Origin of the sequence: Mesorhizobium sp. C395A (genome assembly GCF_030323205.1) — a bacterium.
Lineage (GTDB): Bacteria > Pseudomonadota > Alphaproteobacteria > Rhizobiales > Rhizobiaceae > Mesorhizobium.
Map to the genome: position 1 here is coordinate 5953455 of NZ_CP100473.1, position 420829 is coordinate 6374283.

347 protein-coding genes, 3 tRNA genes, 39 pseudogenes, 1 riboswitch and 1 other annotated feature (1 of these 391 running past the window's edge) are annotated in these 420829 nt (G+C 61.4%); of the genes and pseudogenes, 237 read left to right on the forward strand and 152 right to left on the reverse strand.

The genetic code is table 11. The features are described from left to right. The 8 genes and pseudogenes from NLY37_RS28820 to tnpB all read left to right on the forward strand — a co-directional run. Nucleotides 1-701: the 3' portion of an ABC transporter substrate-binding protein gene (locus NLY37_RS28820; protein ID WP_031246593.1), read on the forward strand. Its footprint begins 406 nt before the window's first position; only the last 701 of its 1107 coding nucleotides appear in the window; its start codon lies beyond the left edge, outside the window; its stop codon occupies nucleotides 699-701. Between the two features lie 102 nt (nucleotides 702-803). Further along, nucleotides 804-1799 carry a succinylglutamate desuccinylase/aspartoacylase family protein gene (locus tag NLY37_RS28825; protein WP_031246591.1) on the forward strand — a complete coding sequence of 332 codons (996 nt, stop codon included), beginning with the start codon at nucleotides 804-806 and terminating at the stop codon, nucleotides 1797-1799. A 482-nt stretch (nucleotides 1800-2281) separates the two neighbouring features. Beyond that, entirely contained in the window at nucleotides 2282-4051 is a 1770-nt protein-coding gene (locus NLY37_RS28830) for an ABC transporter permease subunit (protein ID WP_023743224.1), read from the forward strand. A gap of 16 nt (nucleotides 4052-4067) precedes the next feature. Continuing rightward, nucleotides 4068-5138, forward strand: coding sequence for an ABC transporter ATP-binding protein (locus NLY37_RS28835; protein WP_031246589.1), 1071 nt, complete (start codon nucleotides 4068-4070; stop codon nucleotides 5136-5138). 826 nt (nucleotides 5139-5964) lie between these two features. Further along, nucleotides 5965-6312, forward strand: a pseudogene (locus NLY37_RS28840) (aminotransferase class I/II-fold pyridoxal phosphate-dependent enzyme); the annotation flags it as partial. Between the two features lie 73 nt (nucleotides 6313-6385). Then, a complete protein-coding gene (locus tag NLY37_RS28845) occupies nucleotides 6386-6883 on the forward strand; it encodes an aminotransferase class I/II-fold pyridoxal phosphate-dependent enzyme (RefSeq protein ID WP_280938696.1) in 498 nt (165 codons plus the stop codon). Nucleotides 6884-7247: 364 nt separating this feature from the next. After that, nucleotides 7248-7514, forward strand: coding sequence for a transposase (locus NLY37_RS28850; protein WP_245271020.1), 267 nt, complete (start codon nucleotides 7248-7250; stop codon nucleotides 7512-7514). After that, nucleotides 7511-7666 carry an IS66 family insertion sequence element accessory protein TnpB gene (gene tnpB / locus NLY37_RS28855; protein ID WP_023743220.1) on the forward strand — a complete coding sequence of 52 codons (156 nt, stop codon included), beginning with the start codon at nucleotides 7511-7513 and terminating at the stop codon, nucleotides 7664-7666. The genes NLY37_RS28850 and tnpB overlap by 4 nt, the downstream gene beginning before the upstream one ends. Before the next feature lie 47 nt (nucleotides 7667-7713). On the opposite strand, the gene NLY37_RS28860 is transcribed toward tnpB, so the two are convergent. Beyond that, nucleotides 7714-8004, reverse strand: coding sequence for a tyrosine-type recombinase/integrase (locus tag NLY37_RS28860; protein ID WP_353621608.1), 291 nt, complete (start codon nucleotides 8002-8004; stop codon nucleotides 7714-7716). On the opposite strand from NLY37_RS28860, the pseudogene NLY37_RS30865 reads away from it, so the two are divergent. From NLY37_RS30865 to NLY37_RS28930, 15 genes and pseudogenes are all read left to right on the forward strand, one after another. Then, nucleotides 7946-8170 (forward strand): annotated as a pseudogene (locus NLY37_RS30865) (hypothetical protein); the annotation flags it as partial. The gene NLY37_RS28860 and the pseudogene NLY37_RS30865 overlap by 59 nt on opposite strands. Nucleotides 8171-8241: 71 nt before the next feature. Further along, nucleotides 8242-8316 (forward strand): annotated as a pseudogene (locus NLY37_RS28865) (plasmid pRiA4b ORF-3 family protein); the annotation flags it as partial. Nucleotides 8317-8443: 127 nt separating this feature from the next. Beyond that, a pseudogene (locus NLY37_RS28870) lies at nucleotides 8444-8638 on the forward strand (IS1096 element passenger TnpR family protein); the annotation flags it as partial. A 223-nt stretch (nucleotides 8639-8861) separates the two neighbouring features. After that, nucleotides 8862-9005 (forward strand): annotated as a pseudogene (locus NLY37_RS28875) (IS4/Tn5 family transposase DNA-binding protein); the annotation flags it as partial. A gap of 262 nt (nucleotides 9006-9267) precedes the next feature. Beyond that, entirely contained in the window at nucleotides 9268-10305 is a 1038-nt protein-coding gene (locus NLY37_RS28880; RefSeq protein WP_286441007.1) for an IS4 family transposase, read from the forward strand. 365 nt (nucleotides 10306-10670) lie between these two features. Further along, on the forward strand, nucleotides 10671-11564 hold the full coding sequence (gene ehuB / locus NLY37_RS28885) for an ectoine/hydroxyectoine ABC transporter substrate-binding protein EhuB (protein ID WP_023743240.1): 894 nt from the start codon (nucleotides 10671-10673) through the stop codon (nucleotides 11562-11564). A 14-nt stretch (nucleotides 11565-11578) separates the two neighbouring features. After that, the gene (gene ehuC, locus NLY37_RS28890; protein WP_023743239.1) at nucleotides 11579-12241 is read left to right on the forward strand and encodes an ectoine/hydroxyectoine ABC transporter permease subunit EhuC; all 663 of its coding nucleotides are present in this window, start codon (nucleotides 11579-11581) and stop codon (nucleotides 12239-12241) included. A 3-nt stretch (nucleotides 12242-12244) separates the two neighbouring features. Next, nucleotides 12245-12955 carry an ectoine/hydroxyectoine ABC transporter permease subunit EhuD gene (ehuD, locus tag NLY37_RS28895; RefSeq protein ID WP_023743238.1) on the forward strand — a complete coding sequence of 237 codons (711 nt, stop codon included), beginning with the start codon at nucleotides 12245-12247 and terminating at the stop codon, nucleotides 12953-12955. 191 nt (nucleotides 12956-13146) lie between these two features. Next, the gene (locus NLY37_RS28900; RefSeq protein WP_023743237.1) at nucleotides 13147-13944 is read left to right on the forward strand and encodes an amino acid ABC transporter ATP-binding protein; all 798 of its coding nucleotides are present in this window, start codon (nucleotides 13147-13149) and stop codon (nucleotides 13942-13944) included. Between the two features lie 150 nt (nucleotides 13945-14094). Next, nucleotides 14095-14706 (forward strand): helix-turn-helix domain-containing protein, encoded by a 612-nt coding sequence (locus NLY37_RS28905; protein WP_286441010.1) that lies wholly within the window; start codon nucleotides 14095-14097, stop codon nucleotides 14704-14706. Next, nucleotides 14664-15209, forward strand: coding sequence for a transposase (locus NLY37_RS28910; protein WP_084559077.1), 546 nt, complete (start codon nucleotides 14664-14666; stop codon nucleotides 15207-15209). The genes NLY37_RS28905 and NLY37_RS28910 overlap by 43 nt, the downstream gene beginning before the upstream one ends. Nucleotides 15210-15897: 688 nt before the next feature. Beyond that, the gene (locus NLY37_RS28915; protein WP_156934001.1) at nucleotides 15898-17328 is read left to right on the forward strand and encodes a KamA family radical SAM protein; all 1431 of its coding nucleotides are present in this window, start codon (nucleotides 15898-15900) and stop codon (nucleotides 17326-17328) included. 45 nt (nucleotides 17329-17373) lie between these two features. Continuing rightward, nucleotides 17374-17697, forward strand: a complete 324-nt coding sequence (fdxA, locus tag NLY37_RS28920; protein WP_023743535.1) for a ferredoxin FdxA — start codon at nucleotides 17374-17376, stop codon at nucleotides 17695-17697. A gap of 19 nt (nucleotides 17698-17716) precedes the next feature. Continuing rightward, nucleotides 17717-19045 carry an aspartate aminotransferase family protein gene (locus NLY37_RS28925; protein ID WP_023743534.1) on the forward strand — a complete coding sequence of 443 codons (1329 nt, stop codon included), beginning with the start codon at nucleotides 17717-17719 and terminating at the stop codon, nucleotides 19043-19045. Between the two features lie 140 nt (nucleotides 19046-19185). Beyond that, nucleotides 19186-20058: a GlxA family transcriptional regulator gene (locus NLY37_RS28930; RefSeq protein WP_031246763.1), complete on the forward strand. Its 873-nt coding sequence runs from the start codon at nucleotides 19186-19188 to the stop codon at nucleotides 20056-20058. A 15-nt stretch (nucleotides 20059-20073) separates the two neighbouring features. On the opposite strand, the gene NLY37_RS28935 is transcribed toward NLY37_RS28930, so the two are convergent. Continuing rightward, entirely contained in the window at nucleotides 20074-20898 is an 825-nt protein-coding gene (locus tag NLY37_RS28935; RefSeq protein ID WP_084559015.1) for an IS5 family transposase, read from the reverse strand. Between the two features lie 7 nt (nucleotides 20899-20905). Here NLY37_RS28935 and NLY37_RS28940 point away from each other — a divergent pair, with 7 nt between their 5' ends. Further along, nucleotides 20906-21148: a helix-turn-helix domain-containing protein gene (locus NLY37_RS28940; protein WP_084559069.1), complete on the forward strand. Its 243-nt coding sequence runs from the start codon at nucleotides 20906-20908 to the stop codon at nucleotides 21146-21148. Between the two features lie 44 nt (nucleotides 21149-21192). Here NLY37_RS28940 and NLY37_RS28945 read toward each other — a convergent pair whose 3' ends face one another. Together NLY37_RS28945 and NLY37_RS28950 are read right to left on the reverse strand one after the other, a co-directional pair. After that, on the reverse strand, nucleotides 21193-22098 hold the full coding sequence (locus NLY37_RS28945; protein WP_031246720.1) for a LysR substrate-binding domain-containing protein: 906 nt from the start codon (nucleotides 22096-22098) through the stop codon (nucleotides 21193-21195). A 160-nt stretch (nucleotides 22099-22258) separates the two neighbouring features. Beyond that, nucleotides 22259-22669 (reverse strand): annotated as a pseudogene (locus tag NLY37_RS28950) (Lrp/AsnC family transcriptional regulator); the annotation flags it as partial. Between the two features lie 127 nt (nucleotides 22670-22796). On the opposite strand from NLY37_RS28950, the pseudogene NLY37_RS28955 reads away from it, so the two are divergent. The 4 genes and pseudogenes from NLY37_RS28955 to NLY37_RS28970 all read left to right on the forward strand — a co-directional run. After that, a pseudogene (locus tag NLY37_RS28955) lies at nucleotides 22797-23911 on the forward strand (saccharopine dehydrogenase family protein). Nucleotides 23912-24277: 366 nt separating this feature from the next. Beyond that, a complete protein-coding gene (hglS, locus tag NLY37_RS28960) occupies nucleotides 24278-25684 on the forward strand; it encodes a 2-oxoadipate dioxygenase/decarboxylase HglS (protein ID WP_050588482.1) in 1407 nt (468 codons plus the stop codon). A 436-nt stretch (nucleotides 25685-26120) separates the two neighbouring features. Further along, nucleotides 26121-27677, forward strand: coding sequence for an L-piperidine-6-carboxylate dehydrogenase (amaB, locus tag NLY37_RS28965; protein WP_023743459.1), 1557 nt, complete (start codon nucleotides 26121-26123; stop codon nucleotides 27675-27677). Nucleotides 27678-27888: 211 nt separating this feature from the next. Further along, a pseudogene (locus NLY37_RS28970) lies at nucleotides 27889-28473 on the forward strand (3-oxoadipate--succinyl-CoA transferase); the annotation flags it as partial. On the opposite strand, the pseudogene NLY37_RS28975 reads toward NLY37_RS28970, so the two are convergent. The 3 genes and pseudogenes from NLY37_RS28975 to pmtA all read right to left on the reverse strand — a co-directional run. Then, a pseudogene (locus tag NLY37_RS28975) lies at nucleotides 28419-28532 on the reverse strand (FAD-dependent oxidoreductase); the annotation flags it as partial. The pseudogenes NLY37_RS28970 and NLY37_RS28975 overlap by 55 nt on opposite strands. Further along, entirely contained in the window at nucleotides 28529-30364 is a 1836-nt protein-coding gene (gene thiC, locus NLY37_RS28980; RefSeq protein ID WP_023743461.1) for a phosphomethylpyrimidine synthase ThiC, read from the reverse strand. The gene thiC and the pseudogene NLY37_RS28975, both read right to left, overlap by 4 nt. Before the next feature lie 102 nt (nucleotides 30365-30466). Next, nucleotides 30467-30583: riboswitch (TPP riboswitch) on the reverse strand. Nucleotides 30584-30762: 179 nt separating this feature from the next. After that, the gene (gene pmtA / locus NLY37_RS28985) at nucleotides 30763-31359 is read right to left on the reverse strand and encodes a phospholipid N-methyltransferase PmtA (protein WP_031246726.1); all 597 of its coding nucleotides are present in this window, start codon (nucleotides 31357-31359) and stop codon (nucleotides 30763-30765) included. A 174-nt stretch (nucleotides 31360-31533) separates the two neighbouring features. Between pmtA and NLY37_RS28990 the strand changes: the two genes are divergently transcribed. Further along, nucleotides 31534-32058 carry a DUF309 domain-containing protein gene (locus NLY37_RS28990; protein ID WP_245271035.1) on the forward strand — a complete coding sequence of 175 codons (525 nt, stop codon included), beginning with the start codon at nucleotides 31534-31536 and terminating at the stop codon, nucleotides 32056-32058. Between the two features lie 206 nt (nucleotides 32059-32264). Here NLY37_RS28990 and NLY37_RS28995 read toward each other — a convergent pair whose 3' ends face one another. Next, nucleotides 32265-33920 (reverse strand): MFS transporter, encoded by a 1656-nt coding sequence (locus NLY37_RS28995; RefSeq protein WP_286441022.1) that lies wholly within the window; start codon nucleotides 33918-33920, stop codon nucleotides 32265-32267. Nucleotides 33921-34255: 335 nt separating this feature from the next. On the opposite strand from NLY37_RS28995, the gene NLY37_RS29000 reads away from it, so the two are divergent. Beyond that, entirely contained in the window at nucleotides 34256-34528 is a 273-nt protein-coding gene (locus tag NLY37_RS29000; protein WP_023743494.1) for a hypothetical protein, read from the forward strand. 216 nt (nucleotides 34529-34744) lie between these two features. Here NLY37_RS29000 and NLY37_RS29005 read toward each other — a convergent pair whose 3' ends face one another. The 6 genes and pseudogenes from NLY37_RS29005 to NLY37_RS29030 all read right to left on the reverse strand — a co-directional run bounded on the left by NLY37_RS29005 (nucleotide 34745) and on the right by NLY37_RS29030 (nucleotide 41244). Continuing rightward, entirely contained in the window at nucleotides 34745-36202 is a 1458-nt protein-coding gene (locus NLY37_RS29005; protein ID WP_023743493.1) for an NAD-dependent succinate-semialdehyde dehydrogenase, read from the reverse strand. 372 nt (nucleotides 36203-36574) lie between these two features. Beyond that, nucleotides 36575-36775: a hypothetical protein gene (locus NLY37_RS29010; protein WP_023693535.1), complete on the reverse strand. Its 201-nt coding sequence runs from the start codon at nucleotides 36773-36775 to the stop codon at nucleotides 36575-36577. A 48-nt stretch (nucleotides 36776-36823) separates the two neighbouring features. Next, nucleotides 36824-37705, reverse strand: a complete 882-nt coding sequence (nadC, locus tag NLY37_RS29015; protein WP_031246739.1) for a carboxylating nicotinate-nucleotide diphosphorylase — start codon at nucleotides 37703-37705, stop codon at nucleotides 36824-36826. Further along, the gene (locus NLY37_RS29020; RefSeq protein ID WP_023743491.1) at nucleotides 37705-39243 is read right to left on the reverse strand and encodes an L-aspartate oxidase; all 1539 of its coding nucleotides are present in this window, start codon (nucleotides 39241-39243) and stop codon (nucleotides 37705-37707) included. Before NLY37_RS29020 ends, nadC (NLY37_RS29015) begins: the two co-directional genes overlap by 1 nt. Next, nucleotides 39240-40213 (reverse strand): annotated as a pseudogene (gene nadA, locus NLY37_RS29025) (quinolinate synthase NadA). Before nadA (NLY37_RS29025) ends, NLY37_RS29020 begins: the two are co-directional and overlap by 4 nt. Before the next feature lie 65 nt (nucleotides 40214-40278). Then, entirely contained in the window at nucleotides 40279-41244 is a 966-nt protein-coding gene (locus NLY37_RS29030) for an NUDIX hydrolase (RefSeq protein WP_023693539.1), read from the reverse strand. A gap of 444 nt (nucleotides 41245-41688) precedes the next feature. On the opposite strand from NLY37_RS29030, the pseudogene NLY37_RS29035 reads away from it, so the two are divergent. Then, nucleotides 41689-42207: pseudogene (locus tag NLY37_RS29035) on the forward strand (IS110 family transposase); the annotation flags it as partial. Between the two features lie 61 nt (nucleotides 42208-42268). On the opposite strand, the pseudogene NLY37_RS29040 reads toward NLY37_RS29035, so the two are convergent. Then, nucleotides 42269-42883, reverse strand: a pseudogene (locus tag NLY37_RS29040) (IS630 family transposase); the annotation flags it as partial. A gap of 51 nt (nucleotides 42884-42934) precedes the next feature. Between NLY37_RS29040 and NLY37_RS29045 the strand changes: the two are divergent. Continuing rightward, nucleotides 42935-43135, forward strand: a complete 201-nt coding sequence (locus NLY37_RS29045; protein ID WP_050588484.1) for a type II toxin-antitoxin system prevent-host-death family antitoxin — start codon at nucleotides 42935-42937, stop codon at nucleotides 43133-43135. Here the strand turns inward: NLY37_RS29045 and NLY37_RS29050 are convergent. The 9 genes and pseudogenes from NLY37_RS29050 to NLY37_RS29080 all read right to left on the reverse strand — a co-directional run. After that, on the reverse strand, nucleotides 43132-45291 hold the full coding sequence (locus NLY37_RS29050; RefSeq protein ID WP_023743481.1) for a peptidase domain-containing ABC transporter: 2160 nt from the start codon (nucleotides 45289-45291) through the stop codon (nucleotides 43132-43134). The two genes, NLY37_RS29045 and NLY37_RS29050, sit on opposite strands and share 4 nt — an antisense overlap. Before the next feature lie 32 nt (nucleotides 45292-45323). Next, entirely contained in the window at nucleotides 45324-46409 is a 1086-nt protein-coding gene (locus NLY37_RS29055; protein ID WP_023743482.1) for an HlyD family secretion protein, read from the reverse strand. A 620-nt stretch (nucleotides 46410-47029) separates the two neighbouring features. Next, a pseudogene (locus NLY37_RS30990) lies at nucleotides 47030-47219 on the reverse strand (hypothetical protein). Nucleotides 47220-47289: 70 nt separating this feature from the next. Further along, nucleotides 47290-48536: pseudogene (locus NLY37_RS29060) on the reverse strand (ISL3 family transposase); the annotation flags it as partial. A gap of 279 nt (nucleotides 48537-48815) precedes the next feature. Then, nucleotides 48816-48998: a hypothetical protein gene (locus NLY37_RS29065; protein ID WP_156933999.1), complete on the reverse strand. Its 183-nt coding sequence runs from the start codon at nucleotides 48996-48998 to the stop codon at nucleotides 48816-48818. A gap of 301 nt (nucleotides 48999-49299) precedes the next feature. Beyond that, nucleotides 49300-50166 carry an ATP-binding protein gene (locus NLY37_RS29070; RefSeq protein ID WP_286441031.1) on the reverse strand — a complete coding sequence of 289 codons (867 nt, stop codon included), beginning with the start codon at nucleotides 50164-50166 and terminating at the stop codon, nucleotides 49300-49302. Nucleotides 50167-50268: 102 nt separating this feature from the next. Then, nucleotides 50269-50406, reverse strand: a pseudogene (locus NLY37_RS30870) (hypothetical protein); the annotation flags it as partial. After that, on the reverse strand, nucleotides 50403-51833 hold the full coding sequence (locus tag NLY37_RS29075; protein WP_286441034.1) for a DAHL domain-containing protein: 1431 nt from the start codon (nucleotides 51831-51833) through the stop codon (nucleotides 50403-50405). The pseudogene NLY37_RS30870 and the gene NLY37_RS29075, both read right to left, overlap by 4 nt. A 641-nt stretch (nucleotides 51834-52474) precedes the next feature. Beyond that, nucleotides 52475-52851, reverse strand: a pseudogene (locus tag NLY37_RS29080) (type IV secretory system conjugative DNA transfer family protein); the annotation flags it as partial. 693 nt (nucleotides 52852-53544) lie between these two features. On the opposite strand from NLY37_RS29080, the gene NLY37_RS29085 reads away from it, so the two are divergent. Continuing rightward, nucleotides 53545-62409, forward strand: coding sequence for a Ulp1 family isopeptidase (locus NLY37_RS29085; RefSeq protein WP_286441036.1), 8865 nt, complete (start codon nucleotides 53545-53547; stop codon nucleotides 62407-62409). Nucleotides 62410-62561: 152 nt separating this feature from the next. Here NLY37_RS29085 and virG (NLY37_RS29090) read toward each other — a convergent pair whose 3' ends face one another. Beyond that, nucleotides 62562-63287 (reverse strand): two-component system response regulator VirG, encoded by a 726-nt coding sequence (gene virG / locus NLY37_RS29090; RefSeq protein WP_023685159.1) that lies wholly within the window; start codon nucleotides 63285-63287, stop codon nucleotides 62562-62564. On the opposite strand from virG (NLY37_RS29090), the gene NLY37_RS29095 reads away from it, so the two are divergent. Beyond that, complete coding sequence (locus tag NLY37_RS29095) at nucleotides 63268-63630, forward strand: acyl carrier protein (RefSeq protein ID WP_280938698.1); 363 nt, start codon at nucleotides 63268-63270, stop codon at nucleotides 63628-63630. The two genes, virG (NLY37_RS29090) and NLY37_RS29095, sit on opposite strands and share 20 nt — an antisense overlap. Nucleotides 63631-64380: 750 nt before the next feature. On the opposite strand, the gene NLY37_RS29100 is transcribed toward NLY37_RS29095, so the two are convergent. Together NLY37_RS29100 and NLY37_RS29105 are read right to left on the reverse strand one after the other, a co-directional pair. After that, nucleotides 64381-64560, reverse strand: a complete 180-nt coding sequence (locus NLY37_RS29100) for a hypothetical protein (protein WP_031194388.1) — start codon at nucleotides 64558-64560, stop codon at nucleotides 64381-64383. Next, nucleotides 64557-65279: pseudogene (locus NLY37_RS29105) on the reverse strand (IS6 family transposase). Before NLY37_RS29105 ends, NLY37_RS29100 begins: the two are co-directional and overlap by 4 nt. Nucleotides 65280-65577: 298 nt before the next feature. Between NLY37_RS29105 and NLY37_RS29110 the strand changes: the two are divergent. The 3 genes and pseudogenes from NLY37_RS29110 to NLY37_RS29120 all read left to right on the forward strand — a co-directional run bounded on the left by NLY37_RS29110 (nucleotide 65578) and on the right by NLY37_RS29120 (nucleotide 67083). Continuing rightward, the gene (locus NLY37_RS29110; RefSeq protein WP_023743498.1) at nucleotides 65578-65955 is read left to right on the forward strand and encodes a hypothetical protein; all 378 of its coding nucleotides are present in this window, start codon (nucleotides 65578-65580) and stop codon (nucleotides 65953-65955) included. Nucleotides 65956-66189: 234 nt separating this feature from the next. Beyond that, nucleotides 66190-66353: pseudogene (locus NLY37_RS29115) on the forward strand (DUF1403 family protein); the annotation flags it as partial. Nucleotides 66354-66403: 50 nt separating this feature from the next. Continuing rightward, nucleotides 66404-67083, forward strand: a pseudogene (locus NLY37_RS29120) (IS6 family transposase). A gap of 156 nt (nucleotides 67084-67239) precedes the next feature. On the opposite strand, the gene NLY37_RS29125 reads toward NLY37_RS29120, so the two are convergent. Further along, a complete protein-coding gene (locus NLY37_RS29125; protein WP_286441039.1) occupies nucleotides 67240-69159 on the reverse strand; it encodes a potassium transporter Kup in 1920 nt (639 codons plus the stop codon). A gap of 751 nt (nucleotides 69160-69910) precedes the next feature. Next, nucleotides 69911-70938, reverse strand: a pseudogene (locus tag NLY37_RS29130) (IS110 family RNA-guided transposase). 106 nt (nucleotides 70939-71044) lie between these two features. Between NLY37_RS29130 and NLY37_RS29135 the strand changes: the two are divergent. Continuing rightward, nucleotides 71045-71940: pseudogene (locus tag NLY37_RS29135) on the forward strand (IS3 family transposase); the annotation flags it as partial. Then, nucleotides 71296-71412 (forward strand) — a sequence feature (AL1L pseudoknot). It overlaps the preceding pseudogene by 117 nt. Here NLY37_RS29135 and NLY37_RS29140 read toward each other — a convergent pair. Next, nucleotides 71919-73346, reverse strand: a pseudogene (locus NLY37_RS29140) (IS30 family transposase). The pseudogenes NLY37_RS29135 and NLY37_RS29140 overlap by 22 nt on opposite strands. Before the next feature lie 30 nt (nucleotides 73347-73376). Here NLY37_RS29140 and NLY37_RS29145 point away from each other — a divergent pair. The 3 genes and pseudogenes from NLY37_RS29145 to virD4 form a co-directional block, all read left to right on the forward strand. Further along, nucleotides 73377-73678: pseudogene (locus NLY37_RS29145) on the forward strand (transposase domain-containing protein); the annotation flags it as partial. Nucleotides 73679-73890: 212 nt separating this feature from the next. Then, a complete protein-coding gene (locus NLY37_RS29150) occupies nucleotides 73891-74757 on the forward strand; it encodes a hypothetical protein (protein WP_023690667.1) in 867 nt (288 codons plus the stop codon). A gap of 229 nt (nucleotides 74758-74986) precedes the next feature. After that, nucleotides 74987-76732 carry a type IV secretion system ATPase VirD4 gene (virD4, locus tag NLY37_RS29155; protein WP_023743501.1) on the forward strand — a complete coding sequence of 582 codons (1746 nt, stop codon included), beginning with the start codon at nucleotides 74987-74989 and terminating at the stop codon, nucleotides 76730-76732. 691 nt (nucleotides 76733-77423) lie between these two features. On the opposite strand, the gene virG (NLY37_RS29160) is transcribed toward virD4, so the two are convergent. Then, nucleotides 77424-78149: a two-component system response regulator VirG gene (gene virG, locus NLY37_RS29160; RefSeq protein WP_023685159.1), complete on the reverse strand. Its 726-nt coding sequence runs from the start codon at nucleotides 78147-78149 to the stop codon at nucleotides 77424-77426. A 652-nt stretch (nucleotides 78150-78801) separates the two neighbouring features. On the opposite strand from virG (NLY37_RS29160), the gene NLY37_RS29165 reads away from it, so the two are divergent. From NLY37_RS29165 to NLY37_RS30995, 16 genes and pseudogenes are all read left to right on the forward strand, one after another. Continuing rightward, the gene (locus NLY37_RS29165) at nucleotides 78802-78990 is read left to right on the forward strand and encodes a hypothetical protein (RefSeq protein ID WP_023743444.1); all 189 of its coding nucleotides are present in this window, start codon (nucleotides 78802-78804) and stop codon (nucleotides 78988-78990) included. A gap of 450 nt (nucleotides 78991-79440) precedes the next feature. After that, nucleotides 79441-80226 carry a type IV secretion system lytic transglycosylase VirB1 gene (locus NLY37_RS29170; protein WP_023724798.1) on the forward strand — a complete coding sequence of 262 codons (786 nt, stop codon included), beginning with the start codon at nucleotides 79441-79443 and terminating at the stop codon, nucleotides 80224-80226. A gap of 74 nt (nucleotides 80227-80300) precedes the next feature. Beyond that, nucleotides 80301-80606, forward strand: a complete 306-nt coding sequence (gene virB2 / locus NLY37_RS29175; RefSeq protein WP_023673707.1) for a pilin major subunit VirB2 — start codon at nucleotides 80301-80303, stop codon at nucleotides 80604-80606. Continuing rightward, nucleotides 80606-80932: a type IV secretion system protein VirB3 gene (locus tag NLY37_RS29180; RefSeq protein ID WP_023679584.1), complete on the forward strand. Its 327-nt coding sequence runs from the start codon at nucleotides 80606-80608 to the stop codon at nucleotides 80930-80932. Before virB2 ends, NLY37_RS29180 begins: the two co-directional genes overlap by 1 nt. Continuing rightward, a complete protein-coding gene (gene virB4 / locus NLY37_RS29185; protein ID WP_023743442.1) occupies nucleotides 80932-83301 on the forward strand; it encodes a type IV secretion/conjugal transfer ATPase VirB4 in 2370 nt (789 codons plus the stop codon). Before NLY37_RS29180 ends, virB4 begins: the two co-directional genes overlap by 1 nt. Before the next feature lie 13 nt (nucleotides 83302-83314). Beyond that, complete coding sequence (locus NLY37_RS29190) at nucleotides 83315-83998, forward strand: TrbJ/VirB5 family protein (protein ID WP_023673704.1); 684 nt, start codon at nucleotides 83315-83317, stop codon at nucleotides 83996-83998. A 58-nt stretch (nucleotides 83999-84056) separates the two neighbouring features. Beyond that, nucleotides 84057-84944: a type IV secretion system protein gene (locus NLY37_RS29195; protein WP_023673703.1), complete on the forward strand. Its 888-nt coding sequence runs from the start codon at nucleotides 84057-84059 to the stop codon at nucleotides 84942-84944. Between the two features lie 27 nt (nucleotides 84945-84971). Further along, nucleotides 84972-85130 (forward strand): type IV secretion system lipoprotein VirB7, encoded by a 159-nt coding sequence (locus tag NLY37_RS29200; protein ID WP_081731114.1) that lies wholly within the window; start codon nucleotides 84972-84974, stop codon nucleotides 85128-85130. Then, the gene (locus tag NLY37_RS29205; protein ID WP_023685154.1) at nucleotides 85127-85840 is read left to right on the forward strand and encodes a type IV secretion system protein VirB8; all 714 of its coding nucleotides are present in this window, start codon (nucleotides 85127-85129) and stop codon (nucleotides 85838-85840) included. The genes NLY37_RS29200 and NLY37_RS29205 overlap by 4 nt, the downstream gene beginning before the upstream one ends. Beyond that, nucleotides 85837-86720: pseudogene (locus NLY37_RS29210) on the forward strand (TrbG/VirB9 family P-type conjugative transfer protein). Before NLY37_RS29205 ends, NLY37_RS29210 begins: the two are co-directional and overlap by 4 nt. After that, nucleotides 86713-87852, forward strand: a complete 1140-nt coding sequence (virB10, locus tag NLY37_RS29215) for a type IV secretion system protein VirB10 (protein ID WP_023708086.1) — start codon at nucleotides 86713-86715, stop codon at nucleotides 87850-87852. Before NLY37_RS29210 ends, virB10 begins: the two are co-directional and overlap by 8 nt. Then, on the forward strand, nucleotides 87836-88876 hold the full coding sequence (gene virB11, locus NLY37_RS29220) for a P-type DNA transfer ATPase VirB11 (protein WP_023673699.1): 1041 nt from the start codon (nucleotides 87836-87838) through the stop codon (nucleotides 88874-88876). The genes virB10 and virB11 overlap by 17 nt, the downstream gene beginning before the upstream one ends. 717 nt (nucleotides 88877-89593) lie before the next feature. Next, nucleotides 89594-90280, forward strand: coding sequence for a response regulator (locus tag NLY37_RS29225; RefSeq protein WP_023673698.1), 687 nt, complete (start codon nucleotides 89594-89596; stop codon nucleotides 90278-90280). 177 nt (nucleotides 90281-90457) lie between these two features. After that, on the forward strand, nucleotides 90458-90619 hold the full coding sequence (locus NLY37_RS29230; RefSeq protein WP_502882088.1) for a hypothetical protein: 162 nt from the start codon (nucleotides 90458-90460) through the stop codon (nucleotides 90617-90619). Nucleotides 90620-90791: 172 nt separating this feature from the next. Further along, nucleotides 90792-90950 (forward strand): annotated as a pseudogene (locus NLY37_RS29235) (ATP-binding protein); the annotation flags it as partial. A 41-nt stretch (nucleotides 90951-90991) separates the two neighbouring features. Further along, nucleotides 90992-91228, forward strand: a complete 237-nt coding sequence (locus tag NLY37_RS30995) for a hypothetical protein (RefSeq protein WP_023743439.1) — start codon at nucleotides 90992-90994, stop codon at nucleotides 91226-91228. A 423-nt stretch (nucleotides 91229-91651) separates the two neighbouring features. Here NLY37_RS30995 and groL read toward each other — a convergent pair whose 3' ends face one another. The 11 genes from groL to NLY37_RS29295 form a co-directional block, all read right to left on the reverse strand. Beyond that, nucleotides 91652-93316, reverse strand: a complete 1665-nt coding sequence (groL, locus tag NLY37_RS29245) for a chaperonin GroEL (protein WP_286441050.1) — start codon at nucleotides 93314-93316, stop codon at nucleotides 91652-91654. A gap of 63 nt (nucleotides 93317-93379) precedes the next feature. Beyond that, entirely contained in the window at nucleotides 93380-93676 is a 297-nt protein-coding gene (gene groES, locus NLY37_RS29250; protein WP_019863563.1) for a co-chaperone GroES, read from the reverse strand. Nucleotides 93677-94108: 432 nt separating this feature from the next. Further along, nucleotides 94109-95092 carry a 3-oxopimeloyl-[acyl-carrier-protein] synthase BioZ gene (gene bioZ / locus NLY37_RS29255; RefSeq protein WP_023685574.1) on the reverse strand — a complete coding sequence of 328 codons (984 nt, stop codon included), beginning with the start codon at nucleotides 95090-95092 and terminating at the stop codon, nucleotides 94109-94111. Next, entirely contained in the window at nucleotides 95089-96354 is a 1266-nt protein-coding gene (locus NLY37_RS29260) for an adenosylmethionine--8-amino-7-oxononanoate transaminase (RefSeq protein WP_023740401.1), read from the reverse strand. Before NLY37_RS29260 ends, bioZ begins: the two co-directional genes overlap by 4 nt. Further along, entirely contained in the window at nucleotides 96354-96989 is a 636-nt protein-coding gene (gene bioD / locus NLY37_RS29265) for a dethiobiotin synthase (RefSeq protein WP_023673640.1), read from the reverse strand. The genes NLY37_RS29260 and bioD overlap by 1 nt, the downstream gene beginning before the upstream one ends. Further along, complete coding sequence (locus NLY37_RS29270; protein ID WP_023740402.1) at nucleotides 96986-98137, reverse strand: 8-amino-7-oxononanoate synthase; 1152 nt, start codon at nucleotides 98135-98137, stop codon at nucleotides 96986-96988. Before NLY37_RS29270 ends, bioD begins: the two co-directional genes overlap by 4 nt. Further along, on the reverse strand, nucleotides 98134-99147 hold the full coding sequence (gene bioB / locus NLY37_RS29275; protein ID WP_031203143.1) for a biotin synthase BioB: 1014 nt from the start codon (nucleotides 99145-99147) through the stop codon (nucleotides 98134-98136). The genes NLY37_RS29270 and bioB overlap by 4 nt, the downstream gene beginning before the upstream one ends. 92 nt (nucleotides 99148-99239) lie before the next feature. After that, entirely contained in the window at nucleotides 99240-100094 is an 855-nt protein-coding gene (gene nadC, locus NLY37_RS29280) for a carboxylating nicotinate-nucleotide diphosphorylase (protein ID WP_023740404.1), read from the reverse strand. Further along, a complete protein-coding gene (locus NLY37_RS29285; RefSeq protein ID WP_031245837.1) occupies nucleotides 100091-101635 on the reverse strand; it encodes an L-aspartate oxidase in 1545 nt (514 codons plus the stop codon). Before NLY37_RS29285 ends, nadC (NLY37_RS29280) begins: the two co-directional genes overlap by 4 nt. Next, entirely contained in the window at nucleotides 101632-102606 is a 975-nt protein-coding gene (gene nadA / locus NLY37_RS29290) for a quinolinate synthase NadA (RefSeq protein ID WP_023673635.1), read from the reverse strand. Before nadA (NLY37_RS29290) ends, NLY37_RS29285 begins: the two co-directional genes overlap by 4 nt. A gap of 67 nt (nucleotides 102607-102673) precedes the next feature. After that, nucleotides 102674-103642 (reverse strand): NUDIX hydrolase, encoded by a 969-nt coding sequence (locus NLY37_RS29295; protein ID WP_023740407.1) that lies wholly within the window; start codon nucleotides 103640-103642, stop codon nucleotides 102674-102676. 161 nt (nucleotides 103643-103803) lie between these two features. On the opposite strand from NLY37_RS29295, the gene panB reads away from it, so the two are divergent. The 7 genes from panB (at nucleotide 103804) to NLY37_RS29325 (ending at nucleotide 109079) form a co-directional block, all read left to right on the forward strand. Further along, complete coding sequence (panB, locus tag NLY37_RS29300; RefSeq protein WP_023707031.1) at nucleotides 103804-104664, forward strand: 3-methyl-2-oxobutanoate hydroxymethyltransferase; 861 nt, start codon at nucleotides 103804-103806, stop codon at nucleotides 104662-104664. Further along, entirely contained in the window at nucleotides 104661-105524 is an 864-nt protein-coding gene (gene panC / locus NLY37_RS29305) for a pantoate--beta-alanine ligase (protein ID WP_023740408.1), read from the forward strand. Before panB ends, panC begins: the two co-directional genes overlap by 4 nt. Before the next feature lie 93 nt (nucleotides 105525-105617). Beyond that, nucleotides 105618-106343: a LuxR family transcriptional regulator gene (locus NLY37_RS29310; protein ID WP_023673631.1), complete on the forward strand. Its 726-nt coding sequence runs from the start codon at nucleotides 105618-105620 to the stop codon at nucleotides 106341-106343. Between the two features lie 92 nt (nucleotides 106344-106435). Next, nucleotides 106436-107068: an acyl-homoserine-lactone synthase gene (locus tag NLY37_RS29315; protein ID WP_286441062.1), complete on the forward strand. Its 633-nt coding sequence runs from the start codon at nucleotides 106436-106438 to the stop codon at nucleotides 107066-107068. A gap of 22 nt (nucleotides 107069-107090) precedes the next feature. Further along, a complete protein-coding gene (locus NLY37_RS30880) occupies nucleotides 107091-107465 on the forward strand; it encodes a transcriptional regulator domain-containing protein (RefSeq protein WP_352498917.1) in 375 nt (124 codons plus the stop codon). 58 nt (nucleotides 107466-107523) lie between these two features. After that, the gene (locus tag NLY37_RS29320) at nucleotides 107524-107934 is read left to right on the forward strand and encodes a DUF2285 domain-containing protein (RefSeq protein ID WP_023673629.1); all 411 of its coding nucleotides are present in this window, start codon (nucleotides 107524-107526) and stop codon (nucleotides 107932-107934) included. A gap of 170 nt (nucleotides 107935-108104) precedes the next feature. Then, a complete protein-coding gene (locus NLY37_RS29325; RefSeq protein WP_023708080.1) occupies nucleotides 108105-109079 on the forward strand; it encodes a hypothetical protein in 975 nt (324 codons plus the stop codon). Nucleotides 109080-109608: 529 nt separating this feature from the next. Here NLY37_RS29325 and NLY37_RS29330 read toward each other — a convergent pair. Next, nucleotides 109609-110364 (reverse strand): Crp/Fnr family transcriptional regulator, encoded by a 756-nt coding sequence (locus NLY37_RS29330; protein WP_023731597.1) that lies wholly within the window; start codon nucleotides 110362-110364, stop codon nucleotides 109609-109611. A gap of 2469 nt (nucleotides 110365-112833) precedes the next feature. On the opposite strand from NLY37_RS29330, the gene bluB reads away from it, so the two are divergent. From bluB to NLY37_RS29350, 4 genes and pseudogenes are all read left to right on the forward strand, one after another. Further along, the gene (gene bluB, locus NLY37_RS29335) at nucleotides 112834-113469 is read left to right on the forward strand and encodes a 5,6-dimethylbenzimidazole synthase (RefSeq protein ID WP_023694898.1); all 636 of its coding nucleotides are present in this window, start codon (nucleotides 112834-112836) and stop codon (nucleotides 113467-113469) included. 881 nt (nucleotides 113470-114350) lie between these two features. After that, a complete protein-coding gene (glmS, locus tag NLY37_RS29340; RefSeq protein WP_023740411.1) occupies nucleotides 114351-116171 on the forward strand; it encodes a glutamine--fructose-6-phosphate transaminase (isomerizing) in 1821 nt (606 codons plus the stop codon). Between the two features lie 452 nt (nucleotides 116172-116623). Continuing rightward, nucleotides 116624-116878, forward strand: coding sequence for a helix-turn-helix domain-containing protein (locus NLY37_RS29345; RefSeq protein ID WP_031197535.1), 255 nt, complete (start codon nucleotides 116624-116626; stop codon nucleotides 116876-116878). Nucleotides 116879-117543: 665 nt separating this feature from the next. After that, nucleotides 117544-118419, forward strand: a pseudogene (locus tag NLY37_RS29350) (IS1380 family transposase); the annotation flags it as partial. A gap of 318 nt (nucleotides 118420-118737) precedes the next feature. Here the strand turns inward: NLY37_RS29350 and NLY37_RS29355 are convergent. Next, the gene (locus NLY37_RS29355) at nucleotides 118738-119943 is read right to left on the reverse strand and encodes a beta-ketoacyl-[acyl-carrier-protein] synthase family protein (protein ID WP_023740413.1); all 1206 of its coding nucleotides are present in this window, start codon (nucleotides 119941-119943) and stop codon (nucleotides 118738-118740) included. Next, on the reverse strand, nucleotides 119944-120219 hold the full coding sequence (locus NLY37_RS29360) for an acyl carrier protein (protein ID WP_023740414.1): 276 nt from the start codon (nucleotides 120217-120219) through the stop codon (nucleotides 119944-119946). 572 nt (nucleotides 120220-120791) lie between these two features. Between NLY37_RS29360 and NLY37_RS29365 the strand changes: the two are divergent. Together NLY37_RS29365 and NLY37_RS29370 are read left to right on the forward strand one after the other, a co-directional pair. After that, nucleotides 120792-120893 (forward strand): annotated as a pseudogene (locus NLY37_RS29365) (LysR family transcriptional regulator); the annotation flags it as partial. Nucleotides 120894-120989: 96 nt separating this feature from the next. Then, nucleotides 120990-121944: pseudogene (locus NLY37_RS29370) on the forward strand (IS1380 family transposase); the annotation flags it as partial. A gap of 186 nt (nucleotides 121945-122130) precedes the next feature. Here the strand turns inward: NLY37_RS29370 and NLY37_RS29375 are convergent. Both NLY37_RS29375 and NLY37_RS29380 read right to left on the reverse strand, forming a co-directional pair. Continuing rightward, nucleotides 122131-122295 carry a hypothetical protein gene (locus NLY37_RS29375; RefSeq protein WP_023685557.1) on the reverse strand — a complete coding sequence of 55 codons (165 nt, stop codon included), beginning with the start codon at nucleotides 122293-122295 and terminating at the stop codon, nucleotides 122131-122133. Between the two features lie 56 nt (nucleotides 122296-122351). Beyond that, nucleotides 122352-122741, reverse strand: a complete 390-nt coding sequence (locus NLY37_RS29380; protein ID WP_023673549.1) for a hypothetical protein — start codon at nucleotides 122739-122741, stop codon at nucleotides 122352-122354. Nucleotides 122742-123301: 560 nt separating this feature from the next. Between NLY37_RS29380 and queC the strand changes: the two genes are divergently transcribed. The 3 genes from queC to queE are packed head-to-tail and all read left to right on the forward strand — an operon-like array spanning nucleotide 123302 to nucleotide 125087. Further along, nucleotides 123302-124000 (forward strand): 7-cyano-7-deazaguanine synthase QueC, encoded by a 699-nt coding sequence (queC, locus tag NLY37_RS29385; RefSeq protein ID WP_023697800.1) that lies wholly within the window; start codon nucleotides 123302-123304, stop codon nucleotides 123998-124000. Next, nucleotides 124000-124356, forward strand: a complete 357-nt coding sequence (gene queD / locus NLY37_RS29390; protein ID WP_023673552.1) for a 6-carboxytetrahydropterin synthase QueD — start codon at nucleotides 124000-124002, stop codon at nucleotides 124354-124356. The genes queC and queD overlap by 1 nt, the downstream gene beginning before the upstream one ends. Further along, nucleotides 124353-125087, forward strand: a complete 735-nt coding sequence (gene queE, locus NLY37_RS29395; protein WP_023673553.1) for a 7-carboxy-7-deazaguanine synthase QueE — start codon at nucleotides 124353-124355, stop codon at nucleotides 125085-125087. The genes queD and queE overlap by 4 nt, the downstream gene beginning before the upstream one ends. 236 nt (nucleotides 125088-125323) lie before the next feature. Here queE and hemN read toward each other — a convergent pair whose 3' ends face one another. Continuing rightward, on the reverse strand, nucleotides 125324-126673 hold the full coding sequence (gene hemN / locus NLY37_RS29400) for an oxygen-independent coproporphyrinogen III oxidase (protein WP_023740418.1): 1350 nt from the start codon (nucleotides 126671-126673) through the stop codon (nucleotides 125324-125326). A gap of 152 nt (nucleotides 126674-126825) precedes the next feature. Here hemN and NLY37_RS29405 point away from each other — a divergent pair, with 152 nt between their 5' ends. The 13 genes from NLY37_RS29405 (at nucleotide 126826) to NLY37_RS29460 (ending at nucleotide 140989) form a co-directional block, all read left to right on the forward strand. After that, a complete protein-coding gene (locus NLY37_RS29405; RefSeq protein ID WP_023740419.1) occupies nucleotides 126826-127572 on the forward strand; it encodes a Crp/Fnr family transcriptional regulator in 747 nt (248 codons plus the stop codon). Between the two features lie 554 nt (nucleotides 127573-128126). Next, nucleotides 128127-129737 carry a cytochrome-c oxidase, cbb3-type subunit I gene (gene ccoN, locus NLY37_RS29410; protein WP_023740420.1) on the forward strand — a complete coding sequence of 537 codons (1611 nt, stop codon included), beginning with the start codon at nucleotides 128127-128129 and terminating at the stop codon, nucleotides 129735-129737. An 11-nt stretch (nucleotides 129738-129748) separates the two neighbouring features. Beyond that, nucleotides 129749-130480, forward strand: coding sequence for a cytochrome-c oxidase, cbb3-type subunit II (gene ccoO / locus NLY37_RS29415; RefSeq protein WP_023740421.1), 732 nt, complete (start codon nucleotides 129749-129751; stop codon nucleotides 130478-130480). Between the two features lie 11 nt (nucleotides 130481-130491). Beyond that, nucleotides 130492-130641 (forward strand): CcoQ/FixQ family Cbb3-type cytochrome c oxidase assembly chaperone, encoded by a 150-nt coding sequence (locus tag NLY37_RS29420; RefSeq protein WP_023690689.1) that lies wholly within the window; start codon nucleotides 130492-130494, stop codon nucleotides 130639-130641. A gap of 2 nt (nucleotides 130642-130643) precedes the next feature. After that, entirely contained in the window at nucleotides 130644-131507 is an 864-nt protein-coding gene (gene ccoP, locus NLY37_RS29425) for a cytochrome-c oxidase, cbb3-type subunit III (RefSeq protein ID WP_023685550.1), read from the forward strand. A gap of 128 nt (nucleotides 131508-131635) precedes the next feature. After that, nucleotides 131636-133195: a cytochrome c oxidase accessory protein CcoG gene (ccoG, locus tag NLY37_RS29430; RefSeq protein WP_023740422.1), complete on the forward strand. Its 1560-nt coding sequence runs from the start codon at nucleotides 131636-131638 to the stop codon at nucleotides 133193-133195. Continuing rightward, a complete protein-coding gene (locus tag NLY37_RS29435) occupies nucleotides 133192-133689 on the forward strand; it encodes a FixH family protein (RefSeq protein ID WP_023740423.1) in 498 nt (165 codons plus the stop codon). The genes ccoG and NLY37_RS29435 overlap by 4 nt, the downstream gene beginning before the upstream one ends. Then, nucleotides 133686-135974 carry a heavy metal translocating P-type ATPase gene (locus NLY37_RS29440; protein ID WP_023740424.1) on the forward strand — a complete coding sequence of 763 codons (2289 nt, stop codon included), beginning with the start codon at nucleotides 133686-133688 and terminating at the stop codon, nucleotides 135972-135974. The genes NLY37_RS29435 and NLY37_RS29440 overlap by 4 nt, the downstream gene beginning before the upstream one ends. Beyond that, nucleotides 135971-136141: a cbb3-type cytochrome oxidase assembly protein CcoS gene (gene ccoS, locus NLY37_RS29445; RefSeq protein ID WP_023689417.1), complete on the forward strand. Its 171-nt coding sequence runs from the start codon at nucleotides 135971-135973 to the stop codon at nucleotides 136139-136141. Before NLY37_RS29440 ends, ccoS (NLY37_RS29445) begins: the two co-directional genes overlap by 4 nt. 66 nt (nucleotides 136142-136207) lie before the next feature. After that, nucleotides 136208-136975: a CBS domain-containing protein gene (locus NLY37_RS29450; RefSeq protein WP_023740425.1), complete on the forward strand. Its 768-nt coding sequence runs from the start codon at nucleotides 136208-136210 to the stop codon at nucleotides 136973-136975. Nucleotides 136976-137064: 89 nt separating this feature from the next. Continuing rightward, nucleotides 137065-137190, forward strand: coding sequence for a cbb3-type cytochrome oxidase assembly protein CcoS (ccoS, locus tag NLY37_RS30885; protein ID WP_023829628.1), 126 nt, complete (start codon nucleotides 137065-137067; stop codon nucleotides 137188-137190). A 416-nt stretch (nucleotides 137191-137606) separates the two neighbouring features. Then, nucleotides 137607-138788, forward strand: a complete 1182-nt coding sequence (ubiM, locus tag NLY37_RS29455; protein WP_023689413.1) for a 5-demethoxyubiquinol-8 5-hydroxylase UbiM — start codon at nucleotides 137607-137609, stop codon at nucleotides 138786-138788. A 293-nt stretch (nucleotides 138789-139081) separates the two neighbouring features. Next, nucleotides 139082-140989 carry a putative bifunctional diguanylate cyclase/phosphodiesterase gene (locus NLY37_RS29460; RefSeq protein WP_023689412.1) on the forward strand — a complete coding sequence of 636 codons (1908 nt, stop codon included), beginning with the start codon at nucleotides 139082-139084 and terminating at the stop codon, nucleotides 140987-140989. Between the two features lie 94 nt (nucleotides 140990-141083). On the opposite strand, the gene NLY37_RS29465 is transcribed toward NLY37_RS29460, so the two are convergent. Beyond that, the gene (locus tag NLY37_RS29465; protein WP_081731646.1) at nucleotides 141084-141365 is read right to left on the reverse strand and encodes a DNA -binding domain-containing protein; all 282 of its coding nucleotides are present in this window, start codon (nucleotides 141363-141365) and stop codon (nucleotides 141084-141086) included. A 104-nt stretch (nucleotides 141366-141469) separates the two neighbouring features. On the opposite strand from NLY37_RS29465, the gene NLY37_RS29470 reads away from it, so the two are divergent. From NLY37_RS29470 to rlxS, 9 genes and pseudogenes are all read left to right on the forward strand, one after another. Continuing rightward, nucleotides 141470-141703: a helix-turn-helix domain-containing protein gene (locus tag NLY37_RS29470; protein WP_023708050.1), complete on the forward strand. Its 234-nt coding sequence runs from the start codon at nucleotides 141470-141472 to the stop codon at nucleotides 141701-141703. A 540-nt stretch (nucleotides 141704-142243) separates the two neighbouring features. After that, entirely contained in the window at nucleotides 142244-143206 is a 963-nt protein-coding gene (locus tag NLY37_RS29475; protein ID WP_023689409.1) for an ArdC family protein, read from the forward strand. Nucleotides 143207-143453: 247 nt separating this feature from the next. Continuing rightward, nucleotides 143454-143873 (forward strand): annotated as a pseudogene (locus tag NLY37_RS29480) (DUF2958 domain-containing protein). Nucleotides 143874-144752: 879 nt separating this feature from the next. Continuing rightward, nucleotides 144753-145646 carry a hypothetical protein gene (locus NLY37_RS29485; protein WP_023740427.1) on the forward strand — a complete coding sequence of 298 codons (894 nt, stop codon included), beginning with the start codon at nucleotides 144753-144755 and terminating at the stop codon, nucleotides 145644-145646. Nucleotides 145647-146016: 370 nt separating this feature from the next. After that, nucleotides 146017-146339: pseudogene (locus NLY37_RS29490) on the forward strand (DUF736 domain-containing protein). Between the two features lie 170 nt (nucleotides 146340-146509). After that, nucleotides 146510-146779, forward strand: a complete 270-nt coding sequence (locus NLY37_RS29495; protein WP_023740428.1) for a helix-turn-helix transcriptional regulator — start codon at nucleotides 146510-146512, stop codon at nucleotides 146777-146779. Then, complete coding sequence (gene lepB, locus NLY37_RS29500; protein WP_023740429.1) at nucleotides 146776-147324, forward strand: signal peptidase I; 549 nt, start codon at nucleotides 146776-146778, stop codon at nucleotides 147322-147324. Before NLY37_RS29495 ends, lepB begins: the two co-directional genes overlap by 4 nt. 17 nt (nucleotides 147325-147341) lie before the next feature. After that, nucleotides 147342-147998: a lytic transglycosylase domain-containing protein gene (locus NLY37_RS29505; protein WP_502882118.1), complete on the forward strand. Its 657-nt coding sequence runs from the start codon at nucleotides 147342-147344 to the stop codon at nucleotides 147996-147998. 186 nt (nucleotides 147999-148184) lie between these two features. Then, on the forward strand, nucleotides 148185-150155 hold the full coding sequence (gene rlxS, locus NLY37_RS29510) for a relaxase/mobilization nuclease RlxS (RefSeq protein ID WP_023689404.1): 1971 nt from the start codon (nucleotides 148185-148187) through the stop codon (nucleotides 150153-150155). Nucleotides 150156-150902: 747 nt separating this feature from the next. Here the strand turns inward: rlxS and NLY37_RS29515 are convergent. Both NLY37_RS29515 and NLY37_RS29520 read right to left on the reverse strand, forming a co-directional pair. Continuing rightward, nucleotides 150903-152549, reverse strand: a complete 1647-nt coding sequence (locus tag NLY37_RS29515; protein WP_023689403.1) for an MFS transporter — start codon at nucleotides 152547-152549, stop codon at nucleotides 150903-150905. Between the two features lie 546 nt (nucleotides 152550-153095). Then, a complete protein-coding gene (locus NLY37_RS29520; protein ID WP_023740430.1) occupies nucleotides 153096-154241 on the reverse strand; it encodes a trans-sulfuration enzyme family protein in 1146 nt (381 codons plus the stop codon). Nucleotides 154242-154330: 89 nt separating this feature from the next. Between NLY37_RS29520 and NLY37_RS29525 the strand changes: the two genes are divergently transcribed. The 3 genes and pseudogenes from NLY37_RS29525 to NLY37_RS29535 all read left to right on the forward strand — a co-directional run. Next, nucleotides 154331-154975, forward strand: a complete 645-nt coding sequence (locus tag NLY37_RS29525; protein WP_023689402.1) for a helix-turn-helix domain-containing protein — start codon at nucleotides 154331-154333, stop codon at nucleotides 154973-154975. A 48-nt stretch (nucleotides 154976-155023) separates the two neighbouring features. Next, on the forward strand, nucleotides 155024-155662 hold the full coding sequence (locus NLY37_RS29530; protein ID WP_023729033.1) for an FMN-binding negative transcriptional regulator: 639 nt from the start codon (nucleotides 155024-155026) through the stop codon (nucleotides 155660-155662). Nucleotides 155663-156474: 812 nt separating this feature from the next. Beyond that, nucleotides 156475-157135 (forward strand): annotated as a pseudogene (locus tag NLY37_RS29535) (transposase); the annotation flags it as partial. Nucleotides 157136-157284: 149 nt separating this feature from the next. On the opposite strand, the gene NLY37_RS29540 reads toward NLY37_RS29535, so the two are convergent. From NLY37_RS29540 to NLY37_RS29550, 3 genes are all read right to left on the reverse strand, one after another. Next, a complete protein-coding gene (locus NLY37_RS29540) occupies nucleotides 157285-159348 on the reverse strand; it encodes a carbamoyltransferase family protein (RefSeq protein ID WP_023689396.1) in 2064 nt (687 codons plus the stop codon). A 1141-nt stretch (nucleotides 159349-160489) separates the two neighbouring features. Continuing rightward, nucleotides 160490-162700 (reverse strand): xanthine dehydrogenase family protein molybdopterin-binding subunit, encoded by a 2211-nt coding sequence (locus NLY37_RS29545; RefSeq protein ID WP_023689395.1) that lies wholly within the window; start codon nucleotides 162698-162700, stop codon nucleotides 160490-160492. A 3-nt stretch (nucleotides 162701-162703) separates the two neighbouring features. After that, the gene (locus NLY37_RS29550; RefSeq protein WP_023689394.1) at nucleotides 162704-163162 is read right to left on the reverse strand and encodes a (2Fe-2S)-binding protein; all 459 of its coding nucleotides are present in this window, start codon (nucleotides 163160-163162) and stop codon (nucleotides 162704-162706) included. Nucleotides 163163-163554: 392 nt separating this feature from the next. Here NLY37_RS29550 and NLY37_RS29555 point away from each other — a divergent pair, with 392 nt between their 5' ends. Then, nucleotides 163555-163935 carry an ATP-dependent DNA ligase gene (locus tag NLY37_RS29555; protein WP_023689393.1) on the forward strand — a complete coding sequence of 127 codons (381 nt, stop codon included), beginning with the start codon at nucleotides 163555-163557 and terminating at the stop codon, nucleotides 163933-163935. Between the two features lie 3 nt (nucleotides 163936-163938). After that, nucleotides 163939-164079: a hypothetical protein gene (locus NLY37_RS29560; RefSeq protein ID WP_023689392.1), complete on the forward strand. Its 141-nt coding sequence runs from the start codon at nucleotides 163939-163941 to the stop codon at nucleotides 164077-164079. A 253-nt stretch (nucleotides 164080-164332) separates the two neighbouring features. Here NLY37_RS29560 and NLY37_RS29565 read toward each other — a convergent pair whose 3' ends face one another. Continuing rightward, on the reverse strand, nucleotides 164333-165235 hold the full coding sequence (locus tag NLY37_RS29565) for a dihydrodipicolinate synthase family protein (protein WP_023689391.1): 903 nt from the start codon (nucleotides 165233-165235) through the stop codon (nucleotides 164333-164335). A 52-nt stretch (nucleotides 165236-165287) separates the two neighbouring features. Then, entirely contained in the window at nucleotides 165288-166520 is a 1233-nt protein-coding gene (locus NLY37_RS29570; protein WP_023689390.1) for a trans-sulfuration enzyme family protein, read from the reverse strand. Nucleotides 166521-166603: 83 nt separating this feature from the next. Between NLY37_RS29570 and pdxR the strand changes: the two genes are divergently transcribed. From pdxR to NLY37_RS29590, 4 genes are all read left to right on the forward strand, one after another. After that, nucleotides 166604-168100 carry a MocR-like pyridoxine biosynthesis transcription factor PdxR gene (gene pdxR / locus NLY37_RS29575; RefSeq protein ID WP_023689389.1) on the forward strand — a complete coding sequence of 499 codons (1497 nt, stop codon included), beginning with the start codon at nucleotides 166604-166606 and terminating at the stop codon, nucleotides 168098-168100. Nucleotides 168101-168259: 159 nt separating this feature from the next. Further along, nucleotides 168260-168751: an MOSC domain-containing protein gene (locus tag NLY37_RS29580; RefSeq protein ID WP_023740432.1), complete on the forward strand. Its 492-nt coding sequence runs from the start codon at nucleotides 168260-168262 to the stop codon at nucleotides 168749-168751. 6 nt (nucleotides 168752-168757) lie between these two features. Beyond that, on the forward strand, nucleotides 168758-169708 hold the full coding sequence (locus NLY37_RS29585; RefSeq protein ID WP_023689387.1) for a PDR/VanB family oxidoreductase: 951 nt from the start codon (nucleotides 168758-168760) through the stop codon (nucleotides 169706-169708). Between the two features lie 51 nt (nucleotides 169709-169759). Beyond that, nucleotides 169760-172156 (forward strand): transketolase, encoded by a 2397-nt coding sequence (locus NLY37_RS29590; RefSeq protein WP_023689386.1) that lies wholly within the window; start codon nucleotides 169760-169762, stop codon nucleotides 172154-172156. 168 nt (nucleotides 172157-172324) lie between these two features. Here the strand turns inward: NLY37_RS29590 and NLY37_RS29595 are convergent, their stop codons facing one another. The 3 genes and pseudogenes from NLY37_RS29595 to gmd form a co-directional block, all read right to left on the reverse strand. Next, a complete protein-coding gene (locus tag NLY37_RS29595; protein ID WP_023689385.1) occupies nucleotides 172325-173746 on the reverse strand; it encodes a phosphomannomutase in 1422 nt (473 codons plus the stop codon). A gap of 352 nt (nucleotides 173747-174098) precedes the next feature. After that, nucleotides 174099-175043 carry a GDP-L-fucose synthase gene (fcl, locus tag NLY37_RS29600; RefSeq protein ID WP_023689384.1) on the reverse strand — a complete coding sequence of 315 codons (945 nt, stop codon included), beginning with the start codon at nucleotides 175041-175043 and terminating at the stop codon, nucleotides 174099-174101. Then, nucleotides 175043-176112 (reverse strand): annotated as a pseudogene (gene gmd, locus NLY37_RS29605) (GDP-mannose 4,6-dehydratase). The gene fcl and the pseudogene gmd overlap by 1 nt, the downstream one beginning before the upstream one ends. Nucleotides 176113-177083: 971 nt before the next feature. On the opposite strand from gmd, the gene NLY37_RS29610 reads away from it, so the two are divergent. Together NLY37_RS29610 and NLY37_RS29615 are read left to right on the forward strand one after the other, a co-directional pair. Then, nucleotides 177084-178070 carry a nodulation protein NodZ gene (locus NLY37_RS29610; protein WP_023740433.1) on the forward strand — a complete coding sequence of 329 codons (987 nt, stop codon included), beginning with the start codon at nucleotides 177084-177086 and terminating at the stop codon, nucleotides 178068-178070. Nucleotides 178071-178310: 240 nt separating this feature from the next. After that, entirely contained in the window at nucleotides 178311-179726 is a 1416-nt protein-coding gene (locus NLY37_RS29615; RefSeq protein ID WP_023740434.1) for a mannose-1-phosphate guanylyltransferase/mannose-6-phosphate isomerase, read from the forward strand. Nucleotides 179727-180100: 374 nt separating this feature from the next. Here NLY37_RS29615 and NLY37_RS29620 read toward each other — a convergent pair whose 3' ends face one another. Next, nucleotides 180101-180646 (reverse strand): hypothetical protein, encoded by a 546-nt coding sequence (locus NLY37_RS29620; protein ID WP_023729037.1) that lies wholly within the window; start codon nucleotides 180644-180646, stop codon nucleotides 180101-180103. Nucleotides 180647-180662: 16 nt separating this feature from the next. Further along, complete coding sequence (locus NLY37_RS29625) at nucleotides 180663-181049, reverse strand: ThiF family adenylyltransferase (RefSeq protein ID WP_245262711.1); 387 nt, start codon at nucleotides 181047-181049, stop codon at nucleotides 180663-180665. Here NLY37_RS29625 and NLY37_RS29630 point away from each other — a divergent pair. After that, the gene (locus NLY37_RS29630) at nucleotides 180949-181374 is read left to right on the forward strand and encodes a hypothetical protein (RefSeq protein WP_023740435.1); all 426 of its coding nucleotides are present in this window, start codon (nucleotides 180949-180951) and stop codon (nucleotides 181372-181374) included. The two genes, NLY37_RS29625 and NLY37_RS29630, sit on opposite strands and share 101 nt — an antisense overlap. 35 nt (nucleotides 181375-181409) lie before the next feature. Here NLY37_RS29630 and NLY37_RS29635 read toward each other — a convergent pair whose 3' ends face one another. After that, entirely contained in the window at nucleotides 181410-181556 is a 147-nt protein-coding gene (locus tag NLY37_RS29635) for a DUF7673 family protein (RefSeq protein WP_023740436.1), read from the reverse strand. 516 nt (nucleotides 181557-182072) lie between these two features. On the opposite strand from NLY37_RS29635, the gene NLY37_RS29640 reads away from it, so the two are divergent. Further along, nucleotides 182073-182846 (forward strand): hypothetical protein, encoded by a 774-nt coding sequence (locus NLY37_RS29640; protein ID WP_023729039.1) that lies wholly within the window; start codon nucleotides 182073-182075, stop codon nucleotides 182844-182846. Nucleotides 182847-182927: 81 nt separating this feature from the next. Here the strand turns inward: NLY37_RS29640 and NLY37_RS29645 are convergent, their stop codons facing one another. Genes NLY37_RS29645 through NLY37_RS29655 form a run of 3 tightly spaced genes read right to left on the reverse strand, consistent with a single transcriptional unit; the run spans nucleotide 182928 to nucleotide 184919 of the window. Next, nucleotides 182928-183257, reverse strand: a complete 330-nt coding sequence (locus tag NLY37_RS29645) for a hypothetical protein (protein WP_156933879.1) — start codon at nucleotides 183255-183257, stop codon at nucleotides 182928-182930. A gap of 34 nt (nucleotides 183258-183291) precedes the next feature. After that, a complete protein-coding gene (locus tag NLY37_RS29650; protein WP_023689376.1) occupies nucleotides 183292-183900 on the reverse strand; it encodes a GTP pyrophosphokinase in 609 nt (202 codons plus the stop codon). Continuing rightward, a complete protein-coding gene (locus NLY37_RS29655; RefSeq protein ID WP_023740437.1) occupies nucleotides 183897-184919 on the reverse strand; it encodes a hypothetical protein in 1023 nt (340 codons plus the stop codon). Before NLY37_RS29655 ends, NLY37_RS29650 begins: the two co-directional genes overlap by 4 nt. 439 nt (nucleotides 184920-185358) lie before the next feature. Here NLY37_RS29655 and NLY37_RS29660 point away from each other — a divergent pair. Next, a pseudogene (locus NLY37_RS29660) lies at nucleotides 185359-186394 on the forward strand (IS110 family RNA-guided transposase). A gap of 467 nt (nucleotides 186395-186861) precedes the next feature. On the opposite strand, the gene NLY37_RS29665 reads toward NLY37_RS29660, so the two are convergent. After that, nucleotides 186862-187956 carry a glycosyltransferase family 2 protein gene (locus NLY37_RS29665; protein WP_023729041.1) on the reverse strand — a complete coding sequence of 365 codons (1095 nt, stop codon included), beginning with the start codon at nucleotides 187954-187956 and terminating at the stop codon, nucleotides 186862-186864. A gap of 175 nt (nucleotides 187957-188131) precedes the next feature. On the opposite strand from NLY37_RS29665, the gene NLY37_RS29670 reads away from it, so the two are divergent. Beyond that, nucleotides 188132-188305 (forward strand): hypothetical protein, encoded by a 174-nt coding sequence (locus tag NLY37_RS29670; RefSeq protein WP_156933880.1) that lies wholly within the window; start codon nucleotides 188132-188134, stop codon nucleotides 188303-188305. Nucleotides 188306-188484: 179 nt separating this feature from the next. Here the strand turns inward: NLY37_RS29670 and NLY37_RS29675 are convergent, their stop codons facing one another. Genes NLY37_RS29675 through yhhA form a run of 4 tightly spaced genes read right to left on the reverse strand, consistent with a single transcriptional unit; the run spans nucleotide 188485 to nucleotide 192278 of the window. After that, nucleotides 188485-188955, reverse strand: coding sequence for a GNAT family N-acetyltransferase (locus NLY37_RS29675; RefSeq protein WP_084558889.1), 471 nt, complete (start codon nucleotides 188953-188955; stop codon nucleotides 188485-188487). Further along, nucleotides 188945-189937 carry a hypothetical protein gene (locus NLY37_RS29680; protein ID WP_031202937.1) on the reverse strand — a complete coding sequence of 331 codons (993 nt, stop codon included), beginning with the start codon at nucleotides 189935-189937 and terminating at the stop codon, nucleotides 188945-188947. Before NLY37_RS29680 ends, NLY37_RS29675 begins: the two co-directional genes overlap by 11 nt. Before the next feature lie 8 nt (nucleotides 189938-189945). Further along, the gene (gene yhhB, locus NLY37_RS29685) at nucleotides 189946-192087 is read right to left on the reverse strand and encodes a cyclophane-forming radical SAM/SPASM peptide maturase YhhB (protein ID WP_031202935.1); all 2142 of its coding nucleotides are present in this window, start codon (nucleotides 192085-192087) and stop codon (nucleotides 189946-189948) included. Next, nucleotides 192084-192278 carry a YhhA family cyclophane-containing RiPP gene (gene yhhA / locus NLY37_RS30890; RefSeq protein ID WP_352538346.1) on the reverse strand — a complete coding sequence of 65 codons (195 nt, stop codon included), beginning with the start codon at nucleotides 192276-192278 and terminating at the stop codon, nucleotides 192084-192086. Before yhhA ends, yhhB begins: the two co-directional genes overlap by 4 nt. 434 nt (nucleotides 192279-192712) lie before the next feature. Between yhhA and NLY37_RS29690 the strand changes: the two genes are divergently transcribed. The 17 genes from NLY37_RS29690 (at nucleotide 192713) to NLY37_RS29770 (ending at nucleotide 212065) form a co-directional block, all read left to right on the forward strand. Beyond that, complete coding sequence (locus NLY37_RS29690) at nucleotides 192713-194629, forward strand: SIR2 family protein (RefSeq protein ID WP_156933881.1); 1917 nt, start codon at nucleotides 192713-192715, stop codon at nucleotides 194627-194629. Between the two features lie 1473 nt (nucleotides 194630-196102). After that, entirely contained in the window at nucleotides 196103-196384 is a 282-nt protein-coding gene (locus NLY37_RS29695; protein WP_156933882.1) for a hypothetical protein, read from the forward strand. Nucleotide 196385: 1 nt separating this feature from the next. Then, the gene (locus NLY37_RS29700) at nucleotides 196386-197471 is read left to right on the forward strand and encodes an ImmA/IrrE family metallo-endopeptidase (RefSeq protein ID WP_023740444.1); all 1086 of its coding nucleotides are present in this window, start codon (nucleotides 196386-196388) and stop codon (nucleotides 197469-197471) included. Between the two features lie 383 nt (nucleotides 197472-197854). After that, nucleotides 197855-199885, forward strand: a complete 2031-nt coding sequence (locus tag NLY37_RS29705; protein WP_023740445.1) for a conjugal transfer protein TraG — start codon at nucleotides 197855-197857, stop codon at nucleotides 199883-199885. Nucleotides 199886-200005: 120 nt separating this feature from the next. Then, the gene (locus NLY37_RS29710; protein WP_023689364.1) at nucleotides 200006-200419 is read left to right on the forward strand and encodes a hypothetical protein; all 414 of its coding nucleotides are present in this window, start codon (nucleotides 200006-200008) and stop codon (nucleotides 200417-200419) included. Continuing rightward, entirely contained in the window at nucleotides 200416-201384 is a 969-nt protein-coding gene (gene trbB / locus NLY37_RS29715) for a P-type conjugative transfer ATPase TrbB (protein ID WP_023740446.1), read from the forward strand. Before NLY37_RS29710 ends, trbB begins: the two co-directional genes overlap by 4 nt. 11 nt (nucleotides 201385-201395) lie before the next feature. Continuing rightward, entirely contained in the window at nucleotides 201396-201704 is a 309-nt protein-coding gene (locus NLY37_RS29720; RefSeq protein WP_023689362.1) for a TrbC/VirB2 family type IV secretion system protein, read from the forward strand. Then, nucleotides 201704-201976: a VirB3 family type IV secretion system protein gene (locus NLY37_RS29725; protein ID WP_023689361.1), complete on the forward strand. Its 273-nt coding sequence runs from the start codon at nucleotides 201704-201706 to the stop codon at nucleotides 201974-201976. The genes NLY37_RS29720 and NLY37_RS29725 overlap by 1 nt, the downstream gene beginning before the upstream one ends. Then, nucleotides 201970-204420 (forward strand): conjugal transfer protein TrbE, encoded by a 2451-nt coding sequence (gene trbE, locus NLY37_RS29730; protein ID WP_023740447.1) that lies wholly within the window; start codon nucleotides 201970-201972, stop codon nucleotides 204418-204420. Before NLY37_RS29725 ends, trbE begins: the two co-directional genes overlap by 7 nt. Beyond that, on the forward strand, nucleotides 204417-205142 hold the full coding sequence (gene trbJ / locus NLY37_RS29735) for a P-type conjugative transfer protein TrbJ (RefSeq protein ID WP_023669263.1): 726 nt from the start codon (nucleotides 204417-204419) through the stop codon (nucleotides 205140-205142). The genes trbE and trbJ overlap by 4 nt, the downstream gene beginning before the upstream one ends. Nucleotides 205143-205178: 36 nt before the next feature. Further along, nucleotides 205179-206498, forward strand: coding sequence for a P-type conjugative transfer protein TrbL (gene trbL, locus NLY37_RS29740; RefSeq protein ID WP_023689359.1), 1320 nt, complete (start codon nucleotides 205179-205181; stop codon nucleotides 206496-206498). Further along, nucleotides 206499-207230, forward strand: a complete 732-nt coding sequence (trbF, locus tag NLY37_RS29745) for a conjugal transfer protein TrbF (RefSeq protein WP_023685994.1) — start codon at nucleotides 206499-206501, stop codon at nucleotides 207228-207230. Then, nucleotides 207220-208248: a P-type conjugative transfer protein TrbG gene (trbG, locus tag NLY37_RS29750; protein WP_031202932.1), complete on the forward strand. Its 1029-nt coding sequence runs from the start codon at nucleotides 207220-207222 to the stop codon at nucleotides 208246-208248. Before trbF ends, trbG begins: the two co-directional genes overlap by 11 nt. A gap of 10 nt (nucleotides 208249-208258) precedes the next feature. Continuing rightward, nucleotides 208259-209476 carry a TraB/TrbI/VirB10 family type IV secretion system protein gene (locus NLY37_RS29755; protein WP_023740448.1) on the forward strand — a complete coding sequence of 406 codons (1218 nt, stop codon included), beginning with the start codon at nucleotides 208259-208261 and terminating at the stop codon, nucleotides 209474-209476. A 13-nt stretch (nucleotides 209477-209489) separates the two neighbouring features. Continuing rightward, entirely contained in the window at nucleotides 209490-209768 is a 279-nt protein-coding gene (locus NLY37_RS29760) for a DUF2274 domain-containing protein (RefSeq protein WP_023689356.1), read from the forward strand. Nucleotides 209769-210448: 680 nt separating this feature from the next. Continuing rightward, on the forward strand, nucleotides 210449-210742 hold the full coding sequence (locus NLY37_RS29765; RefSeq protein ID WP_023689355.1) for a helix-turn-helix domain-containing protein: 294 nt from the start codon (nucleotides 210449-210451) through the stop codon (nucleotides 210740-210742). Beyond that, nucleotides 210743-212065 (forward strand): type II toxin-antitoxin system HipA family toxin, encoded by a 1323-nt coding sequence (locus tag NLY37_RS29770; protein ID WP_050587469.1) that lies wholly within the window; start codon nucleotides 210743-210745, stop codon nucleotides 212063-212065. Between the two features lie 264 nt (nucleotides 212066-212329). Here NLY37_RS29770 and NLY37_RS29775 read toward each other — a convergent pair whose 3' ends face one another. From NLY37_RS29775 to NLY37_RS29825, 11 genes are all read right to left on the reverse strand, one after another. Beyond that, on the reverse strand, nucleotides 212330-213640 hold the full coding sequence (locus tag NLY37_RS29775) for a tyrosine-type recombinase/integrase (protein WP_023729047.1): 1311 nt from the start codon (nucleotides 213638-213640) through the stop codon (nucleotides 212330-212332). Nucleotides 213641-213852: 212 nt separating this feature from the next. Then, nucleotides 213853-213928: transfer RNA gene (locus tag NLY37_RS29780), tRNA-Phe, on the reverse strand. 213 nt (nucleotides 213929-214141) lie between these two features. Further along, complete coding sequence (yacG, locus tag NLY37_RS29785; protein ID WP_023669280.1) at nucleotides 214142-214333, reverse strand: DNA gyrase inhibitor YacG; 192 nt, start codon at nucleotides 214331-214333, stop codon at nucleotides 214142-214144. Beyond that, entirely contained in the window at nucleotides 214330-214956 is a 627-nt protein-coding gene (locus tag NLY37_RS29790; protein ID WP_023740449.1) for a Maf-like protein, read from the reverse strand. Before NLY37_RS29790 ends, yacG begins: the two co-directional genes overlap by 4 nt. Nucleotides 214957-214975: 19 nt before the next feature. Beyond that, the gene (gene infA, locus NLY37_RS29795; RefSeq protein WP_006200926.1) at nucleotides 214976-215194 is read right to left on the reverse strand and encodes a translation initiation factor IF-1; all 219 of its coding nucleotides are present in this window, start codon (nucleotides 215192-215194) and stop codon (nucleotides 214976-214978) included. Between the two features lie 185 nt (nucleotides 215195-215379). Further along, nucleotides 215380-215844, reverse strand: a complete 465-nt coding sequence (locus NLY37_RS29800; protein ID WP_081731224.1) for an arsenate-mycothiol transferase ArsC — start codon at nucleotides 215842-215844, stop codon at nucleotides 215380-215382. Next, nucleotides 215832-216317 (reverse strand): UPF0262 family protein, encoded by a 486-nt coding sequence (locus NLY37_RS29805; RefSeq protein WP_023740450.1) that lies wholly within the window; start codon nucleotides 216315-216317, stop codon nucleotides 215832-215834. Before NLY37_RS29805 ends, NLY37_RS29800 begins: the two co-directional genes overlap by 13 nt. A 6-nt stretch (nucleotides 216318-216323) precedes the next feature. Further along, nucleotides 216324-217616 carry a histidinol dehydrogenase gene (gene hisD / locus NLY37_RS29810; protein WP_023740451.1) on the reverse strand — a complete coding sequence of 431 codons (1293 nt, stop codon included), beginning with the start codon at nucleotides 217614-217616 and terminating at the stop codon, nucleotides 216324-216326. Nucleotides 217617-217750: 134 nt separating this feature from the next. After that, on the reverse strand, nucleotides 217751-218185 hold the full coding sequence (locus NLY37_RS29815; protein WP_023740452.1) for a DUF2948 family protein: 435 nt from the start codon (nucleotides 218183-218185) through the stop codon (nucleotides 217751-217753). A 167-nt stretch (nucleotides 218186-218352) separates the two neighbouring features. After that, a complete protein-coding gene (gene murA / locus NLY37_RS29820; RefSeq protein WP_023740453.1) occupies nucleotides 218353-219645 on the reverse strand; it encodes a UDP-N-acetylglucosamine 1-carboxyvinyltransferase in 1293 nt (430 codons plus the stop codon). Nucleotides 219646-219787: 142 nt separating this feature from the next. Then, nucleotides 219788-219982, reverse strand: coding sequence for a hypothetical protein (locus NLY37_RS29825; protein WP_023669287.1), 195 nt, complete (start codon nucleotides 219980-219982; stop codon nucleotides 219788-219790). Nucleotides 219983-220132: 150 nt separating this feature from the next. On the opposite strand from NLY37_RS29825, the gene NLY37_RS29830 reads away from it, so the two are divergent. The 7 genes from NLY37_RS29830 (at nucleotide 220133) to NLY37_RS29860 (ending at nucleotide 229368) form a co-directional block, all read left to right on the forward strand. Next, nucleotides 220133-220207 (forward strand) — tRNA-Thr (locus tag NLY37_RS29830). A 400-nt stretch (nucleotides 220208-220607) separates the two neighbouring features. Beyond that, on the forward strand, nucleotides 220608-224444 hold the full coding sequence (locus NLY37_RS29835) for a caspase family protein (protein WP_023740454.1): 3837 nt from the start codon (nucleotides 220608-220610) through the stop codon (nucleotides 224442-224444). A 182-nt stretch (nucleotides 224445-224626) separates the two neighbouring features. Further along, nucleotides 224627-226021 (forward strand): multicopper oxidase family protein, encoded by a 1395-nt coding sequence (locus NLY37_RS29840; protein ID WP_023707967.1) that lies wholly within the window; start codon nucleotides 224627-224629, stop codon nucleotides 226019-226021. Between the two features lie 152 nt (nucleotides 226022-226173). After that, a complete protein-coding gene (locus tag NLY37_RS29845; protein ID WP_023740455.1) occupies nucleotides 226174-227496 on the forward strand; it encodes an NAD(P)H-dependent oxidoreductase in 1323 nt (440 codons plus the stop codon). Between the two features lie 68 nt (nucleotides 227497-227564). Beyond that, nucleotides 227565-227807 (forward strand): type II toxin-antitoxin system VapB family antitoxin, encoded by a 243-nt coding sequence (locus NLY37_RS29850; protein ID WP_023669292.1) that lies wholly within the window; start codon nucleotides 227565-227567, stop codon nucleotides 227805-227807. After that, nucleotides 227807-228199, forward strand: coding sequence for a type II toxin-antitoxin system VapC family toxin (locus tag NLY37_RS29855; protein WP_023738240.1), 393 nt, complete (start codon nucleotides 227807-227809; stop codon nucleotides 228197-228199). The genes NLY37_RS29850 and NLY37_RS29855 overlap by 1 nt, the downstream gene beginning before the upstream one ends. 269 nt (nucleotides 228200-228468) lie before the next feature. After that, nucleotides 228469-229368: an MBL fold metallo-hydrolase gene (locus NLY37_RS29860; RefSeq protein ID WP_023740456.1), complete on the forward strand. Its 900-nt coding sequence runs from the start codon at nucleotides 228469-228471 to the stop codon at nucleotides 229366-229368. Nucleotides 229369-229390: 22 nt separating this feature from the next. On the opposite strand, the gene proC is transcribed toward NLY37_RS29860, so the two are convergent. The 3 genes from proC to NLY37_RS29875 all read right to left on the reverse strand — a co-directional run bounded on the left by proC (nucleotide 229391) and on the right by NLY37_RS29875 (nucleotide 232580). Beyond that, entirely contained in the window at nucleotides 229391-230206 is an 816-nt protein-coding gene (gene proC / locus NLY37_RS29865; protein ID WP_023740457.1) for a pyrroline-5-carboxylate reductase, read from the reverse strand. 87 nt (nucleotides 230207-230293) lie between these two features. Then, nucleotides 230294-231613 (reverse strand): O-antigen ligase family protein, encoded by a 1320-nt coding sequence (locus tag NLY37_RS29870; RefSeq protein ID WP_023689342.1) that lies wholly within the window; start codon nucleotides 231611-231613, stop codon nucleotides 230294-230296. Then, nucleotides 231582-232580, reverse strand: coding sequence for a glycosyltransferase family 2 protein (locus NLY37_RS29875; protein ID WP_023692395.1), 999 nt, complete (start codon nucleotides 232578-232580; stop codon nucleotides 231582-231584). The genes NLY37_RS29870 and NLY37_RS29875 overlap by 32 nt, the downstream gene beginning before the upstream one ends. Nucleotides 232581-232752: 172 nt before the next feature. Here NLY37_RS29875 and NLY37_RS29880 point away from each other — a divergent pair, with 172 nt between their 5' ends. From NLY37_RS29880 to NLY37_RS29890, 3 genes are read left to right on the forward strand one after another with little or no spacing between them, the layout of a single operon-like run. After that, the gene (locus tag NLY37_RS29880; protein WP_023740458.1) at nucleotides 232753-233925 is read left to right on the forward strand and encodes a glycosyltransferase; all 1173 of its coding nucleotides are present in this window, start codon (nucleotides 232753-232755) and stop codon (nucleotides 233923-233925) included. Continuing rightward, a complete protein-coding gene (locus tag NLY37_RS29885) occupies nucleotides 233922-234716 on the forward strand; it encodes a WecB/TagA/CpsF family glycosyltransferase (protein WP_023669298.1) in 795 nt (264 codons plus the stop codon). Before NLY37_RS29880 ends, NLY37_RS29885 begins: the two co-directional genes overlap by 4 nt. Then, nucleotides 234713-235636, forward strand: a complete 924-nt coding sequence (locus NLY37_RS29890; RefSeq protein ID WP_023669299.1) for a DUF6492 family protein — start codon at nucleotides 234713-234715, stop codon at nucleotides 235634-235636. The genes NLY37_RS29885 and NLY37_RS29890 overlap by 4 nt, the downstream gene beginning before the upstream one ends. Here the strand turns inward: NLY37_RS29890 and NLY37_RS29895 are convergent. Next, on the reverse strand, nucleotides 235633-236928 hold the full coding sequence (locus NLY37_RS29895; protein WP_023669300.1) for a lipopolysaccharide biosynthesis protein: 1296 nt from the start codon (nucleotides 236926-236928) through the stop codon (nucleotides 235633-235635). The genes NLY37_RS29890 and NLY37_RS29895 overlap by 4 nt on opposite strands. Nucleotides 236929-237126: 198 nt before the next feature. Here NLY37_RS29895 and NLY37_RS29900 point away from each other — a divergent pair, with 198 nt between their 5' ends. The 4 genes from NLY37_RS29900 to NLY37_RS29915 all read left to right on the forward strand — a co-directional run bounded on the left by NLY37_RS29900 (nucleotide 237127) and on the right by NLY37_RS29915 (nucleotide 243556). Next, nucleotides 237127-239409 carry a GumC family protein gene (locus tag NLY37_RS29900; protein ID WP_023740459.1) on the forward strand — a complete coding sequence of 761 codons (2283 nt, stop codon included), beginning with the start codon at nucleotides 237127-237129 and terminating at the stop codon, nucleotides 239407-239409. A 355-nt stretch (nucleotides 239410-239764) separates the two neighbouring features. Then, nucleotides 239765-240664, forward strand: a complete 900-nt coding sequence (gene folD / locus NLY37_RS29905) for a bifunctional methylenetetrahydrofolate dehydrogenase/methenyltetrahydrofolate cyclohydrolase FolD (protein ID WP_023740460.1) — start codon at nucleotides 239765-239767, stop codon at nucleotides 240662-240664. Nucleotides 240665-240681: 17 nt separating this feature from the next. Continuing rightward, nucleotides 240682-241674, forward strand: a complete 993-nt coding sequence (locus NLY37_RS29910) for a GlxA family transcriptional regulator (RefSeq protein ID WP_033002972.1) — start codon at nucleotides 240682-240684, stop codon at nucleotides 241672-241674. A 235-nt stretch (nucleotides 241675-241909) separates the two neighbouring features. Continuing rightward, a complete protein-coding gene (locus NLY37_RS29915; RefSeq protein WP_023740461.1) occupies nucleotides 241910-243556 on the forward strand; it encodes a vWA domain-containing protein in 1647 nt (548 codons plus the stop codon). 77 nt (nucleotides 243557-243633) lie between these two features. Here the strand turns inward: NLY37_RS29915 and edd are convergent, their stop codons facing one another. The 3 genes from edd to zwf all read right to left on the reverse strand — a co-directional run bounded on the left by edd (nucleotide 243634) and on the right by zwf (nucleotide 247689). Further along, a complete protein-coding gene (gene edd / locus NLY37_RS29920; protein ID WP_023740462.1) occupies nucleotides 243634-245457 on the reverse strand; it encodes a phosphogluconate dehydratase in 1824 nt (607 codons plus the stop codon). Between the two features lie 64 nt (nucleotides 245458-245521). Further along, on the reverse strand, nucleotides 245522-246238 hold the full coding sequence (gene pgl / locus NLY37_RS29925; protein WP_023740463.1) for a 6-phosphogluconolactonase: 717 nt from the start codon (nucleotides 246236-246238) through the stop codon (nucleotides 245522-245524). Next, on the reverse strand, nucleotides 246220-247689 hold the full coding sequence (gene zwf / locus NLY37_RS29930) for a glucose-6-phosphate dehydrogenase (protein ID WP_023681884.1): 1470 nt from the start codon (nucleotides 247687-247689) through the stop codon (nucleotides 246220-246222). The genes pgl and zwf overlap by 19 nt, the downstream gene beginning before the upstream one ends. A 321-nt stretch (nucleotides 247690-248010) precedes the next feature. On the opposite strand from zwf, the gene NLY37_RS29935 reads away from it, so the two are divergent. The 3 genes from NLY37_RS29935 to NLY37_RS29945 all read left to right on the forward strand — a co-directional run bounded on the left by NLY37_RS29935 (nucleotide 248011) and on the right by NLY37_RS29945 (nucleotide 251613). Beyond that, nucleotides 248011-248757 (forward strand): SDR family oxidoreductase, encoded by a 747-nt coding sequence (locus tag NLY37_RS29935; protein ID WP_031245848.1) that lies wholly within the window; start codon nucleotides 248011-248013, stop codon nucleotides 248755-248757. A gap of 180 nt (nucleotides 248758-248937) precedes the next feature. Next, a complete protein-coding gene (locus tag NLY37_RS29940; RefSeq protein ID WP_023697308.1) occupies nucleotides 248938-250233 on the forward strand; it encodes a Mur ligase family protein in 1296 nt (431 codons plus the stop codon). An 84-nt stretch (nucleotides 250234-250317) separates the two neighbouring features. Then, entirely contained in the window at nucleotides 250318-251613 is a 1296-nt protein-coding gene (locus NLY37_RS29945) for a Mur ligase family protein (protein ID WP_023740465.1), read from the forward strand. A gap of 21 nt (nucleotides 251614-251634) precedes the next feature. On the opposite strand, the gene NLY37_RS29950 is transcribed toward NLY37_RS29945, so the two are convergent. The 5 genes from NLY37_RS29950 to NLY37_RS29970 form a co-directional block, all read right to left on the reverse strand. Beyond that, nucleotides 251635-252480 (reverse strand): SH3 domain-containing protein, encoded by an 846-nt coding sequence (locus NLY37_RS29950; protein ID WP_023697306.1) that lies wholly within the window; start codon nucleotides 252478-252480, stop codon nucleotides 251635-251637. Between the two features lie 275 nt (nucleotides 252481-252755). After that, the gene (locus NLY37_RS29955; protein ID WP_023740466.1) at nucleotides 252756-254042 is read right to left on the reverse strand and encodes an NAD(P)/FAD-dependent oxidoreductase; all 1287 of its coding nucleotides are present in this window, start codon (nucleotides 254040-254042) and stop codon (nucleotides 252756-252758) included. A gap of 127 nt (nucleotides 254043-254169) precedes the next feature. Then, nucleotides 254170-255606, reverse strand: coding sequence for a glutamine synthetase family protein (locus tag NLY37_RS29960; protein WP_023689329.1), 1437 nt, complete (start codon nucleotides 255604-255606; stop codon nucleotides 254170-254172). A gap of 102 nt (nucleotides 255607-255708) precedes the next feature. After that, nucleotides 255709-256650, reverse strand: coding sequence for an ATP-grasp fold amidoligase family protein (locus tag NLY37_RS29965; protein ID WP_023832755.1), 942 nt, complete (start codon nucleotides 256648-256650; stop codon nucleotides 255709-255711). A 29-nt stretch (nucleotides 256651-256679) separates the two neighbouring features. After that, nucleotides 256680-257504, reverse strand: coding sequence for a class I SAM-dependent methyltransferase (locus tag NLY37_RS29970; protein ID WP_023711778.1), 825 nt, complete (start codon nucleotides 257502-257504; stop codon nucleotides 256680-256682). 88 nt (nucleotides 257505-257592) lie between these two features. Between NLY37_RS29970 and NLY37_RS29975 the strand changes: the two genes are divergently transcribed. Next, complete coding sequence (locus NLY37_RS29975) at nucleotides 257593-258294, forward strand: HAD family hydrolase (RefSeq protein WP_031195901.1); 702 nt, start codon at nucleotides 257593-257595, stop codon at nucleotides 258292-258294. A 30-nt stretch (nucleotides 258295-258324) separates the two neighbouring features. Here NLY37_RS29975 and NLY37_RS29980 read toward each other — a convergent pair whose 3' ends face one another. The 3 genes from NLY37_RS29980 to aceA all read right to left on the reverse strand — a co-directional run bounded on the left by NLY37_RS29980 (nucleotide 258325) and on the right by aceA (nucleotide 260649). Further along, complete coding sequence (locus NLY37_RS29980; RefSeq protein ID WP_023669317.1) at nucleotides 258325-258786, reverse strand: response regulator; 462 nt, start codon at nucleotides 258784-258786, stop codon at nucleotides 258325-258327. 275 nt (nucleotides 258787-259061) lie between these two features. Next, nucleotides 259062-259304, reverse strand: a complete 243-nt coding sequence (locus tag NLY37_RS29985; RefSeq protein ID WP_023669318.1) for an SMc00767 family acetate metabolism repressor — start codon at nucleotides 259302-259304, stop codon at nucleotides 259062-259064. A 55-nt stretch (nucleotides 259305-259359) separates the two neighbouring features. Further along, on the reverse strand, nucleotides 259360-260649 hold the full coding sequence (gene aceA, locus NLY37_RS29990) for an isocitrate lyase (protein WP_023740468.1): 1290 nt from the start codon (nucleotides 260647-260649) through the stop codon (nucleotides 259360-259362). 248 nt (nucleotides 260650-260897) lie between these two features. On the opposite strand from aceA, the gene NLY37_RS29995 reads away from it, so the two are divergent. From NLY37_RS29995 to NLY37_RS30025, 7 genes are all read left to right on the forward strand, one after another. Then, the gene (locus NLY37_RS29995; RefSeq protein WP_023740469.1) at nucleotides 260898-262325 is read left to right on the forward strand and encodes a helix-turn-helix domain-containing protein; all 1428 of its coding nucleotides are present in this window, start codon (nucleotides 260898-260900) and stop codon (nucleotides 262323-262325) included. A gap of 149 nt (nucleotides 262326-262474) precedes the next feature. Then, entirely contained in the window at nucleotides 262475-263374 is a 900-nt protein-coding gene (locus tag NLY37_RS30000) for a DUF2167 domain-containing protein (RefSeq protein WP_031199285.1), read from the forward strand. A 161-nt stretch (nucleotides 263375-263535) separates the two neighbouring features. Beyond that, nucleotides 263536-264489, forward strand: coding sequence for a DMT family transporter (locus tag NLY37_RS30005; protein ID WP_023740471.1), 954 nt, complete (start codon nucleotides 263536-263538; stop codon nucleotides 264487-264489). Between the two features lie 426 nt (nucleotides 264490-264915). Then, nucleotides 264916-266013: a polyamine ABC transporter substrate-binding protein gene (locus NLY37_RS30010; RefSeq protein WP_023711775.1), complete on the forward strand. Its 1098-nt coding sequence runs from the start codon at nucleotides 264916-264918 to the stop codon at nucleotides 266011-266013. 82 nt (nucleotides 266014-266095) lie between these two features. Beyond that, a complete protein-coding gene (locus NLY37_RS30015) occupies nucleotides 266096-267235 on the forward strand; it encodes an ABC transporter ATP-binding protein (protein WP_023729070.1) in 1140 nt (379 codons plus the stop codon). A gap of 9 nt (nucleotides 267236-267244) precedes the next feature. Continuing rightward, nucleotides 267245-268210, forward strand: a complete 966-nt coding sequence (locus tag NLY37_RS30020; RefSeq protein ID WP_027049422.1) for an ABC transporter permease subunit — start codon at nucleotides 267245-267247, stop codon at nucleotides 268208-268210. Beyond that, nucleotides 268207-269025 (forward strand): ABC transporter permease, encoded by an 819-nt coding sequence (locus NLY37_RS30025; RefSeq protein ID WP_023669326.1) that lies wholly within the window; start codon nucleotides 268207-268209, stop codon nucleotides 269023-269025. The genes NLY37_RS30020 and NLY37_RS30025 overlap by 4 nt, the downstream gene beginning before the upstream one ends. Before the next feature lie 42 nt (nucleotides 269026-269067). On the opposite strand, the gene NLY37_RS30030 is transcribed toward NLY37_RS30025, so the two are convergent. Continuing rightward, complete coding sequence (locus tag NLY37_RS30030; RefSeq protein ID WP_023711774.1) at nucleotides 269068-270921, reverse strand: AsmA family protein; 1854 nt, start codon at nucleotides 270919-270921, stop codon at nucleotides 269068-269070. Nucleotides 270922-271285: 364 nt separating this feature from the next. Here NLY37_RS30030 and NLY37_RS30035 point away from each other — a divergent pair, with 364 nt between their 5' ends. After that, nucleotides 271286-273256, forward strand: a complete 1971-nt coding sequence (locus NLY37_RS30035; protein ID WP_023740472.1) for an acetoacetate--CoA ligase — start codon at nucleotides 271286-271288, stop codon at nucleotides 273254-273256. A gap of 265 nt (nucleotides 273257-273521) precedes the next feature. On the opposite strand, the gene NLY37_RS30040 is transcribed toward NLY37_RS30035, so the two are convergent. Continuing rightward, complete coding sequence (locus NLY37_RS30040) at nucleotides 273522-277526, reverse strand: PAS domain S-box protein (RefSeq protein ID WP_023740473.1); 4005 nt, start codon at nucleotides 277524-277526, stop codon at nucleotides 273522-273524. A gap of 324 nt (nucleotides 277527-277850) precedes the next feature. On the opposite strand from NLY37_RS30040, the gene NLY37_RS30045 reads away from it, so the two are divergent. Both NLY37_RS30045 and NLY37_RS30050 read left to right on the forward strand, forming a co-directional pair. Further along, nucleotides 277851-278309, forward strand: coding sequence for a phasin (locus tag NLY37_RS30045; RefSeq protein WP_023669330.1), 459 nt, complete (start codon nucleotides 277851-277853; stop codon nucleotides 278307-278309). A 346-nt stretch (nucleotides 278310-278655) separates the two neighbouring features. After that, nucleotides 278656-278732: transfer RNA gene (locus NLY37_RS30050), tRNA-His, on the forward strand. Between the two features lie 144 nt (nucleotides 278733-278876). On the opposite strand, the gene NLY37_RS30055 is transcribed toward NLY37_RS30050, so the two are convergent. From NLY37_RS30055 to NLY37_RS30075, 5 genes and pseudogenes are all read right to left on the reverse strand, one after another. Further along, on the reverse strand, nucleotides 278877-279131 hold the full coding sequence (locus NLY37_RS30055; protein ID WP_023740474.1) for a hypothetical protein: 255 nt from the start codon (nucleotides 279129-279131) through the stop codon (nucleotides 278877-278879). Nucleotides 279132-279197: 66 nt separating this feature from the next. Further along, a pseudogene (locus NLY37_RS30060) lies at nucleotides 279198-279325 on the reverse strand (glutathione-dependent formaldehyde dehydrogenase); the annotation flags it as partial. A gap of 181 nt (nucleotides 279326-279506) precedes the next feature. Beyond that, nucleotides 279507-279635 (reverse strand): hypothetical protein, encoded by a 129-nt coding sequence (locus tag NLY37_RS30065; protein ID WP_023740475.1) that lies wholly within the window; start codon nucleotides 279633-279635, stop codon nucleotides 279507-279509. 29 nt (nucleotides 279636-279664) lie between these two features. Beyond that, nucleotides 279665-280042, reverse strand: coding sequence for a hypothetical protein (locus NLY37_RS30070; RefSeq protein WP_023729078.1), 378 nt, complete (start codon nucleotides 280040-280042; stop codon nucleotides 279665-279667). A gap of 1431 nt (nucleotides 280043-281473) precedes the next feature. Continuing rightward, nucleotides 281474-282280: an IclR family transcriptional regulator gene (locus NLY37_RS30075; protein WP_155923913.1), complete on the reverse strand. Its 807-nt coding sequence runs from the start codon at nucleotides 282278-282280 to the stop codon at nucleotides 281474-281476. A 247-nt stretch (nucleotides 282281-282527) separates the two neighbouring features. Between NLY37_RS30075 and NLY37_RS30080 the strand changes: the two genes are divergently transcribed. Genes NLY37_RS30080 through NLY37_RS30095 form a run of 4 tightly spaced genes read left to right on the forward strand, consistent with a single transcriptional unit; the run spans nucleotide 282528 to nucleotide 287037 of the window. Beyond that, the gene (locus tag NLY37_RS30080; protein ID WP_023748647.1) at nucleotides 282528-283580 is read left to right on the forward strand and encodes an ABC transporter substrate-binding protein; all 1053 of its coding nucleotides are present in this window, start codon (nucleotides 282528-282530) and stop codon (nucleotides 283578-283580) included. Nucleotides 283581-283607: 27 nt separating this feature from the next. Further along, the gene (locus tag NLY37_RS30085) at nucleotides 283608-285107 is read left to right on the forward strand and encodes a sugar ABC transporter ATP-binding protein (protein ID WP_198024916.1); all 1500 of its coding nucleotides are present in this window, start codon (nucleotides 283608-283610) and stop codon (nucleotides 285105-285107) included. Beyond that, entirely contained in the window at nucleotides 285104-286069 is a 966-nt protein-coding gene (locus NLY37_RS30090) for an ABC transporter permease (protein ID WP_023686801.1), read from the forward strand. Before NLY37_RS30085 ends, NLY37_RS30090 begins: the two co-directional genes overlap by 4 nt. Then, nucleotides 286066-287037, forward strand: coding sequence for an ABC transporter permease (locus tag NLY37_RS30095; protein ID WP_023695084.1), 972 nt, complete (start codon nucleotides 286066-286068; stop codon nucleotides 287035-287037). The genes NLY37_RS30090 and NLY37_RS30095 overlap by 4 nt, the downstream gene beginning before the upstream one ends. Here NLY37_RS30095 and NLY37_RS30100 read toward each other — a convergent pair. Further along, nucleotides 287011-287952, reverse strand: a complete 942-nt coding sequence (locus tag NLY37_RS30100; protein WP_023692366.1) for an amidohydrolase family protein — start codon at nucleotides 287950-287952, stop codon at nucleotides 287011-287013. The two genes, NLY37_RS30095 and NLY37_RS30100, sit on opposite strands and share 27 nt — an antisense overlap. Nucleotides 287953-288023: 71 nt before the next feature. Here NLY37_RS30100 and NLY37_RS30105 point away from each other — a divergent pair, with 71 nt between their 5' ends. The 4 genes from NLY37_RS30105 to NLY37_RS30120 are packed head-to-tail and all read left to right on the forward strand — an operon-like array spanning nucleotide 288024 to nucleotide 291957. Next, nucleotides 288024-289349: an alanine racemase gene (locus tag NLY37_RS30105; RefSeq protein ID WP_031199273.1), complete on the forward strand. Its 1326-nt coding sequence runs from the start codon at nucleotides 288024-288026 to the stop codon at nucleotides 289347-289349. Nucleotides 289350-289387: 38 nt separating this feature from the next. Continuing rightward, nucleotides 289388-289732: a RidA family protein gene (locus NLY37_RS30110; protein ID WP_023686804.1), complete on the forward strand. Its 345-nt coding sequence runs from the start codon at nucleotides 289388-289390 to the stop codon at nucleotides 289730-289732. 2 nt (nucleotides 289733-289734) lie between these two features. Then, nucleotides 289735-290745 (forward strand): succinylglutamate desuccinylase/aspartoacylase family protein, encoded by a 1011-nt coding sequence (locus NLY37_RS30115; protein ID WP_023740479.1) that lies wholly within the window; start codon nucleotides 289735-289737, stop codon nucleotides 290743-290745. Between the two features lie 30 nt (nucleotides 290746-290775). Next, nucleotides 290776-291957: a hypothetical protein gene (locus NLY37_RS30120; protein ID WP_031245852.1), complete on the forward strand. Its 1182-nt coding sequence runs from the start codon at nucleotides 290776-290778 to the stop codon at nucleotides 291955-291957. A gap of 74 nt (nucleotides 291958-292031) precedes the next feature. On the opposite strand, the gene NLY37_RS30125 is transcribed toward NLY37_RS30120, so the two are convergent. From NLY37_RS30125 to NLY37_RS30135, 3 genes are read right to left on the reverse strand one after another with little or no spacing between them, the layout of a single operon-like run. Further along, on the reverse strand, nucleotides 292032-292883 hold the full coding sequence (locus tag NLY37_RS30125) for a TIGR01459 family HAD-type hydrolase (RefSeq protein ID WP_023740481.1): 852 nt from the start codon (nucleotides 292881-292883) through the stop codon (nucleotides 292032-292034). Next, complete coding sequence (locus NLY37_RS30130) at nucleotides 292880-294169, reverse strand: FGGY-family carbohydrate kinase (protein ID WP_031245854.1); 1290 nt, start codon at nucleotides 294167-294169, stop codon at nucleotides 292880-292882. Before NLY37_RS30130 ends, NLY37_RS30125 begins: the two co-directional genes overlap by 4 nt. Then, the gene (locus NLY37_RS30135; RefSeq protein WP_023740482.1) at nucleotides 294153-295196 is read right to left on the reverse strand and encodes a class II aldolase/adducin family protein; all 1044 of its coding nucleotides are present in this window, start codon (nucleotides 295194-295196) and stop codon (nucleotides 294153-294155) included. Before NLY37_RS30135 ends, NLY37_RS30130 begins: the two co-directional genes overlap by 17 nt. 193 nt (nucleotides 295197-295389) lie before the next feature. On the opposite strand from NLY37_RS30135, the gene NLY37_RS30140 reads away from it, so the two are divergent. From NLY37_RS30140 to NLY37_RS30170, 7 genes are all read left to right on the forward strand, one after another. Then, nucleotides 295390-296172: a DeoR/GlpR family DNA-binding transcription regulator gene (locus tag NLY37_RS30140; protein ID WP_023701285.1), complete on the forward strand. Its 783-nt coding sequence runs from the start codon at nucleotides 295390-295392 to the stop codon at nucleotides 296170-296172. After that, nucleotides 296169-297548: an FGGY-family carbohydrate kinase gene (locus tag NLY37_RS30145; protein WP_023740483.1), complete on the forward strand. Its 1380-nt coding sequence runs from the start codon at nucleotides 296169-296171 to the stop codon at nucleotides 297546-297548. Before NLY37_RS30140 ends, NLY37_RS30145 begins: the two co-directional genes overlap by 4 nt. A 44-nt stretch (nucleotides 297549-297592) precedes the next feature. Then, nucleotides 297593-299089: a sugar ABC transporter ATP-binding protein gene (locus NLY37_RS30150; protein WP_050588383.1), complete on the forward strand. Its 1497-nt coding sequence runs from the start codon at nucleotides 297593-297595 to the stop codon at nucleotides 299087-299089. Next, on the forward strand, nucleotides 299086-300078 hold the full coding sequence (locus NLY37_RS30155) for an ABC transporter permease subunit (RefSeq protein ID WP_023740485.1): 993 nt from the start codon (nucleotides 299086-299088) through the stop codon (nucleotides 300076-300078). Before NLY37_RS30150 ends, NLY37_RS30155 begins: the two co-directional genes overlap by 4 nt. A 76-nt stretch (nucleotides 300079-300154) precedes the next feature. Next, nucleotides 300155-301093 (forward strand): ABC transporter substrate-binding protein, encoded by a 939-nt coding sequence (locus NLY37_RS30160; RefSeq protein ID WP_023670567.1) that lies wholly within the window; start codon nucleotides 300155-300157, stop codon nucleotides 301091-301093. 66 nt (nucleotides 301094-301159) lie between these two features. Then, nucleotides 301160-302053, forward strand: a complete 894-nt coding sequence (locus NLY37_RS30165) for a sugar phosphate isomerase/epimerase family protein (RefSeq protein WP_023740486.1) — start codon at nucleotides 301160-301162, stop codon at nucleotides 302051-302053. A gap of 621 nt (nucleotides 302054-302674) precedes the next feature. Beyond that, entirely contained in the window at nucleotides 302675-302917 is a 243-nt protein-coding gene (locus NLY37_RS30170; protein WP_023670565.1) for a DUF768 domain-containing protein, read from the forward strand. 33 nt (nucleotides 302918-302950) lie between these two features. On the opposite strand, the gene NLY37_RS30175 is transcribed toward NLY37_RS30170, so the two are convergent. Together NLY37_RS30175 and xseA are read right to left on the reverse strand one after the other, a co-directional pair. Then, a complete protein-coding gene (locus NLY37_RS30175) occupies nucleotides 302951-304069 on the reverse strand; it encodes a DmpA family aminopeptidase (RefSeq protein ID WP_023710136.1) in 1119 nt (372 codons plus the stop codon). 8 nt (nucleotides 304070-304077) lie between these two features. Further along, on the reverse strand, nucleotides 304078-305751 hold the full coding sequence (gene xseA, locus NLY37_RS30180; protein ID WP_023686817.1) for an exodeoxyribonuclease VII large subunit: 1674 nt from the start codon (nucleotides 305749-305751) through the stop codon (nucleotides 304078-304080). Nucleotides 305752-305842: 91 nt separating this feature from the next. Here xseA and NLY37_RS30185 point away from each other — a divergent pair, with 91 nt between their 5' ends. Then, complete coding sequence (locus tag NLY37_RS30185; RefSeq protein WP_023723354.1) at nucleotides 305843-308041, forward strand: bifunctional diguanylate cyclase/phosphodiesterase; 2199 nt, start codon at nucleotides 305843-305845, stop codon at nucleotides 308039-308041. Between the two features lie 6 nt (nucleotides 308042-308047). Here the strand turns inward: NLY37_RS30185 and NLY37_RS30190 are convergent, their stop codons facing one another. Beyond that, complete coding sequence (locus tag NLY37_RS30190) at nucleotides 308048-309004, reverse strand: LysR substrate-binding domain-containing protein (protein ID WP_023670561.1); 957 nt, start codon at nucleotides 309002-309004, stop codon at nucleotides 308048-308050. A 178-nt stretch (nucleotides 309005-309182) separates the two neighbouring features. On the opposite strand from NLY37_RS30190, the gene NLY37_RS30195 reads away from it, so the two are divergent. After that, nucleotides 309183-309473 (forward strand): DUF1127 domain-containing protein, encoded by a 291-nt coding sequence (locus tag NLY37_RS30195; RefSeq protein ID WP_023740487.1) that lies wholly within the window; start codon nucleotides 309183-309185, stop codon nucleotides 309471-309473. Between the two features lie 234 nt (nucleotides 309474-309707). Here the strand turns inward: NLY37_RS30195 and NLY37_RS30200 are convergent, their stop codons facing one another. From NLY37_RS30200 to NLY37_RS30215, 4 genes are all read right to left on the reverse strand, one after another. Then, nucleotides 309708-310769 (reverse strand): DUF937 domain-containing protein, encoded by a 1062-nt coding sequence (locus NLY37_RS30200; RefSeq protein WP_023740488.1) that lies wholly within the window; start codon nucleotides 310767-310769, stop codon nucleotides 309708-309710. Nucleotides 310770-310859: 90 nt separating this feature from the next. Further along, entirely contained in the window at nucleotides 310860-312233 is a 1374-nt protein-coding gene (locus tag NLY37_RS30205) for a glutamate--cysteine ligase (RefSeq protein ID WP_023740489.1), read from the reverse strand. 114 nt (nucleotides 312234-312347) lie between these two features. Further along, the gene (locus NLY37_RS30210) at nucleotides 312348-313082 is read right to left on the reverse strand and encodes a 16S rRNA (uracil(1498)-N(3))-methyltransferase (protein ID WP_023740490.1); all 735 of its coding nucleotides are present in this window, start codon (nucleotides 313080-313082) and stop codon (nucleotides 312348-312350) included. 31 nt (nucleotides 313083-313113) lie between these two features. After that, a complete protein-coding gene (locus NLY37_RS30215; RefSeq protein WP_023740491.1) occupies nucleotides 313114-313761 on the reverse strand; it encodes a hypothetical protein in 648 nt (215 codons plus the stop codon). 86 nt (nucleotides 313762-313847) lie between these two features. Here NLY37_RS30215 and NLY37_RS30220 point away from each other — a divergent pair, with 86 nt between their 5' ends. Together NLY37_RS30220 and NLY37_RS30225 are read left to right on the forward strand one after the other, a co-directional pair. Beyond that, complete coding sequence (locus NLY37_RS30220; RefSeq protein WP_023692350.1) at nucleotides 313848-314546, forward strand: type 1 glutamine amidotransferase; 699 nt, start codon at nucleotides 313848-313850, stop codon at nucleotides 314544-314546. Between the two features lie 277 nt (nucleotides 314547-314823). Next, entirely contained in the window at nucleotides 314824-314964 is a 141-nt protein-coding gene (locus tag NLY37_RS30225) for a hypothetical protein (RefSeq protein ID WP_006206855.1), read from the forward strand. Here NLY37_RS30225 and NLY37_RS30230 read toward each other — a convergent pair. The 3 genes from NLY37_RS30230 to NLY37_RS30240 are packed head-to-tail and all read right to left on the reverse strand — an operon-like array spanning nucleotide 314961 to nucleotide 317730. Next, the gene (locus tag NLY37_RS30230; RefSeq protein WP_023740492.1) at nucleotides 314961-315728 is read right to left on the reverse strand and encodes a metallophosphoesterase family protein; all 768 of its coding nucleotides are present in this window, start codon (nucleotides 315726-315728) and stop codon (nucleotides 314961-314963) included. The genes NLY37_RS30225 and NLY37_RS30230 overlap by 4 nt on opposite strands. A gap of 55 nt (nucleotides 315729-315783) precedes the next feature. Next, nucleotides 315784-316920 (reverse strand): alpha-hydroxy acid oxidase, encoded by a 1137-nt coding sequence (locus NLY37_RS30235; RefSeq protein ID WP_023740493.1) that lies wholly within the window; start codon nucleotides 316918-316920, stop codon nucleotides 315784-315786. A gap of 12 nt (nucleotides 316921-316932) precedes the next feature. After that, on the reverse strand, nucleotides 316933-317730 hold the full coding sequence (locus NLY37_RS30240; RefSeq protein WP_023695102.1) for an FCD domain-containing protein: 798 nt from the start codon (nucleotides 317728-317730) through the stop codon (nucleotides 316933-316935). A 205-nt stretch (nucleotides 317731-317935) separates the two neighbouring features. Between NLY37_RS30240 and NLY37_RS30245 the strand changes: the two genes are divergently transcribed. The 4 genes from NLY37_RS30245 to glcF all read left to right on the forward strand — a co-directional run bounded on the left by NLY37_RS30245 (nucleotide 317936) and on the right by glcF (nucleotide 323722). Next, a complete protein-coding gene (locus NLY37_RS30245) occupies nucleotides 317936-319258 on the forward strand; it encodes a DUF3422 family protein (RefSeq protein WP_023686827.1) in 1323 nt (440 codons plus the stop codon). A 222-nt stretch (nucleotides 319259-319480) separates the two neighbouring features. Next, the gene (locus NLY37_RS30250) at nucleotides 319481-320977 is read left to right on the forward strand and encodes an FAD-linked oxidase C-terminal domain-containing protein (RefSeq protein WP_286441169.1); all 1497 of its coding nucleotides are present in this window, start codon (nucleotides 319481-319483) and stop codon (nucleotides 320975-320977) included. Between the two features lie 203 nt (nucleotides 320978-321180). Further along, nucleotides 321181-322392: an FAD-binding protein gene (locus NLY37_RS30255; protein WP_023740495.1), complete on the forward strand. Its 1212-nt coding sequence runs from the start codon at nucleotides 321181-321183 to the stop codon at nucleotides 322390-322392. A gap of 4 nt (nucleotides 322393-322396) precedes the next feature. After that, nucleotides 322397-323722, forward strand: a complete 1326-nt coding sequence (gene glcF, locus NLY37_RS30260) for a glycolate oxidase subunit GlcF (RefSeq protein ID WP_023740496.1) — start codon at nucleotides 322397-322399, stop codon at nucleotides 323720-323722. 4 nt (nucleotides 323723-323726) lie between these two features. Here the strand turns inward: glcF and NLY37_RS30265 are convergent, their stop codons facing one another. Next, entirely contained in the window at nucleotides 323727-324647 is a 921-nt protein-coding gene (locus NLY37_RS30265) for a bifunctional 5,10-methylenetetrahydrofolate dehydrogenase/5,10-methenyltetrahydrofolate cyclohydrolase (protein ID WP_023670547.1), read from the reverse strand. A gap of 271 nt (nucleotides 324648-324918) precedes the next feature. Then, nucleotides 324919-325662 (reverse strand): L,D-transpeptidase, encoded by a 744-nt coding sequence (locus NLY37_RS30270; protein WP_023740497.1) that lies wholly within the window; start codon nucleotides 325660-325662, stop codon nucleotides 324919-324921. Between the two features lie 209 nt (nucleotides 325663-325871). Between NLY37_RS30270 and NLY37_RS30275 the strand changes: the two genes are divergently transcribed. After that, nucleotides 325872-326510 (forward strand): DNA-3-methyladenine glycosylase I, encoded by a 639-nt coding sequence (locus NLY37_RS30275; protein WP_023740498.1) that lies wholly within the window; start codon nucleotides 325872-325874, stop codon nucleotides 326508-326510. A 127-nt stretch (nucleotides 326511-326637) separates the two neighbouring features. On the opposite strand, the gene NLY37_RS30280 is transcribed toward NLY37_RS30275, so the two are convergent. Beyond that, entirely contained in the window at nucleotides 326638-326880 is a 243-nt protein-coding gene (locus NLY37_RS30280) for a hypothetical protein (protein ID WP_023740499.1), read from the reverse strand. Between the two features lie 202 nt (nucleotides 326881-327082). On the opposite strand from NLY37_RS30280, the gene hisS reads away from it, so the two are divergent. The 5 genes from hisS (at nucleotide 327083) to NLY37_RS30305 (ending at nucleotide 333774) form a co-directional block, all read left to right on the forward strand. Further along, entirely contained in the window at nucleotides 327083-328588 is a 1506-nt protein-coding gene (gene hisS / locus NLY37_RS30285; RefSeq protein WP_286441175.1) for a histidine--tRNA ligase, read from the forward strand. Nucleotides 328589-328766: 178 nt separating this feature from the next. Next, on the forward strand, nucleotides 328767-329885 hold the full coding sequence (locus NLY37_RS30290) for an ATP phosphoribosyltransferase regulatory subunit (protein WP_023740500.1): 1119 nt from the start codon (nucleotides 328767-328769) through the stop codon (nucleotides 329883-329885). After that, a complete protein-coding gene (gene hisG / locus NLY37_RS30295) occupies nucleotides 329882-330583 on the forward strand; it encodes an ATP phosphoribosyltransferase (RefSeq protein WP_023740501.1) in 702 nt (233 codons plus the stop codon). Before NLY37_RS30290 ends, hisG begins: the two co-directional genes overlap by 4 nt. Before the next feature lie 231 nt (nucleotides 330584-330814). Continuing rightward, nucleotides 330815-332575 carry an AMP-binding protein gene (locus tag NLY37_RS30300; protein ID WP_023740502.1) on the forward strand — a complete coding sequence of 587 codons (1761 nt, stop codon included), beginning with the start codon at nucleotides 330815-330817 and terminating at the stop codon, nucleotides 332573-332575. 95 nt (nucleotides 332576-332670) lie between these two features. After that, on the forward strand, nucleotides 332671-333774 hold the full coding sequence (locus tag NLY37_RS30305; RefSeq protein WP_023740503.1) for a calcium:cation antiporter: 1104 nt from the start codon (nucleotides 332671-332673) through the stop codon (nucleotides 333772-333774). A gap of 109 nt (nucleotides 333775-333883) precedes the next feature. On the opposite strand, the gene NLY37_RS30310 is transcribed toward NLY37_RS30305, so the two are convergent. Then, nucleotides 333884-334792: a hydrogen peroxide-inducible genes activator gene (locus NLY37_RS30310; protein WP_023704464.1), complete on the reverse strand. Its 909-nt coding sequence runs from the start codon at nucleotides 334790-334792 to the stop codon at nucleotides 333884-333886. A 140-nt stretch (nucleotides 334793-334932) separates the two neighbouring features. Here NLY37_RS30310 and katG point away from each other — a divergent pair, with 140 nt between their 5' ends. Then, nucleotides 334933-337128 carry a catalase/peroxidase HPI gene (gene katG, locus NLY37_RS30315; protein WP_023740504.1) on the forward strand — a complete coding sequence of 732 codons (2196 nt, stop codon included), beginning with the start codon at nucleotides 334933-334935 and terminating at the stop codon, nucleotides 337126-337128. Nucleotides 337129-337192: 64 nt separating this feature from the next. Here katG and NLY37_RS30320 read toward each other — a convergent pair whose 3' ends face one another. Continuing rightward, the gene (locus NLY37_RS30320) at nucleotides 337193-337870 is read right to left on the reverse strand and encodes an MIP family channel protein (protein ID WP_023681822.1); all 678 of its coding nucleotides are present in this window, start codon (nucleotides 337868-337870) and stop codon (nucleotides 337193-337195) included. A 318-nt stretch (nucleotides 337871-338188) separates the two neighbouring features. On the opposite strand from NLY37_RS30320, the gene NLY37_RS30325 reads away from it, so the two are divergent. The 7 genes and pseudogenes from NLY37_RS30325 (at nucleotide 338189) to NLY37_RS30355 (ending at nucleotide 344122) form a co-directional block, all read left to right on the forward strand. Then, the gene (locus tag NLY37_RS30325; protein ID WP_023738281.1) at nucleotides 338189-339478 is read left to right on the forward strand and encodes an RsmB/NOP family class I SAM-dependent RNA methyltransferase; all 1290 of its coding nucleotides are present in this window, start codon (nucleotides 338189-338191) and stop codon (nucleotides 339476-339478) included. A gap of 71 nt (nucleotides 339479-339549) precedes the next feature. Then, on the forward strand, nucleotides 339550-340002 hold the full coding sequence (locus NLY37_RS30330) for a TspO/MBR family protein (protein WP_023738282.1): 453 nt from the start codon (nucleotides 339550-339552) through the stop codon (nucleotides 340000-340002). A gap of 84 nt (nucleotides 340003-340086) precedes the next feature. Beyond that, nucleotides 340087-340545, forward strand: coding sequence for a PaaI family thioesterase (locus NLY37_RS30335; RefSeq protein ID WP_023701303.1), 459 nt, complete (start codon nucleotides 340087-340089; stop codon nucleotides 340543-340545). Beyond that, the gene (locus NLY37_RS30340) at nucleotides 340545-341210 is read left to right on the forward strand and encodes a 5'-methylthioadenosine/S-adenosylhomocysteine nucleosidase (RefSeq protein ID WP_033002973.1); all 666 of its coding nucleotides are present in this window, start codon (nucleotides 340545-340547) and stop codon (nucleotides 341208-341210) included. The genes NLY37_RS30335 and NLY37_RS30340 overlap by 1 nt, the downstream gene beginning before the upstream one ends. 55 nt (nucleotides 341211-341265) lie before the next feature. After that, nucleotides 341266-342843, forward strand: a complete 1578-nt coding sequence (guaA, locus tag NLY37_RS30345; protein WP_023740506.1) for a glutamine-hydrolyzing GMP synthase — start codon at nucleotides 341266-341268, stop codon at nucleotides 342841-342843. 224 nt (nucleotides 342844-343067) lie between these two features. Further along, nucleotides 343068-343384 (forward strand): annotated as a pseudogene (locus NLY37_RS30350) (Arm DNA-binding domain-containing protein); the annotation flags it as partial. 189 nt (nucleotides 343385-343573) lie between these two features. Then, a complete protein-coding gene (locus NLY37_RS30355; RefSeq protein ID WP_023738284.1) occupies nucleotides 343574-344122 on the forward strand; it encodes a hypothetical protein in 549 nt (182 codons plus the stop codon). Nucleotides 344123-344294: 172 nt separating this feature from the next. Here the strand turns inward: NLY37_RS30355 and NLY37_RS31000 are convergent, their stop codons facing one another. Then, nucleotides 344295-344546, reverse strand: coding sequence for a MucR family transcriptional regulator (locus NLY37_RS31000; RefSeq protein ID WP_084014281.1), 252 nt, complete (start codon nucleotides 344544-344546; stop codon nucleotides 344295-344297). 329 nt (nucleotides 344547-344875) lie between these two features. After that, complete coding sequence (locus NLY37_RS30365; RefSeq protein WP_023738285.1) at nucleotides 344876-346222, reverse strand: family 1 glycosylhydrolase; 1347 nt, start codon at nucleotides 346220-346222, stop codon at nucleotides 344876-344878. A gap of 712 nt (nucleotides 346223-346934) precedes the next feature. Between NLY37_RS30365 and NLY37_RS30370 the strand changes: the two genes are divergently transcribed. From NLY37_RS30370 to NLY37_RS30400, 7 genes are all read left to right on the forward strand, one after another. Beyond that, nucleotides 346935-348149 (forward strand): ROK family transcriptional regulator, encoded by a 1215-nt coding sequence (locus NLY37_RS30370; protein ID WP_023740507.1) that lies wholly within the window; start codon nucleotides 346935-346937, stop codon nucleotides 348147-348149. Beyond that, nucleotides 348146-349399, forward strand: a complete 1254-nt coding sequence (locus NLY37_RS30375) for a M20 family metallopeptidase (protein WP_023740508.1) — start codon at nucleotides 348146-348148, stop codon at nucleotides 349397-349399. Before NLY37_RS30370 ends, NLY37_RS30375 begins: the two co-directional genes overlap by 4 nt. Before the next feature lie 31 nt (nucleotides 349400-349430). Next, nucleotides 349431-350492 carry a substrate-binding domain-containing protein gene (locus NLY37_RS30380; RefSeq protein WP_023667731.1) on the forward strand — a complete coding sequence of 354 codons (1062 nt, stop codon included), beginning with the start codon at nucleotides 349431-349433 and terminating at the stop codon, nucleotides 350490-350492. A 67-nt stretch (nucleotides 350493-350559) separates the two neighbouring features. Continuing rightward, nucleotides 350560-351621: a substrate-binding domain-containing protein gene (locus tag NLY37_RS30385; RefSeq protein ID WP_023729114.1), complete on the forward strand. Its 1062-nt coding sequence runs from the start codon at nucleotides 350560-350562 to the stop codon at nucleotides 351619-351621. A 35-nt stretch (nucleotides 351622-351656) separates the two neighbouring features. Then, on the forward strand, nucleotides 351657-352625 hold the full coding sequence (locus NLY37_RS30390) for an ABC transporter permease (protein ID WP_023692325.1): 969 nt from the start codon (nucleotides 351657-351659) through the stop codon (nucleotides 352623-352625). Between the two features lie 12 nt (nucleotides 352626-352637). After that, a complete protein-coding gene (locus tag NLY37_RS30395) occupies nucleotides 352638-353837 on the forward strand; it encodes an alanine racemase (protein ID WP_023738289.1) in 1200 nt (399 codons plus the stop codon). Between the two features lie 9 nt (nucleotides 353838-353846). Next, nucleotides 353847-354590, forward strand: coding sequence for an ATP-binding cassette domain-containing protein (locus NLY37_RS30400; protein WP_023740509.1), 744 nt, complete (start codon nucleotides 353847-353849; stop codon nucleotides 354588-354590). Nucleotides 354591-354613: 23 nt separating this feature from the next. On the opposite strand, the pseudogene NLY37_RS30405 reads toward NLY37_RS30400, so the two are convergent. Next, nucleotides 354614-354867 (reverse strand): annotated as a pseudogene (locus NLY37_RS30405) (MBL fold metallo-hydrolase); the annotation flags it as partial. On the opposite strand from NLY37_RS30405, the gene NLY37_RS30410 reads away from it, so the two are divergent. Beyond that, on the forward strand, nucleotides 354827-354991 hold the full coding sequence (locus NLY37_RS30410) for a hypothetical protein (RefSeq protein ID WP_155922419.1): 165 nt from the start codon (nucleotides 354827-354829) through the stop codon (nucleotides 354989-354991). The pseudogene NLY37_RS30405 and the gene NLY37_RS30410 overlap by 41 nt on opposite strands. 151 nt (nucleotides 354992-355142) lie before the next feature. Here the strand turns inward: NLY37_RS30410 and NLY37_RS30415 are convergent, their stop codons facing one another. Beyond that, nucleotides 355143-355472 carry a GMC oxidoreductase gene (locus tag NLY37_RS30415; protein ID WP_023740511.1) on the reverse strand — a complete coding sequence of 110 codons (330 nt, stop codon included), beginning with the start codon at nucleotides 355470-355472 and terminating at the stop codon, nucleotides 355143-355145. A 120-nt stretch (nucleotides 355473-355592) separates the two neighbouring features. On the opposite strand from NLY37_RS30415, the gene NLY37_RS30420 reads away from it, so the two are divergent. Next, nucleotides 355593-356126, forward strand: coding sequence for an ABC transporter permease (locus tag NLY37_RS30420; RefSeq protein WP_502882089.1), 534 nt, complete (start codon nucleotides 355593-355595; stop codon nucleotides 356124-356126). 204 nt (nucleotides 356127-356330) lie between these two features. On the opposite strand, the gene NLY37_RS30425 is transcribed toward NLY37_RS30420, so the two are convergent. From NLY37_RS30425 to NLY37_RS30450, 6 genes are all read right to left on the reverse strand, one after another. After that, the gene (locus NLY37_RS30425) at nucleotides 356331-357182 is read right to left on the reverse strand and encodes a sugar phosphate isomerase/epimerase family protein (protein ID WP_023704358.1); all 852 of its coding nucleotides are present in this window, start codon (nucleotides 357180-357182) and stop codon (nucleotides 356331-356333) included. Next, nucleotides 357179-358204 (reverse strand): ABC transporter permease, encoded by a 1026-nt coding sequence (locus NLY37_RS30430; protein WP_023667740.1) that lies wholly within the window; start codon nucleotides 358202-358204, stop codon nucleotides 357179-357181. Before NLY37_RS30430 ends, NLY37_RS30425 begins: the two co-directional genes overlap by 4 nt. Then, the gene (locus NLY37_RS30435; protein ID WP_023667741.1) at nucleotides 358201-359208 is read right to left on the reverse strand and encodes an ABC transporter permease; all 1008 of its coding nucleotides are present in this window, start codon (nucleotides 359206-359208) and stop codon (nucleotides 358201-358203) included. The genes NLY37_RS30430 and NLY37_RS30435 overlap by 4 nt, the downstream gene beginning before the upstream one ends. Further along, a complete protein-coding gene (locus NLY37_RS30440; protein WP_023740512.1) occupies nucleotides 359201-360715 on the reverse strand; it encodes a sugar ABC transporter ATP-binding protein in 1515 nt (504 codons plus the stop codon). Before NLY37_RS30440 ends, NLY37_RS30435 begins: the two co-directional genes overlap by 8 nt. Before the next feature lie 80 nt (nucleotides 360716-360795). Then, a complete protein-coding gene (locus NLY37_RS30445; protein ID WP_023740513.1) occupies nucleotides 360796-361788 on the reverse strand; it encodes a substrate-binding domain-containing protein in 993 nt (330 codons plus the stop codon). Nucleotides 361789-362153: 365 nt separating this feature from the next. Next, a complete protein-coding gene (locus tag NLY37_RS30450) occupies nucleotides 362154-363233 on the reverse strand; it encodes a LacI family DNA-binding transcriptional regulator (RefSeq protein WP_023667744.1) in 1080 nt (359 codons plus the stop codon). A 1013-nt stretch (nucleotides 363234-364246) separates the two neighbouring features. On the opposite strand from NLY37_RS30450, the gene NLY37_RS30455 reads away from it, so the two are divergent. From NLY37_RS30455 to NLY37_RS30490, 8 genes are all read left to right on the forward strand, one after another. Further along, on the forward strand, nucleotides 364247-365269 hold the full coding sequence (locus NLY37_RS30455; RefSeq protein WP_023740514.1) for a LacI family DNA-binding transcriptional regulator: 1023 nt from the start codon (nucleotides 364247-364249) through the stop codon (nucleotides 365267-365269). 173 nt (nucleotides 365270-365442) lie between these two features. Then, entirely contained in the window at nucleotides 365443-366456 is a 1014-nt protein-coding gene (locus NLY37_RS30460; protein ID WP_023740515.1) for an SIS domain-containing protein, read from the forward strand. A gap of 28 nt (nucleotides 366457-366484) precedes the next feature. Then, complete coding sequence (locus tag NLY37_RS30465) at nucleotides 366485-367807, forward strand: ABC transporter substrate-binding protein (protein ID WP_023740516.1); 1323 nt, start codon at nucleotides 366485-366487, stop codon at nucleotides 367805-367807. A 13-nt stretch (nucleotides 367808-367820) separates the two neighbouring features. Beyond that, nucleotides 367821-368780 carry a carbohydrate ABC transporter permease gene (locus NLY37_RS30470; RefSeq protein WP_023740517.1) on the forward strand — a complete coding sequence of 320 codons (960 nt, stop codon included), beginning with the start codon at nucleotides 367821-367823 and terminating at the stop codon, nucleotides 368778-368780. Continuing rightward, complete coding sequence (locus tag NLY37_RS30475) at nucleotides 368777-369637, forward strand: carbohydrate ABC transporter permease (protein WP_023740518.1); 861 nt, start codon at nucleotides 368777-368779, stop codon at nucleotides 369635-369637. Before NLY37_RS30470 ends, NLY37_RS30475 begins: the two co-directional genes overlap by 4 nt. A gap of 21 nt (nucleotides 369638-369658) precedes the next feature. Continuing rightward, a complete protein-coding gene (locus NLY37_RS30480; protein ID WP_023740519.1) occupies nucleotides 369659-370513 on the forward strand; it encodes a sugar phosphate isomerase/epimerase family protein in 855 nt (284 codons plus the stop codon). Then, a complete protein-coding gene (locus NLY37_RS30485) occupies nucleotides 370510-371373 on the forward strand; it encodes a PfkB family carbohydrate kinase (RefSeq protein WP_023740520.1) in 864 nt (287 codons plus the stop codon). Before NLY37_RS30480 ends, NLY37_RS30485 begins: the two co-directional genes overlap by 4 nt. Then, nucleotides 371370-372788 (forward strand): NAD(P)/FAD-dependent oxidoreductase, encoded by a 1419-nt coding sequence (locus NLY37_RS30490; RefSeq protein ID WP_023740521.1) that lies wholly within the window; start codon nucleotides 371370-371372, stop codon nucleotides 372786-372788. Before NLY37_RS30485 ends, NLY37_RS30490 begins: the two co-directional genes overlap by 4 nt. Before the next feature lie 177 nt (nucleotides 372789-372965). On the opposite strand, the gene NLY37_RS30495 is transcribed toward NLY37_RS30490, so the two are convergent. Beyond that, nucleotides 372966-374060, reverse strand: coding sequence for a LacI family DNA-binding transcriptional regulator (locus NLY37_RS30495; RefSeq protein ID WP_023732311.1), 1095 nt, complete (start codon nucleotides 374058-374060; stop codon nucleotides 372966-372968). 213 nt (nucleotides 374061-374273) lie between these two features. On the opposite strand from NLY37_RS30495, the gene NLY37_RS30500 reads away from it, so the two are divergent. The 10 genes from NLY37_RS30500 (at nucleotide 374274) to NLY37_RS30545 (ending at nucleotide 382072) form a co-directional block, all read left to right on the forward strand. Then, the gene (locus NLY37_RS30500) at nucleotides 374274-375116 is read left to right on the forward strand and encodes an ABC transporter substrate-binding protein (RefSeq protein WP_023740522.1); all 843 of its coding nucleotides are present in this window, start codon (nucleotides 374274-374276) and stop codon (nucleotides 375114-375116) included. Nucleotides 375117-375210: 94 nt separating this feature from the next. Next, nucleotides 375211-376752, forward strand: coding sequence for an amino acid ABC transporter permease/ATP-binding protein (locus NLY37_RS30505; RefSeq protein ID WP_023732309.1), 1542 nt, complete (start codon nucleotides 375211-375213; stop codon nucleotides 376750-376752). Between the two features lie 60 nt (nucleotides 376753-376812). Beyond that, complete coding sequence (locus tag NLY37_RS30510; RefSeq protein WP_023740523.1) at nucleotides 376813-377940, forward strand: NAD(P)/FAD-dependent oxidoreductase; 1128 nt, start codon at nucleotides 376813-376815, stop codon at nucleotides 377938-377940. Nucleotides 377941-378127: 187 nt separating this feature from the next. Then, nucleotides 378128-378343: a hypothetical protein gene (locus NLY37_RS30515; RefSeq protein WP_023732308.1), complete on the forward strand. Its 216-nt coding sequence runs from the start codon at nucleotides 378128-378130 to the stop codon at nucleotides 378341-378343. Nucleotides 378344-378356: 13 nt separating this feature from the next. Further along, a complete protein-coding gene (locus tag NLY37_RS30520; RefSeq protein WP_023699894.1) occupies nucleotides 378357-378602 on the forward strand; it encodes a hypothetical protein in 246 nt (81 codons plus the stop codon). 172 nt (nucleotides 378603-378774) lie between these two features. After that, entirely contained in the window at nucleotides 378775-378963 is a 189-nt protein-coding gene (locus NLY37_RS30525) for a hypothetical protein (RefSeq protein ID WP_023740524.1), read from the forward strand. A gap of 130 nt (nucleotides 378964-379093) precedes the next feature. Continuing rightward, on the forward strand, nucleotides 379094-379237 hold the full coding sequence (locus NLY37_RS30530) for a hypothetical protein (protein ID WP_023738314.1): 144 nt from the start codon (nucleotides 379094-379096) through the stop codon (nucleotides 379235-379237). 9 nt (nucleotides 379238-379246) lie between these two features. After that, complete coding sequence (locus tag NLY37_RS30535; protein WP_023740525.1) at nucleotides 379247-381013, forward strand: thiamine pyrophosphate-dependent enzyme; 1767 nt, start codon at nucleotides 379247-379249, stop codon at nucleotides 381011-381013. Nucleotides 381014-381036: 23 nt separating this feature from the next. Further along, on the forward strand, nucleotides 381037-381201 hold the full coding sequence (locus tag NLY37_RS30540; RefSeq protein ID WP_023710084.1) for a hypothetical protein: 165 nt from the start codon (nucleotides 381037-381039) through the stop codon (nucleotides 381199-381201). Nucleotide 381202: 1 nt separating this feature from the next. Beyond that, the gene (locus tag NLY37_RS30545; RefSeq protein WP_023707232.1) at nucleotides 381203-382072 is read left to right on the forward strand and encodes an SDR family oxidoreductase; all 870 of its coding nucleotides are present in this window, start codon (nucleotides 381203-381205) and stop codon (nucleotides 382070-382072) included. Between the two features lie 306 nt (nucleotides 382073-382378). Here the strand turns inward: NLY37_RS30545 and NLY37_RS30550 are convergent, their stop codons facing one another. Beyond that, the gene (locus NLY37_RS30550) at nucleotides 382379-382891 is read right to left on the reverse strand and encodes an OmpA family protein (RefSeq protein WP_023667764.1); all 513 of its coding nucleotides are present in this window, start codon (nucleotides 382889-382891) and stop codon (nucleotides 382379-382381) included. A 10-nt stretch (nucleotides 382892-382901) separates the two neighbouring features. After that, nucleotides 382902-383561, reverse strand: coding sequence for a L,D-transpeptidase (locus NLY37_RS30555; RefSeq protein WP_023682764.1), 660 nt, complete (start codon nucleotides 383559-383561; stop codon nucleotides 382902-382904). A gap of 1014 nt (nucleotides 383562-384575) precedes the next feature. Between NLY37_RS30555 and NLY37_RS30560 the strand changes: the two genes are divergently transcribed. After that, nucleotides 384576-384740, forward strand: coding sequence for a hypothetical protein (locus NLY37_RS30560; protein ID WP_023667766.1), 165 nt, complete (start codon nucleotides 384576-384578; stop codon nucleotides 384738-384740). Nucleotides 384741-384951: 211 nt separating this feature from the next. Here the strand turns inward: NLY37_RS30560 and NLY37_RS30565 are convergent, their stop codons facing one another. Further along, nucleotides 384952-385551: an EF-hand domain-containing protein gene (locus NLY37_RS30565; protein WP_031245863.1), complete on the reverse strand. Its 600-nt coding sequence runs from the start codon at nucleotides 385549-385551 to the stop codon at nucleotides 384952-384954. Nucleotides 385552-386014: 463 nt separating this feature from the next. Between NLY37_RS30565 and NLY37_RS30570 the strand changes: the two genes are divergently transcribed. After that, complete coding sequence (locus tag NLY37_RS30570; RefSeq protein ID WP_245270154.1) at nucleotides 386015-386434, forward strand: hypothetical protein; 420 nt, start codon at nucleotides 386015-386017, stop codon at nucleotides 386432-386434. A gap of 281 nt (nucleotides 386435-386715) precedes the next feature. On the opposite strand, the gene NLY37_RS30575 is transcribed toward NLY37_RS30570, so the two are convergent. Then, nucleotides 386716-386997, reverse strand: coding sequence for a hypothetical protein (locus NLY37_RS30575; protein ID WP_023740530.1), 282 nt, complete (start codon nucleotides 386995-386997; stop codon nucleotides 386716-386718). A 974-nt stretch (nucleotides 386998-387971) separates the two neighbouring features. On the opposite strand from NLY37_RS30575, the gene NLY37_RS30580 reads away from it, so the two are divergent. After that, the gene (locus NLY37_RS30580) at nucleotides 387972-388196 is read left to right on the forward strand and encodes a hypothetical protein (RefSeq protein WP_156933884.1); all 225 of its coding nucleotides are present in this window, start codon (nucleotides 387972-387974) and stop codon (nucleotides 388194-388196) included. 255 nt (nucleotides 388197-388451) lie between these two features. Here NLY37_RS30580 and NLY37_RS30585 read toward each other — a convergent pair whose 3' ends face one another. The 3 genes from NLY37_RS30585 to NLY37_RS30595 all read right to left on the reverse strand — a co-directional run bounded on the left by NLY37_RS30585 (nucleotide 388452) and on the right by NLY37_RS30595 (nucleotide 391354). Beyond that, on the reverse strand, nucleotides 388452-389000 hold the full coding sequence (locus tag NLY37_RS30585) for a hypothetical protein (RefSeq protein ID WP_023740532.1): 549 nt from the start codon (nucleotides 388998-389000) through the stop codon (nucleotides 388452-388454). A gap of 10 nt (nucleotides 389001-389010) precedes the next feature. Next, entirely contained in the window at nucleotides 389011-390186 is a 1176-nt protein-coding gene (locus NLY37_RS30590) for a zinc-dependent alcohol dehydrogenase (RefSeq protein WP_023740533.1), read from the reverse strand. 538 nt (nucleotides 390187-390724) lie between these two features. Next, complete coding sequence (locus tag NLY37_RS30595; RefSeq protein WP_023732298.1) at nucleotides 390725-391354, reverse strand: TetR/AcrR family transcriptional regulator; 630 nt, start codon at nucleotides 391352-391354, stop codon at nucleotides 390725-390727. Between the two features lie 123 nt (nucleotides 391355-391477). Between NLY37_RS30595 and NLY37_RS30600 the strand changes: the two genes are divergently transcribed. Then, a complete protein-coding gene (locus tag NLY37_RS30600) occupies nucleotides 391478-392374 on the forward strand; it encodes an NAD(P)/FAD-dependent oxidoreductase (protein ID WP_023740534.1) in 897 nt (298 codons plus the stop codon). A gap of 323 nt (nucleotides 392375-392697) precedes the next feature. Here NLY37_RS30600 and NLY37_RS30605 read toward each other — a convergent pair whose 3' ends face one another. Genes NLY37_RS30605 through NLY37_RS30615 form a run of 3 tightly spaced genes read right to left on the reverse strand, consistent with a single transcriptional unit; the run spans nucleotide 392698 to nucleotide 396259 of the window. After that, entirely contained in the window at nucleotides 392698-393480 is a 783-nt protein-coding gene (locus NLY37_RS30605) for an alpha/beta hydrolase (protein ID WP_245270674.1), read from the reverse strand. Between the two features lie 41 nt (nucleotides 393481-393521). Then, nucleotides 393522-394970 (reverse strand): NAD-dependent succinate-semialdehyde dehydrogenase, encoded by a 1449-nt coding sequence (locus NLY37_RS30610; protein ID WP_245270730.1) that lies wholly within the window; start codon nucleotides 394968-394970, stop codon nucleotides 393522-393524. A gap of 35 nt (nucleotides 394971-395005) precedes the next feature. Beyond that, a complete protein-coding gene (locus NLY37_RS30615) occupies nucleotides 395006-396259 on the reverse strand; it encodes an iron-containing alcohol dehydrogenase (protein WP_023740537.1) in 1254 nt (417 codons plus the stop codon). A 175-nt stretch (nucleotides 396260-396434) separates the two neighbouring features. Here NLY37_RS30615 and NLY37_RS30620 point away from each other — a divergent pair, with 175 nt between their 5' ends. Together NLY37_RS30620 and NLY37_RS30625 are read left to right on the forward strand one after the other, a co-directional pair. Beyond that, nucleotides 396435-397136 (forward strand): GntR family transcriptional regulator, encoded by a 702-nt coding sequence (locus NLY37_RS30620; RefSeq protein ID WP_023740539.1) that lies wholly within the window; start codon nucleotides 396435-396437, stop codon nucleotides 397134-397136. A 160-nt stretch (nucleotides 397137-397296) separates the two neighbouring features. Then, complete coding sequence (locus NLY37_RS30625; protein WP_023667783.1) at nucleotides 397297-397890, forward strand: DJ-1/PfpI family protein; 594 nt, start codon at nucleotides 397297-397299, stop codon at nucleotides 397888-397890. A gap of 267 nt (nucleotides 397891-398157) precedes the next feature. Here the strand turns inward: NLY37_RS30625 and NLY37_RS30630 are convergent, their stop codons facing one another. The 4 genes and pseudogenes from NLY37_RS30630 to NLY37_RS30645 form a co-directional block, all read right to left on the reverse strand. Beyond that, nucleotides 398158-398790: a class I SAM-dependent methyltransferase gene (locus tag NLY37_RS30630; protein ID WP_023740540.1), complete on the reverse strand. Its 633-nt coding sequence runs from the start codon at nucleotides 398788-398790 to the stop codon at nucleotides 398158-398160. Between the two features lie 133 nt (nucleotides 398791-398923). After that, nucleotides 398924-399523, reverse strand: a complete 600-nt coding sequence (locus tag NLY37_RS30635) for an NADPH-dependent F420 reductase (RefSeq protein WP_023740541.1) — start codon at nucleotides 399521-399523, stop codon at nucleotides 398924-398926. A 32-nt stretch (nucleotides 399524-399555) separates the two neighbouring features. Then, nucleotides 399556-400307 (reverse strand): annotated as a pseudogene (locus NLY37_RS30640) (SDR family NAD(P)-dependent oxidoreductase). Nucleotides 400308-400356: 49 nt separating this feature from the next. Next, nucleotides 400357-401091, reverse strand: a complete 735-nt coding sequence (locus NLY37_RS30645) for an SDR family NAD(P)-dependent oxidoreductase (protein ID WP_023740542.1) — start codon at nucleotides 401089-401091, stop codon at nucleotides 400357-400359. A gap of 228 nt (nucleotides 401092-401319) precedes the next feature. Here NLY37_RS30645 and NLY37_RS30650 point away from each other — a divergent pair, with 228 nt between their 5' ends. Continuing rightward, complete coding sequence (locus tag NLY37_RS30650; protein ID WP_023740543.1) at nucleotides 401320-402216, forward strand: LysR family transcriptional regulator; 897 nt, start codon at nucleotides 401320-401322, stop codon at nucleotides 402214-402216. Nucleotides 402217-402350: 134 nt separating this feature from the next. Here NLY37_RS30650 and NLY37_RS30655 read toward each other — a convergent pair whose 3' ends face one another. From NLY37_RS30655 to NLY37_RS30675, 5 genes are read right to left on the reverse strand one after another with little or no spacing between them, the layout of a single operon-like run. Next, the gene (locus NLY37_RS30655) at nucleotides 402351-403943 is read right to left on the reverse strand and encodes an indolepyruvate oxidoreductase subunit beta family protein (protein ID WP_023740544.1); all 1593 of its coding nucleotides are present in this window, start codon (nucleotides 403941-403943) and stop codon (nucleotides 402351-402353) included. Beyond that, nucleotides 403936-406089 (reverse strand): thiamine pyrophosphate-dependent enzyme, encoded by a 2154-nt coding sequence (locus tag NLY37_RS30660; protein ID WP_023740545.1) that lies wholly within the window; start codon nucleotides 406087-406089, stop codon nucleotides 403936-403938. The genes NLY37_RS30655 and NLY37_RS30660 overlap by 8 nt, the downstream gene beginning before the upstream one ends. A gap of 44 nt (nucleotides 406090-406133) precedes the next feature. After that, nucleotides 406134-406616 (reverse strand): MarR family winged helix-turn-helix transcriptional regulator, encoded by a 483-nt coding sequence (locus tag NLY37_RS30665; protein WP_023667791.1) that lies wholly within the window; start codon nucleotides 406614-406616, stop codon nucleotides 406134-406136. Next, nucleotides 406616-408187, reverse strand: coding sequence for a phytoene desaturase family protein (locus NLY37_RS30670; RefSeq protein WP_023740546.1), 1572 nt, complete (start codon nucleotides 408185-408187; stop codon nucleotides 406616-406618). Before NLY37_RS30670 ends, NLY37_RS30665 begins: the two co-directional genes overlap by 1 nt. 16 nt (nucleotides 408188-408203) lie before the next feature. After that, entirely contained in the window at nucleotides 408204-408995 is a 792-nt protein-coding gene (locus NLY37_RS30675) for a cyclase family protein (protein ID WP_023708108.1), read from the reverse strand. 119 nt (nucleotides 408996-409114) lie between these two features. Between NLY37_RS30675 and NLY37_RS30680 the strand changes: the two genes are divergently transcribed. The 11 genes and pseudogenes from NLY37_RS30680 to NLY37_RS30735 form a co-directional block, all read left to right on the forward strand. Then, on the forward strand, nucleotides 409115-410689 hold the full coding sequence (locus NLY37_RS30680) for a phytoene desaturase family protein (protein WP_023740547.1): 1575 nt from the start codon (nucleotides 409115-409117) through the stop codon (nucleotides 410687-410689). A 111-nt stretch (nucleotides 410690-410800) separates the two neighbouring features. Next, nucleotides 410801-412327, forward strand: coding sequence for an ABC transporter substrate-binding protein (locus tag NLY37_RS30685; RefSeq protein WP_023740548.1), 1527 nt, complete (start codon nucleotides 410801-410803; stop codon nucleotides 412325-412327). 184 nt (nucleotides 412328-412511) lie between these two features. Then, entirely contained in the window at nucleotides 412512-413519 is a 1008-nt protein-coding gene (locus NLY37_RS30690; protein WP_023740549.1) for an ABC transporter permease, read from the forward strand. Continuing rightward, complete coding sequence (locus NLY37_RS30695) at nucleotides 413512-414360, forward strand: ABC transporter permease (RefSeq protein ID WP_023740550.1); 849 nt, start codon at nucleotides 413512-413514, stop codon at nucleotides 414358-414360. The genes NLY37_RS30690 and NLY37_RS30695 overlap by 8 nt, the downstream gene beginning before the upstream one ends. Next, nucleotides 414357-415235: an ABC transporter ATP-binding protein gene (locus NLY37_RS30700; protein WP_023740551.1), complete on the forward strand. Its 879-nt coding sequence runs from the start codon at nucleotides 414357-414359 to the stop codon at nucleotides 415233-415235. Before NLY37_RS30695 ends, NLY37_RS30700 begins: the two co-directional genes overlap by 4 nt. Further along, nucleotides 415228-416058 (forward strand): ATP-binding cassette domain-containing protein, encoded by an 831-nt coding sequence (locus NLY37_RS30705; RefSeq protein WP_023740552.1) that lies wholly within the window; start codon nucleotides 415228-415230, stop codon nucleotides 416056-416058. Before NLY37_RS30700 ends, NLY37_RS30705 begins: the two co-directional genes overlap by 8 nt. Before the next feature lie 160 nt (nucleotides 416059-416218). Then, nucleotides 416219-416734, forward strand: a complete 516-nt coding sequence (locus NLY37_RS30710) for a VOC family protein (protein WP_286441219.1) — start codon at nucleotides 416219-416221, stop codon at nucleotides 416732-416734. Between the two features lie 141 nt (nucleotides 416735-416875). Next, nucleotides 416876-419170 carry a bifunctional salicylyl-CoA 5-hydroxylase/oxidoreductase gene (locus NLY37_RS30715; RefSeq protein ID WP_286441221.1) on the forward strand — a complete coding sequence of 765 codons (2295 nt, stop codon included), beginning with the start codon at nucleotides 416876-416878 and terminating at the stop codon, nucleotides 419168-419170. Next, nucleotides 419167-419927 (forward strand): annotated as a pseudogene (locus NLY37_RS30720) (SDR family NAD(P)-dependent oxidoreductase); the annotation flags it as partial. The gene NLY37_RS30715 and the pseudogene NLY37_RS30720, both read left to right, overlap by 4 nt. Before the next feature lies 1 nt (nucleotide 419928). Beyond that, nucleotides 419929-420401: pseudogene (locus NLY37_RS30725) on the forward strand (MarR family winged helix-turn-helix transcriptional regulator). After that, nucleotides 420398-420829: enoyl-CoA hydratase-related protein (locus tag NLY37_RS30735; protein ID WP_286441223.1), on the forward strand; the 432-nt coding region annotated here is incomplete at its 3' end. The pseudogene NLY37_RS30725 and the gene NLY37_RS30735, both read left to right, overlap by 4 nt.

Here is a 420829-nt window from a genome sequence, read left to right on the forward strand (position 1 = left end):
ATTTTACGTATTCGGCCGTTATCGGCTACAACACAAAGAAGTTTCCGGAGGACGGGAAGCACCCAAAGAACTGGCTCGACTTCTATAACGTCAAGGAGTTTCCGGGAAAGCGGGCACTGTCGAAGTGCGAAAAGATGGTTGAGGGCGGCCTACTCGAAGGGGCGCTGATGGGCGACGGTGTATCAGTTGACCAGGTTTATCCGATCGACATGGATCGGGCCTTTGCCAAGATCAAGTCGCTTATGCCGGATGTGGGTCGCTGGCTGGTTGCTGGCGCCGATGGCCCTCAAAGCCTTATCGACGGCGAGGCCGACATGGCATCAAGTTACAATGGCCGAATGGCGGCTGCAAAGGAACAAGGGGCACCGGTAGCGTTTTCGTGGGAGCAGTCATTGCTTCAATATGACTACTGGGTGGTCATGAAAGGCTCGCCCAACAAGGAAAACGCATTCAAGTTCCTGGCCTATATTTCCCGCCCAGGACCGCAGGCGGTCTTTGCCGAGGCAATCCAATACGGCCCTGTTAACCAAGATGCGTTCAAGCTCCTTCCCAAGCAGTTGGCCGAAAATCTGCCCGGCGCGCCGGATATTGTTAAGAAGCAGGTTTTCCAAGACTATCCATGGTGGGGCAAAACTGGCTCCGATGGTCGCACCAACTACGAGGTTGCTATGGAACGCTGCGTCGCACTGCTGTCACAGTAGTAATTTGCCCCTGCAGGCATTCGTTCGTCTGCGGGGGCGATTAGCCAGAGATATGGCTTCGGGCCGTATAAGCGAGCGCTTAACTAAGAAAGCAAGAGGAACATGGAAGTTATCGCACTCAGCAATAGCTGCGAATACGGAAAACCCGGCATTTTTCGCGGTCATCTAAGTTTCGACAGCCCGCGGCTAGCCGGTTACAAATGGGAGATCTGTGAGATCCGGGGGAAAAAGGCTGGGCCGCGGCTCTGTATCTGCGCCGGTGTTCACCCCAACGAGGTCTCCGCAATAGAAGCCGCCGTTCGACTTCAACGATTGTTCGACCCAGAAGTTATGGAAGGCAGCGTTTCCATCATTCCTCTTATCAATCAACCCGGGCTTTTTCAGTATCCGCAATACGTTTGTCCGCTTGACGGCAAGAATATTGAGCACACGTTTCCTGGCAAAAAGGACGGAACGTTCTCCGAAGCACTTTGTGACGCGATCATGAACGAATGGTCCATCGGTGCGGATTGCCTTATCGACATGCACGGCGGGGACTTGCGAGAGAACGTCTCGAAGTTCGTCATGTACCAGGACACAGGTGACCCCCAACTCAACGCCCGAGGGCGACAGATGGCGAGGTGTTTTAACGCCGAGTTTGTTCTAGCGCTTCCGAGGCGCTTTATGGAAAAAGCGGGAACATATTCTCCTTCGGCTTTCGCCACACATGATAGAATCGCCCTGCTTCCGGAGGCTGGAGCGAACGGTCTCCTAACCGAAGATACGATTTCCTTCTTCGTGGAAGGAGTCTTGAACGTTGCCCGCACGCTCGGCATCATCAGCACACCTGCAACAGAGATCCGCAACGCTCGGGTGCATTGTGATGATTACCTCTGGGTCTATTGCCCGGCGGGCGGGGACTTCCACTCTGAGGTCGAGCCCGGTGACTCGGTGACCAAAGGCCAGCGTCTAGGCACAATCAGTAACCTCTTTGGGGAGACGCTCGCCGAGCTTAACGCTCCGGACGCAGGCTTCCTTCTTTGGCGTATTACGCACCCGTCAATCAAAGAGGGTTCTTTTGCGGGAGCAATTGGGATCGAGGAAAATCGATCGCGATGACCCATGCTGAGAACTTCGGGCTCGCCTGGACGGACCGTGCCGGCGTCGCAGCGGAGACCCAATGGATTGCTGAATGAGGCGCTCCTTCCCATCGACGGATTGCCTACATCTCGTGCAACTTACGCGTTGTTGAGATACGCAATCCGACTCCGGGACGCTTGGGCCTTTTGCAACGAACTGTCGCTAGATCGACTGCCGCTTTGCTGAAAGCATAAGTCGGGCGACCGTCTCGTGAAGCGCAAGCGTCTCGGCACGAACTGCAATCGGATTTGCCGGACGATGGTGGAACTCAAAAAGAGACAGGGCGGTCTGCTTCCTTCGGCGCATGACGAATCGAAGGGGGTATCGCGCCGCCGCCTTCCAGAAACATCCATGAGCGCCTTAGGAATGCCACCAGGAGCGACGTTTGTATGAGTGTAATGTTGGCGACAGGTATGACCGCTGGCTCTGCGGGATCACCCGCGGGCAAGGGGATAAACTACATGAACATTCTCCTAACAAAGCGCTGGATTCGCGGCATCATCGTCGCCGGCCCGCTGGTTCTGCTTTTGCTCGGTTTCCTCGTCATTCCGCTGTCGTTCATCCTGTGGGGTAGCGTCGAGGGTACCAAACTGAACTTTGCGCACTATGCGAGCATAATCTCCAACGAGACCAACCTAAGGATCCTGCTTCATACCTTGAAGATTGGGCTGATCGTAACAGTCGTCTCACTGGTCGCTGGTTACCCGGTTGCGTATCTATTGACAAGGATCAGGCCGCGCACACTATCGATTGTGACCGTGTTCATCCTCATCCCGCTGTTCACCGCCTTTCTTATCAGGACTTACGCCTGGATCATAATCCTCGGCCGCGAGGGGATTATCAACAACACGCTGGTCCGACTTGGCATCGTCAGCGAGCCGCTTCCGCTTCTCAACACCACATTCGCCGTGGTGATCGGGATGACACATGTGTTTATCCCGATGGCAATCTTCACGATGTTTTCGTCGATGGTGCGGATCGATCACGATTTCGCTCGTGCAGCGCAAATTCTTGGCGCGAAACCGATCCAGGCATTCCTGCGTGTGTATTTCCCAATGTCGCTCCCGGGCGTCTTCTCCGCCGGCATCCTGATCTTCATCGTTGCGATCGGTTTCTATATCACGCCCGCCCTTCTCGGCGGCCCCAGCGACACGATGATATCACAGCTGATAGTCACGCAGATGACGACGCTTCTGAATTTCGAACTCAGCGATGCGTCGTCCATCGTGCTCCTGCTAGTGACAATTGCCACGCTCTTCCTCGCAAGCCTCTTCATTCCTCTGGAAATGATATGGTCTCCCTCGATAGCCGACCTGTCGAACCGGCCGCCCGGAGTGAGATCCCGCGCCTTGAAGTGGGCGAAACGGGTTTTGGACCCGCTTCTGGTTGCTATCGAAACTCTGATTCATGTGATGACAAAGCCATTGCTGACCCGCAAATCGCGGTGGCTTTGGGCCTATACGATCGTCTTCCTCGTGTTTCTGACGGCGCCCTTGATCGTCGTTGTCGTCCTTTCATTCAGTTCGTCTTCCTTCGTTGTTTTTCCTCCTCCGGGCTTTTCACTGCGCTGGTGGGAATCGTTGGCGAACGCCACTGACTGGCAGGCATCCTTCCTATTCTCGACCAAGCTCGGCCTCACCTCTGCGCTCCTTGCAACGATCATCGGCACCATGGGCGCATTCTGGCTGGTTCGCACGACGCTGCCGATCAAGAGGGCTCTTTTTCTATTCTCGCTGTCGCCTCTCATGGTGCCGGTCGTCATCGTAGCGACATCCCTCTACGTCTTCGAGGCCCGCATCCACGTGCTCGGCAGCTTCCTGGGATTGGTGCTGGGTCATGTTCTTTTGTCCGTGCCTTATGTCATCGTCGTCATGGCAGCTGCGTTGCGTGGTTTTGACGAGACGCTCGAGAGGGCTGCTGCGGTGCACGGCGCACGTCCCATGCAAGTGCTTCGCCTCGTGACATTGCCGATCCTTAAGCCGGCGCTCGTTACCGCAGGCCTCCTCGCCTTCCTGACCTCGTTCGACGAACTGCTCGTCAGTATCTTTCTGCTTGGTCGACAGACGCCGACACTGCCGATGAAGTTCTGGGGTGATATCAAGTTCCAGGTTAACCCGCTCCTGAGCACGGCCTCGACCTTCATCGTCGCGCTCGTAATCGTATCGATCCTGACGGTTCAGTGGATCAGGGTACGGCATGAGAACCGCATCTCAACCAGTGCCAGCAAATGAACGACGGGAGGCAATGATGTCCACCAGCCTTGAGATGAAGAAAATCCAGAAGTGGTATGGCTCCCTCCACGTTGTGCGCGACTTCGATCTCTACGTCGAACCGGGCGAATTCCTGACCTTTCTTGGTCCGTCCGGGTCCGGCAAGACCACCGCGCTCAAAATGATCGCCGGCTTCGAGTCGCCGAGTGGTGGCGACATGTTGCTCGGGTCCCGCTCAATCGTGGACGTGCCCCCTTACGAGCGCGGCATAGGCATGGTGTTCCAGAACTATGCGCTATTTCCGTATATGACCCTTGCGGAGAACGTCGCCTTTCCCTTAAAGGTTCGCAAAGTCGGGCGCGCCGAGACGGAGGAAAAAGTCTTGCGCGCCCTGCAACTGGTCAAGATGGTCGAGTACCGCGATCGCTACCCAAATCAGCTTTCTGGTGGACAGCAGCAGCGCATTGCCCTTGCACGCGCAGTCGTCTTCAATCCGAGTATCCTGCTGATGGACGAACCCTTGGGTGCTCTCGACCGCAATCTTCGTGAACATATGAAAATCGAAATTATGCGCATCCAGGATGAACTGAATATGACGGTCGTCTTCGTTACCCACGATCAGGACGAAGCGCTTACCATGTCAGACCGGGTTGCAGTCATCAATGAAGGCAGGCTTGTTCAGGTCGCCGACAGCAGGAGCCTCTACTACAGTCCGCAGGACCGTTTCGTCGCGTCGTTCGTCGGTGAGTCCAACCTTCTCTCGTGCCGTGTCGATCGTATCGAAAATGGCTCGGGCAAAGTGACCATTGGCAAGGCTACGGGCGTCGCTCGCCTATCTGGGCAATTGCGAGGTGGTGATGCGGGTTGGCTGTTTGTACGGCCCGAGCATGTTGATATCAGCCCTCGCGGGGTAATCGCTCACGCCGAGAATGTCCTCAATGGGGTCGTCGAGCATGCACTTTTTCTGGGTGAAATGACGCGCTATGCGGTTCGCTGCGAAAATGAAACCGTCACGGTCAAGCAGCAGAACCGGAGGCAGACCCAGCTTGTCGGGGGAACCTCGGTCACCATTTCGTGGGATGCGGAAAACTGCATCGTGTTGACCTAAAGCGACGGCCAAATCTGTGCGGTGGCATGGCCATGGGCTTGGTCATTTATCGACTAATGTGCGCGCGAAGCAGAGTTCGACGCTGAAGCAAAGTGCGCCTGTTCAAAGAGGCGTCCGCATTTGCTCAATCGGCAAGCGCATTCTTCCGGAGGGCGGCGCCTGGCAAAATTCGTTGTGGGTGGTCAGGGCAACTAGTCCCAATCCATATTTCGGAAATGAATTGACCGAGATGGATATTGTATTTTCAAGCGTCAATGGATTCTGGAATAGTCCATGCGAGATTAGATGATCGCAACTGCCTTTTGACACGGAACGCATGTTCATCCTGGGATGGCATGGACGCTGTCTCGCGATGGTTGCCAGCATTGAAGGGTTCTTGAGGCGGCTACGCCCGCGCGGCATTTGCAAAATCGAGAGGTTAAGAGCCTAGTGGGCGCGAAAATGAGATTCTGATTGGGACCAGTTGCGAAGGCAATCCCGTGGCGAATGCCGTCGCCACAAACGCAGTGTTCTCGCGGCAGGGGGAGCCGACGCCATTCATTACTCTACCCCATGCAGCTGGTATCTACGCCGATCCAGATGGGGACTTCATTGCCGGTATGCAATGCCGCATGCCTAGCCGGAGCGCACGATGAACGACGAAAACCTTGCCGACCCGAGTTTCCGAATGGACTCGCCAATCGGTGCGCGAATGCGGATCGATGGCCGCGAGGTCAGTTATTTTAGCGGCACCAGTTATCACACGCTACACGGTGCCCCTGCAGTCATCGACGCAGCGATGGCGGCTCTGCGTACTTACGGTCTCGGTCCCGGGACGCACGCCAAGATGGCGATCTACGCAGAAACAGAGGCATTGGTTTGCCAACATTTCGGGTGCGAGAAGGCTGTCTCTGTGGCGTCGGGATATCTGTCCATTATGGCGCTGCTTTTGGCTTTGCGTGACGACTATGACGTCGCGTTCGCTGATGAAAGATCCCATTTCAGCGTTAGGGATGCGCTCAGATGTGTAGAGAGGCCTGTAGTTTGGTTTCATCATTGCGATCCGCAGGATCTATCGGATCAACTAAAGCGGCACCTCAAGCCGGGGCAAAAGCCTGTCGTGGTAACCGACGGGGTTTTTCCAATCACGGGCGCGCTGGCGCCGGTGGATCACTTTGTCGAGCTGCTGAAAGCGTATCCAGGCGGACTATTATGCATTGATGATTCGCACGGAGTTGGGGTGCTCGGGACCTCCGGGCGAGGGAACGTTGGAACATTTTGGCGTCGAGGGAAGGGGCACTTTCTGCGCGGGCACGCTCAGCAAGGCTTTTGGCGGCTTTGGCGGTATTGTTCCGGTAAGCCGCGCGCTCGCCGAAAAGATCGCTGCGAAAGCCGGAGTAATCCCCGGTGCCTCATGGCCCCCCGTTCCTGCGGTGGCTGCTGCCGGAGCGGGATTGCGCCTCTTCAGGGACGATCCGACCATGCTGCAGGCGTTGCGCACCAATGTGAAACATATGCGCGATGGTCTCAGTAGTTTGGGGCTTTCCATTCCGAAAACACCGGTGCCAATCTTCAGCGTTCAGGCACCCACCAACCTGAAGCGGGTCTATAGCAGGCTGCGAGAGAAAGACATGGTCGTAAAGTATGTGGCAGCCGATGGGTATTCCGACGCTCCCCCGGTCGAAACGTTAAGAATCGCGGTTTTTTCGAGCCACTCCCGCGCCCAAATCGATGATCTGGTCGCAGCACTTAAGATGTGTCTTTAGTGTACGGACCGAGAAGGTTGCGAGCGTTGGTCGCTCCGCCACTTGGAACGCGCCCGGCCAGTAGCCGCCGGTTGGGAGCCATCGCTCGGCCTGGCTGCGAAAATTGATCGACTTTCGAACGAAAAACAGCCCATCCGCAGCGCCGCCAGCAAGATCGTTGTCGGCAGAAATCACAGCTTGATCGGCGTTGACTGCCGCCATCATTGTAGTACGCTTCCGGCGAGGGCCGCCTTGCGCGAGCATGGCACGGTAGCGAAGCTGCGCTCTTAAGGTCGCCCTTACGAGCGTAGTTAGCAGCACAGCATGAGCCATGTGACGTATTGACCGGACCGGAGCGTCGTCGTCGTTGGCGTGAAGAGGATCAGTGCCGGATACTGGCCGCGGCATTTGCGCCCGGGGCCACAGTGGCGGCGGTGGCCTGATCTATAAGTGGCGCCGCACGTTGAGAGCCCGCGAGACGGGCTTTGCCGAAGTTGTCGTGGTTCCCGATGAGCCTGTCGCCGCTTCGGTGCCGGCGGCGCCCCCAGCGGTGATCGAGCTGGAGATCGCCGGCAAGGTGCGGCTGCGGATTCCGCTGACCATCGCCGCCGACACTGGCGGCGGCATGGTGAAGGCGCTGGGCGTTTCATGATCCCGGTTCCGAGCCAGGTGCGGATCTGGTTGGCGGTCGGCCGGACCGATATGCGTCGCGGGATGCAAGGGCTCGCTCTGCAGGTTCAGGAGACGTTGGGCCGGGATCCGCATTTATGCGTCGGGCGAGATTATGTGGCGGAGCCGCCCTGACGCCCGTCAGGGCCGGCCAAACCCAGCTTGCCTCCGCCGCATAATATTTAGATGCTGTTCAGCAGTTGCAGAACGGCGTCGTTCGGTCGGAAACGCACGCCGTGGTCGCCGGCGACGCCCGCCTTCTCGAGTCCGTTGCGCATCATCTCGACATCCGCGGCGGCATAGCGGTGGGTCGTGGCGACCTGTGCGTGCCCGAGCCAGGCTTGGATCGTCAAAAGGTCCACGCCGGACTGGAGAAGCTTCATGGCGAGGGAGTGCCGGAAGATGTGCGGCGATATGGGCTTGTCGGCCGAGGCCGGCCTGATAGCCACGGCCTCGGCGGCCACACGCCGCACGATATGGGTTGCTCCGAAACGAGTCAGGCGCTCGCCCGCATCGCCGACACGCCGCAGAGCCGGCTGCCGTGGAACTGGACGGCGCAATCTGCAGATTGGCGGCAGAGCCACCAATCGTATCGCCCGCATCAGGATCCAGCTCGATGACTGGCAGCCCGCCATCTGGCGGCGCGCCGAGGTGCCGCTGACGACAACGCTCAAGGCCCTGCACGACGTCATTCAAGCATTCAAGCGGCCATGCCGTTCGACGACTATCACCTGTTCGAATTCCGGGCCGACGGAAAGCGCTACGCTATCCCCGATCCCGAATGGGATAGCCAGCGCGACAAAACCTACTCGGCGAAGACCATGCGGCTCGGCACGCTGGTCGATCGTGGCATTGGCCTACACCTACGACTTCGGCGACGACTGGCGGCACGCGGTCACAATCGAGGAGATCGGCGGGGCCGATCCAGCTGCCGAGCATCCCCGTTACATCGACGGCGCTGGCCGCGCTCCGCCCGAGGATGTCGGCGGCATCCCCGGCTTCGAACTGTTCCTTGACGCCATCGCCGATCCAAAGCACGAGCAGCATCGCGAACTCAAACGCTGGCACGGGCGCCCGTTCGCCCGTTCGATCCCGAACATGCGCTGAAGACGAAATCCGACATCGGATGGGAAAGCTTGCCAGACGCCGCGCTCTCGGCAAGGCCGGCTTTGCAAAGAGCCGCAGCAAGACACACTGAAGATCACAAGTAGGCCGCGGCCCTCACCGGTCCTCACCGGCTTTCAATTACCCACATCGTCGGCGGGGTCTATTGCCCCGGATGAATCTGCCGTGATTTTGTTCGTGACGCCGAATCATGGAGGCGTCACGGATGCGAGACAGGTCCAGCAGGAGCGAAGCCGCTTGGCAGGAGGAAGAGCTTTCCAAGGCGGCTCTTCCCGACAAGCGTCTGGCGCGTCGGCTTCGACGGTTACTGGATCAAATGTCAGCGGCGCCTGGCAAGCCGATCCCGGCGGCCTGTGGCGACTGGGCGGCGGCGAAGGCTGCCTACCGCTTCTTTGACAACCCGCGCGTGACCGAACACAGCGTTCTCGCCGGCCATTTCGCCGCGACCGCAGCGCGCGTTGCGGCGAGCGAAGGTCCGATCCTTATCCTGCAGGACACGACCGAATTTATCTACAGCCGCGCGCAGCCGGGCAAAATCGGCTTCACAAACCATCAACGCCGGGCGCTACAAGGCCGGGCAGCGCAACGTGCAGACCTTGTGCGGTGTGCTGATGCATTCGAGCCTGGCCGTCACCCTCACCGGCACGCCCCTCGGTCTGACGGCGGCGAAGTTCTGGACACGAACGAAGTTCAAGGGAACGCTCGCGCTCAAGCGGCACATCAATCCCACGCGCGTGCCGATCGAGACGAAGGAGAGCTACCGCTGGCTGGAGAACCTGCGCCAGTCCATCGCGCTCATTGGCACGCCCGAGCGCTGCGTGCATGTGGGTGACCGGGAGAGCGACATCTACGAGCTCTATTGCACCGCGCAGGACCTTGGTACCAGCTTCCTCGTGCGGGTGCAGACGAACAGGCTGGCTGAGCGGCCTGCCGATGCTGCCCCACACGATCCAGCTCATCGCGTTTTTGCCCAACTTGCGGCGACGCCTTGGTCGGGACGTCATCGCATTACGGTCGATCAGGACGAGACGACCTGGCTGCAGGTGAAGTTCGTCGCCATCAACACCTTGCCGCCCGTGGGCAAGCAGAAGCGCTACAGTCCGCAGGTTCTGACATACATCCACGCTCTCGAAGAGGATCCGCCGCCCGGACGCGATCCGATCGACTGGAAGCTGGTGACCAACTTGCCGGTCGACGATCTCTCCGCGGCGGTCGAGAAGCTCGGCTGGTACGCCCTGCGCTGGAAGGCGGAGGTGTTCCACAAGGTCATGAAGTCCGGATGCCGTGCCGAAGAGGCGAGACTGGAGACCGCCGAGAGGCTGGCGAAGTTCCTCGCCCTCATCGCAGTGGTCAGTTGGCGCATATTCTTCGTCACTATGTCGGCGCGCGCCAAGCCAGACGCCGCGCCCGACAGCGTTCTCACCTTCGCTGAGATCACTGCGCTCGACCGGATCGACGCGTCCCGAACGCGACCGCGTCTCCATCGGCCTACGCTCGCCGCTTACCTCCTGCAAATCGCCATGCTCGGTGGCTATCTCGCCCGCAAGCATGATCCGCCTCCAGGCAACATGGTCATCTGGCCTGGCATAACTCGCCTGCACGACATCAGCTTCGGCATCGCCATTGGATCAAACGATGTGGGTAATTGAAAGCCTCACCGGAGGCTTACCGATCATTGACGCTGCGCGCGGAAGCTACAACCTTCGGAATAAATACCTGTGCGGATGCCAAAGAGATTGGCGACGTGGCCAAGCTGTCAGAGCTGTCACCGCAGTTTCGCACCTCGGACATTACGACATGGCCTCTCACCATATATCACGGGTGAGAGATGTTGCATAAACTCTTTCGTTTACTGATGGGATCGATGGACTGATGCTCGAATTCAGGGAGTTAGCATGTCTGCTAGGCGGGTGAGTGACATTATACGGCGCCCGACCGACTACGGCCTATCTAAGGCCGGTTCGAATTCGCTCTAAGCGAATACCAAGAGCAACTAAAAGAAGGAAATTGGGGAATGGTTTACAATATGACTGGCTTCTCACTATCGCGTCGCGATTTCCTTGGCACTGCGGCACTCGCGACCAGCTCGCTCATCTTGCCATCGATAGCCCGTGCCGAAGGCACGCTGCAGCGGATTACGAAGGATGGTGTCGTGCGCGTTGGTGTCGCAAATGAGAAACCTTACGGCTATGTCGATACTGATGGCAAGGTCAAGGGCGCCATTCCGGATGTCATCGCTGCAATTCTAGCGCCGCACGGCGTGAAGGAACTCAAGGCCGAGATCGTCGAGTTCAACGCTCTCATTCCTGGCATCAATGCAGATCGCTTCGACATAATCGGGGCCGGCATGTACATTCTCCCAGCGCGCTGTGAGGCGATCTCGTTCACCAATCCGGTAACCCGTGCGGGCGCAGGCTTTGCGGCGCTCAAGGGCAACCCCAAAGGGGTAAAGAGCATAGCGGAGGTCGCCGCCCATTCCGATGTGGTGGTCGGCACTCAGACTGGTTCGGCCAACGTCGAGGATCTGACCAAAGCGAACGTGCCTACTGACCGCGTCGTGCTGTTCGCCAATGCAACCGAAGCTCTGGCAGGTCTCAAAGCAGGTCGCTGCGATGTGATTTACTTCCCGTCGCTTGAGCTCAACGAGCTGCTCAAGTCCGCGAACGATCCGACGGTTGAACGGGTCGAAGGCTTCGAGCAGATCAAAGATGCAAACGGCGAGCAGAAATATGGCTATTCCGCCTTAGGGCTGCGCAAGGCCGATGCGGACCTAACACAGGCGCTCGACGCAGGACTTGCCGAACTCCTGTCTTCCGGTAAGCTCTTGGAGATCATCTCGAGCTACGGATACGGCAAGGCTGAACTGCCGGATGGCGTGAAGACGGCGGAACAGATCTGCAAAGCCTGATTTAAACTCTGGACATGGATCTTCATAACCTCGTCTCACTCGACGTGCTGCCGCAGCTCCTTAAGGGGGCTGCGGTCACGCTCGAGATCACTCTGCTTACAGCAGTTCTGGCTTTCGTTCTTTCTTTCGTCATCGGACTGCTCCGCTTTGTCTCCAACCCTTTGGCGAGAGGCCTGACTACGGCCTATGTTGAGATTCTGCGCGGCACTTCGGCGATCGTTCAGCTCTATTATCTGTTCTTCATCCTGCCCGCTTTCGGTATTTCGCTGCAGCCAACTGCTACTGCCGTCATTGGCCTTGGGCTCAATCTCTCAGCTTACGGCTCGGAAGTGGTGCGCGCAGGCATTCTCGCGATCGGGCCCGGCCAGCATGAAGGGGCGAGTTCCTTAGGTCTCACCAAAGCCCAGACTTACAGGCTGGTCGTCCTTCCCCAGGCGCTTGTCGTAATGCTGCCGTCCTTCGGCAATTTGCTGATCGATCTGGTCAAGGCGACATCCCTCGTTTCACTCATCACAATTACCGAGCTCACTTTCTCCGGCCGCCAGATGGTTGTTACCACCGGCCACACCGTCGAAGTATGGACGCTGGTGCTTCTGCTCTATTTCGCAATCGCCTATCCGCTAAGTCTAATCGTACGTTCGGCCGAGCGTTATGCCGCACGCTATCGGCGAGGGTAAGAGATGTTTAGCTTTGAATTCCTGATCCAAATCCTTCCCCAACTCCTGCGCGGTCTGCTTGTGACAGTCGAAGCCACCTTCGGCGGTTTCGCGCTCGCTCTCATCATCGGGCTAATCCTGGCGCTGGGCCGTCGCTCGAAGAATATGCCGCTGCGACTTTCTTGCGGTGGCTATATCGCCTTCATGCGCTGCACGCCGCTCCTGGTACAGCTCTATTTCGCTTTCTACGTATTGCCATCGTTTGGCATCCGCTTCTCTGCCCTAGCAACGGGCACTCTGTGCTTAGGACTTCATATCGGCGCCTATATCGCAGAAGTCTATCGCGCTGGCATCGAGGGTGTGGCGAGGGGCCAATGGGAAGCAGCACTGGCCATTGGCCTCAAGCCTCTGCCCTTGTGGCTCAAGGTTATTCTACCTCAGGCGGTGCCGCCCATGATTCCCCCGCTTGGTAACTACCTCATCGGCCTCTTCAAGGAGACCCCGCTCCTTGCTGCGATTACCGTGGTCGATCTCTTTGGCGCCGCCAACAATGTCGCCGGCCTTACCTACCGCTACAATGAGCCTTATACTGCCGTTACAGTGATCCTCTTGAGCGTAAGCTTGATGGCCGCCTATTTCGTGCGCAAGCTTGAGCGTAGGTTCTCAACGCGAGGCATGAAACTTCCTCGATCGCTGATCAATGACCCTCTGAACATACGGAGTGAGCAAGGTTAGACACGTTGGTGCACGGTGAGCCGGAGGGGGTTCGCTATGCGGCCTACGCACCAACACTGTAGCTTAACTGAGGCGCCGGAGCGTGTGAGTTGGACGCAACAGCAAACTGGTGGGAACGTTAGTCGTTGGTTCGCCGAAAAGGCCCCGACGCGGGGATACGATCTTACCCGATTAATCGAGGCAATAACTCCATGGATCAGATAAACGCCGATTTCAACATCTCTGGAAGTCGTCCAGAGCCGCAGGTGACCGATGCCGAAGTAGCCATCGAGATTGTCAACATGCATAAATACTTTGGCGCTTTTCAGGTCCTGAGAAATATTAATTTAAAGGTCATGCGAGGCGAACGCATCGTGGTGTGTGGGCCATCTGGTTCAGGGAAGTCGACGATGATCCGCTGCATCAATGGGCTCGAGGAGCACCAGAAGGGGAAGATCGTCGTAGACGGCATCGAACTCACCAGCAAACTCAAAAGTATTGACGAGGTGCGTCGCGAGGTCGGCATGGTGTTCCAGCACTTCAATCTATTTCCGCATCTGACGATCCTCGAGAACTGCACGCTGGGGCCAATGTGGGTGCGCAAGATTCCTAGAAAGCGAGCTGAGGAAATCGCCATGCATTTCCTCAAGCGCGTCAAGATTCCCGAGCAGGTCAACAAATATCCCGGCCAACTCTCGGGTGGTCAGCAGCAGCGCGTGGCGATCGCCCGCTCGCTGTGCATGAACCCGCGCGTCATGCTCTTCGACGAGCCGACGTCGGCGCTTGATCCTGAAATGATCAGCGAAGTGCTCGACACCATGGTCTTGCTCGCAGAGGAGGGCATGACGATGCTGTGCGTAACCCACGAGATGGGCTTTGCCCGCCAGGTCGCAAACCGCGTCATCTTTATGGATCAGGGCGAGATCGTCGAACAGAACTCGCCAGCCGAATTCTTTAGCAGTCCCAAGCATGAGCGAACGAAGCTGTTCTTGAGCCAGATCTTGCAGTAGCTCGTTACGGGCGGACCCCGAGAATAACAAATCCGCCGAGGACCTTCCTGGCGTGGACTCCCGCCGCGCGATCGCGGGCTCGTCATTGCGAAGTGGCGAAGTTGGTTGAGGCGGGTGCCAGCTTATACCAAGTCTCTTGAGCCCTGACTCATGAAGGGCTTTCCAAAATGGCTGGTGTCTGATTCATTGATCGCGAACCCAAGGAGGTTGGCGATGGCAGCGGCAGTGAAGCTTCGAGATGGTTATACGGCGTCGGCGATGCGGGCACTGGCCCGGTCGAGCGATAATGCGAACCAGGTTCGCCGGTTGCTGACGTTGGCGATGATTTACGAGGGCAGCACGCGCTGCGAGGCGGCGCGGGTTGGCGGCGTAGGTCTTCAGACGGTTCGCGACTGGGTGCTGCGCTTCAACGCCTCTGGCCCTAACGGCCTGATCAACGGGGTGTCTCCTGGTGGCGTGCCCCTGCTGGATGATGCGCAGCGCCGGACCTTGGCGAACATTGTCGAGAGTGGCCCGATCCCGGCATCGCACGGCGTTGTGCGCTGGCGTCTGATCGACTTGGCGCAGTGGGTCCGGGACGAGTTCACCATCTCCATCAGCAAGCAGACGCTGAGCCGGGAACTGCGCGCCATGGGCTACCGCAAACTGTCGGCGCGGCCCCGCCATCATGCGCAGGATGCTGACGCCATTCCGGCTTTTAAAAAAACTTCCCCGCCGCAGTGGCGGCGATCCGGGCGACACTTCCCCGTGGCACACCCATAGAGTTGTGGTGGCAGGACGAGGCCAGGGTCGGTCAGAAAAACGGGATTACCCGCCGTTGGGCAAGGCGCGGAACGCGACCATCAGCAGGATCAGCGCACCACGTCGGCCTACATCTACGGTGCGATCTGTCCGGCCGAAGGCAAAGGCGCGGGGCTCGTGCTGCCTCGCTGCAACACGGAAGGAATGACGCTCCATCAGCGGAAATCTCTGGCGCCGTGGCGCCGGGCGCTCATGCTGTACTGCTGATCGATCAGGCCGGGTGGCATCTCTCCGCCGCCCTCGTGGTGCCCGAGACCAGCACTTTGTTGCCGCTGCCGTCGAAATGCCCTGAGCTCAAGCCGGTCGAAAACATCTGGCAATTCATGCGCGACAACTGGCTCTCCAACCGTATCTTCAAATCCTATGACGACATCCTCGACCATTGCTGCTTCGCGTGGAACCGTCTCATCGACCAGCCGTGGCGCATCATGTCCATCGGTCTACGCCGCTGGGCACACGGGTGAAGATCAGCGAGACTTGGTATTACAGCCCATTTCGCTTGTGTGCCCTTGCGAGTGGTAGAAGTTGTCCTCAGCAGGCAAACCGGCCTATCCGCCTATCCCGCTCGGCGAAGCAGAGCAGAGTATAAGCAGCCGAACGCTTGCGCGACCTCGGTCACCGACGACCCCGCCGCGCTCGCCAGGTCGACCAACGCGCGCTTCTCGGTGCAACTCCACAGTCTTCGTTGCCGCACGCGCCCGGGCACCGTTGAAAGCTCTTCGGCCGCCGCGGGGCCGCTTAACTCGGCGACCATATCGCCCCTCGCATGTTCCAATGTCATCGAGCGAAAGCTCCATGTTCATCAGCCTATTGCAAGGTGCCTTGGCGCATCGCTTACGCTGCTCGGTGCTTCCGAGGTTCAACGTTGGTACCTTCGTTGTTGATGGAGGTGCAAAACATGCCCTGGGAGGAGCTCCGGGGTGAGTGCCGCGACAATCGGAACAAACTTCGAACCATCCGCTGGCATGAAGGCGGACTGTATCATCGCCATCCTGCCAATCATCTCTCATGAGTGCCGGTCACTGAATGGTGACATATATGCGTTTGTAAGTCCGCCCAAGGCATCTGACACTGCGGCAGTAAAAGTAAGACACCGGTCCGTAACCGACTTCTGCGGCGGACCGGAATACTTCAGCTTTGGAGGTGCGCGCTGTGAATGCCATCGAGAAATACATGCCATCGCAGCGTGAGCAGTCGTTTCTGGACAATGTGGTCAATGGCAAATACGACCGGCAGATCATCACCGGCATAGCCAAGTTCGCTAGCGGTGACGTGTCCCAGGACATGCGGGGTTTCTACTCGCAAGAAGAACTCGACCGGATCCTTGAACTGAAGGGGACCGCTAAGGATCTGGAAGCCCGGATGCCGATCAAGATCACGCGGCATTATTATGAGCAGGCGCAATACAGTCGGCCCATGCAGACGCTGGTGAAAGCCAGCCCGAAGGAAACCTATGATCTCGACGGTGCCGAAGATCCGGGCAAGCAAATGACCTACAGCCCACGCGAGGGGTTGATCCATAAGTATGAGCTTGGTCTGCTCTATGTGGCGTCCACCTGCTCCGCCCACTGTCGCTTCTGCTACCGGGAGGAACTGATCGGCCGCAAGGAGATCACCCGTGAGGACGGGACAGTTGCTCCAAAAGGCTTGGCGCAGCTCGGGGAGATTGTCGAATACATCAGCGAACACAATAGGGCGGTGGCGGCGAATGGCGGCCGCCATCCAGAAACCGGCCGTGAGAAGCTTCGCGAGATCCTGATGTCAGGCGGCGATCCCATGGTTCTGGGGAACAAGAACATTGCTGCCTGGCTGGCCGGGCTCGCGGAAGCCGGCGTCGAGAACATCCGCATCGGAACCAAGGAGCTCGCTTTTCATCCGCAGCGGTTCGACCAGACGTTCTTTGCGATGCTCGACGGCTTTCATGAGGCCTATCCGGAGGTCAGCCTGCGGATGATGGTGCACTTCAACCATCCTGATGAGTTTCTCCGCAAGACACCGGATGGCGGCTATGTCGACAATCAGGGCGGTGGGCTGCAATGGCTCCCCGAAACGCGGGTTGCGGTCAAGGAACTCGCCAGGCGCGACTGGATCACCATCCACAATCAGTCGCCAATCATCCGCGATATCAACGACGATGCCGAAGCGCTGCGGATCATGCAACGCGAGATGCTCCGAAACGGCATCAACAACCACTATTTCTTCTGTGGTCGCGACATAGTCGGGCACAAGGCATTCAATGTGCCGATCGAGCGCGCATGGCAGATTTTGAACGAGTCGCAAAAGGGCCTGTCGGGCGTCGAAGCCCATGCGCGGCTTTCGATCACGCACTACAAGGGCAAGACCGAAGTGGCGGCCGTCACCAACGAGCCCGTTCCGGGAGTTCCTGGTGGTGAAAAAGGCGTCGTTATCTTCAAGCTCTTGCGTTCAGCCGCTGATGCACGCGACCGATGCAAGGTGACCATGGTCGGCCGAAACCCAGAGGCAATCTGGTTCAACGGTTACGATGATCGCGTCATCTTCGACGAGGCTGGCCTCTATTCCATGTATGGGATCAACCCCGCATTCCTGCAGGCGGCGGAATAGGCGCGCGATAGGATTCGCCATTTCCAAACAGTATGGGGGCCCAACGTGACCTTTGTTGTCACCGAGAATTGCATCAAGTGCAAATTTACCGACTGCGTAGATGCGTGCCCGGTCGACTGCTTTTACGAGGGGCCGAACTTTCTCGTTATTCACCCCGACGAATGCATTGATTGCGATGCCTGTACACCGGTGTGTCCGGCAAAAGCGATCTACCGGGATACGGACCTGCCGGCGGATATGAAGCACTTTTTGGAGCTGAACGAAGAGCTTTCGCGATTGTGGCCCAACATAACTGATTCCAAGGAATCACTCCCCGACGCAGCGGCGTGGGACGGGGTGCAAGGCAAGTTCAGCCATTTGGACCGCTAGCTGCTGTTGGGAGACGCGCATGGACGCTAATTTGCATACGGATATATCGAAAAGCGCAGCCCTGTTTGAGCGCGCCAAATCCGTTTTGCCTGGCGGATGTAGTCGAAATACGATTTTGCGCAAGCCGCATCCGATCTACGTCGAGAGAGGGCAAGGGTGCTACGTCTATGACGTGGAGGGCGTCCGTCGCACCGACTTTGCGAATAATATTGCCTCGCTGATTCACGGGCATGCGCACCCGGCGATCGTTGCTGCTGTCAGCGAGCAGTTGCAGAAAGGAACCGCTTTTACCCTCGGTACGGAAGTCGAGATCGATTACGCCGAGTATATTCGCAGCCGCAATCCGGCCTTTGAGAGAATCCGCTTCGTCAATTCGGGCACCGAGGCGGTCATGGCGAGCCTCAAAGCCGCGCGGGCATTCACCGGGCGACCGAAGATCGCAAAGGTCGAAGGGGCCTATCACGGCCTCTACGACTATGCAGAGGCAAGCCAGACGGCCAAGCCGGACAATTGGGGACAGCCGGAGCGCCCATCCAGCGTTGCTGTGTCGCGTGGGACGCCTCAGCGCTTACTCGACGATGTCGTTGTAATCCCATTCAATGATGCGCAACGGGCGCTCGAGATACTCGACGAACATCGCGACCAATTGGCGTGTGTGCTGGTCGACCTGCTTCCTCATCGCATAGGCGTGGTACAAGCGGCCGAAGATTTCATTCAAGCGCTGAGACGCTGGACCGAGCATAACGGGGCGCTCTTGATCTTCGACGAAGTGATCACGTTCCGGTCCAAATTTGGAGGGGCGCAGCAATGGTATGATGTCCAGCCGGACATCACGGCCTTAGGCAAGATGATAGGGGGCGGTTTTCCCGCCGGGGCCATTGCCGGTAGTGCTGAGGTGATGGAAGTCCTGAACCCCCTCAATGGTCCGGCGCCTTTCCCGCTTTCTGGCACTTTCTCGGCAAACCCAATCACGATGATCGCCGGCCATACGGCGATGAAGTTGTACGACCGGGAAGCTGTTGACAGGCTCAACGCACTAGGCGACCGCGCACGCGGCTCGATCGGCGAGGCTATCAAGACTGCCGACGTGCCTGCTTGTGTTACCGGCAGAGGCTCGATGTTTCGTATCCACCTATCCGCGGACGCGCCTGAGAACTACCGGCAAGCTTACCTGTCGCCGGAGAAAGCTGCACTTCTTTCAACATTCGTCGGACATCTTTTCGACGGCGGCCTGCTCATGGTCGAAACGGGTACTGGTTTCCTGTCAACGGCAATGTCTGAGGATGACACTGATGACATGGCTGCTGTGGTTCTCATCGCTCTACGAAAGATGAAGCCTCATTTGTAACCACGCCACTGGGGCGCGGAATGTGGAGGCAACGAGCGGCTGGAAGGTCAAGGTCGCTGACCGTCACGCCGCTGCTAAGTGGGCCTGATCCTGCAACCCTAGCGACCTGATAGCAGCGAGGCGGAAACGAAGGCCTGACCATGGTTGAAACCGCCAAAATAGGCTTGCCCGCACCGGACCCCGACTACGACGCAGTCTCATCGGAAGGAAAGGCATCATCTGAGAGCACGCTCAGGTTCAACATTCTTGTTCTGCCAGGGTTCTCGCAGCTTAGCCTTTCTTCGTTCGTAGAACCGTTTTATCAAGCGAATTGCAGCGCCGGCGAAAAGTTATTTGGCTGGCGAATCATCGGCACAGATATGTCCCCCGTGCTGAGCTCGAGCGGCATTGCAATTTCGGCCGACATCGACATCAATTGCTACAGAAACAACGATGACGATTCACCGATTGTAATAATCGGTGGAGAGCGCATCGAAGAGCAAAAATCACGTCTGCTCTCCGCTCTCTTGCGCTCGAAAAGTCGCGGCAAATTGCCAATCTGTGCGATTGGAACCGCTGCTTGGTTGCTGGCCGACGCAGGGATTTTACATGGCAGCATGCGATGCACGATTCATTGGTCGAAACTTGCAGCTTTAGGCGAAAAGTTCTCGGACTTGGTCACCGAAGATTGCCTCTTTGTCCAGCATGCCTCCGTTACAACTTGCGCCGGCGAGTTCGCAGCGTTCGATCTTGCAGCTGAAATGATCCGCCTTCGGCACGGAGAGAACCTGGCCCGGCGAGTTTGTGGTCAGTTGAGTGCGGACAGATTTCGTACAGGTAACCATTGCCAATCGGTGCCGCTTGGAGTGCGCTACAGCGGTGCCCTCGAAAAGTTCATTCGCGTGATCAGGCTGATGGAGGGGCATGTAGAGGATCCGTTGCCTCTCAAGAAAATCGCTCACTCAGTCAGTTTATCGCGTCGCCAAATCGAGCGTCTATTCTCAAAGCACCTGAAGACTACCCCGATGACTTAGAGTCCGTTTTGAAATTCACGGATGAGCGTTTCGGCGGATGAGATTGCCGCCCATAGCGACAAGGATCATGGCTTGCGAGACGTCGATGCGCTGCTCGTAGTCGCGCACGAGGCGGCGCCATCTTGTCATCCAGCCGAAGGTCCGCTCGACGACCCAGCGGCGGGGCAGGATCTGGAAGCCCTTCTGGTCGTCGGATCGACGGATGATCTCGACCACGAAGTCGAGATAGGTGGCTTTGTCCATGAGCTTCAGCCGGTCATAGGCGCCGTCGGCGAACAGATGCTTCACCCAGGGCCAGCGCCTGCGGATACCATCCAGGATCGCCTGAGCGCCGGCACTGTCGGAGATGTCGGCGGTGGTGAGATTGACCATCAACAGCCGCCCATCCGTATCCACGGCAATGTGTCGCTTGCGGCCGACAATCTTCTTGCCGGCGTCATAACCCCTTGTTTCAGCTTGCGGAGCCTTGACCGACTGGCTGTCGATCACACCAGCCGTGGGACTGGCCTCGCGCCCGGCTCGTTCGCGATCCAGCATCAGCGCCACGTCGTGGATGGTCTGGAACAGAAAGCGCCGAGCCAACTCGCGGAACCAGCCGTAGACCGTTTGCCAGGGTCCGAAATGGATCGGCAGCATCCGCCAACCGCAACCCGAGCGGACCAGGTAGCGCACGGCGTTGACCACCTCCCGGAAATCAACCTCGCGCGGACGGCCGCGACGCCCAGGTTTGGGCATCAGCGGTGCGAACTGCTCCCACTCCTCGTCCGTCAAATCAGACGGGTAGCGCTTGGTCTTCTTGGCGATCTGGGCCATCCGGCCACGGCTCTGCTTTGTCCACATCTAAAGCTTGAATCATAACCCAGCCTCAGACGAAACCCCCGGCAAGCCGATTTTCAAAACGGTCTCTTATTACTCTCAGGTTAGGCTCAAAAAGGCACGGCAACTTCTCGAGACGACAGACATGTCGGTCATCGAGGTGGCAATAGCCTGCGGATATGTTTCATCTTCGCATTTTTCGAAAGCCTTCAAAGATCATTTCGGAAGGCTGCCGAGTCATGTTCGTCCCTGGGCATGCTCGGTCGTGTCGTGATAGGCAGCCTAAATGCAGCGCAGTCTTAGGTGAATTGTGAGAAGCTATGCTGGTGGCCGGTGGGCGCGTTTGGCCGCCGCCATCAGCCAGCGTGTAAAAGCGTTTACCTGTGGATTGACGTCGCCAGCCGCGCTGACAACAAAATAGCTGTTATGCGTCTTTAAGGCCATGTCGCTTAGCGGGATCAGAATTCCCCCCTCGAGCTCAGTTTCGATCAGATACTTGGGTAGAAGCGCGGCGCCAAGGGAGGCCACGGCAGCCGAGATGATCATGGAAAACTGATCGAAATGCCGGCCGGTCAGCAGCCGCTTGTCGCGGATGTTGTTCATGGCAAACCAGTCAATCCATGCGCTCTCGCGGGTAATGAGGTGCAGCAGCGGAGCCTCCGCGAGACGCGCCGGCTCGGTGGCCATGCGCGTGTCGCGGAATTTGGGAGATGCTACCGGCAGCATTTCCTCATCAAACAGCTTGGCCATACGGGCGTCTGGCCAGTCGGCCCTTCCAAAATGGATGGCGACATCGAAGCGTTCTCGGGTGAGATCGAACGGTACGGTGCGGGTTTCCAGCCTGATTTCGATATTGGGATGATCGCCCAGGAACGTCGCTAGTCTGGGGATCAGCCAACGACTGGCAAATGTTGGCAGTATACCGATGCGCAACGTCGACATTCGCTCGCCGACTGCAATCGCCCGCACCACCGATTGCTTGAGGTTCTCGAGATCGATCGCCAGGTCCGCCGCAAACCGCCTGCCAGCCTCGGTTAATACGACCCGTCGTCCAACCCGCCTGAACAATGTCGCGCCCATCATGTCTTCAAGCTCTTTGACTTGTCGGCTGACTGCGCTTTGCGTGAGATGAAGCTCCTCGGCCGCCTGTGTAAAGCTTTCGTGACGCGCAGCGCATTCAAAGCTGCGCAACAGGGCATAGGAGGGGAGATTGTGGTGACCCACCGAATGCAAACCCTACCACCTTCTGTGAGCGGAACTCATGCTTCGTATCTAGTACGTTCATGCAGTTCATTTCAACAGCTCTCGGCAGCTGTTGGCTGCTTGGGTCGCCGGCGCCGCCGCACGGCACCAGTCCGGTGCCTATCGCTGGAATCGCGTCGAAAAGGATGATCGACGACTGGGTTTTTTCGACACCCTCGACGTCACCAATCACGTCGATAGTCTTGTCAAGCTCGCTGATCGATGGCGCGGCAACGTCGGCGATCAGGTCGAAGCCCCCGCTGACCGAATGGACGGACATGACTTCCGGAAGAGCACGAAGCGCGCGAACGACCGCGCCGAGCGCCTTGGACTTGAGGACAATCATGACATGAGCTCGAACCAGGCCGTGCTCGTAAGTGTCTGACAGCCGCACGCCATATCCGGCGATGACCCCCTCCTGTTCAAGGCGGTCCAACCGAGTCTGAACGGTTGTTCGTGAGAGGTCCAGCTTGCGGGCAAGCACGGCGATGGGCGTGCGCGCGTCTTCGGCAAGCAGCATCAGAAGTTGGCGATCTTTTGCCGAGACCTGCATTTTGTCAAACTGTCCCTGCGATATGCCCAAAATGAATAGGAGTTTTATGAAATTCATCGCTGCAATCAACCGCGCGACCTGAGAGACATGACGCGCTCGGACCAAAGTCGCGTCGCAGGAGGAAACAATGAAAGACGTCGTCGTCATCGGATCAGGAAAGATCGGATCCACGATCGCTCGGTTGCTCGCGGATACCGGGGACTATCATGTGACAGTCGTTGACCGCAGCGCGCATCAACTGGCGGAAATTGAAAGTGGTCCCGCCCTTTCGACGGCAATCCTCGATATCACCGACGAAGCAGCCTTGTCGGCTCAGCTGTCCGGCAAATTTGCTGTGCTAAGCGCGGCGCCTTTCCAACTTACAGTTTCCATCGCCACTGCCGCTGCCAAAGCTGGGGTGCATTATCTCGACCTTACGGAGGATGTAGAATCCACTCGGCAGGTGAGACAGATCGCCAGGACAGCCAAGTCGGCATTTATTCCACAATGCGGTCTGGCGCCCGGTTTCATCTCTATCTGGCCAGCGACCTTGCCCGCAAGTTCGACAGCCTCGACAGCGTGCGGCTGCGCGTTGGCGCACTCCCGCAGTTTCCGAGCAACGCCTTGAACTACAACCTCACCTGGAGCACGGACGGGGTCATCAACGAGTACATCCAGCCCTGCGAGGCCGTCGTCAACGGCGAGCTCATTGAAGTGCCGGCACTGGAGGAGCGGGAAGAATTCTCGCTCGACGGCGTAACCTATGAGGCCTTCAACACCTCCGGCGGATTGGGGACGCTATGCGAAACGCTGAAGGGCAAGGTCAATACGCTCAACTATCGAACCATCCGCTATCCTGGTCACGCCGCGATCATGAAGGCGCTTTTGCAGGACTTGGGGCTACGACACCGCCGTGAGGTGCTGAAGGACATACTCGAAAACGCCCTGCCGACGACGCTACAGGACGTCGTGATCGTGTTTGTCACGGTTTCCGGGCGCAGGAGCGGCCGCCTGATCCAGGAGACCTATGCGAACAAGATCTACAGCACGCAGATTGGTGGCCGCACCACGAGCGCGATCCAGGTTACGACCGCTTCCAGCATCTGCGCGGTACTCGATCTGCTTGCTGACGGCAATATTCCGGCCTCCGGCTTCGTTCGCCAGGAGGACATTGCCCTCGACGCATTTTTGCGAAACCGCTTCGGCCTCTATTATCGCCAGGGAGAACCGGTGAAGGGCCATGGTGTTACTATCGCCGCATGACCAGGCATGTCCCCCTTCCTTGTCGGTCGGCGGAAGTTCCACGCTTAGACCCTCGCCTTAACCCTCAGGCGGGGGCTTGGCGTTCACGGCGAGATTACTCCGGCTTCAGGCTGTCAGATCGAACGTGAACGCATTCCAACATGTAGATTAGGCTGAAGCTGGGTGATGCCGTCGATCGAGCCGTCTCAATTTGTATTCATTCCATTTCGGAATGAACTTCTGAATAGATGTCGATATCGAAGCCGGCAGAAGGATGGTTTGATCGCATCCCGATCCCTTGAGCAGCCGCAAGCGTCGGCTGCTTCTTTCCCGGTTGGCATTCAGGAGGTCCGTATGACCATGCATGCTCAGATAAAGTCGCTCAGGATGTCTTCGATGACGGTCCACGCCGACGAGATCCGGTCGCTCTTTTCGAATGCCATGTCGGAGATGTACCGCAGCGAGGTGCCGCAGTATGGCACCCTCATTGGGCTGGTAACCGACATCAACACTGCAACAATGGCAAGCGACCCGGAGCTGGAACAGGCATTGCGCCGCAGCCACGAGTTGGACCGGCTCCGTGTCGAGCGTCACGGCGCCATTCGTCTCGGCACGCCGGAAGAACTCTTCAACATCCGCCGCATCTTTGCGGTGCTCGGCATGCATCCGGTCGGTTACTACGATCTGTCGGTCGCTGGCGTGCCCGTGCATTCCACGGCCTTCCGCCCTGTCGAAGACGATGCGCTGCGAAACAACCCGTTTCGCGTTTTCACCTCGCTTCTTCGCCTCGAGCTGATCGAGGACGAAGCGCTGCGCAAAATGGCAGCGCGCATACTGGCGCAGCGACAGATCTTCACCCCGCGCGCACTCGAACTCGTCGAGGTCTTCGAGGCCGAGGGCGGCCTTGAGCAGGCCGAGGCCGAGGAGTTTGTACGCGAGGTTCTGGAGACTTTCCGCTGGCATAGCGACGCAGCCGTGACGCTTGCCACCTACAACAAGCTGCACGGCGCTCACCGCCTGATTGCCGACATCGTGAGTTTCCGCGGACCGCACATCAACCACCTGACGCCGCGCACGCTTGACATAGACGCGGTGCAGGCCGTCATGCCCAAACGCGGCATCACGCCCAAGGCGGTCATCGAGGGCCCGCCGCGTCGCGTGTGCCCGATCCTGCTTCGCCAGACCAGCTTCAAGGCGATTGAGGAGCGAATTGTGTTCAAAGCAGCAGAAGGGGCCTTGGTAGAGGGCAGGCACACGGCCCGGTTCGGTGAAATCGAGCAGCGCGGCGTTGCGCTCACGCCGAAGGGACGCAAGCTCTATGACAGGCTGCTGGCGTCGGTTCGCCGCCAGGTCCAGGTTGGCGTTGCAGGCTCTCATGCCGGTACCTACGAGAGCCAACTGACAGGGCGGTTCAAGGAGTTTCCCGACAGTTGGAGCGCACTTCGCGAACAAGGACTCGCCTATTTTCGATACGCACCGACTCGGGAAGGCCTTGCCGCTGCTGCAAGCAAGCAGATACTGCGATCAGTCGATGAGCTCGTCGCGAGCGGCCATTTGCATTTCGATCCGATCATCTATGAAGATTTCCTGCCAGTCAGCGCTGCGGGAATTTTCCAATCGAATCTCGATACCGACGAGCAGCAGAACTATTCGGAATGTTCCAATCGGGACGCTTTCGAACAAGGCTTGGGAGTTAAGGTCGCCAACGAACTTGATCTCTACGCCAAGGCGCAACAGGACTCGATCGACGGGGCATTGGCGCACCTAAGCAAAGCAGCACGCAAAGCGCCATGACCACAGTGCAGCGGATCAGGAAGGCCGCGACAGCCGATTTATTGCGGATCTTTGGCGCGCTGGGGCGCTCCGGTTGCTGTGGCGACTTCCCGCCCAGCTTCTCTAGCCCAATTCTGTTCGCCGCTAACGACAGCATCTTTCTGATCGTACCGGTTACGGTTCTTCATCCGCGTGAGGAAGACGAGTTAGACCGCATTATTAATCCTGCCGCTTCAGGTGATTTTGAGCGCTCACCGCTTTCGGGCCGTGGCGGTGGAAACCGGCATCAACGGTCAGTCGCCGACGTCGGTGTGGCCATTGAAAGGTCGCGGAACAGGAACCCGCTCAAGCGAGGCTTCTTGCTGAAGCAGGTACGCTCCCGGTGCCACCAACTTACCGCATCTCTGTCACGCACCTGTCGCCGCCAATACGCATTCCTAACACTTGGAGGAACACCATGACTTCCCACGCCACGCAGATCGCCCGTCCATCGCTCGCCGACGAGGTCGCCGCGATCCTCAGTCGATGCGGGGTCGATGTCGCCGCCCTGACCGCTGGCGAGCTCATCGTGAAATCACCCATTTCGGGCGAGACTCTAGCGCGAGTGAAGACGGTCGATACGGCAAACACCAACAAAGCCATTGAGAACGCGCATTCGGCCTTCCTCGAGTGGCGACTGGTGCCCGCGCCTAAGCGCGGCGAACTGATCCGTTTGCTTGGCGAGGAGCTCAGGGTGGCCAAGGCTGACCTCGGACGTCTTGTCTCGATAGAAGTGGGCAAGATCCCTTCGGAGGGCCTTGGCGAGGTCCAGGAGATGATCGACATCTGCGACTTCGCGGTCGGCCTATCGCGTCAGTTGTATGGCTTGACGATCGCTACCGAGCGTGCCGAGCACCGCATGATGGAAACCTGGCATCCGCTCGGCGTCACCGGCATCATCTCGGCATTCAACTTCCCTGTCGCCGTGTGGTCGTGGAACGCGGCGCTTGCCCTGGTCTGTGGGAATTCCATTGTCTGGAAGCCGTCGGAGAAGACGCCGCTAACCGCGCTAGCGACTCAAGCCTTGTTCGGCCGGGCGGTCAAGCGCTTCCAGGATCAAGGCGGAAGCGTCCCACATGGACTTGCGAGCGTGCTGATCGGCGCCCGGGATATCGGCGAGGTGCTAGTCGACCATCCGATGATGCCGCTGCTCTCCGCCACCGGTTCGACGGCGATGGGTCGCGCGGTCGGTCCTCGCGTCGCCTCCCGTTTCGGTCGCTCAATCCTGGAGCTGGGTGGAAACAATGCGGCAATCGTCACCGCCACCGCGGATTTAGACCTGGCCCTGCGCGGCATCGCCTTCTCAGCGATGGGCACCGCCGGGCAACGCTGCACTTCGCTGCGGCGCTTGTTCGTGCATGACAGCGTCTATGACAGCTTCATTCCGCGACTGAAGAAGGCCTATGCCTCCGTTTCGGTCGGAAACCCTCTCGAATCGGGAAACCTCATCGGCCCCTTGATTGGCAAGGCAGCCTACGACGCACAGCAGGCCGCCCTTTCCGACGCAAGGGCCGCTGACGGCACGGTCTTTGGCGGCGAGAGGGTCGATGTCGGCTTCGGCGAGGACGCCTATTATGTCCGCCCTGCGCTGGTCGAGATCGCCGAGCAGACAGGTTCGGTTGAAAAAGAGACCTTTGCCCCCATCCTCTACGTGATTCGTTACAGTGATTTCGATGAGGCCCTGCGGCTGCACAACGCCGTGCCGCAAGGCCTGTCGTCCTCGATCTTCACCAATGACCTGCGCGAGGCCGAGACTTTTCTTTCCGTGCGAGGTTCAGACTGCGGCATAGCCAATGTGAATATCGGCCCATCCGGCGCCGAAATCGGTGGCGCATTCGGCGGCGAAAAGGAAACTGGCGGCGGCCGCGAATCCGGATCGGACGCCTGGAAAGCTTATATGCGCCGGGCCACCAATACCATTAACTACGGTCGCAGCCTGCCGCTCGCTCAGGGCGTGACGTTCGAAGTCGAGTAAGTAGCCAGCGAAGAGGTCGCCGCCGGAAGCCACGCTTGGCTGTGATGTCCAGGCGCCACGGTCGCGACGTATGGGCGGCGAGCCCTGCCGGTGTCCTCCCCACCAACGGGGCGCTTCTAATATCAGACGACATCGAAGATGGCGCGAGCAACCGCTTTAAAACGCGTGCAGATCCCCTGCACGCATGTTCCACTTTTTTGGAGTTCCTGCGATGGTCAAGTTCCTGCCGCTCAAACAAGCCGTTGCGGAGAACTTGAACAATGGCGACTGCGTTGCCTTTGAGGGTTTCACCCATCTGATCCCGACGGCGGCGGCGCATGAGGCGATCCGCCAGGGGTTTCGCGACCTGACCCTGATCCGCATGACGCCGGACCTGATCTACGACCAGATGATCGGCATGGGCATGGCGAAGAAGATCATCTTCTCCTATCTCGGCAATCCTGGCGTCGGCCTGCTGCGGCGCGCCCGAGACGCCATCGAGAACGGCTTTCCCCGGGCGATCGAGGTCGAGGAGCACAGCCATGCCGGCATGGCCAATGCCTATGAGGCGGGCGCTGCCGGCCTGCCATGCGCGGTGTTCCGCGGCTATCGCGGCGCGGGCCTTGCGGCGGTCAATCCGAACATCAAGTCGGTGACCTGTCCGTTCACCGGCGAAATGCTGGCCGCCGTTCCCTCGATCCGGCCGGACGTCACCTTCATCCATGCGCAGAAGGCCGACAAAAAAGGCAATGTGCTGGACGCATTGCCCCCAAGGGCAGGCCTTGTCTCGGCAACGGTAACCGCCGCGCCGCGTGCGGCGAACTCGAAGGCGGCGGTGAGGCCGGCAATGCCGGCCCCTTTGACCAAGACCTTCATGATGGCTCACGTGGCTGAGGTATGAGCGGTGCGCCGGTCTCGTCCGCCGGCAGGTAGAGATCGCCGCCCTCGCGGTACTTCGCCGCCATCGCCGCCATGCCCTCTTTCTGTGCCTCGGCGCGGATATCGTGGGAGATACGCATGGAACAGAATTTCGGTCCGCACATCGAGCAGAAATGCGCCACCTTGTGCGCCTCCTTGGGCAAGGTCTGGTCGTGGAAGGACCGCGCCGTTTCGGGATCGAGCGACAGGTTGAACTGATCCTCCCAGCGGAACTCGAAGCGCGCGCGCGAAAGCGCATCATCCCTGACTTTCGCCGCCGGATGGCCCTTCGCCAGGTCGGCGGCATGGGCGGCGATCTTGTAGGTGATCACGCCAATCTTGACATCGTTGCGATCGGGAAGGCCGAGATGCTCCTTGGGCGTGACGTAGCAGAGCATGGCGGTGCCGAACCAACCGATCATAGCGGCGCCGATGCCGGAGGTGATGTGGTCGTAGCCCGGCGCGATGTCGGTCGTCACCGGTCCGAGCGTATAGAACGGCGCCTCGCCGCAGACGGCGAGTTGCTTGTCCATGTTCGCCTTGATTTTGTGCATCGGCACGTGGCCAGGCCCCTCGATCATCGCCTGGCAATCCTTCGCCCAGGCGATCTGCGTCAGCTCGCCAAGCGTTTCCAGCTCGGCGAACTGCGCCGCGTCGTTGGCATCGGCGATCGAGCCGGGACGAAGGCCGTCGCCGAGCGAGAAGGAGACGTCATAAGCGCGGCAGATGTCGCAAATCTCCGCGAAGTGCTCGTAGAGGAAGCTTTCCCGGTGAAGGTGCAGGCACCATTTGGCCATGATTGAGCCGCCGCGCGAGACGATACCCGTCACCCGGTCGACCGTCAGCGGGATGTAATGCAGCCGCACGCCGGCGTGGATGGTGAAATAGTCGACGCCTTGCTCGGCCTGTTCGATCAGCGTGTCGCGGTACACCTCCCAGGTCAGATCCTCGGCAATGCCGCCAACCTTCTCGAGCGCCTGGTAGAGCGGCACCGTGCCGATCGGCACCGGCGAGTTGCGGACGATCCATTCGCGGATGTTGTGGATGTTGCGGCCGGTCGACAGGTCCATCACCGTATCGGCGCCCCAGCGGATCGCCCACACCATCTTTTCGACCTCTTCGGCCATCGACGATGTGACGGCGGAGTTGCCGATGTTGGCGTTGATCTTGACCAGAAAATTGCGACCGATGATCATCGGCTCGCTCTCGGGATGATTGATGTTGGCGGGAATGATCGCGCGTCCGCGCGCCACCTCGTCGCGCACGAATTCGGGTGTGACGAAATCGGGCAGCGTCGCGCCGAAAGCCTCGCCGTCGCGCTCAAGCTTTCCGCGCAGGATCTCGCGACCAAGGTTCTCGCGGATGGCGACGAACTCCATTTCGGGTGTGATGATGCCGGCGCGCGCATAGGCAAGCTGTGTCACCGCCTTGCCGGCCTTGGCTCTGAGCGGCCGGTTGCGAACGGGAAACTCCGGTGTCAGGCGTTCGCCCACCGCGAATCCGTTGTCTTCCGGCCGGACATGGCGGCCGTCATAGGCTTCGACATCGCCCCGCGCGATAACCCATTTATGGCGAATCCGCGCGAGGCCCTTTTCGATGCTGGTTTCGACTGTCGGGTCGGTATAGGGGCCGGACGGATCGTAGACGATGACGGGCGGTTCGCCCGCCGTCGGATGGACGGAGATTTCGCGCATCGGCACCCTGATCTGCGAGTGGATGGTACCGAGCTTGTGGATTTTCCGGGAGGCGGGCAGCGGTCCCGTCGACACTGCGGGGGTGAGGGCATTCATCTTGAGCTCCTTTGCTCATGCATTGGAGACCCAGTTCTGTGCCGGAAGGATGAAAAGACGCTTCTGTAGACCCGCCGAAACAGGACCTCGGGCGTAAACTCCCGCAAAGCGCTTGCACCGTCCCTACGCCAGTATGAACTGGATCAGGTTCAACGGGTCACTGCGCCGCGAAAGCCAGCAGTATCTCAGCCCCTTGCCGGGACTCCCCTGGTGAATGCCTCAGGTTGAACGGGCCGGCGCGGCTTTGTCAAGCGCATTTGGCCCGCCCACTGTCAAATCAAGGACCGCGTCGTCTTCTTGGCAAATCAGGCATCTGCCCCTGCTCTGTTCCACATCCTATTTGGGTGCAAGGCCACCACTCAGCGGAACCCTCAGAGAAGGAAACCGTCCAGATTTGGCTAGACTGCTCGACGATAAGTCCAGAGCTGTGCCGGCGGTATGTTGCGGACGACGAAGTCATAGTGGGAAACCACGTAACGGTCTGGCATCTTGATCACCGGCGACAGAGGTCCGTATGTGATCTGAATCACGGGCCGGCCGGCAGGAATACGGGCAAGCAGATCCTCAACCAGCGCGACACGCTGTTGCATTGGAAAGCTCAACAGCGGGACTGCACTTATAACGCAATCGAACTGTTCACCTTTGCGCTCACCCAGAGCTTCGTCCAGCGCAAATGCGTCGCCCAATCTGAAGTCCACATTCGGGAAGCGTTGCACCAGGCCGTCGTAGAAAATCCTGGAATATTCGACTGAAACCAGCTGGTGCGGCTTGATTCCCCTAGCCAGGATCGCCTTTGTGATGACACCGGTTCCCGCGCCAAGCTCCAGAATTGGCAATCCTGACCGTGGGTTCACCACGCTTGCCATCCGGCGTGCCGCATAAACCGAAGTGGGAATAAGGGCTCCCACGCCCTTCTTGTCCTTCTGCCAGCCTTTGAACAATTCAACTTCTTCCTCAAACCTTTTGCCGAGCCGCTCCTTCAGTCGCAAAATCATATCTTCTCCTTGCGTCAGCCGCTTACCCAACGTCATGAATTTGGCAAAGCGCGTTTTGGCCAATCTCGACACCCTTTACAAGCCCGTTAAGACTGCTTGCGTGTCACGACGCGGTCAGCATGAATTGCCCCTTAACGCACTTTCATGTTTGCTGGGCCTATGTCTCGCCCTCGCTTGCTGCCCGAAAAAAGTTTCCCGAGCTATGCGTATCTGCCCGGCAAATATCCGCATCCGGTGCGTGATCCCTTGGGCCACAGTTACCGATCAGATCCGGTGACCGTCGCCGTTGGCGAAGCGCTCGGCTCAGATGTGTTTCTCTGGGGAATCGACCTTTTCAACCACGGTTACTACTGGGAAGCCCATGAAGCCTGGGAGCCTCTCTGGCAGGCTGCGAAACAAAGCGCTCAGCACCGCCTGTTCTTCAAGGGACTGATCCTGTTGGCGGCGGCCGGCGTGAAGATCCGTGAGGGAAAGCGGGTCGCTGCGGCGCGCCATGCGACAAGAGCTGCAGGGCTTTTTCGTCAGGTGGTGAGAGTGCCGGGCGGCCTGTTTGAGAAAGCACTGGGAATGACACCCGCCGCGCTCGCTGAACATGCCCAAGCGATCGTAGCTTACCCGGTTGTTCTGCGGGAGCCAAAGCCTGCCCAGCCTGAGCCCGTCTTTGATTTCATACTCGCACCAGTATCCGAGAGCGTTTGATCGGCAATTCAGTGGTCCAAGCTAACTTTGTCAGCAGGAAACGGGGCCTTTGAAAACCGCTCACCACCCGCATGCGTCACAAACAATAAGAGTGCAGTAATGTTTATAGGCAACTCGCGGCCGCTTCGATGTCGATGGTCTGAGGGTCGGGGCTGACCGGTGGCGCTCGTAGCCAATCGATTGATGGCAGAGATGCCGGCCGGGCTTCAATGACGGGGATGGCGAAAAGCTGAGTGCTCGGGCTTGCGGGCCGAGCTTGTCGGCCGCTCGATGGAAAGTGTCATTTGAGGTGGGGTCTCGGCCGCGTGCAGCTGAAAGACACGCTCGTCCAGTTCCTTGTCCACTTCCGTCAGACGATGATTGAGGCGAAGGTAGTCCGTCCAGGTCGGCGTGCGAAACGTTTCTGTCCAATGCATAGGCTTCTGCAGGTTCCGCTGGAGCGTCCAGTTCCGAGCACCGACGCGGCTGTGAACATGGCGCCGCTGCCGCATGAGGTCGAGGAAAGCCTCGAGATTTCTCTCGGCTATCAGATATTCGACCTTGACCACGATCGGGCCGCTTCTCGGCTTCAGATTGAGAGCGACAGCCGGGGCATCGAATTCCTCCAGAGGATCGGGCTCTGAGTCGCGGCGCTCGCGAAGAGGAAACAGAACGCCGGCTGCAGCGACGAACATCAGGGAGGCAGCGGAACCCTCCAGCGCCAGGCCCAGCGAATGGTTTTCGGCCACCGTGCCCCACACCCAGCTGCCGAGCGCGATGCCACCATCTATCAAAGCATAGTAGATCGAGATGGTGCGCCCCACGACCCAGCGCGGGCTTGCCAGCTGCACGCTCACACCGACCCCTGACCAGGCGGTGACCCAACCCGCGCCGCCCAAAGCGAGTGCAATTGCCGCCACCCCGATCGAAGTTGTCAGTGCCAGGGAAAGTGAGCACGCCGCGCAGGCGACGCAGGAGAGCCTCATCAGCCGCTCCTGCGACAAGCTCCGTCTGAACAGGCTGTTGGAGAGGCCAGCGAAGACGGCTCCGGTCCCGAAGCCGGCCATGAGCGCGCCATAGGCAAGCGGGCCTCCTCCCAGCTGGTCGCGGACAACCACCGGCAGCAGCGCGAGTATGGCAATGCTCGCCAGGCCAAAGAGGGTTCCGCGCGCGATCGCTGCCTTGATCTCCGATGACATCGCCGTGAAGCGCAGCCCGTCATAAATTGCCGTCCTCATCGACTCGCGAGGAAGAGGGGAAGAACGAACCTTCCACTTGCAGCGCCAAATGGTAGCCAAGGGTACGAAATAGGTGAGCGTGGTTACGGCGAATGCCGCCATAAGGCCAAATGAGGCGACCACAATGCCGCCGAGCGCCGGACCCACAGTCCGGACGGTGTTGAAGCCAACAGAAAGCAGGGTGACGGCAGCGGGAACATCGCGTCGATCCACGATATCGCCAACCGACGCTTGCCAGGCCGGATCGTTGAGAGCACCGCCGCTTGCGATCAAGAAGCTGAAGCCGAGGATCATCCACGGACTGACAAAGCCCAGCGCCACGGACGCGGTCAGCATCGCGGACGCAATCACCATAAGGCACCGACCGGCGAACATGACCCGACGCCGGCTGAAATTGTCGGCGAGAGCTCCGGCAAAAACGGACAGGACGAAAGCCGGCAGGTTCGATGAAGCCTGCACCAGCGCAACCATCAGATCGGAAGTCGAGATCGTTGCCATCAGCCAGCTGATGGCGACAGTCTGCATCAACCAGCCGAGGCTTGAAACCTGCGTCGCGAGCCAGATCGAACGAAAGGTCGGTTGCAGAAGTGGCCCAAAGGTCGTTGGTGCAGCCAAATCTTCGTTTGATCCAGCCACCCTACTCATTTTGCGAACCTTTGCTTTCCGTTATTGTCGTTTCGCATGTAATGTAGGCTGAACCGTGGCGGCGGGAAGAATAGAGAGGAACTGGTTGCCTCCGACGAGTGCAGCACAGTTTGCTCGGCATTGAGGGTCGCGGCACGCGGGCGTGGGCCGGCTCACTCGCCTTCGAAGATGTCTTGTCAAGGTCGGATTCACTTGTCGCTTAACGCACCAGGCTTAATCAACGCGCACTTTGCGGAGCGATGCCTTTTCGCGAGACGCGACCCTGTTCTTTGTTGAAGACTCATTCATCAGCGGCGTTCGATGCGCTGCGTGTGGCTTAGGGAGAGTGAGGGCGCTTGCAGATCTTCGACAGGATCGATTCACTGATAGGCGCAGACGATTGCCGGGCCGCGATCGAAGAGGCGCGCGCCTTGCTACTTCGATTCGAACAAAGGTCTGTTGCGCTCACGCATGCGATAGACGACTTTCTGCTCGACCTGATAACGCTAGCTTTCATTGTTGAATGTTACGGACGCGGCTTTGAACTTTTGGCGCGAACGCTGGCTCGTAGAAGACTGGCAAAGGTCAGGCTTTTGTCGGAAGAGGTCTATTCCGCCAGAGAGAAATGACGCCCAAAGCTTGTTGCTAACCGGCTATCGCGCCGCGTTCCGCCACAGTGACGAAGGCAATTGACGACGTTCGACCACCAAAAAATAGGCGGAAAACCGGGGCCCTTTATGAGGCAGACTCGGTGTGGATTGTTCCGCGAACCTGAAAACTGCGGGTCCATTTCGTGGCGTCCCGCCGTCCGCTGGCCTTCATCGCGGCAATCGCCGCCCGCCGCCTCAGATGCCGCCCATGCAGAGGTACTTCATTTCAAGATAGTCTTCGAGGCCGTGGCGGGAACCTTCCCGCCCGATGCCGGACTGTTTTATCCCACCAAAAGGCGCGGCTTCTGAGGACATGCGTCCTGTGTTGATCCCCACCATGCCATATTCCAGCGCCTCGGCCACACGCCAGACACGCTTCAGGTTTGAAGCATAGAAGTAGGCGGCGAGGCCGTATATCGTATCGTTGGCCTCACGCACGGCCTGATCAGCATCCTCGAAGCGGATAATCGGCGCCAAGGGTCCAAAGGTCTCTTCTTGCGCCACGATCATTTCCCTTGCGACGTTGCTGAGGATCGTCGGCTGGAAAAAGTTGCCATCGCTGCCGATCCGGCCGCCGCCACATCGGATCGCGCCACCTTTGGCCAAGGCATCGGCAATGTGAAGTTCGATCTTGGCCAGTGCATGCCCGTCGATCAGCGGACCGATGGCGGCACCTGGATCGAAGCCGTCGCCGACCTGAAGCTCACGGACACGCTCCACGAATTTGGCGACGAATTCGTCATGAACGCCCGACTGGACGTAAAGCCGGTTGGCGGAAACGCAGGTCTGGCCGGCATTGCGAAACTTGGCCTGGATTGCACCGTCGACGGCAGCATCGACGTCGGCATCATCAAAGACAATGAAAGGCGCATTGCCACCCAACTCTAGACCGACTTTCTTTATCTGGTCCGAGCACTGGCGCATGAGCAATCGGCCGACCTCGGTCGAACCGGTGAAACTGATCTTGCGGACCTTGGGGTTGGAGCAGAGTTCGCGGCCGACCGTATTGCCTTCGGAGGCGTAGATGAGGTTGACGACGCCTTCGGGAAAGCCGGCAAGATGGGCCAGAGCAAACATTGCACCTGCCACGAGGGGCGTCTGTTCAGCAGGTTTGAGCACGATGGTGCAGCCGGCGGCGAGAGCCGGCGAGATCTTGCGCGCAACCATTGAGGCGGGGAAGTTCCAGGGCGTGATCGTTCCAACGACGCCGATCGGCTGTTTGATCACCAGCATGCGACGGTCTGTAGAGGGCGGCGAGATCGTCTCACCATAGATGCGATTAGCCTCTTCGGCGTACCATTGCAGATATGCGGCCGCATGCGCCACCTCAGACTTCGCTTCGGCCAGCGGCTTGCCCATCTCCGCAGTGAGGATCGCTGCAAGATCGTCCGTGTGGTCGACGATCAGTTGGTGCCAACGCCAGAGGATGTCGCTGCGCTCGCGCGCGGTCAGTGCGGCCCATTCAGGTTGCGCCACATGAGCTTTGTCTATCGCCGCGCGCGTCTCCTCAACACCCATGTCGGGCAGTTCCCCGAGCACCTCGCCGGTCGAAGGGTTTGATACCTCGAAGGTCCGCTCGCTTACTGGCATGCCAAGAGCCGGCACCCGGTCAATGGCTCCGAACAGCTCGCGCGATTTCAGGTGGCGAAGCATTGGCTCGTACAAGGGCAACGCGAATCCTCCTCGATGCGATTGGCGTGTCACACGACTTTTTGGTTTATCCGCTGGCCTAGGATTTCGCATAGGGCCTCAGTGAGGGGCCACTAGACCCACTCGAATCCACTCAACCGAAACTGATGTCAGTTGTGCGAAACAGTCCGACCATTTCTCGAAACAAGGAGATCGAATCCATGTCGTTGCTCGCGCACTGGAGGGCAAATCGTGTCCTGCCGCGCTGTCAAATATTCCAACTGGTTTTTGCAGTCCAACCGCCCGTGAACGCGCTGGAGCACTGCGCGTCTTTTTTGCGGAAATAGAAGTGCCGAGGTCAGATTTGAAGCTGCCGCAGCGCTCAGTTCAGCAGGGCTATCCCTGATCTATGGCCTTGCTTTGATGGTGGGAGCGCTCTTTGCGGACCATGTCGTACGACTCGATATACGCCATCTCCAGGAGGTATCCTAGGAACTGCAGCCTGTGAGACCCCGCGATCTGATTCAGTTCGCTGAGCATTGCGCTGATGAAGGCAAGCGCCTTGGCCCGGTCGGATCTCAATCCCTTGTCGATCATCGTACGTCCCCACTTCCGCAGATTGCTCCTATATGGAGCGCGCTCTATTCAGTTCAGATGCTTCTGGATGCATGCTTCGATAGGCACGTCCATGCCGATGTCGAGGATTGGCGCGCTGTGCGTGAGCCACCCAATAGAAATGAGGTCGACCCCGGTTGCCGCTACGGCTGGTGCCGTTGCCGGCGTTATGCGACCCGAGGCCTCGGTGGCCGCGCGGCCGTCGACCATTGCCACCGCTCGGGTCAGTTGCTTGACGGACATATTGTCCAGCAGGATGGCGTCGACCCCGGCGCCTAGCGCGATCTCGAGCTGGTCGAGCGTGTCGACCTCGACCTCGACCTTGACCATATGGCCGACCGCGGCGCGCGCCCGCTCAATGGCCGTGCGGATGTCGCCGGCAATGGCAATGTGTTTGTCCTTGATGAGCACGGCATCATCCAGCCCGAAGCGGTGGTTGGCGCCGCCGCCGGCGCGCACGGCGTATTTTTCCAGCGCGCGTAGGCCGGGCGTCGTCTTTCGCGTGCAGACGATCCGTGCTTTCTGACCGCGCACCGCCTCGACGATCTCGGCCGTTGCCGTCGCAATGCCGCTGAGATGGCTGAGAAAATTGAGCGCTGTACGCTCGGCCGCAAGCATTCCCCGCGCCGGTCCACTCACCCTTGCAATGGTTTCACCCGCCGCGATCCTGCTGCCGTCCAGACGTCCAAAACGTATGTCGATCGACGGATCAACAAGCATGAAAGCGTAGGCTACCAGATCAAGACCGGCAACAACGCCAGACTGCCTGGCTCTGAACGCAAAGGCGGCCTTGCAGTCAAAGGGTATAATCGCATCGCTGGTAAGGTCACCGGCTTTGCCCAGATCCTCAAGTAGAGCGCTACGCACGATCGGCTCGATCACGATCCCGGGAAGGGGTGGAGGTGACGTCATCAGGCACTCCGTTCCGCGGGCCGCAGAATAAGTTCGGCCGCAACCGTCATTGCTGAGGCGAAGGTCAAGCGCGAAGACCGGGCCTGCGCCCTGCGTGTGGGGAAGTCCGACCTACAATGCGAGCCGCGGCTTTCCTCGCGCCGAAGCGCTGCAATGGCGATCATCAGCGCGATCAAAGCAGGGTCGGAAGCGCCAGTGTTGCGAACCGCGATCGGCAGCAGCGTTTCCACGGTGTCGGATAGTGCTTGCCCGTCCCGTATAACACCGAGCCCATTGGAGACCGCGTGGCGGACGGAGGAGGGGTCGGGCTGCGGGGGTGACGTTGCGACAAGCCTTGGCCACTGCCAGCCCGCAGGAGCGGCAGCTACGCTTTGCGCGAACCACAACGAGGTCGTCACGGCCTCGGTCAGCGAGTTGCTGGCAAGCCGGTTCGCCCCGTGCAGACCGGTGCAGGCAACCTCACCGCAAGCCCACAAGCCCGACACCGTGCTGCGGCCCGCGGCATCCACGGCCACGCCGCCCATGTGATAATGTGCCGCCGGGCGAACCGGAATCGGCTCAACGGCAGGATCGATTCCGGCGTCCCGGCAATGCCGGGTCACAACTGGGAAGCGCTTGGCGAACTTCTGGCCGAGGGACTGCCGGGCATCAAGGTAAACACGATGTCCGGTGCCAAGCTGCTGCCATACGGCCCGTGCCACGACGTCGCGCGATGCCAGCTCGCCGCCAGGCGTGTCGCACAGAAAGCGGTGCCCGCACTCGTCGATCAGCACTGCGCCTTCGCCGCGAACCGCTTCGCTCACCAACGGCATCGGCCGCTGCGAAACGTCGAGCGCCGTCGGGTGGAACTGGATGAATTCCAGATCGGCGAGTTCCGCACCGGCGCATGCGGCGAGCGCACCGTGCCCGAATGAGCCGGCCGGATTGGTCGTGTCTCTGAACAGGGCGCCGATACCGCCGCTCGCAAGAACCACGCGGCGCGTCGGAAATATAATCGCCTGTCCACCTTTTGCCGCCACAACGCCGCTGACCGCCCCATTTTCCACAATGAGCCGGCGGGCTTCCATGCCTTCCAGAATTGTGATCGAAGGCGTTCGCCTCACAGCGATGATGAGCGCGCGTACAAGCTCGCGGCCCGTAGAGTCACCCCCGGCATGGACGATCCGGCGACGGGAATGCGCTGCCTCGAGCCCGAGCCGCAGTGTCCCGTCCCACGAGCAGTCGAAGGCGACGCCCAAGTCCATCAAATTCTCGATGGCTCGGTCCGCCGCATTCGCAACGCGTCTGACCACACTCTCGTCGCAGAGGCCATCACCTGCAGCAAGCGTGTCTGCAAGATGGAGGTCTGGACTGTCGTCAGCGCCGAGGCTTGCCGCCAGCCCGCCTTGCGCCAGCATGCTGGCGGCCTCGGTCCCGAGCCGCGTCGGGGACAGAAGGTAAACGGGATGCGGCGCCAGATGAAGCGCGGTCATCAGCCCGGCAACGCCAGCGCCGATGATCACGGGCGCTCCCCTGATGTCGCCGACCTCTGGCGTCATACGGCAAGCATCCGCTCGACAGCGCGCCGAGCATCATCAACCACTCGAGCATCGATGGTCACGATGTGGCGGGTTTCTTGCAGCGCCGTGCGAATGTTGGCGAGCGTGATACGCTTCATGTGCGGACAGAGATTGCAGGGGCGCACGAACTCGACGTCGGGGTGCTCGATGGCGACGTTGTCGCTCATTGAGCACTCGGTCATCAACACGACGCGCGCAGGCTTGTGGCGTCCGACGAAATCCGACATCGCCGCGGTCGAGCCGGCGAAATCCGCAACCGCGACAACTTCCGGCGGGCATTCGGGATGGGCAAGCACGGTAACGCCAGGATAGGCATCCCGCAGCTCGCGAATGTCGGCTGGCGTGAAGCGCTCATGCACTTCGCAATGACCGTTCCAGGCGATGATCTCGACCGAAGTCTGTGTCGCGATATTTCTGGCCAGGTATTCGTCGGGCAGCATGATCACCCGCTCAACGCCAAGCGACTCCACCACAGCCAAAGCGTTGCCGGAGGTGCAGCAGATGTCCGACTCGGCCTTCACGGCAGCGGACGTATTGACGTAGGTCACGACCGGCACGCCAGGATAGCGTTGCCGCATCAGCCGCACATCGTTCGCAGCGATCGAGTCAGCCAGCGAGCAGCCTGCGCCGAGATCTGGAATGAGCACCGTCTTGTCCGGATTGAGGAGCTTCGCCGTCTCAGCCATGAAATGCACGCCGGCGAGCACGATGATGTCCGCATCGACGGTCATTGCCTTGCGGGCCAGCGCCAGGCTTTGCCGACGATGTCGGCCACGCAGTGGAAGATCTCGGGGGTTTGATAGTTGTGCGCCAGGATAACGGCGTTGCGCTCGCGCTTTAGCGCCAGAATGGCCTCGACGTCGTCGCTGAAAGCCGCCCATTCCACTCGGGGGATGACGCGATGGACGCGCTGATACACGGACGCGGCCGAAGGTATCGTCCCGCTCACCGGCGCCTCCCGTTTATAATCCATTCGACTATAAGGGGTATATATCTAGGTTGACTATAAGCGTGTCAACCCCGGGCCAGAGGCAATTTTGTCCCCGCAACGGCAGTTTCATCCAGCACGACATGGCGAAACTGATAGAGCTTGGCCGGGCGCCCGCCCGTATCCAGAGAAGTCTCGCCAGTCTCCTCGACCAGTTCTTGCTGCTCGATGAGCCGGCGAAAGTTAGGCTTGTTGATCAGCCGGCCTGCCAGGGCTTCCACGGTCCGTTGCAGCTGCAGCAGCGTAAACACCGGCGGCATCAGCTCGAAGACGACTGGCCGGTATTTGATCTTCGAGCGCAAGCGCGCAAGGCCCGTGGCCAGGATGCGGCGATGGTCGGCAACCATCGTTGTCCCGGCTGTTGAGTCGGATGCGATCGACCGTTCGTCGCGGGTGGCCTCTGCCACCAGACCCGCCTCGTAAAGCAGCTCATAGCGCTGAAGCGCCAGCTCTTCATTCCAGGGCCGCTCGTCGAGCCCGAAAGCAATGGCAGCCCGCCGCCGCCGCTCACTGCGCGTCGCAGTTTGCTTGGCATCGGCCGCCCAGGCAAGCAGACGCGGCTTCAGAACATCCGCAATCAGTTTCGGTGTTCCGAGGCGGTGGTCCTCCCACGGAAAATAATCGTACCAGCTCCGCCAGGCACAGGTGGATGCGCCGGTGGCATGTTCCTTCCGGGTCAAAGCGAGATAGCTGATGGAAATGACGCGCTGCTGGCGCCCGTCGGCGCGGTCGGCATCAGCGAACGTATAGAGCTGCTCAATATAGCCGAGGGGATGACCAGTCTGCTTCTCGACCCACGCCCTTAGACCTGACTGCAGCGATCGATGCTCCAGCGCGAACGGCCCCGAGGGCAGGCAATCCCCCTGCCCGATGGTGAGGACCGCTGGTTCACCATCATTGACGGACACGACAACGGCAATCAGCTCCGCTTCGACTTGCTTGGCCTTGGCGGCGGCCCTACCGTTGCGTGTTGCTTTTGGGCGATCTTCCATGGTTGCCTGGGTTGGGCAGAGTTTTCCCTGCGAAACATCCTAATCGATTTAACCAGCGTGTAACAGGCCATTTCGCCTGTCAACTCGGCTGCTCTATGAAAGGCTTAGACCTTCGGTCTACACCCGGCATGTTTCAGAAGCGACGTTCGCGGCACCTGACCCTGGGGCAGCGCAAGTAAGCCGCGCTCGGCGGTCCGAGAGGCTCTGCCATTGTGGAGTGACCGGGCCCTCAAGTAACCCTGCACGGGGGCGGGAATCCTCGAAGATAGCGGGCGCCGGCTACGTGGCTCGACCCCACCTATTATTGGCAGAGATCGAGCTTAAAATTGGACGCCGATCGAGGGTCAGTTTTGGAAACGATGACGTAATTGCTGCCGTCGCTCCTTTGAACGAAGATTCGGCTGACGGCAAAAGCCGCCAACCATTGAGATCCAGGAGGCCGCAGTGAAGCAATATGTCGGGCTGGATGTGTCGCAGAGGGAGACGAGCGTCTGTGTGGTCGACGATACTGGAAAGACGGTGTTCCAGGGAAAGGCGAAGTCCGATCCGGGAGCACTGACCGAGTTACTCCGCAAACGTGCGCCCCAAGCCGAGCGCATCGGATTTGAGACGGGCGCCATGTCCAGCTGGCTATGGCACGAGCTGAAAAGGGTCGGGTTGCCGGTCGTCTGCCTTGATGCTCGGCATGCAAAGGCAGCGCTTTCAGTGCGAATAAACAAGAGTGATGAGAATGATGCCCGCGGACTGGCCGAACTGGTTCGCGTCGGCTGGTATCGAGAAGTGAAGGTCAAGAGCGCAGAGAGTCAGGCCACCCGGTCCATGCTCGTCGCCCGGTCGAGACTTGTCGAGATCCGTCGCGATCTCGAAAATCAGACACGGTCCATGCTGAAGGAATATGGGCTGCAGTTCAGTCGATCGATTGGGTCACAGTTCCGGCGAAAGGTTTGGGAACTGGTTGCTGACGGCGCAGGTTGTCTACTACAATCCTGGGGTGTCTGAGAGGGGCTCAACGAACTGCCAGCGTCATCGGTCCGTCGAGGACCATCGGCGCAGTCATGCCCGTCAGGCGCAATGCGCCTGTAAAAGTAGTCGTTTTCCAGTGCCCGTGCGGGATCGGAGATCGGCACCGCATGCCCCGCTTTGCCCGTCCACGCAGGCGAGCCATCTTCGTCGATGCGCCGGTCTCGTCGATAAAGACCAACCGTTCGGGATCGAGATCAGGCTGGGCCTTGAACCAGGCGCGTCGCCGCGCGAGCACGTCGGGCCGATCCTGCTCGCTGGCGTGCGCTGTTTTTTTGAAGGTCATCGAGTGACGGTCGAGAAAGCGCCAGATCGTGCTCGGCGCGAACACGACCGCATGCTCCGCCCTGAGAAATTCAGCCAACTCGACCAGTGTGATGTCGTCCTGACCTTCGATCACCGCTAGGATCGTATCCCGGTAGGCTTCGATCCGCTGGGAGCGCTTGTCTCCGCCTTGGGGCTTTGCCCGCGTCGCGCCGCTCTCTCGCCATTCGCGGACCCAGCGGACCGCGCTTGCCGCGGCAACACCGAAACGATCCGCCGCAGCCCGCCGCGACAGGCCACTCTCAACCGCTGCGATCACTCGCGAACGCAAATCCTCCGATAAGGCTCTAACCATGCCTGCTGGCCTCCATACCCAGCCGACATGATGAATCAGATATTCTCCCCGATGGGAATCCCTCGCGATCCCATCAGGTCAGATTATGCTCTAACCGACCTCGGCAACAAATCCGACGAGGTGGTCGAGGCGGCATACCGAGGGTCTGTCGAGATCACAAAGCGCGGCAAGCGCAAATTTGTGCTCCTGACCGCCGGGCAGTTCGATCGATGGGTGGCGGTGATCGATGCGCTACGGCACCGTCGTGGTTAGCTGGATCCGGTTTGCGCCCGCCATAAGCGTGCGTAAGCACCTTCAGTTGCCAGCAGATCAGCATGCCTCCCCTCCTCAATAAGCTGTCCCTTGTCGAAGACCACGATCTTGTCGGCCCTACGAATGGTGCTGAGTCGATGAGCGATGACGATTATGGTCTTACCGGCCCGACGAAGATCTTCAATGATTCGCAGGACAAACCCCTCGGCTATCGAGTCGAGAGAGGAGGTCGCTTCGTCGAGGATCAGGATCTCCGGATCCCGGTACAGAGCCCGAGCCAACGCAAGCTGCTGCTTCTCGCCGCCGGAGAGGCGTACACCATTCTCGCCCAAATAGGTCTGGAGACCGCCGGGCCAGCGCTCGATCAGCTCTCGTAGCCCTATTTGATCGCAGATGTGCAGGATCTTCTCGATGTCCGGCTCGAACTCGCCAAGGGCGATGTTCCCGATCACCGAGCCCGAGAACACATCGACCGATTGCGGCACAGCAGCGATAGCCTTGCGCACGGACACCGTTGAGAGATCCTGGAGGGCAAAGGGACCGATCCGGATGCGTCCGCCCTCAAGCGGGTAGACATTCTGCAGCAGCGCCGCAAGGGTGCTCTTGCCCGAGCCGCTTTCCCCCACCACGGCCGTCATCTCGCCCCGGCGGAAGATGACGCTGAGATCGTGGAAAAGCTCCGGCTGCGAACCATGGCGGAACGTGACGTTCTCCAGGCGAATATCACCAAGGTCGGACTTTGTGGCATCGATGCCGCCGCCGCTTGTCTCCTGCTCCAGGTCGAAGATCTCAAACAGGCGATCCGCTGCGATGAAGCCATCCTGAACGATCCGATTAGTCTGGATCAGATTGGCGACCGGCCGGATGACATAGCCGAGTAACGTATAACAGGACAGTAACTCGCCGGGCGTGACGGTTTGATCCAGGGCAAGCGTCGTTCCGAACCACATCAGAACGATGGTGAATAGGGTCGAGAGGAAAGTCGAGGCATTATCCCCGAAGATCGAGATGAGACCGGAACTGTAGACGGAGTGCAGCATCTTGATGAAACGGATCTCCATCTTGAAGTTGGCGAAACTCTCCACGCCGGAGGTCTTGATTGTGGAGACAGCTCCGAGGGATTCCACCAGCTCCGCCTCCAGGTTTGCGGCATCCTCCATAATCGCGCGCTGGTGCTTCCTATTCAGCCGGTTGATGGTCCAATAGACCAAGAGATACAGCGGAATGGAGACGGCCACGACCAAGGCGATCTTCCACGAGTAGATGCACATCAGCCCGAACGAAAATAGAATCATTAGCACGTCAACGAATATGCTGATCGAGACGTCGTTCAGGAAGCTCCTGATCTTCACGGCGTCGTTCATCCGGGCGATGATTTCGCCCATGCGCATGCTGTCGAAGAACTTCTGGGGCAGGTTTAGGATGTGCTTGTAGTAGCCGAGGATCAAGTGGACATCGATCTTCTGCCCCGTTTGCAGGATAAGCCGGTTCCCGAGGAGATTGATCAGGATCTGCGCCACCAGGATCACCAGCATGACGAGGCTCATCAGGTTGAGCAGGTTGCGGTTGCCCGCTGTGATCACATGATCGACGATCTTCTGGACGTAGATTGCCGTCGAGAGCCCGAGTACCGTCGTCACGAGCGCCCCGGCGAGAGCCTGGGCCATCACCGCCTTTTGTGGCGCAAGCAGACGCGCGAACCGGGCAAGCGGCGTAATGGTCTCGTCGCGGCGCTTGAAGGTGGCTGCCGGAACCAGGAGCACCAGGACGCCAGTCCATTGCGTCTTGAATTCCTCGTGCGGCAGCTTGCGGATTTCGCCATAGGCTGGGTCCATGACGGTGACCCACCTCGTGTCGATCGCCTGGATGACGACGAAGTGGTGAAGGACGCCCTTGACGACGACGTGCGCGATAGCGGGCTTGGGGATCTTGTACAGGCTGTCGAAGCCACCCTTCACTCCCTTGGCGACAAAGCCCAGCTTCCGGGCCGCTTCCGTGAGGCCCAGTACGGTAGTGCCGGAGCGGTCGGTCGAGGCATACTGGCGGATGCGCGACAATGGCAGCTTGTGACCATAGAAGGCTGCGACAGAAGCAAGACTGGCAGCTCCACAATCGGTGATGTCGTGCTGCTTGAACTTGATAACCTTGCTCGACATGGCGGCTCGCTGGCTGTTTGGATAGGGAAGGATTAGTGGCCCGCCAGGAGGGGATTGAGCCAATCGTCGGCCTCATTGTAGAGGAGTTGCAGAAGAGTGCGTTCTGCCACGAGGAAGCGGGCCCGCACGGTCATGCCCTTCTTCAGATGACCGATGACCCCGTTCTTGAGTGCGAGATGGGTGCGAGAGAGTGCGCAGCGGATCTTGAAGACCGGGCTCATGTCGTGGAGGGTGAAGTCCTGCGCTACGCCGAGCACTGTCGCATCGATGAGACCCCATTGATTGTAGTTGAAGGCATCCACTTGGAGCCGCACCGACTGGCCCTCCCGCACGAAGCCGATGTCTTTGGGGGAGACGTAGATTTCCGCCACCAGTTCGTCGTCCGGCGAAACCCAAGCAACGGTTTGCCCGGCCTGGATGTAGCTGCCGGGGGTCAGGCCGGTGAATTGCTCGAGTGCGCCTGACACGGAGGCCCGAATGTGGGTGAGATCCCGTTCCTTCTCGAGCTGATGCACGGCGGCCGTGAGTTCCTTGAGGCGCAGGGTAAGGTCGAAGAGCTGCTGGTTCCATTCGGCGGATTTGCGCCGGGCAAGGATCTCCCCCTGAACCTCAATGTTCTGGAGGGCGAAAGCCTTCTCGTCAACGGCCTTTGCGGGCGTCGCAGCAGCGGAGAGCAGTCGCTTAGCGCGGTCGAGTTCCGCCGCGGCATTAGTGCTGGCATATTGGTTCTCCCGCAGCAGGTTGAGAAAATGCGCCCGCTCCGCCTTGGCGGACTCGGTCAGGAGGAGGATCGGGTCCTTGGCCTTCGTGCCGGAGGAGATCAGGGTTTCGAGGTCACGGGCAAGATCACTCTTAGCGCGAATATCGCCTTTATACGCCCTGAGCTTTTCCTCAACCACCTCATCATCAAGGGCGAGAATCTCCTGCCCCTGGGCAACCAGATCGTTCTCAACGGCAAGGATACGGGAGATGCGTCCGGAGACGGGTGCGACCAGGGGCGTCTTCTCGAGGGTGGGGCGAATGATACCGGCACTTTGGACCGAGATCGCTATGGTGATGAGTGGCAGCGACACCAACGTCGCAACCACAGAGAGCAAAATCAGCCGATAGATGATCAAAGATCGTCCTGATCGTCGGGAGAGAATGCTCTCTGCAGTGTAGCTGGCAATTTCAGGAGAAAGGGTATTTAGCTTGCACACTAATGTTCTAACCGTGTCTCTACCAGTGCCTCGCCGCTACCAGTATAGTCGCAGCCACAACGCCAATTAACCCCGCCACCGCGAAAGCTATCGCCCCAAAAAAAGCCCACCCGCCCGAAATTGTGGATGCGTCTTCTGGAGCCAATTCAGTCACACCATAATCTGACAGATCGACCTTCATTGCTATCTCCTTTCCTAGAGATCAAATAAGATGAACCAGTCTGCCATTTAGCGGCTTTTGCCGCCGTACAACCAACATCAAGAGTCGTGCCAACTGCACAGGAAGCGACCCAGAAAACTGTTCTGGATGTTATTCAATGGCTTCACTGAGAGCGCGGCGGCACGCCAGCCAGACGTCACCGTGTCGCGGATTCGACAAACCCGACACTGGTAGGGGCCAGTGCGGGTAGGTGAGCTCTGCCTGCATGGAGGATATATTTCGGCCAAGCATTCTGCCGAGAGAACCGGCCTGTCCGGAACAGCATCTGGAACACGCTGAGCAGCTTGCGGCAGTGTGGTCTTGTGTAAGCGCCCGATTGTTACCGCGGAGATTTCGCTTTGATGCGTGCGATGATGTCTGGCTCTGAGACGAAGTCTTCGAGGAAATCGTTTCCAGTCATTGGTCGCATGGGCGCCCGTGCCGTCGTAAACGCTGATGAGACTGCCGTAGCACAGATTGTCGCCGTTACAGACGATCGCCTCCAGGAGTTCGGGGTCCTCTCCGAGCATTTTCGCGAAGTGATTGATTGTGTTTCGGCGTGGAATAAGGGGTCTGACGCACTCTCGATGATATTTTCTTTCAGGCAGCACCGATCAAACGTGCTTGGAGGAGGTCGGCCGTACATCTGCCGTTTTACAAGCTTGACCTTGGTGATCTGTCCTTCCGTCTGCCCGTTGGACCATGGCTCGGTGATCGCGGCGCGGACGGCAGCACGGTCGCGAATGATGCCATTGGGGAAAGACGCAATGAGGCTTTTGCTGGCGTCGGCGATCCACGGCTCGAGCTCATGGGCGACTTTCTTGCGGATCATGGAATGGAAACCAGCGATCAGATTGCGTGCTTCCACCAGCATGGGCACACCCGCCTCGATGACAGCGATCATCATAGTGTCGGTTTTGTTCAGTTGATCGCGCGCCGTCGTCATTAACCGTGCGATCGTTCTGGCTGATGGCACCTTGTGGAGTTGCTGATCGGATGCCTGTTCGGCGCGTCGTCGTCGCCTTGCCCATTCGCTGACGACACCCAGACGTCCCCGAAAGCCCTTTGTCTTCAGCCGTCGCCAAAGCTCGCTTGCATTGTGGCAACCAGATTTCCATTGCCCTTCCAGCAAGGGCAGCCAGGCTTCGAGTGAACTCTGGCGGGCGCGGAAAATATCGGTCCGCTGGCCACGGACCACCTGACGGACCAGCTTACGGCTGTGGCCGGTGCGACGCACGATCTCCTTGATGGGGATGTCTTCGCTGGCAAGTTTCATGATTGCCGCATTTGTCTCCTCGCGCCGCAGATAGCCTTCGTATTGCCGCTTCTCCGCGTAGGTGAGCAGATCGGGATGGACCGTCGTAGCGCCGATCGCAGTTCGGATTGTCGGCATCGCGGACGGCGTCGAGGAAAGCCGCACTCGCATTCTTCATGAGATGCCAGCGGTCGGCGACCTGAACCGCTTCGTGCAACGCCTTCGCAGTCGCTTCACCGTAACCGCCGCCGCGGTCGCGCGAGACGGTTTCGATCTGAGGATGGTCGGCGAGCCAGGCCTCGACGGTGGCAACCTCACGATCAGGCAACAGTGTCACGATCCGCCGCCGCTCCAGATCACAGACGATCGTGCCGTAACGATGGCCGCGACGGAAGGCCCAATCATCAATGCCGACAACTTTGAGAGGATCTGTTTGCAAACAGGCCCGTCGCCGCACCACCCGCAGCAGCGTGTCATTATTGACCGGGACCATCAGCCGCTTCGCAAAACTGGCCGCCGGCCGGCCGCCGAGCGCCAGCCCAAGATGATGAACGATACACTCCAATCGCGAGGTCCGGCGGGATCGCTCGGCGACATGCCCTCAAGCTGTCGTCGGCGGCGAAGGGTGAAAACGTTGTGATCTCGATCCTGAAGGATGAAGGGCCACTGCTTGATACAATCGAGCCGGCGCCCGGCGTCGTTTGCATAAGTCCTGTTCAAACTTACCTTGATTTGGTGATATCCGGGGAGAGGGGACAGGAGGCCGCTGACCATTTGCGGCAGGAGAAATTGCAATGGCTCCAGTAGTACCCCCGATCCGCAATCGGCCGCCGACTACGACGACCGCACCACCGCGGCCGTGAAATCGGTTCTACTGGAAATTGGTCAGATACTCGGCAGTTTCCAAGGGGCGGCGATAGCCTTGTCGGGGCAGCGAGGAGCCGTAGCCGATGATGAACGCACAGGAGAAGTCTGGCGTGAATGGGGCGATGATTGTCGAGCTTTGCTCTCGAGTCATTTCGTCAACCATCTTGCGTGACCGATTGGCGTCCATCTCCTCGTCCCGACCTTATATTACCCGTCGCCTGTCGCCGCCAGCGCGCAGTGACTTGTCAAGGATGGAGGCCCGCAGACCCCATCGCGCGGCGACTTGTCCTTGACGGTCACGAGCACGGCGGCAGGTTTGCCGTGGTCGGGGAACCCTTCCTTGGGCGGAAGCCCACGACAGTGTTCGAGAGGAACTCGCCATGAGCCGGGTGCGCAGAGATCGTCCGACGCTCTTGTATTTGCTGGATCCCAGCCGGCTCCGCCTCCGACTGCCTCGGTAGCTCGGTATCCTGAGCGCGTCGGCGGCATCATGCCATTATCATCCTACGAATTGCATGCTCCATCGTCCTGGACGAGACCGGTTTGGCTAGCCAAAGGACGAAGGTCTGATTACCAGATGTGATCGGCATGGGGTCGCTTCCACCAACGACGATGATGGGCACCGTCATCAGGGTGGTACGTACGGCTTCGGGCTGTCCTGGCCCGAGGAAAGTCGCTTTATCGAAAATTAGGAGGTCGGCTGCCTTCCCGCTCTCGATCCAGTCGCAAAGACTCTCGGAGGTCGCGAAGCCGACCGGCCTATAACCCAGCGCGGCGATCTTATCCTTGTAGATCTCCAACGCTGCTGGATCGGGGTCAACGACTGCAATGATTTCTCCGTTGCCAAGTGATCCATCGCATGGGCCGAAAGCGCTATCAGCTCTGACCTGCTCCTCAGCGCAGGCCGGTAAGTAGAGATCGAAGCGTGTACCTCGGCCAACAGCCGAGGTGACGTCAAGGCATCCTGCGAGCGCGCTCACATGGCGGTCCACTGCAGCAAGACCCAGTCCGGTCCCGCCGACGCGAGAGCGCGTGGTAAAAAAGGGCTCAAAGATATGCGGAAGCACCGAACTTGCGATTCCTTGGCCATCGTCGCTGATGGAGAGGAGAACGTAATCTCCCGGTTTCAAGGTGCCCTTAGCCACGGGCTTCGTTTGACAGACGTGAGCGCGAGAAACGCTAATCTCGACACGGCCCTCATTCAAGAGAGCCTCCGACGCGTTCTTGCATAGATTCATAAGGATCTGCTGTATCTCGGTCGGGCTGCCCTCGATCACCGTTTGCCACTCGTTGATCTTGAAGTTCAACTCAACATCCGCACGAAGTGTAACCCGCAGCAATGGCGCGAGATCCATTACACTCTCCGAGACGTCGAAAGGCATCGTCACGCGCTTCCGATTTCGGCTTAGTGACAAAATTTGATCAATAATCAGTTTGGCTCGGTTGCTGGCTAAGATAATTTGGCCGATGTGGCCCCGAATTCTCGAGGGGCGGCGCACAAGACCTTTAGCCATCTCTGCGTAGCCGACTATTGCTCCTAGAACATTATTGAATTCATGTGTAACGCCGCTTGCGATTGTGCCGACAGCCGTCAGCCTTTCCGCATGCTCCCATCGACTCTCAAAAGGTTACGTTCCGTGTGTACACGTTGCATTTCAAGATGGTTGCCTAAACGCACAGTAGCGCTCGCCAGAACCAGGAGGTCGTCTGTGGAGGGTGGTGAGCGATCTCCTTCAAAAACAAGGATACAAACCGCAGCCTGCTGATCGGAGGCCCTGCAACCAACAATTTGACAAACACCGGTAGTGCCTACGGCAGTCCGAACCACTTCCGACGCCGGAACGACGCGAAACACGGGCTGTTCCGGGTGTACAAGTGAGACGACTTCATGGATTAGCGTGGCGTTCCAGACGCGCATGCGCTTGTTCGCGACAAAGTACTCGGTATTCCTGCTGATACTCGGATCCACCAGAGCAAGCGCGCATTGATCCGCATCGAAAACGCATTGAATGAGTCTAAGCGCTGCTTCGGTGGAGAAGCGCCGCGAAGCCTTCGTTGCTTGACTGTCGATGAAACAAGCTTCGATCTCACTCATCGCCGCTTCAAGCTCTAACCGCCTTTCCAACCGGTTCGTCCGCACATGCAGCGTGGAGGCTCGAATGGTCGCAAACAAGCAGAGGCATATGGACACCAAGCCAAAGAAAAGTCGTGTACGCTGCGCTTGCGCGCTGGCGAAGCTGTAGGCTTTCAGATGTTCTCGCTCCAATTCAGCGGCCTTGGCGAACGTGTCGAAGGATGGGATCCGATTGACAGCGCGGTCCAACCTCAACATTGAGGACAGGATAGCGCGGCCCTCGCGGGCAACATCCTCCGTGACTTGGTCCTGGCTAGGAGGAAGTCGGCGGAGAGACTGATCGATTTGTAATGCGAGGCTGAATCCCGGTCTGGCCGAAAATTGAAGGATCAGATTGGAAAATTCAGGCCTGTTCGACACTCCCCCCCGAAGGCGATTAGCCGAGCGAGCAAAGCGTACGAGAGAGCTTTGCAGAAGCTCATTTTGCGCGGCCGAGGCCGAGATGGCAGCTTCTGTGTTTTCGAGGGAATTTTTGAGCTGTGCAACCAACCTGGAGTGCACCCCGGAGCTCTCATTGGGCGAAATCTCAACAAGGCGTTGGTAGTTTTGGAGGTTCCTTTTTAATGCTTGCCCGGTAGAAGCAACGGAACGGAAGTCCAATACCATGTCGGCGCGGGCGACGTCTCGCTGGAGCAATGCGTAGTTGATCTGAATCGTCCGCAGTTCGCTTAGGACCGCCTCGTTGATCTGGGGGTCTTGCCACTGTATCGCGACCAAGAGCGCAACCGAGGCCACTAGGGCCATTACAGAAGCTTTGTCGGTACTGAGCCATTTTTCCCAAACGAACGGCGTTTGATCCGCGGTGCGTGCCTTGCGAAGGTCCGATTTGAATTCTAGCTCCCCATCGCGTCGGTGTGCGGCCGGATGCTGCTGGAACAGGAAAGCCAAGTGTACCTCTCCCCTCAAATAGGCGGTGTAGACGCCGTTGCACTCTGCCCCGATGGCCCGCTGACCTTCCATTGATTCGCGGGCGTTTCGACCTCGACGGCGAGGCGGCAGCACAAGGCGGGCAACTGATCGCAGTTTTCGGAACTGGTCTTCCGAGAGATCATCGAAGGGGCATACAAGCGCACGCCTGCAGCAGCCGAGGATGATACCGGTCGGTCAAACGCAACTGGCGAGGGCCGGATCTGCTGTTGGCTGGCAGCTAACACTGGCGGGGCGGCGGCCTCAACTCCGGCGTGCCTAGAGCCGGCTGCTGCGAAAGCGTCCGACACGCTTCCCTTGGGGTCATCCCGTCCAGCGGGCATCCTTGGATCGCTGAAAAAAGACGAGGCGGCTTGATGATCCTGCCCTCGCTGAAGCACCTCGCGAAACCCCTTTTCCAGTCGCAGAAGCTCCTCTGGACCGGTAGGCGGCTCGTCAGCTCGACCATCGAACAGCGGCCGGAGCGCCTCGGACACGTGCTGCTCAAAGCCCACTCGCCGGGCCTGGACCGCTTGCCCGTCTTCCAAGCCGGCGTCCTGCACCTGCGACAAAGCTGTTACACGGGATGGATTACTATTTCGCGGGTTCATACTAGCCTCACATCAAACTGTATCGTCAAAGTCCTGCGCCAATTCACACAGCGGGTCATCGAGTTGAGATTCTGCGGAGAGCGCCTCCTCTGCTCCCGTCAAGGGCGCCGGCTCCGGGAGGGCGCCTGTCTGGCTTTCAAAGATGCGTTTCAGAATGCGATCGAAAAATATCGCACCTTCCTCAATTTTAATGGTGGCGGACCTTTGATGAGAACAATCTCGTAGTCGTCATCAAGCAGCCGAACCTGGTCGGGACGCAATAGCGGTGCACCTTGATGTGAATTCTGAATGTTCCAATCGAACGTTCGCGCCTGGCTGTAGGAAATCGATTGGGCTTGAAATGTGAATCCACCGATAGCTTTGGAAATGTAGTTCGGAGTCTCGTCATCTACCTCGATGTTCCTAGAAGCGCGCCGGCAGCCCGGGCGGGGGGCTTGGGGTTAGACTGCCAGCGCACGCCACTCATAAAGAGCGGCCTCTTTTCGCGGTTCGGGCACCCATAGTCAACCCGGCAACGTCTGGATGCCCGCTGTGCTTTTTGCAGAGCGGCGATGCCGGGCATATCGGCCGATCCTGTCTAGGATGGTGTGGCCACTCTCGTCGGCCGAGTTGATGCTCCAGCCAGTATCGCCTTGCCGACCAGCATGAGTTCGCCGTTAGCAATCCATCGTTGCGAGCCGAGACCGAGGTAAAAAGCGCGTGTTATCGACTATGTAGCTGACGCTCCCGCTGACGCAGGGTTCCCGCCATTGCCTCGAGGACTACCTCGAAATGAAATACCTCTGCACGGGCGGCATCTGAAGCATGGGCTTGCAGGGCTCGCAGACCGGTAAACCAGCGAGCCATCTCCAAATATGTGAATTGTGGATTGCTCCTCGACGGGAGCTGAGGGGCGGCTCCGCAAGCCTTACGACGCTCTTTGCGAGCCGTAGCTGCAGCTGGCAAAAGGCCGGGCTACGTCGCGCCAGCGCAATCGGCGCGCAGAAAATTAGGCCTACCCGCTCCGGGACCGCGGACCTCGTCAGCTTCTCGTAAGTATGCCCGAGTAGGTTGCTCAGCTGATCTGTGGACGTGAGGCTAGCGTGAACCGGCACAAATTTGACCTATCCAATGTAACAGGTTGGCGGCAGGTGCAGCCCCCGGCATCTCAAGAGCAAGCGGCACAGGCCGGGCAAGAGGGCTTTGAGCAGCGCTCGGGCGAGGCGCGCCAAGCCGCTCCCCAAATTCCCGCCCCCGGCGTTCCGGCTCTGCCAGACCCGTTCCATCCTCATCCGTCTCAGGGAGACCTGAGCCTCATCGAAGGCGCGGCCCCATGGGAAGCGCAGCCCATGATGCAAGGGAGCGGACAAGAACACGCCGCGGCGCCGTACGCCGGAGGCAGTGGGTCGATGCTAGGTGCCTCGGTGCTGCAGCCGGGTCACTCAACGGCGCGCCATCATCATGCGCCGGATTCGTCAGTGGGTGATCTGAATCCTTCCGCACCGTTCGAGTTGCGTGACCATGCTCGTTCCGCCGTGCCGGCGGCGGTGCAGCCAGATCCTCCAATAGTGGTCTCCGACGGTCGCGGCTGCAAGCGTCCTCTTTATTCCAACGATGCGACCGTTGTCGAAGGGCTGAGGTCACTCTACGCGGGTAAGGCCAAGGAGGACACGGTCAAGCGCCATGTAAATTCTCTTTACGGCTTTGGTCGTTGGCTCTTTAAAAATAACAAGCCGGGATTTGCTGCTCGGCTTCACGAGGAGTCGCTGGATGAAGATCTCAAGGAGTACGAGAGCAGTGGTGGCTCCTCGACTGTGGCTGTGGCACTGCGTCGTCTCAGAGAGTCGGCGGGCGGAGTGCCAATGGTGGGCCGCGCTGTCCTGAATCCCGACCCTGCCGACGCCGTGCTCATCAAAGAGTACAAGGCGGCTCTCATCAAAGAGTACAAGGGAGCGCCTGCGACCGGGCCGAATCGCCAAACCATTCACGACTATGGAGCTACTCTTAGACGTTTCAGTGAATACCTGGTTGAAAACAACAAGCCGGGGATTGCGGCTCGGCTTCACGAGGAGTCGCTGGATGAAGATGCCAAGCGCTATAAGGACTCCAGTGGTGACCGGAGGATCATTGCACTAGCTCATCTCCGGAAGTTCCTGCCGTCCGCCGCACTCGGGCGCGAAATTGCCCTTGCTGCTCGTCCGGAAGACGCAGTCGGCATGGAGGCTCGTGCCATTGGGGACGCCGCTGCGCAGCACAGCGGGCCGCAGAAGGCATTGGGTCGGCCAGAGAAGCTCCCTGGGGAAGCTAATGAAGACGCCGCTGTTCTGCCATCGTCTTTCGTACCAACTGGGCACCATCACCAAGCCTCGGATCCCGCAGAGTCCTTTCGTCCCCTGATCTGGCGCGACGGCGACCAGCGCGCGCCGGACGAGCGGATCGCTGCACAGGACAGGAGCAACCTGCTACCAAGCGAGGAGGTGCCACTGAGGCCACCGGAATTCGCTCCGCCCAGCTTGCGGGCGGGGAATTCCGCCTCGCCAGAGCTCTTTCCTGAGGGGATGTCCCCTGCGGTCGAAGGGTTTTTTGGTGTTTTCGGCGACCCCAGCGGGCGGGTGCTCGGCGCATGGCAATTGCTAGGCGACGAACATATCCAGAGGGATTACCAGCTCCTGGAGCAGGAGTTGCAGGGGAACAATCCAGAACTCGCCGCCCGGACGCGGTTCGTGGATCCCCTCGTAGCCAATTATCATCTGCGCTTGGGCTCCGAGAGCGACAAGCTAAGCGCATTCCAGCGCATCGTCCATAATCAGAACGGTAACGACACAGCCGACTTCCTGTTCGTGCCAGTGAGCGATGGCGGTAAGACTCTTGCGGAGCGCGGCAAACATTGGTCGCTGCTGTTCGTTGATCGCAGCGACCGGGAACGGCCGGTTGCCTATCATTATGACTCCGTCAGCGGATGGCATGACAAGCTTGCAAAACACCTCGCAGAAAGGCTGGGCGCCAGCCTGGAGACCCGCGTGGACTTACCCCGCATCGCCCAGCAGAGCAACGAGTGGGATTGCGGAGTCTACGTGGTGGACGGCACGCGGGCGCTGGTTGGGCGATTGCAAAGATGGCAGCCAGACCAGCCAGACCTGAACCTCAACAACCTCGTCGTCAATCGGCAGGCACTACAAACCCGACTCATGGGTGACGATACATCTGGAACGGCAAATTATCTCACGAACTTTGAACTCATGGACCGACAGGCGCGAGACGCGGTTAAGGAAAGCCCCGTTGGGACGTTTCACCAGCGGATCAAGCGGCTCGGCCAGTCAGCGCGAGCGTTGCACGACAGAGCCCTGGCTCCAGTCGCGCCGGACCAAGGCAACCCAGACTCGGTGTTCGTACGGGACGTTGTTCCCGGGGAAACACGCCATCATCATGCGCCGGATTCGTCAGTGGTTGATCTGAATCCCCCCGCACCGTTCGAGTTGCGTGACCATGCTCGTTCTATGCCGGCGGCGGTGCAGCCAGATCCTCCAGTAGTGGTCTCCGGTCGCGACAAGCGTCCACTTTATTCCAACGATGCGACCGTTGTCGAAGGGCTGCGGTCAGCACTCTATGCCGGTAAGGTCGGGGAGCGCACGGTCACGGACCATGTAAATTCTCTTCTCGGCTTTGGTCGTTGGCTCTTTGATAATAACAAGCCGGGATTTGCTGCTCGGCTTGACGATCCGTTGCTGGATCAGGATCTCAAGGAGTACCAGCGCGAGAGTGGCTCCTCGAACGTGGCTAGAGCACTGGGTCGTCTCAAAGAGTCGGCGGGCGGAGCGCCAATGGTGGGCCGCGCTGCCCTGAATCCCGACCCTGTCGACGCCGAGCTCATCAGAGATTACAAAGCGGCTCTCATCAAAAAGTACGAGGCAGAGCCTGCGACCGGGCCGAATCCCAAAACCACTCAGGACTATGCGGCTACTCTTAGACGTTTCAGTCAATACCTGCATGAAAACAACAGGCCGGGGATTGCGGCTCGGCTTTACGAGGGGTCGCTGGATGAAGATGCCAGGCGTTATTTGGACTCCAGTGGTAACCGGTGGATCAGTGCACTAGCTCATCTCCGGAAGTTCCCGCCGTACGCCGCACTCGGGCGCGAAATTGCCCTTGCTGCTCGTCCGGAAGACGCAGTCGGCATGGAGGCTCGTGCCATTGAGGACGCCGCTGCGCAGCACAGCGGGCCGCAGAAGGCATTGGGTCGGCCAGAGAAGCTCCCTGGGAAAGCTAAGCAGCTGAGCGAGATCGGCAATTCAGGCGCTCGCGTGCTGATGCAGGCCCCCACCCATCAAGTGGGTGCATTGCCATGGGAGGCGCAGCCCATGATGCTGGGGGACGAGCACCTGGCACCGCATACCGGAGGCAGTGGGTCGATGCTGGGTGCCTCGGTGCTGCAGCCGGGTCACTCAAGGGCGCGCCATCATGATGCGCCGGATTCGTCAGTGGTTGATCTGAATCCCCTCGCACCGTCCGATTTGCGTGACCATGCTCGTTCTGTGCCGGCGGCGCCTGCCGGGCCAGCGTTCGCCAGGGCTGAGGAGACGCCCTCCGCGGTTGGCGAGGCCGCGGTGGCCGAAAGGTGGGCTCGGTTGCAAAAGCAAATGGACGAACCAGTGCATGATCCCGGCCCTCGGGTGGATACATCGCCATGGGAGGCGCAACTCATGGTGCAAGGGAGCGGACAAGAACACGCCGCGGCGCCCTACGCCGGAGGCAGTGGGTCGATGCTGGGTGCCTCGGTGCTGCAGCCGGGTCACTCAACGGCGCGCCATCATCATGCGCCGGATTCCTCAGTGGTTGATCTGAATCCCCCCGCACCGTTCGAGTTGCGTGACCATGCTCGTTCTGTGCCGGCGGCGCCTGCCGGGCCAGCGTTCGCCAGGGCTGGGGAGACGCCCTCCGCGGTTGGCGAGGCCGCGGTGGCCGAAAGGTGGGCTCGGTTGCAAAAGCAGAAGGTCGACGCTGATTTGTCGGGATATTTCGACTCGATTCCGCACGCGGACCTTCTACGATCGCCATGGGAGGCGCAACTCATGACGCAAGGGAGCGGACAAGAACACGCCGCGGCGCCCTACGCCGGAGGCAGTGGGTCGATGCTGGGTGCCTCGGTGCTGCAGCCGGGTCACTCAACGGCGCGCGATTCGTCAGTGGTTGATCTGAATCCCCCCGCACCGTTCGAGTTGCGTGACCATGCTCGTTCTGTGCCGGCGGCGCCTGCCGGGCCAGCGTTCGCCAGGGCTGAGGAGACGCCCTCCGCGGTTGGCGAGGCCGCGGTGGCCGAAAGGTGGGCTCGGTTGCAAAAGCAAATGGACGAACCAGTGCATGATCCCGGCCCTCAAGTGGATACATCGCCATGGGAGGCGCAACTCATGGTGCAAGGGAGCGGACAAGAACACGCCGCGGCGCCCTACGCCGGAGACAGTGGGTCGAGGCTAGGTGCCTCGGTGCTGCAGCCGGGTCACTCAACGGCGCGCCATCATGATGCGCCGGATTCGTCAGTGGTTGATCTGAATCCCCCCGCACCGTCCGAGTTGCGTGACCATGCTCGTTCTGTGCCGGCGGCGGTGCAGCCAGATCGCCCAAAAGTGGTCTCCGGTCCCGACAAGGGTCCTCTCTATTCCAACGATGCGACCATTGTCGAAGGGCTGAGGTCAGCATTGGAGAGCACGGTCAAGCGCCATGTAAATTCTCTTCTCGGCTTTGGTCGTTGGCTCTTTGATAATAACAGGCCGGGATTTGCTGCTCGGCTTCACGAGGAGTCGCTGGATCCGGATCTCAAGGAGTACGAGAGCAAGAGTGGCTCCTCGGACGTGGCTAGAGCAGTGGGTCATCTCAAGACGTGGGCGGGCGGAGCGCCAGTGCTGGACCGCGCCGCTGTCCTGAATAATCCCGACCCTGCCGACGCCGCGCTCATCAGAGATTACACAGCGGCTCCCATCAAAGATTACAAGGCAGCGCCGACCGGGCCGAATCCCGCTACCATTCAGACCTATGGATCTGCTCCTAGACGTTTCAGTGAATACCTGGTTGAAAACAAAAAGCCGGGGATTGCGGCTCGGCTTCACGAGGGGTCGCTGGATGAAGATGCCAAGCGCTATAACAACTCCGGTGGGATCAGTGCACTAGCTCATCTCCGGAAGTCCGAACTCGGGCGCGAGCTCCCTGGGAAAGCTAATGAAGACGACGCTGTTCTGCCATTGTCTTTCGTGCCAACTGGGCCCCATCACCAAGCCTCGGATCCCGCAGGGTCCTTTCGTCCCCTGATCTGGCGCGACGGCGACCAGCGCGCGCCGGACGAGCGGATCGCTGCACAGGACAGGAGCAACCAGCTATCAAGCGAGGAGGTCCTCATCAACCGTGAGCATGATACAGCGGAGTTGAGACCAGCGAAGAGGCAAAGGCCCCTGAACAGTCGTCTGCAGGACGTTGCCACTGAGCCGCAGCTGAGCGAGATCGGCAATTCAGGCGCTCGCGTGCTGATGCAGGCCCCCACCCATCAAGTGGGTGCATTGCCATGGGAAGCGCAGCCCATGATGCAAGGGAGCGGACAAGAACACGCCGCGGCGCCGTATGCCGGAGGCAGTGGGTCGATGCTGGGTGCCTCGGTGCTGCAGCCGGGTCACTCAACGGCGCGCCATCATCATGCGCCGGATTCGTCAGTGGTTGATCTGAATCCCCCCGCACCGTCCGAGTTGCGTGACCATGCTCGTTCTGTGCCGGCGGCGGTGCAGCCAGATCCTCCAATAGGGGTCTCCGGTCGCGACAAGGGTCCCCTCTATTCCAACGATGCGACCGTTGTCGAAGGGCTGAGGTCAGCTTACGCGGGTAAGGTCAAGGAGAGCACGGTCAAGCGCCATGTAAATTCTCTTCTCGGCTTTGGTCGTTGGCTCTTTGACAATAACAGGCCGGGATTTGCTGCTCGGCTTGACGAATCGTCGCTGGATCAGGATCGCAAGGAGTACGAGAGCAGGGGTGGCCCCTCGGAGTACGAGAGCAGGGGTGGCCCCTCGATCGTGGCTAGAGCACTGGGTCGTCTCAAGACGTTGGCGGGCGGAGCGCCAGTGGTCGACCGCCCTGTCCGGAATCCCTACCCTGCCGACGCCGCGCTCATCAGAGATTACACAGCGGCTCTCATCAAAGAGTACAAAGAAGCGCCTGCGACCGGGCCGAATCGCGGTACCATTCAGGTCTATGGATCTACTCTTATACGTTTCAGTGAATACCTGCATGAAAACAAAAAGCCGGGGATTGCGGATCGGCTTCACGAGGGGTCGCTGGATGAAGATGCCAAGCGCTATGTGAACTCCGGTGGTAACCGGAGGATCAGTGCACTAGCTCATCTCCGGAAGTTCGCACCCGGGCGCGAAATTGCCCTTGCTGCTCGTCCGGAAGACGCAGTCGGCATGGAGGCTCGTGCCATTGGGGACGCCGCTGCGCAGCGCAGCGGGACGCAGGAGGCATTGGGTCGGCCAGAGAGGCCCCCTGGGAAAGCTAAAGACGGGCGGGTGCTCGGCGCATTGGAATGGCTAGGCGACGAACATATCCAGAGGGATTACCAACTCCTGGAGCAGGAGTTGCAGGGGAACAATCCAGATCTCGCCGCCCGGACGCGGTTCGTGGATCCCCTCGTAGCCAATTATCATCTGCGCTTGGGCTCCGAGAGCGTCATGCTAAGCGCATTCCAGCGCATCGTCCATCAGAACGGTAACGACACAGCCGACTTCCTGTTCGTGCCAGTGAGCGATGGCGGTAAGACTCTTGCGGAGCGCGGCACCCATTGGTCGCTGCTGTTCGTTGATCGCAGCGACCGGGAACGGCCGGTTGCCTATCATTATGACTCCTACAACGGATGCAATGACACGCTTGCAAAAGAGCTCGCAGAAAATCTGGGCGCCAGCCTGGAGACCCGCGTGGGCGTATCCCGCATCGCCCAGCAGAGCAATGTGGTGGATTGCGGAGTCTACGTGGTGGACGGCACGCGGGCGCTGGTTGGGCGATTGCAATCGCAGCCAGATAACCTGAACCTCAACAACCTCGTCGTCAATCGGCAGGCACTACAAACCCGCCTCAGGGGTGACAATACATTCGGAACGGCAAATAATCTTACGAACTTTGAACTCATGGACCGACAGGCCCGAGACGCGGTTAAGGAAAGCCCCGTTGGGACGTTTCACCAGCAGATCAAGCGGCTCGGCCAGTCAGCGCCAGACGTTGCTCCCGGGGACCCATTTAAATTTCAAAGTCTTGAGAGCAAGGGGGACGCCGCTGCGCAGCGCAGCGGGCCGCAGGAGGAATACAGTTGGCCAGAGTATCTCCCCCCTGGGAAAGCTAATGAAGACGACGCTGTTCTGGCATCGTCTTTCGTGCCAACTGGGCCCCATCACCAAGCCTCGGATCCCGCAGGGTCCTTTCGTCCCCTGAGCTGGCGCGACGGCGACCAGCGCGCGCCGGACGAGCGGATCGCTGCACAGGACAGGAGCAACCAGCTACCAAGCGAGGAGGTCCTCATCAACCGTGAGCATGATACAGCGGAGTTGAGACCAGCGAAGAGGCAAAGGACCCCGAACAGTCGTCTGCAGGACGTTGCCACTGAGCCGCAGCTGAGCGAGATCGGCAATTCAGGCGCTCGCGTGCTGATGCAGGCCCCCACCCATCAAGTGGGTGCATTGCCAGGGGAGGCGCAGCCCATGATGCAAGGGAGCGGACAAGAACACGCCGCGGCGCCGTACGCCGGAGGCAGTGGGTCGATGCTAGGTGCCTCGGTGCTGCAGCCGGGTCACTCAACGGCGCGCCATCATCATGCGCCGGATTCGTCAGTGGGTGATCTGAATCCTTCCGCACCGTTCGAGTTGCGTGACCATGCTCGTTCCGCCGTGCCGGCGGCGGTGCAGCCAGATCCTCCAATAGTGGTCTCCGACGGTCGCGGCTGCAAGCGTCCTCTTTATTCCAACGATGCGACCCTTGTCGAAGGGCTGAGGTCAGCACTCTATGCCGGTAAGGTCGGGGAGATCACGGTCAAGCGCCATGTAGATATTCTTTTCGGCTTTGGTCATTGGCTCGTTGAAAATAACAAGCCGGGGATTGCGGATCGGCTTCACGATTCGTCGCTGGATCGGGATCGCAAGGAGTACGAGATCTGGGGTGGCGGCCCCTCGGCCGTGGCTGGGTCACTGGGTCGTCTCAAGACGTGGGCGGGCGGAGCGCCAGTGGTGGGCCGCCCTGCCCTGAATCCCCACCCTGCCGACGCCGTGCTCATCAGAGAGTACACAGCGGCTCTCATCAAAGCGTACGAGGCAGCGCCGACCGGGCCGAAACCCCGTACCGTTGAGGTCTATGGGTCTGCTCTTAGACGTTTCAGTCAATGCCTGGTTGAAAACAAAAAGCCGGGGATTGCGGATCGGCTTCACGAGCGGTCGCTGGATGAAGATGCCAAGCGCTATATGAAAACCGCTGACATCAGTGCACTAACTCATGTCCGGAAGTTCGCACTCGGGCGCGAAATTGCCCTTGCTGCTCGTCCGGAAGACGCAGTCGGCATGGAGGCTCGTGCCATTGGGGACGCCGCTGCGCAGACCGCGGCACAAGCTCATGGCCACGCAGGAGAGCAGGGACCCATCTCTCGAGCTCAACAAGTCGCGCCAGCGCCGTTTGAACGGCACTTGGGCAAGAAGCGTGAGGCCCAGGACGGACTGACGAGTACACTTGACAGGAGCAACCTCGTGAACAGCGGGGGCGTCATCATAAACAATGAACATTACACAGCGCTGTTGAGACCGGCGAAGAGGCAGAGGACTGATAATCCGCAAAGCCGCGCCATGGGGCGGCAACTGAGCGAAGCAACCACGACGTCCATCAGCCAAGCCTCCGATCAAGCCCGAGCGGACCTAATGGCTTCCTTCAGAAGCAGGGAGCGCTCCGACGCGGGGCGTTGAGCTCCATGGCTGGGGTCAAGCAGAACAGCTCTCTTGACGACAGAGGCGCTGATGCGATCTCCGGACCGGTAGCTCTCGCTGTAATTGATCAGGCTGGTACTGTTGGAAGGCTTGATCAGCCTCGTCCCCCCAATCTCCAGCATAGCTCACTGTCACGCGGCCAACGTGCCTCCGTAGCTAACATCTACGTCAGCGTTGAAGAAGTACCCTGCGCCACGGGATGTTTTGACCAGGCGAGGGTTGGCCGCATCAGCCTCCAGCTTTCGGCGCAAGCGCATGATTAGGACATCGATACTTCGATCGTACACCTCTTCTCCACGCACACGGCTCGCGAGCAAAAGCCGTTCTCTGGATAGCACGTTGCGGGGGTTCTCCAGAAATGCGATCAAGAGATTGAACTCACATGCGGTAAGCTTGACCTCGCCACGCTCCGCACAGATCAGTCGCCGCTGCTTCACGCTGAGCTTCCAGGCCCCAAAGCGAAATGAGCGCTGCTCTCTGGTTCGCGGACTAGAAATGCGCTGGCGTAGCGCTACTCGAATGCGGGCCAAGAATTCGCGCATCCCGAAAGGCTTGGGAATGAAATCGGTTGCGCCGAGCTCCAGTGCAACCACTTTTTCCGCCTCATCAAGCCGGTCGCCGCTGATCACTATGATAGGAACATCCGATTTTGTCGCCAGATTGCGGACGATCGCAAGTCCATCCTCCCGGCCTAGGTTAAGGTCAACAACCACGAGATCGACTGGCTCACGTGAAAGAACATAGTCAAACTGCTTGCTATCGTGGACTGCGGTTACCTTCAGGGCATGCATCGTGAGATACTCGGCGATGAGGCGCCGCATTGCGGCATCATCGTCAATGACAAGAACATGTTTCAACGGCACACCTCGCTTTGGGGGTTGCGCCCCGATCAGGGTTGCATTACCTGAATCTGCAAGCAAAAGGTATGTATTAGTGACGACATTACTTGAAATTGAACAACTGGTTCTCAAAACTCTCAACGCTCTAGTTGCCGAAAACGTAGAGGTGTCGATGACAACCAGAATGCGGGATCTCGGCCTCGACAGCCTCGACTATAACGAGCTTGCTACGGCGATCGAGAGCCGACTTGGCTGGTTTGTCGACGATTACAAGCTCTGGCAATACGAGTCCGTAAGGCATGTCGCCGACGCCGTCGCCAGTCAGGAGTTGCGCACCCCTGGCCTGGGCAGGACATGTTAAGCGGAACCACCAGCAGTGCGGCAAGTGCTGGAGTAGTGCTGTAGGCACAGGTTACGGTGAGGCCAGCTTGGGCGGCGGTAGCTATGGCCATTGCTCCGCTGCGGTTTCTATTCGTGACTGGTGTGTTTGAGAACTGTTGGGTCAGCCCGGTCCATGTCGCAGTGCCGATGCCCCCATTGGTGGCGTTGCCCGCAATTGCGATTGCTGCGCCCAGGGCACCAATGCTGACGGTCGTTGTCAGGCCACCCGTTGAATTGTTGTCAGAGGCAACAGTGCCCACCACACCATCCCAATTGGTGGTCGTATAGACCGACATGTAGTCACGGAACACGCTCTCACTATACGTGGTCACGATCGTTGCCGTCGTACCGGTTGGCACGAGGGCTGACCACACTGACAGATAGACCACACCAGAATTGAAGATGCTTTCCACCTGAGCGAGAAGGGTGGCAGCCACACCCCCAATCGTCATACTGTTGACGGTCACTGCACTTTCGGTCTCAGTTGTCACGATGACACGACGATTAGCGTGTGGCGCGACAAGAAGCGGAATGCTGGTGTGGGTGTAAACGGTCGTGGCAGTCGAGTCTTCGTGAGTGCCATTGAAGACCAGATCTATGGGGAACATTTTCTCCCAGACGCCCGAGCTGCGCACATAGACCTGTCGAGCCTTGGTCCAGAGGCTTGAGATTTTCACCCAGACGGCGCTGGCCGCCCCCCAGACCCCGGAGGCTCTGACGTAAAGGGCCATTACGGCTGCACCCAGAAATCACCGTCCACGCCGCCAGAAGGGGCAGCGGCCGAGATCGTGACGCTGCGATTTGCCATCGTGCCGACGCCGAGAAGCGCCTTGGTCTGGGCAATGGACTGCGGTCGACGATAATTGTCCCCGGTGCCGTCACTCGACACGCGACCGACGAAGCTCGTCACAGCGTCGGCACCTGTGGCGTAGGTCGAGCGGTACAAACGCGTCGTGATATCACCAGCGCCATCGCGCTGAGGCGATGAACATGTATGGCGAGAGCAGAACGTTTGGGGCGGGGCGGGACGAAGAGGTTGCGGAGGGCTGACAAGGTCGAGACGAAGCGTTGCAGGCCTCCCGGCGATCGGACCCCTGCATCATCCGCTCCCGTTTTCGCGGCGGCACATGGGAATTCTCCGCTCCGTTGTTCAACCCCTTGTGCGACCGGTGCTTGACGTCCGGCATCACCTGTCGCTTTGCCGCTCCATACGAGCGCAGCTAGTCGGTGATCATGCGCTTCGGCGCGAGCCCCTGCTTCTTCAACAGCCGCGTCAGCAAGCGCTTGGCGGCCTTGGTGTTGCGGCGGTTTTGCACGATTTCGTCCAGCACATATCCATCCTGGTCGACGGCGCGCCACAACCAAAGCTTTTTGCCGGGCGATGGTGACGACCACTTCCTTCAGGTACCAGACATCATTCCGGCACGGCGGCTTGCGACGCAAGCAGCGAGCGCAGTCCAGCCCGAACTTGATGCCCCACCGGCGACTTGTCTCATACGAAACCACGATGCCGCGTTCCAGCAGCATTTCCTCAACCAGGCGCAGGCTCAGCGGAAACCGGAAATAAAGCCAGACCGCGTGGGCGATAATAGGCGGCGGAAATCGGGGGGTAGCTGACGGCGGGCGTATTCATGCCCCCCGGCGTCCATGTCGCAAATCTTGACGATTGCTTTGTGTGTCAAGCCCGCCGCAGGTCTCAACGCGTTCATATGCAGACATTGTGAAAATCGCCCTATTCCGCCTTTTTTTACCGCCCCTTAAGTCCCCCGCTCGCATGCTTGTCGATGCATTGAACTCATAGCCATCGGCCAAGAATTTTGGAAAATATGTTTCCGCTCGCAGCAGAAAACGTGAGAGTCGCTGTAGGCCTAACGTCAAGGGGAGAGAGCGGTTTGATTGGACGAAATGGGTACCGGAGTACCGAGTCATGAAGCCACGAGGTAATCTGGTCCGACTGAAGCAATTTCAGGTGAATGAGAAGCGGCGACAGTTGCACCAGCTAGACATCATGATTGCCGATTTCGAACGCATGGCGCGAGAACTGGACTTCCAGATAAACGCCGAGGAAACGAAGGCCGGCATCTCCGATGTCAATCATTTCGCTTATCCGACGTTCGCCAAGGCCGCTCGCCTACGTCGTGACAACGTCAAGAATTCGCAATCGGACCTTCTGCGGCAGAGAACCGCAGCCGAGCCATGCCTCGCCGAGGCTGAAGCAGAGCTCTCCAAGGCGCAACTGCTAGAATCGCGCAGCGGCAGAGGCCAAGACCTCGAACCCGGCAACCGAAGCGCCATGATCGGCTGAGCCGGACGGCTTCAGCGCGCCTCAATTCGCGACACCGACTGGCCGTTGGCGCGCGAGAGGCGTGCGGGCACCTAAAGATATCAGCGTCTTGATGCAGCGATAGCTGGTCGGGACGGCTGTCATGCTGCGGGGACATACGCGATTTTGTTCCAGATTTGCATAGCGGCGTTACGCAGGTATGGGGGAAAGTGGAATTGGTTGGCAATCGGATCATCGGTGGAGACGAACCGCTGCCGGCGGACCGGCGCCTGGCGGCAACGCCTGGCGCTTTCGGCGGCGGCGGTAACGGCAAAGCAGGCTGGCCGCCTCGAGGATGAAGCGGCCCCTGCGTGATGCCGTTCTGCTCACGGCCGGGAGACGGGATCGGCCCCGCCGGCCGGATGCTGCTCGCTTGGCGCGGCACCGTAAAGTCAACCGACAGCTTATGAAGATGTGCGTACATTGGGCCATGTCAGAAGTTGCTCGTGGTCCGCTCTATGGTCGCCACCGCTTTCCCCCGAGATCATTGCGCACGCGGTATGGCTCTACTTTCGCTTTCCGCTCAGCCTGCGCGTGGTTGAGGACATGCTGGCGGCCCGCGGCATCATCGTCACGCATCAGACCGTTCGAAGCTGCGCGGAGAAATTCGGACGGCATTTCGCCCAGGAGATCAATATCAGCCGGCTGCCTGGGCGACAAATGGCATCTCGACGAATGTGTCGTGGCTATCAGTGGCAAGAAGCAGTGGCTCTGGCGTGCCGTCGATCAGGACGGCTTCGTCCTCGAAGTGCTGGTACAAAGCCGCCGAAATGCCAAGGCGGCAAAGCGTCTGATGCGCAAGTTGCTGAAAGCTCAAGGGCGGACACCACGGATCATGATCACCGACAAGCTCCGATCCTATGATGCCGCCATGCGCGCCCTCATGCCCGGCGTCGAACACCGGTCGCACACAGGCCTGAATAATCGAGCGGAAAATTCGCACCAGCCGACCCGACGACGCGAAAGGATCATGAAACGCTTCAAGTCGGCACGCCAGCTTCAGCGGTTCGTTTCCATCCATGATCCGATTGCCGACCTGCTCACTTTCCCTGCAATGCGCTGTCATCGGCTCAACATCGAGACCTGCGTAACGCCCCCATGCAAATCTGAACAAAATCGCGTGTGTCGCCACAGCGTGACAGCCGTCCCGGCCAGCTATCGCTGCATCAAGCCGCTGAAACTTACAGTGCCGGGCGCGCTGCTACCTGAATTTCCTTAACGCTCATTCAATGTGACAGCACCGATTCTTCTCAACCGCGGCATGCCCTAAATCGTCACTTGCGTTCCGATCTCGACGACGCGTCCGGTCGGGATCTGGAAATATTCGGTCGCATCGGCGGCCGTGCGTGCCAGGCCGATGAACAGCTTGTCCTGCCACACCGGCATGCCCGAATTGGGCGAGGCTTTGAGCGAGCGCCTCGACAGGAAGAAGGATGTCGTCATGATGTCGAACTTCCAGCCTTGCTTGCGGCAGATCGCCAGCGCGCGCGGGATGTTCGGCTGCTCCATGTAGCCGAAGGTCAGCGTCACCCGCATGAACAGCTCGTTGACCGTCTCCATCTTGACCCGGTCGCTGTCGGGCACCACCGGTTGCGGCGCGGTCACCACCGAAAGGATGACGTTCTGCTCGTGCAGCACCTTGTAGTGCTTCAGGCTGTGCATCAGCGCGGTTGGCGCGCTGAGTGGATCGCTCGTCAGGAACACCGCGGTGCCGGGCACCAGCTGCGGCTCTTTCTTCAGGAGATTGCCGGCGAGGAAATCGAGCGGGATTTCGTTGCGGCGGGTCTTGTCGAAGAGATAGCGGCTGCCGCGCACCCAGGTCCACATAGCCAGCACAATGGTGAAGGCCACCGCCAGCGAAGCCCAGCCACCCTCGAACACCTTGACGATGTTGGAGGCAAAGAAGCCGATGTCGATGAAGCCGAACAGCGCCGTCATGGCGACCGCCACCCACAGCCGCCATTTCCAGATCCGGGTCATGACGACGAACAGCAGCACCGTCGTCACCAGCATGTTGCCGGTCACCGAGATGCCATAGGCGGAGGCGAGCTTGCTCGATTCGCCGAAACCGACGACCAGCAGCATCACCGCCAGCGCCAGCAGCAGATTGACGCGCGGCATGTAGATCTGGCCCGACTGCCGTTCCGAGGTGTGCAGGATTTCGAGGCGCGGCAGCATATTGAGCTGCACCGCCTGCCGGGTCAGCGAGAAGGCGCCGGAGATGACCGCCTGGCTGGCGATGACAGTCGCGGCCGTCGCCAGCACGACCATCGGGATCAGCGTCCAGCCTTCGTTCATCTCGAAGAATGGATGGCCGACGACGCCGTTCTTGGCCAGCACGAAGGCGCCTTGCCCGGCATAATTGAGCAGCAGGCAGGGAAACACGATCGCCAGCCAGGCCAGCACGATCGGCTTGCGGCCGAAATGGCCGAGATCGGCATAGAGTGCTTCGGCGCCGGTGACGGCGAGGAAGATGGCGCCAATGGTCACGAAAGCGACGTCGGGCGAATTGATCAGGAAGGCGACGATGTAGTGCGGGCTGACCGCCCACAGGATTTCTGGATCGGCGATGATGTGGTTGAGCCCGGAAAGGCCAATTGCCAGGAACCACACCGCCGTCACCGGGCCGAACACCAATCCTACCCCGCCCGTGCCGAAGCGCTGCACCGCAAACACCATGGCAAGAATGACCAGTGTCAGCGGCACGACATAGGGCTGGAAGGTCGGCGTGACGACATTCATGCCCTCAACCGCCGACAGCACCGATATCGCCGGTGTGATGACGGCATCACCGAAGAAAAGCGATGCCCCGACGATGCCGATGCCGAGCATCAGCACCGAGCGCTTGGGGAAACTGCCGCGCGCCAGCGCCATCAGCGACAGCACGCCGCCCTCGCCGCCGTTATCGGCGCGCAGCACGAACATGATGTACTTGATGGTGACGATGATCGTCAGCGACCAGATGATCAGCGACAGCACGCCGAGGATATCGCCGCGCTCGGCGACATTGCCGCCCGACGACGCCACCAGCGCCTCACGGAACGCGTAGATCGGGCTGGTGCCAATATCGCCATAGACAACGCCGAGCGCGCCTAGCATCAGCACCTTGGGGCTTTGCTGTTCGATTGCCGGATGGCTCGACTGTTCGACGGGTTCTGCCTCGCTACCAGTATTGGTAAGGACCATGGACGACACTCCGATAAGGGGCGGCCCTCTACCTTTGCTGCACTGCAATATCAAGTGCCGCGAGGTAATGGCTCCGTATGCGGACCGCATTTGTTGCCGCACCGGCGGATTGTCTCATACGAAACCACGATCCCGCTCCCGGGCCATTTCCTCGACGAGACACAGGCTCAAGGGGACCTGAAGGAGGGCCAGACCGGATGGGCGATGATCTGCGGCAGGAAACGATAGCGCTGCTTGTAGCTGACGGCATATCTTTCTCCTTTGTGTGTCTGCCAGACGAGCGGGCGGGCACGGAAGTGGTCGCGCTCTGGCTGCCAGACATACTCGTCCAACCTGATGAAAACCTGACGTGTACACCCAGCCCAAACAGGTGCGAGGGGTCGGTCTATTACCAAAGGCTCTGAGGGCTGATTCTCTAGGGTTCCCGCCCAGATTGATCCGTGACCCTTGTTGTGTGCCGCCCCGGGTTGATCGGAGGCTCCATGTGTGGATGCCCCGTTTCATGCAAGTGCCTTTCGCGTCTTCGAGCATGTGATCGGGTGCGGTCATGTGTCAGGCCTGTGATGCGGCGTCGGAGGTGCCGCTGGCCGTCATGGAGATACGCGGATCAGGCGCAAATCAACTCGACGAGCTTTTCGCTCTTGGAGCCTCGGTGCATTTCCTGATCCCGATCAGACCGATCATTTGCCCTTGACGTTCACGACCTCCTCACATGCCGCCCATCATGGCCTCGCAGTCGCCGAGTGCATGCTCATGCTGCCGCGCTGCCAAGATCCCGGTAATCCTCTTTCTTTGTCAACATCGCCCATACCGAGCGAGCCATCTTGTTGGCCAACGCCATGGCAACCAGCATCAGCGGTTTGCGATCCAGCATTCGGGCGAGCCATGATCCTGGCCGCGCACCGCGGCGGGAGGCCCACTGGATGACGGACATTGCGCCGATGATCAGCAACCGTCGGATGTCCCGCTGGCCCATTTTAGACGTTCGGCCGGGCCGCTGCTTGCCACCGGTCGAGTGCTGGATAGGCACAAGTCCGAGCCAAGCGGCAAAGTCACGGCCGCGCTTGAAGGTCGACATTGGGGGCGCAAACGCTTCCACCGCCATGGCCGTGATCGGGCCGACTCCCGGCATGGTCTGAAGGCGGCGTGTATCCTCCCCGCACTGGGCTTCGCGGCGGAGGATTTTCTCCAGCTCGGCAACTTCGCAGCTCAACCGGTCGACCTGCTCCAAGTAGACGCGACCAACGTCGACAACCAGTTGGGGCATCGTAGATGCGGCGGCATCAATCGCGGCAGCCAAGGTTTTCAGGTGAGCCGGACCTTGCGGTGCGATGACGCCGTGTTCGGCAAGATGACCGCGCAAGGCGTTGATCAGTTGCGTGCGCTGGCGCACCAAGAGGTCGCGCGTCCGGAACACCATCGACCTCGCTTGCTGCTCTTCCGTCTTCACCGCCACAAACCGCATCGTTGGTCGAGATCCCGCTTCAGCTATGGCCTCGGCATCGGCGGTGTCGTTCTTCTGGCGCTTTACATAAGGCTTGACGTAGCTGGGCGGGATGAGCCTCACCTCGTGGCCCAGCTCCCGAATTGCCCGGCCCCATTCGTGTGCGCTCGCGCAGGCCTCCAAGCGACCACACAGGTTGGCTGTCGGGCCAAAAACGGGAGGACCTGAGAGCGAGCCATTCTCTTCCGGAATGCGACGCCGCCGTCGGCGTGAGCGCCATGAGCGTGGAAGACGCGCTTCGCCAGATCGATGCCAATGATGGTGACGTTGTTCATGTCGTTCCTCCTGTTGTCCGCAGCCCATTCTGCGATGGCAATTCTGCCACGCCGCTGGCTCGGCGGGAGGGGCATCCACTCCATCAACTCCTGAGAAGGTGGAACCATGACAAGCAAGGCGACTAACAAGTTCTCTCCCGAGGTCCGGACCCCCTGCGGTGCGGCTGGTTCTGGATCACGAACGCGAGCATACGTCGCGGTGGGCGGCGGTTTCATCGATCGCCGCCAAGATCGGCTGCAAGAAAGCCGAGCGTGACGGCGGCGTGCGCGCCGGAGTTCCCACGGATGCTGCGACGAAACTGAAGGCTCTGGAACGCGAGAGCCGCGAGCTTCGCAGGCCAACGAGAGCAAGGCTTCCGCGTATTTTGCCCAGGCGAAGCTCGACCGCCGGTTCAGGCCACGATCGCGTTCATCGACGATCACCGCAAGGCGCATGGGGTTGAGCCGATCTGCAAGGTGCTGCCGATCGCCCCGTCGACCTACCACGACCATGTCGCCAAGCGCGTCGACCCCTGCCGGCTGTCGGCTCGGGTAAGATGGGATACAGCCTCGAAGGATGAGGTCCGACGGTTTGAGGCGAACTTCCGCGTCTACGGCATTCGCAAGGTCTGGCGGCGGTTGCGTCGCGAGGGCTTCGAGGTCGCCCGCTGCACGGTTGCCCGCTTGATGAAGGCCATGGGCCTCGAAGGCATCGTCCGCGGCAAGCCGATCCGCACTACGGTGAGCGACAAGGCCGCACCTTGCCCTCTCGACCACGTCAACTGCCAGTTCCATGCTCCGGCGCCGAACATGCTGCGGGTCTCCGACTTCACCTGCGTCGCGACCTGGACGGGCTTCGTCTATGTCGCCTTTGTCGACACCTATGCCCGTCGGATCGTCGGCTGGCGGGTGAGCCGGACGGCGCATGCAGCCTTCGTTCTCGATGCCCTGGAACAGGCTCTCCATGATCGGCGGCCCGCGCGGGGAGGCGGGCTCATCCATCACAGCGATAGAGGCAGCCAAGGCGGATTCAACCGGATCGTCGCAACACCGGCATCATACTGTCCCCCAAGGAGCTGGTCGAGGAGTTCGGCAGGTGTTTTCCAGCCGAGCGTTTTGCGCGGTCTTGTGTTGATAGCATGGGCGACTGCGTCCAGTTCCGGGCTGTGTGCCGACTGAGATCCGTGCCCTTTGGAAAGTACTGTCTCAGCAAGCCGTTGGTGTTTTCGTTGGAGTCTCGCTGCCACGGGCTTGGGGATCGCAGAAGAAAATCTCGAGCCCGGTGTCGATGCGCAGGTCGGCTGCTGCGCCATTTCCGCTCCATGGTCCCAAGTCAGCGACTGACGCAGTTGCTCGGGAAGTTTGCCCATGGATCGGGCTATGGCTCTGCGGACTGCTTCAGCGCCGTGGCCGGCAAGTGGTGGACCGTTCTTGATGCGCAGGCTCTGCTGATAGCCATGCATGCGCGGCAGGTGAAGCACGCATTGTGAAGCGTGAACTTCGTTCCACGAGCGTACCGATCGCCTAGCTTCCGAGGCCAAGGATGAGGTCGCCTTCCCAATGTCCGGGGACAGCCCGATCGGCAATTTCGGCCGGACGGTCGCTTATTATAAGGGCGTCTCCAATGAAGGACTTGTTGCGAACTCGGGCCCGTTCGCGCGGTACGCGCAACGCTCGGCCTGAACGCAGACATGCGGTCAGTCCTCGGCGCAATGCTCCGCGTCCTTGAATGTACAAGGACTGATAGATCGTCTCGTGGCTGATCCGCATGGTTTGATCCTCTGGGTAATCGATCTGAAGCCGATTTAGCGATCTGCTCGGGGCTCCAGGTTGCCGACCACCTCCGGCTCTGTCGTTTTTTCCACACCCACCTTGGGGCCCTCGAATGAGGCGCCATTGGGGTTGGTGACTTTGCCGGCCAAGCGCTCCTCAACATATTCACGCAGAGCCGGATTGACCGCCAGCTTGCCAGGAGGCCGCCGGGACTCACGAACGGCGTGCCATTGGGCGGCACTGGCCGGTAATCCAGATTGCCGCTGCGCGTCGCGGCATTGCGCCTGACCTCCCGCGAGATTGTGCTCGGCGGCCGACCTAGCTTACGAGCAATGGCCCGGATGCCGATTCCCTTGGCAAGCTCAAGCGCAATATCCTCGCGCTCCCGAAAGAAAGATATCGCCCGAAGGCGGCTTCGCCCACGGCGCCAAATGCGTTGGCGGCATCCCTCCTGCACTCCGAAACCAGCGCGGACCAAGAGGCGTTGATGTACCGGCATCCAGTGCGGCCTCCTCGCTCGAATGTCCCAAGGCAATAGCTTGCCAGAACCGGAAGCGATTCTCACGCTGCCAGGCAGGCGGACGCCCGGGCGAATCCAGCTTCTTTCGAGTGCACCGATCTAAGCGCGTTGGTGAACCGTCATTGCAACCTCCAATCCCTTGGTGTTGCGACGACCGGTTGAATCCGCCCAACACGTCAGCATTCAATACACCGAGCGCTTGGCGGAGGCCGGCGTCGAACCCGCAGTGGGCAGTGTCGGCGACTCTTTCGAAATGCTCTCGCCGAAACGATCAACGGTCTTTACAAGGCCGAGGTGATCCATCGACGCGGACCCTGGCGCTCATTCGAGGCCGTCGAGTTCGCCAAGCTCGAATGGGTCGACTGCTTCAACAATCGCTGGCTGCTGGAGCCCATCGGCAACATCCCGCCGGCCGAAGCCGAGGAACGCTACTATGCCATGTTGGATGAACCAGCCATAGCCGCGTGACTCAAACGAAACGGCCTCCGGAATGCCCGGGGCTGTTCACATCGCATTTGATGCCAGCTTCATCGTATTTTCTTCGGCTTGGACGGGCACTTGGCAGACCCACAGAGCTGGGAACCCTTTGCCATACTACAACTGTAACATCATATCGGTTTAGCAGGTCAAGCTTCGGTGGTAACCTCATTTGGGTAGAATAACTACTTTGGAGGCGAGCAATGGATCGCGACAACAAACGGGCACGTGCAGCTGCAAGATCATCTCAAGGCGGGGGGAGCAGTAGCCTCCGTGACGTTCCAGAGGGGCCATTGAGCGATGTTGCAGAACGGCTGGTAACCGCTAACCCGCGCGATACAGCGCGAAATCTTGGGGGCTTCAAAGGCCTCGGGACGCACGAGCGAACAGCCGTTCGGGGCACTCAACCCGGGCCAGAAACTGACCTCGCGAGATTTGAAAGGCGGACCAATCGGCTTGGACGATCAGCCATCAATCTGGCCGCGACATTAACAGCCGAATTGGGGTACAGCACGGATGACATAGCATTGCAGAAAGTCGGAGCGGCCAGTAATCTAGGCGATTACCTAACGCCAGGGCTGCAAGATGCTATTGTTAATCGCATTGGCAACATGGATCCGCCGTCGCAAGCTCTCGGAGCTTATTACGTTGCGCCACACTTCAGTAAGTTTACTGACGAAAACAAATCTCGCATTCTTGATCAGGCCATTGGATTGGCTTCTTCTGATCCCGATGGTAATGTCAGGATGATGGCATCCAATGCTATTCTCAACATGTATCAACAGTTAGACGCAAATCAACAGGCCCAAGCTCACTCAGTTTTTCCCGGCATGCAAGACATCTTGCCGCACATGCCGCCGCCGCAGCATGCAGCAGAGGAACGGAGTGCGAATCTGGACGGCCACATAGCAGGTATTGAGGCTGCAGTCCGTGATACAGTAGGCCCGCAAACCTCCTATGAACAGCTGCAGCGGGGTGCTCAAGTCGGGCGGTCCATAAGCCAAGCCTACAATCACGCCCGAGAGGACCTAATGGAGGCCACCCGAAGCAGAGATCGCTCCGGCCGTTGATGTCTCGGCCATGGTACAGTGACGCTTTCTCTCCCGAATTCCGTCTACGGCCTTGCCGTTTCCAATTCGCTGGCCGTTGACGTACAAAAACCACGTCTGCCGGGTGATGCGCTGCAAGCATCGCACCACCCACTGCGGCATCGATCTGTCGAGCGGCGACATCGCGCGACGCCGGTTCGGTCTCTGAAGCACGCGCAGCATTAGCTACGGCTAATCCGGCAATGGAACAATGCTTTCAACAAAAACGACGCCCCCCAACATAGCCATTAGCATCGCGTGCTCACTCGCCGTGGGCTTCTGTGCGGCAAGTCTTTACGCAACCTTCCGCCACGGCGGCAGCGGCGAGGCTCTGATGGCGTTTGATGTCCGTGCCTTTTGGTTTGAGACGCCCTTCTATTTGGGTTTCGCAACCCCCGTTTTCTATCGGGGCGCGGCTATCGTGCTCTCGACGTCCGCGGTCGTCTTGCTGATTCAGCAGATCGTATTGCGCCGCAAGCTCGAACACCACGGGACGGCTCGTTGGGCTCGAGTGGATGAAATGCGACGCACGGGATATCTGCGACGATACCGTGGCGTGACAGGGCCGGTGTTTGGGAAGACAAGTGGCCCTTTCTGGCCTGGCTACTACCTGACCAATGGCGAGCAGCCTCACAGCCTCATCGTTGCACCGACCCGCGCTGGCAAGGGCGTCGGCATAGTCATTCCAACGCTACTTACATTCAAAGGCTCGGTGATAGCTCTGGACGTCAAGGGGGAGCTCTTTGAGCTCACCTCGAGGGCGCGCAAAGCCGCAGGTGACGACGTGTTTAAATTCGCGCCGCTGGATTCGGAGCGGCGCACAAACTGCTACAATCCGCTGTTGGATCTTATAGCGCTGCCTCCACAGCAGCAATTCACCGAGGCCCGCCGCTTGGCCGCAAACCTGATTACGGCCAAGGGGGAGGGCGCGGAAGGTTTCGTCAGCGGCGCGCGAGATATCTTTGTCGCGGGAATCCTTGCCTGCATCGAGCGGGGCACGCCAACAATCGGCGCCGTCTACGACCTCTTCGCCCAGCCGGGGGAGAAGTTTAAGCTCTTCGCGCGACTCGCCATGGAGACTCAGAACAAAGAGGCACAACGCATCTTCGACGACATGGCGGGGAACGATACGAAAATCCTAACCTCCTACACTTCCGTGCTCGGCGATGGCGGGCTCAACCTGTGGGCGGATCCCGCTGTAAAGGCGGCCACAAGTCGCTCGGACTTTTCGGTCTATGATCTTCGCCGTCGCAGAACGTGCATCTATCTTTGCGTTGGTCCGAACGACCTTGAGGTGATCGCGCCTTTGATACGCTTGTTTTTTCAGCAAATCGTTTCAATTCTGCAGCGGTCGCTGGCCCGCCGGGATGAAAAGCACGAGGTTCTCTTCCTGCTCGATGAGTTCAAGCACCTGGGTAAGCTGGAGGCGATCGAGACCGCAATCACGACTATCGCGGGCTACAAGGGGCGTTTCATGCTCATCATCCAAAGCCTTTCGGCACTGACGGGGGCTTATGGAGAGGCCGGCAAGCAGAATTTTCTCAGCAATACCGGACTGCAAGTGTTCATGGCCACGGCTGATGACGAGACTCCGAACTACATTTCCAAGGCCATCGGTGAATACACGTTTGAAGCCAAATCGATTTCCCACAGCCAGGCGCGAACGTTCGACTGGACCATTCAGAATTCACATCAAGGTGCACCGCTATTGCGTCCCGAACAGGTTCGGCTGCTCGATGACGACTACGAGATTGTTCTCATCAAAGGTCTGCCACCATTAAAATTGAGGAAGGTGCGTTATTTCTCGGATCGCATTCTGAAACGCATCTTTGAACGCCAGACAGGCGCCCTCCCGGAGCCGGCGCCCTTGACGGGAGCAGAGGAGGCGCTCTCCGCCGGATCTCAACTCGATGACCCGCTGTGTGAATTGGCGCAGGACTTTGACGATACAGTTTGATGTGAGGCTGGTGTGGACCCCGCGAAAAAATCCATCCCGTGTAACAGCTTTGTCGCAGGTGCAGGACGCCGGCTTGGAAGGAGGGGCAAGCGGGCCAAGCCCGGCGAGTGGGCTTTGAGCAGCACGTGTCCGAGGCGCTCCGGCCGCTGTTCGATGGTCGAGCTGACGAGCCGCCTACCGGTCCAGAGGAGCTTCTGCGACTGGAACAGGGGGTCTCGCGAGGTGCTTCAGCGAGGGCAGGATCATCAAGCCGCCTCATCTTTTTTCAGCAACCCAGGGATGCCCGCTGGACGGGATGACCTCAACAGAAGCGTGTCGGAGGCTTTCGCAAGCTCTGGGACGCCGGAGTTCGGGCCGCCGCCCCCAGTCTTGGCTGCCAGCCAACAGCAGATCCGCCCTTCGCCGGATGAGCTTGACCATGCAACCACCTGCCACCCGAGTGAGTCGTCCCAACAATGAACATCCCACAGCGCTGTTGTGGCCAGCGGAGACGCAGAGGGCCCTGAATGCGCCGCAAGCCGTCGCCATTCAGCAGCAGCTGAGCGAAATCGGCAATTCAGGCGGCCGCGTGCATATGCAGAGAGGGGCTGATGCGATCTCCGGACCGGTAGCTCTCGCCGTAATTGATCAGGCTGGTACTGTTGGAAGGCTTGATCAGCCTCGTCACCCCAATCTCCAGCATAGCTCACTGTCACGCGGCCAACGTGCCTCCGTAGCTAACATCTACGTCAGCGTTGAAGAAGTACCCTGCGCCACGGGATGTTTTGACCAGGCGAGGGTTGGCCGCATCAGCCTCCAGCTTTCGGCGCAAGCGCATGATTAGGACATCGATACTTCGATCGTACACCTCTTCTCCACGCACACGGCTCGCGAGCAAAAGCCGTTCTCTGGATAGCACGTTGCGGGGGTTCTCCAGAAATGCGATCAAGAGATTGAACTCACATGCGGTAAGCTTGACCTCGCCACGCTCCGCACAGATCAGTCGCCGCTGCTTCACGCTGAGCTTCCAGGCCCCAAAGCGAAATGAGCGCTGCTCTCTGGTTCGCGGACTAGAAATGCGCTGGCGTAGCGCTACTCGAATGCGGGCCAAGAATTCGCGCATCCCGAAAGGCTTGGGAATGAAATCGGTTGCGCCGAGCTCCAGTGCAACCACTTTTTCCGCCTCATCAAGCCGGTCGCCGCTGATCACTATGATAGGAACATCCGATTTTGTCGCCAGATTGCGGACGATCGCAAGTCCATCCTCCCGGCCTAGGTTAAGGTCAACAACCACGAGATCGACTGGCTCACGTGAAAGAACATAGTCAAACTGCTTGCTATCGTGGACTGCGGTTACCTTCAGGGCATGCATCGTGAGATACTCGGCGATGAGGCGCCGCATTGCGGCATCATCGTCAATGACAAGAACATGTTTCAACGGCACACCTTCAATCTTGAATCCCCTTGTCTAAACCTGTTGCCGAGCAACCCTGGGGCACCGACCCAGAACAGCTGCTCCTTGATACCACTCGCCGTTGCGTGCGGCCAATGTGAGGCCGTGCTCGTCCTGTTCTTTTCATCCCCAGCGAATTGACCGCACCAAGGCAGCCCGTGGCCACCAGACAGGTCCAAGCGCCGACATGACCCTGCCGTGTGGTCCTTCGCTTTTTCGCTTCGAGCTCCCCCGTTGGTGCAGGCCTGCCAATATCACTCAAGTTCGACCTCATGGATGCCAAGTTTCCTGCTATGCCCTTGCATCCTGGTCATCCTGGAGTTTGCGGACCTGGATCATCTCGATATCCTCCGGCTCGTGGATCCAGCTCGGACATGGTTGAGCAGCGCGGCGTTTGGCTTGATCGGAGAGGCGGTCGGCGGAAGAAGACCGTGATTCGCTGCAGCGGCCTTGTGCAAAATAGTGTGTCTCCTGCCAAGCCGGCTTCGTCCAAGGTGGCCGGCGGCCTCAAATGCTGTTCGGCGACCGGCAGGTCGCCGGTTGCGGTGAACGTCCGGGCTAACATTTCTCAGTTACTGCAACTCCTCCATCTTGAGCGTGTCACTATGCTTGTCCATTGCGCCGTCGGACTCCGTCAATGACGTGCGGTTATCTGCCGATTGAACTGTGCATGATCCACCCTTTGGCGGCGGCGGCCGAACAGCTGAACGAGGTTCGCACCAGGATGGGCTGCGCCGCCACGTCTTCCCAGTTGACCCTCGCCGCCGCGGATTTGCGCCTTCGAGCCAGCTTCGCGGACGAGCTCGCGTCTCAAGCAATGATCTGAGTGTGCAGGGCCGCGCATGGCTGCTCTTTAAGGACCGGCAGCATACCGGCAAAGTTGGGCCGCTTTATCGCCTTAGTCGATTCCCCACGGTGATCCCGAGCCTGAACAAGCCCGCCAAGCTCCCCATTTTGTCCTTGGCTTGGCGCTGACAGAAGTACCATCCATGACGCCAAAGTCGTGGCCCACACTCCAGGAGCAACGGACGGCCGGGACGAGCAATCCTGTACAGGAGTCATTGTACCAAGATGCTCCGGATGTCGCTGGCTGATCGGGCCCGCGCCACCCACGCATGCGCAAGATGCTTACCCACGCTGATACGAACACGGTCTTTGCTTCAATTGAAACCGAAAAGCTGAACTTGAACATCACACAGTAACAAACCTCCCCGATAAGCGCGTGCCGGACAGGGCCAGAACCCGTCCGGCGGCTTGGAAAGGTAGGTGATAGGGAATGTTTATTGCAGCTTGGCCGCTGGCCGTCGTCCTGTTGACATCCATGTCACTCCCAGCCGAGCCCGCGCCACTTTCCCCGCGTGAGTTCCGCAGCCTGTCGCGCAAATGCGCTCCCTGGGTTGCGCCGTCCACCCTCGCCGCGATTGCCAAGATTGAAAGTGGCTTTGACACGCTGGTGGCTCATGACAACACCACAGGTGAGCAGCTTCGCTGGATAGACCACCTGGAAGCCACGCGGGGCATCAAGGAACGCCTCGAAGCACAACATTCTGTCGATGTTGGATTGATGCAGATAAACAGCAAGAACTTTGCCATGCTCAATCTTACGCCGGAAAGGGCTTTCGAGCCCTGCGCCTCGCTTTCGGCTGCCGCCCACTTGCTTGAAAGCCGGTATGCCGGCGGCACCACTGCTGTGGCACAGCAACTGGCGCTTCGCCGTGCCATCTCGGCCTATAACACGGGCGACGTCACGCGTGGCTTCGCCAACGGTTATGTACGCAAGGTCGAGTCGGCCGCAAAGGACATCTCAAGTCTCCTTGAGCGAACGCTGGAGCCGACTGCTCGAGATGTGCCGCACCTTGAGGCACCCGGTCGGAAAGCCGTGCCGCCTCTGCTCCAGCAGAGCCAACAGGCCAATAGAAAGAAGCAGCCCAACCAAGATTCTTGGGACATTTGGGGCTCGTATCAGCCAGACCGCTCCGGGGCCGATCCCTCCGGTCCGACAGGCAGCCAGGCTGCGAAAGCACGAGAACCCGCGAACCCGAACAAACTCGTATTCGATTGAAACATGGAGATGCAATGATGACGCCACTCAAGATACTTCGTGCGCTTAAAACGCGTGTTCCTTCGCCTTTTTCCATGCTGCGCATGGCGGCTGAATATGTACCGGCCGCTGCTGCAGGCGCGGCGTGGACGGTCTTCTACAGCGGGCCAGCCGCGGCTCAGGTGACCGGAGGGACGGATCCTGCCAAGATGGTCCAGAATATCTGCACGTTCATACTTGGCCCCTTTGGACAATCACTGGCCGTGCTCGGGCTCGTAGCCATCGGTATCTCTTGGATGTTCGGTCGTGCTTCACTTGGCCTGGTTGCGGGTGTCGTTGGAGGGATCGTCATCATGTTCGGGGCCAGCTTCCTGGGCAAGGCGCTCATAGGCGGCGGCTGATGAGCGACCGGTTGGAAGTGAGCACCCTCTATGTGGCGGCGACGCGCCCCGCACTGTTTCTGGGGGTGCCGCTGACGCTGGCCGGATTGCTCATGATGTTGGCTGGGCTTGTTATCATTATTCTTCAGAACCCGCTCTACGAAATCGTTCTCGCGCCACTCTGGTTCGGAGCACGGCTGGTTGTTGAGCGTGACTATAACGCGGCAAGCGTCGTGCTGCTCTATTTGCAGACGGCCGGCAGAAGCGTGGACGGGCCGGTCTGGGGAGGCGCAAGCGTCAGCGCCAATCCGATCAGAGTGCCGAAACGCGGAAGAGGAATGGTGTAATGTTCGGCGCCAGCGGCCGGACCGAGAGGTCTGGCGAGATCTACCTTCCGTATGTTGGTCACGTAAGCGATCAGGTTGTCCTTCTGGAAGACGGATCGATCATGGCCATGGCACATGTGAACGGTGTGCCCTTTGATTTGGAAGACGCTGAGATGCGCAACTCGCGCTGCCGCGCGTTCAACACTCTCTTGCGCAACATCGCCGATGACAATGTCTCGATATACGCTCATCTTGTGAGACACAACGATGTGCCGGCGCCGGCGCCGCGCCAGTTTCAAAGTGCATTCGCTGGCAGTCTGAGCGAGGCCTACGAGCGTCGTGTGCTGTCGGGAAAGCTCTTTCGCAACGATCACTTCCTCACTTTGATCGTGTCCCCCCGCACCCCAATCGGCAAGATCGGCTTGCGGATTGCCAAGTCCCGCAGACGGAATGAGCACGATCTAGCCACCCAAATGCGGAGCCTGGAAGACCTCTGGCACATCACTGCTGGCGCACTCGGCGGTTACGGTCTGCGCCGGTTGGGCATTCGTGAGAAAGGCAACGTGCTCTTCACGGAAATCGGCGAGGCGCTTCGGCTCATGATGACTTGCCGGTTTCTTCCGGTTCCGATGGTTACCGGCTCACTTGGCGCCTCGATCTACACTGACCAGGTCATCTGCGGGAAGCGGGCGCTTGAGATTCGAAGGCCCGGGGATAGCTCCGTCGGATCATTGTTTTCGTTCCGTGAATATCCGGCGACGACGCGGCCGGGCATGCTAAATTCCTTGCTGTCCGCCAACTTCCCGCTTGTCCTGAGCCAGAGCTTTTCCTTCCTCACTCGCCCACAAGCTCATGCCAAACTAAGCCTTAAGTCCAGCCAGATGACGAGTGCCGGCGACAAGGCTCTCACCCAGATCAATGAACTTGCCGAGGCAGAGGACGCACTGGCAAGCAACGAATTCGTGATGGGTTCGCATCATCTGAGCCTGTGCGTCTATGCCGACAGCCTCAATAGCCTTGCAGATCGCGCAGCAAGTGCCCGCGCACGGCTGGCCGACGCGGGCGCCGTTATCGTCCAAGAGGGCATCGGCATGGAGGCCGCATATTGGTCCCAACTTCCGGGGAACAACAGGTGGCGCACGCGCCCGGGGGCGATCACCTCACACAATTTTGCCGGGCTCGTCTCATTTGAGAACTTCCCAAGCGGTTCCAGTTCCGGCCACTGGGGCAATGCTGTTGCGCGCTTTCGCACAAACGGTGGAACTTCTTTCGACTACATCCCCCATGAGAATGACGTCGGCATGACGGCAATATTCGGGCCCGTTGGCAAAGGCAAGACGACGCTGATGACCTTTGTCCTCGCGATGCTTGAGCAAAGCCTGGTCGATCGCAATGGTGCGATCGTCTTCTTCGACAAGGATCGGGGTGGTGAACTGCTGGTGCGAGCCACGGGAGGGACATATCTTGCGTTGCGCAGAGGCGCTCCGAGCGGCTTGGCCCCTCTGCGTGGACTGGACAACACCTCCGCCTCCCGGGATTTTCTGCGCGAGTGGTTGATGGCCCTGATCGAGAGTGACGGCCGTGGTCCGATCTCGCCGGAGGAAAGCCGTCGGCTGGAACGCGGCATTGTTCGTCAGCTTTCGTTCGAACCCCCTATGCGCTCACTTGCGGGCCTGCGCGAGTTCCTATTGCACAGCCCCTCCGAGGGCGCAGGAGCACGGCTGCAGCGGTGGTGTAGAGGGGGGGCGCTTGGATGGGCCTTTGACGGCGACGTGGACGAAGTAAGGCTGGATGCCTCCATTACGGGCTTCGACATGACGCAGCTCCTGGAATATGAGGAGGTCTGTGCACCGGCCGCCGCATACCTTCTGCATCGAGTGGGCGCTATCGTCGATGGTCGTCGGTTCGTCATGAGTTGCGACGAATTTCGATTCTATCTACTCAACCCCCAATTCTCGGCCGTTATCGACAAGTTCTTGCTCACGGTCCGCAAAAACAACGGCATGTTGATACTCGCAACGCAGCAGCCTGAACACGTTCTGGAATCGCCTCTCGGAGCTAGTCTCGTTGCGCAATGTATGACGAAAATTTTCTACCCATCACCGACGGCGGACCGCTCTGCGTATGTCGATGGCTTGAAGTGCACTGCGCAGGAGTTCGAGGCAATCCGCCAGGGAATGGCAATCGGCAGCCGCAAGTTTTTGCTCAAGCGCGATAGCGGGAGTATTGTTTGCGAATTCGATCTTGGGCAGATGCGCGAGTACGTAGCCGTACTCTCGGGGCGGGCCAACACAGTGCGCTTTGCCGACCAGCTTCGTAACCAGCACGGAGACGCCCCAAGTGGGTGGCTCGACAAGTTCATGGCCCGGTACCACGAAGTTCAAGACTGACGGAGGAATATTCATGAAATTTGCCAAACTTGCAGTAACGACCCTTGCTGCTTCCCTTCTGCTTCACGGACAGGCCCGTTCGCAATTTATCGTCAGCGACCCTGTAACAGAAACACAAGCGACCTTAACAGCGCTTTCCAATGCGGCGATCCTTGAGAGGTCAATCGAGACGCTCGCTACCACGATTGAAATGGTGACAATTCTAACGTCGTCATTCGCTGTCACGGGACTGCTAAGCTCACTGAACCAAGGAAATCACTACCCGTCGAGCAATAAGCTGGAGGAGCAGATGTTTGATGCTCGGGCGCCAGCTTCGATTATGGCCCGTAACATTGCGAAGGACCCAAATCGGATAGTCAACGGCACCGATTCAGAAGCGAAACTGTTACAGGGACAAATCGCCGGGGCCGCCAATGCCGCAGCTATTGCAGCCGACACTTTGGGCATGATGGACAAGCGCCTTAAGGATAACGCCGGCACGCTTGGTCAGCTTTCCCGCTCGGGAAATATTATGCAGGCCACCGTGACCAACGGTCTGGTCCTCAAGCAGATTCACGATGCAATGATCCAAAATGTCCAGGCCACGAGCCTCCTGACAATGGCCACTGCACAAGGGAGCCTTCACGCCGTGGAGGAGGCCGCCACGCAGCGTCGCGAACATCAGGACACCGCTAATATGTTTAGCATCCTCCCGTAAACCACACAGAGTTCATCAGGCTCAGCTGCGCTGATCAGGGACACATCAGGCTCACGCCATGAATTTCAAAATTCCCGCGCCATTCACGACTATACACACGATCTTTCATGGGGCCTTCACGTCCGGGCTGCACAAAGTGCTTGAAAACGTCCAAGCGGCGGTCAGTGCGCCTCTGGTTGCGTGTGTCACGCTCTGGATAATAATCCAAGGCTGTCTGGTCATGCGTGGTCAAGTCGATGCGCGCGGGGGTATCTCGCGCGTAATCATGGTGTCGATTGTCGTCGCCCTTATCTTAGGGCAGGCCAACTATCAGCAGTACATTGAAGCGCTCTTCGACGACACGATTCCGAGGTTGGCTCACGACATCAGTGGCAGCGACTTGCCCTTCATCGGAATCCCCCAGAAGCTCGATCTCATGTTTGCTTCAAGCCAGTATGTCTTTCAGCTGATTGCTTCCGAAATTGGGCCTATGAACGGCCAGGACATACTTGCTTTCGAGGGAGCGCAATGGATTTTCTACGGCGCGCTGTGGACAGCGTTCGAGATCTACGATGCCGTTGGAATTCTGACGAAGGTGCTCTTGACGATCGGCCCCCTGGTCCTTGTAGGCTACCTTTTTGATCACACTCGAGACATAGCCACCAGATGGATCGGCCAACTGCTCTCGTACGGGCTGCTGCTTCTCCTCCTCAACATCGTTGCAACGATAGTAATCGCTGCCGAAGCAGTCTCGCTGGCAGCCATGCTTTTGATGATCAAATTCTCGGGCACGACAGCAGCCAAGATCATCGGGCTTTACGAGCTCGACATGCTTTTCCTAGCTGGTGACGCTCTGATCGTCGCGCTTCCGACGATCGCCAGCAGCATCGCCGGCGGCTCTTGGGGAGGTGCGAACCGACCTCTTAACAGCCTCAATCGCCACTTTGCCAAAACGGCGGGTGCTTAATCAATCGACAAGCTCGGTGCCAAAAACATGAAATATTGCCTACTTCTGTCAATCCTCGCTTTGGCCGCCTGCAAGACGAGCCATGGGCTTGCGACATGCGCGGGTGCCCCATTCCAACTGAACGTGGGACAATGGGAAACCACCCCTGAGGATCTTCAGGTCGAATGCGCGGAAGAGCCAAAGTGAAAGTTCCTGAACATGCCCTTCTGGTGGAGAGAGAAACGCTAGCCGCCCACTATAAGAAGGTGGAAGCGTTTCAAACTTCACGAGCGAAGTCTGCGCGGCGCCTGTCAAAGGCCCTGATAGCCTTTGCCGCAGCGGCGGTCCTAGGAAATGTTGCCCAGGCATTTACCATTGCTGCCATGGTCCCGTTGGCCAAGCTCGTACCTGTGTTCCTCTGGGTCCGGCCGGATGGGACCGTCGACAGCGAAGTGTCAGTCTCTCGACTGCCGGCAACCCAAGACCGAGCCGTCATAAATGCTTCGCTGTGGGAATATGTACGCCTGCGCGAGGGGTACACAGCAGATACAGCCCAATACGCCTATGACCTCGTATCCAGTTTCAGCGCGCCGGCTGTGCGACAGCAATATCAAGATTTCTTCAACTATCCGAATCCCACCTCGCCGCAAGTCACGGTCGGCAAACGCGGCAAGCTCGAGGTCGGGCATATTTCTTCAAACGACATCAGTCCGGACGTTCAACAGATCCGTTATAAACGTTCGCTTGTTGTCGATGGGCAGATGCCGATAGTGACCACCTGGACAGCTACCATCCGCTACGAGCGCTTGACGGGTCTGCCTGGGCAATCGAGGCTCACCAATCCGGGAGGTCTACTCGTCACTTCCTATCAAAGCTCGGAAGATAGCGTATCGAACCTGGGCTATGTGCAGCCATGACAAAAAGAGCGTTTCTCGCGCTGGTCTGTTCACTCTTCTTAACGATGGAAGCGTCAGCGGAAGACACACCACTTGCCGGCAAGCATGATGCGCGCATGCGCTACCTGGCTTACCGTCCTGACGAAGTGGTGCGCCTGTCTACCGCAGTGGGGGCAACGCTGGTTGTCACATTCGCGGCCAACGAGACAGTCGCAGCCGTGGCCGTTTCCAATAGCAAAGACCTGGCTGCGCTCCCGCGCGCCAACTATCTCTTTTTAAGGCTAGCCGGATGCTCCCGCCGCAGCCGGTCGTCGTGCTGGCCGAGAGTGAGTCGGGTACACGGAGATACGTCTTCAGTATTTCAACGAGAGCGATGCCAAAACTCGATGAGCAGCAACCTGACCTATACTACAGTGTGCAGTTCACCTATCCTGCTGATGAGGCTGCTGCTCAGAGAAAGGACGCAGAAAGGCGCTCGATTCTTGGTCAGGCCCGGGCGAAAGTGCTGCGCGACGAGAGAGTTCAGGATTTGTTGAATCGGCCCGCCGCAACTACCAGTCCGGACGAAAGCAATTTTCACTACGTCGCAAAGGGCGATCGATCGCTGGCGCCGCTGGAAGTTTTCGATAATGGCTTTACCACCGTATTTGGCTTCGCAAGCAATTCCCGCATACCCTCCCTCTACATTATCAATCCCGACGGCAAGGAAGCCGCTGCCAATTACACGGTCAAAGGAGACTATGTTGAAGTATCCGCAGTCGCCCGGGAATGGCGTCTGAGAGATGGCAATACGGTCTTGTCCATTTTCAACAGGGCTTATGACCCTGTGGGACGAGCGCCAGGGACCGGTACAGTGACACCCGACGTGTGGCGCGTTTTGAAAGGCCCGGCCGATGAATGAAACCGGCCCACAGTCGGGACATGATGTCCATGCCTCAGGATCGATGGTCTCGGAGCCGGCCCGCCGGCATGTTTCGGGATTGCAGAAGTTGGCCGTCGCTGCTCTTGTTCTCATCTCATCTCTATCGCTCATCTGGCTCGGCGGTCGTCCCAGCACACAAGACGAGCCAACTCAGCCAAAACCTCCAATTGTCGCCGACGCCGAGCCATTCCGCCCCGTGCCGATTGAGATTGCTCCCGAAGCTCCAGCACCCGTACAGGCGGCGCAGGCAGGAGATTCTGCGCCATCCACGCCGCCTCCGACGCCAGCTGATCCGCCGCCGGAGGAAACACCAATTTTCGCCTACAGTGGCAGCGGTCAAATGCCCAACGACGGTCAGCGGAGCGAAGACAACCATAGGGATGCTCCCGCGACCTCGCATGAGATTTCAGACGCTGGCGATCTGACGGGGCGATTGAAACCAGATATACAGGAGCCAAGCCGGGCCACACTTTTGCCGCACCCTGATCTCGTGATTACCCAAGGAACGATAATTCCCTGCATTTTGCAAACGGCAGTCGACACAAATTTACCGGGTTATGTGAAGTGCGTCTTACCTAAAGACGTCCGCGGCGCCACCAACAACGTGGTGCTTTTGGATCGCGGGACGACCGTGATTGGCGAGATCCAGCGTGGTCTCCAACAGGGGGATGCGCGTGTCTTCGTGCTGTGGACGCGCATCGAAACGCCTGACCATGCCCTCGTTTCGCTAGCGTCGCCGGGCGCTGACGAGCTCGGCCGCTCCGGAATGCCTGGCACCGTGGATAATCACTTCTGGCAGCGCTTTGGCGGAGCAATGCTCATGAGCGTCATTCAAGGCGCGTTTCAGGCCGCCGGTCAATACGCTGGCAGCTCAGGTGGAGGAAGCGGCATCAACAGCTTCCAGAGCAACGCCGGACAAGCCGTTGACACGACCCTTAGAGCAACGATCAACGTTCCGCCAACTCTGAAGAAAAACCAGGGAGATGCTGTATCCATCTTTGTGGCTCGGGACCTCGATTTCTCAGATGTATACGATCTTAGACCGATCGCCGTGGCGCCAGCCCCCCAACATCGCCAACGCCGGAGAGACAACAATGCGACCGGAGGCTGACCCTCAATTGCGTTTGCTTCTCAACCCTGTTTTGAAATGGCTTGAGGAGCCAAGGACCGAAGAGGTCGCTATCAACCGGCCTGGGGAAGCCTTTGTCCGACAGGCCGGCGTTTTCACGAAACATCCGCTGCCGCTATCTTATGACGATCTGGAGGACATCGCGATCCTCGCTGGAGCGCTGCGCAAGCAAGATGTCGGACCGCAAAGCCCCCTCTGTGCGACTGAGCTGCCGAACGGAGAGCGGCTGCAGATCTGTTTGCCGCCCGCTGTTCCCTCAGGAACAATAAGCCTGACGATACGGCGTCCCTCAAGTCGTGTGACCGAACTCAAGGAAGTTTCTTCTCGCTACGAATACTCGCGTTGGAATCAATGGCGGTCACGAAAGGAGCGCCAAGAGCGGCAGGACGAAACGATTCTTCAGCACTACGACCATGGTGACTTGGAGCAATTTTTGCGAGCATGCGTTTGCGGGCGGCTCACGATGCTGCTTTGCGGACCTACTGGAAGCGGCAAAACGACAATGAGCAAGACTTTGATCAACGCTATACCCCCGCAAGAGAGGCTGATAAGTATCGAGGACACGCTCGAACTTGCAATCCCGCACGAGAACCATGTCCGGTTACTTTATCCGAAGGACCGAGCAAGCGTAGGTGCGGTGACAGCCGAGCAACTGTTGCAAGCCAGCTTGCGCATGCGCCCTGACCGAATATTGCTTGGCGAGATGCGCGATGATGCTGCTTGGGCCTACCTTAGCGAAGTCGTCTCCGGCCATGCGGGATCAATATCAACGATTCATGGGGCGGATCCGGTCCAAGGCTTTAAAAAGCTCTTTTCACTCGTCAAGAGCAGCCCGCAAGGAGCTGCTGTGGAAGACCACACGCTTCTTGACCTGCTGTCGGCTGCCATTGACGTCATTGTGCCGTTCAGTACCCACGGCGACGTGTATGAGGTGGGGGAGGTGTGGCTCGCCGCCGATGCCCGGCGACGCGGAGAGACAGTAGCCGACCTTCTTAACAAGCACTAAGGCTAGAGCACGTCGGGGATCGGTAGGTCGTTTGTGATACGATGGCGTAATTTGTTCAGATTGAACGTCCACTTTGATTTGAGGGAGGTGGATAATGGGAGGAGGACTGGGCGTAGACCTTCGGTCACAAGTCTGAAGTCTTCGGGCGCCCTGTCGGCGCGGCAAGTTGCGGCACGATTCGACTGGGTGTATCGAGCGCGTCCGCTGAATTGCGCGGGCGACGCTCACCGAGCTGGTGCCGATGCCTGCTTCAAAAGCGGCATCGACACCCGGCAGTCGTACCCTTGATTTACCTAGCCGCGCTCAATGAGTGTCTTCAAAGCCGCCGAACGTGGTTCGGAATGACCGGTGGTAAATCGGGAAGTGCCATATAGGGAATCCTCCTGGTATTGCCTCCAGGGGGTCCTCTCAATGAACAAAGCCGCAACCTGCCCTTGCGACCTCAGCTGGATGTTGCGACGCAACCCATAGGAGGATCGATGCGCAGAGAAATCGCAGGCAGAGTCGGTGGCATTGTGGGCCCGCCGACCGACGGTTTCAGCCCGTCAACAGGTCTTCACGTGTTCCATCCCCGACTATTGCAGGCGTGCGGCTTGCATGCTCCCGCGATCACCCATCGGAAAGAGCGTTACGAACACTACGAAGAGTTGCGCGACTTCCGCTGTCGCCCCGGTCTTACAGCGGACGGTGACCTGTCCGACCTTGATAGGACGTGAAATGCGAACGCTGCTCATTGATCATCATGTGGATCTTACGCGCGCTGTGCGAGTTGCGCTCGGGGATAGCGGTTTTGCCGTTGATGTAGTTGGCAACCTGGAACAGGCATCGAGGGCATTTTGTTGCGCAACCTATGAAATTCTCCTGCTGGAGTTGGCTCTGCCAGATGGCGATGGCTTGGGCTGGCTGAGACAGCTAAGGAGCAACGGGCATTCAGTTCCAACCCTCATTATGAGTAGCATCAACGATCTCGAGAAGCGGATTGCAATTTTCAACGGTGGCGCGGACGACTTTCTGCTCAAGCCCGTCTCTTTCGATGAGCTCATCGCCAGAATGAGAGCCATTCTGCGCCGGTCGACACAGGTGACCGACCCCATCGTTGTATTTGGCAATCTCAATTTCGATCCGATCGGCCGACAGGTTTCCGTCTCGGGTCATCCTCTGAAGATCGCACGCCGCGAACTATGCATTTTGGAGCATCTGCTTATCCGTGCAGGCCGCATCGTGCCTCGTGCGCAGTTGGAAGATCACCTCTATTCGTTCAACGACGAGGTATCTGCCAACGCGCTTGAAGTCGGAATCTATCGCTTACGTGGACACCTGAGAAGGTCAGGTGCAACGCCACGTATCACGACCATGCGCGGCATTGGTTACATTCTTGAATTGACTGAGGCGGCATCCGCATAGTTGGTCTAAATTGAAAGAACAGACTGCCTGCCCGTCGTCAGGGTGATCTTGTGGCCATAATGGACATCGCGGCCGCCCTTGACGATGGTGTCGGCATGCGGTTCGAACGGCTCTGTCGCAAACATTTTTGTAAGCGAGCATGGCAAGAAAAACGCCTCAGCTGTGGAGGAGCACGTGATGTTCAAGGGCCGCCATTTCGACCAGGCTATCGGCTTCAAGTCGCATGCGAACCGCGTGGTTATCCTCTCCGGCATCGAGATGATCCACATGATGGGCAAGCGACAGGCGAGGTATGCCTACAAGGCTGTCGATCGCTGTTTCGATCTCCTCGCTGCCTGACGGACAGGCCGAAATGGCCGTTCACAACCCCATTTCCAGGTTTGCGACAGAGCCTTTTGTCGGCGTTGCCGGCTTCGAAGGGCCGGTGCGCGCCGAGCGGATCAAGATCACCCCCGGCCACCTTGCTGCGGCCACTCGCCGAGTACGAAGCGGCGGCCGGAGGGAGCTGGTGATGACGACCCTAGATCATGACCTGCTGATCGCAATCCTGGATCGGCTGAAGTTGACGGCGATCCGCGACCAGCTCGACACGCTCATGTCGAGCAAGATCGCGCAGTTCCCGTTTGTCCGCGAACTCGACGGCTTCGGCTTCGACGCGCAGCCATCGGTCTGCTTCAGCCAAACGTATTCATAGGTACGGGACAGGCTGCTATGTCCGCCACCCACGCCTGCTCCGAGGCCCTCCAGGGCAATGGTCTGAGACCTGGGCTCAAGCCCTTCGGCGAGGAGGATGAGACGCTGAGGCGTTGCGACTATCATCGCGGCGACACGCAGCTCTTGATTTGTGTGCGAAATCCTCAGCAGATCCATCGGGCTGAGCCGCTCAGCAATATCAACGAGAATGTCCAGCGGCAGATCAAGGATACTCAGAGGAGGAAACGCTCTTGAGGCTCAGCGCGCGTCTGCTCCACTATAGATCAGGATGATTCACCGGGTCCTTCAACGCCAGCCGCCGGTTCCGATGAGAGAATTGTCCCTGATATCACGCTCGATGGAGTTAAATGGCGAGATGGGCGCCTTGCCACGCTCCTCAATGCCCCTCATGATTCACCGCCTATAGCTACCAACTGAATGAATCATCGTGATTGTCGCGCAGCGGAATCCTCAAGGATCGGGCAGTTCGTAGGGGGCGCCGGTTTGACCAGGTTGAGCCCGCGAATTGCTCGATCGGACAAGATCCTAATTCTCGACCATGCGGTGAGGCTCGAACGAGATCCTCGGGACGCACTCCAAGGTTTCGATCATGTTCGGCACACAAGGAAAGGGCGGCATTGCTGCCGCCCTGTCCGCTGTAAGTTGATAGGGGCTGGATTAAAAATCCATACCGCCCATCCCGCCCATGCCGCCCATGCCGCCGCCGCCCATGCCGCCAGGTATGCCGCCGCCAGCTGACTCCTTCTTCGGAGCCTCCGCGATCATGGCTTCGGTGGTGACGAGCAGGCCGGCGACCGAAGCCGCGTCCTGGAGAGCGGTGCGAACGACCTTGACCGGGTCGACGATGCCCATGGCGATCATGTCGCCATACTCGCCGGTCTGGGCGTTGTAGCCGTAGGTCGCGCCCTTGTTGTCGAGGATCTTGCCGGCAACGATCGAAGCTTCAGCACCTGCGTTCGAAGCGATCTGACGGGCCGGAGCCTGCAGTGCACGACGAACGATGTTGATGCCGGCAGCCTGGTCGGCATTGACGCCGGTGACCTTGATGTTGGCCGAAGCGCGCAGCAGTGCGACGCCGCCGCCTGCAACGATGCCTTCTTCCACGGCCGCGCGGGTCGCGTTGAGGGCGTCATCGACGCGGTCCTTCTTTTCCTTGACTTCGACTTCCGTCGCGCCGCCGACGCGGATCACCGCGACGCCGCCCGCGAGCTTCGCCAGACGTTCCTGCAGCTTCTCCTTGTCGTAGTCCGACGTGGTCTCTTCGATCTGCTGCTTGATCTGGGCAACGCGGCCCTGGATCTCGTCCTTCTTGCCGGCGCCGTCGACGATGGTGGTGTTCTCCTTGGAGATCGACACCTTCTTGGCGCGGCCGAGCATGTTGAGGCCGACATTCTCGAGCTTGATGCCGAGGTCTTCCGAAATGACCTGGCCACCGGTGAGGATGGCGATGTCTTCCAGCATGGCCTTGCGGCGATCACCGAAGCCCGGCGCCTTGACGGCGGCGATCTTCAGGCCACCGCGCAGCTTGTTGACGACCAGCGTGGCCAGAGCCTCGCCTTCGACGTCTTCCGAGATGATGAGCAGCGGCTTAGAGGTCTGCACGACGGCTTCGAGAACCGGCAGCATGGCCTGGAGGTTGGACAGCTTCTTCTCGTGCAGGAGGATGTAGACGTCCTCGAGCTCGGCAACCATCTTGTCGGCGTTGGTGACGAAGTAGGGCGAGAGATAGCCGCGGTCGAACTGCATGCCTTCGACGACTTCCAGCTCGGTCTCGGCGGTCTTGGCTTCTTCAACCGTGATGACGCCTTCATTGCCGACCTTCTGCATCGCTTCGGCGATCATCTTGCCGACCGACTCGTCGCCATTGCCGGCGATCGTGCCGACCTGGGCAACTTCCTCGGAGGTCTTGATCTTCTTGGCAGCGTTGCCGAGAGCCGCGACCACTTCGGTCACGGCCAGGTCGATGCCGCGCTTCAGGTCCATCGGGTTCATGCCGGCGGCAACCGCCTTGTTACCTTCCTGGACGATCGACTGCGCCAGAACGGTCGCGGTCGTGGTGCCATCACCGGCGATGTCGTTGGTCTTCGAAGCAACTTCGCGGATCATCTGCGCGCCCATGTTTTCGAACTTGTCGGAAAGTTCGATTTCCTTGGCGACGGTGACGCCGTCCTTGGTGATGCGCGGTGCGCCGAACGACTTGTCGATGACGACGTTGCGGCCCTTGGGACCGAGGGTCACCTTCACCGCGTCGGCGAGGATGTTGATGCCGTGAAGCATGCGCTCGCGCGCGTCGCGGGAGAATTTTACGTCTTTGGCAGCCATTTTTTAGCTCCTGGCAGGGGCTTGCGATCAAGCCCGAAATTCAGTTGACGGTGAGGCCGATAATCAGCCGATGATGCCCATAATGTCGGATTCCTTCATGATCAGAAGGTCTTCGCCATTGAGCTTGACTTCGGTGCCCGACCACTTGCCGAACAGGATGCGGTCGCCGGCCTTGACGTCCAGCGGGACCAGCTTGCCGGCTTCGTCGCGAGCGCCGGAGCCGACGGCGATGATCTCGCCTTCCTGCGGCTTTTCCTTCGCCGTATCCGGGATGATGATCCCGCCGGCGGTCTTGGATTCGGATTCGACCCGGCGTACGACCACGCGGTCATGCAGCGGCCGGAAATTCGACTTTGCCATTTTTGGATTTCCTTGGTGCGGATGTTGAACGGTGCTCCGTTGCCGGAGCATGCCTAGCACTCAGCCGAAGCGAGTGCTAACGCGGCAATGAATAAGCCGCAGGCTCCTGCTAGTCAAGACGGAAGAGCAAAGAGCAAAGAGAAAAGAGAAGACAGCAAAGAGCAGGCAGCAAAGAGCGTGTAAGCATCGAGCCTTTTATGTGAACAATGTCGGGTATCCGACATATATGGGGCGGCTCACCCTTTGTAATTGAGCTTTATTCAGATGGTACGATTGGTGCAACGGGTGTTGCATTTGAACTCATCCAGAGGCTCGCACGGGTCGTGCTGCGTCAGCTTGGTCATGTCGAGCTTCAGAAGGCCATTTTTTGGCATTGGTTCTGTTGCTCCTATTGCCGTTCATGACCAATCCTGCGCGCGTGAGCCGGCCGGCTTAGATTCCAACCACGAGAGCGCCGCCGCTGAGACCCGCACCCGCCGCCGCCAGAAGGATTTTCTCTCCTGGCTGGAATGGCTTCATCTGGTTGGCGAGCGAGAGCGACAGCGGGACCGTCGCGGCCGAAGAGTTGCCGTATTCGGCAATCGTCTTGACAATTGCTTGGTCCGCAATGCCGAGGTTTCTTCCGACCGCGCCGAAAATCCGAGTATTGGCCTGATGCGGCACAAACCGGCCGACATTGTGTGGCCGCACTCCCGCAGTGGCTAGCGCGGCTGTCGAGCAATCGGTCATCATCTCGACGGCCTTTGCGAACACTTCGGGCCCGTCGGTCATCGTCATCCGGGTCTGCCCGAGGTCGAGGTCGCCATGGAACGGCGTGTTGCTTCCTCCTGCGGGAATCTGGATCAGCCCGTAGCGCGAGCCGTCCGAAGCCACCGAGGCACCGAGAATGCCCCGATCAGCATCATCGCACTGACCGATCACCAGGGCGCCGGCGGCATCGGCGAACAAGACTGAGCTCGCGCGCTCGGCTGGATTGATGCGGCGGCTGAGGATGTTGGCGGCGATGACCAGCGCTGGTTTGCCATGCAGGCGGGTGAACCCGTCCGCAAACATGAGCGCATAGATGAAACCGGCGCAGGCGCCGGTCAGATCGACCGCGCCTGCGCGGCCAAGGCCAAGCTTGTGTGCGACCAGCGGCGCGCTTGGCGGCAGAAGATGGTCGGGCGTCGAGGTGGCAAGCAACAGCAGACCGATGTCGTGGCGCGCAATACCGGCGTTCACCAGCGCCATGTCGCCAGCCCGGGTGGCAAGACCCGACAGCGTGTCTTCGTCCGTTGCCCAGAAGCGCGAACGGATTCCGGTACGCCTTTCGATCCAGCCCGGCTCGAGGCCGAGATTGCTCTCGATCTCGGCATTGGCCACCTTGCGCCCAGGCACGTGATGGCCAAGTCCGAGAATGCGCGACGACTTGCTCATGGCCTTGACCCGAAGCGTTCCCCGGCCTCCTCGATGGCGTCATAGAGTCGTTCGAGCTCGTCGCCTGCGATGCAATAGGGTGGCAGAAGGTAGAGGACATTGCCGAGCGGGCGCACAAGCAGGCCGCGCTCGAGGAAGAAAGCGCGCAGCTTCGGACCAATCTCGGCGAGATAACCTGCTGAACCGGTTCGCAGGTCGAGCGCCGCGATCGTTCCCGTGGCTCGACAGTCGGCAAAATATGGATTGTCCCGGAAGCGTTGCAGCCCGACGGCCTGCATCACGCTCAAGGCCGTGATCTGCCCGGCAACTGGCTCGTCGCGCCAGATCTCGACATTGGCGAGTGCTGCCGCACAGGCAATCGGATTGGCGGTGTAGGAGCTCGAATGGAAAAACGTCTTCTTCCGGTCCTCGGAATAGTGCGCCCGGAAGATGGCATCGGTGACAAGCGTTACGGCCAGCGGGATGGTGCCGCCGGTCAAGCCTTTGGAGGTGCACAGGATATCTGGAGAAATCGATGCCTGCTCGCAGGCGAACATGGTTCCGGTGCGTCCCCAGCCGGTCATCACCTCGTCGGCGATCAGCAGCGAGCCGGAGGCCTCAGTGATCTTCTTCAATTCGGCCAGAACCGATGCTGGATACATCAGCATGCCGCCGGCGCCCAGCACCAGCGGCTCGACGATCAAGGCTGCGGCTCGTCGATCGCGGGTCACAGCCTCGAAACGATCCAGCGTCTCCTGCTCGTGCCCCGCGGCCGGAAAGGGGATGATGTCGACCTCGAACAGCAAGGGTTCATAGGCGGCGTTGAACACGCCACGCGCACCGACGCTCATCGTTCCAATCGTGTCACCATGATAGCTGTGCTCCATGACGACGATGCGCGAGCGCGGCGCGCCGATGTTGCGGAAATAACCGAGCGCCATCTTCAGCGCGACTTCGACTGAGGTCGAGCCACTGTCGGAATAGAACACCCAGTCGAGTCCAGCGGGAGCGAGGCCGACAAGCGCCTTGGCCAAGCGCTCTGCCGGCTCGTGCGTGAAGCCCGCAAAGATAATCTGGTCGAGGCTCGACGCGGTTGTCTCGATTGCCTTCATGATGCGGGGATGGCGGTGGCCATGTGTGACGACCCACCAGGAGGAGATGGCGTCCAGGATGCGGGCGCCGTCGGCCCTGTGGAGATAGGCGCCCTCAGTCAGGACGATTTCTGGGATCGCAGGCTCGAGTGCGTGCTGGGTGAAGGGATGCCACACATGAGACTGCGACATCAGTCACCTCCAGTAATCGAGGCGAAGGCGAAGCCGGCAACCATTGCGTCCCTCAGTGTTTTGCCCGTCAGCACATCGAGGTGCGGCAGCCTGCCGAGCTGCGGGGCACCGCTGAATTCCACGATGGTCCGTTGCGTATCGGCCATCTCATCGCCGATGAAAGCGATGCCCGCCAACGGGATGGAGCGGGCGCGGAGCGCCTCGACCGATAGCAAGGTGTGGTTGATGGTGCCGAGTGTGGTGCGGGCGCACAGAATAACGGGCAGCCGCCATTCAGCGAAGATGTCGATTAACCTTGTGCGCCGGTTGAGCGGCACCATTAGGCCGCCGGAGCCTTCGATGACGAGCGGCGTCGGTAGGACGGGAAAAGCAAGATCGGCAGCCTTGATCGCCACGCCGTCGATCTCGGCCGAACGATGCGGCGACAGCGGGCTCCGCAAGCGGTAGGCTTCCGGCAGCACGCGCTCTGAGGGCAAGCCGGCAAGCCGCGCGACAACCTCGCTGTCGGTCTCGCCGTCGAGGCCCGATTGCACCGGTTTCCAGTAAAAGCCGTCCAGCAAACCGGCGAGCCCAGCCGCAAACACGGTCTTGCCAACTCCGGTATCCGTTCCGGTGATGACGATGCGTTGGGTCATATCGCCTCCGGTGATGTTTGGGCCAACACCTCGACCAGCGCCTCTACCATGGCGGAAATGTCGGCTTCGCCAATATTGAGCGTCAGTGAGATGCGCAGCCGCGACGTGCCCTCGGGCACGGTCGGAGGACGAACGCCGCGTATGTCGAAGCCGCGGGCCTGCAGGCGCGCCGCCACTGCCATGGTGCGCCTGACATCGCCGATTACTAAGGGCTGGATCTGAGAGCCACTTGGTGTCACACCCCAGCGATTGACCAACCGGCCGGCGCTGGCGACGCGTTCATGCAGCTGAACACGCCGCATAGGCTCGTCGGCGAGCATTGCGAGTGCCTCGCGCGCCACGACCGCCATCAGTGGCGATGGCGCGGTTGCGTAGATGAATGGCCGGCAACGGTTGATCAGATATTCGCACAGTGCCCTCGGCCCGGTGACGAGCCCACCAGATGCGCCGAGCGCCTTGCCGCAGGTGTGGAGCGCTATGATGTTGTCGCGACCCTCGAAAGCGGCGGCAAGCCCCCGGCCATCCGGTCCCCAGACGCCGGTGGCATGCGCCTCATCAATGACGATGAATGCGCCGTGCCGATCGGCAAGTGCGACCAGGCTCTCCAAAGGCGCGCAGTCGCCATCCATGCTGTAAAGGCTTTCCACCGCGATCCAGACGCATCCCATGCCGCCTGCGACGCGCCAACGTGTAATCGCATCCTCGACAGCGGTGGCGTCGTTGTGCGCGGCCAGCACGAACTGTGCGCGCCCGGCCTGCGCACCCTCATGCATGCTGGCATGGGCGAGCTCATCGACAACCAAAAGATCGCCCTTCTGCGGCAGGGCGCTCAGCAGAGCGAAGTTGGCGATGTAGCCGCTGCCGAAGAACAGCGCGCGGTCGGCTCCAAAGAATGCCGCCGCGTCTGCCTCGAGCTGCTCGTGTTCCGGTGCATTGCCGCGCAACAGCCGCGACCCGGTGGCGCCAACCGGCGTGCCCCGTGCAATCGCCGCCACAACCGCATCGCCAAGTCTTCTGGACGCGGCCAGCCCGAGATAGTCGTTCGACGAGAAGTCCAGCCCGGCGCGGGGCGAAAGCGTCCGCAGCCGGTCCTTGCGCGCTAGCCCCTGCAAGGTCGCATCATAACGGGCAAGCGGCGCCCCGTTCATTGCGCCTCGAGTTCCATCGGATCGATGCCAAGGCGCCGGAACAGCAGGGTATCCTTGTCCTCACCGGGATTGTCCGCCGTCAGCAGCGTGTCGCCGAAGAAGATCGAGTTGGCGCCGGCAAAAAAGCACAGCGCCTGCATCTCGTCGGTCATCGCGGTGCGGCCGGCGGACAGACGGACATGCGATTTCGGCATCATGATGCGCGCCAGCGCGATCACGCGCACGAATTCGATCGGCTCAATGGGCTTGGCGTCTGCAAGCGGCGTACCGGCGATCGGGATCAGCATGTTGATCGGAACGCTTTGCGGATGTTCCGGCAGATTGGCCAGCGTCACCAGCATGTCGATCCGGTCCACCGGCTCCTCGCCCATGCCGACAATGCCTCCACAGCAGACCTTGATGCCGGATTTGCGAACGTGGTCAAGCGTCTCGAGCCGCTCGGCAAAGCTCCGCGTACCGATGATCTCGCTATAGTAGCGTTCTGACGTATCGATGTTGTGGTTGTAGTAGTCGAGGCCCGCCTGCTTCAGTCGAGCGGCTTGCTCAAGATCGAGCATGCCGAGTGTCATGCAGGTCTCCAGGCCCAGCGCCTTGACGCCTTCGACCATCGCCACCACCGCATCCATGTCGCGCGCCTTGGGGTTTCGCCAGGCCGCGCCCATGCAATAACGGGTGGCGCCGGCATCACGCGCCTTGGTCGCTTCGGCGATGACGCGCCTGACATCCATCAGCTTGGACGCCTCCAACCCGGTTTCGTGACGCGCCGACTGGCTGCAATAGCCACAATCCTCCGGGCATCCTCCGGTCTTGATGCTGAGCAGCCGGCTGAGCTGGACCTTGTTTGGATCGAAATTCTGGCGGTGCACCGTTTGCGCCAGGAAGAGGAGATTGTTGAAGGGGGCATGGTAAAGTGCCTGAGCCTTCTCCAAGGTCCACGCTCCAGGGTCAGGGGGGTCAAGAGATTTGGCCTGTGGCGGTGTCTGCGTTGAACTTGCCGTTTGCATCTCCATGCTGTTCCTCCGGTCTGTCTTGCGGGTCTTTGCTATCTGACTATGATGATCGGAAAGGACAGTTGACCCAATCCTGTTCGTTACTCAGACAATCATGAGCCCCGATGGTCGAGGCCGATATCCAGGATCGGCGCGCTGTGGATGAGTCGGCCGACCGAAATCAGATCAACGCCGGTCGCGGCAACCGCTCGCGCTGTATGCGACGTGATCCCGCCAGAAGCCTCGGTGATAGCGCGGCCACCGACCATTGCGACGGCGCGGCGAAGATCGGGGAGGGACATGTTGTCGAGCAGAACCACATCGGGAGCGAAGCCAAGTACCTCCTCCAACTGGGCCAGAGTATCGACCTCGACTTCGATCTTGACGAGATGACCGGCCGCTCTTCGTGCTCGCTCGAGCGCTGGCCGGACGCCGCCTGCGATGGCGATGTGGTTGTCCTTGATCAAAATTGCATCGTCCAGGCCGAAGCGGTGATTGGACCCGCCACCTGCGCGCACGGCATACTTTTCGACTGCCCGCAACCCGGGCGTCGTCTTGCGGGTGCAGACGATCTTCGCGCCATATCCACGAACCGCAGCGACCATCGATGCCGTTGCTGTGGCGATGCCGCTCAGATGGCACAAAAAATTGAGTGCCGTCCTTTCGGCTGTGAGAATGGCCCGGGCCGGGCCAACCACTGATGCAATGACCTCTCCATCCACGACATTGCAGCCGTCTGCCCGCTCCACGGAGATTTCGACACCAGGATCAATCAAGCCGAAAGCGAGCATCGCCAGATCGATGCCGGCGACAACTCCGGACTGTCGCGCCACCAACACGGTTCCCGCTTGGCATTCCTTCGGGACGATGGCGTCCGTGGTCAAGTCGCCGGCTCTGCCAAGGTCTTCAAGAAGAGATGCCCGTACAAGCGGCTCAAGCAGGACCGTGGGGAGCGGTGAGAGCATCATCCCTTTGCACCTTCGGAGCTTGGCGAGTGTCCGAGTTCCCGCGCAGCCGCCAAGGCGGCTTCGAGCGTGATTTCGGACCGTCGGGCGGCAGTCGCATGATGAGGAAAATCTGTCCGGTAATGAGCGCCGCGGCTTTCTTCGCGCAACAAGGCGGCAACAGCAATCATTAGCCCGACAGCCGCCGGATCCGAGGCCGCATCCTTGCTTTCGGCGAGCGGCAATAAGGCACGCGCGGCTGCTTTCAACCCTTCACCATCCCGGACGATGCCGAGTGCGCGCGACAGAAAAACGCGCACGGCTGTCGGAGCGGGCGGTGGGTAAACGTTCGCAAACGCAGGCCTTGTTCTGCGCGCAGGCGTTCCGGCGACGCTTTCAGCGACCCACCGGGCGCACACGATTGCCTCCGTCAAGGAATTGCTGGCGAGCCTGTTGGCGCCATGCAGTCCTGTCGAAGCGACTTCGCCGCAGGCCCACAGCCCCTCGACGGAGGTCCTGCCAAAGCTGTCCACGGCAACGCCACCCATATGGTAGTGTTGGGCCGGACGAATGGGGATGAGATCGCGCGCGGGATTGATGCCCGCTCCACGACAGGCTGATGCGATTGTCGGGAAATGTCGAGCGAATGCCGGGCCTGGCCGTTGTCGGGCATCGAGAAAAACATGGTGGCCGTCCGCAATATGGTTCCACACGGCGCGGGCCAAGACATCGCGAGGCGCAAGTTCCGCCCCGGGCACGCTCTGGAGAAAAGCCTGGCCGGTTTCATCGATCAGGGCAGCACCTTCGCCTCGCACAGCCTCGCTGACCAGCGCCATAGGGCGTTCTGGGCCGTCAAGCGCGGTCGGGTGGAACTGAATGAATTCGAGGTCGGCTAGGACAGCTCCAGCGCGGGCCGCAAGCGCAAGGCCTTGTCCGCAACTGCCCCAAGGGTTCGTGGTGTCGAGAAACAGTCCCCCGATGCCACCGGTGGCGAGAACCACCCGCCGTGAGCCGAAGAAGAAAGGTGCGATCGAACAGCTCGCCCAGACGCCTCGGATCGCATTCTCTCGCACTGCGAGCCGGCGCGCTTCCACGCCCTCCACGACAACTATCGACGGAGTGGAACGCACAGCCGCGATCAGCGCACGCATGATCTCACGCCCGGTGCCGTCCCCATGCGCATGAACGATGCGACGTCGGCTGTGTGCGGCCTCCAATCCGAGGCACAGTGATCCTTCCGGCGTGCGGTCAAAGCGAACCCCAAAGCCCGCAAGCCCCTCTATGGCCTTGGGCGCGGCTTGGAGGATGCGGCTCGCCACGTCTCTGTCGCAGAGACCATCCCCGGCGGCAACCGTATCGGCCAGGTGCATTGCCGGATCGTCGTCTTCGCCGAAACTTGCAGCCAGGCCCCCCTGGGCCCAGGTGCTCGAGTTGTCAGCTCCCAGCAGCGACCTTGACAGAAGAAGCACCGGCTCCGGCGACAGTTGAAGCGCGGTCATCAGTCCGGCGATGCCGCCGCCGATGATGATGGGCCGCCCGAAGAAGCTGCGGAGGTCGGCGCTCAAACTGCCAGCATCCGTTCGACCGCTAGCCGCGCGCGCCCGGCGATCCCGGGTTCGACGGTTACGACATGGTGGTTCTGCTCGAGCGCCGTGCGGATGTTGGCAAGCGTGATCCGCTTCATATGCGGGCACAAATTGCAGGGCCGGATGAACTCGACCTCTGGGTGCGCTAACGCGACGTTGTCGCTCATTGAGCATTCCGTCATCAGCACGACACGTGGCGGCCTTTGCCTTTCGACATAGTCGGACATGGCAGCCGTCGAGCCGGAAAAATCTGCTTCAGCCACGACGTCGGGCGGGCATTCGGGATGGGCGAGCACGACCACGCCGGGATGGCTTTCGCGCAACTCGCGGATGTCGGCCGGTGTAAAGCGCTCATGCACCTCACAACGCCCTTTCCAGGCGATGATCTGCACATCTGTCTGAGCGGCGATATTCTGGGCCAGATATTCGTCCGGCAACATGATCACCCGGAGAACCCCAAGGGATTCGACGACCGCCTTGGCGTTGCCGGATGTACAGCAGATATCCGACTCGGCCTTCACTTCGGCGGACGTATTTACATAAGTGATGATCGGAACGCCGGGATAACGCTGGCGCATCAAGCGCACGTCTTCTGCCGTGATTGAGTCCGCCAACGAGCAACCGGCGCTGAGATCCGGAATGAGCACGGTCTTGCCCGGATTGAGGAGCTTGGCCGTTTCGGCCATGAAATGGACGCCGGCCAGCACGATGACTTGCGCCTCGACCGTCGCAGCCGTGCGGGCTAGTGCCAAGCTGTCGCCGACGATGTCGGCCACGCAGTGGAAGATCTCGGGCGTCTGATAATTGTGCGCCAGGATGATCGCGTTGCGCTCGCGCTTCAGCGCAAGGATCGCCTCGATATCCTCGGCGAAAGCCGGCCATTCAATCGGCGGGATCACTCGTCGGACGCGCTCGTAGAGCAACGCGGCCGTAGGCAGCATGGCGCCCATCGACCCCCTCCCGCTTATACTCTAACTGAAAATAACCAGCATATACTTGCTGTGAGTATAAGGGATGTCAACCCCGCGCCAGCGGCAATTTTGTCCCGGCGATGAGCCTATCGTCGAGAACGGCGTGGCGGAAACGGAAAAGCTTCGCTGGCCGGCCGCCGGTCTCAGTGGTGGCCTCTCCGGTCTCCTCGACCAGCTCCTGCTGTTCGATCAGTCGGCGAAAGTTCGGCTTGTGGATGAGCCTGCCGGCGAGCGCCTCCACGGTTCGCTGCAGCTGCAAAAGCGTGAAGACCGGCGGCATCAGCTCAAAGACGACTGGGCGGTATTTGATCTTGGAGCGCAGCCGCGCAATGCCGGTCGCCACGATGCGGCGATGATCGGCGACCATGGACTTGCTGGGCACCAGCGGCGGGGGTCCTGCCTCCCGCCCTCTTACGGCCTCTTGGACCAGGCCTGCTTCGTAGACTAACTCATAGCGTTGAAGCGTGAGTTCCTCGTTCCAAAGGCGGTCGTCGAAGCCAAAGGCTATCGTCGCCCGCTGCCAGCGTTCACGTCGCGTGGCCGAATCGCCAACCCCGTTTGCCCATTCGATCAGGCGCGGCCGCAGAACGTCCAGAACGACCGCAGGCGTGCCGGAGCGGTGGTCCTCCCATGGAAAATATTCATACCAACTCTGCCATCCGCACTTGGGCGAGCCCGCTGCCTGTTCCTTGCGCGTCAATGCCAGATAGCTGATGGAGATGACGCGCTGCTGGCGCTCGGCGCCGATGCGATCCCGATCCGCGAACGTGTAGAGTTGCTCAATGTACCCCAGCCGATGGCCGGTTTGCTGCTCGACCCACCCCCTCAAGCCGGATTGCAGCGATCGGTGCTCAAGCGCAAAGGGACCGGAGGGCAAGGTGTCCGCCTGGCCGATGGTGAGGACACAGGGTTGACTGCCGTTTACGGCGACCACAAAGGCGATCAAGTCCACTTTGACGTTATCGGCCTTGCCGGCGGCTCTGTCTTTCCTGAGTCCTATTGCCTGATCGTCCATTATTTGGCCAACTCGGGGCACCTTAATCGATTTAGTGTAAGCGTGCCAATTGGCACGTCAACACCCCGCAGCTGCATGGCCATTTTTTTGCTCTTCGCACCTGCACAAAAATGTGCCAAAGGCGACAGCCGCAGCTGGTAACGTAGGGGAAGGAGGGTCCCATGAGCGCTTATGGTGACACCAGGGCGATCACACCGCCGGATATTCGTTCGCGCAAAGGTGGGACGCCGCTCGTCTGCCTTACCGCCTACACCACCCCAGTCGCACGGCTTGTCGATCCCCATTGTGATGTGGTGCTCGTCGGCGACAGCGTCGGCATGGTTCTCCACGGCCTGCCCTCGACGCTCGGTGTCACGCTGGAGATGATGATCACGCACGGCCAGGCGGTGCGCCGTGGCATCAAGCAGGCGCTGATGGTGGTCGACCTGCCGTTCGGTTCCTACGAGGAAAGCCCAGAGCAGGCTTTCCGCAATGCCGCGCGCGTCATGGCCGAGACCGGCTGCACGGCCGTCAAGCTCGAAGGCGGCGAAGCGATGGCAGAGACGATCGGCTTCCTCGCCGCACGCGGCGTGCCCGTCATGGCCCATGTCGGATTGACGCCGCAGGCCATCAACACCATCGGTGGCTACCGCGTACAGGGCAGGGGCGGGGATGCCGAGCGCATCAGGCGCGACGCAATTGCGGTGGGCGAAGCGGGCGCCTTTGCGGTCGTCCTGGAGAAGGTTCCTGAGGCGCTCGCCCGCCGGATCACCAAGGAGGTGGCGACCCCGACCATTGGCATCGGTGCCTCGGCAGCCTGTGACGGCCAGATTCTCGTCGTCGACGACATGCTGGGCCTCTTCGGCGACTTCCGGCCCAAGTTCGTCAAGCGCTATGCTGAACTCCGGGAGGCGGCTGCGGCTGCGATCGCTTCCTATGCGCGCGAGGTGAAGGAGCGCCAGTTTCCCGCCGCAGAGCACGTGTTTGCCGATGCGCCCAAGCCCGCCGACACGGACGCCACCAAGAGCGGAGAAGCAGCGTGAGCGTGCCGATCGTCAGGAGCGTTGACCAGCTTCGCGAAAGCGTCGCCGCATGGCGCTGCGAAGGTGTGAGGATAGCCCTGGTGCCAACGATGGGCGTCCTGCATGAGGGCCATCTCAGCCTGGTGCGCGCTGCACTCGAGAAGGCAGACCGTGTGATAGTGACGCTCTTCGTCAACCCGAAGCAATTCAACAGCCAGGCCGATCTTGCCGCGTATCCCCGCACCGAGGACGAGGATGCCGCCAAACTGGCACCGGTTGGCGCGCACCTGCTTTATGCGCCAGATGCAGAGGAGATGTATCCGGCGGGCTTCGCCACCACCGTTTCGGTTTGCGGTGTCAGCGAAGGCCTGTGCGGTACATTCCGGCCGGGGCATTTCGACGGCGTGGCGACCGTCGTCGCCAAGCTCTTCCTGCAGACCAGCGCTGACTTCGGCTTCTTTGGCGAAAAGGACTTTCAGCAAATTCACCTGGTCAGGCGCATGGCCCGGGATCTGGATATTCCAATCACCATTGTTGCCTGTCCGACAGTCCGTGAAGCCGACGGTCTTGCGTTATCATCGCGCAATGTGCGGCTCTCGCCAGCGGAACGCGCTGTTGCTCCCAAGCTATCATCGGTCCTGCTCAAGACGGCTGAGCGGCTTGAGCGCGGCTCACCCATCCTGCCAACGCTTGCAGAATCTCGCGCAGCAATTCTGGCTGCAGGCTATCGCGAGGTCGAATACCTGGAACTTCGCGATGAGGCAGATCTGCACCCGATAACAAGCCTCGATCGACCGGCACGGTTGCTTGCCGCCGCCTGGCTCGGCGGCACACGGCTCATAGACAACGTCAGACTATTTCGGATTGGTTCAACAGATTAGCCACGTTCTCGGCACGCGCCGTATTCGTCCGGGATCATCTAAAACAAGGTCTCTGCCTGGCATTGAGCGTTACGGAGGTTACGCACAGGACACATGCATCGCGTGTTTGAGAACTTCGTCGAGCAACTGTCTGCAAGTGTTGATGCTGCCGATCTCTGTGAGGCAATGGCCTCCGCTGCAGCCGGCTTCGACTTCCCGCTATTCGCCTATTTCACCTACCCGTCAGCCTCCGGCGACGCCCCCCAATTGATTTCAAACTATCCTTCATCCTGGACGTCACGTTATCTGCAACAGCGGTACCACAGTCTCGATCCGGTCATCCTGCGCGGGCTGCAAGGCTGGGATACATTCGATTGGGGTGTGGATCGCGCTCGGCACGGTCTGCCGAATTCGCAGCAACAAATTCTAGAGAGTGCGGCTGAGTTTGGCATCTGCGGCGGCCTGACGATGTCCATGCATGATCATCTCGGCCGGTTTGCTGCCCTGACCTTTGCTTCCGACGAGTCCCGTCCGCCTCTGTTGCGGTCACTGGCACGTTACGAAAAAGCATTGCAACTGGTGGCCATCAACTTTCATATCCATGTCCGGCGAAGGCTCGCCGATCATCGCGTGGTGGATGGTGTAACGCTCACCCCGCGGGAATTCGAGTGCCTGAAATGGGCGGCGCGCGGCAAGTCGGCTTGGGATACTAGCCAGCTTCTCGGCGTCTCAAAGCGCACCGTGACCTTTCATCTGGAAAACGCCAAGGCAAAGTTTGGCGTTCGAACGATCAACCAAGCCGTTGCACGAATGGCTGCCTCCGGCCTGACGAGATCCTGATTCTCAGCCACGATACCTGTAAACCTCTACAGGCTGCATCGCTGTCAGCTTTGCCCTTCGATGGCGGGAACACATCCCACATGGAGGCGACCATGATGCAACTGATAGCACCAGACTTTTACAGTGATTTTGCAGGCGAGCTCAAAGAGATGCACGGGCTCAGGTTTCGGGTGTTCAAGGAAAGGCTCGATTGGGAAGTTGATACCGAAGACCAGATGGAATCCGATCCGTTTGATGCTCTCAAGCCTGTCTATCTGCTCCTCAAAGGATCCGACTGGCGAATTCGCGGTTGCGTGCGTCTTTTGCCCAGCACCGGACCCACAATGTTGCGCGACACCTTCCCGGTGCTGCTGGGTGCTGACGTCGTGCCCGCGACCACCGACATATGGGAGAGCAGTCGTTTCGCGCTCGATCTTCCTCCGTCGGCGCCCAAGGCAGCGGGCGGGCTGGCCCAGGCGACCTACGAGCTCTTCGCGGGCATGATCGAGTTCGGCTTGGCCAAGGATCTGACCCGGATCGTAACGGTGACGGACACGCGCATGGAGCGGATCCTCCGCCTTGCTACGTGGCCATTGTCGCGCATCGGAGAACCCAAGTGCGTCGGCAAAACGGAGGCGGTGGCTGGGTTTCTCGAGATTTCCCACGCGAGCCTTTTGCGCATCCGCAGCAGGGGACGTCTGAGCGGACCGGTACTGTGGCAACCGGTTCTAGGCCCGTCAGCATAGCGCCATTGTGGACACCTGTGCCATGAAGGATGCTGGTTTGTCCAAGGAAGCGACGGTCGGCCTTGTATGCTGGCCGGACTGGCGTCGCCAGGACGCTTACCACTACGCCAGACGATTGCCACGCACTGGCTGGGCCTGGGAGTTTCTTCGGCGCAATCCACAATTCCAGCGCGACCACGCCAAAATGGCACCGTCCGCCTGCTTTGTCGGAACCCAGGCCGACATGAAGATAATCGAGTTGACGACAGAATCAGCTTTCCTAAGACAATGGAGCCTCCTTTTTCGCGGACGCGCCACAGTCGGACGCTACATCGGCGAGGGTCTTTTGGGATCCGCGCGATTGCGCCTGTATTCTACGAGCGGCCGCGGAGCCGCTGGGGCTCGACCACGATTTTGAACCGCTTCACCTTTCTTCGCTCTCATGCTGCAAGGACATCCTGCTGACAGCTGCGGGCATGCAGCACGTGCTGCTGAGGGAGAACTGCCGGAGTCTGCAGATCGCCGTTTCCGGTGCGTCCGTCCTCCGCCCGTTGCGGCTATATGTCGACGCGATCCTTCAGCCGCAGCACCTCAAGTTCCATGTCGCTGCCCTTCAGTTCCTGAACGACATCAATGATTGCCGCCGCGTGTCAGCTGCTTGCTTTCCGCCGGAACACCGCGGAGCGCGTCTGCGTATTGTACTGCAGGCTTTGGATGGCTCGCTGGCGGGAGCATCTCATCAGGAGGTCGCCATTGCCTTGTTCGGGAGACGCCGTGTCGAAGAAGATTGGCGTCATCCAGGCGGCCATCTTCGCGATCAGGTACGTCGCGCCATCCAACGCGGCCGCTACCTGATGGGCGGCGGCTACAGACAGTTCCTGAGGTAATTGGAGTGGTTGCGATTGTCTTATACGAACGCGCAACCTCCATTTTCTCACTGCAATGGTGCGTTGCACAAAACGTGGCAAGCGCCTAGTTCTTCCGCGGCGAATCGGGTTTCGGCGAAACACCGGGACCCAACTTCGTCGATAAGTGCATTCATGACCTGAGGACCCCGATGACCGTTATGAACTCCGACAAAGCCGGCGCTGCAAGCCTTGAGACAATCGCGCGAAACGGCAGCATGCTGCGTCGCATAGCCGTACGCATTCCGACCTACCTGTCGGATATTCGCGAGAACCCGGCGTGGCTGCCCATGTTCATGTTGGCGCGCACCATGCCGGCACGGAGAATGCACTGGCGTGGTGCAAAGCCGGTCCGAAGGCCGCAAAGAGCCCAGGACACGATGTTTGCCGGTGTCAATTGCCACGACGTTGTCGACGCGCTGCGGATGGATGGGCTTTTTCCCGGCCTTGTCCTGCCTGCAATGGTGGCTGAAGATGTAGCCGCATTCGCCAGGTGCACACCTTGTTTCGGCAATTTCGATCGCCGACTCGAGTTCATGCCGGCGGAGCATGCGGAGGCTGAGGCGCGATTTGGCCGTCCGTTGCTCAGCGGCCATTATTTCGAGCGCATTCTGGGCTGTAAGTCGGCCGTTGCCATCCAAAACGATCCGCTGCTCATGGATATCGCGGCGCACTATCTCGGCGGCCAGGCGACGCTGATCACGACGCGCGTCTGGTGGAGCTTCCCGACCGGCCAGGCGTCGGACGCGGACAAGAACCTGGCTTCGCTCGGCAAATACCACTTCGACCTGGACGACTGGCGGATGCTGAAGTTCTTTTTCTATCTGGTGCCCGTCGACGAGGGGACCGGCCCGCATATCTATGTTCGCGGCAGCCATGATCGCCGCGCCCTCAAGCACCAATTTACGCTTGTCGTCGGCCATCCAGCGCAAGAGATTCTGGACGTCTACGGCAAGCAGAGTCCGGTCACGCTGACCGGCAAGGCCGGTTTCGGTTTCGTCGAGGATCCGTTCGGGTTCCATATGGGCACCGTGCCGTCGCACAGGCCACGGCTGATGATGGAAGTTGGCTTCGGCGTTTCTCCTCCATCGCGCCGCCGCTTCCATGGCGAGCCTGTGATCCGCTGATTTCGAAAAGTCCCGAAACAGCCTTCCCGTTGTGAAAAGGCTATGCCGCCAATCGATCTGTTCCGGGCCAAAAGCGGTTGTCTGCACATGCCCTGAACTTGGCTGGTGCAATGAGTCTCGCCATTGCTCCAGCCAGCGCATCAGTCCTGTTTAATCGAGGTTAGATGGCAGTGCGCCCAAGAGATCCTCCTCGATATCGCCTGCCGCGCGAAGCCTCAGATGCTCTTCGAAAACCTCCTTTACGGACCAAGTCGTCTCGGGTCTCCTTTGAGTGGCCGGAAGGTGGTGCACAGCCGTATCGTGCTTCGGGATCCTGAACGAAGGCGAGGGGCGGTTTGTTCCTCGCGGGGCGCATGCAGCGGTGCCGGCATGACAGCTTCGTCTTGGATCCCGATGCTCGGCAACGTCAGCGGTGAAGGCTCTGTCTAGGCGGCTTACGTGACTCCAATGCAGGAGATCGACCATCTCCTGTCGAGCACATTCGTTGGCGATCACCGTCGCGGCGCTACGGACGCCGCGGCGCCTGCGATCAATGCAGTTTGCCGACTAGCCGAGCGTATTCGGCTTCAGCCCTGCCATATGACCCATCTGCCAGCGCAATTAGACGCGCGCGATCAAGAATGACTACCTCTCCTCGCATTGAGCGTATCAGACCTTGGCCCTCCAAGGTTTGCAGCGCTATGGTGACGCCGGGCCGCCTGACACCGAGCATAACTGATAAGAACTCGTGCGTAATCGCAAAGCTGTTCCCGTCGACGCGATCATCACACATCACCAGCCATCTTGAGAGCCTGTCGACTATGTTCATCCGGGCATTGCTGAGCGCGGTGAAGCTTGCCTGGAGGTGAAAGTAGTGAACGTAGCGGAGCAGAAAGGTTCGCAAGGTTGGGCTTGTCAGAAGCGCCTTGGTGAAGAGGCCCGCGTCGATAACAAAGGCTCGGGCTTCTAATTGGACGTAACAATCGTGCGTTGACCGGTCATCGCCCATGATAAGCGCTGAGCCGGTCATGCCCTCACAACCAATGATTCCGATCTCAGCTTCGATACCAGGCCGCAGCTCGCCCACCACTGACCCGAGACCGCTCTCGAAGAAGTACACGGTGCTGATTGGTGACCCCGCCACTTCGAGATGCGTCTTCAGCCCAAGGGAGACGCTTTCGAAATGAGGTTGCAGCAATGCCAAATCTGCCGAGCACATTCGTAGCAGCAGCGAATTGCGATAGATCGAATTTTGGCCGGTGTCGCGTTGCGCGGCAGTGTGAGTTTGTGAACTGGAGTCTGTCATAGCTCCCTCTCCCTATTGGGGCGGAAGCATGTTGATCGCTCACAGCCGACGGACGCCCTTAGAGTTGCCGCCGATGGCACACTGTATGCCTGCCGACCGCGGATGTCCCATTTTTTAATCAATTACGTTAATCGGCCCGAGCCAAGCTTTGGCGCACCCGCTCTAACGCGGCATTCAGATGCTCCAGAAATTCGTCATCACCTTTCGTTGACAAATTGCGTTGTCGAACGCGAGTTACAATGCGCTCCTGGAGTGAAACCGCTGTCTCATAGTGGTCCACGATCATCTGAAATGAAGCGCTCATTGGGGCGGATTGAAAGGGCTGTGCCATAGCACAACCCTAGCTCCACGAGGATGAGAGTTCCATGCCGGCCGCCGCTTGGGTAACAATCGTACAATATACCCAAGACGGACCGCGCTCTTTGGTTATCCTCCCAGAAATCCGGTAGCCTTGCGTGGCGCAGCTTCTCTTCGCTCTTCGACCTCCTGACCCGGCCGACCAGTCCCGGCTTCAGCCATTCCGCCTTGTCCTTCTTATGCTCCTTCGGGACCGGGACGCCGACCTCGCCCTGCACACGATCCCACAGCGTTTGCCTTTTGTCGGCCTTGACGGCTAACATCGCCCGCCCTTGTAGGACCGCTTTCAGCCATGATCACCTCGGGGGGCTGAACGAAGCGCGTGGTTGTCGACTCTGTCGGTCGTCGCAGACGCTTACGGAGGCCTCACCGCAGAGGGAGATGCGCACTCCGGCTCGACGACGGCTGTCGAAAATCAGACTGATGTGGATGCACTACCATCGATCGGCACTAAGATTCTCGACCTCGGCAATAAGCTCCTCTGTACAGCAAGCGACCTTCCTGCCTCGCAATATCAAAAGTCAAACCCCGCCGCAGATGCATATGCCTGGCAGCACGCGTCGGTCTTTGGCCGCGCATCTGCCAAACCGAAATCAAGTAGCCCGCCATCGCGCGACCCTCAACGCGATCTTGATCATTGCAGTGGGGCAATAACTTATCTCTTTGGAGCTTGGTGGTGATATATAGGCGCCCAAGCCAGCGCTAATATTGCATGGAGCTAAAATGCCCGCTAAGATTTCTTGGGTGTTGGCTGGCGGGTGTTTGATGCGGTTTCATCGTCTAGGCGCGGTCGCTCTGGGTCTGGCGTCCTTCATCAGCAGCGCTCATGGCCAAGAATCCTGCGACCCTAACTACACAGGCGCCTGTGTTCCAATCGCCAGCGATGTCGACTGTTCCTCCGGAAAGGGCAATGGTCCCGCATACGTACACGGGCCGGTCTCTGTCGTGGGCACCGATATCTATGATCTTGACCGAGACGGCGACGGAATAGGTTGCGAAAACGGCTAGAGGAGGCAAGTCGCCCTCCAACTTCATGACGGCACCAGCCCATCCGCTGTTGATGGTAACGGTCACCTCCGAGTTGAGGGTGAGCAACGTTCCCAGCCATTTGCATCAAATATCAGGGCCTCGTAAATGCGACTTATGGCGACTCTGCGGTACGACGGTCGAACACCTTCCACGTCTCAACCGTCTCCTGCCTTACGTTTTGTCAATTGGTAGCTGATTGTAGAATGTGCCAGTAACTGGGATGCTCATCTCGTTCCACATGCGCGAGCCCTGATGCGCGTCAGTTATTTTTACTCTCCGGTCACGATTGAGACCACTGGCCCGGGCGATGTTCCCCGAGAAGAACAAAGAGGTAGATGGTGCCGGCATGGTCCCTCCAATGCTCTCCCCTTGTGAACGGCATCCAAATTTTTCGGCGGGCTTGAACAGCGGCCACCTTTGGCGGCTGTCGAGGGCTGATGATAGATTCCATTCCAGCTCTTTCTAATGTGTCGTCCGAACAGTGAACGAAAGTAGAACATATAGTTCAAGCGCGAATCAACTGTGAGAGGGATGAGCTCCAATTTGGGTCATGCCTGACGCTGGTGGAAGACGAAATTGCGGTGGCGACTGGAAGCTCAGCGATGCACCAAATGAAACTGGGCAGCTGGTGCTGTCCGCTGCGGCGCTATGACGACAGACGATGGTATCTGCCGAATGACCTGGGGAATCTTCGGGGACGTCGAGGCCGACGTGGTCGGAAGCAAACTGAGTTGCAGGCGGTGCGGCAGGAACGACCATATGCAAGCTGAGATGCCTGTCGCCGTCTCCGCGTTCCAGGCCGACGTTCTCTGCATTCCGAGGCCTGGTGAGCGATACGGGTGCGCCTGAGTGTCAATGGCGCATTTAGCAACGGCCTGGTACACGATTCACCGCGGTGCGAGCTGATCGAAACTGGCTTGGTCGATTGCATCGTAATAGCGCCGCCCACCAGGAAAGATTTTTCTATCGTTTGCGGTTGGGGTCGCATGACGCGATTGTCGGACGCAACAAGCCAGCTTGGCAATAGGCAGAGGCTGTCCACACTGTACTCCCTAATGCCAATCCATACCTAACGAGACCGCCATGCCGTCACCTCCAGATTTCACCGACGATTTTCGCTCCGAGCTGATCACGCTGCTGCGCTGGCGCAGGGATGTGCGGCGCTTCGAGCCGACGGCTCTGCCAGAGGGTACGCTGGAACGCCTGCTCGAGCTCGCCAGCATTGCGCCCTCCGTTGGCCTCAGCCAGCCCTGGCGCTTCGTAGTCGTCGAGAGCCTCAAGCGGCGCACTGCCGTGAGAGACTGCTTCGAGCGCTGCAATGCCGAGGCGCTCACGCGCTTTTCGGGAGAGCGCGCCGCACTCTATGCCCGGCTGAAGCTTGCCGGGCTCGACGAGGCGCCCTGTCAATTCGCGGTCTTCGCCGACCGCACGACCCGACAAGGCCATGGGCTCGGTCGCATGACCATGGCGGCGACCATCGACTATTCGGCCGTCATGGCAGTGCACACACTGTGGGTGGCGGCGCGGGCGGAGGGCATCGGCATGGGCTGGGTGTCGATCCTCGATGCGACCGAGATGGCCGAAATTCTCGACACGCCGCCCGAATGGACGCTGATCGGCTATTTCTGCCTCGGCTATGCCAGCGAGGAGCACGACATGCCGACCTTGGAACGCGAATGCTGGGAACATCGGCGGCCGCCGGTGGTGATCAGGCGATAGTGGGGCTGCTCATCATTCGCCTCTGCCCTGGCGATGAGCTTGACGCAGATCGGGTCGCCCTTGGCCACATTGCCATTCCGACCGAAGCCGAGGTTCGTGTTCTTGCAAAGGCCAGGAAAGAGCAGCATGACAAGCGCGACCGCAGCGAAGATGGCGCTTGCGACAACCGGGCTGAAGCCGGGCATGGAGGTGGTCGACCTCTGTTGCGGGGCGGCTGTGCCGATCGCCACGATCACCCGCCATGTCGTCGCACTACGCCGACCAGCTGGAGGCCGCGCAGCGCCGGCTGACCGGCGCCGGCGCGACCAATTGCGAATTCGTCGCCGGCTACGCGCTACGAACTCGCTACTCTGGTGTCACGCCCCGTGAGTCTTCACGGCCAACGCCTTCGACGGCGTCCCGGACCGACCGCGGCTGGCACGTGCCGTGCGCGAGGCGCTCGCCCCCGGCGGACATTTGTTATCGTCAACTGACACCGGCAGCCGCGCGAGACGACGACGGTCCTGAAGCGAACTCAGGCTGTCGCCAAGACAGACCATCGCCGATGCCCAAGTCGGCGGCACCATGCTCCTAGATGCCGACTGCGTGACAAGGGGCCGCAGGCCCGTCGTCCGTCCACTGTCCAAGGCCTCCTGGCCTTTCCGAGGCCGTGATCCTGCCGCGGGTGTGAGTTTGCGATCCTCATAAGAGCGTCAGGCGCGAATAGAAGTTTGGGTCGTGGCTCCACAGCGGCCGACCTATCCATCGGGTGGATGGTAGTTATCACAACAATCAATTTTACCAATATTATGGAATTCTACTACAAGGCCGCCAGTTAAAGCGGCCGGACGGGTATCCGTCTCGCGTGGGCTGGTGCTGCCCGCAAAGATGCGGAGACGAACATGTGCGGGATTGTTGGCATCGTTGGGCAACAGCCGGTGTCGGATCGGTTGATCGGCGCGTTGAAGGGTTTGGAATATCGCGGCTATGATTCCGCCGGCGTTGCGACGATCATCGAGGGTGCCTTGCACCGCCGGCGCGCCGAGGGCAAGCTCGTCAACCTCGAGAGGCGACTGAAGGAAGAGCCGCTGAGCGGCAACGTCGGCATCGGCCACACGCGTTGGGCAACCCACGGGGCCTCGACCGAACGCAATGCGCACCCGCACTTTAGCGACGGTGTCGCCGTAGTCCATAACGGCATCATCGAGAACTTCACCGAGCTGAAGGACGAATTGGCGGCGGATGGCGCCGAGTTCCAGACCGACACCGACACCGAGGTCGTTGGGCATCTCTTGGCAAGATACCGCCGAGAGGGCATGAGGCCGCAAGAGGCCACGCGTGCCATGCTGAAACGCGTCAAGGGCGCCTATGCGCTTGCCATCCTCTTCGAAGATGAACCGTCGACCATCACGGCGGCGCGCAACGGGCCACCGCTCGCGATCGGTCACGGCGACGGCGAGATGTTCCTGGGCTCCGACGCGATCGCCCTTGCTCCCTTCACCAATGAAATTACCTATCTCATCGACGGCGACTGGGCCGTTGTCGGCAATTCGGGCGCCCATATCTTCGATGTCGACGGCCGTCCCGTCGAGCGTCCGCTCCATATCTCCACGGCCGCGGCCGATCTGGCCAACAAGGGCAACCATCGCCACTTCATGGAGAAGGAGATTTACGAGCAGCCCGAGGTCATCGCCCATGCTCTCCGTCATTACATTAACATCATAGACAGTCGCGACATGGTTCCTGGCATTGATTTCGCCAAGGTCCCGAGCTTGGCGATCTCTGCCTGCGGAACCGCCTATTTCGCCGGACTGATCGGAAAATACTGGTTCGAGCGCTATGCGCGCCTGACGGTTGAAATCGACGTTGCGTCCGAATTCCGTTACCGCGAGATCCCGTTGCCGCCGCAGTCGGCAGCTCTTTTCATCTCGCAGTCCGGCGAAACCGCCGATACGCTTGCGTCATTGAGGTACTGCAAGGAGCGTGGGCTGAAAATTGGCGCTATCGTCAATGCCTGCGAATCGACCATCGCTCGCGAGGCCGATACGGTTTTCCCGATCCTTGCCGGACCGGAGATCGGCGTCGCCTCTACCAAGGCTTTTACCTGCCAGCTTGCCGTTCTAGCAGCACTCGCCATCGGCGCCGCCAGAGCCCGCGGGACGGTCCCCGAACACGAGCTGCAGGAGCTCGTCAGGAGCCTCGCCGAATTGCCGCGCGTGATGGGCCACGTACTCGAGAGCATCCAGCCGGAAATCGAGTTCTTGTCGCGCGAACTGTCAAAGTGTCGTGACGTCCTGTATCTCGGCCGTGGCACCAGTTTCCCGCTAGCGATGGAAGGTGCGCTGAAGCTCAAGGAGATTTCCTACATCCATGCCGAGGGCTATGCAGCGGGTGAATTGAAGCACGGGCCGATCGCCTTGATAGACGAGAACATGCCAGTGATCGTCATCGCGCCCCATGACCGTCTTTTCGACAAGACCGTTTCCAACATGCAGGAAGTGGCTGCCCGTGGAGGGCGGATTATCCTCATCACCGATGAAAAAGGGGCAGCCGTATCGAAACTCGAAACCATGCACACGCTCGTGCTGCCGGTTGTCGACGAGATTATCGCGCCAATGATCTTCTCGCTCCCGATACAGCTTCTAGCCTACCACACGGCGGTCTTCATGGGGACGGATGTAGACCAGCCGCGCAATCTCGCAAAATCGGTCACGGTCGAATGATTGTGAACCTGTACAGGTGGCGATGCGCCTCCAGGAAAGCGGTACCCCTTGTCTGGATCCGAAGCCCGGATGAAACCAGATGACCATTGTTTGCTGCAATTGCGAAACTCGGTAACGGTTACGAGCGGGTCTTTCGCTGCCTCGCCGGTGGAGATTGGCCGAAGGAAGCAGTGTCCTGCCGAAAGTTCGAGTTGCTGTTCAAGAAAGCCATCGGCGAGAATGGTCCACGAAGGATAGCAGGTCGCATGCGCTACGCCGACCAGGCTCTCAGCACGGGCAGCCTTGATATTTGATCAGAAGGAGGTGAGCCGCCATATTCCGGCCCGGCCAATTCAGCGGCCCATCCCATGCATGAGGCCGGTTCGGCCGAATGGACGACCATTTTTTTTATTTGCTAAGTGTGCGCCTCGGGGAGGAATCTCCGAGGGAGCTCCCAGTTCTTGGAGATGTTTATGAAGGATTCGCGCATTCCCGAACCAGTCTTGACGGCTATGTCCCAGGGAACCCACATCGTCCGCGCTTATCGCGAGCACCTTGGATATTCGATCGACGACCTGGCGGTCGCGTGCGGGCTGGCCGCTGAGGAAATCCAAAACATCGAGCGAGGTCTGAGGTACAGCAAGGGCTATCGGGATCGGATAGCGAAATCGCTTTCCATACCTGTGGGAATTCTTGAGTCGGAGTTGGACATTTCGGACGCCGCCTGAACAGTCGGATGATCTGCAATGGGTGGACTAGCTGTTGTGATGTGAAGCTTGCGGCTGATGTCGACGCTTGATTCGATTTGATGCGATGCCTTCTGGCGCAGCTCGCCGAACAACAAAGCGATATAGCCGCCCGGAGTGCTACGAAACGTGCACGACGGCATCGGCTCGCGACGAAGGACTAACGGCGAACTCTTCCTAGTTCGGCGAGGCGATGCTGGCTTGAGCATCAACTCGGCCTACGAGAGTGGCTAGTCCTAGGCTGAATCGTCCACCATGGCGAAGTCGCGCCGCTCTGAAAGTAACATGGCGGGCATCCTGACGTTTCCGGTTGACTATGGGCGTTCGAACCAGGAAAAGGGGCCGCTCTTCGTGAGTGGCGTGCGCCGGCAGTCTGACCCCCAAGCCCCCGCCCAGGCTGCCGGCGCGCTTCTAGAAAGATCGAAGTAGCCACTCGCTTGCGCTCTGCCCGCTGACACCTTGTGGTTCCTCCTGCGGGTCCAGCGGACCACCATGGGTGTCGCCAGTTCTGGTGGTCACGCGCCTCCATTTGCGATCTCGTGTCAGTGAGTGCACCGCAAGCACCCTCTCTGCCAGCCTGAAAAATTCACGGGGGTTGGTGGATGTTGCTTAAGCCGATCCGAAATTTCCCGGAGACCACACCCACCATGAACGATCTTGCGCTGCCGCTGAGCGGTTTGTCATCAGTCGGCGGCTAGTCCGTCGTCGCCCGTTTCGACGGCGGCATGCTGTCGTCCAACAGCGGCGTTCTGGCCTTGGCCGAGGTGGAAAAGCGGTTGCGTGTGGCCGAGCGTCTGGCGCGTTGCATCGACGATCCGTGCTGCCCGGACCAGGTCGTCCACAGCCTGGCGGACATGATCGGCTTTCGCATGAAGATGATCGGCGCCGGCTACGAGGACGGCAACGACGCCAACCGGCTGCGCCGCGATCCGGTCTTCAAGATGGCCCAGGATGCGCTGCCGTCGGGTCGGGATCTGGCGTCGCAATCGACGCTGTGCCGGCTGGAGAACCTACCCGGGGTGCGGGAGCTGGTCGCGATGGGGCGGGCGATGGTCGATCTCTATTGCGCCTCGTTCCGGCAAGTGCCGAAGCGGATCGTACTCGACATTGACGACACCTTCGACGCTGTGCACGGAGGCCAACAGCTTCGCCTGTTCAATGCCCACCATGACGAGTACGGCTTCCAGCCGATCGTCGTGTTCGATGGTGCGGGACGGTTCGTCAGCGCGATCCTGCGACCGGCCAAGCGGCCGAGTGGGGCTGAGATCCGCCCCCACCTGCGCCGTCTGGTGCGGGCGATCCGGATCAACTGGCCGAACATTCGAATCCTGCTCCGCGGGGATAGCCATTATTGCAACCCAGGTCATCGACTGGTGCTGCGCGTCGACTTCATCTTTGGCCTCGCGCCCACCACGACCCTGCGCAAGCATGTGGCGGATCTGGAGGCCAGCACGACAGCACGCTTCGAAGCGTCGGCCAAGAGAGGCAAGGTCCGCATGTTCAAGGAGCTCATTGACGGCGCCCGCGGCGCGGCCGGGCCGGCAGCACTCAGGCGACTATAACGGGCGCAGAGCCGACCCTGCGGCTTCCAGACATTGTCGTGTACAGCTCCAGACCCTCAAGCCGAGCCCGCATGGCCTCGCTTACCTTTTACGGGGCGGCGGTACGTCCAAGCCGGTTCAACAGTTAAGAATTTCGCAAAGACGATACCCCCGGATCCTTGATCTTCCGCTGCCACTTCCCGCATTCGCCGAGGCGGTCAATGACCCGCCCTTCACAAGGTTATCCGGCAAGCATCTGGATGCGAGAGATAATGTTGCCGGAAGCATCTTTCATGGCTTCTACACCTGCCTGAACGCCAGAACCGCGTTCGTGCCGCCAAAGGCGAAGGAGTTGCTCAGTGCCACGCGCACCTTGCGCTCGCGTGCCACATTGGGCGTGACGTCGAGATCGCAATTGGGGTCCAGCTCACGATAATTGGCAGTCGGCGGGACGACGCTCTCGCGGATAGCCATCACGCAGGCGATCAACTCGAGCGCGCCGGACGCGCCGAGGCAATGCGCGTGCATGGACTTGGTAGAAGAAATGGACATTGAGAAGGCGTGCTGACCGAAGACGCGCTTGATCGCCGCCGTCTCGATCTGGTCGTTGGCCTTGGTGCCGGTGCCGTGCGCGTTGAGATAGTCGACATCCTCGGCGTCCAGCTTGGCATCGGCAAGGCAGGCCCGCATTGCTGCCTCCGGCCCCTCGACAGTCGGCGCGACGATGCCGGACGCATCGGCGGAAAGGCCGACACCGGCAATTTCGGCAAGGATGGTGGCGCCCCGAGCCAAGGCATGCTCGTAGCTTTCCAGCACCGCCATGCCGGCGCCTTCACCAAGCGACAGGCCCTGGCGATCGGCCGAGAATGGCCGGCAAGTATCGGGCGAAAGCACGCGGATCGCTTCCCATGCCTTCAGCACACCCCATATGAGCGGCGCTTCGCTGCCGCCGGCAAGCATCACGTCGGCCCGGCCGAGCCTGATCTGGTCCACCGCGCAGGCAATCGCATGGTTTGCCGAGGAACAGGCGGACGTGACGCCGAAGACCGGCCCGCGCAGGCCGAGACTCATGCTGACCTGGCCGGCAGCGGCACCCGGCATTGCCTTGGGTACAGTCAAGAGAGCGGCACGCTTACCGCCCAGAAGGATGGCGCGGTAGGTTTGCTCGATCGCATCCCACCCGCAGCCGCCAACGCCCACCGTCGCACCGAAGCGATAGCTATTTCCCTCTTTGGAGGAAAGTCCGGCCTGACGCATGGCTTCGCGCGCCGCAAGCACAGCGAGCAGGCTGAAGCGGTCCATGGAGATGAGTTGCTTGCTGTCGATGTCATGCTCCGGCAGGGCCTTGATCTCGGCACCGATCCTGACCCTCAATTCATGGAACTCGGAGTTGACGATTGGGCCGATGGCGGAGCGGCCTTCTCGCATCTCTGTCCAAATGGCGGCGGCGTTGGTTCCAAGCCCGCAAATCCCGCCAATCCCAGTAATCACGACGCGCCTGTCCACTCACACCCCCGTAGGGAGCAAGCTGCGCACGGCTTCCACCATGCCCCCAACATTCTGGAGATCCGACCATGCCTCGGCCGTATTCATCTCGATCTCGATGCCGTAGGCCTGCTCCAGGTCCCAGAGAACGTCCGCCAATCCCAGTGAATCGATACCGAGCGAAGTCAGTCCCGTGGCAGCCGTTATTTCGCCGCCCGTGGCAGGCGCTATGCCGCCCTCCGACGCGGCGCGCTTATTGATCATTGCGATTATCTCGTTGGCGAGTTGATCTGCCATCTTGTTCCTTTCCAGCTTGCGTTTCGGCGTCGTTCAAAACCCGAGTCGCGTCGCGTTGCCAAAATTGCCCCTCATAGAGCCTGTGCGCCGACCAAGCCCAATGCCCATAGGAACCGGACGAGTACCGGCTTCAGCGGCGTCAGCCCGATGACGAAGAAAAGTCGCCGGCCTCCCGCTTTTGCGCCAGCACATCAAGAATCTGCGTGTAAATGGATAGGAACCGTCGTCAAACGTCAGCTAAACGCTGCGACGGTGGGTGCTGTCAGCGTATTCACTCGGCACCTCATATGTAATCGAGATGTTTCATAGCTCCGGACCAGTTGCGATCAACTATTGTACCGGTCGCCATTCGTCGGAGAGTTCGACATGATTTGGAGCGCTGCCTCCATTCCCAGTACAATCTCCACCGCACGCGACAGATTTCCTCTTTCGGGCTCTTCTCAAGGGACTCGCCACGCGATAGAGGCAGTGATCGGCGCACGTGAGGTCCTGCCAGGTCCATGCGACATTCCGGAAAATTGGTAAAATCGTTTGTTTCAATCAAATTCATCCACGCTATGGATAGCTAAGACATGCGTTTCAAAGGGGTCGATCTGAATCTTCTCGTCGTTCTCGACGCGCTGCTTAGCGAGCGCGGCCTCACGGCGGCGGCACGCAGCATCAACCTAACCAAATTCATGGGGGTTGGTGGATGTGGCGCAAGCCCGTTGAAATGACGTAGGATTTGGTTGCTTAAGCCGATCCGAAATTTCCCGGAGACCACACCTACCATGAACGATCTTGCGCTGCCGCTGAGCGGTTTTTAGTCGGCGGCAAGTCCGTCGTCGCCCGTTTCGACGGCGGCATGCTGTCGTCCACAGCGGCGTTCTGGCCTTGGCCGAGGTGGAAAAGCGGTTGCGGGTGGCCGAGCGTCTGGCGCGTTGCATCGACGATCCGTGCTGCCCGGACCAGGTCGTCCACAGCCTGGCGGACATGATCGGCTTTCGCATGAAGATGATCGGCGCCGGCTACGAGGACGGCAACGACGCCAACCGGCTGCGCCGCGATCCGGTCTTCAAGATGGCCCAGGATGCGCTGCCGTCGGGTCGGGATCTGGCGTCGCAATCGACGCTGTGCCGGCTGGAGAACCTACCCGGGGTGCGGGAGCTGGTCGCGATGGGGCGGGCGATGGTCGATCTCTATTGCGCCTCGTTCCGGCAAGTGCCGAAGCGGATCGTACTCGACATTGACGACACCTTCGACGCTGTGCACGGAGGCCAACAGCTTCGCCTGTTCAATGCCCACCATGACGAGTACGGCTTCCAGCCGATCGTCGTGTTCGATGGTGCGGGACGGTTCGTCAGCGCGATCCTGCGACCGGCCAAGCGGCCGAGTGGGGCTGAGATCCGCCCCCACCTGCGCCGTCTGGTGCGGGCGATCCAGATCAACTGGCCGAACATTCGAATCCTGCTCCGCGGCGATAGCCATTATTGCAACCCGCAGGTCATCGACTGGTGCCGCGCCAACGACGTCGACTTCATCTTTGGCCTCGCGCCCACCCCGACCCTGCGCAAGCATGTCGCGGATCTGGAGGCCAGCACGACCGCGCGCTTCGAAGCGTCGGCCAAGACAGGCAAGGTCCGCAGGTTCAAGAAGTTCGTTGACGGAGCCGCTAGTTGGAGCCGCGTCGAGCGCATCATCGCGCGGGTCGAGGTCGGCGCCCACGGTGGCGATATCCGCTTCGTCCCCCGCCTGCCATCACGCCGGAGCAATCCCGGCGCCTGACGAGGCGCGTGGAAAAGCACCGCAACGGCGACCACAGCGTCGCTTCAGGCCGTCAAAAGCTTATCGCCGTGCATCAAGGCGGCTAGATGGCAACGAGGCTTATGCCGCCCGAGCATCGCAGCTAAGTATGCATGAGGGGTCGTCCCTTCAAAATACTTGATACATTTGCGCTTGCGTAGCTCCTTGCATGCGCTCGATGCCAGGAGGAGACCTCTGTTCTAAACGCTCGCATCGATGCAACGCCGTTGACACCATCATCGCGGCGACCGCTTTGCCGCGGCCGCCGCAGCCCTTTTCGAGCATGACGATCATGCCGGCGCCATCGCAGTGATGCACTTGCAAATTCAGAGATGCACTCTGCCCAAATGCTAGGTGCCCAGCATATGTCCGGCATCCCGCAACGCCGCTACGAAGAGACGGGCATTGCCGTTGGCATCCATCTTGGCCTGCATCGACAGGGGCATCCTGTGCCAGCTCTCCAAGGCCGCAATGTAATGTGAGAACATACCGTTAACGATGCAATAGTGGGTAACTAGGCCGTGTCCGTCTAACGCCAGCACGCCGAATTGGCCGCCGTGGTATCGGATGGCTGCGACCCGCTGGACCTGCGCGTCACCGTCGATCCGCACGTTGAAAAGCAGGCTGCCGCGGCTCCTGGTGGCTATTTCGGCGGCTTTTTCAGCGAAGCTCAACGAGAGCGAGCGGACGCTTTCGACTGCCATCTGTAAAACCATCAAGTTCAGTTCATCCACTGCCATAAGGTACCTGTGCGCAAGACATGGGTGATTGCAATCGACCACACCGCTTGTTCACAGATGTCGGCTCACGACGGTTATTCAGGGTTCGCCGGTTATCCCTTAAGGGCGTGCTCATCAAAATGATCCTGACGTGGAATGCGCTGCATCTACGAAGCGCGAGGAGCAGGCCAGCCAAAGCTGTCGCGACAATTGATCTCATAATCCACCCCGATATCTGGATTTCGGCATCGCTGAACATCCCTGGTAAGTGAGCTGTTTGCGGCAAGCCCATCTCGGCTTTGTACTCCGAAACCGTTGCAATGGCGTCGCTCGGCGCTCGGGACCGACAGGCTCTGCTCGTCGAGAACTTTGTCCCCGAGAAGCGTTCGACTTTGAGCATTCCGCTGAAGGGTGACGTCTCGCCAGTCCGTGTCCTTGCAGCTCACCGCGAAGGCTTTTTGCGCATCGCACGCAAGCGCACGAATTGGTCTCCGTTCACTTCACAAAATGGTTTTCCTGAAGTACTGGAGCGCAGAGAAATCTCCGGTCGCAGCCTACCCGGTTAAAACAAGGACCCAACGATGAAGACTCTCGTCGTCTGCTCCGGCGGATTGGATTCCGTTACTCTTGCCCACAAGGTGGCAGCGGAGCACCAGCTGACCGGCCTGCTATCGTTCGATTACGGCCAACGGCATAGGAAGGAATTGGGCTTCGCCACCCTTTGCGCGGAGCGCCTGAGTGTCCCGCAGCGAATCATCGATATCCACGAGATCGGCGGCGACCTTTCCGGCTCCGCGCTGACCGACAATGTGGACGTGCCCGACGGGCACTATGCCGAAGACACGATGAAGATAACGGTGGTGCCCAACCGGAACGCCATCATGTTGGCCATTGCCTTCGGCCTCGCCGCAGCGCAAGACGCTGACGCAGTGGCGACGGCCGTGCATGGTGGGGATCACGTTGTCTATCCCGATTGCCGTCCGGCCTTCATCGACGCTTTCCAGATGATGCAGGACCACGCGCTCGACGGCTACGCGCAGATTCGCCTTTATGCACCCTATGTGAACCTGACGAAAGCGGACATTGTTACGGATGGAGCCACATACGGCACGCCGTTTGCGCAGACCTGGTCCTGTTACAAGGGCGCCGAGCGTCATTGCGGGAGGTGCGGGACCTGCGTCGAGCGGCGTGAGGCGTTTCACATCGCTGGGCACCCGGACCCAACCGAGTATGAGGACTCCGACTTCTGGCTCGGAGCGCTGCGAAGGACCACCGCGTAATGTTCCGCATCACCAAGGAATTCCACTTCTCAGCCTCGCATCAGCTCACCTCATTGCCACCCGATCACCAATGCGCGCGCCTGCACGGACATAACTACATCGTCGAAGTGGAGCTTTCAGCGGATGGACTGGACGATCACGGCTTCGTGCGCGACTACCACGACTTGGCGCCATTCAAACGCTACATCGACGAGAGCTTCGACCACCGGCATCTCAACGACGTGCTGGGACACGAGCAAGTCACGGCGGAATATCTGGCCAGACATTTCTACGACTGGTGCAAGGCACGCCTGAGCGAAACCGCGGCCGTGCGGGTGAGCGAAACGCCGAAAACCTGGGCGGAATACCGGCCATGACGAATACTCATCCCGCAATCCGCGTTAGCGAGATTTTCGGGCCGACGATCCAGGGCGAGGGCGTGCTCATAGGTTTGCCGACGATCTTCGTCAGAACCGGCGGGTGTGACTATCGCTGTTCCTGGTGCGACAGCCTCCATGCTGTGGACAATCAATTCCGCCATGAATGGGAGATGATGTCCGTTGGGGCGGTGTGGGAAAATGTGCTTGCCCTTTCCGGTGGCCGCCCGCTGATGGTGTCGCTATCAGGCGGCAATCCGGCCATCCAGCCGCTCGGCGCGCTCATCGACCGGGGCCATGGTGACGGTTACCGTTTTGCGCTGGAAACCCAAGGGTCGCTTGCCAGGGACTGGTTTGCGCAGCTTGACGTGCTGATCCTCAGCCCAAAGCCGCCGTCAAGCCGAATGACGACAGATTGGGCCGCTGTCGAGGCGTGCCTCCAGGCGGCACAAGGCAAGCCCCAAGTCGTGCTCAAGCTCATTGTTTTCGACGAAAGGGACTACACCTACGCGAAAGACGCCGCTGCGCAATTTCCGCAACTTCCGATCTATCTGCAGCCCGGCAATCACACGCCGCCACACCCCACAAATGATGACGCGCCTGTCGACCTTGACGGAATATTGAAGCGCATGGAGTGGCTGGTTGACAGCGTGACCCGCGACAGATGGTTCGAGGCCCGCGTGCTGCCGCAGCTGCACGTTGTGCTCTGGGGTAACAAGAGAGCCGTCTAGCCCAGGCCCTTTCCACTGGAACTGCGCCGGCAGAATTCGGGTGAACGGGTGGTTCAGGTCGAAGGGAGCTGTCGCCGACAACCATGATCCGACAGGCAGGGCTCGAGCGGACGATATCGTCGCTGCGCCAAGACGCGTCTGGTCCGCTCAGAATCTTGTCTCGATAGACGGTCGCCGATCAACAAACGTACCGCGGTCCATGATCGACTGAGAGGCATGACCGTTCCTCTGAGTGCTCAGACTGCCGCCGAGTGCCTGGCCGTTCCAGCTTCGAAATATTTGTCGAACCTGGCCGCGATGCTTCGGACGAAAGGGCGACTTTCAGCCGGCACAACGAATCTGTCGCCATCAAGTTCAAGCAATCGAACCGGATCGTGGAGGGCCATGGAACTTGACTGAAGGAGGAGCCTCTGGCCGGCCTCGCCGAAGCGTTCCACCAGATCGATGGCCGAGAAGGCGAAGTCGCACATCAAACGTTCGATGATCCAGCCGCGAACGCGGTCGTCGTTGGAAAGTGCGATACCCCGAACAGCGGCCAGCCCACCGTCATCAACCATGCGTCTATATTCGCTGGTTGAAGGCATGTTCTGCGCATAGCCTTGCCGAAACTGGCTAATGGATGACGGGCCGAGCCCGATCAAGATTTCGCAGCAATCGTCCGTGTAGCCCTGAAAGTTCCGGTGCAAAGTCCCGGTGCGGGCGGCAAGGGCCAGGGCATCGCCGGGTTTGGCGAAATGGTCGAGCCCGATTGCCTCGTATCCATTGTCTACAATCGCCTGTGCAGCCAGTTGCGACTGGGCAAAGCGCTCCGCGGGACCCGGCAACCAGGCCTCGTCGATCATCGTCTGATGTTTCTTGAACCACGGTACATGCGCGTAGCCAAACAGTGCGATCCGATCCGGTTCCAGGGTCAGTGCCTGCGTGACCGTAGAAGCGACGCTTTCCCTGGTCTGGTGCGGCAGACCGTAGAGCAGGTCCAGATTGACGGATTCGACGCCGCGCGAACGAACGCCGTCGACGACCGTCTTGGTCTGCAGGAAGCTCTGCTCGCGGTTGATCGCCTTTTGCACCTTCGGATCGAAATCCTGGACGCCGAGGCTCGCACGGGTCATGCCGATTTCGGCAAGCGCATCGAGGCGGGCATCGTCCATATCGTTGGGTTCGATTTCAACGCTGATCGTGGCGCCGGGAAGAAAGCCGAAGCTGTTGCGCAGGGCGGTTCCCAGCGCCACCATATCTTCGGGCTTGAGCATCGTCGGCGAACCACCGCCGAAATGGACGGCACGCACACGACCTTTGCCTCCAACAAGACTGGCGACGGTGGCGATCTCGGCATGCAGTGAGCGCAGATATGTGGTCACCGGTTCGTAATGGCGTGTCTGCTTGGTATGGCAGGCACAGAACCAGCAAAGCTTGTCGCAGTATGGGATGTGCAGATAGAGCGAGATTTCGTCGCCCTCGTCGAGCCCCTGTAGCCAGCCACGACAAACGGTAGCGTCAACGCTTGCATTGAAATGCGGCGCGGTCGGGTAGCTCGTGTATCGCGGGACGTTCTCGCCAAATCTGGCAACTAGCTTTTGTCGCATGTCGTGGTCCACCGTGTTTGCATCGCCCGAACTGTGGATGCTTGGATGAGCCTAAGCCCTGATTTCGATCAACCTTCAGCACGGACAAACTGCCGCAAGGATTTTTCTACCGTGGATGCTATCCTGCCCGCACGGACCGGTAGAGCGATCGAATGACATTACGGCAGGATATTCACAGTTCCGGCATCCCCGTTCTTTGCCTGTCTTGCGAGGCACGGCGCCGCGGTGTCTGTGGCGCGCTAGAGCCAGACCATTTGGCTCAGCTCGCCAAGACGTCGTCGCGGCACAATATCGAGCCGGGGGTCGAACTGATCGGCGACGCCGAGGCGATCGACTGTTATTCGAACGTGCTTTCAGGCGTGGTGAAGCTCACGAAGAGCCTGTCAGATGGACGCCAACAGATTGTCGGCCTGCAGTTCGCCCCGGATTTTCTGGGTCGGCCCTTCAAGATGAAAAGTGCGATCAATGCGGAAGCGGCAACAGCTGTCTCGCTATGCTCGTTTCCCAGAGCGGCCGTCGAACGGATGATGAAGCAGTCACCCGAATTTGTGCATCGCCTGCTCAAGCAGGCGCTGAACGAACTTGACGAGGCACGCGAATGGATGGTGACTCTGGGGCGCAAGACCGCACCAGAGAAGGTGGCGAGCTTTCTCCTCATGATTGCCCGGAACATCGACTCCAATGTTGACCCGACGGCTAGCTCGACGTGCTTCGAGCTGCCGATGACGCGTGCCGACATTTCTGATTTCCTTGGAATCACAAACGAGACCGTGAGCCGTCAGCTGACCAGCCTGAGAATGGACGGCGTGATTCGGATCGAGAACAACCGCCGCGTCACCGTGGACAGCATGAGCCGGCTGGAACGGCGCTGCGGCGGCCGAGGCGCTACAGCGGTTTGAATGACGCAGAAGCTGCATGGCCCCCGTCACTTACTTCATCCGGGGCAGGGCATGCTCGCGTTGGCCTCAGAAGAAGTCGCGTAGCGACAGCCCGTTCTCCATCCGATCGTATGCGCCAGTTGCCTTTCGGCTCGTCGGCGAAGCATCCACACTTGGCCGAAGTCAATACGCCTCATCCGCAGGGGAAAATCGCCGTCTCCCCAAGCCACCAATGTCACGACGGCAGCGTAACGCTGGCGCTGGCTGTTCCAAGGCATTGAACGCGGGGTTCGGTAAGGCGTCGACCTGCTTTCCAGCGTCGCAGAAGGTGCGCTCCCCCACACGCCCGCGGTCGCCTCCGCACCCGGGGCCCGACCGGGGACGCCAGGTCCCATCCATAAACGAGCGGCCGGTGGTGCGCTTCCACATTCGATTGTCGCAGTCTGATCGCACCGAACTCGATGCTGCTCGAGCAAAATGGTGCGGCTCTGACATGGATCAGGGCGAGCAGGCGACGGCTGCGCAATAAGACACCGCGGTTTGGCATCCGCCGGAATTGGAAATCGGGGCTTGCGATGAAATTCGGCAAAGAAATCGTGCTTCTAAGCCTGTTCGCATTCGCGGCTTTGGTGGCGGCTGGCGCTGGGGTGGATGAACCCTTTCGCCAGCATATGTGGGTCTTGTTCTTCGCCTTGGCTGGCTTCACTGCGATCCTACTGCGCAACACTGAGTTCAAGCCTGCCGCTCCGATCGACCCGTCCGCTTACATGGACGGGCCAATCCGCTACGGCGCCATCGCCACCATGTTCTGGGGTGTGGTTGGCATGCTGGTCGGGGTGGTCATCGCGCTGCAGCTTGCCTATCCCGATCTCAACATCCAGCCCTGGTTCAACTTCGGCCGCTTGCGGCCTCTGCACACCTCGGGCGTCGTCTTCGCCTTTGGCGGCAACGCGTTGCTTTGCACGTCTCTCTATGTCGTCCAACGCACCTGCCGCGCTCGGCTGTTCGGTGGCGATCTCGCCTGGTTCGTGTTCTGGGGCTACCAGCTCTTCATCGTCATGGCCGCGACCGGTTATCTGCTCGGCATCACCGAGAGCCGCGAATATGCGGAACCCGAATGGTATGTCGACATCTGGCTGACCATCGTCTGGGTCGCCTACCTGATCCTGTTTCTGGGCACCATCCTGAAGCGCAAGGAACCGCACATCTACGTCGCCAACTGGTTCTACCTTTCCTTCATCGTGACCATCGCGATGCTGCATGTGATCAACAACCTGTCGATGCCGGCCTCCTTTCTCGGCTCCAAGAGCTATTCTGCATTTTCCGGAGTCCAGGACGCCCTGACGCAATGGTGGTACGGCCACAACGCCGTCGGTTTCTTCCTAACCGCCGGCTTCCTCGGCATGATGTATTATTTCGTGCCCAAGCAGGCCAACCGGCCGGTCTATTCCTACCGTCTGTCGATCGTCCATTTCTGGGCAATCATCTTCCTCTACATCTGGGCCGGGCCGCATCACCTGCACTACACCGCCCTGCCCGACTGGGCGCAGACGCTCGGCATGGTGTTCTCGATCATGCTGTGGATGCCGTCATGGGGCGGCATGATCAACGGCCTGATGACGCTGTCGGGCGCGTGGGACAAGCTGCGCACCGATCCCATCATCCGCATGATGGTGATGGCCATCGCCTTCTACGGCATGTCGACCTTCGAAGGCCCGATGATGTCGATCAAGACGGTCAATTCTCTGTCGCATTATACCGACTGGACCATTGGCCACGTTCACTCCGGCGCGCTCGGCTGGGTCGGCATGATCTCGTTTGGCGCAATCTACTTCATGGTGCCGAGACTCTGGAACCGTGAACGCCTCTATTCGCTCAGGCTCGTCACCTGGCATTTCTGGCTGGCGACGCTCGGCATCGTCGTCTACGCCGCGGTGATGTGGGTGTCCGGCGTCATGCAGGGCCTGATGTGGCGCGAATACGACGAGCAGGGCTTCCTGGTCTACTCCTTCGCCGAAACCGTGGCCGCTATGCACCCTTATTACATCATGCGCGCCATCGGTGGGGCCATGTACCTCTCCGGCACCCTGATCATGGCCTGGAACATCGCCATGACCATCCTCGGCTACCGGCGCGAGCAGGATCCGATGCCGCGCTCCACCCCCGCCCTCCAGCTTGCGCGATGATGAGACAGAAAATGAGGTTGATGAACAGACACGCGGTCATCGAGAAGAACGCTACACTTCTCCTCCTCGGGTCGCTGCTGGTCGTGACAATCGGCGGCATCGTCGAGATCGCGCCGCTCTTCTATCTCGATAATACGATCGAGAAGGTGGAAGGCATGCGCCCCTACTCGCCGCTCGAACTTGCCGGGCGAAACATCTATGTCCGCGAGGGCTGCTACCTCTGCCACAGCCAGATGATCAGGCCGTTCCGTGACGAGGTCGAGCGCTACGGCCACTACAGCCTGGCGGCCGAGTCGATATACGACCACCCCTTCCAGTGGGGATCGAAGCGCACCGGACCGGATCTCGCCCGCGTTGGCGACCGGTATTCCAACCTGTGGCACGTGGATCACCTGACAGATCCACGGTCCGTGGTGCCGGAATCGATCATGCCGAGCTATGCCTTCCTGAAGGACAAGCCGATCGCGGTGAAGGACTTCTCGACGCATCTGGTCGCCAACAGGCGCGTCGGCGTCCCTTACTCCGACGACATGATCGCTAACGCCACTGCCGATTTGATGGCGCAGGCTGATCCCAACGCCGACACATCCGGCCTCGAGGCCCGCTACCCCAAGGCCAAGATCGGCGACTTCGACGGCAACCCGCAGCAAGTCACCGAAATGGACGCGCTGGTTTCTTATCTCCAGATGCTGGGCACGCTGGTCGATTTCAAGAACTACGATGAGACCGCCGGCTACCGCTGAGGACAATGGCCATGACGTACAATTTCATGCGGGAGTTTGCCGACAGCTGGGGCCTACTTGCCATGGCTCTTTTCTTCATCGGATCTGTTGCCTTTGCAGTTCGTCCCGGAAGCCGCAGGCAAGCCGGCGAAGCAGCTCAAATTCCTCTGAAGGAGGACTGATCATGAGCAGCGATCACATCGACGAGGTTTCCGGCATCTCAACCACCGGTCATGAGTGGGACGGCATCCGGGAGCTCAACAACCCGCTTCCGCGCTGGTGGGTCTGGACGTTCTACATCACCATAGTCTGGGCGATCGGGTACACGATCGCCTATCCGGCATGGCCTCTGCTGCACACGGCAACCAAGGGGGTGCTCGGCTACTCCAGCCGCAACGATGTCGGGAACGAGTTGTCCGCGGCTGAAGCGGCCAAGGGCAAATATGTCGCCGCGATAGAAGCGAAAAGTGTTTCGGAGATCGCGGCGGACGACACGCTGCGCGAATTCGCCGTCGCCGCCGGCGGTGCCGCGTTCAAGCTCAATTGCGTGCAGTGCCATGGTTCCGGCGCCCAGGGCTCCAAGGGCTTCCCCAACCTCAACGACGACGACTGGCTGTGGGGCGGCAAGGCGGACCAGATCCAGCAGACGATCACCCATGGCATTCGCTTCGCCTCCGATCCGGATACGCGCCTGTCGGAAATGCCCGCCTTTGCCGACATCATCACCGCCGACCAGATCAAACAGGTCAGCGCCTACGTCGCCAGTCTGTCGGGGGCCGTCGTCAATCAAGCATTGGTCGCGCCGGGCGCAAAGGTCTTTGCCGAAAACTGCGTGGCCTGTCATGGCGACAATGCAAAAGGCAACAAGGAACTCGGCGCTCCAGATCTGACCGACGCCATCTGGCTCTACGGGTCAGGCGAAGCGGCCATCGCCGCCCAGGTAACCGCACCGAAACACGGCGTGATGCCGGCTTGGGGCGCGCGCCTCGGCGAGATCAAGGTCAAGGAACTGGCGGTCTACATCCATTCGCTTGGCGGCGGAGAATAGGAAAGCAGCCTATTCTCGTCCTCCCCCTCCCGCCAAGCGACGAGGCCCGGCGCAAGCCGGGCCTCGGCATCATCCAGAACCGATGAGTCGGCTTCCGGCGAAATCGTCGCTGGTGACTGGAGCTTCTCGTGCTCGATAACACGCAAATAGAACGGATCGAACCCACGACGTTCAACTCCGCCAAGGTGCGCCAGCCAATGTATGCCGCGCGCAGGAAGATCTTCCCGAAGCGGGCCTCTGGCAGCTTTCGCCGATTCAAATGGATCGTGATGGCGATCACGCTCGGCATCTACTATCTCACGCCGTGGCTGCGCTGGGACCGCGGTCCGTTTGCCCCCGACCAGGCGGTGCTGCTCGATGTCGCCAACCGGCGCTTCTATTTCTTCTTCATCGAGATATGGCCCCAGGAATTCTACTATGTCGCCGGCCTTCTGGTCATGGCCGGCGTCGGTCTTTTCCTGATCACATCGACTGTTGGCCGTGCCTGGTGTGGCTACACATGCCCACAGACCGTATGGGTCGATCTGTTCCTGGTCGTCGAGCGCGCGATCGAGGGCGACCGCAACGCACGCATCAAGCTCGATGCCGGTCCTTGGACCACTCGTAAGCTTGTGCTGCGGGCATCGAAACACGTCATCTGGCTGGTCATAGCCGCAGCGACTGGTGGCGCATGGATCTTCTATTTCGCCGATGCGCCGACGCTGCTCGGCGAACTCTTCACCGGCACGGCAGCGCCTGTCGCCTACATCACCGTCGCGGTCCTGACGGCGACGACCTACACGTTTGGCGGGCTGATGCGCGAACAGGTCTGCACCTATATGTGCCCATGGCCGCGCATCCAGGCAGCCATGCTCGACGAGAGCTCGCTCACCGTCACCTACAATGACTGGCGCGGCGAACCGCGCACGCGTCACGCCAAGAAGGTTCTTGCCGCAGGGCATCCCGTCGGCGATTGCGTCGACTGCAATGCCTGTGTCGCCGTCTGTCCGATGGGGATCGACATACGCGACGGTCAGCAACTCGAATGCATCACCTGCGCGCTCTGCATCGATGCCTGTGACGGCGTCATGGACAAGCTCGGCAAAGCGCGAGGACTGATCTCTTACGCGACGCTCTCCGACTACAATGCCAACATGATGCTGGCCACCGCAGGCAGCGCCAGCTCGGTCAATCCATCACTGGTCAGGACGGATGACGGCCTGTTTTCGGACAGGGTGGCGCATTTCAACATCCGCAAGATCTTTCGGCCACGAACCTATGTCTACATGGCCATGTGGTCGCTGATCGGGCTGGGCCTGCTCTTTTCGCTGCTGACGCGCGACCGGCTCGAGATCAATGTCCTGCACGACCGCAACCCGCAATTCGTGACGCTCTCCGACGGCTCGATCCGCAATGGCTATACCGTCAAGCTGCTGAACATGATCCCCGAACCGAGAACGATTATCGTCACCCTCGGGGGTTTGCCAGGCGCAGAGATGAGCATCGTTGGCGTCGACCTCCCCGCCGATCGCTCCTTTGCGGTCCAGGTCGAACCCGACCGGCTGAAGATGCTGAAGGTTTTCGTGCGCCTGCCCGCCGATCAGATTAATCGCCAGGCGCAGACCTTCACATTCCGCGTCGAAGACAAGGTCAGCTTCGAGTCCAACGAATACACCGCCACCTTCAATGCGCCGGAGATCGCCAGATGACCGCCACCACGCGAAGACCCCGCGAATTCACCGGCAGGCACATGTTGGCCACCATCCTTGCCTTTTTCGGCGTGGTCATCGCGGTCAATCTGACGATGGCGACGCTTGCCAACACAAGCTGGACCGGCCTTGTCGTCGAAAATACCTATGTGGCGAGCCAACAATTCAACAAGAAGGCCGAGGAAGGCCGTGCGCAGGCAGCGCTTGGCTGGACCGGCCAGTTGACCATCGCATGGGGCGAAGTCCGCTATTGCATCATCGACGCCGCGGGCAAACCGGTTTCCCTGCATGGCGTGAAGGTGCTGTTTCGCCATCCGGCTTACGAGAAAGAGGATGAGTCCGTAACGCTCGCCCTGGTCTCTGGCCAGGAGTTTGCAGCACAACACGTGCCAAGGGATGGTGTCTGGATCATCGAAATAGACGCCGATGCCGGCCTGGCAAGACCTTATCGCGACGTGCGCAGGGTCATGATTTCCAATGGAGCGCTAAAATGAGCTGCTGTGCACCGGGCGCGGAAGTCGCGCTGGATCTTGTCAGCGCCACTTCAGTTCTGCCGTCCAGCCAGGAGGTCAGGCTGGCCAGCCGATCGCTTGGCGACGACCTTCATCAGACCGACCTTTCGGTGCCGACCGTTCATTGCGGCGCCTGCATCCAGACGATCGAGACGGCCTTGGGAAAACTCGGTCACGTCGAGGCAGCTCGCGTGAACCTGTCAACCAAGCGGGTCTCAGTCCGCTGGCGCGGCGACGAGGCTCCACCTTTGGTCGCTGTGCTCGGCCGGCTCGGCTATCAGGCGCATTTGTTCGAAGCCGAGATTGATGCAAAGGACAAGATGCTTTCGGAGCTTATCCGCGCCGTCGCTGTTGCCGGCTTTGCTGCGGGCAACATCATGCTGCTCTCGGTGTCGGTCTGGTCCGGCGCCGAGGGCGCCACCCGCGACCTGTTCCACTGGGTCTCGGCTCTGATCGCCATTCCTGCGCTGGCCTTCGCCGGCGGGATCTTCTTCAAGTCGGCGTGGAATGCGCTGCGCCACGGCCACATGAACATGGACGTGCCGATAGCCGTCGGCGTGTCGCTGGCCTACGCCATGAGCCTCTATGAGACGATCACCCATGGCGACCACGCCTATTTCGACGCATCGGTATCCCTGCTGTTCTTTCTCCTGATCGGTCGCACGCTCGATCACGGGATGCGGGAACGCGCCCGCACCGCTGTGAAGAGCCTGTCACAATTGGCCGCACGCGGTGCCATGGTGCTGCGCGGCGATGGCGCTCGGGACTATCTGCCGGTGGGCGAGATCGAACCGGGCATGCTGTTGCTGATCGCCGCCGGCGAAAGAATCCCTGTCGATGGCAAAATTGTGCGCGGGACATCGGACGTCGACTGCTCCCTGGTCTCCGGCGAGAGCACGCCCAGTAGCGTGGCGCCGGAAGACACCGTGCAGGCCGGCGTCCTCAACCTTACCGGTCCGCTGACGGTAGAGGCCACAGCCGCCGCGAAGGATTCGTTCTTGGCGGAAATGGTTCGGCTGATGGAGGCCGCCGAAGGTGGTCGCGCCCGGTATCGCCGTATCGCCGACCGCGTGTCGGCACTCTACGCGCCCGTGGTTCATCTCACCGCATTGGTAACATTCACGGGCTGGATGGCGGCGACCGGCGACTGGCATCGGGCGATGACGATTGCCATCGCTGTTCTCATCATCACATGCCCCTGCGCGCTTGGCCTCGCCGTCCCAATCGTTCAGGTGGTCGCCGCGCGGCGCCTGTTTGAGAATGGCATCATGGTCAAGGACGGCTCGGCCATGGAGCGCCTGGCAGCGATCGATACAGCCGTGTTCGACAAGACCGGCACGCTCACGCTTGGCCAGCCCAGGCTCGTCAACACGTCGTCGATCGATCCCGCCATGCTGGCAATCGCTGCCGACCTGGCCGCGCATTCGCGTCATCCATATTCAAAGGCCATTGCCGGCTTTGCCGTCAGCAGCAGCCAGCACAAATTCGACGCGGTGACCGAGCACCCGGGTTTCGGGATCGCAGCCACCGCCGCCGGTATCACCTGGCGGCTGGGTCGACGCGGATGGGCTGGTTGGAAGGCGCGAACCGGCGGCGAAGGCAAACATGGCTACGGCGGAACAGTGCTGACGAAAAACCGCATGATTGTCGCATCCTTCGTTTTCGAAGATGCGCTACGCCTCGACACCAGGGCAGCGATCGATCAACTGCGCAACGCTGGTATGTGCGTGGAAATGCTGTCGGGCGATACCGCGAAAGCCTGCGCCGAGATTGCGGACGTGCTCGGTGTCGATGACTTCGTTCCCTGCCTGCTCCCGTCCGGCAAGGTTGAACGCATCGAGAGTCTGGCGAGAGACGGGCACAAGGTTCTGATGGTTGGCGACGGGCTCAACGACGCACCGGCGCTGAGCGCCGCGCATGTCTCGATCGCACCCGCCACGGCGGCCGACATTGGCCGCAATGCAGCCGACTTCGTTTTTCTGCGCGAAAGCCTCTTGGCGATCCCGCTGGCGCTGGACGTGTCGCGCAAGGCGGGAAGCCTGATCCGACAGAACATAACAATTGCTATCGTTTACAATGCTGTGGCCGTGCCGATCGCCATTCTGGGTCATGTTACGCCTCTGATCGCGGCGGTCGCGATGTCTGCCTCGTCATTGCTTGTGATTGGAAACGCAATGCGTCTGCAAGGCTTCGCAACGGGTGCGTCGTCCGAAACTGCGCGGCAGGACAGGCCCGCGCGGGCCGGCACCTTGGCCCGATCCTCATGACGACGCTCGCCTATCTCATTCCGGTGGCGTTGTTCCTTGGCGCACTCGGCCTGTCCGGCTTCCTGTGGGCGTTGAGAAGCGGCCAGTACGATGATCTCGATGGCGCTGCGGAGCGCATTCTAATCGACCGCGACGACTGCGCGGAGAATCCTCCTCGTTCCAAGTGACTCAGATCAACGCGCCGCGGGTCGGGATGTCCTATCGTCGTCCGACGAAAGATCAGGAGGGTGAGGATGCAAGCCGAATCCATAATGACAAAGCCAGTCATCACGACGGATGCGAACGCGACGATCGCGCAAGCGGTCGAGCTCATGCTTTCAAACAAGGTCAGCTGCCTGCCGGTAGCAGACAGCGACGGCACCCTGATTGGTATTGTAAGCAAAAGCGACTTCTTGCGCCGAGAAGAACTTGGGACCCAGCGTGTGCGTCCGCGCTGGCTGGAGTTTGATCTTGGCCCGGGCACAGTCGCCAATGACTATGCGCGCTCGAACGGACGGATCATCCATCAGGTGATGACCACACCCGTCATCTCGGCGCCTCCTGGCGCCTCGATTGCAGATATTGTCGACCTGATGATGCAACATCGCATCAACAATCTTCCGATTGTCGATCGGGACAGGGTCATCGGCATCATCACGCGAACTGATTTGCTGCTTGTCCTGATCCGCGCCATGCCGAAACAGGGAACCACGCCACCCGATGACGACCTGATCCGCAAGGCTATCCTTGCCGAACTGCAGTCACAAACCTGGAGCGGTGGTGACTTGATCGATGTGAGGGTCAGCGACGGCCTTGTCGAACTGAAGGGGGCGATTGTCGACGAGCGTCAGCGGAAGGCAGCGATCGTTGCGGCTGAGAAGGTTGCCGGCGTCGGGCAAGTCAAGGACGGCCTCCTCCTCAGTACGGATCCGTTCGGTGAAGGTTTCATAGCTGCGGAAAAGGCGGGGACGCGGAGCAGAGTCCCTTTGGTTCTGCTCCCTTCCCACATCACTTGGACATGAGGCCGTCGGCGAGTTCCTTCGGCGTCTAGCGCCCGTCATGGGCGGAGAGTACGCTGTCGGCAGCAAGATGCCCGTCCTGACGGAATGCGATGGCCGCTGCCTGTTTTGGTGGGCTTGGACCGGCGCTTCCTGTGGATCTGAAGAGCGGCCAATACGAAGATCTCGACGGCTCCGCCCAGCGCATCCTTATCGATCGGGAAGAGCCGCGAGGCTGAACCGGTTGGCGGCGCCCAACGACTGTGCGGATGCTGGTCGTCAGTCGACCGAGTCTTTGCTGGATTGCCTCGTCATGATGATATCGGCGCGCGTGCGAAGAACGGATCAGCCACAATACGTTGCCGAACCTTTGGCCAGTAGGGGCACGCGATTGGGAAGCCGACCATTCAGAATGCCTAGACATGCAAACGTTTTCACGGCAATCGACCACTCGACCGTGAACCCGCCGTTGCCGGGTTATCGAGCCTGGTTGATCCAGATCAGCGTTATCTCTTCGTCGGCGTGGTTTCATTGACCAGGCTTCCAACGGAGAACGCATGTCTATCGACGATGGGGAGATGAGCGGCAAACCGTGGGTGATTGCGATGCTTCAAGAGCGCTTCGTATCGCAGATAGCCGCTATGGCGGCACGCTGATGGCCGGCTCTGTCGACACATTCGACATCATTGTCGTCGGAGCTGGGCCGGTCGGACTTGCCTTCGCAGCATCGCTCGCCCTGAGCCGACTCAAGGTGGCAGTGGTTGAACGGCAGTCGCTCGACAGCCTGGCGAATCCGGCTTTCGACGGTCGCGAGATCGCGCTGACGCACGCTTCGGTGAGAATCCTTCGCGAGCTCGGCGCCTGGGACGCCATGCCCGCATCTGACAAATCACCGCTTCATGGCGCGCGCGTGCTCAACGGATCGAGCCCTTTCGCCCTGTGCTTCGATACTCGCAGCGGATCTGGGGAACCACTCGGATTTCTGGTCCCAAATTGTCGGATCCGCGATGCCCTGTTCAAAATTGTCTACTTCCAGGATCATGCCCGGCTGCTGTGCGGCAACTCGGTCGTGAATGCAACAACCAGCGACGACGAGGCGGTCATAACGCTTTCTGATGGCAGGCAATTGGCCGCTCGGCTGCTCGTAGCAGCGGATTCGCGTTTGTCCGCGATGCGCGACCTGCTCGGCATTGGCGCCAACATCCATCCGCTTGGCCACTCCATGCTGATTTGCCGAGTGAGGCACGAGCGCTTCCATCGCCAGATCGCGGTCGAATGGTTCGACCACCATCAGACCATAGCGATGTTGCCGCTCATGGAAGGCGTGTCGTCGCTGCTTCTGACTTTGCGCTCAATCGAGGCCGATAGACTGTCTGTTCTCGATGACGAATTGTTCCTCATGGAATTGATGAACCGGTGTCGAGGACGCCTCGGGCAGTTGACCCTGGCAAGCACCCGCCATGCCTATCCGCTGGTCACGACCTGGGCGCACAAGTTCTCGGCACCGAGTGCGGCACTTATAGGAGACGCTGCCATCGGCATGCACCCGGTGACCGCGCATGGCTTCAACATCGGCCTCAGCGGCCAGGAGCAACTCGCTCATAAAATACTGACAGCATGTCGCGCACGCCGCGACATTGCCGATCCCGACATGCTCGGCAGATATGAAAGCCGGCTGCGGCTGTCGGCGGCGCCGCTCTATCATGCCACCAACATGCTTGTCGGTCTTTACTCAAGCGAGCACCCGGCGGCACGGCTTGCAAGACATGCTGGGCTCCGCTTTGCCCAACATCTTCCCTTTGTCCGCCATGGCATTTCGGCCATGCTCAGGCGGTGAATCGCACAGAGCGCTACCGCTCTGGAGCGCTGTCTCGGCGCGGCTTCTTTGTCTTGCTGGCTCGCAGCGTCGCGGGCAAGGCTGCTTCCTGGTGACGTTGCCGATCATGGCATGATTCGGATCAAGGCACGCGCGCGGGCGAAACCTTGATGATTCGGCAATGCTAAGCCAAAGGTGTGACCCGAAGCATGGTGAGCGCACCGGTTACCCTCGCTGGGTAGTTAACCCGTCCTTCAGTGGGCTTGCATAGGTTTGGTCCTCGCGAACAATGACGGAAGCAAGCTGGTCCATTCATGGCACCCCTAAAGAAAGAAGAATCGCTGGAGGCCAAAATCCGTCAGGATCAGCTTGCTGACCTGAGGGCCGGGCTCTTCGTGTCGATGCCGATAAGCGCGATCCTGTCCGGCCTGATTTGCGGGGTGCAGGCCCTTTCTGGCGGCGGCTTTGCCGCTGCAAGCTGGTTCCTGGTCGTCAATGCGCTAAATGCCGCCCGGCTTGCACTCGCCCGTTTTCAGAAGGAAACGGGGCGCCATCAGGATTCGCTTGGCGTTTTGCCGCGCCTTCGCATGTTTGGCGTCCTTGCCCTTCTGGCAGGGTTTGCCTGGTCCTTCCCGGCCGTGCTGACTGTTGGATACACAACACCTCAAGCACCGATGCATCTGGTCATACTGGCGGGCATTTCAGCTGGTGCGGTTACATATGGCAGTTCGTATGCCGCGGCGGCGACCAGCTTCATCACACCTCCACTCCTCATCACGGTGGCGTGCCTTTTGGCGAAAGGCAATTTTGAACGCTACATTCTGGCTTTCACCGTTCTGCTCTTCATGGGCGGCTTGGTCCGAGCTTCGTTTGTTGGGCAGGCGCGCTTCCGCGAAGCAAGCCGCCTGAGACATGAGGCAGAGCGACTTGCGTCGGAAATGGAGCGCAACTCCAGGGAGGACCATTTGACCGCCCTTCTCAACAGGCGGGGCCTTGAACACGCCATCGGTCGGTTCAAGACCGCGGATGGCCCCTTCGTGGCAATGCTGATTGATCTGGACGGCTTTAAATCTGTCAACGACACCTACGGTCACAGGACCGGTGATGAACTGCTTGTCATGATCGCCCGCCGCATAGAGCAGGAAGCACCGGAAGGCTCAACGCTAGCTCGTATCGGCGGCGATGAATTCGTGCTGGTTTTTCCCTCAACGAGAGCTTCGCTTTCTGCCAGTGATCTCGCCTCCAATATCATAGCCAAAATTGCTCGCCCCTATATCGGGGTCGCGTCCGTGCGCGTCGGGGCATCGATAGGGATATACTTGGCGCAGACGTCGAGCCTGACTGAAATGCTGTTGCGGGCCGATATCGCCCTTTATACGGCCAAGCGCCATGGCAGGAACGAATTTTGCCTGTTCGATGCCGAACTCGACCGGGAACTCCAACGCCGCCAGTCCATCGAACGGGACCTTCATTCGGCGATAAAGACGGGAAGATTGCAACCTTGGTTCCAGCCGATCGTGAAACTCGACACCGAGGCCGTGGTCGGTTTTGAAGCCTTGCTGAGATGGTCCCATCCGACACATGGTGCCATCTCTCCACCCGAAATCATCACAGCCGCACGCGAAACCGGAATGCTTCAGCTGCTGACGCAAACCGTATTCGCCGACTGTTGTGCTTTTATCGACGGCTTGGTGAAAGCTGACTGTCGTAACATTCGTGTGGCGATGAATGTTTCCCCGCGCGAACTGGAAGCCGGCGATATCGACGACATGGTTCTGGATGGTCTGGCCGCAAGAGGCCTGCCTGCGACGATGTTCGAAATCGAGATTACCGAAGAATCGCCGGTGGATCCGGACAGAGTGGATGAAAAGCTCGGACGGCTTTCGCATGCCGGTATTTCCATCGCGCTCGACGACTTCGGCACCGGCTTTTCTACCTTGGCATCTCTCAAGGACCGTCGGATACGCAAGGTGAAAATAGACCAAGGCTTCATTCGCGGCTTGGCCAAGTCCCGAGAGGACCGACTGCTCGTCAAATCCGTCATCGAACTCGGTGACATGCTCGGGATCGAGGTCATGGCCGAGGGCGTCGAAACAGAGGCGGATCGGCAAACCCTGCACAAGCTTGGTTGCCGAACCGCTCAAGGCTTCCTCTTCTCCAAGGCTGTGCCTTTGATGCAAGCACTGGAAATGGCAGTCAAACAGTACGCTAACCAGTTGTGACCGCTCCCGCAGCGCCCGCTGTCGCGGCCGTGCGCTGCCGAATTTGGCTACAGAGACTTGCCTACTCGAAACACGTGGCATTGGGCGCTGTGCATCAGCCGGCGAACAGTTCCTTGTAGCCGGTCGTCACCATCCAGTTCGCACGGTCGATATGGCTGCGAAGAGCTTTGCGGGCGCGGACCGGGTCAATGGACGGGTCGATGCCGAGGATGCGCTCGGCCATCTCCTTTTCGCTGGCATTCTCGGCGCAGGCATCCAGGATCCGCAGGTAGATCGTGAAATGCTCCCTGTCGTAGCTCGTGAGGTTCTCCGACCAGGGGACTTCATCACTCAAACTTGAGCTTCGAGTCTCATCTGTTCCCATTGGTCCATTCATGCCTGCGAACCTCGCCTGTGAGCGCAGGCAGTATATCCCAAAATGGGATAATCCGAAACCGGGATTAGTCGCTGATCCGGTCTTTACCCGACCGGTTCGCCTCCATGCCCAAATCCCTTCGATCGCCCCGCCACCAGCGGTTCCTGGCCCGGCTGGTTTTGCTGCGCAAGGCCAAAGGCCTGACCCAGAAGCAGCTGGCTGACAAGCTTGGTCGTCCCCAATCCTTCGTGGCCAAGTACGAGGGCGCAGAGCGGCGTCTCGATGTCATCGAGTTTCTCGACATAACTGCGGCCCTTGACGCTGATCCGTGCGAGATTCTCTCCAGCCTCCGGTCCTAGCGGGCGCGCCGCATCTATCATGATCACGGACAGGAATATTGAGTGGGACAACGCCTCAATTTTGTTGAAAGGCGAGCGCTGGTTTTCGGAGGAAGCCGCGTGCACGGCGCCGATGCCTTTTGGTTCTCGACGTAACTGCGGCGCCTGACCATGTGCGAAAAAACTTGGCGGGCGCCCGCGCGCCTGACGACGCGCACCAGGTGCTCGTGAACCGAGCCCGCTTTTCTTCGGCAAGCTCAGGCGGTCTCGGCCATTCGGCTTCGCCCCTTGGCGTGGGCAGCCCTTCGGGCTGTGACGGCCGCCGCCCTTGCGGGCGGCGCGGTTTGTCTGTTGGCCTTTCCCGGTGGCGCGGGGCGGGCGGCACTCCCTTCTAGACCCGCCGCGGCAGCCCGCAACCCTTCGCGTGCCGCTCAGGGTCCTCCTCTTCGTTCCGGTCCTTCGGATGCGGTCCGCCTACCACGGCGGGCCTTTCCGGTCGCGACTCGCCGCCCACCCCGCTTCCGGGGAAAGGCGCGGCGATTGGCGAGCGGAGGATAACACATGCGTGCAAACAGCAAGCGTACCACCAGCGGAGAGGCTGGCGCAGGCAAGGGCAGGCGCCCAGGCGCAAGCCTCTATCAGGAGATCACCGACCGCATCATTGCCGAGCTGGAGCGCGGCACCGTGCCATGGGTCAAGCCATGGGGCAGCGCAAAAGCAGGCCTCGGCCTGCCGAGGAATGCGTCCACGGGGCGCACCTATTCCGGCATCAATATCCTCATCCTGTGGGGCGCCGTCATCGAGCGCAGCTATCCCAGCCAGAATTGGCTGACCTTCCGGCAGGCGCTTGTCCTGGGCGGCAATGTCAGGAAGGGCGAGCGCGGCACGACTATCGTGCATGCCGACCGCTTTGTCCCAAAGAACGAGAAGGAGCGCGCACGCCACGAGGGCGATGCACCACAGGCCGTGCCTTTTCTGAAGCGCTTTACCGTCTTCAATGTCGCGCAATGCGACAATCTTCCGGAACACCTCCATGCCCCTGCCGAGCCGCTGCCACAGTGCGAGATCGTGCCGCAGGCCGAGACGCTCATTCTCGCCAGCGGTGCGGATTTCAGGGTCGGCGGCGATCGCGCTTTCTACATGCCGGGCAGCGACCACATTCAGGTGCCGCCGCAGCCAGCGTTCCATCAGCAGATCGACTATTACCGGACCTGCTTTCACGAGCTAGGCCACTGGACCGGCCACCCGACGCGGCTTGCTCGCGACCTCTCCGGCTCGTTCGGCTCCAAGGCCTACGCGCGTGAAGAATTGGTCGCCGAAATCACTGCCGCCTTCGTCTGCAGCAATCTCGGCATCGAGCCGACCGTGCGTCACGCCGATTACATCGGCTCATGGCTGAAGGTGCTGCGCGAGGACAACCGCGCTATATTCCGTGCCGCCAGCCTAGCTTCGAAGGCCGCTGATTTCCTGTTTGGCCTTCCGGCCGATGCGGAAGGCGAGGCGCAAGAAGGGATTGCGGCATGACGATGCGCGATCCTCAACTGACCGCGACCGAGCCGACGCCGCAAAGGAGCAGACGCTCATTCCCGGCGTCCAGCCGATCACCACGCGGGCAAACCCTCCTGATGGACGCGCCGATGTGTCCGCGCGCGGCGCAAAGCTGCTCGAGGTCGGTCTCTAATGGGGAGGCGGATCAGAGGAAGGTCCGGTGAACCTTTCTCCCGCCGGACGCAAGAAGTCAACGCGACCCGTTCTGACAAGGAGTCTTTCCATGATCCTGATCACCAATCCACTGCGCGCACGACTGCTCGCCCATGGCGCCGCCGGCGCCGACATCGACCATTTTCCCGTTGTGAAACTGTTTGATCCGACAGGTGCCGCGACCTCGCTTCTGAGCGAACTCGACGCCGATGGCGACACGCTGTTCGGTCTTTGCGATCTCGGCTCGGCTTCCCCGAACTTGGCAGCGTCAGTCTGGCCGAGCTTGCATCCGTAAAAGGGCCGCTTGGCCTCGGCATAGAGCGCGACCTGCATTTCCAGGCGCGCTTTCCGATCTCCGTCCATGCCGAAGCCGCCCGCATTTTGCGGCCACGTCACCGAGGCCGAGCGACTGCTGCGGCAGGCAGCAGACGCCCTATCAAAGCCCCATTCCGAGCTTCCGCCCGACACGGCGGAACAGCAGCGCCGATAGGCGCAAAAACCGTCCCGCCGCGTCGGCCTTCGGCCTCCGCGGCGGGGACAACCCGGCAGGCGGCGCTATTTCGCCGCGAAATCGCTTGCCGACGAGCGCGGTGAAGGCGATCCCTTGCCCTGCGCCATCATGGAGGACGGTGACGACGCCGATGCGCTCGAAGCTTCCTGATCGAAAACCTCGCCCGCCTCGATCCTGACGAAGTATGGCAATGGGAGACGTTTCGCGGCTTGTCAGGCAAGGCCGCACCGTTCTCGACATCGCTGTGACCTTCGGCATCACTGATCTCAAGGTCAAACGCATTCTGGCGCTTGGCGACCTCTTGCCCAAAATCCGCGAAGCCTATCGGCGCGAGGAGATCGACACCGAGCCGGTGCGCCATCTCACCATGTCTTCCAAGGCGCAGCAGAAGGACTGGCTGGCACTCTGTGCCGATCCCGATCAATACGCGCCGCGTGGCTATCAATTGAAGCAATGGCTGTTCGGCGGCCAGTCGATTTCCACCAAGGTGGCACTGTTTGCCATCGAGGAGTATCCCGGCCTGATCACCTCGGACCTGTTCGGCGAGGACAGCTATTTCGCCGATGCCGACCTGTTCTGGCAAAAGCAGAACGAAGCGATTGCCACCAAACGCGACACCTATCTCAACGAGGGCTGGAGCGAGGTTGTGCGCTGGAACCGAGCCAGTATTTCCACGCATGGGACCACGAGAAGACCCCGAAGAAGAAGGGCGGCAAGATCGTCATCACTGTCTCGCATCGCGGCGAGGTCGAGTGTCACGAGGGCTGGCTGTCACGCAAGGAAGCCCGCCGCGCCCGCGAGGGCGGCGAGCAAGAAGAAACAGCCGCCAAGCTGCCGCGCCCCGAAGTCACCGGCCCGATGCACAACTATATCGATCTGCATCGCCATGCCGCCGTGCGCGCGGCCATGCTCGACCATCCCGCCGTGGCGCTGCGCCTCGTGGTGGCGCACGCCATCACCGGTTCGGGCCTGTGGCAGGTGCGGCCTGAGCCGCAGCGCGCAGCCAACGAGACGGTGACTGCCAGCCTTGCCGGCTGCAAGGCTGAAGCCGCATTCGGCAAAAAGCGGCGCGAGGTATTGGCCCTGCTCGGATCACCGGATGAGGATAGCTTGGTCGCCGGCGGCAATGGCGACGCCGTTGCTATCGCCGGCGTGTTCGCGCGCCTCTTGGCGCTCTGCGACGACGATGTCATGCGCGTTCTCACCCTTGTCGTGGCCGAGACGCTTGCAGCCGGCAGCGCCGTCGTCGAGGCGCTCGGCAACCACCTGAACGTCGACATGGGCATATGGTGGCAACCGGACGATGCCTTCTTCGACCTCTTGCGCGACAAGGAAATCGCCAATTCGATGCTGGCCGACGTCGGCGGCAAGCTGGTCGCGGACGGCAATGTCGCCGAGAAGGTCAAGACGCAAAAGAACATCATCCGCGACTTCCTGGCGGGCGAGAATGGCCGCCCCTGGGTCGAGACCTGGCTGCCGCGCTGGATGAAATTCCCGGCCGAAAGCTACACCAGCCGCAGCGGCTCCGCACCCCGATCAGTGGACACAAGTGCAGCCGCTGTTCGTGCGCGAATAGTCGATCAGGGCCCGAGCGGCGGTTCTCTCGATTACCGCCGCTCAGGTCGCGCGCGCCGCTACGGGCCACGCCGGCTGCCGATTGGGCGTCTTGTCGAGCCAGTGCCGCGCGCGAGAAATTCCGACGCCAGTTCGCCCCATTTCGGCAGCCCCGCACCTCGCCGGGTTGCTTGCTGAGGCGCCAAAGGCCCATGGGGCCAATTGTCCGATCCGGTTGCCGACAGAGCCCGCGCAGCCGGCGCTCTGCATTGCGGCCGGCTTCTTGTGTCACCGATCGCGCCACCTGTCTCCATTGTGTCTCGGGGACCATTCCCTGCGGCTGGCTTGTCGACCTATGGGCGGATCAGGCCCGCCCGAAACCCTCGCCGGCAGCTTTTTTCCCCGCCGCCTGCGGCGGCTTCCTCGCGCCGCTTCGCTTCAAAAAAGCTGCCCGCGCGGGTCCTCCGCTATCGCTGCGGCCGTCCCGGTTCCGGCGGTCCGGACGCGCCCATCACGGTCCGCCATCGCAGGGGAATGGTCCCTTGCGAGCACCAAGAGGAGACTGGAAATGACCGCGATCGGATACGTCACCAAACAGGAAAACGGCGGCTACAAAGGCCAGCTCAAGACGCTCAGCGTCCGCGCCGACATCGATATCGTGCCCAATCAGGCAAAGAGCGCCGACACCCATCCCGACTTCCGGGTGCTGACGCAAGGGGTCGAAGTGGGTGCGGGCTGGATCCGCACCGGCGAGACCTCCGGCAAGGACTATGTGAGCCTGTCGATTGCCGCCCCGAGTTTGGCCCCCGCAAGCTCTACGCCAATCTCGGCCGCGCCGCCGGCCAGGATGACGACGACACTTACGCCATCATCTGGAACCCGGTCGACTAACCGGCCGATCCGGAAAGCCCCGCGCCGCCACCGGCGCGGGGTCCTCTCTCAGGACCCGTGAGGCCGCCGAAGGGGGCGGCGAAAACTCGCCCCCCACTCTTCGCCCGTCCCCAAAACGATCTCGCTCGCCGATCCTCGCCTCGCTTGCCCGTAACGAACCGAGGATCATCATGGACGACGAAAACGAACGCGCAGCCCGTGCCAAGAAGGGCAGTCCGTTTCTCAACACCGCGCAGGCGGCCTTCTATATCGGGCTGTCCCAGCGCACGCTGGAGAAGATGCGCCTCAAAGGCGGTGGCCCACAATTCCGCAAGCACGGCCGTTATGTCCGCTATCACATCGACGAACTCGACGACTGGTCGAAGGGGCACGCGCCGGAGACCGCGCCCGAGGATGGCGCGCACGAATCCGGCTCGGCCGGTGAGGGAGGCCGCTCATGAGCCGGCGTCCCACCATCCGTCTGATCGGCCGCCATCTGCGGCGCATTCGAGCCCGCAAGACGATCGTCGTTGCCACAATCGGCCTTGGCCTGATCGGCTTCGCCGCCTTCGGCAAACCATCGCCCTGGCTGGTCTGGAACGCCTCGGCGAGTGCGCCGGTCGGCCTCTATCGCGTCGCATCCAGATCGCCCGCTCGTGGTGATCTCGTACTCGTCCGCCCACCAAGACCGGTCGCCGATCTCGCCGCCGAACGCTTCTATCTGCCCAGCAACGTGCCGCTGATCAAGCGCCTTGCGGCGCTGCCCGGCGAGCATGTCTGCACCTTCGGCGACGCCATCATCATCGGCGGCGAGATAGCCGCGCGCCGGCTTGCAACCGACACGCAGCACCGTCCGCTGCCTTGGTGGAATGCATGCCGAAAACTCGCCGCCGACGAGGTTTTCCTGCTCGGCAGCGATAAAGATCGCTCGTTCGACAGCCGCTATTTCGGGCCGGTGCCGACCGAAAACATCATCGGGAGGCTCGTGCCGCTATGGACCGAGTGACCCTCCTTATGCTGAGCATGGCGTGTCTCGCACCATGCTCCTGTTCCGCCGCGACCAACACGAAGCCGGTCGTCATCTCCCATAGTCCGCAGCTTGCAAGATGGCAGCCCTTCGTAGCCGAAGCAAGCCGGCGTTTCAGCATTCCACAAACCTGGATTTATGCCGTCATGGATGCCGAAAGCCGGGGGCAGACGAAGCTCAATGGGCGGCCGGTCACGTCGAGCGCCGGCGCCATTGGCCTCATGCAGGTGATGCCAGGCACCTACGAGGAGTTGCGCGCAGAGCTTGGCCTGGGAGCCGCCCCGCACGACCCTCGCGACAACATTCTGGCAGGCACTGCCTATCTGCGCGCCATGTATGACCGCTTCGGATTTCCAGGCCTGTTTGCAGCCTATAACGCTGGGCCGGAGCGCTACGAACAGCATTTGCAGCGCGGGCGACCGCTGCCTAGCGAGACGGTTTCGTATCTGGAAGAGATCAAGGCGGCGGGCATTTCGGCCGGCGATATGGACGCGCTCACCGGCAAATCCCGTTCCAAAAGCGCGCCGGGAATCCCGTCCGGGCAGTCGCTGTTTTTTCTCCGAAACGGTGTTTCCGTGACCGGCCCGAATGGCCAACTCCTGGTGCCGCTCGGATCGGAGCGAGCAAGATCAGGCCGGCCGGATCGCAGGTGAGGGCAGCGGCTACCGTGGTTCGGGCGGGGGCAGGGAGGCAGGTCCGCGGAAGGCAAGATAAAGGCAGCGCCTCCTGGAGGCGGCGAAGTGTTTGTCTGCACATCGTTTTTCCAGGAGGTTGCCTCCGGGTCCAGGAGGGTCTGGCGGGCAAGCTTCTGATTTTGCTGCTGGTTCATCGGAGGCCGCTTGCAGGATGACGAATTCACGCCGAAGCTCGGCAAAATTGGCTCGCGCGGCTCGAAGGCGGGCAAACGCTACGCTGGCCAGGTGCAGGCCGCGATCAACCGAGCAGGCGGCAGGAGCGGACGCGGCAGCCGCTTCATCGGAAGCCGGGTGGGGCGCGGCGGGGCCGCTGCCGCCGTTCTTAGAGCGCGCGACCGCGACGCGGCGTTTCGGCAGCGGCGCGCAGTCGTCAAGGCACGCATCGTCAAGCTGGCCGGCAAGGGAGCCGACGGGGCTCGTGCGCACCTCCGCTACCTCCAGCGCGACGGCGTCACCCGGGAAGGCGAGCGTGGCGAGCTCTACGCTGCCGACAATGACCGCGCGGACGGCAGGGCCTTTCTCGATCGCGCGAACGGTGACCGTCATCAGTTCCGCTTCATCGTCGCCCCTGAAGACGGTATCGAGTATGATGACCTGAAGCCGCTCACCCGGCGCCTCATGGCGCAAATGGAAGAAGACCTCGGCACCACGCTAGACTGGGTGGCCGTCGACCATTTCAACACCGGCCATCCCCACACCCACATCATCGTGCGCGGCAGGGATGATCACGGCGAAAACCTTGTCATAGCGCGTGACTACATCTCCTCTGGCTTGCGCGAGCGCGCAGCCGAACTGGTTAGCCTCGACCTTGGCCCGCGCACCGACCGCGAGATCGAGCAGCGCTTGCGCCAGGAGATGGATCAGGAACGCTTCACCAGCATCGACCGGCAGCTGATGCGCATGCGCGACGATGAGGGGTGTGTCTCACTGGCCAGCCGACACACCTTTCGCCAGACGCTGCACCAGGGCCGCCTGCGCAAGCTCGAGCGGATGGGCCTCGCCGGGGAGATGCCTGCCGGTCGCTGGCGCCTGGAGGATGAGCTCGAAGCCACGCTACGCCGCATCGGCGCGCGCGGCGATATCGTCAAGACCATCCATCGCGAGCTGACCGGCAAGGGGCTCGTCCGCAGTGCCGCCGACCATCTTATCCACGATCGATCCGACGGGTCGGCTCAAACCGTGGTCGGACGTGTCGTCGGGCGCGGGCTGGCCGACGAAATCACTGACCGCCATTACCTCGTCGTCGACGGCGTGGACGGCAAAAGCCACTATTTTGATATCGGCAAAGGCGAGGCCACCCAACCGACACCAGAGGGCTGCATAGTGCGGGTCAGGCCGAGGGACACCGGGCCAAGAAAAGTCGACCGCACAATTGCCGGCATCGCCACGGTCAACGACGGGCGCTACAGCATCGATATCCATCTCAAGCATGACCCCTCGGCCACCGAACGCTTTGCCGAAACGCACGTGCGGCGACTGGAGGCGATCCGCCGTGCGACCGGTGGCGTCGAGCGCGAGCCGGACGGCACATGGACAGTCGCGCCCGACCATCTCAACCGCGTTGCGGATTACGAGCGTCAGCGAGCGAGGGCCCAGCCTGTTGTCGTCGACAAGCTCTCATCAATGCCGCTGGAGAGCCAAGTAGGCTTCGACGGCGCCACCTGGATCGACCAGGAGCTGGTATCAGCCCACCCTGAGTCCTTGCGCGACTCTGGCTTCGGTCGCGAAGTACGTCAGATCCAGGCCCGCCGACAGCAGTGGCTGATCGCGCAAGGTCTTGCCCATGATGCGCAGGATCGGGTCATCTATCGCGCCAACATGCTTTCAATGCTGCGCCAACGAGAGCTGAACCGTGTTGCCAGTCAGCTCTCGGACGAACTCGGGCTCTCGTATTCTGAAGCGCAGCATGGCAATCGAATAGACGGAACGCTGCGCTGCTGCGTCGAGCTCGCCGGCGGAAAATACGGTGTCATCGAGAAATCGCGCGAGTTCACGCTGGTGCCTTGGCGGCCGGTGCTTGAGCATCATATCGGCAAGGAGGTGTCTGGCGTGGTGCGCGCCGAGGGGATTTCCTGGATGATCGGACGCCAGAGGAGCGGGCCCGGCGTTTCGTGAACTGGCTATAATTTATTTGTCTGCGTTGAAACACATACTCAGCCCAGACGGAGTTCCTCCGCCTGCTGCTTGCTCGCAGCATTCATTTGGCGGAGAGTCAGTGTTCTGCATTTTGTAGTTCGCTCTGTCAAAAAGCGCTGGGAATATGCACCATGTTCTGCGTTGACACGGAAGGCGCGCCGACAGGTGCTGCGGATCGGCTCCCGATGCGCTGCCAGCTAGAAAGGTGGGCTGACTCGTGACAGCGCAAGGGGCTCTGGCGGCCGCGGTACGGCGACGCGAGTTCTGGCATCGAGGATGAAGCCGCACTTCCCGATCTTATTCTACTCGCAGGACCGGCAGACGCGGCGGTCGCCCGTGCGAGCATGCTGTTGGCCCTGGCGTGAACTGGCAGTCCGTCCCGGGGGACTTTGTAACGGAGAAAACTAGGCGGAAAGAGGCGCGCGGCCCGTCTCCCCAGCAACCCGCCTTGCGGATCCTCCTCTGCCCGCTTCACAGACGGGGATACCCTCCGCCCCCTCGCTATTCGTTGCCCGCCGCTATGCAAAGGACAGGCGACCTGAATCCGTGCTCAAGCCGATCTGGCGGCAGAGAGGGGGGTCTCGGGCTGAACATGGGACCCGTGATGGACATAATTGCCACGCGAATCCTCATGTTCGCCTAACCGGCCGGAACGATTTGCAATCCGGGCAGGCAAATTAAGGAGTAGCTCGTTCCGTTTGCAAGCCCAGACAAGTCTTGGTTTTCTCACGGGCGCGATACAAAAGGCACAGGCTGGACTTGGCTGCCGGGGGCGGGGCTTGTCGACCGCTCGATTGAAAGTGAGATGCGAGGCGGAGAATCACCCATGTGCAGAGCGGCAAGGCGCTCGCCTATGTCCCTGTCATTCACCGTTAGTCGATGGTTTAGACGAAGATAGTCCGTCCATGTCGGCGTGCGGAATGTCTCGGTCCAAAGCGTCGACTTCTGAAGGTCTCGCTGGAGGGTCCAGTCCCGCGCACCGGCGCGGCTCTGAACGCGCCGCCTTTCGCGCATGCAGCTCAGAAATTCATCGATACTCTCCTCGAGTATCGAGTACTCCACCTTGATCACGATCGGACCGCTCCTGGGCTTCAAAGGGAGGGCCAGTTCTGGTGGCCTGAAGTCGACGGCCGCTTGATCCGATTCCTCCCATAGCCGCACCGGCAATAGCTTTCCCACAGCCGCGCCCAGCAACAGTGCCGCTGCAGCACCTTCCAAAGCCCACGTCAGCGAATAGTACTGCGCGACAGCACCCCAGATCCAGCTACCCGCTGCCATGCCGCCGTAGGTCAGGGCGTAATAAATGGACAGGGTGCGACCAACGACCCACCTTGGGCTTGCCAACTGCACACACACGTCGGTTCCGGTCCAGGTGACAACCCAGCCAGCGCCACCGATTGCAAGCGCGATCGCCGCCACAGCCACCGACGATGTGAGGGCCATCAAAAGGCAGCACGTTGCGCAAGCAACGGATGCGAGCGTGATCAATCGGTTCTGGGACGTGATGCGTCTCAAGTAGCTGCTGCCAATGCCGGCGATGAAGGCGCCTGTGCCGAAGCCGGCCAATAGCACGCCGTACACAATTGGCCCTCCCGCCAGTTGGTCGCGAACCAGGAGGGGGAGCAAAGCAAGGATCGAGATGCTTGATAGCCCGAACAGGGTTGCACGCACGATCGCCACTCTGATCTCTGAGGATATCGCCGTGAATCGCATGCCATCATGAATGGCCGTAGTCATCCGCTCGCGCGGAAGAGGCGAAGAGCGAACTTGCCACTGTGAGCGCAAAACAGCGCTCAACGGGACCAGGTCACTTAGCGCAGCGAGGGCGAAAGCCGTAAGGGGGCCCAGCAAAGCTAAGATTACACCGCCCAGCGCCGGTCCTATGCTCCGAACCACGTTGTACCCCACCGACATCAGCGTCACTGCAGCGGGTATGTCGCGCTTTTCCAGGATATCGCCGACCGAGGCGTGCCAGGCTGGATCGTTCAAGGCAAAGCCGCATCCGGCCAAGAAACTCAGTCCCAGGATCAGCCATGGACTAGCAAAGCCCAGTCCCACAGAGAGTGCCAGCGCCGTGGATGCCAGTGCGATCAGGCAGTGTCCGGCAAGCATCACGCCACGGCGGCTGAAGCTGTCTGCAATGGCTCCAGCAAGGATCGACAGGAAGAACGCGGGCAGTGTCGATGCAGCCTGTACGAGCGCAACCATCAGATCGGAGGCTGAAATCGTGGCCATGAGCCAGCTTATAGCCACGCTCTGCACCAGCCAGCCAAGGCTGGATATCTGCGTGGCTGTCCAGATAGAACGAAAGACCGGGTTGTGAAGAGGGATCAGTGTGTTTGCCGCAAAGCGCGGAGGATCTTGACGCCGCATCACTTCTCGCCTCCACTGGGTGTCGTTCTTCCGCTCATTTGCTTGCAGCGGTGCGGCTCTGTGCACTGACTGCGTCACAACGAAGTTCCGAGATCGCGCTCGCAACAAGGACAATGTGGCATCCACGGTGCTGATGCGCGTTGAGGTACCAACCTGGCCGTTAGCTGATGGGTCCCGCAGCCCGCTTGGTGCGGTCAGTTCTGCCCTGCGACTCTTGGCTTTGGACGGTGCTAGCGCCCCGATGGCCGGCTTGTCAAACTGCCGTAGTGCCAGCACATCCATCCCATCTGTTGAACGCGATCTCCGACGAGGTCGAGCAGCAGTAGGTCAACGGCAAATCTGGGTATTTCCGCTTCCGGTCGAGCGCGTGGCCATCGTCCAGAAACCCGAAGACGTTCATCACCCATGCGACCACGCGCCCGAGACGATGCGACACGGCGATAGCGGTTCACCAGAGGACGTGCGTTCTACTCAGCAGGAACATTGTTCTGCCGATCGTCGGCTGCGCCAGCCGCCACATAAAGCGGCGCCAGAGTCTTGCACCCGTCATTGGACTCCCGCTTTGCAGGTTTCGCCTAGGGCCTGCATCAGGTCATCGATAATGTCCTGAGGATGTTCAAGCCCTACAGAAATTCGCAGCAATCCACCTGGCGCTTTGGACTTCGCACCTTCAACGGATGCGCGATGCTCAATCAGAGAATGCGTCCCGCCAAGGCTTGTCGCCCGGACAACAATCTTCAGGCGGCCGGCCACGGCCATTGCAGCATCGGCTCCGCCCTCGACGATAAAAGATAGCATCGCTCCGTAATGGCTCATTTGCCGCGTAGCAAGATCGTGTCCCGGATCAGTTTGCAGACCAGGAAAGAGCACTTTTTCGACGCGGGGATGAGACGCCAGGGCCTCGGCCACTTTCTGGGCGCCTTCGCAATGGGCGCGCATGCGGACCGGCAATGTCTGCAGACCCCGCAACGCCAGCCAACAGTCGAAGGGCGCTGCGACGCTGCCCTTGTGTTTCTGGACCATCCGCAATGGGCGACCGAGGGGTGACGCGTTTGGGACAATGACGACACCGGCCATCAAATCCGAGTGGCCGCCAATGTACTTTGTCGCCGAGTGCATCACCGCGTCTGCCCCGATTTCGAGTGGCAGTTGAAGCACTGGGGTGGCCCACGTATTGTCCACCACCGCCAAGGCGTTTGCCTCGTGCGCGATTGCGCAGATGGCCGCAATGTCGACAACGCGGATCATCGGGTTTGACGGCGTCTCGATCCAGACGAGGCCAGTCCGCTTCGATGTCACCGCGGCGCGCAAAGCGTCCAAATCGCGCATGTCGACTGGGGCAAAGTCGAAGCGAGACCCAATGTCGGTCTCTTCGATCAGCGAACGAATGCCGAAATACATGTCATCCGGCAGAACGATCCGACCCGCCGACGGATGGCTCTCGAATACTGCAGCGATTGCGGCCATGCCCGAAGCGAAGGCGATGCCGTCTTCCCCTCCCTCAAGCGTCGCCATGGCCGCCTCGAACGCATTGCGTGTAGGATTTCCATCCCTTGTGTATTCGAAGCCGGACGGAAATGACCCGTTGACACCGCGTTCGAACGTCGTGCTGGTGTGCAGCGGCATGGATACGGCCCCCGTGGACGCGTCGACCCCTCGGCCGCAGTGGATCGCCTTCGTCTCAAAACGCATCGGTCATTTCCTTCCTAACGGGCAGTTGCAATTTCGGCCTGGTCATTATACTGACCACAATAGGTGAGCCGAGGTCCTAAGTCAATATAATGACCGATGTTGCGACAGCGATGGGTTCCGAGCAGGTGCTTGGCAAAGCTATAGCGGTTCGAATCCGAGACTTGAGGCGCGACAAAAATCTGACCCTGGATCGACTGGCAAAACTGAGCGGCTTGTCCAAAGGAACCGTCGTCTCGCTGGAGCAAGGCAAGGCGAACCCTAGTATCGGCATACTTTGCCGACTGGCGGCGGCGTTTTCGCTCTCCGTGGCCGATTTGCTGAATGACGAGGCTTCCACAGTTCGCCTTCCTATTGAGCGGATAGAGACAAGGACACTTTGGACAAGCGCCAAGGGAAGCTTTGCACAACTTCATTCATCGACCTCGGGGCGCACGATGTTCGAATTGTGGAGCTGGGTCATTATGCCGGGCGACGTGTTTTCCGCGGACGCTCATAGTCCGGATACGCGCGAGCTGATCTCGGTCAGTCAGGGTGCCCTGAGCGTTGTGGTAGGTGCCCATGTGGTAATATTAAGCGAAGGCGAGAGTGCGCGGCTTGTCACTGATCAACCGCACGCATACGCGGCGGCATCTGATGTGCCCGCCCACTTCACGATGGCGGTGCTTGAGCGTAGTGGACACCGAGATCCGGGGCACTCGTCGACGGCAGCGAAGATTCAGGGGCCCGTTCCGTAAGATTTCGCCGATCACTAACAGCCGCCATTCACGACAGGAGATTTAGCGTTGTACGTTCCGCCACATTTTGCCGTCCCCGATCAGAACGCCCTGTTCGAGCTTATCGAGAGACACCCGCTCGGTATCCTGGTCACCCACAGCAAAGGCATCCTCGACGCGAACCACGTCCCCTTTGAGCTCGACCGCTCGAAGGGAGACAAGGGCGTCCTCAATTGCCATGTTGCCCGCAAGAATCCAGTCTGGGAGGAAGTCGCCAATGGCGATGAGGTTCTCGTAATCTTCCGTGCGGCCGACGCTTACATCTCGCCGAACTGGTATCCAAGCAAGCATGAATTCCACAAGCAGGTGCCGACGTGGAACTATCTCGTCGTCCATGCCCACGGACGCATCACTGTCCGGGATGATGAGCGGTATGTGCGCCGCAACGTGGCGAAGCTCACTCATATGCAAGAAACCTCCCAGCCGGTCCCATGGAAGATGGGCGACGCGCCGAGGGACTTCATCGACACGATGGTCAAGGCAATCGTCGCCCTGGAGATCGAGATCACCGGCCTGGTTGGAAAATCAAAACTCAGCCAGAACAAAGAGGTGCGCGACATTCAGAACCCTGGTGAAATGCTGCGTGCCCAAGGGGCCATTGCGATGGGAGAAGCGATGCTCGCGGCTGCGGCGGCCAAATCCCAATAGCATGGTCTTGTCCCGACAAAGCCGCTGGTGCCGGCCTCCGACGGGTCACCTAGCCCGCCTTGACGCACGGCAATAGCTTTTGACGGCCTGAAGCGACGCTGTGGTCACCGTTGTGATACTTTTCCACGCGCCTGGTCAGGCGGCAGGATTGCTCCGTCGTGGCCGACGGGTTCGTTTCAGTCGCCGGCGCCCCGTTGTATGTCGGCGACCACCCGCTACCGGTCTTGAATGAGGCGCAATCGCACGCATTTCGAAGCCACGTACCTTGGGCGGCAAGCTCGACCATGCACTCGACGCAGCTCCCAAGTGGCGGCGCCGTCAACGATCTCCTTGAACCTGCGGAACTTGCCCGAAAGCACTTCTCTTACGGGAGATGATTGGCTTTGTCGCCGAACCGACTGATGGTGGCGGCGCCGCCGTAGCGATCAGACCCGCCTTGCAGCGCAATGGCTACCCGGGCGCGACCGGGAGATGCGGGCGGGACTGTGGAGCTGCGGAGACGGAGCGGATCGGCATGGAGCCGTGACCGCTTGCGATCTGGCTCTGGAACGAGTTAACGAAGCGCGGACTTCCGATCGTGTCAAGCGCCGCCCTCTCGATGATGCCGGACAAATCGGGCCGCCGCGAGCGGCGGGCCTTGCTCAGATCGGACGGACCGGATGGTTTAAGCAGGTTCGCATCAAGAGCCACGGCACCTGTGTCGTGCGGGTGCTGCTGTCGGCACGCGACCTTCTCGTCAGCCTAGTAGGCAAAATCGAGAACAGATGCCTGGGCTTCCTTAGGCCTTCGGCGTCATATTCGGCAAGAAGATCGATGCCCAGGTGATCCTACACATGCTCAGGATACAGGCGACGCAGGTCTACCATGATCCGCTGCGAGCCGGCATCAACGAAGTGCATGAACTGTCGAAGACACATGAAGCGATCGCCAGGGCCTAGACCGAGATCCAGCACCGCATGCTGACACACTACCAGCCGCTGTATTTTCCCGAGATCGATCGCTTCCGGGGGAACAGCCGCAGCGATCGGTTCTTTGCCTTCCTCCATGTCTTTCCGACCCCAGCAAGCTTCACGGCGCTGACGAAGGAGGAGTTTGTGGCAGCAGCTTGGGATGCCGTCGGCCGCAAGGTCAGCAAGACACAGATTCTGACGATGTTTTCGAGACGGCGCGCCCATCGATCGGATTGCCGCTGCCACTGAATGACTTGATGCGCCTGCCATTCGCATGTTCCAGATGGTCATTGACGAAGCACGCAGCCTGATCCGGCACCGCAATGAGATCGAAGCACAGGCCGACGATCTGCTGCGGCACAGCCAGGATTATCAGCTCCTGCGACAAATCCCGGGCATCGGACCGATCGAGGCATTGACCGTCGTTGCCGAAGCCGGCGATCTTCGCCGCTTAGGTCATCATCGCCAGTTTCTAAAGTTTTGCGGGCTGGACCTCTCGACACAGAAGTCCGGTGAGGCCAGACCCGCCTTTCCAACCCAGGCACACGACCCATTCAATAGCATTCCTAAGCATACTGACCAGGGCGACCTCGACCCCCCTAATCACAGCGGTGAGCTCGCAGGCGGGGTCGATGAACACTATTGATTGGCCGAGCTTGAGCGGCATCTCTATCACATTGATAGCCTGTTAGGCTGGTCCGGCGTTTTATCGGACCCATGATCCATCCGAGCAGCTTGTGAGGGATGCAGCCGAACCAGGCGCTGCTCCCACAGTCTTCGCAGGTCCTCCAGCAGAGCTTCATGCTTAGCCTTATCCGGCGCAATTATATTGAGGTGATCGCTTAACACGGCTTCGCCCTCAATCCGCATCAGCAGATTAAACAGGTCGTTTGAAATTCGCACACTGTCAATGCTGGAGTGGTTCGGAATAATCTCGCAGACAGTCTCCTGATGATCTCGCGCTGTGTAAGCACGGGTTTGATGGAGGGAGACTGAGGGAGGCAATGAAATCGCAAGCGCAGTCCAATCCTGCAGCGTTGCAGCCCGTTTTTTTACCAGGAAGGGCCCGACCACAAGTCCATCCAGCTCTGTCGTCAAAAATGTGGCAATCGCGTCTGCAACCGTATCCACGATCGGTTCAGCATTGTTGTTAAAGGACGTATTGAGCAGAATTGGAGTGCCTGTCCGCTTCTTGAACGCATTGATGACCTCCCAGTAAGCGGGGTTGGCATCGCGCGATACTGTTTGCAGCCGAGCCGTACCGTCGACGTGCGTAATGGCACCCAACAAGGCGCGCTTTGAGTCACGCACGCGAACGACGAAATTCATGAATGGAAATTCGTGCTTACCGTCCGGGAGGTCAAAAAATTCGCTCGCATCCTCTTCCAGCACAGATGGTGCGAAAGGCCTATAGCCTTCGCGCTTCTTGACCATGGCATTGATCCGGTCCTTGTTTGCAGCGGGCCGAGGGTCGGCAAGAATGCTGCGGTTGCCCAGCGCACGTGGCCCAAACTCCGAACGACCCTGCACCCAGCCGATCACGGCGCCGTTGGTGATCCAGTGGGCTGCACTGCTCGCTACGTCATAAGAGCGTTCAACCTCGAGATGTCCGGACCATGCATTCAGTTCCTGTTCCACGGCGCGGTCGCTCCCGAGATCAGGACCCCAATAGACCTCCTGCAGTCGCTCACGCGGCGCGGGGCGGCCCATCTCGTTAGAGACTATCAGCGCAGCTCCCAATGCGCAGCCAGCGTCGTGAGACGCGGGTTGCACGAAGATGTCTTCGAAAAGCCCTGAATACAGCAGCTTGCCGTTCATCGTGCAGTTGTGGGCTACCCCTCCCGCCAGACACAACCGCTTCATGCCGGTGGCCTCACGGTGGTGCCGGAGAATGTGGAACACGATCCGCTCAAGCGCTTCCTGCAGTGACGCACTCACATCTCGATGCTGCTGGGTGAAAGGCATTCCCTTTCGCCTGATCTCGATGTTGCGGAGCAACGCCGGACCGATGCGGTCGAGGTGAACACGGTAGCCACCGTTGGCGGAGAGCTCGTAGAACTGCTCGAAGAGCTCGCGATAGGGAGCGGGGTCGCCATAGGGCGCGAGTCCCATTACCTTATACTCGTCGAACATGCCGTAGCCGAGACAGCGGATCGTCTCGAGATAAAACAGCCCAAGAGAATTGTCCTCCGGGAAAGCCTCGATTTGCGTAATTTCTGTGCCAGACCCTACCGCCACAAGGCCCGACAGGAAATCACCACAGCCATCAATCGCTAGAATGAGACTTTGTTCGAAGCCCGACATTGCAAAGGCGCTCACGGCGTGCGCCTGATGATGACCTACGAATGAAATACGCGAACTGTCCAACTTAGTGCCGAACTCACGCGCTAACAGGTTCTGCACCAACATTTTAGCATCCAACGGAGTGGAGAGAATGTCCGGTTGGGAAGCGGACATACCTTCAAGCATGGCGTTGGCATAGGGCTCGCTGGCGTAGACCGCGACACGATCAATGTCGCTGAGCTGAACCCCGGCCGTCGAGAGACAGTATTGAATCGAACCACTTGGCAGCTTGTTCGAGTGCTTGATTCGATTGAGGCGTTCCTCTTCTACGGCGGCTATCACCTTTCCGTCTCGGACGAGCACCGCGGCGCCGTCGTGCATAAAGGCGTTCGGACGTTCGAATCGGTTTTCATGGACTTGGTCAAGTCCGCCGCTGATTCCTAGGCACAGCATTTCTTTCTCCAGATAGTAACGGGAAGCCAAATTGGCTTACCTCGACTGTTTCCAACTAAATAGGCCGTGTTGTCGCCTGCAGCTGCGACCGCCCGTCAGGCATCAGCGGCATCGAAGAAAGCCTCATAAACGATCAATGAGATGCTTCGACTGTGACGCCTACAGTGCCATCACGCCGAGAGCTTGGCTGGATCATCCAATCCTGAGCGGCTGCTGACATGTATCCGGCGATGTCGTTTTCATCGGCAGAACCAACTTGCGATGCCGCCTGTTCTTGGGAAGGGCGGCCGTCGACGAATAACAGTACCGCCCCCGTGAACTGGCCCGATTTCATTCTCCGAAGCGACCATGGTCGCACCGCCCGACTTTGTCGGCCAGTTGCAACTCACTTTCTCGGCACGACCTCCACTGCACGTCAGGGCGCATCGAAGATTTTCTCCTTTGGATTATTCCTAAGGCAGCTTTCGTCACGCGATAGAGCAGCGTGTGATTGGTGCGTGAGGCTCTTTTTTGTCCATGCACGATTCCGGAAGAGTGATGAAATCGATTGTTTTGATCAAAGTCATCCACGCTATAAATAACAGCCGCAGCACATGCGTTTTCAAAGCGCTTCAGGCTTCCCGGATGGCTACTCCGATGTGAAGCGCATGGCATTCCAAGCGCTCTGTCAACCAAACGACGAGTATCGGCGTCGACCCTCATTGCCTTCGTCTTCGCGACTCCGTGACAGCGGCTGGCATTGTGTTTGTAGGGCATCGGGCGAAGATCATGTCGATCGGCCATCTCGCCTGCCTATCGGCAAACCCTTGAACAATGATCCACGCACCAGCGCGATTGTGATCACGAGCGCCTCTGAGCTCGGGAGGTTCGGTTTTCTGAGGGTTCCTGGGTCTCCGAAGCGATGGAGGTAGCTAGCCTTCCTGGTGCTATACGGTTGTGCTCTTCAATGGAGTGGACGCATTTGCGTCTCGAAAGCGGTTCTTCAGTGGAACCGGCGCCAAGGCCCGTCTGTGGTCGTTCAGAACACGGGGTGCCGTCTCCAAACCGGCTATTGGAGCGGGCAGCCGCCGGAATTTGACCCATGGAAATGAGCGCCTGTCAGGAGGCGTTCGAAAACGGCGCGATCTTCATCGCGGCTGTTTCATGGTGTCATTCCTGACATGTTCTTTATAATCGGCAGCTTGCGGATAGTCTTGCCCGTCGCCGCCCGTAGCGCGTTGGCGACGGCCGGGCCGATCGGCGGCACACCTGGCTCACCAACTCCCGTGGGCGGCTCCTCGGACGGCACAATGTGCACCTCGACTCGCGGCATCTGCTCGATCCTGAGCGGTGTATAGGTATCGTAGTTCTCTTGGTCTACGACACCGCCCTTCAGGGTCAGCTCCTCCTGGAGGATCGCGCCTAGCCCGAATCCGATACCGCCCTCCATCTGAGCGCGAATCTGGTCAGGATTTATCGCGGTGCCGCAATCTACCGCGCAGACGACGCGGTCGACCTTGAAACCATTTTCATCGTTGAGGGTGATCTCCACCACATCGGCGACATAGGTCGAGAGGCTTTCATGCATGGCCACGCCGCGGAAACGGCCTTCCGGCAGAGGCTTGTCCCAGCCTGCCTTCTCAGCAGCCACTTTAAGCACGGCGGCATGCCGTGGATGGTGACCGAGCATTGACAAGCGGAAGTCGACCGGATCACGGTTCGCAGCGGCGGCGAGCTCATCGATCAGGGTTTCCACCGCGTAAGCGGTGTGGGTGGAGCCTACCGAACGCCACCACAGCACCGGGATGTTCACGTCCGTGGTGGTCAGCTCGACCTTCAGGTTCGGGATCGCATAGGGCAGGTTGGTGGCGCCCTCTACGGAGGTTGGATCGATGCCGTTCTTGATCATCGCCGCAGAGGTCGAACCGCCCAAGACCGATTGGCCCACGATGTGGTCATGGAGAGCGACGACATTGCCTTTCTTGTCGAGCCCCGCCTTGACTGCGTGCACATAGGCCGGCCGGTACCGCCCACCCCGCATGTCATTCTCGCGGGTCCACTGCACCTTCACTGGCTTGCCGCGTCCCAGTGCACGCGCTGTGGAAACAGCTTCGATGATGACATCTGCATCCAAGACCGCGCGGCGGCCGAAACTGCCGCCGGTCTTCATCACGTGCAGCCTCACCTTGTCCGGCGTGGTGCCGCCTACCTGAGCGGCAGCCGCCTGATAAAGGTCGGGCATCTGGTGTCCGCCCCAGACGTCGATGGTGCCGTCTTCGTTGATTCGGGCGGCCGCGTTGAGTGGCTCGATCGAAGCATGAACAAGATAGGGGAATTCGTAGTGCCCCTCGATGATTTTCTCAGCACTGGCGAACGCTGCGGGAGTGTTACCGTCGTCGCGCGCGGTGGCCGCGCCCAGATCGTCTGCTGCCTTGTTGTATTCGGCCATGATCTCGGCCGTGCCGCGCTCTTCGGCCTTCTCCTCGTTCCAGGTCACCTCCACGAGGTCGCGGCCCTTCAGCGCCGTCCAGGTGTCCCTGCCAACCACGGCAATGCCTCGCGGCGTCTGGACGACATCGACAATGCCGTCGAGTGCCTTGGCCTTGGTTGCGTCGAAGCTCTCGATCTCGGCGCCGAACTTCGGCGGATGGATCATAACGGCCGTCTGGAGTCCCTCCATCATGAGGTCGATCGTGTAGGTCTGCGCGCCGTTGGTCTTGCCGGCGGAATCGTAGCGCTTGAGGCTGTCCGATCCGATCTGGGCCCACTTGTCGCGCGGCTTTAGCGGCACGTCGTCGGGAACCGGCATTCCCGCTGCGGCTTCAGCCAGGTCACCGTAGCGCGCCTGCATCCCTGAGGCGTGCGACACGACCCCGGAAGCGACTTTGATCTCGCCGGCTGGCACATCCCACCGCTGCGCCGCGGCCGCCACCAGCAAGGCCCGTGCGGCAGCACCCGCCTTGCGGTAGCGTTCCCACGACGAACTCATCGACGTGGAGCCACCAGTTACCTGTGCGGCCCCGCCCCAGGCGACATTGCCGTAGAGCGCGGTATTGCCATATCCGCCGACCACGTCCACCTGCGCCCAGTCGCCGTCGAGCTCTTCCATAACCAGGGTGGCGATGCCGAAATAGGAGCCTTGTCCCATCTCGAACTGCGAGGAGTAGATGATGATTCGGTTCTCCTTTGTGATCTCGACATAGGTCTGGAAGGGGTTCGCCTGAACCTTTGCAGTAGTCGTTTGTGCGATGTCGGACGCCGCCAGCACTGGCCGGTAGCCCACGGCGAGGCCAGCGGTGGTGACGCCCGCGCCGACGAGGAACCGGCGGCGCGTGGGCCGCACGGAGTTATGCTTCGAGAGAAACTGCGACATGCCTCAAGTCTCCAGCCGGTTGGCGGTCTCGTGGATGGCCGCGCGGATGCGATGATAGGTGGCGCAGCGGCAGAGATTGCCGCTCATCGCCGAATCAATATCATCGTCCGTCGGCTTAGGCGTTTCTGTAAGGAGGGCCACGGCCGACATGATCTGGCCAGACTGGCAATAGCCGCATTGAGGTACGTCGAACTCGGCCCACACGGCCTGGACCGTTTCGCCTATCTTGCCCGACACACCCTCAATGGTGGTGATCGAGGCTCCTTCGATGTCGCCGACTGCGGTCTGGCACGAGCGCGTCGGCATGCCGTTAACGTGAACCGTGCAAGCGCCGCACTGGGCAAGCCCGCAACCGAATTTCGTTCCCGTGAGTCCGATGACGTCACGGACCGCCCAGAGCAGCGGCATCTCTGGATCGACGTCGAGTGTTCGCGCCTCGCCATTGAGGGTAAAAGCGACCATTGCTTGCTCTCCTTGTCCTGAGCTGGCTATCTCGTTGAGCCTCCGCCCGCCTGGCAACCGAGCTCTTGTTGCTGAGGCCTAGCGACCACACCCTAGGAACGCGCAGCTCAAGCAACAAGCCGCTAGGTTGGCGAGTTACGAGATCGTGAAGTGGGTCGTGTCGAAAGGCTGGAGGCAACTGAATGTCATTTTTTGGGCGGACAGGCCGCTTTAGGCTGAGTTACACGAGACTGGACATTCGGGTCGTCGCGAACATCGACCGCTGGTCGGCCGCGTCCGGCAGGGCCCTGATTGGCTACACGAAATGAAATGGGACGACTATCGATGGGGGCCTACCTCGACCCGCAACCTCCACGACTGGACCCTCAGGTTTCCGACTATCGTCCCGGGCGGTGGCCGAGCTCGGCGCCTCGGACGCGATAATAGACGGTGAGGCGTTCGTCGTTGACCAGAAGGCTTGTCGCGCATTCCCAGTCTTCAGCGGGTTCTTGGCCGCGGCGGGAGACGTCAGGACCATGCTTGCCGGCTTCGACCTGCTCAAGATCGACGGCGAGGGTCTTCGCGATCGGCCACTCGTCGATCGGCGCAAAGCGCTAGTTAACCTGCTGAGACGCCGCCCAAACGGCATCGTTCTGAGCGACGAGATCAGCGGCGGCAGCGACATTCTCGCGCAAGTCTGCCAGTTCGGCCTCGACGGCATCGTCTCCAAGCTGCGTGTCAGTCCATATCGATCCGGCCGGCGCCAAGAATGGGTGAGACAAAATGCGTGCTGAGTGATGAGTTCATCGTCATCGGCTGCGAACCCGGCAACAGTTACGGCGGTCGGGAAGCGTGCTCTGGCGAATGTCGAGGACGGAAATCTGGTGTTCGCCGGCGGCATTGGCACCGGCTTCAATGCGCGCACCGGGCCGGAGTAAAGCGCCGGCTCGATGCCATTCAAATGGACAAACCACCGATTCCTAGTTTGAAGGCGAACGGTGCGGCATGGGCGGAGTGCCCTGCGCAGTCTGTACCTCCGCAGTCGATTGTCGAGTTCGAAGGGGTGTGATTGGCGTCGAGACCGCTCCAGCCATGGCTATCAGCACGCCGAGTGCGTTGTTTTCGATCAATTCTCGAAATGAGCGGGTAAATACATGCACTTCCTTTCACTTGCCGAACGGGGTTTGCTGTTCACCGGCTGGCATCCGATGGCAAACCTTTCAACGCGGCGGCGATCTGGCGCTTCGCTGCTGGGGGCAGAGGCAGGATGGGACGCGGGGGTTCGGCACTGCAAACGTCGAGCAATTCAGCGAGTGCATAGACGACGCGAAGGCTCGAGAACTCCTTGAAGAGGCTCCAGATCGGGACCAGCGCGGCATTGATCCGTCGCGCTTCGGCCGCATCGCCCTGTTGCGCCGCTGTGACGATCGTCATGCAGACCTCGGGCAGGATGCCCGCAAGGACGCTGTACCATGTGTCGGCGCCGGCGATCATGGCCTCGGCGGCGTTCCAGTCGCCGCTGTAGCCAATCGAGAACCCTTCCGGCAGTGTGCGCCTCTGGGCGGTCAGGTGGTTCTTGATCGCATCGCTTTTGTCTGTCGGATTCTTGATGGCGACAATCCCAGCCACCTTTGCCAGGCGGCTGACAAGGGGTGGACTGAAATGGAAATGCGTCGTTCCTGGATTGTCGTAGACGACGATCGGCAGGCCACTTTCGCGCGCCACCGTGGAGAAATGTTCGAACACCTCGTCATCAGTAAGCGGGGTGTAGGAGGCGGCGGCAAGCAAACCCGCAGCTGCTCCAAGGGCCTTGGCGTCTTGCGCGAGCCCCACGGCTTCATCGGTGCGCAGCGCGCCCACACCCACCACGACCGGCATTTGCCCCGCCGTTTGGTCCAAGGTCTCGGAGAGCGCCCGCCGCCGTTGCTCGCGCGACAGATAGATGTATGTGCCGGTGCTGCCGAGAAGACCGATGGAATCGACCTGAGCAATGCCAAGCCGAGCAATCAGCCTGCGCAGGGCAACGCTATCGACGCGGCCGTCACGATTGGTCGGGGTGATGGGGAACGCGGAAAGACCGCTCAGGAATGCCATGGCAAGGCTCCAGATCTTTGTGTGAGCGCAGAGGTGGCCGCACGCCAGGTCATTACAAGACGTCCAAAGCCCGCCGCAGATCGGCGATCAGGTCATCAGCGTCTTCAAGCCCCACCGAGAGACGCATGAGATCCTCGCCGACTCCATCGGCCAAATGGGCATCCTTGCGGATCGGCTGCCGAGCACGGGTGAGGCTTGCTGGATGATAGATGAGGCTGTCGGCATCGCCGAGGCTGACGGCGCGAATGATCAGGTTGAGCCGGTCCATCATCCGGCGCGCTCCTTCGTATCCAGCGTGGAGGCCAAAGGCCAACATGCCCGATCCGTTGGACATCTGTTTTCGCGCCGTCACCTGATCAGGGTGCGAGTCGAGGAACGGATAACTCACAAATGCCACCGCCGGGTGCGCTTCCAGCGCCCGAGCCACCGCAAGGGCCGTGGCGCTGTGCCGTTCCATACGCAGCGTCAGCGTCTTTAGACCGCGCAGGATTAGGAAAGCTGACAGGGGCGAGAGCGCTGCGCCGGTGATGTAGCGCAGGCCCGTTTCATGCAGCGTACGGAGCGTTTGGGCGTCGCCGAGAAGCGCCCCGCCAAGGGCATCGCCATGACCATTGATGTACTTGGTCATCGAATGGAGCACGATGTCCGCCCCGTGCTCAAGCGGTCGCTGGAGCGCGGGCGAGGCGAAGGTGCTGTCCACGGCAACCTTCACACCGCGCGCGTGAGCGCGCTCGGCAATTGCCGCTATGTCGAGGATGCGGCTCAGCGGATTCACCGGCGTCTCGAAGAAAACCAGCCGCGTCCGCTCGGTGATCGCAGCATCGAGATTGTGGGGATTTGACAGATCGACCGCGACGACCTTGATGCCGAAGCGGGGGACCGCCTGTTCGACCATGGCAAGCGTGTTCGCATAAAGCGTCTTGTGGACGATGAGTTCATCGCCCTGGGACAGGAGCGACAGGATCAGAGTGCCGAAGGCCGCCATCCCCGAGGCAACAACCAGCCCCGCCTCGGCTCCTTCCAGATTCGCGAGCCGCTGCTCGAGGATCTCGGTCGTGGGATTGTATTCGCGCGCATAGAGCCGTCCACCAAGGGCGGCGGCGGCATCGTTTGCTGCCACGCTTTCGAACCCATAGGTTGACGTCAGGAACACTGGCGGCTGGACGGCATTGGAAAAGCCGGCCGGATCGTAGCCATGATGGATCGCCCGGGTGGCAAATCCGGGGCTGGTGCGGTTGAGCGACCCCGTGGGAGCATCGGTTTCGGATTGATGGGAGCTGGTCATTCGGCCTCTGCGATCTCTCTTGGGGTTCCGAAAGATTGACGGCAACCTGGCCAATGTGAAATATCCAGTTGGCGATGAAAGAGATGGTCCAGTCTTCAAGTGCCGGGTCTGCAGCGCGCTCGCACGCGATGGGTGCACGCCAGATATACGAAGCCCTTCGCGAGCAAATCCTCGGCGGCGTCTACGAAACCGGCAGTCAGTTGCCATCCTCCCGAGCCCTGGCAAATGACCTCGGCGTTTCGCGAACCACGGTGACGGTCGCCTATGAGCAACTGGCTGCGGAGGGTTTCATCGAAGTCCGTCAAGGCGCACGACCTCGCGTTGCGTCTTCGTTGATGGGCCCTGGGACGGGGCGCACTCACGCGCAACGGGTCGGCCCGATCCACCTGTCCGCATATGGCGAGCGGCTGCGCGCGACGTCACCCTGGCCAGATTATCTGCCGACTGGGCTGAAGGTCGAGTTCCGCTATGGCGACCTCGCGCCGTCGGATTTCCCTTCATTGGTCTGGAAACGCGCGATGAACGAGGCGATGGGGCAGCGCCCGCTGCGTCTTGCCTATGACGATCCTCGCGGCTCGCGCCGGCTTCGCCAGGCGCTTCAGGGCTATCTCTGGCGCGCCCGGACCCTGAGCTGCGACCTCGACCAGATCATAGTTGTGAACGGTTCGCAGCAGGGTCTTGATCTGTGCGCGCGCCTGCTTCTCGATCCCGCCGACCGTTTCGTCATCGAGGATCCGTGCTACAGGATGGCGCGTCAGGTCTTTGCCAGTACGGGTGCCTCACCCATCCCGGTCATCGTCGACGAAGACGGGATGAGGACCGAGTTGCTGGCGGGGATCGGAGCACGACTGGCGTATGTGACGCCATCGCATCAGTTTCCGCTTGGCGGCGTCATGCCGATCGCGCGCCGCCATCAGCTTCTGAAATGGGCGCGGCACAACAACGCCTATGTGATCGAGGACGACTACGACAGCGAATATCGCTACGACATCAATCCGGTCCCTCCGCTGCACAGTCTCGAGGACCACGGGGCTGTCATCTACCTCGGCACGATCTCCAAAACGCTCTCGCCGATGCTGCGCATCGGCTACCTCGTCCTCCCGCCCGAATTGCAGGAGGTCTTCGCAACCGCCAAACAATTCGCAGACCGGCATTCGCCGGTCGCTGAACAGGAAGCGCTGGCATCGTTGATCGAGAGCGGCGGCTACGAAAGCCATGTGCGCCGTGTGCGCAGGCTGAACGGCGAGCGTCGGGAAACGTTGTTGGGTGCCTTGCAGCACAGCTTCGGGGATCGCATCACTGTCCAGGGAGCAGATGCGGGACTGCACGTCGCGGTTTGGTTCAATGACCTGCCACGATCGCGGGAAACGGCCTTGGTCGAATCCGCCCGCGACGCTGGCCTGGGGCTACACCTGATCTCGCCGCTCTACGAACGGCCATCGGACCAAGGCCGCACCGATCGCGTCGGACTTGTCATGGGCTATGCCGCCTTGAGCATTCGGCAGATCGGGAAGGGCGTTGAGGTCCTGCGAGAGGTTGTCAAGCAGGTGCAAGACGCGATGCCGGCGCGGAACAACTGAGACGGGGCGACGCCGAAAGCTGGCGCTGAAAACGGTCCGAGGGCCCGCCGTATTTCTTTCCAAACAGCCAACTGGACCGGGAAAATGCCATGCAACTGGCGCTGTTGATCAGGCCAGTTTTGCAGCAGGTTTCCACGAGACGAATTTCCGAGAGCGATGATGACCTGGCGAGGAAAGCTGCTTCACGTCCATATCGCGCCTGCCGGCTCCTATGAAATGGAGGAGCTGGCGCAGGCGCAGCTTATTGCCGGCCAAGGCATTGTCGGAGACCGCTACTACCTGGGGACGGGGACCTATTCGGCGCGTCCCGACGTTCGGGAGGTGACATTGATCGAAGCTGAAGTTCTGGACGCCATCGCGAAGGGCGAGCCCAGGATTCCGGGCTTCAAGGCCAAGCTCGGACCCGAAGATCACCGGCGCAATCTGACGACACGAGGCGTTCCGCTTAGCCATCTTGTCGGCAAACGCTTCCGGGTCGGGGGAACGATTCTCAGGGCCGCCCGGATGAATGTGCCGTGCAAGTATATCGAGGAGTTGCTCGGGCTTCCGGGTCTCTACGAGGGGCTTCTGAACCGCTCCGGCCTGAACTGCACAATCGAGGTCGGGGGCGTGATCCGCCCCGGTGATCTGATTTTGCCCATCGACGAGTGAAACGCCATGGCGTCGCCGCGCATCATCATGAAGCTGACCGTGACCGCCGCCCGCAAGGAGCCGGGCGACGTGCTGGTCATCGACCTGAAACACCCACGTAAACCTGTGCTGCCGGCGTTCGAAGCGGGTTCTCACGTCGACGTCCATCTGCCTGAAGGGAAGGTGCGTCAGTATTCACTTTGCGGCGACCCGACCGAGCTTGGCCGCTACACCATCGCGGTGAAGCGCGAGAATGACGGCCGTGGCGGCTCGGCGTGGATCCACGAAACCATTGCCGTCGGCTCCACACTGCCTGTCTCCGCGCCACGCAACCATTTTGCGCTCAAGCCAGGCGAGGGGCCGACTTTGCTGCTGGCAGGGGGAATCGGGATCACCCCGATTCTGGCCATGGCGCGCGCGCTGACCCGGCAGGCCAAGCCCTTCGAGTTGCACTATTTCACCCGCAGCCGGGCGCTCACGCCACTCTTGGCGGCGATCGGGAGCGATCTTCCTGGCGGCAATGTGCGGATCCATTTCGACAACGAGCCTCAGACCCGGCAGAACATCGCCGCGCTGCTGGCGAACCGTTCGGACGACGCGCAGACATACTACTGCGGACCGCCTGGCTTCATGGCGGTTGTGGGGCGCGCGGCTCAACACTGGCCCGAGGGTACTGTTCATTTCGAAACTTTCCAGCCTCCCGAGTTTGATGGCGCGCCACCGGAACCATTCGTCATAGAACTGGCTGAGGGCAGGGTGGTTGAGGTTTCGGCTGAGACCACGGCACTGGCCGCCTTGCGTGCGGCCGGTGTGCCGTTGATGGCCTCGTGTGAGAACGGGGTGTGCGGGACCTGCGAATGCGCAATGCTGGCGGGACAGCCGATCCATCGGGATGCCGTCCTGTCCAAGGAGGCACGCGGCCACCGCTTCATCCCCTGCGTATCGCGCGCGACAGGTGTGTTGAAACTCGATCTTTGACCATTTGGGCGGGGGTCCTGTGAGACCGGCAGCTGATTTGCGGGAAACTGAATGACGAGGAAACTGGAATATCTGCACGAGATCGAGCGCTGCGTCTCCTGGCTCGCAGCCTGGACGATCCACCACGCCAACCACGTCCGCGAGGGCGATGAGATCAAGGTCGGGGGGCATCAGGCCTCGTCCGCGTCGCTGAGTACCATCATGACCGCGCTCTACGGTTCGGTCCTGCGCCCGCAGGATCGGGTGGCGGTCAAACCCCATGCGGCGCCGATCTTCCATGCACTTCAGTATCTGGCGGGCAACCAGACCCACGAAAAGCTCATGAACTTCCGCGGCTACAAGGGCGCGCAGAGCTACCCTTCGCGGACGAAGGATGTCGACGATGTCGACTTCTCGACCGGGTCGGTGGGTCTCGGCGTTGCTCAGACGCTGTTCTCGTCGCTGGTGCAGGACTACGTCTCGGGTCACGGCTGGATGAAGGAGCGTGCCGAGGGCCGAATGGTCAGCCTGATCGGCGACGCCGAGATGGATGAGGGCAACATCTACGAGGCCCTGATCGAAGGCTGGAAGCACGGGCTCAGGAACTGCTGGTGGGTGGTCGACTACAATCGCCAGTCGCTCGACGCCGTGATCCGGGAGGGCCTCTGGCAGCGTTTCGAGCAGATTTTTCGCAACTTCGGCTGGGACGTGATGGTCCTGCGCCACGGGGCTCTGCAAGAGGCTGCCTTTGCCGAGCCGGGGGGCGAGAAGCTGCTCGAGTGGATAGAGCGCTGTCCGAACCAGCTCTATTCGGCGCTGACCTTCCAAGGGGGTGCTGCCTGGCGCAAGCGGCTGCTCGACGAGATCGGAGACCAAGGGCCGGTCACCACTCTGATCGAACGCCGCTCCGACGACGAGTTGCAGGCGTTGATGACGAACCTTGGCGGGCATGACATGCCGAGCCTCCTCGAAGCCTTCGAGGCGGCGTCCAGGCATGACCGTCCCGTCTGCTTCATCTGTTACACCATCAAGGGCTACGGTCTGCCGCTTGCCGGACACAAGGACAACCACGCGGGGCAGATGACGCCCACGCAGATGGAAGACTACCGCCTGCAAATGGGCGTAAAGCGGGGTGAGGAGTGGAACAAATGGGCGGCCGCCACCTTGCCGGAAGCGGAACTTGACGCCTTCTTCGCAAAGGCGCCGTTCTTCAGTGAGGGGCGTAGGAGGCTGTCTGCGCCGTCGGTGCCGGTGCCTGAAACCCTTCCGTCACCGGGGCAGCCCGGCAAGCCGCTCTCGACCCAGATGGGGTTCGGCCAGATCCTGAACGACATCGCACGCGAGCGCAGTCTGCTTGCCGACCGCATTGTCACCACCTCGCCCGATGTGACGGTCTCGACCAATCTCGGTGGCTGGGTCAACCGGCGCGGCCTTTTCGCCCGGGAGACCATGGCGGACACCTTCAAGGCCGAACGCATTCCGTCGACCTTTACCTGGGAATTTGGGCCGAAGGGGCAGCACCTCGAGCTCGGGATCGCCGAGTCGAACCTGATGATCATGCTCGGGGCGCTCGGTCTCTCGCACTCGATCAATGGCGTGCGCCTGCTGCCGATCGGGACAGTCTATGATCCCTTCATCTACCGATCGGCCGACCAGCTAAACTACGCCTGCTATCAGGATGCGCGCTTCATGCTGGTCGCAACGCCCTCGGGCGTGACGCTAGCGCCCGAGGGCGGAGCACACCAGTCGATCGGCACCCCATTGATCGGCATGGCGCAGGATGGGCTTTGCGCCTTCGAACCGGCCTTCGTCGACGAACTGTCCGTGATCATGCGCTTTGCCTTCGATTACATGCAACGTAATGGCGAGGGGGATCCGGATGAGACGACGTGGCTGCGTGATCAGACCGGAGGATCGGTCTATCTTCGCCTGTCAACCCGGCCGCTCGAGCAGCCGCCGCGCGACATGAACCCGGCGCTCGCGCGGGACATCGTCAATGGCGCCTATTGGCTGCGTCCGCCTGGGCCCAACGCGAGTGTCGTCATTGCTTATCAAGGCGTCGTCGCGCCGGAGGCGATTGCCGCGACGGGTCTTCTGGCGGAGGACCGGCGCGATGTCGGGCTGCTCGCGATCACCTCCGCGGACCGGCTTAATGCGGGCTGGCAGGCGGCGGAACGTGCCCGGCAGCGTGGCGCGATTGGCGCCCTGAGTCATATCGAGCGGCTGCTCGCGCCGCTATCGCGTGACTGCGGCATCGTCACCGTGATCGACGGCCACCCGGCGACGCTCGCGTGGCTCGGTGGGGTTAACGGGCATCGCGTGAAGGCGCTCGGGGTCGAGCAGTTCGGCCAGACGGGGACTATTGCGGACCTATACCGTCACCACGGCCTGGACACCAACGCCATCGTACATGCGGCGCAGGCGGTCAGTGCGGGACCGGCTGTTCGCTACCGGAAGGCGCTGCCTTGACCATGAGCGACCGGATGCTCCGTGGCTGGTACGGATCGGCTGTTTCCACGGGCGTTCCGGTTCGCTTCAAAGCGGACAGGGCCGGGACACTGTGGACGTTCTGATCGCGCTTGAGTAGCTTGTGCGACCCCAGGGTCACCTGGGAATACGCAGGGAGGCGGCTTTTATTTAGCCTTGCGTCCAATTACGAATTCGATCCAATCCAGTCCGGAGCAAAAGCTCCGCGTCCTCCCGATTTTCGGCTTCGACGTAGCACCGCATTTCCGGGGCATTTCCGGATGGACGCAAATGCAAGACACGCTTATCCGCGAGAGTGATACGAAGTCCGTCAACATCGCTAACCTTGCTTACCACTCCAATCGACCCGACGAAGGCGGCGATGTTAGTTTCCGCTGAACGAAGGTATGTCATGAGGCGAGTGCTGCTTTCGACGGAAAAATTTTCCAAGCGATCCGCCGCCGCCGCCGGCAATTGAAAGGAACTGCCAATCTCCGACAGTGGCTGCCCACTTGTACTGACAAGGGAAAGTGCCGCCAGGATGGGGAGAAAACTGTCGCGTGTAGGTAGCGCTGGCAGTTTAGTTCCGTTCGGGTCAAAGTCCGTGCCGGTCAACAAACCACCGTTTGCTTCGAAACCAACCACGCGCTCGTGACCCGACGCAACCAAATCGAGCATGGCAGCAATAACAAATGGCGATCCAACCTTGGTACGCACGACTTTAAAAGAACCTGCGGTCTCGATACCAGAGTTTGATGTGACCGGCGTGACGACTGCCTTCGCTTGCAGGAAGTTCGCCGTAATCAGGCCTAACAAATCACCGCGAAGGGGGTCTCCATGGTCGTCAGCTACCAGTGGGCGGTCACCATCGCCATCTGCCGAGACGACCGCATCAAGCCGATGCTCTTTGGCCCAGAGCTTGAACTGTTGAGCAGTCTCGTCAGAGACCGCTTCAGTGTCGACAGGAATGAAAACTTCCGAACGTCCCAGGGTTACGACCGTCGCACAGTGATATGAGAGAATGTCAACCAAGAGATCGCGCGCGACTGTGCTGTGCTGATATACGCCCACCGTTAAGCCCTTTAGAGCATTAATCTCCATAAGCTTTCGATTGCGCGCCATGAACAAGGCCTTGCATTCGGCCTCCCGGTGCTGCCGACGTGCAACAGCACCTTCAAGGACGTATCCGCGCTTCTCCAGCTGCAAGGCGATGCGCGTTATCTCCCGCTCATCATCCTTGTCGATCTCACCGTCGGGTCGATAGAATTTTATTCCATTACGGTCGGCCGGAATGTGCGAGCCTGTGATCATCAAACAACCACTCTTACGCGCCTGAGCATACAGTGCCAGGGCAGGGGTGGGGACTGCGCCGCAATCGACTACGATGAAGCCGAGCGCGGACAGTGCCGCCGCACAGACGGCGGCGATGGCCGGACTCGAGGCGCGAAAGTCGCGCCCTATGAGTATCTCGTCGCCAATTCTGGCCAGGCCGGATTCCAGCAGGAATGTCGCGAATGCCGTTGCATATAGGGCAGAGGCGGCTCCTGCCAATTCTGTCGCCAGGCCCCGTAATCCACTTGTTCCGAATTTCATACCAAATCCGACGTTGCTAACCGGGTTTTGAAGGTAACATGCTCAAACTTTGGCTCGTCCGGAATGCCCATCGACAGATCCCTCGGACGAGAACAAGAAGTACATTCGGTTACCGTAGACGCGTTCGGTTATCGACGGTTACCCTTGTGAGGATTGACGCAGTCGGCGTCGGCGTGGGCAGCGCACCGTGACCTTCACGGCGACGAGGTTGGAGCGGATGGGGTCCGGGTCCGGCGGGGCTCCTCGCGGCTGGCTCACATGAGCGCTATCGCCATCGAGTGATTGTCTCAGTCTACATTAGCTCTGGGTCCCGAAAGCGCGTACAGGCCTGAGACGCAGCAAATCCTCTTATCTACCGCCGTTCGGTGTAGCTCCCGTTTAGAAATGCATGATAGACACTCTCGATGCCTTCCATGAGAGTGATCTTTGCCGCCCATCCCAAAGTGCGCAGCTTGTCGACGCTCATCAGCTTTCGCGGTGTACCGTCAGGTCTAGAGTGATCATGCGCGATCTCCCCAGTAAATCCGACTACACGGCAGATCATTCTAGTCAGCTCTAGGATCGTGATGTCCTGTCCGCAGCCGAGATTGACGTGATCATGGTCAGAGTAGTTCTTCAGAAGGAAGACTAATGCGTCGGCGCAGTCGTCGACGTGCATGAATTCCCGACGTGGTGTGCCCGTGCCCCAGATGGTGATTTGCTTATCACTTATGAGCTTAGCTTCATGCGCTTTCCGGATCAGCGCTGGGATGACGTGGCTTGACTGCAAGTCATAATTGTCGCCTGGCCCGTAGAGATTCGTCGGCATAGCGGAGATGTAGTCGCGGCCGTATTGCTGGCGATAGGCTTGAGCCATTTTGATGCCGGTGATCTTGGCGACGGCGTAGCATTCGTTGGTGCGCTCTAGTGGCCCGGTCAAAAGCGCGCTTTCAGGAATGGGCTGTGGTGCCATCTTCGGATAGATGCAAGACGAGCCGAGGAAGAGGACGCGGTCGACATTGTTTTCGTGGGCTGCCGCGAAGATATTGGCCTCGATCATCAGATTGTCGTAAAGAAAGTCGACCGGATAGGTGGCGTTCGCGAGAATACCACCTACCTTTGCCGCCGCCATAATGATAGCGTCCGGTTTCATCACTGCCACGAAGTTTTCAACCTCGGTCTGTCGCTTGAGGTCTAGCTCTCCCCGAGGGGCGGCCACAACTTTGCAGTCTTCAGACGCGAGTCGGCGTACAACAGCGCTGCCCACCATACCTTTGTGGCCAGCGACCCACACGGTTTTTCCGTTCAGATCATACATTACGCTTCCTTCATGACTACAGATGTCTGCATGACCTTCAGGTCTTCGCGCACCATTTCCGCAGCAAGCTCGCGCACGGATGTCTCATGCACCCAGCCGAGCTTCTCCTTCGCCTTGGTAGCGTCACCCAGGAGAAGATCGACTTCCGTGGGGCGGAAGTAGCGTGGGTCCACTTGGACTAGGCATCTGCCGCTCGCTACATCATAGCCCTTTTCGCCGACACCCTTGCCACGCCATTCGATCTCGACGCCGATATCTTCGAAAGCCCACTCGACGAATTGGCGGACAGGAGTCGTTTTGCCCGTAGCCAGCACGTAATCACCCGGTTGATCCTGCTGTATCATCATCCACATACCTCGCACGTACTCACGCGCATGGCCCCAATCGCGTTGAGCATCGAGATTGCCGAGATAAAGCTTGTCCTGCTTGCCCAGGTAGATAGCAGCGGCAGCGCGGCTGATCTTGCGCGTCACAAAAGTTTCGCCACGAAGGGGGCTTTCGTGATTAAAAAGAATGCCGTTGGAAGCGTGCATACCATAGCCCTCGCGATAATTGACGACCATCCAGTAGGCGTAGAGCTTGGCGGCGGCGTAAGGGCTGCGCGGATAAAAGGGCGTCGTTTCGTTCTGCGGTACGGACTGCACGAGGCCGTATAGCTCCGAAGTCGAGGCTTGATAGAAGCGGGTCTTGTCCGTCAGACCGAGGAGGCGAATCGCCTCAAGAAGTCGCAATGTACCGATACCGTCCGCGTTTGCTGTGTATTCAGGTGTTTCGAACGACACCTGCACATGGCTCTGAGCAGCCAAGTTGTAAATTTCGTCTGGCTGAGATTCCTGAACCACGCGGATGAGGTTAGTCGAATCAGTGAGGTCACCGTAATGCAAGATCAGGCGCGGATCGGATTCGTGCGGGTCTTGGTAGAGGTCTTCGACACGACCCGTGTTGAAGGAAGAGGAACGTCGCTTAATCCCATGAACGATGTAGCCTTTTTGAGAAGAAGACGGGCAAGATAGGCACCATCCTGTCCAGTTATGCCCGTAATAAGAGCAACTTTTCTGCTATCGCCCATTCTATTCCTGCTCTATCTAAAGTTTAAAGTTTCGGCTCCGGCTCGCCACGCCGACACAATGTGCGGCCCGCCCCGTGCCCTATGGAGCACTTCGACAGATGCGGCGCGAAGCTCGTCATTGACAGTCTGCCAGCCGAGCACACCTGCTCTTGCTTGGAGTCACGCAAAATAGAGTTGCGCCGCTAACTGGGATTCGTACATGCGGTTAGAGTGCCGATCAGCTCACGCCGCGAGCGACTGTACTCCGAGCACCTTGCAGCTGATTTGCTCATCTATCAGCGAGTGAGGACGCCCTTCTTTCTTGCTTCAGCGTCTTCTAATGGGAATTGTTTGGATCAGTGAAATCGATTGTTTGGATAAAGTGCATCCACAGAATGGATGGTCTGACCGAGCAGCCGGGGCGCATCGCCGGCCCGGAGTCGTAGGTCCCGAGCTTCCGTTCGGGGCGAGGACAAAGTTCGTGGCCGCGAGCCCTCACCACAGCATCCGGCACAGGTCGTGCAGAACTTTGGGAGCAGACTGCAGATTCTGTCGATCAGCTGGTTCCAGGCGCGTCGAGCTGTCGACCTCATCTCGCCCGGTACCGGTTGCTGTATGCAGCCTTGCACCTTGGCGTAGGGCGTCGACGGAATGATTTGCTTCGGCAGGCAGTGTCGCAGCGTTTCCCGGCTGTTTCGGCTCTATTGGCCGGGCCCGCGTCAGCCGAGCCCTTCATCATGGCATCCAACACATGGATGGCCGGCATCCACTCAATAGATTTTACATATGCCGCGGAAGCCCAGTAGAGAAGGCTGAACCGGAAGCGAGGGCATCGGCTTCAAGCTGTGCGAGCGTCACGGGATTAGTGGGCAGTGCTGAGTGAGCTCTTCTGCCCTATGGCCCGGCCTCTGCCAAGCGCCCGGCGTCAGGGTCTACGTGTCGACTAAGGATACCAAACCGGGCAACCTCCTCTCTGAACGAGATTTCCGAAAATGCATGTTAGTGGATTGGAAAAGTGCCGGTTCGTCGTCTCTCGGAGGCGTACGGGGTTCGGTGATTGTCTGTGGTCATTGGCGGCCGCTTGGCGCTACGCGCAGCGGTCGGGACGAACTCTAGTCATCGACTGGCGGGGGGCCTGCTACCTCGACCAACCCTTCACAAATGCGTTTCCGGTGTTCTTCCAGCCGATCAATGACATCGCTGGCGTGCCGGCTATTTCCGACGACCGGATCAACGACGTTTCCTTCCCTGGTCCATTCTTCCCGGAGTGGTGGAACAGGCCGGCGATCGAGTGCCTTTACCGGCCAGATGAGCAGATTTTCCAAGAGCGCGATGAGTTGGGCGAGCTCTTTCAGGCCGAACACGATGTCGAAGCGAACACAGTAGTGTGTGACGCTTGTCTGATGTGGCGGTGCGATGAGGATGCAGAGCGGCAGGTGTTCCAGAGTGTCCAGCCTCGGCCAGAAATTCAAGCCCGCATAGATGCCATTTATCAGGAATGTTTTGACGGGCACAGCATCATCGGGATTCATGTTCGGCACGGTAACGGTGAAGACATCATGGAGCATGCGCCCTACTGGGCCGATCCGGAGCTCGCCGTTCGGCAAGTGTGCGCTGCAATTGACAAGGCTAAGGCGTTACCGCACCCCAGGCCTGTGCGGCTGTTCTTATGCACGGACAGCGCGCGGATACTGGATCTTCTGTCGGCCAGGTTTCCCGATCTGCTCACTGTCCCGAAGCACTTCGGATCCAATCAAGGTGGCCCTTTACACACTGCAGCACTCGGGATTGACGGCGGAATTTCCGCCCTCGTTGAGATGTATCTTCTCGGGCGCTGCGATACCGTAATTCGGTTTCCCCCGACGAGCGCCTTTACACGATATGCACGCCTTTTCGCACCACGGGTAATTGAATTCGATCTGAAAGAGCCAAGTCGTTTGACTTTGATAGAAGGCAGCCAAGTCTCTGATCTCAGTTAAGACCCGCCACCTGCGCAATTCGGCAGACGCAACCAACAGGCATAGTTGAATGCGCATTTCTCACCGACGCCAGTGGAGGCGTCGTACATTACCGATACCGTCGTCATCTGACGCCGCCTGCAACGTGCCAGAACTTCGCTGTTACGCGGGGGCCGCAGACAAGCCAGAGCGACGGCGATCGTGACGCTGACGCTCGAAAGAACGCGGGCGATCACTCCAGAGACGAAATTGAGGTTGGTTATGAAAGTCATTCCCGTGATCATCAGCGGCGGAGCCGGATCGCGGCTATGGCCCGCCTCAAGGCAATCGCACCCCAAACCTTTCCTCAAAATGGCGGATGGATATTCTCTCATTCAGCACACTGTGCTGCGCGCCGCTTCGATAGAAGGTGTCGTGGAACTCGTCGCTGTGACATCCGGGGACCACCTCTTCCTGACCAAGGACGAATTTGACGAACTGGATTCCGTGGTCCTGCCACGCACCTTTCTGCTCGAGCCCGAAGGCCGGGATACGGCCGCCGCCGTGGCTGCAGCCGCGATCCATGCGAGGGCAACGCAAGGCCCTGACGCGATCCTGTGCGTCTTCCCGGCCGATCACCTGATTGGCAACCTGCCTGCGTTTCTAGACGTCATGGGCCTGGCCATGAAACATGCGAAGCTCGGGCGGATCGCCACATTGGGCATCACCCCAACCAGACCGGACACAGCATTCGGCTACATCGAAGCAGATGGTGAGAACGTCGTCCGTTTCGTCGAAAAACCGGATCTGGAGACAGCCAAAGCCTATGTCGCGTCCGAATGCTTCTTCTGGAACGCCGGCATCTTCTGCTTCAGTGCGCAAACCATGCTCGACGAGATGGTTTTGCATTGTCCCGAGGTGCTCCAGGCCGTCGCCGACAGCTACGAGAACGGCCGCGCCAGTCAACGCCAAGGCTTTGCCAAAATCGAACTCGCGCCTGAGCATTTCGGTTCCGCGCCGCGAATCTCGCTCGACCACGCTATCATGGAGAAGACTAACAGACTTGCCGTGGTTCCCTGCGACATGGATTGGAACGACATCGGATCCTGGAACGCAATGGCCGATTTGATCGCCCCCGACGAAAGCGGGAACAGGATACGCGGCGATGTGCATATGGTCGACACGACCGGCACCTATGTGAGCTCCGACAAGCGCGTCATCGGCACGGTGGGCGTAAGCGATCTGGTGATCGTGGATTCCCCGGACGCTTTGCTTGTCACATCCCGCGACCGCGTTCAGGACGTTAAGAAGCTCTTCGAGGGCCTCAAGGCTTCGGGACATGAAGCTCATCTGGTCCATAGCACGGTACACCGGCCCTGGGGTACCTATACGGTTCTGGAGGAAGGCGAGCGCTTCAAGATCAAACGCATCGAGGTAAAGCCCGGTCGCCAGTTGAGCCTGCAGATGCACTATCATCGTTCGGAGCACTGGGTCGTGGTCAGCGGCTCCGCCAAAATCGTCAATGGCGAGCAGGAGTTGTTCCTGGGGACAAACGAATCTACTTACATCCCCTGCGGCCATAAGCATCGGCTCGAGAACCCAGGCAGAATTGACCTGGTTATCATTGAAGTGCAGAGCGGCGATTATCTCGCCGAGGATGATATCGTTCGCTTCGACGACGAATATGGTCGAACGTAGATAACAGTACAAAAAACGTTAAACGGCGAGCCGTCGCTCAAGGATCTCTGTCGTGGGTTCTGGGCCTGACATTGGCAAGCAGCGGGCCGAGCGTGTCATAGTATCCGCCCCGCACTCTCATCAGGCACTCGATCGTGGTCGAAAACATCGGTGAGCGCTTGACAGCTCGCCGTCCGCGGGAACGAAGACTTCAGATATTTCTTAGGCGGACCCGTTGCTCAGCTGTCCAACGGCACAGCCGTATTTCAGCCTGTAGGCGGCAATGAAATCCTCATCGCTGCAGATGCAGCGGCCGCTGGAATCTTTGGCTTTCGGATCATGGAGGTAAGAACCAAGGGGGCGCAGTAGATTCACGCGAGTGCTGGTCGTCGGACTCATCGGAAAACCCGCACTATGCTTGACCAGGTCTGCGGCAAGCATGATCCCGGCAATCGCTGATTGAAAGGCCATCGGAACCACGGTTCGAAGGAGACGACTTCCATCGCTAAGCTGGAACACCAGGCCGCCGCAGATAACCTGCTGATAAAAGGAACGGAGGGGCTGGCCAACAAACGCGGCGAGCGGCTCAAACGGGCCATCGCCGTAGCCACCCGAGCTACGAACTCATTGGGGACTCCGGTATTGGTCTGCAGGAGCGTTTTTACCTCCTCGTGTGCTTCCGGCATTCCGAGTTCCTCCGCGACCAATTGGTGTTCGTCCTTGGATTTCCCGGTCGGCATGTACATGCAGCAAAGGCAAGCCTGGCCGTCATCGAAACCATGCCGCGAGATGCCTAGATCTTGCTCCTGAGTCCAGGCGTTCGCGATCCATCTGGGCAGAGCACCTTGGACAGCTAGACGGTCGGCGGCGGTGTCAAGCGCCACACCCACTCGGTCGAATACCCGGTCGCCCCGGCGCGCAACATATTCTGCCCACTTCATAGGGTGCGCCTCGACCTCAAGGGCGGTGGACCGAAGGGCGTGGGTTGCTAGGGGCCGCCTTAGAGAGGCCGACCTCCGCCTGACCTGCCAACACGTAGCGCTGCAGGTTTGAGAGTTCGATAGCTTCGTGATCAACTACATGCAGGCGCCCGGACAGACCGGATTGCCTCGCCAGCGCCCAGAGCGAGCTATGGCCCATCGCGCCGAGCCCAACGAGGTGCGTTTCACCGAGGTCGACAGGGAAGTCTAAGGGGATGGAATCGCCAGCGTTGCTCTTGTTGTAGGTATATAAACAGAGGTCGATGTTCTCGTCCAGCTCCGCGCCGGTCAGCTGGGAAGCAAAGACGGTTCGAAAGACGTTGGCGGCGGCAAAGCAGCTTGCGGCGCCGGCTCCATACGCCAGGCAATTCGCGGAGGTTGAGAATGGCGCGATCGGCGAAGCTGTCGCCGATCGCGAAATTGAAGCTCAGGATCTGTCGGTCCTCGTCGAGTTCCAGTTGTTGGTAGGTCGCCTCGGCTCGCCCCGCGATCATATAAAAGTCGCTCTGGCGAAATTGCTCGACGGCTTCCGACTCGTTATGAAGCCATACCACCTCCTGATTGGAAATCGGCGGATAGACGGTCTCCAGAATGGTAAGCTTAGATTTGGTGCTGGTCGCGCTGATAGCCCAGGCCTATTTCCTTTGTGGACGCGCCGCAGAAACGTCCTTGATCGATTGCAGACATAATGTCATCCGCGATGCTTTGACAGGTGCGTGAAATCTTAGTCTGCGAATGCGTACGCATTCCAGCACGCGACGAGGAAATCGGCCACTCGGCGCGCCCGTACGGTGTCACTGTGTGCAATGGCGACAAGGCGTTCCAGCGCCTCAATCACGTTGGTGATACTGACCGTGCCGCCTTCAGTCAATTTGTCCCTCCTGAAAATCCGGCGGGCGCAACGCAAACAAGTCGATCACCACACTCCTCGCGGGTGCGACAGGAGTGGCGCTGGCTGTCTCATGGCAATTCCGAGACACACACGCCCAGCATGGCGCTTGAGGTCGTGGCCGCCTGCGCGCGCGATGGATCGACGATATGTTCCCCACGCAGCCCTGATTGGCATTGGCATGGCGATCGTTCCTCGGAGGCTGCTCGCTGCATCCTCCCAGCATAACGCGCGCAGAAACTCCTCGTGGGTCAAGCTGCTAGGGCAAACTCTCACCGTTGAGAAAGGGGCCGCACGAACGCCGGGAGGTCCTTCGCCCGCCGGATAGAGAATGCCGCCACCCCAATTAAGGATGACGCACGCCTTCGCGCGCTTCCACTTCTCGACGAACTGCGATGCGCCGGCGATAGAAGGTGCCCCGAGCCCGCCACATTTTCGGTGGTCGATGCCACTAGCTTATGAGAACCTATTTTTATCATAAGCTTGTGGGAGCCGCCAATGGGGGTGCTTTTTTCTCGTCGAACCGTCCTTGCGGCGATCGACGTTCTGGAATCGGTTTCGAGCCAGGCCGAAACCAGCGCACTGTTCATCGAATTCGGACCGGACATATATCGGCATCTTCGTAGCGACGGCTTCAGCGTCAAAAAACGCATGAATGACCTCAAGGCGTTTGTGGATGCGAACCCCGAGCAGCCGGTTGACGGTGGTCTGCTGGAAAATGTTTTGGTTGAACTGGCTGTCCAGCACATGCCGTCCGAGGAGCCGGAATACCCTTGGTCTGAGCCTGTCACTCTTCACCCGGTGTATGTGCCGCTCAAGCATGCCTTAGCGCAGGACGACTACGCAGTTGTGGCAGGCAAGCTGCGCCGCACGTTGCCAGAGGATATAGGCATGCCACAGGTTCAGTCCGAGATGACGGTGCTGCTCGACCGACATGGTTTCACTACCGCGCAGGGACATCTAGACCAGGCGCTCGACGCTCACGCGCGAGGCCAATGGGCCAGCGCCAATGGGCAGCTTCGCAATTTTCTCGATTCGGTGCTCGACGGGATGTCGGAGAAGATCGATTCATCTGCAGCGGGACTCGCTAGCGGCCAGCCACGACGGACCAAGCTCGCAGCCGCAGGTTTTCTGAGCATACCGCTTAACGAATGGACAATGACGGCCGAGGGTTCCTCAATGGCCTTTTCAAGCGGCTGGCTCCGGCGGGGTCGCATCCGGGGCTTTCGGAACCCGACGACAGCACATTTCGGCTACACGTCGTGCTCTTGACCGCCGCCCTCCTGCTTCGACGATTTGACGCGTGGGGTAAGCCATAAACCAGCTCGTCGGGTTTTCTGCTCTTCTGCTCCATCAGTTCCCGTGGTCGACGCCGCCGGCGAGCGCGCCCGCTGGCGGTTTCTGTAATTCTTCACCGCGCATATCCGCAATCCGAACACCCGCCGCGCTTACAGCAGGGATGTCGGCCAGTTCCTCGAGTGGTGCCAGGCGCAGGGCGTGCGCGACATTCCTGACGGACCGCAAAGCGCCCAATCTAAGCCGCTCCGGATCGAATCCGCTGATCTCGAAACCTGCCGTAAGTTCATAATTAGCATGGCCGCATATTTTGGCTGCGGCACGTATGTGTTTGAGCAGCTTTTTGCTCGTCGCCTCTCTCGAACTTAGCAACGGGAGAATTTTCACCCCAACGTACTTCCCGCGTGAGTCGCGTGCGCCACTAGCAAGACCGCTTTTTAAATAGGTCGTCAAAAATGCGATCGGCACCCCATGCCTGGGCGGATGTGAAGGCAAGCAAGCGTTCATCCTCAGGGTTAAGCGGTTGCTCTCCTGGCTTATAGCCGAGATCGTGCTCTGCTTCGGACCATGCGTGCTGAAAAAGGGTCTTGATCTGCAACTCAAAGACATCCGGGACGAGTGCCTTGTCCTCAGCAGCGCCATACAGGTCGCTCGGCATTAGGAGGATGTGGTGCCTACCAAAGTATCCAAACTCCCATTGGTGCTGAGGAACGACGTGTTTCGATTCGATTGGTCGAAACTCCCGAAGGATGACCTCTTCGATCACCGGAACGTCGCTCGAATAGAAGGCAACTATCCTCGCGCCGATCTGATCTTGAATCTGGTTGAGCGGATCATCGTATTTCAGCTTATCACCGTCCGCCTTCTCCGCCTTGCTCATGAAGCGATCGATTGACTTTGGACGTGCGGTCACGCGGTCAACGCGAGGGGTGCCCGCAATGATTTCGGTCAGATTGCCGATCAACGCTGTCGCTACCGGTGTCAGCGCTTTGGTGTACCGGTTCGTATAGTCAGTTCGAAGGTCCGTCATTTTGACCTCGCTATCTTCTCGGTCACGACAGAACCTATAGTGGAGTACTTGTATTCTCCGTCAACTTCAGCGTGGACCGGCTCCTTCGTGAAGACCTCATCAAAGTCGGCCGACGGCGCGGTAAGCACCGCTCCGGAGCTCAGCTCCACGGTGCGGTACGGCACCTGCTCAGTGAAGACAGGAGCGTCGAAAACGAAATTCTCAGCCTGGATTGTCGGATCCTTTATCTCGGCGAGGATTGCGTTGCGGGTGGGCTCAGAGAAGTGGAAGTGGTCAAGAAAGCCGTTCACGCTCGTGGTCTGTCCCTGCATACCTGGGCCGAGAGTGACCGCCGACGCGATCTCACTTTTGACGGTTACGTCCTTGGCTTTGCTGACCGCTGCTTTGAGCGCGAGCGCAAGCCGGCGCGTTCCGCGGGTAGGGGTCGTGCGAAGGGCGGAATCGAGGAAATCGTTGATCCAGTATTGAGAGACCTCACGCTCTCGACTCTCGATCTGTTTGTCGATGGCGCGGCCCGTCCAGAAGCCATTGGTCAGCGAAGTATGCTGGTAGACGACCGCTTTGTATGAGTAAGCGTTTCTCATAAAGACGCGCTCAAGAAAGGCGAGTGTCAGGGTTGCCGCTTCTGTCTCCGCCAACACTGCACTGTGAGCTGGGAAGCGCGACACCACGATCTTACGGTTTTGGCCGTCCTGACCCGCTACGAGAAACAGCAGTCCCAGGCCTGACCGTTTGGTGGTGTGCTGCGCCAGCCGCTCGGCCAATAGACGGCCGGTGTCGATCGTCCCGTTGGTGAGGTGATTGATCAGAAGCGCTCGGCATGGGTTCCTCTGGGTGCCGTCTGCTCCCAGGCTGAACGCAATGTCGATTGTATACTCGTTGTCTGAGCGCAGATATACCTCTTCCAACAGGTCGAAGAGCTTACCCTGTAGTGGAACAACAGAGCCATTGATAACGTCGATCTCGTCGGCACCTTTGCCAGGATAGACAAGGTATGTATAAATGCTTTGAATGGGCACGCTATTCCCCCTGAAGTAAGTGCAGAAAAATCGAAAAATCGCCCCTTCGCTGCGGCTTGCTCCGCCACGTAGAAGCTTCTAGCACGAAATGTATCTCAAGCATTCGCTTGAAGATTGTCAAACGGCAGGCGCTAGAATGCGCTGCCGAAAGGAAACTGACCTCGCCACGATGCGATCTCCGTCAACGGGAATCTCTCATCGGGCCATTCTCAGCCTTCGCTATACGGGACAGAAGGCCGGCTATCGCTGATGAGCGATAACGACATCTGCCGGTTCGCTACCGGCCCAAACGCTGCGGGCGGCAATGCGCCTCAATGTCGATCGCAGAGTTCAGTTTTGCGGTTGCCCAAAGCAGATGAGGTGGATGGCTCCCGCTCCCGGCATCTGAGTGCCACAGTGGGTTTGCTGTCAGGCAACCCGAGCAAAGGAGCCATCCGCCATGCAGATTACCACCGTGGGCCTCGATCTGGCCAAGCGCATTTTCAAGTTCACGCCGTCGACGCGTCTGGAGACGTTGTTGTGCGCAAGGCACTGCGCCGATCGCAAGTTCTGCCGTTCTTCGTCAAGCTACCGCGCTGCCTGATCGGGATCGAGGCCTGCGGGACGTCACATCACTGGGCTCGAGAACTGACGGAGCTCGGCCATGAGGTCCGCTTGATGCCGCCGAGCTACGTGAAGCCTTATGTGAAGCGCGGCAAGAATGATGCGGTGGACGCGGAAGCGATCTGCGAAGCGGTGACACGCCCGACCATGCGCTTCGTGGCGATGAAGTCGGCCGAGCAACAGGCGGCCCTGTCGCTTCACCGCACACGCAATCTTCTGGTCAAGCAGCGCACGCAACTCGTGAACATGATCCGCGGCTTGTTGGCTGAGTTCGGCATCGACATTCCCCAAGGTTTGGAGCGGGCGCTCAGGCTGGCGCACCAGATCGCCGCGAAGGAAGCGACGCCGGAAGTGCCGGCAATGGCAACGCAGGTTCTCGGTCTCCTGTGCGGGCAGGTGCTCGACACCCATGTTCGTCTCCAGGCGATCGACCGTTCGATCAGTGCCCTCCAACGAACCGACGACGTCGCACGACGCTTGTCGACGATCCCCGGTATCGGTCCGGTAGGGCTACAGCGTTGGCGGCCTCGGTTGCCGATCCGGGTCAGTTCCGCTCGGGTCGAGAGTTCGCCGCCTGGCTTGGGCTGACACCTTCGCAAAACTCGAGCGGCGGCAAGGATCGGCTCGGCCGCATCACCAAGATGGGCGACCGGTATCTGAGAAAGCTCCTGGTGGTCGGCGCTACATCGTTGATTCGTCGGGCGAGATACAAACCGGAGACAGCGGATCCGCGCCTCCTCGCGTTGCTCGCCAGGAAGCCAGCGCGCGTGGCAAGCCTAGCCATGGCAAACAAGATGGCCCGCGTGGTGTGGGCGATCATGGCGCGCGGCGAAACCTATCAAGCTCGCCATGCCGCGAGCCTTGCGGCGTAAGGTTCGAAGAGGATGAAATTTTAAGGGCAGAGAACAGTTCGAGCCGATCGATCGGCTCCATGAGGTTGTGAGAGCGACGCGATGTGATGGCGAGACCGGTCAGGCCGGGAACAGGGACAACCCGTCGAATGTCCGAGGCATCATAGCCTGATAAGCAGATTGGGACCCAGTTCGCCGACCCCATCAGGGCCAGCAGTCTCGAATGGCTGCATCAACAGGCCGGACAGAAGACTGCACCCGACCAACGCGCCATAATGTCGAATTACCTCTTGCATCGCGGGAGCCATCCACAGAAGACAATCCCGCGATCGCTGGGGTCGCGGCTGCGCCAGAAGCGAAACACTGGCGAACTATGCACCCGAGCGGCGCCTATTCCCTTCCCAGCGCTTATTGTTTGGCAGGACTGCGGACCGAGCGGATCGGGTGGCTGACGTAGATAGGCGTCATATTCGGAATGCCGACGGCGATTAAGGCAGGGAGTAGTCGCGGGCCTTTTCTATGCAATCGGCGAAGAGCCCTGGTTGGCGTTCAGCCAGGTCGAAATATCCCTCCAGCAGTTGCCCAGGAGTCGTCCTCAGAGACTCGGGCGCAACGGCGACTCTCTCCAGCAGGGGAACGAGGGGCGACCCCGTTAAGGATTTGATTGTTCGGCCATCAAGCGCCAACCGAACATGAGTGGGAACTAAAGCGAACAGGATCAGCGTGTGAACCTGTCGGACAAACACGGCATTGGCGAACGCTTCCAAAGCATCGGACCTGTCGAATTCCCGCAGTGAGTGGTGGTTGGGATGCAAACTGGTCCAACGGTGCCACCAGCGGCTTTCCCGCGGAAATCCTGCAGTGGCGAATGTCCCCAGCGGGTTAGCCTCGGTCTTGCGTCGTGATGGATAGGCCACCGCTTCTGGAGCGCGTGTGCGCCTGGCCCCAACCATTTTCGCGCGAATAAAAAGCCGCGACGTTTCCGCGTGTATCTCGTCGCCTCTAGCATCAAACTCTCGGCGGTGTCCTCCCCATTTCAAATACTCGGACAGGCGATATCCGGCGACTTTGTCGTCGATGATAACTTCGTCGGCTTCAGGCACAAAAATGCACGATACCGCTTCGTCGGCGCATGCGCAGCAAGCGTGATAGCCGGGATATTCTGCAAGAAAACTTTTTGTCGTTCGAGCGATGCCTTCGATCAGATCTTGCGGCGCCGATAGTGCGGAAGCCGTCATAGAGGCGATGAAACCCCCACCATAGATGGTGTCGGCGTCGGCTTGAAGGATCAAGAACTCATTGTTGGGAATACTAAGTTCAGCGGCGAAGGTCTCCGCCATCGACACTCCCAGGTGACGCGGCGGCACGTAGCCGCGCTCGAGCGTCTGCCCCAACAGCACTGTTCCCACATTGGCATTCTTGATGTGATCCATCACATCAAGAGTGCCGTCAGTCGAGCCGTTGTCGACCAGGATCAACACTGTATCGGGAGGAGTGGCACCCCTGCTGAAACCGAGCGAAATGCAGGTCTCAAGAAGCGAGGCCGCTTCATTCAGGCAGGGAACAACGACGGCTGTGTACACGGAAGCCTCGTGAAGAGAGAACGTTGGCCAAGCGCTGTTGGAACCGGTGCGATCGCTTTAGCACCTGCGTTGCCATGTGGAGCGACGCCCGACAATGCGCGGAACAAGGGACATGGCTGATGAGGGCGCGGCCTGCTGTGTAATGTGAGACCGATGTCAACGAGAAATTCCCCACGTGACGCCGCATAGAGATTTGCTCCGACCAATCGTCCAGGTGCATTTCACCGACACGCCGCGCTATGCGGGCACAGCATCGCGGATAGCCAAGCCACTGTCCCAGCCAGACCGTGTGATCACCGACGGTCTGGTCGATGGCGAGAAGCCGCCGAACGAGCACAGAACGTTTTGAGAAGACGACAAAATTATCCCGATCGCGGCAAAAATAGAGCCCTTTGAGCCTCGCCCATCGTCCGATCTCAGCATCGCGGACCTCGCCCTGCACTTCGGTCCGAAACGCGGGTCGCACATTCAGCGTCACTTGGTACAGATCCACCATTGATGACGGCTTTAGCCAGTTTGGTCGCATCATCACGCCGCGCGTCGCCAGACCATAAGAAGCTGCGTCGCCCCCGGTCGCGCGTCTTCTTTGAACCCAGCTTCCTCCGCTGCCCGTCGCGAGGCAAGATTTGACTTGCGCATGTGGGCATAGATCACGTCGTATCGGCTCGCCTCGCATGCCTTGCGGTAAGCAACTCTACCGATCCGCCGACCCTGACTTGGTTTATTGAGATAGATCTGAATAGACGCGTGGCGGCCCACCGGAGGCTCATCGATGACATTGATGAAGACAACGCCTGCCCGTCTGCCATTTGTTTCAATTTTCCAGGCCTCACCGCCGGGCCCGCCGCCACGTTCAGCTGTCCCTTTGGTGGGCGTGAGGATGACAAGATCAGGTTGAACAAACTCGAGGCTCGGTTTTGCCCGCACGGCTTTGGGTTTCGGCGTTGGGTGCTTAGGGCTGCGGCGAGGCGCTGCTGTTGGGGAAGGCTTAGCGCTCATAGATCCGCTCCAACGCCGGCACAATTCGAGCTGTGGCCTCTTGCCAATATTCGGCCGGGAAAAACCCTGGTGAATAGGCGACCACGATATCGACAAGCTGCGAGCCAAGACCGGACCAGTTAAGGGCGGCGGTCATGTCGTCAATCTTTCCCAAGATATGGTCCAAAGCTGGATCGAAGGGCTTCTCACGGCTCTTCCAATCTGTATCCCCGTCATAGCGATTGTTAAAGAAATCCATATCGATATGAAGGACCGTTGGCTGGGCTGGTAGGTCTTCGAGCCAATCATCGATGTCGGGGGTCGAACGATACAGCCCAGGGCCGGTCTGCCTTGAAGTTGGCGTCAAATGTACTGCGGGCCGGAATTGGCTTGGATCCAGCAAATCGTCAGCCTGTCTGGTCAGTCCAATTGCGAAATCTTGGGTCTTGGTGACCTTTGGCGGTTGACACAGCTGGCGTACCTCAGCCTTCGGAAAACCGTGTAGAAAAGGCGTTAGAAAACTACCCATCCCGATGGCTCCGCTTTCTATGGCCGCGCGCACAGACGCGGGATTGCCAAGATCGCAAAACTCCCCGGTGATGGCGTCTTTCCACCTCCCGTTTTCCTCGAATAGGCGAGGACTCGCCAGATCCCGGTGGTCGTCTACGTGTAGGATTAGCACATGCTCGTCTGCACGGACGCCGGCGGCATCCACCCATTCACTCCAGCTTTGAAGGGTCCAGGAATCATATAAAACGCTCAGCACGTGTCGCTTACGGGTGCGGGCCAGGGCCATCGTCGGTAGGGTGACGTTGCCATTCCACCATGCCAACCCCTCTTGCAGCCGTGGATCGACATGCCTTTCGAGACCATCCGGCCAGGATAGGTTCAAATGCCATCCTGCCGCTCCCAGAATGGCATCTGCATCCTTGTCACAGAAATAGTCGCGAAGAACCGCGTGTCGCCTGGACTTGGATGCCGGCAGGCGATCGACCGGGAGCATCAATGTTCTCACGCCGCTTCTAGCACCGACTCCGAGGCTTTCTTGAGGACTTCGGTCAAAGAGCGGCCTGTCTTGGTAAGCGGGCAGCTCAAAAGCGTCGCAAAGGCCTCTGCAAGGTGCTCGTCGGTGTCCCTGATCTGGTTGACCGCGCGATTGTGCAGGCGCGACGGCCCATTGTGCCGCACGAACTGCCAAAATCGGCGCAGTTCCACAAACACAAAGACTGCATGCAGCAGTCCGGAAGGTGGCCGCAAATCTTCCCGCCAGGGAGAAACCACGCGCATGTCGGTCGGTTCGACTGTGGGCGAGATGCGTTCGAGCAGGTATAGCTTCTGGTGGCGATGCTCGTGAATCAAGGAATCGGCCAGATCATAGGGATCAATCAACCGCTCGCCTTGCCATACAGACACATAAAGCGCCCCAGGTACGGTGTTGTCACTGAAAGACACGATCTTCTCAGGGTGGGCCAACGGGTCGCGAACGAATTGCACGGCGCGACAGGCCATGCGTATCTCGTTTGCCAAAGCTGGGCGCCACGTTTCGATAATCCGCAACGCCTCCTCGACGACCGACCGTGCCTGCGTAGCAAAAGCCTCTGATTCGAAATAGATGGCATCGCCGAACGGTTTGCGCAGCCAAAAATCCTCGCTGGCGACGGCCAAGGACGTCATGTCGCCTTCGGACCGGCCTAGCAAGTCGTCAAGGTAAGCCGGGTCGGCCGACAACGGTTGTCCGTCGACCGTATGCACCAGCCGCCCCAAATTCTGCGAGGCAAGCGTCCTTTGCCAGGCAACCGCTCCTGGCTGCTGGCAAAGCTCGGCCATTCGCTCCGGCTCGGTTTCGCCGAGATCGGCGACCTTTTGAAATTCTTCGGCAGGCAAAAAGCTGGCGGCTTCCAGAAACTCACTTCTCAGAGCATTGCGCGCTGCTTCGCACAGGAGTTCCATCTCCGCACCGCCAAGCTCGGCCGCTTCGTAGTGTTCAAACCGGAAGGTGTCCGGTAGCGTCTCGACCGGTCGCGCTCCGCCCTCCAACAGACCTTGGAGTCGCCCCTTGATATGGGCGACAAGTGCGGTCATTTCCCCGCAATAGACGGTTGGGTTGTCGAAGCCGTTCGCGCCGTAGCGGTGAGGTAGCGAGCCGCCACCGCAAATGTCGACGATCGCACATTCTTGACAAGTCACGCTGAGACCCGGCTTGCTGAGCAACTGTCTGTGCACGGCCAAGTGATCGGATGAAGCAATTGATGAAATCTCAGTGTCAGCAACGGTCCCGCCGATTTTCGTCGCACCGTCCTTCGTAACCTTCAACACATCCAGGTCGTGGTAACTGCCATCGGTCTCGATGCCGATGAGGCTTACGTCGCCAAGGCCAAAAGCGTCGGTGGTGGACGGCAGACCCGCGACCGCGTCAAGCAGCGCCTCGAACGTTCGCACGGACAGGTGCGGGTAGCGATCAAGCCAGACATCAAAGGCATGGCAAAGCCAGGCTTCATACAAATCAGGTCGTTCGCTGCGGCCAACCGGCTGACGCAAATGGTGTGCATCCGGCAACAGAAAATCCAGCTTGGGAACCGCATGCGAGGCGAAAAACGCAAGCAGGTCGTCCGCGGGCGTTGTTGGATCAACGACGGCGATGACGCCTGCAAAGATCTTGGGATGGCTTTTGAGACGCACCAGCGCATCTTGGACCCGCTCGAAACTTGAACGGCCCCTCTTTGAATTCCGATGCTTGTCGTTGGCGTATTTCGGCCCATCTAGGCTGAGCGAAATGCTGATATCGGCGGCCTCAAACGCTTCAAGTGCCGCTTCGGTCAATAAGAGGCCGTTTGTCTGCAGCCCGATATCGACCGCAGATGGGGTCGCGGCACGGATCTGGCCCGCGAAGGCTACGATTGTCTCGACGCCGGCTAGCAAAGGCTCGCCGCCGTGGAAGATGACCGTGCAGCGCTTGATCGATTCTTCAGCCAAGTAAGTCGCAAGCCTTTCTACAAAAGCGCTACGATCGCCAGCCGAAAGCAGCTTCGGCATCGAGCGCCAAGACTGATCCGCATGGTGGTATACGTAGCAATAGTCGCAGTCGAGGTTGCAGCGCGAGGCGACCTTAACCAGGAACGAGGTAATCCGGGGTGGCGCCTCGCTAACTGTCATGACCGGCTATGGCGATGATGCATCCTGTCATAGCTTGTGATGACGTCGCTTGGTTCAGCCTGGGACAAGACGCGCCCCTGCAGTCGTTGCAGGGCGGGGTTGGCCAGACGGCCCTTCAAAAGCGCCGTACGTACGTCACGATTCGGCACGGCTGAAGGGGTGGACGCCTGTTGCTGATTTGGATTTGGCATTTGTAGCTCCAGATTTTTGACCACCCGATTATAGCATGCGAAAGCACATACGCTACTAGATTTCAATTTGGCTTCTGGGGCCCATTGGTTCGAATCCGCGAGCCAAGAAATGTATTGAAATCGACCCTCTCAATAGAAAATCCAATAATGTTGGCGATCTAGCGGGGCAGGATGACCGAAAGCGTCCTAGGCGAGCGCTTTCGTTGGGATTGTCCTGTAAATTGTGTCAAAAAATCATCGCTAGTTTCTTTTTGGCTATCGACATACATATCCGGCGATAACTTCGTAAAAGATAAACCTTGCTTCAATGCTGCGATCTTAGCTGGTCCGCTTAAGTTTTTTCCAATGCATTAGAGACATCGTCGAAATTTTTTGTACAACTCAAGTGTATTCAACATTGGCGGTCAACCTAGGTGATACCAAGGATGGATTCGGTGTCTGCACCACTCGACGGCCCCGTTCCCGTCAGCGTCAGAGAGCTGAGTATTCAGCTCAAGATCGCAAAATCAGGATGCGAGTGGGGAGACGGACAGCGCTGCACGGGAGCGGTCTTTTTGATAGGCGCCGGATGTTCGCGATCTGCGGGCATACCCATGGCCAGCGAAATAGCGAAGGATCTGACGCGCGAGTTGGCGAAACTTCAGAGTGCGCCTGAAACGGAGACGCTGGACCCGTCACGCGCTCTGATTTGGCTCGATGAGCGAGAATATCTTACGGATATAGCTAGGCTGTTACCCAACTTTGATGTGGGAGACCCCAATTGGGGACGGCTATACGGCTATCTGTTCGAGCAATTTTTTCGATCAGATAACAAACAGCGTGCAATCATCAAGGCAGCGATCGATCGCAGTGATGGCAAGGTGAATTGGGCTCACATTTGCCTTGGTGAGCTGGTGCGTTGCCACTATGCGCACACGGTCCTGACCACCAACTTTGATCAGCTCGTACTCCAGGGTATCATCTTGGCGGGGATGATACCTGTGGTGGCTGATGGTCTGTCGGCACTGAGCCGTGTTGCCTCACTCCCAGACCATCCCCAAGTCGTCCATCTGCACGGATCGATGTATACCTATGAGCTTAGAAATAGCGTGGGGGATACGTTCGCTACTCAAGACGACCTGTCCATGCAGGGAACAATGTTTGGCCTGAAAGACGCTGAGCTATTGGTTGTGGTTGGTTATTCAGGCAGCGAGGAGGGCGGTGTTGTCACCCTCCTCGAACGAGCCTGCGCAGCGATACCCAATCTGATGGTGTTTTGGGTCCTGTTTGAGGATTCAATTGAAGCGTTGAATCCCCGCGTGAGGAAAATGTTGGCAGGCCGAAACAAGTTCGCGATTCTGAATCAGGACGCTGACAAGTTCTTTGCACAGCTGGTCCGAGGTCTTGGATTTGGCGCGCCTGGTTGGATGACCGACCCGCTAGCTGTGCTCGACAGCCGAAAAAAACTTATCGCTGATCCGACAGATCCGGTCATTGCACGTCTCAAACGCGACTTCGGCCTTGGGATCGGGCGTCTGCGTAGCGCGTCAGCTCCAAGCGCTGAGGACATGATCCTCGAACAGGCAACGATTGACAGCCTCGGCGGACGGGATAGCAGCGTTGTACTAGGTGTGACGGAAGCTATGGCATCGAGCGACCCCGATGCTGCCAGATTACGTGCGATCAGTCTTGGCCGCTTAGGCAGCACCGCAAAGGCATCTGACCTGTTGGCAGCGAGTGTGAAGGCTTGGGCGGCATTCTTCGAAGCTGGCGGGGCCGATGACGGCAAGGCACGTACAATCTTGGCACAGACCCTCTTTGATCTTGCAGAAGCTCCTGGGAATCAAAATGGGGTCCAGTCGAAAGAAGCCTTCCGCCGGGCCATGGAAACATTCCGCGCTGCGACAGAGGAGATTAATCCAACACTTTCGCGATCGGACTGGATTGAATCTGCCTTGGGGTTTGCGGAGTCGGTTGCTGAGCAGGGAGACGAAGGTGCAGCGGTTAATGACCTCACCGCCGCTATCGAAATTCTGGACAGAGCGCTCACGGTTTTGACCGGAGGCTCACAATCGCGTCAAAAATTGGCGGCCGAAGAGAGGCTGGGGATCCTGCTGTGCATGCGTGCCCGGCAAAGCAAGTCGGAGGCCGATTATCACAGAGCGATAGATATCCTGGAGGACGTTTCGCAGCGGGCAGTCGCTCCTGAATCCTGGTCCGCGGGTGTCGTGAGGAATCTGGCTGTGGCTTTCCGTGGGTTGGCCGAATTGATCCAACACGACGCGCCGGACGAGGCGAAGGACAGTTACCGTCGTGCCGCAGATCTTATCAGGAATCTGCCAGACTTTATCTCGGTGGCCTTCGGGATATAGATGAAGGCGAGGCACTTCAGGCTGCCATGTGGGCTTACGAAGAGGCGGAGAAACTCTACTTAGTTCTCAAAGACGCCGATGCCGCGGTTCTGATCGAAGGAGAATTGCGTCGCATCCGCGCCGAGCTTGAAAAATAACCGCGTCAGTCAGTTCGCGACGGTGCCCACACCATGGCGAACTGTTCAATCTGGCGCGGAATAGGCTTTAGGGTTGGAAAGAGGCCGCTAGAAACAGTGGGTGGCGGAGGAAGACGTGAATCTAGCGCCTATTGTGAAGCTCGTGCGCGCTTATGATGCCACCGAATGGGAGATTTTCATCTCGGAATGGCAGAAAGGTCTGAGCGGCTATACGTCCGTCAAGCGACTTGGTCGATCGGGTGACCAGGGACGCGATGTCATCGGGTTGTGCTCATCCCGCCGGCTGCCAAGGCGTGTGGGACAATTACCAATGCAAAACACTATGAAGTCCCGCTTTCGACGCCCACGGCGTGTGAGGACGCTGGCAAGATCATCTTCCGGCGCATTCACCTCCTCCTCGAAGATGCTCGTTCGTCGCGCCTCGCGGGCCAAGCACAGAGTTGCGTGACCTATTGCTTCGTCCTGGCAAATTCAAGGCTGAGGTCATAGCGACGTGGGACAGGCGCGTTACGAGCGATAGTGCGATCGCAAGCACACCCTTGAAGGATCGCGCATTCAAGGCGTTCTCGGAAATGCTGGCCAACCTTTAGTTGATCACTCTGGAAAATGTCGATGTTCCAGCGCTGTTGGAGGGGCAACCCCATGTAACGCATTTCACCGGCAAGCGGCCGCAGGGCGCGCGGGCCTGTTTCCGAAATAGGAACTCGCTCACACACGTCGAGAAAGGCGAAAGCTTCTACAAGCGTGATCGGATGACGCGCTTCCCATTTCTCCTTCAGTCCTAGGCACCCTGCACTTACGGCAGCCGGCGAGCTCTCATGTTCGAAAGCCGTCGGTCGCTCGCGGAAAGCCCGCGGCGCCGTTTCTCCATCGGCATCGGGACTGCTTTTAAAAACACTGCCGCCCCACTGGACTTCATTTTCTTTACCTGCTAGAAGGTGAAAAAAATGAAGTTGGATCGGTCAATGAGCACTGTAGCAAGCGCCTCACTCTACCAGCATCCTTTTGACGCTCGCCGCCGTCTAATGGAACTGGGCATCTCTGTTGAGGCCTTGATCAAGGCTGTACAGGCTGGGCACTTGGCCCGGTTGAATTGCACTGACAATGACCCGCCGTTCATACCCGGTACCGAAGCCTGGAGAATGGTAGTGCGCACTCTGCGAGATGAGTTGGTGCCGCTTGGTTGGCGCAAGGACGATCCGAGCAACTACTCGTTGGTGATCAACGATTCGAGTAAGATCAACATTGTCGTAGCAAGTGCCGACCACCTCACTTGCAGATGGCCTGGCATACCAAGAACAAAGTCACTCAAGGGTCTCTTACGGAGGCGGCCGTCTTGAAGAACAGTGTGGAGGGCGATCTCTTTCCCGATACAGTGAAAGCTGATCTGCTCCGGGCTGTGACGGTCCTTAACTACAAGACTTATATGCTGCTAATAAACATTGATGATGAACAATGCCGGGCCGAGCTGTCCTTGCCGTCAGACTTCGACGACCAAATGGTGACAGATTGGGCTGAACGCATTTTCATCCCCATACCTGGTGTGGACGGCGGCGTGCCGCAGAAGATAGATAACACGCCCGATATCGACGTGCCGGTGAAGCGCAAGGCCGCATAGAATGTTCAACAAATCGCGGCTGAAAGTAGCTCGTCAGCGCGCCGGGCTGACGATGCGAGAACTTGCGTCCAGAGTTGGTATCGAACCTCGTACTGTGACCGGTTATGAGGCTGGGGAATACCTGCCTAGCGATGACGTAGCTCGGAAATTCGCGCGGGTACTCGGCTTCCCTCTCGAATTCTTCATGGCTGACGACCTGGACATTCCACTGGTGGAAGGTGTGAGCTTTCGCTCTATGAGCAAGATGACGGCTCGGCAGCGAGACGGTGCGATCGCCGCTGGCGCTGTAGCCTTCCTTCTTTCGGACTGGCTGGACGGAGAGTTTGACCTGCCGGACGCTGACCTACCGGACATGCGAGAAGAGTTACCTCAGACTGCGGCAGCCGGGCTGCGAGACTATTGGGGCTTGGGCAACAGACCCATTAAGAACACGGTTCATTTGCTAGAGCTGAAAGGTGTTAGAGTCTTCTCCCTTGGGGAAGATGGCAAAGAGGTCGATGCGTACTCGCTGTGGCGGGGGGCGCGGCCTTATGTGTTTTTAAACACCCAAAAATCGGCAGAACGAAGCCGATTCGACGCGGCGCATGAGCTCGGGCACCTCGTGTTGCACAAGCATGCTTCGCCAAATGGCCTGGAGGCTGAGAAGCAGGCTAATGAGTTTGCCGCAGCCTTCTTGATGCCAGAGGCGCCGCTCCGGGCTGTGGGGCGAGTTTCCGGGCTTCCAAAAGTCGTGCAATTGAAGCAAGAGTGGTCAGCATCGGTTGCTGCTATGGCTTACCGACTGCACGAGATCGGCCTCCTTACCAAATGGAATTACCAGCAGATTTTCGTCGAGATCTCTAGGCGGGGCTGGCGGACTGCAGAGCCTTCGCCAATTCGACGCGAGCAATCCCAGATCTGGCAGAAGGTGCTAAGCGAGGTTCGCCGGGATGAACAGTTGGGATTAGTCGGGTTGTCCCAGCTTCTTTCGTTGCCTGAGGCGGAGCTAGCGAAACTGTTGTTTGGTCTCGTGACCGTTGGTGTGCCGTCGGCCCCGCGGAGAGAACCAATTACGCCTCCTCGTGGCCAGCTAAGGCTGGTGAAGTAATCCAAGGTGGACCACGATTATTTTGGTGCACCATCTACTGTGCGGAACGCAAATCGTACGCGCCCGGCGCGATGGAAGTTAACTTCCAGCCGCAGTTCGAACGGCTTTGAGTATGGCGAAATTTGTCCCCAGACGTTCGACATTGAGGTCGGATGCTGAACGGTAGCTAGTCCCGAATAGACACTTCAAACCTGCCAGTCCGTTTCCGGCCCCATACAAGTCATTCGCTCGTCGCCCTTCGCGATGACACTTCTTGGCGCCCCAGTCTTCCAAGCCTGCAACGTTCACTGCATCGCACGGGCGCGTATATTGGGTATCTTCGATATTCTGAAACGTCACGTTATGCTGCTTCCATCTACGACCAAACAGTGGAGGCTGTGCCCGTGACACCGACGAAGCTCCTTGTCGGCCAGATCGTAGTTGTGTTCGCCATCGTCATCGTTGGCGTATGGGCGGCAACGCAATGGTGCGCCCATATGCTGGAATATCAGCCGCAGCTTGGCGCGCCATGGTTTGCCGCGGCGGCCCGGCCGATCTACAAGCCGTGGAAACTGTTCGAATGGTGGTTTCACTTCGACGCCTATGCGCCTGAGGTCTTCGACAAGGCCGGCATGCTTGCCGGAGCCAGCGGATTCTTGGGGTGTGCGGCCGCAATAGCTGGCTCCCTCTGGCGCGCGCGGCAGAGGGGGTTGGTCACCACCTACGGTTCCTCACGATGGGCCGCGGCTCGGGAAATCGAGAAGGCAGGCCTGTTTGAGCCGGCCGGCGTTTTCCTCGGCAAACTGAAGGATCACTATCTGCGACATGACGGGCCGGAACATGTCATGGCCTTTGCGCCGACACGTTCGGGCAAGGGCGTGGGATTGGTCGTTCCAACGCTTCTTTCCTGGACCGGCTCGGCCGTCATTCACGACATCAAAGGCGAGAACTGGCAGCTGACTTCCGGCTGGCGGTCGAAGTTCTCTTTCTGCCTCCTGTTCAATCCGACCGACTCGAGATCGGCGCGCTATAACCCGCTGCTGGAAGTGCGCAGGGGTTCAGATGAGGTCCGCGACGTTCAGAACATCGCGGACATTCTCGTCGATCCGGAAGGCGCGCTGGAGCGGCGGAATCATTGGGAGAAGACTAGTCATTCACTCTTGGTCGGGGCCATCTTGCACGTGCTCTACGCGGAAGAAGAAAAGACGCTCGCGCGCGTCGCCACTTTCCTGTCGGATCCGCAACGCTCATTTGCCGCGACACTGCTGCGGATGATGACCACCAACCACCTCGGCACGGCGGACACACCTCGGGTCCATCCCGTCGTGGCCTCGGCGGCTCGCGAGGTGCTGAACAAGTCAGAGAACGAGCGTTCTGGCGTTCTCTCGACCGCAATGTCGTTTCTCGGGCTCTATCGTGATCCGACGGTTGCCTCGGCAACATCGGCCTGCGACTGGCGCATTGCCGACCTCATGGATGCGGAACGACCGATGTCGCTCTATCTAGTGGTGCCGCCATCGGATATTTCGCGCACCAAGCCACTGGTGCGACTGGTGCTCAATCAGATCGGCAGGCGACTGACGGAGCGGCTGGAAGGTGACCCGAAGAAAAGCCGCAAGTACCAACTGCTCATGATGCTGGACGAATTTCCGGCTCTTGGTCGCCTCGACTTCTTCGAGACCGCGCTCGCCTTCATGGCGGGTTACGGCATCCGCGCCTATCTGATCGCGCAATCCTTGAACCAGATCTCCAAAGCCTATGGCGAGAACAACGCCATTCTCGACAATTGCCATGTGCGCATTGCCTTTTCCTCCAACGACGAGCGCACGGCCAAACGCATATCGGATGCGCTCGGTACGGCGACGGAACTCAGGTCCATGCGCAACTACGCCGGCCACCGGCTGGCGCCCTGGCTTTCGCACGTCATGGTCAGTCGCCAGGAGACCGCTCGCCCGCTGCTGACGCCTGGCGAAGTGATGCAGTTGCCGCAAGCTGACGAATTAATCCTTGTTTCCGGGTTGCCGCCGATCCGCGCCCAGAAGTTGCGCTATTACCAGGATCCGAATTTCACCGAACGGGTGCTGCCGGCGCCGGTGTTGCGCGACGGTCTGTACGCGGACTGTCCTGCGTCGCGCCCCGACGATTGGAGCGGACAAGTCCGCAGTGTTGACCGCCGTCTCGCTGCCGATGACGAACACGCCGGCGCGGCAATCGAAGAAGGGAGCGGCGCGCAACAGCAGCGTCATCCCGGCCTGCCTGAAGAACACGTCGTCGTCTCTCGGGAGCCTGATCAAGACGACCTCTTCAATCTGGCGGACGATGACGCCGAGGCACTCGCAGACAAGCGCGTCCTGGACCGGGTTTCCACCGCCGCCAGCGCCTACGGCCTCAACGAGGGAAGGGGCGACGACAAGGACATCATCCCCGGCTTCTGAACGCTTTCCGCAACTGAGGCGTATCTCGGCGTAGATAACGCCCATAAGCGATTTTGCGGATTTCGGCGATGTTCGTTCGCACCGCCGGCGCATCAGCGCCGGCCAGTCGGAACGAGACGTATGAAGCCCCATCGCATTCGCCACCAGTTTCTGCTCGAACCCGCGTTAAGCGAGAAGCTGGAAACGCTCAGCCGCAACCCGTCGACCACGAAATCGGCAATCGTCGCGAAAGCGGTCGAGGCCTTCATCGAACGGCGTGGTGAAAACGAGCTCGACCAGCGCTACGGCAGGCGGCTGGACCGTCTTTCCCGCGATCTCGACCATGTCAGGCGGGACGCCGAAATAACTCTGGAGAGCCTGGCGCTCTTAATCCGCTTTTCAATCACGCTTCATGCCCACACGCCAATTCCGGATCGGGCGACACAGGCGATCGCCCAAGAGCGCTTTGACAAATTCGTCGAGCAGGTCGGTCGCCAGATAGCCTCCGGGAAGCGCTCGCTTGGTTACGGCAATGGCAACGGAGGCGAAGGATGAACTCTCATCCCGCAGCGGACCACCGCCGCCGAGCCATGCTGCGCACAGCCATGGGCGCCGCGATCACCGAGGCCCTTTCCGATTCGACCGTTATCGAGGTGATGGTCAATCCCGACGGCACGCTGAGGCTCGACCGGTTGGGAGAAGGCCGGGTCGATACAGGCGTGCATATGCATCCTTCCGAGGCGGAACGCATCATCCGGCTCGTCGCCTCCCATGTACGCGCCGAGGCGCATGCAGATAGTCCGATTGTCAGTGCCGAATTGCCATCAGGCGAGCGCTTCGAGGGTCTGCTACCGCCGGTCGTGCTGGCGCCATGCTTCGCCATCCGCAAACCGGCGGCAAAACTCTACACGCTGGCCAACTACGTCGCCGATCGCGTCATGCTCCCGCTGCAGGCTGATGCCCTGAGGAAGGCAGTGCGCGAGCGGCGCAACATCCTGGTCGCCGGCGGCACATCGTCGGGCAAAACGACACTTACCAATGCTCTACTGGCAGAAGTCGCCGAATGCGATGAGCGGGTGATCCTGATTGAGGACACCCGCGAGCTGCAATGCGCGGCCAAGGACTGCGTTGCCATGAGGACGAGGCGGGGCTCCATCACACTCGCCGATCTCGTACGCTCGACCTTACGGCTGAGGCCCGACCGCATCATCGTCGGCGAAATCAGAGGCGCGGAAGCGCTCGATATGCTGAAGGCATGGAACACCGGACATCCCGGCGGCATTGCCACGGTTCACGCCAATTCGGCACGCTCCGCACTCTATCGTATTGAGCAGCTCGCCCAGGAAGCCGTTGTCACCGTTCCCCGCCGGCTGATCGCCGATGCCGTCGACTTGGTCATCTTTATTGCCGGAAGAGGACCCGCGCGCCGCGTTGACGCGATCGCCGAGGTCACGGGTCTCGACGGCAGCGGCGATTACGCCGTCACCCCGCTCACACTTCCGCAACTCCAGCAGCTCTGAAAGGTTACCTCATGCGCAAGAAGCTTCGCTTTCTTTCGTTCGCCGCCGTCGCGCTTCTTCTCACGGCCCAGGCCCACGCTGCCGGCTCCGGCATGCCGTGGGAACAGCCGCTGCAGCAGATTCTGGAATCGGTGCAGGGGCCGGTCGCCAAAATCATCGCGGTGATCATCATCATCACCACCGGCCTGACCCTTGCCTTCGGCGACACGGCGGGCGGTTTCCGCCGGCTGATCCAGATCGTCTTCGGCCTGTCGATCGCCTTCGCGGCCTCGAGCTTCTTTCTTTCCTTCTTCTCCTTTGGCGGCGGGGCAGTCGTCTGATGAGCACCGGAGAGCAGCATATCGAAGGCTTCGAGGTTCTGGTCCATCGGGCGCTCACCGAGCCGATCCTGCTCGGCGGCGCGCCGCGAGCGGTGGCGATCCTCAATGGCACGGTGGCCGCGGCCATCGGCCTAGGCCTGCAGCAGTGGATTGCCGGTCTGATCCTCTGGATCGCCGGCCACACGCTCGCGGTCTTTGCCGCACGGCGTGATCCGGATTTTGCCAGCGTGCTTGTCCGTCATCTTCGTCAAAAGGGCTGGCTTGCATGCTGAAGCTTTCCGAATACCGCGGCAAAGCCGACCGGCTTGCCGACCATCTGCCGTGGGCAGCACTCGTCGCGCCCGGCATCGTGCTCAACAAGGATGGCAGCTCCCAGCGGACATTGCGGTTTCGTGGCCCCGACCTTGAAAGCGCGACGGAGGCCGAACTTATCGGCATATGCGCGCGGGCAAACAATGCGCTGAAAAGGCTCGGCTCCGGCTGGGCATTATTCTTCGAGGCCGAGCGCAGCGAAGCGCTGGGCTATCCGAGCTCGGCGCTTCCCGATGCTGCCTCATGGCTGATCGATGAGGAACGGCGCGCGGCCTTCGAGGGCAAGGTCGCGCATTTCGAGAGCATCTATCATCTGACCTTGGTCTTCATGCCTGGGCCCGATGGCCAAGCGCGCGCGGAAAGTGCTCTCGTCGACTCGCATGACTTGGGAGGGGAAAGAGACTGGCGCCAGGAGCTTGCCCGGTTCCGAGACGAGACTGACCGTGTTCTCGATCTTCTTTCGGGCTTCGTGCCCGAGGTGCGCGCGCTCGACGATGCCGAGACCCTGACGTACCTGCACGGCACGATCTCGACACGCCGTCATCCGGTCGCCGTGCCGGAAACGCCAATGTATCTCGACGGCGTCCTGGTTGACGCGCCGCTGACCGGCGGCCTAGAGCCGATGCTGGGTGACCAGCATCTGCGCACGCTCACAATCCTCGGTTTTCCGAACGTCACCCGGCCAGGAATCCTTGATGCGCTCAATAACCAGGATTTCGCCTATCGCTGGGTGACGCGCTTCATTCCACTCGACAAGGCGGAAGCCACGAAGACGCTGACTCGGCTCCGCCGGCAGTGGTTTGCCAAGCGCAAATCGATCGCGGCTATTCTGCGCGAGGTGGTGACCAACGAACCTGTGCCTCTCGTCGACAGCGACGCCGACAACAAGGCGCTCGATGCCGATGCAGCACTGCAGGCATTGGGCGGCGATCATGTCGGCTTCGGCTATCTCACCACAACGGTGACGGTGTGGGATCAGAACCGTAAAGCCGCCGCGGAAAAGCTTCGCGCCGTCGAGAGGATCGTCAACGGGCTCGGCTTCACCACCATTCGCGAAAGCATCAATGCCGTCGAAGCGTGGCTTGGTTCATTGCCGGGTCATGTCTACGCCAACGTTCGCCAGCCGCTCGTTCACACGCTTAACCTTGCCCATCTCGTGCCGCTGTCGTCCGTGTGGGCAGGTCCAGCGGAGAACGAGCACCTTGCCGAGGTCACCGGCGATCACGCTCCGCCGCTTCTTTTCGCCGAAACCAGCGGCTCGACGCCGTTTCGGCTTTCGACCCATATCAGCGATGTCGGCCACATGCTGATTGTCGGGCCGACCGGTGCCGGCAAGTCGGTTCTGCTTGCCCTGATCGCTTTGCAGTTCCGGCGCTACGCTGGCGCGCAAATCTATGTCTTCGACAAAGGCAATTCGGCCCGCGCCGCCGCGCTTGCCATGGGCGGCGACCACCATGCGTTGGGTGCGAATGGTGCGCTTGGTTTCCAGCCGCTGCGCCACATCGACGACCCGGCCACACAGAGCTGGGCGGCCGAATGGATCGCCGGCCTCATTGCCCACGAGAATGTCACCGTCACCCCGGAGGTGAAGGAGGCAATCTGGTCGGCGCTCACCAGCCTCGCCACCGCGCCGGCGCAGGAACGCACGCTGACTGGCCTGTCGGTCCTGCTTCAGTCCAATGCGCTCAAATCGGCATTGATGCCCTACACGCTCGACGGACCATTCGGCCGACTGCTCGATGCCGATGACGACCGGCTGGCCATCTCGGATGTGCAGTGTTTCGAAACCCAGGAGCTGATGCACAGCCAAGGCGCTGTGCTGCCTGTGCTCACCTATCTGTTCCATCGTCTTGAGGACCGGTTTGACGGGCGGCCGACGCTGCTCATGCTCGACGAGGCCTGGGTCTATCTCGACAACCCGCTCTTTGCCGCCCGCATCCGCGAATGGCTTAAGGTGCTGCGTAAGAAAAACGTCTCCGTCATCTTCGCGACGCAGTCGCTTGCCGACATCGCCGGCTCTTCTATCGCACCCGCAATCATCGAGAGCTGCCCGCAGCGCATTTTTCTCCCCAATGATCGTGCGGTGGAGCCGCAGGCACGGGCAGCCTATGAGCGCTTCGGTCTTAATGAGCGACAGATCGAATTGGTCGCCCGCGCCACGCCGAAGCGCCACTACTATCTGCAGTCGCGCCGCGGCAATCGCCTCTTCGAGCTCGGGCTAGGCCCGATCGCTCTTGCGCTTTGCGGCGCCTCCGACCCGGCCGCGCAGACCCTGATCGACAATATTCTTTCCGAAGAAGGGCAGGGCAGCTTTGCCGCCCGTTTCTTCAGTGCGCGCGGCCTGGATTGGGCTGCCGAGCTTCTCCAGCAATTTCCTCAACCTAACAAGGAGCAATCGTCATGATCGGACGCCGCCTTTTTACTAGCCTGGTCACCGTTTCCCTGATTGCCAAACCGATGGCTGACTACGTCCAGCCGGCCTATGCGCTCATCGTGTTTGACCCGTCCAACTATACGCAGAATGTGCTGTCGGCAGCACGCGCATTGGAGCAGATCAACAACCAAATCCAGTCGCTTCAGAACCAGGCGACCATGCTGCAGAACATGGCGCGCAACCTTCAGCGCCTGGATTTCTCTTCCGTGGGCCAGCTTACCGGCTCGCTCCAACGGATTGACGGTCTGATGACCCAGGCGAGCGGCCTGAGCTTCGATCTCGACAAGCTGCAGGACCAGTGGCGCCAGCAATATCCGGAAAGCTACGACGCCACCATCAAGGTCAGCGATGTGGCGAGCGCCGCGCGCGAGCGCTGGCAGAGCGCCATGCAGGCGTTCCGCCAGACCATGAGCGCGCAGTCGCAGATCGTCGAGAACGTGCAGGCCGATGGCGACCTGCTTACCGATCTCGTCAATCGCAGTCAGGGCGCGGCAGGTGCCCTCGAGGCAAGCCAGGCTACCAATCAGCTGATCGCGCTTTCGACCAAGCAGCAGATGCAGATCCAGACGCTGCTTGCGACCCAGTTCCGGGCCGAAGCCGAGGATGCGGCGCGCAAAGCGCAGTCTGAGGAAGCCGCTCGCGAGACGACGAAGCGTTTCCTGGGCACCGGCACGGCTTATCCCGGCAACTGAGCGGCAGTTCTTCAAGACAACGAGGAAGGCGGCGACATGAACGACCTCGGAGTCATCGATCGCTTCATGGAGACCTTTACCCGCTACATTGACAGTGGGTTCGGTCTGCTTTCGGGCGACGTCGCCTTTCTCACCACCATTCTGATCGGCATTGACATCACGCTCGCGGGCTTGGTCTGGGCGTTCGGCGGCGAGCCCAACATTCTCGGCCGGCTTGTTCGCAAAGTGCTCTATGTCGGCGCCTTCGCCTTCGTCCTGAACAATTTCAAGAACCTCGCCGACATAATTTACCGCTCCTTTGCCGGTCTCGGCATCAACGCATCGGCCGGCAACCTGTCCGCCGACAGTCTCCTGCGGCCAGGCCGCATTGCCGCGGCCGGCTTCGAGGGCGCCTGGCCGCTCCTCAATCAAGCGAGCCAGCTAGTAGGCTTCCCCGAGATCTTCGGTAACGCGCTCACCATCTTCGTGCTGCTTCTGGCCTGGTTCCTGGTCCTCATCGCCTTCTTCATTCTTTCCATCCAGCTCTTCATCACCATCCTCGAGTTCAAGCTCACCACGCTGGCCGGCTTCGTCCTGGTGCCCTTCGCGCTCTGGAACCGTTCGGCGTTTCTGGCCGAGCGCGTGCTCGGCAATGTGATTTCGTCGGGCATCAAGGTGATGGTGCTTGCCGTCATCGTCGGCATCGGCTCCACGCTCTTTGGCGAGTTCGCTTCCGCCCTGCAGGGCCAGGAGCCGGACCTGGCGGCGGCCATGTCTCAGGTGCTGGGTGCGCTGGCGCTGCTTGGGCTCGGCATTTTCGGCCCCGGGATTGCCTCGGGTCTCGTTTCCGGCGCGCCGCAGCTTGGCGCCGGCGCGGCACTTGGAACAACGGCGGCCGCAGCTGGATCAACGCTCGTTGCCGGAGGCGCTGCGTTTGCCGGCGCGCGCATGGCAACAGGCGGCGGCCTCGCCGCAGTCCGTGCCGGCGCCGCCATGGGGTCCGCTGCCACCGTCGCCTGGCAAACGGGGCGCGCGACATCGCCCGAGTCCGGGCTGTCCGGGGTAGCTGCTGGGCTGCAGGGGGTTGCGAGTGCCGCTAGCGGCGCCGCGATGCGGGGAATGCGATCCGCAGCAGAACCATTCCGCCGTAGTGCCGACGCCGGTCGCGATGCCGGCTGGATGACCGGCGGCATGCCGACCAGCTCGATGAGCGGAAGCTCTCCAGTTGTAGCTCCCGCGGCCGCGCCTGCCTGGGCAAGGCGTCTGCGTTCCGAACAGACCGCACGCGCCCATCGCAATGCTGCCACGCAGGCGGTGCGCGATGGAGATCGGGGCGGAAGCGGCGCCAATCCCTCCCTCAATGACAAGGAAGACTAGATGCTCTTCAAGCGACCCGTTCAGCGTTATGGAAAGACGCCCGAACCCGTAACACCCTACCAGAAGGCCAGCCAACTCTGGGATGAGCGCATCGGCACGGCGCGCGTCCAGGCCAAGAACTGGCGCTTCATGGCCTTTGGCTGCCTGGCTCTGACGACGGGGCTTTCCGGTGGGCTTCTGTGGCAGTCGATGCAGGGCCGCGTCGTGCCTTATGTCGTCGAGGTCGACCGCTTTGGCGAGGCGCACGCGGTCGGGCCGGCAGTCCAAAACTACCAGCCCGACGATGCCCAGATCGCCTGGCATCTCAGCCGCTTCATCCAGAATGTTCGTTCGGTTTCCACCGATGCGGTTCTGGTGCGGCAGAATTGGCTGTCGGCCTACGACTTTGCCACCGACCGAGCGGCGCTCTTCCTCAACGAATATGCCAAGGCGAACGACCCTTTCGGCCAAATCGGCACGCGCAGCGTGTCAGTACAGGTGACCAGCGTGGTCAGGGCTTCCGACAGCTCGTTCCAGGTCAAATGGACCGAGCAGGTGTTCGAGCGCGGCAGCCTCGCCAGCACGACGCGCTGGATCGGGATCCTCACCATCCTCATCCGCCCGCCTAGGACAACCGAGCAGCTGCGCAAGAACCCGCTCGGCGTCTTCATCAACGCCATCGACTGGTCGCGCGAGCTCGACAGCGCCGCGCCAACCCCCGTTTCCCCTAAGGAGCCCGCCAATGACAAATAGAGCCCCATTGCTTCGTGCTGCCTTGATCCTGTCGGCGTCTGTTGCGGTTCTTTCGGCCTGTGCCTCGAAGCCAGTGCCGCCGCCTCAGATTTCCTATGACCACGAGGACTTCAAACCAGCCGCGATCGAGAAGGCGCCGGAGAAGCCGGTCAAGGTCGTGGAAGTGCCGAAACCGTTACCGTTGCCTGGTCAGTTGATGCCCGCACCCGGCAAGCCCGCCCCAGATAAGCGCTCGCCGGAAGAACAGGTCGCCGATGCCAACAAGGCGGCGACGCAACAACCCACCAAGTTTGGCTATGTCAATGCGGTGCAGGTTTACCCCTTTGCCGACGGCGCGCTCTACCAGCTCTACGCCGCGCCGGAGCGCGTCACCGATATCTCATTGCAGCGGGGCGAGAAGCTGACCTCGGTCTCAGCCGGCGATACGGTCCGTTGGGTGATCGGTGACACCGTTAGTGGCTCAGGCGATGACCAGCGCACTCATGTGCTGGTGAAGCCATTCGCGCCGGGGCTTGCCACCAATCTGGTCATCACGACCGACAGGCGATCCTATCACCTGCAGCTTCAAAGCACTGAGAAAACTGCCATGGCGGCGCTCTCCTGGATTTACAGCGAAGACCAACTCGTGGCGCTTCGGCGGCGCAACGCTCAGGCAGAGGCTGAAATGCCCGCGGCCTCGAACGTAGCACTCGAAAACATCCGCTTCCGCTATTCGATCACCGGCGACACGCCGCCGTGGAGACCGACGCGCGCCTTCGATGATGGCAGCAAGGTCTACATAGAGTTCCCGAAGCGCATTGATCAGGGCGAGGCGCCACCGCTCTTCATCGTCGGTGCTGACGGGGACAACCAGCTCGTCAACTATCGGATGCGCGGCAACTACTACATCGTCGAGCGCCTCTTTGCCGCGGCTGAACTCCGTCTCGGCGCCAAGCAGCACCAGGTGGTGCGCATCACCAGGACCGACGGACGGCAACTGCCGCGGCGGATATCGCTCTTTTCGCGTTTTGGCAGGTGAGGGGAGGCTCATGACCGACACGTCCCGCCCCAATGTTCCGCCCAAACTCGATCCCGAACAGCTGCAGCTGCGGGCCTCACCGCGCCGGGCCGTGCGCTTCAAGCGCGGCATAATCGTCGCGATCGCAGCTGTTGGCTCCGCCACCATCTTTGGCGTCACGATGATGGCGCTGCAGGGGCCGGCACTGCGCCTGAAGCAGCAGGCTGAAGAGCTTTACAGCACCGACCGCAACCCGACCGCCGAGGGACTTGAATCGCTGCCCAAGGACTATTCCGGGAGCAAGCCGAAGGCTCCGGTGCTTGGACCGCCGCTGCCCGGGGATCTCGGCCGTCCTATTCTCGAGCACCAGCGCCAGCTTGGCATCGCACTTGGGCAAGACGTTTCCGCCGAGGCGCAGCGGCTTGCACAACAAGCGATTGAGGCGCGCGAGTCGCAAGTCCTCTTCCGCATCGAAAACCGGCCCCAGCAGACGGAAGCTTTTGGCAATGGGCAGGGCGGACGTTCGCCTTTCGAGACGGCGTCTCCGCAGCCAGATACCGAAGGCCAGCGAGCTTCCGTCGCGCCGGCCGAGGGCGACCAGAACAATCAACAGCGCAAGCTCGATTTCATCGAGCAACGGAACACCGGCGGGATCTACAACCCGCATGCACTGCAGACGCCGGCTTCGCCCTATCAGATCATGGCCGGTAGCGTGATCGCTGCAAGCCTGATCACCGGCATCAATTCCGATCTGCCCGGCCTTGTCGTCGCCCAGATCACCGAGAATGTGCACGACAGCGTCACCGGCAGCATCCTGCTCATCCCGCAGGGCTCACGGCTGATCGGCACCTACGACAGCGTTGTAGCCTTTGGGCAAAGGCGCGCTCTGTTGGTGTGGCAACGCATCGTGATGCCGGACGGCTCCTCTACCGAAATCGACAATCTGCCCGTGACCGACGCGGCCGGCTATGCCGGGCTCGAGGACAAGGTGGATTTCCATACTTGGCAGTTGATCAAGGGCGTCGCGGTAGCCACATTGCTGGGGGTTGGTACCGAGTTGAGCTTTGGGGAAAATGAAAGCGACTTGGTCAAGGCAATTCGTGAATCCACCCAGCAGAACGTCAGTCAAGCGGGCCAACGGATCACTGAAAAGAACCTGAACGTCCAACCCACGATCACCGTGCGCCCTGGTTGGCCGTTGCGCGTCATCGTGCACAAGGACCTCGTGTTGCGGCCATACACGGGGTGAACAGGAGGACTTCATGGCTAACCTGAAACTCGGAAAACTTCCGGACCGGACACCTTCGAAGATCACCATCACCGTTGGCGCCGACTTGAGCCAAGCACTCAACGACTATGCCGCACTTTACCGTGAGACCTATGGCGAGTCCGAAACGGTGGCGGAACTGATCCCCTTTATGCTGGTCGGGTTCCTGGAAGGCGACCGGGCGTTTGCCAAGGCCAGAAAGGAAGGTCTGCCGGGCGCCGGCGCGTCGGAGAAACCACGAAGGCAATCATCTTCCACACTGGACAACGGTTAGCGCTTGGTGTCGTTGTGGAGCACGCTAGGTTCTTGATCCTGACCGCGTTGCCGCCGGTCCGTACTCCACCAGTTCGAGTGCCTCCTCCTTTGTGCAGGAATTCGCCTGAGCGAGTTCGAGCGCCTCTTCAAGGAAGCGATGATTGCGCTCCTGTACATCGAGGTGAGCCGGCGTCGGAAAGCACGCGACAATCCATTGCCACACGCGGTGTTGAAACGAGCCTGAAGGCATGTCTAATTCCCAGCGGCTACCTTGAGAAGACACTGAGTCTGAGGGAGATTCAAGTTTCAGGGGAACAACTAAGCCTGCTAGACAATAAGTGCATAAAAGCCGTGGCTTTTTCTTGCGGCCGGCCTCGTTCTCTTCGGACAAAAATCGATCTTGTCACGATGCCGCCAGACCGGATGCTGAATGACAGCTTCTCGCCAACAGTAATTGAATAGCGGACCGGACCGCTCCCGGCCCCGACAAGTTGTTGAGTTCTCGACCAGCGGTCATTCTCGATGGTACCGTGGCGAAAGGTCGATCGCACATTGTTGCGTGGCGCAATGATTTTATATAGGTTGGTATATGAAGGTTGCCGATATGTGAACCTATATAGCGTTAAATTGATATAGTAACGTATATTGACACCCGTCATATACGAGCCTATATTAGCTCATACAGAAATCGTATACGCCATGAAGATCAGAACAGCTCGCGACATTGGAATCCTGATCAAGGAGGCCCGCACCCGGCGCGGCCTGTCACAGGCTGCCTTGGCCAAAATGATCACCACGACGCAGACGTGGGTGTCGTGGATCGAGAACGGCAAGCCCAGCGCCGAGATCGGCAACGTGCTGCTGGCGCTGACCACGCTTGGTGTGGAGATGGACTTTCAGATCCCGCCGGCGCCGACGTCGGCTGATCATCATCATAATGCCGATGAACGGCATGTCGACGATGACGACGACGAGATTCCCTACAAGCTCTAGATGACGATGATCATGATGAACCCGATCGACACCCTCGACGTCTATATCGCTGGCAGACCGGTTGGGGGGCTCCACCACCTGCAGGGCGGCAAGCTTTCGTTCTCCTATCACGAGGCATGGATGGAAGGCCCGGTGGCGATCCCGCTCTCCCTGTCCATGCCGACGATCACCAGGACCTACGAGGGCAAGGTCGTCGAGGCATTCCTCTGGGGCCTACTGCCGGATAATGAGCAGACCCTCGCCAGATGGGCGCAGAGGTTCCAGGTCTCCGCCCGAAACCCGTTTGCCCTGCTCAAGAATGTCGGCCGCGACTGCGCCGGCGCCGTCCAGTTCCTTTCGCGTGGCGACCAGATTTCCCGCGGCGAGAACGTGGAGTTGCTCACCGAGGCGCAGATCGGCGACCGCCTGCGCGATCTGCGCAAAGATGGTGCAGCGACCCGGCGAATCGGCGATCCTGGTCAGTTCAGTCTCGCTGGTGCGCAGGCAAAGACGGCGTTCCATTTCGATAAGGGCAACAATCGCTGGGGGATCCCTCTAGGCGACACGCCCACGACACACATCTTCAAGCCGCCTTTGCCGCACTTGCACGGGCATACCGAGAACGAGCATTTCTGCCTGCAGCTTGCATCCAAGCTCGGCATGGACGCTGCACATAGCCAGGTTCTCGACTTCGCAGGCGAAAAGGCAATCGTTATCGAGCGCTACGACCGCCGCAACAACGAGGGCAAGACCATCCGCATCCATCAGGAGGACATGTGCCAGGCCCTGTCGGTGATGCCGACGCTCAAGTACGAGAACCAGGGTGGGCCAGGTATCACGACGATCTCCAGAAAGGTGCTGTCGGCCTCCCTCGACCCCGTCCAAGACCGTCAGATCTTCATGGCCGCGAACGTCTTCAACTGGATCATCGCCGGCACGGACGCGCATGCAAAGAACTACTCGATGCTGCTCGGAGCCCAGGGCGAGGCCCGCCTAGCTCCGCTCTACGACATCTCCTCCATTCTGCCGCACCTCGGGGGAGAGATCCAATCTGAGATGCGCGACCTTAAACTGGCGATGAAGATCGACAGAGTCTATCCCATCGAGGAGATCATGCCGCGCCACTGGGGGCGCTGTGCGTCCTCAGCAAAGGTTGGCGGCGAGTACACGGTGCGGACGATCCGCCATCAGCTCGCGGTGATGCCCGATATGGCGTCGGAGTGCGCCCAAGAGCTTCGCCAGGAGGGGATCATCCATGAGATCGTTGGTCGCCTCGTCGACGCGATCGCGACGCGCATCAAGGGCTTGTCCCGGATCTATGGAGAGGAAGGTTGTGGAGGTTAAAGTCGGGCGGGGATAGCGGATCCACGGACTAATGCCGGCGAAACGGACGGACCGCACACTGCCCACGGGATTCTCGCTCTAATAGCGCGCGGCCCCGGGCCGGGTAGATGGCCGGTTTCGGAACCGGCCATCGGCAGCTTGAATGACGGAAATGGGGTCGGCTGCAGAACGGCAGCTTCCCGCCGAACGCGGTCAACTTTCTCTCCGGAAAATCTGACAATGCGGGCCTACGATTTGGCGTCGAGTTGTGGCGTTTTTCGACGGTCAGTATGATTTCCGGCGGTTGGAGATTTGTATCGGCGTTTGATGAACGGCCTCTGTTGGTTTCAAAGTGGATGGTCGCGTTGGTGTGTGGACAGCAGGCTTGCGGCGTCCCTCGATTGAGATCACCCGCAGGTTTTTGCTCTTGAGTTCATCCAGATAATCGGCCCACCACTGCATCATCTCGACGCGCTCGTCCCAGTGCTCTGCCCGGGCGTAGGCGCGCCGAACGTCGTTGTTCTCAATGTGGGCCAGCTGCCGCTCTATCGCGTCCGGATGCCACTTGCCGCATTCGTTCAGCAGAGTTGATGCCGTTGCTCGAAAACCATGCGCGGTAGCTTCTTCCTTGCTGTAACCCATACGACGCAGTGCGGCGTTAAGGGTATTGTCGGAAATCGGACGCGAAGCCGATCGAACACTAGGAAACAGCAGCGATCCATCACCAGAGATTTCTCTCAGTGAAGTCAGGACGCTGATCGCTTGCTTTGATAGGGGTATGCGGTGCGGCCGTCGCATTTTCATGCGTGCTTCAGGGATCGTCCACACCGAGCTTTCAAAATCGAACTCTTCCCATTCAGCGGCGCGAAGCTCGCCTGGGCGGGGAAACAGCAGCGCTATCAGCTTCAGACCGGCTCGCGTTGTAGGCTGTCCGTCAAATGCATGGATCGCCCTCAGCAAACCGCCCAAGGCCTTCGGATCGGTAATCGCGGCGCGAGACGTTACCTTCGGACTGATGAGTGCGCCTCTGAGGGCGAAGGTCGGATCTGTCTCGGCGCGTGCGGTCGCGATCGCGTATCGAAACACGCTGCCGATGGTGGAGCGCAGTCGCCTGGCCGACTCATATCGACCGCGAACCTCCACGCGACGGAGGGCGGTAAGGATGCTGGCCGGCTCGATCTCCCGAATGCACTTGTCGCCGATTATCGGATAGGCAAAGTCGAGCAGCCATTTGACCTTGCTGATCGTCCGGTCGGCACGTCCCTCCTTCTTCAGCTTGTCAACATATTCGTCCGCGATTGAGCGAAAGGAGTCCTTTGCCGAATCGGCCTTCCGCAAGCTGCGTTCCTTTCCAGGGTCGACGCCAGCTAGCAGGAGCCTTTTAGCATCATCGCGCGCCTCCCGTGCCTCGGCGAGAGAGATAAGGGGATAGCTGCCCAGCGCGAGCAGTTTCTGCTTGCCGTCAAAGCGGTAGGCGAGCCGCCAGAGGCGAGAGCCCGTGGGCTGTACCCATAGCTGCAGCCCGCCCCCGTCAGACAATTTCGCGAGTTTGGAAGCAGGGCGGGCGTTTCGACATTTCACGTCGGATAGGGCCATTCGTCAGGTCTCCCTTGGCTGTTTCGATACCATCAGGATGTCGAATACCAACGGAAATACCATCCCCCCGCCTCGTTGGATCAAATGCGCCCGAAGCGCTCTCTGTCACGCCTAATTGCGCAATGCGACAGCAAAAGATCAATAATTCCAGTCGCTTGCAGAAGCTGCAGCGTAGACGGTTCGGCTAAACGGAGTGTCGGGAGAAGAGGGGATGGTGCCCAGAGGCGGATTCGAACCACCGACACGCGGATTTTCAGTCCGCTGCTCTACCAACTGAGCTATCTGGGCCTCGCCGGCAAACGAGACATCGCCTGACCGGATTTCAGGAAGCGCCGTGGGGCACCCCTTGAAAGCGCGTGGGTTATAGCACGGGAATCCGGCCTGTCCAGCGCCTTAGCGCTGATTTTCCGGGGCAATTGTCGCAGACAATACCGACGCCGGCAAAGCAGCAATTGCGTAAGGTCGGCGAAGTGGAATTGCGCGGCCGGCACCGCCCAAACCCTACTTCGGCTCGTCGCTCTCGTCCTCGTCATCCCGCGCGGTGATGACATAGGCGCCCTTCAGCCAGCGGTTGAGGTCGATGTCCTTGCAGCGCTTCGAGCAGAACGGATAGGTCTCGCGCGCCGACGGCTTGCCGCATTCGGGGCAGGGGCGCTTCGGGCGCAGTGGTGTGACCTTATCGTCCAGGCTCATGGCCGCGCGGTATGCCAGCTGGCGTGGACCTTGAAGCCTTCGCCCGAAAGCAGCGCCACCGTCTCGTAGAGCGGCAGGCCGACAATGTTGGTGTAGGAGCCGACCAGCTTGACGACGAACGAACCGGCGAGACCCTGGACGGCATAGCCGCCGGCCTTGCCGCGCCATTCGCCGGAGGCGACATAGGCGTCGATCTCCTCGCGTGGAAGCCGCTTGAAGCGTACCCTGGATTCAACCAGCCTTTGGCGCAGCTTGCCGCCCGGCGTAATCAGGCAGATGCCGGAATAGACCCGGTGCGAACGGCCGGACAAGAGGCCGAGGCAATTGGCGGCGTCATCCAGCGTCTCGGCCTTGGGCAGGATGCGGCGTCCGACCGCGACCACCGTATCGGCGGCCAGCACGAAGCTTGGCGCATAATCTTCCTCGCTTTTCAGCGACGCCAGCGCCTTCTCCGCCTTTTCCTTCGACAGCCGCTTGGCCAGCGAGCGCGGATGTTCGGCGCGCAGCGGCGTTTCGTCGACATCGGCTGGCAGCACGCGGTCCGGCTCGATGCCGGCCTGTTGCAACAGTTCGATCCGGCGCGGCGAACCAGAGGCAAGCACGAGCTTCTGCAGGATGCTCATCGCGGTTCGCGCCGGACTGTTACTTGAAACGGTAGGTGATGCGGCCCTTGGTCAGGTCATAGGGCGTCATCTCGACCAGGACCTTGTCGCCGGTCAGCACACGGATGCGGTTCTTGCGCATGCGGCCAGCCGTATGGGCGATGATCTCGTGTTCGTTTTCGAGCTTCACCCGGAACATCGCGTTGGGCAACAATTCCGTCACGACACCCGGAAACTCGAGGACTTCTTCCTTCGGCATTCGATACCTTTGCTTGGATTGCAGTTCCGGCGCCCTGGAGCGCCCAGGCCGGAATTTCGGCGGAACCTATATGATAATCGTGCGCTTGTGAACACGCTTAGATCGCGTCATATGCGACGCGCTCCAAGCTTTCGTTTTATGCATGTCGTTGTCTCAAAACCGGGACCGCTTTTGAGCGACATGCATCAATCCGCCGCGTTTTTTACCTCCGGAAGCAGAAAACGTCGGCTGATGCGCGCTTTCAGCCGTTCTCTCACGTCGCGATAGCTGGCCATGATCTGCTCGCGCCTGCCGCCGACATCGGTCGGATCCGGCATCGGCCAGTATTCGACGTCGACGGCAAGCGAGCGGGTGAGTTCGAGCGCGGCGTGGTGGGCTTCCGGCGCCAGGGTGACGATCAGGTCGAAATAATCGTCCTCGAGATCGTCCATCGAGCGCGGCTGGCGCTCGCCCAGCGTCAGGCCCTCTTCGGCCAGCACCGCGTCGACGAACGGATCGCGCTCGCCCCTGTGCACGCCGGCAGAGGCGACGAAAGTGGCCGGCGGCAGCATGCGCCGCGCCAGCTGCTCGGCCATCGGCGAGCGCACGGCGTTCATGCCGCACAAGAACAGGATCGAGCGGGGCGCCGCAGTCAGGTCTAACCCCGCCAGTGCAGCACGCAGACCAGCGTAAACAGCCGCCGCGCCGTGTCGAAGTCGATGTCGATCTTGCCGGAAAGCCGGTCCATCAATGTCTGCGAACCTTCATTGTGCAGGCCGCGCCGGCCCATGTCGATCGCCTCGATATGGCTCGGCGTCGAGGATCGGATGGCGTCGTAGTAGCTTTCGCAGATCAGGTAATAGTCCTTGACGATGCGCCTGAGCGGCGTCAGCGACAGGATATGGGTGACGACATCAGCACCATCCTCTCGGGCGACCGCAAACACCAGCCGGGATTCGGCCAGCGACAGCTTCAGCCGATAAGGCCCGGCGCCGTCATCATTGACCGGCTGAAAGCTGTTCTCCTCGATCAGGTCGAAGATCGCCACCGCGCGCTCATGTTCGACATCGGGCGTCGAACGGCCGATCGACTCGTCGAGCTCGACATCGATCAGCCTTGCGCGGGTTTGATCGCCGTCCGCCATCGCCGCCTACATGTTCAGCCGGATGGCGACGGAGCGGCCATGCGCGTCGAGGCCTTCCGCCTTGGCCAGCGCAATCGCCGCCGGCGCAAGTGCTCTCAGCTGCTCCGGCCCGAGCTTCAGGATCGAGGTGCGCTTGACGAAATCGAGCACCGACAGGCCCGAAGAGAAGCGCGCCGAACGCGCCGTCGGCAGCACGTGGTTGGAGCCGCCGACATAGTCGCCGATGACTTCGGGCGTATGGCGTCCCAGAAACACAGCACCCGCATTGCGCATCCTGGCCAGGAAGCCCTCGGCATCGTCGATGGCGAGTTCCACATGTTCGGCGGCGATGCGGTCGACCAGCGGCAGCGCGGCTTCGATGGTCTCCACCAGGATCACCGCGCCGAAATCGCGCCAGCTGGCAGCCGCCGTCTCGGCGCGCGGCAGGCTCAGCAATTGGCGCTCGACCGCCTGTTCGACTGCTTTTCCGAACGCAGGATCGTTCGTGATCAGGATCGATTGCGCCGACACGTCGTGCTCAGCCTGCGCCAGAAGATCGGCGGCGATCCAGTCGGGATCGTTGCTGCCGTCGGCCACCACCAGCACTTCAGACGGTCCGGCAATCATGTCGATGCCGACCGTGCCGAAGACCTGGCGCTTGGCGGCGGCGACATAGGCATTGCCCGGTCCGACGATCTTGGCGACCGGCCGGATCGTCTGCGTGCCATAGGCAAGGGCGGCAATCGCCTGCGCGCCGCCGACGCGGTAAATCTCCGAAACGCCTGATATATCGGCTGCCACCAGCACCAGCGGATTGATGATGCCGCCCGGCGCCGGCACGACGATGACGATGCGCTCGACGCCCGCCACCCTGGCCGGCACGGCGTTCATCAGCACCGAGCTTGGATAGCTTGCCGTGCCGCCCGGCACATAGAGCCCGACCGCCTCGATCGCCGTCCAGCGCGAACCCAACTCGACCCCGGCGGCATCGGTATAGCGATCGTCCTTGGGCATTTGTCGCTCGTGATGGGATCGGATGCGGTCGCGCGCGAACTTGAGCGCATCGACCGTCTGCGGATCGGCGTCTTTGTAGGCCTGCGCGATGTCGTCCTTCGACACGGCAATGCCGAGGCTATTGAGGTCGGCCTTGTCGAATTTCAGCGTGTAGTCGACCAGGGCAGCGTCGCCCTCGGCACGAACCCGCGCAATGATGGCGCGCACGGCAGTGTCAACGTCTTCCGATACCTCCCGCTTGGTGGTCAGGAAGGCGGCGAAACGCTGCTCGAAACCGGCATCGGACTGGATAAGCGTAATGGCCATCGGCTGCGTCTAGATCGTGATGAGACTTGGTTGAAATCTCATCACGATCTAACCCTTTGTTGGAGCAAGATCTCTGGACAAACGATTCCCGTTTTGTCCAACAAAAACCGGCACCCACTTTTTGGGATCATGCTCTAGACCCTGTGCACCGGACGCGAGGTGGCTTCCCAGGCGCCGCCTATGTCGGCAAGCCGCGCCTCGATGCATTCGACGTCGAGCATGATCGCGCCGCCGCCGGAAAAGACCAATTCGACGATGCCGGCCGGCTTGCTGATTTCGATAAAGCTGATTGCCAGAAGCGACAGCACCTCGGCCGGCCGATCGCGGGCAATGCCGCTGGTCTTGGCGCCGAGCACGCGGTCGAAATGCAACACCGTCTGGCGCCGCTCATTGTGCTGGCTGAACAGTCCGGATTTCGCCTCCCAGACGAAGCGGTTCATGGTCAATATGAAACGCTTGGCCGAAGGCAGGTATTCGAGATCCGAGACCTTCATCACGGCGTCCTGGACGTGGGCCGAGACGATGCTCAGATCCTGATCGTCGAGCGCAATGAGTTTGAGGGCTGCCATGCCGAATGCACACCTGAAAGTTGGTTTCAGCCTTCTGTTAGGCGGTCTTTCCGGTCCGTGCAACCGCGACACAAATTCAACCCGAGGCTAGCGCCTCGGGTTTGAAGTGTTGGCGGTGAATGGAGGCAGCACCAGACGCCTGTCTGTCTGAAGCAACTGCCGTGCGGTCAAGCCGAAATCCGCTCGATCACCGCGCCGCAATTGGAGAGCTTTTCTTCCAGCCGCTCGAAACCGCGGTCGAGGTGATAGACGCGGTTGACCGTCGTTTCGCCTTCGGCCGCCAGACCGGCAATGACCAGCGACACCGAGGCGCGCAGATCGGTCGCCATGACGGGTGCGCCCTTCAGCTTGGCGACGCCGTCGACGATCGCCGTTTGGCCGGACAGCGTGATGTGGGCGCCGAGCCGGGCCAGTTCCTGCACATGCATGAAGCGGTTTTCAAAGATGGTCTCGGTGATGCGCGACTTGCCCTTGGCCATGGTCATCAGGCCCATGAACTGCGCCTGCAGATCGGTCGGGAAGGCCGGAAAGGGCGCCGTCATGACGTCGACCGGCGAAATGCCGGCGCCGTTGCGCCGGACGCGAATGCCGGAATTGGTCGGCGTGATCTCGGTACCGGTCTGGGCAATCACATCCAACGCGGTCTGCAGCAGCTCGGGGCGGGCGCCTTCGAGCACGACATCACCGCCGGTCATGGCCACCGCCATGGCATAGGTGCCGGTCTCGATGCGGTCGGGGATGACGCGCACGCGCGCGCCCGACAGCGATTCGACGCCATCGATGGTGATGGTTGGAGTGCCGGCGCCGGAAATTTTTGCGCCCATGGCGTTGAGGCATTCGGCGAGGTTGACGATTTCGGGCTCGCAGGCGGCGTTTTCCAGCACCGTCTCGCCCTTGGCGAGCGCTGCCGCCATCATCAGCACATGGGTGGCGCCGACGGAGACTTTCGGGAACACATAGCGATTGCCGACGAGGCGGCCGTTCCTGGTCTTGGCCAGCACATAACCAGTGTCGACATCGATGTCGGCGCCCAGCGCCTGCAAGCCCTCGAGGAACAGGTCGACCGGGCGCGTGCCGATGGCGCAACCGCCCGGCAGCGACACTTTGGCCTCGCCCATGCGGGCCAGCAGCGGGCCGATCACCCAGAACGACGCCCGCATCTTCGACACCAGCTCGTAGGGCGCGGTCGTGTCGACGATGTTTCGGGCCGAGAAGTTGATGGTGCGCGAATAGCCCTCATTCTGCTTCTCGCGGCGGCCGTTGACCGAATAGTCGACGCCGTGATTGCCGAGAATGCGGATCAGCTGCTCTACATCGGCCAGATGCGGCACGTTTTCCAGCGTCAGCGTGTCGTCGGTGAGCAGCGAGGCGATCATCAGCGGCAAAGCAGCGTTTTTCGCGCCCGAAATCGGAATGCTTCCGGCGAGCTTGTTGCCGCCGACAATTCTGATGCGATCCATGAGAGAATGTCCCCTCGGCCCGATATGCCGGTTTTCGTCAGTTTGAGTATCGGCCCGTCTAGACCATTGGCCGGCTTGGTTCAAGAAATAGGATTTCTGAGCCCCTTTGGCCAAGGTGACCGGCCAGTGTGGCTGATATCGGTCAGTCCTTGTGCATTTTTTCAGCAGCCGGCAGTCCTTCGGGCCGCTGGTCAGGATCACCGGTGCGCCGCGAGCGCGCTTGCGTCTTGCGCTTCATGAGATTGGCGCGCAGCTGCTCGGCCAGACGGTCCTTGCGGTCAGTCCCGTCCTTTTTTTCCGGATCAGCCTTTTTCGGTGGAATTGTCTTCTCGTCCATCGTTCCGTCCCGCCCGCAACTGGCAGGGCCTGCTGTTCAAGGGATAGCTAGCATTGTGGCGCCGCCATGTCAGCGAAACTTGTCTGGCAAAGCCTTTCACAGACGCCTTGCGCTTGCCGGTTCTATATGGCAGAAGCCCCGCCATCAGCGGCTGCGGTAGCTCAGTGGTAGAGCACTCCCTTGGTAAGGGAGAGGTCGAGAGTTCAATCCTCTCTCGCAGCACCAGTTCATTCCTTTGATTTTAAAAAGATGCAGTCGCGAAGTCGGGGTCTCGTTGCGGACCAAAAAGCCGGCTGACGTAAAAGTGCCAATCCCGCGCATCCAACCGTGGCCCCCTCGCCCGGAAACATTGAGAGAAAGAGGCTCTACGGGGCCGGACGACTGCTCAACAAGTCCGGACCTGTCAACTCACGAACAGGCCGGACTGGCCGTATCCGGCATGCTGAACACTACCGCTCGCACGCTGAAAGCCAGCCGCCTCGTACGCATATCCATGACAAGAACACAGCTCGCCCAAGGACTTGCCATCGGCCGGCCATCATGATGCCATCTCGCCTGCGGAAGATAGCGTCGGGTTTTGGGGTAGAGAATGCTCTTTGGGCGAACGGCAGGTGCGACAGGGCGCATGTGCGCGGCAATCGCTGCGGCACTGGCGCTGTGCCTATGCGCGTTTGGCCCCGCTTTGGCTGAAGAGCCGAAGGCGCTGAAAGGCGTCGCGCTCATCATCGGTCAGTCCGACTACCAGCATGTCGGCAAACTGCCCAATCCGGAAAACGACGCCCGCGCCATCGAGGAGATGTTCGACAGGCTCGGCTTCGAGACCAATGTCGCCACCAACCGCGACGCGCGCAAATTGCGGCGCGATCTCGAAGGCTTCGTCGACGATGCCGAGGGCGCCGATGTCGCCATCATCTACTATTCCGGCCACGGCATCGAAGCCGGCGGCGAGAATTATCTGGTCCCTGTCGATGCCGATATCTCGGCGCTCGACAATGCCGGCGAAAAGCTGGTGCCGCTGTCGTCCATCGTCGCCGAACTGAAGGCCAAGGTGCCGGTCACCATCGTTCTGCTGGACGCCTGCCGCAACGATCCGTTCCCGCCGGGCACGCTCCTGAAGCTGGCGCCGGGCGACCAAGGCAAGCCGATCGGCGCCGGCGGTCTCGGGGAAACGCGCGGCGTGGTTTCCCTGAAGGGCGGCGCCGACGCCAAGGGCTCGGTCGACGGCAGCCTCGGCCAGGTCATCGCCTTTGCCGCCGAGCCCGGCAAGGTTGCGCTGGACGGTCCGGCCGATGGCAACAGCCCCTATGCGGCAGCGATCCTGCGCCACATCGACACGATGGGCGGCGAGGAATTCGGCACCGTTCTGCGCATGATCGGCGAGGAGGTCTATCTCAAGACCAACGGCCAGCAGCGGCCCTGGGTCAATGAGAGCCTGCGCCGGCTGCTCTATTTCGGTACCCCCGCCGAGGCACCGAAAGGCGATGAGGGCGAAATCCTCAGGGAGCGGCGCCAGCTCCTGCTGACCATCTCGACGCTACCCGATCCGGAGCGCCGCCAGATCGAAACCATATCGCGTGACGGCAAGGTGCCGATGGATGGGCTTTACGCCATGCTGAAGGCGCTCGGGGTCGACATACCCAAGGATCCGGCTGAGCTCGACAAGCTGCTGCGTGGCCAGACCGAACGGCTGAAACACGTGTTGGCCGAACGCGAGACTTTGAAAAACCCGGACCCCGAAATTGCCAGGCTATCGAAACTCGCCGAACAGGCGGTTCAGGAAGGCGCGCTCGAAGCGGCGCAGAAATTCAACGAGCAGGCCAAGGCCCGCATCGGCGAACTTTCGTCTACGGTCGACCAGGCCGAGGCCGAGCTGAAGGCAAAGCGGCTCGAATTCGCAAAGGTTTTCGCCAGCAGCGCCAGAACCTACGAGATTTCCTTCAACTTCAAGGAGGCGGCTCAGGACTACGCCAAGGCCTATGAGCAGGCCGCGAAATGGAGCGACGAAGATGCGTTCTACTACAAGGCGGCAGAGGCCAACGCTCTGTCGGAACAAGGGGACTTCTCCGGCGACAATGCGTATCTCGCCCAGGCCCTGACAGCCTATGAACAGGCATTGACCTATGTCACCCGCGAAAAGTTGCCGCTGCTTTGGGCGGCCACCCAGAACAATATGGGCGCCACGCTTGCTACTTTGGGCGAACGGGAAGCCGGCCGCGACAACCTCGACAAGGCAGCTGCCGCCTATGAGCAGGCGCTGACCGTCTATACGCATGACGCCTACCCTGACGACTGGGCATCGACCTATGGCAATCTGGGCACGGTCTACTGGCGGCTCGGCCAGCGCGAGAACGGGACGGCACTGCTTGAGCGGGCAGTCGCGGCCTTCCGCTCGGCGCTCGAGGTACAGTCGTCGAAAAAACTGCCGCTTGAATGGGCGGCGACGCAGAACAATCTCGGCATCGTGCTGTCCGAGATCGGCGAACGCCAGACCACATCGGACAGTTTTCGCGCAGCGATATCGGCGCATCGCGCCGCGCTGACAGAATATCGCCGGGATCGCGTACCGCTCGACTGGGCATTGAGCCAGATCAATCTGGGTGTCGTTCTGGCGAGCCTCGGCGCGCGCGAAAAGGATGTACCGACGCTTGAGCAATCGGTCGCGGCCTTCCAGGCGGCGGCTGAGGAGATGACCAGGGAACGCGCGCCGGCGCAATGGGCGACGATCCAGAACAATTTGAGCACCGCATTCGAGTCGATCGGCGAGATCAACGGCGATATCGCCGCGTTGCAGCGCGCGCGGGAGGCGGCGGAGGCAGCGCTTTCGGTTCGGACGCGCGAGCACGCCGCGGCGAGCTGGGCGAACGGCCAGCTGACGCTGGGCAACGCCTTGCAGCGCCTCGGCGCCAAGCAGAAGAACAAGGAACTGCTGCTGCAGGCAGCCACCGCGTACCAGGCCGCTCTGTCCGAATATCCGCGTGAGAAACTGCCGCTTGACTGGGCTTCGCTGCAGCAGAATCTGGGATCGGTCAACGACACGCTCGGCGATCTCGATACGGGAACCGATTACTACATTCAGGCGGTGACCGCGTATCGTCAGGCATGGGAGGTCTATACCGCAACCGCCGCGCCGGGCGAGTTCGCTTCGATTGGTTACAGCCTTGCAGGCACGCTATCGAACTGGGGCGAACGCGCGGGGGACATCTCGACCCTGCGGCAGGCGATCGATGTCTACGGTCAGGTGCTCAGGGTTCGCACCCGCGACAAGGACCCAGCCAATTGGGCCAAGACGGAATTCCGCCTCGGCTGCGCGTTGATGATGTCAGGCAAGCTGGCCTCTGACGATCAACTGCTGCAGCAATCGGTCGACGCGCTGCGGGCGGCGCTCGACGGGCAGACGAAAGGCGGTGATGTCACGGAGATCGGCCAGACGCGGCGCGTGCTCGGCCAGACCCTGTCGATCCTGGGCGACGATACATCCAACCTGGACTTGCTGGCGCAAGCAGCCGACATGCTGGAAGCCGCGCTCCCCGCCTACTCCAAGGACGCCGACCCGGAGGAGTGGGCCAATATCAATTACGACCTCGGCTTTGCCGTCTACAGCCAGGGCCGGATTGGTGGCGACGCCACGTTCTACGCCAAGGCCGTGCAGAGCTTCGAGACGGCAGCGCGGATCTACGACGGTTTTCCCAACCGCATGCAATGGGCGCGCACCAAGGGCGATATCGGCAATGCCTTGCTGATGGCCGCGGACGGCAAGGACGTCGAGTTGCTCACCCGCGCGATTGCCGCCTATGACGCAGCGCTCAGCGTGGTAACGCGCGAGAATGCGCTGGCTGTCTGGGAGAACAATCAGAACAATCTCGCCGGCGGGCTGTCGAGTCTTGGTTACTGGGCGAACGATGTCGGCAAGCTGAAACGAGCCGCTCAGATCTACCGCGACCTCGCCACGGTGCGAACGATCGCCCGCGATCCCGATCTCTGGATCACCAACCAGACCAGTCTCGCGCAGACGCTGAGCATGATCGCGGCCCGCGAGCCTTCGGCTGAATTGTACGAGGAGGCGATTGTCGTCAACCGGGCGCTTGCCGAGCAGCTCGGTCGCGACCGCGATCCCGAACGTTGGGCCAATGCGCGCAACGAGATGGGCTATGCCTTGACCATGGCCGGCCGCGCCGAAAACAATGTCGCGCATTTCGAGGAGGCGGTGTTGGTCCTGCGCGAGGCGATCGTGGTGCAAAAGAAGATCAATTCGGTGCCGGCTGTCGCCTTCACGCAGGACAGCCTGTGCGACGTGCTGGCCGATCTGGGCGCCGCCCACAAGGACAAGGCGATGGCACAGGAAGCGATCGCCGCATGCCAGGACGCGCTCGTTGTCTTCCGCGAGCGTAAGATGGACGATCTCGCCGCCGGTTCCGAAAAGAACCTCGCCGAGGCACAGGCGTTGCTGGCCGAGTTGCATTAATCCGAGCCCGCGCTCCCGGATGCGGGCGAATGGTGGGCACGCCAGCGTTCACGCTGTTGCGCAAGCAAACGTCATCGGCTCGCCATGGCGTGACAGAGATGCGATGTGGCAGTATCGGCTTGTGCGCCTTTCGCCGCCCGTCATTCAGGGCGGCAGGTAATCATATTCCGTTGGAGCGCCAGATGACCTCACTCACCCGCCGCAGGGTTTTGAAAACAGCCGCGCTTGCCGGCGTTGGCGGGGTTGGCCTTGCAGCGATGGCCAGGCTCAGTGGCTGGGCCGCAGCCGCGCCCGAGCCGGTGGTTCTCAAGACGGCAAAGATCCAGGCCAGGTTCATGGATATCGGCCAGACCCGCGATGTGCTGACTTATGGAGAGGCCGGAATGCCGCCGGTGCTCAGGATGAAAAAGGGCGAGCCTTTCGCCGCCCGCCTCGTCAACGGCATCGACGATCCGACGACGATCCACTGGCACGGCATTCGCGTTCCAAACAAGATGGACGGCGTCCCCTTCCTGGTTCAGCCCTACGTCTACACCGGCGATCATTTCGACTACGCCTTCACGCCGCCCGACGCCGGCACGTTCTGGTATCACCCGCATTGCAACACGCTGGAGCAGATGGGCCATGGCCTCACCGGCGTGATCGTGGTCGAAAACCCCAACGATCCCAAATTCGACGCCGAGGCAATCGTCAATCTGCGCGACTGGCGCCTCGGCGACGACGCGCAGTTCATCCAGCAATTCCGGCCGCGCGATGCCGCAAAAACCGGAACCTATGGCACGGTGCGCACCGCCAACTGGCTCGACCAGCCGCAATTCGACGCGCCGGCCGGCGGGTTGATGCGGCTGCGGGTCGCCATCACCGATGTCACCCGCATCTACGCCTTTCGCGTCGAGGGTGGGGAGGCCGCGGTCATCGCGCTGGACGGCAATCCGGTGCCGCAGCGTTTTGCGCCCGATGCTTTGCTGCTCGGACCGGGGCAGCGCATGGAGCTCGCCATCCGCATGCCTGACCAGGAGGGCGCGATCGTAAGCCTGGGCGACATCAGAGGCACCAAACCCAAGGTCCTCGCCACCTTGCGCGCCACCGGCAGCTCGCTCAAGCGCGATTTGCGAGACCTCGCACCGCTGGAAGCCAACCCAGTGCCGGAGGTGGATCTCGCCAGCGCGAAACACATCGCGCTCTCGCTCAGCGCCACGGCGGAAAACGTGCCGAGCGACAGCATATGCGGCACGCTAGGCTACTCCTTCTGGGCCATCAACAAGGTACCGTGGCCGGGCGACACGCCGGACCCGACCGCGCCTTTGGCCGAGCTGAAGCTCGGCAAAAATTATGTCATCGACATGGAGAATTTGACGCCGCAAGCGCATCCGATGCATCTGCACGGCATGAGCTTCAAGGTGCTGTCGTCGTCGACACGCCAGGTTCAGCCGGTCATCTCCGACACCTATCTCATGCAGCCCAACGAGAAGGTTCAGCTCGGTTTCGTCGCGGACAATCCCGGCGACTGGCTGCTGCACTGCCACATCATCGAACATCAGAAAACCGGCATGACGAGCTATATCAGGGTGGTTTGACGCCGAGGCGGGTCAATCAGCCTCTACCGGGGTTGGCCTCACCTGCCGGGCCTGTTGCCGGAGAAATTGCCGCCGTCCGCTGGTTTCGTTGGCAAAGCGGGGCCGTTCCCTGCTATTCCCGCCTGCAATCAAGAAGCCGTGGACACGCTTGCATGACCAATGTCGCCCTGACCGGACTGGCCCGCGATCTCGCCAGGCGCGCCGCCGAGGGCCGCCCGGTGCGCATCGGCGTCATCGGCTCCGGCGAAATGGGCACCGACCTGGTCACGCAAGGCATGCTGATGCCCGGTATCGAGATCTGCGCCATCTCGACGCGGCGTCCGCACACGGCGCGTGACGCCATCCGCATCGCCTATGGCGACGAGGCGATGGCGGTCGAGGCGGACAGGGGCTCGAAAGTCACCGCGGCGATCGAGGCGGGCAAAATCGCCATTACCACGAACGAGATGCTGGTCACCAATCCGCTGATCGACGTCGTCATCGACGCCACCGGCAAGCCTGGTGTCGCCGCCGATTTCGACTTGAAGGCGATGGAGCACGGCAAGCACCTGGTGATGATGAATGTCGAGGCCGACGTCACGATCGGCTGCTACCTCAAGCAGCAGGCAGACCGGCTCGGCGTCGTCTATTCGGTCGGCGCCGGCGACGAGCCGTCGAGCTGCATGGAGCTGATCGAATTTGCGTCGGCGCTCGGCTACACCATCGTCTCGGCTGGCAAGGGCAAGAACAACCCGCTCAACCACGATGCCGTTCCGGACGACTATCGCGAGGAAGCGATCCGCCGCAACATGAACCCGCGCATGCTGGTCGAATTCGTCGACGGTTCCAAAACCATGGTCGAGATGTGCGCCATCGCCAACGCCACCGGGCTGGTCCCAGACGTTCCCGGCATGCACGGCCCAAAGGCCGACCGCGATCAGCTGGCCAATGTGCTCATCCCGAAGGCGGATGGCGGCATCCTGTCGAAGAAGGGCGTTGTCGACTACACGATCGGCAAGGGCGTGGCGCCCGGCGTGTTCGTCATCGTCGAGGCGACGCATCCGCGCATCGTCGAGCGCATGGACGACCTGCACATAGGCCACGGCCCCTACTACAGCTTCTTCCGGCCGTATCACCTGACCTCGCTGGAAGTGCCGCTGACCGCGGCGCGCATCATGCTCTATGGCCGGCCAGACATGGTGCCGCTGCCGAGGCCGGTCGCCGAGGTCTGCGCGGTGGCCAAGCGCGATCTCGCCATGGGCGAGACCTTCGATGCCATCGGCGAGACTTGCTACCGCTCATGGACCATGACCGTCGAAGAGGCGCGCGCCAATCGCGCAGTGCCGGTCGGCCTGCTCGAAGGCGGCAAGGTGCTGAAACCGGTGAGGAAGGGCGAACTGCTCACCGCCGACAATGCTACGCCCGACCGCACGACGAGGCTGTTCGCTTTGCGGAAGCTGCAGGATGATATGCTCTACGGGGCTGAGATTGGATGACAGGCCAGTCGGGCTGGCCTTGTCATGACAACTCCCTATGTTGTAGTGGCACCGAACGGAGGCTCAGGATGAATCTCCAGATCAGAGACCCGCGCGCCCGTGACCTCGCCCGGCAGCTTGCCGAAAAGCGAAAGATTTCAATGACCGAGGCGGTGATCGAGGCGCTCGAATCCGAGCTTCAGCGCGAACGTGAACGAGTTCCGCTGGCTGAGCGGCTGGCCGCCATATCGAACGATCTGAAGGCCAAGGCGGGAAGCGGCGGCAGGGATTTGACTAAGGATGAGATCGACGAGATGTGGGGACATTCCTGATGTTCATCGACACCTCGGTGGTGATCGCTGTCCTCGCCGGAGAGGAAGACGCCGCCGATTGGAGCCGCCGGATCGGGCAGGCCTCGATACGGATAACATCTCCGCTGGTCGTGCTCGAAGCGGCGATGCGGCTTTCATCGAAGTTGGTGGTGGAGCCGCTCTTCGCCGAAAAGGCGATAGAGGACTTCCTGCGTGAGGCCGAGATCGAGGTGGTTCCGATCGAAATCGGTGATGCCAAGCTCGCGATCCAGGCTTTTTCGAACTATGGCAAACGTCGCGGCCACCCGGCTCAGCTCAATCTCGCTGACTGCCTGTCATATGCCTCGGCAAAAAGCTGTGGGATGCCCTTACTCTACAAAGGGAAAGACTTTTCCCACACCGATCTGGCCTGATCCTACTCCCCCAGTTCCACGATTCGGCCAGCAGCTTCGTCAGCCGCTCCCGCCCAGCAGGCCAAATGCTGCCGCGCTCGCGCCATGGGCTGTTGACCTGGTCGCGCAACACGCCTGATCATTGCGCTCGTGCTGACGACGCAGACCATCGGCTGCCATTGTGTGATCCATTCATACAGTCTGTCTTTTTGATCCGGGTTTTTCAAACCATGCCGAGATGCCAATCTCGATCAGTTGAACCCCCATTGAGGATTGAAATCTTGCAAACCATTTGGACAAGACGCGAGACGATGAAAACCCTTCTGGCAACGGGCATGGTTGCCATGCTTCAGCCTCTGGCTTTTGCAGCCAAGGCCGCCGCCAAGCTGGAATGGACCCATTTTCAGGCTGACGAGAATGGTTTCCGCCGCACGCCGGTGCTGCTGACCGGGGAAAAAGAAGCCATCCTCCTCGACGGCGGATTTACCCTGTCCGATGGCCGTGCGGTCGCGGATGCGATCAAGGCGACGGGCAAGACCCTGACGACGATCTATGTCAGTTGCAGCGACCCTGACTATTATTTTGGCCTCCGTCCCGTCGCGGATGCTTTCCCCGGCGCCAAGATCATCGCGGCCGGCGCAACGGTTGCGGCCATCAAAGCCAATGTGCAAGCCAAGCTGGATGTCTGGAGCCCACAGCTCAAGGACAATGGACCGAAGGTCCTGGCGGATGTCGTCATTCCCGAGGCTTCCGATATCACCTCACTTGAAATCGAAGGAAACAAGATCGAGATCGTCACCGTCGCCGATCTGAAAGACCGGCGGTATCTCTGGGTGCCCAGCCTTGAAGCGGTGTTCGGCGGCGTGCTGATCTCGTCCGGCGTACATGTCTGGGTTGCCGACGAGCCAACCGTAGACGACCGCAAGAAATGGATTGCCGCGCTCAACGAAATCGCGTCCCGCAAACCAAACATCGTGGTGCCGTCCCATCAGGTAGCCGGTGCACCGGACGGTCTGGCGGCCGTGGAATTCACCCGCGCCTACCTCGAAGCTTTCAATAAGGAAGCCGAAAAAGCGAAATCCAGCGTCGAGCTGATTGCAGCGATGAAGCGGCGCTATCCCGATCTTCTTGACGTCTCGTCCCTGGAACTGGGCGCAAAGGTCGCCAAGGGTGAGATGAAGTGGGGCTGATACGGCCCCGCGAGCGCCTCGGCTACTTCCCCAATTCCACCGACCGCAGCCGCGCGGCTTCCACCGCCTCGGTCAGCAGCTTCGTCAGCCGGTCTTCGCCCATCAGCACGGCAAGGGCGGCTGCCGTGGTTCCGTTGGGGCTGGTCACCTGCTGGCGCAGGACGCCGGGCTTCTCGCCGCTTTCGGCAGCGAGTGCAGCAGCGCCATAGACGGTCTGCATGGCCAGCAGCCTGGCGGTCTCGACCGGCAGCCCGGCCTTCTCGGCTGCAACCGTAAGCGCCTCGATGAAATGGAAGATGTAGGCCGGACCGGACCCCGAAACCGCCGTCACCGCGTCCATCAGGCCTTCGTCGTCGATCGTCGTCACCACACCGCTCGCCGACAGCAGCTCGGCAATGAAACGCCTGATGTCGTCGGTCACCAGCGGGTTGGAATAGACCACCATCATGCCCTTGCCGATCGCGGCCGGCGTGTTGGGCATGCAGCGGATAACAGGCGCGAGATGGCCGAGTATGTGCTCGAAGGTGGCGACCGGCGTGCCCGCGGCGATGCTGACGAAGGTGGTCCTGCCGTCGCCGAAGCGCTTGTAGGCGGCGGTGACGTCGCGGATCACCTGCGGCTTGACGGCGATGACGACGAGGTCGGGCTCTGCGTCGGCGGGGATCCCGTTCGCGTCCGCGGCGACACTGCAACCGAGGTGCTCGGCGCGCTTGCGCAATTCGGCATTAGGCTCGACCACGAACACGGCTTGCGGGGCAAGCTTGCCGGATTTCAGCCAGCCCGCAAGCATGGCGTAACCCATATTGCCGCAACCGGCGAGAACAAGCCTGATCGTCATTGAGAGCCCTCCGAGACAAGGGTTCTCCTTAGACGCTAGCGGGCAGACGGGAAAGCCCCTCAAGGGGTGCTGGATCAGGCCAGCCGGTCAAGGTCGCCGGCGTACCGCGATCGGCCGCAGCGACACTTGCCGCAAGCCAAGCACGCCGAGCACGAAGAACAGCCACACCGGGTCGCCGCGATGGAAGAAGAAGCTTTCCAGGAACGCGTTCAGCGCCGTGAACAGCACCACCATCATGAAGAAGTCACCGAGATAGATGTTCTCCTTGCGCGGCGGGATGCGCATGTAGTCGCGCAGCGGCGCGATCACGAAAGTGTAGACGGCAACGCACAGCGCCGGGATGCCCATCAGCACCGCAATGTCGAGATAGCCGTCATGGCCATGCACGATGGTCCGGATGTCCCAGGCCCGGTCGAAAGGCTGGTCCTGGCTCAGCAGCAGCGGCGTGCCCCAGAAGCTTTCATAGCCGTAGCCGGTCCAAGGCTTCTTCGCCAGCATCTCGCCGGAGAACTCCCACAGCGTCGTGCGCCCGGTATAGGTGAGGTCGGGGAAATAGGTGGCCGCCAGCTCTTTCACCGGCGGGATGAAGACGATGCCTAAGGTACCGATGGCCGTCGCAATGATCGCCAGTGCAAACAGGATCGGCGTGCCGAACCGCATGCCGATCAGGCCCGGCAGCACGACGATCAGGATCGAGAACGGCACCAGGCCGGCCGTCGTCTTGGATCCGGTGTGCAGCATGAAGATCATCGCCGCGCCGAAGATCGCCACGCCCCAGAATTTCTGGCCGCGCCGGAAGAGATAGAGGCCGGCGAAGCTGAAGCAGGCCATGATTGGTCCGGCAATGTTCTTGTGGGCGAACACACCACGCCACAGGCCGGCATGTTCGGGCTCCTGCGAATCGGCCGTATGCAGGGCCTCATGCGGAAAGACGATGAGGCCGATATAGGACAGGCCGATAACGACGATCGCGCAGAATATGATGACTTTCGAAAAACTGTCGGCATCGCGCGGCAGCACCAGGACCGTCGCTATCGTCAGAACGCCAAGCAGCGTGAAGAAGGCCGCGCGCATGGCCGAGGACGGGTCGGTCGCGTTGATGACCGAAAGCATGAAAAAGCCGAGCATCAGAATCCAGGACGGGCTGAGCAGCGAGCGCACCACCTTGGGGTCGGCGAACGTCAGCAGTGAGAAGATCGAAATGGCGCCGAGCGAACTGAAGCCGAGCTGGTTGACGATGTCGCCGCCGTCGCCGGTCAGTTCCGCGCCTGCCGGCTGAAACGGCCGGAACGACACGATGACGACGGCAAACAACAGCGCGGCAATCGCCGTCGCCACGCCGTCGCGGGTGACGATGCCCCCCAGCAGCAGCTCGTCAGTTCTTCTCAGGCTGCCTGTATTGCTCATTGGCGTATCCGAATTCGGCAAGCACGCGGCCGAGCGAGACATAGACGGGGTAAAGCGCCGTCGACAGCGATCCTGTCCGCGCCAATTTGATTGCGCCGCGCACGGGCGAGGCTATCAGCAGCGCCAGGCTTTTTGCAAACACCTTGGCGCCGGCGAATGGCGTGCCGGCGCGCTTCTTCTTTTCGACCAGCGTCGAGATTACACCGTTGCGTAAGGATCGGGCGCGGATCCAGTCAGCCTCGACGCGCCGGGCCGGAACGCCTTCGCGCACCTTTGCCTCGGCGCACCAGCCAAGCACGAAACCTTTCTGCGCCGAGCGGCTGAGGAAGTCGGAATCGCCGCCGCCCATGAAGTTGAACCGCAGGTCGAGGAAGGGTGGCCCCATGATGGTGAGCACATTGCGCCCGACCAGAAGGTTGCCCGAGGAATAGAGTGCGGCCACGCGCCCGGTCTGGCGATAGGGCGGCGCAAACACCGGGTGCTCGGCCCATTTGGCGTGAGCAGGATCGGTAAACACCGGCACTTGCGGGCCACCGACAATGTCGGCGCCAAGCGTCTCCGCCGTCCTGCACATGCGCTCCAGCCAGTCCGCGTCGGCGATCTCGTCATCGTCGATGACCAGCAGGTGGCGGAAATCCGGAAAATGCAGGATCGCCGTCTGCCAGCCAGCATTGTAGGCACTGCAATTGCCCCGCTCATGCGCGATGATGACCATGCCCTTCATATCGTCGCGTTCGAACAGCGGCACGGCCGCCTGGGCGCCCTCACGCGCCTCGGCCTCGTTTTCGATGACGATGACGGCGAAGCGCCGGCTGGTTTGCTGTGCCTTGAGCGACGCCAGCGTTTCGAGCAGCAGTTGCGGCCGCTTGAAGGTCGGCAGCGTGACGACGGCTTCCATCGTCTCTGCGGCGAGCCCCGGAGAGCGTCCCGCAATCGAAACCGAACCGTCCGATGGCAAAGGGATCATCCGCTCCAGCCGCATGTTTTGAATCTGGCTTTCGATAACACCGCGACGATAACGTTTCGTTAATCACCTTTCGCAGCGGCGCCTGCCGGTCCGCGCCTTTCAGCCGTTGCGTCGCATGATTTAATCAAGGGTTCACCCAGCTTTGCTAGTGGCTGACGCCTGGATAGGTGAGATGCATCTGCTGTTCGCCACATCGATCGTGCCCGACGGCGCTCTCGCTTCGGGCTATGAGATCGCCAATGCTGCGATCATCGCCGCCTTGCGGCGCGCCGGCGTGCGCGTCACCGTCATCGGCTTCATCTGGCCGGGCAAGGCGCCCAGCGACCCCGAAAACACCTTCGTGCTCGGCGCCGTCGACGTGCGCACGGAAAGCGCCTCGGCGCGGCAGAAGCTCGCCTGGCTTGGCAAGGCGGTGCTGTCAGGGCTCACCTTCGCTTCCGTGAAGCTGCGCGCGGTTTCCGACAGCGAAGTCCGTGCCGCGATCGAGCGCGCCGGTCCCTTCGACGGCTATGTCCTGAATTCGGTGCAGTTCGCCGGCGCCTTTGAAAAACTGTTCGCCGACCGTCCCTCGATTTTCGTCGCCCACAATGTCGAACATGGTTCGGCCAAAGAGAATGCGGCAGCAGCAAACAGTCGCTTCCAGCGCCTGCTGTTTGCCCGCGAGGCCAGGCTGCTCAAGACCATGGAGGAGCGGCTCTGCCGCCGGGCTCGCTTCGTCTTCACGCTGGCCGAGGAAGACCGCGCCGCACTCGGCGTTGCCAGCGACGACCGCTCGGCGGTGCTGCCGCTGGTGACCACTGCCACGGCGCCAAAGCCGGTCAAGCCGCGCCGCATCGATTGCGACGCGGCGCTGATCGGCACCTGGACCTGGCAGCCGAACCGCATCGGCCTCGACTGGTTCCTGGAAAAAGTCGTGCCGCATCTTCGCCGGAGCTTTCGCATCAGGGTCGCCGGCAACATGCCGTCGGATATCACCTCTGCCCATCCCGGTGTCGAATTTGTCGGCCGCGTGCCCGACGCCCAGGATTTCGTGCGCGGCGCCGCCGTCATCCCACTGATCAGCACCGCGGGCAGCGGCGTTCAGCTCAAGACCATCGAAACCTTCGAACTCGGCCTGCCGTCGGTCGCCACCGGCCGTTCGCTGCGCGGCATCGATCATCGCCCGGCAAATTGCTTCGTCACCGACGATCCGGCCGCCTTCGCCGGCGCGCTGGAGGCAGCGGCGGCCGATGTCAAGGATGTCGATGGCAGCGCCTTTCACCGCCGGCAGATCAAGGCACTGGATGCCGCCATCAGGCTCGGCCTGGAAAAGCTCGGGTCGGTGGGGGAGGAGGTGTTTGCATGAACATGCACACCGCCCGCGCCGCCTTCGGGCTCGATACGCTGAAGACGATCCTTGGCATTTCGGTCCTTGCCATCGGCTGGGATGACGCGATCGCGCTGCTCGCTCGTCTGATTGCCGAGCGGCGCTTCACCAAGGTCAGTTTTCTCAACGCTCACAACGCCAACATCGCCTCTACCGATCCGGTCTTTGCCGAGGCGCTCGACGATTTCCTCATCCTGCCTGACGGCGTTGGCGTCGATCTGGCGGCAAAGCTGCTCTACGGCGCGCCGTTCCCGGACAATCTCAACGGCACTGATCTCATTCCGGCCTTTCTGCAGGCATCGGCGAGGCCGCTGACCGTCGGGTTGCTTGGCGCCACCCGCGCCAACGCCGAGGCGGCGTCGGTCAGGCTAGCCGCTCTGGCGGTGCAGCACGAATTCGTCGTCATCCATGACGGCTATTTCTCCCCCGCCGAAGAGCAGGCGATCGTCGATCGCATCGAGGCATTGCGGCCCGACGTGCTGCTTGTGGCCATGGGCGTGCCGCGCCAGGAATTGTGGATCGCCCGTCATATCGATGCCCGCCACTGCACGCTGCCGATCGCCGTCGGCGCGCTGCTCGATTTTCTCTCCGGCACGGTGCCGCGGGCGCCTCTGTGGATGCGCCAGCTGAGGCTCGAATGGTTGTTCCGTCTGTGCATCGAGCCCGGCCGGCTGTGGCGCCGCTACGTCGTCGGCAATCCGGTGTTCCTGCTGCGTGTCGTCAGGCAGAAATTCTCGCGTCGGCCCGAGCCCGCCGGAGAGTTGCGGTGAACAGCCGCGTCGTGCCGAGCCCTGCAGCCGAGACCGGTGCCCTGCCGCAAACGCCGACGGCGGCGGTGGTGACCGCCAGCTATGCGCCGGATTTCGAACGCTGCCGCCTGTTGTGCGAGACCCTCGACCGCCATGTCTCCGGCTTGGCGCATCATTACATTCTGGTCGAGCACCGCGACGTGGCGCTGTTTCGCCAGTTGGAAAACGACCGCCGCAGCGTTGTCGACGAGCGCGACCTGCTGCCGCGCTGGCTGCGTGTGTTCGACGATCCGATGAGCCTCTTTCGCCGTCGCATCTGGCTCAGTCTCAAGACCCAGCCGCTGCGCGGCTGGCATGTGCAGCAGCTGCGCCGCATCGCCATCGCTGCGCATGCTGGAGAAGACGTGCTGGTCTTCTGCGATTCCGACGTCGCCTTCCTCAAGCCATTCGATCTGAGCGCCTTCTGGCGCGACGGCAAGGTGCGGCTGTTCCGGCGCGACGGCGTGCTGTCGAGCGACGGTCACGACGAGCATCGCATCTGGTCGCGCAATGCGGCCTCGGCGATTGGTATCGATGCATCCGAGGTTTCGAACCACGACTATATTTCGACGCTGATCGCCTGGCGCCGTCAGACCGTGACGGCGATGTGCGCCGAGATCGAGAAGGTGCACGCGCGCGGCTGGGTCGAGGTCATCGCTTCAGTGCGCCGGTTCTCCGAATGCATGATCTATGGCCGCTATGTCGACGATGTGCTGGGGGGCGCCGGCCATTTCCACGGCTCGGAGGAATTCTGCCGCGTGCACTGGACCGGGGAGGCGCTGTCGGATGACGAATTCCGCAGCTTCGTCGCCGCTATGGCACCGGGGCAGGTGGCGATCGGCATGCAATCCTTCATCGGCACCGATATCGGCCGCATCCGCCGCCTGATCGGATTGGCTTAGATTGCCTTGGCGGGCTTGCGCAGCGCCGAATAGGTTAGCAGCGCCGAGGCGAGATAGAGCAGCAGGAAGACGACATTGAGCGATACGACAAGCCTGGGCGTGTCGGCAATCGTGGTCAGCACATAGGTCAACAGCACCGCCTTCAGCCCCGCCAGCAGGCCGAGGTTGAGCGCCCTGAGCGCGGTCTGGCCGCGCGCGAACAGCAGCTCGGCCTGGTATTCGACCAGGTTGCGCAGTCCCGGCACGCCGATTGCCAACGCCACCAAGGGCGCCGCCTCGGCGACATTCCGGCCAAGTGCATTGGGGAAGAAATGCAGCACGATGCCGAGTGCGGCCAGTGCCAATGTCGACACCAGGAACACGCCGGCTTCGATACCGCTCTTGACCCGCAGTCGCGACAACAGCTCCGGCGCCCGCATCATCCTCTGCACCAGCATCATCGAGAAGGTGCGGATCGGGATTGCCGTCAGGTCGACCAGCCGCATGATGATGGCATAGATGCCGGCCAGATGCGGCCCGCCGATCGCCAGCACGAGCAGCTTGTCGAATTCCGACTGCAGGTAGAACAGCACTTCGGCTCCTGCAACATAGATCGAATCGGCAAGCCGCCTGAGATAGAGCTCGGTGCGCAGCCTCAGCCGCTGGCGTGGATAATAGAAGCCGAAGGCCAGCAGCAGCGAGGCGGCGTTGGCGCCGATGTAGAACAACGACCAGATCCAGACGCTGTGCTGGCCCGATAGCATGAACAGCACGGCGCCCAGCGCGCGGAACGCCGTGGCCACGATCGACAGCACGGCGGCGCGGCCGAATTTGCCGAGCCCGTTGTTGACGATCAGCACCACCTCGACCGGCCGCCACAAAAGCGCCTCTGCAAAGACGATTGCGGCAAAGACGGCCAGCGGAACGGTGCTGGCGAAGAAGATCAGGTAGACGCCCCAGGAGGCCGCCGCCAGCAGTGGTAAGGACACGGCGCCAAGCAAAAGGAAGCCGGCGGTGAAGGTGCCGATCAGATTGGGGCGGATGGTGGCTGTGCGGTAAAGCGCCGAGATGAAGCCGAAAGCGAGGATGCGCGACAGCATGACGCCGGCCGCCGAGGCGGTGGCGAACATGCCGAACTCGGCAATCGACAGCGTGTTGGCAAGTGCGATGAAATAGGCAAGCGAGAACACCAGCCGCCCGCCGGCGCCGCTGATGGCTGAAAGATAGTCGCGAACCAGCCCCCGTCTTTCGGCGAGGAAGGTGCCGATGCGGGCGAGTGTCCGCCTTTGCGGTATGTCGCTGGCCTGCGTCATATCGAGGAAAGCCGTAAGCCGCAAAGCTTAACGTGCGGTTCTGACGCCATTTTACAGATCCCGGCAATGCGTGGCGAAGCGAGAAACTTTCACTTGCAGACTTCGGAAATTAACCTTTTGTTTCCCATGCCTGTTTAGCGTGACTTAACGATTGGCCGACCGCCGCTCCTGCGCCGTCGAAGGTAAAGTTTCGAGACAATGGTCGACAGGGAAAACCGTGAAGACTGGAGGCGCGAGCTCCTGGCGCTCGGCAAAGCCGTGCGCGGCGATGAGGCGGCGGATGCGTCGGCGGTCTCGATCGGTGACCGGGTGGATCCGTCATGGCGCGAGGACGCCGCCACGCGTCACCGCATAGCCCGCTCGCAACGCGAGGCGCGGTCGAATCCGGCGCCAACGTCACCGCCCGAGCCGCCGCAGTTCCAGGCCGACGGCGAACCCGTTTCGGCCGCCAGCGCGCGTGAGGAGCCTGTTTCCGGCCGGCGTCAGCAGCACGCCGCCTATGAGCTCCGCTCTTTCCACGAGCAGCGACCGGACCGCGACGACGATGACGGGCAGGAATGGAAGCCGCTGATCGATCCGCTCCAGGTCGTCCGCGGCATTAGTCGTTCCAAGTTGCTGATCGTCTCGACTACGATATTGGGCACGGTGCTCGGCGTCGCCGTCGCCGTTTCGACAACGAAGAAATACGAAGCCACCACACAGATGGTCATCGAGCCAGGCGACCTGAAGCTTTCCGACAACGATCTCACCCAACCGGTCGGGCAGCCCGATGCGGCGCTGGCTGTTGTCGAAACCCGCATCAAGATGGTGACATCCGGCAAGGTCCTCGACAAGGTCGTGGCCGATCTCAATCTCGTCGACGATCCGGAATTCAACGGACAGGGCTCTGGCGGCCTTGGCGTCCTGTCGCTCATTCGCTCGATACTGTCGCGCCAGGATGGCCCTGGCGGCGGCGGTGAAGTGCGCCGCCAGGCGCTGGCGGTCGGCAATCTGGCCAAGAGCCTGTCGGTTGAGCGCAGCGGCAAGAGCTTTGTCGTTTCCATCAGCGCCACCACTCAAAGCGCCGACAAATCGGCGAAGATAGCCAATACGACCAGGGACGTTTTCCAGCAGGAGGCGGCCCAATACCAGTTCGGGATGGCCGGGCGCGCGACGGACCAGCTGACGGCCAAGCTCGATGACCTGCGCAAGAATGTCGAGACAGCGGAGCGCAAGGTCGAGGATTTCAGGGCCACGCATGATCTCGTCGACGCGCAGGGCCATCTGATCAGCGACGACCAGATGCTGAAGCTCAACGAGCAGCTCTCAGTCACCCGGGCCCGTACGCTGGAACTCAATGCCCGGGCCGCGTCGGCGCGTTCGCTGGACGTCAATTCGGTCATCAACGGCACCTTGCCGGAAGAAATCAATTCCAACACGATGAGCGAACTGCGCGCGCAATATGCAGTTTTGAAGCAGGAGGCCGACCGCGCCGCCGTGCGTCTGGGACCGCGTCATCCCGAATACCAGGCGCTCAACGCCCAGCTCGACGGCTCGCGCGAGCGCATCGCAGGCGAACTGCGCCGCATCGCCTCGTCGCTGCAGGTCGATTTGAAGCGCTCGGTTCAGCTTGAGCAGGATCTCGCTTCCCGCCTGGCTCAGGCAAAGGTCCAGAGCGGCGACGTCAACAGCGATCTGGTCAGCCTGCGCGAACTGGAGCGTGACGCCACGGCCAAACGCTCCGTCTACGAACAGTACCTTCTGCGCGCCAAGGAGACCGGCGAACAGCAAAACATCAACACCACCAACATCAATCTGATGACCCCCGCGCAACCGCCGCTCGAACCCAACGGACCGTCGCGGGCTGTAATAGCGATGGCCGGCCTGCTGCTCGGGCTTGCTTCGGGCATCGGTGTCGGCGCCATGCGCGGCGCCTTTGCCAGCCTGCGCGGCGCTGCCAATTCGCGTTCGCGCGGCAGAATGGACGAGCGCCCCCCTCCGGTCGAGGACAAGGTCTATCGCGCGCCGCTGCCTGTGGCGCCGCCACCGGCAGCACCTCCGGTGTTGCCGACCGCGGCCGCTCCCGCCCGGAGCCCAGGTCTGTTCGACGGACTGTTCTCGGCGATGCGCAAAGCCGCGCCGGGTAGCGGGACGTCAGGCGAACCCGTCGAGACCTACCGCGCCCAACCAGCCGCCGAATATACAAGGCCGGTGCAGGAGCCTGTGGGCTATCGCCAGCCGGACTTCCGGAACGAGGTTCCGCACGCCAATTCCCCTGCGCAGCAGCCTGGCTACGCGCAGCCTCGTCAGCCGGCTGACTATGCCTATTCGCAGGCTCAGCCGATGCCCGCGGCGTCCGGGCCGTGGTCTTCTCCGCAGCCCGCTGGGGCGGCGCCGGAAGACCAGCAGGCGCAAATCGACGATATCCGCGCCAGCCTGCGCGAATTTCGCGAAGCGGTGCGCGAACTCACCGAAAGCCGTTCGCACCGCCGCTATTTCTGAGCAATTCCAGGAAAAGTGTGAAACGGTTTTCCCGGGAAAAGCGCGTAGCGCGCTTTCCCTTGGGAATTGCGTCAAAACAAGAAATAGAGCGGTTCAGCCTTTCCGTGAAAGGATGAGTCGCTCTAGCCCGTCAGCACAGAATAAAAGCTGCCGGTTTCGAGTTTACGGCATTTGACGGCGCTTTGACGGGATTGCTTAGGCCAAATTTCGTGAAAATGCTGCGCAGCATGGCGCCCAAAAAAGCGCTGCCGTCGGGCTTTACCCGAATGGGCGGAACGTTTGGGCCAACGACATGCACGAAGCAACGTTCAAGGCGCGCGCCGCGCCTTGGCTGGAATGATGTCGAGGATGGTTCATGGCCGAAGTGATTGACGGAAAGATCGTCGCCGCAGACGTGGTTCAGAAGGTCAAGGCCTTGACCGAGGACCTGGTCGCCAAGGGAAAGGCCCAGCCCGGCTTGGCGGTGGTCATCGTCGGCGAGGATCCGGCAAGCCAGGTCTATGTCGCGTCGAAGTCGCGCACCGCCAAGGAATGCGGCTTTCATTCGCTGCAGCACACGCTGCCGGCCGACACGTCCGAAGCGGCACTGCTGAAGATCATCGGCGAACTCAACGCCGATCCGGCCATCAACGGCATTCTGGTGCAGCTGCCGCTTCCCGCCCATATCGATGCCGGCAAGATCATCCAGGCCATCGCACCGCAAAAGGATGTCGACGGCTTTCATTTCATCAATGTCGGCAAGCTCGGCACCGGCGAACTCGAAACAGCCTTCGTGCCCTGCACGCCGGCCGGCTCCATGCTTTTGATCGAACGCGTGCGCGGCAAGGATCTTTCCGGCCTCAACGCGGTCGTCGTCGGCCGCTCCAACATCGTCGGCAAGCCGATGGCAAATCTGTTGCTTGCCGCCAACTGCACCGTCACCATCGCCCACAGCCGCACCAAGGATCTGCCGGCGCTGGCCCGCACAGCCGACATTCTGATTGCCGCCGTCGGCCGGCCCGAAATGATCAAGGGCGACTGGGTCAAGCCGGGCGCCACCGTGATCGATGTCGGGATCAACCGCATTGCCCCACCCGAGAAGGGCGAAGGCAAAACCCGCCTCGTGGGCGATGTAGCCTATGCCGAAGCGGCCAAGGCCGCCGGCGCCATCACCCCCGTGCCCGGCGGTGTCGGACCGATGACCATTGCCATGCTGATGGCCAATACGTTAGCCTCAGCCTACCTTGCGGCCGGCTTGAAGCGGCCTTCCTTCTGACCCAGAAAGCAGCTTCTTTGCCGAACCTTACTATACCCTCTGAACGGCCGGATGATCCCGTTCAAGGGGGCCGGCAATTCGCGTTCTTGCTGGTCGACAAGTTTTCGATGTTTTCGTTGGCAGCGGCGATCGATACCTTCCGCTCGGCCAACCGCCTGCTCGGCCGCGATTTCTATGGCTGGACGACGGTCTCGGCCGACGGCGATCCCGTCATGGCCTCCAACGGCCTGCCGCTCAAGATCGACTATGCCGTCGCCGATTTGCCGCCGGTCGATATCCTGTTCGTGTCGGTGGGCCTGTCGGTCGAGTTCCCCGGCAAGAGCAAGGTGCTGGCGGCGCTGCGCGGCTGGGGCCGGCGCGGCAATGCGCTCGGCGCGCTGTCGGTGGGCTCTTACCTCCTGGCCGAAGCCGGTCAGCTCGAAGGTTATCGCTGCACCATCCATTGGGAAAACCGCGCCGGCTTCGTCGAGCGCTTTCCCGACATCAATTGCACCGGCAACGTCTTCGAGATCGACCGCAAGCGCTACACCTGCGCCGGCGGCACCACCTCGATCGACCTGATGCTGGAGATCGTGCGTGGCGACTTCGGCTCGAACCTCGCCAACGGCGTTGCCAACCAGTTCCAGCATGAGCGCATCCGCTCCGCCGGCGACCGCCAGCGCGTCGGGCCGGAGCGCGACCTGACCGGCAAGTCGGAGAAGCTAAGGCGCATCGTCGAACTGATGGCCGACCATCTCGACGAGCCGCTATCAGCCGTGCAGCTTGCTAAATCGGCGGGCCTGTCGGTGCGCCAGGTCGAGCGCTTGTTCCTGCGCCATTTGAGCGTCACGCCCGGTCGTTACTACATGCGGCTCAGGCTTGAGCGGGCGCGCGAACTGCTGCGCCAGACCAACATGCCGATCCTCGACGTGGCCATTGCCACCGGCTTTACCTCGCACTCCTATTTCGCGCAGAGCTATCGGCTGCAGTTCGGCCGTCCGCCTTCCGAAGAGCGGCGCACCACCTACTGATGTCGTGGTGCCAGCTCTGCCGGCGCCGATCCTATTACAATGCAACCGTTAGAAGCATGATCCCAAAAAGTGGGTGCCGGTTTTTGGAAAAGATCATGCTCCAACAAAGGGCTAGATCATGATGAGATTTCATCCAAATCTCATCATGATCTAGTAACCCGCTCCAGGCTTGTGTCCGGACGCGCTGTCAAATAGCTTCCGGCGCGGATCAGAGGGCGGCCTCAAGGAGATTTCGATGGCGGAATTTTTGCGGAGCGTCGCTGCGGCGCTGCTCCTTTTGTCGATGACTTCGCTCGGCTTTGCCGCCAACAAGGTTATCATCATTCTTGACGCTTCAGGCTCGATGTGGGCCCAGATCGACGGCAAGCCGAAGCTCGAGATCGCGCGCGAATCGCTGAGGACCGTACTGCAGTCGGTCCCAGGCGACGACGAGATCGGCTTAATGGCCTATGGCCACCGCGAAAAGGGCAGCTGCGACGACATCGAGCTGATCGTGCCGCCGCAAGCCGGCTCGGCTAGCGCCATTTCGGCCGCTGCCGACAGCCTGAAATTCCTCGGCAAGACGCCGCTGACCGCAGCCGTCAAGCAGGCGGCCGAAGCTCTGAAATACACCGAGGACAAGGCGACCGTGGTTCTCATCACCGATGGGCTTGAAACCTGCGAAGGTGACCCGTGCGCGCTGGGCAAGGAACTGGAGGCCTCAGGCGTCGATTTCACCGTCGACGTCGTCGGCTTCGGCCTGACCGCTGACGAGGGCAAGCAGATCGCCTGCCTTGCCGACAACACCGGCGGCAAATATATCCAGGCCTCGGACGAGAAGGCGCTGCAGGAAGCACTGGTCGAAACCGTCGCCGCGCCGGCGCCGGCACCCGCTCCGGCGCCTGCCCCTGAACCGGCAAAGCCCGAATTCAATTTCATCCCGAGCGTGGTCATGGCGGAAGGCGGCGATCCGATCACCGACGGCAATGCCTGGGAGGTCTACAAGGCCAAGGCCGATGGCACGCGCGGCGAGGCCGTCACCACCCAGTACAACAACTACGAGGCCCATCTCGAGCCGGGCGACTATGTCGTCGTCGCGCGCGCCGACGAAGCTCGGGCGGAACAGAAGGTCAATATCGAGGCGGGCCAGGTCTACAAGCCGCTCTTCACCTTGAACGCCGGCACCATGCTCATCCATCCGAAGCCAAGCCAGGGCGCCGAGATCAGTGACGAAGCCCATGTCGACTTCGCCTTCCCAGGCGGCAGCACCACCCACTATGGCGACACCAGGATCATCGTGCCGGCTGGTGAGCAGAAGGTGACGGTTGCGATCGGCAGCGGCTCGGTGACCGAGAACATCCAGCTCGCCGCCGGGCAGACTGTGGAAAAAGACATAGTCGTCGGCGTCGGCCATGCCGCCGTCAACGCCTACTACACTGCAGGTGGCGACAAGGCCGACTCCTCGGGCATCAGCGTCCAGATCGTCAAGGCCAAGAAAAAGATCGACGGCTCGCGTGACGATGTCGCCCACTCCTATGGGCCCGACAGCAAGTTCTGGCTGCCGCCGGACGACTATGTCGCGGTCACCTCGCTTGAGCTCGCAACCGTCGAGCAGCCTTTCAGCGTCAAGGTTGGCGACGTCAAGGACGTCAAGGTGACGCTCGATGCCGGCGTGCTGGTGATGTCGGCGCCGGGCGCCTATTCGATCGAGGTGCTGTCGTCGAAGAAGGATATCCAGGGCAACCGCAAGGCGCTCGGCCTGAACTATGGCGACACCTGGCAGCAGACTATCCCGGCCGGCGACTATGTCGTCCTCCGCCACATGTCCGATCAAGGCCATGACAAGGAAATGCCGGTGACGGTCAAGGCCGGCGAACGGAGCGAGATTACGGTTCAGCCGTAATCTCCATCCATCCCTCACCAAAGGGCGGCCTCAAACCGAGCTCGATCCGCCCTTTTTACAAAATAGGCAATGATGCCTCAGGCCGTGCCGAAAGCACTGGCGCCGTGGTCGGCGCGGCCGACCAACTGGCGGAAACCAGCGAACAGCTCGCGGCCGAAACCGAACTCGTTGCCGATGAGATCGATGTCGGCCGTGCGGCGCAGCGCGAGCTCGGGCCCCGGCACCAGCACTTCCAGCGTGCCGGCATCGGCGTCGAGCCGGATGATGTCGCCGTCATGGATCCTGGCGATCGGCCCTTCCTCGACCGCTTCCGGCGTTACATGGATCGCCGCCGGCACCTTGCCGGAAGCGCCAGACATGCGCCCGTCCGTGACCAGCGCGACGCGCTGGCCACGATCCTGCAGGATGCCGAGCACGGTGGTCAGCTTGTGCAGTTCCGGCATGCCGTTTGCCTTCGGGCCCTGGAAGCGGATGACGGCAATGAAGTCGCCAGTCAGCGTGCCGGCCTTGAAGGCTTCGTTCAGTCCCTGCTGGCTGTCGAACACCTTGGCCGGCGCCTCGATGACGCGGCGTTCCGGCTTCACGGCGGACGTCTTGATGACGGCGTGGCCGAGATTGCCGGCGAGCACTTTCAGGCCGCCGGTCGGCTGGAAGGCCTTCTTGAACGGCGCCAGCACCTTCTCGTCGCCGCTCTGCAGCGGCGAGGCTTCACGCACGACGCCGCCATCTTCGCCGAGCCGGGCCTCGACCGCATAGGGCCTCAGGCCTTCACCCCATACCGTCTGCACATCCTCATGCAGGATGCCTTCGTCGAGCAATTCGCGGATCAGGAAGCCGAGCCCGCCGGCGGCATGGAAATGGTTCACATCGGCAAGCCCGTTCGGATAGACGCGGGCCAGCAGCGGCACCGCTTCCGACAGGTCGGAAATGTCCTGCCAGGTCAGCGTAATGCCGGCGGCGGCCGCCATGGCGATGAGGTGGATTGTGTGGTTGGTCGAGCCGCCGGTGGCGTGCAGGCCGACGACGCCATTGACGAAAGAGCGCTCGTCGATCATGCGGCCGACCGGCGTGTAGGCGTTGCCGAGCGCGGTGATCGCCAGGGCTCGCCTGGTCGCCTCGCGCGTCAGCGCGTCGCGCAGCGGCGTGCCTGGATTGACGAAGGACGCGCCGGGCGTATGCAGGCCCATGATCTCCATCAGCATCTGGTTGGAATTGGCGGTGCCATAGAACGTGCAGGTGCCCGGCCCGTGATAGGATTTGGACTCCGCTTCGAGCAGTTCTGCGCGTCCGGCCTTGCCCTCGGCATAGAGCTGGCGGACCTTGGCCTTCTCGTCATTGGGGAGGCCCGTCGTCATCGGCCCTGCCGGCACGAACACCGCCGGCAGATGGCCAAAGGTGAGGGCTGCAATCACCAGCCCCGGCACGATCTTGTCGCAGACGCCGAGATAGACGGCGGCGTCGAACATGTTGTGCGACAGGCCGATCGCCGCCGACATGGCGATCACGTCGCGCGAAAACAGCGACAGCTCCATGCCGGGCTGTCCCTGGGTCACGCCGTCGCACATGGCGGGCACGCCGCCGGCCACTTGCGCGATGCCGCCAACTTCCTTCGCGGCTTCCTTGATCAGCGCCGGGAAGGTTTCGAAGGGCTGATGCGCCGACAGCATGTCATTGTAGGAGGTGATGATGCCGAGGTTCGGCACCTTGTCGGCGCCGAGCGCCAGCTTTTCAGACGGGCTGCAGACGGCAAAGCCATGCGCGAGGTTGCCGCAAGACAGGACGCCCCGGTTGGCGGTGCGGCTGGACGCCTCGGCGATGCGGCCGAGATAGCGCTCGCGGCCGGCTTTCGAGCGTTGGCGGATGCGTTCCGTGATGGCTTCGATGTCGCGTCTGGCTGTCATGGTCGGTCCTTTCGAGCCCCGGAAGAACGTCCTCCACCGTCTGCCGGGACTACTTTGCGTGAAATCAGGGTGCCCAGAACACCTCTACCGGGGTGGGTGCCGCTTCGAGCACTTTGCGGATGGGCTTTTTCGCACCCGGTCCCATCGCACCGTCGAAGGCGGTGCGCTTGTCCTCGCCTTCTATATGCAGCGCGATGAAGCCGGCGTCGACGATCCGCGCCAGCGGCAGCGTCAACCGGGGTTCGCCGGCGCTTGCCGCGTGAACCGGCAGCACGATCCTTGATGAGGCCGGGTCGAGCAAATCGCCGAGATTCTCGGCGTCGGGAAAGAACGAGGCGGTGTGGCCGTCGCCGCCCATGCCGAGCACGACGACATCGAGGGGCCAGGGCAGAGCCTTCAGCGCCGCATCGTCGGCCGCCGCGGCGGTCTCGATGCTTGCCGCGTAATGGTAGAGCGGCACGAAGTGCGCGGCAGCCGCCTTGTTCTGCAGCAGGTTGGCCGCCACCAGCCCCGCATTCGAGCGCGGCGAGGAGGCCGGCACGAACCGTTCGTCGACCAGCGTCACCGTCACCTTGTTCCAGGCGATCGGAATGGCCGAAAGTGCTGCAAAGAACTTTGCCGGCGTGGTGCCGCCGGAAACGGCAAGCAGGGCCGTGCCGCGCTCGTCGATGGCCTTGGTCAGGCGCGCCGCGACATTGCCGGCAAGGGCTGCCGCCAGGTCCTGGCGCCCGGCAAAGCCGTTCCAGTTATAGACGGGCTCGCTCAATTGCTTTCGTGCCATGTCCGCCCGTCGCGTTCGATCAGCGCAATCGAGGCCGAGGGACCCCATGTGCCGGCCGTATAGCCTTGCGCCTCCTGCCTGGCGCTTTCCCAGGCGTTCTGGATCGGGTCGATCCACTTCCATGCCGCCTCGACCTCGTCGCGGCGCATGAACAGCGTCTGGTTGCCGCGGATAACATCCATGATCAGCCGTTCATAGGCGTCCGGCGCGCGACCGTCGAAAGATGTTGCAAAGCTCATGTCGAGCGGAATCTGGCGCAGCCGCATGCCGCCCGGGCCTGGATCCTTGATCATGATGAACTGCTTGACGCCTTCGTCGGGCTGCAGCCGGATCACCAGTTGGTTGGCTGAGATCGGCCCGGCGCTGTCGCCGAAGATCGAATGCGGGATCGGCTTGAACTCGATGACGATTTCCGAAACGCGGGTCGCCAGCCTTTTGCCGGTCCGGAGATAGAACGGCACGCCGGCCCAGCGCCAATTGCCGATCTCGGCCTTGATGGCGACGAAAGTCTCGGTGGAGCTGTCTTTGCCGAGTTCCTCGACATAGCCTTTCACCGCGCCGCCTGCAGAGGCGCCGGCGCGGTACTGCCCGCGCACGGTGTGCTTGGGTGCCTCATTGCCGTTGATGCGCTTCAGCGCCCGCAGCACCTTCAGCTTCTCGTCGCGCACGGCATCGGCATCCATCGACGATGGCGCCTCCATGGCAACCAGGCAGAGCAGCTGCAGCATGTGGTTCTGCACCATGTCGCGCAGCGCGCCGGCCTTGTCGTAGTAGGTGACGCGGTCTTCAAGACCGACGGTCTCGGCCACCGTGATCTGCACATGGTCGATATGGGCAGAATTCCAAAGCGGCTCATAGAGCGCGTTGGCAAAGCGCAGCGCCATCAGGTTCTGCACCGTCTCCTTTCCGAGATAGTGGTCGATGCGGAAGATCTGGCTTTCGTGGAAGTCGTCTCCAACCACGTCGTTGAGCTTGCGCGCCGAATCGAGGTCGCGGCCGATCGGCTTCTCCAGCACGATGCGTGAATTCGGCGTGATGAGATTGTGGGCTTTCAGCTGGTGCGAGATGTCGCCGAACAGCGCCGGCGCCACCGCCAGATAGAAAGCGCGGATGCGGTCGCTTTCGCCGATCGCCTTTTTCAGCTTGTCGAAGCCGGCACCCGTCGTCGCGTCGGCCGACACGTAGGACAGCCGGGCAAGGAATGTCTTGAGTTCCTCGGCGTCGATGTCGGCCGGCTTCACATGCTGGGAGATCGCCTGCTTGGCGAAAGCCTGGAATTCCTCGTCGCTCATTTTCGAGCGCGAGGTGCCGATGATGCGCGTCGGCTCGGAAAACTGATGGTCGCGCTGGCGGTGGTAGAGGGAGGGGAGCAGCTTGCGTTCCGACAGGTCGCCGGTGCCGCCGAAAATGATGAAGTCGAAAGGATCGACGGGAATGATCTGGCTGGTCATGGTGTGTCCGCTTTGACGCCGCTCGCTGTGACGCGGCTGGATATAATCTAATCGATTTAAATTATCCAGTGCCATGGTGTCACATCAAGGACAAATCACTGCATATTGATTCGGTCCAAATGTGCCTTGACACTGGCTGCCACCCGGAGGCTTTTCATCAAGCGATGGTTCCGGGAGCCTTCGCGCCTGCAACATAAAGCGGGAATGTGACGAAAGCTAATGCGTGTCGCCCAGAAGTGCGAGGCGGTTCTGGGAGATAGACACGCATCGAACAATAAGGAAAATGCGCTTGCGGGGTGGTCTTCAATGAGCGGGAAAAGCATGCGTCTTGAAAACAAGGTCGCCGTCATCACTGGTGCTGCCGCAGGCTTCGGCGAAGGCATGGCCAGGCGATTTGCCGAAGAGGGTGCAAAGGTCGTCGTCGCCGACCTCAACGCCAGGGGCGCCGAGCGCGTTGCCGCCGAAATCGGTGACGCCGCGATCTGGACCCAGACCGACGTTTCGCAGCGTTCCGAATTCGACGAGATGGTCTATGCCGCAAAAAGCGCCTTCGGCCGCATCGATATCATGGTCAACAATGCCGGCTACACCCATCGCAATGGCGACATGCTCGACGTCGACGAGGCGACCTTCGACCTGATCACTTCAGTCAACATGAAGGCGATCTACCACGCCGCACTTGCCGTGGTGCCGATCATGGAGCGGCAGGGCGGCGGCGTCATCCTGACCACGGCTTCGACCGCCGGTTTGCGGCCGCGTCCGGGGCTCACCTGGTACAATGCCTCGAAGGGCTGGGCGATCACCGCGACCAAGTCGATGGCGGTCGAACTCGCGCCCAAGAACATCCGCGTGAACTGCCTTTGCCCGGTCGCCGGCGAGACCGGCATGCTGGAGAAATTCATGGGCACTGACACGCCGGAGATCCGCGAGAAATTCCGTGCCTCGATACCGCTCGGCCGTCTGTCGACGCCGCTCGATATCGCCAACGCTGCGCTTTGGCTTGCGTCGGACGAAGCCGCCTTCATCACCGGTGTGGCGCTGGAGGTCGACGGCGGCCGCTGCATTTGAGCAATTCGGGAAGTACCTCGCTGTTCGCAATGCATGGCAGACAGAGCAATGTCGGCAAGAGTTCGCATCGGTGCGCCGGCCGGCCGAGGAACGAACAGTTGACGTCGTCATGCCGGACCCCAGTTTGACTTCTCGATCACCCGAAAGGCATAACGGGATCGTGGATAGTGTTGGCGGGTGATGAAGATCAGGCAGCAGAAAAGTCGCTATGATCTGGGATGGCGGCTGCGGCTTTACCTGGCCACGCGTGCGCGGGCGCGAAGCAAGGCAATTTTCATCGGCATTACCGGAAGCTCCGGCAAGACCACGGCGGGAAGCCTGCTTGGACACATCCTGGCCGGTCATGGTTCGGTCCATACACAGGTTCTGGCCAACACGATGAAACTGTTGGTCTCGACGCTATCCAGGCGAATGGGAAAGGGCGGCAAAACCGACTACGTCGTCTTCGAGGCTGCTGCATTCGGCCCGGATACAATGAAGCCCATGGCCGAATTGCTTCGCCCCAACGTGGCTGTTGTCACAATGGTCCGGCTGGAGCATCGCGCCAGTTTCAAGACTGTCGAAAACGTCGCACGAGAAAAAAGCGCCCTGGTCGCGGCGCTGGAGCCGGGCGGCTTCGCGATGCTCAATGCCGATGACCCTCTTGTGATGGGCATGGCCTCGGCGAGCGATTGCCGTTCCGTCACATTCGGCACATCGGAGCAGGCGGATTATCGCGTCAGCGATATCGAGGCCTCCTATCCCAAGCCGTTGCGGTTCTCGCTCCACTGGCGCGGCGGTGTGCTCGATATCGAGACGTCGTTCCCCGGCGAGCATTTCTGGCTGCCGACTTCAGCGGCGGTGGCAACCGCTCTTGAGCTGGGCGTGCCTGCGCAGATGGTCAAGCACAGGATCGCGACGTTCCAGCCTCTGGAAAATCGCGGCCAGGTGCTCGTCCCCGCGGGTGGCCCCCACTTCATCGTGGATGCCGCAAAGGCGCCCTGGCATTCGCTGAGCCTTGCCTTCGACATGGTAGCCGGATCGACATTTGGGCGAAAACGTATCGTTCTTGGCCAGCTATCGGATTTTTCCGGCTCGAATAACAGATATGCCCAAGCTTACAGCAGCGCGCGCGAGATTGCAGACCAGGTGATTTATGCCGGCGATCATGCCCATCGCTCCAAGGCGAACCAGGCAGATCGCGACAGCGGCCGCTTCATCGAATTGCGCACGGCCAGGGAAGTGTCGGACTACATCGCCCAAACCGCGCAGCCTGACGAGTTGATCCTGCTCAAGAGCTCGTCCAATCTGCACCTCGAGCGTGTCGCTCTTGCCTGGACCCACGACGTCCAGTGCTGGGTTTCGGTATGCGGCAAGACCGAGGGATGCGAGCAATGCGGCCTCTATGAAGTGCCGTTTGAGCAGCACCGTGAGTTTGTGGCGCAGAGAAAATCGAAGCGCCGCAAGCACAGACTGCTGCGGCTCCTCGGCCGCTAGAATCTTTGGCTGAAGCACGCCAGCGCCCGTTTGACTCTGGAACTTGGCACGACGCATATTAGGCTGGCTAAAAGCTGGCGGGGTGTGAAACTGGAATTGCTGAAAATTCGCAAGGACTTGGGCTGGGCGCTGCGACGGCTGCAGGCGCGCTGGGTGCGGGCGCGTAACAAGGCGACGTTCATCGGCATTACCGGCAGCTCCGGCAAATCCACATCCACCAGCCTGCTTGCACACATACTGGCCGCCCAAGGCAAGGTGCATCTACAGGCCCAGGCCAATACAATGCCTGCGCTCATCCGAACGCTTTACAAGCGCCTGAGGAAGGCCGGCAAAGTCGATTACGTCGTTTTCGAAGCCGGCGCTTCCGACTTCGGCACGATCAGCGCCATGGCGCAGATGCTGAAGCCGAGTGTGGCGGTGGTTACGATGATCCGTCTGGAGCATTTCGGCAAGTTCAAGACTCTGGAAGCTGTGGCGGGAGAGAAGCGGGCGCTGGTCGGGGCACTCCAACCTGATGGACTTGCGGTTCTCAATTGCGATGACCCACTGGTGATCGGCATGGCGTCTGGCGCGAAATGCCGGATTGCGACCTTCGGCCAGTCCGGCGAGGCAGACTACCGCGTGAGTGACGTGCATGCCGCGTATCCGGAATTGCTGCGGTTCACCCTTCATTGGCGCGGTGGCAGCCTGAATATTCAAGCGCCTTTTCCCGGCGAGCAATTCTGGCTGCCGACTGCAGCGGCTGTTGCCGCCGCCTTGGAACTTGGCGTCCCGCCAGAGCAAGTCGTAGCGAGAACGGCATCGTTTGGACCACTGCCCAACCGCTCTACGGTGCAAGAGGTATCCGCGGGCCCGAAATTCCTGGTCGATACGGCCAAAGCGCCCTGGCATTCGCTCAACATTGCTCTGGAGATGATTGCAAAGGCCAAGGGTGCTCGCAAGCGCATTGTGCTGGGGCAGATATCCGACTACGCCGGCTCGTCGAGGAAATACGGCGCCGCCTACAACATCGCGCGCGAAATCGCCGATGAGGTCATTTATACCGGCGACAATGCGCATCGCTCGCGCGCCAGCCAGGCCGACCGCGACAGCGGCCGTTTCATTGAGCTTCGCACTGCCAAGGAAGTTTCGGATCATATCAAACGGACGGCAGTCCCAGGAGAACTGATTCTGCTGAAAAGTTCGTCCAACCTTCATCTGGAAAGGATCGCGCTCGCCTGGACACACGACGTCAAATGCTGGGTCCCGATATGCCGCAAGTCGGAAAGCTGCCAAATGTGCGGCCTCTACGAGGTGCCGTTCGAGGAACAGCGGGATTTCCTGGCGAAGCGCAAACTTGCTCGCAGGAGACACCGTTTCAGGTGGTTGCTCGGCGGCTGACCAGATCTGGCGGCTTGCGTGTCAATCCCCGGTCTTGATGTAGCTCTTGTAGATCCAGCCGCGCTTGCCGTTGTAGACGATCTGGCACCATTTCTTGCAACTCATCACCTGCACCGACGACTTGGCGGGCACGGTCCCCATGGCGGCGGCGTTTTTCTGCGGACCGCTGCGCATTGTCACCGCCCTGAGGATGCGTCCGGTGCCGGCGGCAGCAGCCACCTTCTGTGGCTTGGCCTTGGCCTGGGTATCGTCCGTTGCGGCGGAAGATTGCTCGTTTGGAAGTTGCGGTTTTGGCGTCGGTATGGCGGCGGTCTCGGCGTCGTCGTCATTGGCGGGAGCAGCGACCTTTGACAGCTGCGTCGTGGCGTCGCTCTGCGCCGCCGGTTCTTCGAATGCCGCGGCATCAGACGGTTTGGCGGCAGCCTGCTCGGCAGGCGCCTGATCGGATGGCGTCGCGGCAGGGTCGCTGTTGGATTGCGCCGCAGTCCAGCGCGGATCGTTCGCCGACAGCGGCGGCATGGCAGCCCCACCGGCAGCGACCGTCGATGAAACCGCATCGCCCTTGCGCGCGGCTTGTGGCGCCGCTACCGCGGCAGCCGTGGCCGCGACCGGGGCAATCTTGGTCGTCTTGACCGGAAAAGTCGGAACGTTCTGCTGTGTGCTGGCGATCGCTTGCCGGTCGCTGGCCGGCAACGCCAGCCAAAGCGCTATGCCCGCCACGCCAAGCAGCGCTGCGGTGCCGACCGCGGCGATCACCAGATGCGAATTCGTGCGCACCCCCTGCCAGAAGGAGGGCCGCATGTCATAGCCGAATTGCATGGCGAAGCGCCGACGTTCCGGCGCGCCGAAACTGAAGGGCTCGTTCACTCTTGCCACCTCCAAAAGATGAGCCGGTGTTCTTTCGATCGGCGCCGGCAGCCCGGCATTCGATCGGCATCGGTCCCAACAACAAAGCGGGCAGGCCCGCAGAAATCCCCGTTCAATCGCCCAGAACCGGCATCCTTTGCCCTTGATTGTGGCATCAGTGCGCCCTCAGGGGAATTGTGCGCTCTTGTTAAGGATTCTGCAACGTCTCGCTGCGGCAACCAACAGCTCAATAGAATCAGCTCAGTACCAGCCACGGCCGATATGAGATACTTTCTCTATATTCGGTCCCTCAGGGAAAACCAGTTCAGTGCCAAGAACAATAATGGCGTTCTAAATCGCCGGCCGCCGGGAAAAGCCGGGATGTTCAGGTCCTCGATCAGCTTCAGTCTGTCGCGGTTGCCGGCGGCGGTCTGGGCATAGAGCTTGCCGAAGAAGTTCGACAGCATCACGCCGTGGCCGGAATAGCCTCCGGCCGAGATCACATTGGGCATCACCTCGCGCACGAACGGTTTCCTGGGCATGGTGATGCCGACATAGCCGCCCCAGCCATGGGTGATCTCGACATCGCTCAGTTCCGGATAAAGCTCGGCTATCTGCCGGCGGATATGGACATGGATGTCCTTCGGATCGTTGACGCCATAGACCTCGCGCCCGCCGAACAGCAGCCTTCCATCCCTGGATTTGCGGAAATAACGCACGACGAAACGCGAATCGTCGACCGCCTCGCCGCCCGGCAGCACTTTCGAATCGACGCCCAGCGGCACCGTCGCGCCGATGAAGGAACCGATGGGCATGATGTGCGCGGCACTCACCGGCTCGAGCGTGCCGCCATAGGCATTTACACCGATCAGGCATTTCTGGGCGGTGATGGTTCCTCTCGAAGTCGTCACCCTGACCTTGCCGCCGCTGGAGGTAACACCGGTCGATAGTGTCTGCTCGAACAGGTGCGCGCCGGCCGCTGCCGCGACCTTTGCCGTGCCGATCACCAGCTTCATCGGGTGGATGTGTCCGGTGCCGGTGTCGCGGGTGCCGCCGAAGTAGCGTGTGGAGCCCAGCCGTTCGGCCGTTTCCCTGGCATCCATGAAGGCCATGTGCGGATAATTGAAGCGGCCCGCCATGATCTCGGCATGCGCCTTGTAGTCGTCGAGATAACGCGGCTTGTGCGCCACGGACAACTGGCCGGGCATATAGTCGATGTCGATCTGGTTGACGGCGGCGAATTCGAGCAGGTGCGCTTTCGCCTCCTCGGCAAGGTCGAACAGCGCCTTGGCGCGGGAGAAGCCGTATTCGGCCTCCATCTCTTCGGCCCAGGCGCGCTGGCCCGTGCCGAGCTGGCCGCCATTGCGCCCTGAAGCGCCGTCGCCGAAGCGATGCGCCTCGATCAGAACGACGTCGGCTCCCGCCTTCGCCAAATGAGCGGCCGCCGACAGCCCGGTGAAGCCACCGCCGACGACGACGACGTCGCAGCTGCGGTCGCCGTCCAGGGCAGGGTACTCAGGGCGTGGTCCGGCTGTGTCTTCGTACCAGGAGCGACCGGGGGAGATAGGTGATTGGTAAGGCATGGGGACACCAGCCAATGGTGAATGGTGAATGGTGAATGGCTGCGAGACGCACGACGTCTGCGCTCATCCATCCAATATGAAACTACTCACCATTCACTATTCACCATTCACACGACGAAGTCGCCGCTCACACGTTGAGCAACAGATACTCCCGCTCCCACGGGCTGATCACTTCCATGAAGGTCTCGAACTCCGCCCGCTTGATCGCTGCATAGGTTGCGGCGAAGGACTTGCCCAGAAGAGCGCATAGTTCCTCGTCGCCTTCGAAAAGATCGACGGCTTCGAGCAGGCCTCGTGGCAGGTCGATCTCATCGGCGTTTGCGGTGGTCAGCACCGGAGGCTCGGCCTTGATCTTGTTGGTGATGCCGATCAGCCCGCAGGCAAGTGAGGCCGCCAGCGCCAGATAGGGGTTGGCGTCGGAAGACGGGATGCGGTTTTCGACACGCCGCGCCGCCGGATCCGAGCGCGGCACGCGGAACGCCGTGGTGCGGTTGTCATAGCCCCATTTGTTGTTGACCGGCGCCGAGGCCGACTGCGTCAGCCGGCGGTAGGAATTGACGTAAGGGGCAAACATCACCAGCGCGTTCGGCACATGCTTCTGCATGCCGCCGATGAAATGGAAGAAGTGGTCGGTTTCCGAGCCGTCCTTCGCCGAAAAGATATTCAGCCCGGTCTTCTTGTCGATGATCGACTGGTGGATGTGCATGGCAGAACCTGGCTGGCCCTGGATCGGCTTGGCCATGAAGGTGGCATAGATCTCATGCTTCAGCGCTGCCTCGCGGATGGTGCGTTTGAACATGAACACCTGGTCGGCGAGCTCGACCGGATCGCCGTGACGCAGATTGATCTCGAGCTGGCCGGCGCCTTCCTCGTGGATCAGCGTGTCGATCTCCAGGCCCTGGCTTTCGGAGAAATGGTAGATGTCGTCGATCAGTTCGTCGAACTCGTTGACGCCGGCGATCGAATAGCCGGCGCCGCCGCCGATTGCCCGTCCGGAACGCCCGACGGGTGGGGTCAGCGGATAATCCGGGTCGGGGTTCTTGCGCACCAGATAGAATTCGATCTCGGGCGCCACCACCGGCTTCAGCCCGCGCTTGTCATAGGCTGCTACCACGCGCTTCAGGACGTTGCGCGGCGTGAACTCGACCGAACGGCCATCCTGATGGACGAGGTCGCAGATGACGGCGGCCGTCGGGTCTTCTTCCCACGGCACGACGGTCAACGTCGACAGATCCGGCATAAGCTTCAGGTCGCCATCATCCTCCGGATAGTGGAAACCGTTGCCATCCTCGGGATAGCCGCCCGAAATCGTCGTCATGAACACTGCCGATGGCAGCGCCAGCGAGGTGTTGGAAGTGAATTTCTTCGACGGCATCATCTTGCCGCGCGCGACGCCAGCCTGATCAGGCGTGATGCATTCTATGTCTTCGATGCCGCGCCATTCCAGCCAAGCGCTGACTTCCTTCCAGTTCTTCACGCCGCGTTGATTTTTCACGAAGGCAGGCGTTCGGACGCGTCCTCCGCGGGTCGACGGACGGACTTCCTTTTTCGCAGGCGGCATCATTCACCAGTTTGGGTTGCAATTATCACAGTATAGCTGTTGCCGGTGATGGAAGGGAAGGGGAGCCGGCCCGATAGGTGCGGCAACGAGGCTGGACGGCCTCTGTCAGACGGCCTTGCCGGGCAGCGCATTTGCATCCAGCCATCTGCGCAAGGCACCGGCATAGAGCCTGCGCCATCCGCTTTGCGGCGCGGTCAGGAACCAGGATTGGCTGAGGTCCCAGCTGTCTGCGCACAGATCCCTGAGCCTTGTGTTGATGATGCCTTTGCCGGATAGCGGATAGACCGAGAATTCGGAAAAGAAGATCGCGCCGTCGATTTCGTAGAAATCGCAACGCATGTGATCGAACGGCACGGTCAGCCGCTCGGCGATGGCAAGCATGCGCGGGAAGGATGCCGGCAGGTCGATCCGGACCCACTGGGGGCCGCTGCCTGGCGGTGGCGGCGCATAGGTTCCGTCCCGGTCGAAATGACATTTCTGTTCGTTGCCGTGCTCATCCCGACGTGCGGCATAGACATAGGCCGTCGTCCCGTTGGACACGTGGAATTTGTACTCCAAAGCGACAGGCTGACTGTCCTGAAGGAGCATCTCTTCCACAAGGATGCGCCTGCTGGCGTACTTGTAGCCCCATTCGCCGAATTTCCTGCCGTAGCGACGGCGCATCCAGCGAGCTGTACGCCGGCGCAGCCTGGCTCTGTCCACCTCACCGTTGCGCACCATCATGTTCCAGCGGCAGCCATGATTGGCCTTCACCATGACATTGCCGGCAAGAACCTCCGCCGGAATCTTTGTTGCGTCTTCCCCGGACCATAGGACCTCGGCAGTCTTTAGTTCGGGGCAGGTGGACAAAGCGTAGGTTTTCGAGGCGAGCTTGTCGCAAGCTGTCGTGAAAAACGGATTGTGATCGAAAAGCTTTCGCCACAGGAACTTGTCTGCATAGGAAGCCGGTCTCGCCGGATCCGGCAGCATGCCGCTATGGTCGAATGTGCGTTTGCAAATCATGGGATGGCGCACCAGGCACCATGCCCGCGCCAGGGCGAGGATCACTCGATCGCTCTTTCCAAGAGCCGACACGATCAGCCCAGCTGCCGGGTCGAAGATGAACCGTCTCGTCGGGCGACGAACACGTCTCTGGTCATGTTTCGCGAGATGCTCGTGCGGCCGATGACCTCTAGCCGAGGGTCAAGTGTGCGTTCCGCATTTTCAGCCCAAAGCCTGCCTAGCGAAACAGGCTCCCACAAAACGATCTGCACAGTCTCGGCCGCGGTATCGGCGATACGAGACACGACAGCTGCCTTAGGCGAAACCATGCTCGCGACATAGACAACCTGAGCGTCGCTGTAATCATAATCGCATCCGTCGCACAGCTCGGCCCGCATGCGCGCATAGCTGAGCTTGGCGGCGAGCCTGTTTGCCGTTTCGACGGCTTCGGGAACGATGTCGAGGCCGATGATCTCAGGGACAGTTGTCTGGTCGTGAATACGGAACATGGTGAACGGTCGCCCGCCGCAGCCGACCATGACAGCGCGGCGGCAATTATTGAAATCGACATGATCGAAGACTTCGTCGAGGCGGTTATAGGCATCCTTTGATGACAGCACGCCGATGCTTGTTTTCCCCGCTGCGATCTGTCTGAACGATGCCGGACCGCTCAGGTCCTGATCCAGCATCTGCCTGATCTCGGCGGCATCTTGCGCCTGCACCATCTTGCCGAATGCGGCGGTCAGCGCCGGTCGGTGCGAAAGGATCTCCGGGTAGGTTTCAAGCAACGCCTCGCCGGTATCGTGTCCCATGGCGATGCCAAGATCTCGGATGGCATTTATGAGTTCGGTCGGAGCGCGACCTGGCAAGGAGCTCAGAATTTGCTCCAGTTCACGCTTCCAGGCGCCCAATTCCGGCATTGTTGCCCACCATTCCCCTTGCCGTAGCTAGCAGTGCGCGGCGACAACGTCTACATCACTGCCTTCACTTGAAACGGGACAGTCGACCATGCCCCTGACCACTATCGGCTTCGACGCCGACGACACGCTGTGGCAGAACGAACAGTTCTTCCGCCTGACCGAGAAGCACTTTGCAGCCCTGCTCGCCGATCATGGCGAGGCCGAGCACATCTCGGCGCGGCTGCTGGAGGCCGAGAAGCGCAACCTCGCCGTCTACGGCTTCGGCATCAAGGGCTTTACCTTGTCGATGATCGAGACTGCGATCGACTTGACCGAGGGCCGCGTTCCGGCCTCGACCATCGCCGAAATCCTGGCTGCCGGCCGCGATATGCTCGGCCATCCTGTCGAGGCGTTGCCGCATGCGCGTGAGACCGTGGAAAGGCTCGCCGGCGCCTACCATCTGGTGCTGATCACCAAGGGCGATCTGTTCGACCAGGAGCGCAAGCTGGCGGCGTCCGGCCTTGGCGACCTGTTCGATGCCGTCGAGATCGTCAGCGACAAGAGCGCCGCCACCTATGCCAGGATCTTTGGCCGTCACGGCAGCCCGCAGACCAGCATGATGGTCGGCAATTCGCTCAAGTCGGACGTGGTGCCGGCCCTCGAGGCCGGGAGCTGGGGTGTGTACATCCCGCACGAACTCACCTGGGTGCTCGAACATGTCGAACCGCCGGTGGCAGCACCGCGCTTCCGCCAGATTGTCGATCTTGGCGAACTGCCGGCTTTGATCGAGAGCATCGGCAAGGAAGGCTGACCGCCCCGCACGCGTTCGGGCGGATTGCGATCAGCCGCGCCCGAGACTGATCAGCCGGTCGACCACCGGCTGTAGCCTTTCGGTGGTGATCGGCTTGGTTACCACCACATCGACCACGCTCGACAGGCCCAGGCTGTCGGGCGTGCCGGTCTTGGTTGAAAGCAGGATCACCTTGGGGAGCGACCGCCCAGATGTCCGCCGCAAGGCGTCGATGGCCGCCATCAGCGCGCGGCAGTCCTCGTTGTCGGGGCCGCCATCGAGAACGACGGCGCCCGGAATGAGGGTTCGCAATGTCTTGGCCGCCATTTCGGGCGACTCGGAGATCGGCTTCAGTCCGGACTTCTCGACGATCTTCGACACCACCACCCGGTTGATCGGCGATTTTCCAACGACCAGCACGTGGGAGAAATCCGTTGATATCTCGGAGTTCGCGTCCCTGCTTGACGAATTCAGATGTTTGGCGGTGTCGGTCTCGCGGTTCACAGGGCACATGGGCGGGGCGGGCACTCGGCGCTGCTTCAATGCAGGGTTGAAATCCGAGAGCCAATTGGCGTGAGATCGCCCGCCATGTCAAGCTGAAATGACGGACCTGCGAAATATAGCCGGAAATATTAAACCCCGAGACAAGGTCTGTTTTCGAACTGTAGTTAAGTTTACGCTCAAAATCAAAAGTCACCCGCGCTGAAAACCCGCGGGTGACGTTGAAATCGGCCAGTGAGCGGCGGGGTTCATAGGTTCCACAAGCACAAAGCTTCCGTTAGGGAAGATCAGCCGTGACTCTTCTGCGTGACGATCACCGGGATCAGCAGGTCGCCCCAATTGCCGTCGCCGCCATGATGCCGGGCCGAGCGCACCAGTTCCACCGAGACGCCGGCCTCGACTGCCTTCATCACCGATTGATTGAGCCTGTGCAGGTCGTTGGCCAGCATGCGGATCGTCGCCTGCTGGTCGACGCTCATCGTGGTCGACTGCTCTTCTGCACGTTCCTTGACGCGGCTTATCGATGCCATTTTTCTTCTCCTATGTCCCTTTGCCCTGTTGGGCGTTTCCTCTGGTTGTTTTCTGTTATTCCGCCGCCGGTTTGAACTGCGCGTGCTCGGTCGATTCATGCATGGCGGTGGTCGAGGACTGGCCGCCGCTGATCGCCATCGACACGGCGTCGAAATAACCGGTGCCGACCTCGCGCTGGTGCTTGGTCGCGGTGTAGCCGTGGACTTCGGCCGCGAACTCGGCTTCCTGCAGCTCGGAATAGGCGGCCATCTGCCGCGCCTTGTAGCCGCGGGCCAGCTCGAACATGCCGAAATTGAGCTGGTGGAACCCGGCCAATGTGATGAACTGGAACTTGTAGCCCATGGCGCCGAGCTCGCGCTGGAACTTGGCGATCGTCGCGTCGTCGAGGTTCTTCTTCCAGTTGAACGACGGCGAGCAATTATAGGCGAGCAGCTTGTCCGGATGATGCCTGCGCACGCCTTCGGCGAATTTCTTGGCCTGCGCCAGATCGGGCTTGGATGTTTCGCACCAGATCAGGTCGGCATGCGGCGCATAGGCAATGGCGCGCGCGATGCACGGTTCGATGCCGTTCCTGACCTGGTAGAAGCCTTCAACCGTGCGGCCGGCATCGTAGTCGACGAAAGGCTGGTCGCGCTCGTCAATGTCGGAGGTCAGAAGCTTTGCCGCTTCCGCATCGGTGCGTGCCACGACTAGCGTCGGCGTGCCCATCACGTCGGCCGCCAGACGCGCCGCGTTGAGGTTGCGGATATGCGCGGCGGTCGGGATCAGCACTTTGCCGCCGAGATGGCCGCACTTCTTCTCAGAGGCCAGCTGGTCCTCATAGTGGACGCCGGCAGCGCCCGCCTCGATGAACGCCTTCATGATCTCGAAGGCGTTGAGCGGTCCGCCGAAGCCGGCCTCGGCATCGGCGACGATCGGCGCGAACCAGGTTTCGACCGACAGGCCGTTGCCTTCCGAGGTCTCGATCTGATCGGCGCGCTGCAGCGTGCGGTTGATGCGCTTGACCAGTTCGGGCGCCGCATTGGCGGGATAGAGCGACTGGTCCGGATACATGGCCGACGCGGTGTTGGCGTCGGCGGCGACCTGCCAGCCCGAGAGATAGATTGCCTTCAGCCCGGCACGCACCTGCTGCATCGCCTGGTTGCCCGACATGGCGCCGAGTGCATTGACGAAGTCTTCCTCGTGGATGAGCTTCCACAGCCGGTTGGCGCCCATTTCGGCAAGACTCTGGCGTATCTGGACCGACCCGCGCAGCCGCTTCACATCGTCCGGCGAATAGGCTCGTTCGATGCCGTCGAAGCGGCCTTCGGGCGCGGATGGGACAAGATTGTAAAAATCAGTCATTGGTCACTCCAGATCAATCGATGTCAGTGTCTTGAAACGCCGCGCCCTGGGACAGTGTGCGTCGTCTGTGTGTGACATCATTTACACTGCGCCGCGACGAGAGCGAGGAAAACCGCTATTTCTGGTAGAAAATAAGAGAAAACCTGTGTTGTGTTTGACTGCTTATCGCGGTAAATCTGTCATGATTGTAAAAGATGGTGCGCCGTTCATCGCTCGCAAGTCGTGTAAATTCCTGTCAAGGAAAGCCGATGGCCGACCAGAAGATATTCGCCGGGCCGCGCATCCGCCGCATCCGCATCGCCAGAGGCCTGACCCAGACGGCGATGGCCGAGGGGCTCGGCATCTCGCCGTCCTATCTCAACCTGATCGAGCGCAACCAGCGGCCGCTGACGGTGCAACTGATCCTGAAGCTGGCCTCTGTCTACAAGGTCGACCCGCATGAATTGCAGGGTGAGGCGAGAGGGTCGATCTCGGCCTTGAAGGAAGTGTTCGGCGACCCGCTGCTTGCCGGTGAGCTGCCGGGCGACCAGGAACTGATCGAACTGGCCGAGGCAGCCCCCAACGCATCGGCTGCGATGATAAAACTGTTTCGCGCTTACCGCGAGCAGGCCGAGCGGCTGTCCGATCTCAACGAGCTTCTGGCGCGCGAGGGCCGCGCCACGGCGCTGTCCGGTGCGCGGCTGCCGATCGACGAAGTGCACGAGATTTTCGAGCGCCGGCCGAACCATTTTGCAGCACTGGAGGAAGAGGCCGAGGCCTTCACCTCGGTGCTCGACCCCGGCGACGATCTGTTCGGCGCGCTGAAGGCGTGGCTGAAGCGCGAGTATGGCATTGTCGTTAAAGTGCTGCCGGTCGCCACCATGCCGAACTGGCGCCGCCGTTATGACCGTCATTCGCAGCGTCTTTTTCTATCGGAGCGGCTGTCGCCGTTCGACCAGTTGCGCGAAGTCGCCATGGAGGCCTGCCTGATCCGCATGACGGTCGCGATCGCCGGCGAAATTCAGGCGCTGAAGCTCGGTACGGACGAAGCCCGCCGGCTCGCCCGCTTCGAGTTCGGCCGCTACGCCGCCAATGCCTTGATGATGCCCTATCAGGCCTTTCATGCCGCCGCCGTGCGGGCTCGTTACGATATCGATGTGCTGCGCTCGCGTTTCGGCGTCTCCTTCGAACAGGCGGCGAACCGCCTGACCATGCTGCAGCGTCCTGGCTTGTCCGGGGTCCCGTTCTTCATGCTCGAGGTCGACAATGCCGGCAACCGCTTCCGCAAGGCCGGCGGCCAGGGCTTTCCGCAAAGCCGCTTTGGCGGCGGCTGCCCGAAACTGCCGGTCCATGCCGCTTTCGCTTCGCCTGGCCAAATCCTGGTGGAGGCGGTGGAAATGCCCGACGGCGCCGAGTTCCTCTGCATCGCACGCACGCTCGAAGGGCCGCAGGGTTCGTTCTCCGAGCGTCCGCGCCGCACCGCGCTGCTGTTGGGCTGCGATATCGGCTTTCGCGACGAGATCGTCTATGGCGCCGGGCTGCCGGCAAAGGCCGGACAGGGCGCCGCCACGCCGGTCGGTCCCGCTTGCCGGCTGTGCGAACGCATCGGCTGCCTCGCCCGCGCCGAGCCGCCGGTGACCCGTCCGCTGGGCCTCGACGAGATGGTGACGGGCCTGAGCGCTTTCGATTTCCAGTGATGCTTCTCGGGCTTGAGGTCGCGGAAGACTGCAGCTGTTTGCGCTAATCAATACAGCGCGGCCCGAACCATCGCCGAACCAAATATTGATTAAGCATCGGCGCTGCGCTATCGAAGGTGAGCTGCAGGGCAGCCAAGGGGGGACGGCTTATGAACAGGAAAGCTTTGTGGCTTGGCGTGGCGCTTGCCCTTTTGGCGGGGCCTGTTCTGGCAGAAAAATCCTCGGAATTCTTCAAGGACTATCAACAGTATAGTGACGACGGCAAGGCATTCCTGGACAAAATCGATCCAAAGACCGGCGCGGTCGACCTTCCCGAAGGCATCCATCTCGATCTCAAGGACAAGTTCTATTTTCTGGGCAAGAAGGACGCGACGTCCGTCCTGACCGAGGCCTGGGGCAATCCGCCTGATACCGCGTCCGAAGCAATCGGCATGATCTTCCCGGCCAAGTACGAGCCCATCGCCGGCAACGGTTGGGGCATCGAATTGCGCTATGAAAAGATCGGCCATGTCGATGACGCCGACGCCGCATCCATCGACTACACCGAACTGCTGAGCAGCATGCAGGCGGACACATTGTCGGCCAACGATCAGCGGGTAAAGGACGGCTTTCCCCCGATCAAGCTAATCGGCTGGGCCTCGCCGCCGGTCTATGATTTCGTCCACAAGCGGCTGCACTGGGCCAAGGAACTGCAGTTCGGAGACGATACCGTCCACACGCTCAATTACGACGTCCGTTTCCTCGGCCGGGAAGGCGTCTTCGTGATGAGCTACATCGCTACGGTTGAACAATTGCCGGAGATCAAGCAGAGCCTGGACGAAGTGCTGGGCGTGGCGGACTTCAACACCGGCAAGAAATACACCGATTTTCTGCCCGGCACCGACACGGTCGCCGCGGTTGGCATTGGCGGCCTCATCGCCGGAAAACTCGCGGCAAAGGCCGGCCTGATTGCGGTCGCGGTCATCGCCCTGAAAAAGTTCGGCATTCTGCTGCTGGTACCGTTGGCCGGTCTTTGGCGCTTTATCCGCGGCAACAAGGGCACGTCCTAGAAACGGCGGTGTTTGCCCGTATGGCTGCCGGTTGGCGGTGCGCCAAAGGGAATGCCGGGCTGGATCACGTCCGGCGGTAGCCTATGCGCTAGGCGAATACGGCACGTTTCTGTCGTCCATTGTGCATCATGCCGCCCCGAGATAGCCGACAGTCGCACCCCATGACCGATACCGCATCTTCTCCAATCGCCGCACCGCCGATCGTCTCGCCTCGCGAAGAGCGGGTCGGCTTGCTGCTGGTGTTCCTGTCGGCGCTGATGTGGAGCTTTGGCGGCACCATCGCCCGCTTCATCGACACCGCTGACAGTTGGACCGTGGTGTTCTGGCGATCGCTGTGGGCGGCTGTGTTCCTGATTTGCTTCATGGCCTGGCGCGACGGCTGGCGCGGCATGTTGCGGCTGTTTCGCGACATGGGCCTGCCCGGCCTTGCCGTGGCCGTCTGTTTCGCCACGGCGTCGACGTGCTTCGTTGTCGCGCTCGCCTACACCACCGTTGCCAATATCCTGTTGATGCAGGCCGGTGTGCCGCTGCTGGCGGCATTGCTTGCCTGGGTGCTGTTTCGCGAACGCGTCGCCATCGCGACCTGGGTGGCGATCGCCGCCGTCATCGCCGGCGTCGCCATCATGGTGTCGGAATCGCTCGACGGCGCCGTATCGCCCATTGGCGACGGGCTGTCGCTGCTGATCGCCGTCATGTTCTCGATTGCCACCGTCATCACCCGGCGCTTCGCCCATGTGCGCATGACGCCGGCGACGTGCCTCGGTACGATGCTGGCAGCGGCTTTCGCCGCATCGCAAGCCACGCAGTTTGCCACGTCGACCCACGACATGGCTTTCCTGTTTGCCTTCGGCGTTATCAATCTCGGCCTGGGCCTTGCCTTCTTCGCCACCGGCGCGAGGCTGGTTCCGGCGGCGATCGCAGCACTCCTCGGCACGTTCGAGCCGATCATCGGACCGATCTGGGTCTGGCTCGTTCATGGCGAGGTGCCCTCGGTGCGCACCATCATCGGCGGCGCGGTGGTGGTCGCCGCGCTGCTCGTCCATATCGCGCTTGAATTCAAGCGCCAGGCGAGGCCTGCACGGCCGGGGACCACTGGCCTGCCATCCCCTAATTGACCCGCCTTTCCCTTGGTTGAGCCCGTCTTCCCTAATTACACCCGTCTTTCCCCAATTAGCGAAGCCGCACGCCCCTATTGACCGAGCTTCCCCGCGCGGGCCATTGACAACCTTGCTGCGGCACGGGCAGGCTGGGGCACGGCAACAACAAGACAGGCTTATCTTGCCAAGTGTCCCCGCCGGTCGGACCAAGACCGGACCACAGCGTCGTATCCCTGCCAGCGCCGCGGCGAAAGCCTCTGACGGCGTCACCGCGCCCGCCATGCGGGCACACAGAGCCATCATCTGCCGCTCGTCGAACCGCCCGGACGGCGCTGGCAGTTCATGCTTGTGGCTGCCCGGAAAGCTCAATACTCTGAAGCAAATGCCCAATCGCGCTCGAACAGCGACGACTTGGCGAAGGAACACTCATCAAAGGAGAACAGCATGATCCGCAAAGCGCTCTGGCTTTCGGCAACCTCGGCATTTCTGACGCTTTTCGCCGTTGGCGGCCATGCCGAGAATCGCGTCGTCAACGTCTTCAACTGGTCGGATTACATCGACAGTTCGATCATTGACGACTTCACTAAGGAGACCGGCATCAAGGTCGTCTACGACACCTTCGATTCCAATGAAATCCTCGAAACCAAGCTGCTTGCCGGCGGCAGCGGCTATGACGTCGTCGTGCCCAGCGGCAACTTCCTGGCCCGCCAGATCCAGGCCGGCGTGTTCCAGAAGCTCGACAAGTCGAAGCTGCCCAACATTTCCAACATGTGGGACACGGTTTCGGAGCGCACCGCCAAATACGATCCGGGCAACGAATATTCGATCAACTACATGTGGGGCACGGTCGGCATCGGCTACAACATCAAGAAGGTGAAGGCTGCACTCGGCACCGACAAGATCGACAGCTGGGATGTGTTCTTCAATCCCGACAGCCTGGCCAAGCTGAAGGACTGCGGCGTCTATGTGCTGGACTCGCCGGCCGACATCATCCCGGCGGCGCTCAAATATCTCGGCCTCGATCCGAACAGCACCTCACCTGACGACATCGCCAAGGCCGAGGAGACGTTGCTGAAGGTGCGGCCGTATATCCGCAAATTCCATTCGTCCGAATACATCAATGCGCTCGCCAACGGCGATATCTGTTTGGCGGTCGGCTGGTCGGGTGACGTCTTCCAGGCACGCAACCGCGCGGTCGAGGCCAAGCAAGGCGTCGAGATCGGCTATTCCGTGCCCAAGGAAGGCGCCCAGATGTGGTTCGACCAGATGGCGATTCCCGCCGATGCGCCGCATGCCGCCGAGGCACTCGAATTTCTCAACTACATGATGAAGCCGGAAGTGATCGCCAAGTCGTCCAACTATGTGCTGTACGCCAACGGCAACAAGGCTTCGCAGCAGTTCGTCGACAAGGCACTGTTGGATGACCCGGCTGTCTATCCGGACGCCGAGACCCTGAAGAAACTCTATACGGTCCAGCCCTACGATCCCAAGACCCAGCGCCTGATCACGCGCAGCTGGACCAAGATCGTCACCGGCCAGTAAGCAACGCGACTGGTCCCGGCAGTCATCTGCCGGGACCATTCTTCTCTGGGGCAAGAAGCAAAAAAACAGGACGGAGTGGGACATGAAATCGCTTGGCAGCATCCGCAGGGATTTTGCGCCTTGGACTGATCCGAATGCCAAGCCATACATTCAGTTCGAGAACGTCACCAAGAAGTTCGGTGACTTCACAGCCGTCAACAATCTATCGCTGACCATTTTCGAGCGCGAGTTCTTCGCCCTGCTCGGCGCGTCCGGTTGCGGAAAGTCGACTTTGCTCAGGATGCTTGCCGGCTTTGAGGAGCCGACCGCCGGCCGTATCCTTCTCGACGGCCAGGATTTGCGCGGCATCCCGCCCTATCGCCGCCCGGTCAACATGATGTTCCAGTCCTATGCGCTGTTCCCGCATATGACGGTGGAAAAGAACATTGCCTTCGGCCTCAAGCAGGAAGGCATGCCGGGACCGGATATCGAAAAGCGCGTCGCCGAGATGCTGAAGCTGGTCAAGCTCGAGCAGTTCGCCAAGCGCAAGCCGCACCAGCTCTCCGGCGGGCAGCGCCAGCGCGTCGCACTCGCCCGCTCGGTCGCCAAGCGGCCGAAAGTGCTGCTGCTCGACGAACCGCTCGGCGCGCTCGACAAGAAGCTGCGCGAGGAAACGCAGTTCGAGCTGATGGACCTGCAGCAAAATCTCGGGCTCACTTTCGTCGTCGTCACCCACGACCAGGAAGAGGCGATGACCATGGCCGACCGCATCGCCATCATCGACAAGGGCGAGGTGATGCAGGTGGCGACGCCGGCGGAAGTCTATGAAGCCCCCAGTTCGCGCTTCGTTGCCCACTTCGTCGGCAATGTGAACATGTTCGAGGGCAAGGTCGCCGAGCGTGCGGCAAACACCACGCGCATCACCGGCGCGACAGGGGCCCAGATCGTCGTCGAAAACAGCACCGATACAAAGGCCGGTTCCGACATCGTCTTCGCCATCAGGCCGGAGAAGATCAAGGTGTCGTCGACGAAACCGGCCGACGCCGTCAATGCGCTTGAGGGCGAGGTCTACGACGTTGCCTATCTCGGCGACATGACCGTCTACCACATCCGGCTGGATGACGGGCAGATCATCAGGGCAAGCGCGCTCAACGCGGCGCGAGTCACCGAGGACCCGCTGACCTGGAACGACCGCGCCTGGGTCTCCTTCCGGCCGGATGCCGGCGTCGTGCTGACACGGTAGGGGGCGGCCATGTCCAACATTGCACTCACCGACGCCGGTCCATCGGCCGCGGCCAAACCGTTCCTGATGCGGCTCGGTGCCGGCTTTGTCAGCCGGCTCGTCATCATCGTGCCTTATCTCTGGCTGCTGTTCTTCTTCTTCATCCCGTTCATCATCGTCTTCAAGATTTCGCTGTCGCAGTCGGCGATCGCCATGCCGCCCTACACGCCGGCGCTCGATTTCAGGGACGGCATGTCCGGGTTCTTTGTCCGCTTCCGCGAACTCAGCGTCGACAATTATGTCTGGCTAACGCAGGACGCGCTTTACTTCAAAGCCTACGTGACCAGTGTTATCATCGCTGCTGTCTCGACGATCCTGACCTTGCTCGTCGGCTTCCCGATCGCCTACGGCATGGCCCGCGCGCCGGCGACGATCCGTCCGACCTTGCTGATGCTGGTTATCCTGCCGTTCTGGACGTCGTTCCTGATCCGCGTCTATGCCTGGATCGGCATCCTCAAGCCCGAGGGTCTGCTCAATCAGCTGCTGTTGTCGCTGCACATCATCAATCAGCCACTGATCATCCTCAACACTTACACGGCGATCTTCATCGGCATCGTCTATTCCTACCTGCCATTCATGGTGCTGCCGCTCTATTCGTCGCTGGAAAAGATGGATTACTCGCTGATCGAGGCGGCAAAGGATCTCGGCTGCCCGCCGACATCAGCCTTCTGGAAGATCACGTTCCCGCTGTCGCTGCCCGGGGTCATCGCCGGCTGCCTGCTGGTGTTCATTCCAGCGGTTGGCGAGTTCGTCATTCCCGATCTGCTCGGCGGCTCGCAGACGCTGATGATCGGCAAGACCTTGTGGAATGAATTCTTCGCCAACCGTGACTGGCCGGTGTCGTCGGCCGTCGCCGTCATCCTGCTGCTGCTCCTGATCGTGCCGATCATGCTCTTCCAGCAGGCCCAGGCACGCGCCCAGGAGCAGGACAAATGAACGCCACCTGGAGCCGCTTCAACGTCACCTCGGTCGTGCTGGGCTTTGCCTTTCTCTATCTGCCGATCGTGCTGCTCATCGTCTTCTCCTTCAACGAGTCGAAGCTGGTCACCGTCTGGGGCGGCTTCTCGACCAAATGGTATGCCTCGCTGTTCCACAATCAGGGGCTGATGGACGCCACCTGGGTGACCGCGCGTGTGGGTGTCATCTCCGCCACTGTGGCAACCGTGCTCGGCACGCTGGCAGCACTGACCTTGACCCGCTACACCCGCTTCCGCGGCCGCATCCTGTTTTCCGGCATGGTGTTTGCGCCGCTGGTCATGCCGGAAGTCATCACCGGCCTGTCGCTGTTGCTGCTGTTCGTTGCCGTCGGTCTCGACCGTGGCTTCCTGACCGTGACGCTTGCTCACATCACCTTGACCATGTGCTTCGTGGCTGTCGTCGTGCAGTCGCGCCTGGTGTCGTTCGATCGTTCGCTGGAAGAAGCTGCCTTGGACCTCGGCGCAACGCCGGTAAAGACCTTCTTTCAGATCACGCTGCCGGTCATCATGCCGGCCATCGTCTCCGGCTGGATGCTGGCCTTCACCCTGTCGCTTGACGACCTGGTCATCGCCTCCTTCACCTCCGGGCCTGGCGCCACCACGCTGCCGATGAAGATCTACAGCCAGGTGCGTCTCGGCGTGACGCCGGAAATCAACGCCGCCTGCACCATCCTGATCGCCGTCGTGGCGGTAGGCGTCATCATCGCTTCGGTCGCCAACAAGCGGCGTGAGGTGCAACGCCAGCTCGACGAACAGGCCGCGCAGCGCGGTTGATTGCGTCAAACGAGGGATAGGGCGATCCCGGTAAGGGTCCGCCTATTCGCCTGAGACGCCGCGGCTGATCGGCGAGATGAACGGCGTGCTCCAGGTGCCGCCGACGAAGAATGACGACTGGTTGGATCCCTGCTGGCCATTGACCGGTGCCGCTGCCGGGTCGGCCTGGGTGACACCCCCCGAAAGCGCCAGCCCGCGTCCGCCGTAAGAGGCGATGCCGGACAGCCAGACCTTGTATTTCGCCGAATTGGCCTCGGCCTTGTCCAGCCTTGCCACACCCTTCGAGATGGTGGCCTTGAGCTCGGCGCCGTCCATCGGCAGTGTCCCGTCCGAGACGTCGTCGAGCGCGAAGAAGCCGCCCTGTTCCGTGTGCTTCAGAAATGCCGGCAAATTGAGCCCGCTCAGCGCGCCAGGCCCGAACGTCGCAGAGACCGAGCCGTCCGCGTTCTCGAAGATCGAGTCCCAGGATTTGCCCGGCCCTTTGAGAATGACCGAGACAGTGCCGGTGCTGGCCGGCACCAGCCGCGTCATTCCGGCCGCGGTGCCGAAAGCGGCGCCGTCAATGTCGGAGGCGAGCAGCCGGATCTCGACCTGCGAGCCCTCCGGTTTGCGGTCGAAACGCAGGCTACTTTGCACGTTGCCGCCAAAGGCCGACGCATCGGAGATATCGAAGACGGCAAGCCCGTTCTTCACCTGCGCCGTGGCGGCGACGTCGGCAAGCTGGATTGCGCCGGCCGAGGCATGCGCCGCTGACAGCCTCAGATCGAGATTGATCCGGTCGGCGAAGCTGGTGTCGATTTCGCCGGGACCGGTTTCACCGGTGGGCGCCAGCGGCGTGAAGGCCGAAAACAGCGACCTGAGGTCGAGCGTGTCGAAGGCGAGTGTGCCTGATATCACCGGCAAGGCGTCGCCGAACGAGAAATCCAGCGCCCCCATTCCCGGGTTGTTGTCGAGCGTCACCGCGGTGTTTTCGAATTTGACGCGGCCGGCGGTCGCAGTGATCTTGCTCGAAATCGAGACCGAACCGATCGCCGTACCAGGAGCAATGCCGGCCTGCGACCATTCCAGCACGCGCCGCAGCGACGGCGCGGCGAATTTCGCCTGGCCATCGAAATAGGCGTTTTGCGACATGCTGGCCGTGCCGTCGAACGAGAAGCTGGCCGGCGCTGCCTTGAACGAAAACGTGACCGGTGCGGCGCCGCCGGCAAACAGCACCAGCGGCTTGGGCGAGGCGGCATCGACGGTGACGCTCTCGCCGCGCCAGATTCCGGTCGCCGACAAGGTCGCGTTGCTGTTCATCGCTGCCCAGCTCGCCTGGCCGGACAGGCTGGTCAGCAATTCGACGTCCTTGCCGCCGACGGAGGCGACCATGCGGCCGTCCCTGAATTCCACGTTGCCGAACGGATCGGCGGGCAGCTTGCTCAGATCCGGCTTCGTCGGATCGGCGTTGACCACGCCGCGCGCCGTGTCGATGGAGCGGGTGATGCGTCCGCCCGTTGGTATGGCGGGCAGGAATATGCCGTTTGCGGCGCGCTGGACCCGGATCGTCGGCCGCACCAGCCGCGCCGTCGAAAACACCACATCGCCCTGCAGCGCCGCCATGGCCGAAAGGTCGACCTCGACCCGTTCGGCCTCGATCACCGGCGGCGCGTCGGTCTCGGTCCACTGCGACAGCGTGACGTCGCTCAATATGGCGCGGAACTTCGGCCACACCTCGATGCGCGGCGAACCGGCGATGGTGACCCTGAAACCGCTCCACGCGCTCATCTCCCAGGCGATGCGATCGCGCACGATCCGGGTCGAGGCAAACAGCGGCAGAGCGGCGACGACCAGCGCGATGACGAGCACGGCAACGCCGATCGCCCATATTCCGCGCCGGATCAAAGGTGATGGCATATTGCCCCGGTTGCTTTCATTCCGATAAACGCCTGACGGGTGTAACCGCCAGTCGTCACCACGCCTTCCAGCCGTCACTACGACTTAGGGCTGAGGCATTTCAAGTCTTTATGGCCCGGCGATGGCAATTGCGCACATATGGCCGAGTTTAGCGGAACAAAATCTTGCTCTGCCGCACGGTGGTAGGCATAAGCGATGCAGCTTCAGCCTGTTACGAGGCGCGGCGTTTTTGGGACAGCGGCGCCTGTAAAGCTGAGGCTAGTGCATGTCGCCCGGAAGAGTGCAGCGGTTCCGGGACAACGACGTGCATCAAAACAAAAGCATATCTATCTTGCGACGCGACGGGCTTCAAGGAGGATCGATCATGGCTGCCGAAGCACCGCTCTGGACTCCGACGCAAGAGCAGATCGACGCAGCACCACTGACCGCGTTCATGAAGGCAGCAGCGGCCAAAAGCGGCACATCCTTCACCTCCTACGCCGAACTGCACCGCTGGTCGGTCGAGGATCGCGAGGGCTTCTGGAGCCTGCTGTGGGACTTTTGCGGCATTGTCGGCGACAAAGGGACCGATGCGGGCGAGCCCGTGCTCGTCGATGGCGACAAGATGCCCGGCGCATCGTTCTTTCCCGAAGCGACATTGAACTTCGCCGAGAACCTGCTGAAGAAGACCGGTTCCGGTGACGCGATCGTCTTTCGCGGCGAGGACAAGATCGAGCGGCGGCTGTCGTGGAGCGAACTGCACCAGCTGACCTCGCGCTTTCAGCAGCTTTTCCTGTCGCTCAAGGTGAAAAAGGGCGACCGCATCGCGGCGATGATGCCCAACATGCCGGAAACCGTCGCCGCCATGCTGGCGGCCGCCTCCATCGGCGCGGTCTGGTCGTCCTGTTCCCCCGATTTCGGCGAGCAGGGCGTGCTCGACCGTTTCGGCCAGATCGAGCCGGTCATATTCATTGCGCCGGACGGCTATTGGTACAATGGCAAGGCAATCGAGGTAGCCGACAAGATCGCTACCGTTGCGGCGAAGCTCGAAACCGTCCGCAAGGTCCTGATCGTCGACTATCTCGGTACCTCGCGCGATATCGCAGCGATCATCGACAAGGCCGTGGCGCTCGAAGAGGCGCTGTTACCCTTTACCGCCAAAGCGGTCACGTTCGAGCGGCTGCCGTTCGCGCATCCGCTCTACATCCTGTTCTCGTCAGGCACCACCGGCATTCCCAAATGCATCGTCCATTCGGCCGGCGGCACGCTGGTCCAGCATGTCAAGGAACACCGGCTGCATGCCGGACTCATCGAAGGCGACCGCTTCTTCTACTTCACCACCTGCGGCTGGATGATGTGGAACTGGCTGGTGTCGGGCCTGGCCTCGGGCGCCACGCTGCTGCTCTATGACGGCTCGCCCTTCCACCCCGACGGCAATGTGCTGTTCAGCTTCGCCGATGCCGAGAAGATGACCTTTTTCGGCACCTCGGCCAAATTCATCGATTCCGTACGCAAGGCCGGGCTCAAGCCGATCCGCAGCCATGATCTGTCGAGTGTGCGGGCGATTTCCTCCACCGGCTCACCGCTGTCGCCGGAGGACTTCCGCTTCGTCTATGACGGCATCAAGAAGGACGTGCATCTGGCCTCGGTTTCCGGCGGCACCGACATCGTCTCCTGTTTCGTGCTCGGCGTACCGACGCAACCGGTCTGGACCGGCGAGATCCAGGGTCCCGGCCTCGGCCTTGCCGTCGATGTATGGGACGATGACGGCAAGCCGATCCGCGAGCAAAAGGGTGAGCTGGTCTGCACAAAAGCGTTCCCGTCGATGCCGATCGGCTTCTGGAACGATCCTGACGGCAAGAAATACCAGGCCGCCTATTTCGAGCGCTTCGACAATGTTTGGTGCCACGGCGACTTCGCCGAATGGACCGCGCATGGCGGCATGATCATCCACGGCCGTTCCGACGCGACGCTCAATCCGGGCGGTGTGCGCATCGGCACGGCGGAGATCTACAATCAGGTCGAACAGATGCCGGAAATCCTTGAGGCGCTGTGCATCGGTCAGGATTTCGACAATGACGTCCGCGTCGTGCTGTTCGTGCGGCTGGCCGCCGGCGTGACGCTGGACGAGGATCTGGAAAAGCGCATTCGTTCCAAGATCCGCAGCGGCGCCAGCCCGCGCCACGTGCCGGCAAAGATCGTCGCCGTCAGCGACATTCCGCGCACCAAATCGGGCAAGATCACCGAGCTTGCAGTGCGCGACGTGGTGCATGGCCGCGCCATCAAGAACAAGGAAGCGTTGGCCAATCCAGAGGCGCTGGAGCTGTTCAGGAACCTGCCGCAGCTGGCTGAGTGACGCGGCCGGGATGGTTAACCAGATATGTCGGTCGAATTTACCTAGATTTCATGAGTGGTACACATTCGTAAATTTTTTGGACGGCCGGTAAGGAGTTGTTAAGGCCCGGCGTCGATAGTCGCACGTAACTTGAGGGAGAAATCCCGTTCCTCGTCCCCTGAGGATCAGATTCGCTCAAGCCCCCGTTGTGACAGCAAATCCCATCTAAGGCGTCCTGTTGGACGCCTTTTCTTTGTCCGGGATTCTCGCCCGGGAATGGCCGGCCCTATTCGGCAAGCACCCGCGTCGACGGGAAGGCGACCTCGACCAGCGTCCCTTCGCCCGGCGTCGAGGTGATGGTGAAGCGGGCGCGGTTGGCTTCCACCATCGCCTTGGTCAGCGGCAGGCCGAGACCGGTGCCGTCGCCACGCCCGCGCTTCAGCGCATTGATCTGCTTGAATGGCTTCAGCGCCTGCTCGATCTCGGCATGGCTCATGCCAATGCCGGTATCGCGCACCCGCATGACAACGTCGCCGGAGGTTTCATAGGCGGTCGACACGATCACCTGTCCGCCGGCTTGCGTATAGCGAATGGCGTTGGACAGGATGTTGAGCGCGATCTGGCGCACGCTTCTGAGGTCGGCGACGACTTCCGGCAGTCGCGAGGCGAAGCTGGAGCGAATGATGACACGCTCGCGGTTGGCCTGCGGCTGCATCATCGCCACCGTCTCGGCCAGCGTATCGTTGAGCGACACCGCCTCGTAGTCCATTTCCTGCTGGCCGGCCTCGATCTTCGAAATGTCGAGGAGGTCATTGACGAGATCGAGCACATGGTTGCCCGAGCGGTTGATGTCTCTGAGATAGTCGCGGTAGCGGTCATTGGCTACCGGGCCGAACTTCTCGTCCACCATCAGCTCGGAAAAGCCGATAATGGCGTTGAGCGGCGTGCGGATCTCGTGGCTGATGCGGGCGAGGAAATCGGTCTTCTGCGAGGAGGCGCGCTCGGCCACCGCGCGCGCCTGGGTCAGATCCTCTTCGGCCCGCTTCCACTGCGTGATGTCGCGCACCACGGCGCAGAAGCCGCTGTCATTGGGCAGCCTGCCGATGGTCATGAACAGCGGGATGAAGCGCCCTTGCGCCTCGCGCCCGATCACCTCGCGGCCATCGTTCATCACACTCGCCACGCCGGGCTCGGACAGGCCGTTCAGATAGTCGCGGGCCGCGCGCTGGCTTTCGATGGCAAACAGCGAGGCGAACGGTTTGCCGGTGACGTCGTCGCTGTCGAAGCCGAACAGCGCCTCGGCCGGCCGGCTGATCGAGCGGATGTCGCCGTCGCGGCCGATCAACACCACACCATCGGTCGCGGTGTCGATGATGGTGCGCATCTCGGCAATGCGCGCTTTGAGTTCGGAGACATCGGGCTGCGTCTGCTCCTCGCCTGCGAGATGCGCAACCATCGGCGGCTCGTTATCGCCGGTACGTCGCACCACCAGCATCAGCGCCTTGCCGGAGCGCCACGGCACCGAACGCAAAATGGCTTCGATCGGAAATTCCTGGCCCTCGCGCGTCTTCAGTTTGAGTGTGTGGTCGCTTTCGCCGGCCGTTTCTGAATAGGGGTCGGCAAACAGCGCGTCGAGCCCGCCGGCGTCGCTCAGGTCCTCAAGCGTGTCATAGCCGGTCAGGCCGAGGAATTCCTCATTGGCGTAATGAAGCTCGTCGCCCGAATGGATGAGCAGCGGCACCGGCAGCTTGCCGAGGATCGACGTGTCAGGGGCCTTGTGTTCATCTCCGGCCGAGAATGCCGAAGGCATAAACCCCTCAAGCTTGAGCGGCGGCACTTTCAGGCGCTGTGGTTCTGCCGGCACTGTGTCCGCATCGCCGGCCTTGTCCCCGTCTTCCACGGCCGAGTCAGTCGCCTCGTCGGACGGCGCCCAATCCTCATTGTCCTCGGCATCGCGGAAATCGGCCGACGTCATGCTGTCGTCTTCACCGGCATTGGCCGGCATCTCGGCAACAACCGGCTGTGGCTCTGCGGCCTCGACGATCTCTTGCGCTTGCGTATCATCCGGTTCGGGAGCCGGCGCCGGTTCGTCGTTGGAAGACGTTGCTTCCGTACTGTCTCCGGTGACGGAGCCTGGTTCGGGATCGGCATAGTCGAGCAGGGAGCGCGACACTGTCGGCGCCTTCGCCTCGCCTGCTTCGCCGTCCGCAAGGCCGTCGTCCGGCTGCTCGCCGTCAAGCCGCGCGAGATCCTTTTCGTCCTCGGCATCGCTTTCCGGCGGTTCGGCCTCAGCCGTTTCATTTTCGGGTGCGGTTGCCGATGGTTCAGCCACGGCAGCCGGGCCGGCTTCGCCCGGACTCGAGACCTCGGCGGGCCGCCGGGCTGGCGCGGCTGTTTCAGGCTGGTCCGCCTCGACATGATCCGGCTTGGGCTCATCTGCCTTGGCCTGGTCTGGCATTACCTGATCCGGATTGGCCGGTTCGGCCTGCTTGGCAGTCTCCGGCTGCTCCGGCGGGGGATTGTCCTTCTTCAGCCGCTCGCCGATTTCGCGGAAAGCGCTGCGCTCCAGCGTCGACAGGCCCCTCTCGCTTGTCGGCTGCTTGTCGTTGGCGGGCTGCCGATGCTCGGCCAGCCGGATGACCTTGTCGGCAAAACGACGTTCCTGCTTCGGCACGATGGTCAGTGCCGGCACTTCGCCCTCGAACGGATCGGCCGCCTTGGGAGCTTCCGCCACGGGCTGTTCCGGGGCCGGCTCAGCTGCTGCCGCTGGCGCGCCATTGGGGACCAGCGCCATGCCGATTGCTTCCGGATCGACCACCGCATCGCCGGCGCGGGCGACGCCGAAACCACGAAAACCTTCGAAGGCGCGGCTGCGGCCATAGACAGGCAGTGCTGCCAGATCGACCGGTATCTTCAGGTCGGAGCCGGCAACCGGCCACAGTACCGAGCGGCCCGACCAGGTGTCGCGCCGTTCAAGCAGGCCCGCGATCTCGCCCGAGGCGTCGAGGCCGAAAGTTGTCGCGACGTCCTTGAAGCGGCGGCCGATCACGTCGGCGGCGGCTTTGCCGACAATGTCGCCGAATTCCGGCGACAGCGCGCTGAACTTGCCCTCGGCGTCGGTGCGCCAGACGAAGCGCAGCGGCGGCGCCGAGCGGTCGACCTCACGTTTGGCGGGAGGCGCAGCCGGTGGGGCTGCGTCGGACGGCAGGGCGGGCGCAGCGGCACTGCTGTCCAACTGCGCACTCTCGGCCGGGGAAACAGAGTCCGGCTCGGCCTGCGCCGGGCTGTCCGGCTCGCCCGCCTGCGGCTCTTCGCCGGCATGGAAGTACCAATGATCATGTTGCGCCGGCGCGCTGTCATTCGCCGCCTGCTCGCGGCCGGTCGTCTGCTCGCGATGGTCCGCCTTTGTATCGGTTGACGCCGAAGCATCATGCTCGGTGGCAGCCGGACCTGTCTCCCCGACATCAGGCGCGGCCGCCAGTGGGGCGCCCTGATTCCCGCTTGCGGTGGGGTGGTCAGCCACCGCATCCACCGTTACCGCGTTCTCCGCGGCGGCTTGCGCCGGGCCATCGTCGACCTGCGCTGCAGCAGGTTCGGCATCCAGCTCGCCGACAGGATTTTCCTCACCGAGCTGATCCTCGTCGATGACCACCAGCAGATGCCTGGACTCGGTCAGGCGCGCGAAGCCGGCCGGATAGGACGTGGCGCCGCCGGGGACCAGCCGCTTGACGATGCGGTCGTCCTGGCTCGCCACGTCGGCGACAAGCGCGGCCAGCGTCTCAGGCCGGATGGCGAGCGCGCCAAAGCCATCCGAAGCCGCCTCGACAGTGCCGGCGGCGTCGACAAAGGCGATGAAATGGCCGTCTTCGGTAAAGCCGCTGATGGCGCGGGTCCCAATGTCGGCAGCACTGCGCGAGCCGGCCTGCGCTGCCGGCACCACCAGCATAATGGCGCTTTCGCCGTCCGGCATAGTCACCGCACTGGCCAGGAAGCCGACGGCGCGGCTGGTGATGCCGGTCGCCAGCCGTACCGTAATGGCGCGGTCGCTGCCGATCTGCGGGAAGCCCGCGGTCGCCATGATCTGGCGCCTGGCGATCAGCGGCAGCTGAGCCGAGGCGCCGATGATGGCCTCGATATCGGGATAGCCGAACACCGCAGCGCCCGGGCCGTTGGCCCAGATCACCTGTTCGAGGTCGGCCGACAGAATCGCGATCGCGTCGCCGGCGGCGAAGCGCTGGCGAACCGCATCAAGCACGGCGACATCGAGGAAAGAGTAGTTCTCGGAAGGCATGCGCTTGGCGGACCCTTTCGGTGAAACCTCTTGGCGAACCCCTCTTGGCGAACCTACAAGGCGGGCAATTTGCAGTTAACGCTTTGTTAATAAAAGCCCGCGCGGCGAAGGTCCACAAGCCATGGCGGGAAGCAGGTGGAATCTCTGGCCACTTGGTTAACAGCGTCTCGGAATGTCCCTGGATAACCTCTTGGGTGACGCATGGGAAGAAATTTATGGTGCACTGCAACAAAGATATTGCATCGCACAAAAAAACCGCTATATTGCCATCATACATGAACGAGACGGCTTTTTGTCAAAGCCGCTACCCCGAAAGGATGGAAAATGACCAAGGCCAAGACCGCTGAGACCATCGAAAACGTCGAATTCCCGAGCTTCGACGCTTCCAAGGCAACCGACCAGATCCGCGCTTTCGCCGAAAAGGGCGTCGAGCAGTCGAAGGAAGCCTACTCCAAGCTGAAGACCGGCGCCGAAGAGACCCAGAAAGTCCTGGAATCGACCTTCGAGACTGCCAAGACCGTTTCCAGCGACCTGTCGCTCAAGACGATCGCCGCTCTGCGCGCCAATGCCGAAGCCGGCTTCTCGCATCTCGAGGCCCTCATCGGCGCCAAGTCGCTGTCGGAAGTAGTCGAACTGCAGACCGCCTTCCTGCGCAAGCGCGTCGAGACCACGGTCGAGCAGGCCAAGGACTTCCAGGCTGTTGCTTCGAAGGCTGCCGAAGACGTCTCCAAGCCGGTCAAGACCGCTTTCGAGAAGGCCCTGAAAGACATCAAGGCCGCCTAATAATTGCGCACAACTCTGCGATGCATCAAAACGTCGCATTTCGTCAGACAAATAGGTGTGCAATAGAGTTGTCCAAATGAATACCCGGCGAGTGGAACCTCCTCCCTCTGCTCTCCGGGGTGACCAGCCAGCACCTCCTCCCGCTGGCTCGTAACAGGAAAAGGCCGGCACCTCCTCCCGCCGGCCTTTTTCTTTTGCCGAAGAAACCGGCGCCTGTTGGCAGAACCGGCTTTGCCTTATCAAAGGCCTTGAATTAGTCTCTGATAGACCGTATTGGACGCATCGCCGAACGACAGAGCGGATCTCGGAGAATGAATTTTCACCACGATCTGGCTCAGGCGAACGTGCCGTTGTAGCTCAGATGGTTAGAGCGCCGGATTGTGGATCCGGAGGTCGCTGGTTCGATCCCAGCCAACGGTACCATCGAATTTCCCGCTAAAGTATTGATTGCCGATCCCGACGGTCCACGAGAGATCAAGACCTGTATGGCGCTGTCGGCAGGGCAGGAAGACCCTGACTGCACACACGCCGCGGTGCGGATACCCGCGCCACAGCTTAGGTTTCATTTTACTCCAGCGATTCGTCGGTCGGCCGAGGCGTCGTGCCTGCCTGACGAGGGCGGCCGGCATTGCGATTTGCAATACGGCTGTCGAGCGGCGATCTGGACGCTTGCTGGGCGCCGGCGGTCTTGGGCGCCGTCGGCTTGGCGCCGGAATCGCTGTCTTCAGCATCGCGACGGGGATGTGGCAGGCCGGCGGCGTCAGGCGACCTGACCGGGGGTGTGGCGGCCGGGTTTGTCGATGCGGGTTTATCCTTGGCCATTTTCAACTCTCGCCTTTTCAGCATGCAGACGGCCGGACAACAAAGTCGGGCCATTGGACAGAACGGTCAGCCGTGCGGGCGCATCACGACTTTGATGCAGCCGTCCTCCTTGTCGCGGAAGGTTTTGTAAAGCTCGGGCCTGGCCTCGACGCCACCCGATGGGTGATCACGAATGACGGGTCGATATCGCCGTTCTGAACTTTCTGCAGCGATGTCGCGTTCATCCTGGATCGTCGGATCGGCCACCTGTTCGCAACGTATGTGGCCTTTGCCGCGCCATGTGAGGGCCTTCATGTGCTGTTCCTTGACGACAAGCTCTGCGAGCCCGAACTTGGCTTGATGTGAAATGTTCCCGCTTCGAACGAGCATCTGGCCTCAACCCATGGCGGCCGAGCCGGGTTCGGCCATGCCGCAATGCTGCTCGGTCGGGGTGCCGGCCGGCGTGGCATGCGCGGCTGCAACCTGCTTTTCCAGCCGCTGATCGCCTGCTGCCCACGGCCACATCCTTAAACGCGTTTTGGCGCAAGCGCAGGCTATCGCGCCAGCATCGCGGCGACAACGAACACGACGGCGGCAACGACGACAAGCGCGACAATGGCCAGCACCGGGCCATTTTTACTCGGGGCCGGGGCGCTCTCGTCGTCCGGCCGCCGCATCGCATTGGCGAAGCTTGCTTGATTAGCGAAAGCCGGCGTGCCCGTCGCTGCGGGAACCGGCACGGCGCCGGTGTCTGCCGCTTCGGCATCGGTTTCCATGGGCGCCGCCGCCGGGTCGAATCCCGGCGTCTTGTCCTCTGTCACCCCAGACTGAATATCGCCTCTGTCTTCGGCCGGGTTACGTTCGACGTTCATGATGATGCTCCTGCCGCTGGCCCGGGCTTCCCCAACCGCGAGCGGATCAGGATGTTCCATTGGGCGGAATCGCCGACAACGAGGAGCAAATTTCAGATAGCCTTCAAACAGATGTCTCTGGTGGCAACGCGGGCCTTGCAACCGGTCAGCACCGGATTGGTGGTCTCGTTGTAGTCGGCCATGGTCGGCAACGCGGCAGATTCGGCAAAGTTCCAGTCTGGCTCGCAATGCCCGCTTACGCACACCGCCGCTCGTTGACCTTGAGCTGGCTCGTTCCAGCCACTCCAACCCAAATTGCCAGTCGGGCTCCCGGCGGCGCGCTGTTTGGATTCCGTGGGAACATCAACAGCGCCAGCGAGTTCGGTATGTGCAGCGAGTTCCCTGTTCGCCGCATGGCCAACATCCGGAGCTCTTGACTGCCCGCGTCTTCGCTCCTGGAGCGCGGGCCACTCCTCTTAGCCCAAGGTTGCGATCATGAGCAGAAACATTCCGGAAAAGCGGGCCAGGCAGGGTGGCTTGGGGCGACCGGTCCTTGGCGTGCTCTTGGCAGGCCTTGTCTTGGCGCTCGTTGCCTGGGGGATCGCTGAAATCTATGGCGAGCAGGCTAAGACACCGGCGACACAGCAAAACAGCCGGGTTCCATCGCCAGATACTTACAGCCCAAATCCTGGCCAAACGGACCCTGCAAACTCCAAGGCCGATGATGTGAATGGCGAACCGGTGGACCGAAATCCCAAGCTCGACAAGGATCCGACGCCGCGATCAAGCACTGGCGGGGATCAGCCAGGAACGCCGCCAGCTCAACCTGCTTCGCCATAGCGTTCGGACCTGTTGATGAAAACAATCCAACAGCAGATGCGGAAATTTGGAGCGGCGATTTCAGCCAAATTCAGGTGCCCGGGTCTGTCAATAATCGCCGACGCTCTCTGATAGCTGAAAGTCACGAAAACCTCCGCTGATTATTACCGCTTGCTGGATGGCACTGGCGGCTCCAGACCGACTGCGCGCTGTGTCACGCCGGCAGACCTTTGCACCTCTGGGCGCTTTTGGAGTTGCAAGTCGATGGAATCGGGCAAGCTGGGTGTAGATGATGCAGTCGTCATCTTATCCAGGTCCGGCAGCAACACCATCTTTGCGTAGCGTGGAGGAACCAGATGGCCTCCGAAAACAGCGAATATCCCGCACACGAATAAAGCGAGAAGCAGGGCCGTAAGCACATCTGTGAAAATTTCGACAAATCTCATGTGCTCGCTCCGCGCGTAAGGATCCCGCCGCGCTCTCGACAGTAAGAGCGGCGGGATCCTCAACCGGCGATGAAGGGACTTTGATCGACGGTCTTCTCCTAATGTGGCTTCCGGTTGCGTGTTCCCTGGTTCGGACCTTATCCACCGACTATGGGACTAAGGTCCCGAACCTAAATGGAACCAATGGGGAAGAGCGGAATCCATGTGCCTTTAAGAGGCTTCAACCAGAGGGCACGACGGCTGATCGTCAGCCTCCCGCCAGAGACAGTCCACGGGCGCGCTCGCGCAGCAACGCAAGCAGTTCGTCGCGCCGTGGCTCCGGCGTGTCGACGGGTAACACCAAACACAAGGTCCTTTTGATGGCGCCGTGGCCGTCACGGATGGGGGCCGCCATGCACCAGGTGAAACGGTCGGCCAAGGCTGTGGTCTCGCTGAAACCCTGCCGGTGGGCCAAGGCAACATCGGCAAAGAATTCGGCTGGTGCAATGATGCGGCCGTCGGGAAGCTTGTAGTCGCCAGATGGGATGAAATCCCTCAACTCTTGCTCGTTCATATGGCCGAGGAGCAGCCGTCCGGATGCCGTCCATGGGATCGGCACCTCAACCCCGACATCGCTTGAAATGCGGAACGGGCCCGGCGAATCTCGGCAGTCAAGAACGACGTATTTGTTGCCACGCAGGCCGCATAGCTGGACCGTCTCGCCTGTCTCGGCGGCCAACTTATCCAAGGTCTCGATGATGCGACGGTAATGGGCGTTGTGATGTGAGTAGGCCCAGCCGAACAGATGCATGGCGCGTCCGAAATAGACGTAACCTTCACCGCCGACGTTTTCGAGCATTTCGGCGTCGAGCAGGCTGTTGACGATCTCGTAGGTGGTCGAACGCGGCGCGCCGATCATCTTGGCGATGTCGCCGACGCGCATTGGCGCGCGGTGCCGCAGCAAAGCCTCGAGCAGCATGATTACGCGGTCAATGCCGCGTCGTCGTTCGCCATTGCGCGGCTCCGCGCCGGCTTCCTTCCCGATCGCATCGTTAGTGCCGTCGCTCATGACCATCCGCCAAAATCATTTCGGTTCTCGTCTCAAGGCGCTTGAAAGATGTCAAGGCTCGGTCTAGCATCCAATTTGTCCGATATACAGACACATTGTCTGAAATACCAGACAAAGTCTGAAATACCAGACAAACTAACGAGCCTGACGCAGACAAATCCCGAGAGGACACACGGTTTCCAAGACCCGGCGACCGACGGGTTTCCTCGCCTTGTTCTGCACGTCGAGGCCACAACCTCTGAAGGGAACAGTCATGATGAAATCACCGTTTTTCGCATCCGCCAGCGCGCTTTGCCTCGGTCTCGTGCTGAGCTTTGGCGTCGCCTCGCAGGCCAATGCCGCCGCCAACTGCATCAAGGGCGACCGCAAGGCGCCGTACACGATCGGCTGGGCCAACATCTATTCCGTGCCGACCTGGATGAAGCAGACCCAGGGCACGATCGAAGCCGAAGTCGAGACCCTGAAGAAGCAGGGACTGGTCGACAAGCTCGTCGTCACCGACGCTCAGGGCGATGCCAACGTCCAGATCCAGCAGATCCAGTCGATGATCGATTCCGATGTCGACGCCATCATCCTGATCGCCGGTTCGTCGACCGCACCGGCACGCGTTCTGGCCGATGCCTGCGCCAAGGGCATCGCCATCATCAACTTCGACAGCCTCGTCGACACCGACAAGGTCACCGCCAAGGTCAACACCGATTCTTCGCAATGGGGCGACCAGGCGGCCAAGTTCCTGATCGACGCTATCGGCGGCAAGGGCAAGATTCTCATCCTCAACGGCCCGGCCGGGGTTTCGGTCAGCGATGACAGGCGCAAAGGCGCCGACGCTGAGCTCAAGGCCCATCCCGACGTGACGGTGCTTGCCGAGACCAACACGCCCTACAACGTCGCGCCGGCACAGGAAGCCGTCACCAGCCTCCTCTTCGCCAACCCCGAGATCGACGGCATCCTGTCGCTCGGCGGCGCTCTGTCGGCAGGCGCCGTGCTGGCCCTCGACAAGCAGGGCCGTGAACAGGTGCCGATCACCGGTGAGAACGCCCGGCAGTTTTTGGAACTCTGGAAAGAAAAGGGCTTGAAGAGCTGGGCGACGATGCAGCCGAACTGGCTCGGCGCCTTCGCCACCTACACTGCCGTCCAGGCGCTGGAAGGCAAGGATGTGCCGGCTTTCGTCAAGATTCCGCTGCCGGTGATCGACAATTCCAACATCGACGAATACCTCGCCCGGGCCAAGGACTTCCCGGCTGACGGCTACATCTTTTCTCCTTACGATGAGGAGCTGTTCAAGAAGCTGCTGGCTCAGAAATAAGCCTGAAGGGTTGTAGCGTTGACAACCATGGCTCCGCTGCTCGCGGCGCGGGGTGTGTCGAAGTCTTTCTTCGGCAACCCCGTCCTGCGCGACGTTTCAATCGCTCTCCAGCCGGGCCGCGTGCATGCGCTGCTCGGCGAGAACGGCGCCGGAAAGTCGACCTTGATCAACCTTTTGTCCGGCGCCTTGAGACCGGATGGCGGGACGATCGAGGTCGATGGACGCGCGGTCTCACGCATGACGCCGGCTGTTGCGCGGCAGGCCGGCATCGCCGTCGTCCAGCAGGAACTCAGCCTGACGGCCAGTCTTTCCATCGCCGAAAATATTGGTCTCGGCGCCTATCCCAAACGGTTCGGCCTGATCGACTACCGCGAACTCGCTGCGCGGGCGAGGGCCGCATGCGAACTTGTCGGGCTGCACGAGCCGCTGTCGACGCCGGTCGGGCATCTGTCGCTCGGCCGCCGCCAGATGGTGGAGATCGCCAAGGCGCTCTACCGCCGGCCGCGCGTGCTCATTCTCGACGAACCGACATCGTCGCTATCGGCAACCGAAACCAAAATCCTCACCGATCTGCTGCAGCGGTTGCGCGGCGAAGGCATCGCCATTCTCTACATCTCGCACCGACTGAACGAAGTCATGGCGCTGTGCCAGCACGTCACCGTGCTGAAGGACGGCACCTGCACGGCCGACCGCACCCTGGAAGGCACCGACGCCGCCGGGTTGGTTCGGCTGATGGTCGGCCGCGATCCCGGTGATCTTTTTCCGCAATGGCAGCCTTCCAGTTTGCTTGCCGACGCTATCTCCGTCCGAAATCTTTCGGCCGGCCTGATGCGCGACGTCGATCTGGATATCAAAACGGGCGAAGTGCTTGGCATTGGCGGCCTGGTCGGGCAAGGGCAGGAAGATCTGCTGCTCGGTCTCTACGGCGCCATTCCGGCACGGACGGCGTCGGCGACCGTCAACGGCGCCTCCGGCCTGCCCGGCGGCGTGCCGAAAGCCAACGCGCTGGGGCTGGCCTATGTGCCCGCGGATCGCAAGCGCGAGGGCCTGCACCTGATCCATCCCATCATCACCAACATGATGCTGCCCGCCTTTGCCAGGCTGCCGGCGCTGAAGCTGCGCAGCCGCCGCGCAGAGCGCGAGACGGCCAAAAGCCTTGCCGCCCAACTCGGCATCAAGGGTCACCTCGGCCGGGCGGCGCAGGCTCTATCGGGCGGCAACCAGCAGAAGGTGGCGCTGGCGAAATGGATGCCGCACGACCCGTTGGTGCTTCTGCTCAACGATCCGACGCGCGGCGTCGACGTCGAAACCAAGCGTGAGATCTACATGATGCTTCGCAATTTCGCCGCCGCCGGCAAGGCGGTCGTGCTGCTCAGTTCCGACACGCCCGAACTCGTGCACCTTTGCGACCGTGTAGCCATCGTCCGCGAAGGCCGCATCGTCGCCATGCTGGCGCGTGGAGCGCTGAGCGAGGAAGCCATCGTCTCCGCGGCGATGGGCGCCGAACAGCGGAAGGTTGCGGCATGAACACATCTTCCTCCGCCCGGCAGACCGGCGCGCTCTACTGGCCGGTGCAACTGCGTCGCAATGTCGGCGTGCGCAGCCTGTTTGCCGTCGTCCTGGTGTTTCTCATCGCCTATGGCGTCCTCTTTCCGGGTCTGTTCACGGCGTCCGGCTTCGCCAAATTCACGCAGAGCTGGTTTCCATTGGCTCTGGTCGCGATGGCGCAGGCGATCCTGATGCTCACCGGCGGCATCAGCCTGGCCATCGGCGCGACGGTCAGCTTGGGCGCGGTCATCGCCGCGACGACGATGGCCGGGCCGCTGGGCGTCGCCGGGGGCACTGCCGCGGTGGCGCTGACGGGCCTCGGCATCGGGGCGGCGACCGGCTTCATCGTGGTACGGCTTCGGCTGCCGGCCATCGTGGTGACGCTTGCCGGGTCGTTCATCATCGGCGGCGCCGCACTGCTGATCCTGCCGCGGCCCGGCGGCGCAATCCCGGCGTGGCTGTCCGACCTGCTTGCCGGCAACACACCGGCGGCATTCGTGCTGCTGGTGCTCATCGTTCTCCTGTGGAAGCTCTATCTCGCCACGCCGCTTGGCTTGAGCCTCTATGCCGCCGGCGAGAATCCGGTCGGCGCCTATCGCTCCGGCGTGCCGGTCGACGGCGCGCGCATTGCGGCCTATGCGATCAGCGGTCTGCTCTCCACCGGCGCCGGCTTGTTCGTCGCCGCACAGACCGGTTCGGGCGACCCGGTCATCGGCGCCGCCTTTACCCTGAACTCGATTGCCGCTGCGGTGCTCGGCGGCATCGGCTTCCTCGGCGGCCAGGGCACGATGCGCGGCGCGCTTGCCGGCAGCCTGCTGCTCAGCCTGATGATCAGCGTCATGTTCTTCCTCGGCTTCACGCCGGTCGCACAATATGTGGCCCAGGGCCTGATCATCATCGGCGCGGTCGCCATCCCGCAATTCCGCAAGGCACAGCAATGACAGCATGGAATGACAGCGCGGGCGGCAAACGCGCCCTGACGGTCCTGCGCAGCCGGCCGTTTCTCACCGTTGCCATCGTTGCCGCGGTCTGGATCGTGGCGAGCTTCGTTTCGCGCGGCTTCGGCGCTTATGGCCATCTGCGCTATCTGGTGGAGCTCGGCGCCGTCATCGGCCTGGTTGCCGCGGGCCAGACTTTTGTGGTGATCGCCGGCGGCATCGACCTTTCCGTCGCGGCCATCGTCACGGTCAGCGCCGTCAGCCTGCCGCTGCTGTCGTGGCAGGTGGATCCGACCGGCATCACCGCCATTCTTGCCGTTCTGGTGCTGACCACGGCAATCGGCCTGGTCAACGGGCTCGGCGTCGCTTTGCTGCGCGTCCACCCGATGATCATGACATTGGCCATGGCGACATTCTTGCAGGGTCTGTTGATCATCATCGCCGGCGGCAGCGCCGTGACCGCCGAGAACCCGCTGGTCCACTGGCTCGGCAATGGCCGGCCGGCCGGCATTCCCGCTGGCGTATTGTTGTGGGTGGTCGTCTCGGCGATCGTGCTGACCACGATGCATGCGACATCGCTCGGCGCCCGGATTTTTGCCATGGGCGCCAACCCGCTTGCCGCGGCGCTGTCCGGTGTTCCGGTCACGTCCACGACGCTTGCGGTCTACGGCATCAGCGGCTTCTGCTCGGGACTTGCCGGCGTGCTCGTGTTGGGCATGAACGGACAGGGCTATGTCGGCATCGGCGATCCCTATCTGCTCGCCTCGATTGCCGCCGTGGTCCTCGGTGGCACCTCGATCCTCGGCGGGCTTGGCACCTATGCCGGCACCATCCCCGGCGCCATCCTGCTGGTCACCATCACCGCGCTGATCACCGTCGTCAACGCATCGCCCGGCTGGCGCAGCATCCTGTTCGGCTCGCTGATCCTCGGCCTGCTGCTGCTCTCAGGCCGGGAGCAGGCGCGCCGATGACACATCGTCGAGCCGATAGATGCGCCTTGCGTTGCCGAAGAACAGCGCCGTCTGCTCGTCGGCGGAAAAGTCCGCTGTGATGGTTTTGAAGCCGTCATATATGTCATCGAACGAGGCATGCAGGCCGGCGACCGGAAAGTCGCTGCCGAACATGGCGCGACCGGTGCCGAAACAATCGATGCAATGCAGGACGACGGGCTTCAGGCTGTCGAGCGTCCAGTCATGATCGTAGGCGACCAGATCCGATATTTTGATGGCGACGTTGTCGCATTGCGACAGAAGCCGCAGCCCGTCGCGCCACACCTGCATGCCATCGGCGTCGCGGTCGATCGGGCTACCGCAATGGTTGAGCACGAATTGCTGATCGGGGAAGGCCCTGGCAAGCAGCCCCGCGTCGGCGAGCTGGCGCGGAAACACCATCATGTCGAAGGCCAGCCGATGCTGGCCAAGCAAGGCAAGCCCGGCGCGCCAGGCCGGATCGTCCATGATGCCGTCACGGGCCGCAAAACGGCGGGCAGGGTCGGGATCCCAGCTCAATATGTCGCGCACGCCGGCGACACGCTCGAACGCGGCTTGCGCTTCGATCAGCGCCGGCGCCTGGCGATCGGCGAGCGGCACGTGAACGACATAGCGGGCGGCGACGCCGCGCGATTTGTCGAGTGTTTCAAGCCAGCGCGTTTCTCCGATGCAGTCGCCACTCGCCCAGCCGGCTTCGACATGGACGGTGGCGACGACATTATGCCCTATGGCATCGCGCGCATAATCCCCGGGCAGATAGTTCCGCCGCAAGGGGCCAAGCTCGCCGAGGCCGCCGCGCTCGCTGGCCGTGGCGGCGAGCCAGGGATGCCGTCCCAGTCTGAGATCCCAAAGATGATGATGGGCGTCGATGATCGGTCCGGCGTAAGGTTCTGGCACGTATCTCTCTCAGGCTGTGACCGGCGATCGATCCTGGCTTCGTTCTGCGACGGTAAAAGGGTTAGCATCGCATGACTGAAAACTCACCGGTTCCAGCCCTTTCGGTGCGCGAAAATTTTCGGCTCGACGACCGCATCCGCGGCGTGCCTCCCGGCACAACCGGGCTGGACAGCAGCCTTGTCGCGGCCGAGCACTGGCATCCGGCCGATGGACGCATGGCGCTTCCGGTGCTGACCCTCGACGAGGCGGCCTTCTCCGCCAATCGCGACCTGTTCCTGCGCTATGCGCGCGAACACAATGTTGCGATCGCTCCGCATGCCAAGACGCCGATGGCGCCCGATCTTACCCGGTCGCTGGTCGAGGCCGGCGCATGGGGCACGACGGTCGCCGACATCAGGCAAGCGACAGTGATGCTGAAGGCCGGCTTGACACGGCTGATCATCGCCAATGAGGTTGGAGGAGCCGGCGGCGCCAACCGGCTGGCCGTGCTTGCTGGTGCCTGGCCGGATGCCGAGCTCTATGTCTTTGCCGACTCGGTCGACGCCGTGAACGCGCTTGCCGAGGCTTGGCGCGCCAATGCGGCGCTGCCGCCGCTGCGCGTGCTGGTCGAACTTGGTGCGGGCAGGGCGGGCGCCCGCACCACCGCGCAAGCCGAGGCCATCGCCGATGCGATCACGGCTGTCGGCGGGCGGCTGCTGATCGCCGGCGTTGCGACCTATGAAGGGGCGGCGGCGCAACCCGAGCCCGGTCGCACCGATGAGGTGATATCCGGCCTGCTGGCAATGACCGCCGACATGTTCCTGCGGCTGCGTGCCCGCGTCGGCGGCGACGCACCGCTGATCGTCACAGCCGGCGGCTCCGCCTTCTTCGACCAGGTGGTCGCGGCGCTTGCACCCCTCGTTTCCAGCGACGGCAACGCAACGCTGGTGCTGCGCAGCGGCGCCATCTTCTTCCACGACCACGGCACCTATGACCGTTCGCTCGGCGCCCTCGATGCCCGCAAAGGTTTTGCCATAGGCGGCATCAGCGCTTCGGCGCGGCATTCCTTTCGCCCTGCGCTACGCCTTTGGGCCGAAGTGCTGTCGCGTCCGGAGCCGGGCCTTGTCATCTGCGGCATGGGCATGCGCGACGTGTCGTTCGACCAGGGCTTTCCAACGCCGCTCACCGTCTTTCGTGCCTGCAAGCCGCTGCCGATGCCGGCGGCGCGCGCCGAGGTGGTCAAGCTCAACGACCAGCATTCCTTCCTGTCGATTGCACCGAGCGACGACGTGGCCGTCGGCGACGTCGTCGAATTCGGCATCTCGCATCCCTGCACCTGCCTCGACCGTTATCGCGTGATCTTCGGCGTCGACGCGACCGGCCACGTCCGCCACGCTTTCCCCACCTGGTTCGGCTGACCAGATCCCCCAAAAAGAGAACCTCGAAAGGATCCGATATGATCAAGTATTTTCAGTCCGGCTCGCGCATGTCGCAGGCAGTCGTCTATGGCGGCCTCGTTCACATAGCCGGCCAAGTGGCCAACGATCGCAAGGCCGGCATCGAAGGCCAGACCAGCGACGTGCTTGCCAAAGTCGAGGCGCTGCTGGTCGAGGTCGGCAGCAGCAAGTCGAAGTTGGTGGCGGTCAACATCTTCCTGCCGCAGATCGGTGATTTCGAGGCCATGAACAGCATCTACGATGCCTGGATCGATCCTGCCCGCCTGCCGGCGCGGGCCTGCGTCGAGGCGCGGCTTGCCGACCCTGATCTGCGCATCGAAATCACCGCGGTCGCGGCGGTCTGACCATGCACACCGGCCTCGCCCACACGCTCGATTTCGACCGCGACGGCAAGACGCTCAGCCATCTAAGCATTCCGTTCTCGATCGATCGCTCGCCCTACTTTCAGGTCAAGGTGCCGATCTGCCTCATCCGCAATGGCGACGGCCCGTCACTGCTTTTGATGGCCGGCAATCACGGCGACGAATATGAGGGCGAGCTGTCGCTGGCAAAACTGGCGCGCCGGCTCGATCCGAAGCGGATCAAGGGCCGCATCACCATCATGCCGATGGCCAACGCCCCTGCGGTGATGGCCGCCAAGCGCTGCTCGCCGCTCGACGGCGGCAATCTCAACCGGGCGTTTCCCGGCGATCCCTCGGGAACGCCGACAAGCCGGCTCGCCAATTTCCTTGAGACGGAGCTGTTTCCTCGTCACGACGTCGTCTTCGATATCCATTCGGGCGGCACGTCGATGGAGCATCTGCCGACCGCGCTGGTCGAACGCAACGCCGATCCCGAGCGCCACCGGCGTGGCGTCGAGCTGATGCGCACGCTCGGCATGCCCTACGGCTTTATCGCTGACAACGGCCAGGCCTCGCCAACCTCGATGGGCGCAGCGCGCCGCGCCGGCGCCGTCGGCGTCAGCGGCGAGTTCGGCGGCGGTGGCACCGCAACGGTCGATTCGATGGCGATCACGGCCCGCGCACTCGACCGTCTGATGATAGCAATGGGTGTGGTCGGCGCGCCGGTTCTTGGCGCTGGCGAAAAGCCTTCGGCGCCGACAAGGCTGCTGTCCCTGTCCAGGCACAGCCAGGGCCTCTATGCCACCCGCCGCGGCTGGTTCGAGCCCGCCGCCAGGCTCGGCGACAGTGTCACTTCAGGACAATTGGCCGGCTGGTACCACGATCTCGAGCGGCTCGATGTTGCCGAGGAGGCCCTGCATTTCGCCGCAAGCGGCTTGGTGCTGTCGCGCCGGCTGCACACGATGTGTGAGGCGGGCGACTGCCTCATGCAGGTCGCAGAGCCGGTCGACGGCTGAGCCAAACCAGGATCAGGCAGAGGATATTCCATGCAGCAACTGTCCATGTGGACCTATCCCTGGGACATCCAGGATCTCGGCCTGGAGACGGTCGAACGTGATCTTGTCGAGCGCGCCGGGCTCAACATGATCAGCCTGGCGACATCCTATCATGCCGGGCGCTTCCTGCAGCCGCGCAGCCCGCGCCGCAAGGCCTATTTCCCTGAGGACGGCACCATCTATTTCAAGCCGACCGCTGCGCGCTGGGGAAGTCTCGCCATCCAGCCGAAGGTGGCTGACGTGATCACCGAGGGCGGCGACGTGCTCGGTCAGCTCATCCGCAGTCGCGACGCGGGTGGGCTAGGCGTTTCGTGCTGGACGGTCTGCCTGCACAACACCCGCTTGGGCATGCTGCATCCGCAGGCCGTCACCCGCAACGCCTTCGGCGATGCCAACTACTACAATCTCTGCCCCTCCCATCCCGATGCGCGCGCCTATGTCCGCGCGCTGATCGCCGACATCTCGCACAGCTACCGGCCGGACCGGATAGAACTTGAAAGCCCGTCCTTCATGGGCTTTGCCCATGAATACCATCACGAGAAGGACGGTGTCGGGCTGACGCCGGAAGAGGATTTTCTTTTGTCTCTGTGCTTCTGTCCGTCCTGCGTCGCTCGTGCGGCAAAAGCCGGCATCGATGCCGAGGCGGCGCGCAAGCTCACCAGGCAATGGATCGTCGAGACCTGCGAGCGTGCGGTGCCTGAGCGGCGCTTTCCCGATTTTCCCGCCTGCGGCCTCGACGCCTTTGCGCCGTGGCCGGAGCTCCATGCCTATCTGTTGTGGCGATTCGAGCCAGTGACCAGCCTGGTCGCCGAACTGCGCGAGGTAGCCGATCCCACGACGCGGGTCGTCATTATCGATCTGAAGGACGGCTGGCTTGGCGGTTGCGACCTGGCAGCGCTGGGCAAGGTCTGCGACGGGGCGATCCTGTGCGCCTACGACATGCAGGCCGGCGATGTCGCCAGCCTGACGGCGGCCGGCCGTGCGGCACTGGGCGCGGACAAATTCCTCGGCACCGGCTATCGGCTGTTCTATCCGGAAATGGCCGGCCCCGACATCCTCGCGGCCAAGGTGAAGCCGGCGCTGGCGCCCGGTGTCGACGGCGTCAATTTCTACAATTACGGCCTCATTCCAGCCGCGCGGCTCGACTGGATCCGCGCTGTTCGGCAGTCTTGAGCCAGCCGGCCAATGCTCGTGGCCACGAGGCGTTGAGGCCGGATTCGGGCGCGAGCGCTGCCGGGTTAATCAAATCAGCGAAACCTGAAGCCATCCATGGTGTAATCCGGGTAGGCGTCCATCGTGTCGAATAGGTCGAACAGGTCAGGTGTGTCCGCCAATATTCCTGACAGAACCAGCACCGTGGCCACGCCGGCAGCAAGTCCGCCGGCGAAGTCGTGTTCGACGCTGTCGCCGACGCAGACCACAGTGCTGCGGTCTGGATTGCCTGCCACCGCTAGCGCAGCGCCGAATATAGTGGGGTAAGGCTTGCCGATACGCGTGACGCTACCACCGAGGTCCTCGTAGAGATCCGCCAGCCGGCCGGCGCCGAAGCGCGGCCCCACTGCCGTCAGCATGATCTTGTCAGGGTTGGTGCAGAAGCATGGCACCTGCCGCACCGCAGCCGGCGCAAGAAGCCGGCGATAGTGCTCAAGATCGTAGCGGTCGCCCTCGCTGGCCGAAATCAGCACCAGCCCGGCATCGTCACCGTCCTTGGTCAATGCGAAGGGCAGACCTTCGATCGCCGAGCGGTCATCGTCGCGGCTTATCAACAGGCATTTCGTGTGTGGCAGTAGCTTTCCGGATACCGCCATGTCGTGGAAGAACTCCCACGCGACCTCGCCGGAAGAAACAAAATGGTCCCAGCTTCCCGGTTCGAAGCCGAGCTTTAGCAGCCGGCTCTCGTTGGGCCCCGCCCGCTTGCCGGAGTTCGAGATCAGCACAATGGTCTTGCCGGCGCGCTTCAGCGCCGACAGTGCTTCCACCGCCCCTGGATAGGGGCTGGCGCCGTCATGGAGCACGCCGAACTGATCGAGCAGGAAAAAATCATAGCGCTCGGCCAGCTGGTTGACGCCGTTGAGGTGTTCGACTGTTTTCGCGCTCATAGAAGCCCCGCCGCGCTTGCGCCCGTCAGCGCCAGCCGCGCCGTGCCGGCGGCGGCTTCGTGCGAAAGCGCCGGCAGGAAATCAACACCAAGTCTGCGCTGCCGGATCGCCGTCCAGGCGGCATTCGCCGCACCGCCGCCGACGCTTCTGACCGACGTCAGCCGCGGCGCGCCGAGCTCTGCGAGCCTGTCATAGCCGAGCGCCTCGATGGCGGCGATACCCTCCAACATGGCTTTCAGATAGTCGGCGTCCTCCACCGGTCGCGGCACAAGACGCGGCGGCAGTGCCGGATCGGCGATCGGAAAGCGTTCGCCTGCAGTGGCAAGAGGATAGTAGTCGAGGCCGGTCTCGGTCATCGGGTCGATCGCCATGCTCAGCTCGACGATGCGCGCCAGAGGGAAATGTTGTGTCAGCACCTTGCCGCCGGAGTTCGATGCGCCGCCCGCCAGCCAGACATCTCCAAGCCGATGGCTGTAGATACCGAAGCGTGGCGCCGAGATAGGCCGGTCGGACAGGATCTTGACGGTCAACGACGACCCCAGCACGGTGACGCCGTCGCCTATTGCCGCAGCACCTGTCGCCAGGAACGAGGCGCAGCCATCGGTCGTTCCGGCGACGACGGCGATTTCGCGCGGTAAGCCGAACATATCCGCGGCATCCGCGGTTAGCTTGCCGACGACATCGCCCGGCCTGACGACGCCGGGCAGCAACTCCATGCGCATTTCGGTGGCCGCAATCCAGTCCGGCCAGCTGCGGGCCGTGATGTCGTAACCGGTTTTCAAGGCATTGTTCTCGTCGCTGACATCGAAGCGACCGGACAATTGTCCCGCGATCCAGTCCGCCTGATGCAGCACCGCGGCAACACCGGGCGTGCGCTGGAACCAGAGCGCCTTGGCGAGACCGGACGTCGCCCCAAGTGCGGCACTGGTCGCTGGGGCTTCGCGAGCGATCGCGACCAGAATGGCGTTGTCGGCGACCGTATCGTTGTACATCAGCGGCTCGGCCAGCGGCCGCCCGGCGCCGTCGACCGGCAGCAACGTACCTGAAGTGCCGTCAACAGCGATCGACCGGACCGCTGTTCGGTCGATGCCCGAAAGCAGTTCCGCCAGCGCTGCGCCGACCGCTGACCACCACACTGCAGGGTCGCGGGCATTCCGGCCAAACAACTCGAGCGAAACGGCGGAACGCGCGGCAATGGAAAAATCCGGACGCATGGCGACCGCGCGCGCGCCGGACGTGCCGATGTCGATGCCTATGGCAAGCGGCGTGTCAGCGGCTGGCGGCATTGAGTTTCTGGCGATACTTCTCGGCGTCCCAGTTGACCAGTTCATCGTTCTCGGCGGCGGTGAGGTAGTTCAGCCGCGCTGCAATGTCGATGCGTGCCGTCACGTCGGCAAGGCAGCGTTGCATGGCGTCGGCGCCCGCACTGGCATCGCCGCGCATCAGCACGCCCAGCCCGGGAAACAGGATCGCCACGGGGTTTGCACCGCACCGCTCGATGACGCGCGGCACATCCTCACCGGGGTTTGCCACCACCGACCCCCGACCCAGAAAGATGACGTGATCGGGGTAGAGGCTGCCCCCGGACGCCATGCGGCGGCTTTCGGGATCGATGGCGACCGCGTGCGCCTCGATTTCCGCCGGCAGCCTGTAACCGGTTTTCCCGGCCAGCGCCGCCAATCCCGCAACATCCGGTTCCGCCACTTGGCGCGCCGGCCGCGCCAGAAGCAGCGTGACGCGGCGCAGCAGCACTTCGGCCTCGGCGACGGTATCGGCCGCGACGACCAGCCCGTGATTGGCAAGGATCAGCACGTCGACCCCAGCCTGAAGCCGCTCGGCAATACCCTGGGCAAGCGGCAGGCCTGGCCGGAAATAAGGAACATACGCCCATTTGAGACCATCAAGGCGTCTGGCGGCTTCCACCTCGCAATTGGCCTGTACCGCCAGCGAAATGGTTTCGACGCAATGGACATGCAGGACGACGCGCTGCGGCATCAGCGCGTGAACGGTGGTTTCAATCGAAGGGCGCAGGCGCCGGGCGTTGAGCGTCTCGATGGCGAAGATCTGCGGCTGGTCGGCGGCGCTGTCGCGCTGTTCGACAGCCCTGAGCAGCGGCGCCATCGCCACCGGGACCATGATGTCTTCGGAGAGCGCATCCTTCAGCCATGTGCCGGAAGCCTTGATCCACAGCGTGTCGCCGGCTTTCAGCGAGGTGTTGCCGCCGGCGGCCTGGGTCAGGTTTGGATTGCGCCCGATGCTGGCCGAAAGCGCCCGCAAGGCAGCCATTTCCTGCGCATCCGCATAGGTCGCCATGGCGCATTTCCTCTATCAGCTCCGCCAGCATCGCAGCTTCGGATACCCGTCGTGGGATGTTGATGTGTATCGCAGATGCGAGCGACTTACGTCAATAGTGATCTAATGTCATCAAAGGTTCTTGCAATCGGAAAGATGTTGAGTAAGTTGCGTCAAATGCCGTGGCAAAAACGGCTCCTGGGAGGAAAAACGATTGAGCGACTCCGGCCGCCAGCGTCAGATCGTCGAGTTGCTGCGGGATCGTCCCTTCGCGTCGGTGCGCGAACTGCAGGAGCAGCTCGGCGTGTCGGCGGCGACGGTGCGGCGCGACATCGACAAGATCGACGAGGCCGGTGAAGCACGGAAGGTCTATGGCGGCATCTCGGCGCTCGACGGCGCTTCACAGGCGGGTGTTGCCTATGCCAGACCCTATGACGAGAACCGCGACCTCGCGGTCGAGGCCAAGCGGCAGATCGCCGCTCTCGCGGCCACGATGGTGCGCGACGGCGATGCGGTCATCGTGCATGGCGGTTCGACCTGCTTCCACCTTGGGGTCAAGCTGGCTGAGCGCAGCATCCGTCTCTATACCAATTCGATGCCGCTCGCGGCCTATCTGAGCGACCACGGCCATTGCAGCCTGACCGTTGCCGGCGGCGATCTGCATCGTGAGCCGGGCATCATCCATTCACCGACCCAGGCGGAGCCGTTCTACGCATCGAAGTTCTTTCTCGGCGCGCAAGGCCTTGGCCAGGAGGGCGTGCTGGAATCGCACCCGCTGCTGGTCCGCTCCATCGCCGATCTCAGCCTGTGTGCCGACCAGATCGTGGTGCTGGCCGACAGCCGCAAACTGTCGATCCACGCCCGTAACATCGCGCTGCCCTTGTCGCGCATCGGCACGCTGGTGACCGATGACGGCCTGTCCGACGTCGACGCGCGCATGCTGGAAGACGCGGGCGTCATGGTGCGCATCGCCTCGGCTTCGGGAGCCATCCAGTGAAGATGGCCGTCCTCGATTTCGGCAAGACCAATTCGAAGCTGTTCGTCTTCGCTCAGGACGGGCGCATCGTCGACGAGCGCCGGACCCGGCCGAACTGGATGCGCAAAGATGGCTTCAGCGTGCTTGATGAGGCAGCACTTCACGATTGGGCGGTTCGCGCCGTAAGCGAGGCCGCCGACATCCATGGCGTAGAGGGCGTGATGGTGTCGGGCCATGGCTGCACCTTTGCCCTGGTCGACGAGGCGGCGCTGACGCATCCGATACTCGATTACGAGCAAGAGCCGCCGGCTGATATTGCCGCGCAAATTGATCGCCTCGTTCCGGATTTCACCGAGACCTTCTCGCCGCGATTGCCGCTCGGCTTCAACTACGGTCGCCACATGCTGTGGCTACAGGCGGTGCAACCCGGTGCATTCACGGCCGCGAAATCGATCCTCGGCTATCCACAATACTGGAGCTGGCGGTTTGGCGGCCGGGCGGTCTCGGAAGTGTCCTATCTCGGCTGCCACTCGCATTTATGGGCGCCGCGCAAGCGCGACTTCAGTTCGCTGGTCGACATCGAGGGCTGGCGCGACCGGATGCCCGCCTTCGAGCGGGCGGGCTCGGTTATCGGCGAGCAACGCCTCGGCGACACGAAGCGGCGGATCGCCATCCACAATGGTGTCCATGACAGCAATGCCGCGCTCCATGCCTATCGCCGGCAGGAGCTTGGCCCGGTCACCGTCGTCTCGACCGGCACCTGGGTCGTCGTGCTTAATCCGGATTGCCTGCTCGACGCGCTCGATGGCCAGCGCGACATGCTGGTCAATGTCGATGTCGACGGCGGCCCTGTGCCGACCATCCGCTTTATGGGCGGGCGCGAATTCGCCACGATCAGCGACAGCTGGCAAGGCGCGATCGCGCTGGCGACAGTGCAGCGGGTGATCAACGCCGGCAGCATGGCGCTGCCGAGCTTCGCGCCGGGCGGCCCAATGCCCGGCCGCGCCGGCAAATTGGTCGGCCGCATGCCAAGCGCCGAGGAACGCGCAGCCGTGGCGCTGCTCTACGTCGCGCTGATGGTCGACCTCTGCCTCGACCAGATCCATTCGGACAACACCGTGATCGTCGATGGCGGACTGAACGCTGGCGGCCTGCTCGCCGGGCTAGTGGCGCAACTGCGTCCCAGCCAGGCCTTCCTGCAAGGGGCCACACTGGAGGGCAGCGCCACCGGGGCGGCGGCGCTGGCCCTCGAGACCGTCGGCCGCGAATTTGCCGCGGAAGTGCCGGAGCCCGTGCGTGCCGCAAGCTTCACCGGACTTGCCCGATATCGCGACACATGGCGTGGCCTCATCGGCGAGCAGGGCATCCCCCGCGCGGCAGCGGGAGGCGCACGGTGATCGTCGCTGCTCAGGCCGAAGTCACGCGCCAGCCAGTGCTGGAAATGCGGCACATCTCGAAGACGTTCGGGCCAGTCCGCGCCTTGCAGGACGTGTCGCTGACCGTCCATGCCGGAGAAGTCCATGCGCTGATGGGTGAAAACGGTGCCGGCAAGTCGACTTTGATGAAGGTGCTGTCCGGCGCCTATCGGCCTGATGCCGGCGGCGAGATACTGATTGACGGCGTGCCGGTCGCCACCGGCGACCCGATCAAGGCGCGGGCTCACGGCATTGCGGTTATCTATCAGGAACTGTCGCTGGCGCCCAACCTGACGGTCGCGCAGAACATCTTCCTCGGCAATGAGCCGAGGCGTTTCGGCATCGTCGACCGCGACCAATGCTACCGGCGCAGCAATGAGATCATCAAGCGTCTCGGCGTGTCCTTCACCGCAAGAGCCCAGGTTTCCAGCCTGTCGCTCGGCGAGCGTCAGCTGGTCGAAATCGCCCGCGCGCTTTCGACCAGCGCGCGCATCATCGTCATGGACGAGCCAACCACCTCTCTGACCTCGCGCGAGACCGACCGTCTGTTCGAGGTCATCGCGACGCTGAAGTCGCAAGGCATCGCCATCATCTACATCAGCCACCGCATGGAAGAGGTCTACCAGTTGGCCGACCGTGTCAGCGTGCTGCGCGACAGCGGCTATGTCGGCACACTCGAGCGCGCCGAGCTGAACGCCTCGCGCCTCGTCTCGATGATGGTTGGCCGCGACCTGTCGGCTTTTTACAGGAAGGATCATCGCCCGCCGGACAGCAAGCGCGCGGTCGCCTTGTCGGTGCGCGGCATGGCAGACGGCAATCTCCTGAAGAACTGCTCCTTCGAACTGTACAAGGGCGAGGTGCTGGCTCTGGCTGGCCTTGTCGGCTCGGGCCGCACCGAACTCGCGCGACTGATCTTCGGTGCCGACAGACGCATCGCCGGCACGCTGGAACTCGACGGCAAGCCAGTAACCATCGGCTCGCCAAGCGAGGCACTGAATGCCGGCATCGCCTATCTCACCGAGGACCGCAAGGAACTCGGCCTGTTTCTCGACATGTCGATATCCGACAACATCAGCATGGGCGTGCTGGCTAGGGATGCGCGGCCCGGCGGCTTGCGGGATTTCAAAGCCGCCGAGAGACGTGCTGCCACGGCCGTTTCGGATCTCTCCATCCGCACCAGGTCGGTACAGGCCAATGCCGGTTCGCTGTCGGGCGGCAACCAGCAGAAAGTGTTGCTTGCCCGCCTGCTCGAGACCGAGCCGCAAGTGGTCATCCTGGATGAACCGACGCGCGGCGTCGATGTCGGAGCGAAGTCGGAAATCTACCGGCTGATCGACAATCTCGCCAAAAAGGGCATCGCCATCCTGATGATCTCCAGCGAACTGCCGGAGGTGATCGGCGTCGCCGACCGCGTGCTGGTAATGCGCGACGGCACGATCGCCGGCGACGTGACGGCGTCCAAAGACCAGCCGCTGCGCCAGGAAGCAATCATGGAACTTGCAACGGGAGCGGCCAAGGGATGACCGACAAGGCGACCGAGATCAGTGGCCAGGCTGTCGGCAGGAGCCGGCGGTTGCGCACCGCCTTCGCCGCCCTTGGCATGCTGCCGATCCTGATCCTGCTGGCGGTCGGCTTCCAGTTGATGAACGCGCGCTTCTTCACCCAGACCAATTTGCTGATCGTCATGCAGCAATCGTCGATCAACATCGTGCTCGCAGCGGGCATGACCTTCGTCATCCTGACCGGCGGGATCGACCTGTCCGTCGGCTCGATACTTGCCGCCTCGGCGATGGTGGCGGTGATGGTGTCGCTGGTGCCCGATTGGGGACTGCTGGGCGTGCCGGCGGCCATTCTCGTCGGCCTCGGCTTCGGCGTCATCAACGGGCTGCTGATCGCCTATATCAGACTGCCGCCCTTCATCGTCACGCTGGGGTCGCTGACCGCTGTGCGCGGCGTCGCCCGCCTGCTCGGCCAGGACACCACGGTGTTCAACTCGGACCTGCCGTTCGACTTCATCGGCAACGGTTCGCTGTTCGGCATTCCGTGGCTGGTCATCATCGCCTTGTCGGTCGTGGTGCTGTCCTGGCTGGTGCTCAAGCGCACCGTGCTCGGCACCTGGATCTATGCCGTTGGCGGCAATGCCGAAGCGGCGCGGCTGACCGGCATCAAGGTGCCGCTGGTGCTGCTCTTTGTCTATGGCGTTTCCGGCCTGCTGGCCGGCCTTGGCGGCGCCATGTCAGCGGCCCGGCTCTATGCGGCCAACGGGCTGCAGCTTGGGCAGTCTTACGAACTCGACGCCATTGCCGCGGTCATTCTCGGCGGCACCAGCTTCGTCGGCGGCGTCGGCTCGATCTGGGGTACGCTGATCGGTGGCCTGATCATAGCGGTGCTCTCCAACGGGCTTATCTTGGCCGGTGTCTCGGACATCTGGCAGTACATCATCAAGGGATTGGTCATCATCGTGGCAGTCGCCCTCGACCGCTACAGGCTCCAGGCAGGAGCGAGAACGTGATTGACCTTGGTCGCCGGCGTAAACGACCGGTTTGTGTAACGCACCGTGAGAGGCGCGGGGCAATTGGAGGAAAGCAATGAAGACCATCGCTAAACTGCTCTGCGGCGTCGCACTCGCGGCTGCCGCCATCGCGCCCGCATCGGCCAAGGACCTCAACAAGGTCGGCATCTCGGTCGGCCTGCTCGGCAACCCCTTCTTCGTCGCCACCATCAAGGGCATCGAGGACGCGGCCAAGAAGATCAACCCGAAGGTCGAGGTAACCTCAGTGTCGGCCGACTACGACCTCAACAAGCAGGTCTCTCAGGTCGATTCCTTCATCGCCGCCGGGGTCGACGTGATCATGCTCAATGCGGTCGATGCCAAGGCGATCGGCCCGGCGGTGAAGAAGGCGCAAGCAGCGGGCATCGTCGTTGCCGCCTTCGACGTCTCGGCGCCGGGCGCCGACGTCACCGTCATGACCAACAACGTCAAGGCCGGCGAAGAGGCCTGCCAGTATCTGGTCGACCACACCGGCGGCAAGGGCGACTACGTTATCCTCAACGGCCCCGCGTCGTCGTCGATCCTGGAGCGGGTGAAGGGCTGCAAGGACGTCCTTGCAAAACACCCCGACATCAAGATCCTCTCCGACGATCAGAATGCCGAAGGCTCGCGCGACGGCGGCCTGAAGGTCTTCCAGTCGCTGCTCACCCGCTTCGACAAGATCGATGCGGTGTTTGCCATCAACGATCCGACGGCGATCGGCGCCCAGCTTGCGGCCAAGCAGCTCAATCGCTCGGAGTTCATCTTCACCGCAGTGGATGGCGCTCCCGATATCGAGAAGGAACTCGCTTCCGGCACCTCGATGATCAAGGCCTCGGCTTCGCAGGATCCCTACGTGATGGCTGGCCAGTCGCTGACGATGGCGGCTGAGCTGCTTGCCGGCAAGAAGCCGGCGGAGCCGACCGTGCTGCTCGACCCGAAGCTGATCACGGCCGAGAACCTGAAAGACTACAAGGGCTGGACCGCAGCCCGCTAAGCCTCCCAAGGCCGATGCGGCCGGGGCAACCCGGCCGCATCTCAATTCCAGAAACGGGAGACGATCATGTCGCGCATCGGTATTCATTCCTTCGTCTGGTCGGCGAGTTCGGCGCAAGGCGACCTCGAACGCACGCTGGCCAACACCAGAGAGGCCGGCTTCGACCTGATCGAGTTCTCCTATCTTGACCCGGCCAATGTCGACGTTGGCGGGTTGGCCAGGCGCATCGCCGACCTCAAGCTCGGCGTCGCGATCAGCATCGGCCTGCCGGCCGACGGCGACATTTCGAGTGCCGACAAGGCGGTTGCCGCGCGCGGCGTCGAGATCCTCAACGAGACGATCGCGCTCACCCGCGATCTCGGCGGCCAGAAGATTGGCGGCATCCTCAGCACCAGCCACGGCTTGCAGACGCAGGCGCCGACGCGCGATCAGTGGAACCGCAGCGCGGGGACACTTGCGAAGGTTGCGGAGACGGCCAAGGCAGCCGGCGTCACGCTCAATCTGGAGATCGTCAACCGCTTCGAAAGCAATCTGCTCAACACCGCTTCACAGGGCCTGGCCTTCATCGCGGACACCGGCTCCGACAACATCTTCCTGCATCTCGATACCTTCCACATGAACATCGAGGAGGCCGATGTCGGACTGGCTATCCGCCATGCCGCTGACAAGATCGGCTATGTCCATATCGGCGAGAGCCATCGCGGTTTCCTCGGCACCGGCAATATCGACTTTGCCGCCATCTTCGATGCGCTGACCGCAATCGGCTATAGGGACGACCTCAGCTTTGAATCCTTCTCGTCGACGATCGTGGACGAGAACCTCTCACGGAAGACCGCGATCTGGCGCAATCTGTGGGCCGACAATATGGAACTGGCCCGGCATGCGCGCGCCTTCATCTCAATCGGGCTGGAGACGGCGCAGCGCAAGGCAGAGCTTGTCGCATCGAGACATCGTCCTTAGCAGGAGCGCGCTGCCAAAGCGCCAATGTTGTCGTTCATCCGGCCCGCGCGTTACGTGCAAGGAATCGACGTCGGAGGCGCTGAGTGTGGCGGAGGCAGTCGAGCGGGGTGACGCTGACGAGAGCTCGCTGATTTTGGCTCACGAAACGCAATAAAATCAACATCTTCATACGCCCTCCGGGGCCATCCGATCTCCATACTGGACGGGGATGACGTTTGACACAGCGCGGCGGAAGGAAGCAGGATGGCTGATAGAGTCGACATCGCATAATGATGTCACTATATAGCGGCGGCTTCGACCGTGTAGCTGTGGCGGTGTACCACGAAGCAGCAGAAAATGTGTTACGCGTTGTGATCCCTATTGTGATACAAATCGGCCGTCGACAGCAGGAAAAGATCGTAAGAACAATAGCATAGAGCCGAAGCCGATCCCGGCCAACGTACCACTCTATCAAACAATCAGAACGTGCTCATTGAACCCTTCCCTTCATTCGGCTCTTCGGACCTCCGACAAGATCAACTTGCCGGGCGAAGCCGACTCGGTTCGAATGGCAGCATGCATCCTTTACCGGGTGCGGACGTTTACGGTTACCAACCGGCATAGCCGCCAGGGAAAAGCAGTATGAGTGAACATGCGATCGAGTTCTTGCGCGGATGGATCGGTGAAAAGGTCCACTGCCAGCACTCGCCGGTAAAGATCGAGAAGCAGGCCGAGACCCTCGCCAAGGAGTGCGCGGCCAAGGCCGCTGAGGTCGGCATTCCGCTGGAAGATATCCAGGAAGAAGTCGGCGACATCCAGGAACTGATCGCATCGCGGCTCGAAGAGGCGGCCGAGGCCGACCAGAGCAACGCGGCCAAACCGTGACGCAACAGGCCTGGTGCCGCCAGGCCTTGTCCTCTATCCAAATCGATCTTTCAGCCAGGCCTTCGGCAGCGCCGGCACGAAATTGCCGTCGCGTCCGCTCATATCCTCATTGGCGACCATTGCATTGAGGATCGCCTCCTCTACGCCTTGCGCCACCGCATCGAAGAACGGATCGATATCGACGTCCGGGATGTAAGCGACGTTTGCGGTTCGTCCCGATGGTGCAAGTGCTGCTTGCGGATTGGCGGTGGTGAAGGCCAGAAAAATGTCGCCCGAACTGTGGTACCCGAAGCCGCCTGTCATGGCGATGCCGAGCGGCACGCGCTTTGCCAGCCGCTTCATCTGGTGCGGCAGAAATGGCGCATCGGTGGCGACGATGGCGATGATCGAGCCCTTTTCGGCACGCGGCGTGCCTTCGCGCATCGCGGGCTCTACCAGATCGGGCCCGACGCGGGCGCCGCGCAGTGTGAAATTGCGCCGCTTGCCGAAATTCGCCTGCACGAATACGCCGACCGTATGCCTGATGCCCTGCCACTCGACGATGCGCGATGCCGTGCCCGAGCCGGCCTTGAAGCCAAAGGCAATCATGCCGGTGCCGCCGCCGACACTGCCTTCCTCGATCGCTCCACCGGCGGCACCGTCGAGCGCGGCTTCGACATGTTCGAAGCCGACGTGATGACCGTTGATGTCGTTGAGGAAACCATCATAGGTCTCCGCCGCAACCGGCAGGCCCCAGCCGCTGTCGAGCGCCGCCGACAGCACGCGTTGCATCCAGCGCAGCGTGCCGTCGCGGGTAACGCCGCAGGAATGCGTGTTGGTGATCGTGACCGGCAGGTTGAAGGCGCCGACTTCCTCGATAATGTGCGACCCCGTCAACTCGCCATTGCCGTTCTGGCTGAAGACACCGGCAAACACCGGCGTGGCGAGCTCAGCCAACGGCCGCGGCAGGATGGCGGTGACGCCGGTGCGCACCGGCCCCGTGCCAACCTTGAGCAGACCCTCGCCGGAAATCAGCGTCGCATAGCCGACCGATACGCCGAGCACATCGGTGATGGCGTTGAAGCCGCCCGGCGTGCCCTCGAAGGCAATGCCGAAAGCACGCGCGCGCGGCTTGCCCGCCGGCGTTTGAAGATGCGGGTCATGTCCGGTCATGCGGTCCTCTAAAAAAGCGAGCCCTGATTGCCCGGCTCTTTCGGTTTGCTGGCCGTCGGCTTTGCAGCGGGTTTGCTGGCGGGCGGCGTGGCCGCTGGTTTGGCAACGGCCTGCACCCGCTCGGCGTCGCCGGTCGCGACTGCATTTACGATGCCGTCGGCGAACTCCAGCTGCAGGCCAGCGCCCGGCGCCACATCAACTGCCAGTTTGATCACCGCGCCGTCGGCATCCTTGACCAGCGCGAAGCCGCGGGCCAGCACAGCCTTGTGCGACAGCGTTGCCATCAGCCTCTCGGATTGGACGATGCGGCCGCGCAGTCGCTCCAGCCTGAGCAGTACCGCTTGCGTGCCGCGTCTCGTCAAAGCTGTCAGCAGATCCCTCTGCACGGTTTGCCGCCGTGCCGTTGGCTCGATCGTAATGCGGCCTTGCAGCAAAGCCAGTTGCTGCCTGTGCCGTTGCAGGGATGCTTTCGCACATTTTGGCAACTGATCCGCCGCACGATTCAACTCCGCGCGCCGGGCTCTCGCCAATGCGCGCAGCGCCCCTTGAGCGCGCAAAAGGTTGCGGTCGTTGGTGCGTCGCGCCTCGGCAATTCGCCGCGACAGCGTTGCCGGAGTGAGCTTCACGGCGAAGAACCGAGCTTGCTTTCTTTCGGTGGAGACCATCAGCCCCCGGCTAAGCCGGCTGGCCGCCTCGTCCAGCCGCCGTCGCGGCAGCGCCAGCAACTGGTCGGGCGAGGGCAGCGCGCGGGCGGCCGCACGCGAGGCCTGCCGCTTGCGTTCGAAATTGCGCAAGGTAGCTGCTTTGAGCCGTGCGCCAAGACTGGCTAGTGTCGCTTCGAGGTCCGCTTTCACCGGCACCGCGATCTCCGCCGCACCTGTCGGCGTCGGTGCGCGCATGTCGGCGACGAGGTCGATCAAGGTCCAGTCGGTCTCGTGCCCGACGGCCGAAATCACCGGAATGCGCGAGGCGGCGACGGCGCGCGCCAGCCCTTCATCGTTGAACCCCCAGAGGTCCTCGAGGCTGCCGCCGCCGCGCGCCACGATCAGAAGGTCGGGCTGGGCAATCGCGCCATCCCAGGCCAGCGCGTTGAAGCCGTTGACGGCGGCCGTCACTTCCGCCCCCGCCGTCTCGCCCTGGACTCTTACCGGCCAGACCAGCACATGCAGCGGAAAGCGGTCCTTGATGCGATGGATGATGTCACGGATCACCGATCCGGTCGGCGAGGTGACGACGCCGATGGTGCGCGGCATGAACGGCAGCCGCCGCTTGCGGCCGGCATCGAAAAGTCCTTCGGCCTGCAGTCGCCGCTTGCGCTCTTCCAAAAGCGCCATCAGCGCCCCGGCGCCGGCGGGTTCTAGATTGTCGATGACGATCTGGTAGTTGGATTTGCCGGGATAGGTGGTGAGTTTGCCGGTGGCGATCACCTCCATCCCCTCTTCGGGACGGAATTTCAGCCGGCTCATCGTGCCTTTCCAGACCACGGCATCGAGCCGCGCGCGGTCGTCCTTCAGGGTGAAATAGGCATGGCCGGAAGAGTGCGGCCCGCGATAGCCGGAAATTTCGCCGCGCACCCGCACATGGCCGAAGACATCCTCGACCGTGCGCTTCAGCGCGCCGGAAATCTCGCTCACCGTGTATTCGGTGGCATTGGTTCGTGATTCGGATTCTGCGTCGCTCATCGGCCGATTGAGCGGCTGTTGTCGCTCCGCGTCAAGATTCCATAACTTGATCTTAAGCCTGGCCTGATTGACTCTGGGCCAAGGAGGACGCATGAGCGCCCGCAAACAACGCAGCCCGTTGACGTTCCAGGTCACCCTGACGGTGCTGACGCTTGCCGTTTTTGCACTGGCCATCGTTGTCGGCTTCGGCCTTTACGCCACCATGCAGGCCGACCGGGTCTCGCTCGAGCGGGAGAAGGTTTTCCTTGCCAACGGCCTGCAGGACCAGATCGCCGCGGTAAAGCGCGAGCAGGAAAGCGTCGCCGTCTGGGATGATTCCGTTATAAACGCCAAGGCCGGCAACCAGACCTGGATGGCCGAGAATTTCAGCGTCTGGATGTACTCGTATTACGGCCACAACCGGGTCTATGTGCTGGACAACGCCAACCGGCCGGTCCACGCCATGCGCGAAGGCAAGGTCGTGTCGCCTGCCGTCTTTGGCGAGGACGAACCCGCTTTGCGGCCGACCATCGCCAGGTTGCGCCAGATGATGAGCAAGGACGCAAGCCAGGCCGGCGCAAAATTCGTTGCCGACGATCTGGTCTCGCTTGGCGGTCAGCCTGCCATACTCAGCGTCATGCCTCTGGTGCCGAGTTCGGATCGCGTCACCCAGGCATCCGGCAGCGAATATCTGCATGTCTCCATAGAGTTCATCAACGACGCGGTGATCGGCAAGATCGCGCAGAAATATCTGCTGGCGGGGGCGCATCTCCTGCCGATGGCTCAGCCGCTTGGCTCGGCTGCCATTCCGCTTATCGACAAACAGGGTGTCATCCTCGGCTATATTGCCTGGGACCAGGAACGGCCCGGCCTGACGCTGGTGGGCAAGGCCAGCCCGGCCCTGGCTCTGGCCGCGCTGGTTGCGGCGAGCGTGCTCGCCTTTCTGCTCCGGCGTCTGCGCCGTGCGTCATCGGCGCTGCAGACCAGCCAGGCCCAGGCGCAATATCTCGCCTTTCACGACACGCTCACCGGCCTGCCCAACCGGGCACTGTTCGAGGACAGGCTGCGGCGTGCCTTGCTTACCTCCGGCAATGAAAGCAAGGTCGCGCTGCTTTATCTCGATCTAGATCGCTTCAAGCATGTCAACGACACGCTTGGTCACCCGGCAGGCGACGAACTCGTGCGCCAGACGGCGGCCAGGCTTCAGCATACGGTTCGCGACGTCGACACGGTGGCAAGACTGGGTGGCGACGAATTCGCGGTGATCCTGATCGATGTCCGCGACGTAAGGAACGCCGAGGATATTTCCGAGAGGGTGCTGCAGAAACTGCAGGAGCCGTTCAAGCTGATGGACGATCAGGTCTTTATCAGCGCCAGCATCGGCATAGCCTTGTCGACAGGCCCTGATGCCGACGCAGACGATCTGCTGCGCAAGGCCGACATCGCGCTCTACGAAGCCAAGAAGAACGGCCGTGGCCGCTACCAGGTCTTCGCCGGCGACATGGACGACCTTTTGCTGCGCAAGCGCAAGGTCGAGAGCGAGCTGCGCAGCGCGCTGAATGGCGGCACCGGTATCAAGCTCGCCTACCAGCCGGTCTTTGCCAGCGACGGCAAGACCATTGTCGGCGCCGAGGCGCTGATCCGCTGGGCGCATGAGGTCCATGGCGCACTGCCGGCGGCGCAGTTCATCGCCATCGCCGAGGAACGCGGCATGATCGGGCAGCTCGGCGCATGGGCCCTGCTGGAAGCCTGCCGCTTCGCCGTGAAGACCAAACTGCCGTGGCTCGCCGTCAATGTCTCGCCGCTGCAATTGCGCGACGCCGGCTTTGCCGAAGAGGTTGCCTCGATCCTCGCCGAAACCGGACTGGCGCCGAAGCGCCTGCAGCTCGAAATCACCGAAAACGTTCTCCTGGAAAACAACGACACCACCAGAGCGGCTCTGGCAGCCTTGCGCCAGTCGGGCGTCGGCATTGTGCTCGACGATTTCGGCACCGGCTATTCGTCGCTGAGCTATCTGCGCCGCCATGCCATCGACAAGCTCAAGATCGACCGCTCCTTCGTGCGGCTTCTCGACGGCGATGGCAATTCGGGCGCCATCGTCAAGGCGCTGATCGATCTCGCCGGCGCGCTCAAGGTCGAGGTCACCGCCGAGGGCGTAGAGACCGAGGTGCAAAAGGCGCTGCTGGTCGCCATGGGCTGCCAGCAGCTGCAGGGCTACCTCTTGTCGCCGCCGCTGGAGCCGGCGCAATTGGTGGCGCTGCCCGGCCTGTCGTCGGCCAACGCAACGACGGAGGCGGCAGCGTCGGCCTGATCGTTCCTACCAGCCAGGCAGGATCTGGTTCGGCTTGCTCCGCTTCATCTTGGCGAAGGCGAGCGAGGCGAAATCGAAGCTTCCCGTTTCTTCGCCGAGCGGCACGGAAATATTGTCGAGGCTTTCCGAGATGTGCCGGGCCAGCGCGTCGACGATTTCGGGACGCGAGGTCTGGCCGCGCATGATGCCGATGCGGCAGTCGGGTAGGGCGCCAAAACCGTCGGCTTCGCCCAGCACTCGCATGCCGGGCCGCAGCGCGCATTCCGGCAGCACCGAGATCGCCAGCCCCGACAGCACCGCGGCGGTGATGACGGTCGCCGAGAAGCTGGTGAAGAGGATGCGATAGTCGCGGCTTTGCCGGTCGAGCACATCGACGGCGGCGCGCCGCCAGATGCAGTTCGGCCGGCCGAAGGCCATCGGCAGCACTTCCTGTTCGTGCGTGGCATGGTTGGCCGAGGTCACCCATAGCAGCGGCTCGCGCCGCACCACTTCCGACTGGCCGCGCGTATCATTGTGCGTCACCAGCGCAAGATCGAGATTGCCGCGCTTGATATGCTCGACCAAGCCTGGTGTCGGCTCGCAGATGACAGTCAGTTCGACGCGCGGATTTGACCGTGTGAAGCGTGCCATGATTTCGGGCAGGAACCGGTCGGCATAGTCGTCGGGGGTGCCGATGCGGATGGTGCCTTCGAGCCGCTGGTCATCGAAGGCGGCCAGCGTTTCGCGGTTGAGATAGAGCAGGCGGCGCGCGTAGGAGAGCAGCTTGTCGCCTTCCTCAGTCAGCCTGTTGGTGCGGCCGTCCTTTTCGAACAGCGGCTTGCCGATCCGCTCTTCCAGCCGGCGCATCTGCATCGACACCGCCGATTGCGTGCGCAGCACTTCCTCGGCCGCGCGGGTAAAGCTGCCGGTATCGGCAATCGAGATGAAGGTCTGCAACTGGTCGAGATCGAGCGGCGCTTTCATCGGTCCAATCCATCACTAGCGTTGATGCTAAAGATTAGAAACATTCGTTGGATTAATCAATCGGTGCGTGGCAAATTCACATTGTCCACATGAAAGCATGTGAATCGAGACCGGAACGGCCGCTGTCCCCAGCGCCGATCGCCTGGTCTTGTCCAGTTCGAGTCTGAAGGAGACCGACATGACCACGTTTGATTTCGCCACCGAGACCTCGCGCATCACCTCGCGTCCGGCCGTTGCGACGCGCGTGGCCAACACTTTTCTCAATGCCTACCAGGCCTGGAAAAATCGCCGCGCCTTCTATCGCCTTGGCGAGATGTCGGACGCCGAACTCGCCGATATCGGCCTGACGCGCGCGGACCTCCATGTCGCCATCGATGTGCCGTTCGGCGCCGATCCGACCGTGAAGCTGCGTGCGATTGCGATCGATCGTGCCGATACGATCGAAGATCTCGCCCGCCAGATAGCGTGATATCGGGCGCATTGTTTCGGTTGCCGTGAACCTTTCTCAGGCTCGCCGCGACCAACGAGTATAGCAGGCTCCCCACTCCCTGCCGGTTCCCCGCCGGCCAGCCTGCACACTGGCCCGGTCCTCCTCCAGGACCGGGCTTTTTCTTTTAAAGCTCCGTCGTCATCGTGCGGTCTGCGCCGCGTCGCTTCGCTCCTTGCTCCGAAGCCGCGAAGGTCAGCGCCCAACTACCGCCAACTACCGCCGGTCCATGTCCCGCTTGAACTGGTCGAAGATCGTTTCCACGCCCTTCTGATACTCGTCGCGCTGCTGGGCGCCGGTCTCGAACATCTTGCCGAAAATATCGTCGAACGGATTGCGTGGCCTGCCGCTCGGATTGGCCTGCGGTTGCGGCGCCTGGCGCTCCTGCGGTGCCTGTCGCGGCTGGGGTGCTTGCGGCTGCTGCGGCGCCGGCTGCCCACCGGGCAAGCCGAAGCCGCCACCACCGCCTTGCCGCATCATCTCTTCAAAAATCTTGCCCAGCGGGTTGTCGCCGTAAGGGCTCTGCGTCTGTTGCGGCTGTGTTGGCTGCTGCGGCCGGCCCTGCGGTTGCTGTGCCGCGCCACCGCCGAACATATCCTGCAGCACCTTGCCCAGCGGATTGTCGCCATAGGGGTTGGGCGCCTGTTGCGGCTGGCTTTGCGGCTGTTGGGCGCCGCCGCCGAACATGTCCTGCAGCACTTTGCCCAGCGGGTTCTCACCGTAAGGATTGGGTGCTGGCTGCGGCGCAGGCTGTGCCCCGCCGCTCGCCTGCCGCATCATCTGTTCGATGATCTCGCCGAGCGGATTGCTGCCGGCGCCGAAGCCACCGGCGGCCTGCATCTGACCCCCGGTCAACTGGTTTGTCGTCTGCTTGAACAATCCGCCCATCACCATCGAAGCGATGGCCGGCAGCATCTGCTGCAGGATCTGCTGGCTGACGCCGGTCGCCTGCGCGGCCTGGCTGGCCACCGCGCGCGACAGCTCCTTCGAGCCGAACAGATGACCCAGAATGCCGTTGCCCTCATTGACGCCTTGCGGTGAGAAAGCCCTGGTCGCGTCCTCGAAGTATTTGGCGTGCTGGCCGCTCGCCATCGCCGTCATGAAGGCGCCTAGCCCATAGGGATCGGCGGTGTTGCGTTGCAGCCCTTGCGAGAAGGCCGGCAGCAGAGCGGCGACAGCCGCCTGCGTCTGCTGCATGGAAAGCCCGTACTGCTGGGCAAGCGCCTGCATGCCGTTGCCGTTCTGCGCCTGCGCCAATATGTCGAACAAGGTAGGCATCGGTTTCTCCTCCCGGAAATCCTCGAGGGAGAACCTAGTTCGTTTCGATGTTCGATTGAAGCGGCTTTTGCCGCTGCTCAAGGCGCGACGCTAATACGCATATTCCATGAACACCGGCTCGATCGAGCCGCCCCAGCGCGTGTGGTAGGCCGACAGCATTTCCTCGGCACTGGTGGTACCGCGCGCCACGACTTCGTCCAGCGTGTTGAGGAACGAGGTCTCGTCATAGCCGTCGCGGTTCTTCCTGCCGCGATTTTTCAGCCCAAGGCGCGAAATGGTCATTACATCGCGGCCGATCTCACGCAGCGTCGTGTTGCGGAACGGCGCGGAAATGCCTTGTTCCGGCACCGCATTGCGCATCGCCAGCGTTTCTTCATAGGTCCAGCTCGAAGTCAGCGCCTCGGCGGCGTCGAGCGCGGCCTCGTCATAGAGCAGCCCGACCCAGAAGGCCGGCAGCGCGCAGATGCGGCGCCACGGCCCGCCATCGGCGCCGCGCATTTCGAGGAAGCGCTTCAGCCTGACGTCGGGGAACAGCGTCGACAGATGGTTCGCCCAGTCGCCCATGGTGGGCAGTCCCTCCGGTACTTCATTGCGGGCAACGCCGGCCATGAACTGGCGGAAGGTGATGTGCGTCATGTCGTGATAGTGGCCGTCGCGGATGACGAAATACATCGGCACGTCGAGCGCCCATTCGACATAGTCGGCAAAGCCGAACTCGGGCGAGAAGCAGAATTCGAGCAGCCCCGAGCGTTGGTTGTCGGTGTCGCGCCAGATGTCGCCGCGCCAGCTCTGCAGCCCGTTCGGCCGGCTATCGGTGAAGGGCGAGTTGGCAAACAGCGCCGTCGACAGTGGCTGCAGCTTCAGCGACACCTGCATCTTGCGGCGCATGTCGGCTTCGCTTTCGAAGTCGAGGTTCACCTGGATGGTGCAGGTGCGATACATCATGTCGAGACCCTTGGTGCCGACCTTGGGCATGTAGCGGGTCATGATTTCGTAGCGCGATTTCGGCATTTTCGGCGTCTCGGCCAGCGACCATTTCGGGCTGCCGCCGAGGCCGAGAAAGCGGATGCCCATCGGCTCGGCGATCTCGCGTACCTGCGCCAGATGCGCATTGCCCTCCCGGCAGGTCTGGTGGATCGTTTCCAGCGGCGCGCCCGACAGCTCGAACTGGCCGCCAGGCTCCAGCGAGATCGCGCCCTGTCCGGTCGGCTCGACCAGGCCGATGATGCGGCCGTCATCGATGATCGGGTCCCAGCCGAGCTTTTGCTGCATGCCTTCGAGGATGGCGCGGATGCCGCGCTCGCCGCCATAAGGCACCGGCGCGTTGCCGTCGACATAGAAGGGGAACTTCTCGTGCTCGGTCCCGATGCGCCACTTGTCGCGCGGCTTGTTGCCTTCGGCCAGATGCTCGACCAGTTCGTCGATGCCTTCGATTGGCCGGAAATCGGTTGTGTCGCGCGCCATGGGGCCCCCTCTGCGGCTCTCGGAGCCCGCCGGCGCTAAATGGACGAAATGTCAGCAGCCGATCAAGCGAAAAATCCTGAGCCACAGGTCAACAGGAATTGATCTTTACGCTTCTTACCAGTCTCCGACCGTCGCCTGCATCACCGCAAGCGCCGCTACAGCTGCTGTGTCAGCGCGCAGGATGCGCGGTCCGAGCGGGATGGCAGTGACGAAGGGGAGCGCCCGCAGCATCTTGCGTTCGTCGTCGGAAAAGCCGCCTTCCGGCCCGACCAGCAGCGCCAGCTTCCTCTCCGGCACCGCCTGCAATGCCGGCAGCGGGTTGTTGGTCGAGGCATCCTCGTCGCAGAAGATAAGCCGGCGTTCCTTGTCCCAGCCGGAGAGCAGGCGCTCGAATTTCTCGGCCTGGCGCACTTCCGGCACCGCCAGTATGCCGCATTGCTCGGCCGCCTCGACTACATTGGCGCGCAGCCGGTCGATGGAGGGTTTTGCCACTTGCGTGTGCTGGGTGATCACCGGCTGCAGGATGCCGGCGCCCATCTCGACCGCCTTCTGCACGAGATAGTCTAGCCGGCCCTGTTTCAGCGGCGCGAAGCAATAGATCAGGTCAGGCAGGGGCGGTTGCGGTCTCTGCGAGGCCAGCACCTTCAGCCGCACCGCCCTTTTCGACCTGGTGGCAATCGCCGCCGACCACTCGCCGTCGCGGCCGTTGAAGACCAGGATCTCGGCGCCTTCGCCGAGCCGCAGCACATGCGTGAGATAATGGCTCTGCTGCTGGCCGGCATCGAATTCGATGCCTGCCGCGAGGTCGTCCGGCACGAACAGCCGCTGCATCTTGTAATTGGCGCGCATCGCCGAGGAATGGGCGAGGCGGTGCCTGGCGTCAAGTCTCGGCGGAACGATGCCACACCGGTTCAAAACCGTGCCGCAGCACCGAAACGGTCGTGGCCGGTGTGAGCAGGCGCAGCGACCGGCCGGCAAGGCTGTCGAAGGCCGCCGCATCGCCATAGCCTGCGAACGACCAGGGCAGCGCGTTGCCGCCGCGCAGCGCATAAGCCGAGCCGCCATCCGCGATCATCGCTCCGTCCGGCAATCCGGCAAGCTCTCCCATGGTGACATCAGGTGGCTTGCCGCCGGAAGCCAGCCGCTCCTTGTGCAGCCGCTTGTCCACCATTGGCGCGCGCGGTTCGTTTACACCGAAGACTTTGCCGAAACGCCCGACAAAATCCGTGGCTCGCTCACGCCGGCAATAGAAACAGGGACGGTGCCCGGCGGCCAGCGCCGTCACCTCGTCGAGGAAGAACAACTCGGTCCAGCCGGCCCTGCCGCCCGGCCTGTTCCTGCCCATCGGCTCGCGTCGCACATTGCGGAATTCGCAAACGCAGATGATCCAGGCCGGCAAGGCCCAACGCTTTTTCAGCAGCGTCTTGGTCTCAGGATCGTGGATGATGCCGCGATTGCCGGTGAACAGGCCGCGCTCGGATATGGCATGGATGGCGCCGAACGGATCGACCCGGTTCTGCAGTGGCATAGCTCTCTCCCGAATACGCATCTTGGCTGCAATGCTGGCGACATGATATCGCTCGTCGCGTCATTTCATGTCAGCAGGGTTTTGCGATGCGGGTGCTGGTGGTCCAGAACTACGACAACACCGGCCTTGGCCAGGTTGGTGCCGCGCTCGCCGAAGCCGGCGCCGATCTCGACCTGCGCCGGCCCTACAAGGGCGATGCGCTGCCGGACGACGCGACCGGACACGATGCCATGGTGATGCTGGGCGGCGGTCAGAATGCGCTGGCCGACGATGACTACCCGTATTTCCCGGCGCTGCTCGAACTGACCCGCGATTTCGCCGCCAAGGATCGCTCGGTTCTCGGTATCTGCCTGGGCAGCCAGTTGGTTGCCCGCACTTTCGGCGGTGAGAACCAGATCGGCGGCGCCTCGGAATTCGGCTGGCACAAGGTATCGCTGACGCCGGACGCCAGAACCGATCCGGTGCTTGGCGCACTTCCCCAGGATTTCCCCATCTTCGAATGGCACGACGACACTTTCGCGCTGCCGTCAAATGCGGTGCGGCTTGCCGGCAGCGAAATTGCTGAGAACCAGGCGTTCCGTATCGGCCGCGCCGTCTACGGCTTCCAGTTCCATTTCGAGGCCGACCGGCCGATGGTGAGGGACTGGAGCACGTCCTTCGCGCCGCTGATTGCCGATCGCCATCCCGACTGGCACGATCGCCTCGACAGCGAAATGGCTCTCAACGGCCCCGAGGCTGATGCCGCGGGCTTGGCCATTGCCCGCGCCTGGGTGGCGACGATCTGAACCCAGCCAACGCGCGGCCGTTGCATAATTGGCACGCGGCGGGGAATCTGCCGGGGACAACTTCTTTCGTCCTTGGTTTGTGGCCGAACGCTATCCTACAAGGCGCGCGCTATGCATCGGCAATGCAACCGCGATGAACCTTCTGTGTGATCCGCGCGACACACCGCCGATACAGAATCGACCTACAAGCGCGAAATCGTCGAAACTTTGAGACGAATTCTCGGTTTCAACCCATTGGTAACCGCCTCGTGCCCAGATGCAGGAAGCTCAACTAGAGATGACGTCCGTGAAAGCAGCGCTTCTGTCCTTTGTCATGCTGTCTGCCATCGTTTTGTGCGGTCTCGGCATTTATTCCGCCGATGCAGCCAACAACCATCAGGCCGTCGACGGCTACGGCGTCACCGCCGCGCTTCGCTAAAACGCTTTTCCCTGCACAGTCAGGATACGCTTGTCCGCGCCGTCCACGGCGAGCGCGCTGAGCATGCCTGACTGCCAGGCGAGCGTGTCGACATTGACGCGGTTCGGCATCACCTCCGCCTCCGGCACCGGTGTGTGGCCGTGCACGATCACCTTCGGGTAAAGCCCTGGATGGTTGTGGAAGACGTCGCGTATCCAGACCAGATCCTGCGGGCTCTGGCTCTCCAGCGGCACGTCAGGCCTGACGCCAGCATGGCAGAAGAAGAAATCACCTGATATCAGTGACAATTGCAGCGACCGCAGGAAGTCGACATGGGCTTGCGGTACAGCATTGACCAGTGCCTGGTGTCCCCGCCGTAACGCCTCGGCCTTGCCGAACCAGCTTGCGTGTCCCGCTAGGTCGACGCCATAGGATTGTGCCGTCTGCACGCCGCCATAGCGGATGAACAGCCCTTCCGGGTCAGGCTCGTCGAGAAAATCGAGGAAGCCGATATCGTGGTTGCCGGCGAGCATCAGATGCCGTGGATCGCGTTTCCGTGCCTCGATCAGGAAGTCGATGACGCCCTTGGACTCTGGTCCGCGGTCGACATAGTCGCCGAGGTGGATGACGCGCCAATCGCTGGTCGGCTTGTATTCGAGCTCGCTCTCGATGCGGCGATGCATGGCGGCGAGCAGATCGAGCCGGCCATGCACGTCGCCGATCGCATAGAGGCGCATGCCATCGGGCGCGCGCGCGTCGAGGTAGTGGATGCCGGTCTCGATCAAGGCGGCTTCGTCTCCGTGATCCAGCGAGGCTAGGGTCTAATCGGTGAACAAGACCCTATCGCCGCAACTGGTCCTTGCCCATCTCGGTCACCAGCCGTTTGCCGCACAGTGCCAGCGTGATGTCCATCTCCTTGCGGATGATGTCCAGCGCAAGGGTCACGCCTTGCTTGCCCATGGCGCCCAACCCGTACAGGAACGGGCGGCCGATATAGGTGCCCTTGGCGCCGAGGCAAAGCGCCTTCAGCACGTCCTGGCCCGAGCGGATGCCGCCGTCCATATGCACCTCGATCCTGTCGCCGACGGCATCGGCGATCTCCTCCAGCGCCATGATTGACGACGATGCGCCGTCGAGCTGGCGCCCGCCATGGTTGGAAACGATGATGGCGTCGGCGCCGGTCTCGACCGCCATCAGCGCGTCCTCTTTGTCGAGAATACCTTTCAGGATCAGCTTGCCGCCCCAGCGCTCCTTGATCCAGGCGACGTCCTTCCACGACAGGTGCGGGTCGAACTGCTCCGTCGTCCACGATGCCAGCGAAGCGACGTCGCCGACGCCCTTGGCATGGCCGACAATGTTGCGGAAGGTGCGGCGCTTGGTGCCGGCAATGCCCATCAGCCAGCGCGGCCGCATGGCGATGTTGGCAATGTTGGCCAGCGTCATCTTGGGCGGCGCCGACAGCCCGTTGCGGACATCCTTGTGGCGCTGCCCCAGGATCTGCAGGTCGAGCGTCAACACCAGCGCCGAGCATTTTGCAGCCTTCGCCCTGTCGATCAGGTCGAGCACGAAATCCTTGTCGCGAAGCACGTAGAGCTGGAACCAGAACGGCTTCTTCGTCACCGACGCGACATCCTCGATCGAGCAGATGCTCATCGTCGACAGCGTGAACGGCACGCCGAATTCCTCTGCCGCCTGCGCCGCCAGCATCTCGCCATCGGCATGCTGCATGCCGGTCAGGCCGGTCGGCGCCAGCGCCACCGGCATCGCCACCTTCTCGCCGATCATGGTCGATTCCAGCGAGCGGTTGCTCATGTCGACCAGTACGCGCTGACGGAATTTTATCTTCTGGAAGTCCTCCTCGTTGGCGCGGTAGGTGCTTTCGGTCCAGGCGCCGGAATCGGCATAGTCGTAGAACATCTTCGGCACCCGCCGGCGCGCCAGGTCCTTGAGATCGGCAATGGTGAGGATGTCGCTCATGGTGGTTCCTCGTTAGCCAGTCGTCTTGAAGCCGTCGTCGGCGTCGGAGCGCTGCTTAAGCCTGAGCCGCGACACGCGCTGCCAGTCGCCGCTGCGTTCGGCCTCGAGCATCGAGCGCTCGACATAGGAGATATGGTCCATCGCCGCTTGGCGGGCAGCTGAAGGATCGCCGGCCTTCACGGCTTTGTAGATCGCGCCGTGCTGGGCCAGCAGCGCCTCGCGCGCTCCGGGCACGCTGAACACCAGAAGCCGGTTCTGGAACACGCCTTCAGACAGCAGCCGGTAGCAGGAGCGCAGTGTGTGCAAGAGGATGATGTTGTGCGCGCATTCGCACACAGCATGGTGGAACTCGACGTCGATTTCCGCCTCGTCGTCGAAATCGCCGGTGCGGTGCGCCTCGTCCATGCGCGCCATGATGCGGTCGAGCAGCGCAATGTCGTCCGCTGTCGCGCGCCGCGCCGCATATTCGGCCGCAACACCTTCGATCTCGCGGCGGTATTCCAGATAGTCGGTCACCGCCTTGCGGTGCATCGAGATGAGGTCGGTCACCGGCTTGGTGAACAACTGGCCGATGACGTCGGCGACATGGGTGCCGCCGCCGGCCTTGGTGATCAGCAGCCCGCGCCCTTCCAGCGCCTTCAGCGCATCGCGCAGGATCGGCCGCGACACGTCGAACTGGCGCGCCAGCTCGCGCTCGCCCGGCAGCCGGTCGCCGGTGCGCAGCACGCCTTCAAGGATCAGGCTTTCGATCTGCTGCACCACCTCGTCGGCGGTGCGCGAATGCTCGATCCTGGAGAAAATATCGCTCAACGGGGGCCTGGGAAATTGAACCGGCGTCGCGCAAGATAAAGCCAGCGTCGCCAACTGGTCAAATTATTTATCCAATTTGCCCAATCGGGTCGGTCTGCGCGTCGCGCCGGCAGGACCTACGATGCTAGACTTTGGTGTTTACGCGCCTCATGGATTGCCTTTAGAGGACGCCATCACACGAAGGGTCGAGAACAGGGGGACCACCGTGTCGGACGAGACGTCCAACCTCGAATTCCAGCCGCGCGCCCAGGGCAGCGTGATGGGCTTTCCCGCGCATGAGGGACGGCCCGGCGCGATCGGCGAGGTCCATGCCCGGCCGCATCCGCTGATCGAGAAGCCGCGCGTGCTTGTGCAACTCGCCTTCATGACCGAGGGCGGCTCCGGCGTCGACATGGCCGTGCTCTCCGAACTGTCGCGGCGCCTCGGCATCGCGGCGCCCGACCGTCATGCCCGCCACCACGCCATGAAGTGGGGCAAGGGCACGCTGCGCTGGGAGCGGCATACGGAATTCTCGACCTATCTTTGGGAAGGGCCGCTTGCCGAAAGCGGCAGGGCGCAGGAGGATTCTCCTTTCGGCAACGGGTTCTCGCCGCCGGGAACGGTGATCTCAGGCATAAGGCTGGAGATCCGCAAATGGACGCCGGCAAGCGAGAAGCTGATTGCGGCCTTCGACCCGACGAGCCTCTGCTATTCGCTGGTCGAGCGCGGCAATGCGGCCATCGTCACCGATTTCCGCCAGGACGGCGACGGCCTGACCCGCATCCTGGTGCTTGATCGCGGCCTGACGCCGGCGCGGACCGGCGCGCTGTCGCAGCGGCTGATCGACGTCGAGACCTACCGCACGCTTGCCATGCTCGGCCTGCCGCTGGCGCTGACCCTGTCGAGCCGCGCCCGCCGCATCGAAGACCGGTTGGCGCAGACCACGCTGGAAATGAAGGTCACTGAAACCCGCGACAGCCAGACGCTGCTCGCCGACCTGACCGAGCTTGCCGCCGAGCTGGAAGCCGATGCCGCCTCCAGCCTCTATCGCTTCGGCGCCAGCCGCGCCTATGACGGCATCGTTGTCGAGCGGCTGGAGGCGCTGGACGAAGAAGCCGTGCCCGGCTACGACACTTGGGGCGGCTTCCTGCAGCGGCGGGTGGCGCCTGCCATGCGCACCTGCCGTTCGGTCGAGGAGCGCCAGGCCAACCTGTCGCGCAAACTAACCCGCGCCACGACGCTGCTGCGCACGTGGGTTGATGTCGAGGTCGAGAAGCAGAACCGCGATCTGCTGGCGTCGATGAACAACCGCGCCCGGCTGCAACTGCGGTTGCAGCAGACGGTCGAGGGCCTGTCGGTGGCAGCAGTGTCCTACTATGTCGTCGGTCTGATCTCCTACCTTGCCAAGGGCGCCTCGATCTTCGGCCATGCCATTGCGCCCGAAGTCGTCACCGCCGCCTCGGTGCCGGTCGCCATCGTGCTGGTCTGGTGGGGGGTGCGGCGAGTGAGGCGGATGCACTCCGAGCCGGCGAAACATCCGGGGGAGTGAGAAGCGGTCCGCGCAGCGGACGAAAAGCCAATTGCTTGGCTTTTCGAGCTTCGAACGCCCTGAGCCAGCGAAGGGCAAGGCGCTGGACGATCCGCCCTGCCGGGCCAGCGGCAGATTGCCGCTGCGGAAGGCGGGCAGTACGCTCTTTGCCCGACGCGGTGTTTGCAACATCCGAATGTAATTGGTAAAAGATTTTTACCAGCCAAGCGGAGAACGCCGCCGATGTCCGGCCTTGTCATGCCCAAGCCAGACGACGCCACTATGCGAAGGCGGGCGGAGATCGTCGCCGACATGCGCATCATCGTGCCGGGCGAGGGCGTCGTCGACGCCACCAATGAGATGCGCGCCTTCGAAAGCGACGGCCTCACCGCCTACCGGCAATTGCCGCTGGTCGTGGTGCTGCCGGAAACGGTGGCGCAGGTGTCGCGGGTGCTGAAATACTGCAACGACCGCAACATCCGTGTCGTGCCGCGCGGCTCCGGAACCTCATTGTCGGGCGGCGCGCTGCCGCTCGAGGATGCCGTGCTGCTGGTCATGAGCCGCTTTAACCGCATTCTGGCCATCGACTATCCCGACCGCATCGTCGTCGCTCAGCCAGGCGTTACCAATCTTGGCATCACCATTGCCGTCGAGCAGGAGGGCTTTTACTACGCCCCTGACCCATCCTCCCAGATCGCGTGCTCGATTGGCGGCAATGTCGCGGAAAATTCCGGCGGCGTGCACTGCCTGAAATACGGCCTGACCGCCAACAATGTGCTCGGCATCGAGATGGTGCTGATGAACGGCGAGGTGGTGCGCCTGGGCGGCAATCATCTGGACTCGGAAGGCTATGATCTCCTCGGCGTCATGACGGGGTCCGAAGGCCTGCTCGGCGTCGTCACCGAGGTCACCGTGCGCATCCTGAAAAAGCCGGAGACGGCCCGCGCTCTGCTGATCGGCTTTCCGACCAGCGAGCAGGGCGGCCAATGCGTCGCCGACATCATCGGCGCCGGCATTATCCCTGGCGGCATGGAGATGATGGACCGGCCGGCGATCCATGCCGCGGAAGATTTCGTCCATGCCGGCTACCCCCTTGATGTCGAGGCGCTGCTGATCGTCGAACTCGACGGGCCGGGCGTCGAGGTCGATCACCTGATCGGTCTCGTCGAAGCGATCGCCTATAGGAACGGCTCCACCACCTGCCGCATCTCGCAATCCGAACAGGAGCGGCTGAGTTTCTGGGCCGGCCGCAAGGCGGCCTTCCCGGCGGTCGGCCGCATCTCGCCCGACTATTACTGCATGGATGGCACCATCCCGCGCAAGGAATTGCCGCGTGTGCTCGCCGGCATGCGCGAACTGTCGGAGAAATACGGCCTTGGCGTCGCCAATGTCTTCCACGCCGGCGACGGCAATCTGCATCCGCTGATCCTCTACGACGCCAACGTGCCGGGCGAACTCGACAAGGCGGAAAGTTTTGGCGCCGACATCTTGCGGCTCTGCGTCAAGGTCGGCGGCGTCTTGACCGGCGAGCACGGCGTCGGCGTCGAGAAGCGCGATTTGATGCCGGAGATGTTCAACCAGATCGACCTCGACCAGCAAATGCGCGTCAAATGCGCCTTCGACCCCAACCATCTGCTCAACCCCGGGAAGGTGTTTCCACAACTGCGCCGCTGCGCGGAGCTTGGGCGCATGCACGTGCATCGCGGCCAGGTGGCGTTTCCGGACATTCCGAGGTTTTGAGTGGCTAAGTTGGCGCGTGAACACCCCCCTCTGTCCTGCCGGACATCTCCCCCTCAAGGGGAGAGATTGGCAGCTTGCGCGCCTTACCCTTCCTTCAAGGTCGGAGATTGGCGAAATCGGACGCGACTTCCGATCTCCCCCCTTGAGGGGGAGATGTCCGGCAGGACAGAGGGGGGCGCGAAGGAACTCGACCCATCTTCGCCATGACGACCTTCACTCTCACCACATCGGCCGAGACCCTCTCCATCGTCCAATGGGCGGCGGCGGAAGAGACACCTTTGGAAACCATCGGCCACGGCTCCAAGCGCGGCATCGGCCGGCCACAGCAGAGCGAACACACGCTCGATCTTTCGAAGCTCACCGGCGTCACCCTCTACGAGCCGGCCGAGCTGGTGCTGTCGGCCAAGGCTGGCACGCCGCTTTCCGAGATCGAAAACCTGCTCGCCGAAAACGGCCAGCAACTTGCTTTCGAGCCGATGGACTACGGCCCATTGTTCGGCGGTATCAAGGGAAGAGGCACGATCGGCGGCGTGCTTGCCGCCAACCTGTCCGGCCCGCGCCGGCTGAAGGCGGGCGCCGCGCGCGACCATATCCTTGGCATCAACGCGGTTGCCGGTCGTGGCGAAGCGTTCAAATCAGGCGGCCGCGTCGTCAAGAATGTTACCGGCTACGATCTGTCGAAGCTGATGGCCAACAGCTGGGGCACGCTGGCCGTGTTCACCGATGTCACCTTCAAGGTGCTACCGGCGGCCGAGACCGAGGTGACGCTTGCCATGCGCGGCCTACTCGACGATGCCGCCTCTGCCGCCATGGCGCTGGCGCTCGGCTCCAGCGCCGAAGTGTCGAGCGCGGCCCATCTGCCCGAACGCATCGCCGCGCGCGTTGCCGGGGGCAGTCTAGGCACCGACGCTGCAACGCTGCTGCGCGTCGAAGGGTTTGGCCCATCGGTCGCCTATCGCATTGAGGCGCTGAAGACCCTGCTGAAAAATGCCGGCCCGCTGCAGGAGATCGCAGGTGAGACATCACATACCCTCTGGCGTGACATAAGGGACTGCACGCCATTCGCCGACCGTAGCGAAAAGCCGGTCTGGCGCGTCTCCATGGCGCCGTCTCAGGCCCATCAGATGGTGCTGACGCTGCGCATGCAGATCGGTGTCAGCGCCTTCTACGACTGGCAGGGCGGGCTGGTCTGGCTGCGCATGGAGGAGGGCGATCCCGAGGCCGCCCTGCTGCGCGGGCTGATCAGAAAGCTTGGCGGCGGCCACGCCACGCTGGTGCGCGCCACCCCTTCGCATCGCGCCGCCGTCCCGGTGTTCGAGCCGCAGGCACCGCATAAGGCCGCACTGTCGGCGCGGCTCAAGGCCGAGTTCGATCCCAAGTCCATCCTCAATCCCGGCCGCATGGCCCAAGGCTAAGATAATGCAAACCAACTTCTCCCTTGCCCAGCTTGCTGATCCGCATGTCGCGGAATCGGAGAAGATCCTGCGCAAATGCGTGCATTGCGGCTTCTGCACCGCCACCTGCCCGACCTATGTGACGCTTGGCAACGAACTCGATTCGCCGCGCGGGCGCATTTATCTCATCAAGGACATGCTGGAGAATGGCCGCCCGGCCGACAAGGAGATCGTCACCCATATCGACCGCTGCCTGTCCTGCCTGGCCTGCATGACCACCTGCCCGTCGGGCGTCAACTACATGCACCTGGTCGACCATGCCCGCGCCCATATCGAGGAGACTTACAAGCGGCCGCTGCTCGACCGGCTGACCCGCGCCATGCTGGCCTTCGTGCTGCCCTATCCCGCGCGCTTTCGCGCCGCGCTGAAATTGGCGAGACTGGGCAAGCCATTCATCGGCCTGTTCGAAAGGCTGCCGGCGCTGAGGCCGCTGGGCGCGATGCTGAAGCTGGCACCGGCCTCGATCCCGACGGTCTCGCCAATGGCCTCTTCCGGCATTCATGCCGGGCAGGGGACGAAGAGAGGCCGCGTCGCCATCCTCACCGGCTGCGCCCAATCGGTACTCGACCCCGCCATCAACGAGACGACGATTGCATTGCTGACCAGGCTTGGCGTCGAGGTCGTGGTGCCGCAGGGCGAAGCCTGCTGTGGCGCGCTGGTCCATCATATGGGCCGCGAGGCAGCAGCCCTTGCCTCGGCCCGGCAGAATGTCGATGCGTGGACGCGTGCCATCGACCAGGGCGGGCTCGATGCCATCGTCATCACCGCGTCCGGCTGCGGCACAACGATCAAGGACTACGGCTTCATGCTGCGCCTCGATCCGGCCTATGCCGACAAGGCCGCGCGGGTCTCGGCGCTGGCCAGGGACATTACCGAATATCTCGCAAGCCTCGACCTGCCCGAGCCGGTGCGCAAACCCGGCACCGTCGTCGCCTATCACTCCGCCTGCTCGATGCAGCACGGTCAGAAGATCATCCGCCAGCCGAAGGAATTGCTGTCCAAGGCGGGCTTCGTCGTGCGCGAACCGCGCGAGGGGCATCTGTGCTGCGGCTCCGCCGGCACCTACAACATCCTGCAGCCGGAGATTTCCGCAAGGTTGCGTGACCGCAAGGTGAAGAACATCGAGGCGACCGACGCCGAAATCGTCGCCACCGGCAACATCGGCTGCATCACCCAGATCGCTTCCGCCGCGAAGCTGCCGGTGGTGCACACGATCAAGCTGCTCGACTGGGCCTATGGTGGTCCGAAGCCGGAGGGCGTCTCCGAAGGAAACCTGGTCGCCGCCGAGTAAGCAGCTATTCCGCTGCCAGCCGGTCCACCACGCCATACGTCGCCTGGTAGCGCGCGCGCTGGCGGCTGAGCGCGACCATTGTGTTGCGCAAGAGGATCGCCACAGTGATCGGGCCGACGCCGCCCGGCACCGGCGTGATCCAGGACGCGACTTCCTTCACGCTCTCGGTGTCGACGTCGCCGACGATGCGGCTCGTGCCGTCCGGGCCGATCTCGGAATTGATGCCGATGTCGATGACGGCCGCACCGGGCTTCACCATGTCGGCCTTGATCAGCCGCGGCTTGCCGACGGCGACGAACAGCGCATCGGCGCGGCGCGCATGTGCCGCCACCGAGCGCGTCATGTGATGGCACACCGTCACCGTTGCGCCTTCGCTCATCAGCAGGAAGGCAATCGGCTTGCCGACGATCTCGGAATGGCCGACGACGACGACTTCGAGCCCCTTGAGGTCGAGGCCGGTTTCCTTGAGCAGCTCGACCGAGGCCGCAGCCGTGCAAGGCGCGAGGTCGAGCTGGTTGTAGACGATATTGCCGATCGACGCCGGATGCATGCCCTCGACGTCCTTCAGTGGATGCACCGCCGCTTGCAGCGTCTTGATCGGGATATGCGCCGGCACCGGCCGCTGGATGATGATGCCGGTGACGCGCGGGTCGGCGTTCAGGCCGTGGATCGCCGCCTCGAGTTCGCCGGCGCTGATGTCGGCGGGGAACCGCCGCTCCTCGAAACCGATGCCGGCAAGCGCGGCCTTGGCGCGCTGGTTGCGCACATAGACATCGACGGCAGCGGTATCGCCGACGGTGATCGACACCAGCTTGGGCGGAAAACCTTCGGCGGTGGCGATGGCGGCATCCTCGCGCACGGATGCCATGATGCGCTGGGCGACCGGGCCGCCCCGGAGATAGCGGCTATCGTCTGGCGGAGACATGGCTGAACCTTTGCAGCGAGTTTGGCGCAGGGGAGTTTGGCCGTCCCTATAGCAGGGGAAATGCGGCAAGGCAGCGTGAAAGCGAACCGTCATCCCCCTGGCGCGACGTTCTGGCGCAGCCTGGCTCAGCTATAGCCGCAAAGAGAAAGGGCAGCGCGGTTTCCCGGGCTGCCCTTTCCTGACTGGCCGCATCCCCACACGGCCCGTCCCCCGTAAACTCTTCCCGATCCCTGAAGGTCTAGCCTTCTGAACCAGATGATTCGGTAGCCGACTATATCACGACCACGGTCGTTCCAACATTGACCCTCTCGTAAAGGTCAACCACGTCCTCGTTGCGCATGCGGATACAGCCGGAAGATACCGAGCCGCCGATGGTCCATGGCTGGTTGGTGCCGTGGATGCGGTATTCCGTCGTGCCGAGATAGAGCGCGCGGGCGCCGAGCGGATTCTCTTCGCCACCGGCCAGATAGGTCGGGAGGTAGCGGCCCCTGGCAGCCTCGCGCTTGATCATCTCCGCTGGCGGGCGCCAGTCCGGCCAGACGCGCTTGTTGGTGATCTTGTGCGTGCCAGACCATTCGAACCCAGGCTTGCCGGTGCCGACGCCATAGCGCCGCGCCTTGCCGTTCTTCTCGACCAGGAACAGGAAGTTCTGCGTCGTATCGATGACGATCGTGCCCGGCTTCTGCGGGCCGTCATAGGCGACTTCCTGCGGCAGATAGAGCGGATTGATCTGCGGCCGCATCACCACGCGCTTGACCGGCGCCTGCACGGAAGCAGTGCGAACCCGATCGGGTCGCGCCGGCTGCGCATAGCGAACGCGCGGCTGTTGGACCACCTGTCGGCTCTGCCGCAGGATGCCGGGCGCCCGGCCAAGCTGCAGCACCCAGGGTGCGGAAAGGTCGGGGCTCACCATCACCGGCGGCCTTTCGGCATAGCGGTCGTTGGCGGCAGACGAGGTGACGCCGGCGGCCAGAATGGCCACGGCGCCGAGCACGGAACGCAAAAAGATCTTCATCGGAACGCACCTTGATCGTCGAACGGACGGAGGCGGAACTTGCCCCCGGTTGCGCGATCCTTGGCGCGAAGCGGCAACCGAAACATGAATCGGAATGCGTAAAATGCCGCTTTGTCAGTAAACCTTTTGGTGTGGTTACCGCCGGGTTCAGGAATCTGGTAAAGCCGCGGTAAATGCAGCGCGAAAGCGCGTTAACGGATGGATCGGCCATGGCGCAAGACAACACCGGACTGCTTACCGGCTCCGACGGGATCACGCGCTGCTTCTGGCACGGCAATCTGCCGGACTATCTGCACTACCACGACCATGAATGGGGCCGGCCGGTCGCCGACGACCGCAGGCTGTTCGAAAAAATCTGCTTGGAAGGCTTTCAGTCCGGCCTGTCCTGGCTGACCATTCTGCGCAAGCGCGAGAATTTCCGCGAGGCCTTCGCCGGTTTCGACTTCGACAAGGTCGCCGCCTTCACCGACGAGGATGTCGAGCGCTTGGTCGCCAATGCCGGCATCATCCGTCACCGCGGCAAGATCGTCTCGACCATCAACAACGCCAAACGGGCGTGCGAAATGGTCGACGAGTTCGGTTCGCTGGCCGCCTGGTTCTGGAAGTTCGAGCCGGGGCCGGAGGAGCGGCCGGCGGTGGTGGACATGGCGCATCTACGCGCCAACCCGACGACAGCGGTCTCGATCAGGATTTCGAAGGAGTTGAAAAAGCGCGGCTGGAGCTTTGTCGGACCGACGACGGTTTATGCCTTCATGCAAGCGATGGGTCTGGTCAACGACCATCTCGAGGGGTGTGTTTGCCGGGAGCAGGTGGAGAAGGAACGCAAGGCCTTTAAGAGGCCGAAGTAGGGCGCTGTCCCCCTACCTCCCCCTTGTGGGGAGGTCGCGCCGAAGGCGCGGGTGGGGGTATCTTGGCGCCGCACCCCCACCCCGACGCTACGCGTCGACCCTCCCCACAAGGGGGAGGGTAAGGAACTCACGTCCCGCTGGCGCCAGTCAGGAACAATCCCGCCACAATCGCCGCCAGTGCCGCAAAGGCCGGATAAATCACCAGCAATCCGGTCATCAGCGCCTCGCGTATGGTGGAACCCTTGCGCTCGTCGGCGGTGACCTCAAACGGACCGGGGCTCGCCGTCACCGGCGCACGGTTCTCGGCCGGCCGCAATCGGACTTCATGCAAGCCGTCGTCTCTGATGTCGAACTTGTGTGCGGCAGTCATGGCCCAACCCTTTGTTTCGGCGCGCTTATCGGCTCTGATTGTGTCGGCACGATGCCGCGCCGATGGCGGAATTGTTTCCTTTCGGTGCGTTTTGTTTCGAAGGAGAAGGAAAGAGCGCAAACCCTTGCCGCACCAAGCCGCTTCGGTTAGGACACGCCCACTCCAAACAAGTCATCGATTACTAAGCGAAAAGACCCATCCCATGGCCGACAAATCGGAAAAGACGAAAGCGCGGCTGCCGCGCGGCTTTGCCGACCGCAGCGCCGACGATATCCGCGCCGTCGAGAAGATGATGGCGACGATCCGTTCGGTCTATGAGCTCTACGGTTTCGAGCCGGCCGACCAGCCGCTGATCGAATACACCGATGCGCTCGGCAAGTTCCTGCCCGACCAGGACCGGCCTAATGAGGGCGTATTTTCTTTCCAGGACGATGACGAGCAGTGGCTGTCGCTGCGCTACGATTTGACTGCGCCGACAGCGCGCTACGTCGCCGAGAATTTTGAGAAGCTGCCGAAACCCTATCGCAGCTACCGCTCCGGCTGGGTGTTCCGCAACGAAAAGCCCGGCCCGGGCCGCTTCCGCCAGTTCATGCAGTTCGACGCCGACACGATCGGTACGCCGGGCGTCGCAGCCGACGCCGAGATGGCCATGATGATGGCCGACGTGATGCAAGCGCTCGGCATCAAGCGCGGCGACTACGTCATTCGCGTCAACAACCGCAAGGTGCTTGACGGCGTGCTGGAGGCGATCGGCCTTGGCGGTGACAACAATGCCGGCCGCCGGCTGACCGTGCTGCGCGCCATCGACAAGCTGGACAAGCTCGGGCAGGAAAGCGTGAAGCTTCTGCTTGGGCCGGGCCGATGGGATGGCGGCAAGGAAGGCGAGGGCGACTTCGCCAAGGGCGCTGGTTTGGACGACGGGCAAGCTGAAGCAGTTCTTCTCGCCACGGCAAGGAACGCACAGGTCGACCAGGTTTCCATAGTGAGCTCGAACTCGACTTACCAAGAAGGCGTCGGCGAGCTCGCGACGATTGAAGCCCTGGTCAGGGCGGCCGGATATGGCGAAGATCGCATCGCCATGGACCGCTCCGTCGTGCGCGGCCTCGAATACTACACCGGCCCGGTCTTCGAAGCCGAATTGCTCGCCGAAATCCCCAACGAAGACGGCCAGATCGTGCGCTTCGGTTCGGTCGGCGGTGGCGGCCGCTATGACGGGCTGGTCTCGCGCTTCCGTGGCGAGCCGGTGCCGGCGACCGGCTTTTCGATCGGCGTCTCCCGCCTGATGACGGCGCTGAAGAACCTCGGCAAGCTGGACACCACCGATGTCATCGCGCCGGTCGTCGTGCTGGTGATGGACAAGGATACGGAAAGCCTCGGTCGCTACCAGAAGATGGTGGCCGATCTGCGCGCGGCCGGCATCCGCTCCGAAATGTATCTCGGCGGCGCCGGCATGAAGGCGCAGCTGAAATATGCCGACCGCCGCGGCAGCCCGGTCGCCGTTATCCAGGGCGGCGACGAGCGCGCCAAGGGCGAGCTGCAGATCAAGGATCTGATCGAAGGCGCGCGGATGTCGGCTGAGATCACCGACAACGCCGAATGGCGGGCTGCCCGCCCGGCGCAGGTGACGGTGGCGGAGGGAGAGCTGGTCGCCGAGGTGAAGAAGATTTTGGCGGCGCAGGCGGCCGACCGTGCGAAGGGTGGCGCTTGAACGCCCCCCTCTGGCCTGCTGGCCATCTCCCCCTCAAGGGGGGAGATTGGATGTCGCGCATGGTTTCGCCAATCTCCGGCGTTGAAGAAGAGGCGCTGCGCTCCAAGCTGCCAATCTCCCCCCTCGAGGGGGAGATGGCCGGCAGGCCAGAGGGGGGTGCCTCGCACCCAACCAGCCGATGACTCGCTATCCCGCCATCGCATCCGAAATCACCAAGCTCTTCGCCACCCGCAACACCCATGCGGTTGAGGTCGCGGTGCTGCAGCCGGCCGACCCGTTCCTCGACATGGCCGGCGAGGATCTGCGCCGCCGCATCTTTCTCACCGAAAGCGAGACCGGCAAGACGCTGTGCCTTCGTCCCGAATTCACCATCCCCGTCTGCCTCGACCACATCGCCTCGCAGGCCGGCACGCCGCGCCGCTATTCCTATCTCGGCGAAGTGTTCCGCCAGCGCCGCGAGGGCGGCAACGAGTTCTTTCAGGCCGGCATCGAGGATCTCGGCGACCGCGATACGGCTGAGGCCGACGCCCGTTCGCTGGCCGATGCGCATGCGCTGCTGCAGCTGGTGCTGCCGGCGCAACCTCTGGCGATCACGCTCGGCGACCAGACCATCTTCGAGGCGGTGCTGGCAGCACTCGGCTTGCCGCGCGGCTGGCGCATGCGGCTTGCGCGCGCCTTCGGCTCGGCGCCGATGCTGCAGGCAGCACTCGCCGATCTCGCCAACCCGCCGCGCAACGGTCAGCTTGACGGCGATGTCGCGGCCCTTGTGCTCGATGGCGATCTCGAAGCGCTTTCCGCCCACATCGCCGGCGGCATGGAAGAGGCCGGCCTGTCGGGCTCCGGCGGGCGCGCGCCGGCGGACATTGCCCGGCGGCTGATCGAAAAGGCCGAACTGCGCAGCGTGCGGCTGTCGAACGAGGCCTTTGCAGCACTCAGGGATTTTCTCGCCATCGACGTGCCGCTCGACGGCGCGAGTGCTGCGCTCGAAAGTTTTGCGGCCTCTGCCGGGCTTTCGCTGGGCGCGGCGCTGGAAAAATTCGCCGCCCGCGCCAAAGCCATCGAGGCGCATGGCCTGCCCGCAAAGACGATCCGCTATGACGCCGCCTTCGGCCGTCCGCTGGATTACTATACCGGCATCGTCTTCGAGATCGCGGCACTTGGCGGCGAGCGGCCGCTGGCCGGTGGCGGACGCTACGACCGGCTGCTGACCCTGCTCGGCGCCAAGACGCCGATCCCCGGCGTCGGCTTCTCCGTCTGGCTCGACCGCATCGCAGCGCTGCGGGGAGAGCCGCAATGATCACGCTGGCGATCCCATCCAAAGGCCGGCTCAAGGAGCAGGCGCTGGAAGTGTTGGCCAAAGCCGGACTCGCAGTCAGCCTGCCCGGCGATGAGCGCCAGTACCGCGCCCGCATCGACAATGCCGAAGGCATCGAGGTGGCGTTCCTGTCCGCGTCCGAGATCGCCGGCGAGATCGGCCAAGGCTCGGTCGACCTCGGCATTACCGGCGAGGACCTGCTGCGCGAAAACCTCGCCGACTGGGAGGCGCGCGCCGAAATCGTCGCCCGTCTCGGTTTCGGCCATGCCGATGTCGTGGTCGCGGTGCCCGGCATCTGGCTCGACGTCGATACTATGGCCGATCTCGACGATGTCGCCGCCGATTTCCGCCAGCGCCACGGCAGGCGGCTGAGGATCGCAACCAAATATTGGCGGCTGACGCAACAATTCTTCTCGCAAAAGCACGGCATCCAGGTTTACCGCATCGTCGAAAGCCTCGGCGCCACCGAAGGCGCGCCGGCGGCAGGCCTTGCCGATGTCATCGTCGACATCACCACCACCGGCTCGACCCTGCGCGCCAACCATCTCAAGGTGCTGGCCGATGGGGTTGTGCTGAAGTCGCAGGCCTGCCTCGTGGCTGCCAGGAAAGATCGTGCTGCTGCGGATGAGGCGCTAGTGCGGGAAATAGCCGCGAAGATGAGCGCGCTCCCTCCCCCTTGAGGGGAGGGTGGACAGCCGCCAAAGGCGGATGGACGGGTGGGGTCGCTCCGGCAGTGCTCGACGCGAGACCACCCAAGCCGGGTCGACCGTGACCAAGGAAGTCGAGCACTTCGCCGAGGACCCCACCCGCCTCGCTTCGCGAGGCACCCTCCCCTCGAGGGGGAGGGGAACCGCCTGTACTTTCCACCACCCCATCAGGCTGCTAGGCTCACTCATCGGGAGGAAACGGCGATGGCGATTAATCTCGACGAGCTTAAGAACGCCACCAATCTGCGCGGGCGCGGCAGGGCGTTCATCGCTCCGCTCGACGGCCGGGCACATGTGTCGGGCGACCGTTCGGTGCCGCTGCTCGACAAGACGATCCCTCAGCTTTTCTCCGACACGGTCGGCAGATACGCCACGCAGGATGCTGCCGTCTTCGTCGGACAGGACAAGCGCTTCACCTGGAGCGAATTGTCGGACACGGTCGATACGCTCGCCGCCGGCTTCCTGGCGCTCGGCCTCGAAAAAGGCGACCGTGTCGGCATCTGGTCGCCCAACCGCTGGGAATGGCTGGTCACCCAATTCGCCACAGCTCGCATCGGCCTGATCCTGGTCAACATCAACCCGGCCTACCGGCTGACCGAGCTGGAATATGCCCTCAACAAGGTCAGCTGCAAGGCGCTGGTCACCGCCGCCAGTTTCAAGACCTCCGACTATCTCGGCATGATCGAGACGCTGGCGCCGGAGCTCGCCAAGGCCACCCCCGGCAAGCTCAAGGCGCAGAAATTGCCGACGCTGAAGATCGTCATTCGCATGGGCGACGACAACTCGCCCGGCATGTTCAATTTCGCCGATGTGCTGTCGATGGCCGGCCGCGACGAGCATGACAGCCTCGACCGCATCTCCGAAGGGCTGAAGCCGGGCGAGGCCATCAACATCCAGTTCACATCAGGCACGACGGGCGCGCCCAAGGGCGCGACGCTGACCCACACCAACATCGTCAACAATGGCAATTTCGTCACCGCTGCGATCAAGCTCACCGTCGACGACCGGCTCTGCATCCCGGTGCCGCTCTACCACTGCTTCGGCATGTCGATGGGCACGATGGGCTGTGTCTCCAAAGGCGCAACCATGGTTTTCCCGGGCGAGGGTTTTGACGCCGGCGCCACGCTGAAGGCGTTGGCGCAGGAACGCTGCACCGGCCTTTACGGCGTACCGACCATGTTCGTCGCCATGCTCGACCATGCGGATTTCGCCAGCTTCGATCTCTCCAGCCTGCGCACCGGCATCATGGCGGGCTCACCATGCCCGATCGAGGTGATGAAGAAGGTGGTGTCGCTGATGCATATGGAAGAGGTGACCATAGCCTATGGCATGACGGAGACGAGTCCCGTCTCCTTCCAGAGCAGCGTCGACGACCCGCTGGAAAAACGCGTCTCCACTGTCGGGCGCATCCATCCGCATGTCGAGGTCAAGGCCATCGACGCCGAGGGCGCCACCGTCGCCATCAGCGCGCCGGGCGAGCTGTGCACCCGCGGCTATTCCGTCATGAAAGGCTACTGGGACGACGCGGAAAAAACCCGCGAGGCGATCGACGCCGACGGCTGGATGCACACCGGTGATCTCGCCACCATCGACGCCAAGGGCTATTGCAACATTGTCGGCCGGGTCAAGGACATGGTCATCCGCGGCGGCGAAAACGTCTATCCCAGAGAGGTCGAGGAATTCCTCTACCGCCATCCCAAGGTCAAGGAGGTGCAGGTGTTCGGCATTCCCGACGCCAAATATGGCGAGGAGCTGTGCGCCTGGATCGTGCTGAAGCCCAACCAGATCGCCACCGAGCAGGAGATCAAGAATTTCTGCGCCGGCCAGATCGCCCACTACAAAATCCCCCGCTACATCCGCTTCCGCACCGAACTGCCCATGACGGTGACGGGAAAACCGCAGAAGTTTCTGATGCGCGAGGCGATGGTGGAGGAACTGGGGCTGGTGGTGCAGAAGACGGCTTGAGGGTTGAACGCCGGGGGACGGGATTGCCCGCTTCGAAACGACATTGGGGTGCTCGACAGGCTTCCGCAAGGTTCGCCGAACGCATTGGGGCTTGAATGACTGGTTTCGCACGATCAGCGACTTCCTATGCGATGCCTTTGGCCGCGCTGGCACTGGCCGTTGCGGTCAGAGTCAGCGGGCTATCGATGGACGAAGGTTCGCCGAGCGTCAGGATTCTCGTCGGAGCGCTCTCGAGTGCGATCATGTTCATCACTATTTTCGTGGTGCTCGATCACGCCGAGGCGGTGGCCCACCGTGTGGGGGAACCCTACGGCACATTGGTGCTGACTTTTGCCGTGACGGCAATCGAGGTGTCGATCATCGTTTCCATGATGCTGCATGGAGAGAACAACCCCACGCTTGCACGTGAGTCCGTCTTCTCGACGGTGATGATTGCCTCCACCGGCGTTGTGGGGACGTGTCTCACGTTTGGCGGCTGGCGGCATCGCAAGCAGGCAATTGTCCGGCAAGGGACCAGCGCATATCTGGCGGTTCTGGCCGCACTGACCGTCATGACGCTTATCCTGCCGACCTACACGCGGACCACCGATCCCGGCACATTTTCGGCAGCTCAGCTTGGCCTGGTAAGCGTTCTTTCCGTGCTGCTCTATGCAAGCTTTGTGTTCGCGCAGACAGTCCGGCATCGGGACGATTTCATCGAAGGACTGGCACACGACCTTTCGGCGCGAACCGCCCCTCACAAAAGCATCTCTTCCAGCGCTCTGCTCCTGGTAATCGGACTGATCGGAATTGTCGTGCTCGCCGAGCAGGTCGCCGCAAGTGTTGAAAATGCGCTCGTTGCTTACCAGGTGACCCAGGCTGACAGCATTGTAGGGGCAATGATCGCGGGTCTGGTTTTGATGCCGGAAGCCATTTCGGCGGTTCGCGCTTCACTCAACAATGAGCTGCAGCGCGGCCTGAATGTCGCAATGGGTTCGGCTTGCGCCACGATTGGTTTGACGATACCTGCGGTCGCAGCAGCCAGCCTGCTTACGGGACGAGGGTTGACCCTGGGGCTCCCGGAAGCTGACGCAGTACTTTTGGTTTTAGCGCTTTTCATATGCGGCGTAAGCTTTAGCAACGAAAGGACGACCTTCCTGACCGGAATCGTCCATGCCGTTGTATTTTTTACGTATGTATTTCTGGTATTTATCCCTTGAGGCTTTTTGGTGCGATCTGGCGACCAGCCGTCAAGGCGGGTATTCTCGAACGCGCCTGATTTGAGTTTCTTTTCGGGGTTCCCAAGGCGCCATCCAAGACCCGAACGACTCACACCCCCAGCACCGCCGCATCCAACCCCCGAATGATCTTCGCCAGTTCCACGCATTCATCATGCCGCACCTTGTTGCGGCGCCAGGCGAGGCAGATCGTGCGTTGCGGCATTGGCTCCTGGAACGGCACGATCCTGAGGTCCGGCATGGCGCTGGCCGGCTTCGCCGCCATTTCCGGGATAAGCGTGACGCCGAGACCATGCGCCACCATCTGCAGCAGCGTCGTCAGGCTGGTGGCGCCGTAGCTTGCCATCGCTACGGGACGCACGCTGCCGCACAGGGCCAGCGCCTGTTCGCGCAGGCAGTGGCCTTCCTCCAAAAGCATCAACCGCTCCAGCGCCGGGCTTTCCGGCGGCACCGGTGGCGAGGCGAAGGCTGGATCTCCGGCTGGCACGGCGAGGAAGAAGCGGTCGGCGAACAGTTCCTCGGTGACCAGGCCCGGCTGCTCGAGCGGCAGCGCGGCGATGAAGGCGTCGAGCCGTCCGGTTGCCGTGTCTTCGACCAGTGATGCCGTCACTGCTTCGCGCAGTTCGAGCTGCAGGGACGGAAAATGCCGCTTCAGCTCCGGGAGCACATGCGGCAAAAGATACGGCGCCACGGTCGGGATGATGCCCAGCCGGAAGCGGCCTTCCATGGCCGGGCGGCCGCGCCGGGCCGTCGTCTCGACATCACTGATGTCGCGCAGGATGCGCTCGATGCGTGGCAGCAGCGCTTGCGCCTCTTCCGTCATCCGCACCGTCTTGCCGCCGCGCTCGAACAGCCGGCAGTTCAGCCTTTGCTCCATCTCGGCGATCTGCGCGGACAGCGCCGGCTGGCTGACGCCGGCGAGTTTTGCGGCGCGGCCGAAATGCAGCGTTTGCGCCAAAGCCTCGAAATATTGCATCTGCCGCACGGTCAAGCCAATCATAAGGAAAACCTATCGCAACAAACAGGAAAGGCAATTTGTTTTTATCGAAGAGACGGCTTAGTCTGGAACCATTCCAGAGTGGCGCGGCTCCCGGCCGGCCCGGAAAAAACAACACATAAATCAGCAATTCGGAGGCCAAGATGGATGCGATGACCGACGACAACAGCGCCGGCAAATGCCCGGTCGCGCATGGAACCTCCGCCAGGACCAACCGCGACTGGTGGCCGAACCAGCTCGACATCGGCGTTCTCCACCAGCAGTCGAGCCTTTCGGACCCGATGGGCGAAGCTTTCGACTACGCCGCGGAGTTCAAGACGCTCGACCTCGACGCGGTGATCGAGGATTTGCACAAGGTGATGACGGATTCGCAGGATTGGTGGCCGGCCGATTTCGGCCATTACGGGCCGCTGTTCATCCGCATGGCCTGGCACAGCGCCGGCACCTATCGCATCGGCGACGGCCGGGGTGGCGCCGGTGCGGGCCAGCAGCGTTTCGCGCCGCTGAACAGCTGGCCGGACAACGCCAATCTCGACAAGGCGCGCCGGCTGCTGTGGCCGGTCAAGCAGAAATACGGCCGCAAGATCTCCTGGGCCGACCTGTTGATTCTCACCGGCAACGTCGCGCTGGAATCGATGGGCTTCAAGACCTTTGGCTTTGCCGGTGGCCGCGCCGATGTCTGGGAGCCCGAGCAGGATGTCGACTGGGGTTCGGAAACCAAGTGGCTCGACGACAAGCGCTATTCCGGCGACCGTGAGTTGCACGGCCATCTCGGCGCGGTGCAGATGGGCCTGATCTACGTCAACCCGGAAGGGCCGAACGGCAAGCCGGATCCGCTGGCCTCAGCCCGCGACATCCGCGAGACCTTCGCGCGCATGGCAATGAACGGTGAGGAAACCGTGGCGCTGATCGCCGGCGGCCACACATTCGGCAAGACCCATGGCGCCGGTGATGCAACACTGGTCGGCGCCGAGCCGGAAGGCGCGGGCATCGAGGCGCAGGGCCTCGGCTGGTCGAGCAAGCATGCCACCGGCATTGCCGGCGATGCGATCACATCCGGCCTCGAAGTTACCTGGACGACGACGCCGACCAAGTGGAGCAACAACTTCTTCGACAATCTCTTCAACTTCGAATGGGAGCTGACCAAGAGCCCGGCCGGGGCCCATCAGTGGACGCCGAAGGGCGGCTCTGGCGCGGTTACGGTGCCGGACGCGCACAATCCCTCGAAGCGTCATGCGCCGGCAATGCTGACCACCGACCTCGCGCTGCGGGCCGACCCGGCCTATGAGAAGATCTCGCGCCGCTTCCATGAGCATCCGGAGCAGTTCGCCGATGCCTTCGCCCGTGCCTGGTACAAGCTCACCCATCGCGACATGGGGCCGGTCGTGCGGTATCTCGGCCCGTTGGTGCCGAAGGAAGAGCTGATCTGGCAGGATCCGGTTCCGGCCGTCGACCATGAGCTGGTCAGCGACCAGGACATCGCATTGCTGAAGGCCAAGATCCTGGCTTCGGGCCTCAGCGTTTCGCAATTGGTCTCGACCGCCTGGGCCTCGGCCTCGACCTTCCGCAACTCCGACAAGCGCGGCGGCGCCAATGGCGCGCGCATTCGCCTGGCGCCGCAGAAGGACTGGGAGGTCAACCAGCCTGTCGAACTGGCTACCGTGCTGGCGAAGCTCGAAGCCATCCAGAACGAGTTCAACGCAGGCGGCAAGAAGGTCTCGCTGGCCGACCTCATCGTGCTCGGCGGCGTCGCCGCGGTCGAGAAAGCCGCAACGGATGGCGGCAATGCGGTGAAGGTCCCCTTCACGCCCGGCCGCACCGACGCCTCGCAGGCGCAGACGGACGTCCATTCCTTTGCGGCGCTCGAGCCGAAAATTGACGGCTTCCGCAACTATGTCAGTGGCAAACCGCCCATGTCGGTCGAAGCCATGCTGGTCGACCGGGCGCAACTGCTCAACCTGACGGCGCCGGAGATGACGGTGCTGGTTGGTGGCCTGCGCGTGCTCGGCGCCAACACCGGCGGCTCGAAGCATGGTGTGTTGACCGACAGGCCGGGCACGCTGACGAACGACTTCTTCGTCAACCTGCTCTCGATGAGCACCATCTGGGATCCGGCCTCCGAGCCGGGCTCGCATGAGGTCTACGAAGCACGCGACCGCAAGACCAGGGCGGTCAGGTGGACCGCCACGCGCGCCGACCTGATCTTCGGCTCGCATGCGCAGCTGCGCGCGCTGGCCGAGGTCTACGGGTCGGCGGATGCCGGGCAGAATTTCGTTGGCGATTTCGTCAAGGCGTGGACCAAGGTGATGAACGCCGACCGTTTCGACATCGCTGCCTGATACAACCTCCCAAACGAAGGGCGCGGGCCGAGGCCCGCGCCCTTCGTTTTCGCAGGCTTCGAAATCAGTCCTTTTCGAAGATGCGTGCCTTGGCGACGACGCCAGCGATTGCGCCGCCGATCAGCGGCGCAACGATGAACAGCCAGAGCTGGCTGAGGGCTGCGCCGCCGGTAAACAGCGCCGGGCCGATCGAACGCGCCGGATTGAGCGAGGTGCCGGTCACCGGGATCATTGCGAAGTGCAGTCCGGCCAGCGTCAGGCCGATGACCAGGCCGGCGAACGCCGTCGAGTGCTTCTCGGCGGTGACGCCAAGGATGACGGTGACGAAGGTGAAGGTGCCGATCAGCTCCCATAGGAAGGCCGAACTCGTCCCCCATTTCGCCACGTCCCAGCCATTGGCGCCGAAACCGGTGGTGTGCCCGCCGGTCTGGCCGGAGACGATGATCCACAGCGCCAGCGAGGCCAGAATGGCGCCGATGATCTGCGCGATCCAGTAAGGAATGACATCCTTGGCCGGCAGCCGGCCGGCAAGGAAGACGCCGAGCGTGACGGCCGGGTTGAGATGTGCGCCTGAGATGGGACCCACCGCGTAAGCCGCCGCAATCAGGCCGATGCCGAACGCCAGGCCGATGGCTTCCTGGCCCAGCGGCAAGTCGGCGAGAAAGCCACCCGTCGCCACCGACGCCGTGCCGATAAACACCAATAGAAATGTCCCTAGAACTTCCGCAAGATACGTTTTCATTGCCCTCTCCTCGTATCGATCCGTCGGTCCGCTTTTCCGCGCCGCGAATCATGGCGCAAAGAGTATTCCCAACGCAAAAGCTTGGAAAGCAGAGCAATTGCGCCACAGATCGTGCTTACGGCGGCCAGTTACCAACATTAGAGACCTTGCATATATTTGAGATTTGTTATCGCCGGCGGGCGGACATTTGCCGGCGGGGAAATTGTCGGCCGCGAGCGGAAGGCCTCGTCGCCGCGAAATTCAAGCGGGGTTCAATCTCGACGCGAAACGCTCTAAGAGCAGGCCGAAAGATACTGTGCTCGATAGATGGAATGACGAATGCGACTGGGCGGACGGCTGGCGGCAGCCATTGAAGTGCTGGACGACATTGGCCGGCGCCACCGGCCGGTGGCCGATGCGCTGAGAGATTGGGGCCTGTCGCATCGCTTTGCGGGCGGCGGCGACCGCGCGGCGATCGGCAACATCGTCTACGACGCGCTGCGCCACAAACGTTCCGCCGGCTGGCTTTTGGGTGAAGACACGCCCCGCGCCATCGGCTTCGGCGCGCTGCTCATCGAATGGGGCCAGACGCCGCAATCGCTTAACGATGCGCTCCAGGGTGACAAGTTCGCGCCGCCGCTGCTCAGCGCCGCCGAGTTGCAGGCGCTGGCCGAGCGCCGGCCTGAAGACGCGCCGGAGGCGGTGCGGGCGGACATACCTGACTGGTGCGCGCCGTTGTTCGAACGAGCCTTTGGCACAGACTGGGTTGCGGAAGGTGCTGCCCTGGCGACCCGCCCGCCGCTCGACATCAGGGTCAATACGCTGCAGTCCGACCGCGCCAAAGTGCTGGCGGAACTCGCCGAAACCGGCGCCAAGGCAGCCGCTATCGCGCCACAAGGCATTCGCATCCCGCCCATCGACGGCGACGGCAGGCACCCGAACGTACAGGCCGAGCCGGCCTTCCAGAAAGGCTGGTTCGAGGTCCAGGACGAAGGCTCGCAGATCGTTGCCGCCCTTGCCGGCGCGCAAGCCGGGATGCAGGTGCTCGATTTCTGCGCCGGCGCCGGCGGCAAGACGCTGGCGCTGTCGGCGGCGATGGCCAACAAAGGCCAGGTCTTCGCCCATGATGCCGAAAAGGCGCGGCTGGCGCCGATCTTCGACCGCATCCGCCGTTCGGAAAACCGCAACGTCCAGGTCGTCACCAAGCCGGCCGAGCTCAGCCCCCTCGCAGGCCACATGGACATCGTGCTGGTGGATGCGCCCTGCACCGGCAGCGGCACCTGGCGGCGCCGTCCCGACGCCAAATGGCGGCTGACGCAGAGACAGCTCGATGCCCGCAAGGGCGAGCAGTCGGCGATCCTCGACGCGGCCAAGGCCTATGTCAAACCCGGCGGCCTGCTGGTCTACATCACCTGTTCGGTGTTCGACGAGGAGAATGGCGAGCAGATCGCCGCCTTTCGCGAGCGCCACAAGGGCTTTGTCCCGGTCGATCATCGCGCGCTCTGGGATATCAGCTTCCCCGGTCACGCAGCGGCCGCCCGGATCGGCAAGACAAGCGACATCTCGCTGTCGCCGGCGCTGAGCGGCACCGACGGGTTCTATTTCTGTGCGCTGCGTGGGGCGAATTGACGCTGCGATTGACAGCTGACATAGCGCCAGTTGCAGATGCGCGGCGTCGGCCGCCAGACGGGGTAGAATTCTTGCAAAGATATGTGTCGCTTCTGCTTTTCCTCATTCTGGTGCTCGGCGGAGGCCTGCTGATCGGCTATGCGACGTTGCCGGGTGAATGGTATGCCTCGCTCGCCAAGCCGCCCTTCAACCCGCCCAACTGGGTCTTCGCGCCGGCCTGGACGCTCCTCTATGTGCTGATCGCCGTAGCCGGCTGGCGGACATGGGAGCGGGAACGAGCAGGCGCCGCGATGAAGATCTGGGCCCTCCAGCTTGTTCTGAACTTCGCGTGGTCGCCGACTTTCTTCGGCGCCAAACAGATGGGGCCGGCACTGGTCGTGATCCTGGCTCTTCTCGCCAGCATTGCGCTGTTCATAGCCACGGTGTGGAACCGCCATCGGGTTTCCGGCTGGCTGTTTGCGCCCTATGCCGCGTGGGTAGCCTTCGCCACCTTGCTCAACGCGTCGCTGCTCCTGTTGAACTGAGTGCTTTGCTGCAGTGCAGCAAAAGCATTTGCGTGGCGTTCAGGCGTCTGCGATAAGCTTTGCAGGTAAATCAGGGCGATGGCCATGGCAGCAAAGATCGTACCCGCACCCGATTATGAGGACCGCGTCAGGGCGTCGTTCGCCCGCCAGCAGGCGATGGCGACCATCGGCGCCGAGCTGACGCTTGTGACGCCGGGCATCATCGAGATCGAAATGCCCTATTCCCAGGCACTGACCCAGCAGCACGGTTTCCTGCATGCCGGGGTGATTTCGACGGCGCTGGATTCGGCCTGCGGCTATGCCGCATTTTCGCTGATGCCGGAAAATTCCGGTGTGCTGACCATTGAGTTCAAGGTCAACCTCCTGGCGCCCGGCCGGGGCGAACGCTTCCTGTTCCGCGGCTCGGTGACCAAACCCGGCCGCACCATCATTGTCGCCGATGGCCAAGCGTACGCCTTTGCCGCCGATGGCGAGGCCAAGCTGATCGCGACCATGACCGGCACGATGATGACGGTGGTTGGCCGTGACGGGATAGCAGGCTGATGGCCAAAATTACGCGAATTGGTGGCAAGGACGTCCTCTTCGTCATGGCGGCGCAGGCCGAGTACGGTCCGCATCTGCAAAAACTGTTCACGCCGCTGATGACGGGCGTCGGCCCGGTAGAGGCAGGTGTGCGGCTCGGCGCCGAACTGTCATGGCTGAAATCCGAGAAGGCGTTGCCCGATCTCGTCGTCTCGCTCGGCTCCGCCGGCAGCCGCACACTGGAGCAGACTGAAATCTACCAGGCGGTCTCGGTCAGCTATCGCGACATCGACGCTTCGCCGCTAGGCTTCGAAAAAGGCGCGACGCCGTTCCTCGACCTGCCGGTGACCGTCCCGCTATCATTCAGGATACCGGGCATTAAAGAAGCCAGCCTGTCGACCGGCGGCGCCATCATCACCGGCGCCGCCTACGACGCCATCGCCGCCGATATGGTCGACATGGAAACCTTCGCCTGCCTGCGCGCCTGCCAGTTGTTCGATGTCCCGCTTATCGGCCTGCGCGGCATTTCAGACGGTGCAGCCGATCTGCGCCACGTTGGCGACTGGACCGAATATCTGCATGTCATCGACGAGAAGCTGGCGGATGCAGTCGTGCGCCTCGAACAGGCCATCGGCTCCGGCACGCTACACAAGGAGCAGCCTGGGCAAGAGCCGGCAGCGCTCTGAAAGTCGGGCTACGCACCCCATTGCGCCGACTCGTTTCTTTCTCTAAAGGCTCGCCATGACGACAGCCAATCATCCCGATACAGTCCTGGCCGACACCGTTCTCATCATCGATTTCGGCAGCCAGTTTACGCAACTCATCGCCCGCCGCATCCGCGAGGCTGGCGTGTTTTCCGAGATCGTGCCGTTCCAATCGGCCGAAGCTGCCTTCAAGCGCATCAATCCGAAAGCCGTGATCCTGTCGGGCGGTCCCGCCTCGACATCGGACATCGGCAGCCCGCGCGCGCCGCAGATCGTCTTCGATGCCGGCGTACCTGTGCTCGGTATCTGCTATGGCCAGATGGCCATGTGCGTGCAGATGGGCGGCGTCGCCGAAAGCTCGAACCATCGCGAATTCGGCCGCGCCTTCGTCGAGATCGAAAAGGACAGCCCGCTGTTCGAGGGCCTGTGGGCGCCAGGCCAGCGCCACCAGGTGTGGATGAGCCATGGCGACCGCGTCATCTCGCTGCCCAAGGGGTTCGAAGTCTTCGGCAAGTCGGAAGGCTCGCCCTTCGCCATCTTCGGCAATGTCGCGCGCAAGATGTACGGCATCATGTTCCACCCGGAAGTTGTGCATACGCCGGATGGCGCCAGGCTGCTGAGAAACTTCGTGCACAACATCGCCGGCATCGAAGGCGACTGGACGATGCGCGCCTATCGCGAGCATGCGGTCGAGACAATTCGCAAACAGGTCGGCAAGGGCAAGGTGATCTGCGCGCTGTCGGGCGGCGTGGATTCATCGGTCGCTGCCTTGCTGATCCACGAAGCGGTAGGCGACCAGCTGACCTGCATTCTTGTCGACCATGGCCTTATGCGCAAGGACGAGGCCGCCGGCGTGGTGGCGATGTTCCGCCAGCACTATAATCTGCCGCTGATCCTTGTCGACGCGTCGGAAAAATTCATCTCCGCGCTGGAAGGCGAGTCCGACCCCGAGACGAAGCGCAAGACCATCGGCCGGCTGTTCATCGAGGTGTTCGAGGAAGAGGCCAAGAAACTCGGCGGCGCCGATTTCCTGGCGCAAGGCACGCTCTATCCCGACGTCATCGAGAGCGTCTCCTTCACCGGCGGCCCGTCGGTGACCATCAAGTCGCACCACAATGTCGGCGGCCTGCCGGCGCGCATGAACATGCAGCTGGTCGAGCCGCTGCGCGAACTGTTCAAGGACGAGGTGAGGGCACTGGGCAAGGAACTCGGCCTGCCCGAAAGTTTTATTGGCCGCCATCCGTTCCCCGGACCAGGCCTTGCCATCCGCTGCCCCGGCGGTATCACCCGCGAAAAGCTCGAAATCCTGCGCGAGGCCGACGCCATCTATCTCGACGAGATCCGAAAGGCCGGCCTCTACGACGCCATCTGGCAGGCTTTCGCCGTGCTGCTTCCGGTGCAGACCGTCGGTGTGATGGGCGACGGCCGCACCTACGAATTCGTCTGCGCCCTGCGCGCCGTGACGTCCGTCGACGGCATGACCGCCGACTTCTACCACTACGACATGGCTTTCCTCGGCGCGGCGGCCACCCGCATCATCAACGAAGTCCGCGGCATCAACCGCGTCGTCTACGACGTGACGTCAAAGCCGCCAGGCACCATCGAGTGGGAGTGATTCAGGCCCACTCAAACGCCGCCGAAAACACGCCATTGTACGCCATAACTATTTGACAACACATATAAACCCATTCGGCGACAATCGGTGCGCAGAGATTGGATTGACGGACCGGCTGACGGACCTTCCGCATATTGCTAGCTCAGATTTTTCGAAGTGCCGTCAGATCCAATGAGGCTCTGACGGTACTTTTTTATGCCTTAAGGAATTGAAGATAAAACAAAATTTCTGCCGAAGAGCCTCGAAATTGTACTGACGGTACTTTTCAGACGGATGCCGCCCTTAAGGCACTGAAACCAAAAGAGAAAATCTATAAGATTGCAGACCGTGACGGCATGTATGTCCGCGCGATGCCCAGTGGTGCGATCTGGTTCGGCTGGACTACAGGCTCAACGGACGCCAGGAGACGGTCTATCTAGGCAGGTATGGGCGGGGCGGAATCTCACTTACCCTTGCCCGAGAGAAGTGTCTCGACGCGAAGCGCGCTATTGTCGAGGGACGATCGCCGGCGATCGAGAAACAGCGCGACAAGCGCCGAGTTGTGACCCCGGTCTCCGGCCGACTTCAGCGCCGAAATGGCTACCAAACCAAAGCGATGCCCGGGCCTTCAAGGCCTCTTCTTAATCCGGCCAAGCCGGCCCGGAGCGCCGCATTCACTCACATCCCTTGCACCTGAGTGCAGAGCTGCTGCATCGAAGCCATTTGAGCAGCCGAGTTCGCGCCCGAACCCGTGCTGGTGCTGGCGGTCGTATCGCCAGCTGTATTCGAGGATCCCGACGTGCCGGTGGTTGTACCCGAACCAGTGCTGTTGCTGGCCGTGGTGTTACTGCCGGTCGAACCAGAGCTGCCTGAAGTGCCGGTGGCTGTGCCAGAGCCGGTGCCGACACTCGCCGTTGTATCACTGCCGGTCGAAGCCGAGCTACCTGACGTGCCGGTCATTGTGCCAGAGCCAGTGCCGTTACTGGCCGTCATTCTCGAGCAGTCGGAGCGAACCTGTGCCTGCTGTTCAGAGCTCAGGGACGACCAGTTCTTGCGGATCTCATCCTGCGACAGAAGTCTTCCCGAATTGGCGTCGCTGAAGAATGAGCCCGAGAGCTTGCTGTCCCAGCCGCTCGGGATACCGCTTTGGCCTGAGCCGGACGTAGAACTCATACCCGACCCGGCCGATGAGCCGGACGTTCCGTTCGTGCCGCTGGATGTTCCCGACGACTGCGCCAAGGCCGCGGTGGCGAGACAGAGAGAGATCGCTGTAGCTGTCAAAATCTTACGTTTCATGTGAGTCTCCTTTGGGGTTCGACGCCGTTGCGGCGTCGAACCCTAATCTCGAGGAAAGGCACTTGTTCCTGTATAGAGTGGAATTCGATGTCATGATCCTTGTGCACCAGCCTTGGTCTCGAATGCGATGCCGGAGCGCTTCAACGACGACTGACGCCTCAGGCGAGAGCTGTCCGCTACTGGGTGTTAGAGGCGATATGCGGAACGCTTCCCGAATAGTTGGGTGCCACCATCGGGTAATTGCGAGGCAGGTTCCATTTGGTTCGGTAATCGTCCGGATTCATGCCCAGTCGGCCAAGGTGCGAACTGCGTCGGGTCTCGGTTAGAGACAGGAGGGTGGCCTTTGCCGCGGCGTATAGCTCGACATGCGGAGCTCGTCTCGACCGCGCACACTCAATATGTGTTACGATGACGCCGCCAGATGTCATATGAGCGAATGCCTTTCCGGCGAAATAAATTGCTCCCAGCAGGTCGACGCTCAGCACTTCAGCCAGCCCGCTCTAGTGAATGCCTCAATGGGTTTAAAGATTATCAGGCCGGCGCGCTGTTGACGATTATTACCAACCTGCCGAACGCGTGAGCGCAAGTCGACAGCACCGTGATAGCGGCCTCCCCCGGCGCGCCCCTTGTCGAACCGATGCGCGCCTTCTCGACCTTGCCTCCACCCACGTCGGCTCACCCGTGCACCTTCGGTGCCCAACCGCATGGCGATGGCCAGTCCAATGCCGCTTGCAGCACCGGTTGCAATGCAGTCTTGTTATCCAGGCGCATCGGGTTCGACCTCTTTCTGGGGAGCAGCAAGTGGTTCAGTCCAGCCTTCAGCGACCCGATCCACGCTGAGCAGGCTGCGCGCATAATCCTGTTGCGCGCGAACAATGGCATCATCCTGCTGTGAGGGAAGAAAGACCGGCAAAGCAAGGCAGACACTTTGTGTGGCCAACAGCTTATTCCAGTTCGCGATCAGCGCCTTGAAAGCGCGCCCCACCGCCCTCGGATTTCGGTCGAGGTCATAGAGGCCGAGCGGATTGATCCGTCCGTTGTTCTCCCGAAGCGCACTGTCCCAGTCCACCTGATCCGTCAGCGAGTACCAGGTGAAGCCTACGATGGGGATGCCATCGTTGCGGATCCGCAGCACGTTGGCCCACTCTTTCCACAGCCAATAGACGGCTTCGTCTCCATTGGGGCCTTCGCTGATGTTGGTCTCCGTATGCATTACGGGAAGCCGGTAGCGGTTGAAGTACTGCCGCGTGATCTCGTCATAGCCAAACACCTCGCCGGACCCGGACGTCGTTCCGTCTGCCCAAACCCGATGTTCGTTGGTCTGGTAATAGTCGGTGCCCATCACGCAATGCCTGCGCAGATGGCTCTCCAGGAAGAAACTGTATTCTTCGGCCGTCATCCCGTTTTCGAGAAGATAGCGATAGGTGTGCGCGTCGACGTCATGACCGTAGTTGAGATCAAGCGACAGGAAACGCTCGCTGTTGAACCGTTCCGCTCTGCCGACCGCCTCGGGAGAATCGGCGTGGAAGTATTCCGAGGATTCGCTCTGTATGAAGATGGCGTCCGGCCGCACCTCGAGGATCGCCCGCATGGCAAGCACGTTCGCCTTCACGATGTGCTTGAGGGCGGTGACGAAAGCAGTGTCGCTGCTCAGTTGTTCGTTCCACCATCCCCAGCGAGCCGAAAAGGTGGCGCAGATGAACATCTCATTTATTGGGGTGAAGAGCTGGATCCACGGATAGCGCATCGCGAAATCCCTGGCGTAGTGCTCGAATAGTGTCGGAAAGTCCGGGTTCTGGAAGTTGCCAACCCAGTCCGGCACGCCAAAATGGCAAAGGTCGACGATCGGAAGAATGTCTTTCGCCTTCAGGTCCGCGAAGGTCTCATCGGCGAATGCCCAATCATAACGTCCATCACCCAGCCACGTTTTGTGGATGGGAGGTCCGTAGCGGAGGAAATGCACCCCGAGATCCTGGACCAGTTCGAAGTCGGTGCGCCATCGTTCGTAGAAGCGGCATTTTTCCATTTCGTCGACGCGCTCCCGGCCTTGTCGAATGGTGGGGGTGCTGTTCTCGATGCCGGTGGCAAACATGAACGTGAACATTGATGGTCCTTAGCCAAGGCGGAGATGCCCGCGCTTGGTCAAACGTTCAGTGCTCAACGCAGTTCCTGCAAGACTGCTTGTCAAGTTCGGTAGGCGCCTGACAACCACGTGCCTGAAATTGGCGGAATTCTATCCCACGGTTCAAGCGAGCAGCTTGCGCCGAACATGGTCGGACTATGCTGGACGGAGATGTCGGCTTCGGGCCAGACCAGTTGGCGTCAAACGCGCCTTTGCAAGTGAAAGCGGTATGGTAGCTATCCACGTTTGCAAACTGCAAGCGGACGTTCCGCTGCCGGCCCCATTTGAGCCATTCACTGGGAGGCAGACCCGCGGTACATCACCAATATTCTCGAAGCCAGTAGTTAGTCTCGTTCATCGTCCTTTGGTTCGACAGACCCATACGAGAGAATACGAGAGATATGGACCGGCGAACCATCCGCTGTATTGATCTCCTGTAGAAAACAGTGACCCTCAGAGACTAGCATGATCGTTATTCGTCAATGGCTACGAAGCTGTTCGCCAAATTGATTCAAGAAGCTGATCCAGCCATTCGCTGACCGCATTTATCTTCTGCCGAACAGCAGCAACGCGCCTGAATCCTGCCTTCGGATCAATGTTCGCGTACGCAAAAACGGCCGCTCGCGAACATACATTGACAGGTCCAGTTCCGAATAATAAGTTCGGTCATAGAACGAATTAACCGGAGTTCAATGTGACTGACCTGCCGCGCATATCCCGTCAGTTCTCACAGCGCTCCGTGATGGAAGCGATCGTCCAGGGCGGGCCGATCTCCCGCGCCTCGATCGCCAAGCTGACGGGCCTGTCGAAGCAGACCATCTCCGAAATCATGCGCGGGCTCGAGCAGGAGGGCTGGGTCCAGGAAACCGGCCGCACCAGCGGCCATGTCGGGCGCACCGCCGTCACCTACGAACTGGTCCACGACGCAGCCTATATCATCGCCGTCGACCTTGGCGGTACCAAGGTGCGGGTCGCGCTGACCGACCTTGCCTGCCAGATCTTTGCCGAAGCCGCCACACCGACCGATCCGCGCGGCGGCCAGTTCGTCGTCGATCAGATTGCAGCGCTGGCCTTCGATGCCGCGGCCAGACAGCACGTCGCGCGCAAGAAGATACGCCTGGCCGTCATCGGCGCGCCTGGCGCTCCTGACCCGGCCACCGGCCGCATTCTAATGGCGCCGAACATTGCCGGCTTCGACACAATGAATGTGCTGGATGCCTTCGAAGAAGCGCTCGGCGTCGCGGTGATGATCGAGAACGACGTCAATCTCGCGGTGCTTGGCGAGAACTGGCTCGGCCAAGGCCAGGGCATCGACAATCTCGCCTACGTCGCGCTCGGCACCGGCATCGGCAGCGGGCTGATGCTGGGCGGCCATCTGGTGCGGGGTGCTGGGCACGCCGCCGGCGAGATCGGTTTCATGCCGATCGGGGCCGATCCCTTCACCGAGGAATCACTGCGCACCGGCGCATTCGAACGCGCGGTGGCCACCCACGCCATGACCGATCGCTACCACGCTCTCACCGGCAGGCAGGTCTCGGTGCCGGCAATATTCGAGAATGCCGCGCTTGGCGACAAGGACGCGCTCACCGTGCTCGACGAAACTGCCCGCCATCTGGCGCAAGGCGTTGCGGCAATCGCGGCAATCGCCAATCCAGAAAAGTTTATCCTCGGCGGCTCGATTGGGTTGCGGCCCGAAATCCTGTCCAGGGTGCAGGCGCTTCTGCCGCTATGCTTCCCCTATCCGGTCAGGGTCGAGGCGAGCGAACTCGGCGCACGCGCAGCCCTCATTGGCGCGGCGGCAATCGGCCTTGGCCAGTTGCACAACACGCTGTTCGGCGTCGACGCGCCTGATGGCCGGATTTCGCTGCCGCCTGCCCAGGCCGCCGCGCTGAAGGAGGCCGCGATATGACTCGCAATATTACCGCCCGCCTGCAGGCAGCGCTCGACCGCGACGACGCACTAACGCTGTTTCGCGGCGCCATCGGCCGAGAGAGCATCACCGGCAACGAAGCCAACTTCGTCGACTTCCTAGAAGCCAGGATGCGCGACCTTGACCTCAGCGGCCTGACCAGGACGGAATTCCTTCCCGGGCGGCCCAACATCTGGGGCGAGCGCAAGGGGGCCGACCAGGGAAAGCACCTGCTGTTCATCGGCCATACCGACACCGTCCATGTCGACGGCTGGCGCGAGCATTGGGCAGGCACCGAGCGTGAGGATCCGTTCGCCGCCCCGATCATTGATGGTGCTGTCTGGGGCCGAGGCTCCGGCGACCTCAAGGCCGGCATCACCGCTTCGCTTGCGGCACTCGCGCTGCTCGACAAGGCCGGCGTTCGCCTCAAGGGCGACGTCGCCTTTGCTTTCATCGGCGACGAGGAGAGCGGCCACTCCGGCACCGGCATTTCCGCCGGGATCAAGCACTTCGTCGGACGCATCGAGGCCGGCGAGATCACAGCACCCGATTTCACCGTCTATGTCGAGCCGACCCGCCTAGCCGTCTATGCGGCGCAGATCGGCTTCTTCATCACCGATATCTCGATTACCGGCAAATCCGCCTATTTCGGTGTGCCAGAACTCGGCAAGGATGCGCTCCGTGCAAGCCATGCCGCGATGACGGCGCTTTGGAAGCATTCGGATGAGGTCGCCGCGCGCGCCGAGCACAAACTGGTCGGGCGCGGCTTCCTGCTTATCACCGGGCTTGCCGGCGGCGGCTACATTGCCGTCCCCGAGCGCTGCACGCTCTCGCTGATCCGTAAGCTGTTGCCTGGCGAAGACCTCGACACCGCCGCCGCCGAGATCGAGGCTGCCGTGCGCGGCGCGATCACCGATCCGGATATTTCGGTAGAGTTCGCCTACCCCGCCGGCCGCGACCACAGGCTGGGCGGCACCGCTGCCGAGATCGGCGAAACGCGGGCGGAAGTCGCCATGCTGTCCGACGCGATGGCCGGCGCAATGAGCGGACGCGGCGTCATCGAGGGCGCACCGTTCTGGTCGGAGTCCCCCTTCTTCATCAATCAGCTCGGTATTCCTGCCGTCTATTGCGCGCCCGGCGACATCAGGAATTGCCACACATTCGAGGAGCACGTGGATGTCGAGGAATATTTCGCCGGCATAGTCGGCTTCGCCGCCTTCATGGCCCGCTACTGCGGCGTGGCCGACTGAACCACCAACGAAGCAAAATGGGAGAACTGACATGCCGATGAAGACACTGATCGCCGCCGCCTTTGCCGGCGGATTGATGCTTGCCGCCAACCCAGCTTTCGCACAGACGGTCGGCCCGCAGGGCGAGAGCGCCACGCCGAGCGCCGACGTGATCCTAAGCGATGCCGACATCGCCGCGCTCAAGGACAAGGGCTACAAGGCTGCCTTGCTCTGGCACACCTCGTCCGATTTCACCAATGCGGTAACCGCCGGCGCCACCGACGAATTCGCCCGCGCCGGCATCACCATTGCGGTCAAAACGGATGCCCAGTTCGACTCCGCCCGCCAGCGCAGCGACATCGAGACGGCGTTGGCCGCCAAGCCCAACGTCATCTTGGCGCTGCCGCTCGACCCGGTCACCTCGGCAGAAGCCTTCCGCCAGGCGGTCAAGGACGGCACCAAGTTGGTGTTCCTGTCCAACTTGCCCAAGGGCTACAAGCAGGGCACCGATTACGCTTCGATCGTGACTGACGATCTATTCCAGATGGGCAAGCAGGCTGCGGACGCGATGGCCAAGGCGATCGGCGGCAAGGGCAAGGTCGGCTACATTTTCCACGACGCTGCCTACTACGTCACCAACCAGCGCGACCAAGCCTTCAAGACCACCATCGAGAAGGTGTATCCCGACATCAAGATCGTCGCCGAACAGGGCATATCCGACCCGGCCCGCGCCGAGGAACTGGCCAACGCGATGCTTTTGCAGCATCCCGATCTCGACGGCATCTACGTGACCTGGGCCGAGCCGGCCGACGGCGTGCTGTCGGCGCTACGCGGCGCCGGCAACGCCAGGACCAAGATCGTCACGCTCGACCTCGCCGAGCCGGTCGCGCTCGACATGGTCAAGGGCGGCAATGTCGCAGCCCTCGTCGCCGACAAGGCCTATGAACTCGGCCGCGCCATGGCTGCTTCCGGCATGAAGTCGCTGCTTGGCCAGCCGACCCCGGCCTTCGTCGTCGCCCCGGCCCTGACCGTCACCAAGGAGAATGTCGCGCAGGGCTGGAAGGACTCGCTCAACCGCGACGCGCCGCAGCCGGTGCTCGACGCGGCGAAGTAAGGCTCTCGCTCCGGCGCGGCCCGCCGCACCGGAGCTTTCTTCGACACAACAAAAAGGGAACCGGGACATGCGCAAAGCATCTGTAATCATAACGACAGTGGCGAGCCTGCTAGCCATGCACGCCTTCGCCGCCGAAGGCGTCACCACAGGACCGAATGGTGAAAAGCCGGTGCCGGCGAGCAGTCTTACGCTGACGCCAGCCGAAGAGCAGCAGATCAAGGACGGCAAGTTCACCGCCGCCCTCGTCTGGCACGAGATGAGCGAATACACCAACGCCGTCAACGCCGGCGCCCATGACGAATTCAAGCGCCTCGGCATCGAGGTGGTGGCGCAGACCGATGCCGGTTTCGACGCCGCGCGACAGAAGGCCGATATCGAGACGGTGATGGCCAAAAAGCCGTCGATCATCCTGTCGCTTCCCGTCGATCCGGCGACCGCAGCTTCGGTCTACGATCCGGCACGCCAGGCCGGCGTCAAGCTCGGCTTCGTTGACAATTCCCCGGCCGGCTACAAGCAGGGCAGGGACTATGTCACCATCGTCTCCGACGATCTCTTTCAGATGGGCAACAAGGCCGGCATCGCCATGGCCGAGGCGCTCGGCAAGAAAGGCAAGATCGGCTACATCTTCCACGATGCCGACTTCTACGTCACCAACCAGCGCGACCAGGCCTTCAAGAAGACCATCGAGCAGGACTATCCCGATATGAAGATCGAGGCCGAGGCCGGCATGGCCGACCCGGCGCGCAGCGAAGACATCGCCCAGGCGATGATCACCCAGCATCCGGACCTGGACGGCATCTATGTCACCTGGGCCGAACCGGCGCTGAGCGTGCTTTCGGCCTTGCGCGGTGCCGGCAACACGCACACCAAGATTGTCACGCTCGACCTCAATGAGCCTGCCGCGCTCGACATGGTCAAGGGCGGCAACATCGCGGCCCTCGTCGCCGACGAGGCCTACAGCATTGGCGTGACGCTGGCGCGCGCCTCGGCAGGTTCTCTGGTCGGCAAGAAGGCCGAACCATTCTATGCCGTAGATTCCATCGCCGTCACCAAGGACACGGTGAAGGACGGTTGGAAGAAGTCCCTCAACAGGGACGTACCGGCGGCTATCGCGGACGCGGTGAAATAGGCTCGAGGCGAAGCGCTCACCACCGGAGGAATAAAATGTCCAGTGCCAACACCAGCGCCGGTGGCAGCTTCGCCAGCCGCTTCAATCTGCAGCAATATGTCGTCTACCTCGGTTTCCTGGCGATCTTCCTGTTCTTCGCCATTGTGCTGAGGGACAGCGGCTTCCTCACCGTCCGAAACTTATCGAACATCGTGTTGCAGACGACGCCGGTGACGATCATGGCCATCGGCCTGGTCTTCGTCATGTCGGCCGGCGAAATAGATTTGTCGATCGGCTCGATCGTGGCGGTGGCGGCCCTTGCAGCCGCCGTCACCATCAACGCGTACGGCATGCCGGCAGGGATAGTCGCCGGCCTCGGCGCCGGCCTGCTGATCGGCGTCATCAACGGCGTGCTGGTGGCGTATGTCAGGCTGCCCTCCTTCCTGGTGACGCTGGCGACGCTCGGCCTGTTCGCCGGCGTTTCGCGTTCGATGACAGACCTTCGCTCGATCTCGGTGACCAACGAAGCGTTCACCGGCTTCTTCGGTTCCGGCTCGCTGCTCGGTGTCCCCTCACTCGTCTGGTGGTCGGTGATTGCCGTGGCCATCGGCCACCTGGTGTTCCGCGAGACCCGTTTCGGCGCGCATGTGCTGGCGACCGGCGACAATGCCCGCGCCGCAAGCGTATCGGGCATCAGCGTGCCCAGGATCAGGCTCGCCGTGCTGACCATCAGCGGCGGGCTCGCCGGTCTTGCCGGCTTGCTCTATGCCGGTCGCCTGCAGGCGGCGAAATATACTCTCGGCGAAACCGACCTGATGACGGTCATCGCCGCCGTCATCGTCGGCGGCACGCTGCTCAATGGCGGCAAGGGCTCCGTGGTCGGCGCGCTGGTCGGCTCGTTGATGATGGGCATGCTCAACAACGGCCTGATCCTGATGGGCCTGTCGGTCTCCGACCAGATGATCGTGCGCGGCCTCATTATCCTGACCGCAGTCGCCGTGTCGCTGCGCGAAAAGAACCGCTGAAGGAAGCCATCCATGTTTCTCGAGATTCTGCGCCGCCGCAACCCCGCCTTCATCGAATCAGCTATCCGGTTGCACCAGCAAGGTAAGCTGCCGGCCAATGCTTATGTGCTCGATCTCGACACGGTTGAGGCCAATGCGCGGGTTCTCAAGAGCGAGGCCAACCGCAACGGCCTGAAGATCTTCGCCATGACCAAGCAGGTCGGCCGCTCCTCGTCGTTCTGCCGGGCTGTGATGCGCGGCGGCATTGACCGCGCGGTCGCCGTCGACATGGCTTGCGCCCGCGCCACCCACAAGGCAGGCATGAAGCTTGGCCATCTCGGCCATCTCCAGCAGGTCGCAAAATTCGAAGCGGCGGCTGCGGCGAAAACCTTCAAGCCGGACTACTGGACCGTGTTCAATGATACCAAGGCTGGGGAAGCGGCAACAGGCGCCAAGGCGGCCGGCTATGTGCAGCATCTGCTGGCCCGCATCGCCGCCGAAGGCGATATCTTCTATCGCGGCCATGAAGGCGGTTTCAATGCCGCCGACATTATCGATGTCGCCGACCGGCTGGATGCCGTCGAAGGCGGCCGTTTCGCCGGCATCACCACTTTCCCTGCTCTGCTGTTCGACCATGCTTCGCGGAAAGTGCTGCCGACCCCCAATCTGGCGACGCTCGCGAAAGCTGCGGAAGCGTTGGCCAAGGCAGGCCGCAAGGACATTGAGATCAACGCGCCGGGCACCACGTCGAGTGTCATGCTGGCGGCACTCGCCGAGGCTGGCGCGACGCAGTGCGAGCCCGGCAATGGACTGCATGGCACCACCGCGCTGCATGTCATGGAAGATTTGCCGGAGCTGCCGGCGGTGCTCTATCTCACCGAGGTCTCGCATCTCTCCGGCGGCAAGGCCTATTGCCTTGGCGGCGGCTTCTACATCGATCCGATCTTCCCCGACTACGACGTCAAGGCGATCGTCTCGGCTGAACCGACGACGGCAGGCTCGGCACTGCGCAGCGTCGAGGTGCCGCCGCCCTCTGCGATCGACTATTACGCCATGATCGATGCCGCCGGCGCGAACGCGCCGAAGCCTGGCGACAGCGCCGTGTTCGGCTTCCGTGGCCAGGCCTTCGTCACCCGCGCCCATATTGTCGGCGTGTCGGGCATTTCGACGGACAATCCGAAAGTGGAAACCATCGAGAACGGCTTCGGTGAACCCTATGCCTGGCCAGTCTAGGAGAAACACATGACGGTGAGCGCGCCCATCCTTCAGCTGCACGACATTCGCAAGAATTTCGGCGGCATCACCGCGATCGAGAGTTTTTCGCTCGAGGTTTTCCCGGGCGAGATCGTTGCACTCGTCGGCGACAACGGCGCCGGAAAGTCGACGCTGGTCAAGATCGTCTCGGGCGTCCACCCGCCCTCGTCCGGCACCATCGTCATCGAAGGAAAACCGGTGACGATGTCGAATGCCACCATGGGGCGCGCGCACGGCATCGAGGTCGTCTACCAGGACCTGGCGCTGGCCGACCAGCAGACGGTCTACATGAACATGTTCCTCGGCCGCGAGCCGCTGAACCGCCTCGGTTTGCTCGACCGCCGCCGCATGATCGACGAGACCGAGAAACTGGTGAAGGAACTGGACGTGCGCATCCCCTCCGCCCACGCCACTATCCGCGATCTCTCCGGCGGCCAGCGCCAGGGCGTTGCGATCGCGCGCGCCACGCATTGGGCAAGCAAGCTGATCCTGCTGGATGAGCCGACGGCGGCGCTGGGCGTTGCCGAAACCGCCCGGGTGGAGGCTATCGTCCAGTCGCTGAAGCAGCGCAATGTCGGCATCCTGATCATCAGCCACAGCCTCGACCAGGTCTTCAAGCTCTCCGACCGCATCTGTGTTCTCAGGCGTGGCAAGCAGATTGGAATTCGCGAGACCGCGAAGACCGATAAGAACGAGATCGTTGCCATGATCACCGGCCTGCAGCAGCAATAGCAGGAACCTCTCTGAGAGCCCCCGCCCGAGATCCGGATGTTGTCGGCAATCACGCGATCGATCAGCTTGTGCCGCGTGGTGATCGCCATCGGCCCGTCCTGGTCGTAGCTGCCTTGCCACTCCGGATGCGGCGCCAGCAGCGCTGGCACATACATCGTGTCGGCCGAAATCATGCGCTGTTCCTTGCCGTAGTTTGCGAGGTAGACCGAGTGGCCGGGCGTGTGGCCGGCGCAGCGATGATCTGGAAGCCGGGCGCGACTTCGGCGCCGTCATGGATGCTGCTGGAACTGCTGCGTCTGGTGAAGCTGCCTGCATCGCCTGAATTTCTCCAGGCGTATCCGCACCAGCTTTCTGGCGGCCAACAGCAGCGCGTTGGCATCGCTGTCCCAGTCTCGATTTGATAGGACCTATGCAATGTATGGCGGCGCCGACATCACCGTGCCGCCCGGCGGAGTCAAGCTGTCCGGTTTCGGTCGCGACAAGTCGCTGCATGCGCTGGACAGATACACCGTCTCAAAACAGCCTGGATTTCTCTCGGCTGCCCGTTTTTCGCTAAGCGCTGCCGAGGATGAAATCGGCGCAGCGGTCGGCGATCATGATCACCGGCGCGTTGGTTTTGCCGCTGATGAGACGCGGCATGATCGAGGCGTCGCAGATGCGTAGGCGCGGCACGCCGCGCACGCGCAATTGCGGGTCGACCACCGCCTGGTCATCGCTGCCCATCCGGCAGGTGCCGCAGGGGTGATAGACCGTTTTGGCGTGTTCGAGGATGTGGTCTGTTATGGACTGATCGGAAAGGTCGGCGGCCCCGCCCAGCGACAGCTCCTCGGCGATCACCGCCTGCAGGGCCGGCTGACGCAGGATGGTGCGGGCGATCTTCATGCCGGCGAGCAGCAGGGCAACACCAAGATGCGACGGCAGGCTTTCCCTACGAAACCCGCTTCGAGGATCTGGAATATCTCACCACCGGTCGCACCGATCTGGTTTCGGTTCTTACCAACAATGCCTACCTCCATTCCCATTCCTCATTCTTTTGTCTTCCTGCTTGTCCTGGCGGCGGTGATGTTGGTCGTTCTGCACCGTACCGCCTTCGGACTATACCTCTACGCCGTCGGCAAAAATGAAGAGGCCGCGCGGTTTTCGGGAATCCGTACCGGCCGGGTTATCATCTGCGCCTATGTGATCTGCGCCGGGCTGACGGCGCTGTCATCCATCTTTCTCGCAATGTACACACGCTCGATCCTGCCAAGCTCGCACGGCAATTTCTACGAGCTCTACGCGATCGCCGCCGCCGTCCTTGGAGGGTTCTCGTTGCGGGGCGGGGAAGGCTCAATCATTGGTGTGGTGCTTGGAACGATCTTGCTGCAGGTGCTTCAGAACCTTGTCAATCTTCTAGGCATTCCCTCCTCACTCAACTTTGCCGTGAGTGGATCGGTGATCCTGATCGGGGTACTGGCCGACCAGGAATACACAGAGTTTCGAAAGCGCCGCGAATTGATGCGGGGCCGGCTCGCAACCGCCGAAGGTAGGCTGTGATGCCCGAGCCGGTGAAATAGATTGTTCACGGCAGTTGCGATCGCCGACCGGTTGGCTGCTTGCGCCCGGGGGGCAGCCGAAGGCCGGGATCTAAAACGCCGCAATATTGCCTCTCAAGCGGCTCCTGCTTCGAAGGCAGTCGCCGCAATGTCGATGCAGTCGGCTCATGATGTGCCGAGTTTCGATCTCGCATGGCGATGTAACTTATGCGATCAGCCCGTACTGCCGTGCCTTGTTGCGCAAGAACGGCAGACCGTTGCCCATTACAACCGCTTCACTCTCGGCCACCGGACGCCACACGCTGAGGCCAAACGCCAGACGCGGATCCATGTTGATGAAGCTCTCCATCGCGAGCCCGCCCTTGAAGCCGATCGCGGCCAGCGTTGCGAACGTCTCATCCCAATTGCAATTGCCCTCGCCTGGGGTGCCGCGATCAGACTCGGAGAGGTGGATATATTTGAGGTAATCGCGGGCGACGATAATACCGTTGCCCATACCTTTCTCCTCTATGTTCATGTGATAGGTATCAAGGTGCACGAACATATTGTCGGCGCCGACTCTCTCGATTAGTGCCACCGCCTGAGCCGCGGTGTTGATGATGTGGTTCTCGTAGCGGTTCACGGCTTCAACACCGAGTTCGATGCCGCGAGACTTGGCTTGCGCGGCGGCGGACGTCATCACTTTTGCAATGTTATCAAGTTCGTCCTGCGTAGGTGGCACGCCAGTACGCTCGCCGATGCCGCCATAGATTACGCCGCATAGCGCCTGGGCTCCGATGTCGGCCGTCTTGTCGATAGCCACCTTGAGAAAGTCAATCGCCTCCTGTGGGTGGCGCGATGCCCACGCATATTCGGGCAACCCTAGCGAGCACACCGCCTGCATGCCATTTGCCGCCAGCAGCTTGCGGGTGTGATCGGCATCGCAAGAAAATGGATCGGCCAGCGAAATTTCAATGAAATCGAGATCGTATTTTTTCACCGCCGCTACAGTGTGCTCGGCGCCCTCTACGGACCAACCACTCGTCCACATGCTCGTATGAACGCCAAAACCCTTCATCGTGTTATCCTCATGAAATTGAGCTGCCCGGCAGCCCACCGCAAGATCATGACGCCGATCAGCATGATGCCCCAAATGGCTGTGGCCAGGTGCTGGCTGGCGCCCAAGAGATTCAGTCCCGAAGAAAGCAACTGCAAAACGATGAGGGCTAGGAAGACCGAAACGACCTTGCCGAAGCCGCCAAACGGATTCACCCCGCCCAAAAAGCAGGCAAGCACCGTAATCAGCACATAGGACTCGCCATGGCCGACACGGACGGAATTGAATCGTGCCATCATGATGATGCCGGCCAACGCACACATGGCGCCAGACAGCGCGTAGATCAGAATGATCACGCGTCGCGTCGAGATGCCGGAATAGCGCGTCGCCTCGATGTTGGAGCCGACCATATAGTTTGAAAAGCCAAGCCTGGTTCGGGTCATCAAAACATGCCAGACGATGACTGCGCCGAGCAGTATCAGCAGCGGGACAGGAATGCCGACGATGCTGCCGTGGCCCAGGGGCTGGATGAATTCGGGAAAGCCCGAAATATCGGCGCCGCGGGTCAGAAACTCGCCAAGGCCGCGCAGGAAAATCATCACCGAGAGCGAAACGAGGATGGGGTGCGCGCCGGTATAGGCTATCACCGGGCCCATGACCAAGCCGCTTGCCGTGCCAACGCCGACCGCAAGAACGGAACCGAGTAGAAAGGCATAGATGCTTGCGTCCGGTCCTCCGTTGGCCTGAAGAACCCAGGCGAGCGTGAGGCCACAGAGATTGGCCGTGAACGTCACGGCGAGATTGATGCCGCCCGAGATGATCGGCATCAACATCGCGAGCGTAAGCAGTCCAAGTTCAGGCAACTGGAAGGCCACCGATTCAAAGGTAGCTTTGGACAGGAATCGCGGCGAGAGAGATCCGAAGAATGCAATCACCAAAATCAATGCCAGCAAAAGTCCGATATTCTCGGCGCCCAACGTGCCGGCAAGACGGCGCAAGAATCCGTGCCGTAGCGCTCCAGTTTCGAGCACGCGCTGCGTCATGTACCCATCCTCTGCCGCAAGCCCGCGAGGATATGCCCGAGCGGCGCGTTGGACAGCGTGATGGCAATCAAGATGATCGCCCCGACGATCATCTTGAAAGCATAGGGAGAGATGCCGAGGAGGTTCAGCCCGTTTTGCGTCACCGACACAAGAAACACGCCAAGGATGCAACCGAGCACGGTGCCGCGCCCGCCACCCAGCCTGGCACCGCCAAGGACAACAGCTGCCAGCACGTCCAGCTCGCGCCCCACCAATGCGTTGGGCACGACTTCCTGGGAATAGTGCACCTGCACAAGTCCCGCGATCCCGGCCATCAAACCAAGCCAGCCGAAGGCAATGAAGTGCATCGCCGCGATGTTGATACCGAGGCGACGGGCGCCCTCCGGGTTATCGCCAAAAGCGTATAGCTGCCGTCCCGTGGTGGTATACCGGATAAGCCCCCAGGTGGCGGCGACGCAGACCGCCATGATCGCAACCGGCAGTGTTAGCTCGGCCCAATTGCCATTCGCCTGTTGGAACTCGAAAAGCACAGTGCGATGCGTCCACCATGCAGGCAGATTGTAGATCGATACACCGTGCGTGAAGAACATCAGAAGGCCGAAAAAAATATTGAAGGTGGCGATGGTGACAACGATTGAAATGATCTGGAAATAGTAGATGAGGCCGGCGTTCACCGCACCCAGGGCGATCCCGACAATTGCCGCCAAGGTGAGGCCGATGAACCAATCACCACCTCCCATTTGGGCTAGAGCCAGCGCCACAACGTATTGAACCACTGACGCGGCCACAGCGAAGGAGATGTCGATGCCCCCAGCGATCAACACCACCAGCAGCCCAACCGCGAAGATCAGATTTGTCGAGCTTGTGTTGAGCAGATTGAAGAGATTGGCAATGGTGAAGAATTTGTCGCTCGCAACGGAGAGACCTGCGCTCATGATGAGAAGAACCACAACGAGCCATGTCTCGGTGGGATGAGCCCGGAAGAGCTTGCCGCGGTTACGCATAGACGGCAGCTTCCAGGTCGCCGAGCGGGATGGCGTGCGGATCGTATTCGGCGACTATCTTGCCCGCAGCCATATGAAGGATACGATCGGCGTTGAAATAGACCTCCGGCACTTCATCGGATATCAGCAGAATCGCCAGGCCTTCGGCAGCGAGCTTGGCGACAATCTCGAAGATGCCGGCCCGCGCGCCAACGTCCACCCCCACGGTTGGCGAATCAAGAATGATCAGTTTCAGGCCGACCGCCAGCCATTTGGCGATGGCCACCCTTTGCTGGTTGCCGCCCGAGAGCGTGGAAATCGCATCGGTCTGCCGCCCGACTTTTATCGCCAATTCCTCGATCCAATGATTGACGAGCGCGTCCTTCTTCTCCGAGGAGATCAGCCCTCGATCAAGGATCTTGTCGAGCACCGGGATAACGGCGTTGTCGGCGATGGACTGAGCTTGTATGAGACCAAGGGACAAGCGGTCTTCGGAGAGATATCCAATACCCGCGCGGATTGCGTCGCGGTTGGAGTTCAGATGAAGAACCGTCCCGTTGAGTGCGATGCTGCCGCGGTCTGGGCGCAGCATGCCGAAAATAGAAAGCGCGAGTTCTGTGCGACCGGCGCCGAGTAGCCCGGTCAGGCCAAGCGTTTCACCTCGCCGTATTGTCAGCGAAACGTCGTCATAGTCGCCTGCGCGGGTCAATCGATCGATCTTCAACACGACGGGTGATCCACTAAGGTTTCTCGTGCTCACGGTTTGGTCGAACGTCTTGCCGGTCATCAGTTCGGTGAGGCGTGATTGGGTCATTCCGGCGGTCGGGAACACCCCAACGACCTTACCGTCGCGCAGAACGGTGACGCGACTTGAGATCTCCAGAACTTCCGCAAGGCGATGGCTGACGAAGACGATGGCCATGCCTTCATTCGAGAGTGTTCGAACGATCGCGAGCAACCGGTCTGTTTCCGATTGAGTAAGCGACGATGTGGGCTCGTCCATGAAAATAACCTTCGCATCGCCGGCGAGCGCCCGGGCGATGGCGACGATCTGACGTTGGGCGATTGCAAAGCTACGCAGAGGCGCGTCGACATCGAGGTCGGCGCCAAGCCGCGCCAACAGCCCTCGCGCCACCTCGCGAATGCGCGAATGATCGACGAGCCGAGGCATGTTGCCGAGGACAGTTCTGATCCCGATATTTTCCGCGACTGTCATTTCAGGAAACAGTGCGAGGTCCTGCCAGATGACTTCCACCCCGGCGCTGCGCGCCGCAGCCGGCGACATGATGTCGACAGACTTTCCGGCGATCGATATGTTTGCGCCGGCTAGCGGCTGACAAACGCCGGTGATTACCTTGATCAGGGTGCTCTTGCCGCTGCCGTTCTCACCGGCGATGCATTGCACTTCACCCGGGAGAACCTCGAAGGCGACATCCTGGAGGGCTCTAACGCCACCAAATGTGACGCTTATGTTGCTAAACGACAGAACCGATGGGAGGTCCTGCGTCGTAGACGCGACGAGGTTCACGGCGGGCCCTTCTGAAATGACAAGGATGGGGCGTGCCGGGATTGATTTGCCACCCCGGCACGCCAGCCATGGTCCGCCATCTAAAGCCCTAGGGCTGCAAGACCATCGACCGTTTCGACCGTGATAGGCTGCACAGCGTCCACGATGATGGTGCCGGTTTTGAAGTCAGGGTGAACGACACCCAGACCTTCGATCGTCATGCCGTCGGTGATTTCACCGCCGCCCGCCAGAAAATCAGCCATCGTTACGAATACTTTGCCCGCTTCCAGAGGATTCCACATATAGCCGCCGTCAATAATGCCGGATTTGAGCATTGCGCTGCCTTGGCTAGGCGAGAATGAACCGACAAGAACCACCTTGTCACCAAGCTTCTGCTCCTCGATCGCGCGTCCGGCGCCGATCGGTCCCTGACTGCCGAACGTCAGGAAGCCGCCGAGGTCAGGATTGGCGGCAAGCACATCCAGAGCCGTCTTTCGGCTGTCATCGGCGCTCTCGGCGACGCCATATCTGTCGCCAACCATCTGCATGTCGGGAAAGTTCTTCTTCAGGTAGGCGATTGCAGCATCGGCCCAGGCATTGTGTGCGGGCACAGTAAGAGAACCTACGTACACCACGTACTTGCCTTTGCCGCCCATTTTCTCGGCAAATAGCTTGGCATGGGCCTCACCGAAACCAACGGCCGAGACCATTTCGAAGTCCCAATCAGCGTTCACCTGGTTTGGCGATTCATGGGTTATGACCTTGATGCCCGTGTCGCGCGCCTTTTTTAGAACCGGCTCGAGAACGTTTGCATCATTCGGCACGACGCCAATTACGCTGACGCCCTGAGCTATCAGGTCTTCGATCGCGCGGACCTGAAGTGCCGGGTCGGCGCTGGTCGGCCCGACCATGAAGCCGTCGTCGCCAAGCTCTTTCGACTTTTCCTTTATTCCCGTTTCCATGGCATTGAACCAGGGAATGCCGCCGATCTTCACGACGACTCCAACCTTGACGTCCTTCGCCAGCGCAGCATCCATTGCGGCGACCGAAAGGGCTGCGCCGAACGCTGCCGCGAGTATAGTTTTTGCTAACATTTAATTCCTCCCTGATTGACGAGTTTTTGGGTTGCCTATTGCCCATGTCGGCTTTGTTTGGCGCACCCCTTTGTGCCCGACGGCATTGACGCACTCGGCGCCGCATTCCTCCCAGAACGCGCCATAAAAGACTTTGAATGCCGGCCGGTCAAGGTGCTAAATAGATTTAGCAAGGCGGTCACGCCACCAGCGTCTAAAAACATTTCTCGATTGATGTAAACGATCCGCCCTTTCGCACTCAGGCTGCACCCGTAGAAACGACATGCGATCCCCCGCGAGCCTTGGGTGGAGGCGGTGCTACCCAGATCCGAGGTGCTGATGAACGGAGTTGAACTTCTGCAACGATGTCTCGTGACAAAGAATTGCTAGTGGTCGATGCTCGATTTGGATGCCGAATCCCAATCTTCTTGGGCGCCGTCATGCTCTCCGGTTCGCCCAAAGCTGGTCGGTACGGTCACCAGCGGAAAGTGGTCTATCGAATAATTCTCCAGAAGCGAAAATCCTTCAGCAATCATCACCTCGACATTCTGTCGGACCATGGTCACATCGAAGGGCAAATGCGCCGCGAATGGATCCCAGTCGAAGCTTCCGACAACAACCCGTCCAAGCTCACTTGAGGCTAGCGTCGAAGTGAACCGCAATGTTCCTTCAAGAGCGGTCACGCCGTTGACGAACATACCTGAGGGCAGATGCCCAAGCTGAGCGTATCGTGCAGCGAGAGACCGAGCAGCGTTGGTCGGTGCGTATCCGCAGCAGTCAATCGTGCCCGGGCCCGTAACAATCCCATGCGCTGCCAGCGCATCGTGAAAACCCAGCAAACGGCTACGTGTTGCGTCATCATCGCTGACCCCGCCAAAGAAGAAGAGATCTTCGGTGGAGCCCCCTCGTTCTTTCAATTTCTGAACAATGATCTCTGTGAGCGCCTTGGCGCCCCCGTAGTTGTCAGAAACAACTGAGGGAGCCCGGCGGCCTGGCAGATCGATGTTGATGCACCGGACGCCCGCTGCCCGGCACAGATCATTCAGCGGATCGGGGTCACGAACGCCCGCAAGGAAGAGAAATTCCACCTGCTGAGCCAGCAGGGTTTCCGTCACACTCAACTCGTTATCAGGATTGCGATGGGTGCTGACGACGATCGGGCACAAGCGGTGGACGCGGGATTCCGCTTCAAAGGCTTCGGCCAATCCGGCGAAGAAGCGATTGCGGTAATGTGGCAAGATCATTCCAGCGAGCCCGGATCGGGAAAGCCGCAATCCTCGTGCCTTGAGGTTGACAGCATAGCCAAGCCGCTCAGCCCAATCGAGGATGGTCGCTGCGGTTTCCGCCTTGATCCGGTGCTGTTGCCACGAGCCATTGAGGACGAGACTAACCGCTGTCGGGGACAACTTTGCCGCCACCGCGATGTCATAAATCGTTGACTTGCGTCGGACAGACTTTCTCGCCATTCGTGACGCTCCTACTAGCAGATGCAGTAGACGCTAGTGCGGGGTCAAGGCAACATCTCTAAATTGCGTCAAACGGTTTGGAGGAGCGACCCCACGGAAGGACGTGGCCTCTCGTGCCTCCGGTCCGGTCTCCCTGATTGTCTCGATCGTTGCAATGACAGCGCCAGGGAAATCGGCAGATTTGGGATTTTCCGTGAAGCTTCGTTCAGCGTCACTGGAGACACCAACCCCAGTGTTTCGGCTTTGGTCTCCCCGATGATCAATCACCTTGCAAAGGTCGACGAGAAGTTTCGATCAGTTTGGAGCCCACGGTTGGCGATGGTCGGGCGCACGCGTCACGATCGAGTCCTCCGTTTCAATAGCGGGAAGATGAAAGTTTTGGGTTTCTGAGTCTCTATCTGGCCCCAAAAGGGTGCTGCCGGATGCGCCTTCGTCTCCGGGCGTTGTTTGCGTACTTGGCCGAGGTGCCCTTGCTTGGCAAGTTCCTTCCGCGACAAGGGTCTGCTCGACAGCATTTTCGTCGCTATTGCCAATGCGGAGCCCCGGAGGATCAAAACCGGTTAGCAGCATGATGCCGACGGTTCAGAGCAAGCGACTCAGATTCCCGATTTGCTCAGAGTCCCCCGGCCTGTGGCTCTCCGTGCAGCGGGCCTTGAGCGTCTGGCTCGACCTTTTTGAAAGCTCGCCTCCAATCGCTGGACGAGTTTGGCGGCAAGGCTAGTCGTCTCCATCGGTGTTATGATCGATGCCAGGGAGGCCGCCTGGACCATGGCGTGAACTCATTGCCGTATGCTGGCAGTGCAAGGCAATGAACTGACTGCACAACATGTAGGTGCATTCGTGGATCAAATTTCCAGATAGCCAAACAGCGCGCGTGTCTCGATTAGGTGGCAAGGAGTTGCGAAAGCTATGTTCGCAGTTTGAGAATCGTCCGATATGCCCCACAACGATGCCGGCAAGACGAGCCGAGGATGATCTGAGGCAATGTTCAGATCCAAGAAAGACGGTTACCTGTGACCCAGAAAGGAATCACACTAAAGGACGTTGCCGCAGCGGCTAAGGTGTCGCGCGCCACGGCCGCGCGGGCGCTCAACAGCTATGGTTACGTTGGCGACGAGACGGCGCTCCGCGTGGTTGAGGCAGCCGAAAGGCTGGGCTATCGGGCCAACCTCGTCGCGCAGGCGCTGCGCAGCGGACAATTGCCGATCATAGGCTTCGTGCCCGGCGATATCCAGAATCCGTTCTTCGCCCGAATCGCGCACGACATAGAGGTGGAACTGCGCAAGCACCGCCACAATCTTCTGATTGCCAGCAGCGAGGAGAATGTAGAACAGGAGAAAGAACTGCTTGAGAGCCTTCGCTCGCTCAGCATTCGCGGCTTCATCCTTGCCCCAACGTCTGCAACCGACAGCCAGCATATTGTGCAACTGGCCCGCGAAGGCGCACCGATCGTGCTCATCGACCGCGTGGTTAAGGACCTGCAATGCGACAGCGTCGTCGTCGACAACGAGGGCGGGGCACGCGAGGCAGTGGACTATCTGATTGGCAACGGTCACCACCGGATCGGTCTTTTGCGCGACGAGTCACGCATCTTTACGGCACAGGAACGCTTGGCTGGCTACCAAAACTCGCTCCACTCGCATGGGATCGCAATCGATGAAGCGCTCATCGGCGTATCGCGCTCGACCGTCGAGCACGCCATCGAAGCCACGATCCGCCTGTTCAGCCGGCGCAATCGCCCGACCGCACTGTTCACGGTGGACAGCCTCATGACGCAAGGCGCGCTTCTTGGCCTGCGTTCAATGGGGCTCTCGATTCCGCATGATGTGTCGGTGGTTGGCTTCGATGACTTCAACCTCGCCACGTTCACCGATCCGCAGATAACGGTCGTGGCGCAACCCATCTCCGAGATCGGACCGCTCGCCGCCAGATACCTGCTGGAGCGGCTTGCCGGCAAAAAGGTTGCACCGCGCCGTACCCGATTTCAGACCCGCTTGATCGTACGCGGATCGGTTGCCCGGCGCGCTGTGCGCTAAAGAGCAAACCCCTCGATTTCGGAGAATTTCGTCTAAAGGACTTGCCATTGGCGAAATTGCGTGCCCATTATTGCTTGTGAGATCGATCTCACATTGGGAAAACGAGCTAGACGGCCCACCGACGCCTAAGGCGGGCTAGAGGCCTGTAACATGCGAAATACAAGGAAAACGTCATGCTGAACTTCGATAGGGACCGCTTCGTGAAGATCCAAAGCGGGGCCGTCGCCGTCGCAGGTGAGGTTCGCTCACTGATGCGCACACTGCTGGCAGATGGCGTCGAGCGGCTGTTTTTCATGGGCACCGGCGGCGTGCAGCTTCTAACCTTGCCCGCGATCGAGTTGGCGCAGCGCTGCTCCACCTTCCCGGTGAGCGGTGCCTATCCGGCGCAGGTCGTGATCGATCCGCCCGCCGGTCTCGACAGCAAGGCCGTGGTGATCATCCCGTCCTTGTCGGGCACGACCAAGGAAGGCGTCGCGCTCATGGCCTTCCTGAAAAAACGCGGCGTGCGCACGATCTCGCTCACCGGCCATTCGGATACGCCAATCGCACGGGAGGCTGACCACAATTTCACGAACTTCGCCGAAGACGACACCTCGTCGGAATCCTTCTACCTGCAGACGCTGCTGATCGTCCTGGCCCTGCTGGAAGAGCGCGGCGAATATGATGATTTTGATGGCACTGTCGCCGAACTCAAACTGCTGCCGGATCTGCTTGCCGACGCCAAGGCTGCCTTTGAGGACAGGGCGGCCGAACTGGCCCAGACAATCAAGGACGATACCTATCACATCTTCACCGGCGCCGGCTCGGTGTGGCCGGAGGCACACTATTACGGCATGTGCATCCTCGAAGAGATGCAGTGGATTCGCACCCGCCCGGTGCACGCCGCCGACTTCTTCCACGGTACGCTCGAGTTGGTCGAGCCGGGCGTCAGCGTTTTCGTGTTCAAGGGCGAAGATGCCCTTCGGCCCCTGGCCGACCGGGTCGAGAACTTCGCCAAGCGCTACACGGACCGCGTTCGCACGCTGGACGCGGCCTCGGTCAAGTTGCCGGGCACCTCCGCAAAGGTCCGCGGCATGATCTCGCCGGTTCTGCTCGCCACCTTGCTCGAGCGGCTGAGCGCCCATCTCGAGGTGCTGCGCAACCACCCGCTGACCACCCGTCGCTACTACAAACGCGTGGAATATTGATCCCCTCTTACCTCTGAAGGAGCTATCCATGAAACGTTCGCTGCAAGTCGTGGCGGTCACGGTGGCCGCGGTATCATCATTGGGGTTGTCGATAAGCGGCAGTTCCGCCGCTTCGCCGGCTGTCACGGCCGACCCAAACGCCAAGGTGGAATACACCGGCACGCTTTCGGTCCTGACCAAGTTCGGGCTGCAACAGCTGTCGCCCTATTTCGTCAGCCTGGCACAGGCCTATGAGAAGCTCCATCCGGATGTGAAGGTCGAACTTATCCAGGAGAGCGACGACAGCGTGAAGGGCAAGACCAAGACGCTGGTCGCTTCCAACTCGCTGCCCGATATCTATTTCTCCTGGACAGGCAGCTGGGGTGGCAATTTCGTGCGCGGCAATCGCGCCGTTGATCTCACGCCCGTCATTGGTCCCGATACCGAGTGGGGCAAGTCGCTGTCTCCGGCCGCCGTCAAGGCGTTCGAATACAACGGCAAGTTCTATGGCATTCCGCTTTACCAGGATGCCAAGTTCATGGGTTACAACAAGCAGATCTTCGCCAAGCTCGGCCTCAAGGCACCCGCCACTTTCGAGGAATTGCTGACCAGCTGCGACGCCATCCGCAAATCCGGCGTGACACCGATCTCCTTCGGCAACAAGGAGGCCTGGCCGGCAATCCACTTTGCAGGCCAGCTGCTCGCCTACAACGTGCCGCAGGCAGCGCTGGAACGCGACTTCGATCCGGCCACCGCCCAATACACCGACCCAGGCTATATCGCAGCACTCAAGCAGTTCAGCCAGCTTGTCGAGCGCTGCACCGATGGCGCCGGCGTTAACGGCACATCCTATGCCTCGGCTCTCCAGGCCTTCACCAACGCGCAGTCGGCCATGTACTACCAGGAGATCATCGAGTTCGATCAGGCCGCCACGCCGGAGTCGGCGTTAAAGCCCGCCGATTTCGGATTCTTCCGGCTGCCGGTGCCCGCCGGCGCCAAGGGTGACGCCAGGTCGATCGAGGGCGCGCCGGAGGGCTACATGATCAATGCGGCATCGAAGAACATCCCGCTGGCGATCGATTTCATGAAGTTCGTGACCTCGAAGGAAAATGCGCAGGTCTTGTCTGCGCCACCCTATGGCCAGCCGAGCGCCACCATCGGCGGCGCCTCGGAATCGAACATGAGCGCGGCTGTGGTCGATGGCCTCAAGGATATCAACGCCGCCTCATACCTCATGCCCTGGCTGGATACGGCCAACCCACCGCGCGTCGCCGCCGTCTGGCTGTCCAGCCTGCAGGCGCTGGCGGGCGGCTCGATGACGCCCGAGCAAGTGATGGACGAGGTGCGCAAAGCCGCATCCGCGGCCAAATAAAGCAGAGGCGAGCATGGCAAGGGCCTCGGACACAGTGGACAGCGGCGCCGACATCGGCGTCGCCAGGCCGCAACGGCCAAAGAGCCGGCGGGCGCGCTTCGCCAACCTGTTGTCATTGCGATGGGCGGCGATCGCGCTCATTCTCATCGGCTGGTTCGTCTATTATCCGATCGTCGACAATTTCATCGTCAGCACCACCGACCAGGACATCTACACCGGCGAGGTCACCAATGTCGGCCTCGCCAACTACGACCGGCTGCTGCATGACCCGGTCGTGCTGCTGGCGCTGTGGAACAACTGCCTCTACGCTCTCATCTCCGTCATCTTCCAGGTCTTCGGCGCGTTCCTGCTGGCGGCCATTATCGAGGACCTGAAAAGCGAAAGCTGGCGCCGGCTGTGGCGCGCCGTCTATTTCGTGCCGTCGGCAATCTCGATCACGGTGACCGGCCTGCTGTTTTATTTCATCTACCAGCCGCAGATCGGCTTGCTGGATGCCGCGCTCAGCCGTGTTGGACTGAGCCAGCTCGTCATGCCTTGGCTCGGCAATGAGCACACCGCCATCTATGCCATCATCGCCATGAGCCAATGGCAGGGTTTTGGCTATTCGACGCTGCTGTTCGCCATTGCCATCCAGAAGGTCCCGCGCGACCTCTACGATGCCGCAACGATCGACGGCGCGGGTCCGCTTCGCCGCCTGTGGAGCATCACCTTTCCGCTCACCCGGGAAATGACGGGGTTGATGATCATCATCACCATCACGGGCGCGTTCCAGGTGTTCAACGAGGTTATGGTGATGACCGCAGGCGGGCCCAACAACAGCAGCCAGGTGCTGGGCACGTGGCTCTACCAGAAGGCCTTCATCGAGGACAATTTCGGCTATGGCGCGGCGATCGCCGCCGTCATCTTCATGTTGACCATGCTCACAGGAGCGGCACAGCTCTGGTACACCAAGCGCCGCCGGGTGCAGCTATGAGTGCGATGGTCGCAGCCGGTCGCAGCCGGAACGTGAATGTGTGGTCGGTCATCGCCAGGACATTGCTCTATTCGTTCCTGGTCTGCCTTGGTGTCGTCGTCATCTATCCGCTGATCTGGATGGCGCTGAGCGGCTTCAAGGACAATGCGCAGATCTTCGGCGATCCCTTCGCCCTGCCCACCCATTGGTCGTGGAACAATTACATGCAGGCATGGAACCAGGGCGTGCGTGGCTACGTGACAGTCTCGGTGCTGGTGACCGTCGCTTCGGCCATATGCACCGTCCTGATCAGCGCCTGGACGGCCTTCGGCCTGACCCGCACCAAGATGTCGGCAAAGCCGCTGGTTATTGCCATCGTTCTGGGCGGCTTGATGCTGAGCCCCACCGTGGCGATCATTCCACTGGTGAAGATGTTGCAGGCGCTCGGTCTCTACAACACCTACTGGGCGCTGATCATTCTCTACACGGCGTTCCGTGTGCCGTTCACCACCTTCCTCATCCGCGCCTACATGCTGGATCTGCCTGAAGACATCGACGAGGCGGCGACGATGGATGGCGCCAGCGAGGGTCAGATCTTCTGGCGCATCACGTTGCCGCTGTGCCGGCCGATCATCATTTCCTGCGTCATCCTGCACGTCCTGTTCGCCTGGAACGAATATCTCTTCGCCATGATCTTCACGAGCGGCTCGGATGTGCAGACGCTGCCGGTCGGACTGACGTCGATCATGGCAAACCACGGGACCAACTATGCCGTGGTGTTCGCGGCCATGACGATCTCGGCGCTGCCTATCGTGATCGTGTTCTTTGCCGCACAACGCTACTTCATCCGTGGCTTGGCCGAAGGCATCGGCAAATAACAATTCCCGAAAGGAGCCTTCATGCCGCAGCTCGCTGCTCATCAGCTGATCGGAGCCAATTTCAGCTTCCAGCACTTCCCCTTCGATGAGGTCGCCAGGACGATCCGAGGCTTTGGCCTGCTCGAGATCGAGCTGTGGGGGATTGCCCAGCATCTGGACCTGTTCCACGCCACGGACGCACGTGTCGAATCCGTTCGCCGGGTACTCGCCGACAACGAGCTGTCGGCCTGGTGCTTTACGCCTGAGCAGGTGTTGTATCCAATCAACATCGCCTCCGGCGACGCCGCACTGCGCCAGGACAGCATCGAGCGGTTTTGGCGTGCAGCCGACATCTGCGCGGCGCTTGGCGCCCGCTATCTCTTCCTGACGCCCGGCCGGGGCTACGAGAGCGAACCCCGGCAACCGGCATGGGACCGCGCGGTCGGTTCGATCGGCGAGATCGCCCGGCGCGCCGCCGCAAACGGGGTGCGCTGCCTGCTCGAGCCGTTGCAGCGGTTCGAGAGCAACCTCGTCAATAATGCGGCAGGCCTGCGCCAAATGCTGGATGAGGTGGGCGCCGGCAACGTCGATGTCGTGCTCGACACTGTCGCCATGGCCACGGCCGGCGACACCGTGGCCGGCTATGTCGACCTGTTCGGCTCGCGGCTGGCGCATGTTCATCTGGTCGACGGCACGCCAGGCGGGCATCTGGTGTGGGGGGAGGGCACGCTGCCGCTCGACCACTATGTCAGCGAACTCGCGCGCCTCGGCTATGCCGGTAAGTTCACCTTCGAGCCGTTCGGCAACGGCTCCTACGCGCTCGATCCGGTAAAAGCCTGGACACGCTGCCTTGGCGCCATCGCGCCGTATATCGATCGCGCAACGGTGCCGGCATGAGGTCGAAGAAGCTTATCGCGGTCGGGGACAATTGCCTTGATGCCTATTTGACCAACAACTTGATGACGGTGGGCGGCAATGCCTTGAATGTCGCGGCGCAATGGCGGCGCAACGGCTGGTCCGCGCGCTATTTCGGCGCCGTCGGGAACGATCCCGAAGGCGACGTGGTGCTTGCCGAACTGCAAGGTGCCGGCCTATCTCCGGACGACGTCGAACGGCGTCCCGGCGATACGGCCGTCACCTTGCTGCGCGATGAATCCGGCGACCGGAAGTTCCTGCACGAATCCTTCGGTGTGGGCGAAAACTACATGCCGGCGCCCGCGCATTATGCGGTCATCGCCGCGGCCGACTGGGTGCATCTCGGCACCAACGCCAACAAGCACCTTGTTCAACGATTGGTGGCGGACCATGTGCCGTTCAGCATTGATCTATCGACCGCCCATATGGCGCTGCCGCTCGACGGTGTCCCGCTTGTGTTTGCGTCCGGACCGGACGATGTCGATGTTCCCATCGAGCCATCGCTGGGCGCGCTCAGGGCGGCCGGCGCAAGGCAGGTAGTTTTGACCTGTGGTCGACGCGGCTCCTACTTCGACGATGGCACGAATGTCGTGCATGCGCCGGCGACGCTTGTCGATGTCGTGGATACGTGTGGCGCCGGCGACAGTTTCATTGCCACTTTCCTCGCCGGCTTCCATTTCGGCGGCCTCGGCGCCCTGGAGGCATTGCACAGGGCGTCGATCGCGGCGGCGCAGACCTGCACCCATCTTGGCGGGTTTCCCCAGAGACCGCGTCCGATACCCGATTGGCTGCCAGCCAAATATGCCAGCTTCATTGTCGATGCGCAGGGAGCCCAAGCGTGAGTACAATTCGTTTGCGGCAGCCTGCGGTCGCGCTTGCATCTGACCGGTCGTTTTGGCTGCAGGACATTGCCGCCGCCCCTGCGACCGAGCCATTGCGAGGCGACGAGCGCGCCGACGTGGTGATCGTCGGTGGCGGCTATACCGGTCTGTGGACGGCGCTGCGGATCCTTGAACTGGCGCCGCAAACGCGGGTGGTCATCCTTGAAGCCGATCTGTGCGGATCGGGGGCCTCGGGGCGCAACGGCGGTCAGGTCCATTCATGGTTCGCCGAAATCGACCAGATCAGTGCGGTCGTCGGTCTCGAGGAAGCGCGCCTGTTGTGCGCCGACACGGTGGCATCGATCGCGGAGCTGAAGGCGCTGCAGCAAAACGGCACCATAGACATGGACTTGAGGCTGGATGGATGGCTGTGGACCGCAAGCTCCATTGCGCAGGAAGGCGCCTGGGAGACCGCCGTGGCCTTGACGGCAGCTGTTGGAGAAAACCGTTTCAGGCCGCTGACGGCCGAGGACATTCAACGCCGCACCGGTTCATCGGCCTCCTATGTCGGCGTCGTCGAGACCACTGCCGGCACGGTCCATCCCGCCAAACTTGCCATCGGATTGCGCAAGCTGGCACTGACACGCGGCGTCATCATCCACGAGCGCAGCCCGGTCCTCGCCATCGAACCGGGCATGACATGCACGGTGCGCACGGCGCATGGCGCGGTACGGGCTGACAAAATCGTGCTTGCCGCCAACGGCTGGCTTTCGGCGCTGCCGGAACTGCGACGGCATCTTTATGTCGTCGGCAGCGAGGTGATTGCCACTGCCGCCGTCCCCGAACTGCTCGACAGCATCGGCTGGCGCGACGGTGCCTCGATATGCGATTCCCAGGCCCACGTGCTCTACTACCAGCGCACCATCGGGGGCAGGGTGGTCTTCGGTCGTGGCAGCGGCAACGTCGCCTTCAGTGGAAATTTGGGCGCCAGCTTCAACCGCAGCCCGGAGCACGGCCGCGACAATATGCGAGAGCTGCATCGGGTCTACCCCTCGCTGCGCGGTGTGGCGATCGAATATGACTGGTCGGGGCCGATCGACTGCGTGCCTGAACACGTTCCTGTCTTCGACCACCTGCGCGATCATCCCAATATCTTCTACGGCATGGGATTTAACGGCACCGGCATCGCGCAGACGCCGATAGCCGGACGCATTCTGGCGAGCCTGGTGCTCGAGCGAAAGGATCGCTGGAGCGAAAGCGGTCTGGTCGGCATCGAGCGGCGCATGTCGCTGCCGCCCGAGCCGTTGCGATATCTCGGCGCCAGACTTGCCCGCGCCGCGGTGCGCCGCAAGAACGAGGCCGAGATCCGCAACCGCAAGGCGGGCAGGATCACCAATCTTTTGGCGGCACTGAAGCCAGGCAGGCGCAAGAAGTAGCCGGGCATCTGGCTCATCGTCACGCTCTTCAAACCATGAGCCGGCACGTGCCGTCCCGATGACGGTGGACGCGGCATTGCGATCAGGGTGCTTGCTGGGTTGATCGACGTACATTCTTAAAGCGGAGTGCGTCGACCTTGTTCTAACGTATTCATGTTGGCCGTATCGCCATCACACCTATGCTTGGCGCACTTGCGGCTTTCCATTCGAGGGCGGGCCAACGGATCCGCGTGCAATGATGGCGGTCGGCAAAACGAGCTTTTCCGCCGGGCGGGAATCTCCCTTCAATCGCCGGATGAGCAATTCCGCGACGCTCTTGCCAAGCGCGTAGACGGGCTGGTCGATAACGGTGATGGGCGGCGTGGTGACGCTCGTCCAGTCCGCATCATGGAAAGTGATGAGCGAAATGTCTTCGGGAACCCGCAGGCCGCGCTCGCGGGTCACCTTGAAGATCTCCAGCGCAATGACGCTGTCGGAGGCGAGGATCGCCGTCGGCCGATCCGGCGCCGACAGCATCTCGCCGGCAACCCTGCGCGTTTCGGTGGGGCTTGTCGCGCCAAGGCGAACAAAGCGTTCTGGCCGATCAAGTCCGGCCTCTCGGCACACGGTGAGGAAACCGTCGATGCGCTCACGGACCGACGAGGTGTAGATCTGCCCGAGATCGCGGTACTCGTGCCCTTCGGCGTCGACCGCGGTCACATAGGCGATGTTGCGGTGGCCGGCATCGGCTAGAAAGCGGGTCGCCAGCATGGCGATGCCGCGATCGTCGGTCGTGACCGTATCGACATCCAGATCTGCCAGCGCCCTATCCAGCAGGGCAAGCGGTCGGCCCGAGCGGTGGATATCGCGCAGGTGCGCGATGTCGCGCGATTCCGACGGCGTGACGATCAGCCCGTCGACGCGCTTGCCGATGAGCAGTTTCACGGCCGCCTTTTCCGCCTCGATCTTCTCGCCGGAATTGGCCAGGATGACGTTGAACCCGGCTGCCTTTGCCGCGTCGCTGATGCCGCGTACCGCGAGGCTGAAGAACGGGTTCTCGATGTCGCCGACAACCACGCCGATGATGCCGGAGCGGCCGGTCGTCATGCTGCGGGCGAGCTCGTTCGCACGATAGTCCAAGGCCTTGGCCGCGGCCATGACTTCCGCGCGGATCATGTCGCTGACGACGCCGTATCCGCCGAGCACGCGCGCGGCTGTCGCTTTCGAAACATTGGCCGCACGGGCGACGTCGCTGACCGTTATCGACGGGGTCTTGGGGGCGGTTCTTTTCATCGGATGACGACTACAAGAGTTGTTGACGGGAGGTCAACGTGGCGATAACGATTAACAAAGAGACCGGTCTCATGCAATATGAGACCGGTCTCTTTAGAAGGAGTGGAGCCGAGAGGCGTGACGGACCGTGATTTCGGCAAGGGCATGTCGGGGCGCCAGATGGCGGCTCGACGGAAATACCAAGAAGAACAGACCTTCAGAGTGGAGAAAGACATGAGCAGCAAAGAAATTCTCAAGTCGTTGATGTGCCCGGTCAGAACCGGCGCAATGGCTCTTATGGCGATGTGCCTCGGCGCCGGGCTGGTTTCAGGAGCGGCCGCCGCGGATGACAATCCCTATGGCCTTATTGATGCGAAGGTCATTAGCGTCGGAACCATGGGCGATGCCAAACCCTACGCTTTCACCCAGGCCGATGGGTCGTTCACCGGCTTCGACATCGAATTGTTCCGCAACGTCGCGAGCCACCTTGGCTTCAAGCCCGACCAGGTGATCTTCACCGGCCAGGAATTCTCGGCGCTGATGCCTTCGGTTGCAAACGAGCGCTTCGATGTCGCGGTCGCGGCAATCGGCACGACGGAAGCACGCAAGAAGACCGTCGACTTTTCCGACGGGTATATCGCAGGCTATCTCTCCGTGCTTACCGCCGACAAGGCGATCACGGCGGCGGACGGGCTCAAGGGCAAACGTCTCGGCGTCGTACAGGGCACGCTCCAGGAAATCTACGCGGCGAAGAATTTTGTCGGAACCGATCTCGTCAAATTCCCCGACAACAACTCCGCCGTTTCGGCGCTTAACAACGGAACCGTGGATGCCCACTTCCTCGATTACGAGGCCGCCAAGGACTATGGCCTTCGCTACCCGAACCTGAAGATCGCGGTCAATATTCCTTCCTTTGACGCGCCGGCCGGCTTTGTCCTGCGCAAGGGCAACGACAAGCTCCGCAATGCGCTGAACACCGCCCTTCACGCGGCCATGCAGGACGGCACCTGGAAGACGCTTTATGAAAAGTGGTTCCCCGGCTCGCCGATGCCCGACCAGTATCTTCCCAAGAAGTAGACCGTACCCGGCCGCTGGCTTTCATGCCGGCGGCCGGATTACGCCTCCGTCCTTGATGCGGACGATGTAAATAGCGCAACCAAAAGGGGGGCGAATGAACTGGCTCGAAAACCTGCGGCGCAGTTTCCTCGACTGGCACGCAATGGCGGACGTGCTGCCCAGCATGATCACCATCGGATTGAAGAACACCTTGATCCTCGCCGCCGCGTCGACAGTACTGGGTGTCATCCTCGGCATGATCCTGGCGGTCATGGGCATCTCGCAATCGCGCTGGCTGCGCATTCCGGCGCGGGTCTACACGGATATATTCCGTGGGCTGCCGGCGATCGTCACCATCCTGCTGATAGGCCAGGGCTTTGCCCGCATCGGCCGTGAAATCTTCGGCCCTTCGCCCTTTCCGCTCGGCATTCTTGCGCTGAGCCTGATCGCCGGCGCCTATATCGGCGAAATATTCCGCTCGGGCATCCAGAGCGTCGAGCGCGGGCAGATGGAGGCCTGCAGGGCGCTCAGCATGAGCTACGGCCAAGGGATGCGCCTGATCGTGATACCGCAAGGCATCCGCCGCGTCTTGCCGGCCCTCGTCAACCAGTTCATCGGCAACGTCAAGGATTCAAGCCTTGTCTACTTCCTCGGTCTGCTCGCCTCGGAGCGCGAGATCTTCCGTGTCGGTCAGGACCAGGCAGTGGTCACCGGAAACCTCTCGCCATTGCTTCTGGCCGGCGTGTTCTATCTCATCATCACCGTGCCGTTGACCCATGTGGTCAACTATATCGACAACTCGCTGCGGGTCGGAAAGCAAAAGGCCGGCCTCGTCGTCAGCGGCCTGGCCGAAGTGAGCGAACTGGAGGGCGCCACCGGCAGTGCACCTTCGGAGGCCGGCTCTGATGCCCGCTCAGCGCTGCCCCGCTTCAAGGGCGGCAGTCTCGCCATCACCGATCTCGACATGGCCTATGGCGACCTCGATGTTCTCAAAGGCGTCAGCCTGGCGGTCAAGCCTGGCACGGTCACATGCGTGATCGGCCCATCAGGTTCGGGCAAGTCGACCCTGCTGCGCTGCCTCAACCGCCTGGTCGAGCCCAAGGGCGGTGAGGTGTTGCTCGATGGTGCGAGCATCCTGGCGATGAAGCCTGAAAAACTGCGCCGGCGTGTCGGCATGGTTTTCCAGCAGTTCAATCTGTTTCCCGACCACACCGCGCTCGAAAACGTCATGCTGTCGCTGACCAAGGTAAAGGGGCTCCCTGTACAGGAAGCTGAGCGCATCGCCGAGGCGCGCCTTGCCGACGTCGGGCTTGCGACCCGCAAACACCATCGTCCAGGGAGCCTTTCCGGTGGCCAGCAGCAGCGTGTGGCAATCGCTCGTGCATTGGCGATGGACCCGGAGGTCATCTTGTTCGATGAGGTAACGAGCGCACTCGATCCAGAACTGGTGAAGGGTGTGCTCAACCTCATGGCGGATCTCGGCCAGCGCGGCATGACAATGGTCGTGGTGACGCATGAAATGGGCTTCGCCCGCAAGGTCGCCGATCAGGTCGTCTTCATGGATGAAGGCCGCATCATCGAGGCCGGCACGCCTGCCGCGATTTTCGACACGCCGAAAAGCCCGCGTCTGAAGCACTTCCTTGCCGAAGTGCTTTGATCACGCATGAGCCCTTCAAGACGGCCGCCCAAACCAACCTCCACCAGTGAAAGATATCTCATGGCTGCATCACATCAGGTTTCCAAGGTCGTTGTTGTCGGCGGCGGCATTTTTGGCGTCTCCTCGGCTGTTCATCTTGCAAGGCTCGGCATCGAGACCGTGCTGGTCAATGATGGACCGCTCGCCAAGGGAGCTTCCGGCCGCTCGCTCGCCTGGATCAATTCGGCGCGCAGGCGCTCGGCTGAATATCATCGCCTGCGCATGATCGGTATCGACCGCTACCGCAGTTTGTCGGCGCGATGCCCGGATGCCGCCTGGCTGCGTTTCGACGGTGGCCTGACGTGGGATGCGGACGATGCCTCAAACGAGATCGCCGATGTCTTCGCTCACGAAAAACGTCTCGGCTATGATGCGCAGCATCTGTCCGCGGACGCCATAAGGTTGGTCACGCCGGGTGTCTGCGCAAGCGCTGTCACGCCTCAAGGCGCGATCTTCAACGCGGGTGAGGGCTGGGTCGACCTGCCGTCGCTGATCGAAATATTGATCGCGGAATTCGTGGAGCGGGGCGGCCAGGTGGTCACCGAGGCCGGAAGCGCTACCGTCACCGTCGCCAACGGCCGCGCCACCGGCGTCACCACCACCAGCGGGATCAGCTTCGCCGCCAACGCGGTGCTTCTGGCGACCGGTGCGGATGTGCCGCGAATGGTTGCCGTGGCCGGTCAGCGTATTGCCGATGGGACACCAATCGCGCTGCTGGTCAGGACCAAGCCAGTCGACTTGCCTCTACGCGCCGTGCTCAACACGCCGCGCGTCGCCATCCGGCCGACGCCTGATGGCGCCCTGGCGCTCGATTCTGCCTGGTCGGAAAAAGAGGTGGTAGTCAATCCGGACGGGACTTATCGCGTAAAAGCATCGACCATCCAGGGGCTTCTCGACGAAGCGTCGAATGTTCTCGACGGTCATCCGAAATTGGAATTGGAGAGCTACGGTGTCGGGCCCAAGCCGATCCCCGGAGACGGCGAGCCGGTCTTCGGCCAGTTGCGGGAGATCGAGGGGTATTACGTCGCCTTCAGCCACAGCGGCGCAACACTTGGCTTGATTGCCGGCGAACTGCTTGCAACCGAGATCGCCACCGGAACAGAGCACCCACTCCTTGCAAGCTTTCGACCGTCTCGATTTTCACTTTAGCCTGCCAATTCGCCTCGGAATGGGATGTAATGTGGCATGCTTGGAGTTTCGCTAGCCGAGACGGCGGCCGCCTGGCCGCTTACGCGCACCTGACAAGCGAATATGTTCCGGAACATTTTCTCCACGTTGAAGTTGGACAGCGCCAGGACCGTCGTTCGTCCAAGCTCAACCAGCGCTGAGAAATTCCATGACCAACCAACACCCCAAGACTAAACAGCCCACGGACAAGGATCTGCGAGACAACCCGGGAATCGGCACCTCGAAGGGCGCGGTCAAGGGCGGCGATATGCTCGACGAGAACGATGCTCTCGATGGGGACAATACGTTCGAAGGCGATGTCCAGAACGATGTGACGCCTCAGGGCGGCATCAACCCTGACCAGACCGGACGCACGAACAAGTAGGAGGCACCTTGCCATGGCCGGCCGGAAGACCCACGAGCAGCAGCTGCGCATCATCGAAAAGCGCGAGAACACCAGCAATGCCGGCGACGATTTCAATGCCGAGGATGAGCTGAAGAGAACCAAGCAGGAGCGCGAGGCGCGGCAAGGCGGCGCCAATCTGCGCGACGAGGGCGTGGAGTTGACCGACAAGGACGATCGCCAGATGATCCGCGGCGAAAACCAGGAGAGCGAGCACCACAAGCGCAGGCAGGACGACTAAGCCTGTCGTCTTTAAGGCTATCGAGGAGCCATGCCAGACTACCGGCACGCCAGGCACCGCATGGTCGAGGCGCACATCGCCCGCCGCGGTGTGCGCGACGAACGAGTCCTTTCGCCACTGAGGCGGAATCCCGCGCGAGAAATCGTCGACGAGGGGTGCGAGGAGTTCGCCTATGGGGACGGTCCGGGCGGCGTTGCGCTCTGGCTATAGGGACCTGCGAAGACGCGACCTGAACATCGGCCAGCTCTGCCGCGAGAGCTTTTGGCGATCAGACAGCCTCGGCCACTACATGCACTCCTCGGCCTCGCAGCAGTTCGATGCCTTCGTCTGTTCGATCGCACCTCGCCTGTTCAGCCGCTGACTGCCGAACAGCGCCTCATCGGGTGGTACTGAGACCTTTGCCTTCGGCACCTGAATGCGGCCTTGCCTTCGGGCACGGAACATCTCACCGACTTTCTGGTTAGGCAGGCCGGATGAAGGGAGCTTTGCGCATGGCCACTAATTTGGAAGACGGCAAGACCGCTCAATCTTCCGACGACTTGCATGGCGGCAATCGCGGCGGCGACAAGGACCAGCGTAAGACTGACAAGACCGCGAACAAGAGCAGCCAGGCGGCGGGATCCGCATCGCGGTAGGACCGAGACATGCCGACCGCCGCGGACATCCTCATCGAGACGCTGATCGACTGGAACGTCGATATCATCTTTGGCCTGCCGGGCGACGGCATCAACGGCATCATGGAGGCGCTGCGCAGGCGGCAGGACCGTATCCGCTTCATTCAGGTGCGGCACGAGGAATCCGCGGCGTTCATGGCGTGCGCCTACTCAAAATGGACAGGCAAGCTCGGTGTCTGCCTCGCAACTTCCGGCCCTGGCGGCACACACCTCCTGACGGGACTCTACGATGCCAAGCTCGACCAAGCGCCGGTGCTCGCCATTACCGGCATGCAGTTCCACGACCTCATCGAGACCTTCACCCAGCAGGATGTCGACTTGACGCGCGTCTTCAGCGATGTCGCCGTCTTCAACGCGCAGGTCTCCGACGCGGCGCATATGGAAAGCCTGGCCGGTCTCGCCTGCAGGTCGGCGCTGGCACGTCGCGGCGTTGCGCATCTGTCGATCGCTAGCGATGTGCAGGAGCACACGCTCGACCAGGCCAAGCGCTCGAAGCGCAACAAACCGTCGCATACGCCGGATCGTTGGTTCGAAGGAAGCAGGCTTCCCGACGAAGAACAACTTGCGAAAGCCGCCGAGATCCTGAACGGCGCGACGAAGGTCGCGATCCTCGCCGGTCGGGGCGCGCTTGGTGCCAGGCACGAGTTGGAAGAGACGGCGGAGCTGCTTGGTGCCCCCGTCGCAAAGGCCTTGCTCGGTAAGGCTGCCTTGCCCGACGATCACCCGCTGACGACTGGCGGCATCGGAATTCTCGGCACGCTGCCGTCGCAGGAAATCATGGAGGAATGTGACGCGCTGCTCGTCGTCGGCTCGACCTTTCCCTACATCGAATACTACCCGAAGCCGGGACAGGCGCGCGGGGTGCAGATCGAGCGCGACCCGCAGCGCATCGGCCTGCGCTATCCCGTTGAGGCCGGCCTTGCCGGCGATGCCGCCGTGACGCTGCGATTGCTGAACAAGCGCCTGAAGCGCAAGGATGATCGCAGCTTCCTCGAGAAGGCGCAGGCGGGCATGCGACGCTGGCGCGAGATGATGGCGCAGTCGGAGCAAAAGGCCGCCACTTCGCTCAAGCCCCAGGTGGTCACACGCGCATTTGGGAAACGATTGCCCGATGAGGCGATCCTGGTTGCCGATTCCGGCCAGAACACCGAGATGGCGGCCCGCCATATCGAGCTGCGTGACGGGCAGGCCTTCGGCGTCTCGGGCGCGCTGGCCTCGATGGCATGCGGACTGCCCTATGCGATCGCCGCGGGCCTGGCCTTTCCCGGCCGGCCGGTCTTCGCGGTCGTCGGCGACGGCGGTCTCGCGATGCAACTCGGCGAGTTCTCGACGGCAGTTCGGTACCGGGTCCCACTCAAGGTGCTCGTGCTCAAGAACGGCATGCTCAATCAGATCGCCTGGGAGCAGATGATGTTCCTCGGTAACCCGCAATTCGCCTGCGAACTCCAGCCCATCGACTTCGCCATGGCCGCCGAAGCCATGGGCGGCATCGGCTACAGCGTCTCTCGCGCCGAGGAGGTGGAAGGTGTTCTCGACGCTGCCCTGGCTGCTGAGGGTCCGGTGGTCATCGAGGCCGTGGTCGACCCGTACGAACCGATGATGCCACCGAAGATGCCACCGGATTATGCGAGAAATTTCCGCAAGGCGCTACCGGATACCCCCGGACGCGCGGAAATCGAGGCGAATGTGGCGCAAGAGCCGCTTAGGTCGATGATTACCGCCGGCGAGAAAGACTGACCACACGCAAGAAGGAGCACGAGTTGAACAAGACCGACAGCGGCACCGCAAATCGCGGTTCGCCGGACCTCATGGGCGGCGACCAAGCGTGCAAGGCCGAGGAATGGGGCGGTGGCTCGAAAGCCGCCAAGGGACCGATCACGGAACCGGATCGACACAACCGCAACTCCAACCAAAAAAGGACCTGACATGCAGGATGCCCAGCAGAAATATCCTCAGCCGCCGCTTCCCGAACAGCAGCAGGACATGCCCGGCTATACCGACGAGATGGATCCACGGCCCGACCACGGGGAGGAGAGCTATCGCGGCAGCGGTAAGCTGACGGACCGCGTCGCGCTGATCACCGGCGCGGACTCGGGCATCGGCCGGGCGGTGGCTATCGCATTTGCACGCGAAGGCGCCGACGTCATCATCTCCTATCTTGAAGAGGACGAAGATGCGCAGGAGACGGCGCGCTTGGTCGAGGAAGCGGGGCGCAAGGCGGTGCTCGCACGCGGCGACATCTCGGACGAAATCTTCGCGCGGTCGCTTGTGCAGCGAGCTATCGATGAATGCGGGCGCCTGGACATCCTCGTCAACAATGCAGCCCACCAGGCGTCGTTCGAGAAGCTGGAGGACATCAGCGCGGAGGAATGGGATCTCACCTTTCGCACCAATGTCTATGCGATGTTCTATCTGTCCCAGGAAGCAGTGAAGCACATGGAACCCGGCTCGACCATCATCAACACATCCTCAATCAACGCGACCAGTCCCTCGCCGGCACTGCTTGCCTACGCCACTACCAAAGGAGCGATCGCCAACTTCACCGCCGGACTTGCAGGACTGGTAGCTGAACGCGGCATTCGGGTAAACGCGGTCGCTCCCGGGCCGATTTGGACGCCGCTGATCCCGTCGACAATGCCCTCTGAGAAGGTCAAGGAGTTCGGGAAGAACACACCGCTCAAGCGTCCCGGGCAACCGGCAGAGCTTGCAGCGACCTATGTGCTGCTTGCCTCGGAAGGATCGAGCTACACCACCGGCGCACTCTACGAGGTCACCGGTGGACGGCCGATGCTTTGAGCGAGCGTACCTGCCAGCTCCACGGCGCCCACTCCCGGTAGCACACCGACATGTGGCGAGGCTCATGCGCGATCAGGATCGCGGACAACCGCCACGTCCGCAAACTGGTCGAGGCGGATGCCGAAGCCTCCCACCAGACCCTGAACCGGAGGTTGGTAGACGGGAAGCTGACTTCACTCCGGGTTCAACCGGAGCGTCAGCTTTCGGGGAGGGGCAAACGCTGGGTGAATGTCCCCGATAGGCGCATTGCAGCCATGCCGCCGTCGCGTTGTGAGACTGATTTGGCGACCAGCAAAACAGCAGCCTCTACGACTCGTCCCTCTCATCGCGCAAATTAGACACAACGCGGCGGTTCTGCGATCTGCAGGCGGAGTCGGGGCAGTCGCGGACCAGCCTGTCCTTGCCGTAGCCCTTGGCCCACATGCGGTTCCGGTCTATGCCGCCGGCGGCGAGGTAGTCCATCACCGCATCGGCGCGCTGCTGTGACAGCGCCGTTTCGCTTGCGCCGGGATCGTCGGCGAAACCCTGCAGCTTGAGCAGCCAGCGCGGATGCTTTGTCAACCAGGCGATCTGGGTGTCGAGGGTGGCCTTGGCGACAGAATCGAGCGCGGCCGAACCTTTCGTGAAGTAGGTGCGGCGGCCGACATTGAGGATAAAATCCTCCTCGCTGCCCGGCTGCACGTTCTGGAAGCCGGCAATCTCGGCGTTGGTGACGTCGGGCGTCGACGGGGCCAGCGTGTTGCTGGTCGAGCAGGATGTGGCCACAACCAGCAGGCCGGCGGCGAGCAGCCGGCGCGTGTTTTCAATCATGCGGTTCATGATGCGCCAATCATTCGACAGTGGTGGAAGCGGGCGCCTGGTCGGCGATGTGCGGCAGGACCTCCACCGCGGTGCCGATCGGGCACCGCTGGTAGAGGTCGATGATGTCTTCGGGGAACATGCGGATGCAGCCGCTGGAAGCGTCGGTGCCGATGCTCCATGGCTCCAGCGTGCCATGCAGGCGGTAGCCGATGTCGGCGCCGTCGCGGTACAGATAGAGCGCGCGCGGCCCGAGCGGATTGTTGGACGCGCCGCCTGCGATCATGGGCGGTAAGTCCGGTTTGCGCTCACGCATTTCGGGGGGCGGGACCCATTGCGGCCACAGCGCGCGGCGATCGATCGTCGCGCGGCCGTACCATTTGAAGCCTTCCTTGCCGACGCCGACGCCGTAGCGGATGGCAGTCTTGTTTTCCATGATGAGGTAGAGGAAGTGGTGGCGGGTATCGACCACGACGGTGCCGACCGGCTCGCTGCTGAAATACTTGACGATCTGGCGATGCCATCTCTTGTCGATCTTGGCGAAGTTGGTCTTGCGATAGACGAAATCGTTATCGCTGGCGGTACCGGCGAAAAAGGATTTTGCCCCCGCGGCTTGAACAATATTGCTGGTTCCACCGACCGCGACCAGCGCCAGACCGCCGAGCACGACACCCCTGCGTGATAAAACCATCGGCAATCCCCCATGCCTTAAGCCTGGCGAACCATAGTTGAGAATGATTTCGGCTCAAAGTGGAAAATGCTGCAGTGGGTGGGCCGCAAGCGGTCTGTCCGCTTGACGGCAAAATAGCGGCTGCCCGCCGGCTCACGCCGGCGGGCTTTTTTGTGCGGACGGGAACATCCTCGCTCCAAGGGTGTTTTGTCACACCCGGCTCGTTCTTCATCGGTCGTGCCGGTGACCAAGATGTCCCCTCATTCATCATGGTCGGCCCGCGCAGCCTTGACCGCACGCGCGGGCCATCCCATCACAAGGCCCGCTGGCTCACGCTGGCGGGTTTTTCCGCGTCCAGGCGCCGAAACTCATCTTGGCATGCCTGTTACAACGAACCAGGCGGATTCCGCGCTCGGTCTCCGCACGCGGCGAGGAGGACTTGCGACATGCCTCGCTGCGGGATTTTCGCGATGAGTCTACCTAGCTCCTGCTGAACGCCATGGCTGACCACCGGGCGCGTTTGGACGACCTTCCAGTCGAAAAGCGCGCGGCAATCGCACCTTAGGCGAAGAGGCTTTGCTTTGTTGATGCAGTTGTCATCGCATCAATCGTGGGTAGCAATGCGGTTGTTGCGTGTTGTTGGAGAGATGGGGTTTCCCGAAAAGAATGAATATGCGCAGACAAAAGAAGCGAGCAGGATGCCGTGAGTACATCTGCCAAATATCTATTACCTCATATGTGCTCGCTCCTCGGAAGGCGATCCCGCCACCCTCTCGACAGTGAAGATGGCGGGATCTCAACCGGCGACAAGGGACTTCGATCAACGGTCGGTTTCCAATTCCGCGTCCGGCTGCGTGTTCCGCCGTTCGGGCTTCTTCCAACCGCAATCAGACGCAAGTCCTATCCCATAAGACTGATGGCCAAATTGGGAACATCCGCTGAAGCATTGCGTTCGGCAGCGTGAAACCCCAAGGCAAAGGATGACTAATCATGTCGAATTGCGAGACTGCAAAATCACATTCGTTAGGAAATCGCGTGGCTGATCTCACAGCCAAGATGCGTGAAGCGCAGATTGACGCGGGTGAAATGATGGCCTTCCACAAGGTTGCAACTATGTTGGAGGACAGCCAAGGACGTATCAATGGCGACGACTTGATCGCCGCATCCTTCGTTCTGCTGGAGGACCGGGCGCCCGAGTGACCCTGCGTTGGTCGGCTTCGATCGTTCCTTGATCAGCACTGCGCAGCCGTTTTTTTGTCACGGCCGGCGTTTCGCGGGACTGCGGGAATAGCGCAAGGCTGGAGGGTGCTGTTAGGGCCGCCGCGCCTAACAGCCAAGAGACACCGCTTCGAATTCGACCGCCAGGCGCTCGCCCGCTTTGTCCGAGGGAGGGCATTCACTTTGAAGACAGCTACGGCGTGTCCTCGCTATCAGTGCCATGCATGCTGGAGCCATGCATGAAGGACTGGATCTCGTTCACATCGATCTTGCCGTCACCATTCTCGTCAATGCTACTGAACATCCTGCCCACCGCGCGTTGAACCTCGTCCTCGGACACCGATCCGTCGCCATCGGTGTCCAACAGCCCGAACATCAGTCGCATGCCGGCACCGCGCATCATCTGATGATGCCAGCGTCCAGTCATTCTGTGTCCACGATCGCGGCCACCGTGGTTCTGCCAACGGCCGCCATCTTCATCGTGGCGGTCAGCATCCTCGTTGCGACCGCCTTGATAGTTGCGACTATCTTCCCCGCGGAAACCTTCTTCGGAACCGCGATCCTGCTGCATTCTCTCCCGGACTGCTTGCTCAACCATCTGGCGGATCATTTCGCGTGTTGGTCCATCCGCTTGTCCGGTCGCATCCGGCAACTGTCCGGCGGCCGGCGGTTCGGTTGCCGGAGCGGGTGCAGGTGTCGAGGGTGATGGTGTTCCGCTTGTCTGGGCGAGTGCGGGGGAGGTCAGGGCAATGAAGACGGCGGCCGCGGCCGTCGTGCTGTGTGGAAATCTCATGGCATGCTCCATCAGTGCTTTCGCTTGGAAGGCCAAACTGGAGCTCGATCTGATTGTTCCCCGAAGGGGATCAGGTCACGGCGAAGTTACAGGGCATGCCCCCCGTCTGAGGTAGATCAGGGTCTTCGTCAGGGAATAATTTCGGCTCTTCTTCCCTAGGCACAGGAGGAAGCCGGCGCCCATTTTTGCGGGCAATGAACGTTGGACATTCGGCCTCGCCAATTTTCTGCCAGTCGATCATACCGACGCACCATTTCCCTCTGCGTCCTCTCCTTTCGTGGGACGGAAGCCGTTTCGACCGCACGCCGTCAATCGCGAATCCCGCGTCCATATGCTGCGCGGCCATGATGCATATTTTTATGTCACCGACCTCTGTCCGTCTGGACACCATGTTAGCCAGCGCTAAATCAGAGCGATGCGACGCCTACTGCTGGGACTTACAATTTTTCTCTTTTGGACCACGTTGCTTCAGGCCGAGGCGTGGCAGCCCTTCGGCGTCCGACAGCTTGGCTTTAGTTTCGATATTCCTCCGAATTTCGTCCTGACCCAGAATTCGGAGCAGGGCGCGGCTTTTCAGGGCCCAAGAGACGCGTTTCTGGTCGTTTGGGGCGCTCGACTGGGCAAAGCAAGTTTTCGCGCCGAGATTGAACATCGCATGATCGAGGACGAAAAGGCCGGTTGGCGACTGACCTATCGGCGCCTAGCCCCGAAATGGGCCAGCTACTCCGGGGTCAAGAACGGCGAGATTCGCTACGTCCGTGCAATTATGGTCTGCAACCAGCGTGCCGCGCTTTTCACAATGAATTATCGGAAATCCGAAAAGAAACCGTATGACCCTGTTGTTGTGCGCATGGTCCGGTCCCTGAGAGCGGAAGGATGTTAGCCAGCAAAAGGCGAGGTTGCCGTAGTGCTTCCCTCGGCTAAGGGCCCAGTGGTCAACACGGCTCCCCAATAGCCCCGCCCAGTCACATGAAAGCAGGCACCGGCAGATATGCGGCCGAACGTTCTCACGCTGGCTCAGCCGCTCAAAGCCCATCACCGAAAAGCTGCTTAGTGCGGTCGCCAGCTAGAGCTACCACTGAGCCATTCCCGCTGCGGCTGGGTAGCGCCTCAGTTCCGTACGCGTTCATACCAAGAACGGGCGGGGCGAACGTCCTGATAGAGCTACGGCTGTAGAAGCGCGCCGCCAAACTGCGCCCACAAGCGCTCGCACTCTCTCGCCCTTAGGCTCGGGGTACCGGGCGCGCCATAGAAGACCATGGCGCCGCGAATGTCGTATCCAAGCACCGAGGCGTTGGCCACGAACTGGATGGCTCTTCCCAAGCTGGTGATGCCGATGTCGACCTCAGCCTTGTTGGTGAGGTCGACCACACCGAATACTTCCGCATTGGCGCTCCTGCCCGCCAAAACGGCCGTCGATATTCCATCATGCACGGCAAGAAGCATTTCGGTGAGTTGCCCGGTGGAAGGGCTCTACAAACGCTTAAATGTCAGGTTTGTTCCCAACTGGCCTTGGCGGCTTTCCGACTACCAAGACTGGGTCACGCGGCCTCTTATGTGCGCGTAGTTGACATCGTCTGCTGGACCGAACGGTCAGGCCGACGAGCCCAGTTCCTCTCAGCATCAAGCAGTTCATTCTGCCCAATCAAGCCGTTCATAAACAGCCTGAGTATGTGCGCAGCTATGCGCTCTCCGTTCTGCGAAGCAAGAGGTAGGGCGCGCTCTTTGCAGACCGTGTGACAAACCTGGGCGAGCATCTCAATGTCGCTTGGCCCCAAAAACCGACCCGGATACAACATACCGTTTTCCTGTTGGAGAGTTGGAATGGCTATCCATTACGCAGGGTCACCGGCAGCCACAATCAACTATGATAGTGAGATGTCGAGTCCCGGTGGAAAAAACAGTGAGGTCCCAAAAGCGGTCGCGCTTGTCTCCGATTGACAGATGCCTCGACGCTACACCGACCAGCGCTACCGCACCCGCTTCATCGACGCGGCTTTGCAAAGGCCTACGACCAGTTCGCTACCAGCTGCCGGACCGCCCAGGCGAGCATGCCGCCGGCCATTACCGAAAGCGCGATGTCGTGGATGAGGCAGCCTTTTCCGTATACATCCAGTTGTTACGCTGCGCATCTGCTTCGGTTCGAAAACTCGCCGCGAGCCTGGCGTGCTCGCGTGTCCGGGCCGAAAACGCCTTCACAGCCCACATGTTGATAACGACATCGATGAGGCTGCCGCCGACCTCGTTGGCATAGGATGCTTCCCGGCAAGGGCATCGACCAATGCCCCGGGGCCGAGCAGCACGAACCTGCGGGGGCTTTCCCGGAACAAAGCGTCGACGATCCGGTTCGGCAGGGAAGCGGCCAAAATTCATGCCATCGGACATGCCGAGGCAGATGACAGATGAAAGGGAAGCTGAAGATGACGAAGTCTCGCGACCGCAACGTTCCCGGCGACGGCAAGATCGAAACCGGCCCGAACACATCTCCGCAACAGGATCCGGCAGAGGGGTCGCGCGAGACAATCGATCGCGAACTCGAGCGGACAGACGACGATAATAATTCCGACGAAGCGGAACGCTTGCGCCGAGACCTGCGGAAAGGGGTGGCGGAAGAGACCGAGCTTCCCGAACGCGGCTCGGCCTGAGGATCGCCGGAACCTTGCCAAGGCAAGAGACATGGAAGGCTCGACGCCGGTCGGATCGCTGCTTGCTTCGTGCCTTTAACGCACCGGCCACACAACCCATGCGCGGCGGTGACCCAGGAGACGGCGAGAACGGCCGCGCGACGGTCCACTCTGTTCCAGCAAACTCGGCTCGCCGAGAGCTACCACCTCTGGCGTTAGGGCCTGACGAGATGCCACCTGTCCAGGTCGCATGGCGCCAGGGTTCGGAAATCTCTATCAGGCTGTGCCGGCCTCCTGGCTGCGCTGCGAGCGGGCACGGTCGCGGGCTGCGGCAGTGCCTCCGGGAAAGCCGCTTCGATCGCTGTAATCGCGTGGCTTGGTCCCGCTCCGAGAGTGGCGCGCGGTCACGCTTTTCGCACCGATGATGTCGAGCAATGTGATGCCGGCGACCATGGCAAGCGCTAGGCCTACATTATCGCGCTTTGGGTTGCCATGCCGATACGCTGTCAGCAATGTCGCGATATCCAGGCCGTCGCCGGCCACCCGGCTCCAAAGCCCGGCCTGCTTGTCCACTGAAAGCGAGAGTATGCCGCTGCTGATTTCCCGCGCCCCATAAGCGCGGATCAGGTCTTCCTTGCCGCGCATGCCGAGCGCGCCGGCAATCCGCTCGGCGCTAACCAGCTCGGCGACGCCAAGCGCGATGCTGAACCAGCCGAGCTTGCGGGCAAGGCCATCGGAGGCCGCGACCGCACTCTGCCCAGTCTTCAGCACTTTGGGATCGCCAGGCGATCGGGTGATGTTGGTAAGTTTGGCAATCACGTTCATGACGATTTCCCTACGGTTTCAGTACAACCTTGATGCAGCTGTCCTGCTTGTCGCGAAACACCTTGTACATCTCGGGTCCCTGCTCGAGCCCCACGGTATGGGTGATGACGAAGGATGGGTCGATCTGGCCATCTTCGATGCGGCGCAACAGATCCTCGGTCCAACGGTTGACATGGGTCTGCCCCATTCGGAAGGTGAGCCCCTTGTTCATTGCCTGTCCCATCGGAATCTTGTCGACCAGCCCGCTGTAGACGCCGGGGATCGAGATCACGCCGGCCGGCCGGCAGACATAGATCATCTCACGCAAAACGTGCGGTCGATCATTTTCCATCAGCATCAACTGCTTTGCGCGATCGTAGACGGTATCGGGCTGGGCCAGCGAGACGTGGCTTTCCATGCCGACGCAATCGATGCACTTCTCCGGGCCCTTTCCGCCGGTGAGTTCCCGCAGTCGTTCGACGACACTTTCCTCGGCGAAATTGATGGCGATGGCGCCGCCGGCCGCGGCCATGGAAAGCCGCTCCGGCAGGCAATCGATCGCCACCACCTGTTTCGCGCCGAGCAGCAGGGCGCTGCGTATGGCCATCTGCCCGACTGGGCCACAGCCCCACACCGCAACCGTATCGGTGGGCTCAATGTCGCACTGTGCCGCCGCCTGCCATCCGGTAGGAAAAATATCGCCGAGGAAGAGAACCTGCTCGTCGGTAAGGCTGTCAGGCACCTTTACGTGCGTGGCATCGGCGAACGGCACACGCATGTATTCCGCCTGTCCCCCGGGATAGCCGCCGGTCAAATGAGTGTAGCCGAACAGACCCGCGGTGGTGTGCCCGAACACCTTGTCACCGAGATTCTTCTTGCGGTTTGTGCGTTCGCAAACCGAAAAGTTCTGTCGCTTGCACTGGTCGCACTCACCGCAGATTATGGTGAACGGCACGACGATGCGGTCTCCCTCCTTCAGAGCGCCGTTGACGCCCTTGCCGACCTCGACGACCTCTCCCATCATCTCGTGGCCCATGATGTCGCCGGGCAGCATGGCTGGCACATAGTTGTGGTAGAGGTGAAGGTCGGAGCCGCATATCGCACAACTCGTCACCTTGATGATCGCGTCACGTTCATCCTCAATTCCCGGGTCCGAAACCTGATCGCAGCGTATGTCTTCCTTGCCGTGCCAGACCAACGCTCGCATAGCTTGCTCCTATTTTCGCAAGATCTGTGGGTAGGGACCTCGCGCCTGTCCTAAGCGGGCCGATGCCTGGTTGGATCGACTGTGCCGCTGCTTGTCGAACCACAGGGGCGGACCGATGTTCCGGGAGCTCGAGAGAATTTTTGGGCCATTCCAGACCTGCACCTTGGAAGGATCCGTCGCGGGCACCAGCGGCCTTCCCAGGCGCGTCGGGGCACGAACCGCTGGAGCCCGAGCCACGAATGGACGTACTCAAGTGTACCAAAGAAGGTCCGTCCGCAGGTGTCCCTTCGCGGCGATCGACACCTCATCTGCTCGATTCTCGCGGCCATAACCGGCATTCTCTTCCTCGCCCTCACAGGTCGGCGGAGGCGCTCAAGGGTCAGCGCTGTGTGACCGGAGCAGGTAGGAGATGCCGCTCACCGGCGGGCGCGCAGCCCGACCCGACGCGATCGACATGGGGTGGATGGGCGCCCATCGCGACGGCGACACTAGCGGAGTATTTCGCAGAAATACAATGATTAGCGGGCAGGGCGGACTGCTAGCCGTGCGCAGCGATGAACATGGCGACGGCCGACCGGCAATAGGATTCGATTTCGTTGTCGTCCGCCGCTCTCGCCTCATCGAAGCGTGCGATAATCAAAAGATCGGATCCTTTGAAAAGCGCGGCAAACAAGCGGGCGGACCGGAGAGGATCGGGCACGTTCAGAACCGCCTTCGCGTGCAACTGACGCAACAGGACCTCGATTTGGGCGATGACATGGGCGGGGCCGGCTTCGAAATGGAGCTTGCTTAACGACCTTGGATTCGTCTGGTCGGCCATGACCATGGCTTCGACACTGCGGACGTCTGATCTCAACAGCGTCCGAAGCAGGGATGATCCCACCGCCATGAGCTGATCTTCGACCGAACCGCCGACGCCTTCAAGAAGGGCCAGTGGCGCAAACAACTGATGGCAGCCGGCCGAGATGGCCGCGCTGAACAGCGCCTCCTTGTTCTCGAAATGCCGATAGATGCTGAGCTTGGATATCTTCGCCCGCTGGGCGACCTTGTCCAATGTGGTCGCTTGAAAACCCAATTCCACAAAGAGTTCGGACGCAGCGTCGAGTATCGTTTGGCCAAGCGCCTCGTTGGCGGGCCGGCCGCGCCGGCCGTGGCTATTTTCGGTCACGACAATTCCAGTCCTTGACAGTATCCTAATTCTTGGATTACGATACCATGTAGTTTCTGAAATGCGCAAGCCGATGGGTAGGTTTGGTCCAACCAGCCCCTCATCCACAACACGGAGCCCATCATGGATGACGTCATCATCATCGGCGGCAGCTTTGCCGGTCTCGCCGGTGCCCTGCAACTCGGCCGTGCCCGCCGTAAGGTCACCGTTCTCGATACCGGCCTGCCGCGCAACCGCTTCGCCGGCCACTCGCATGGCCTGCTCGGCCACGATCACAAGCCACCGCTGGACATCCTGGCCGAGGCGCGGCGGCAGCTGGCGCGCTATCCCACGATCAAGCTGGTCAATGCCCGGGCCGACAGCCTCTCCGGGGCCATCGACGATTTCTCCGTCCTCACTGGCGATGGCGGAAGCCTCGGCGCGCGCCGCCTGATCCTGAGCTATGGCGTCGCCGACCAGATGCCTGATGTTCCGGGCTTTGCCGAAGGTTGGGGCACGTCCATCGTGCCCTGCCCCTATTGCGACGGCTTTGAAGTCGCCGGCCAGCATTGGGGCCTCGTCTGGTCCGGCCCACAGTCGATGAATCAGGTCAGGCTGTTCCACGATTGGACCGACAGGTTGACGGTCTTCGCTGATGGTCACGACATTCCGCCCGATATCCGGGCCGGTCTGGCGCGCCGCAACATACCTGTCGTCGACGGCCGGATCAGCGAGATCGCCCATCACGGGGGGCATAACGCCACCGTCAAGCTCGATACCGGCCCCAATGTCGCGGTCGACATCCTGTTCGCGCATCCGCGCAACAAGCCGTCCGCAAGCCTGCACGAATCACTGGGCCTCGCCACGGTCGATACGCCCCTCGGCGTAATCCTCAAGGTCGACGAGCGCCGCGAAACCAGCATGCCCGGCATCTACGCCGCGGGCGACCTCGCCAACCCCCTCACGCCGCCATCGGTCACCCTGGCAATATCCCACGGCGCGACGGCTGGGATCTCCGCCCAGCAGTCGATGCTGGTTTGAGAGCGCAGATTCCCTTCTCCGGGTGCCGCGGGCTATCATATTCTGAAGGCGAGGTTACGGAACGCCGGCCCGCTCTCCTCTGAGGGGCATCTTTGGCCGGTTGGCTTTGAGAACTCAACTGCGCTGCCGGCATGACGGCGATCGCCGACATCGGTTATCAAGCTCAATCACGCTGGAAAGCATGAACCACGTCGACGTCGACATCGACGGCGGGCTTACGGTATGGGGACCGGTGGCGGGAGATTCGCCACCGCTGTCGGTACCCGATGCTGCGACGCTACTTTGCAGAACGGTCGCGTCCAGCAGCGCTTCTGGCGGAAGTCTCAGGCGGCCACGACGCGGGCCAGCAGTGACGAGGCCTCGGTACCAGCCAAGCCAAGGTCACGGACGCTGCTCATGTGATTGGCCCCGCCAGGGGTCGTGCGCGAAACAGTCAGTCCCTGCTTGTCAAGGTGGTCCGTGAAGAGTGCGGCCTGGCTGTGGAACGGCGGCGTTTCATCGGCGCCGACCAAGATATCTACGTCCACGGATGGATCGAAACTGTGATTGATGGGCGAGAATCGGCGGGCCTCCTCGTCGGTGATCGCGATCTCGGCGGCAAGGAACGACATCTGCAATGGCTTCAGGTCGTAAAGGCCGCCAAGCAGCAGCGCAGCTTTGATGCCGGAAGGCCGCTTGTCCCCGTCGAAAAGCATTGTTGCCAGATGCGCGCCGGCGGAATGACCGCTAACGGTCAGCAGGTCGGGATCGCCGCCATGGTGTACGACATTGTCAAATACCCATCGCTTGGCGCGGCGCACCTGGTCGACGATCCTGGCCATCCTGACGGTCGGCATCAGCGCGTAGTCGACAATGACCGCGATCGCACCTGCGTTCGTAACGGTCTGGGCGACGTAGGAATAGTCGCGCTTGGAGAACATGCGCCAATAGCCCCCGTGGATGAACATGTGCACCGGCAGGCGGTCCTGTTTGCCCTCGGGAAAGAACAGATCCATGGTTTCGGTGGCGTCAGCCCCGTAGGCGACATCGGCGACCATGGGAACGTTGGCCCTGGTCTCCTCGCTTCTGCGAACGATCTCGGCGACGATGTCATCGAACTCGACCACATGATCGCGAATGCGAAACGGATCTTTGGCGTGATGTCCGCTCACAGGGTCACGGCGATGTACTTGGCCTCCATGAACTCGGCAACGCCGTGCTTCTGACCGCCTTCGCGGCCTAGCCCGCTCTGCTTGACACCTCCGAAAGGCGCCGCCGGATCCGACATCAGGCCGCGGTTGAGCGCGATCATGCCGGACTCGATCTTCGATGCCACGCGCATCCCCCGGCCCAGGTCGCGCGTATAGATGTAGGCAGCGAGACCGTATTCGGTGTCATTGGCTTTGGAGATGACATCCGCCTCGCTTTCGAAGCGACTGATCGGCGCCACGGGACCGAAGATCTCCTCGTGAGCCATGGCAACGTCGGCCGGCACGTCCTTGAGCACCGTTGGCGGATAGAAAAAGCCTCTGCCTTCAGATACGCCGCCACCACACAGGATTTTGGCGCCGCGGGCAACGGCGTCCTGCACAAGCCGGTCGATCTTGTGCACAGCCTTCCTGGTGATCATCGGCCCGCATTCTGTGTCTGAGTCTGTGCCCGGGCCCACGTTGAGTGCCGCCATGCGTTTGCTCAAGCCTTCCGCGAAAGCATCATGGATGCCGGCCTGGACGTAAAGCCGGTTGGCGGCCGTGCAGGCTTCGCCGGCGTTGCGCATCTTGGCAACCATCGCACCGTCGAGGGCGGCTTCCAGATCGGCGTCGTCGAAGACGATGAAGGGTGCGTTGCCGCCAAGCTCCATGGAACAGGAGATGACGTGTTTCGCGGCTTCGGCCAGCAGCACGCGCCCGACGCCGGTCGAGCCGGTGAAGGACAGCTTTCGCACGCGCGGATCGGCCAGCATGGCCGCCGTCACCGGTCCGGGGGTCGAGGTCGTCAGGACGTTGACGACGCCGGGCGGCACGCCGGCTTCCTCGTAGAGCGCCGCAAGCGCATAGGCCGTCAGCGGTGTCTCGCTGGCGGGCTTCAGGATCACCGTACAGCCGGCCGCCAGCGCCGGCGCGATTTTGCGCGTCGCCATGGCGGCCGGAAAATTCCATGGCGTGATGAGCACGCAAATGCCGATGGGCTGGTAGTCGACAATGATCCGGTTCGCGCCCGAGGGCGCAAGGCCGAACTCGCCGTTGATGCGGACCGCTTCCTCGGCGTTCCAGCGAAAGAATTCCGCCGCATAGGCGACTTCGCCGCGCGCATCGCGCAGCGCCTTGCCGTTCTCCAGCGAGATCAGCGCGGCCAACGTCTCCGCCCGTTCGGTCATCAGTTCGAAGCAGCGCCGCAGGATTTCCGATCGCCTGCGTGGCGGGGTCTCGCGCCAGCCGGCCGCCGCCTTTGCGGCCGCGTCGACGGCGGAGGTGGCGTCGGCGAGCGTGGCGTCGGGAACCGCAGCGATCACGGCGTCGGTCGAGGGATCGACCACTTCGATCACGCGACCCTCCGATGAAGGCCGCCAGCGTCCGCCAATGTAGAGACCGTGCGAGACCGTGGCGTAGTCGAACATATCTTGATCCTCGTCGGATATGCCTGCGGCAATGTTCATTGGATGAACTCCTGGTCGGTCACATCATGGTGGGCGGACATGTCGCCGTCATAAGCAGCCCTGACCAGCCGTCGCATCGCGGCAAGCTCGAACGGGCGGGGATTGTTCTTGATCAACCGGTCGATGCCCAGCGCCTGCTCAGCCGTCCAGTCGATCTTGTCTTCGGGAAGACCCAGTTCGGCCAATGTCGGTGTGATGCCGATGGCGCCAAACAGCCGGCTCACCTCACGGATGGTGGCGTGCGCCAAGGCATCGGCGTCGCCGCCGCCCTGATGGGAGAGGCCAAGAGCAGCGCCGACTTCGGCAATCTCCGCGGCTGCGGCGGCCAGGTTGTAGGTCATCACATAGGGCAGCATCGTGGCCACTCCCAGGCCATGCGGGGTGTGGGTAAGCGCACCGACGGGATACTGCACCGCATGGGCGGCGGCCGTTCCCGCCGTGCCGAAAGCGCAACCGGCGGCCAGCGCTCCCATCATCACGTCGGCGCGCGCATCCTCGTCCGATCCGTCGCGATATGCCTTTTCCAGACTGCGGCCGAGCAGCCTGATGGCCAAAAGCGCGAAATGATCGGTCAGAGCGCTCTTGCCGATGAACACGTGCTGTTGCGGCAAATGAGGGTCCGCGCCGCGTTTGGCCGCTGTGAAGGCCTCGATTGCGTGCGTCAGCGCGTCGGCGCCGGCGACCGCCGTCAAGGATGGTGGACAGGTCACCGTCAGATCCGGATCGCAAAGCGCCACTGCTGCGATGAGATGCGGACTGGCGATACCCACCTTCAGCGTCCTATCCGGGTCGGAGATCACGGCGACGGGGGTCACCTCGGAGCCTGTTCCAGCCGTCGTCGGCACTGCGATTACCGGAAGGGTAGGGCCGGGTACCTTGAACTCGCCATAGTAGTCCTCGAGCTTGCCGCCGTGGCTGAGCAGAAGTGCAGCGCATTTGGCCATATCGAGGCAGCTGCCGCCCCCGATGCCGATCACCATGTCCGGCTTGAAATCTTTCGCTTGCGCAATGCAGGCGGCGACGCTGTCGCGCGGCACATCCGGCAGCGTTCGGTCGAAGACCAACGTCTCGATCGCCGCGTTGTGCAAGCCAGCGAGAATCTCGGCGAACTGCGACGTCGCCGCGAAGCGCTCATCGGTACAGACGAACGCGCGGCGCCCATATTTGGCGGCAATGGCAGGCAGGACATGGCGCTGGCCTTTGCCGAACAGAATCTCGCTCGGCAGGCGCGCCGCTGCAAACAAGCTCATGCACAAGATCCTGCGAAGACGGATTGGAAGCCGACAGGCTTGGCTTCGTGCCAGAGGCCGACCTCGGCCGCGCTGCAGGTCATGATCATGCGATATCCTCATAAAATCGTATAGGATATAGGATTGAGTTTCGCGGAGCATCATGTTAGTGGGTGGTTCTGTCAAGAGGCAAACGATGCAGAACACGGACCTGACGGGGGTTGACAATGAAGCCCGTGCGACCGGTCGTATTCAGCGCGCCAACAGTCTGGCTGGCGACGTTTACGAAGCAATCTTCGCGCAGCTCATGTCTTTGAGGATTGCTCCGGGATCGCGCATCACCGTCGACAATCTCGTCAAGGAATTCAACGTCTCGCATACCCCCATTCGTGAAGCGCTTGGCAGGCTGGAGGGGGAAGGGCTGGTTCTGAAAACCCACCTGATCGGCTATCGCGCCGCCCCGCAAGTCACCCGCCGGCGCTTCGACGAGCTTTACGAGCTGCGTCTATTGCTTGAACCTGCCGCCGCGGCCAAAGCGACCGCAACAATGGACGGCGAGCGTCTTGCCGAGCTGCAGGCGGCGGCCGGCGTCATGGCCCGACGGGTGGGCAAGGACGAGCGACTGCGCTATTCGAACTTCGCCCGTCAGGATGCGATCTTCCACGACAAGATCGTCGAGTTCGCCCAGAACGAACTCATTCGCGAGACGCTGAATCACCAGCATACCCACTTCCATATCTTCCGCCTGATGTATCACTCCAGGGTGACCGAAGAGGCGCTCGACGAGCACGAGGCTATTCTCGCTGCCTTTGCCGCGGGCGATCCGGACGCCGCCGAAAAAGCCATGCGTGCGCACATCGAAAATTCGCGGGACAGGCTCCTGCCTGCGTTCGAGTAGCCTGGCGATGCTGCTTGCCCGAGGCACCCTCAAGCGCGGCGCGCCGCTGTTCGCCCAGCCTGCCGCCTACGAATTCTACTCCCCGTTCTGAGCCGATTTCGATACCGGGAAGGAGGCGCGCAGTGCACCTCGCCCCTGAAACAAGCCGAGAGGAAAAGACATGCCAGCCAAAAAAATCCTGATGCTGACCGGTGATTTCACCGAGGAGTATGAAATCTTCGTCTATCAGCAGGCGATGGAAGCGGTGGGACACACCGTTCATGTCGTGTGCCCCGACAAAAGCGCCGGAGACATGATCAAGACATCGCTGCACGATTTCGAGGGCGATCAGACCTACACCGAAAAGCCCGGCCACAATGCGCTGATCAACAAGACCTTTGCCGACGCCGAGAAGCAGCTGAGCCAGTATGACGCTGTCTATTGCGCCGGCGGTCGTGGCCCCGAATACATCCGCACCGACAAGCGGATACAGGCAATGGTGCGCCATTTCCACGAGGCGAAAAAGCCGATCTTCACGATCTGCCATGGCGTCCAGATTCTGATCGCGGTCGACGGCGTCGTGCGCGGCAAGAAGGTGGCGGCGCTCGCCGCTTGCGAGCCGGAGGTGACGCTTGCCGGCGGCACTTATATCGATCTGTCTCCCACCGACGCCTATGTCGATGGGACCATGGTTTCAGCCAAAGGCTGGACCGCGCTTGCGGCGTTCATCCGTGAATGCCTGAAGGTGTTGGGAACGGAAATCCACCATTCTTGAACGGTTTGTCCCGGCGCATCCCTGAGGGGATGCGCCGGCTCCCTCAACGGCGCGGCGACTTCCGTCATTTCATCAAGTTCAAATCAGGAACCTGCGGCAGGTGTGCTCCAGAACCTTGTGCCATCATCACCTCGGACGCCTTCAAGGCGCTGCATCGCGTGCGTGCACCAGCGCGCCATCCTCGTTGACCTTTCCCAGCTTGACGGATGCGAACCCGAGTTGATGGACTCAATGGGAGGTCGACATGAAGTCGGCTCCCGGGAGCTGTCAGGGCTTCACGAACCGAAACGCGAAGCGATCGGTCTCGCCCTTGATCGCGGGATCGAACACCTTGATCGAGTGCGGGTCATCCTTATTCACCAGCACGGTGCTTTCCGCGTCCAGTACGAAGCCGGCCGCCTCCACCTCCTCGCGGACGAATGCAGGGTCGATCCGATGCAGCGACCGGGTGTCGCTCGTGCCCGACCCAGCGGCAGCGGCGTGGTCAACGATGACGTAGCACCCACCGGGTTTCAGCCGCTTGTAGACAGCTCGATTGAAGTCGGCCGCCGTCGCACCCTTCTTCTGGACCAGGGCGGTGTGAAGATCGTGGTAAAACAGGTGCAGCCATAGGACATCCGCTGGCGGCGTGACCTCCGGCATCGCGACGAGATCCGCCGAGGCGGCTTCGACGTTCTCTCGGCCCGGCTCCTTCGCGAGCGTCCGCATGAGGCCGACCGGATCGTTCTTGAAGTGGGCGACTTCGGCCGGCACGAAGCTGTAGACCCGCCCCTCTGATCCGACGATGTCGGAGAAGAGGCGCGTCCAGTCTCCGTCGCCAGGGTAAACGTCGATCACGGTGGAGCCCGCCTCGATTCGTGCGAACCGGATTAATTCGGACACCTTGGATTGGTCGTACATCGAAATCTCCTTAGGAGTGGATATTCTTCTCGGTGCTCATAGTGATTTCTCCATTTGCTCGGATCGGATCGGGCTTGATCCGATCCGAGTTCCGATCGCGTGCGTCGTCTCTTTGCCGAGGACGTCGCGCTCGTCAGTCGAATTTGACCAGGTCCTTGAAGATCAGATGACCCCAGCTGTTTCCGCGCGCCTGGACCAGCAGGCCACCTTCCGACACCCCGCCAAGCTTGATCGGCGCGAAACCGAGATTTTCCGCAAGCTCCCCAATCTGTGTTGCGGCAGCGTCATCGTCGCTTGCCAGGAACACGACCCTCCGGCCACCATGTACGGCCGGATCCTGATCAGGCACCGGGGCGACCAGATGGTTGAAGCCCTTGACCAGTTTTGCGCCAGAGAAGGCCTGCGCGATGAACTTGGAAGAAGGTTGTCCTCCCAGTTCCTCAGGGGGCACGCCATAGGCATTGGTCACATCGATGATCGTCTTCCCCTGCCATGTGGGGAGCGCCTTCGCGACATTCGGGTGCGCCTCGAAGCGGACAGCCAAAAAGATGATGTCCGCCTTGATGGCTTCCGTCAGTTTTTTGGGGATGATCGTGGGTCCGATCGCGGCCGCATCGGCTGCAAAGCTTTCCGGGTCGCGTGTGGTTGTAACGGAAACTTCGATGCCGTTTCGGGCAAACGCCTTGGCAAGGGCCTGGCCGATATTGCCGAATCCTACGATTGCATAGTTCATAGTACTTCTCCGATCTGGTGCTAATGCCGGGGTCAGACTTGCGCCATGCCTCCGTCGACGGCGAGATCCACGCCGGTGACGAAAGAACTTTCATCGGAGGCGAGGAACGTTACGGCAGCCGCGATTTCCTCTGGTTTGCCCCTGCGACCCATTGGGATCTGTGACGCAAACTGGGCGGCCGCTTGCTCGGCTTGCTCAGGGGTAAGGCCAGTCGTTGTCTCCAAGGCCGGCGTCTCGATTGGTCCCGGACTCATTGCATTGACGCGGATTTTGCGGTCTTTGAATTCCAGTGTCCAAGCGCGCGCGAAGTTGCGTACAGCCGCCTTGCTCGCGGCGTAGGTACTAAACCCTGGAAGCCCCAACACGTTCGACACTGAAGAATTCAGGATGATCGAACCGCCGTCTTTGAACAGGGGAAGGGCTTCTGCACGGTAAAGAACAGACCCTTCACGTTCACATCGAAGGTCTGATCAAAATGTGCCTCGGTAGCGACGGCGAGCGGTGCGATCGTCCCCGCGCCGGCGTTGGCGAAGAGAATGTCGATATGACCATGTTTCTCCTTCACGACGGCATAGAGGCGATCCAGATCTTCCAGGAGCGACACGTCACCCACGACCGTCGTAACGTTTCTCATGATGAAGGCTGCGGCCTCGTTCAGCTCCTTCTCTCTTCGCCCGGTAATCACGACGTGCGCTCCTTCTTCTACGAAGCGCTTGGCTGTGGCCAACCCGATCCCGCTGCTTCCGCCCGTGATGACTGCGATCTTGCCTTCGAGTTTTTTCATAATTCTTTGTCTTTCGTTGCGCGCGGGCCAGGTACGGACCGCGCTGGGGTCAGAGTTGAGCCAGGCCGCCGTCGACGGCGACCTCGCTGGCGGTCATGAAGCTGCTGTCCGGCGACGCGAGGAAGGCGGCCGCGGCGCCGATCTCCGCCGGATCGGCCATGCGCTGGAGCGGGGTCATCGCGCCGTAGGCCTTCTGGCCTTCCTCGCCTAACGCCTCCTTCGCGAGTTCGGTCGCCGTCGCTCCGGGCGACAGCACGTTTACGCGGATGCCGGTGCCCTTCAGGTCTTCCGCCCAGGTCCGCGCCAGGTTGCGCACTGCCGCCTTGCTCGCGCTATAGGCAGTGAACCCCGGAGCGCCCGTGGTGCCGGCGCTCGACCCGGTCAGGATGATCGAACCGCCCTGGCTCATCAGCGGCAGCGCCTTCTGGACCGTGAAGATCGTACCCTTCACATTGGTGTCGAAGGTTTCGTCAATGTGCCTGGCGGTGATCTGGCCGAGCGGAAGCGGGCTTCCCGCCCCGGCATTGGCGAAGACGATATCGAGGCTTCCGCGCTCGGCCTTCACCGCAGCGTAGAGTCGGTCGAGGTCGGCCTCATCCGAGACCGAGCCCTTAACGGCGCGGGCACCAGGCCCAAGGTCGGCCACGGCTGCGTCGAGCGCTTCCTGCCGGCGGCCAAAGATGAAGACGAAGGCGCCCTCCTCGATAAAGCGCTTGGCTGCGGCGCGGCCGATGCCCGTAGCGCCGCCGGTTATCACAGCGGTCTTTCCATTCAGTCTGTTCATGCCATGCATCCTTCGTTTCGCCGTCTCGTGTCTTTGGCTGCACGGGAAAGCCCCGCGAGAGCCTCAAGATGGGTTCGCCGAAGTCGGGCGGTGAGTGCGCAATCGCGCACATCGCTGGTGCGAAAACGATCCAGCTAGATGATTGAAGGCCACGATGACCGCACGAACTACGGCTGATCGTGTTAGTATGGGCTTTGCAAGCCGCACTGCGCTGCGCAGGAATGCACCATGATCGACTGGGATGACGTTCGCTACTTTCTTGCCGCCGCGCGCGGAGGCTCGGTGCGTGCCGCCGCCGCGCGCCTCGGTGTGAACCACTCGACCGTGCTGCGACGCATCGCTCAGCTCGAGGAACGCCTCGGGGCGCAGATGTTCGAAAAGCTGCCTTCCGGCTACCGCCTGACGGCTGCGGGCGAAGAGGTCCTCGATCTCGCGACCCAGATGGAAGCGTCGTCGCACCAGCTGGAGACGCGCGTCTTCGGTCGTGACCAGAGCGCGCGCGGACTTTTGCGGGTGACGCTTCCACCGTTCCTCGCCACACACCTGCTCATGCCGGATCTCGCCGACTTCGCGCGTTTGCATCGCGACATCGAGATGGAAATCTTGTCGTCCGGTGAGCTGGCCAATCTGACCAACCGAGAGGCCGACGTCGCGATCCGCATTGTCGCCGACCGCAAGACCCTGCCGCTCAATCTTCACGGCCTGAAGGGACCGGAGCTGTTCAGCGGCGTCTACATGTCTCGCGATCGACTAGCCGCGTGGCGTGCGGGCACGCCTGATCCTATCCGGTGGATAGGCATAGACAATCATGGAATTCCGGACTGGGCGCGCGAGGGAGAAGTTCACGTCACGGGAGTACCGTTCAGGACACCTGACGCCGAGACGCAGATCATCGCGGCGCACCAAGGGATTGGGATAACGAAACTGCCGTGCTTCGTTGGAGATGCCGACCCCCTGCTGGTGAGGGTGCCGGGAATCGACGTGCCCATGCATGGGACACTGTGGCTTCTCACGCAAGGCGAGACACGCAAGACGAAGCGGGTGCGGCTCTTCACGGAGTTCGTATCCCGCAGGCTCGCCGCGTACGCTCCGCTTCTCTCGGGGCTGTCCATATCGCGCGACTGACGCCCGGCAGGTCCGCCGGCAACGCTTCCCGCAATCCCGTGTGGAAGCCGAGCTGCGGGCGCTTGAAGCGGCGTGTTCAATCCGCGAATCCAGTGGGAGTAGGGAAACGGCGGCAGTGGCGTAGAGGTGCCAGCCTAAGCTCGACCTCTTCCCACACCATGATCAGACAACGATGCCACCGTCTTCAGCGCGCCATCGAGCATGTCGCCTTTCTCGTCTTTCAGCGCAGCTTCGCGCAACCGCCTGATCCAGTCGGCAGCGTCATCGCGGCCCTTGACCAGATCGAGCGCCGACAGCACGCGATCGAATTTGGACTGGGCGCGGAGGTGGGTGTCGCTGTAGCCCTTGATCAGCCGGCGGCAGTTCAAGATTTCGACGGCGAGCGCGTAGTCCTGAGGCGCGTGGCTGAGCGCCAGCGCATACCAGCGCTCCAGATGCGCCGTCTCGACCTTGTGGCGCAACAGGCGCCGCCGCCAGCGGCGCAGGCCGCCGATGAACCAGAGGACCGCAAAGCCGGCAAAGCTGTCGGTGCGGATGCGCCGGCCATGATTGATGCGCCGGTCGAGAAAGCCTGCAAGTTTCGGTCGGTTCTCGATGTAGCTGCCCAACCCCGCCGGCAAAGTGCCGCAGAACTCCTCGATGCGCGGATGGAAATACTCGGTCACCTGCAGGATGGAGCCGTTCTTGACGCCCACCTCCTTGCGCACACGCCGGTCACGCGTCGAACGTGTCTTGAGATCGGCGACGCGGATCATGTCGTCGTAGCACAGCGCGTTGGCCAGATGCTTGGCGGCAGCGATGGACAATGCATGGGCATGTTCAGCGCTATCCAGCGCGACCGCCTGGTCGAGCCGGTCGAGATACTCGCCGCCATAGGAGATGTCCTGGTAGTCGACGATCTTTCTCAGGCCCCGGAGCGCCATGTCGCGGACCGCCGCGGGCATCAGGTCGATGCGGGCGGCCAGTGCCTGCCAACCCTGCAGCAGGTTCTGCGGACCGCTCACGCGCCCTGCACCCGGAGCGGGGTCGACCGTGGCCGGTTCTGCCGGCTCTGACGCGGGGACCGTCGTACCGCGCGCGCGGTCGTAAGCAACGGCGAAGGCAGCGAGGCTGGCTTTCGCGCCCCGGCCGCCGGCGCCGATCGCTTGCTCATAGCTTTCACGCCTGAACGGCAATGCGTCGGAGCCGGCCAGCGCGCCAAGCAGACTGGCGGAAATCATCGAGCCATTGTTGGCGGCGATCTTTTCCATGTCGAAGGCGATGAAGCGTTTCGATGCAGCTTCCGCCGTCGCGCGTACCTTGGAAGACGAGGCCCGGCCGTCACCCGGCTCGATCTTTTCCGACACCGCCGCAATGCGATGCGAAGAAGCAATGAGCGTGGTGCGATCGGGCGTGACGAAGCCCCTGATGATGGCGCGGCCGGCTTCCATCAGCTCGGCGGCGATCAATATGTCGACGTCGCCCTGCGAAGGCGACAGGGCAAAGACCGGCAGCCGGCCGGTGTCGCGGGCCATCTCGACGTAATAGATCGTAGCGCCGGTGCGCTGGGCGACGCCGGCGACGGAGGTCGATTGCGCGACGTAACCATTGCGCTCGGCGACATCGGTGATCCAGTCGGCGAGCACGCCGCCGCCCTGGCCACCGACCGCGAGCAAAGCGAGTTTGATCACCGGCTCGGTATCGGCGGCACCGGATTTCGGGCGCAAGGGCGAAGCCTGGTCAAGCATCGGCGAACGTCAACCTACGGCTCTCGCGGCGGCGCTGCATCAGGCCGATCACGGCGCGGCGAGCGCTTTCCAGGAAACGGTCCCAGCGGCCCGGATTGTGCACGACATCGGCGCGGTAGAAGGATGGGCACAGCACGGCGGCGTCCGCCACCTCCCCGCAATTGCCGCAGCCGACGCAGCTCTGGTCGATCGATGCCACCGGATCGTCACGCAAGGGATCGTCGAGCGATTTCACCGACAGCGACGGGCAGCCGGACAGCCGCATGCAGGCGTGGTCGCCGGTGCAGATGTCCTCGTCGACGCCGAATTTCGGCTTGACGACACGGGTCCCTCCCTTGATCGCCTTGTCGACCAGCGGCTTTTCGCGACGCTGGCGGTTGAGCATGCATTCGGAAGAGGCGACGATGACCTTTGGTCCCTTTTCCTCCGTCGTCAGCGCCTCGCGCAGCGTGTCCTGCATCTTGCCGACATCGTAGGTGCGGTCGATGTGGCGCAGCCATTTGACGCCCATGCCCTTCACCGCTTCGGTGATCGGATGCTTGGTCGACTTGGTCTTGTTGCCCGCACGCGACGACAATATGTCCTGCCCACCGGTGGCGGCGGAGTAAAAATTGTCGACGATGACGATGACGCCGTCGTTCTTGTTGAACACCGCGTTGCCGATCGAGGAGGTCAGGCCGTTGTGCCAGAAGCCGCCATCGCCGACGAAGGAGATCGACCTCCGTTTGGCGTCGGGCGAATTGAAGGCTGAAGCCGAGGCCGGCCCGAGCCCGTAACCCATGGTGGTGGCGCCAAGCTCGAAAGGCGGCATGATCGAGAACAGGTGGCAGCCGATGTCGGAGGCGATGTGGTGCTTGCCGAGTTCCTGCTCGACCAGCTTTGTCGCGGCAAAGATCGGCCGCTCCGGGCAACCGATGCAGAAGCCCGGCGGACGGCCCGGCACGATATTGATCAGGTCGGCGGTGTCGACGCCGTCGCCGACCTTGTTGGGCGCGCGCACCTCGCCCGGCAAGAGATGCGAGGCCTCGGCGCGCAGGAAGGCGCCGATGCCGTCGAGCATGACCTGGCCGGTGTATTCGCCGGCCATCGGCAGATACTCCTTGCCGACCAGCCTGGTACCGCGCCCGGCCTTGTGCAGCATGGCGGCAAAGGCTTGCTCGATGTAGTTGGGCTGGCCCTCCTCGACCACGAGCACCGCCTGCTTGCCTTCGCAGAAAGACAGGAACTCATCGTCTATCAGGGGATAGACGGCGTTGAGCACATAGAGCGGCACATCCGTCTCGCCGTAGGTGTCGGCAAGGCCGAGACGCTGCAAGGCGCGGATGACCGAATTGTACATGCCGCCCTGCATGACGATGCCGACCGAACCGTGATCCGAGCCGAAGAATTCGTTGATCTTGTTCCTCGCGATGAAATCGACAGCCGCCGGCCAGCGTTTTTGCACCTTCTCCTTCTCGTGCAGGAAGGAGGCGGGTGGCAGCACGATGCGGCCGGTGTCGCGGCGCGGCGCGTCGAGCGCATCGGCCACCGTCATCGGCGGGCGCTTGTTGTCCTTGGCGATGAAATGGCCGTGGACGTGGCAGCAGCGGATGCGCACCTGCAGCATCACCGGCGTATTGGACGCCTCGGATAGCTCGAAGCCATCCTCGACCGCCTTGACGATCGAAGGCAGGTTCGGGCGCGGGTCGAGCAGCCAGACCTGGCTTTTCATGGCGAAGGCATGGCTGCGCTCCTGCATGATCGAGGAACCCTCGCCATAATCCTCGCCGACGATGATCAGCGCGCCGCCGGTAACGCCACCGGAGGCAAGGTTGGCGAGCGCGTCGGACGCGACATTGGTGCCGACGGTCGACTTGAAGGTCGCCGCACCGCGAATGGGGTAATGCACCGAGGCCGCCAGCATGGCGGTGGCGGTGGCTTCCGAGGCGCTCGCCTCGAAATGCACCCCGAGTTCGCCCAGAATCTCCTGTGCGTCGGCCAGCACGTCCATCAGATGGCTGATCGGCGCGCCCTGGTATCCGCCGACATAGCCGACGCCGCATTGCAGCAGCGCCTTGGTGATGGCGAGAATGCCTTCGCCCGCAAATTCCTCGCCGGCGCCGAGCCTGAGTTTTTCGACTTCCTTGGCAAAAGAGCGTTCGGCCATTTTTCCAACCTTCCGTTGCCGGCGGTGCGGCCGGCGCCTAACGTCTAGATGTCGTGCTTGCGAATGTTCTTCAGCATCTTCTGCAATGTGGCGATCAGCGCCGCGTATTCGGCGTCGTCGACATCGTCGAACATCGCCTCGAACGCGTCATGCATTGCCGGCCAGGCGCGCGCGAACTCGGCGCGGCCGTCATCGGTCAGGAAGACATGGCGGATGCGGCTGTCTGTGACGCCTTGCTCGCGCCGCACGAAGCCTTGCCCTTCCAGCGTGTCGAGCGTGCGGCTCAAGGTCGACTGCTCGATGACGGTGTAGACCGAGAGGTCGTTGACGGTGACACCGTCGGTGACCGACAGCACGGCGAGCGTGCGGACCTGCGGAATGGTCAGGCCCTGCTTGCGGAAATCGTCGCGCAAGGTGGCGTTGTAGCGCCCCATGATGCGGTTCATCAGATAGGGCGCGAATTGCTGCAGGCCGATCTGGCCAAGCGTCGAAATCCGCTGGCGTTTTTCTGCGACCTTCTGCTCCATCACAGCCTGCCCGCCAGAAGAAAGCCGGAGCCGCCGCCGAGCCCTGCACCCGGATGGGTGGAGGCGCCGATGTGATAGAGGTTTTTGATGCCGGTCTGATGGTTGCGGCTGGTCTTGAACGGCCGCCACAGGAACGACTGGTCGATGGTGGACGACCCGCCATACGGGTCGCCGCCGACCAGATTGATGTTCATCGCTTCGAGATCGGCCGGTGAATAGGCGCGGCGCGCAATCACGCTGCCCTTGAAGCCATCGATGTGGCTGGCGAGAATGGTTTCGACGCGGTCGGCGTAGGCTTCACGCAGCGCCTCGGTCCATTGTCCGTCAGCCGGTGCATGCAGCGTGCCTGCGGCGTCGCCCTTGATGTGCCTGGGCGCCTCGGGCAGTTGCAGCCACAGGATCGCCTTGCCCTCCGGGCAGCGCGACGGATCGAGCGCATGCGGCTGGCCGACGCAGATGGTCGGCACTTCGGGCAGCATGCCGCGCGCCGCCTCGTTGCAGGCTTTCGAAACGCCATCGAGCCCCGGCGTCAGGTGCAACAATGCCACCTGGTCCAGGCCATCACCGCGCCATGCCGGCGGCTTGTTCAGCGCATAGTGAATCTGGAAATTGCCTTTGCCGTAGCGATATTTCTGTGTCGCTTCGACATCGGCCTTGGGAGCCTCGCTGCCGAGCAACCGGTGGTAAAGCTGCGTCGGCGTGACCGAACAGATGACGCTCTTGTTTGCTGTAATCGTTTCGCCCGAGGCGAGCCGTACGCCGGTCGCGCGGCCACCGCTCTGGACGATCGAGGCGACATCGGCGGCGGTACGGATGTCGCCACCACGTTCCCTTATCAGAGCTTCGAAGGCGGTGAGCAGGGTCTTCGCTCCACCCTTGACGATCGGCGCCCCGGCCGCTTCCAGCGCGAAGGCAATGACCTTGGCGATCTGCCCTGAGAAGGCGTCTTCCGGTCCGAGCCCGGCGTGCAGCACCCAGGGCGCCCACAGCGCGCGGATTGTCTCGGACCGATAGGTGCTTTCCAGCCAGCTGCGCGCCGGCACCAGTGCTTCGCCGAGAAAGGCGGCAAGGCCGCGTGGGCTGCGCCGCCAGGCATCGCCGGCCAGCAGTTTCGCCGTCGGATAGGACCACAGGCTGCCGCCGAGCAGGCCGAACAACAGGCCGGCATTGCGCTCGATGCCGCTGACATCGTCCGCATGCCGGTCGCCATCGTCGGCGGCAATCGCATTGATTGCCGCGACATTGGCGGCGCGGTTGGTGGTGAGCACTGCATGACTGCCGTCCGGCCGCAGCACGCCGGTTGGCGTGCCGGTGTGGCAGAATTCCAGCCCGTGCCTGGCGAGATCGCCGCCCAACGCCGCAAAAGCCGGCGAGGTGATGAACAGCACGAAGGTGGTTGCCATCACGTCATGGATAAAGCCGGGAGCGGTGATCTCCTCGGTACGCACGCAGCCGCCGATGCGGTCATTGCGCTCGAGGACGAGCACACGCGCCCCTTTGCCGCCGAGCATCGCCGCGCAGACCAGCGCGTTGATGCCACTGCCAACGATGATGTGATCCGGCTGGCTCACCTTGGCGTGCTTTCACCTAGCCGTTGGATACAAGCGCCAGCGCGCGGATAGGGCTGCCGGTGCCATGCTCGATCTTGAGCGGTGCGGCGATCAGGATGGCGCCCTTTGGAGGCAACTGGTCGAGGTTGCAGAGGCTGGCGAGGCCATAGCGGTTCGCCTTGTGCATCAGCGTGTGGGCTGGAAATGGCGGCTCCATCCCGCCTGCCTTGCCGGCATCGGTGCCGATCGTCTCTGAGCCCCAGCCCTTGATATCCTTGCTGATCAGGAACTGGATGGCTTCGGCTGTCGGACCTGGCGTATGTGGGCCGGTTTCGTTGGCGTTGAGGAATTCGGCTTCCGAGCCATTGCGCTTATACCAGTCGGTGCGCATCACCACCCACTCCCCGGCGTTGATGGCGCCATGCTTGGCTTCCCACGCCTTGATGTGGTCGACGGTGAGCAGGAAGTCGTGGTCAGCGGCGGCTTCCTTCGAGCAGTCGATGACATTGACCGGACCAATGAAATTCTGCGCCGGAATGGTGTCGGTGGCGCCGTCCGGATAGTCCTTGCCGCTGATCCAATGCTGCGGCGCATCGAAATGCGTGCCCGAATGCTCCCCAAGCTTCAGCCAGTTCCATGCCCACCACGGGCCGTTCTTGTCATAACGGGAGATGTTATGGATCTCGACCTTTGGCGTGTCGACGGCAAGCTCCGGCGGCAGCTTGATAAGAGGCGTGTCGGGTCCGAGTTGCGCAGAGAGGTCGACCACCCTGATGGCGCCTGAAAGCAGTTGGCCGGCGACTTCGCCGAGGAGTTTTTGCGTGTCCATGGTCTGAAGTTCCCTCTTGTCGGTGATGATCAAGGCTCGTCTCGGCCCTTAATATCCTACTAGACGAAAACATATGCATCTGCAATTATCTTTAAGCATAAAGGAAATGGGAACGGGGCGTGAGCGAGTTCGACGCCATCTTTGTCGGGGCGGGCCACAACAGTCTGGCATGCGCCGCGCATCTCGCGCTCAAAGGCTGGAAAACCGGGATTTTCGAGCGCAGCGCAGCAATCGGTGGCGCCGTCCAGACTCGTGAATTCACCCTTCCAGGCTTCCGGCACGATTTCGGTGCAATGAATCTGAGCCTGTTCGCCGGCTCCGCCTTCCACCGGAAATATGCAAATGAATTGAAAGCACAGGGTCTTGAGTTCGCGCCGGTCGCCGACTGTTTTGCCAGCGCCTTCCCGGACGGACGCTGGTTCGGCGTCAGCAACGATCTGGAAAAAACCACCGGCCGCATGGCCGCTTTCTCCGCCGCGGATGCCGCGACCTGGCGTAGACTGGTCGCCGCCTTTCCGGGTGAAGCCGAGCACCTGTTCCGGCTGCTGGGATCGCCGATGAGTGCGCGTGCGCTTGCCGGCACCGCCTGGAACCTGTGGCGCAAGAAAGGCATGTCCGGCGCGCTCGATACGGGACGGCTGCTGTTGTCATCGCCTCGCGCCTGGCTGGAGGAAAATTTCGAGTCCGCGCATGTGCGGGCAACGCTTGCCACCTGGGGCATGCATCTCGACTTCGCCCCCGACATCGCCGGCGGCGCCGTATTCCCCTATCTTGAATCGATGGCCAATCAGAGCTTCGGCATGGTGCTGGGCAAGGGTGGCGCCGACACCATCATCCGCGCGTTGTCGGGCATGGTGGCGTCGGCCGGCGGCACGATCGTCACCGGGGCGGAAGTTGCCGAGATCACCGTTGCCGGCGGCAAGGCATCGGGCGTGCGACTCGCTTCAGGTGAGACACATACGGCCACCAAGGCAGTGATTGCCGGCGTCGCGCCCAAGGCGTTGAGCGGCAGGTTGCTACCCAACGGTTTCGGCGACGCCGGCTTCGACACGGCGATGCAGAAATTCCGGCACGCGCCGGGCACGATGATGATCCATCTGGCGCTCGACGACCTGCCCGATTGGCGCGCCGGCGCGGAGCTTCGGCAGTTCGCTTATGTGCATCTGTCGCCGTCGCTCGACGCGATGTCGCGCACCTATCAGCAGGCGATGGCGGGCATGCTGCCGGACGAACCGGTGCTGGTCGTCGGCCAGCCGACCGCGATCGATCCGTCGCGCGCGCCTCAGGGCAAACATGTGCTGTGGGTGCAAGTGCGCATGCTGCCTGCCGAAATCCTGGGCGATGCGGCAGGCAGGATCGCTCACGCGCATTGGGATCAGGTCAAGGATGCCTACGCCGAGCGCGTGCTCGACATCATCGAGATATACGCACCCGGACTGCGCCCGAAAATCCTCGGCCGTGCAGTGTTCTCGCCAATCGACCTCGAGCGTGAGAACCCCAATCTCGTCGGTGGCGACCAGGTCTGCGGCAGCCATCATCTGGCGCAGAACTTCTTGTTTCGCCCGGCGCGCGGCTATGCCGGCTGGAACACGCCGGTCGCCAATCTGCACCTCACGGGCGCCGCGACATGGCCGGGCGCCGGCACCGGCGCGGCCTCGGGCTACATGCTCGCGCAACAGCTTGGCGGGAGGTAGCTCGGAAGATTTCAGGAGGGCGACGAGAGGCAAGGCGCTGCTGCCCCACGAAGCCTGAAGCTATGAACTGGTAGTGCCGCGCAAAGACAACAAACAACAAGGGGAACGACCATGACAATCAACAGACGCGAATTGCTGGGATACAGTGCCGCGGCACTTGGTGCGGCCGCAATCGGCCTGCCGCAGATCGCCAAGGCAGCGGGCGAACTGACCATCGCCTATAACGTCAACCTGCCGTCCTGGGATCCGACCACCGGACCCTCGGCCGTCAACCCGACGATCCAGGGCCTCTACCAGTCAGTGTTCGACCAGTTCATTCCGCAAAAGCCGGACCTGTCCTTTGCGCCTGGCCTGCTCACCGAATGGGGCTGGAACGAGGATCGCACCAAGGTGACGATGACGGTGCGCGAAGGCGTGACCTGGCATGACGGCTCGCCCTTCACGCCCGAGGACGTGGTCTGGTCGCTGCAGCGGGCGGGCGACGAAAAGACCGGCAATCCGATCCAGTTCGTCTGGAAGAACGTCAACAATTTCAAGATCGACGGCAACAAGATCACCGGCGACGTCGTGCAGTTCGATCCGGTCTACTTCAAATGGATGTCGTTCCTGACCGGCTACATCCTGCCGAAGGCCTATTACGAGAAGGTCGGCGCCGAAGGGTTCGAGAAGGCGCCGATCGGCACCGGCCCGTACATGGTGGAAAAATTCGAGCGAAATGCTTTCCTCCGACTGAAGGCCAACCCGCACTATTGGGGCGACAAGCCGGCCTTCGAGAATGTGACGATCAAGTTCGTCACCGACGCGGCGAGCCGCGTTGCCGAAATCGAATCCGGTTCCTCGCAGGTGACGCTGGAGGTCCCCTACGAAGAGTATGACCGGCTGATCGCCAAGGACGGGCTTGCCGGCTCGTGCAAGCCCGTTTCCGACATCGGCATGATCTTCTTCAATGACATCGAAGCGATGCTGGACAAGAACGTCCGCCAGGCCGCCGTCATGGCTGTGGACAAGGAGCTTCTGGTCAAACGGCTGCTGCGCGGCTATGGCCAGCCGATCGCCACGCTGGAGACCCCGGAGTACACGGCCTTCGACGCCTCGATCAAGGTCGAGCACAATCCTGAAAAGGCCAAGGAGCTGCTCGCGGCCTCCGGCTATTCGCCGGAAAAACCGGTCAAGTTCACAATCCAGACGACCAAGGGCTTCAAGCCCAAGGATTATGAGATGATCCAGGCGATCGTCGGCATGTGGCGCAAGGTCGGCATCGAGGCGACGATCGAGGTCTACGAGATCGCCAAGCACTATGAACTGCGCGCCGCCGACAAGCTGGCGCCGGCCGCCTTCTACAATTGGGGCAATGCCATCGGCGATCCGACAACGTCGACTGGTTTTGCCATGTATGGGCCGAGCCCGCACTCGGTGTGGGACAGCCAGGACCTGATCGACATGATCAATCCGCTCTGGGGCGAGAAGGACGAGGCCAAGCGCATCGCCGGCTGGAAGGCTGTCGACAAGTATATCGCCGAGCAGGCCTATGTGCTGCCGCTGATTCAGTATGCGCAACCTATCGCGCATGCCAAGGGCGTCAACGTGGTGCAGCATGTGTCCGGCGCGCTGCTGCCGGCGCTGATGACCCCGGCCTGATATCGGCTTGTGGGCGCCACCCTTCGCTGAGCGGCCCATCCGGCCCTTCGGGCCACCTTCTCCCCGCTGGGGAGAAGAGACCAGCTCAGCTGTCCGTGACCTCTTCTCCCCTCGGGGAGAAGGTGGCCGCGAAGCGGACGAATGAGGGGGCTCTTCGTTAGAAACGCACTGGGCCAACACCAGAATGCTCCTGCAACGATTCCTGATCCGTCTGCTGACGATGCTGATCACGCTGTTCGGCGTGGCTGTCGTCGTCTTCGTCGTGATCCGCGTCGCGCCTGGTGACCCGATCGCCATGATGCTGCCCCCCGGTGCGACAGATGCCGACATCGACCGGCTGCGTGCACTCTACGGGCTCGACAAGACCATCGTGCAGCAATTCTTCATCTGGCTGTCCGGCGTCGTCAGGGGCGATTTCGGCACCTCGATTTCGCTCAGGCAAGATGTGCTCAGCCTTGTCTTCAATCGTTTGCCGGCAACGCTGGAACTTGCCATCATCGCGCTCGTCATGGCGGTTGGGCTCGGCGGCACGACGGCGATCCTCGGAGCCCGCGAGCGCGGCACGGCGGTCGAAGCCGGCATCGATATCGCCAGCGGCGCCGCCCTTTCCATTCCCGATTTCCTGTGGGGCCTCGTGCTGATCCTTTTGTTTGGCGTGCTGGTGCCGATCTTCGATATCTCCGGCCGCGTGTCGCCGCAGCTCGATCTGCCCTTCGTCACCCAGTTCTATTTCTTCGAGAGCTTGCTTCGGCTGCGCTTCGACCTGACCTGGGATCTGCTGAAACACATGCTGATGCCGGCAGTAGCCTTGGCATTGCCGCTGGCGGCAATCATCGCGCAGTTGCTGAAACAGTCGCTGAAGGAAGTGCTTGACCTCGACTATGTCGTGCTGGCCCGGGTGAAGGGGTTTTCGGAAACGCAGGTTATCCTGCGCGAGGCGCTGAAGAACGCTGCCTTGCCGACACTGACTCTCGTGGGCGTCCAGTTCACCTTCCTTGTCGGCGGCACGGTCATCGTCGAGCGGCTGTTTTCCTACGAAGGGCTCGGCAACATGGCGATCGATGCCGTCATCAACCGCGACCTGCCGCTGATCCAAGGCATCGTGCTGGTGTTCGCGCTGCTGTTCGTGCTGATCAATCTTGGCGTCGACATGATGTACGCGCTGCTCAATCCGAGGCTGCGCCATGGATGAGGCACGCATCGCCCGGCGCGGACTAGGCCCGAGGCTGTGGCTGGCCGGCGGCTGGCTGCTGCTGGCGCTGCTGGCCGCGATCTTCGCGCCGCTGGTCGCACCGCAGGACCCGCTGGCGCAAGACCTGATGCTGGAACGGCTGCCGCCATTCTGGATGAGTGGTGCGGAATCCGGCTATTGGCTGGGCACCGACAGCCTCGGCCGCGATCTCCTCTCCCGGCTGATCTTCGGCGGCCGTATCGCCTTCATCGTCGCTTTCGCGGCGGCGATCGCCGCCTGCCTTGTCGGCTCGACGCTCGGACTGGTCGCCGGCTATTTCGGCGGCTGGGCCGACCGCATCATTTCACGCATCGTCGACGTCTGGATGGCATTCCCGCCGGTGCTGTTCGCCATCCTGCTGGTCGCGGTGCTCGGCACCGGCCTCAGTTCCGTCATCCTCGCCATCGTCATAATCGACTGGACGCGCTTTTGCCGGGTGATCCGCGCCGAAGCGATGGGCCAGTCGCGCACGGACTATGTCGAGAACGCCCGCATCGCCGGCTATGGCCGCATCGGCATCATGCTGCGCGAGGTGCTGCCCAATGTGGTGCCGTCGATCGTGGCACTGCTGTCGCTGGAGATGGGCATCGCCGTCATCGTGGAGGCCATCCTGTCCTTCGTCAATCTGTCGATCTCGACCGACGATCCGACCTGGGGCGGCATCATCGCCGAGGGCCGGCTGTCGATCCATCAGGCCTGGTGGGTGCTGGTGTTTCCGCTCGTAACGCTGATCCTCACCGTGCTGTCGTTCAGCCAGTTCGGTGAGGCGCTGAAGACACGCTTCGATCCGGTGCTGCGATGAGCGCTTGCCTGGATATTGCCAATCTGAGCGCCGTGCTGCCGAACGGCCAGCGAGTGCTGCGCTCCGTGTCGCTTTCCGTGCAGCGGGGTGAGGTGCGTGCTCTTGTCGGCGAGAGCGGCGCCGGCAAGACGATGATCGGCAAGGCGGTGCTCGGTGTGCTGCCGTCAAGCGTGCGCATCGTCGAAGGCGCCATGCAGCTCGAAGGCCAAGACCTCGGCAGGCTGCAGCCCAAGGCAAGGCGTACGCTGATCGGCGCCCGCACGGCGCTGATCCCGCAGGATCCGTTGACTGCGCTCAACCCGTCGCGCCGCATCGGTCCGCAGATGACTGACCGGCTGGTGCGCATTCTCGGCTGGAGCGGTGACAAGGCGGACAAGCGTATCCGGCAATTGTTGGATGAAGTGCAGATCCGCGATCCCGACCGGGTGCTGAAATGCTATCCGCACGAGCTGTCCGGCGGCATGCGCCAGCGCGTGCTGATCGCCGCCGCCTTCGCCGCCGAGCCACGGCTGATCGTGGCCGACGAGCCGACAACCGCGCTCGACGTTACCGTGCAAAAGCAGATCCTGCGCCTGATCGCCGAGCTGCAGCGCGAGCATGGCACCGCGATCCTGTTCGTCACCCACGATCTCGGCGTCGTTGCAAAGATCAGCCAGAAGGTGTCGGTGCTTTATGCCGGCAAAGTGGTGGAGGAAGCCGAGACGGCTGCTCTCTTCGACGCCCCGCAGCACCCATACACGCGGGCACTGATGGCCGCGACGCCGCGTTACACAGATCCTTTCGCCTCGCTGATGCCGGTGGACGAGACCGTGCTGGCCGGGCTTGCCGCTGAGATCGATGCGGCAGACCAGGCGTGGAGGCGGCCGCATGGTTGAGCCGCTGTTTTCCGTGCGCGGGCTGAAGGTGGCGCTGCCCGACATGACCCGCAAGCCGCTGATCGGCCGCGCGCCGCTGGCCGAGATTTTGAAAGGCCTGGATTTCGATTTGCCGAGAGGTTCGGTGACCGGCATCGTCGGTGAATCCGGGTCCGGAAAATCGACGCTCGGCCGCACGCTTGTCAGACTTCTGGAGCCGAGCGTCGGCAGCATCCATTTCGAGGGCCGCGATATCGCCCATCTGCCGGATGCAGAGCTGCGACCTCTGCGCCGCGACCTGCAGATGATCTTCCAGGACCCGATGTCGTCGCTCAACCCGCGTCGCACCATCGCCGGCATCATTGCCGCGCCGCTCAAGCAGAATGGGCTTGGCGACAGGCTTAAGGAACGCGTCGCCGAGGCATTGCATCGCGTCGGCCTGCCGCAAGGCTTCTCCAGCCGCTATCGTCATGAACTGTCGGGCGGCCAACGCCAGCGCGTCGGCATTGCACGCGCGCTGGCGCTGTCGCCCAAATTCGTGCTCGCCGACGAGATCGTCTCCGGCCTCGACGTATCGACGCAGGCGCAGATCCTCACCCTTTTGGAGAGACTGGCCGCGGAGATGGGGCTGACGGTCGCCTTCATCAGCCACGACCTGTCGGTCATCCGGCGGCTGTGCCAGCAAGTGATCGTGATGCGCCAGGGCATGATCGTCGAGGCGAGCGCCACCGATGCGCTGTTCGACAATCCCAGGGAGACCTACACGCGCGACCTGCTTGCCGCCATCCCACTGCCTGAGATCGACGCGGACTGGTTGCGGCCAGCAACGAAAGCGCCGGCATAGGACTGTTCACCCACCACGCCGAACAGCGGGCTTCGGACGTGCATGAGGGCAAAATCAGCCCGCGAACGGAGGGTAATATGAATTACGCAGCCCGCGGCACGATGCTTGCCGCGATCCTGTTCTGCTCGATGGAACGGCTTCGGCCGATGCGATCCCCGGCATGCGCGGCCACGACCACACCGGCATCACGGTGCCCGACATGAAGCAGGCAGTCGACTTCTTCACCGAAGTCGTCGGCTGCAAGAAGGCGATGTCGTTCGGTCCGTTCGCCGATGACAAGGGCACCTTCATGCAGGATCTTCTGGGCGTCGATCCGAAGGCTGTCATCGAGCAGGTCACCATGGTGCGTTGCGGTTATGGATCGAACATCGAGCTGTTCAAATACACCGCGCCCGACCAGAAGGATTTGACTCCGAAGAACAGCGATATCGGCGGCTTCCACATTGCCATGTATGTCGATGATGTCGCCGCGGCGAAAGCCTATCTCGACAGCAAGGGGGTGAAGACGCGGATGGGTCCGCTGCCGGTCAAGGAAGGTCCGGCGGCCGGCCAGACCATCCTCTATTTCCAGGCGCCATGGGGATTGCAACTGGAGGCGATCAGCTATCCCGATGGGATGGCCTATGAGAAGGGTGCCGAGACTGTGCTGTGGAGCCCGAAGAACCCGGACAAGTGATTTCCAGAGCGCGCTTGCGGGGCCAGCCCGCAGGCGCGCCACCCGTGTCCAGCAATCGTTCCAACATGAAACTTTAAGCTTGAAATATTTTGTCTCCGGCGCGATACTTGATATGCAGCAAGCGAAGAGGAGATCGCACGGATGAAGGTTGCGGTTCTCGGTGGCGGACCAGCCGGCCTCTACTTTGCCATTTCAATGAAGCTGCGGGACGCCGCCCACGAGGTCACGGTGTTTGAGCGCAACCGCGCCGACGATACGTTCGGCTGGGGCGTCGTGCTGTCGGCCGAAACACTCGACAACCTTGCCAAAAACGACCCGGTCAGCGCTGTATGGATCAAGAAGCATTTCGCCTATTGGGACGACATCGCCGTCATCCATGACGGCGTGCGCACGGTCTCGTCGGGCCACGGTTTCTGTGGCATCGGCCGCAAGCGGCTTCTGATCCTGCTGCAGCGACGCGCGCGCGAACTTGGCGTGAGGCTGATGTTCGAGAGCGATATCGCCGACCCTCAGCACTATATGGAGACGCATGATCTGGTCGTCGCCGCCGATGGGCTGAACTCAAGGGCGCGCAACACCTTCGTCGAAGTCTTCAAGCCCGACATCGACACCCGCAAATGCAAATTCGTCTGGCTCGGCACCAACCAGAAATTCGACGACGCCTTCACCTTCATCTTCGAGAAGACCGATCATGGCTGGGTGTGGGCGCACGCCTATCAATTCGACAGCGAGACAGCGACCTTCATTGTCGAGTGCAGCGAACAGACGTGGGCTGCCTTCGGCTTCGGCGCCATGTCGCAGCAGGAATCCATCGCTGTCTGCGAGCGCATCTTTGAGAAACATCTCGGCGGCCACGCGCTGATGACCAATGCCAATCACATCAGAGGTTCGGCCTGGATCAATTTCCCGCGCGTGCTGTGCGAACGCTGGTCCTACAAGAACCTGGCGCTGATGGGCGACGCGGCGGCCTCGGCACATTTCTCGATCGGCTCCGGCACCAAGCTCGCATTGGAAAGCGCGGTGGCGCTGGCCGAATATGTCAAAACCGAACCGGACCTCGACGCCGCCTTCCGCAAGTATGAGGATGCGCGCCGCACCGAGGTGCTGAAGCTGCAGTCGGCGGCGCGCAATTCGCTGGAGTGGTTCGAGGAGGTCGAGCGCTATCTCGGGCTCGATCCGGTGCAGTTCAATTATTCGCTGCTGACCCGCTCGCAGCGCATCAGCCACGAGAATTTGCGGCTGCGCGATGCCAAATGGCTTGAAAGCGCCGAGGAATGGTTCCAGCGCCAGGCGGGGGCAGGCGGCAACAGGCAGCGCCGGGCGCCGATGTTCGCGCCGTTCAAGCTGCGCGACATGCAGCTCAACAACCGGGTCGTCGTTTCGCCGATGGCGCAGTACAAGGCCGTCGACGGCTGCCCGACCGACTGGCATTTCGCCCACTATGCCGAGCGTGCCAAGGGCGGCGCCGGGCTTGTCTATATCGAGATGACCTGCGTCAGCCCGGAAGGACGCATCACGCCCGGTTGTCCCGGCTTCTATGCGTCCGAACATGAGGTGGCGTGGAAGCGGCTGGTCGATTTCGTCCACACCGAGACCGAGGCTAAAATCTGCGCCCAGATCGGGCATTCCGGGGCCAAGGGCTCGACCCGTGTCGGCTGGGAGGGCACCGACGTGCCGCTCTCCTCGGGCAATTGGCCGGTCATGGCGGCCTCGGCGATTGCATGGTCGCCGCAAAACCAGGTGCCGAAAGCCATGGACCGCGCCGATATGGATTTGGTGCGCGACCAGTTCGTGGCCTCCACCGAAATGGCCGATCGTTGCGGCTTCGACATGCTGGAGATCCACGCCGCGCACGGCTATCTCCTGTCGTCCTTCATCACGCCGGTCACCAACCAGCGCACGGATGAGTATGGCGGTTCGCTGGAAAATCGCATGCGCTATCCCCTGGAAGTCTTCCATGCGGTGCGCGCCGCCTGGCCGGCGCGAAAGCCGATTTCGGTGCGCATTTCGGCCAATGATTGGGTCGGCATCGAGGGTGTGACGCCGGCCGATGCGGTGGAGATCGCGCGCATGCTGCACGAAGCCGGCGTCGACATCTGCGACGTCTCGGCAGGTCAGACCTCGATTGCCGCCAAGCCTGTCTATGGCCGCATGTTCCAGACACCATTCTCGGACCGCATCCGCAACGAGGTCGGCATGGCGACGATGGCGGTCGGCAACATCTATGAGCCGGACCATGTCAATTCGATCCTGATGGCAGGCCGCGCCGACCTGGTGGCCCTGGCACGGCCGCATCTCGCCGATCCCTACTGGACGCTGCATGCGGCCGTGACGCTCGGTGATCGTGGTGTCAAATGGCTGGATCCCTATCTGCCCGGACGCGACCAGATCTACCGGCTGGCCGAGCGCGATGCGGCGTCGGGGTTGAAAGTATGACGACGGCCTCGGCGATCCCCGGCAAGCATGCTTTGGTCACCGGCGGCGGCTCCGGCGTCGGCCGGGTCATCGCACTCGTGCTGGCCGAAGCCGGTATCGAGGTGACCATATGCGGGCGGCGCGAGGCCGAGCTTGCCAAGGTGGCTGGAGAGAACGACCGCATCCACGCCATGTCAGCCGATGTTACAAATGAGGCGGCGATGATTTCGCTCTACTCGCAGGCGGAAGCCATGCGAGGCCCGTTCGACATCGTCGTCGCCAATGCCGGCATGGCCAGCAGCACGCCGGCGTACAAGACCTCGCTTGCCGACTGGCAGCGGACGCTCGACGTCAATTTGACCGGCGCCTTCCTGACGGTGAAGCCGGCGCTGGTCGGCATGGCTGCGCGCAAGGCGGGCCGGATCGTCTTCGTCGCGTCGACGGCAGGACTGAAAGGCTACGCCTATGTCGCACCCTATGTGGCGGCCAAGCACGGCGTCGTCGGGCTGATGCGGGCACTGGCGGCCGAGACGGCGAATCCGGCGTGACGTGAACGCCGTGTGCCCGGGCTTTGTCGAGACCGACATGCTCGAAGCATCCGTTCAGCGCATTGTCGAAAGACTGGCCGCTCGGCTGGCGAGGCGCGGGCGAGCCTTGCCTCGACCAACCCGCAGGCCGTTTCATCCAGCCGCAGGAAGTTGCCGCGGCGGTGCTCTGGCTGTGCGGCGATGCGGCTGCGTCGATTACCGGACAAGCAATTTCGATCTCAGGAGGCGAACATGGTAGCCGGCCCATTGCCGCGCCCGTCGGGACCCGGCAAGGACCGGCTGCGTCTCTGGATCAGGCTGCTGCGCGCCTCGCGCACGATCGAGGCCGAACTGCGCGAGCGCCTGAAGAAGGAATTCGATACGACACTGCCGCGTTTCGACGTCATGGCCGCCCTCTACCGCGCGCCGGAAGGCATGCTGATGAGCGATCTGTCGCGCTTCCTGCTGGTATCCAACGGCAATGTCACCGGCATTGTCGACCGGCTGGTTTCGGAAGGGGTGGTCGCGCGCGCGCGCGCCGCAATGGCGATCGCCGCACATCCATGGTGCGACTGACCGACGAGGGTTCCAAATCTTTTGCCGCAATGGCCGCGGCGCATGAGGGTTGGATCGGAGAATTGCTGGCCAAGGTCAGCGAGGAGGATGCGCGCCGGCTGACCGGCATGCTGACCTCGTTCCGCAGCAACTGGGAGGGACGCGAATGAGTTCGATGGCCGGCCTCAAGCCGAAGCACTTCCTTTGGGAAGTCGAAGGCAGGATCGCCAGGGTGCGGCTCGACCGGCCGGAGCGCAAGAATCCGCTGACCTTCGACAGCTATGCGGAACTGCGCGACACGTTCCGCGATCTCGTCTATGCCGACGACGTCGACGCCGTGGTGTTCCTGCCCAATGGCGGCAATTTCTGCTCGGGCGGCGATGTCCACGACATTATCGGCCCCTTGGTCAAGATGGACATGAAGGAGTTGCTCGCCTTCACCCGCATGACCGGCGATTTCGTCAAGGCGATGCTCAATTGCGGCAAGCCGATTATCGCGGCTATCGACGGTGTCGCGGTCGGCGCCGGCGCTATCATCGCCATGAGCGCCGACATCCGCATCGCCTCGCCGGAGGCCAAGACCGCCTTCCTGTTCACC

What these genes read in the sequence shown, in the direction of transcription:
- NLY37_RS28825 (WP_031246591.1), top strand. Translation starts at nt 804, where the DNA reads ATGGAAGTTATCGCACTCAGCAATAGCTGCGAATACGGAAAACCCGGC.
- NLY37_RS28830 (WP_023743224.1), top strand. Translation starts at nt 2,282, where the DNA reads ATGAACATTCTCCTAACAAAGCGCTGGATTCGCGGCATCATCGTCGCC.
- NLY37_RS28835 (WP_031246589.1), top strand. Translation starts at nt 4,068, where the DNA reads ATGTCCACCAGCCTTGAGATGAAGAAAATCCAGAAGTGGTATGGCTCC.
- tnpB (WP_023743220.1), top strand. Translation starts at nt 7,511, where the DNA reads ATGATCCCGGTTCCGAGCCAGGTGCGGATCTGGTTGGCGGTCGGCCGG.
- NLY37_RS28880 (WP_286441007.1), top strand. Translation starts at nt 9,268, where the DNA reads ATGCATTCGAGCCTGGCCGTCACCCTCACCGGCACGCCCCTCGGTCTG.
- ehuB (WP_023743240.1), top strand. Translation starts at nt 10,671, where the DNA reads ATGGTTTACAATATGACTGGCTTCTCACTATCGCGTCGCGATTTCCTT.
- ehuC (WP_023743239.1), top strand. Translation starts at nt 11,579, where the DNA reads ATGGATCTTCATAACCTCGTCTCACTCGACGTGCTGCCGCAGCTCCTT.
- ehuD (WP_023743238.1), top strand. Translation starts at nt 12,245, where the DNA reads ATGTTTAGCTTTGAATTCCTGATCCAAATCCTTCCCCAACTCCTGCGC.
- NLY37_RS28900 (WP_023743237.1), top strand. Translation starts at nt 13,147, where the DNA reads ATGGATCAGATAAACGCCGATTTCAACATCTCTGGAAGTCGTCCAGAG.
- NLY37_RS28905 (WP_286441010.1), top strand. Translation starts at nt 14,095, where the DNA reads ATGAAGGGCTTTCCAAAATGGCTGGTGTCTGATTCATTGATCGCGAAC.
- NLY37_RS28925 (WP_023743534.1), top strand. Translation starts at nt 17,717, where the DNA reads ATGGACGCTAATTTGCATACGGATATATCGAAAAGCGCAGCCCTGTTT.
- NLY37_RS28930 (WP_031246763.1), top strand. Translation starts at nt 19,186, where the DNA reads ATGGTTGAAACCGCCAAAATAGGCTTGCCCGCACCGGACCCCGACTAC.
- NLY37_RS28935 (WP_084559015.1), bottom strand. Translation starts at nt 20,898, where the DNA reads ATGTGGACAAAGCAGAGCCGTGGCCGGATGGCCCAGATCGCCAAGAAG.
- hglS (WP_050588482.1), top strand. Translation starts at nt 24,278, where the DNA reads ATGTCTTCGATGACGGTCCACGCCGACGAGATCCGGTCGCTCTTTTCG.
- amaB (WP_023743459.1), top strand. Translation starts at nt 26,121, where the DNA reads ATGACTTCCCACGCCACGCAGATCGCCCGTCCATCGCTCGCCGACGAG.
- thiC (WP_023743461.1), bottom strand. Translation starts at nt 30,364, where the DNA reads ATGAATGCCCTCACCCCCGCAGTGTCGACGGGACCGCTGCCCGCCTCC.
- pmtA (WP_031246726.1), bottom strand. Translation starts at nt 31,359, where the DNA reads ATGATTTTGCGACTGAAGGAGCGGCTCGGCAAAAGGTTTGAGGAAGAA.
- NLY37_RS28995 (WP_286441022.1), bottom strand. Translation starts at nt 33,920, where the DNA reads ATGAGTAGGGTGGCTGGATCAAACGAAGATTTGGCTGCACCAACGACC.
- NLY37_RS29005 (WP_023743493.1), bottom strand. Translation starts at nt 36,202, where the DNA reads ATGCTTCGCCACCTGAAATCGCGCGAGCTGTTCGGAGCCATTGACCGG.
- NLY37_RS29010 (WP_023693535.1), bottom strand. Translation starts at nt 36,775, where the DNA reads ATGATCGACAAGGGATTGAGATCCGACCGGGCCAAGGCGCTTGCCTTC.
- nadC (WP_031246739.1), bottom strand. Translation starts at nt 37,705, where the DNA reads ATGACGTCACCTCCACCCCTTCCCGGGATCGTGATCGAGCCGATCGTG.
- NLY37_RS29020 (WP_023743491.1), bottom strand. Translation starts at nt 39,243, where the DNA reads ATGACGCCAGAGGTCGGCGACATCAGGGGAGCGCCCGTGATCATCGGC.
- NLY37_RS29030 (WP_023693539.1), bottom strand. Translation starts at nt 41,244, where the DNA reads ATGGAAGATCGCCCAAAAGCAACACGCAACGGTAGGGCCGCCGCCAAG.
- NLY37_RS29045 (WP_050588484.1), top strand. Translation starts at nt 42,935, where the DNA reads ATGGGAATCCCTCGCGATCCCATCAGGTCAGATTATGCTCTAACCGAC.
- NLY37_RS29050 (WP_023743481.1), bottom strand. Translation starts at nt 45,291, where the DNA reads ATGTCGAGCAAGGTTATCAAGTTCAAGCAGCACGACATCACCGATTGT.
- NLY37_RS29065 (WP_156933999.1), bottom strand. Translation starts at nt 48,998, where the DNA reads ATGGACGCCAATCGGTCACGCAAGATGGTTGACGAAATGACTCGAGAG.
- NLY37_RS29070 (WP_286441031.1), bottom strand. Translation starts at nt 50,166, where the DNA reads ATGGATCTCGCGCCATTGCTGCGGGTTACACTTCGTGCGGATGTTGAG.
- NLY37_RS29095 (WP_280938698.1), top strand. Translation starts at nt 63,268, where the DNA reads ATGACAAGAACATGTTTCAACGGCACACCTCGCTTTGGGGGTTGCGCC.
- NLY37_RS29110 (WP_023743498.1), top strand. Translation starts at nt 65,578, where the DNA reads ATGAAGCCACGAGGTAATCTGGTCCGACTGAAGCAATTTCAGGTGAAT.
- NLY37_RS29125 (WP_286441039.1), bottom strand. Translation starts at nt 69,159, where the DNA reads ATGGTCCTTACCAATACTGGTAGCGAGGCAGAACCCGTCGAACAGTCG.
- NLY37_RS29150 (WP_023690667.1), top strand. Translation starts at nt 73,891, where the DNA reads ATGGATCGCGACAACAAACGGGCACGTGCAGCTGCAAGATCATCTCAA.
- virD4 (WP_023743501.1), top strand. Translation starts at nt 74,987, where the DNA reads ATGCTTTCAACAAAAACGACGCCCCCCAACATAGCCATTAGCATCGCG.
- NLY37_RS29165 (WP_023743444.1), top strand. Translation starts at nt 78,802, where the DNA reads ATGACGTGCGGTTATCTGCCGATTGAACTGTGCATGATCCACCCTTTG.
- NLY37_RS29170 (WP_023724798.1), top strand. Translation starts at nt 79,441, where the DNA reads ATGTTTATTGCAGCTTGGCCGCTGGCCGTCGTCCTGTTGACATCCATG.
- virB2 (WP_023673707.1), top strand. Translation starts at nt 80,301, where the DNA reads ATGCTGCGCATGGCGGCTGAATATGTACCGGCCGCTGCTGCAGGCGCG.
- NLY37_RS29180 (WP_023679584.1), top strand. Translation starts at nt 80,606, where the DNA reads ATGAGCGACCGGTTGGAAGTGAGCACCCTCTATGTGGCGGCGACGCGC.
- virB4 (WP_023743442.1), top strand. Translation starts at nt 80,932, where the DNA reads ATGTTCGGCGCCAGCGGCCGGACCGAGAGGTCTGGCGAGATCTACCTT.
- NLY37_RS29190 (WP_023673704.1), top strand. Translation starts at nt 83,315, where the DNA reads ATGAAATTTGCCAAACTTGCAGTAACGACCCTTGCTGCTTCCCTTCTG.
- NLY37_RS29195 (WP_023673703.1), top strand. Translation starts at nt 84,057, where the DNA reads ATGAATTTCAAAATTCCCGCGCCATTCACGACTATACACACGATCTTT.
- NLY37_RS29200 (WP_081731114.1), top strand. Translation starts at nt 84,972, where the DNA reads ATGAAATATTGCCTACTTCTGTCAATCCTCGCTTTGGCCGCCTGCAAG.
- virB10 (WP_023708086.1), top strand. Translation starts at nt 86,713, where the DNA reads ATGAATGAAACCGGCCCACAGTCGGGACATGATGTCCATGCCTCAGGA.
- virB11 (WP_023673699.1), top strand. Translation starts at nt 87,836, where the DNA reads ATGCGACCGGAGGCTGACCCTCAATTGCGTTTGCTTCTCAACCCTGTT.
- NLY37_RS29225 (WP_023673698.1), top strand. Translation starts at nt 89,594, where the DNA reads ATGCGAACGCTGCTCATTGATCATCATGTGGATCTTACGCGCGCTGTG.
- NLY37_RS29230 (WP_502882088.1), top strand. Translation starts at nt 90,458, where the DNA reads ATGTTCAAGGGCCGCCATTTCGACCAGGCTATCGGCTTCAAGTCGCAT.
- NLY37_RS30995 (WP_023743439.1), top strand. Translation starts at nt 90,992, where the DNA reads ATGTCCGCCACCCACGCCTGCTCCGAGGCCCTCCAGGGCAATGGTCTG.
- groL (WP_286441050.1), bottom strand. Translation starts at nt 93,316, where the DNA reads ATGGCTGCCAAAGACGTAAAATTCTCCCGCGACGCGCGCGAGCGCATG.
- groES (WP_019863563.1), bottom strand. Translation starts at nt 93,676, where the DNA reads ATGGCAAAGTCGAATTTCCGGCCGCTGCATGACCGCGTGGTCGTACGC.
- bioZ (WP_023685574.1), bottom strand. Translation starts at nt 95,092, where the DNA reads ATGAGCAAGTCGTCGCGCATTCTCGGACTTGGCCATCACGTGCCTGGG.
- NLY37_RS29260 (WP_023740401.1), bottom strand. Translation starts at nt 96,354, where the DNA reads ATGTCGCAGTCTCATGTGTGGCATCCCTTCACCCAGCACGCACTCGAG.
- bioD (WP_023673640.1), bottom strand. Translation starts at nt 96,989, where the DNA reads ATGACCCAACGCATCGTCATCACCGGAACGGATACCGGAGTTGGCAAG.
- NLY37_RS29270 (WP_023740402.1), bottom strand. Translation starts at nt 98,137, where the DNA reads ATGAACGGGGCGCCGCTTGCCCGTTATGATGCGACCTTGCAGGGGCTA.
- bioB (WP_031203143.1), bottom strand. Translation starts at nt 99,147, where the DNA reads ATGGAGATGCAAACGGCAAGTTCAACGCAGACACCGCCACAGGCCAAA.
- nadC (WP_023740404.1), bottom strand. Translation starts at nt 100,094, where the DNA reads ATGATGCTCTCACCGCTCCCCACGGTCCTGCTTGAGCCGCTTGTACGG.
- nadA (WP_023673635.1), bottom strand. Translation starts at nt 102,606, where the DNA reads ATGGGCGCCATGCTGCCTACGGCCGCGTTGCTCTACGAGCGCGTCCGA.
- NLY37_RS29295 (WP_023740407.1), bottom strand. Translation starts at nt 103,642, where the DNA reads ATGGACGATCAGGCAATAGGACTCAGGAAAGACAGAGCCGCCGGCAAG.
- panB (WP_023707031.1), top strand. Translation starts at nt 103,804, where the DNA reads ATGAGCGCTTATGGTGACACCAGGGCGATCACACCGCCGGATATTCGT.
- NLY37_RS29310 (WP_023673631.1), top strand. Translation starts at nt 105,618, where the DNA reads ATGCATCGCGTGTTTGAGAACTTCGTCGAGCAACTGTCTGCAAGTGTT.
- NLY37_RS29315 (WP_286441062.1), top strand. Translation starts at nt 106,436, where the DNA reads ATGATGCAACTGATAGCACCAGACTTTTACAGTGATTTTGCAGGCGAG.
- NLY37_RS30880 (WP_352498917.1), top strand. Translation starts at nt 107,091, where the DNA reads ATGAAGGATGCTGGTTTGTCCAAGGAAGCGACGGTCGGCCTTGTATGC.
- NLY37_RS29320 (WP_023673629.1), top strand. Translation starts at nt 107,524, where the DNA reads ATGCAGCACGTGCTGCTGAGGGAGAACTGCCGGAGTCTGCAGATCGCC.
- NLY37_RS29325 (WP_023708080.1), top strand. Translation starts at nt 108,105, where the DNA reads ATGACCGTTATGAACTCCGACAAAGCCGGCGCTGCAAGCCTTGAGACA.
- NLY37_RS29330 (WP_023731597.1), bottom strand. Translation starts at nt 110,364, where the DNA reads ATGACAGACTCCAGTTCACAAACTCACACTGCCGCGCAACGCGACACC.
- bluB (WP_023694898.1), top strand. Translation starts at nt 112,834, where the DNA reads ATGCCGTCACCTCCAGATTTCACCGACGATTTTCGCTCCGAGCTGATC.
- glmS (WP_023740411.1), top strand. Translation starts at nt 114,351, where the DNA reads ATGTGCGGGATTGTTGGCATCGTTGGGCAACAGCCGGTGTCGGATCGG.
- NLY37_RS29345 (WP_031197535.1), top strand. Translation starts at nt 116,624, where the DNA reads ATGAAGGATTCGCGCATTCCCGAACCAGTCTTGACGGCTATGTCCCAG.
- NLY37_RS29360 (WP_023740414.1), bottom strand. Translation starts at nt 120,219, where the DNA reads ATGGCAGATCAACTCGCCAACGAGATAATCGCAATGATCAATAAGCGC.
- NLY37_RS29375 (WP_023685557.1), bottom strand. Translation starts at nt 122,295, where the DNA reads ATGATCGTCATGCTCGAAAAGGGCTGCGGCGGCCGCGGCAAAGCGGTC.
- NLY37_RS29380 (WP_023673549.1), bottom strand. Translation starts at nt 122,741, where the DNA reads ATGGCAGTGGATGAACTGAACTTGATGGTTTTACAGATGGCAGTCGAA.
- queC (WP_023697800.1), top strand. Translation starts at nt 123,302, where the DNA reads ATGAAGACTCTCGTCGTCTGCTCCGGCGGATTGGATTCCGTTACTCTT.
- queD (WP_023673552.1), top strand. Translation starts at nt 124,000, where the DNA reads ATGTTCCGCATCACCAAGGAATTCCACTTCTCAGCCTCGCATCAGCTC.
- queE (WP_023673553.1), top strand. Translation starts at nt 124,353, where the DNA reads ATGACGAATACTCATCCCGCAATCCGCGTTAGCGAGATTTTCGGGCCG.
- hemN (WP_023740418.1), bottom strand. Translation starts at nt 126,673, where the DNA reads ATGCGACAAAAGCTAGTTGCCAGATTTGGCGAGAACGTCCCGCGATAC.
- NLY37_RS29405 (WP_023740419.1), top strand. Translation starts at nt 126,826, where the DNA reads ATGACATTACGGCAGGATATTCACAGTTCCGGCATCCCCGTTCTTTGC.
- ccoN (WP_023740420.1), top strand. Translation starts at nt 128,127, where the DNA reads ATGAAATTCGGCAAAGAAATCGTGCTTCTAAGCCTGTTCGCATTCGCG.
- ccoO (WP_023740421.1), top strand. Translation starts at nt 129,749, where the DNA reads ATGAGGTTGATGAACAGACACGCGGTCATCGAGAAGAACGCTACACTT.
- NLY37_RS29420 (WP_023690689.1), top strand. Translation starts at nt 130,492, where the DNA reads ATGACGTACAATTTCATGCGGGAGTTTGCCGACAGCTGGGGCCTACTT.
- ccoP (WP_023685550.1), top strand. Translation starts at nt 130,644, where the DNA reads ATGAGCAGCGATCACATCGACGAGGTTTCCGGCATCTCAACCACCGGT.
- NLY37_RS29435 (WP_023740423.1), top strand. Translation starts at nt 133,192, where the DNA reads ATGACCGCCACCACGCGAAGACCCCGCGAATTCACCGGCAGGCACATG.
- NLY37_RS29440 (WP_023740424.1), top strand. Translation starts at nt 133,686, where the DNA reads ATGAGCTGCTGTGCACCGGGCGCGGAAGTCGCGCTGGATCTTGTCAGC.
- ccoS (WP_023689417.1), top strand. Translation starts at nt 135,971, where the DNA reads ATGACGACGCTCGCCTATCTCATTCCGGTGGCGTTGTTCCTTGGCGCA.
- NLY37_RS29450 (WP_023740425.1), top strand. Translation starts at nt 136,208, where the DNA reads ATGCAAGCCGAATCCATAATGACAAAGCCAGTCATCACGACGGATGCG.
- ccoS (WP_023829628.1), top strand. Translation starts at nt 137,065, where the DNA reads ATGGCCGCTGCCTGTTTTGGTGGGCTTGGACCGGCGCTTCCTGTGGAT.
- ubiM (WP_023689413.1), top strand. Translation starts at nt 137,607, where the DNA reads ATGGCCGGCTCTGTCGACACATTCGACATCATTGTCGTCGGAGCTGGG.
- NLY37_RS29460 (WP_023689412.1), top strand. Translation starts at nt 139,082, where the DNA reads ATGGCACCCCTAAAGAAAGAAGAATCGCTGGAGGCCAAAATCCGTCAG.
- NLY37_RS29465 (WP_081731646.1), bottom strand. Translation starts at nt 141,365, where the DNA reads ATGAATGGACCAATGGGAACAGATGAGACTCGAAGCTCAAGTTTGAGT.
- NLY37_RS29470 (WP_023708050.1), top strand. Translation starts at nt 141,470, where the DNA reads ATGCCCAAATCCCTTCGATCGCCCCGCCACCAGCGGTTCCTGGCCCGG.
- NLY37_RS29475 (WP_023689409.1), top strand. Translation starts at nt 142,244, where the DNA reads ATGCGTGCAAACAGCAAGCGTACCACCAGCGGAGAGGCTGGCGCAGGC.
- NLY37_RS29485 (WP_023740427.1), top strand. Translation starts at nt 144,753, where the DNA reads ATGCACAACTATATCGATCTGCATCGCCATGCCGCCGTGCGCGCGGCC.
- NLY37_RS29495 (WP_023740428.1), top strand. Translation starts at nt 146,510, where the DNA reads ATGGACGACGAAAACGAACGCGCAGCCCGTGCCAAGAAGGGCAGTCCG.
- lepB (WP_023740429.1), top strand. Translation starts at nt 146,776, where the DNA reads ATGAGCCGGCGTCCCACCATCCGTCTGATCGGCCGCCATCTGCGGCGC.
- NLY37_RS29505 (WP_502882118.1), top strand. Translation starts at nt 147,342, where the DNA reads ATGGCGTGTCTCGCACCATGCTCCTGTTCCGCCGCGACCAACACGAAG.
- NLY37_RS29515 (WP_023689403.1), bottom strand. Translation starts at nt 152,549, where the DNA reads ATGCGGCGTCAAGATCCTCCGCGCTTTGCGGCAAACACACTGATCCCT.
- NLY37_RS29520 (WP_023740430.1), bottom strand. Translation starts at nt 154,241, where the DNA reads ATGCGTTTTGAGACGAAGGCGATCCACTGCGGCCGAGGGGTCGACGCG.
- NLY37_RS29525 (WP_023689402.1), top strand. Translation starts at nt 154,331, where the DNA reads ATGACCGATGTTGCGACAGCGATGGGTTCCGAGCAGGTGCTTGGCAAA.
- NLY37_RS29540 (WP_023689396.1), bottom strand. Translation starts at nt 159,348, where the DNA reads ATGCTGTGCCTAGGAATCAGCGGCGGACTTGACCAAGTCCATGAAAAC.
- NLY37_RS29545 (WP_023689395.1), bottom strand. Translation starts at nt 162,700, where the DNA reads ATGTCGCAGTTTCTCTCGAAGCATAACTCCGTGCGGCCCACGCGCCGC.
- NLY37_RS29550 (WP_023689394.1), bottom strand. Translation starts at nt 163,162, where the DNA reads ATGGTCGCTTTTACCCTCAATGGCGAGGCGCGAACACTCGACGTCGAT.
- NLY37_RS29560 (WP_023689392.1), top strand. Translation starts at nt 163,939, where the DNA reads ATGAGTTCATCGTCATCGGCTGCGAACCCGGCAACAGTTACGGCGGTC.
- NLY37_RS29565 (WP_023689391.1), bottom strand. Translation starts at nt 165,235, where the DNA reads ATGGCATTCCTGAGCGGTCTTTCCGCGTTCCCCATCACCCCGACCAAT.
- NLY37_RS29570 (WP_023689390.1), bottom strand. Translation starts at nt 166,520, where the DNA reads ATGACCAGCTCCCATCAATCCGAAACCGATGCTCCCACGGGGTCGCTC.
- pdxR (WP_023689389.1), top strand. Translation starts at nt 166,604, where the DNA reads ATGGTCCAGTCTTCAAGTGCCGGGTCTGCAGCGCGCTCGCACGCGATG.
- NLY37_RS29580 (WP_023740432.1), top strand. Translation starts at nt 168,260, where the DNA reads ATGACCTGGCGAGGAAAGCTGCTTCACGTCCATATCGCGCCTGCCGGC.
- NLY37_RS29585 (WP_023689387.1), top strand. Translation starts at nt 168,758, where the DNA reads ATGGCGTCGCCGCGCATCATCATGAAGCTGACCGTGACCGCCGCCCGC.
- NLY37_RS29590 (WP_023689386.1), top strand. Translation starts at nt 169,760, where the DNA reads ATGACGAGGAAACTGGAATATCTGCACGAGATCGAGCGCTGCGTCTCC.
- NLY37_RS29595 (WP_023689385.1), bottom strand. Translation starts at nt 173,746, where the DNA reads ATGAAATTCGGAACAAGTGGATTACGGGGCCTGGCGACAGAATTGGCA.
- fcl (WP_023689384.1), bottom strand. Translation starts at nt 175,043, where the DNA reads ATGTATGATCTGAACGGAAAAACCGTGTGGGTCGCTGGCCACAAAGGT.
- NLY37_RS29610 (WP_023740433.1), top strand. Translation starts at nt 177,084, where the DNA reads ATGCATGTTAGTGGATTGGAAAAGTGCCGGTTCGTCGTCTCTCGGAGG.
- NLY37_RS29615 (WP_023740434.1), top strand. Translation starts at nt 178,311, where the DNA reads ATGAAAGTCATTCCCGTGATCATCAGCGGCGGAGCCGGATCGCGGCTA.
- NLY37_RS29620 (WP_023729037.1), bottom strand. Translation starts at nt 180,646, where the DNA reads ATGAAGTGGGCAGAATATGTTGCGCGCCGGGGCGACCGGGTATTCGAC.
- NLY37_RS29630 (WP_023740435.1), top strand. Translation starts at nt 180,949, where the DNA reads ATGTTCTCGTCCAGCTCCGCGCCGGTCAGCTGGGAAGCAAAGACGGTT.
- NLY37_RS29640 (WP_023729039.1), top strand. Translation starts at nt 182,073, where the DNA reads ATGGGGGTGCTTTTTTCTCGTCGAACCGTCCTTGCGGCGATCGACGTT.
- NLY37_RS29650 (WP_023689376.1), bottom strand. Translation starts at nt 183,900, where the DNA reads ATGACGGACCTTCGAACTGACTATACGAACCGGTACACCAAAGCGCTG.
- NLY37_RS29675 (WP_084558889.1), bottom strand. Translation starts at nt 188,955, where the DNA reads ATGAGCGCTAAGCCTTCCCCAACAGCAGCGCCTCGCCGCAGCCCTAAG.
- NLY37_RS29680 (WP_031202937.1), bottom strand. Translation starts at nt 189,937, where the DNA reads ATGCTCCCGGTCGATCGCCTGCCGGCATCCAAGTCCAGGCGACACGCG.
- yhhB (WP_031202935.1), bottom strand. Translation starts at nt 192,087, where the DNA reads ATGACAGTTAGCGAGGCGCCACCCCGGATTACCTCGTTCCTGGTTAAG.
- yhhA (WP_352538346.1), bottom strand. Translation starts at nt 192,278, where the DNA reads ATGCCAAATCCAAATCAGCAACAGGCGTCCACCCCTTCAGCCGTGCCG.
- NLY37_RS29700 (WP_023740444.1), top strand. Translation starts at nt 196,386, where the DNA reads ATGTTCAACAAATCGCGGCTGAAAGTAGCTCGTCAGCGCGCCGGGCTG.
- NLY37_RS29710 (WP_023689364.1), top strand. Translation starts at nt 200,006, where the DNA reads ATGAAGCCCCATCGCATTCGCCACCAGTTTCTGCTCGAACCCGCGTTA.
- trbB (WP_023740446.1), top strand. Translation starts at nt 200,416, where the DNA reads ATGAACTCTCATCCCGCAGCGGACCACCGCCGCCGAGCCATGCTGCGC.
- NLY37_RS29720 (WP_023689362.1), top strand. Translation starts at nt 201,396, where the DNA reads ATGCGCAAGAAGCTTCGCTTTCTTTCGTTCGCCGCCGTCGCGCTTCTT.
- NLY37_RS29725 (WP_023689361.1), top strand. Translation starts at nt 201,704, where the DNA reads ATGAGCACCGGAGAGCAGCATATCGAAGGCTTCGAGGTTCTGGTCCAT.
- trbE (WP_023740447.1), top strand. Translation starts at nt 201,970, where the DNA reads ATGCTGAAGCTTTCCGAATACCGCGGCAAAGCCGACCGGCTTGCCGAC.
- trbJ (WP_023669263.1), top strand. Translation starts at nt 204,417, where the DNA reads ATGATCGGACGCCGCCTTTTTACTAGCCTGGTCACCGTTTCCCTGATT.
- trbL (WP_023689359.1), top strand. Translation starts at nt 205,179, where the DNA reads ATGAACGACCTCGGAGTCATCGATCGCTTCATGGAGACCTTTACCCGC.
- trbF (WP_023685994.1), top strand. Translation starts at nt 206,499, where the DNA reads ATGCTCTTCAAGCGACCCGTTCAGCGTTATGGAAAGACGCCCGAACCC.
- trbG (WP_031202932.1), top strand. Translation starts at nt 207,220, where the DNA reads ATGACAAATAGAGCCCCATTGCTTCGTGCTGCCTTGATCCTGTCGGCG.
- NLY37_RS29755 (WP_023740448.1), top strand. Translation starts at nt 208,259, where the DNA reads ATGACCGACACGTCCCGCCCCAATGTTCCGCCCAAACTCGATCCCGAA.
- NLY37_RS29760 (WP_023689356.1), top strand. Translation starts at nt 209,490, where the DNA reads ATGGCTAACCTGAAACTCGGAAAACTTCCGGACCGGACACCTTCGAAG.
- NLY37_RS29765 (WP_023689355.1), top strand. Translation starts at nt 210,449, where the DNA reads ATGAAGATCAGAACAGCTCGCGACATTGGAATCCTGATCAAGGAGGCC.
- NLY37_RS29770 (WP_050587469.1), top strand. Translation starts at nt 210,743, where the DNA reads ATGACGATGATCATGATGAACCCGATCGACACCCTCGACGTCTATATC.
- NLY37_RS29775 (WP_023729047.1), bottom strand. Translation starts at nt 213,640, where the DNA reads ATGGCCCTATCCGACGTGAAATGTCGAAACGCCCGCCCTGCTTCCAAA.
- yacG (WP_023669280.1), bottom strand. Translation starts at nt 214,333, where the DNA reads ATGAGCCTGGACGATAAGGTCACACCACTGCGCCCGAAGCGCCCCTGC.
- NLY37_RS29790 (WP_023740449.1), bottom strand. Translation starts at nt 214,956, where the DNA reads ATGAGCATCCTGCAGAAGCTCGTGCTTGCCTCTGGTTCGCCGCGCCGG.
- infA (WP_006200926.1), bottom strand. Translation starts at nt 215,194, where the DNA reads ATGCCGAAGGAAGAAGTCCTCGAGTTTCCGGGTGTCGTGACGGAATTG.
- NLY37_RS29805 (WP_023740450.1), bottom strand. Translation starts at nt 216,317, where the DNA reads ATGGCGGACGGCGATCAAACCCGCGCAAGGCTGATCGATGTCGAGCTC.
- hisD (WP_023740451.1), bottom strand. Translation starts at nt 217,616, where the DNA reads ATGGCCATTACGCTTATCCAGTCCGATGCCGGTTTCGAGCAGCGTTTC.
- NLY37_RS29815 (WP_023740452.1), bottom strand. Translation starts at nt 218,185, where the DNA reads ATGGCAGCCCTCAAACTCATTGCGCTCGACGATCAGGATCTGAGCATC.
- murA (WP_023740453.1), bottom strand. Translation starts at nt 219,645, where the DNA reads ATGGATCGCATCAGAATTGTCGGCGGCAACAAGCTCGCCGGAAGCATT.
- NLY37_RS29825 (WP_023669287.1), bottom strand. Translation starts at nt 219,982, where the DNA reads ATGGACGAGAAGACAATTCCACCGAAAAAGGCTGATCCGGAAAAAAAG.
- NLY37_RS29835 (WP_023740454.1), top strand. Translation starts at nt 220,608, where the DNA reads ATGTGCGCGGCAATCGCTGCGGCACTGGCGCTGTGCCTATGCGCGTTT.
- NLY37_RS29840 (WP_023707967.1), top strand. Translation starts at nt 224,627, where the DNA reads ATGACCTCACTCACCCGCCGCAGGGTTTTGAAAACAGCCGCGCTTGCC.
- NLY37_RS29845 (WP_023740455.1), top strand. Translation starts at nt 226,174, where the DNA reads ATGACCAATGTCGCCCTGACCGGACTGGCCCGCGATCTCGCCAGGCGC.
- NLY37_RS29850 (WP_023669292.1), top strand. Translation starts at nt 227,565, where the DNA reads ATGAATCTCCAGATCAGAGACCCGCGCGCCCGTGACCTCGCCCGGCAG.
- NLY37_RS29855 (WP_023738240.1), top strand. Translation starts at nt 227,807, where the DNA reads ATGTTCATCGACACCTCGGTGGTGATCGCTGTCCTCGCCGGAGAGGAA.
- proC (WP_023740457.1), bottom strand. Translation starts at nt 230,206, where the DNA reads ATGACGATCAGGCTTGTTCTCGCCGGTTGCGGCAATATGGGTTACGCC.
- NLY37_RS29870 (WP_023689342.1), bottom strand. Translation starts at nt 231,613, where the DNA reads ATGAGCAATACAGGCAGCCTGAGAAGAACTGACGAGCTGCTGCTGGGG.
- NLY37_RS29875 (WP_023692395.1), bottom strand. Translation starts at nt 232,580, where the DNA reads ATGATCCCTTTGCCATCGGACGGTTCGGTTTCGATTGCGGGACGCTCT.
- NLY37_RS29880 (WP_023740458.1), top strand. Translation starts at nt 232,753, where the DNA reads ATGCATCTGCTGTTCGCCACATCGATCGTGCCCGACGGCGCTCTCGCT.
- NLY37_RS29885 (WP_023669298.1), top strand. Translation starts at nt 233,922, where the DNA reads ATGAACATGCACACCGCCCGCGCCGCCTTCGGGCTCGATACGCTGAAG.
- NLY37_RS29895 (WP_023669300.1), bottom strand. Translation starts at nt 236,928, where the DNA reads ATGACGCAGGCCAGCGACATACCGCAAAGGCGGACACTCGCCCGCATC.
- NLY37_RS29900 (WP_023740459.1), top strand. Translation starts at nt 237,127, where the DNA reads ATGGTCGACAGGGAAAACCGTGAAGACTGGAGGCGCGAGCTCCTGGCG.
- folD (WP_023740460.1), top strand. Translation starts at nt 239,765, where the DNA reads ATGGCCGAAGTGATTGACGGAAAGATCGTCGCCGCAGACGTGGTTCAG.
- NLY37_RS29915 (WP_023740461.1), top strand. Translation starts at nt 241,910, where the DNA reads ATGGCGGAATTTTTGCGGAGCGTCGCTGCGGCGCTGCTCCTTTTGTCG.
- edd (WP_023740462.1), bottom strand. Translation starts at nt 245,457, where the DNA reads ATGACAGCCAGACGCGACATCGAAGCCATCACGGAACGCATCCGCCAA.
- pgl (WP_023740463.1), bottom strand. Translation starts at nt 246,238, where the DNA reads ATGGCACGAAAGCAATTGAGCGAGCCCGTCTATAACTGGAACGGCTTT.
- zwf (WP_023681884.1), bottom strand. Translation starts at nt 247,689, where the DNA reads ATGACCAGCCAGATCATTCCCGTCGATCCTTTCGACTTCATCATTTTC.
- NLY37_RS29935 (WP_031245848.1), top strand. Translation starts at nt 248,011, where the DNA reads ATGCGTCTTGAAAACAAGGTCGCCGTCATCACTGGTGCTGCCGCAGGC.
- NLY37_RS29940 (WP_023697308.1), top strand. Translation starts at nt 248,938, where the DNA reads ATGAAGATCAGGCAGCAGAAAAGTCGCTATGATCTGGGATGGCGGCTG.
- NLY37_RS29955 (WP_023740466.1), bottom strand. Translation starts at nt 254,042, where the DNA reads ATGCCTTACCAATCACCTATCTCCCCCGGTCGCTCCTGGTACGAAGAC.
- NLY37_RS29960 (WP_023689329.1), bottom strand. Translation starts at nt 255,606, where the DNA reads ATGATGCCGCCTGCGAAAAAGGAAGTCCGTCCGTCGACCCGCGGAGGA.
- NLY37_RS29970 (WP_023711778.1), bottom strand. Translation starts at nt 257,504, where the DNA reads ATGCCGGAATTGGGCGCCTGGAAGCGTGAACTGGAGCAAATTCTGAGC.
- NLY37_RS29975 (WP_031195901.1), top strand. Translation starts at nt 257,593, where the DNA reads ATGCCCCTGACCACTATCGGCTTCGACGCCGACGACACGCTGTGGCAG.
- NLY37_RS29980 (WP_023669317.1), bottom strand. Translation starts at nt 258,786, where the DNA reads ATGTGCCCTGTGAACCGCGAGACCGACACCGCCAAACATCTGAATTCG.
- NLY37_RS29985 (WP_023669318.1), bottom strand. Translation starts at nt 259,304, where the DNA reads ATGGCATCGATAAGCCGCGTCAAGGAACGTGCAGAAGAGCAGTCGACC.
- aceA (WP_023740468.1), bottom strand. Translation starts at nt 260,649, where the DNA reads ATGACTGATTTTTACAATCTTGTCCCATCCGCGCCCGAAGGCCGCTTC.
- NLY37_RS29995 (WP_023740469.1), top strand. Translation starts at nt 260,898, where the DNA reads ATGGCCGACCAGAAGATATTCGCCGGGCCGCGCATCCGCCGCATCCGC.
- NLY37_RS30000 (WP_031199285.1), top strand. Translation starts at nt 262,475, where the DNA reads ATGAACAGGAAAGCTTTGTGGCTTGGCGTGGCGCTTGCCCTTTTGGCG.
- NLY37_RS30005 (WP_023740471.1), top strand. Translation starts at nt 263,536, where the DNA reads ATGACCGATACCGCATCTTCTCCAATCGCCGCACCGCCGATCGTCTCG.
- NLY37_RS30010 (WP_023711775.1), top strand. Translation starts at nt 264,916, where the DNA reads ATGATCCGCAAAGCGCTCTGGCTTTCGGCAACCTCGGCATTTCTGACG.
- NLY37_RS30015 (WP_023729070.1), top strand. Translation starts at nt 266,096, where the DNA reads ATGAAATCGCTTGGCAGCATCCGCAGGGATTTTGCGCCTTGGACTGAT.
- NLY37_RS30020 (WP_027049422.1), top strand. Translation starts at nt 267,245, where the DNA reads ATGTCCAACATTGCACTCACCGACGCCGGTCCATCGGCCGCGGCCAAA.
- NLY37_RS30025 (WP_023669326.1), top strand. Translation starts at nt 268,207, where the DNA reads ATGAACGCCACCTGGAGCCGCTTCAACGTCACCTCGGTCGTGCTGGGC.
- NLY37_RS30030 (WP_023711774.1), bottom strand. Translation starts at nt 270,921, where the DNA reads ATGCCATCACCTTTGATCCGGCGCGGAATATGGGCGATCGGCGTTGCC.
- NLY37_RS30035 (WP_023740472.1), top strand. Translation starts at nt 271,286, where the DNA reads ATGGCTGCCGAAGCACCGCTCTGGACTCCGACGCAAGAGCAGATCGAC.
- NLY37_RS30040 (WP_023740473.1), bottom strand. Translation starts at nt 277,526, where the DNA reads ATGCCTTCCGAGAACTACTCTTTCCTCGATGTCGCCGTGCTTGATGCG.
- NLY37_RS30045 (WP_023669330.1), top strand. Translation starts at nt 277,851, where the DNA reads ATGACCAAGGCCAAGACCGCTGAGACCATCGAAAACGTCGAATTCCCG.
- NLY37_RS30055 (WP_023740474.1), bottom strand. Translation starts at nt 279,131, where the DNA reads ATGGCCAAGGATAAACCCGCATCGACAAACCCGGCCGCCACACCCCCG.
- NLY37_RS30065 (WP_023740475.1), bottom strand. Translation starts at nt 279,635, where the DNA reads ATGTGGCCGTGGGCAGCAGGCGATCAGCGGCTGGAAAAGCAGGTTGCA.
- NLY37_RS30070 (WP_023729078.1), bottom strand. Translation starts at nt 280,042, where the DNA reads ATGGAACATCCTGATCCGCTCGCGGTTGGGGAAGCCCGGGCCAGCGGC.
- NLY37_RS30075 (WP_155923913.1), bottom strand. Translation starts at nt 282,280, where the DNA reads ATGGTCATGAGCGACGGCACTAACGATGCGATCGGGAAGGAAGCCGGC.
- NLY37_RS30080 (WP_023748647.1), top strand. Translation starts at nt 282,528, where the DNA reads ATGATGAAATCACCGTTTTTCGCATCCGCCAGCGCGCTTTGCCTCGGT.
- NLY37_RS30085 (WP_198024916.1), top strand. Translation starts at nt 283,608, where the DNA reads ATGGCTCCGCTGCTCGCGGCGCGGGGTGTGTCGAAGTCTTTCTTCGGC.
- NLY37_RS30090 (WP_023686801.1), top strand. Translation starts at nt 285,104, where the DNA reads ATGAACACATCTTCCTCCGCCCGGCAGACCGGCGCGCTCTACTGGCCG.
- NLY37_RS30095 (WP_023695084.1), top strand. Translation starts at nt 286,066, where the DNA reads ATGACAGCATGGAATGACAGCGCGGGCGGCAAACGCGCCCTGACGGTC.
- NLY37_RS30105 (WP_031199273.1), top strand. Translation starts at nt 288,024, where the DNA reads ATGACTGAAAACTCACCGGTTCCAGCCCTTTCGGTGCGCGAAAATTTT.
- NLY37_RS30110 (WP_023686804.1), top strand. Translation starts at nt 289,388, where the DNA reads ATGATCAAGTATTTTCAGTCCGGCTCGCGCATGTCGCAGGCAGTCGTC.
- NLY37_RS30115 (WP_023740479.1), top strand. Translation starts at nt 289,735, where the DNA reads ATGCACACCGGCCTCGCCCACACGCTCGATTTCGACCGCGACGGCAAG.
- NLY37_RS30120 (WP_031245852.1), top strand. Translation starts at nt 290,776, where the DNA reads ATGCAGCAACTGTCCATGTGGACCTATCCCTGGGACATCCAGGATCTC.
- NLY37_RS30125 (WP_023740481.1), bottom strand. Translation starts at nt 292,883, where the DNA reads ATGAGCGCGAAAACAGTCGAACACCTCAACGGCGTCAACCAGCTGGCC.
- NLY37_RS30130 (WP_031245854.1), bottom strand. Translation starts at nt 294,169, where the DNA reads ATGCCGCCAGCCGCTGACACGCCGCTTGCCATAGGCATCGACATCGGC.
- NLY37_RS30135 (WP_023740482.1), bottom strand. Translation starts at nt 295,196, where the DNA reads ATGGCGACCTATGCGGATGCGCAGGAAATGGCTGCCTTGCGGGCGCTT.
- NLY37_RS30150 (WP_050588383.1), top strand. Translation starts at nt 297,593, where the DNA reads ATGCGGCACATCTCGAAGACGTTCGGGCCAGTCCGCGCCTTGCAGGAC.
- NLY37_RS30155 (WP_023740485.1), top strand. Translation starts at nt 299,086, where the DNA reads ATGACCGACAAGGCGACCGAGATCAGTGGCCAGGCTGTCGGCAGGAGC.
- NLY37_RS30160 (WP_023670567.1), top strand. Translation starts at nt 300,155, where the DNA reads ATGAAGACCATCGCTAAACTGCTCTGCGGCGTCGCACTCGCGGCTGCC.
- NLY37_RS30165 (WP_023740486.1), top strand. Translation starts at nt 301,160, where the DNA reads ATGTCGCGCATCGGTATTCATTCCTTCGTCTGGTCGGCGAGTTCGGCG.
- NLY37_RS30170 (WP_023670565.1), top strand. Translation starts at nt 302,675, where the DNA reads ATGAGTGAACATGCGATCGAGTTCTTGCGCGGATGGATCGGTGAAAAG.
- NLY37_RS30175 (WP_023710136.1), bottom strand. Translation starts at nt 304,069, where the DNA reads ATGACCGGACATGACCCGCATCTTCAAACGCCGGCGGGCAAGCCGCGC.
- xseA (WP_023686817.1), bottom strand. Translation starts at nt 305,751, where the DNA reads ATGAGCGACGCAGAATCCGAATCACGAACCAATGCCACCGAATACACG.
- NLY37_RS30185 (WP_023723354.1), top strand. Translation starts at nt 305,843, where the DNA reads ATGAGCGCCCGCAAACAACGCAGCCCGTTGACGTTCCAGGTCACCCTG.
- NLY37_RS30190 (WP_023670561.1), bottom strand. Translation starts at nt 309,004, where the DNA reads ATGAAAGCGCCGCTCGATCTCGACCAGTTGCAGACCTTCATCTCGATT.
- NLY37_RS30195 (WP_023740487.1), top strand. Translation starts at nt 309,183, where the DNA reads ATGACCACGTTTGATTTCGCCACCGAGACCTCGCGCATCACCTCGCGT.
- NLY37_RS30200 (WP_023740488.1), bottom strand. Translation starts at nt 310,769, where the DNA reads ATGCCTACCTTGTTCGACATATTGGCGCAGGCGCAGAACGGCAACGGC.
- NLY37_RS30205 (WP_023740489.1), bottom strand. Translation starts at nt 312,233, where the DNA reads ATGGCGCGCGACACAACCGATTTCCGGCCAATCGAAGGCATCGACGAA.
- NLY37_RS30210 (WP_023740490.1), bottom strand. Translation starts at nt 313,082, where the DNA reads ATGCGCGCCAATTACAAGATGCAGCGGCTGTTCGTGCCGGACGACCTC.
- NLY37_RS30215 (WP_023740491.1), bottom strand. Translation starts at nt 313,761, where the DNA reads ATGCCACTGCAGAACCGGGTCGATCCGTTCGGCGCCATCCATGCCATA.
- NLY37_RS30220 (WP_023692350.1), top strand. Translation starts at nt 313,848, where the DNA reads ATGCGGGTGCTGGTGGTCCAGAACTACGACAACACCGGCCTTGGCCAG.
- NLY37_RS30225 (WP_006206855.1), top strand. Translation starts at nt 314,824, where the DNA reads ATGACGTCCGTGAAAGCAGCGCTTCTGTCCTTTGTCATGCTGTCTGCC.
- NLY37_RS30235 (WP_023740493.1), bottom strand. Translation starts at nt 316,920, where the DNA reads ATGAGCGACATCCTCACCATTGCCGATCTCAAGGACCTGGCGCGCCGG.
- NLY37_RS30250 (WP_286441169.1), top strand. Translation starts at nt 319,481, where the DNA reads ATGTCCGGCCTTGTCATGCCCAAGCCAGACGACGCCACTATGCGAAGG.
- NLY37_RS30255 (WP_023740495.1), top strand. Translation starts at nt 321,181, where the DNA reads ATGACGACCTTCACTCTCACCACATCGGCCGAGACCCTCTCCATCGTC.
- glcF (WP_023740496.1), top strand. Translation starts at nt 322,397, where the DNA reads ATGCAAACCAACTTCTCCCTTGCCCAGCTTGCTGATCCGCATGTCGCG.
- NLY37_RS30265 (WP_023670547.1), bottom strand. Translation starts at nt 324,647, where the DNA reads ATGTCTCCGCCAGACGATAGCCGCTATCTCCGGGGCGGCCCGGTCGCC.
- NLY37_RS30270 (WP_023740497.1), bottom strand. Translation starts at nt 325,662, where the DNA reads ATGAAGATCTTTTTGCGTTCCGTGCTCGGCGCCGTGGCCATTCTGGCC.
- NLY37_RS30275 (WP_023740498.1), top strand. Translation starts at nt 325,872, where the DNA reads ATGGCGCAAGACAACACCGGACTGCTTACCGGCTCCGACGGGATCACG.
- NLY37_RS30280 (WP_023740499.1), bottom strand. Translation starts at nt 326,880, where the DNA reads ATGACTGCCGCACACAAGTTCGACATCAGAGACGACGGCTTGCATGAA.
- hisS (WP_286441175.1), top strand. Translation starts at nt 327,083, where the DNA reads ATGGCCGACAAATCGGAAAAGACGAAAGCGCGGCTGCCGCGCGGCTTT.
- NLY37_RS30290 (WP_023740500.1), top strand. Translation starts at nt 328,767, where the DNA reads ATGACTCGCTATCCCGCCATCGCATCCGAAATCACCAAGCTCTTCGCC.
- hisG (WP_023740501.1), top strand. Translation starts at nt 329,882, where the DNA reads ATGATCACGCTGGCGATCCCATCCAAAGGCCGGCTCAAGGAGCAGGCG.
- NLY37_RS30300 (WP_023740502.1), top strand. Translation starts at nt 330,815, where the DNA reads ATGGCGATTAATCTCGACGAGCTTAAGAACGCCACCAATCTGCGCGGG.
- NLY37_RS30305 (WP_023740503.1), top strand. Translation starts at nt 332,671, where the DNA reads ATGACTGGTTTCGCACGATCAGCGACTTCCTATGCGATGCCTTTGGCC.
- NLY37_RS30310 (WP_023704464.1), bottom strand. Translation starts at nt 334,792, where the DNA reads ATGATTGGCTTGACCGTGCGGCAGATGCAATATTTCGAGGCTTTGGCG.
- katG (WP_023740504.1), top strand. Translation starts at nt 334,933, where the DNA reads ATGGATGCGATGACCGACGACAACAGCGCCGGCAAATGCCCGGTCGCG.
- NLY37_RS30320 (WP_023681822.1), bottom strand. Translation starts at nt 337,870, where the DNA reads ATGAAAACGTATCTTGCGGAAGTTCTAGGGACATTTCTATTGGTGTTT.
- NLY37_RS30325 (WP_023738281.1), top strand. Translation starts at nt 338,189, where the DNA reads ATGCGACTGGGCGGACGGCTGGCGGCAGCCATTGAAGTGCTGGACGAC.
- NLY37_RS30335 (WP_023701303.1), top strand. Translation starts at nt 340,087, where the DNA reads ATGGCAGCAAAGATCGTACCCGCACCCGATTATGAGGACCGCGTCAGG.
- NLY37_RS30340 (WP_033002973.1), top strand. Translation starts at nt 340,545, where the DNA reads ATGGCCAAAATTACGCGAATTGGTGGCAAGGACGTCCTCTTCGTCATG.
- guaA (WP_023740506.1), top strand. Translation starts at nt 341,266, where the DNA reads ATGACGACAGCCAATCATCCCGATACAGTCCTGGCCGACACCGTTCTC.
- NLY37_RS31000 (WP_084014281.1), bottom strand. Translation starts at nt 344,546, where the DNA reads ATGACATCTGGCGGCGTCATCGTAACACATATTGAGTGTGCGCGGTCG.
- NLY37_RS30365 (WP_023738285.1), bottom strand. Translation starts at nt 346,222, where the DNA reads ATGTTCACGTTCATGTTTGCCACCGGCATCGAGAACAGCACCCCCACC.
- NLY37_RS30375 (WP_023740508.1), top strand. Translation starts at nt 348,146, where the DNA reads ATGACTCGCAATATTACCGCCCGCCTGCAGGCAGCGCTCGACCGCGAC.
- NLY37_RS30380 (WP_023667731.1), top strand. Translation starts at nt 349,431, where the DNA reads ATGCCGATGAAGACACTGATCGCCGCCGCCTTTGCCGGCGGATTGATG.
- NLY37_RS30385 (WP_023729114.1), top strand. Translation starts at nt 350,560, where the DNA reads ATGCGCAAAGCATCTGTAATCATAACGACAGTGGCGAGCCTGCTAGCC.
- NLY37_RS30390 (WP_023692325.1), top strand. Translation starts at nt 351,657, where the DNA reads ATGTCCAGTGCCAACACCAGCGCCGGTGGCAGCTTCGCCAGCCGCTTC.
- NLY37_RS30395 (WP_023738289.1), top strand. Translation starts at nt 352,638, where the DNA reads ATGTTTCTCGAGATTCTGCGCCGCCGCAACCCCGCCTTCATCGAATCA.
- NLY37_RS30400 (WP_023740509.1), top strand. Translation starts at nt 353,847, where the DNA reads ATGACGGTGAGCGCGCCCATCCTTCAGCTGCACGACATTCGCAAGAAT.
- NLY37_RS30410 (WP_155922419.1), top strand. Translation starts at nt 354,827, where the DNA reads ATGATCTGGAAGCCGGGCGCGACTTCGGCGCCGTCATGGATGCTGCTG.
- NLY37_RS30415 (WP_023740511.1), bottom strand. Translation starts at nt 355,472, where the DNA reads ATGAAGATCGCCCGCACCATCCTGCGTCAGCCGGCCCTGCAGGCGGTG.
- NLY37_RS30420 (WP_502882089.1), top strand. Translation starts at nt 355,593, where the DNA reads ATGCCTACCTCCATTCCCATTCCTCATTCTTTTGTCTTCCTGCTTGTC.
- NLY37_RS30425 (WP_023704358.1), bottom strand. Translation starts at nt 357,182, where the DNA reads ATGAAGGGTTTTGGCGTTCATACGAGCATGTGGACGAGTGGTTGGTCC.
- NLY37_RS30430 (WP_023667740.1), bottom strand. Translation starts at nt 358,204, where the DNA reads ATGACGCAGCGCGTGCTCGAAACTGGAGCGCTACGGCACGGATTCTTG.
- NLY37_RS30435 (WP_023667741.1), bottom strand. Translation starts at nt 359,208, where the DNA reads ATGCGTAACCGCGGCAAGCTCTTCCGGGCTCATCCCACCGAGACATGG.
- NLY37_RS30445 (WP_023740513.1), bottom strand. Translation starts at nt 361,788, where the DNA reads ATGTTAGCAAAAACTATACTCGCGGCAGCGTTCGGCGCAGCCCTTTCG.
- NLY37_RS30450 (WP_023667744.1), bottom strand. Translation starts at nt 363,233, where the DNA reads ATGGCGAGAAAGTCTGTCCGACGCAAGTCAACGATTTATGACATCGCG.
- NLY37_RS30460 (WP_023740515.1), top strand. Translation starts at nt 365,443, where the DNA reads ATGCTGAACTTCGATAGGGACCGCTTCGTGAAGATCCAAAGCGGGGCC.
- NLY37_RS30465 (WP_023740516.1), top strand. Translation starts at nt 366,485, where the DNA reads ATGAAACGTTCGCTGCAAGTCGTGGCGGTCACGGTGGCCGCGGTATCA.
- NLY37_RS30470 (WP_023740517.1), top strand. Translation starts at nt 367,821, where the DNA reads ATGGCAAGGGCCTCGGACACAGTGGACAGCGGCGCCGACATCGGCGTC.
- NLY37_RS30475 (WP_023740518.1), top strand. Translation starts at nt 368,777, where the DNA reads ATGAGTGCGATGGTCGCAGCCGGTCGCAGCCGGAACGTGAATGTGTGG.
- NLY37_RS30480 (WP_023740519.1), top strand. Translation starts at nt 369,659, where the DNA reads ATGCCGCAGCTCGCTGCTCATCAGCTGATCGGAGCCAATTTCAGCTTC.
- NLY37_RS30485 (WP_023740520.1), top strand. Translation starts at nt 370,510, where the DNA reads ATGAGGTCGAAGAAGCTTATCGCGGTCGGGGACAATTGCCTTGATGCC.
- NLY37_RS30495 (WP_023732311.1), bottom strand. Translation starts at nt 374,060, where the DNA reads ATGAAAAGAACCGCCCCCAAGACCCCGTCGATAACGGTCAGCGACGTC.
- NLY37_RS30500 (WP_023740522.1), top strand. Translation starts at nt 374,274, where the DNA reads ATGAGCAGCAAAGAAATTCTCAAGTCGTTGATGTGCCCGGTCAGAACC.
- NLY37_RS30505 (WP_023732309.1), top strand. Translation starts at nt 375,211, where the DNA reads ATGAACTGGCTCGAAAACCTGCGGCGCAGTTTCCTCGACTGGCACGCA.
- NLY37_RS30510 (WP_023740523.1), top strand. Translation starts at nt 376,813, where the DNA reads ATGGCTGCATCACATCAGGTTTCCAAGGTCGTTGTTGTCGGCGGCGGC.
- NLY37_RS30515 (WP_023732308.1), top strand. Translation starts at nt 378,128, where the DNA reads ATGACCAACCAACACCCCAAGACTAAACAGCCCACGGACAAGGATCTG.
- NLY37_RS30520 (WP_023699894.1), top strand. Translation starts at nt 378,357, where the DNA reads ATGGCCGGCCGGAAGACCCACGAGCAGCAGCTGCGCATCATCGAAAAG.
- NLY37_RS30525 (WP_023740524.1), top strand. Translation starts at nt 378,775, where the DNA reads ATGGGGACGGTCCGGGCGGCGTTGCGCTCTGGCTATAGGGACCTGCGA.
- NLY37_RS30530 (WP_023738314.1), top strand. Translation starts at nt 379,094, where the DNA reads ATGGCCACTAATTTGGAAGACGGCAAGACCGCTCAATCTTCCGACGAC.
- NLY37_RS30535 (WP_023740525.1), top strand. Translation starts at nt 379,247, where the DNA reads ATGCCGACCGCCGCGGACATCCTCATCGAGACGCTGATCGACTGGAAC.
- NLY37_RS30545 (WP_023707232.1), top strand. Translation starts at nt 381,203, where the DNA reads ATGCAGGATGCCCAGCAGAAATATCCTCAGCCGCCGCTTCCCGAACAG.
- NLY37_RS30550 (WP_023667764.1), bottom strand. Translation starts at nt 382,891, where the DNA reads ATGAACCGCATGATTGAAAACACGCGCCGGCTGCTCGCCGCCGGCCTG.
- NLY37_RS30555 (WP_023682764.1), bottom strand. Translation starts at nt 383,561, where the DNA reads ATGGTTTTATCACGCAGGGGTGTCGTGCTCGGCGGTCTGGCGCTGGTC.
- NLY37_RS30565 (WP_031245863.1), bottom strand. Translation starts at nt 385,551, where the DNA reads ATGAGATTTCCACACAGCACGACGGCCGCGGCCGCCGTCTTCATTGCC.
- NLY37_RS30575 (WP_023740530.1), bottom strand. Translation starts at nt 386,997, where the DNA reads ATGCTTCTTGCCGTGCATGATGGAATATCGACGGCCGTTTTGGCGGGC.
- NLY37_RS30580 (WP_156933884.1), top strand. Translation starts at nt 387,972, where the DNA reads ATGACGAAGTCTCGCGACCGCAACGTTCCCGGCGACGGCAAGATCGAA.
- NLY37_RS30585 (WP_023740532.1), bottom strand. Translation starts at nt 389,000, where the DNA reads ATGAACGTGATTGCCAAACTTACCAACATCACCCGATCGCCTGGCGAT.
- NLY37_RS30590 (WP_023740533.1), bottom strand. Translation starts at nt 390,186, where the DNA reads ATGCGAGCGTTGGTCTGGCACGGCAAGGAAGACATACGCTGCGATCAG.
- NLY37_RS30600 (WP_023740534.1), top strand. Translation starts at nt 391,478, where the DNA reads ATGGATGACGTCATCATCATCGGCGGCAGCTTTGCCGGTCTCGCCGGT.
- NLY37_RS30610 (WP_245270730.1), bottom strand. Translation starts at nt 394,970, where the DNA reads ATGTTCGACTACGCCACGGTCTCGCACGGTCTCTACATTGGCGGACGC.
- NLY37_RS30615 (WP_023740537.1), bottom strand. Translation starts at nt 396,259, where the DNA reads ATGAGCTTGTTTGCAGCGGCGCGCCTGCCGAGCGAGATTCTGTTCGGC.
- NLY37_RS30620 (WP_023740539.1), top strand. Translation starts at nt 396,435, where the DNA reads ATGCAGAACACGGACCTGACGGGGGTTGACAATGAAGCCCGTGCGACC.
- NLY37_RS30625 (WP_023667783.1), top strand. Translation starts at nt 397,297, where the DNA reads ATGCCAGCCAAAAAAATCCTGATGCTGACCGGTGATTTCACCGAGGAG.
- NLY37_RS30630 (WP_023740540.1), bottom strand. Translation starts at nt 398,790, where the DNA reads ATGTACGACCAATCCAAGGTGTCCGAATTAATCCGGTTCGCACGAATC.
- NLY37_RS30635 (WP_023740541.1), bottom strand. Translation starts at nt 399,523, where the DNA reads ATGAACTATGCAATCGTAGGATTCGGCAATATCGGCCAGGCCCTTGCC.
- NLY37_RS30645 (WP_023740542.1), bottom strand. Translation starts at nt 401,091, where the DNA reads ATGAACAGACTGAATGGAAAGACCGCTGTGATAACCGGCGGCGCTACG.
- NLY37_RS30650 (WP_023740543.1), top strand. Translation starts at nt 401,320, where the DNA reads ATGATCGACTGGGATGACGTTCGCTACTTTCTTGCCGCCGCGCGCGGA.
- NLY37_RS30655 (WP_023740544.1), bottom strand. Translation starts at nt 403,943, where the DNA reads ATGCTTGACCAGGCTTCGCCCTTGCGCCCGAAATCCGGTGCCGCCGAT.
- NLY37_RS30660 (WP_023740545.1), bottom strand. Translation starts at nt 406,089, where the DNA reads ATGGCCGAACGCTCTTTTGCCAAGGAAGTCGAAAAACTCAGGCTCGGC.
- NLY37_RS30665 (WP_023667791.1), bottom strand. Translation starts at nt 406,616, where the DNA reads ATGGAGCAGAAGGTCGCAGAAAAACGCCAGCGGATTTCGACGCTTGGC.
- NLY37_RS30675 (WP_023708108.1), bottom strand. Translation starts at nt 408,995, where the DNA reads ATGGACACGCAAAAACTCCTCGGCGAAGTCGCCGGCCAACTGCTTTCA.
- NLY37_RS30685 (WP_023740548.1), top strand. Translation starts at nt 410,801, where the DNA reads ATGACAATCAACAGACGCGAATTGCTGGGATACAGTGCCGCGGCACTT.
- NLY37_RS30690 (WP_023740549.1), top strand. Translation starts at nt 412,512, where the DNA reads ATGCTCCTGCAACGATTCCTGATCCGTCTGCTGACGATGCTGATCACG.
- NLY37_RS30695 (WP_023740550.1), top strand. Translation starts at nt 413,512, where the DNA reads ATGGATGAGGCACGCATCGCCCGGCGCGGACTAGGCCCGAGGCTGTGG.
- NLY37_RS30700 (WP_023740551.1), top strand. Translation starts at nt 414,357, where the DNA reads ATGAGCGCTTGCCTGGATATTGCCAATCTGAGCGCCGTGCTGCCGAAC.
- NLY37_RS30705 (WP_023740552.1), top strand. Translation starts at nt 415,228, where the DNA reads ATGGTTGAGCCGCTGTTTTCCGTGCGCGGGCTGAAGGTGGCGCTGCCC.
- NLY37_RS30710 (WP_286441219.1), top strand. Translation starts at nt 416,219, where the DNA reads ATGCGCGGCCACGACCACACCGGCATCACGGTGCCCGACATGAAGCAG.
- NLY37_RS30715 (WP_286441221.1), top strand. Translation starts at nt 416,876, where the DNA reads ATGAAGGTTGCGGTTCTCGGTGGCGGACCAGCCGGCCTCTACTTTGCC.